General features: G+C 61.4%; 420 protein-coding genes, 2 tRNA genes, 1 other RNA gene and 12 pseudogenes (2 of these 435 running past the window's edge). 195 read left to right on the top strand and 240 right to left on the bottom strand.

Annotation, left to right across the window (positions count from 1 at the left end; genetic code table 11):
• From C4Q26_RS13710 to bioB, 8 genes are all read right to left on the bottom strand, one after another.
• Positions 1-395, bottom strand: partial view of a diguanylate cyclase gene (locus C4Q26_RS13710; protein WP_027907312.1) — the beginning only. It extends 889 nt beyond the left edge of the window; the window shows 395 of its 1,284 coding nt (coding positions 1-395); it begins with the start codon at positions 393-395; the stop codon falls past the left edge of the window.
• Positions 396-599: 204 nt separating this feature from the next.
• Positions 600-2,405 (bottom strand): phenylacyl-CoA dehydrogenase, encoded by a 1,806-nt coding sequence (locus C4Q26_RS13705; protein ID WP_023382711.1) that lies wholly within the window; start codon positions 2,403-2,405, stop codon positions 600-602.
• Positions 2,406-2,772: 367 nt separating this feature from the next.
• On the bottom strand, positions 2,773-3,069 hold the full coding sequence (locus tag C4Q26_RS13700) for a pyrroloquinoline quinone biosynthesis protein PqqE (RefSeq protein ID WP_104883182.1): 297 nt from the start codon (positions 3,067-3,069) through the stop codon (positions 2,773-2,775).
• 113 nt (positions 3,070-3,182) lie between these two features.
• Positions 3,183-3,863 (bottom strand): dethiobiotin synthase, encoded by a 681-nt coding sequence (gene bioD / locus C4Q26_RS13695; RefSeq protein WP_104883181.1) that lies wholly within the window; start codon positions 3,861-3,863, stop codon positions 3,183-3,185.
• A 10-nt stretch (positions 3,864-3,873) separates the two neighbouring features.
• On the bottom strand, positions 3,874-4,692 hold the full coding sequence (gene bioC / locus C4Q26_RS13690) for a malonyl-ACP O-methyltransferase BioC (RefSeq protein WP_023382714.1): 819 nt from the start codon (positions 4,690-4,692) through the stop codon (positions 3,874-3,876).
• On the bottom strand, positions 4,685-5,416 hold the full coding sequence (locus C4Q26_RS13685) for an alpha/beta fold hydrolase (protein ID WP_023382715.1): 732 nt from the start codon (positions 5,414-5,416) through the stop codon (positions 4,685-4,687). The genes bioC and C4Q26_RS13685 overlap by 8 nt, the downstream gene beginning before the upstream one ends.
• Complete coding sequence (bioF, locus tag C4Q26_RS13680; RefSeq protein ID WP_023382716.1) at positions 5,409-6,581, bottom strand: 8-amino-7-oxononanoate synthase; 1,173 nt, start codon at positions 6,579-6,581, stop codon at positions 5,409-5,411. Before bioF ends, C4Q26_RS13685 begins: the two co-directional genes overlap by 8 nt.
• Positions 6,582-6,583: 2 nt before the next feature.
• Positions 6,584-7,642, bottom strand: a complete 1,059-nt coding sequence (gene bioB, locus C4Q26_RS13675) for a biotin synthase BioB (protein WP_027907316.1) — start codon at positions 7,640-7,642, stop codon at positions 6,584-6,586.
• Positions 7,643-7,732: 90 nt separating this feature from the next.
• Between bioB and C4Q26_RS13670 the strand changes: the two genes are divergently transcribed.
• From C4Q26_RS13670 to rarD, 4 genes are all read left to right on the top strand, one after another.
• Positions 7,733-8,485 carry a ComF family protein gene (locus C4Q26_RS13670; RefSeq protein WP_104883180.1) on the top strand — a complete coding sequence of 251 codons (753 nt, stop codon included), beginning with the start codon at positions 7,733-7,735 and terminating at the stop codon, positions 8,483-8,485.
• 55 nt (positions 8,486-8,540) lie between these two features.
• A complete protein-coding gene (locus tag C4Q26_RS13665; RefSeq protein ID WP_023382719.1) occupies positions 8,541-9,305 on the top strand; it encodes a TOBE domain-containing protein in 765 nt (254 codons plus the stop codon).
• Positions 9,306-9,403: 98 nt separating this feature from the next.
• Positions 9,404-10,378, top strand: coding sequence for a serine/threonine protein kinase (locus tag C4Q26_RS13660; RefSeq protein WP_023382720.1), 975 nt, complete (start codon positions 9,404-9,406; stop codon positions 10,376-10,378).
• A gap of 64 nt (positions 10,379-10,442) precedes the next feature.
• Positions 10,443-11,330, top strand: a complete 888-nt coding sequence (gene rarD, locus C4Q26_RS13655) for an EamA family transporter RarD (protein WP_104883179.1) — start codon at positions 10,443-10,445, stop codon at positions 11,328-11,330.
• A 224-nt stretch (positions 11,331-11,554) separates the two neighbouring features.
• Here the strand turns inward: rarD and C4Q26_RS13650 are convergent, their stop codons facing one another.
• Complete coding sequence (locus C4Q26_RS13650; RefSeq protein WP_023382722.1) at positions 11,555-12,073, bottom strand: glycine cleavage system protein R; 519 nt, start codon at positions 12,071-12,073, stop codon at positions 11,555-11,557.
• Positions 12,074-12,514: 441 nt separating this feature from the next.
• Between C4Q26_RS13650 and C4Q26_RS13645 the strand changes: the two genes are divergently transcribed.
• On the top strand, positions 12,515-14,692 hold the full coding sequence (locus C4Q26_RS13645; protein ID WP_023382723.1) for a malate synthase G: 2,178 nt from the start codon (positions 12,515-12,517) through the stop codon (positions 14,690-14,692).
• Positions 14,693-14,801: 109 nt separating this feature from the next.
• On the opposite strand, the gene C4Q26_RS13640 is transcribed toward C4Q26_RS13645, so the two are convergent.
• Entirely contained in the window at positions 14,802-15,245 is a 444-nt protein-coding gene (locus tag C4Q26_RS13640) for a response regulator (RefSeq protein ID WP_027907320.1), read from the bottom strand.
• A 186-nt stretch (positions 15,246-15,431) separates the two neighbouring features.
• Here C4Q26_RS13640 and C4Q26_RS13635 point away from each other — a divergent pair, with 186 nt between their 5' ends.
• The 8 genes from C4Q26_RS13635 (at position 15,432) to C4Q26_RS13605 (ending at position 26,626) form a co-directional block, all read left to right on the top strand.
• Positions 15,432-17,369, top strand: a complete 1,938-nt coding sequence (locus C4Q26_RS13635; protein WP_104883178.1) for a DUF294 nucleotidyltransferase-like domain-containing protein — start codon at positions 15,432-15,434, stop codon at positions 17,367-17,369.
• The gene (locus C4Q26_RS13630) at positions 17,366-18,076 is read left to right on the top strand and encodes a PolC-type DNA polymerase III (RefSeq protein ID WP_104883177.1); all 711 of its coding nucleotides are present in this window, start codon (positions 17,366-17,368) and stop codon (positions 18,074-18,076) included. Before C4Q26_RS13635 ends, C4Q26_RS13630 begins: the two co-directional genes overlap by 4 nt.
• A 214-nt stretch (positions 18,077-18,290) precedes the next feature.
• The gene (locus tag C4Q26_RS13625; protein WP_104881116.1) at positions 18,291-18,809 is read left to right on the top strand and encodes an RNA polymerase sigma factor; all 519 of its coding nucleotides are present in this window, start codon (positions 18,291-18,293) and stop codon (positions 18,807-18,809) included.
• The gene (locus tag C4Q26_RS13620; RefSeq protein WP_104883176.1) at positions 18,806-19,762 is read left to right on the top strand and encodes a FecR domain-containing protein; all 957 of its coding nucleotides are present in this window, start codon (positions 18,806-18,808) and stop codon (positions 19,760-19,762) included. The genes C4Q26_RS13625 and C4Q26_RS13620 overlap by 4 nt, the downstream gene beginning before the upstream one ends.
• A 160-nt stretch (positions 19,763-19,922) precedes the next feature.
• The gene (locus tag C4Q26_RS13615) at positions 19,923-22,358 is read left to right on the top strand and encodes a TonB-dependent siderophore receptor (RefSeq protein WP_023382729.1); all 2,436 of its coding nucleotides are present in this window, start codon (positions 19,923-19,925) and stop codon (positions 22,356-22,358) included.
• Positions 22,359-22,464: 106 nt separating this feature from the next.
• A complete protein-coding gene (locus C4Q26_RS13610; RefSeq protein WP_023382730.1) occupies positions 22,465-23,577 on the top strand; it encodes a PepSY domain-containing protein in 1,113 nt (370 codons plus the stop codon).
• A complete protein-coding gene (locus tag C4Q26_RS28100) occupies positions 23,574-23,747 on the top strand; it encodes a hypothetical protein (protein ID WP_023382731.1) in 174 nt (57 codons plus the stop codon). The genes C4Q26_RS13610 and C4Q26_RS28100 overlap by 4 nt, the downstream gene beginning before the upstream one ends.
• Positions 23,748-23,815: 68 nt before the next feature.
• Positions 23,816-26,626: a dermonecrotic toxin domain-containing protein gene (locus C4Q26_RS13605; protein ID WP_104883175.1), complete on the top strand. Its 2,811-nt coding sequence runs from the start codon at positions 23,816-23,818 to the stop codon at positions 26,624-26,626.
• Here the strand turns inward: C4Q26_RS13605 and C4Q26_RS13600 are convergent.
• From C4Q26_RS13600 to glnE, 8 genes are all read right to left on the bottom strand, one after another.
• Positions 26,587-28,029, bottom strand: a complete 1,443-nt coding sequence (locus C4Q26_RS13600; RefSeq protein WP_104883174.1) for a lipopolysaccharide kinase InaA family protein — start codon at positions 28,027-28,029, stop codon at positions 26,587-26,589. The genes C4Q26_RS13605 and C4Q26_RS13600 overlap by 40 nt on opposite strands.
• Complete coding sequence (locus C4Q26_RS13595) at positions 28,029-28,781, bottom strand: lipopolysaccharide kinase InaA family protein (protein ID WP_023382734.1); 753 nt, start codon at positions 28,779-28,781, stop codon at positions 28,029-28,031. Before C4Q26_RS13595 ends, C4Q26_RS13600 begins: the two co-directional genes overlap by 1 nt.
• Complete coding sequence (locus C4Q26_RS13590) at positions 28,778-29,512, bottom strand: lipopolysaccharide kinase InaA family protein (RefSeq protein WP_023382735.1); 735 nt, start codon at positions 29,510-29,512, stop codon at positions 28,778-28,780. Before C4Q26_RS13590 ends, C4Q26_RS13595 begins: the two co-directional genes overlap by 4 nt.
• Positions 29,512-30,318 carry a lipopolysaccharide core heptose(I) kinase RfaP gene (gene rfaP / locus C4Q26_RS13585; RefSeq protein WP_023382736.1) on the bottom strand — a complete coding sequence of 269 codons (807 nt, stop codon included), beginning with the start codon at positions 30,316-30,318 and terminating at the stop codon, positions 29,512-29,514. The genes C4Q26_RS13590 and rfaP overlap by 1 nt, the downstream gene beginning before the upstream one ends.
• A complete protein-coding gene (locus C4Q26_RS13580) occupies positions 30,315-31,439 on the bottom strand; it encodes a glycosyltransferase family 4 protein (protein ID WP_027907326.1) in 1,125 nt (374 codons plus the stop codon). The genes rfaP and C4Q26_RS13580 overlap by 4 nt, the downstream gene beginning before the upstream one ends.
• Positions 31,439-32,497: a lipopolysaccharide heptosyltransferase I gene (gene waaC / locus C4Q26_RS13575; RefSeq protein ID WP_027907327.1), complete on the bottom strand. Its 1,059-nt coding sequence runs from the start codon at positions 32,495-32,497 to the stop codon at positions 31,439-31,441. The genes C4Q26_RS13580 and waaC overlap by 1 nt, the downstream gene beginning before the upstream one ends.
• Positions 32,498-33,547: a lipopolysaccharide heptosyltransferase II gene (waaF, locus tag C4Q26_RS13570; protein ID WP_023382740.1), complete on the bottom strand. Its 1,050-nt coding sequence runs from the start codon at positions 33,545-33,547 to the stop codon at positions 32,498-32,500. It lies immediately after the preceding gene.
• A gap of 139 nt (positions 33,548-33,686) precedes the next feature.
• Complete coding sequence (gene glnE, locus C4Q26_RS13565; RefSeq protein WP_023382741.1) at positions 33,687-36,620, bottom strand: bifunctional [glutamate--ammonia ligase]-adenylyl-L-tyrosine phosphorylase/[glutamate--ammonia-ligase] adenylyltransferase; 2,934 nt, start codon at positions 36,618-36,620, stop codon at positions 33,687-33,689.
• Positions 36,621-37,003: 383 nt separating this feature from the next.
• Between glnE and aceE the strand changes: the two genes are divergently transcribed.
• From aceE to C4Q26_RS13540, 5 genes are all read left to right on the top strand, one after another.
• Complete coding sequence (gene aceE, locus C4Q26_RS13560; RefSeq protein ID WP_023382742.1) at positions 37,004-39,649, top strand: pyruvate dehydrogenase (acetyl-transferring), homodimeric type; 2,646 nt, start codon at positions 37,004-37,006, stop codon at positions 39,647-39,649.
• A 13-nt stretch (positions 39,650-39,662) separates the two neighbouring features.
• Entirely contained in the window at positions 39,663-41,294 is a 1,632-nt protein-coding gene (aceF, locus tag C4Q26_RS13555; protein WP_104883173.1) for a dihydrolipoyllysine-residue acetyltransferase, read from the top strand.
• Positions 41,295-41,708: 414 nt separating this feature from the next.
• A complete protein-coding gene (locus C4Q26_RS13550) occupies positions 41,709-44,399 on the top strand; it encodes a GGDEF and EAL domain-containing protein (RefSeq protein ID WP_023382744.1) in 2,691 nt (896 codons plus the stop codon).
• Between the two features lie 137 nt (positions 44,400-44,536).
• Positions 44,537-45,205 carry a peptide-methionine (S)-S-oxide reductase MsrA gene (gene msrA, locus C4Q26_RS13545; RefSeq protein WP_023382745.1) on the top strand — a complete coding sequence of 223 codons (669 nt, stop codon included), beginning with the start codon at positions 44,537-44,539 and terminating at the stop codon, positions 45,203-45,205.
• Between the two features lie 3 nt (positions 45,206-45,208).
• Entirely contained in the window at positions 45,209-45,832 is a 624-nt protein-coding gene (locus C4Q26_RS13540) for a glutathione S-transferase (protein ID WP_023382746.1), read from the top strand.
• Between the two features lie 93 nt (positions 45,833-45,925).
• On the opposite strand, the gene C4Q26_RS13535 is transcribed toward C4Q26_RS13540, so the two are convergent.
• A complete protein-coding gene (locus tag C4Q26_RS13535) occupies positions 45,926-46,426 on the bottom strand; it encodes an ATP-dependent zinc protease (RefSeq protein ID WP_023382747.1) in 501 nt (166 codons plus the stop codon).
• A gap of 181 nt (positions 46,427-46,607) precedes the next feature.
• Between C4Q26_RS13535 and C4Q26_RS13530 the strand changes: the two genes are divergently transcribed.
• From C4Q26_RS13530 to C4Q26_RS28335, 4 genes and pseudogenes are all read left to right on the top strand, one after another.
• Positions 46,608-47,495 (top strand): acyltransferase, encoded by an 888-nt coding sequence (locus C4Q26_RS13530; protein ID WP_023382748.1) that lies wholly within the window; start codon positions 46,608-46,610, stop codon positions 47,493-47,495.
• Between the two features lie 180 nt (positions 47,496-47,675).
• Positions 47,676-49,025, top strand: a complete 1,350-nt coding sequence (locus C4Q26_RS13525; RefSeq protein ID WP_023382749.1) for an APC family permease — start codon at positions 47,676-47,678, stop codon at positions 49,023-49,025.
• A gap of 248 nt (positions 49,026-49,273) precedes the next feature.
• Positions 49,274-49,780 carry a hypothetical protein gene (locus C4Q26_RS13520; protein ID WP_104883172.1) on the top strand — a complete coding sequence of 169 codons (507 nt, stop codon included), beginning with the start codon at positions 49,274-49,276 and terminating at the stop codon, positions 49,778-49,780.
• An 11-nt stretch (positions 49,781-49,791) separates the two neighbouring features.
• A pseudogene (locus C4Q26_RS28335) lies at positions 49,792-50,067 on the top strand (RHS repeat-associated core domain-containing protein); the annotation flags it as partial.
• Between the two features lie 531 nt (positions 50,068-50,598).
• Here the strand turns inward: C4Q26_RS28335 and C4Q26_RS13510 are convergent.
• Complete coding sequence (locus tag C4Q26_RS13510) at positions 50,599-51,180, bottom strand: DUF2780 domain-containing protein (RefSeq protein ID WP_023382751.1); 582 nt, start codon at positions 51,178-51,180, stop codon at positions 50,599-50,601.
• A gap of 401 nt (positions 51,181-51,581) precedes the next feature.
• Here C4Q26_RS13510 and C4Q26_RS13505 point away from each other — a divergent pair, with 401 nt between their 5' ends.
• The 7 genes and pseudogenes from C4Q26_RS13505 (at position 51,582) to C4Q26_RS13475 (ending at position 55,819) form a co-directional block, all read left to right on the top strand.
• Positions 51,582-52,481, top strand: coding sequence for an RHS repeat-associated core domain-containing protein (locus C4Q26_RS13505; protein ID WP_238546531.1), 900 nt, complete (start codon positions 51,582-51,584; stop codon positions 52,479-52,481).
• 471 nt (positions 52,482-52,952) lie between these two features.
• Positions 52,953-53,191, top strand: a pseudogene (locus tag C4Q26_RS13500) (hypothetical protein).
• 470 nt (positions 53,192-53,661) lie between these two features.
• On the top strand, positions 53,662-53,904 hold the full coding sequence (locus C4Q26_RS13495) for a hypothetical protein (protein ID WP_023382754.1): 243 nt from the start codon (positions 53,662-53,664) through the stop codon (positions 53,902-53,904).
• Positions 53,905-54,043: 139 nt separating this feature from the next.
• Entirely contained in the window at positions 54,044-54,307 is a 264-nt protein-coding gene (locus tag C4Q26_RS13490; protein WP_023382755.1) for a DUF3077 domain-containing protein, read from the top strand.
• 488 nt (positions 54,308-54,795) lie between these two features.
• Positions 54,796-55,038 carry a hypothetical protein gene (locus tag C4Q26_RS13485; RefSeq protein WP_023382756.1) on the top strand — a complete coding sequence of 81 codons (243 nt, stop codon included), beginning with the start codon at positions 54,796-54,798 and terminating at the stop codon, positions 55,036-55,038.
• A gap of 139 nt (positions 55,039-55,177) precedes the next feature.
• Positions 55,178-55,441, top strand: a complete 264-nt coding sequence (locus C4Q26_RS13480; protein ID WP_023382757.1) for a DUF3077 domain-containing protein — start codon at positions 55,178-55,180, stop codon at positions 55,439-55,441.
• 141 nt (positions 55,442-55,582) lie between these two features.
• Positions 55,583-55,819 carry a hypothetical protein gene (locus C4Q26_RS13475; protein ID WP_023382758.1) on the top strand — a complete coding sequence of 79 codons (237 nt, stop codon included), beginning with the start codon at positions 55,583-55,585 and terminating at the stop codon, positions 55,817-55,819.
• 74 nt (positions 55,820-55,893) lie between these two features.
• Here the strand turns inward: C4Q26_RS13475 and fdhA are convergent, their stop codons facing one another.
• The 7 genes from fdhA to C4Q26_RS13440 form a co-directional block, all read right to left on the bottom strand.
• Entirely contained in the window at positions 55,894-57,093 is a 1,200-nt protein-coding gene (gene fdhA, locus C4Q26_RS13470) for a formaldehyde dehydrogenase, glutathione-independent (protein WP_023382759.1), read from the bottom strand.
• A 304-nt stretch (positions 57,094-57,397) separates the two neighbouring features.
• Positions 57,398-58,255, bottom strand: a complete 858-nt coding sequence (purU, locus tag C4Q26_RS13465) for a formyltetrahydrofolate deformylase (protein ID WP_023382760.1) — start codon at positions 58,253-58,255, stop codon at positions 57,398-57,400.
• Positions 58,256-58,267: 12 nt separating this feature from the next.
• Positions 58,268-58,900 (bottom strand): sarcosine oxidase subunit gamma, encoded by a 633-nt coding sequence (locus tag C4Q26_RS13460; protein ID WP_023382761.1) that lies wholly within the window; start codon positions 58,898-58,900, stop codon positions 58,268-58,270.
• A 100-nt stretch (positions 58,901-59,000) separates the two neighbouring features.
• Entirely contained in the window at positions 59,001-62,021 is a 3,021-nt protein-coding gene (locus C4Q26_RS13455) for a sarcosine oxidase subunit alpha (protein WP_023382762.1), read from the bottom strand.
• A complete protein-coding gene (locus C4Q26_RS13450) occupies positions 62,018-62,353 on the bottom strand; it encodes a sarcosine oxidase subunit delta (protein ID WP_023382763.1) in 336 nt (111 codons plus the stop codon). Before C4Q26_RS13450 ends, C4Q26_RS13455 begins: the two co-directional genes overlap by 4 nt.
• 15 nt (positions 62,354-62,368) lie before the next feature.
• On the bottom strand, positions 62,369-63,619 hold the full coding sequence (locus C4Q26_RS13445) for a sarcosine oxidase subunit beta family protein (protein WP_023382764.1): 1,251 nt from the start codon (positions 63,617-63,619) through the stop codon (positions 62,369-62,371).
• A gap of 14 nt (positions 63,620-63,633) precedes the next feature.
• The gene (locus C4Q26_RS13440; RefSeq protein WP_023382765.1) at positions 63,634-64,887 is read right to left on the bottom strand and encodes a serine hydroxymethyltransferase; all 1,254 of its coding nucleotides are present in this window, start codon (positions 64,885-64,887) and stop codon (positions 63,634-63,636) included.
• Between the two features lie 340 nt (positions 64,888-65,227).
• On the opposite strand from C4Q26_RS13440, the gene C4Q26_RS13435 reads away from it, so the two are divergent.
• Positions 65,228-66,268 (top strand): low specificity L-threonine aldolase, encoded by a 1,041-nt coding sequence (locus C4Q26_RS13435; RefSeq protein WP_104883171.1) that lies wholly within the window; start codon positions 65,228-65,230, stop codon positions 66,266-66,268.
• 155 nt (positions 66,269-66,423) lie between these two features.
• On the top strand, positions 66,424-66,915 hold the full coding sequence (locus C4Q26_RS13430) for a hypothetical protein (RefSeq protein WP_023382767.1): 492 nt from the start codon (positions 66,424-66,426) through the stop codon (positions 66,913-66,915).
• Between the two features lie 138 nt (positions 66,916-67,053).
• On the opposite strand, the gene C4Q26_RS28795 is transcribed toward C4Q26_RS13430, so the two are convergent.
• From C4Q26_RS28795 to C4Q26_RS13415, 4 genes and pseudogenes are all read right to left on the bottom strand, one after another.
• Entirely contained in the window at positions 67,054-67,758 is a 705-nt protein-coding gene (locus C4Q26_RS28795) for a methyl-accepting chemotaxis protein (protein ID WP_371919603.1), read from the bottom strand.
• A 207-nt stretch (positions 67,759-67,965) separates the two neighbouring features.
• Positions 67,966-68,808 (bottom strand): annotated as a pseudogene (locus tag C4Q26_RS28790) (cache domain-containing protein); the annotation flags it as partial.
• 364 nt (positions 68,809-69,172) lie between these two features.
• Entirely contained in the window at positions 69,173-69,475 is a 303-nt protein-coding gene (locus tag C4Q26_RS13420) for a cell division protein ZapA (protein ID WP_023382769.1), read from the bottom strand.
• Positions 69,472-69,702 (bottom strand): hypothetical protein, encoded by a 231-nt coding sequence (locus tag C4Q26_RS13415; protein WP_023382770.1) that lies wholly within the window; start codon positions 69,700-69,702, stop codon positions 69,472-69,474. Before C4Q26_RS13415 ends, C4Q26_RS13420 begins: the two co-directional genes overlap by 4 nt.
• A gap of 273 nt (positions 69,703-69,975) precedes the next feature.
• Here C4Q26_RS13415 and C4Q26_RS28785 point away from each other — a divergent pair.
• Positions 69,976-70,698: pseudogene (locus C4Q26_RS28785) on the top strand (MCP four helix bundle domain-containing protein); the annotation flags it as partial.
• A gap of 30 nt (positions 70,699-70,728) precedes the next feature.
• On the top strand, positions 70,729-71,601 hold the full coding sequence (locus tag C4Q26_RS28780) for a methyl-accepting chemotaxis protein (RefSeq protein ID WP_371919397.1): 873 nt from the start codon (positions 70,729-70,731) through the stop codon (positions 71,599-71,601).
• Positions 71,602-71,677: 76 nt separating this feature from the next.
• Here C4Q26_RS28780 and gbcB read toward each other — a convergent pair whose 3' ends face one another.
• Entirely contained in the window at positions 71,678-72,778 is a 1,101-nt protein-coding gene (gene gbcB, locus C4Q26_RS13405) for a glycine-betaine demethylase subunit GbcB (protein WP_023382772.1), read from the bottom strand.
• A gap of 294 nt (positions 72,779-73,072) precedes the next feature.
• Here gbcB and gbcA point away from each other — a divergent pair, with 294 nt between their 5' ends.
• On the top strand, positions 73,073-74,365 hold the full coding sequence (gene gbcA / locus C4Q26_RS13395; protein ID WP_023382773.1) for a glycine-betaine demethylase subunit GbcA: 1,293 nt from the start codon (positions 73,073-73,075) through the stop codon (positions 74,363-74,365).
• 76 nt (positions 74,366-74,441) lie between these two features.
• Here the strand turns inward: gbcA and C4Q26_RS28775 are convergent, their stop codons facing one another.
• Together C4Q26_RS28775 and C4Q26_RS28770 are read right to left on the bottom strand one after the other, a co-directional pair.
• Entirely contained in the window at positions 74,442-75,080 is a 639-nt protein-coding gene (locus C4Q26_RS28775) for a hypothetical protein (protein ID WP_347176217.1), read from the bottom strand.
• A 3-nt stretch (positions 75,081-75,083) separates the two neighbouring features.
• Positions 75,084-75,215 (bottom strand): annotated as a pseudogene (locus C4Q26_RS28770) (RHS repeat-associated core domain-containing protein); the annotation flags it as partial.
• Positions 75,216-76,014: 799 nt separating this feature from the next.
• Between C4Q26_RS28770 and C4Q26_RS13385 the strand changes: the two are divergent.
• Positions 76,015-76,233: a cold-shock protein gene (locus C4Q26_RS13385; protein WP_104883169.1), complete on the top strand. Its 219-nt coding sequence runs from the start codon at positions 76,015-76,017 to the stop codon at positions 76,231-76,233.
• 40 nt (positions 76,234-76,273) lie between these two features.
• Here C4Q26_RS13385 and C4Q26_RS13380 read toward each other — a convergent pair whose 3' ends face one another.
• From C4Q26_RS13380 to C4Q26_RS13355, 6 genes are all read right to left on the bottom strand, one after another.
• Entirely contained in the window at positions 76,274-77,044 is a 771-nt protein-coding gene (locus C4Q26_RS13380; RefSeq protein WP_023382776.1) for an electron transfer flavoprotein, alpha/beta-subunit-like protein, read from the bottom strand.
• 10 nt (positions 77,045-77,054) lie between these two features.
• Entirely contained in the window at positions 77,055-78,287 is a 1,233-nt protein-coding gene (locus C4Q26_RS13375; RefSeq protein WP_023382777.1) for an electron transfer flavoprotein subunit alpha/FixB family protein, read from the bottom strand.
• Positions 78,287-80,239: a dimethylglycine demethylation protein DgcB gene (gene dgcB, locus C4Q26_RS13370; RefSeq protein WP_023382778.1), complete on the bottom strand. Its 1,953-nt coding sequence runs from the start codon at positions 80,237-80,239 to the stop codon at positions 78,287-78,289. Before dgcB ends, C4Q26_RS13375 begins: the two co-directional genes overlap by 1 nt.
• A 178-nt stretch (positions 80,240-80,417) precedes the next feature.
• Positions 80,418-82,478 carry a dimethylglycine demethylation protein DgcA gene (gene dgcA / locus C4Q26_RS13365; protein ID WP_023382779.1) on the bottom strand — a complete coding sequence of 687 codons (2,061 nt, stop codon included), beginning with the start codon at positions 82,476-82,478 and terminating at the stop codon, positions 80,418-80,420.
• 15 nt (positions 82,479-82,493) lie between these two features.
• On the bottom strand, positions 82,494-83,024 hold the full coding sequence (locus C4Q26_RS13360; RefSeq protein WP_023382780.1) for a DUF5943 domain-containing protein: 531 nt from the start codon (positions 83,022-83,024) through the stop codon (positions 82,494-82,496).
• A 77-nt stretch (positions 83,025-83,101) separates the two neighbouring features.
• The gene (locus C4Q26_RS13355) at positions 83,102-84,079 is read right to left on the bottom strand and encodes a dipeptidase (RefSeq protein WP_023382781.1); all 978 of its coding nucleotides are present in this window, start codon (positions 84,077-84,079) and stop codon (positions 83,102-83,104) included.
• Positions 84,080-84,365: 286 nt separating this feature from the next.
• Between C4Q26_RS13355 and C4Q26_RS13345 the strand changes: the two genes are divergently transcribed.
• A complete protein-coding gene (locus tag C4Q26_RS13345) occupies positions 84,366-84,767 on the top strand; it encodes a lysozyme inhibitor LprI family protein (protein ID WP_023382782.1) in 402 nt (133 codons plus the stop codon).
• Between the two features lie 55 nt (positions 84,768-84,822).
• Here C4Q26_RS13345 and C4Q26_RS13340 read toward each other — a convergent pair whose 3' ends face one another.
• Positions 84,823-85,767, bottom strand: a complete 945-nt coding sequence (locus tag C4Q26_RS13340) for a GlxA family transcriptional regulator (protein WP_023382783.1) — start codon at positions 85,765-85,767, stop codon at positions 84,823-84,825.
• Between the two features lie 147 nt (positions 85,768-85,914).
• On the opposite strand from C4Q26_RS13340, the gene choX reads away from it, so the two are divergent.
• The 5 genes from choX to C4Q26_RS13315 all read left to right on the top strand — a co-directional run bounded on the left by choX (position 85,915) and on the right by C4Q26_RS13315 (position 89,953).
• Positions 85,915-86,859 (top strand): choline ABC transporter substrate-binding protein, encoded by a 945-nt coding sequence (gene choX, locus C4Q26_RS13335; protein ID WP_104883168.1) that lies wholly within the window; start codon positions 85,915-85,917, stop codon positions 86,857-86,859.
• Between the two features lie 123 nt (positions 86,860-86,982).
• On the top strand, positions 86,983-87,867 hold the full coding sequence (locus tag C4Q26_RS13330; RefSeq protein WP_023382785.1) for a 3-keto-5-aminohexanoate cleavage protein: 885 nt from the start codon (positions 86,983-86,985) through the stop codon (positions 87,865-87,867).
• A 21-nt stretch (positions 87,868-87,888) separates the two neighbouring features.
• A complete protein-coding gene (locus C4Q26_RS13325) occupies positions 87,889-88,854 on the top strand; it encodes an L-carnitine dehydrogenase (protein WP_023382786.1) in 966 nt (321 codons plus the stop codon).
• A gap of 10 nt (positions 88,855-88,864) precedes the next feature.
• The gene (locus tag C4Q26_RS13320) at positions 88,865-89,335 is read left to right on the top strand and encodes a thioesterase family protein (protein ID WP_023382787.1); all 471 of its coding nucleotides are present in this window, start codon (positions 88,865-88,867) and stop codon (positions 89,333-89,335) included.
• Positions 89,336-89,695: 360 nt separating this feature from the next.
• Positions 89,696-89,953: a hypothetical protein gene (locus tag C4Q26_RS13315; RefSeq protein ID WP_023382788.1), complete on the top strand. Its 258-nt coding sequence runs from the start codon at positions 89,696-89,698 to the stop codon at positions 89,951-89,953.
• Positions 89,954-90,036: 83 nt separating this feature from the next.
• Here C4Q26_RS13315 and C4Q26_RS13310 read toward each other — a convergent pair whose 3' ends face one another.
• Positions 90,037-91,143: a GlxA family transcriptional regulator gene (locus tag C4Q26_RS13310; protein WP_023382789.1), complete on the bottom strand. Its 1,107-nt coding sequence runs from the start codon at positions 91,141-91,143 to the stop codon at positions 90,037-90,039.
• 393 nt (positions 91,144-91,536) lie between these two features.
• The gene (locus tag C4Q26_RS13305) at positions 91,537-92,913 is read right to left on the bottom strand and encodes an L-serine ammonia-lyase (RefSeq protein ID WP_023382790.1); all 1,377 of its coding nucleotides are present in this window, start codon (positions 92,911-92,913) and stop codon (positions 91,537-91,539) included.
• A 442-nt stretch (positions 92,914-93,355) separates the two neighbouring features.
• Here C4Q26_RS13305 and C4Q26_RS13300 point away from each other — a divergent pair, with 442 nt between their 5' ends.
• The 3 genes from C4Q26_RS13300 to choV all read left to right on the top strand — a co-directional run bounded on the left by C4Q26_RS13300 (position 93,356) and on the right by choV (position 96,409).
• Positions 93,356-94,303: a choline ABC transporter substrate-binding protein gene (locus tag C4Q26_RS13300; protein WP_023382791.1), complete on the top strand. Its 948-nt coding sequence runs from the start codon at positions 93,356-93,358 to the stop codon at positions 94,301-94,303.
• A gap of 82 nt (positions 94,304-94,385) precedes the next feature.
• Positions 94,386-95,234 (top strand): choline ABC transporter permease subunit, encoded by an 849-nt coding sequence (choW, locus tag C4Q26_RS13295; RefSeq protein WP_177325271.1) that lies wholly within the window; start codon positions 94,386-94,388, stop codon positions 95,232-95,234.
• Positions 95,231-96,409: a choline ABC transporter ATP-binding protein gene (gene choV, locus C4Q26_RS13290; RefSeq protein WP_023382793.1), complete on the top strand. Its 1,179-nt coding sequence runs from the start codon at positions 95,231-95,233 to the stop codon at positions 96,407-96,409. Before choW ends, choV begins: the two co-directional genes overlap by 4 nt.
• Before the next feature lie 96 nt (positions 96,410-96,505).
• On the opposite strand, the gene hisF is transcribed toward choV, so the two are convergent.
• The 6 genes from hisF to C4Q26_RS13260 form a co-directional block, all read right to left on the bottom strand.
• Positions 96,506-97,276 (bottom strand): imidazole glycerol phosphate synthase subunit HisF, encoded by a 771-nt coding sequence (gene hisF, locus C4Q26_RS13285; RefSeq protein ID WP_011536177.1) that lies wholly within the window; start codon positions 97,274-97,276, stop codon positions 96,506-96,508.
• Positions 97,277-97,286: 10 nt separating this feature from the next.
• A complete protein-coding gene (gene hisA / locus C4Q26_RS13280) occupies positions 97,287-98,024 on the bottom strand; it encodes a 1-(5-phosphoribosyl)-5-[(5-phosphoribosylamino)methylideneamino]imidazole-4-carboxamide isomerase (protein WP_104883167.1) in 738 nt (245 codons plus the stop codon).
• 27 nt (positions 98,025-98,051) lie between these two features.
• Positions 98,052-98,312 (bottom strand): DUF2164 domain-containing protein, encoded by a 261-nt coding sequence (locus C4Q26_RS13275; protein ID WP_023382795.1) that lies wholly within the window; start codon positions 98,310-98,312, stop codon positions 98,052-98,054.
• Complete coding sequence (hisH, locus tag C4Q26_RS13270) at positions 98,313-98,951, bottom strand: imidazole glycerol phosphate synthase subunit HisH (RefSeq protein ID WP_023382796.1); 639 nt, start codon at positions 98,949-98,951, stop codon at positions 98,313-98,315.
• Positions 98,952-99,545 (bottom strand): imidazoleglycerol-phosphate dehydratase HisB, encoded by a 594-nt coding sequence (gene hisB / locus C4Q26_RS13265; RefSeq protein ID WP_027907596.1) that lies wholly within the window; start codon positions 99,543-99,545, stop codon positions 98,952-98,954. It lies immediately after the preceding gene.
• A gap of 214 nt (positions 99,546-99,759) precedes the next feature.
• Positions 99,760-101,418 (bottom strand): OFA family MFS transporter, encoded by a 1,659-nt coding sequence (locus C4Q26_RS13260; RefSeq protein ID WP_023382798.1) that lies wholly within the window; start codon positions 101,416-101,418, stop codon positions 99,760-99,762.
• A 321-nt stretch (positions 101,419-101,739) separates the two neighbouring features.
• On the opposite strand from C4Q26_RS13260, the gene C4Q26_RS13255 reads away from it, so the two are divergent.
• The 6 genes from C4Q26_RS13255 to C4Q26_RS13230 all read left to right on the top strand — a co-directional run bounded on the left by C4Q26_RS13255 (position 101,740) and on the right by C4Q26_RS13230 (position 107,193).
• Positions 101,740-103,977 (top strand): AsmA family protein, encoded by a 2,238-nt coding sequence (locus C4Q26_RS13255; protein WP_023382799.1) that lies wholly within the window; start codon positions 101,740-101,742, stop codon positions 103,975-103,977.
• Positions 103,974-105,041: an A/G-specific adenine glycosylase gene (mutY, locus tag C4Q26_RS13250; RefSeq protein WP_027907597.1), complete on the top strand. Its 1,068-nt coding sequence runs from the start codon at positions 103,974-103,976 to the stop codon at positions 105,039-105,041. Before C4Q26_RS13255 ends, mutY begins: the two co-directional genes overlap by 4 nt.
• A complete protein-coding gene (locus tag C4Q26_RS13245; protein WP_023382801.1) occupies positions 105,038-105,310 on the top strand; it encodes an oxidative damage protection protein in 273 nt (90 codons plus the stop codon). Before mutY ends, C4Q26_RS13245 begins: the two co-directional genes overlap by 4 nt.
• 90 nt (positions 105,311-105,400) lie before the next feature.
• Positions 105,401-105,476, top strand: a tRNA-Phe gene (locus C4Q26_RS13240).
• Positions 105,477-105,706: 230 nt separating this feature from the next.
• Entirely contained in the window at positions 105,707-106,696 is a 990-nt protein-coding gene (gene ppk2 / locus C4Q26_RS13235) for a polyphosphate kinase 2 (RefSeq protein WP_023382802.1), read from the top strand.
• 53 nt (positions 106,697-106,749) lie between these two features.
• The gene (locus tag C4Q26_RS13230) at positions 106,750-107,193 is read left to right on the top strand and encodes a hypothetical protein (protein ID WP_023382803.1); all 444 of its coding nucleotides are present in this window, start codon (positions 106,750-106,752) and stop codon (positions 107,191-107,193) included.
• 142 nt (positions 107,194-107,335) lie between these two features.
• Here C4Q26_RS13230 and gabP read toward each other — a convergent pair whose 3' ends face one another.
• On the bottom strand, positions 107,336-108,724 hold the full coding sequence (gene gabP / locus C4Q26_RS13225; protein ID WP_023382804.1) for a GABA permease: 1,389 nt from the start codon (positions 108,722-108,724) through the stop codon (positions 107,336-107,338).
• A 606-nt stretch (positions 108,725-109,330) separates the two neighbouring features.
• On the opposite strand from gabP, the gene C4Q26_RS13220 reads away from it, so the two are divergent.
• The 5 genes from C4Q26_RS13220 (at position 109,331) to C4Q26_RS13200 (ending at position 113,583) form a co-directional block, all read left to right on the top strand.
• A complete protein-coding gene (locus tag C4Q26_RS13220) occupies positions 109,331-110,104 on the top strand; it encodes an ABC transporter ATP-binding protein (RefSeq protein ID WP_023382806.1) in 774 nt (257 codons plus the stop codon).
• An 11-nt stretch (positions 110,105-110,115) separates the two neighbouring features.
• Positions 110,116-110,868 carry an ABC transporter substrate-binding protein gene (locus C4Q26_RS13215; protein ID WP_023382807.1) on the top strand — a complete coding sequence of 251 codons (753 nt, stop codon included), beginning with the start codon at positions 110,116-110,118 and terminating at the stop codon, positions 110,866-110,868.
• A 55-nt stretch (positions 110,869-110,923) separates the two neighbouring features.
• Positions 110,924-111,616, top strand: coding sequence for an ABC transporter permease (locus C4Q26_RS13210; RefSeq protein WP_023382808.1), 693 nt, complete (start codon positions 110,924-110,926; stop codon positions 111,614-111,616).
• Positions 111,616-112,305: an ABC transporter permease gene (locus tag C4Q26_RS13205; RefSeq protein WP_023382809.1), complete on the top strand. Its 690-nt coding sequence runs from the start codon at positions 111,616-111,618 to the stop codon at positions 112,303-112,305. The genes C4Q26_RS13210 and C4Q26_RS13205 overlap by 1 nt, the downstream gene beginning before the upstream one ends.
• 72 nt (positions 112,306-112,377) lie before the next feature.
• The gene (locus C4Q26_RS13200) at positions 112,378-113,583 is read left to right on the top strand and encodes a methyltransferase (RefSeq protein WP_023382810.1); all 1,206 of its coding nucleotides are present in this window, start codon (positions 112,378-112,380) and stop codon (positions 113,581-113,583) included.
• A gap of 327 nt (positions 113,584-113,910) precedes the next feature.
• Here the strand turns inward: C4Q26_RS13200 and C4Q26_RS13195 are convergent, their stop codons facing one another.
• Together C4Q26_RS13195 and C4Q26_RS13190 are read right to left on the bottom strand one after the other, a co-directional pair.
• Positions 113,911-114,183 carry a DUF3077 domain-containing protein gene (locus C4Q26_RS13195; protein ID WP_023382811.1) on the bottom strand — a complete coding sequence of 91 codons (273 nt, stop codon included), beginning with the start codon at positions 114,181-114,183 and terminating at the stop codon, positions 113,911-113,913.
• Positions 114,184-114,188: 5 nt separating this feature from the next.
• Positions 114,189-114,455 carry a hypothetical protein gene (locus tag C4Q26_RS13190; RefSeq protein WP_027907600.1) on the bottom strand — a complete coding sequence of 89 codons (267 nt, stop codon included), beginning with the start codon at positions 114,453-114,455 and terminating at the stop codon, positions 114,189-114,191.
• Between the two features lie 516 nt (positions 114,456-114,971).
• Here C4Q26_RS13190 and C4Q26_RS13185 point away from each other — a divergent pair.
• The 3 genes from C4Q26_RS13185 to C4Q26_RS13175 all read left to right on the top strand — a co-directional run bounded on the left by C4Q26_RS13185 (position 114,972) and on the right by C4Q26_RS13175 (position 116,520).
• Positions 114,972-115,220, top strand: coding sequence for a hypothetical protein (locus C4Q26_RS13185; RefSeq protein WP_104884044.1), 249 nt, complete (start codon positions 114,972-114,974; stop codon positions 115,218-115,220).
• Between the two features lie 98 nt (positions 115,221-115,318).
• A tRNA-Thr gene (locus tag C4Q26_RS13180) sits at positions 115,319-115,394 on the top strand.
• A gap of 724 nt (positions 115,395-116,118) precedes the next feature.
• Positions 116,119-116,520 (top strand): DUF2513 domain-containing protein, encoded by a 402-nt coding sequence (locus tag C4Q26_RS13175; protein WP_104883166.1) that lies wholly within the window; start codon positions 116,119-116,121, stop codon positions 116,518-116,520.
• Between the two features lie 33 nt (positions 116,521-116,553).
• Here C4Q26_RS13175 and C4Q26_RS13170 read toward each other — a convergent pair whose 3' ends face one another.
• Entirely contained in the window at positions 116,554-117,597 is a 1,044-nt protein-coding gene (locus C4Q26_RS13170) for a phage portal protein (protein WP_104883165.1), read from the bottom strand.
• Positions 117,597-119,348, bottom strand: a complete 1,752-nt coding sequence (locus C4Q26_RS13165; RefSeq protein ID WP_104884043.1) for a terminase ATPase subunit family protein — start codon at positions 119,346-119,348, stop codon at positions 117,597-117,599. The genes C4Q26_RS13170 and C4Q26_RS13165 overlap by 1 nt, the downstream gene beginning before the upstream one ends.
• A gap of 152 nt (positions 119,349-119,500) precedes the next feature.
• On the opposite strand from C4Q26_RS13165, the gene C4Q26_RS13160 reads away from it, so the two are divergent.
• The 16 genes from C4Q26_RS13160 (at position 119,501) to C4Q26_RS13080 (ending at position 131,920) form a co-directional block, all read left to right on the top strand.
• Entirely contained in the window at positions 119,501-120,349 is an 849-nt protein-coding gene (locus tag C4Q26_RS13160) for a GPO family capsid scaffolding protein (protein ID WP_104883164.1), read from the top strand.
• 33 nt (positions 120,350-120,382) lie between these two features.
• Complete coding sequence (locus tag C4Q26_RS13155) at positions 120,383-121,453, top strand: phage major capsid protein, P2 family (protein ID WP_104883163.1); 1,071 nt, start codon at positions 120,383-120,385, stop codon at positions 121,451-121,453.
• A gap of 3 nt (positions 121,454-121,456) precedes the next feature.
• Positions 121,457-122,158 carry a phage terminase small subunit gene (gene gpM, locus C4Q26_RS13150; RefSeq protein WP_104883162.1) on the top strand — a complete coding sequence of 234 codons (702 nt, stop codon included), beginning with the start codon at positions 121,457-121,459 and terminating at the stop codon, positions 122,156-122,158.
• 97 nt (positions 122,159-122,255) lie between these two features.
• Positions 122,256-122,732: a head completion/stabilization protein gene (locus tag C4Q26_RS13145; RefSeq protein WP_104883161.1), complete on the top strand. Its 477-nt coding sequence runs from the start codon at positions 122,256-122,258 to the stop codon at positions 122,730-122,732.
• Positions 122,732-122,944 carry a tail protein X gene (locus tag C4Q26_RS13140; protein WP_104883160.1) on the top strand — a complete coding sequence of 71 codons (213 nt, stop codon included), beginning with the start codon at positions 122,732-122,734 and terminating at the stop codon, positions 122,942-122,944. Before C4Q26_RS13145 ends, C4Q26_RS13140 begins: the two co-directional genes overlap by 1 nt.
• A gap of 36 nt (positions 122,945-122,980) precedes the next feature.
• On the top strand, positions 122,981-123,295 hold the full coding sequence (locus C4Q26_RS13135) for a phage holin, lambda family (protein ID WP_099813805.1): 315 nt from the start codon (positions 122,981-122,983) through the stop codon (positions 123,293-123,295).
• Positions 123,292-124,125: an N-acetylmuramidase family protein gene (locus tag C4Q26_RS13130; RefSeq protein WP_104883159.1), complete on the top strand. Its 834-nt coding sequence runs from the start codon at positions 123,292-123,294 to the stop codon at positions 124,123-124,125. The genes C4Q26_RS13135 and C4Q26_RS13130 overlap by 4 nt, the downstream gene beginning before the upstream one ends.
• Positions 124,122-124,850 carry a hypothetical protein gene (locus C4Q26_RS13125; protein ID WP_104883158.1) on the top strand — a complete coding sequence of 243 codons (729 nt, stop codon included), beginning with the start codon at positions 124,122-124,124 and terminating at the stop codon, positions 124,848-124,850. Before C4Q26_RS13130 ends, C4Q26_RS13125 begins: the two co-directional genes overlap by 4 nt.
• Before the next feature lie 162 nt (positions 124,851-125,012).
• Positions 125,013-127,730, top strand: coding sequence for a toprim domain-containing protein (locus C4Q26_RS13120; RefSeq protein WP_256583403.1), 2,718 nt, complete (start codon positions 125,013-125,015; stop codon positions 127,728-127,730).
• A 13-nt stretch (positions 127,731-127,743) separates the two neighbouring features.
• Positions 127,744-128,037, top strand: coding sequence for a hypothetical protein (locus tag C4Q26_RS13115; protein WP_104883156.1), 294 nt, complete (start codon positions 127,744-127,746; stop codon positions 128,035-128,037).
• Positions 128,038-128,384: 347 nt separating this feature from the next.
• The gene (locus C4Q26_RS13105) at positions 128,385-128,798 is read left to right on the top strand and encodes a DUF2528 family protein (RefSeq protein ID WP_104883154.1); all 414 of its coding nucleotides are present in this window, start codon (positions 128,385-128,387) and stop codon (positions 128,796-128,798) included.
• Positions 128,795-129,046 (top strand): hypothetical protein, encoded by a 252-nt coding sequence (locus tag C4Q26_RS13100; RefSeq protein ID WP_104883153.1) that lies wholly within the window; start codon positions 128,795-128,797, stop codon positions 129,044-129,046. The genes C4Q26_RS13105 and C4Q26_RS13100 overlap by 4 nt, the downstream gene beginning before the upstream one ends.
• Entirely contained in the window at positions 129,043-129,597 is a 555-nt protein-coding gene (locus C4Q26_RS13095) for a DUF2786 domain-containing protein (RefSeq protein ID WP_104883152.1), read from the top strand. Before C4Q26_RS13100 ends, C4Q26_RS13095 begins: the two co-directional genes overlap by 4 nt.
• Positions 129,598-129,803: 206 nt before the next feature.
• A complete protein-coding gene (locus tag C4Q26_RS28325) occupies positions 129,804-130,016 on the top strand; it encodes a DUF4224 domain-containing protein (RefSeq protein ID WP_054888470.1) in 213 nt (70 codons plus the stop codon).
• Positions 130,013-131,188, top strand: coding sequence for a tyrosine recombinase XerC (gene xerC / locus C4Q26_RS13085; protein WP_104883151.1), 1,176 nt, complete (start codon positions 130,013-130,015; stop codon positions 131,186-131,188). Before C4Q26_RS28325 ends, xerC begins: the two co-directional genes overlap by 4 nt.
• A 408-nt stretch (positions 131,189-131,596) precedes the next feature.
• Positions 131,597-131,920 carry a helix-turn-helix domain-containing protein gene (locus tag C4Q26_RS13080; RefSeq protein ID WP_104883150.1) on the top strand — a complete coding sequence of 108 codons (324 nt, stop codon included), beginning with the start codon at positions 131,597-131,599 and terminating at the stop codon, positions 131,918-131,920.
• Here the strand turns inward: C4Q26_RS13080 and C4Q26_RS13075 are convergent.
• Positions 131,917-132,267 carry a type II toxin-antitoxin system RelE/ParE family toxin gene (locus tag C4Q26_RS13075; RefSeq protein ID WP_019096874.1) on the bottom strand — a complete coding sequence of 117 codons (351 nt, stop codon included), beginning with the start codon at positions 132,265-132,267 and terminating at the stop codon, positions 131,917-131,919. The two genes, C4Q26_RS13080 and C4Q26_RS13075, sit on opposite strands and share 4 nt — an antisense overlap.
• Positions 132,268-132,392: 125 nt before the next feature.
• On the opposite strand from C4Q26_RS13075, the pseudogene C4Q26_RS13070 reads away from it, so the two are divergent.
• From C4Q26_RS13070 to C4Q26_RS13035, 7 genes and pseudogenes are all read left to right on the top strand, one after another.
• Positions 132,393-132,740, top strand: a pseudogene (locus C4Q26_RS13070) (tyrosine-type recombinase/integrase); the annotation flags it as partial.
• Between the two features lie 930 nt (positions 132,741-133,670).
• The gene (locus C4Q26_RS13060; RefSeq protein WP_104884042.1) at positions 133,671-134,651 is read left to right on the top strand and encodes an integrase domain-containing protein; all 981 of its coding nucleotides are present in this window, start codon (positions 133,671-133,673) and stop codon (positions 134,649-134,651) included.
• Positions 134,648-134,923: a hypothetical protein gene (locus tag C4Q26_RS28320; RefSeq protein ID WP_104883148.1), complete on the top strand. Its 276-nt coding sequence runs from the start codon at positions 134,648-134,650 to the stop codon at positions 134,921-134,923. Before C4Q26_RS13060 ends, C4Q26_RS28320 begins: the two co-directional genes overlap by 4 nt.
• Positions 134,924-135,236: 313 nt before the next feature.
• The gene (locus C4Q26_RS13050) at positions 135,237-135,557 is read left to right on the top strand and encodes a DUF4031 domain-containing protein (protein WP_371919595.1); all 321 of its coding nucleotides are present in this window, start codon (positions 135,237-135,239) and stop codon (positions 135,555-135,557) included.
• Positions 135,558-135,582: 25 nt separating this feature from the next.
• Entirely contained in the window at positions 135,583-136,536 is a 954-nt protein-coding gene (locus C4Q26_RS13045) for a thymidylate synthase (RefSeq protein ID WP_158664889.1), read from the top strand.
• Between the two features lies 1 nt (position 136,537).
• The gene (locus C4Q26_RS13040; RefSeq protein ID WP_218274790.1) at positions 136,538-137,386 is read left to right on the top strand and encodes a hypothetical protein; all 849 of its coding nucleotides are present in this window, start codon (positions 136,538-136,540) and stop codon (positions 137,384-137,386) included.
• The gene (locus tag C4Q26_RS13035) at positions 137,373-138,308 is read left to right on the top strand and encodes a hypothetical protein (protein ID WP_218274789.1); all 936 of its coding nucleotides are present in this window, start codon (positions 137,373-137,375) and stop codon (positions 138,306-138,308) included. Before C4Q26_RS13040 ends, C4Q26_RS13035 begins: the two co-directional genes overlap by 14 nt.
• On the opposite strand, the gene C4Q26_RS13030 is transcribed toward C4Q26_RS13035, so the two are convergent.
• The 6 genes from C4Q26_RS13030 to C4Q26_RS13005 form a co-directional block, all read right to left on the bottom strand.
• A complete protein-coding gene (locus tag C4Q26_RS13030) occupies positions 138,309-139,394 on the bottom strand; it encodes an ImmA/IrrE family metallo-endopeptidase (protein ID WP_158664888.1) in 1,086 nt (361 codons plus the stop codon).
• On the bottom strand, positions 139,387-139,725 hold the full coding sequence (locus C4Q26_RS13025) for a hypothetical protein (protein ID WP_104883144.1): 339 nt from the start codon (positions 139,723-139,725) through the stop codon (positions 139,387-139,389). Before C4Q26_RS13025 ends, C4Q26_RS13030 begins: the two co-directional genes overlap by 8 nt.
• Positions 139,726-140,278: 553 nt before the next feature.
• A protein-coding gene (locus C4Q26_RS13020; protein WP_104881095.1) for an IS5 family transposase occupies positions 140,279-141,135 on the bottom strand; the annotation gives its coding sequence in 2 pieces (ribosomal slippage) (positions 140,279-140,797 and positions 140,800-141,135; 855 coding nt in all).
• 121 nt (positions 141,136-141,256) lie between these two features.
• Positions 141,257-141,556, bottom strand: a complete 300-nt coding sequence (locus C4Q26_RS13015; RefSeq protein ID WP_027907232.1) for a type II toxin-antitoxin system RelE/ParE family toxin — start codon at positions 141,554-141,556, stop codon at positions 141,257-141,259.
• Positions 141,546-141,785: a type II toxin-antitoxin system RelB/DinJ family antitoxin gene (locus C4Q26_RS13010; protein ID WP_023382870.1), complete on the bottom strand. Its 240-nt coding sequence runs from the start codon at positions 141,783-141,785 to the stop codon at positions 141,546-141,548. Before C4Q26_RS13010 ends, C4Q26_RS13015 begins: the two co-directional genes overlap by 11 nt.
• A 339-nt stretch (positions 141,786-142,124) precedes the next feature.
• The gene (locus C4Q26_RS13005) at positions 142,125-144,422 is read right to left on the bottom strand and encodes a TonB-dependent siderophore receptor (protein ID WP_371919594.1); all 2,298 of its coding nucleotides are present in this window, start codon (positions 144,420-144,422) and stop codon (positions 142,125-142,127) included.
• Positions 144,423-144,560: 138 nt separating this feature from the next.
• On the opposite strand from C4Q26_RS13005, the gene C4Q26_RS13000 reads away from it, so the two are divergent.
• The 3 genes from C4Q26_RS13000 (at position 144,561) to C4Q26_RS12990 (ending at position 148,467) form a co-directional block, all read left to right on the top strand.
• Positions 144,561-145,280, top strand: coding sequence for a response regulator (locus C4Q26_RS13000; RefSeq protein WP_023382872.1), 720 nt, complete (start codon positions 144,561-144,563; stop codon positions 145,278-145,280).
• Positions 145,273-146,649 (top strand): ATP-binding protein, encoded by a 1,377-nt coding sequence (locus tag C4Q26_RS12995; RefSeq protein WP_023382873.1) that lies wholly within the window; start codon positions 145,273-145,275, stop codon positions 146,647-146,649. The genes C4Q26_RS13000 and C4Q26_RS12995 overlap by 8 nt, the downstream gene beginning before the upstream one ends.
• 147 nt (positions 146,650-146,796) lie before the next feature.
• A complete protein-coding gene (locus C4Q26_RS12990) occupies positions 146,797-148,467 on the top strand; it encodes an FMN-binding glutamate synthase family protein (RefSeq protein WP_023382874.1) in 1,671 nt (556 codons plus the stop codon).
• A 28-nt stretch (positions 148,468-148,495) separates the two neighbouring features.
• Here C4Q26_RS12990 and C4Q26_RS12985 read toward each other — a convergent pair whose 3' ends face one another.
• From C4Q26_RS12985 to aguA, 3 genes are all read right to left on the bottom strand, one after another.
• Positions 148,496-149,818 carry an OprD family porin gene (locus C4Q26_RS12985; protein ID WP_023382875.1) on the bottom strand — a complete coding sequence of 441 codons (1,323 nt, stop codon included), beginning with the start codon at positions 149,816-149,818 and terminating at the stop codon, positions 148,496-148,498.
• A 442-nt stretch (positions 149,819-150,260) separates the two neighbouring features.
• Positions 150,261-150,458 (bottom strand): hypothetical protein, encoded by a 198-nt coding sequence (locus C4Q26_RS28315; RefSeq protein ID WP_081669664.1) that lies wholly within the window; start codon positions 150,456-150,458, stop codon positions 150,261-150,263.
• Positions 150,459-150,644: 186 nt separating this feature from the next.
• Complete coding sequence (aguA, locus tag C4Q26_RS12975) at positions 150,645-151,751, bottom strand: agmatine deiminase (protein WP_023382876.1); 1,107 nt, start codon at positions 151,749-151,751, stop codon at positions 150,645-150,647.
• Positions 151,752-152,149: 398 nt separating this feature from the next.
• Here aguA and rfbC point away from each other — a divergent pair, with 398 nt between their 5' ends.
• From rfbC to C4Q26_RS12955, 4 genes are all read left to right on the top strand, one after another.
• Positions 152,150-152,695, top strand: a complete 546-nt coding sequence (gene rfbC, locus C4Q26_RS12970) for a dTDP-4-dehydrorhamnose 3,5-epimerase (protein WP_023382877.1) — start codon at positions 152,150-152,152, stop codon at positions 152,693-152,695.
• A gap of 80 nt (positions 152,696-152,775) precedes the next feature.
• Positions 152,776-154,590, top strand: a complete 1,815-nt coding sequence (locus C4Q26_RS12965; RefSeq protein WP_027907229.1) for an ATP-binding protein — start codon at positions 152,776-152,778, stop codon at positions 154,588-154,590.
• Positions 154,587-155,996: a sigma-54 dependent transcriptional regulator gene (locus C4Q26_RS12960; protein ID WP_104883143.1), complete on the top strand. Its 1,410-nt coding sequence runs from the start codon at positions 154,587-154,589 to the stop codon at positions 155,994-155,996. Before C4Q26_RS12965 ends, C4Q26_RS12960 begins: the two co-directional genes overlap by 4 nt.
• Positions 155,993-156,448, top strand: coding sequence for a YiiD C-terminal domain-containing protein (locus tag C4Q26_RS12955; protein WP_023382880.1), 456 nt, complete (start codon positions 155,993-155,995; stop codon positions 156,446-156,448). Before C4Q26_RS12960 ends, C4Q26_RS12955 begins: the two co-directional genes overlap by 4 nt.
• Positions 156,449-156,490: 42 nt before the next feature.
• Here C4Q26_RS12955 and cysQ read toward each other — a convergent pair whose 3' ends face one another.
• Both cysQ and nudE read right to left on the bottom strand, forming a co-directional pair.
• The gene (gene cysQ, locus C4Q26_RS12950; RefSeq protein WP_104883142.1) at positions 156,491-157,318 is read right to left on the bottom strand and encodes a 3'(2'),5'-bisphosphate nucleotidase CysQ; all 828 of its coding nucleotides are present in this window, start codon (positions 157,316-157,318) and stop codon (positions 156,491-156,493) included.
• Entirely contained in the window at positions 157,315-157,881 is a 567-nt protein-coding gene (nudE, locus tag C4Q26_RS12945) for an ADP compounds hydrolase NudE (protein ID WP_023382882.1), read from the bottom strand. The genes cysQ and nudE overlap by 4 nt, the downstream gene beginning before the upstream one ends.
• Positions 157,882-157,945: 64 nt before the next feature.
• Here nudE and yrfG point away from each other — a divergent pair, with 64 nt between their 5' ends.
• Positions 157,946-158,608: a GMP/IMP nucleotidase gene (gene yrfG / locus C4Q26_RS12940; RefSeq protein WP_023382883.1), complete on the top strand. Its 663-nt coding sequence runs from the start codon at positions 157,946-157,948 to the stop codon at positions 158,606-158,608.
• Positions 158,609-158,671: 63 nt separating this feature from the next.
• On the opposite strand, the gene lysM is transcribed toward yrfG, so the two are convergent.
• On the bottom strand, positions 158,672-159,112 hold the full coding sequence (gene lysM / locus C4Q26_RS12935) for a peptidoglycan-binding protein LysM (RefSeq protein ID WP_023382884.1): 441 nt from the start codon (positions 159,110-159,112) through the stop codon (positions 158,672-158,674).
• A gap of 174 nt (positions 159,113-159,286) precedes the next feature.
• Between lysM and fdhD the strand changes: the two genes are divergently transcribed.
• From fdhD to C4Q26_RS12920, 3 genes are all read left to right on the top strand, one after another.
• Entirely contained in the window at positions 159,287-160,117 is an 831-nt protein-coding gene (gene fdhD, locus C4Q26_RS12930) for a formate dehydrogenase accessory sulfurtransferase FdhD (RefSeq protein WP_023382885.1), read from the top strand.
• A gap of 5 nt (positions 160,118-160,122) precedes the next feature.
• A complete protein-coding gene (locus C4Q26_RS12925; protein WP_104883141.1) occupies positions 160,123-162,468 on the top strand; it encodes an FdhF/YdeP family oxidoreductase in 2,346 nt (781 codons plus the stop codon).
• Between the two features lie 238 nt (positions 162,469-162,706).
• On the top strand, positions 162,707-163,186 hold the full coding sequence (locus C4Q26_RS12920; protein WP_023382887.1) for a glycine zipper domain-containing protein: 480 nt from the start codon (positions 162,707-162,709) through the stop codon (positions 163,184-163,186).
• Between the two features lie 56 nt (positions 163,187-163,242).
• Here C4Q26_RS12920 and C4Q26_RS12915 read toward each other — a convergent pair whose 3' ends face one another.
• The 3 genes from C4Q26_RS12915 to hslO all read right to left on the bottom strand — a co-directional run bounded on the left by C4Q26_RS12915 (position 163,243) and on the right by hslO (position 166,536).
• On the bottom strand, positions 163,243-163,683 hold the full coding sequence (locus C4Q26_RS12915) for a thioesterase family protein (RefSeq protein ID WP_023382888.1): 441 nt from the start codon (positions 163,681-163,683) through the stop codon (positions 163,243-163,245).
• A 226-nt stretch (positions 163,684-163,909) separates the two neighbouring features.
• Positions 163,910-165,457 (bottom strand): phosphoenolpyruvate carboxykinase, encoded by a 1,548-nt coding sequence (locus tag C4Q26_RS12910; protein WP_023382889.1) that lies wholly within the window; start codon positions 165,455-165,457, stop codon positions 163,910-163,912.
• Positions 165,458-165,636: 179 nt separating this feature from the next.
• Positions 165,637-166,536 carry an Hsp33 family molecular chaperone HslO gene (gene hslO, locus C4Q26_RS12905; protein WP_023382890.1) on the bottom strand — a complete coding sequence of 300 codons (900 nt, stop codon included), beginning with the start codon at positions 166,534-166,536 and terminating at the stop codon, positions 165,637-165,639.
• A gap of 111 nt (positions 166,537-166,647) precedes the next feature.
• Between hslO and C4Q26_RS12900 the strand changes: the two genes are divergently transcribed.
• Entirely contained in the window at positions 166,648-167,442 is a 795-nt protein-coding gene (locus tag C4Q26_RS12900; RefSeq protein ID WP_023382891.1) for a phosphatase PAP2 family protein, read from the top strand.
• A gap of 99 nt (positions 167,443-167,541) precedes the next feature.
• Here C4Q26_RS12900 and C4Q26_RS12895 read toward each other — a convergent pair whose 3' ends face one another.
• Positions 167,542-167,943, bottom strand: a complete 402-nt coding sequence (locus tag C4Q26_RS12895) for an RNA-binding S4 domain-containing protein (RefSeq protein ID WP_023382892.1) — start codon at positions 167,941-167,943, stop codon at positions 167,542-167,544.
• Positions 167,944-168,052: 109 nt separating this feature from the next.
• Here C4Q26_RS12895 and C4Q26_RS12890 point away from each other — a divergent pair, with 109 nt between their 5' ends.
• Together C4Q26_RS12890 and rimK are read left to right on the top strand one after the other, a co-directional pair.
• Positions 168,053-168,535: an ATP-dependent zinc protease gene (locus C4Q26_RS12890; protein WP_023382893.1), complete on the top strand. Its 483-nt coding sequence runs from the start codon at positions 168,053-168,055 to the stop codon at positions 168,533-168,535.
• Positions 168,532-169,437, top strand: a complete 906-nt coding sequence (rimK, locus tag C4Q26_RS12885; RefSeq protein WP_015268602.1) for a 30S ribosomal protein S6--L-glutamate ligase — start codon at positions 168,532-168,534, stop codon at positions 169,435-169,437. The genes C4Q26_RS12890 and rimK overlap by 4 nt, the downstream gene beginning before the upstream one ends.
• Before the next feature lie 125 nt (positions 169,438-169,562).
• On the opposite strand, the gene C4Q26_RS12880 is transcribed toward rimK, so the two are convergent.
• Entirely contained in the window at positions 169,563-170,876 is a 1,314-nt protein-coding gene (locus C4Q26_RS12880) for an ATP-binding protein (protein WP_104881093.1), read from the bottom strand.
• A gap of 121 nt (positions 170,877-170,997) precedes the next feature.
• On the bottom strand, positions 170,998-171,738 hold the full coding sequence (ompR, locus tag C4Q26_RS12875; RefSeq protein ID WP_023382895.1) for a two-component system response regulator OmpR: 741 nt from the start codon (positions 171,736-171,738) through the stop codon (positions 170,998-171,000).
• A gap of 229 nt (positions 171,739-171,967) precedes the next feature.
• Here ompR and C4Q26_RS12870 point away from each other — a divergent pair, with 229 nt between their 5' ends.
• The 4 genes from C4Q26_RS12870 (at position 171,968) to C4Q26_RS12855 (ending at position 177,084) form a co-directional block, all read left to right on the top strand.
• Complete coding sequence (locus tag C4Q26_RS12870; protein ID WP_023382896.1) at positions 171,968-174,295, top strand: Tex family protein; 2,328 nt, start codon at positions 171,968-171,970, stop codon at positions 174,293-174,295.
• Positions 174,295-174,678 carry a PaaI family thioesterase gene (locus C4Q26_RS12865; protein WP_023382897.1) on the top strand — a complete coding sequence of 128 codons (384 nt, stop codon included), beginning with the start codon at positions 174,295-174,297 and terminating at the stop codon, positions 174,676-174,678. The genes C4Q26_RS12870 and C4Q26_RS12865 overlap by 1 nt, the downstream gene beginning before the upstream one ends.
• Before the next feature lie 196 nt (positions 174,679-174,874).
• Entirely contained in the window at positions 174,875-176,452 is a 1,578-nt protein-coding gene (gshA, locus tag C4Q26_RS12860; protein ID WP_023382898.1) for a glutamate--cysteine ligase, read from the top strand.
• On the top strand, positions 176,452-177,084 hold the full coding sequence (locus C4Q26_RS12855; RefSeq protein WP_023382899.1) for a TetR/AcrR family transcriptional regulator: 633 nt from the start codon (positions 176,452-176,454) through the stop codon (positions 177,082-177,084). Before gshA ends, C4Q26_RS12855 begins: the two co-directional genes overlap by 1 nt.
• A gap of 38 nt (positions 177,085-177,122) precedes the next feature.
• Here C4Q26_RS12855 and C4Q26_RS12850 read toward each other — a convergent pair whose 3' ends face one another.
• The 8 genes from C4Q26_RS12850 to C4Q26_RS12815 all read right to left on the bottom strand — a co-directional run bounded on the left by C4Q26_RS12850 (position 177,123) and on the right by C4Q26_RS12815 (position 184,450).
• The gene (locus C4Q26_RS12850) at positions 177,123-177,338 is read right to left on the bottom strand and encodes a molybdopterin-binding protein (RefSeq protein WP_008095172.1); all 216 of its coding nucleotides are present in this window, start codon (positions 177,336-177,338) and stop codon (positions 177,123-177,125) included.
• 31 nt (positions 177,339-177,369) lie between these two features.
• Positions 177,370-178,182 (bottom strand): aliphatic sulfonates ABC transporter ATP-binding protein, encoded by an 813-nt coding sequence (gene ssuB, locus C4Q26_RS12845; protein WP_023382900.1) that lies wholly within the window; start codon positions 178,180-178,182, stop codon positions 177,370-177,372.
• Complete coding sequence (gene ssuC, locus C4Q26_RS12840; RefSeq protein WP_027907225.1) at positions 178,179-178,976, bottom strand: aliphatic sulfonate ABC transporter permease SsuC; 798 nt, start codon at positions 178,974-178,976, stop codon at positions 178,179-178,181. The genes ssuB and ssuC overlap by 4 nt, the downstream gene beginning before the upstream one ends.
• Positions 178,977-178,986: 10 nt before the next feature.
• Positions 178,987-180,135, bottom strand: coding sequence for an FMNH2-dependent alkanesulfonate monooxygenase (ssuD, locus tag C4Q26_RS12835; protein WP_027907224.1), 1,149 nt, complete (start codon positions 180,133-180,135; stop codon positions 178,987-178,989).
• A 59-nt stretch (positions 180,136-180,194) separates the two neighbouring features.
• Positions 180,195-181,160 carry a sulfonate ABC transporter substrate-binding protein gene (locus C4Q26_RS12830; protein WP_023382903.1) on the bottom strand — a complete coding sequence of 322 codons (966 nt, stop codon included), beginning with the start codon at positions 181,158-181,160 and terminating at the stop codon, positions 180,195-180,197.
• A gap of 93 nt (positions 181,161-181,253) precedes the next feature.
• Positions 181,254-181,847: an NADPH-dependent FMN reductase gene (gene ssuE / locus C4Q26_RS12825; protein WP_023382904.1), complete on the bottom strand. Its 594-nt coding sequence runs from the start codon at positions 181,845-181,847 to the stop codon at positions 181,254-181,256.
• A 460-nt stretch (positions 181,848-182,307) separates the two neighbouring features.
• Positions 182,308-182,946, bottom strand: coding sequence for a peroxiredoxin (locus C4Q26_RS12820; RefSeq protein ID WP_023382905.1), 639 nt, complete (start codon positions 182,944-182,946; stop codon positions 182,308-182,310).
• A 163-nt stretch (positions 182,947-183,109) separates the two neighbouring features.
• Positions 183,110-184,450: an OprD family porin gene (locus C4Q26_RS12815; RefSeq protein WP_104883140.1), complete on the bottom strand. Its 1,341-nt coding sequence runs from the start codon at positions 184,448-184,450 to the stop codon at positions 183,110-183,112.
• Between the two features lie 501 nt (positions 184,451-184,951).
• Between C4Q26_RS12815 and tauA the strand changes: the two genes are divergently transcribed.
• The 4 genes from tauA to tauD are packed head-to-tail and all read left to right on the top strand — an operon-like array spanning position 184,952 to position 188,450.
• Positions 184,952-185,923, top strand: a complete 972-nt coding sequence (tauA, locus tag C4Q26_RS12810; protein ID WP_023382907.1) for a taurine ABC transporter substrate-binding protein — start codon at positions 184,952-184,954, stop codon at positions 185,921-185,923.
• Between the two features lie 24 nt (positions 185,924-185,947).
• The gene (gene tauB / locus C4Q26_RS12805) at positions 185,948-186,742 is read left to right on the top strand and encodes a taurine ABC transporter ATP-binding subunit (protein ID WP_104883139.1); all 795 of its coding nucleotides are present in this window, start codon (positions 185,948-185,950) and stop codon (positions 186,740-186,742) included.
• Positions 186,739-187,569, top strand: coding sequence for a taurine ABC transporter permease TauC (tauC, locus tag C4Q26_RS12800; RefSeq protein WP_023382909.1), 831 nt, complete (start codon positions 186,739-186,741; stop codon positions 187,567-187,569). The genes tauB and tauC overlap by 4 nt, the downstream gene beginning before the upstream one ends.
• A 47-nt stretch (positions 187,570-187,616) precedes the next feature.
• Complete coding sequence (tauD, locus tag C4Q26_RS12795; RefSeq protein ID WP_104883138.1) at positions 187,617-188,450, top strand: taurine dioxygenase; 834 nt, start codon at positions 187,617-187,619, stop codon at positions 188,448-188,450.
• A gap of 62 nt (positions 188,451-188,512) precedes the next feature.
• Here the strand turns inward: tauD and betT are convergent, their stop codons facing one another.
• Both betT and epsC read right to left on the bottom strand, forming a co-directional pair.
• On the bottom strand, positions 188,513-190,474 hold the full coding sequence (betT, locus tag C4Q26_RS12790) for a choline BCCT transporter BetT (protein ID WP_209439657.1): 1,962 nt from the start codon (positions 190,472-190,474) through the stop codon (positions 188,513-188,515).
• 304 nt (positions 190,475-190,778) lie between these two features.
• Positions 190,779-191,711, bottom strand: a complete 933-nt coding sequence (gene epsC / locus C4Q26_RS12780; RefSeq protein ID WP_027907221.1) for a serine O-acetyltransferase EpsC — start codon at positions 191,709-191,711, stop codon at positions 190,779-190,781.
• A 290-nt stretch (positions 191,712-192,001) separates the two neighbouring features.
• On the opposite strand from epsC, the gene tcyJ reads away from it, so the two are divergent.
• The 3 genes from tcyJ to tcyN are packed head-to-tail and all read left to right on the top strand — an operon-like array spanning position 192,002 to position 194,222.
• Positions 192,002-192,796: a cystine ABC transporter substrate-binding protein gene (gene tcyJ / locus C4Q26_RS12775; protein ID WP_023382913.1), complete on the top strand. Its 795-nt coding sequence runs from the start codon at positions 192,002-192,004 to the stop codon at positions 192,794-192,796.
• Positions 192,793-193,461 carry a cystine ABC transporter permease gene (gene tcyL / locus C4Q26_RS12770; protein ID WP_023382914.1) on the top strand — a complete coding sequence of 223 codons (669 nt, stop codon included), beginning with the start codon at positions 192,793-192,795 and terminating at the stop codon, positions 193,459-193,461. The genes tcyJ and tcyL overlap by 4 nt, the downstream gene beginning before the upstream one ends.
• 2 nt (positions 193,462-193,463) lie before the next feature.
• Positions 193,464-194,222 carry an L-cystine ABC transporter ATP-binding protein TcyN gene (gene tcyN / locus C4Q26_RS12765; RefSeq protein ID WP_104883137.1) on the top strand — a complete coding sequence of 253 codons (759 nt, stop codon included), beginning with the start codon at positions 193,464-193,466 and terminating at the stop codon, positions 194,220-194,222.
• A gap of 26 nt (positions 194,223-194,248) precedes the next feature.
• On the opposite strand, the gene C4Q26_RS12760 is transcribed toward tcyN, so the two are convergent.
• From C4Q26_RS12760 to C4Q26_RS12745, 4 genes are all read right to left on the bottom strand, one after another.
• Positions 194,249-195,160 (bottom strand): SdiA-regulated domain-containing protein, encoded by a 912-nt coding sequence (locus C4Q26_RS12760; protein ID WP_104883136.1) that lies wholly within the window; start codon positions 195,158-195,160, stop codon positions 194,249-194,251.
• Between the two features lie 90 nt (positions 195,161-195,250).
• A complete protein-coding gene (locus C4Q26_RS12755) occupies positions 195,251-196,177 on the bottom strand; it encodes an SdiA-regulated domain-containing protein (RefSeq protein ID WP_104881085.1) in 927 nt (308 codons plus the stop codon).
• 204 nt (positions 196,178-196,381) lie between these two features.
• Complete coding sequence (locus C4Q26_RS12750) at positions 196,382-197,047, bottom strand: fumarylacetoacetate hydrolase family protein (protein WP_023382918.1); 666 nt, start codon at positions 197,045-197,047, stop codon at positions 196,382-196,384.
• Between the two features lie 25 nt (positions 197,048-197,072).
• Positions 197,073-198,470, bottom strand: coding sequence for an FAD-binding oxidoreductase (locus tag C4Q26_RS12745; RefSeq protein WP_023382919.1), 1,398 nt, complete (start codon positions 198,468-198,470; stop codon positions 197,073-197,075).
• Positions 198,471-198,640: 170 nt separating this feature from the next.
• On the opposite strand from C4Q26_RS12745, the gene serA reads away from it, so the two are divergent.
• Positions 198,641-199,870 carry a phosphoglycerate dehydrogenase gene (gene serA / locus C4Q26_RS12740; RefSeq protein ID WP_023382920.1) on the top strand — a complete coding sequence of 410 codons (1,230 nt, stop codon included), beginning with the start codon at positions 198,641-198,643 and terminating at the stop codon, positions 199,868-199,870.
• A gap of 120 nt (positions 199,871-199,990) precedes the next feature.
• Here the strand turns inward: serA and C4Q26_RS12735 are convergent, their stop codons facing one another.
• Entirely contained in the window at positions 199,991-200,467 is a 477-nt protein-coding gene (locus C4Q26_RS12735) for a DUF4399 domain-containing protein (protein ID WP_023382921.1), read from the bottom strand.
• Positions 200,468-200,483: 16 nt separating this feature from the next.
• Positions 200,484-200,678 (bottom strand): hypothetical protein, encoded by a 195-nt coding sequence (locus C4Q26_RS27860; RefSeq protein WP_158491103.1) that lies wholly within the window; start codon positions 200,676-200,678, stop codon positions 200,484-200,486.
• Between C4Q26_RS27860 and C4Q26_RS12730 the strand changes: the two genes are divergently transcribed.
• Positions 200,665-201,180 (top strand): ABC transporter substrate-binding protein, encoded by a 516-nt coding sequence (locus C4Q26_RS12730; RefSeq protein WP_104883135.1) that lies wholly within the window; start codon positions 200,665-200,667, stop codon positions 201,178-201,180. The two genes, C4Q26_RS27860 and C4Q26_RS12730, sit on opposite strands and share 14 nt — an antisense overlap.
• Here C4Q26_RS12730 and C4Q26_RS12725 read toward each other — a convergent pair.
• On the bottom strand, positions 201,119-201,613 hold the full coding sequence (locus tag C4Q26_RS12725; RefSeq protein WP_023382923.1) for a DUF523 domain-containing protein: 495 nt from the start codon (positions 201,611-201,613) through the stop codon (positions 201,119-201,121). The genes C4Q26_RS12730 and C4Q26_RS12725 overlap by 62 nt on opposite strands.
• Position 201,614: 1 nt before the next feature.
• Positions 201,615-202,247 carry a 2OG-Fe(II) oxygenase gene (locus C4Q26_RS12720; protein ID WP_081669665.1) on the bottom strand — a complete coding sequence of 211 codons (633 nt, stop codon included), beginning with the start codon at positions 202,245-202,247 and terminating at the stop codon, positions 201,615-201,617.
• Positions 202,248-202,360: 113 nt separating this feature from the next.
• On the opposite strand from C4Q26_RS12720, the gene C4Q26_RS12715 reads away from it, so the two are divergent.
• Complete coding sequence (locus C4Q26_RS12715) at positions 202,361-203,113, top strand: DUF2059 domain-containing protein (RefSeq protein WP_023382925.1); 753 nt, start codon at positions 202,361-202,363, stop codon at positions 203,111-203,113.
• Here C4Q26_RS12715 and C4Q26_RS12710 read toward each other — a convergent pair.
• Positions 203,106-204,041: an alpha/beta hydrolase gene (locus C4Q26_RS12710; RefSeq protein WP_104883134.1), complete on the bottom strand. Its 936-nt coding sequence runs from the start codon at positions 204,039-204,041 to the stop codon at positions 203,106-203,108. The genes C4Q26_RS12715 and C4Q26_RS12710 overlap by 8 nt on opposite strands.
• Positions 204,042-204,162: 121 nt before the next feature.
• Between C4Q26_RS12710 and C4Q26_RS12705 the strand changes: the two genes are divergently transcribed.
• Positions 204,163-204,732 carry a DUF6436 domain-containing protein gene (locus C4Q26_RS12705; protein ID WP_104882326.1) on the top strand — a complete coding sequence of 190 codons (570 nt, stop codon included), beginning with the start codon at positions 204,163-204,165 and terminating at the stop codon, positions 204,730-204,732.
• Here C4Q26_RS12705 and C4Q26_RS12700 read toward each other — a convergent pair.
• Positions 204,711-205,277: a sugar O-acetyltransferase gene (locus C4Q26_RS12700; RefSeq protein ID WP_023382928.1), complete on the bottom strand. Its 567-nt coding sequence runs from the start codon at positions 205,275-205,277 to the stop codon at positions 204,711-204,713. The genes C4Q26_RS12705 and C4Q26_RS12700 overlap by 22 nt on opposite strands.
• Before the next feature lie 89 nt (positions 205,278-205,366).
• On the opposite strand from C4Q26_RS12700, the gene C4Q26_RS12695 reads away from it, so the two are divergent.
• Both C4Q26_RS12695 and C4Q26_RS12690 read left to right on the top strand, forming a co-directional pair.
• Positions 205,367-207,730 (top strand): penicillin acylase family protein, encoded by a 2,364-nt coding sequence (locus C4Q26_RS12695; RefSeq protein WP_104883133.1) that lies wholly within the window; start codon positions 205,367-205,369, stop codon positions 207,728-207,730.
• A 16-nt stretch (positions 207,731-207,746) separates the two neighbouring features.
• Positions 207,747-208,565, top strand: coding sequence for an alpha/beta fold hydrolase (locus tag C4Q26_RS12690; RefSeq protein ID WP_023382930.1), 819 nt, complete (start codon positions 207,747-207,749; stop codon positions 208,563-208,565).
• Between the two features lie 89 nt (positions 208,566-208,654).
• Here C4Q26_RS12690 and C4Q26_RS12685 read toward each other — a convergent pair whose 3' ends face one another.
• The 18 genes from C4Q26_RS12685 to C4Q26_RS12600 form a co-directional block, all read right to left on the bottom strand.
• Positions 208,655-209,440 carry a MetQ/NlpA family ABC transporter substrate-binding protein gene (locus tag C4Q26_RS12685; protein WP_023382931.1) on the bottom strand — a complete coding sequence of 262 codons (786 nt, stop codon included), beginning with the start codon at positions 209,438-209,440 and terminating at the stop codon, positions 208,655-208,657.
• Between the two features lie 186 nt (positions 209,441-209,626).
• Positions 209,627-210,457, bottom strand: coding sequence for a sigma 54-interacting transcriptional regulator (locus C4Q26_RS12680; RefSeq protein ID WP_023382932.1), 831 nt, complete (start codon positions 210,455-210,457; stop codon positions 209,627-209,629).
• A gap of 65 nt (positions 210,458-210,522) precedes the next feature.
• Positions 210,523-211,104 carry an alpha/beta hydrolase gene (locus C4Q26_RS12675; protein WP_023382933.1) on the bottom strand — a complete coding sequence of 194 codons (582 nt, stop codon included), beginning with the start codon at positions 211,102-211,104 and terminating at the stop codon, positions 210,523-210,525.
• Positions 211,105-211,260: 156 nt separating this feature from the next.
• Entirely contained in the window at positions 211,261-212,250 is a 990-nt protein-coding gene (locus C4Q26_RS12670; RefSeq protein WP_104883132.1) for a sulfate/molybdate ABC transporter ATP-binding protein, read from the bottom strand.
• Between the two features lie 3 nt (positions 212,251-212,253).
• Positions 212,254-213,126, bottom strand: coding sequence for a sulfate ABC transporter permease subunit CysW (gene cysW, locus C4Q26_RS12665; RefSeq protein WP_023382935.1), 873 nt, complete (start codon positions 213,124-213,126; stop codon positions 212,254-212,256).
• Between the two features lie 15 nt (positions 213,127-213,141).
• Positions 213,142-213,960 (bottom strand): sulfate ABC transporter permease subunit CysT, encoded by an 819-nt coding sequence (cysT, locus tag C4Q26_RS12660; RefSeq protein ID WP_023382937.1) that lies wholly within the window; start codon positions 213,958-213,960, stop codon positions 213,142-213,144.
• A 159-nt stretch (positions 213,961-214,119) separates the two neighbouring features.
• Positions 214,120-215,127: a sulfate ABC transporter substrate-binding protein gene (locus C4Q26_RS12655; RefSeq protein WP_023382938.1), complete on the bottom strand. Its 1,008-nt coding sequence runs from the start codon at positions 215,125-215,127 to the stop codon at positions 214,120-214,122.
• Between the two features lie 48 nt (positions 215,128-215,175).
• Positions 215,176-215,358, bottom strand: coding sequence for a sulfur starvation response protein OscA (gene oscA, locus C4Q26_RS12650; protein ID WP_016489716.1), 183 nt, complete (start codon positions 215,356-215,358; stop codon positions 215,176-215,178).
• 237 nt (positions 215,359-215,595) lie between these two features.
• Positions 215,596-218,658 (bottom strand): efflux RND transporter permease subunit, encoded by a 3,063-nt coding sequence (locus C4Q26_RS12645; protein WP_023382941.1) that lies wholly within the window; start codon positions 218,656-218,658, stop codon positions 215,596-215,598.
• On the bottom strand, positions 218,655-219,722 hold the full coding sequence (locus C4Q26_RS12640) for an efflux RND transporter periplasmic adaptor subunit (RefSeq protein ID WP_104883131.1): 1,068 nt from the start codon (positions 219,720-219,722) through the stop codon (positions 218,655-218,657). The genes C4Q26_RS12645 and C4Q26_RS12640 overlap by 4 nt, the downstream gene beginning before the upstream one ends.
• Positions 219,719-220,807: an efflux RND transporter periplasmic adaptor subunit gene (locus C4Q26_RS12635; protein ID WP_027907215.1), complete on the bottom strand. Its 1,089-nt coding sequence runs from the start codon at positions 220,805-220,807 to the stop codon at positions 219,719-219,721. Before C4Q26_RS12635 ends, C4Q26_RS12640 begins: the two co-directional genes overlap by 4 nt.
• Before the next feature lie 358 nt (positions 220,808-221,165).
• Positions 221,166-222,059, bottom strand: coding sequence for an ABC transporter permease subunit (locus C4Q26_RS12630; protein WP_023382944.1), 894 nt, complete (start codon positions 222,057-222,059; stop codon positions 221,166-221,168).
• Positions 222,056-222,976 (bottom strand): ABC transporter permease subunit, encoded by a 921-nt coding sequence (locus tag C4Q26_RS12625; RefSeq protein ID WP_023382945.1) that lies wholly within the window; start codon positions 222,974-222,976, stop codon positions 222,056-222,058. The genes C4Q26_RS12630 and C4Q26_RS12625 overlap by 4 nt, the downstream gene beginning before the upstream one ends.
• Positions 222,973-224,115, bottom strand: a complete 1,143-nt coding sequence (gene potA, locus C4Q26_RS12620; RefSeq protein WP_023382946.1) for a polyamine ABC transporter ATP-binding protein — start codon at positions 224,113-224,115, stop codon at positions 222,973-222,975. Before potA ends, C4Q26_RS12625 begins: the two co-directional genes overlap by 4 nt.
• Positions 224,116-224,175: 60 nt before the next feature.
• Positions 224,176-225,270 (bottom strand): polyamine ABC transporter substrate-binding protein, encoded by a 1,095-nt coding sequence (locus C4Q26_RS12615; RefSeq protein ID WP_023382947.1) that lies wholly within the window; start codon positions 225,268-225,270, stop codon positions 224,176-224,178.
• 175 nt (positions 225,271-225,445) lie between these two features.
• Positions 225,446-226,543, bottom strand: a complete 1,098-nt coding sequence (locus C4Q26_RS12610) for a polyamine ABC transporter substrate-binding protein (RefSeq protein ID WP_027907214.1) — start codon at positions 226,541-226,543, stop codon at positions 225,446-225,448.
• Positions 226,544-226,712: 169 nt separating this feature from the next.
• Complete coding sequence (locus C4Q26_RS12605) at positions 226,713-228,074, bottom strand: aspartate aminotransferase family protein (RefSeq protein WP_023382949.1); 1,362 nt, start codon at positions 228,072-228,074, stop codon at positions 226,713-226,715.
• A 48-nt stretch (positions 228,075-228,122) separates the two neighbouring features.
• On the bottom strand, positions 228,123-229,481 hold the full coding sequence (locus C4Q26_RS12600) for a glutamine synthetase family protein (RefSeq protein WP_023382950.1): 1,359 nt from the start codon (positions 229,479-229,481) through the stop codon (positions 228,123-228,125).
• A 574-nt stretch (positions 229,482-230,055) separates the two neighbouring features.
• Here C4Q26_RS12600 and C4Q26_RS12590 point away from each other — a divergent pair.
• Complete coding sequence (locus C4Q26_RS12590) at positions 230,056-231,432, top strand: glutamine synthetase family protein (RefSeq protein ID WP_016712594.1); 1,377 nt, start codon at positions 230,056-230,058, stop codon at positions 231,430-231,432.
• A gap of 64 nt (positions 231,433-231,496) precedes the next feature.
• On the opposite strand, the gene argA is transcribed toward C4Q26_RS12590, so the two are convergent.
• Positions 231,497-232,795: an amino-acid N-acetyltransferase gene (gene argA, locus C4Q26_RS12585; protein WP_023382951.1), complete on the bottom strand. Its 1,299-nt coding sequence runs from the start codon at positions 232,793-232,795 to the stop codon at positions 231,497-231,499.
• Between the two features lie 125 nt (positions 232,796-232,920).
• Positions 232,921-234,063 (bottom strand): acetylornithine deacetylase, encoded by a 1,143-nt coding sequence (argE, locus tag C4Q26_RS12580; protein WP_023382952.1) that lies wholly within the window; start codon positions 234,061-234,063, stop codon positions 232,921-232,923.
• Positions 234,064-234,243: 180 nt separating this feature from the next.
• Between argE and C4Q26_RS12575 the strand changes: the two genes are divergently transcribed.
• A complete protein-coding gene (locus C4Q26_RS12575; RefSeq protein WP_104883130.1) occupies positions 234,244-235,611 on the top strand; it encodes a CYTH domain-containing protein in 1,368 nt (455 codons plus the stop codon).
• A 69-nt stretch (positions 235,612-235,680) separates the two neighbouring features.
• Here C4Q26_RS12575 and C4Q26_RS12570 read toward each other — a convergent pair whose 3' ends face one another.
• Positions 235,681-236,151, bottom strand: a complete 471-nt coding sequence (locus C4Q26_RS12570) for an Lrp/AsnC family transcriptional regulator (protein ID WP_023382954.1) — start codon at positions 236,149-236,151, stop codon at positions 235,681-235,683.
• Positions 236,152-236,277: 126 nt separating this feature from the next.
• Between C4Q26_RS12570 and C4Q26_RS12565 the strand changes: the two genes are divergently transcribed.
• From C4Q26_RS12565 to C4Q26_RS12555, 3 genes are all read left to right on the top strand, one after another.
• On the top strand, positions 236,278-236,589 hold the full coding sequence (locus tag C4Q26_RS12565) for a hypothetical protein (protein WP_104883129.1): 312 nt from the start codon (positions 236,278-236,280) through the stop codon (positions 236,587-236,589).
• Between the two features lie 122 nt (positions 236,590-236,711).
• Positions 236,712-238,397 carry a GspE/PulE family protein gene (locus C4Q26_RS12560; RefSeq protein ID WP_027907213.1) on the top strand — a complete coding sequence of 562 codons (1,686 nt, stop codon included), beginning with the start codon at positions 236,712-236,714 and terminating at the stop codon, positions 238,395-238,397.
• 90 nt (positions 238,398-238,487) lie between these two features.
• Entirely contained in the window at positions 238,488-238,802 is a 315-nt protein-coding gene (locus C4Q26_RS12555; RefSeq protein WP_023382957.1) for a DUF2388 domain-containing protein, read from the top strand.
• Between the two features lie 30 nt (positions 238,803-238,832).
• Here the strand turns inward: C4Q26_RS12555 and gcvP are convergent, their stop codons facing one another.
• The 10 genes from gcvP to C4Q26_RS12505 all read right to left on the bottom strand — a co-directional run bounded on the left by gcvP (position 238,833) and on the right by C4Q26_RS12505 (position 251,244).
• Positions 238,833-241,706 carry an aminomethyl-transferring glycine dehydrogenase gene (gene gcvP, locus C4Q26_RS12550; protein WP_023382958.1) on the bottom strand — a complete coding sequence of 958 codons (2,874 nt, stop codon included), beginning with the start codon at positions 241,704-241,706 and terminating at the stop codon, positions 238,833-238,835.
• A 139-nt stretch (positions 241,707-241,845) separates the two neighbouring features.
• Positions 241,846-242,229 carry a glycine cleavage system protein GcvH gene (gene gcvH / locus C4Q26_RS12545; RefSeq protein WP_027907211.1) on the bottom strand — a complete coding sequence of 128 codons (384 nt, stop codon included), beginning with the start codon at positions 242,227-242,229 and terminating at the stop codon, positions 241,846-241,848.
• Positions 242,230-242,276: 47 nt separating this feature from the next.
• A complete protein-coding gene (gcvT, locus tag C4Q26_RS12540; RefSeq protein WP_023382960.1) occupies positions 242,277-243,359 on the bottom strand; it encodes a glycine cleavage system aminomethyltransferase GcvT in 1,083 nt (360 codons plus the stop codon).
• A 124-nt stretch (positions 243,360-243,483) separates the two neighbouring features.
• Entirely contained in the window at positions 243,484-245,064 is a 1,581-nt protein-coding gene (locus tag C4Q26_RS12535; RefSeq protein WP_023382961.1) for an iron ABC transporter permease, read from the bottom strand.
• 206 nt (positions 245,065-245,270) lie between these two features.
• Positions 245,271-246,272, bottom strand: a complete 1,002-nt coding sequence (locus C4Q26_RS12530; RefSeq protein ID WP_027907209.1) for an extracellular solute-binding protein — start codon at positions 246,270-246,272, stop codon at positions 245,271-245,273.
• Positions 246,273-246,423: 151 nt separating this feature from the next.
• Positions 246,424-247,641 (bottom strand): 2-octaprenyl-3-methyl-6-methoxy-1,4-benzoquinol hydroxylase, encoded by a 1,218-nt coding sequence (locus tag C4Q26_RS12525; RefSeq protein WP_177429861.1) that lies wholly within the window; start codon positions 247,639-247,641, stop codon positions 246,424-246,426.
• A 9-nt stretch (positions 247,642-247,650) separates the two neighbouring features.
• Positions 247,651-248,133, bottom strand: a complete 483-nt coding sequence (locus tag C4Q26_RS12520; RefSeq protein ID WP_023382964.1) for a DUF4442 domain-containing protein — start codon at positions 248,131-248,133, stop codon at positions 247,651-247,653.
• Positions 248,130-249,329 (bottom strand): 2-octaprenyl-6-methoxyphenyl hydroxylase, encoded by a 1,200-nt coding sequence (gene ubiH, locus C4Q26_RS12515; RefSeq protein WP_023382965.1) that lies wholly within the window; start codon positions 249,327-249,329, stop codon positions 248,130-248,132. The genes C4Q26_RS12520 and ubiH overlap by 4 nt, the downstream gene beginning before the upstream one ends.
• Positions 249,326-250,660 carry a Xaa-Pro aminopeptidase gene (gene pepP / locus C4Q26_RS12510; protein ID WP_023382966.1) on the bottom strand — a complete coding sequence of 445 codons (1,335 nt, stop codon included), beginning with the start codon at positions 250,658-250,660 and terminating at the stop codon, positions 249,326-249,328. The genes ubiH and pepP overlap by 4 nt, the downstream gene beginning before the upstream one ends.
• Positions 250,661-250,689: 29 nt before the next feature.
• Complete coding sequence (locus C4Q26_RS12505; protein WP_023382967.1) at positions 250,690-251,244, bottom strand: YecA family protein; 555 nt, start codon at positions 251,242-251,244, stop codon at positions 250,690-250,692.
• Positions 251,245-251,398: 154 nt separating this feature from the next.
• On the opposite strand from C4Q26_RS12505, the gene C4Q26_RS12500 reads away from it, so the two are divergent.
• The 4 genes from C4Q26_RS12500 to C4Q26_RS12485 all read left to right on the top strand — a co-directional run bounded on the left by C4Q26_RS12500 (position 251,399) and on the right by C4Q26_RS12485 (position 252,809).
• The gene (locus tag C4Q26_RS12500; RefSeq protein ID WP_023382968.1) at positions 251,399-251,608 is read left to right on the top strand and encodes a TIGR02449 family protein; all 210 of its coding nucleotides are present in this window, start codon (positions 251,399-251,401) and stop codon (positions 251,606-251,608) included.
• Positions 251,605-251,922: a cell division protein ZapA gene (locus C4Q26_RS12495; protein ID WP_023382969.1), complete on the top strand. Its 318-nt coding sequence runs from the start codon at positions 251,605-251,607 to the stop codon at positions 251,920-251,922. Before C4Q26_RS12500 ends, C4Q26_RS12495 begins: the two co-directional genes overlap by 4 nt.
• Positions 251,923-251,939: 17 nt before the next feature.
• Positions 251,940-252,119: non-coding RNA, 6S RNA (gene ssrS / locus C4Q26_RS12490), on the top strand.
• Between the two features lie 81 nt (positions 252,120-252,200).
• Positions 252,201-252,809, top strand: a complete 609-nt coding sequence (locus C4Q26_RS12485) for a 5-formyltetrahydrofolate cyclo-ligase (RefSeq protein WP_104884039.1) — start codon at positions 252,201-252,203, stop codon at positions 252,807-252,809.
• A gap of 18 nt (positions 252,810-252,827) precedes the next feature.
• Here C4Q26_RS12485 and C4Q26_RS28095 read toward each other — a convergent pair whose 3' ends face one another.
• On the bottom strand, positions 252,828-252,977 hold the full coding sequence (locus tag C4Q26_RS28095) for a hypothetical protein (RefSeq protein ID WP_023382971.1): 150 nt from the start codon (positions 252,975-252,977) through the stop codon (positions 252,828-252,830).
• 177 nt (positions 252,978-253,154) lie between these two features.
• On the opposite strand from C4Q26_RS28095, the gene C4Q26_RS12480 reads away from it, so the two are divergent.
• Positions 253,155-253,607 carry an EVE domain-containing protein gene (locus C4Q26_RS12480; protein WP_023382972.1) on the top strand — a complete coding sequence of 151 codons (453 nt, stop codon included), beginning with the start codon at positions 253,155-253,157 and terminating at the stop codon, positions 253,605-253,607.
• Positions 253,608-253,880: 273 nt separating this feature from the next.
• Here C4Q26_RS12480 and C4Q26_RS12475 read toward each other — a convergent pair whose 3' ends face one another.
• Positions 253,881-254,285: a flagellar basal body-associated protein FliL gene (locus C4Q26_RS12475; RefSeq protein ID WP_023382973.1), complete on the bottom strand. Its 405-nt coding sequence runs from the start codon at positions 254,283-254,285 to the stop codon at positions 253,881-253,883.
• Positions 254,286-254,442: 157 nt separating this feature from the next.
• On the opposite strand from C4Q26_RS12475, the gene C4Q26_RS12470 reads away from it, so the two are divergent.
• On the top strand, positions 254,443-255,420 hold the full coding sequence (locus C4Q26_RS12470; RefSeq protein ID WP_023382974.1) for an NADPH:quinone oxidoreductase family protein: 978 nt from the start codon (positions 254,443-254,445) through the stop codon (positions 255,418-255,420).
• Positions 255,421-255,512: 92 nt separating this feature from the next.
• On the opposite strand, the gene C4Q26_RS12465 is transcribed toward C4Q26_RS12470, so the two are convergent.
• The 5 genes from C4Q26_RS12465 to trxA all read right to left on the bottom strand — a co-directional run bounded on the left by C4Q26_RS12465 (position 255,513) and on the right by trxA (position 260,999).
• Positions 255,513-256,163: a gamma-glutamylcyclotransferase gene (locus C4Q26_RS12465; protein ID WP_027907207.1), complete on the bottom strand. Its 651-nt coding sequence runs from the start codon at positions 256,161-256,163 to the stop codon at positions 255,513-255,515.
• 279 nt (positions 256,164-256,442) lie between these two features.
• Positions 256,443-257,411 carry a CDP-6-deoxy-delta-3,4-glucoseen reductase gene (locus C4Q26_RS12460; protein WP_023382976.1) on the bottom strand — a complete coding sequence of 323 codons (969 nt, stop codon included), beginning with the start codon at positions 257,409-257,411 and terminating at the stop codon, positions 256,443-256,445.
• Complete coding sequence (ubiD, locus tag C4Q26_RS12455; RefSeq protein WP_023382977.1) at positions 257,411-258,877, bottom strand: 4-hydroxy-3-polyprenylbenzoate decarboxylase; 1,467 nt, start codon at positions 258,875-258,877, stop codon at positions 257,411-257,413. The genes C4Q26_RS12460 and ubiD overlap by 1 nt, the downstream gene beginning before the upstream one ends.
• A 204-nt stretch (positions 258,878-259,081) precedes the next feature.
• The gene (gene rho, locus C4Q26_RS12450; RefSeq protein ID WP_023382978.1) at positions 259,082-260,341 is read right to left on the bottom strand and encodes a transcription termination factor Rho; all 1,260 of its coding nucleotides are present in this window, start codon (positions 260,339-260,341) and stop codon (positions 259,082-259,084) included.
• Positions 260,342-260,669: 328 nt separating this feature from the next.
• Entirely contained in the window at positions 260,670-260,999 is a 330-nt protein-coding gene (gene trxA / locus C4Q26_RS12445; protein ID WP_016392405.1) for a thioredoxin TrxA, read from the bottom strand.
• 243 nt (positions 261,000-261,242) lie between these two features.
• Between trxA and ppx the strand changes: the two genes are divergently transcribed.
• A complete protein-coding gene (gene ppx / locus C4Q26_RS12440) occupies positions 261,243-262,745 on the top strand; it encodes an exopolyphosphatase (RefSeq protein ID WP_023382979.1) in 1,503 nt (500 codons plus the stop codon).
• Here ppx and ppk1 read toward each other — a convergent pair.
• Entirely contained in the window at positions 262,732-264,966 is a 2,235-nt protein-coding gene (gene ppk1, locus C4Q26_RS12435) for a polyphosphate kinase 1 (protein ID WP_104883128.1), read from the bottom strand. The genes ppx and ppk1 overlap by 14 nt on opposite strands.
• Positions 264,967-265,180: 214 nt before the next feature.
• Here ppk1 and C4Q26_RS12430 point away from each other — a divergent pair, with 214 nt between their 5' ends.
• Complete coding sequence (locus tag C4Q26_RS12430; RefSeq protein WP_162144444.1) at positions 265,181-265,825, top strand: DedA family protein; 645 nt, start codon at positions 265,181-265,183, stop codon at positions 265,823-265,825.
• A 549-nt stretch (positions 265,826-266,374) separates the two neighbouring features.
• On the opposite strand, the pseudogene C4Q26_RS28310 reads toward C4Q26_RS12430, so the two are convergent.
• Positions 266,375-266,953 (bottom strand): annotated as a pseudogene (locus tag C4Q26_RS28310) (sterol desaturase family protein); the annotation flags it as partial.
• A gap of 112 nt (positions 266,954-267,065) precedes the next feature.
• On the opposite strand from C4Q26_RS28310, the gene elbB reads away from it, so the two are divergent.
• Positions 267,066-267,734, top strand: coding sequence for an isoprenoid biosynthesis glyoxalase ElbB (elbB, locus tag C4Q26_RS12420; protein WP_023382983.1), 669 nt, complete (start codon positions 267,066-267,068; stop codon positions 267,732-267,734).
• A gap of 94 nt (positions 267,735-267,828) precedes the next feature.
• On the opposite strand, the gene C4Q26_RS12415 is transcribed toward elbB, so the two are convergent.
• Both C4Q26_RS12415 and C4Q26_RS12410 read right to left on the bottom strand, forming a co-directional pair.
• Positions 267,829-268,281, bottom strand: a complete 453-nt coding sequence (locus C4Q26_RS12415) for a YaiI/YqxD family protein (RefSeq protein ID WP_023382984.1) — start codon at positions 268,279-268,281, stop codon at positions 267,829-267,831.
• An 86-nt stretch (positions 268,282-268,367) separates the two neighbouring features.
• Positions 268,368-270,296 (bottom strand): cytochrome c/FTR1 family iron permease, encoded by a 1,929-nt coding sequence (locus tag C4Q26_RS12410; protein WP_104883126.1) that lies wholly within the window; start codon positions 270,294-270,296, stop codon positions 268,368-268,370.
• A 643-nt stretch (positions 270,297-270,939) separates the two neighbouring features.
• On the opposite strand from C4Q26_RS12410, the gene C4Q26_RS12405 reads away from it, so the two are divergent.
• Positions 270,940-271,896 (top strand): RHS repeat-associated core domain-containing protein, encoded by a 957-nt coding sequence (locus C4Q26_RS12405; protein ID WP_104883125.1) that lies wholly within the window; start codon positions 270,940-270,942, stop codon positions 271,894-271,896.
• Between the two features lie 350 nt (positions 271,897-272,246).
• Here C4Q26_RS12405 and C4Q26_RS12400 read toward each other — a convergent pair whose 3' ends face one another.
• The 6 genes from C4Q26_RS12400 to C4Q26_RS12375 form a co-directional block, all read right to left on the bottom strand.
• The gene (locus C4Q26_RS12400) at positions 272,247-273,668 is read right to left on the bottom strand and encodes an efflux transporter outer membrane subunit (protein ID WP_104883124.1); all 1,422 of its coding nucleotides are present in this window, start codon (positions 273,666-273,668) and stop codon (positions 272,247-272,249) included.
• A complete protein-coding gene (locus C4Q26_RS12395; RefSeq protein WP_023382987.1) occupies positions 273,665-274,540 on the bottom strand; it encodes an HlyD family secretion protein in 876 nt (291 codons plus the stop codon). The genes C4Q26_RS12400 and C4Q26_RS12395 overlap by 4 nt, the downstream gene beginning before the upstream one ends.
• The gene (locus C4Q26_RS12390; RefSeq protein WP_023382988.1) at positions 274,537-274,749 is read right to left on the bottom strand and encodes a DUF1656 domain-containing protein; all 213 of its coding nucleotides are present in this window, start codon (positions 274,747-274,749) and stop codon (positions 274,537-274,539) included. The genes C4Q26_RS12395 and C4Q26_RS12390 overlap by 4 nt, the downstream gene beginning before the upstream one ends.
• Complete coding sequence (locus tag C4Q26_RS12385; protein WP_104883123.1) at positions 274,746-276,833, bottom strand: FUSC family protein; 2,088 nt, start codon at positions 276,831-276,833, stop codon at positions 274,746-274,748. The genes C4Q26_RS12390 and C4Q26_RS12385 overlap by 4 nt, the downstream gene beginning before the upstream one ends.
• A complete protein-coding gene (locus C4Q26_RS12380) occupies positions 276,830-277,282 on the bottom strand; it encodes a MarR family winged helix-turn-helix transcriptional regulator (RefSeq protein ID WP_023382990.1) in 453 nt (150 codons plus the stop codon). Before C4Q26_RS12380 ends, C4Q26_RS12385 begins: the two co-directional genes overlap by 4 nt.
• Before the next feature lie 155 nt (positions 277,283-277,437).
• Positions 277,438-278,232: a tetratricopeptide repeat protein gene (locus tag C4Q26_RS12375; RefSeq protein WP_104883122.1), complete on the bottom strand. Its 795-nt coding sequence runs from the start codon at positions 278,230-278,232 to the stop codon at positions 277,438-277,440.
• A gap of 206 nt (positions 278,233-278,438) precedes the next feature.
• On the opposite strand from C4Q26_RS12375, the gene C4Q26_RS12370 reads away from it, so the two are divergent.
• On the top strand, positions 278,439-278,996 hold the full coding sequence (locus C4Q26_RS12370; protein ID WP_023382992.1) for a WYL domain-containing protein: 558 nt from the start codon (positions 278,439-278,441) through the stop codon (positions 278,994-278,996).
• A gap of 56 nt (positions 278,997-279,052) precedes the next feature.
• Here C4Q26_RS12370 and ycaC (C4Q26_RS12365) read toward each other — a convergent pair whose 3' ends face one another.
• The gene (gene ycaC / locus C4Q26_RS12365) at positions 279,053-279,682 is read right to left on the bottom strand and encodes an isochorismate family cysteine hydrolase YcaC (protein ID WP_023382993.1); all 630 of its coding nucleotides are present in this window, start codon (positions 279,680-279,682) and stop codon (positions 279,053-279,055) included.
• Between the two features lie 133 nt (positions 279,683-279,815).
• On the opposite strand from ycaC (C4Q26_RS12365), the gene C4Q26_RS12360 reads away from it, so the two are divergent.
• Both C4Q26_RS12360 and C4Q26_RS12355 read left to right on the top strand, forming a co-directional pair.
• Entirely contained in the window at positions 279,816-280,727 is a 912-nt protein-coding gene (locus C4Q26_RS12360; RefSeq protein ID WP_023382994.1) for a LysR substrate-binding domain-containing protein, read from the top strand.
• Between the two features lie 127 nt (positions 280,728-280,854).
• The gene (locus tag C4Q26_RS12355; protein WP_027907843.1) at positions 280,855-282,117 is read left to right on the top strand and encodes an OprD family porin; all 1,263 of its coding nucleotides are present in this window, start codon (positions 280,855-280,857) and stop codon (positions 282,115-282,117) included.
• A gap of 85 nt (positions 282,118-282,202) precedes the next feature.
• On the opposite strand, the gene C4Q26_RS12350 is transcribed toward C4Q26_RS12355, so the two are convergent.
• The 4 genes from C4Q26_RS12350 to ycaC (C4Q26_RS12335) form a co-directional block, all read right to left on the bottom strand.
• Positions 282,203-284,041 (bottom strand): amidohydrolase, encoded by a 1,839-nt coding sequence (locus C4Q26_RS12350; protein WP_104882325.1) that lies wholly within the window; start codon positions 284,039-284,041, stop codon positions 282,203-282,205.
• Positions 284,042-284,411: 370 nt separating this feature from the next.
• Positions 284,412-285,230, bottom strand: coding sequence for an alpha/beta fold hydrolase (locus C4Q26_RS12345; protein WP_104883121.1), 819 nt, complete (start codon positions 285,228-285,230; stop codon positions 284,412-284,414).
• Between the two features lie 38 nt (positions 285,231-285,268).
• Complete coding sequence (locus C4Q26_RS12340) at positions 285,269-285,835, bottom strand: antibiotic biosynthesis monooxygenase (protein ID WP_104883120.1); 567 nt, start codon at positions 285,833-285,835, stop codon at positions 285,269-285,271.
• Positions 285,836-285,951: 116 nt separating this feature from the next.
• Positions 285,952-286,581: an isochorismate family cysteine hydrolase YcaC gene (ycaC, locus tag C4Q26_RS12335; RefSeq protein ID WP_023382993.1), complete on the bottom strand. Its 630-nt coding sequence runs from the start codon at positions 286,579-286,581 to the stop codon at positions 285,952-285,954.
• Positions 286,582-286,914: 333 nt separating this feature from the next.
• On the opposite strand from ycaC (C4Q26_RS12335), the gene C4Q26_RS12330 reads away from it, so the two are divergent.
• From C4Q26_RS12330 to C4Q26_RS12315, 3 genes are all read left to right on the top strand, one after another.
• Positions 286,915-288,318 (top strand): PAAR domain-containing protein, encoded by a 1,404-nt coding sequence (locus C4Q26_RS12330; RefSeq protein ID WP_104883119.1) that lies wholly within the window; start codon positions 286,915-286,917, stop codon positions 288,316-288,318.
• A gap of 392 nt (positions 288,319-288,710) precedes the next feature.
• Positions 288,711-289,313 carry a hypothetical protein gene (locus tag C4Q26_RS12320; protein ID WP_027906677.1) on the top strand — a complete coding sequence of 201 codons (603 nt, stop codon included), beginning with the start codon at positions 288,711-288,713 and terminating at the stop codon, positions 289,311-289,313.
• A 312-nt stretch (positions 289,314-289,625) separates the two neighbouring features.
• Complete coding sequence (locus C4Q26_RS12315; protein WP_023383001.1) at positions 289,626-291,053, top strand: mechanosensitive ion channel family protein; 1,428 nt, start codon at positions 289,626-289,628, stop codon at positions 291,051-291,053.
• Positions 291,054-291,105: 52 nt separating this feature from the next.
• Here the strand turns inward: C4Q26_RS12315 and C4Q26_RS12310 are convergent, their stop codons facing one another.
• Both C4Q26_RS12310 and C4Q26_RS12305 read right to left on the bottom strand, forming a co-directional pair.
• The gene (locus tag C4Q26_RS12310) at positions 291,106-292,392 is read right to left on the bottom strand and encodes an FAD-binding oxidoreductase (RefSeq protein WP_023383002.1); all 1,287 of its coding nucleotides are present in this window, start codon (positions 292,390-292,392) and stop codon (positions 291,106-291,108) included.
• Between the two features lie 196 nt (positions 292,393-292,588).
• On the bottom strand, positions 292,589-294,079 hold the full coding sequence (locus C4Q26_RS12305) for an aldehyde dehydrogenase family protein (protein ID WP_023383003.1): 1,491 nt from the start codon (positions 294,077-294,079) through the stop codon (positions 292,589-292,591).
• A 136-nt stretch (positions 294,080-294,215) separates the two neighbouring features.
• On the opposite strand from C4Q26_RS12305, the gene C4Q26_RS12300 reads away from it, so the two are divergent.
• A complete protein-coding gene (locus C4Q26_RS12300; protein WP_023383004.1) occupies positions 294,216-295,106 on the top strand; it encodes a LysR family transcriptional regulator in 891 nt (296 codons plus the stop codon).
• Positions 295,107-295,268: 162 nt separating this feature from the next.
• Complete coding sequence (locus C4Q26_RS12295; protein WP_023383005.1) at positions 295,269-296,663, top strand: VOC family protein; 1,395 nt, start codon at positions 295,269-295,271, stop codon at positions 296,661-296,663.
• A 55-nt stretch (positions 296,664-296,718) separates the two neighbouring features.
• On the opposite strand, the gene C4Q26_RS28765 is transcribed toward C4Q26_RS12295, so the two are convergent.
• From C4Q26_RS28765 to C4Q26_RS12285, 3 genes and pseudogenes are all read right to left on the bottom strand, one after another.
• Positions 296,719-297,414, bottom strand: a complete 696-nt coding sequence (locus C4Q26_RS28765) for a methyl-accepting chemotaxis protein (RefSeq protein ID WP_371919602.1) — start codon at positions 297,412-297,414, stop codon at positions 296,719-296,721.
• Positions 297,415-297,630: 216 nt separating this feature from the next.
• Positions 297,631-298,626: pseudogene (locus C4Q26_RS28760) on the bottom strand (Cache 3/Cache 2 fusion domain-containing protein); the annotation flags it as partial.
• 212 nt (positions 298,627-298,838) lie between these two features.
• A complete protein-coding gene (locus tag C4Q26_RS12285) occupies positions 298,839-299,765 on the bottom strand; it encodes a LysR substrate-binding domain-containing protein (protein WP_023383007.1) in 927 nt (308 codons plus the stop codon).
• Between the two features lie 155 nt (positions 299,766-299,920).
• Between C4Q26_RS12285 and C4Q26_RS12280 the strand changes: the two genes are divergently transcribed.
• Positions 299,921-301,318, top strand: a complete 1,398-nt coding sequence (locus C4Q26_RS12280) for a NorM family multidrug efflux MATE transporter (protein WP_023383008.1) — start codon at positions 299,921-299,923, stop codon at positions 301,316-301,318.
• A 24-nt stretch (positions 301,319-301,342) separates the two neighbouring features.
• Here the strand turns inward: C4Q26_RS12280 and C4Q26_RS12275 are convergent, their stop codons facing one another.
• On the bottom strand, positions 301,343-303,001 hold the full coding sequence (locus tag C4Q26_RS12275; protein ID WP_023383009.1) for a bifunctional diguanylate cyclase/phosphodiesterase: 1,659 nt from the start codon (positions 302,999-303,001) through the stop codon (positions 301,343-301,345).
• Between the two features lie 298 nt (positions 303,002-303,299).
• On the opposite strand from C4Q26_RS12275, the gene rep reads away from it, so the two are divergent.
• Positions 303,300-305,309, top strand: coding sequence for a DNA helicase Rep (rep, locus tag C4Q26_RS12270; RefSeq protein ID WP_027906674.1), 2,010 nt, complete (start codon positions 303,300-303,302; stop codon positions 305,307-305,309).
• Positions 305,310-305,373: 64 nt separating this feature from the next.
• Entirely contained in the window at positions 305,374-305,946 is a 573-nt protein-coding gene (locus tag C4Q26_RS12265; protein WP_023383011.1) for a xanthine phosphoribosyltransferase, read from the top strand.
• Positions 305,947-306,057: 111 nt separating this feature from the next.
• On the opposite strand, the gene C4Q26_RS12260 is transcribed toward C4Q26_RS12265, so the two are convergent.
• The 6 genes from C4Q26_RS12260 to dadA form a co-directional block, all read right to left on the bottom strand.
• Positions 306,058-307,917 (bottom strand): acetyl-CoA hydrolase/transferase C-terminal domain-containing protein, encoded by a 1,860-nt coding sequence (locus tag C4Q26_RS12260; RefSeq protein WP_104883118.1) that lies wholly within the window; start codon positions 307,915-307,917, stop codon positions 306,058-306,060.
• Positions 307,918-308,034: 117 nt separating this feature from the next.
• Positions 308,035-308,895, bottom strand: a complete 861-nt coding sequence (locus C4Q26_RS12255) for an RHS repeat-associated core domain-containing protein (protein WP_256583401.1) — start codon at positions 308,893-308,895, stop codon at positions 308,035-308,037.
• 232 nt (positions 308,896-309,127) lie between these two features.
• On the bottom strand, positions 309,128-309,532 hold the full coding sequence (locus tag C4Q26_RS12250; RefSeq protein WP_041925773.1) for a cytochrome c5 family protein: 405 nt from the start codon (positions 309,530-309,532) through the stop codon (positions 309,128-309,130).
• Positions 309,533-309,685: 153 nt separating this feature from the next.
• A complete protein-coding gene (locus C4Q26_RS12245; RefSeq protein ID WP_023383015.1) occupies positions 309,686-310,234 on the bottom strand; it encodes a cupin domain-containing protein in 549 nt (182 codons plus the stop codon).
• A gap of 108 nt (positions 310,235-310,342) precedes the next feature.
• Entirely contained in the window at positions 310,343-311,416 is a 1,074-nt protein-coding gene (alr, locus tag C4Q26_RS12240; protein WP_023383016.1) for an alanine racemase, read from the bottom strand.
• 135 nt (positions 311,417-311,551) lie between these two features.
• Positions 311,552-312,856 (bottom strand): D-amino acid dehydrogenase, encoded by a 1,305-nt coding sequence (gene dadA / locus C4Q26_RS12235; protein WP_023383017.1) that lies wholly within the window; start codon positions 312,854-312,856, stop codon positions 311,552-311,554.
• Between the two features lie 155 nt (positions 312,857-313,011).
• Here dadA and dadR point away from each other — a divergent pair, with 155 nt between their 5' ends.
• Positions 313,012-313,500: a transcriptional regulator DadR gene (dadR, locus tag C4Q26_RS12230; RefSeq protein ID WP_003258963.1), complete on the top strand. Its 489-nt coding sequence runs from the start codon at positions 313,012-313,014 to the stop codon at positions 313,498-313,500.
• Positions 313,501-313,502: 2 nt separating this feature from the next.
• Here dadR and C4Q26_RS12225 read toward each other — a convergent pair whose 3' ends face one another.
• On the bottom strand, positions 313,503-313,856 hold the full coding sequence (locus C4Q26_RS12225; RefSeq protein WP_027906671.1) for a YkgJ family cysteine cluster protein: 354 nt from the start codon (positions 313,854-313,856) through the stop codon (positions 313,503-313,505).
• Between the two features lie 177 nt (positions 313,857-314,033).
• Here C4Q26_RS12225 and C4Q26_RS12220 point away from each other — a divergent pair, with 177 nt between their 5' ends.
• Positions 314,034-315,326, top strand: coding sequence for an FAD-binding oxidoreductase (locus C4Q26_RS12220; RefSeq protein ID WP_104883116.1), 1,293 nt, complete (start codon positions 314,034-314,036; stop codon positions 315,324-315,326).
• 130 nt (positions 315,327-315,456) lie between these two features.
• On the opposite strand, the gene C4Q26_RS12215 is transcribed toward C4Q26_RS12220, so the two are convergent.
• On the bottom strand, positions 315,457-315,687 hold the full coding sequence (locus C4Q26_RS12215; protein WP_027906669.1) for a DUF1127 domain-containing protein: 231 nt from the start codon (positions 315,685-315,687) through the stop codon (positions 315,457-315,459).
• A 178-nt stretch (positions 315,688-315,865) separates the two neighbouring features.
• Between C4Q26_RS12215 and C4Q26_RS12210 the strand changes: the two genes are divergently transcribed.
• Together C4Q26_RS12210 and C4Q26_RS12205 are read left to right on the top strand one after the other, a co-directional pair.
• Complete coding sequence (locus C4Q26_RS12210; protein WP_023383021.1) at positions 315,866-317,290, top strand: PLP-dependent aminotransferase family protein; 1,425 nt, start codon at positions 315,866-315,868, stop codon at positions 317,288-317,290.
• Between the two features lie 65 nt (positions 317,291-317,355).
• The gene (locus C4Q26_RS12205; RefSeq protein ID WP_023383022.1) at positions 317,356-318,912 is read left to right on the top strand and encodes a phospholipase D family protein; all 1,557 of its coding nucleotides are present in this window, start codon (positions 317,356-317,358) and stop codon (positions 318,910-318,912) included.
• Positions 318,913-318,921: 9 nt separating this feature from the next.
• Here the strand turns inward: C4Q26_RS12205 and C4Q26_RS12200 are convergent, their stop codons facing one another.
• Positions 318,922-320,061, bottom strand: coding sequence for an MFS transporter (locus C4Q26_RS12200; protein ID WP_023383023.1), 1,140 nt, complete (start codon positions 320,059-320,061; stop codon positions 318,922-318,924).
• 124 nt (positions 320,062-320,185) lie between these two features.
• A complete protein-coding gene (locus C4Q26_RS12195) occupies positions 320,186-321,679 on the bottom strand; it encodes an aldehyde dehydrogenase (RefSeq protein ID WP_104883115.1) in 1,494 nt (497 codons plus the stop codon).
• Between the two features lie 196 nt (positions 321,680-321,875).
• Here C4Q26_RS12195 and C4Q26_RS12190 point away from each other — a divergent pair, with 196 nt between their 5' ends.
• Positions 321,876-322,235, top strand: a complete 360-nt coding sequence (locus C4Q26_RS12190) for a cupin domain-containing protein (protein ID WP_023383025.1) — start codon at positions 321,876-321,878, stop codon at positions 322,233-322,235.
• 83 nt (positions 322,236-322,318) lie between these two features.
• Positions 322,319-322,522 carry a hypothetical protein gene (locus C4Q26_RS12185; protein ID WP_023383026.1) on the top strand — a complete coding sequence of 68 codons (204 nt, stop codon included), beginning with the start codon at positions 322,319-322,321 and terminating at the stop codon, positions 322,520-322,522.
• Between the two features lie 65 nt (positions 322,523-322,587).
• On the opposite strand, the gene rpmG is transcribed toward C4Q26_RS12185, so the two are convergent.
• Together rpmG and rpmB are read right to left on the bottom strand one after the other, a co-directional pair.
• Complete coding sequence (gene rpmG, locus C4Q26_RS12180; RefSeq protein WP_003253507.1) at positions 322,588-322,743, bottom strand: 50S ribosomal protein L33; 156 nt, start codon at positions 322,741-322,743, stop codon at positions 322,588-322,590.
• 10 nt (positions 322,744-322,753) lie between these two features.
• Complete coding sequence (gene rpmB / locus C4Q26_RS12175) at positions 322,754-322,990, bottom strand: 50S ribosomal protein L28 (protein WP_003258972.1); 237 nt, start codon at positions 322,988-322,990, stop codon at positions 322,754-322,756.
• A 361-nt stretch (positions 322,991-323,351) separates the two neighbouring features.
• Here rpmB and C4Q26_RS12170 point away from each other — a divergent pair, with 361 nt between their 5' ends.
• On the top strand, positions 323,352-324,941 hold the full coding sequence (locus tag C4Q26_RS12170; RefSeq protein ID WP_104883114.1) for an ABC transporter substrate-binding protein: 1,590 nt from the start codon (positions 323,352-323,354) through the stop codon (positions 324,939-324,941).
• Positions 324,942-325,233: 292 nt separating this feature from the next.
• Here C4Q26_RS12170 and radC read toward each other — a convergent pair whose 3' ends face one another.
• Positions 325,234-325,914: a DNA repair protein RadC gene (radC, locus tag C4Q26_RS12165; RefSeq protein WP_023383028.1), complete on the bottom strand. Its 681-nt coding sequence runs from the start codon at positions 325,912-325,914 to the stop codon at positions 325,234-325,236.
• A 126-nt stretch (positions 325,915-326,040) separates the two neighbouring features.
• Between radC and coaBC the strand changes: the two genes are divergently transcribed.
• From coaBC to argB, 4 genes and pseudogenes are all read left to right on the top strand, one after another.
• On the top strand, positions 326,041-327,252 hold the full coding sequence (coaBC, locus tag C4Q26_RS12160; protein ID WP_023383029.1) for a bifunctional phosphopantothenoylcysteine decarboxylase/phosphopantothenate--cysteine ligase CoaBC: 1,212 nt from the start codon (positions 326,041-326,043) through the stop codon (positions 327,250-327,252).
• 5 nt (positions 327,253-327,257) lie between these two features.
• Positions 327,258-327,713, top strand: a complete 456-nt coding sequence (dut, locus tag C4Q26_RS12155; RefSeq protein ID WP_023383030.1) for a dUTP diphosphatase — start codon at positions 327,258-327,260, stop codon at positions 327,711-327,713.
• 135 nt (positions 327,714-327,848) lie between these two features.
• Positions 327,849-329,222: pseudogene (locus C4Q26_RS12150) on the top strand (phosphomannomutase/phosphoglucomutase); the annotation flags it as partial.
• Between the two features lie 30 nt (positions 329,223-329,252).
• Positions 329,253-330,161, top strand: a complete 909-nt coding sequence (gene argB, locus C4Q26_RS12145; protein WP_023383032.1) for an acetylglutamate kinase — start codon at positions 329,253-329,255, stop codon at positions 330,159-330,161.
• Positions 330,162-330,240: 79 nt separating this feature from the next.
• Here the strand turns inward: argB and pyrE are convergent, their stop codons facing one another.
• The gene (gene pyrE, locus C4Q26_RS12140; RefSeq protein ID WP_011536401.1) at positions 330,241-330,882 is read right to left on the bottom strand and encodes an orotate phosphoribosyltransferase; all 642 of its coding nucleotides are present in this window, start codon (positions 330,880-330,882) and stop codon (positions 330,241-330,243) included.
• Between the two features lie 79 nt (positions 330,883-330,961).
• On the opposite strand from pyrE, the gene C4Q26_RS12135 reads away from it, so the two are divergent.
• Entirely contained in the window at positions 330,962-331,741 is a 780-nt protein-coding gene (locus C4Q26_RS12135) for an exodeoxyribonuclease III (RefSeq protein WP_023383033.1), read from the top strand.
• Between the two features lie 50 nt (positions 331,742-331,791).
• Here C4Q26_RS12135 and rph read toward each other — a convergent pair whose 3' ends face one another.
• The gene (rph, locus tag C4Q26_RS12130) at positions 331,792-332,514 is read right to left on the bottom strand and encodes a ribonuclease PH (protein ID WP_023383034.1); all 723 of its coding nucleotides are present in this window, start codon (positions 332,512-332,514) and stop codon (positions 331,792-331,794) included.
• A gap of 227 nt (positions 332,515-332,741) precedes the next feature.
• Here rph and C4Q26_RS12125 point away from each other — a divergent pair, with 227 nt between their 5' ends.
• Both C4Q26_RS12125 and gmk read left to right on the top strand, forming a co-directional pair.
• Positions 332,742-333,605: a YicC/YloC family endoribonuclease gene (locus C4Q26_RS12125; protein ID WP_104883113.1), complete on the top strand. Its 864-nt coding sequence runs from the start codon at positions 332,742-332,744 to the stop codon at positions 333,603-333,605.
• Positions 333,606-333,618: 13 nt separating this feature from the next.
• A complete protein-coding gene (gene gmk, locus C4Q26_RS12120; RefSeq protein ID WP_023383036.1) occupies positions 333,619-334,239 on the top strand; it encodes a guanylate kinase in 621 nt (206 codons plus the stop codon).
• A 32-nt stretch (positions 334,240-334,271) separates the two neighbouring features.
• Here the strand turns inward: gmk and C4Q26_RS12115 are convergent, their stop codons facing one another.
• The 3 genes from C4Q26_RS12115 to C4Q26_RS12105 form a co-directional block, all read right to left on the bottom strand.
• A complete protein-coding gene (locus C4Q26_RS12115; protein WP_023383037.1) occupies positions 334,272-335,813 on the bottom strand; it encodes an APC family permease in 1,542 nt (513 codons plus the stop codon).
• A gap of 114 nt (positions 335,814-335,927) precedes the next feature.
• The gene (locus tag C4Q26_RS12110) at positions 335,928-336,677 is read right to left on the bottom strand and encodes a gamma-glutamyl-gamma-aminobutyrate hydrolase family protein (RefSeq protein WP_104881062.1); all 750 of its coding nucleotides are present in this window, start codon (positions 336,675-336,677) and stop codon (positions 335,928-335,930) included.
• Positions 336,678-336,681: 4 nt separating this feature from the next.
• Positions 336,682-338,064 carry a glutamine synthetase family protein gene (locus tag C4Q26_RS12105; protein WP_023383040.1) on the bottom strand — a complete coding sequence of 461 codons (1,383 nt, stop codon included), beginning with the start codon at positions 338,062-338,064 and terminating at the stop codon, positions 336,682-336,684.
• Between the two features lie 207 nt (positions 338,065-338,271).
• On the opposite strand from C4Q26_RS12105, the gene C4Q26_RS12100 reads away from it, so the two are divergent.
• From C4Q26_RS12100 to C4Q26_RS12080, 5 genes are all read left to right on the top strand, one after another.
• A complete protein-coding gene (locus C4Q26_RS12100; RefSeq protein WP_023383041.1) occupies positions 338,272-339,144 on the top strand; it encodes a LysR family transcriptional regulator in 873 nt (290 codons plus the stop codon).
• Between the two features lie 254 nt (positions 339,145-339,398).
• Entirely contained in the window at positions 339,399-339,662 is a 264-nt protein-coding gene (gene rpoZ / locus C4Q26_RS12095; protein WP_016394025.1) for a DNA-directed RNA polymerase subunit omega, read from the top strand.
• A 59-nt stretch (positions 339,663-339,721) separates the two neighbouring features.
• Positions 339,722-341,830, top strand: coding sequence for a bifunctional GTP diphosphokinase/guanosine-3',5'-bis pyrophosphate 3'-pyrophosphohydrolase (spoT, locus tag C4Q26_RS12090; protein WP_023383042.1), 2,109 nt, complete (start codon positions 339,722-339,724; stop codon positions 341,828-341,830).
• A 23-nt stretch (positions 341,831-341,853) separates the two neighbouring features.
• Positions 341,854-342,234, top strand: coding sequence for a RidA family protein (locus C4Q26_RS12085; RefSeq protein ID WP_009684531.1), 381 nt, complete (start codon positions 341,854-341,856; stop codon positions 342,232-342,234).
• Between the two features lie 53 nt (positions 342,235-342,287).
• A complete protein-coding gene (locus C4Q26_RS12080) occupies positions 342,288-343,016 on the top strand; it encodes a hypothetical protein (protein ID WP_023383043.1) in 729 nt (242 codons plus the stop codon).
• A 120-nt stretch (positions 343,017-343,136) separates the two neighbouring features.
• On the opposite strand, the gene C4Q26_RS12075 is transcribed toward C4Q26_RS12080, so the two are convergent.
• The gene (locus C4Q26_RS12075; protein ID WP_023383044.1) at positions 343,137-343,991 is read right to left on the bottom strand and encodes an NAD-dependent epimerase/dehydratase family protein; all 855 of its coding nucleotides are present in this window, start codon (positions 343,989-343,991) and stop codon (positions 343,137-343,139) included.
• A 192-nt stretch (positions 343,992-344,183) separates the two neighbouring features.
• Between C4Q26_RS12075 and exbB the strand changes: the two genes are divergently transcribed.
• The 6 genes from exbB to C4Q26_RS12045 all read left to right on the top strand — a co-directional run bounded on the left by exbB (position 344,184) and on the right by C4Q26_RS12045 (position 350,903).
• Entirely contained in the window at positions 344,184-345,158 is a 975-nt protein-coding gene (gene exbB / locus C4Q26_RS12070; RefSeq protein WP_027906663.1) for a tonB-system energizer ExbB, read from the top strand.
• 3 nt (positions 345,159-345,161) lie between these two features.
• Positions 345,162-345,590 carry a TonB system transport protein ExbD gene (gene exbD, locus C4Q26_RS12065; RefSeq protein WP_013974803.1) on the top strand — a complete coding sequence of 143 codons (429 nt, stop codon included), beginning with the start codon at positions 345,162-345,164 and terminating at the stop codon, positions 345,588-345,590.
• Positions 345,587-346,321 carry an energy transducer TonB gene (locus C4Q26_RS12060; RefSeq protein WP_023383046.1) on the top strand — a complete coding sequence of 245 codons (735 nt, stop codon included), beginning with the start codon at positions 345,587-345,589 and terminating at the stop codon, positions 346,319-346,321. The genes exbD and C4Q26_RS12060 overlap by 4 nt, the downstream gene beginning before the upstream one ends.
• 94 nt (positions 346,322-346,415) lie before the next feature.
• Positions 346,416-347,339 (top strand): hydrogen peroxide-inducible genes activator, encoded by a 924-nt coding sequence (locus C4Q26_RS12055; RefSeq protein WP_023383047.1) that lies wholly within the window; start codon positions 346,416-346,418, stop codon positions 347,337-347,339.
• Positions 347,340-347,342: 3 nt separating this feature from the next.
• Positions 347,343-349,421, top strand: coding sequence for an ATP-dependent DNA helicase RecG (gene recG, locus C4Q26_RS12050; protein WP_023383048.1), 2,079 nt, complete (start codon positions 347,343-347,345; stop codon positions 349,419-349,421).
• A gap of 78 nt (positions 349,422-349,499) precedes the next feature.
• The gene (locus C4Q26_RS12045) at positions 349,500-350,903 is read left to right on the top strand and encodes an aminoacyl-tRNA deacylase and HDOD domain-containing protein (protein WP_027906661.1); all 1,404 of its coding nucleotides are present in this window, start codon (positions 349,500-349,502) and stop codon (positions 350,901-350,903) included.
• A 105-nt stretch (positions 350,904-351,008) separates the two neighbouring features.
• On the opposite strand, the gene C4Q26_RS12040 is transcribed toward C4Q26_RS12045, so the two are convergent.
• From C4Q26_RS12040 to C4Q26_RS12025, 4 genes are all read right to left on the bottom strand, one after another.
• A complete protein-coding gene (locus C4Q26_RS12040; protein WP_023383050.1) occupies positions 351,009-351,383 on the bottom strand; it encodes a hypothetical protein in 375 nt (124 codons plus the stop codon).
• A gap of 149 nt (positions 351,384-351,532) precedes the next feature.
• Positions 351,533-351,832 (bottom strand): HU family DNA-binding protein, encoded by a 300-nt coding sequence (locus tag C4Q26_RS12035; RefSeq protein WP_016394014.1) that lies wholly within the window; start codon positions 351,830-351,832, stop codon positions 351,533-351,535.
• Between the two features lie 187 nt (positions 351,833-352,019).
• Positions 352,020-353,168, bottom strand: a complete 1,149-nt coding sequence (locus C4Q26_RS12030; RefSeq protein ID WP_027906660.1) for an NAD(P)/FAD-dependent oxidoreductase — start codon at positions 353,166-353,168, stop codon at positions 352,020-352,022.
• A gap of 32 nt (positions 353,169-353,200) precedes the next feature.
• The gene (locus C4Q26_RS12025; RefSeq protein WP_011536423.1) at positions 353,201-353,368 is read right to left on the bottom strand and encodes a rubredoxin; all 168 of its coding nucleotides are present in this window, start codon (positions 353,366-353,368) and stop codon (positions 353,201-353,203) included.
• Positions 353,369-353,482: 114 nt separating this feature from the next.
• Between C4Q26_RS12025 and C4Q26_RS12020 the strand changes: the two genes are divergently transcribed.
• Both C4Q26_RS12020 and ubiA read left to right on the top strand, forming a co-directional pair.
• The gene (locus tag C4Q26_RS12020) at positions 353,483-354,040 is read left to right on the top strand and encodes a chorismate lyase (protein WP_023383052.1); all 558 of its coding nucleotides are present in this window, start codon (positions 353,483-353,485) and stop codon (positions 354,038-354,040) included.
• Positions 354,040-354,930, top strand: coding sequence for a 4-hydroxybenzoate octaprenyltransferase (ubiA, locus tag C4Q26_RS12015; protein WP_023383053.1), 891 nt, complete (start codon positions 354,040-354,042; stop codon positions 354,928-354,930). The genes C4Q26_RS12020 and ubiA overlap by 1 nt, the downstream gene beginning before the upstream one ends.
• A gap of 129 nt (positions 354,931-355,059) precedes the next feature.
• Here the strand turns inward: ubiA and C4Q26_RS12010 are convergent, their stop codons facing one another.
• Positions 355,060-355,431, bottom strand: coding sequence for a hypothetical protein (locus tag C4Q26_RS12010; RefSeq protein ID WP_023383054.1), 372 nt, complete (start codon positions 355,429-355,431; stop codon positions 355,060-355,062).
• A 171-nt stretch (positions 355,432-355,602) separates the two neighbouring features.
• Between C4Q26_RS12010 and phoB the strand changes: the two genes are divergently transcribed.
• The 3 genes from phoB to C4Q26_RS11995 all read left to right on the top strand — a co-directional run bounded on the left by phoB (position 355,603) and on the right by C4Q26_RS11995 (position 359,149).
• Positions 355,603-356,292, top strand: coding sequence for a phosphate regulon transcriptional regulator PhoB (gene phoB, locus C4Q26_RS12005; RefSeq protein ID WP_003253341.1), 690 nt, complete (start codon positions 355,603-355,605; stop codon positions 356,290-356,292).
• Positions 356,293-356,336: 44 nt separating this feature from the next.
• Positions 356,337-357,653: a phosphate regulon sensor histidine kinase PhoR gene (phoR, locus tag C4Q26_RS12000; protein WP_023383055.1), complete on the top strand. Its 1,317-nt coding sequence runs from the start codon at positions 356,337-356,339 to the stop codon at positions 357,651-357,653.
• A gap of 155 nt (positions 357,654-357,808) precedes the next feature.
• Positions 357,809-359,149, top strand: a complete 1,341-nt coding sequence (locus C4Q26_RS11995; protein ID WP_023383056.1) for a hemolysin family protein — start codon at positions 357,809-357,811, stop codon at positions 359,147-359,149.
• Between the two features lie 78 nt (positions 359,150-359,227).
• Here the strand turns inward: C4Q26_RS11995 and C4Q26_RS11990 are convergent, their stop codons facing one another.
• From C4Q26_RS11990 to C4Q26_RS11955, 8 genes are all read right to left on the bottom strand, one after another.
• Entirely contained in the window at positions 359,228-360,127 is a 900-nt protein-coding gene (locus C4Q26_RS11990; protein WP_023383057.1) for a peptidoglycan DD-metalloendopeptidase family protein, read from the bottom strand.
• Positions 360,128-360,276: 149 nt separating this feature from the next.
• Positions 360,277-361,188 carry a response regulator gene (locus tag C4Q26_RS11985; protein ID WP_023383058.1) on the bottom strand — a complete coding sequence of 304 codons (912 nt, stop codon included), beginning with the start codon at positions 361,186-361,188 and terminating at the stop codon, positions 360,277-360,279.
• A 165-nt stretch (positions 361,189-361,353) separates the two neighbouring features.
• Positions 361,354-362,112, bottom strand: a complete 759-nt coding sequence (gene phoU, locus C4Q26_RS11980) for a phosphate signaling complex protein PhoU (RefSeq protein ID WP_023383059.1) — start codon at positions 362,110-362,112, stop codon at positions 361,354-361,356.
• A 63-nt stretch (positions 362,113-362,175) separates the two neighbouring features.
• Positions 362,176-363,009 carry a phosphate ABC transporter ATP-binding protein PstB gene (gene pstB, locus C4Q26_RS11975; protein WP_023383060.1) on the bottom strand — a complete coding sequence of 278 codons (834 nt, stop codon included), beginning with the start codon at positions 363,007-363,009 and terminating at the stop codon, positions 362,176-362,178.
• 72 nt (positions 363,010-363,081) lie between these two features.
• Complete coding sequence (gene pstA / locus C4Q26_RS11970) at positions 363,082-364,752, bottom strand: phosphate ABC transporter permease PstA (protein ID WP_023383061.1); 1,671 nt, start codon at positions 364,750-364,752, stop codon at positions 363,082-363,084.
• A gap of 17 nt (positions 364,753-364,769) precedes the next feature.
• Entirely contained in the window at positions 364,770-367,058 is a 2,289-nt protein-coding gene (locus C4Q26_RS11965; RefSeq protein WP_023383062.1) for an ABC transporter permease subunit, read from the bottom strand.
• 138 nt (positions 367,059-367,196) lie between these two features.
• On the bottom strand, positions 367,197-368,195 hold the full coding sequence (locus tag C4Q26_RS11960; protein ID WP_003258169.1) for a phosphate ABC transporter substrate-binding protein PstS: 999 nt from the start codon (positions 368,193-368,195) through the stop codon (positions 367,197-367,199).
• A 225-nt stretch (positions 368,196-368,420) separates the two neighbouring features.
• Positions 368,421-369,710: an MFS transporter gene (locus C4Q26_RS11955; protein ID WP_023383063.1), complete on the bottom strand. Its 1,290-nt coding sequence runs from the start codon at positions 369,708-369,710 to the stop codon at positions 368,421-368,423.
• Positions 369,711-370,069: 359 nt separating this feature from the next.
• Here C4Q26_RS11955 and C4Q26_RS11950 point away from each other — a divergent pair, with 359 nt between their 5' ends.
• Positions 370,070-370,468, top strand: a complete 399-nt coding sequence (locus tag C4Q26_RS11950) for an acyl-CoA thioesterase (protein WP_003253317.1) — start codon at positions 370,070-370,072, stop codon at positions 370,466-370,468.
• Between the two features lie 71 nt (positions 370,469-370,539).
• Positions 370,540-371,436: a D-hexose-6-phosphate mutarotase gene (locus C4Q26_RS11945; protein ID WP_104883112.1), complete on the top strand. Its 897-nt coding sequence runs from the start codon at positions 370,540-370,542 to the stop codon at positions 371,434-371,436.
• Between the two features lie 63 nt (positions 371,437-371,499).
• Here C4Q26_RS11945 and C4Q26_RS11940 read toward each other — a convergent pair whose 3' ends face one another.
• From C4Q26_RS11940 to C4Q26_RS11920, 5 genes are all read right to left on the bottom strand, one after another.
• Positions 371,500-372,033, bottom strand: coding sequence for a DUF3299 domain-containing protein (locus tag C4Q26_RS11940; RefSeq protein ID WP_023383065.1), 534 nt, complete (start codon positions 372,031-372,033; stop codon positions 371,500-371,502).
• A gap of 47 nt (positions 372,034-372,080) precedes the next feature.
• On the bottom strand, positions 372,081-372,326 hold the full coding sequence (locus C4Q26_RS11935) for a GlsB/YeaQ/YmgE family stress response membrane protein (protein WP_010955824.1): 246 nt from the start codon (positions 372,324-372,326) through the stop codon (positions 372,081-372,083).
• A gap of 96 nt (positions 372,327-372,422) precedes the next feature.
• Positions 372,423-373,505 (bottom strand): 5-(carboxyamino)imidazole ribonucleotide synthase, encoded by a 1,083-nt coding sequence (locus tag C4Q26_RS11930; RefSeq protein WP_023383066.1) that lies wholly within the window; start codon positions 373,503-373,505, stop codon positions 372,423-372,425.
• 10 nt (positions 373,506-373,515) lie between these two features.
• Positions 373,516-374,007: a 5-(carboxyamino)imidazole ribonucleotide mutase gene (gene purE, locus C4Q26_RS11925; RefSeq protein WP_023383067.1), complete on the bottom strand. Its 492-nt coding sequence runs from the start codon at positions 374,005-374,007 to the stop codon at positions 373,516-373,518.
• A gap of 214 nt (positions 374,008-374,221) precedes the next feature.
• Positions 374,222-375,139 (bottom strand): LysR substrate-binding domain-containing protein, encoded by a 918-nt coding sequence (locus C4Q26_RS11920; protein WP_023383068.1) that lies wholly within the window; start codon positions 375,137-375,139, stop codon positions 374,222-374,224.
• A gap of 181 nt (positions 375,140-375,320) precedes the next feature.
• On the opposite strand from C4Q26_RS11920, the gene aspA reads away from it, so the two are divergent.
• Positions 375,321-376,745: an aspartate ammonia-lyase gene (gene aspA / locus C4Q26_RS11915; protein ID WP_023383069.1), complete on the top strand. Its 1,425-nt coding sequence runs from the start codon at positions 375,321-375,323 to the stop codon at positions 376,743-376,745.
• Positions 376,746-377,270: 525 nt separating this feature from the next.
• On the opposite strand, the gene C4Q26_RS27855 is transcribed toward aspA, so the two are convergent.
• Positions 377,271-377,486: a hypothetical protein gene (locus C4Q26_RS27855; RefSeq protein WP_148299942.1), complete on the bottom strand. Its 216-nt coding sequence runs from the start codon at positions 377,484-377,486 to the stop codon at positions 377,271-377,273.
• Positions 377,487-377,529: 43 nt separating this feature from the next.
• On the opposite strand from C4Q26_RS27855, the gene C4Q26_RS11910 reads away from it, so the two are divergent.
• The 3 genes from C4Q26_RS11910 to C4Q26_RS11900 all read left to right on the top strand — a co-directional run bounded on the left by C4Q26_RS11910 (position 377,530) and on the right by C4Q26_RS11900 (position 380,817).
• A complete protein-coding gene (locus C4Q26_RS11910; protein WP_104883111.1) occupies positions 377,530-378,522 on the top strand; it encodes an AraC family transcriptional regulator in 993 nt (330 codons plus the stop codon).
• A 148-nt stretch (positions 378,523-378,670) separates the two neighbouring features.
• Positions 378,671-379,714 carry a histone deacetylase family protein gene (locus C4Q26_RS11905; protein ID WP_023383072.1) on the top strand — a complete coding sequence of 348 codons (1,044 nt, stop codon included), beginning with the start codon at positions 378,671-378,673 and terminating at the stop codon, positions 379,712-379,714.
• The gene (locus tag C4Q26_RS11900) at positions 379,714-380,817 is read left to right on the top strand and encodes a polyamine ABC transporter substrate-binding protein (RefSeq protein WP_104883110.1); all 1,104 of its coding nucleotides are present in this window, start codon (positions 379,714-379,716) and stop codon (positions 380,815-380,817) included. The genes C4Q26_RS11905 and C4Q26_RS11900 overlap by 1 nt, the downstream gene beginning before the upstream one ends.
• A gap of 140 nt (positions 380,818-380,957) precedes the next feature.
• Here C4Q26_RS11900 and C4Q26_RS11895 read toward each other — a convergent pair whose 3' ends face one another.
• On the bottom strand, positions 380,958-382,490 hold the full coding sequence (locus C4Q26_RS11895; protein WP_027906657.1) for a PLP-dependent aminotransferase family protein: 1,533 nt from the start codon (positions 382,488-382,490) through the stop codon (positions 380,958-380,960).
• Positions 382,491-382,580: 90 nt separating this feature from the next.
• On the opposite strand from C4Q26_RS11895, the gene C4Q26_RS11890 reads away from it, so the two are divergent.
• The 3 genes from C4Q26_RS11890 to C4Q26_RS11880 are packed head-to-tail and all read left to right on the top strand — an operon-like array spanning position 382,581 to position 384,348.
• Positions 382,581-383,210: an FMN-binding negative transcriptional regulator gene (locus C4Q26_RS11890; RefSeq protein WP_023383075.1), complete on the top strand. Its 630-nt coding sequence runs from the start codon at positions 382,581-382,583 to the stop codon at positions 383,208-383,210.
• A 12-nt stretch (positions 383,211-383,222) separates the two neighbouring features.
• A complete protein-coding gene (locus C4Q26_RS11885; protein WP_104883109.1) occupies positions 383,223-383,669 on the top strand; it encodes a GNAT family N-acetyltransferase in 447 nt (148 codons plus the stop codon).
• A 7-nt stretch (positions 383,670-383,676) separates the two neighbouring features.
• Entirely contained in the window at positions 383,677-384,348 is a 672-nt protein-coding gene (locus C4Q26_RS11880) for a GNAT family N-acetyltransferase (protein WP_023383077.1), read from the top strand.
• Between the two features lie 91 nt (positions 384,349-384,439).
• Here C4Q26_RS11880 and oadA read toward each other — a convergent pair whose 3' ends face one another.
• Positions 384,440-386,248: a sodium-extruding oxaloacetate decarboxylase subunit alpha gene (gene oadA / locus C4Q26_RS11875; protein WP_023383078.1), complete on the bottom strand. Its 1,809-nt coding sequence runs from the start codon at positions 386,246-386,248 to the stop codon at positions 384,440-384,442.
• Between the two features lie 11 nt (positions 386,249-386,259).
• Positions 386,260-387,675: an acetyl-CoA carboxylase biotin carboxylase subunit gene (locus C4Q26_RS11870; protein WP_023383079.1), complete on the bottom strand. Its 1,416-nt coding sequence runs from the start codon at positions 387,673-387,675 to the stop codon at positions 386,260-386,262.
• A 189-nt stretch (positions 387,676-387,864) separates the two neighbouring features.
• On the opposite strand from C4Q26_RS11870, the gene C4Q26_RS11865 reads away from it, so the two are divergent.
• On the top strand, positions 387,865-388,827 hold the full coding sequence (locus C4Q26_RS11865) for a LysR family transcriptional regulator (RefSeq protein ID WP_023383080.1): 963 nt from the start codon (positions 387,865-387,867) through the stop codon (positions 388,825-388,827).
• Here the strand turns inward: C4Q26_RS11865 and C4Q26_RS28305 are convergent.
• Both C4Q26_RS28305 and hexR read right to left on the bottom strand, forming a co-directional pair.
• Entirely contained in the window at positions 388,769-388,987 is a 219-nt protein-coding gene (locus C4Q26_RS28305; RefSeq protein WP_081669616.1) for a PA3496 family putative envelope integrity protein, read from the bottom strand. The two genes, C4Q26_RS11865 and C4Q26_RS28305, sit on opposite strands and share 59 nt — an antisense overlap.
• Before the next feature lie 147 nt (positions 388,988-389,134).
• Positions 389,135-390,001: a transcriptional regulator HexR gene (gene hexR, locus C4Q26_RS11855; protein ID WP_023383081.1), complete on the bottom strand. Its 867-nt coding sequence runs from the start codon at positions 389,999-390,001 to the stop codon at positions 389,135-389,137.
• Between the two features lie 104 nt (positions 390,002-390,105).
• Between hexR and zwf the strand changes: the two genes are divergently transcribed.
• Positions 390,106-391,548 carry a glucose-6-phosphate dehydrogenase gene (gene zwf, locus C4Q26_RS11850; protein ID WP_023383082.1) on the top strand — a complete coding sequence of 481 codons (1,443 nt, stop codon included), beginning with the start codon at positions 390,106-390,108 and terminating at the stop codon, positions 391,546-391,548.
• 31 nt (positions 391,549-391,579) lie between these two features.
• Here zwf and C4Q26_RS11845 read toward each other — a convergent pair whose 3' ends face one another.
• The gene (locus C4Q26_RS11845; protein ID WP_023383083.1) at positions 391,580-393,937 is read right to left on the bottom strand and encodes a bifunctional diguanylate cyclase/phosphodiesterase; all 2,358 of its coding nucleotides are present in this window, start codon (positions 393,935-393,937) and stop codon (positions 391,580-391,582) included.
• A 240-nt stretch (positions 393,938-394,177) separates the two neighbouring features.
• Between C4Q26_RS11845 and uvrD the strand changes: the two genes are divergently transcribed.
• The 3 genes from uvrD to C4Q26_RS11830 all read left to right on the top strand — a co-directional run bounded on the left by uvrD (position 394,178) and on the right by C4Q26_RS11830 (position 397,937).
• Positions 394,178-396,364 (top strand): DNA helicase II, encoded by a 2,187-nt coding sequence (gene uvrD, locus C4Q26_RS11840; protein WP_023383084.1) that lies wholly within the window; start codon positions 394,178-394,180, stop codon positions 396,362-396,364.
• A 198-nt stretch (positions 396,365-396,562) separates the two neighbouring features.
• The gene (locus tag C4Q26_RS11835; protein WP_023383085.1) at positions 396,563-397,417 is read left to right on the top strand and encodes a Tim44 domain-containing protein; all 855 of its coding nucleotides are present in this window, start codon (positions 396,563-396,565) and stop codon (positions 397,415-397,417) included.
• Between the two features lie 112 nt (positions 397,418-397,529).
• Positions 397,530-397,937, top strand: a complete 408-nt coding sequence (locus tag C4Q26_RS11830) for an SMI1/KNR4 family protein (RefSeq protein ID WP_023383086.1) — start codon at positions 397,530-397,532, stop codon at positions 397,935-397,937.
• Positions 397,938-398,075: 138 nt separating this feature from the next.
• On the opposite strand, the gene C4Q26_RS11825 is transcribed toward C4Q26_RS11830, so the two are convergent.
• Positions 398,076-399,836, bottom strand: coding sequence for a cation:proton antiporter (locus tag C4Q26_RS11825; RefSeq protein ID WP_023383087.1), 1,761 nt, complete (start codon positions 399,834-399,836; stop codon positions 398,076-398,078).
• A 322-nt stretch (positions 399,837-400,158) separates the two neighbouring features.
• Here C4Q26_RS11825 and C4Q26_RS11815 point away from each other — a divergent pair, with 322 nt between their 5' ends.
• On the top strand, positions 400,159-400,644 hold the full coding sequence (locus tag C4Q26_RS11815) for an acyl-CoA thioesterase (protein WP_023383088.1): 486 nt from the start codon (positions 400,159-400,161) through the stop codon (positions 400,642-400,644).
• Here C4Q26_RS11815 and pdxY read toward each other — a convergent pair.
• Entirely contained in the window at positions 400,641-401,513 is an 873-nt protein-coding gene (pdxY, locus tag C4Q26_RS11810) for a pyridoxal kinase PdxY (RefSeq protein WP_023383089.1), read from the bottom strand. The genes C4Q26_RS11815 and pdxY overlap by 4 nt on opposite strands.
• A gap of 120 nt (positions 401,514-401,633) precedes the next feature.
• On the opposite strand from pdxY, the gene C4Q26_RS11805 reads away from it, so the two are divergent.
• A complete protein-coding gene (locus tag C4Q26_RS11805; protein ID WP_023383090.1) occupies positions 401,634-402,026 on the top strand; it encodes a DUF3301 domain-containing protein in 393 nt (130 codons plus the stop codon).
• Here C4Q26_RS11805 and C4Q26_RS11800 read toward each other — a convergent pair whose 3' ends face one another.
• Genes C4Q26_RS11800 through zigA form a run of 3 tightly spaced genes read right to left on the bottom strand, consistent with a single transcriptional unit; the run spans position 402,027 to position 404,870 of the window.
• Positions 402,027-402,998, bottom strand: coding sequence for a GTP-binding protein (locus C4Q26_RS11800; RefSeq protein WP_104881055.1), 972 nt, complete (start codon positions 402,996-402,998; stop codon positions 402,027-402,029).
• A 40-nt stretch (positions 402,999-403,038) separates the two neighbouring features.
• A complete protein-coding gene (locus C4Q26_RS11795; protein WP_023383092.1) occupies positions 403,039-403,665 on the bottom strand; it encodes a DUF1826 domain-containing protein in 627 nt (208 codons plus the stop codon).
• The gene (gene zigA / locus C4Q26_RS11790) at positions 403,662-404,870 is read right to left on the bottom strand and encodes a zinc metallochaperone GTPase ZigA (RefSeq protein WP_023383093.1); all 1,209 of its coding nucleotides are present in this window, start codon (positions 404,868-404,870) and stop codon (positions 403,662-403,664) included. The genes C4Q26_RS11795 and zigA overlap by 4 nt, the downstream gene beginning before the upstream one ends.
• 112 nt (positions 404,871-404,982) lie before the next feature.
• Between zigA and C4Q26_RS11785 the strand changes: the two genes are divergently transcribed.
• The gene (locus C4Q26_RS11785; RefSeq protein WP_104881054.1) at positions 404,983-405,363 is read left to right on the top strand and encodes a glutamine synthetase; all 381 of its coding nucleotides are present in this window, start codon (positions 404,983-404,985) and stop codon (positions 405,361-405,363) included.
• A 23-nt stretch (positions 405,364-405,386) separates the two neighbouring features.
• Positions 405,387-406,274 carry a GTP cyclohydrolase FolE2 gene (gene folE2 / locus C4Q26_RS11780; RefSeq protein WP_023383095.1) on the top strand — a complete coding sequence of 296 codons (888 nt, stop codon included), beginning with the start codon at positions 405,387-405,389 and terminating at the stop codon, positions 406,272-406,274.
• Positions 406,275-406,278: 4 nt separating this feature from the next.
• On the opposite strand, the gene C4Q26_RS11775 is transcribed toward folE2, so the two are convergent.
• Entirely contained in the window at positions 406,279-406,806 is a 528-nt protein-coding gene (locus tag C4Q26_RS11775) for a DUF3617 domain-containing protein (protein WP_104883108.1), read from the bottom strand.
• Between the two features lie 131 nt (positions 406,807-406,937).
• On the opposite strand from C4Q26_RS11775, the gene cls reads away from it, so the two are divergent.
• Positions 406,938-408,377 carry a cardiolipin synthase gene (cls, locus tag C4Q26_RS11770; protein ID WP_023383097.1) on the top strand — a complete coding sequence of 480 codons (1,440 nt, stop codon included), beginning with the start codon at positions 406,938-406,940 and terminating at the stop codon, positions 408,375-408,377.
• Positions 408,378-408,382: 5 nt separating this feature from the next.
• Here cls and cfaB read toward each other — a convergent pair whose 3' ends face one another.
• Positions 408,383-409,567, bottom strand: coding sequence for a C17 cyclopropane fatty acid synthase CfaB (cfaB, locus tag C4Q26_RS11765; RefSeq protein ID WP_023383098.1), 1,185 nt, complete (start codon positions 409,565-409,567; stop codon positions 408,383-408,385).
• A 207-nt stretch (positions 409,568-409,774) separates the two neighbouring features.
• Here cfaB and lpdA point away from each other — a divergent pair, with 207 nt between their 5' ends.
• Positions 409,775-411,175, top strand: coding sequence for a dihydrolipoyl dehydrogenase (gene lpdA, locus C4Q26_RS11760; protein ID WP_104883107.1), 1,401 nt, complete (start codon positions 409,775-409,777; stop codon positions 411,173-411,175).
• A 91-nt stretch (positions 411,176-411,266) separates the two neighbouring features.
• Here lpdA and C4Q26_RS11755 read toward each other — a convergent pair whose 3' ends face one another.
• The 7 genes from C4Q26_RS11755 to C4Q26_RS11725 form a co-directional block, all read right to left on the bottom strand.
• Positions 411,267-412,202 (bottom strand): MurR/RpiR family transcriptional regulator, encoded by a 936-nt coding sequence (locus tag C4Q26_RS11755; RefSeq protein WP_023383100.1) that lies wholly within the window; start codon positions 412,200-412,202, stop codon positions 411,267-411,269.
• A gap of 131 nt (positions 412,203-412,333) precedes the next feature.
• Positions 412,334-413,101, bottom strand: a complete 768-nt coding sequence (locus C4Q26_RS11750) for an ABC transporter ATP-binding protein (RefSeq protein ID WP_023383101.1) — start codon at positions 413,099-413,101, stop codon at positions 412,334-412,336.
• A 20-nt stretch (positions 413,102-413,121) separates the two neighbouring features.
• Positions 413,122-414,234 carry a succinylglutamate desuccinylase/aspartoacylase family protein gene (locus tag C4Q26_RS11745; RefSeq protein WP_023383102.1) on the bottom strand — a complete coding sequence of 371 codons (1,113 nt, stop codon included), beginning with the start codon at positions 414,232-414,234 and terminating at the stop codon, positions 413,122-413,124.
• A 9-nt stretch (positions 414,235-414,243) separates the two neighbouring features.
• Positions 414,244-414,939: an ABC transporter permease gene (locus tag C4Q26_RS11740; RefSeq protein WP_023383103.1), complete on the bottom strand. Its 696-nt coding sequence runs from the start codon at positions 414,937-414,939 to the stop codon at positions 414,244-414,246.
• Between the two features lie 10 nt (positions 414,940-414,949).
• Positions 414,950-415,639, bottom strand: a complete 690-nt coding sequence (locus C4Q26_RS11735; RefSeq protein WP_023383104.1) for an ABC transporter permease — start codon at positions 415,637-415,639, stop codon at positions 414,950-414,952.
• A 76-nt stretch (positions 415,640-415,715) separates the two neighbouring features.
• A complete protein-coding gene (locus C4Q26_RS11730) occupies positions 415,716-416,492 on the bottom strand; it encodes an ABC transporter substrate-binding protein (RefSeq protein WP_023383105.1) in 777 nt (258 codons plus the stop codon).
• A 505-nt stretch (positions 416,493-416,997) separates the two neighbouring features.
• The gene (locus tag C4Q26_RS11725) at positions 416,998-417,633 is read right to left on the bottom strand and encodes a LysE family translocator (protein ID WP_023383106.1); all 636 of its coding nucleotides are present in this window, start codon (positions 417,631-417,633) and stop codon (positions 416,998-417,000) included.
• 301 nt (positions 417,634-417,934) lie between these two features.
• On the opposite strand from C4Q26_RS11725, the gene C4Q26_RS11720 reads away from it, so the two are divergent.
• Together C4Q26_RS11720 and C4Q26_RS11715 are read left to right on the top strand one after the other, a co-directional pair.
• Positions 417,935-419,530, top strand: coding sequence for an MFS transporter (locus C4Q26_RS11720; RefSeq protein ID WP_023383107.1), 1,596 nt, complete (start codon positions 417,935-417,937; stop codon positions 419,528-419,530).
• 30 nt (positions 419,531-419,560) lie between these two features.
• Positions 419,561-420,016: a DoxX family protein gene (locus tag C4Q26_RS11715; RefSeq protein WP_023383108.1), complete on the top strand. Its 456-nt coding sequence runs from the start codon at positions 419,561-419,563 to the stop codon at positions 420,014-420,016.
• On the opposite strand, the pseudogene C4Q26_RS28755 reads toward C4Q26_RS11715, so the two are convergent.
• The 4 genes and pseudogenes from C4Q26_RS28755 to C4Q26_RS28750 form a co-directional block, all read right to left on the bottom strand.
• A pseudogene (locus C4Q26_RS28755) lies at positions 419,985-420,258 on the bottom strand (hypothetical protein); the annotation flags it as partial. The gene C4Q26_RS11715 and the pseudogene C4Q26_RS28755 sit on opposite strands and share 32 nt — an antisense overlap.
• Positions 420,259-420,656: 398 nt before the next feature.
• On the bottom strand, positions 420,657-421,283 hold the full coding sequence (locus C4Q26_RS11705) for an Imm43 family immunity protein (protein ID WP_148299943.1): 627 nt from the start codon (positions 421,281-421,283) through the stop codon (positions 420,657-420,659).
• Positions 421,284-421,287: 4 nt separating this feature from the next.
• Positions 421,288-421,578, bottom strand: a complete 291-nt coding sequence (locus tag C4Q26_RS11700; protein ID WP_104883105.1) for an AHH domain-containing protein — start codon at positions 421,576-421,578, stop codon at positions 421,288-421,290.
• An 18-nt stretch (positions 421,579-421,596) separates the two neighbouring features.
• Complete coding sequence (locus tag C4Q26_RS28750; protein WP_104883104.1) at positions 421,597-422,064, bottom strand: RHS repeat-associated core domain-containing protein; 468 nt, start codon at positions 422,062-422,064, stop codon at positions 421,597-421,599.
• Between C4Q26_RS28750 and C4Q26_RS11690 the strand changes: the two are divergent.
• Positions 421,992-422,465 (top strand): annotated as a pseudogene (locus C4Q26_RS11690) (IS5 family transposase); the annotation flags it as partial. The gene C4Q26_RS28750 and the pseudogene C4Q26_RS11690 sit on opposite strands and share 73 nt — an antisense overlap.
• On the opposite strand, the pseudogene C4Q26_RS11685 reads toward C4Q26_RS11690, so the two are convergent.
• The 22 genes and pseudogenes from C4Q26_RS11685 to rpmH form a co-directional block, all read right to left on the bottom strand.
• Positions 422,458-423,118: pseudogene (locus C4Q26_RS11685) on the bottom strand (TnsA endonuclease N-terminal domain-containing protein); the annotation flags it as partial. The pseudogenes C4Q26_RS11690 and C4Q26_RS11685 sit on opposite strands and share 8 nt — an antisense overlap.
• Before the next feature lie 266 nt (positions 423,119-423,384).
• The gene (gene glmS / locus C4Q26_RS11680) at positions 423,385-425,220 is read right to left on the bottom strand and encodes a glutamine--fructose-6-phosphate transaminase (isomerizing) (protein ID WP_023383128.1); all 1,836 of its coding nucleotides are present in this window, start codon (positions 425,218-425,220) and stop codon (positions 423,385-423,387) included.
• A gap of 2 nt (positions 425,221-425,222) precedes the next feature.
• Positions 425,223-425,999, bottom strand: a complete 777-nt coding sequence (locus tag C4Q26_RS11675) for a DeoR/GlpR family DNA-binding transcription regulator (RefSeq protein WP_027906652.1) — start codon at positions 425,997-425,999, stop codon at positions 425,223-425,225.
• A 191-nt stretch (positions 426,000-426,190) separates the two neighbouring features.
• Positions 426,191-427,558 carry a bifunctional UDP-N-acetylglucosamine diphosphorylase/glucosamine-1-phosphate N-acetyltransferase GlmU gene (gene glmU, locus C4Q26_RS11670; protein ID WP_023383130.1) on the bottom strand — a complete coding sequence of 456 codons (1,368 nt, stop codon included), beginning with the start codon at positions 427,556-427,558 and terminating at the stop codon, positions 426,191-426,193.
• Between the two features lie 113 nt (positions 427,559-427,671).
• Positions 427,672-428,097, bottom strand: a complete 426-nt coding sequence (locus C4Q26_RS11665) for a F0F1 ATP synthase subunit epsilon (RefSeq protein WP_023383131.1) — start codon at positions 428,095-428,097, stop codon at positions 427,672-427,674.
• Positions 428,098-428,141: 44 nt separating this feature from the next.
• Positions 428,142-429,518 carry a F0F1 ATP synthase subunit beta gene (gene atpD, locus C4Q26_RS11660; RefSeq protein ID WP_023383132.1) on the bottom strand — a complete coding sequence of 459 codons (1,377 nt, stop codon included), beginning with the start codon at positions 429,516-429,518 and terminating at the stop codon, positions 428,142-428,144.
• A gap of 27 nt (positions 429,519-429,545) precedes the next feature.
• Positions 429,546-430,406, bottom strand: coding sequence for a F0F1 ATP synthase subunit gamma (gene atpG / locus C4Q26_RS11655; protein ID WP_023383133.1), 861 nt, complete (start codon positions 430,404-430,406; stop codon positions 429,546-429,548).
• A 48-nt stretch (positions 430,407-430,454) separates the two neighbouring features.
• Positions 430,455-431,999: a F0F1 ATP synthase subunit alpha gene (gene atpA, locus C4Q26_RS11650; RefSeq protein ID WP_023383134.1), complete on the bottom strand. Its 1,545-nt coding sequence runs from the start codon at positions 431,997-431,999 to the stop codon at positions 430,455-430,457.
• A 21-nt stretch (positions 432,000-432,020) separates the two neighbouring features.
• The gene (locus C4Q26_RS11645; protein ID WP_023383135.1) at positions 432,021-432,557 is read right to left on the bottom strand and encodes a F0F1 ATP synthase subunit delta; all 537 of its coding nucleotides are present in this window, start codon (positions 432,555-432,557) and stop codon (positions 432,021-432,023) included.
• Positions 432,558-432,569: 12 nt separating this feature from the next.
• Positions 432,570-433,040 (bottom strand): F0F1 ATP synthase subunit B, encoded by a 471-nt coding sequence (locus C4Q26_RS11640; RefSeq protein ID WP_023383136.1) that lies wholly within the window; start codon positions 433,038-433,040, stop codon positions 432,570-432,572.
• A 57-nt stretch (positions 433,041-433,097) separates the two neighbouring features.
• Positions 433,098-433,355 carry a F0F1 ATP synthase subunit C gene (gene atpE / locus C4Q26_RS11635; protein WP_003097235.1) on the bottom strand — a complete coding sequence of 86 codons (258 nt, stop codon included), beginning with the start codon at positions 433,353-433,355 and terminating at the stop codon, positions 433,098-433,100.
• A 143-nt stretch (positions 433,356-433,498) separates the two neighbouring features.
• Positions 433,499-434,368: a F0F1 ATP synthase subunit A gene (gene atpB, locus C4Q26_RS11630; protein WP_023383137.1), complete on the bottom strand. Its 870-nt coding sequence runs from the start codon at positions 434,366-434,368 to the stop codon at positions 433,499-433,501.
• A gap of 16 nt (positions 434,369-434,384) precedes the next feature.
• Positions 434,385-434,792, bottom strand: coding sequence for a F0F1 ATP synthase subunit I (locus C4Q26_RS11625; RefSeq protein ID WP_023383138.1), 408 nt, complete (start codon positions 434,790-434,792; stop codon positions 434,385-434,387).
• Between the two features lie 149 nt (positions 434,793-434,941).
• A complete protein-coding gene (locus C4Q26_RS11620) occupies positions 434,942-435,814 on the bottom strand; it encodes a ParB/RepB/Spo0J family partition protein (RefSeq protein ID WP_023383139.1) in 873 nt (290 codons plus the stop codon).
• A gap of 9 nt (positions 435,815-435,823) precedes the next feature.
• Positions 435,824-436,615, bottom strand: coding sequence for a ParA family protein (locus tag C4Q26_RS11615; RefSeq protein WP_023383140.1), 792 nt, complete (start codon positions 436,613-436,615; stop codon positions 435,824-435,826).
• 18 nt (positions 436,616-436,633) lie between these two features.
• Complete coding sequence (rsmG, locus tag C4Q26_RS11610) at positions 436,634-437,284, bottom strand: 16S rRNA (guanine(527)-N(7))-methyltransferase RsmG (RefSeq protein ID WP_023383141.1); 651 nt, start codon at positions 437,282-437,284, stop codon at positions 436,634-436,636.
• Positions 437,281-439,173, bottom strand: a complete 1,893-nt coding sequence (mnmG, locus tag C4Q26_RS11605) for a tRNA uridine-5-carboxymethylaminomethyl(34) synthesis enzyme MnmG (RefSeq protein WP_023383142.1) — start codon at positions 439,171-439,173, stop codon at positions 437,281-437,283. The genes rsmG and mnmG overlap by 4 nt, the downstream gene beginning before the upstream one ends.
• A 597-nt stretch (positions 439,174-439,770) precedes the next feature.
• Positions 439,771-441,141 (bottom strand): tRNA uridine-5-carboxymethylaminomethyl(34) synthesis GTPase MnmE, encoded by a 1,371-nt coding sequence (mnmE, locus tag C4Q26_RS11600; protein WP_023383143.1) that lies wholly within the window; start codon positions 441,139-441,141, stop codon positions 439,771-439,773.
• A gap of 86 nt (positions 441,142-441,227) precedes the next feature.
• Positions 441,228-442,910 (bottom strand): membrane protein insertase YidC, encoded by a 1,683-nt coding sequence (gene yidC / locus C4Q26_RS11595; protein ID WP_023383144.1) that lies wholly within the window; start codon positions 442,908-442,910, stop codon positions 441,228-441,230.
• 2 nt (positions 442,911-442,912) lie between these two features.
• A complete protein-coding gene (yidD, locus tag C4Q26_RS11590) occupies positions 442,913-443,158 on the bottom strand; it encodes a membrane protein insertion efficiency factor YidD (protein ID WP_023383145.1) in 246 nt (81 codons plus the stop codon).
• Entirely contained in the window at positions 443,151-443,555 is a 405-nt protein-coding gene (gene rnpA, locus C4Q26_RS11585; protein WP_027906650.1) for a ribonuclease P protein component, read from the bottom strand. The genes yidD and rnpA overlap by 8 nt, the downstream gene beginning before the upstream one ends.
• 13 nt (positions 443,556-443,568) lie before the next feature.
• Complete coding sequence (gene rpmH / locus C4Q26_RS11580; RefSeq protein WP_003253163.1) at positions 443,569-443,703, bottom strand: 50S ribosomal protein L34; 135 nt, start codon at positions 443,701-443,703, stop codon at positions 443,569-443,571.
• A gap of 595 nt (positions 443,704-444,298) precedes the next feature.
• Here rpmH and dnaA point away from each other — a divergent pair.
• From dnaA to gyrB, 4 genes are read left to right on the top strand one after another with little or no spacing between them, the layout of a single operon-like run.
• Complete coding sequence (gene dnaA, locus C4Q26_RS11575) at positions 444,299-445,831, top strand: chromosomal replication initiator protein DnaA (protein ID WP_104883103.1); 1,533 nt, start codon at positions 444,299-444,301, stop codon at positions 445,829-445,831.
• Positions 445,832-445,871: 40 nt separating this feature from the next.
• The gene (gene dnaN, locus C4Q26_RS11570) at positions 445,872-446,975 is read left to right on the top strand and encodes a DNA polymerase III subunit beta (protein ID WP_023377928.1); all 1,104 of its coding nucleotides are present in this window, start codon (positions 445,872-445,874) and stop codon (positions 446,973-446,975) included.
• Between the two features lie 14 nt (positions 446,976-446,989).
• A complete protein-coding gene (gene recF / locus C4Q26_RS11565) occupies positions 446,990-448,093 on the top strand; it encodes a DNA replication/repair protein RecF (RefSeq protein ID WP_023377929.1) in 1,104 nt (367 codons plus the stop codon).
• A 4-nt stretch (positions 448,094-448,097) separates the two neighbouring features.
• The gene (gene gyrB / locus C4Q26_RS11560) at positions 448,098-450,518 is read left to right on the top strand and encodes a DNA topoisomerase (ATP-hydrolyzing) subunit B (RefSeq protein WP_023377930.1); all 2,421 of its coding nucleotides are present in this window, start codon (positions 448,098-448,100) and stop codon (positions 450,516-450,518) included.
• A 65-nt stretch (positions 450,519-450,583) separates the two neighbouring features.
• Here gyrB and C4Q26_RS11555 read toward each other — a convergent pair whose 3' ends face one another.
• From C4Q26_RS11555 to C4Q26_RS11540, 4 genes are all read right to left on the bottom strand, one after another.
• Positions 450,584-451,684, bottom strand: a complete 1,101-nt coding sequence (locus tag C4Q26_RS11555) for a M14 family metallopeptidase (RefSeq protein WP_104883102.1) — start codon at positions 451,682-451,684, stop codon at positions 450,584-450,586.
• Between the two features lie 111 nt (positions 451,685-451,795).
• Complete coding sequence (locus C4Q26_RS11550; protein ID WP_104883101.1) at positions 451,796-453,073, bottom strand: MFS transporter; 1,278 nt, start codon at positions 453,071-453,073, stop codon at positions 451,796-451,798.
• Between the two features lie 77 nt (positions 453,074-453,150).
• Positions 453,151-454,071, bottom strand: a complete 921-nt coding sequence (locus C4Q26_RS11545) for a LysR substrate-binding domain-containing protein (RefSeq protein ID WP_104881045.1) — start codon at positions 454,069-454,071, stop codon at positions 453,151-453,153.
• Between the two features lie 102 nt (positions 454,072-454,173).
• Positions 454,174-455,075, bottom strand: partial view of a DUF1329 domain-containing protein gene (locus tag C4Q26_RS11540; RefSeq protein WP_023377941.1) — the 3' portion only. The gene runs 460 nt beyond the window's last position; only the last 902 of its 1,362 coding nucleotides appear in the window; its start codon lies beyond the right edge, outside the window; it ends in the stop codon at positions 454,174-454,176.

Genomic DNA, 455,075 nt, shown 5'->3' with positions numbered 1-455,075 from the left:
AACAGCACGGCAAACCGGGCGAGCAGGTCCTGGGCCAGGTGCGTGCGCTCCTGCCAGGCGCCAAACAAGCCGAACAACGCAGGCAACAACAGGCATACCAGGTGGAATATCACCGCCGCGTCTTCGCGCACCCGGCCGTTGTCACGGTAGAAATCAGTCTGGGTGTCGAGCAGGAAATAGGCGATGTATACCGTCACCATCAGGAACAGCTCGCGCTGGCGGCGGTATACCGCGCAGTAGGCGCCCCCCAACAGCAGCACCAACGTGGGTAGAACATTGAACAGCGAAGTGAAGAAGACGCTGAGGTCTCTCACATACGCCGCCGCGAGCCCCGACAACAAGAGAAACAGCGAAGGCAGGAAATGGCTCGCGCGTACAGCGTTTAGACGAAACAAGGGTAATCTCCGACCCGGCAGATCAATAATGGCATTGTGCCCTTACTTCATCGGCAGCGCACATGAATAGATGAATACACGGCGTGTTTAACGGCCGCAGGGGTGGAGGGCTTGAGCTTTTGTTGTTACTGAATCTTTAGGAGCCGGAAACAAAAAAAAACGCCTGCCGGTGAGGCAGGCGTTTTTTTATACCGATGAACAGGCTTAGATGGACAGGCCGAAATCTTCTTCCTTCATCGCCATCAGGTTGTCGGCACCGGACAGCATCGCGGCCACATGGGCACGGGTGCGGGGCAGGATGCGCTGGAAGTAGAAGCGCGCGGTCTGCAGCTTGGCGGTGTAGAACGCCTCTTCGCTGGTACCTGCCGCCAGTTTCTCGGCCGCCAGGCGGGCGATGTCGGCCCAGAAGTAAGCCAGGCAGGCATAGCCGGAGTACATCAGGTAATCCACCGAAGCGGCACCCACTTCTTCACGGTCTTTCATGGCGGCCATACCGACCTTCATGGTCAGTTCGCCCCACTCCTTGTTCAGTGCAGCCAGCGGCTCGACGAACTCCTTGACGCGCTCGTTGCCTTCCTGTGCCTGGCAGAACTTGTGCACGATCTTGGTGAAGCCCTTGAGCGCTTCGCCCTGGGTCATCAGCACCTTGCGGCCCAGCAGGTCGAGAGCCTGGATACCGGTGGTGCCTTCGTACAGCATGGAGATACGGCTGTCGCGCACGTTCTGCTCCATGCCCCACTCGGCAATGAAGCCATGGCCACCGTAGATCTGCACGCCGTGGTTGGCCGCTTCGAAGCCGACTTCGGTCATGAATGCCTTGGCGATCGGAGTGAGGAAGGCCAGCAGGGCATCGGCCTTCTTGCGCTCTTCCTCGTCCTGGCTGTACTTGACGATGTCGACTTGCTTGGCGGTGAAGTACACCATCGCACGGTTGCCTTCGGCGAAGGCCTTCATGGTCAGCAGCATACGGCGCACGTCAGGGTGGACGATGATCGGGTCGGCTGCCTTGTCCGGCGCTTTCGGGCCGGTCAGCGAACGCATCTGCAGCCGGTCACGGGCGTACTTCAGGCCTCCCTGGAAGGCCACTTCGGCGTGAGCCAGGCCCTGCAGCGCGGTGCCCAGACGTGCAGTGTTCATGAAGGTGAACATGCAGTTCAGGCCCTTGTTGGCTGGGCCGATCAGGTAGCCGGTAGCGCCGTCGAAGTTCATCACGCAGGTGGCGTTGCCGTGGATACCCATCTTGTGTTCGATGGAGCCGCAGCTCACGCCATTACGCTCACCGACGCCACCGTCGGCATTAGGCAGGAACTTCGGCACGATGAACAGCGAGATGCCTTTGGTGCCAGCCGGCGCATCCGGCAGGCGGGCCAGGACGATATGGACGATGTTGTCGGCCATGTCGTGCTCACCGGCCGAGATGAAGATCTTGGTGCCGCTGACTTTATAAGTGCCGTCGGCCTGAGGCTCGGCCTTGGTGCGCAGCATGCCCAGGTCGGTGCCGCAGTGCGGCTCGGTCAGGCACATGGTGCCGGTCCACTCGCCACTGACCAATTTGGTCAGATAGGTGTGCTGCTGCTCAGGCGTGCCGTGCGCGGAGATGGTGTTCATCGCGCCATGGGAAAGGCCTGGGTACATGCCCCACGACCAGTTCGACTCACCGACCATTTCGCTCAGCGCCAGGCCCAGCGACTCAGGCAGGCCTTGGCCGCCGTGTTCGACGTCATGCGCCAGGCTCGGCCAGCCGCCTTCGACGAATTGCTTGTAGGCTTCCTTGAAGCCGGTCGGGGTCTTCACACCCGACTCGCTCCAGGTGCAGCCTTCCAGATCGCCAACGCGGTTGAGCGGGGCCAGTACTTCTTCACAGAATTTCGCGCCTTCTTCCAGGATCGCGTTGACCATGTCAGGGGTGGCGTCCTGGCAACCCGGCAGGCTCTGATAGTGCGCCTCATAGCCGAGCAGCTCGTCGCGAACGAAGCGAATATCACGCAAGGGGGCTTTGTAATCAGGCATTGCGATGAACCTCTGTGATGAGTTCTGGGGAAGACCGCTTATACCGACCAGCTCTTGGCGGCTTTCGATCAAACAGTTGTTTGAAACTTACGTTTAGCACCGCCTAATGTCAAGACGGGACCATGGTGCCATTTATGCCGCGAAAAATGGCATTTACGCCACGCCCTGATAAATAGGGTCGAACCTGGTTGAGTGGGGGTAATTTTCTTCTGGGAACGACCTGTCCTCGGGGCGGCCTCGCAGCCCTTTGGCGACGCAAGGTCACTCCCGCATGAGTTCACCGCACGAGTGCAGGCGCCGGCTTGCCGGCGATAAGGCCATGGCGCAACGCCCAGAAGGGGCTGGCCACACCTTGGACGACGCCAGATCAGGCGTAGGTATCGATGAACCGCCCGAGCATTTCGTCGGAAGCTTTTGCCACCTTTGCGCCCAGTTCGACTTCCTGTTTGCCGAGGGCCAATTGCACGGCGCTGGTTGCCAGGTCCATCTGCTGACTGCGGTCGACCGCACGCAGGCGCTCGGCCTGATAGTCGCTGGACTGGCTGGTGGCCGCACGCTCGACAGTGCTGTTGGCAATCTGGCTGGCGGCCTGGTCGACGCGGTTCTGCCCGGCCTGAATGCTGCCAAGGCCCGCGTAGAAAGCGGAGCTACCGGTGATTTCCATGTCAGGACTCCATTGACGCTGGATAGGAACAGGGCCAATTAAAGCAGGCCAAGGGCAAAAAGGCTCGTTTAAATCCCTAATGGCTCAGTGCCATTTGATAGGCGATGGGCATCTCAGTCCAGCAAGTCCAACTGCACGTGTTCAGCCACGGCATCGGCAGAGGCCTGCTTCAGTTTCGGCACCCGGCCCAGGCACGGTGCTGGCAAGCGCTCCGCCAGGCTGGCGAGGTTTTCTTCCAGTCGCGATGTGCGCGGATCGATGATGTTGGCCACCCAGCCCGCCAGTTGCAGACCGTCCCGGGAGATGGCCTCGGCACTGAGCAGCGCATGATTGATGCAGCCCAGACGCACACCTACCACCAGGATCACCGGCAGTTTCAAGGCAATTGCCAGGTCCGACAGGTTGTCAAGGTTGGACAGCGGCACGCGCCATCCTCCTGCGCCTTCGATCAGGGTGAAGTCCGCCCCCTGGTCCAGCACATGGCGCATGGCCTTGAGCAACACCGGCACTTGCAGCGCAACGCCGGCCTCGCGCGCCGCTATATGTGGCGCAATGGCAGGTTCGAAGGCAAACGGGTTGACCTCTTCGTACGCCAGCTTGATCGAACTTTCGTCGATCAATGCCTGGGCGTCGGCATTGCGCAGCCCTTTGGGTGTGACGCTGCAACCAGAAGCCACCAGCTTGGCACCGAGGGTGCTCAGCCCTTGGAGACGGGCCGCGTGCAACAACCCGGCAGCAATGGTGGTCTTGCCCACATCGGTATCGGTACCGGCAATGAAATAGGCCTGGCTCATCTGGCTCCCCTTACACCTCTGGCTTGCGCAAAACACCATAGACCACCTCATAGGTGGCTGGCAGCCCCTGCGGCTGACGGAACGCTTCGTATGCCTGCAGCAGACGCTGCATGCGCGCACGACCGGTCAGGCCCGAGGGCCGGCCCGGATTGAGGTTGTGGGCGCCAAGGGCCTTGAGTTCGTGGGTCAGGCTGCGCACATCGGGGTAATGCAGTACATGCGCCCGTTGCTGCAAGCTGACTTGCTCCAGCCCGCTACTGGCACACAGGCGCTGGTAATCGGCAAAGTGGCGGAAGCGATTGACATGCACCAGGCCATCCACCGCCTGCCAGCTGGAACGCAGTTCGCCGAGCGTACCGACGCACAGGCTGCTGAAGGCCATCACCCCACCCGGACGCAGGACACGGCGAACTTCGTCCAGGACACAGGCGAACTGGTCGCACCATTGCACTGCCAGGCTGGAGAACACCAAGTCCATGCTGGTGTCTCGCAGCGGCAGTCGTTCAGCGTCGCCGGCCACGTGGTAGCACGCCCCACCCTGCTCACCACGGGCGTGGTGCAACATGCCTTCGGCGATATCCACAGCCACACCGGTTGCAGCCCGATAACGCTCGGCCAGCACGCGACTGAAATGACCCGTGCCGCTGCCCAGGTCGAGCCAGCGCGATGGGCTCAGGCCATCGGGCATCTGGTCCAGCAAGCTCACCCCCACCGCACGTTGCAGAGCCGCGACGCTGTCGTAGCTGGCCGCTGCGCGGGAGAATGAAGCCGCCACCTGACGCTTGTCGGGCAAGGCTCCTGGCAGGCTTGGATAGGAAAGGTCAGTCATCACCACTCTCATGCAGGAAACTCTTGATACCCGCCGCCAGTTCCTGTGGGTACTCCAGCAGGAATGCGTGGGAACTGTCTTCGACCAGGCCGACTTCCACGTCGGGCAGCAGTTCGCTCAGGGCTTTTGCCGCCTCGACCGGCACCAGGGCATCGCTGCCGGCGTACAGGTGCAACTGCGGGCCACCATAGGCTTCCAGTGCAACGCGGGTATCGAGCTCGGCCAGCACTTCCAGGCCACTGGCCAAGTACAACGGATCGGTATCCGGAACCCCCACGCCCAACTGGCGCAACAGCGTGCGTGGCTGCTGCGCACCCTCGCTGCACAGGCTACGGAAACGCTTTAGGGTCACCTGGGTATGGCTGCGACAGCCATCCAGAAAGGTGCCGAAGGTGTCCTTCGGCATGCCATGGGGCCAATCGGGACGCACCACGAAACTCGGGTTGCTGGCCAAGGTCAGCAACCCGCAACAATGGTCGCCTCGCTTGCATGCCAGCTCGCTGGCCAACATGCCACCGAACGACCAACCGCCCAGCCAGGTATCGGTGGGCAACTTGCGGTCGAGGTAATCGACCCATGCCTCTACGCTGGTGTCGGCCAGCTCTGGTAGCGGCATCAGTTCGACGTGCAGGCGCAGGTCCTGCGCACGCAGGCTGGCGGCCAGCGGCTCCAGGGCAGCGGTACCCAGTCCCCAGCCGGGCAGAAGAATCAGGCGATCACGCATCGGCGGCCTCCAACTGTGGATAACACTCGGCCAATGCATTCAACAATAGCTGGACCTGCGCCTGACTGTGCGCAGCGCTCAAGGTCACGCGCAGCCGGGCGCTGCCGGCCGGCACGGTGGGCGGACGAATCGCCGTCACCAGCAGGCCACGCGCTCGCAGCATGCGCGACAGGCGCAGAGCCTGGGCGCTTTCGCCGATCAGGATCGGCTGGATCGCCGTAGGGCTGTCCATCAGCGTCAGGCCGATCTGCTCGGCACCCTGGCGGAACTGACGAATCAAAGCCGCCAGGTGCTCGCGACGCCAGGTTTCGCGGCGCAGCAGCTGCAGGCTCTTGAGGGTGGCGCAGGCCAATGCGGGGGGTTGGCTGGTGGTGTAGATGTATGGGCGGGCGAACTGCACCAGCGCCTCGATCAGCGCTTCACTGCCTGCGACAAAAGCCCCAGCCGTGCCACAGGCCTTGCCCAGGGTACCGATCAACACCGGCACGTCGTCGACACCCAGCCCGAAATGTTCGACGATACCGCCGCCTTGCTCGCCCAGCGTACCCAGGCCATGGGCGTCGTCGACCATCAGCCAGGCTCCGCGGGCGCGGGCAACGTCGGCCAGCGCCGGAAGGTCGGCAAGGTCGCCATCCATGCTGAACACCCCGTCGGTCACCACCAGGGTGTTGCCGACGGCCTTGTCCAGGCGGCTGGCCAGGCTGACCGGATCGTTGTGCAGGTAGCGGTTGAAGCGGGCGCCGCTGAGCAACCCGCCATCGAGCAGCGAGGCGTGGTTCAGGCGGTCCTGCAACACCGTATCGCCCTGCCCCACCAATGCGGTGATGGTGCCAAGGTTGGCCATGTAGCCGGTGGAGAACAGCAGCGCACGCGGGCGCCCGGTCAGCTCGGCCAGGGCCTCTTCGACTTCGTGATGCGGCGTGCTGTGGCCCACCACCAGGTGCGATGCCCCGCCACCGACGCCCCAACGTTCGGCGCCAGCCTGCCATGCGGCGATCACTTCAGGATGATTGGCAAGGCCCAGGTAGTCGTTACTGCAGAAGGCCAGCAATCGCTGGCCATCGACCACTACCTCCGGCCCTTGCGGGCTTTCCAGCAATGGCCGCTGCCGATACAGGTCTGCGGCGCGCCGTTCGGCAAGGCGCGCCGCCAGATCGAAGGCCATGCTCAGGCCGACGCGGCGTTGTAGAACAGCTCGTTGCTGCGTTGTTCGACCAGCGCCTGCTCGATGGCCGCCTGGTGCACTTCGTCAGCGTGCTCTTCACGCGCTTCTGGCTTGATGCCCAGGCGGGCGAACAGCTGCATGTCCTTGTCGGCCTGCGGGTTGGCGGTGGTCAGCAGCTTCTCGCCATAGAAGATCGAGTTGGCACCGGCCATGAAGGCCAGCGCTTGCATCTGTTCGTTCATCTGCTCGCGGCCGGCGGAAAGGCGTACATGGGATTTGGGCATGAGGATACGCGCGACCGCCAGCATGCGGATGAAGTCGAACGGGTCTACGTCGTCTTCATCGGCCAGCGGGGTACCGGCGACTTTCACCAGCATGTTGATCGGCACCGATTCCGGATGCTCCGGCAGGTTGGCCAGCTGGATCAGCAGACCGGCGCGGTCGTCCAGCGACTCGCCCATGCCAAGAATGCCGCCCGAGCAGATCTTCATGCCTGCATCACGCACATAAGCCAGGGTCTGCAGACGCTCAGCGTAGGTACGGGTGGTGATGATGCTGCCGTAGAACTCCGGCGAGGTGTCGAGGTTGTGGTTGTAGTAGTCAAGGCCTGCCTCGGCCAGGGCCTTGGTCTGCTCTTGGTCGAGCTTGCCGAGGGTCATGCAGGTCTCCAGGCCCATGGCCTTGACGCCTTTGACCATCTCCAGCACGTACGGCATGTCTTTGGCCGACGGGTGCTTCCAGGCCGCGCCCATGCAGAAACGGGTCGAGCCAATGGCCTTGGCCCGAGCGGCTTCCTCCAGGACTTTCTGCACTTCCATCAGCTTCTGTTTTTCCAGCCCGGTGTTGTAGTGGCCGGACTGTGGACAATATTTGCAATCTTCAGGGCAGGCGCCGGTCTTGATCGACAACAGCGTGGAGACTTGCACGCGGTTAGGGTCGAAATGCGCGCGATGCACGGTCTGCGCCTGGAACAACAGGTCGTTGAACGGTTGCTGGAACAGCGCCTTGACCTCGGACAGGGACCAGTCGTGACGTGTTGTTGCAGTTGTGCTGGCGCTCATCGGCGTTTCCTTGTTTAGGCTGTTTCTAGCGCCGGGACAGGAACGGCCCGCCAGCGCATCACGGATAGCTCGCATAGTCACGGAAGGCCCATGTACTGTCAACCACTCATAAAACAACTGGTTTACAAGTGTCTAAATATTAACCACGCCTGTTTGCTGTGTGACGAAGCCAGTGAGCAACCCCACCCCATCTGCGTCGCCTGCGAGCACGAACTGCCTTGGCTGCACGACTGCTGTTTACGCTGCGCCCTGCCTTTGCCCATGCCGGGGCTGACCTGCGCCCAGTGCTGCCGGCGAGCTCCGGCATTCGCTCAGGTGGTTGCCTTGTGGCATTACGGCTTCCCGGTGGATACGTTGATCAGTCGCTTCAAGCACAACCAACAGTGGCCGCTAGGTCGACTGATGGCCGAACTGCTCGTCCATGGCTTGCAGCATCGCTACGACGAAGGGCTGGCAAAACCCGACCTGCTGTTGCCTGTGCCGCTGGCCAAACGTCGACAGCGCGAGCGCGGCTTCAATCAAGCCGGCATGCTGGCGCGCTGGCTGTCCGTGCCACTGGCGATTCCCTGTGACGAACGACTCCTTCAGCGGGTACGCGATACACCTGCGCAACAGCATCTGCACGCCAAGGCGCGTCGACAGAATCTGCGGGGGGCGTTCAATGTGGGGCGAGGTCGAGCGGTCGAGAACCTGCATATCGCGGTGGTCGACGACGTGTTGACCACCGGAGCCACGGCTCAAGCCATCGCGCAGTCGTTGCGCAAGTCGGGCGCGCGGCGGGTCGATGTCTACTGCCTGGCCCGCACGCCAAAGCCCGACCGAGGCTGGCAGGCGGGAACTTGACTGCTGCCGGTCCGGCAGGCAACGTCCCTTCATTGATCATCAAGCGCGTTTCGCCATGCCCCTACCTGCCCTGCTCACCCAGCACATCGCCCGGCGCCCCCAGCGCATCGCCCTGCTGCAACATATCGCCGAACAAGGCTCGATCACCCGCGCCGCCAAGGCTGCCGGTATCAGCTACAAGGCCGCCTGGGACGCCATCGATGAGCTCAACAACCTGGCCAGCCGACCGCTGGTCGAGCGCAGCACGGGTGGGCGCGGCGGCGGCGGCGCCCGCCTGTCGGCAGAAGGCGAGCGGGTGCTGCGCCTTTATCAACGCCTGCAAGCATTGCAGGCGCAGTTCCTGGAGGCAGCCGAGGACTCCGGCGACCTTGACCTGTTGGGCCGACTGATGCTGCGTACCAGTGCACGCAATCAACTGCAAGGCCAGGTCAGCGGCCTGCGCCGTGAAGGCCGGCATGACCGCGTGAGCCTGGCCCTGGGTGGGGGCTTGGAAATCGAGGCGTTGATTACCCATGACAGCACCGACCGCCTGGAGCTGACCTTGGGCACCACGGTCGTGGCGCTGCTCAAGGCTGGGTGGGTACAGTTGCTGGGTGACGAGGACAAGGTAGAAGTGGGCAGCAATTGCCTGACAGCAGTGGTCGAAGATGTGCTGACCGACGAGCAAGGCCCTTGCGAAGTACGCCTGGCACTGGGCAATGGGCAGACCTTGTGCGCCTTTGCCCAAGCGCAGTGGTTAGCGCGCCAGAAGGTGACCACAGGCAACCGGGTGCGCGTGCAATTCAAACCGTCGCATGTTCTGCTGGGCGTTCCGGTATAGCCTGCCGCGCCACAGGAAGTGTGGTGAAGCATGGAGCCGGCACTGGCCAGTGGCAGCACTGGTACTATTGCCTTACGCCGCACTCTCTCGGAGCTTTCATGTCCCACCCTTTCGACACCCTCACGCCCGACCTGGTCCTGGACGCCGTGGAAAGCCTAGGCTTTCTCAGCGATGCCCGGGTGCTGGCCCTGAACAGCTACGAAAACCGCGTCTACCAAGTGGGCATCGAAGAGTCGCAACCCCTGATCGCCAAGTTCTACCGGCCAGGCCGCTGGAGCGACGATGCGATCCTCGAAGAACACCGCTTCACCGCCGAGCTCGCCGAGTGCGAGGTGCCCGTTGTCGCCCCTCTGCAACACGACGGCAAGACCTTGTTCGAACACCAGGGCTTTCGCTTTACCTTGTTCCCCCGCCGCGGCGGCCACGCCCCAGAGCCTGGCGACCTCGACCAGCTCTATCGCCTGGGCCAGTTGCTCGGCCGCCTGCACGCAGTAGGCGCAGCGCGTCCGTTCGAGCACCGCGAAGCGCTGACCGTGGACAACTTTGGCCATGCCTCGCTGAAGACGCTGCTGGACGGCAACTTCGTGCCCCGTGAGCTATTGCCCGCGTTCGAGTCCGTGGCCCGCGACCTGCTCAAGCGGGTCGAAGACATCTACGCTCGCACCCCGCACGCGTTGATTCGCCTGCACGGCGACCTGCACCCCGGCAACCTGATGCACCGCGACGATGTCTATCACGTGGTCGACCTCGACGACTGCCGCATGGGCCCGGCGGTTCAGGACCTGTGGATGATGCTCGCCGGCAGTCGCGAGGAGCGCCTGGGGCAGTTGGCCGAACTGATCGACGGCTACAACGAATTCCATGACTTCGATCCTCGCGAACTGGCGTTGATCGAGCCTTTGCGCGCCTTGCGCCAGCTGCACTACAGCGCCTGGCTGGCCCGCCGCTGGGACGATCCGGCGTTCCCGCCGAGCTTCCCCTGGTTCGGCCAACCACGTTACTGGGGCGACCAGATCCTCGCGCTGCGCGAACAGATAGCAGCGCTGGATGAACCCGTGCTGAAATTGTTCTAGATGCACAGCGGCGTCTGTCTACAATAGCCGCTGCGCTATTTAGCTACCTAAGCAAGGATTCTGCATGCACGCTGCAAACCCGCGTCGCGGGTATTTACTGGGCCTTGGTGCCTACATCATCTGGGGCCTGTTTCCACTCTACTTCAAGGCAATCCAGAGCGTTCCCGCCGTCGAGATCATCGTCCACCGGGTACTCTGGTCGGCGCTGTTCGGCTCGCTGTTGCTGCTGGTCTGGAAGCATCCAGGCTGGTGGCGCGAGCTGCGCGACAATCCGCAACGCCTGGGTATTCTCGCCGTCAGCGGGGCATTGATCGCCGCCAACTGGTTGACCTACGTGTGGTCGGTGAACAACGGGCGCATGCTCGAAGCCAGCCTGGGCTACTACATCAACCCGCTGATCAACGTGCTGCTGGGCATGCTGTTGCTGGGGGAACGCCTGAGGCGCCTGCAATGGCTGGCGGTGGGCATGGCGGCGCTGGGTGTGGCGCAACAGGTGTGGCAGGTCGGCAGCCTGCCCTGGGTGTCGTTGGCGCTGGCCTTGAGTTTCGGTTTCTATGGGCTGATCCGCAAGAAAGCCCCGGTGGCAGCGCTGCCGGGCCTGGTGGTGGAGACCTGGATGCTGGTGCCGTTGGCGCTGAGCTGGTTGCTGTTGAACCCCACGGCGATGAGCGCCCAGGGCTCGTTCTACGCCAGCAGCGAAGCCTTGTGGCTGATGGCGGCAGGCCCGGTCACGCTGGTACCGCTGGTGTGCTTCAACGCCGCTGCACGTCACCTGCCCTACACCACGCTGGGGTTCCTGCAGTACCTGGCGCCCACGCTAGTCCTGTTGCAGGCAGTACTGCTGTTCGATGAGCACCTGTCACCGAGCAACCTGATGGCGTTCGTCTGCATCTGGGCCGGTTTGGCCATCTACAGCGTCGATGCCTGGCTCAGCCTGCGCAAACGCGCCTGATCAAAAAACGATCAAAATCCTGCAGGCCTCGCCGCGCCTGGCCTGCAGAAACATCTCCAAAGGTTATCCACACCCTCGTCCCCGTGCTTTGTGCACAAGCTCCTGATTATTGGGCATTTTTTGATCAAACCTGTGCAAGCCTCGGCCCGCCTGGGCCGGAGAATGATGCGCCCAGGTTATCCACAGGGCCGTCCCCGTGAAAACGGGATAACCCACAAGCCACGTCATTCCTCCGGACGCAGCTTCAACTCCACCATCAGATCGTCGGCCAGGCTTTCCAGGCGCTGCTGCAATTCATCCAGCGACAGCGTCAACGGTAATGCCAGCAAGGCATCGGCGCGGAACAGAGGCTCACTGCTCATCGGCGCCGGATTGACCTCGGTGCTCAAGCGTTCGAGGTTCACGCCCAGCTCGGCCAGCACCTTGGTGATATCCCGCACGATCCCCGGCCGGTCGTTGCCCACAAGCTCCATGGCGATCGGCTTCCAGGTGCACGAGGGTTCGATTCCGCTTTCAGCAATCAACACGCGAATGTCGTGCTTGGCCAGCTTCTGCAGCGCCTCGACCAGCTCATCGTAATTTTCCGCCGGTACAGCCACCCGCAGAATCCCTGCGAACTGGCCCGCCATGCGCGACATGCGACTTTCCAACCAGTTGCCGCTATGGTCGGCGATGCATTTGGCGATACGTTCGACCTGGCCGGCCTTGTCAGGGGCAATCACGGTCAGTACAAGATGGTCCACAGGCCATTCCTCAGCAAAATGCCGCCGCGGGCGGCGAGAATCGGGGGGATCGACTCAGTATAGGCAAGGCGCGGCAACCTGCCGCAGGACAGTCCGACTAACAAATCGTGTACTGTTTCAAGATTTATCTGGAACAATCCACCCGTTTTTTGCGAACATACCCACTCCCAGCGTGACCCTATGCGACCAATTGGTCGCACAACGACGCTTTTAGTCTGATTTTCCCCCGTCTACTGCTTCATGTAGTATGCCGTGGCGCGGACTACAAAATGTGTTGTTTGGATGTCTGCCAAGGCGCCTGTGAAAATACGTACACTGCTTGCCAGGCTATCTGGCAGGCCGCACCCAGCCGCCTTCGGGCATGCACTGGTGCCGTGTTTAGAGAAGCGCTACAGGCTTAATAAAGAAGAGCGAAATAGCTGAGCAGAGGTGAGGCAAGCAATGACTGGATACGTTCAAGTCGGTGGCCTTCAGGTCGCCAAGGCCCTGTACGACTTCGTCAACAACGAAGCCATTCCGGGAACCGGTATCGTCGCCGAGCAATTCTGGGCCGGTGCCGAGAAGATCATCAATGACCTCGCTCCGAAGAACAAAGCCCTGCTCGCCAAGCGTGACGAGCTGCAAGCCAAGATCGACGCCTGGCACCAGGCACGCAAAGGCCAGGCACACGACGCCGTCGCCTACAAAAGCTTCCTCCAGGAAATCGGCTACCTGCTGCCACAAGCCGACGATTTCCAGGCCACCACGCAAAACGTCGATGAAGAAATCGCCCACATGGCCGGCCCACAGCTGGTCGTGCCGGTGATGAACGCTCGCTTCGCCCTGAATGCCGCCAATGCCCGCTGGGGTTCGCTGTACGACGCGCTCTACGGCACCGATGCCATCAGCGAAGAAGGCGGTGCCGAAAAAGGCCAGGGCTACAACAAGGTCCGTGGTGACAAGGTCATCGCCTTCGCCCGCGCCTTCCTCGACGAAGCCGCGCCACTGGCTGCTGGCTCCCACGTCGACTCCACCGGTTACCGCATCGAAGGCGGCAAGCTGGTCGTTTCGCTCAAGGGCGGCAGCAACACCGGCCTGCGTGACGACGCCCAACTGATCGGCTTCCACGGCGACGCCGCGGCCCCGACCGCCGTGCTGCTCAAGCACAACGGCCTGCACTTCGAAATCCAGGTCGACGCCAGCACTCCTGTTGGCAGCACCGACGCCGCAGGCGTGAAAGACATCCTGATGGAGTCGGCACTGACCACCATCATGGACTGCGAGGACTCGGTCGCCGCCGTCGATGCCGACGACAAGGTCATCGTCTACCGCAATTGGCTGGGCCTGATGAAAGGCGACCTGGCTGAAAGCGTGACCAAGGGCGGCAAGACCTTCACGCGCACCATGAACCCGGATCGCGAGTACGCCGCGCCGAACGGTGGCAGCGTTACCCTGCACGGCCGTTCGCTGCTGTTCGTGCGCAATGTTGGTCACCTGATGACCAACCCGGCAATCCTCGATGCCCAAGGCAACGAGATTCCGGAAGGTATCCAGGACGGTCTGTTCACCAACCTGATCGCCCTGCACAACCTCAAGGGCAACACCACCCGCAAGAACACCCGCACCGGCAGCGTCTACATCGTCAAGCCGAAGATGCACGGCCCCGAAGAAGTCGCCTTCGCCGCCGAGATCTTCAGCCGTGTCGAAGACCTGCTGGGTATGCCGCGCAACACCGTCAAGGTCGGCATCATGGATGAGGAGCGCCGTACTACGGTCAACCTCAAGGCCTGCATCAAGGCGGCCGCTGAGCGTGTGGTGTTCATCAACACTGGCTTCCTCGACCGTACCGGCGACGAGATCCACACCTCCATGGAAGCCGGCGCCGTCGTGCGCAAGGGCGCCATGAAGAATGAGAAGTGGATCGGCGCCTACGAGAACAACAACGTCGACGTTGGCCTGGCTACCGGCCTGCAAGGCCGTGCGCAGATCGGCAAGGGCATGTGGGCCATGCCTGACCTGATGGCGGCCATGCTCGAGCAGAAGATCGCTCACCCGCTGGCTGGCGCCAACACCGCCTGGGTGCCTTCGCCGACCGCGGCCACCCTGCATGCGCTGCACTACCACAAGGTGGACGTTCAGGCGCGCCAACGCGAGCTGGCTTCGCGTACGCCGGCTTCGGTCGACGACATCTTGACCATCCCGCTGGCGGCCAACACCCAGTGGTCGGCCGAAGAGATCCGCAACGAGCTGGACAACAATGCCCAGGGCATCCTTGGCTACGTGGTTCGCTGGATCGACCAGGGTGTAGGCTGCTCCAAGGTGCCCGACATCAATGACGTCGGCCTGATGGAAGACCGCGCCACCCTGCGCATCTCGGCCCAGCTGCTGGCCAACTGGCTGCGCCACGGCGTGGTCAGCCAGGAGCAAGTGCTGGAAAGCCTCAAGCGCATGGCCGCAGTGGTGGACAAGCAGAACGCAGGTGACGCCCAGTACCGTCCGATGGCGCCAAACTTCGATGACAACATCGCGTTCCAGGCGGCTGTCGAGCTGGTGGTTGAAGGTGCCAAGCAGCCCAACGGCTACACCGAGCCAGTGCTGCACCGTCGTCGTCGCGAGTTCAAGGCGCGTAACGGTTTGTAAGCAATAAAAGGGTTGCTTTGCAGCCCTTCGCCGGCGAGCCGGCTTCTACAGGGTCCACCGCGAACTTGTAGGAGCCGGCTCGCCGCGATTGCTTTTCACGGATGCATCATCATTCGATCCGCAGTTCTCTTTTCACCAAGTCGAGCAACTTGCCCAAGTCCACCGGCTTGAGCAGGAAATCCACCACCCCAAGGTGCATCACGTCCACTGCCTCTTTCACATCGGTGTCCCCCGAGACCACGATGATCGACAACGCCGCCCGCTCCGACTGTCGGATTTGTCGAATCAACTCCAGACCGTCCTTAGGCTTCATGCGTAAGTCGGTGATCATCAGCGCGATTCTCGGCTCGTAGTGCAGTTTGAACATCGCTTCCTGCGCACCATCGGCTTTCATGCAGTCAATGCCCCGGCTTTTCAGATAAAGGCATAGCGCCTCGCTGTTCACCGGATCGTCGTCCACGACCAGCACCACCGGCTTGGGCGCGACAGGCGCACTCAACACGGCCAGCGCTTCGCGCTCGGCGTCACTCAGGATGTCGTCATGCTCAACCATGATCATCTCGTCAGAAACATCTCGTCCCTTCGCTAGGACAACGCCTTGTGAGGTTGTTCACAAACGCTCCATAGACTTACGTCCAATGGGCACCACACCGCCGTCGGCCGACCATGGAGGCAGAGAACAACAAGGCCGACACTTATATAGATATATATAGTTCGGCGTAGCGATACGGTCAGTTTCATGAGCAAAAAGGACGCCTACAGCCAGGCGGGCAGGACGGCTGTTCTGCAGAACATTCAGGGCACGTTGCAGTTTCTGCAGCGGTTTCCCCCGTTCAACCAGATGGAACATAGCCACCTGGCCTACCTGGTGGAACAATGCCAACTGCGTTTCTATGCAGAGGGGGAGAGCATCCTCAAACCCGCCGATGGCCCCGTTGAGCATTTCTACATCGTCAAGCAGGGCCGCGTAGTGGGCGAGCGCCAGCACCTGGTCAAGCCAGGTGTGGAAACCACCTTCGAGATTACCAGCGGCGAATGCTTCCCCCTGGCAGCCCTGCTGGGCGAGCGGGCCACCCGCACCGAGCACTTGGCCGGTGAGGACACCTTCTGCCTGCAACTGAACAAAGCAGCGTTCATTCGCCTGTTCTCGCTGTCGGACGTATTCCGTGATTTTGCCCTGCGCGGCGTCAGCAGCCTGCTCGATCAGTTCAACCAGCAGGTACGTCAGCGCGCCGTGGAGACGCTGGGCACGCAGTACTCACTGAACACGCCGCTGGGCGAATTGGCCATGCGTCACCCGGTTGTCTGTCCCCCTGACACGCCCCTGCGCGATGCCGTGCGGCAGATGCACGAGCAGCAGGTCGGCAGCATCGTGGTGGTCGACCCGCAACGCTACCCGGTAGGCATTTTCACCCTGCGCGACCTGCGTCAGGTGGTGGCCGCCGCCGATGCCGACCTGGGTGCGCCGATCGATCGGCACATGACGACCAAACCGTTCTATCTCAACCCGCAGTCCTCGGCCTTCGATGCGGCCATCGCCATGACCGAACGGCACATCGCCCATGTCTGCCTGGTGGAAAACCGTCGGCTGTGTGGCGTGGTGTCCGAGCGCGACCTGTTCTCGCTGCAACGGGTCGACCTCGTGCACCTGGCCCGGACCATTCGCCACGCACCGCGTCTTGAAACCTTGGTGTCCCTGCGCGGTGAAATCGGCCAATTGGTCGAGCGCATGCTCGCCCATGGCGCGTCGTCGACGCAGATCACCCAGATCATCACCCTGCTCAACGACCATACAGTCTGCCGAGTCATCGAACTGGCCCTGGCCGAACGCGGCGACCCCGGGGTGCCCTTCAGCTGGCTGTGCTTTGGCAGCGAGGGCCGTCGCGAGCAAACCCTGTACACCGACCAAGACAACGGCATCCTGTTCGAGGCCGCCAACAGCGCCGAGGCCGATGCCATTCGCGCCCGGCTGCTACCGTTGGCGCAATACATCAACCAGTGCCTGGCCCAGTGCGGCTTCACCCTGTGCAAAGGCAACATCATGGCCGGCAATCCCGCGCTGTGCCTGTCGCGCAGCGAGTGGGCGCGCCGCTTCGCCGGCTTCGTTCGTGAAGCCAGTCCGGAAAACCTGCTGGGTTCGAGCATCTACTTCGACCTGCGCGTGGTCTGGGGTGACGAGCAGGGCTGCGAACAGTTGCGTCAGGGCCTTCTCGAACAGGTCGCCGACAACCGTATCTTCCAACGCATGATGGCCGAAAACGCCCTTCGCCAGCGCCCGCCAGTGGGCCGTCTGCGCGAGTTCGTGCTGACTCGCCAAGGAACCGACAAAGCCGCCACCCTCGACCTCAAGGTCCAGGGACTCACGCCCTTCGTCGACGGCGCACGGCTGTTGGCGCTGGCCAATGGTATCGGCGCTTGCAATACCCTCGAGCGTCTGCGCCAGCTGGTCGACAAAGGCATCATCGAACCGCTCGATGGCGCCGCGTTCGAAGAGGCTTACCACTTCATCCAGCAAACCCGCATGCAGCAGCACCAGCGCCAGACTCGCGAAAACCTGCCGCATTCCAACCGTCTCGACCCGGACAGCCTCAACCACCTGGACCGACGCATCCTGCGCGAGTCCCTGCGCCAGGCCCAGCGCCTGCAAAGCAGCCTGGCCTTGCGGTACCAGCTATGAGCCTGTTCACCTGGTTGCGCCCCAACGCGCCCCTGCTGGAGGCCTCGCTGCGCCAGCGCCTGTCGCAGTTGCCCAAGCCTGCGCCGCTGGGCGTCTGTACCCTGCGTGAGCAGCGCTGGGTGGTGCTGGACCTGGAAACCAGCGGCCTGAACACCAACCGCGATCAGGTGTTGTCGATCGGCGCGGTGGCGATCGAGGATGGCGCCATCGACTTTGCCCAACAGTTCGAGCGCACCTTGCGCCGCCCGGAGCACAAGACCAACGCCAGCGTGCTGATCCACGGCCTCGGCCCTAGCGCCCTGGCTGCCGGATGCGACCCGGCCGAAGCATTGCTCGACCTTCTCGAGTTCATTGGCGACAGCCCGGTGCTGGCTTTCCATGCGCCTTTCGATCAACGCATGTTGGCCCGCTCGCTGAAGGAAAGTCTTGGCTATCGCCTGCAGCATCCCTTCATGGACATTGCCGAACTGGCCCCCCTGCTCAACCCCGACACCGTGCTGCGCGAAGCCAGCCTGGACGACTGGTTGGCGTGCTTCGGCCTGCAAGTGGACGAACGTCATCATGCCAGTGCCGATGCCCAGGCGACGGCCGAGCTGGCCCTGATCCTGTTCAGCCAGGCCCGCCGCCAGAAATTGGATAGCCCGTTGCAATTGGAGCAGCGCTTGCGCGTGATGCGTCGGCGCAAGGCTCATCACTACGGTCTTTAGTGAGATAGCCATCGAGCCTGCGCGTGCAACGCACAACACACCCGTAGGCGCGAGCCTCGCTCGCGATGCGCCGCGCAGGCGGCGCCCGACCTCACCGGCACATGACGCCCCCATACTGGCATTCCGATAAGCGTCCATTGCACCCCGCCCCTCGGCTCTGCAACAATCGCGAATAATTATCGTTAGTTAATGCATTCGTTCCGGGGGACGCTGCTTGTCGTCTGTACAGAGCCCACACGCCGAGCTGGTTGGAGCACTCTACCGCGACCATCGCGGCTGGCTGCTCGCCTGGCTGCAACGCAGCATGGCATGCCGCCAGCGTGCCGAAGACCTGAGCCAGGACACCTTCGTGCGTCTGCTGGGCCGCGAGCAACTGGACAGCCCTCGTGAACCCCGCGCCTTCCTGGCCGCCATCGCCAAAGGCCTGATGTTCGACCATTTCCGCCGCGCTGCGCTGGAACAGGCCTACCTGGCAGAGCTTGCGCGCGTGCCGGAGGCCGAGCAGCCCGCACCGGAAGTCCAGTTGCTGATCCTGGAAGACCTCAAGGCCATCGACCGCTTACTTGGCAAACTGTCGAGCAAGGCCCGCGCGGCGTTCCTGCACAATCGCCTGGACGGCATGGGCCACGCCGAGATCGCCGCGCACCTGGGGGTCTCGGTGTCGCGGGTACGGCAGTACATCGCCCAAGGCATGCGCCAGTGCTATGTGGCGCTGTACGGGGAGCCGACGTGAATAACTCACCGGTTTCGGCCCGTGTTCTCGACGCCGCCATCACCTGGAAACTGAGCCTGGACAGCGGCAGCAGCACACCCGATGAACGCAATGACTTCATGCGCTGGCATGCAGCCAGCGAAGAACATGCCCGCGCCTGGCAACAGCTGGGGGCCTTGGACCAACGCGTCAGCGCCGCCGCTGGCCCCGCGCGCCAGGCCCTGGTGCAGTCGCGGGTAGGCCTCAGGCGACGTATCGGCAAGGTCGGCGGCGGCCTGGCCAGCATGTTCCTGCTCGGCTCCCTGCTGGCCTGGGCGACCGCGCCGTCGCTATCGCCACATTACTGGTTGGCCGACCAACGTACCGCCACCGGCGAGCTGCGCACCTTGCGCCTGGAAGATGGCACGCTGCTAAGCCTGAACACACATACCGCTGTGGATATCGACTTCGAAGGCGAGCAGCGCGTGCTGGTACTGCATGAAGGCGAAATTTCCGTTGAAACCGGCCACGCCGACCCTCGCCCACTGCTCGTGCGCACCGAGGATGGCCGCCTGCGCCCACTGGGCACGCGCTTTTTGGTACGCCGCGAAGCCCATGGCACACGCCTGGAGGTGCTGCAATCGTCGGTCGCGGCGATGCCACGCAACAGCGGTGACGAACACGTCCTGGCCGCAGGCCAGCAGGTGCTGATGCATGCCGATGGCCTAGGCCAGGTCGCCCCGGTGCCAGCCGGCGCCGACGCCTGGACCCGTGGCATGCTGGTGGTGGACAACGTGCGCCTGGCCGATCTGCTCGCCGAACTGGGCCACTACCGCCACGGCCACCTGGGGATGGACGACGAGGTCGCCGACCTGCGCGTGACCGGTAGCTTCCCGCTGCACGATACCGACCTGGCCCTGGCCTCGCTGATACCGGCACTGCCGGTGAAGATCGAGCGGCATACACCGTGGTGGGTGACCGTCAAAGCCAAGTAACCCTGCGCTCCCCCTGCAGACGCCGGCTTGCCGGCCATGACCCGTGGCGAGCGAAAACGATTTCTAAATAATTCTCACTTTTTTTCAGACGACCCCTGTCACTTTCCAAATCTCGCTCGGCAAGGAAGCAGTTAGCACTTATTCGTCGAGGAGCCACTGCATGTCCCGTGCTGTTGATCGTTTCCTGCGCCCCAGCGTAATGGCCCTGGCCATCGGCCTGGCCGCCCCGTTGGCCAGCCCAGCCCTGTTCGCTGCCGAACAGTCCACCCTGCGTGCCTATGACCTGCCTAGCGCACCGTTGGCCACCACCCTCAACCTGATCGCCAGCCAGTCGGGCATTGCCCTGGCCATCGACCCGGCCTTGGTCAGTGGCCGCAATTCGGCTCCCGTCAGTGGCCAGTACGATGGCCTTGGCGCCCTGCAGGCGGCCCTGCGGGGTACTGGCCTGCAACTGCAGCAGAGCAGCGTCGGCAGCTACAGCCTGGTGGCCACGCCGGACGGCACCCTGGCGCTGCCGGAAACCGCCATCAATGCCAACGCCGCCTATGAAAGCGCGTGGGGCCCGGTCGATGGCTACACCGCCACCCGCACCGCAGCCGGTACCAAGACCGACACAGCCATCGCCGAACTGCCGCGTTCAGTCACGGTGATCACCCGTCAGCAGATGGAAGACCGCCCGGTGCTCAACCTTAACGACGCCCTGCGCTACACCGCCGGTGTGCAAAGCAGCGGCTATGGCTCGGATTCGCGCAGCGACTGGCTGCTGGTGCGCGGCTTCGTGCCTACCCAGTTCCTCGATGGCCTGCCCTTGCCCAAGGGCAACTACGCCACCCCCAAGATCGAACCTTGGAACCTTGAGCGTATCGCCGTACTGCGCGGTCCGGCTTCGTCGGTTTACGGCCAGACGCCACCCGGTGGCCTGCTGGACATGACCACCCGTCGCCCACAGTTCGAGAGCAGCCACGAAGTAGAGCTTCAAGCGGGTAGCAACGAACACAAGCAGATCAACTTCGACAGCACCGGCAAGATCGACGACGAAAGCCAGTTCCTTTATCGCGTCAGCGGCACCGTTCGCGACAGCAACTCGCCGGTCGATCACATTCCAGACAAGCGCTACAACATCGCCCCCAGCCTGACCTGGAACATCAACGACGATACCAAGCTGACTTTCATCACCCAGTACACCCGTGACGACACGGGCATCACCGGCCAGTTCCTGCCCCTGCAAGGCACCAAGCTCGACAGCCCGGCGGGCAAGATCTCGCACCACAAGAACCTGGGTGACCCGGACTGGGAATCCTACGACCGCACCTACTATCACCTGGGCTATGCCTTCGAAACCCGCCTGAACGACACCTGGCAGTTCCGCCAGAACCTGCGCTATGCCCGCAACGAGCTGGACTTCAAGGGCATCACCGCTGGCGGCTCGATCTGGCCAGCCGGCCCGGATGAAGCGGTCAGTGCCGACGGCACGGTGCAACGTACCGCTGGTATCGTCGAGGAAGACATCAGCCAGTTCGCGGTGGACAACAACTTCCAGGCCGACTTCCAGACGGGTGCACTGAGCCACACCGTGTTGCTCGGCCTCGACCACCAGCGTTCCGACAGCAATGCCCGCTGGCGCTGGGGGTCGAACGGCGTACCGCCGAGCAACATCCACAACCCCATCTACGGGCAGGACTTCTCGAACGTCGAGTACTTCGACATGTACGACTACGACCAGAAGACCCAGCAAACCGGCCTGTACATCCAGGACCAGATGGCCCTGGACAACTGGCGCCTGACCCTGGGTGGTCGCCAGGACTGGGTACACACCGGCACGACCTTCCACAACAAAGGCGATGCCACCAACACCCAGCGTGACAAGAAGTTCAGCAGCAACGCAGCCCTGAGCTACGTCTTCGACAACGGCATCACCCCATACTTCTCCTATGCCGAGTCGTTCCAGGCGGCCGCCGGCGCCACGGTCAACGCCACCGATGGCTTCAAGCCAACCGAAGGCAAGCAGTACGAGCTGGGTATCAAGTACCAACCCCCAGGCAGCAAGACCCTGCTCAGCGCAGCGGTGTTCGACCTGACCCAGGAAAACATGTCGGTAACCGAAGGCGGCGTAACCCGACAGGTTGGCGAAGTTCGGGTCAAAGGCCTGGAGCTGGAAGCCACCTCGGATGTCACCCGCAACCTCAAGCTGATTGGCTCCTACACCTACAACGACAGTGAAATCGTCAAAGGCAACGACGGCGAGAAAGGCAAGCGCATGGCCCAGGTTCCACGTAACCAGGCCACGGCCTGGGCTGACTACACCTGGCACGAAGGCCTGCTCGACGGCTTTGGCGTGGGCGTGGGCGTTCGCTATGTGGGCGATACCTACGGCAATACCACCAACACCGACTGGGGCCACGTAGGTTCCTACACCGTCTACGACGCCTCGGTGCACTACGACCTGGGCCGCGTGAACAGCACGCTCAAGGGCGTGACCGTGGCGGTGGATGCCAAGAACCTGTTCAACAAGGACTACCTGTCGACCTGTGACGGTTACTACTGCTACTACGGCGACGAGCGCAACGTGGTGGCAAGCGTCAATTACAAGTTCTGACCGCCCGGGGCCACCGTGCAGCCCCATCGCCCAGTAGGCGCCGGCCTGCCGGCGATTGGGCTGCAGCGCAGACCCAGGGTCCATCAGACCAAAAACCGGAACCCAGATGAAAAGCCAAACCATCCGCCGCTGGTCGGCGATCCACACCTGGAGCAGCCTGGTCTGCACCCTATTCCTGCTGCTGCTCGCGCTCACCGGTTTGCCGCTGATCTTCCACCACGACCTGGAACACCTGCTTGGCGACGCGCCTGAACTGCGCGAAATGCCAGCGGATACCCCGCACCTTGACCTGCAACAACTGGTGCTCAAGGCTGAGCAACACCGTCCCGGCGAAGTCATGCAGTACGTTGGCTACGAAGATGACGAACGCAATGGCGTGGTAGCGATCATGGCCGCCACTGCCGGGACAGAACCCAACGCGTCGCACACCTTCATGCTCGATGCACGCACCGGCGAAGCCGTGGCCATGCCCGCAGCCAATGGCGGCGTGATGATGACCCTGCTGCGCCTGCATGTGGACATGTTCGCCGGGCTTCCCGGCAAGCTGCTGCTGGCTTTCATGGGCGTGCTGTTCGTTGTCGCCATCGTTTCCGGTACCGTGCTCTACGCGCCATTCATGCGTCGCCTGGAATTCGCCACCGTACGCCACGACAAATCACGCCGCCTGCGCTGGCTCGACCTGCACAACCTGATCGGCATCGTCACCCTGGCCTGGGCACTGACGGTGGGCGTCACCGGCGTGATCAGTGCCTTGTCCGACCTGGTAATCGCCGCCTGGCGCAACGACAGCCTGGCCGCCATGGTCGCCCCGTACCGGGATGCTCCACCTCTCACCCAGCGAGCCCCGGCGACGCACCTGCTGACGATCGCCGAACAGGCCGCACCCGGCATGCGCCCGGACTTCATCGCCTTTCCCGGCACCCGCTTCTCCAGCGAACACCACTATGCAGTATTCATGAAAGGCGCGACGCATTTGACCTCGCACCTGCTCACCCCGGTGCTGATCGATGCTCAGACCCTGCAAGTGACTGCCATCGGCGAACGCCCCTGGTACATGGATGCCATGGGCCTGTCCCAACCCCTTCACTTCGGCGACTACGGTGGACGTCCGATGCAACTGCTGTGGGCTGTGCTCGATGTCCTGACCATCATCGTGCTCTGCAGCGGCCTGTACCTGTGGTGGGGCAAGCAACGCAACGGCAAGAAGGAGCGTGCATGAGCCACAAGTCGCAACCGACCCAGCGGATTTTCGCCTGGCCAAGCCTTATCGCCGCGCTGGGCGCAGCCGGGCTGTTCGCGGCGCTGCTCGGGGATGGCGCCTGGGATGCACTGTCCTGGCTGGGACTGGGCATCCCGGCGTGGCTCGGGGTTCGTGCCCTGTGGAGGTAATCGGCTAACACGCCTGTATCGCCGGCAGGCGCCATGCTCGACGGCTCATTTATCGCGGAGCCAGTTCGATGAGCCTGCACTACTTTCAATCCTTCGACCGACACCTGGCCGCCCTGCTTGCCTCGCCTCCCCAACCTGACCGCTCGCGATCGCTGCTGCAGGCACGTCAGCACTACTTCGCCGACCTCGCTCGGTACTGGCTTGCCAGCGACGCCTCGCTAAGCCGGCGGACGCAGTTGATCGCGTTGCTCCGTCAGCAAATGCTGGCGCAGATTGCACTGCGCTGCGACGACCATACACTCGGCGACCACCATGCTGCTCTGGTCAGGTGTTGCGTGAACATGCCGCTGCCCTCGCAGCGCCAGCATCTGCCTGAGGCTGAGCGCCCGCAGGTCTACCGGCCAGTACTGGATATCGGCACACCCAACTGGCGCAGCTACCTGCCCGGCGCTTTCGTGATCGTCGAAGGCGGCCCCGAAGGCAGTAGGGCGGACCCCAGGCAAACCAGCGATTACGCGCTGCTCTGCAGCCTGTCGCATGGCATAGAGGCGTTCGACAATCTCGGCGACCTGCACACCGAACTGTGCGAGCGACTGGACGATCCTCAGCAAAGCCAGTCGCTGCTGCGGTATCTGGACAGCGACCAGGATCGAGAGCTGGCACGCAACGCCGAACGCCTGCGCTACGACTGGTTCAACGATGACCTGATCCAGACCCAGGCCCAGGCGCTGATCGATGGGCAACAAGCAGCGCTCACCCGCGTATGGCACGACGCGCTGCTGCAATCCCCGGTGGACTGGCCGATGCTCGAGGAACGCTTGCGCAAGGCCGCGGATCTGCTGCCGCTGGCCGACAGCCGATCTGCGCTGACGACACGCTACGGCCTGTTGTTGGAACGAAACGCACCGGCCTGGCTCAGAAATGCCTCGACCCAAGGCCTTACGCACATCATGCAAACCTTGCAGGAGCTGGTGATTGCCATCGACCGCGCGAGCGCCCCCGGCATCCTCAGCCACGAACAGTTCCTCGATCGCAACCATCTCAAGGCCTGGACCCGCGAGCACCTGCGCAGGGCGTTGCAGCTACGGTATCAGTTGGATGTCGATCCGCTCGATCTGTATGTCAGCATCACCAGGGCCAGGCAGGTAGGCCCGGTGTCGCACCCTGGCATCACCAGCGTCTGGATTCCTGCGGCCAGCCGTGCGCAGGCAGGCAATACCGTCGAACTGGTGCGCCAGACCTACCGCCTGGATGAGCTGGCGTTTCTCAACATCGGCGTGCTCGACATCGACTACTGGCTGACTGCACGGGTGCATGACAAGGATGAACGAACAGCCGCGGGCATCACCCCAAGCCAGGTCAAGCAGTTGGTACGCGAACTGGACGTCGGCGAACGCTACAGCCAGTACCTGCGTACCCATTTGCTGACGTCGCAGCAGGCTCAGTGGCGCCGGGAGCGCTATGTCGACATCAGCCGTGCGCGCATGCGTGCCGAGGCGGCCAAGGCACGGTACGCCGGCCATTACCTGGAGGACCCGTTCGAACGAGGCTTCGCTTGGACCACCCTGGTACTCGACCACCCAGACAGCCAGTTGCGCAAACAAGCGAACCGGGAGCGCCTGAGCGTGCGCCAACTGCTGATCGGCGGACATAGCCTACAAGGCGTCATGCTGGTGACGCCGGACAAAGCTGGGACCACGCGGTTTCTCGCCTACACCCCAGACGCGCCCGACCGCCGTGCATGGCGGGAGTATCGCAATACCCGCCACCTGCTCAGAGCGCTGCGTGAACAGCCTGCCCTGCGCGAATACGTAAAAGACCGACTGCCGCTGGTAGCGCGTAGGCAAGTCGAACGATGGCTGACCAAGGGCGGCCTTGGCGCAAGCACCCAACGCCCAGAGATCACCGGTAACTTCCAACAGGCCCGCTATTTGGCCGAGGTGAACGCCACGCTCGCCGCTGTCGATGCCGGCACCAATACCAAGCTCGAACTGCTGGGCGAGTTGAGCCTGCACGCATTATCGGTGCTGCTGGACCTGATCAGCCTCGTGCTACCCAACCGCGCATTGGTGGCGGTGTCGCTGGGGCGCTCGGTGCTGTCGGTGATCGATGCCGGCAGGGCCTTCAGGCAAGGTGACCAGCTCGGCATTCTGAAACACATGGTCGAGGCGTTCACGCACGCCAACGACGCGGTGAACAACATCGGGGGAACCACCGTGGTGCGGCGAGCCATTCGAGCCATTCCACCAGCCCCGCCGCTGAAGTTGCCGCAGTCGTTGGCGGTGGGGGTCGATACCGACAGATTGCACTATCGCGTCGATGGCATTCACAAGGAAGGCATCTATGAACAGCCCTCGTCCTATCCTGGGCTGACCTTCTACTACATCAAGGATGCCGCCGGCACGACCTACCAGGTGTCCTTCGACGGCTACCGCTGGCGTGTCGTCGACCCCCGCATGCCGGATGCCTACACCCAGGTGCCGGTAAAACGACGCCGCGACGGAGAGTGGGTCGTGGACTCCCCGGTCCTGTGGTACGACGGCCTACCCGACCTGGGCGCATTGCTCGAAGACTGCCGACTGGTCGAGCGGCCCGCAGGGGCCGAGGTCGAAGGCGTGGACGGACTGTCTCGCCACGGACAGCGATATTACCTGCTTGCAGGTGGGCACGCCTTGCCGCTGCGCGCGCACTTGCTGGACAACCACTACCACCTGCTGATTCCCGGGCAACCGCTCAGTACCGGCGCGGCATGGGCCATCCTGCGCTGGCAGGACGACCAATGGCGCATCCGCGTGCGCCAGGCTGGACGCAGCAGCGAGTGGCTGGCGCTGCCGCCAGCTTATTCCGTCAGCCGCGGCAGCAGCCTGTCCAGCCGCTGATACAGGGCGCTGCCACTAGGCCAGTTGCGCAACAGCCGTGCACGATCACGGGCATAGGCCGGCGCGAAGCTGAGTTGAGTGGCATGCTGGCACATCGCATCGAGGTCGATCAGCGACCACTGGCCGTTGTGCCAGAACAGGTTGTGACCCTTGAAGTCACCATGGCTGATGCGCTCGCGGATCAGTTGCTGCATCAGGTGCACCAGGGCGTCGACCTGCTCTTCGGGGGCTTCGCCGTTTTCCACGTAGGGCGCGAAACAGGCAGCCAGGTCCGGGCCATCGACGTACTCGGTCACCAGGTAGGCGCGGCTGCGCAGGCCCATGACCCGTTGTTCGAGCACCGCCAGGGGCTTTGGCGTGGCGATGTCGAGGAATTCCAGGCGGTGCCCTTCGATCCAGGAATGCCAGGCCCGGCTCGGGCGCCAGAAGCGCTTGAACCAGTGGGCGGTATTCTTGATGTTGTAACGTTTGACCACCAGCGGGCGGCCATTGACCTCTACGCGAGCGACGCTGGCCGCACCACCGGTCTTGTACAGGTGCCCCTGGTCGATCAGCGCGTCGGCCTGTTCGAGAACCGGCAGCATGGCATCGGTTTCACTGCGCCGAATCGCCCGCAACCCGGAGAGGCTGCGCTCGACGCTGAACAACGAACATTCTCGCCCGGCCTTTTCCAGATAGTCCTTCAAACGCCAGTTGCGCACCTTGTCCACCTGCTTCTGCAACGCTTCCATCGGCAAGGCGTGTTCGGCGTTGGCGAGCAGGTAATGCACCAGCAACTCTTCGATGAACGGCTCCAGGCGCTTGGGCAACTGGGCGAAGAACACACCGAGGTTTTCCAGCACGCGAGGGCGCGAAAGCTGCTGACCGGGCGTTTCGGCCTTGATGCCGGCACCGTCGATCAGGTACAGCTTGCCGCCGTGGCGCAGCAGGTTGTCCAAGTGCAGGTCTTCCTGCCACAAGCCTTTGGCGTGCATCTGAGCAACAGCGGTCAGCGCCCCGCCCAGCACTCGGTGTTGCTCATCGGCCAGCACCGGCAAAGGCTCTACGTCGGCCCAGGCATCGGCCAGGCTTTCAGCGTCGTCGAGAAACTCGAACAACAGCCAGCCGCCCTCGCCTTCCTTGAGGCCATCGGCCAACAGCTTGGGCGTGGTGAGGCCTTGTTCGGCAAGCAGCTTCACCCCTGCCAGCTCACGCTGGAAATGGCGAGCGGCGTTGCCACCGACCAGCAACTTGGCCAATACCGGCGTGCCACGCCAGATACCCGCGCCCACGTAGCGTTGGCCGGGCAAGACACGCAACAGGCTGAGCAACTGCAAGTCAGCGCTACCGGCAGCATCGGCCAGGGTGATGGACAGGGGCAGCGAAGGGCTGCGACCTGCGTTCTTCAATTCGGACAAACGCATCAGCGGGCCTCTTTATGTCGACGGCGTTGCGTCAAGCGTTGTAACCAGGTGTCGACCCGCACGCTGTCTGCCGGCTGGCCAAGGTAGGCCGCCAACAGGGTTCGCACGTCACCCTCGGACCAGGCGCGCGCGCGGCGCAGCAAGGGCTCCAGGTCCTTGAGCCGGTCGCGCATGCCGAACAGCAGCGGCCGGGTCTTTTCCAGGTCGATCAACTGCGCGTCCCAGCCTTCACGGCGTTGGCGCAGGAAAATATGCTTGGGGTAGAAGCAGCCGTGCACCTGGCCGGCCTTGTGCAGGGTGCGCGCCAGCTGGCCACAGGCCTGGAGAATACCCTCGCGCTCATGCTCGCCCAGCTGCGACCAGCGCGCCAACAGGCTGTCCAGGTCGCTCCAGTCATCCAGCGCCCGGGTCATGAGAATGGCCCGGTGCTGACCAGCCTGTTTGCGCTCACCATAGAACACCGCCTGCAAAGCCGGTATGCGCAGTTTCTGGTAACGGCTGATGTTACGGAACTCGCGGGCGAAGGTCGGCTCGCCGAATGGCCGGTGCAAGGTACGCGTCAGGTAGTCGCTCTGGCGCTTGAGGTAGTAGCCCTTGCCTTCGAGTTCCAGGCGGAACACGCGGCTCCAGCCGCCTCGCCCGGTGTTGGGCTCGTCGACGGCGTCGAGCTGCAAGGCCCACAGCGCCTCGAAATCGTTCAGGCCATGACGTTGCAGCAGCGCAAGGTCAGCGCTGGCCAGGTAATCGGTCATTCCCTTCCCTCGAAAAAGCTCAGCACCTGGCGAATGCGCCGCTTGTCGCGCAGGCTCAGGCGTTGGCGCCCACGGTATTGCAGGTAGAAACGCAAGCGCTGGGTGGCTGACAGATGATACTTGGCGACCTTGTCCAGGCACGCCAGGTCCTTGATCAGCCGGTGGCGCCACATGAAGCCGCGCCAGAAGTCGCCGGTCGGGCAGTCGATGAAGAATAGCGTGCCCTGGTCGTCGACCAACAGGTTGCGCCACTTCAGGTCGTTATGGGCGAAGCGGTGCTCATGCATGATCCGCGTGTGTCGCGCCAACTGGCGGCTGACATGCGCCACCCAGGCAGGGTCGGACAGCCGTGGATCATTACGCCTGGCCAGTTCGGACAAGTCTTCGGTACGCGGCAGCTCGCGGGTGACCATGGCCCCGCGACCAAAAGCCAGGCCCTTGCGCTCAAGCCCCCAGGCGACCACTTCGGCGGTGGGAATGCCCCACTTGGCGAACTGCTTGAGGTTCTGCCATTCGGCCTTGATGCGTGGACGGCCCAGGTAGCGACGCATGTGCTTGCCAGCGCCGGTATAGCGTTTGACGTAGTAATTGACCCCATCGCGCTCGACGCGGATCACTTCGCTGAGCGGGTCACGCGTCAGGCGCTCGCCTTGCAGGGCGAATACCGCATCGAGGCTGCCAAAATCCGCCACCAGGTGTTCATAGCCCGGCGCCAGTGTCCAACCCGCCATCAGAGTGCATCCCCATAGCGTTGCTTGCGATCGTAGAGTTTTTGCGCCTTGCGTTCGAGCCACGCCAGCAACGCGGCTTCGTCGGCCAGGACCTGGCGCAGTGGGCGCTGGAAGTAGCCACGCAGAAAGCGCAGTTTGTCGCGCCGGGTCAGGCCGATGTCCAGCGCCGAGAAGTACAACGCAGCCAGGTCCTTGTTGCGCCAGCGCCGGCTGATTGTCGCCCGGGTCTGGGCACGATGCAGGTCGATGACCGACAGTTTGAAGTCATCGGGCGTCACCGGACGGTCGGTGTGCAGCAGGAAATGACAGATGTAGCAGTCGCGGTGATTGACCCCGGCGCGGTGCATGCCGCCGGTCATCTTCGCCACCTCGGCGATCAGCGCGCGCTTGAGGCGGGGCGCAGGTGGCTGCTTGACCCAGTCGATGCTGAAGTCTTCGAGACTGATGGTCGGTGCCAGCTCTTCGGTGACGATGAACGAATGCTGCGCAGCCGGGTTGCTGCCGCGCTCGCCATAGGCGACCGCCGTCATGGTCGGCACACCGGCCTCATGCAGTCGCTGGATCGCCTGCCATTCCTGGCCAGCGCCCAGCACAGGCAGCTTGGCGGTCAGCAGGTTCTTGAAGATCTCGCCCCAACCGATGCCACGGTGGATCTTGACGAAGAAGCCCTCGCCATCGACCTCGGTACGCAGCGTGCGGCGGCCTTCGAGCTCGCGGTATACCTCGCCTTGCAGCGCTTCCACGGCCTCGAAGGCGTCACGCCCGGCCCACAGGTGCTTGAACGGTTCGGCCAGAATCAGCTTCATGCGGTCTCCTGCCCCAGGATCACGTCAGCGGCATGTTGCGGCATGCTGTAAAGGTCGGCGGTTTCCGCGAACGCCAGGCCGTTGCGCGACCAGTCGGCGCGGGCCTGCGGCTCTTCGAGCATGCGTTGCAGGTAGCGGTTGAGCTGCTCCTGCTCGAAAGGCTCGTCCAGCACCAGGCCGCTGTCGGCCTCGGCGATGTAATGGGCGTAGCCGCACACCTGCGAGACCAGCACCGGCAACCCCGCCACCAGGGCTTCGAGCAGCACGGTACCCGTATTCTCGTTGTATGCCGGGTGGATCAGCAGGTCGGCGCCCAGCAGGAAGCGCGGGATATCACTGCGTCCCTTGAGGAACTGTACCTGCTCGCCAAGGCCCAGCGCGGCACTTTGCAACTGGAACACCTTGGGGTCGTCCTGGCCGATGACCATCAACCGGGTACGCTTGCGCAACGCCGACGGCAGCGCGGCCAGGGCCTTGAGGCTGCGGTCCACGCCCTTGGTCTTGAAGCCAGAGCCGATCTGCACCAGCAGCAGGTCGTCGTCACCCAAGTCGAACTCCTTGCGGAAGTCGGCGCGGATCTCGGCGGCATTGGCCGGAGCCCGGCGATCCTGGGAAATCCCCGGTGGCAGCAAGTGAAAGCGCTCCACCGGCGTGCCGTAATGCTTGATGAACAGCGGTTGCTGCACCTCGGAAATCATCAGCACCTCGGTATGGGCGTCCTTGGCGAACACCGCCCGCTCGTACTCGGCAAAATGCCGGTAGCGCCCCCAACGGCGGTACAAGCCACCGCGCAGGGTCTGCGCCTTGTCTTCGAAGCAGCCGTCGGCAGCGTAATACACATCCAGACCCGGCATCTTGTTGAAGCCGATCAGACGATCGACCGGGCGCTTGGCCAGGTCGGCGGCCATCCAGGCACTGAGCTTCTCGTTGCGACGGTGGTTGAACAGCGCCTTGACCGGCGCCACCAGCACCTCGAAACCCGGTGGAATATCACCCTCCCAGATCAACGTGTAGACACGGATCTGGTGGCCCCGCTTCTGGCATTCCAGGGCAATGCGCATGAAATCACGCTGCAGCCCGCCGAAGGGGAAATACTTGTAAAGCACAAAAGCCAGTTGCATCAACGGACATCCTCAGCCAGCAGCAACGCGCTCAAGCGGCTCGCCACATGCTCGGGATTCAGGCGAGTGAAGCACAGCGGCCACTCGCGTTTGAGATCGAACCGGCGCAGGTCCTCGGCGCTCGGCTTATAGGTGCACTTCTTCTGCAGGCAGGGCGCGCAGGGGAAATTGCTGGCCTGATGAACCTGAGCCCGACCATAGGCCCCGGTGAGGCCCGGATTGGTCGGGCCGAACAGCGAAATGGTCGGCACATCCAGTGCCGCGGCGAGGTGGCCCAGGCCAGTATCCACCGCCACGCACGCCTTGGCGGCCGCCAGTACACGGGCGACGCCGGCAAGGTTCAACTTGGGCAGCACCTGACAGTTTTTCAAGCCTTGGGCGATACGCTCGGCGCGAGCCTTCTCCTGCGGGTTGCCCCATGGCAGGCGCACCTGCAGGTTGCGCTGGCCCATGCGCTCTGCCAGTTCGCGCCAGTAGGCCTCGGGCCAATGCTTGGTGGCCCAGGTGGTACCGTGCAGGAACACCACGTAGGGCGCGGCTGGGGGCAGCTGCAGGCGGTCCAGGTCCAGGCCATAGTTGCCGATGCCTTCGGGCAAGTCGTAGGCCAGGGCCATGGCGAACAACTGACGCACACGCTCCACCGCATGCTGGCCAACGGCGACCGACAGGCGTCGGTCATAGAAGCGACTGGCCCAGCCCTCACGCGCCGAATAGCGGTCCAGGCCGGCCACCGGCGCCTTGACGTAGCGGGTCAGCCAGGCCGATTTGACCAGGCCCTGGGCATCGATCACCAGGTCGTACTTGCGCTCGCGAACGCGTTGCTTGAACGCCTTCCACTCGCCGCTCTTGAAAGTCTGCCAGAGGTTTTTGCGCCAGCGGCGAATCGCCACCGGAATCACCTGGTCGACCGCAGGGTGCCAACTGGGGATCTCGGCGAAACCTTCCTCCACCACCCAGTCGAAGCGAATGCCTGGCATGGCATGGGCGGCATCGGTAAGCGCAGGCAGGGTGTGGATCACATCCCCTAGCGATGAGGTCTTGATGATCAGTACCCGCACTTAGTCGACCTCGGCCACGGTATCGATCAGGTTCGGACCACCCAGGCGGTGCAGGGCGGCGATGACGTTGCCAGGCTCCAGCAGACGCAGGCAGTTGTAGTGACCGAAGCGGCAGGTGCGGTCGAAGCACGGGCTGCATTCGATGCCGGTGCGCACGATCTCGACGTGCTCGGCCAGTGGCGGGGTGAAGCCCGGCGAGGTCGAACCATAGACGGCGACCAGCGGACGGTTCAGCGCAGCGGCCACATGCATCAAGCCCGAGTCGTTGGACACCACGGCGTCGGCGCAGGACATCAGGTCGATGGCTTCGGCCAAGGAAGTTTCACCGGCCAGGTTGTACGACTCTTCACGCAACCCCGGAATCAGACGGTCGCGGATCTGCTCGCCCACCGGGTGGTCGTTCTTCGAACCGAACAGCCATACCTGCCAGCCCTGGCGGATCATCGCGTCGGCAACCTCGGCGTAGTGCTCGGCGGGCCAGCGCTTGGCCTCGCCAAACTCGGCACCTGGGCACAGCGCCAGCACCGGCCGGTCCAGCTCCAGGCCGAACTTGGCCAGGGCGGCTTCGCGGCTGGCTGCCTCGATCTGCAGGCTGGGCCGTGGGTAAGGCTGCGGCAGCTCGGCACCGGGCGCATAGGCCAGGGCCATGAAGCGTTCGATCATCAGTGGGTAGCGGGCCTTGTCCAGCGTGCGCACATCGTTGAGCAGGCCGAAGCGCATTTCGCCGCGCCAGCCGGTGCGCTTGGGGATGCCGGCGAAGAAGGGCACCAGCGCCGACTTCAGCGAGTTCGGCAGCAGGATGGCCTGGTCGTACTGGCCCGCCAAAGACTTGCCAATACGCCGCCGCGTGGCCAGTTCCAGGGCGCCATGGCCGAGCGGAAAGCTCAAGGCCTTGCGCACTTCGGGCATGCGTTCGAGGATCGGCCGGCTCCACTCGGGTGCCAGCACGTCGATCACGCAGTCGGGGTGCTGCTGTTTCAGGCACTGGAACAGGGTCTGCGCCATCACCATGTCGCCGACCCAGCTGGGGCCAATGATCAGTATTCTCATGCTTAGTCCAGAAACGCTCGGGGAGGCTGCAGACTGCGGTACAGCCTGGCCTCCCCTCTTTATATTCAGGCTATTTGGCGGACAGTGTACCACTCAGGCCCATCCGTCGCTGATCGCAGCCCCTGTGGCAGCGGGGCCTTCAGCTCAAACCCAGCTCAGCCCAGATCCGCCGCACCTCGCGTCGTTCATCGGCAAACTGCGCCGCGTCGATCACTCCAGCCTGCTTCTGCAAGGCCTGGCGGTGCGAAGCCGAACGAAACGCCTTGTACACTTCACGCAACAGCACCGCGTCACTGGCCGGCATCAACCCTGCCTGTTCCAGCTCTTCCAGAATGCGGATGTTATCGGTCCATCGCAGTATGGCCGGATGGTCGTGAGACCAAGCCAAAGCGGCGTATTGCACCATAAATTCGATATCGACGATACCGCCTGCATCCTGCTTGATATCGAATGGAACCCCCGCATCGAAAGCGTTGGCCGCCGTGCCCGCGACGGTCGCCTTGGTGCCGAGGTTGTCGCGCATCTTGGCGCGCATCTCGCTGACCTCGGTGCGCAGCTTGTCCAGGTCGCGAGCCTGGCCTAGCACCCTGGCGCGCACGCCTTCGAATGCCGCCGCCACCTGCTTGCATCCCACCAGTACGCGGGCGCGCACCAGGGCCTGGTGCTCCCAGGTCCAAGCCTCGTTCTGCTGGTAGCGCTCGAACGCCCCCAGCGAGCTGACCAGCAGCCCGGAGGCACCGGACGGGCGCAGGCGCATGTCGACGTCATAGAGCTGGCCAGAGTTGGTCTGGGTGGTCAACAGGTGAATGATCCGCTGGCCCAGGCGGGTGAAGAACTGGGCGCTGTCGATGGGCTTGGCGCCGTCGGTCTCGGCCTGAGGGTCGCCATCATGGATGAACACCAGGTCCAGGTCCGAGCCGTGCCCCAGCTCCAGGCCTCCGACCTTGCCGTAGCCAATGATAACGAAGCCCGGATCGCACAAGCTGCCATCGCTGCGCTTGGGCTGGCCGTGGCGCGACACGGTCTGGCGCCAGGCCAGGGCCAGTACCTGGTCGAGAATCGCCTCGGCCAGCCAGGTCAGGTAATCGCTGACTTTCATCAAAGGCAGGTTGCCACTGATTTCAGAGGCGGCCACCCGCAGGCTGTGGGCCAGTTTGAAGTGGCGCAACGCTTCCATCTGCTGCTCAAGGTCATCCTCGGGAATGCGCGTCAACCGCTCGCGCAACTCACTGGCAAGTTCAGGCGCCAGCGGTGGGCTGAACAAGCGCCCTTCGTTGAGCAGCTCGTCGAGCAACAACGGGTAACGGGCGATCTGCTCGGCGATCCAAGGGCTGGCCGCGCACAATGTCAGCAGCCGGCGCAGGGCACCTGGGTTCTCGGTCAACAATACCAGGTAGGCCGAACGCCGGGCCACGGCCTCTACCAAGGGCAAGACGCGTTCGAGCACCAGGTCGGGGTTGTCATGTTCCACCGTCTGCGCCATCAGGCGCGGCACAAAAGCATCGAGGCGCTCACGACCGATACGCTGCATCGACCGCAGCTGGGGGCTTGCGCGCAGGCCAGACAGACGACGCAGCGCCTCGGCAGGTTGCTTGAAGCCTGCTTCTTCCAACTGCCGGCTTGCAGCGTCTTCGTCCAGCGCCTGCTCCCACAGTGGCAACCACTCGCCCCCGACCACCAGCTCGCCCTCGCCTTCTTCATCGTCCGGGTCGGCGATGACCTGGCGGAAGTGCCAGTCGACCCGGCCGCGCCAGTACATCAGCTGGTCGTGGAAGCTCTGCCAGTCGGCAAAGCCAAGGATGTACGCCACCCGCTCACGGTCAGTCTCGCTGTCTGGCAGCATCTGGGTCTGGCGGTCGGCGATGGCCTGCAGGGCATGTTCGGCGTAACGCAGGAATTCGTAGCCTTCGCGTAGCTCTGCAACCACGGCCGGTGGCAGGTAGCCCTGGCCTTCGAGGGTCGCCAGCACCTTTAGCAGCGGCCGCTGTTGCAGGCTCAGGTCACGTCCACCGTGAATCAGCTGGAAGGCCTGGGCGATGAACTCCACCTCGCGGATGCCCCCGGCACCGAGCTTGATGTTGTCGGCCATGCCCTTACGTCGCACTTCCTGCTGGATCAGCTGCTTCATGGTGCGCAGCGCTTCGATCGCCGAAAAATCCAGGTAACGCCGGTAAACGAAGGGACGCAGCATTTCCTGCAACTGGGCACCGGCGTGCTGGTCGCCCGCTACCACGCGGGCCTTGATCATGGCGTAACGCTCCCAATCGCGACCCTGGTCCTGGTAATACTGCTCCAGGGCGTTGAAGCTGAGTACCAGTGCACCTGCCGAACCATAAGGACGCAGGCGCATGTCGACACGGAAGACGAAACCGTCGACGGTCACCGGGTCCAGGGCCTTGATCAGGCGCTGGCCCAGCCGGGTGAAGAACTCCTGGTTGTCCAGCGAGCGCTTGACCCCTTCGGTCTCGCCGCCTTCGGGGAATGCGAAGATCAGGTCGATGTCCGACGACAGGTTCAGCTCCACCGCACCGAGCTTGCCCATGCCCAGCACCACCATATGTTGCGGCTGGCCACTGCGATTGCCGATGGGCGTACCGAACTGCTGGCAATGGCGCGGGTACAGCCATTGATAGGCCTGGTCGATGGCGGCGTCGGCAAGGTCGGACAAGTCTCGGCAGGTTTCGCCCAGTTCGGCTTGGCGGGTGATGTCGCGCCAGATGATGCGCAGTTGCTGGCGGTTGCGTTCACGGCGCAGATTGCGCGCCAGCTCGTCCTCGGTCTGCGCCGCCTGGGCAGCGGCGGCGATATGCGCGCACAGATCGCCCGGGCCATAGCGACGGTCCAGCTCACCGCTGGCGACCAGTTCGAACAGCATGGCCGGTTCGCGCTGGGCCAGGCCCAGGACGAAGTCACTGGCCGCGGCTACCTGATCGAACTGTTGCCGATGGGCCAGGCTCCAAGCGTGCAAGTCCAGCTCAGGGTGACCGGCGATGGCATCGAGCAGGAACTGCTGGTTGCGAGCGACCAGCGGTTGCAGGGTAGCGGGCAGATCGAGCGGCAAAGGCAGGCGCATGGACTATCCTTGATCGGCGAGAAAGTGAGGGGTAGAGGCGGCCAAGGGGAAGCCCGACCACGGTTGGACTGTCATACAAAAGTTGGAAATAGCTGAAAAAAACGAATCACTGGCAAAAAACATCAAGAACCACCTGTTTTCGGCACAACGCCAACCAACATGAACGTTTTTCCTCACAACGCAGGGTGCGACCAAACGTCGCATTTCTGTAGTATTACTACTACCCCGACCGTGTAAAAGCATGAAATGCGAAAGCTTTTGTAGTAAAACTACACGGCGCCGGATGAGACCCCGGTAATCCAAGAATTCACGACGTCTGCCCATAAGGCCAGTCGCAAACTCAGGCCACCGATTCTGGTGGCCTTTCCGCCCTGGAGCAAGCCATGCAAGACCTCGATCCAATCGAAACCCAGGAATGGCTGGATGCCCTGGAGTCGGTCCTCGACAAAGAAGGCGAAGACCGCGCTCATTACCTGATGACCCGTATGGGCGAGCTGGCCACCCGTAGTGGCTCCCAGCTGCCGTATGCGATCACCACGCCATACCGCAACACCATCCCTGTCACCCACGAAGCACGCATGCCTGGCGACCTGTTCATGGAACGCCGCATTCGCTCGATGGTACGTTGGAACGCCCTGGCCATGGTCATGCGTACCAACCTGAAAGACTCGGACCTGGGCGGACACATCTCCAGCTTCGCCTCCAGCGCCACCCTGTACGACATCGGCTTCAACTACTTCTTCCAAGCCCCGACCGAAGAGCACGGCGGCGACCTGATCTTCTTCCAGGGCCACGCCTCGCCAGGCGTCTATGCCCGCGCCTTCATGGAAGGCCGCATCAGCGAAGAACAGATGAACAACTTCCGTCAGGAAGTGGACGGCAACGGCCTGTCTTCGTACCCGCACCCTTGGCTGATGCCTGACTTCTGGCAGTTCCCGACCGTTTCCATGGGTCTGGGCCCGATCCAGGCGATCTACCAGGCGCGCTTCATGAAGTACCTGGAAGCCCGTGGCTTCATCCCGGCCGGCAAGCAGAAGGTCTGGTGCTTCATGGGCGACGGCGAGTGCGACGAGCCGGAATCCCTGGGTGCAATCGCCCTGGCTGGCCGCGAGAAGCTGGACAACCTGATCTTCGTCATCAACTGCAACCTGCAGCGCCTGGACGGCCCGGTTCGCGGCAACGGCAAGATCATCCAGGAACTCGAAGGCGTGTTCCGTGGCGGCGGCTGGAACGTCAACAAGGTCGTCTGGGGCCGTTTCTGGGACCCACTGTTCGCCAAGGACACCAACGGTGCCCTGCAGCGTCGCATGGACGAAGTCATCGACGGCGAGTACCAGAACTACAAGGCCAAGGACGGTGCGTACGTCCGTCAGCACTTCTTCAACACCCCAGAGCTCAAGGCCATGGTCGAAGACCTGTCCGACGAGGAAATCTGGAAGCTCAACCGTGGCGGCCACGACCCGTACAAGGTCTATGCGGCCTACCACCAGGCGGTCAACCACAAGGACCAGCCTACCGTCATCCTGGCCAAGACCATCAAGGGTTACGGTACCGGTGCTGGCGAAGCCAAGAACACCGCGCACAACACCAAGAAGGTCGACGTCGACAGCCTGCGTCACTTCCGTGATCGCTTCGACATCCCGGTCAAGGATGCCGACCTCGAGAACCTGCCGTTCTTCAAGCCCGAAGAAGGCTCCGCCGAAGCCAAGTACCTGGCCGAGCGCCGTGCTGCCCTGGGTGGCTTCGTGCCACAGCGCCGCAGCAAGAGCTTCAGCGTGCCGACCCCGCCACTGGAAACCCTGAAGGCGATCCTGGACGGCTCGGGCGACCGCGAAATTTCCACCACCATGGCCTTCGTGCGTATTCTGGCGCAGCTGGTCAAGGACAAGGAAATCGGCCAGCGTATCGTGCCGATCATCCCGGACGAAGCCCGTACCTTCGGTATGGAAGGCATGTTCCGTCAGTTGGGCATCTACTCGTCGGTCGGCCAGCTCTACGAGCCCGTCGATAAAGACCAGGTGATGTTCTACCGCGAAGACAAGAAGGGCCAGATCCTCGAGGAAGGCATCAACGAAGCCGGCGCCATGTCGTCGTTCATCGCTGCCGGTACCTCGTACAGCTGCCACAACCAGCCGATGCTGCCGTTCTACATCTTCTACTCGATGTTCGGCTTCCAGCGTATCGGCGACCTGGCCTGGGCCGCTGGCGACAGCCGCACCCGTGGTTTCCTGATCGGCGGTACCGCCGGCCGTACCACCCTCAACGGTGAAGGCCTGCAGCACGAAGACGGTCACAGCCACATGATGGCGGGCACCATCCCGAACTGCCGCACCTACGATCCGACCTACGGCTACGAGCTGGCGGTGATCATCCAGGACGGCATGAAGAAGATGACCGAAGAGCAACAGGACATCTTCTACTACATCACCGTGATGAACGAATCCTACCAGCAGCCAGCCATGCCGGCCGGTGTCGAGGAAGGCATCATCAAGGGTATGTACCTGCTCGAAGAAGACACCCGCGAAGCCGCGCACCACGTACAGCTGATGGGCTCCGGCACCATCCTGCGCGAAGTCCGCGAAGCCGCGAAGATCCTGCGTGACGAGTTCAACGTCGGTGCCGACGTATGGAGCGTCACCAGCTTCAACGAACTGCGTCGCGACGGCCTGGCCGTGGAACGCGCCAACCGCCTCAAGCCTGGCCAGAAGCCTCAGAAGACCTACGTCGAAGAGTGCCTGTCCGGTCGCAAGGGCCCGGTCATCGCGTCCACCGACTACATGAAGCTGTTCGCCGAGCAGATTCGCCAGTGGGTACCGAGCAAAGAGTTCAAAGTCCTGGGTACCGATGGCTACGGTCGCAGCGACAGCCGCAAGAAGCTGCGTCACTTCTTCGAAGTCGACCGTCACTTCGTCGTGCTGGCTGCCCTGGAAGCCTTGGCTGACCGTGGCGAGATCGAACCCAAGGTGGTGGCAGACGCTATCGTCAAGTTCGGTATCGACCCGGACAAGCGCAACCCACTGGACTGCTGAGGAGTATTTTTAAGTGAGCGAACTCATTCGCGTACCTGACATCGGCAGCGGTGAAGGTGAAATCATCGAGCTGTTCGTCAAGGTCGGTGACCGCATCGAGGCCGACCAGAGCCTGCTGACCCTGGAGTCCGACAAGGCCTCCATGGAGATTCCAGCGCCCAAGGCCGGTGTCATCAAGGAACTGAAGGTCAAGCTGGGCGATCGCCTGAAAGAAGGCGACGAGCTGCTGGTCCTGGAAGCCGAGGGCGCCGCTGCGGCGCCCGAGGCTCCGGCCGCGGCCGCTCCGGCTCCAGCGGCTGCCGCTCCGGCGCCGGCTGCCGACGCCGCCCCTGCTCCGGCTGCAGCCCCCGCTGCCGCCAGCGTTCAGGACATCCACGTGCCGGACATCGGTTCGTCGGGCAAGGCCAAGATCATCGAAGTGCTGGTCAAGGTCGGCGACACCGTCGAGGCTGACCAGTCGCTGATCACCCTCGAGTCCGACAAGGCCTCGATGGAGATTCCATCGCCTGCCGCTGGCGTGGTCGAAGAAGTGCTGTGCAAGCTGGAAGATGAAGTCGGCACTGGCGACCTGATCTTCAAGCTGAAAGTCGCTGGCGCCACGCCTGCTGCTGCTCCGGCTCCGGCTCCGGCTCCGGCCGCTGCCGCTCCAGCTGCTGCTCCAGCCCCGGCCGCCGCTCCGGCAGCCGCCCCGGCGCCGGTCGCCACCGCACCGGCTGCCGGCAGCAATGCCAAGGTTCACGCAGGCCCGGCCGTTCGCCAGTTGGCGCGTGAGTTCGGTGTCGACCTGGGCGCGGTCGCCGCGACCGGTCCGCACGGCCGCATCCTCAAAGAAGACGTACAGGTCTACGTCAAGGCCATGATGCAGAAGGCCAAGGAAGCCCCGGCAGCCGCCGGTGCGACTGGCGGCGCTGGCATCCCGCCGATTCCTGCCGTGGACTTCAGCAAGTTCGGTGAAGTGGAAGAAGTCGCCCTGACCCGCCTGATGCAGGTCGGTGCCGCCAACCTGCACCGCAGCTGGCTGAATGTGCCGCACGTCACCCAGTTCGACTCCGCCGACATCACCGAGCTGGAAGCCTTCCGCGTTGCACAGAAGGCCGTGGCCGAGAAGGCTGGTGTCAAGCTCACCGTGCTGCCACTGCTGCTCAAGGCCTGTGCCTTCCTGCTCAAGGAACTGCCAGACTTCAACAGCTCGCTGGCCCCCAGCGGCAAGGCCATCATCCGCAAGAAGTACGTGCACATCGGCTTCGCCGTGGACACGCCGGACGGCCTGCTGGTGCCTGTGATCAAGAACGTCGACCAGAAGAGCCTGCTGCAACTGGCTGCCGAAGCCGCTTCGCTGGCCGAAAAAGCCCGCACCAAGAAGCTGTCGGCAGACGAGATGCAGGGCGCCTGCTTCACCATCTCCAGCCTCGGCCACATTGGCGGCACCGGCTTCACGCCGATCGTCAACGCGCCTGAGGTGGCGATCCTGGGTGTCTCCAAGGCAACCATGCAGCCGGTCTGGGATGGCAAGGCCTTCCAGCCGAAGCTAATGCTGCCGCTGTCGCTGTCCTACGATCACCGTGTGATCAACGGCGCTGCCGCCGCGCGCTTCACCAAGCGTCTGGGCGACGTGCTGGGCGATATCCGCACCATGCTGCTGTAACACGCAGCCAGCCTGCCTCCCGTCGCGGAGGCAGGTACCCTTTTCGAGCTGCCACGCTCGTACCTCAACCCCGTCGATTGGCGGGGCTTTTTTTTGTTCGCCGATAGGATTTTGCGATCGAGCGCCGCTTACGCGACGCATCGCGAGCAAGGCTCGCTACCTTGATTGGCGTGAAACAACCGTAGGAGCGAGCCTTGCTCGCGATGCGTCGCGCAGGCGGCGCTCGATTTCACAAACACCAAAAACCTCTCGTCGAACAGCCCCCAAACTCATCAGCCAAACTAAGGATTTCCCCCCCGCAGCCGAAAACATATACATGACAGCCCCCTAGCCGCTTGCCAGCCTCGGGGACATGATGCAACCTTGCCAGATGCGCCGCTCAAGGCAGCGTCATCCTCTTCAAGCGAGTCTTCGATGAAAAGCCAACCCGATGCCACCAGTCGTGTGGTGGCCGAGGTCGTCACGCAGCTTCCCGTGCCTTCGCGGCTCGGCATGCTGCGTTTCGAAAGGCTGAACGAAGCCACCTGGTCGCTGCTTTACCTGGACCCCGCCTGCGAGCGTCAATTCGGCTTGCCCGCATCCGAACTGTGCGCGCTCATCGGCTCGCCCTATGCAAGCCTGATGGCACCCGAGATCCGCTACAAGCTGCATGACGAGATCCAGGCACAGCTGGCCCACCGTGGCTACTACCGAGTGCGCTACACCCTGCATGCGCAACAGGCGCCACTGCGCCTGCTGGAGGTCGGCGAGGCCTACAAACAGCACAACCGCCAGTTGCTGCGCGGCTACCTGACCGTGCTCGACGACCAGGCAGACGACCTCTCGGAGTTGGACGCAAACGATCTCGAATCGCGCAACAACCGCCTGCAACTGGCCCTGCAGTTGAACCAGCGTGCACAACAGGAACAGCTCGAACACCTGGAACGGGTACGTGGCCAGCAAGACCTGATCCTGCGCCTGGCACGCCAACGCTACAGTGCAGAGAACTCGTTGCTCGAGGCCGCCGAGCTGATTACCCGCAGCGCCTGTGAAATCTACAAGGTCGACAACGCCAGCATCTGGCATCTGGAAGAGCAGCGTCTGGTACCGATAAGCGCCTGGTACCGACACGAGCAGCAACACCAACTGCCCGAGCCGATCGATGCCAGCCGCTTCCCGGACTACCTCGAAGCCCTGCATGCCAGCCGCGCCATCGATGCTCATAACGCCAGCCACGACCCACGCACCCGTGAGCTCGCCAACAGTCTTTTACCGGCCAACAACGCCATGCTCGACGCCAGTATTCGCGTCGACGGCCAGGTGGTCGGCGTGCTATGCCTGGAACAGACCGGGCAGCCAAGGGCCTGGCAGTCCGACGAGATTGCCTTTGCCGGCGAGCTGGCCGATCAGTTCGCCCAGGTCATCACCAACCACAACCGGCGTACCGCGGCCAGCGCCCTGCACCTGTTCCAGCGGGCGGTCGAGCAAAGCGCCAACGCCTTCCTGCTGGTCAACCGCGACGGGGTGGTGGAATACGTCAACCCCAGCTTCACCGCCATCACCCAATACAGCACCGAAGAGGTCCAGGGCCACCATCTGGCCGAGTTGCCGGCGCTGGAGAATCTCAGCGAACTGCTGTTCGACTCGCCGTCGAGCCTGGAAATGGGCAACAGCTGGCAAGGCGAATTCAAGAGCCGGCGCAAGAACCTCGAACCCTACTGGGGGCAGCTGTCGATCTCCAAGGTATATGGCGATAACCGAGAGCTGACCCACTACATCGGTATCTACGAGGACGTCACCCAGTCCAAACTGGCCCAGCAGCGCATCGAGCGCCTGGCCTATACCGACAACCTGACCAACCTGGGCAACCGCCCAGCGTTCATCCGCAACCTCGATACCCACTTCACCCGCGACGGTGACAGCCCGATCTGCCTGCTGCTGGTGGACATCGACAACTTCAAGCGGATCAACGACAGCCTCGGCCACCAGACCGGCGACAAGCTGCTGGTGAGCCTGGCCCGACGCCTGCGCAACAGCCTCAGCCCCAATGACATCCTTGCCCGCTTCGCCAGCAACGAGTTCGCTGTGCTGCTCAACGGCACCAGCCTGGAGGATGGCCAGGGCGTCGCCCTCCAACTGCTGCGCACCCTCGACAAACCGATGTTCGTCGACAACCAGCTGATCAACGTCACCGCGTCGGTGGGCTTGGCCTGCGCGCCCATGCACGGCAGCGACCCGACCACCCTGATGAAGAATGCAGGCCTTGCCCTGCACAAGGCCAAGGCCAACGGCAAGCATCAGGTGCAAGTGTTCACCGAGGTGCTAAACGCCGAGGCCAGCTACAAGCTGTTCGTCGAGAACAACCTGCGCCGCGCCCTGACCCAGAACGAGCTGGAGGTGTTCTACCAGCCCAAGCTGTGCCTGCGCAGCGGCCGTTTACTCGGCCTGGAAGCACTGCTGCGCTGGAACCACCCCGAGCGCGGCATGATTCGCCCGGACCAGTTCATCAGCGTGGCCGAGGAAACCGGCCTGATCATCCCCATCGGCAAATGGGTGGTGCGCCAGTCGTGCCGCATGAGCCAGCAACTGCGCGAGGCAGGCATGGGCAACCTGCACGTGGCCATCAACCTGTCGCCAAAGCAGTTCTCCGACCCCGACCTGGTCGCCTCGATCAGCTCGATCCTCAAGGAAGAAGAACTGCCACCGCACCTGCTGGAGCTGGAACTTACTGAAGGCCTGCTGCTGGAGGCCACCGAAGACACCCACCGCCAGCTCGATGAGCTGAAGGCCCTGGGCCTGACTCTGGCCATGGACGACTTCGGCACCGGTTACTCATCGCTGAGCTACCTGAAGAAGTTTCCGATCGACATCATCAAGATCGACCGCAGCTTCATCAATGAAATCCCGGACAACCAGGACGACATGGAGATCACCTCGGCGGTGGTGGCCATGGCCCACAACCTCAAGCTCAAGGTAGTGGCCGAAGGGATCGAAACTCCAGAACAGCTGGCGTTCCTGCGCAGGCACCGTTGCGATGTCGGCCAGGGCTACCTGTTCGACCGGCCCATTCCGGGCCGGGAGCTGGCGGAAAAACTCAAGCGCTACCCGCGCGGTCCAATGGACTGACAGCAGCCTCAACCTCGGGCACTATAGAACCCATTCGGCCTCATCGCCGGCAATCCCCAGTACCTGCGGAACGACCCTGTAGGCGCCGGCTTGCCGGTGATCGAGCCCCCATCTACCTGACACACAGAGGAACGGCCATGGTCCTGCGTTCGGAAATCCTGGTGAACAAAAACGTCATGCCTACTGCGGAACAGGCCCTGCCTGGACGCGAAACCCCAATGGCCCTGCCCGAATTCCACTATGTCTTCAAAGACACCCCACTGCTGGGCCCCTTCTTCGAGGGCAGCATCGACTTCGCCATCTTCGGCCTGGGCTGCTTCTGGGGTGCCGAGCGCCGCTTCTGGCAGCGTGAAGGCGTGGTCAGCACCGTGGTCGGCTATGCCGGTGGCTTCACGCCAAACCCCACCTACGAAGAAGTCTGCTCGGGCCTGACCGGCCATACCGAAGTGGTGCTGGTGGTGTTCGACAAGGATAAGGTGAGCTACCGCGAACTGCTGGCGATGTTCTGGGAACTGCACAACCCGACCCAAGGCATGCGCCAGGGCAATGACATCGGCACCCAGTACCGCTCGGCGATCTACTGCACCAGCCCAGAACAGCTGGAGCAGGCCAAGGCCAGCCGTGATGCGTTCCAGGCAGAACTGACCAAGGCAGGCTTTGGTGAAATCACCACCGAAATCGACCAGGCCCCGACCGTGTACTTCGCCGAAGCGTACCACCAGCAGTACCTGGCCAAGAACCCCGATGGCTATTGCGGCATCGGCGGTACTGGCGTGTGCCTGCCACCCAGCCTGCAGGGCAACTGAGCCATGAGCACGATGACCCTTTTCCACGGGCCACTTTCGCCTTTCGTGCGCAAAGTCATGGTGGTGCTGCACGAAACCGCCCAGCTCGACCGCGTGGCCCTGCAGCCCGTGAACATCAGCCCAGTGAGCGGCGACGAGCAACTCAACCAGGGCAACCCCATCGGCAAGATCCCAGCACTGCGCCTGGAAGATGGCACCGTGCTGCACGACAGCCGCGTCATTTGCGAGTACCTGGACTGCCAGCACGTCGGCACTCCGCTGATTCCCCGGGAAGGCTCGGCGCGCTGGCGGCGCATGACCCTGGCCTCCCAGGCCGATGCGATCATGGATGCGGCGGTATCGACCCGCTACGAGACCTTCCTGCGACCGCAAGACAAGCGTTGGGATGGCTGGGTGGCCGCGCAAAGCGAGAAGATTCGGCGCAGCCTGGCCAACCTGGAACGCGAGCACCTGGCCGAGTTGGCATCGGGGTTCGACATCGCGGCGATTGGTGTGGCCTGTGCGCTGGGTTACCTGGACTTGCGTCAGCCTGAGTTCGGCTGGCGGGCGCAACAGCCCGGACTCGCGGCGTGGTATGCCGAGGTGATCAAGCGGCCGTCGATGGTAGCGACGGCGCCGGCTGCCTGATCAGGCGCATCGCCGGCAAGCAGGCTCCCACAGGGGTGTGAAATCTGTAGGAGCCGGCATGCCGGCGATGCCGCCATCACAGCCAAAACCGAATCAGCAGTCCGGCTTGCCCGCCGTGAACCGCTTGGCCGGGTTGACCGCGGCCTTGAACTCGCGCAGCGCCTTGGCGCCCACCAGCAATGGGTAGTTGAAGCTGCTGCGGTCGACCAGATTGACCTCCACCGTGCGCTTCACATCACCCAGACACAGTTCCAGGTCGACCACCGGCCGTTTCGAGAGCTCCGGTGCATCGCCCTCCTCCTCTTCGTCAGCACGGTTCTTGATCTTGCTGATGCGCGCCAGCTTGTGCTCATAGACCTTGCCGTCGGCGTCCTTGGTCGCCAGGCGGAAGCGGACCCACTCCTCGCCATCGCGGGTGAACAGCTCGATATCCTTGGCCGACAGCGACGCGGTGTAGGCACCGGTATCCATCTTGGCTTTCAGGGTTTCGCCAATCTCAGGCAGGGCGATGTATTCGTAGCGACCGTATAGGGTGGGCTCGGCAGCCATCACCGGCAACGCCAACAGCGACAACAGGGCAAGCAGAGGTTTCACAGGCAAACTTCCTTGAGAAGAGTCAGTGCTTAGACTGCGCAAGCAGGATAGGTTCGTTGTCACACCTTAAACAACACAATGTGAAACATTTGTACCAACCGTCGAGCATTCGACGTTTGGCGTATGGCACAGCCCTGCTTATCATTGCCACCCGCAAAATTCACACAACAAGAGTCTGCTTATGCGTCGCCTGTTTACCGGCATTCTTACGACCACCCTGCTGCTGCTCAACACCCTGGTGCTGATCGGCCCGCTGCTGGTCTTCGCCCTGCTAAAACTGGTGTTGCCAGGCCGTGGGCGAGACTACGCCTCGTGGGCGGTGATGTGGATTGCCGAAACCTGGTCGGAGATCGACAAGATGATCTTCGCCCTGTGCATCCCGACCCAATGGGACATTCGCGGCATCGAGAAGCTGCGTCAGGACACCTCGTACCTGGCCGTCAGCAACCACCAGACCTGGGTCGATATTCCGGCGCTGATCGAAAGCCTCAACCGTCGTACGCCGTTCTTCAAGTTCTTCCTCAAGAAGGAGCTGATCTGGGTGCCCCTGCTGGGCCTGGCCTGGTGGGGGCTGGATTACCCCTTCATGAAGCGCTACAGCAAGGCCTTCCTGGAAAAACACCCCGAGCTCAAGGGCAAGGACCTGGAGATCACCAAGGCGGCCTGCGAGCTGTTCAAGCGCCAGCCGGTGACCGTGGTCAACTACCTGGAAGGCACCCGTTTCAGCGAGGCCAAGCGCCAGGCGCAGCAGTCGCCCTACCGCCACCTGCTCAAGCCCAAGGCCGGCGGCGTGGCGTTCGTGCTGGCGGCGCTGGGCGAGCAGCTCGATGCACTGCTGGACGTGACCATCGTCTACCCCGGCAACCAGGCGCCTGGGTTCTGGGCGTTGCTCAATGGCAGCATTAGTCGGGTGATTATCGACATTCGGGTGCGCGAGCTGGACCCGGTATTGTGGTCGGGGGACTACGAGAACGACCCCGCGTTTCGCCAGACCATACAGGCCTGGGTAAACCAGTTGTGGGTGGAGAAGGACCAGCGGATTGAACAATTGCGCGCCGAGATGAACTGAATTGATTGCCTGTAAGGGCCTCTGCACGGGTTTACCCGCGAAGAGGCCGGCACAGGGTTAGGCGTAACCCCGATTAAAAACGAGGCTAATAATTAGAATAAGTAATACTTTTTTGTCATTACCTACCTAAGTGGATAAAAATCGACCAAAGCACAACTACAAAAAGCCTGGATCGAGTCGATGGCCAATCAACCTAGCTCCGCCCCCGCCCAACTGCGCCGTGTCCTAGGGCTGCCCGCCCTGGTGTTCTTCGGCCTTGTGTACATGGTCCCGCTGACCATCTTCACCACCTACGGCATCGTCACTGAACTCACCGGTGGCCGCACTGCCGGCGCCTACCTCGTCACCCTCGTAGCCATGCTGTTTACCGCTGCGTCCTACAGTTTCATGGTCAAGCGCTTCCCAGTCGCGGGCTCGGCGTACTCGTACACCAACATGGCCTTCGGCCCCAATGCGGGCTTCCTCGCAGGCTGGTCGCTGCTGCTCGACTACCTGTTCCTGCCGATGATCAACTACCTGCTGATTGGCCTGTTCCTCAACATTGCTTTCCCGGCCGTTCCCGCCTGGGCCTTCGTGCTTGGCTCGATCGCACTGGTGACAGTGCTCAATGTGGTCGGCATCAACTCGGTGGCCAAGACCAGCAACCTGATCGTCGGTGCGCAGATCGTCTTCATTGGCGTGTTCATCGGTCTATCCTGCAAGACCTTGGCGGGCCAGCCGCTCGACCTGCTGTCGCCGCTGCTGGGTGACGGCACCAAGCCAGGCTTCGGCCCCCTGATGGCCGGCGCGGCGGTACTGTGCCTGTCGTTCCTCGGCTTCGATGCCGTCTCGACTCTGGCCGAGGAGTGCCGCGACGCCCGCCGCGATGTACCCCGGGCGATCATCCTCACCACCCTGTTTGCCGGGTTGCTGTTCACTGTGTTGGCCTATGCCAGCCAGCTGGTGTTACCAGGCAGCAGCTTCGCTAACGCCGATGCGGCGGCCAATGAAGTGATGTTCAAGGCCGGGGGCCAGTTCCTGACCAACTTCTTCACTGCCGCCTATGTCGCCGGCAGCCTGGGCTCGGCGCTGGCCTCGCAGGCGGCGGTGTCGCGCATCCTGTTCACCATGGGACGGGACAACGTGCTGCCGCAGCGCACGTTCGGCTACCTGTCGCCACGCTTCGGCACGCCAGTGTTCGCCATTGCCCTGGTGTCTGCGTTCTCGCTGCTGGCGTTGGTGATCGACCTGTCGACCCTCGCTTCGCTGATCAGCTTCGGGGCGCTGGTAGCGTTTTCGGCGGTAAACCTGGCGGTGGTGAAGACGCACCTGATGAACGATGGGGCTCAGCGTCACCTCGTAGGGCTGCTGCGCTATGGCGTGGTGCCGTTGGTGGGGTTGGGGCTGACCTTGTGGCTGTGGACCAGCCTGTCGGCACTGACGCTGGTGATCGGGTTGTGCTGGTTTGCACTGGGGTTAGCCTACCTGGCGGTGCTTACAGCCGGCTTCCGTCGTCCAGTCAGTTTGGTGGATTTCTCCGAAGCGGGCTGAGCTTGGCCTGCGGATACTGATAATTCTGCTAGTTGTGCGAGGCCTCGCAAAGGCAAAGACTTACGTAGCACCGTCTATTGCGAGGTATCTGCCATTGAAGATAGCCGCTTTGGCCTACACCCCATACGGATACATCGACAGTCAAGCTTGGTTTGGCACCCTGCTTGGCTTCAATGGCGAAAAGAGCGATCCGCTGACCGACAGCTACCCATTGGGACAATGGTTACCGTAGCTACAGTCCAACCCTAATGCGCTTCCATAAGCCCGATAATCTCAGCCCCTTTGGGCAGGGCGGATATAACGCTTATGCAGACTGTAACTGTAATCCGATCAATTTCCGGGATGACACAGGTCATGCGCGAACATTTGCTCAGCTACGGAAGTTTTGGGCTGAAAATAGCCAGCCGCCCCCACCCTCAACTACCCAGTTGAAACGCGCGCCAAAAAAGAAAGTAACATTTGATAGGAAAATAACTAGCGTCATCTACACGGACGAACACGACATACAAAGAAGCCGGCTTATTAAAGAAAAGCAGTCCTTACAAGACTACATTCAAAAATTTACTCAACGCGTAAGGCGGAAAACAAAAGAATTCAATTTTCTCATGGAGCCCTCGACGTCCGTCTTCGCGAAAAGTTTGGGCATCAGTGCGAAAAGATACCAGACTGAACTGGAGGAACTTGCAACGTGGCTTGACGAGGCGCATGACCGATTGAAATATCTCAACGTCACACTCAGAAGCTATCGAGTTTAAGGGGAACGCATGTGGAATATCGGATAAATAGTGCATCGCTTCGCGCTTACACACCTTATGGACATGTTCAATATCGCTTTTCACATCAGGAACTACTCGGCTTCAACGGGGAACTGCTAGAAAGGCACTCTGAAACATACCTGCTTGGAAATGGCTATCGTCCTTACAACCCGGCAACCATGCGTTTTAGCGCACCTGATAACTTGAGCCCGTTTGGCAAAGGCGGCCTGAATGCGTATGGCTATTGCACAGGTGATCCAGTGAATCAACGAGACCCCAGCGGGCATGCGGGCATGCAACAAAAAGTCAGACCTGATTTGTGGCGCTCCCGGGGGCCGATTGTTGAACCCGAGCAAATGTTTCAACAGCAGGGTCGGCGGTTAATGCCTAGGCAACAACACGCCGCCCGACAGCCTGGTAGACACCCGTTTGCTCCAGAAGGTGGCCGTGGATTGTATTCGCGACGGGATGTAGCCAACGCCCGAGCTGGCCAGGCTCACAACGCGCCTGCCCGGTCAGGCGATAGGATCGCAGCGCCCAGTGCTGCGCAACCTAGCACGCCACCGACACGGAGCATGGAAGATGCCTTAAGGATTTACGATGACTTGGTGGTGGCTCATGGGCACATACAGCGATCCGAGCGAGACGTTGCCCTTCTGACACCCGGCACCGAACTCTATATCGACCATCAAAACACCATCGATCGCATCCGAAGACATGCTGCCAGCCTGCGGTCGCAGCTTGGCGTTGATAACCTACGCTGGCTTCACTTGTGAAAGGCCACGGCCATTTCAATCGGCTCAACTGAACAGGGCCAATCAAACCGACGGTGTTGTCGCCGGTACCGGCGTGGTCCACAGGCTACCCAGGTTCTGCAGCAGCGACCCAGCGATGCCCTGCTGTCCGAGGTACTGCAGGATCAGTGGAGCAAACTGCCCGATCATCCCAGTGTCCATGCCCAGCGCCTTGAACGCAGTGTCTAGGTCGCTGCGGTTTTCCACGTTGTTACCCAACGCTTTACTCAGCGCCGACTGGCTTTCGCTGTTCTTGCCCAACAAATCGCCCAACCCACTCAACCCGCCCAGCGCATTGGCGCCCGCCAGCAGATCCAGCCCTGGCACAGCCTTGGTCAGCTGGCCATAGTCGTCGTTGCTCAGGTTGTTACGCGCCAGCCCCAACATCGCCCCTGCCCCGCCGATGGCCTGTTCCGGGGTGATGTTCAGTTCGCTGCCCAAGGTATTGAGCAAACTGGCCTGCGCTTCGGGCGCCTGTACCTGGCCTTGCTGGCTCTGATTCTGGTTCTGCATGGCCGACACGGCATTGGCGGCGTCGCTGAGGTTGAAGGCGAACACCGGGCTTGCGGCCAGGGTCATCAGGGTTGCCAGGGTGAATGCTTTCATCGGGAGGGACCTCATGGGCCGGAATGGCCGGGGAAACGAGGCGTTGGACTGGGCGTTTGGAGGTTTGTTCCGGGCCGCGTATCGGAGGAAGCGTCAGCATACCGATACGACACCCTAACAATTTGGCGCTCCTTTACCGCTACGCATGTTCAATGACCTGATATTTCTGCCAGTTGTTGCCAACGGCTCGCAGGCGCAGGCTTTGCAGTCAGGTGAAAGTACATTGGGCGATCAAGCATCACGCCTAGAGGTTTCCGATACCTCCAGACGAGTTGGCCAGAGGTATCGGCAAGCCGACTCTGGTTTTTCCAGGAGCACTGCCATGGGGTGAAAGGGACCACAGGGCAGCCGTCGGGAAGATAGCAGCAAAGCACCACATATCAGTGAACGAGGACTTAACATTGAAACGACACACTACTGAGAAAAGTTTGCTCTTCTACAATGACGGCCAGTTAACCAATATACAGCGGGGCAATTTGACCAGCTCAGTTATTAGACATAGGAGCTTGCCACTGGCTGAGAGATATAGCGAGTCAGGCACCTTCGGAGGAAAACGTATAGCGACTGATGATTCGGGCTCTGTTTTTCTTATCAAAACCTCAAACATGCCTAACGTGTTAAGCTATGCTGCATACGGGTACTGTCCGACTGCGCAGGCACAGCTTTCACTGCTGGCATATAACGGCGAATACGTGAATGCTACAGGCACCTATCTGCTAGGCAATGGCTACCGGTGCTACAACCCCAGCCTAATGCGTTTCCACTCAGCTGACGACCAGAGTCCTTTTGACGCTGGGGGAGTGAACGCCTATGCATATTGCGAGGGTGATCCGATAAACAAAATTGATCCGTCAGGTCATAGCAGCATTTGGAATTTTTTCACAAATAAGAGCAAACGTCCCACATCGGCTGAGCGACTGGAAGCGGCACACCTCCCCCTCAAGGATCTCGCTCAAGCAAAACAACAATCATTAAGCAAGACAGAGTACAATAAATTAAAGAAAAACATGCAAATAACAACCTCTTTCCTCACCAGAAAAGTCAAACAGTACAAGGCCATAAACGCACCGAACTACGGAAGCAAGACAGCGCCTGGAAACACGCGTACAGAAGGAATTAAATTGAGCCAATACAAGACGCAACTCGGTTACGCCATAGAAAACCAAGAAACGTTAGAGACGTTCAAAAAAATAACACTCGGCGGTAAAGAACGGTACATGACCCCGGCGAACCAGGAGAGCTACCTGAAGCTTCTAACGACAGACACCAAGGATACCGCCAGCGATATTAGAAAAACTTGAGGTCTTACCTGGCCTCATCTACCGCGGCACCTAAAATTCCTATCTGGGGTTTCAGGTGTCGCCGAAGTTTATATTTTGAGCAGTGCTATCGCTAACTTCTTAAATGCCTAAACTCTACGCAAAAGACGGCATTATCAACTGACAAAGATCACGTTCTTCTTGGCCTCCCAGTAGATTCTTCGGACTTCCCCTAATCCCTGTAAGACGTTTCCGAAACATACTCGCAATCCCCCAAAGCCATTGCGGTGATCTGGGTCGCGCTCTAGTCTCGGGCGGTCGTTACTGATCAACGACCGGCTTTTACAGGCCGATTTCGACGGACGCATTGTGGATTGCCTTATATGGTGGCTGTGCGTGGGGCACCTCGTGTGCGCCGGGTTTACTCTGTCGACCGGTCTGTCAACCCGCGTACAGCCGCCACCCATATGTTTGACAGCAGGGGCGTCGGCGCAACCGACAGAGGTTTACACCATGCTAACGATGATCCCCGATCCACCCCACAATTCCCCTTCCTCGAAGACACCCTTATCCAGGCCACGGACTATGCCTGCGCTCAAACCGTCGTGCACCAGGCCATTCTGCTGCAGCCCAAGTCGCCGACCTCGATCCTCATCATGGCCACGATGCATGAGCTTGAAGCGCTGCGCATACTGCTGAAGACGGCGTTGATCCACGTGCAGATGCCAGCGGAACCGCGAACGCTGCATTAAGGCGTGAGACTTGTGTTGGCTGGGCTGGCCCTATCGCGGCTGAAGCCGCTCCTACAAGTATTGCGCTGGGCCTGTAGGAGCGGCTTTAGCCGCGATAGGGCCGGGCCTGGCAGTCGAGAAACTGCAGGGAGGTTGAATGATGACCAGCGACGACACCAAGACCACCGTCGGCAAGACCTTTTAGGAGTTTACCTATTCCGTGTAGGACGTTTGCGAAACATACTCGCAATCCCCCAAAGCCATTGCAGTGACCTGGGTCGCGCTCTAGTCTCGGGCGGTCGTTACTAATCAACGACCGGCTTTGACAGGCCGATTTCGTCAACCACATGGCTTTGCCTCTATGGCAGCTGTGCATGGGGCACTCACGTGCGCCGGGTTTTGGTTGACCTACCGGTCTGTCAACCCATGTACAGCTGCCGCCTTCTTGTTTGACAGCAGGCTGGTGGTGGCACCATTATAGGTCATCCATCATGCTCAAGATCGTCCCCGATCCACCCCACAATTCCCCTTCCCTCGAAGACACCCTCATCCAGGCCACGGACTATGCCCTGTGCGCCCAAACCGTCGCGCACCAGGTCATTCTGCTGCAGCCCAAGTCGCCGACCTCGATCCTGATCATGGCCACGATGCATGAGCTTGAAGCGCTGCGCGTACTGCTGGAGACGGCGTTGATCCAGGTGCAGATGCCAGCGGAACCGCGAACGCTGCATTAAGGCGTGAGACTTGTGTTGGCTGGGCTGGCCCTATCGCGGCTAAAGCCGCTCCTACAAGAATTGCGCTGGGCCTGTAGGAGCGGCTTTAGCCGCGATAGGGCCGGGCCTGGCAGTCGAGAAACTGCAGGGAGGTTGAATGATGACCAGCGACGACACCAAGACCACCGTCGGCAAGACCTTTTTCTACCAGGCCGAAGGCCACAACCACCCGTTGTTCTGCATTGCACCGGGCATTCCCTGCCAGAGTGCCCGCGAACAGGCTTCGGAGCTGATGGGCTATGTCCGGGATTTGACCATTGACGGGCTGATGGACAACAAGCCGCAGTTGCTCTGGGCTTCACATTATCTGAGCGCATTGGCCAAGGCGCTGCTGGATGATGCCGAACTGGGGATGATGCGCTGATCCATGGGTCGCCAGGGCTGGCCTCTTCGCGGGGCAAGCCCCAACCCAACTCTTTTTCGCCGTACGTCCTGTATCCAACTGAAAACAGGGTTTTTAGAGGTGCCCTTTGGCCAAAGTGGGATTAAGGCATAGGCTTACTGCAGGTGCCATCACCCACCAACCACAACGTATTCCCACCTACCTCCGGCAAGATATTTAAGAATTTACCTATTCCGTGTAGGACGTTTCCGAAACATACTCGCAATCCCCCAAAGCCATTGCGGTGATCTGGGCTGCACTCTAGTCTCGGGCGGTCGTTGCGAAATCAGCGATCGGCTTTGACAGGCCGACCAGAAAATCCTCATGGCTTTCGCCTTCGATGGCGGCTGTGTTTGGGGCACTTCGTGTGCGCCGGGTCTTTGGTTTTTCTACCGGTCTGTCAACCCATGCACAGCTGCCACCCATTTGTTTGACAGCGGAGGGTGGTGGCCCCTATCGAGAAAAAACCCATGCTCAAGATCGTCCCCGATCCACCCCACACCTCCCCTTCCCTCGAAGACACCCTCATCCAGGCCACGGACTATGCCCTGTGCGCCCAAACCGTCGCGCACCAGGTCATTCTGCTGCAGCCCAAGTCGCCGACCTCGATCCTCATCATGGCCACGATGCATGAGCTTGAAGCGCTGCGCGTACTGCTGGAGACGGCGTTGATCCAGGTGCAGATGCCAGCGGAACCGCGAACGCTGCATTAAGGCGTGAGACTTGTGTTGGCTGGGCTGGCCCTATCGCGGCTAAAGCCGCTCCTACAAGAATTGCGCTGGGCCTGTAGGAGCGGCTTTAGCCGCGATAGGGCCGGGCCTGGCAGTCGAGAAACTGCAGGGAGGTTGAATGATGACCAGCGACGACACCAAGACCACCGTCGGCAAGACCTTTTTCTACCAGGCCGAAGGCCATAACCACCCGTTGTTCTGCATTGCACCGGGCATTCCCTGCCAGAGTGCCCGCGAACAGGCTTCGGAACTGATGGGCTATGTCCGGGATTTGACCTTTGACGGGCTGATGGACAACAAGCCGCAGTTGCTCTGGGCTTCACATTATCTGAGCGCATTGGCCAAGGCGCTGCTGGATGATGCCGAACTGGGGATGATGCGCTGATCCATGGGTCGCCAGGGCTGGCCTCTTCGCGGGGCAAGCCCGCTCCCAAACTGTTAATTCTGCCAGTATCAAAATTCCTGCGGCTGTTCAAAATGGGCTTCGAGCAGCCTCCATTCAACCGATACGGCAGGGACTTGAATCATGAGCACATCATCGAAACGCAAGCTTTTCTTCTACAACACCGACAAGCCAACTACCGTAAAAGAAGGCGACTGCTACCACATCATCATTCGACATGCCGATATGCCCTTGGCAGAGCAGCGAGTAGACGTGATATCGAGCACAGGGTTGCTGGCAACCGATGACAAAGGCTCTGTATTCGTGGTGCAAGACAAAGAAAGCGAAAGCTCCACCACCCACAATGACCAGGCGAACTGACCCGCTCCACCGCCCTCGGACAACCCAGAAAAAACAAAGCCCCTCACGGGAGGGGCTTTGTCTTGTCAGTCACTTCATGCCGCGCCCCACATCTTGTGTGGGTCGATCACGAATTTCTTCGGCGCACCGGCATCGAACTCGCCGTAGCCTTCCGGCGCCTGATCCAGGTTGATCACCTGCACGCCCACCACTTCGGCAATATTGATGCGGTCCCACATGATCGCCTGCATCAGCTGGCGGTTGTACTTCATGGTCGGGGTCTGGCCGGTGTGGAAGCTGTGCGACTTGGCCCAGCCCAGGCCGAAGCGGATGCTCAGCGCACCGATCTTGGCAGCGGCATCTACCGCGCCCGGGTCTTCGGTCACGTACAGGCCCGGGATACCGATGTTGCCGGCGACGCGGGTAACCTGCATCAGCGAGTTCAGCACCGTGGCCGGGGCTTCGTGCTTGGCACCTTCGTGGCCATGGCCACGTGCCTCGAAGCCTACGGCGTCGACGGCGCAGTCCACTTCCGGCTCGCCGAGGATGTCGACGATCTGCTCGTGCAGCGGGGTGTCCTTGGACAGATCGACCACTTCAAAGCCCTGGGACTTGGCGTGGGCCAGGCGGGCTGGGTTGAGGTCGCCGACAATGACGCAAGCAGCGCCCAGCAGGCGTGCCGAGGCTGCAGCAGCCAGGCCGACCGGGCCGGCACCGGCAACGTAGACGGTACTGCCTGGGCCTACGCCGGCAGTCACGGCACCGTGGTAGCCGGTTGGCAGGATGTCGGACAGGCAGGTCAGGTCACGGATCTTCTCCATCGCCTTGTCGCGCTGTGGCAGTTTCAACAGGTTGAAGTCGGCGTAGGGCACCAGCACGTACTCAGCCTGGCCGCCGGTCCAGTCGCCCATGTCGACGTAGCCGTAGGCACCGCCGGCGCGGGCCGGGTTGACGGTAAGGCAGACACCGGTGTGCATCTCTTTGCAGGAGCGGCAGCGGCCGCAGGCAACGTTGAACGGTACCGAGACCAGGTCGCCGATCTGCATGCGCTCGACGTCGCGGCCCTTCTCGACGATTTCACCGGTGATTTCGTGGCCCAGAACCAGGCCGACCTGGGCAGTCGTGCGGCCACGGACCATGTGCTGGTCGGAGCCGCAGATGTTGGTGGAAACCACCTTGAGGATCACGCCGTGCTCGATCTTCTTGCCGCGTGGGTCTTGCATTTTCGGGTAGTCGATCTTCTGTACTTCGACCTTGCCAGCGCCGAGATACACCACTCCACGATTGCCAGACATGCTCTTACCTCGCTTGATTTGTATTTATGCAGCGTTGGTTGAAGCGCCACCATCCATGGGCGGCTTGTGTTACTGGAATGCAGAGAATTGTGGGCCTGATACCGCAGGGTGCACTGACTGGGAGCGACAAGCAGATGCCTTTTAGCGGCAGCAGTGTCGCGGGGAAACCGGCGGGATGAAACCGAGGGGGTGAACTGTTCGGGCCTCTTCGCGGCCAAGGCCGCTCCTACAGGTACCACGTTGCCCCTGAAGGCATGATATCCGTGCGGGAGCGGCGTCAGTCGGGAAGAAGCTGGAACAGCCGTTAGAGAACGACAGTCCGATTGGCGTTCAGGAACACCCGCCGCTCGATGTGATAGCCCACCGCTCGCGCCAGGGTCAGGCACTCGATATCACGCCCTTTGGCGATCAGGTCTTCCGGGTAATGGCTGTGGTCCACCACCTCGACGCCCTGGGCGATGATCGGCCCCTCGTCGAGGTCGTTGTTGATGTAGTGCGCGGTGGCACCCACCATCTTCACGCCCTTGTTGTAGGCCTGGTGGTACGGCTTTGCGCCTTTGAAACCAGGCAACAACGAGTGGTGGATATTGATCGCCCAGCCATCCAGGCGCCGGCACAGCTCAGGCGACAGTACCTGCATGTAACGCGCAAGAATGACCAGCTCGGCGCCAGTTTCCTCGATCACGTTCAACACCTTGCGCTCTTGCGCAGGCTTGTCCTTGGGGTCGAGGGCGAAATGGTAGTAGGGGATCTTGTGCCACTGCGCGAGCGGTTCGAGGTCGGGGTGGTTGGACACCACCGCGACCACGTCCATGCCCAACTGGCCGATGCGCTGGCGATACAGCAGGTCGTTCAGGCAGTGGTCGGCCTTGGACACCATGATCACCACCTTGGGGCGGTGATTCGGCGCGGTCAGCTCGAACGTCATGCCGAACGCATCGCTACGCTCGGCAAGGCCGGCACGGAAACCGGCTTCGTCGAAATCGTCCGGCTGGCGGAACTCGACGCGAATGAAAAAGCGCCCCGACAGCCGATCATCGAAGGAGTGGTGCTCCGTGACATAGCAACGCTGCTCGAAGAGGTAACGCGTCACCACATCGACGGTGCCGAGCATGCTCGGGCAGTCGGCGGTGAGAATCCAAGTATCCGGTGCCCGACTCATGTTCAGTTCTCCTTAGGCTTCGATGCTCAGGCCATACTCGGCCGAAGCGTCCTGCAGCCACAGCCACCAGTAGTCGGAGAAGCTGCGGCGAACCACCAGTTCCCAGGTGTCCTCGGCAGTACGGCGGATCACCAGTTGCGACTTGGCGAACACGGTACCGACCGCCTTGCCCACCGGGAAGTTGTTCGGGTGAACATCGTAGCTGGTTGACTTCATCAGCACGTCGCGCACGTTCGGGCCGCGTAGCTCCAGCACGCTCTGTCCGCCGCTGACGTTGACCACTTGAATGTGCTGGCCTTCGAGGGCCGCACGCAGTTTCTGCTCGGTTGCGAACTCCTGGCCGCCTGGGACGATCAGTAGCCACTCATCTGGGCCCATCCATTGCAGCGACATTTCGCCATTGGCGACCACGGTCAGCGCCACCGGCAGCTCCAGGCCCAGGGCCTTGTGCACGCCTGCGGCGAATTCTGGGTCATGGCCATCGCCACGGATGGTCAGGTGACCGAGGAATTTCTTCTCACGCAGGGTCACGCCTGCGTTCTTGCGGCCTTTGCCCACCAGGCTGGCCAGGTCGGCGTGGTGCAGTGGCGACTGGGCCTTGGCCTCGGCGCCGGGGTTTTGCTGGAAGACGTTGATAGCGCTCATTTCTTACCTGCCTTGAATTCTTGTTCGTCGATGCGAAGCAGCTTCTGTGGTGTGGCCACCGGCACTATCGCCGGCAAGCCACCCCCCACAGGGCCCAGAGTCAAACGTTCTGCCGCTCACCCTTCGGATCGAAGAACACCGAAGACACGATTTCCGCCTCGATCACGCTGCCGTCGGCCTGCGGCGAGTAGACACGCTCGCCCATGCGCTTGAGGCCGCCCTTGACCACACCCATGGCGAACGAGTAGCCCAGGGAGTTGGCCGCGTAGCTGGAAGTGACGTGCCCGACCATGTCCATCGGGATCGGCTGTTTCGGGTCGAACACCAACTGAGCACCTTCCGGCAGCCACTTGGTTGGGTCCACGGGCTTGAGGCCCACCAGCTGCTTGCGGTTTTCGCGCACGCAGTCTTCGCGGTTCATGCCACGCAGGCCGATCCACGAGAACGGCTTGTTGCGGCCCACGCACCAGCTCATGTTCAGGTCGTCCGGGGTCATCGAGCCGTCGGTATCCTGGCCAACGATGATGAAGCCCTTCTCGGCACGCAGCACGTGCATGGTCTCGGTGCCGTACGGGGTCAGGTTGTACTTCTTGCCTGCCTCGACGATCTTCTCCAGCACACCCATGGCGTAGTTGGCCTGGACGTTCACTTCGTACGAGAGCTCACCGGTGAACGAGATTCGGAACACACGGGCCGGCACGCCGCCGACGGTGCCTTCCTTCCAGGTCATGAACGGGAAGGCTTCCTTGTCCAGGTCGATGTCGTCGGTCAGCTCGCTCAGCAGCTTGCGGCTGTTGGGGCCGGACAGGGTCAGTGTGGCCCAGTGGTCGGTGACCGAGGTGAAGTACACCTTCATCTCTGGCCATTCGGTCTGGTGGTACAGCTCCAACCACTGCAGCACACGGGCGGCGCCGCCGGTGGTGGTGGTCATGTAGAAGTGGTTGTCGCCAACGCAGGCGGTCACGCCGTCGTCGAAGACCATGCCGTCTTCCTTGCACATCAGGCCGTAGCGAGCCTTGCCCACGTCGAGCTTGGTCCAGGCGTTGGTGTACACGCGGTTGAGGAACTCGCGGGCATCCGGGCCCTGGATGTCGATCTTGCCCAGGGTCGAGGCGTCCAGCAGGCCCACGCTGTCGCGCACGGCCTTGCATTCACGGGCCACGGCGGTGTGAATGTCTTCACCCGCCTTGGGGAAGTACCACGGACGTTTCCACTGGCCGACGTCTTCGAATTCGGCGCCGTTCTTCACGTGCCAGGCATGCAGGGCGGTGAAACGCACAGGCTCGAACAGGTGGCCGCAGTGGCGACCGGCTACCGCACCGAAGGTCACCGGGGTGTAGTTCGGGCGGAACATGGTGGTGCCCATTTCCGGAATGCCGATACCCAGCGAACGGGCAGCAATGGCCAGGCCGTTGATGTTGCCCAGCTTGCCCTGGTCGGTACCGAAGCCCAGCGCGGTGTAGCGCTTGACGTGCTCGACCGACTCGAAGCCTTCGCGAGTGGCCAGTTCGATGGCCGCGGCAGTGACGTCGTTCTGCTGATCGACGAACTGCTTCGGCGCACGGGCAGTGCCCTTGTCGTGCGGAACCTGGAACAGCGCGACGGTCGCTTCTTCCTTGCGCTGCACGGCTTTTGGCAGGGTGCCGACGGTAGCCTTGAAGCCGGCTTCGGTGGCGGCTTGCACACCACCTTCGAAACCATTGGCAATCACGTCACCGAGTGGGTACACGCCGTTCACGCCGCCTACGCACACGCGCTTCTGCGGTGCGTCGCCCGGCACGAAGCCGAGGATATCTTCACGCCATACCGGACGGCCGCCCAGGTGCGAGGCCAGGTGAACGACCGGGCTGTAGCCGCCGGAGGTGGCGATCAGGTCGCATTCGAGCACTTCGCCAGGGCTGGTGACCTTGTGCGCTTGGACGTCGATGGCGGCCACACGGGCGCCGGTGACGTGCTTGCTGCCCTTGGCCTCGATCACAGCGCTGGAGGTGAGGATGCGAATGCCCTTGGCGCGCGCTTCCTCGACCAGCGAACCGCGTGGATTGTGGCGCGCGTCGGCGATCGCCACCACTTGCAGGCCGGCGTCGTGCCAGTCCAGCGCGGCGCGGTAGGCGTGGTCGTTGTTGGTCGACAGCACCAGTTTGCGGCCTGGGGCCACGCCGTAGCGGCGTACGTAGGTGGAAACGGCACCGGCCAGCATATTGCCCGGCACGTCGTTATTGCCGTACACCAGTGGGCGCTCGTGGGCACCGGCCGCCAGCACCACGCGCTTGGCGCGGACACGGTGGACGCGGTGACGCACCTGACCGATCGGGGCACGGTCACCGAGGTGGTCGGTGAGGCGCTCGTGGATGGTCAGGAAGTTGTGGTCGTGGTAGCCATTGACCGTGGCACGCGGCAGCAGGGTCACTTCCGGCAGGCTTTCCAGCTCTTTGACGACGCTGTTGACCCAGTCCGCGGCAGGCTTGCCGTCGAGGGTTTCGCGGCTGTCGAGCAGGCTGCCACCGAACTCTTCCTGTTCGTCGGCCAGGATCACACGGGCACCGCTACGGGCGGCGGCCAGTGCGGCGGCCAGGCCAGCAGGGCCGGCACCGACGATCAGCACGTCGCAGTGCTGGTTCATGTAGTCGTAGCTGTCCGGGTCGTTCTGCAGCGGCGCGCGGCCCAGGCCGGCTGCCTTGCGGATGTACTTCTCGTAAGTCATCCAGAACGATTTCGGGTACATGAAGGTTTTGTAGTAGAAGCCCGGCGGCATCATGCTGCCGCCAACCTTGCCGAGAATGCCCATGACGTCGTTGTTGACGTTCGGCCAGCCGTTGGTGCTGGTCGCGACGAGGCCTGCGTACAGCGCCTGCTGGGTGGCACGCACGTTAGGGATCTGGGTGGCTTCGCTGGAGCCGATCTGCAGGATGGCGTTCGGCTCTTCGGTCCCGGCGGCGATGATCCCGCGAGGGCGCGAATACTTGAAGCTACGACCGACGATGTCGACGCCGTTGGCCAGCAGCGCGGCGGCCAGGGTGTCACCGGCATAGCCCTGGTAGGTCTTGCCGTTGAAGGTGAAGTTCAGGACCTTGCTGCGGTCGATACGGCCGCCGCTGGCGAGGCGATAGGTCTGGCTCATACTTTTTCCCCTTGGCCTTTGACGGTCGACGGTGCGCTGCTGGCCTTGCCGTTGGCGGTCACCTGTGGCTTCTCGCCAATCTTGTAGGTTTCCAGAATTTCGTAAGTCACGGTGTCACGGGTGACGTTGAAGTACTGACGGCAGCCGGCAACGTGGTCCCACAGTTCGTGGTGAATACCGCGAGGGTTATCGCGGAAGAACATGTAGGTGCCCCACTCCTCGTCGGAGCAGGCGTTGGGGTCCAGCGGGCGGGCGATGTGCGCCTGGCCAGAGGCGTGGAACTCTTCTTCGGAGCGCAGCTCGCCGCAGTGGGGACAGAAAATTTGCAACATGACGGTTGTCTCCGGTTAGTGGGCGACGGCAGCAGCGCCGTGTTCGTCGATCAGTGCGCCGTTGTAGAAACGGTCGATGGAGAAAGGCGCAGCCAGCGGGTGCATCTCGCCCTTGGCCAGGCTCGCCGCGAAGACGTTGCCCGAACCCGGGGTGGCCTTGAAGCCGCCGGTACCCCAACCGCAGTTGAAGAACATGTTCTTGACCGGGGTCTTGGAGATGATCGGGCACGCATCCGGGGTGGTGTCGACGATGCCGCCCCACTGACGGTTCATGCGCACGCGGGACAGGTTCGGGAACATTTCGACGATCGCTTGCAGGGTGTGCTCGATGATCGGGTAAGAACCACGCTGGCCGTAGCCGACCCAGCCGTCGATACCCGCACCGATCACCAGGTCGCCCTTGTCGGACTGGCTGATGTAGCCGTGCACGGCGTTGGACATGATCACGCTGTCGATGATCGGTTTGATCGGCTCGGACACCAGTGCTTGCAGCGGGTGCGATTCCAGCGGCAGGCGGAAGCCGGCCAGTTTGGCCATGTGCCCGGAGTTACCGGCGGTGACCACGCCGACGCGCTTGGCGCCGATGAAGCCCTTGTTGGTTTCCACGCCGATGACCGCGCCGTTTTCCTTGCGGAAACCGATCACTTCGGTCTGCTGGATCAGGTCCACGCCCAGGGCATCGGCGGCACGGGCGAAGCCCCAGGCCACGGCGTCGTGACGGGCCACGCCGCCACGGCGCTGAACGGTCGCGCCGAGGATCGGGTAACGGGTGTTCTTCGAGCAGTCCAGGTACGGGATCTCGGCCGCGACCTGGGCGGTGTTGAGCAGCTCGCCATCCACGCCGTTGAGGCGGTTGGCGCTGACACGACGCTCGGAGTCACGCATGTCCTGCAGGGTGTGGCACAGGTTGTAGACGCCGCGCTGGGAGAACATCACGTTGTAGTTGAGGTCCTGGGACAGGCCCTCCCACAGCTTCATGGCGTGCTCGTACAGGTGCGCCGACTCGTCCCACAGGTAGTTGGAACGCACGATGGTGGTGTTACGGGCAGTGTTGCCGCCGCCCAGGTAGCCCTTCTCGACTACCGCCACGTTGGTGATGCCGTGCTCCTTGGCCAGGTAGTAGGCCGTGGCCAGGCCGTGGCCGCCACCGCCGACGATGACCACGTCGTAGACCTTCTTAGGGGTCGGCGTGCGCCACATGCGCTGCCAGTTCTCGTGGTGGCTGAGAGAGTGTTTGAAGAGGCCGAAGCCCGAATAACGTTGCATGGTGGGTTACTCCCTCAGCGGTAAACCGGGAAATCGGCGCACAGGGCGGCGACGTTCTTGGCCACATCGGCTTCGACGTCGGCATCGCCGAGGTTGTCGAGGATGTCGCAGATCCAGCCGGCCAGGGCCACGCACTGGGCAACCTTGAAGCCGCGGGTGGTGACGGCCGGGGTACCGATGCGCAGGCCAGAGGTGACGAACGGCGACTGCGGGTCGTTCGGTACGGCGTTCTTATTGACGGTGATGTGGGCGCGACCCAGGGCGGCGTCGGCGTCTTTGCCGGTCAGGCCCTGACGAATCAGGCTGACCAGGAACAGGTGGTTGTCAGTGCCGCCGGAGACCACGTCGTAGCCGCGATCGACGAACACCTGGGCCATGGCCTGGGCGTTCTCGATGACTTGTTTCTGGTAGGCCTTGAATTCAGGTTCCAGCGCTTCCTTGAAGCACACGGCCTTGGCAGCGATGACGTGCATCAGCGGACCGCCCTGGGCGCCTGGGAAGACGGCCGCGTTGAGTTTCTTCTCGATCTCTTCGTTCGACTTGGCCAGGATCAGGCCGCCACGAGGGCCGCGCAGGGTCTTGTGGGTGGTGGTGGTGACCACATCGGCGAACGGAATCGGGTTCGGGTACAGGCCAGCGGCGACCAGGCCGGCCACATGGGCCATGTCGACGAACAGCAGCGCGCCCACTTTGTCGGCGATGGCGCGGAAGCGTGGGAAGTCGAGGGTCTTGGAGTAGGCCGAGAAGCCAGCAACGATCATCTTCGGCTTGTGCTCGACAGCCAGGCGCTCGACTTCGTCGTAGTCGATCAGGCCGGTGTTGGTGTCGATGCCGTATTGGACGGCGTTGTACAGCTTGCCCGAGGACGACACCTTGGCGCCGTGGGTCAGGTGGCCGCCATGGGCCAGGCTCATGCCCAGGATGGTGTCGCCGGCCTGCAGCAGGGCCAGGTAGACAGCGCCGTTGGCCGAGGAGCCAGAGTGTGGCTGGACGTTGGCGTAGTCGGCGCCGAACAGCTGCTTGGCGCGCTCGATGGCCAGCGCTTCGACTTTGTCGACATGCTCGCAGCCGCCGTAGTAACGCTTGCCTGGGTAGCCCTCGGCGTACTTGTTGGTCAGGCCGCTGCCCTGGGCCTGCATCACGCGCTTGCTGGTGTAGTTCTCCGAGGCGATCAGCTCGATGTGATCTTCCTGACGCTGTTCTTCGGCATTCATCGCCGCCAGCAGTGCATCGTCATAACCTTGGATCTGGTCTTGCTTGCTGAACATCTTGTTTCTCCCGGCAGCGATCGTTTCTTGTCTGTAAGGCACTGTGGCCCTTTATGGCGATGGTATGACTGGCCGGGGTGACTCAGATGCCTGCGCACGCCTTGCAATGGCGCGTTTACGACATTCGTCGTTGTGCTGTTTATGCCGGCCCTGTCACGGGCGAACCCGCGTCCACAGCCAGTGCGGTGTGCTGAAGGCCTGTGGTATCGCTGTGGGAGCGGGTTTACCCGCGAGAAGGCCAGCCCGGCCACCACACATATCAACCGATGCGCAGCTTGTATAGGCAACCGCCGAAGCGATGGTTTAGAGTGCTGTTCTGCGTCGTTCACAGGACCGTGTCATGCCAGATAACAGCCAACAATTCGCCAGCGACAACTACTCCGGAATCTGCCCCGAAGCCTGGGCGGCGATGGAAAAGGCCAACCATGGCCACGAACGCGCCTACGGCGACGACCAGTGGACCGAGCGCGCCTCGGAGTACTTCCGCAAACTGTTCGAAACCGACTGCGAAGTGTTTTTCGCCTTCAACGGCACTGCCGCCAACTCCCTGGCCCTGGCCTCGTTGTGCCAGAGCTACCACAGTGTGATCTGCTCTGAGACCGCCCACGTCGAAACCGACGAATGCGGCGCGCCGGAGTTCTTCTCCAACGGCTCCAAGCTGCTCACCGCGCCTAGCATCGCAGGCAAGCTGACCCCGGCGTCGATCCGCGAAGTGGCCCTCAAGCGCCAGGACATCCACTACCCCAAGCCACGTGTGGTCACCATTACCCAGGCCACCGAAGTGGGCACCGTGTACCGCCCCGACGAGCTCAAGGCGATCAGCGCCACCTGCAAGGAGCTGGGCCTTAACCTACACATGGACGGGGCGCGCTTCACCAATGCCTGTTCGTTCCTCGGCTGCTCGCCGGCCGAGCTGACCTGGAAGGCCGGCGTCGACGTGTTGTGCTTTGGCGGCACCAAGAACGGCATGGCCGTCGGTGAGGCGATCCTGTTCTTCAATCGCGCCCTGGCCGAAGACTTCGACTACCGCTGCAAGCAAGCCGGGCAACTGGCTTCGAAGATGCGTTTCCTGTCGGCGCCATGGGTCGGGCTGCTGGAGGATGGCGCCTGGCTGCGCCACGGCGCCCACGCCAACCGCTGCGCACAGTTGCTGGCGTCGCTGGTCAGTGATTTGCCTGGGGTGGAGCTGATGTTCCCGGTGGAGGCCAACGGGGTCTTCCTGCAGATGCCGGAACCCGCCATCGAAGCGCTGCGTCAAAAGGGCTGGCGGTTCTACACCTTCATTGGTAACGGTGGGGCGCGCTTCATGTGCTCGTGGGATACCGAAGAGGCCAGAGTTCGCGCGTTGGCGGCGGATATCAGAGCCATCATGGGCCATTGATCGAGCCCACTATTGAGGCTCGGCACATCGGGCCTCAATACCGGTTAATTAGTTGCAAGCTGCAACTGGCAGTTCTGACAGTTGTGCACTTTCCGACGGGCGCCCTATTTTGATATGCCTCGTGACGTGACCGAATACCCACAGGAAGGTGCCAGATGCCAAGTGCGAATAAAAACATCGATAAAAATTTAGTCATCATCGACCATACCCCCTATACATTAGATGAGTTTGCCGGGTTACCCTTGTTCTGCCTGACCGCCAATGACTGGTTCACTTATGTGACGGGCGGAGACTTTCAGACTTTCATTCTCAAGGAAGTACAAAAAAAGCAGGAGGCAGACTGGAGTACAAGGCTCAACCTAACTTCGACAAATGGCGGAGTAACCACCGAGGCACCCGCGCCTCTACTTGAACTTGCAAAACGCAGTCCAACCCCAAACGGAAATAGCCTCACACTCACGGTCGATAATGAAGGCATCATTATCCAAGATAAAATAACTGTTTATGACGTGCTCACCACATTGGCCCAGTCAGCGGATCGAAGAATCGCCTTCAGCAGCAAAAAGTATCGAGTGAAACTCTATCAATATGCTTACTTTAGCGAGCAGGGTTTCGCCTTTGTAAACCTTAACCTCGAATCGCTCTGACACAACTGAATTACGCTTTCGCCCGAACAGCAGGCCTGTTCGTTGCGTCGTCGAGGCAGCATCGCTGGCAAGCAGGCTCCTACAGAGAGCGGACAGCACCTGTAGGAACCGCTTGCCGGCGATGAACGCAGCACAAATCTAAAGCTTGAACCCGCCCATTTGCCGCGCCAGGTCATCGGTCAACCCGCGCAAGGCCTGACACTCTTGCCTACAGCCCTGCACCTCGGCCGCCGTCTCCCTGGCCAAGTCGGAAATCCCCTGCACTGTCCGATTGATTTCCTCGGTCACCGCCGACTGTTCTTCGGTCGCCGTGGCCACTTGGCTGTTCATGTCGCTGATGTGCTCGACCTGATCGGTAATCGCGCCCAGCGATGTCCCGGTGCGCTGGCTGGACTCGACACCGCTACCGGTCGCCTGCTGCCCGGCCTGCATCGAACTCACGGCCATGCCGGCGCCATGCTTGAGGCGCTGGATCATGTGCTGGACTTCGTCGGTGGACACCTGCGTACGCCGCGCCAACGTGCGTACCTCGTCGGCGACCACCGCGAAACCACGGCCCATTCCCCCCGCCCGCGCCGCTTCGATGGCAGCGTTCAGCGCCAGCAGGTTGGTCTGCTCGGAAATGCTGCGGATAACGGCAAGAACTTCGTCGATAGAGGAGACTTCATCCGCCAACTGCGCAACTGCATCCGCCGCTTTGCCGATATCGCCGGACATGCCCTCGATGCCCTGTATCGACCGGCGCACCACCTCGCGCGCCTGCAAGGCTTCGTCACGAGCCGACTGCGATGCCTGGGCTGCATCACCGGCGTTGCGGGCGATGTCCTGCACGGTCAGGCCCATCTCGTGCACAGCCGTGGCGACCATCTCGGTCATTTCCTGCTGCCGCCCCGAGCGCTCGGCGGTGTTGTCCACTACCCGGGTCACTTGCCCGACCGCCAGGTGCAGGCGCTCGGTGGTGCGCAGCACCTCGCCGATCAGTGCGCGCTGGCTGTCGACGAACTGGTTGAAGCCGCGCGCCAGGTCGCCAAGCTCATCTTCACGCGAGTCATCCAGGCGCTGGCTGAGGTCTCCCCCGCCACTGCCGATCTGCACCAATGCCACAGTGACCTGGCGGATTGGCCGCACCAGCCCGCGCGCCATCAGTACCACCAACAGCAATGAAACCAGCGCCACGGCACCACCGATCAGGCTGGTGAGCCACACGGCCTGGCGCGCCTGGGCGTAGATCTCGGCTTCCGGCACTTCGGCCACCAGCGTCCAGTTCAAGTCGCGCAGGGGCAGGCCCAGGGCCAGGTAGTCTTCACCGTCACGGCTGAAGCGGGTGCTGTGCAGGTTGTCACCTGCAGCCATGACCGCCTTGGCGGCCTCGGCGCCGATCTGCTCCGTAAGCTGGCGTTTGCCGCTGAACGTGTTCTCTGGATGCACCTGGATCAGGCCATCGTTGCGCACCAGCATGACCCGTCCGTGCTCGCCGAAGCTGAAGTCATGGATCAGCTTCGACAATTCGGTCATGCGCAGGCCCATGCCCGCCACACCCACCAGTTGGCCGTTCTTTTCCACGCGATAGTCGATGAACAGCGCCAGCTCCCCGGTGGAGCCGTCGATGTCGATATTGATCAGGCGCTCGGCGCCGCTGTCGATGTAGCCATAGAACCACGTGTCCTTGGGGTTGTCGCGGCTCAGGGTTCGGTCCAGGCCCTTCTCGTTGTAGTAGTGGCCAGTTTCGGTCGAGGCGAACAGGGTGGTGAAGGCTCGGTTGCGCTGCTTGGCAGCCTCCAAGTACTCGATGAAACGGGGCGCTTCGGCGGGGTTCTCACCGGCTGCGAGCCAGTCGCGCAGCAGGGTGTTGCCCGCGATGTCGGCCGCTGCGGTCAGCGGCTGCCCGAGCATACGCTCGATGTCGTTGCGGATGGCTTCGATGCTGGCCGGCAATGCCGTGTCGACCAAATACCGGTCGGTCAGGCGGTTGACCGCCACCGTATAGATCGCCACCACCACCAGGATGCTCGCCAGCAGGGCCGCGCCCATGCTCGCGATCAACTGCCACTGGATACTGCGCCGCCAGATACGCATGCCACCACTCTCCCACCAATTATTGTTTTGGGGGAAGTGTATACACTTACGTATCCAGTTAATCCAGCGATCTGACGCAAGCTGCTGCGCCTTGTGGGAGGGGGTTCGCCGGCGAATGCGATGTTGCGTTCACCGCCGCATTCGCGAGTAAACCCGCTCCTACAAAGGGTCGGTGCAGAAGTTATTGCTCGGCAATGGTCCGAACGATCGCGTCCACGGTGGCGTCGATCTGCGCCTGGGTACGCTCAAGGGTCTGCTGGTGTTCGCGTTGCAGTTCAACCTGCTTGGAACACAGATTCAGGGCCGCCAGCACCAGCAGTTTGTCACCGATCAGGGTCGGGTACTGTCGCTTGGTCTCGGCCAGGGCGGTGTTGAGCATCCGTACCGCCTGCGCCAGGGTCTCCTCCTGGCCTTCGGGCGCCTTGATCGAATAGTCGTTGCCAAGGATCGACACGACGTTGATCGGCTGCGCTTGCAGTCTCATGCGCCGACGACACCTGCGCTGGCGCGCTCAACCAATGCCTGGATACGGGCAGCGGTAGCACCGTGCTTTTCTTCCTGCTCCATCAGCGACAGCTGCAGGGTCTCGTTTTCCTCCTTGGCTTGGGCCAATTGCTGGCCGAGGGCGGTATTTTGCTCGGTGAGCTGAGCGTTTTTCTGCATCAGGTCGCTGACCAGTTGCTCGAGTTGATTCAGGGAGGCTTCCAACATAGGTCTATCTCGGGTTGTTGCAAAGGGCGCACACGATAAAGAAAAGCGCGAACCCTCGCCATTAAATATCGGATTTTCAAGGCTATTGCCTGCGCAGATTGACAGGGTAAGCAGCACCTTGTTCCGACCTGGGTCAACCGCCGGTCAGGAAAACCGTTAGCGACCTCACATAATTGTCCGGTCGCACTCAAGACCGATCAGTCACGTCCGATAGCTTGTCAGGTCATATTTTGTCGCACGGACCGCGCCTTCATTTCCCTGGACCCCTCTCCCATGTCCCTACGCAACATGAACATTGCCCCGCGCGCACTCCTCGGGTTCGCGCTGATCGGCCTGCTGATGCTCGGCCTCGGTGTTTTCTCGCTCATCCAGATGGGCAGCATCCGACAGGCGGGCGTCGCCATCGAGAACATCAGCGTGCCGAGCATCAAGACCCTCGATGAGCTGACATCGCTCAACCTGCGCCTGCGTACCCTCTCGTACCGCCTGTTGACCAACCGGGAGCCAGAAACTCAGCGCGACACCCTGGCCCTGCTGGACCAGCGTAATGCCCAGATCGACCAGGCCCGTCGTGCCTACGAGCCACTGATCAGCGCAGCCGATGAACAGGCCGCATTCGACCAGTACACGCAACTGCTCAATCAGTACCGTCAGCTCGAAGCCCGCATGCGCAGCCTGAGCCAGGCCAATCGCACCGACGAGCTGCGCGACCTGCTCAATCGCGATCTGTTGGCAAACTCCGAACAAATCAACAAGGTCATGGATACCCTGGTACGGATCAACACCGAGCAGACCCGCGCGACCAACGAAACCGCCGCCAGTCAGTACGACACCGCCTTCGCCCTGGTGGTCGGGCTGTTGATTGCCGCCACCGTACTGACCTTCCTCTGCGCGTTTCTACTGACCCGCAGCATCGTCAAACCTATCGAGGAAGCGCTCAAGTGCGCCGAACAGGTGGCCGATGGCGACCTGACCCACACCATCCGTGCCGAAGGCACCGACGAAGCTGCTCGCCTGCTGCGTGCCATGGCCCGCATGCAGGACAAACTGCGCGACACTTTGCAATTGATCGCCGGCTCCGCCACCCAGCTGGCGTCGGCTGCCGAAGAGTTGAACAGCGTTACCGACGAAAGCGCCCGTGGCCTGCAGCAGCAGAACAATGAAATCGAACAGGCCGCCACCGCCGTCACCGAGATGACCAGCGCAGTGGAAGAAGTGGCGCGCAATGCGGTCAGCACTTCGGAAGCCTCCAGCGAGGCCAGCCGTTCGGCAGGCGATGGCCGCGACCTGGTGATGGAGACGGTCGGTGCCATCGAACGCATGAGCGGCGATGTGCAGGCCACTGCCAAGCTGATCACCCACCTGGCCGAGCAATCACGCGACATCGGCAAGGTGCTGGATGTGATCCGGGGCCTGGCCGACCAGACCAACCTGTTGGCGCTCAATGCCGCCATCGAGGCCGCCCGCGCCGGTGAAGCTGGCCGTGGTTTCGCGGTGGTGGCCGATGAAGTGCGGGCGCTGGCCCATCGTACCCAGCAATCGACCAGCGAAATCGAGCGCATGATCGGTAGCATCCAGGGCGGTACCGACGAGGCCGTGGCGTCGATGCGCACCAGCACCGAACGCGCCGAGTCCACCCTCAACATCGCCCGTGGCGCCGGTATGGCGCTGGATACCATTGCCGGCGCAGTGGCGCAGATCAATGAGCGAAACCTGGTGATCGCCAGCGCGGCGGAAGAGCAGGCCCAGGTGGCGCGGGAAGTGGACCGCAACCTGGTCAACATCAATGACCTGTCGGTACAAAGCGCGACAGGAGCGCATCAGACCAGTGCGGCGAGTGCGGAGTTGTCGCGCCTTGCAGTGGATTTGAATGGACTGGTGGCGCGGTTCCGCACCTGAGAAAGCGGGGCCGCTCGCGGCCCATCGCAGCAAGCCGGCTCCTGCACAAAAGGGTGCAGGAGCCAGCCATTTCGGATCAGTATTCGATCCGTACATCCCCCTTCGGCACACTGCAGCACGACAGGATGTAGCCTTCGGCTTCGTCTTCCTCGGTAATACCGCCGTTGTGCTCCATCTCCACTTCGCCACCGAGCTTGAGTACCTTGCAGGTGCCACAGATGCCCATGCCGCAGGCTTTGGGAATCATCAGCCCGACCTTTGCCGCCGCCGCATGCACTGTTTCGCCCGGCGCGACGCGGATGCTCTTGTCGCTGCCGACGAACTCCACCAGGTTCAGGTCCGATGCGTCCAGTTCCGGCGCGTCGGCGGCCTGTTCGGCATGTTCGACCGCATCGGCCTTGGCCTCTGGCGGCGTGGCGCCGAACGACTCTTCGTGGTAGTTCTTCATGTCGAAGCCCACCGCTTCGAGCATGCGCTTGACCGCGCTCATGTATGGCGTCGGCCCGCAGCAGAACACCACGCGCTCCATGTAGTCAGGGGCGATCAGCTCCATCAGCCGCTGGTTCAGGTAACCACGGTAGCCCGCCCACGGCTCGCCCAAACCATGCTTCTCGCAAATGATGTGCAGGCTGAAGTTAGGGATGCGCGACGCCATCTGCTCCAGCTCGCGGTGGTAGATGATGTCTTTGGGCGAACGGGCGCTGTGGACGAACACCATGTCGACATTGCCGTTGGTGTCATAGAACCAGCGCGCCATCGACATCACCGGGGTAATGCCCACGCCACCCGACAGGTAAAGCACTTTCGGCGCGGGGAAGTCGATGGCGTTGAACAGCCCGACAGGGCCGTGCACCGGCACCTCAAGGCCTTCGTGCATAGTGTCGTGCAGGAAGTTGGACACCAGCCCCCCCGGCACGCGCTTGACGGTGATCGAGAAGCTGTAGGGCACCGATGGCGAGCTGGAGATGGTGTACGAACGCATTACCTGCTTGCCGTCGATTTCAAGCTCCAGGGTGACGAACTGCCCTGGCTTGAAGAAGAACATGATCGGCTGGTCGGCCATGAAGCAGAAGGTGCGCACGTCCCAGGTCTCCTGGATGACCTTGACGCAGCGCACGATGTGGCGGCCGTTGGCCCAGGTCTGGGTGGTGACCGGATTGAGGAAGGTATCGGACATGTTCATCTCCAGCGGCCGACTATTGGCCTTTTATGGCTTGGATAATGCGCAAGCTGAAGGCGACGTACATTCCTGCCAGCGACATCGGCGTGCTTATCGCGACCAGCCGCGCACTACAAGGGTTGGCGCGTCGGAATTCGAATCGGCCATGTCGCCCATGGATACGGTTGCTGACGTCTTCGGACGCACACTCCACGGCAAAACAACATGCTGTTTCTTGACGAGCAGCCTTGCGGCACCACAACAACGATTAGCCACCTTTTGCCGGCCGCACACGGCCCCGAGGAATACACGATGGACGTCACCGCAACACTGAGCCTGGGCGATCCACTGGAACCTGCACGCAAGGCCACCGCCGAGATGCTGCAGACCCGCGAGCGCACCTTCTCGCTGCCCCAGCCGTTCTACAACGACGAGCGTCTGTTCCAGATCGACATGCAGGAGATCTTCCACAAGGAATGGTTGATCGCGGGGCTTGTCAGCGAGATCCCGACCAAGGGCAACTTCCTGACCCTGCAGATCGGCAAGAACCCGATCATCGTGATCCGCGGTGCCGAGGGCAAAGTGCATGCCTTCCACAACGTCTGCCGTCACCGCGGCTCGCGTCTGTGCACCAGCGAAAAAGGCAAGGTGGCCAAGCTGGTCTGCCCTTACCACCAGTGGACCTACGAGCTCGACGGCCGCCTGCTGTTCGCCGGCACCGAAATGGGCGCCGACTTCGACATGAACCAGTACGGCCTCAAGCCTGTGAATGTGAAGGTCGCCGGTGGCTACATCTTCATCAGCCTGGCGGAAAACCCACCCGCCATCGACGAGTTCCTGGCCACCCTGGACCACTACATGGAACCGTACGACATGGAAAACACCAAGGTGGCGGTGCAGACCACCTTGATGGAAAAAGCCAACTGGAAACTGGTGCTGGAAAACAACCGCGAGTGCTATCACTGCAACGGCTCCCACCCTGAGCTGCTGAAAACCCTGCTGGAATGGGACGACACCAACGACCCACGCGCCGACCAGGCCTTCAAGGACCACGTGGCCGCCTCCGCCGCTGCCTGGGAAGCCGAGAAGATCCCGTACCTGCACAAGAGCCATGGCCTGCGTAACCGCATCGTGCGCATGCCGCTGCTCAAGGGCACCGTGTCCATGACCATGGACGGCAAGCAGGCGTGCAAGAAGTTGATGGGCCGCATCAAGAACCCGGACCTGGGCTCGATGCGCATCCTGCACCTGCCGCACTCGTGGAACCACTGCATGGGCGACCACATGATCGTGTTCACCGTGTGGCCGATCAGTGCCCAGGAAACCATGGTCACCACCAAGTGGCTGGTGCATAAGGATGCCGTGGAAGGCGTGGACTACGACCCTGAGCAGATGCGCAAGGTATGGGACGCCACCAACGACCAGGACCGCCGTCTGGCGGAAGAGAACCAGCGCGGGATCAACTCCACCGCCTACCAGCCTGGGCCGTATTCGAAGACCTATGAGTTCGGCGTGGTGAACTTCATCGATTGGTACAGTCAGCGGTTGCTGAACAATCTGGGGGCCGAGCCTGCGCCGTATCTGAAGGAAGTTCAGGCACAGTGATCGATGCCGCGCCTCGCCCACACTGGGCGAGGCGCGGTCAACCCGGGCCCCGCCGGACGGTACGACACCGACCCGGTCAGCGGCTTCTAACCATCACGCTGTTCAACACATCCTCATCTGCACGAGAAACCTGCCTGGCCAGCGCGGCCCCTGGTAGTCGATAGGCCCAGTGCACCGTATCCAGTGCCGCCTTCCCTGTTCTGATCCCTGCCTGCAAGGCCGCCCTTCGCACGAAAGAAGGGAGAAGCACCTGGCCCATGGCCTCTATCGCTACGCTCCATCTATTTATTCCGTGCTGGTCAGCCAGCGCAGTCCAGGTTCTAAATGTCTGGTAACTGTGCAAATTGGTCCCCACTGCGACAAAACCACTGCTTGCGGCCCCGGCCCAGGCGAGCTGCCCTGCCAATGACGCTGCAGGGGATGAGGGGGTCTGGAGGACATTTCGGGTGACATTGGCGACAGCCCCCATGGGCGCTGCGGCGTAACCGATCAGACTGTCCGCAAGCTCGGGGAGCAAGGGCGCCTGGCTCACCGTCTCACCTTGTGCCCTTTGCACCCGCTGTTTAGTCACGACCAGCGCCCTACGATTGCCAGCGGCAAGCGCCGTCGACAGGCTGGAAAATGCCTGAGTGCCCACAGGGATCCACTCCAGAACGCGACCTGTCGGATCATATTTGTTCACCGGGTCGCCCGCGCAATAGGCGTAGCTGTTCACCCCCCCCTCACCGAAGGGGCTGCGTGAATCCGGCGAGTGGAGACGCATGATCGCTGGGTTGAATTGACGATACCCATTGCCCAAGTGGTAGCAAGCTGTCAGCTCATCTCTGGGCTCCCCACAGAATGCACTCATTGGCCCACCCTGGGCGGCAGTCGATCCATAGGCTGTATAGGCTCTTGCTTGGTTTTGCGCACCATTGAGGACCGAATGCTGCCGATCAGTCGCCAACAACTGCACAAAGCTCATGGTGACAGGCTCCAGAGAATGGTTGTGCCCAACCTAGTGGAGTTCGAAGCGGCTGAAAACTAGCAAAAATGATAGGTGTGAAGCCTCTTACTCACAGACTTACCCACAACCCAAGTACAAAGACAACGCGCGTCTACCTCTCGTCATACGACCGTGTGTTTGATCATTTTCTGATCAAACCTCTACAGGCACTGTAAACAAAGGCCTGGAAGCCTCTGCGAACACATTGTCCACAGAGCAACCAACAAAGAATGTGGGAAACAGCAGTTCAGCCGAAAAGGGATGTGGAAAAGTGTCTAGAACTCCCGAAATCAGTGGCTTGTGTGCGTAACAGGAGAATTTGGACAAAAAATGATCGTTTCCATGAAGCCCTTTGATTTCACCGCATCCAGGGATGGGCGAACATATTATCCACAGACCGGCTAACAGGGATTGTGGGCAAAATCAGGTCAATGCCGCGAATCACGACTCAAGCACACTCGCTGAAGGCTGATCATTTTTTGATCTAATCTCTGAAAGGCGCATGATCAAAGGCACATAGCCATGCACCAACACTTTATCCACACCTTGGCGAACAGATTCCGTGGGCAAAATTGCGGTTCACCTGGTATTTCTGCCAGTTTCGCTCCTGGGAGGGGCGTGATGAAGTGGATGCCACTATTAAGGCATCACTGCGAGCGCACTTATGCACAATCGTCTGCTGGGTACCGTGAAGTGGTTCCACGAAGACCATGGGATGGGTGTTATCAGCAGCGATGAGGAAGAGGTGGATTACTTCGTGACTCAGCTTGCGATCATCGAGGGTGGCCAGGGCAGCCTGCAGGAGGGAGAGCGGGTATCGTTCGAGCCGGTGATAGAGGGAGTCGTTTGTTGGGCGTTCAATGTCATACGGGAACAGCCTTGAAGGCCCTATCGCCGAGAAGCCGGCGACAGGGCCGTTGGATTCAGCGCAAGACCCCCTCCTCCACCAGCAACTTGAGGATGGCCTCGGCCCCTTCCTGCGGCGAAACGTCCTTCAACACCTTGCCCCCACCACCGCTGGCCTTGGCCGTCGCCGCCTTCATCCGGTCGGCTCCGCTCTTGGCCTTGATCACCTTCAGCCGCTTTGGACGTGGCCGCGCCGGTTGCAGCTCGGCGTCCGCCAGCAGTTCATCCTCGAGGATGTCCACATTGCGCGCCGCCAACACGCCCCGGCGCGCTGGCCCAAAGGCGCTCTGACGGGGCTTAGGTGCGGCGTTATCCACAGTCGCCAGCAGCGGCAGGCGTACCTTCAAACGGCGTCGCTGACCACGCGGCAGCGCTTGCAGTACCTGGGCAGTACCGTTCTCGATGGATTCGACTTCGGCCAGCCCTACCACCAGCGGCCAACCCAGCTTCTCAGCCAACAGAAACGGCAGCATGCCCGAACCTTCACCCGTCTCGGCCTGGCTTCCGGTCAATACCATTTGGGCCCCTGCGTCACGCAGGTAGTCGCTCAACACTCCCAGCACATCGGCGCCGGCAGGCTGTTCCAGCACATCCAGGTGATCCAGCCCCATGCCCAGGTAAGCACGCAGCGCTTCCTCACGAGGGTCACCTGCGTGCACCACCTGCAAGTTATCCCCAGCCAGTTGCAAACCCAGTTCCACGGCTCGGGCGTCCTGCTCGGCGCGACGGGCGCGGCCGGAGCTTGGGTGGGCACCGATGGAAACCAGGCTGATGACTTTCGTACTCATGCTCGTGCCCTTATGCCGCGTCGCGCTGGCCGCCGCTGCGGAAGTTGTCCACAGCCTCGATCAGTGCCTTGAGAATCGCCGAACTGTCGCCAATCACCGACAGGTCCGCCCGTTTGATCATGTCGCAGCCAGGGTCCATGTTGATCGCCACCACCTTGTCGCAGGCACCGATGCCCTGCAGGTGCTGGATCGCACCAGAGATACCCACCGCCACGTAGACCCGCGCGGTTACCCAGGTACCCGTGGCACCCACCTGACGGTTGCGCGGCATGAAGCCGTCGTCCACCGCCACCCGCGAGGCGCCTTCGGTGGCACCGAGCGCTGCGGTGGCCTTGTGGTACAGGTCCCAGTCCTTGACTCCATTCCCACCCGAGACGATGAACTCGGCCTCGGCCATGGCGATGGTGGCCGGATCGACCGCGACCGAACCCAGGTCTTCAATACGCGACAGGCTGCGCGCAACGCTTGTGGACAACTCCACCGGCAAGGCTTCGTGACGGGTTTCGCTGACCGGCTCGGCGCACTCCGCGGCGGCCAGGATCAACCGAGGCACACTGCGTTGCAGGTCCTGCTGACCGGCACCGGCGCGGCCGATGCACTGGCCGTCCTTGACCTGCCAGACCCGCGTTGCCGGGCGCTCGCCCAACGTCGCGCCCAGACGCCGCCCCAGTTCGCCGCCCCCGGTGCGGCTGTCGGGCAGCAACCAATGGCGCGGGGTGAATTGGTTATCCACAGCGCGCAGGGCTTGTACCAGTTGTTCCGGCGCATAACCTTGGTACTGCTCGCCTTCGATGACCAGCAAGCGGTCGACGCCGGCTGTGGAAAAGTTGCTTTCCTTGTGCTCGCCAAACACGATCGCCAGCACCGCACCGTCGCTGCCGGCCAGGCTATGGGCCAGGCCAAGCAGGTCACGGTCGTGGCTGCTCAGGCGACCACCGACCATGTCTGGAACCACGGCGATGTAGAACGCCGGGGCCGGCACCTGGTGCAGCGGCAGCTGCACTTGCGCGGCGGCGGCGCGGCGCCCGCCCACACCAGTGCCCTGCTGGGCGCCACTGCGGTCGATGCGCTTGATGCCATGGGGGCCGATGAAGCCTGCGGCAATGGCATGGGGGTTCTTGCGGATGAGGCCGTTGGGCCCCATCCAGCTGGTCTGCTGCGTCTGCATCGCCGCGTGCAGCGGATGCAGACGGTTACGGGCGATCCACTCGGCGCGTGGGTCGCGGCGGATGATGTCGCTCATCAGTGCACCTCCGCAGGTTCACGTTTGGCCGCTTGCGACTTTGCGCTTGCAGGGGTTTCCTCTTCGATCAGCACATCGGCTACCAACTCGGCGAGGTCCTTGATCTGTGGACGCGGTTCGACCACGCCTTCGAGCATTGCCGTGCACTGCGGGCAACCAACCGCCACCAGCTCGGCTTCGGTCTGGCGGATATCGTCCATGCGCATGTCCGGAATACGTTGCTTGCCAGGGATGTCAGTGATCGGCGCACCACCACCACCGCCGCAGCAGCGGGAGCGGAAGCCCGAACGCTCCATCTCGCGCACTTCGATACCCAGCGCCTTGAGCACCGCGCGCGGGGCTTCGTACTCGCCGTTGTAGCGCCCCAGGTAGCATGGGTCGTGATAGGTGACGCTGCCGCCCTTGTGCTGGCCGAGGTTGAGCTTGTTCGCGGCGATCAGCTCGGCGATGTAGGTGCTGTGGTGCTGCACCTGGTACTCGCCGCCCAGCGCGCCATACTCGTTCTTCAGTACGTGGAAGCTGTGCGGGTCGCAAGTGACGATGCGCTGGAACTTGTACTTGGCCAGGGTCTGGATGTTGCGCTTGGCCAACTGCTGGAAGGTCGCTTCATCGCCCAGGCGCCGCGCCACATCACCGCTGTCGCGCTCTTCCAGGCCGAGCACGGCGAAGTCCACGCCAGAGGCCTTGAGCACTTTCACGAACGAGCGCAGGGTGCGCTGGTTGCGCATGTCGAAGGCACCGTCGCCGACCCAGAACAGCACCTCGGTGGCTTTCACGTCCGACAGCAGCTTCAGGTTGAGGTCGGCCGCCCAGTTCATGCGCCCGCCAGGGTTGAAACCGCCCGGGTTGTCGGTGGCGATCAGGTTGTCCAGCACCTCGGCGCCTTTGTTGGGGGTCGCACCTTTTTCCAGGGTCAGGTGGCGGCGCATGTCAACGATGGCATCGACGTGCTCGATCATCATCGGGCATTCCTCGACGCAGGCGCGGCAAGTGGTGCACGACCACAGCGTTTCAGCGTCGACCAGGCCGTTGACGATCGGCTGGTGCGGGTGGCCGCCGTGTTCGCCGATCGGCTTGCCCGGATACGGGCTGCCCGCGAACTGGGCGTCAGTACCACCGGCCAGGCCGATGACCATGTCCTGAATCAGTTTTTTCGGGTTCAGCGGCTGACCGGCGGCGAACGCCGGGCACATCGCTTCACATTTACCGCACTGCACGCAGGCATCGAAGCCAAGTAGCTGGTTCCAGGTGAAGTCCACCGGTTTTTCCACGCCCAGCGGTGCGTTGGGGTCTTCCAGGTCCAGCGGCTTGAGGCCGGTGGAGCGGCCACCGCCAAAGCGTTCTGCGCGCCGGTGCCAGGCCAGGTGCAAAGCCCCGGCGAAGGCGTGCTTCATCGGGCCTCCCCAGGTCATGCCGAAGAACAGCTCCGACACGCCCCACAGCACGCCCAGGCCCAGAACCGCGACCATGACCCAGCCGCCGGTATCGGCCGGCAGGATGCCAGCGACTGGCAAGGTGGCGATGAAGAAGCTCGCGGCGAACGCCAGCAAGCTCTTGGGCAGCCGCATCCACGGGCCCTTGGACAGGCGTGCGGGTGGGTTGCGACGGCGTTTGAAGACGAAGATGGCGCCGCTGAACATGATCACCGTGGCTACCAGCAAGGCATAGCCAAGAATCTTGCTCTGCAGGCCGAAGCCATGCACAAGGATCGCCAGAACGGCCGACAGCACGAAGCCGCCCGCGGTGGCGACGTGGGTCTTGGACATGTACTTGTCGCGCTCGACCACATGGTGCAGGTCCACCAGGTAGCGCCTTGGCATGGCCAGCAGGCCGCCGATCAAGTCGACCTTGGCGGCCCGACCACGCCGCCACATGCGCACGCGACGCAGGGCGCCGAGCACTGCCAGGCCAAGGGCAGCGAACAGCAGGATGGGTAGAAGGGTGTTCAACATGGGAGGCTCCCACAACAGCTGAATTCTTGCGCCGCCCTGAAGGTCGGCGCGGACCCCTGTAGGAGCGAGCGTGCTCGCGATAGCGACCGATCAGACAACCTGGTTGCCAGGGCTGCCGCCATCGCGAGCGAACGCGCTCCTACAGGGGGGCCAGTCCGCCTCTAGAGAGGCGGAGCGATCAGAAGTCCTTGCACAGGCGAAGGGCGTCATAGATCGCAGCATGCACGTTGCGCTGGGCCACGCAGTCACCGATGCGATACAGCAGGTAACCTTCGCCCGGCTGGCTGAGGATCGGCTGCGGCTTGATCGCGAACAGGGCCTCGATGTCAATCTGGCCTTTGTTGCGCGAACCCTCCTTGAGCGCGTAGTACAGCTGCTCGTCAGGACGCACGCCGTTCTCGATCACCACCTGGTCGACCACCCGTTCTTCCTTGGCGCCGGTGTACTCGTTCTCCAGCACCGCCACCACCTTGTCACCCTCGCGGTAGACCTTTTCCAGCATCATGTCGCCGGTCATGATCACTTCTTTCGGGTAGATGCTGCGGTAGTAGGTCGGGAAGGTGGTCCCCCCCATCGCGACACCCGGCTTGATATCGTCAGTGACGATTTCCACCTGGCTGCCCTTGTCGGCCAGGAAGTCCGCGGCAGACATACCAGTGAATTCGCAGATGGTGTCGTACACCAGCACGTTCTTGCCCGGCGCGACCTTGCCGTCGAGTACGTCCCAGCTGCTGACCACCAGCCCTTCGGCAGCGCCCCAGTGCTCGTTCTGTTCGACGAACGGATGGCCGCCCACCGCCAGGACGATGATGTCCGGACGCAGGTCCTGGATGGCATCCACGTCAGCGGCAGTGCCCAGGCGCAGGTCGACTTTCAGGCGGGCGAACTCCAGCTGGTACCAGCGGGTGATACCGGCGATCTGGTCGCGCTGCGGCGCCTTGGCGGCGATGGTGATCTGCCCGCCGATCTGGTCTTTCTTCTCGAACACGGTCACGTCGTGGCCACGCTCGGCGGCGACACGCGCAGCTTCCATACCGGCAGGGCCGGCACCGACCACCACCACCTTGCGCTTGGGCCCGGTGGACTTCTCGATGATGTGCGGCACGCCCATGTATTCACGGGAAGTCGCGGCGTTCTGGATGCACAGTACATCCAAGCCCTGGTACTGACGGTCGATACAGTAGTTGGCACCGACGCACTGCTTGATCTGGTCGACCTGGCCCATCTTGATCTTGGCGATCAGGTGCGGGTCGGCGATATGGGCGCGGGTCATGCCGACCATGTCCACGTAGCCGCCTTCCAGGATACGCGTGGCCTGGTTCGGGTCCTTGATGTTCTGCGCGTGCAGCACCGGGACCTTGACCACTTCCTTGATGCCCGCCGCCAGGTGCAGGAACGGCTCCGGCGGGTAGCTCATGTTCGGGATGACGTTGGCCAGGGTATTGTGGGTGTCGCAACCCGAGCCGACCACGCCGATGAAGTCGATCATGCCAGTGGCGTCGTAGTAGGCAGCGATCTGCTTCATGTCCTCGTGGCTCAGGCCATCAGGGTGGAACTCGTCGCCACAGATACGCATGCCCACGCAGAAGTCGTCGCCGACTTCCTTGCGCACGGCCTTGAGCACTTCCAGGCCGAACTTCATGCGGCCTTCGAAGGTACCGCCCCATTCGTCGGTACGTTTGTTGACCCGAGGGCTCCAGAACTGGTCGATCATGTGCTGGTGCACGGCCGACAGTTCGACGCCGTCCAGACCACCTTCCTTGGCACGACGCGCAGCTTGCGCGTAGTTGCCGATCACGCGCCAGATCTCTTCCACCTCGATGGTCTTGCAGGTAGCGCGGTGCACCGGTTCACGGATGCCCGACGGCGACATCAGGGTCGGCCAGTTGAAGCCGTCCCAACGCGAACGACGACCCATGTGGGTAATCTGGATCATGATCTTGGCGCCATGCTTGTGCATGGCGTCGGCCAAGTTCTGGAAGTGCGGGATGATCCGGTCGGTGGACAGGTTCACCGACGACCACCACTCCTGCGGGCTGTCGATGGCGACCACCGACGAGCCACCGCAGATGGCCAGGCCGATGCCGCCCTTGGCCTTCTCTTCGTAGTACTTCACGTAACGGTCGGTAGTCATGCCGCCGTCGGTGGCGTAGACCTCGGCATGCGCGGTGCTGAGCACGCGGTTGCGGATGGTCAGTTTGCCGATCTGGATCGGCTGGAACATTGCTTCGAATGCCATGACGCTCTCTCCGACTTACAACGGCTTGACGACGAACAGGCCGTCATCGTGACCTTCTTCCGAACCGCCGTAGACCTGCTCGGCCACGGTGCGGATCGAACTGCCACGGGCGGCGAGAATCTGGTCCATGGCACCGGCGAACCAGCCAGTGAACATGTAGTCGACCTTGCGGCCGCACTTGCCATAGACGTACACGAACGCCGAGTGCTTGAGCTTGACGCTGCAGGTGCCTTTGTCGAGGTCGATGTCCTGGATTTCGAACAGGCCCCAACCACGCTGGGACAGGCGCTTCATGTAGTGCTCGAACACCGCGACGCCTTCCAGGCCATGGCATTCGGCTTCTTTTTCACACCAGTGCCAGGCGGACTTGTAGCCGGCCTTGTACAGAATCTCGGCGTAGGCTTCGGCGCCCAGCACTTCCTCGATGCCGATGTGGTTGTTAACGAAGAAATGGCGCGGCACGTACAGCATCGGCAGGGCGTCGCTGGTCCAGACACCGGTCTCGCTGTCGACTTCGATTGGCAATTGCGGGGCGATCTTGGCCATGGAAACTCAACTCCATAAAAATTTTTATGTGGGTGCCCCGGCGTTGCTGGCAGGGGCTATCAGGCTTGGAGAGCGGCTTACTCGCCCCAGACATCCTTGAGGACGTTGACCCAGTTCTCGCCCATGATCTTGCGCACCACACGCTCGGAGTGGCCGCGCTTGAGCAGGGTTTCGGTGAGGTTGGGGAACTCGCCGACAGTGCGAATGCCGAGCGGGTTGATGATCTTGCCGAAGTTGGTCAGGCGACGGGCGTAGCCCTTGTCATGGGTCAGGTATTCGAAGAAATCCTGGCCGTGGCCTTGGGTGAAGTCGGTACCGATACCGATAGCGTCTTCGCCGACGATGTTCATGGTGTACTCGATGGCCTCGGCGTAGTCGTCGATGGTCGAGTCGATGCCCTTGGCCAGGAACGGTGCGAACATGGTCACGCCGACGAAGCCGCCGTGGTCGGCGATGAACTTCAGCTCTTCGTCCGACTTGTTGCGCGGGTGCTCCTTCAGGCCAGAAGGCAGGCAGTGGGAGTAGCAGACCGGCTTTTTCGATTCGAGGATGACTTCCTCGGAGGTCTTGGAGCCCACGTGGGACAGGTCGCACATGATGCCGACGCGGTTCATCTCGGCGACGATTTCGCGACCGAAGCCCGACAGGCCGCCGTCACGCTCGTAGCAGCCGGTGCCAACCAGGTTCTGGGTGTTGTAGCACATCTGCACGATGCCCACGCCCAGCTGCTTGAACACGTCGACGTAGGCGATCTGGTCTTCGAACGCATGGGCGTTCTGGAAACCGAAGAGGATGCCGGTCTTGCCCAGTTCCTTGGCCTTGCGAATGTCGGCGGTGGTACGTACCGGCATTACCAGGTCGCTGTTCTCGCGGATCAGCTTCTGGCTGGCGGCGATGTTATCGACGGTGGCCTTGAAGCCCTCCCACACCGACACCGTGCAGTTGGCCGCGGTCAGCCCGCCCTTGCGCATGTCCTCGAACAGCTCGCGGTTCCATTTGGCAATGATCAGACCGTCGATGACGATGCTGTCGGCGTGAAGTTCGGCTGGGCTCATCAGGCTGTCCCCTTTTATCGAGTTGGCTCGCGCCAAACCTTGTGCCGGCGCTTTGGAGCCAGCATATGCCTGTGCCCCGAGGCGCCCCGATGCAAAAACGACAGGGGGTTTGCCGAAAGCGTCAATGCGCGACATGGCACGCTCTGGCGCGCCATCCGCCGATGAGAGCCAGTCTCGATAACGACATTCGCCAGGCGTTTATGAACATTTCGTCAGGGAGCTACCGCACAGACGTGGGCTGAGCGAGAATCGCGGCGATTCGTCAGCCGGTTCGAGGAGATAACGGATGAAATCAATGGCATGGCTGGTTCTGATGGCCTTTGCGATGGGCGCCCAGGCCGGCGAGGAAGAAAGCACGCCCTGCGATAACGTCGAGAGCGACCAGCAGGCCTTCGCTTGCGCGGCGTTCAATAAACAGACCGCCGAGCGCGAGTTGAAGTCGGCGTATGACGACCTGATTCAGCGCATTCGCGACCAATATGCCGATGAAGGCGACAAGGCCACAGCCCTGGTCGGGCGCATGGATGCCGCCGAAAAACTGTGGACGCAGCTGCGCGATGCCGACTGCAAGGTCGAAACCTATGCCGAGAAACCCGGCAGCAAAGCGTTCCAGGCGGCCTGGGATACCTGCGTTGCACAGCGCAGCGATGACCGCTCGGAGTACCTGCAATCCATCGGTCAGCAGTAGCCCTGTAACGGCCTCTTCGCGGGCAACCCCGCAAAGAGGCCAGCGCAGGAAGACCTCAGACCACCCGAGCCAACCGGTCCTCCCGCGGGCAGCGCTCGAACCGCGTTCGGTAGCAGCGGGTAAAGTACGACGCAGACTCGAACCCGCATGCCACGCCGACCTCCAGCACGCTCATGTCGGTCTGACGCAACAACTGCCGCGCCTTGTCCAAGCGCAGCCGCAAATAGAAGCCACTGGGCGTGTCGTTCAGGTACAGGCGAAACAACCGCTCGAGCTGCCGCCGGGTCACCTGCACGGCATCGGCCAGCACCTGGGTATTGAGCGGCTGCTCGGTGTTGCGCTCCATCTCGCCAATGACCTTCACCAGCTTCTTGTTGCTGATGCCGTAGCGGGAGGCGATCTGCATGCGCTGGTGATCCTGTCGCGGACGGATACGCCCCAGCACGAACTGCTCGGAAACCTGCACCGCCAACTCGCTGCCATGGGCCTGGCCGATCAGGTCGAGCATCAGGTCGATCGACGCCGTGCCACCCGCGCAGGTAATTCTTCGGCGGTCGATCTCGAACAGCTCCTGCGTCGCCTGCAACCGTGGATAACGCTCCTTGAAAGCCTCCAGCGCCTCCCAATGCAAGGTCGCCCGATGCCCATCCAGCAGGCCCGCTTCGGCCAATACCATCGCGCCGGTATCGATGCCGCCCAGAATCACCCCCTCGTGGTCGAGACGACGTAGCGCTTGTTGCAAGCCATGGCCATAACTGGCCAACGGATCGAAGCCTGCGACCACCAGCAGCATCTGCCCGTGCGGCTCATCGCCCAACGCGCCATCGGCGTTGACCGACATACCGTTGCTCGCCTGCACCGCCCCGCCGTCCAGGCTCAGCACCTGCCAACGGTACTGTGGCCCACGGAAGCGGTTGGCCACGCGCAGCGGCTCCAAGGCGCTGATGAAGCCCATGGCCGAAAAGCCTGGAAGCAGGAGGAACTGGATAGTTTGCGACATCGAGGTTTCTCTGATGAGGACAGGTCGCCAGGGTGCAAGTGTGAGTCGCCAGCGTGCGATTTTCCAGTGTGCCACCCGCGTAGCTTAAACACACGGTCCAGAGAGACCGGCCCCTATAACAATATGCACTGCCGTTGGAGAGCCACCATGCACAGCTTGATCCGCCGCAGCCTGTTTTCCCTCGCTCTGAGCACCACCCTTGCAAGCCCCGTATTCGCCGCCGAACCCGCCGTCTGCAAGGACGTGCGCCTGGGCGTGGTCAACTGGACCGACGTCATCGCCACCAGCGCCATGGCGCAGGTGCTGCTCGATGGGCTGGGTTACCAGACCAAGCAGACCAGCGCCTCGCAGCAGATCATCTTCGCCGGTATCCGCGACAAGCGCCTGGACATGTTCCTGGGTTACTGGAACCCGCTCATGACCCAAACCATCACCCCGTTCGTCGATGCCAACCAGGTCAAGGTCTTGGACAAGCCAAGCCTGGAGGACGCCCGCGCCACCCTGGCCGTGCCGAAATACCTCTATGACAAAGGCCTGAAAACCTTCGCCGACATCCACAAGTTCGAGAAAGAACTGGGCGGCAAGATCTATGGCATCGAACCGGGTTCCGGCGCCAATACCCAGATCAAGGCGATGATCACCAAGAACCAGTTCGGCCTGGGCAAGTTCCAGCTGGTCGAATCGAGTGAGGCAGGCATGCTCGCCGCTGTCGACCGCGCCGTACGGCGCAAGGAAGCGGTGGTGTTCTTTGGCTGGGCGCCGCACCCGATGAATGTGAACATCGAGATGGCCTACCTGGGCGACAGCCAGGATGCCCTGGGCCCTGACGAAGGCCGGGCGACGGTGTGGACGGTCACGGCGCCAGACTACGCCCAACGCTGTCCCAATGCCCACCGCCTGCTGACCAACCTGAACTTCAGTGCCGAGGACGAGAGCCGCATGATGCAGCCGTTGCTCGACCACAAGGACGCCCTGGAATCGGCCCGCCAGTGGCTCAAGGACCACCCCGAAGACAAGGCCCGCTGGCTTGAGGGTGTGACCACCTTCGACGGCCAGCCAGCTGCCGAGAACCTCAAGCTCAGCGCCAACTGATCCGGCCTCTTCGCCAACAAGCTCGCGCCTACAGGTACAGCGCTACATTCAGGGTCACGTCGATCCTGTGGGAGCGGGCTTGCCCGCGAAAAATCCACCCCCGATATCACCAGGAACCACGCCATGAACCATGACGTCATCATCACCTGCGCCCTCACCGGTGCCGGCGACACCGTTGCCAAGAGCCACTTGGTCCCGGTCACCCCCAAACAGATCGCCGAATCCGCCGTCGAAGCCGCCAAGGCTGGCGCCACCGTGGTCCACTGCCACGTCCGCGACCCGCAAACCGGCCGCTTCAGCCGCGACGTAGCGTTGTACCGCGAAGTGATGGAACGCATCCGCGAAGCCGACGTGGACATCATCGTCAACCTCACTGCCGGCATGGGCGGCGACCTTGAAATCGGCCCAGGCGAGTCGCCAATGGAATTCGGCCCAGGCACCGACCTGATCGGCCCGCTGGAACGCCTGGCCCACGTCGAGGCACTGTTGCCGGAAATCTGCACCCTCGACTGCGGCACCCTCAACTTCGGCGATGGCAACGCCATCTACGTCTCGACCCCCGCGCAACTGCGTGCCGGCGCCAAGCGCATTACCGAGCTGGGCGTGAAAGCCGAGCTGGAGATCTTCGACACAGGCCACCTGTGGTTCGCCAAGCAGATGATGAAGGAGGGCCTGCTAGAGGACCCGCTGTTCCAGCTGTGCCTGGGCATCCCGTGGGGGGCACCGGCCGACACCACCACCATGAAGGCGATGGTCGACAACCTGCCGGCGAACGTGACCTGGGCAGGCTTCGGCATCGGCCGCATGCAGATGCCCATGGCGGCGCAGGCGGTACTGCTCGGCGGCAACGTTCGCGTGGGCCTGGAAGACAACCTGTACCTGGACCGTGGCGTACTGGCGAGCAACGGCCAGCTGGTCGAGCGGGCAGCGGAAATCATCACCCGCATGGGCGCCCGCGTGCTCACCCCGGCAGAAGGCCGGGAAAAAATGAACCTCAAGCGCCGCTGATACCGAGCCAAGGAGATCGACATGCCCTTCATCACCGAAATCAAGACCTTCGCCGCCCTCGGTAGCGGCGTGATTGGCAGCGGCTGGGTCGCCCGCGCCCTTGCCCATGGCCTGGATGTCATCGCCTGGGACCCGGCCCCCGGTGCCGAACAGGCGCTTCGCAAGCGCATCGCCAATGCCTGGCCGGCCCTTGAGAAACAAGGCCTGGCGCCCGGTGCTTCGCAGCAGCGGCTGAAGTTCGTCGCGACCATCGAAGAATGCGTTCGCGACGCCGATTTCATCCAGGAAAGCGCCCCGGAACGCCTCGACCTCAAGCTCGACCTGCACGCCAAGATCAGCGCCGCGGCCAAACCGAACGCCATCATCGGTTCCAGCACCTCGGGGCTGCTGCCCAGTGAGTTCTACGAGTCGGCCACCCACCCCGAGCGCTGCGTGGTCGGCCACCCGTTCAACCCGGTGTACCTGCTGCCGTTGGTCGAGATCGTCGGTGGCAACCGCACTTCCCCGGACGCCATCGAGGCCGCGAAGACCTTCTACACGGCCTTGGGCATGCGCCCGCTGCACGTACGCAAGGAAGTCCCCGGCTTCATCGCCGACCGCCTGCTCGAAGCGCTGTGGCGCGAAGCCCTGCACCTGGTCAACGACGGCGTAGCCACGACGGGCGAGATCGACGACGCCATCCGCTTCGGTGCCGGTCTGCGCTGGTCGTTCATGGGCACCTTCCTCACTTACACCCTGGCGGGCGGCGATGCTGGCATGCGCCACTTCATGTCCCAGTTCGGCCCGGCGCTGAAGCTGCCCTGGACCTACCTGCCAGCACCGGAGCTGACGGACAAACTGATCGACGACGTGGTCGAAGGCACCTCGGAGCAACTGGGCGAGCGCAGCATCGCCGCGCTGGAGCGCTATCGTGATGACACCCTGCTGGCAGTACTGGAAGCTGTGAAAAACAGCAAAGCCAGCCACGGCCTGGCGTTTGGCGAGTGAGGAGACCGCAATGCCCGCTTCGATCACCTACCGTACCCCGGTCCAGGAGGACTGGGTCGACTACAACGGGCATCTGCGCGATGCCTATTACCTGCTGATCTTCAGCTACGCCACCGACGCATTGATGGAGCGCATCGGCCTGGATGCGGACAGCCGTGGGCAAAGCGGACATTCGCTGTTCACCCTCGAGGCGCACATCAACTACCTGCATGAAGTGAAGCTGGGCACCGAAGTGTGGGTGCAGACGCAGATCATCGGTTTCGACCGCAAGCGCCTGCACCTTTACCACAGCCTGCACCGGGCGGGGTTCGACGAAGCATTGGCGGCAAGCGAGCAGATGCTGCTGCATGTAGACCTGGCGGGGCCTAAATCGGCGCCGTTCGGGGAGCGCAGCGTGGCATTGCTCAACGACTGGGTAGAGAACCAGCGCGACCTGCCAGCGCCTGAATTCGCCGGGCGTGTGATTGGTCTTCCTGCATAGATTCCATTGCCCGCTCGCGGCTGAACCCGCTCCTCCAGGTGTTCCACGGCTCACGAGAGCAGCGGGTATCTGGAGGAGCGGGTTTTTCCGCGAATGTCCCTTGGACGCAAAAAAAAATAACCCCGGAAAGCCGTGAGCATCCGGGGCCAAGAGCGAGCAAACATCCACTGTGTGAGCGAGGGTGACCAAACCCCCTGGTACCGTGAATGAGTTCAGTGTGCTGACTTCCCCGCTCGCAGATTTAGTCGGGAACGACCTGTTCTTAGCCAAAGCAGCCATTGCGACATTCTGTCCTTGCCGCCTTGCCTGGCACGTCACAGAATCGGCTGACGATCACAGCAGCAAACAAGGACAACAGCCATGATGCATGCGGATTTGATTGATCAGGACGACCTGTTGGGCCACCTGCGCGCACGGGGATTCGACATTCCGGCCGGTGCCAGCGCCGAGCAGGCGTGCGAGGTGGTGGTTCGCGGGTTGACCGAGCCCAACGCCCGTGCCCTGAAGGGTATGGTCGAACAGATGTATACCGGTAGCGCAACGATTCTGCCGGCCGTGCGCCAGGCGATCGACAAGCAATTGCTGCCTGCGTTGGCGCAGTTCAACAAGCGCACCTGATTTCACCCACGCCCATCGCCGGCCAGCCGGCGCCTACAGGTTAGCGGGTTACCTGTAGGCGCCGGCTGACCGGCGATTGAGCGTCAGATCCTCACACTGGCGAACGTCGACTCGTTGCGCGCCTGGCTCAGGGCGGCCATCGGCCCGCTGTGCGGCGACAGGGTCATGGCCTGCGGGATCGGCATCATCGCTACCTGCTGAGCGGTGTTGGAACCGACACGCTCGTCACGCGGCGGAATACCGAAGTATTCGCGGTAGCACTTGGAGAAGTGCGGTGTGGAAACGAAGCCGCACACCGACGCCACTTCGATGATCGACATCGGCGTCTGCTTGAGCAACTGCCGCGCACGAATCAGTCTCAGCTTGAGGTAATAGCGCGACGGCGAGCAGTGCAGGTATTTCTGGAACAGGCGCTCGAGCTGGCGCCGCGACACCGACACATAAACAGCCAACTCGTCCAGGTCGATCGGCTCTTCCAGGTTGGCTTCCATCAGCGCGACGATCTCTTGCAGCTTCGGCTGGTTGGTACCAAGCATGTGCTTGAGCGGCACGCGCTGGTGATCCTGCTCGTTGCGGATGCGCTCGTAGACGAACATTTCGGAAATCGCTGCCGACAGTTCACGACCATGATCGCGGCTGATCAGGTGCAGCATCATATCCAGCGGCGCAGTGCCACCCGAGCTGGTGAAGCGGTTACGGTCCAGGGTGAACAGACGGGTGCTCATGTTCACGCGAGGGAAGGCTTCCTGCATCGCCGCCAGACATTCCCAGTGCACGCTGCAATCGAAGCCGTCGAGCAGGCCGGCACATGCCAGAGCCCAGCTGCCGGTGCATACCGCGCCAAGCCTGCGCGACTGGCGGGCCTGGGCCTGCAGCCAGGTGACATGCTCGCGGGTGACCGAACGCTGGATGCCCACGCCACCGCAGACGATCACGGTGTCCATGGGCGGTGCGTTGTTGATGGCTGCATCCGGGGTGATCTGCAGACCATCGCTGGCCCATACCTGGCCGCCATCGACTGTCAGCGTATGCCAGCGGTACAGCTCACGACCGGAGAGCTGGTTGGCCATGCGCAGCGGCTCGACGGCCGATGCCAGGGAAATCAGGGTGAAATTGTCCAGCAGGAGAAAACCGATGGACTGTGGGGCTGTGCGGTTCTGGGTTGGGTTCCCGGAGGTGTACGACGTCATCGCGATTTCTCCTCACACAAATGCAGGGTGTGCCTCAGGCGGACACTGATTTCTTGTTAGTGCCCCCGTTCGTTATGCAGGGGCTTTGCCAATCTCAACGCAAACGGCGTGCCGGAAATTGAACGCGCATCCAAAAAAAACCAAAAACGACGTCTTCTTTCGGCAAATCAAGCGTTTCGTACGCGCTTGCGGAAAAACGCAAACAGGCGCGCCAGCGCCTTTGCGTGTAACTGCTGAGCAGAACGGTAGCACGGTTGGGAAGGATGCCCAGAAGCGACACATTTGAGTGTCACCGACAATACCCACACTGAGTGCGACAGCCGACAGCCGGTACTTCCAAAAACAGCGCCCCAAAAAGGGGCGCAGAGCTCACATCAGTTCGAAATCAGCGCATCAGCATTCGATGGCACTGACTGCTAGGCCACCACGCGAGGTTTCCTTGTATTTGTCGTGCATGTCGGCGCCGGTGTCTCGCATGGTGCGGATAACCTGGTCGAGGGAAATGAAGTGCTCGCCATCCCCACGCAAAGCCATCTGCACGGCGTTGATCGCCTTCACCGCGGCAATGGCGTTGCGCTCGATGCACGGCACCTGCACCAGCCCACCAACCGGGTCGCAAGTCAGGCCAAGGTTATGCTCCAGGGCGATTTCCGCCGCGTTCTCCACTTGTGGAGGCGTTGCCCCCAGCACTTCGGCAAGGCCTGCCGCCGCCATGGCGCACGCCGAGCCCACCTCGCCCTGGCAGCCGACCTCGGCACCAGAGATGGAAGCGTTCTTCTTGCACAGGATGCCCACGGCTGCCGCGGCGAGGAAGAAGTCGACCACGCTGGACTCGTTCACCGCATCGCTGAAGCGCATGTAGTAGTGCAACACTGCCGGAATGATGCCCGCGGCGCCGTTGGTGGGCGCCGTGACCATGCGCCCGCCCGCGGCGTTCTCTTCATTGACCGCCAGGGCGAACAGGTTGACCCACTCCATCGCGCTCATGGTCGAGCCGATCACGTTGGGCTTGCCGATCTCCTTCAAGCTGCGATGCAGCTTGGCGGCGCGACGGCGGACGTTGAGCCCGCCGGGCAGCGTGCCTTCGTATTTCAGGCCGTTGTTGACGCATTCCTGCATGGCATCCCAGAGCTTGTGCAAGCCGGCGCGAATCTCTTCTTCGCTGCGCCAGACTTTCTCGTTGGCCATCATCAATTGCGACACGCTCATGTCGTTTTGTTTGCACAGGCGCAGCAGTTCGGCCGCGCTGTTGAAATCGTATGGCAACACCGTCTGGTCGGCGTCCAGCACACCGCTGGCGGCCTGGGCTGCATCGACCACGAAGCCGCCGCCTACCGAGTAATAGGTATCGCGGTGCAGCTCGCCCTGCGCGCCTTCGGCGATCAGGGTCATGGCGTTGGGGTGGTACGGCAGGTTCTCATCCAGCAGCAGCATGTCGCGGGCCCAGACGAACTCGATGGGCAGGCGCCCGTCCAGCTGCAGGGTGTTGGTTTCACGCAGGTCGGCGATGCGCGGGACGATCTGGGTGGGGTCGATGGCGTCAGGCCATTCGCCCATCAGGCCCATGATGGTGGCGTTGTCGGTGCCGTGGCCGATACCGGTGGCCGACAGCGAGCCGTACAGCCTCACCTCGATCCGTTTTACCTGTTCCAGCTCGCCGCGCTCGCGCAGCCCTTGGACGAACAGGGCGCCGGCACGCATGGGGCCAACGGTGTGGGAGCTGGAAGGCCCGACACCAATCTTGAACAGGTCGAACACGCTGATGGCCATTGTCGCTTCACCTCTTGCTGGGCTTGTCTCTGCGCGCCATGCGCAGGGCGGGGCAACTGCTAGGCTGAAGCTGCGAGCCGCCACGAATGCACGCATCATCGGGCTTTTATGCCTCCCCTCGCCGTCTGCAACCGACGTACTTTTGCTCAGCAGCGCCGCTGTCGATCCGGCCACCCGTGCGCCGTTTTCAAGCGACCTTGTGACGCAAAAACGCGGCCGACGGGGTGGAGAAATCCATAAACGACGTCGCCGATACTGGATGCGACCCGTTCCGTACTGGTTACGACCCTACCAGTAGGCGATTAACCGGCGCTGGAGGATTATCGAAAGCGACTCGTTTTGCACGGCCTCGCATCCTGCCCTCTGCAGGCCTGGTCTACCGGACCCTCAGAAAGCCCGGAGACCCACGCGAACCCGAAGATAAAATCACAGGAGTCCATCCATGAAAGGTTCACCCTCGCTGTTGCTGGTTGCGTTGCTGTCCGCACCGATGCTGGCCCAGGCTGCAGAGCCTGAGCAGTGCCAGACGGTACGTTTTTCCGACGTCGGCTGGACTGACATCACCGTAACCACCGCTACCACCAGCGTTGTGCTCGAAGCACTGGGTTACAAGACCCACACCACCATGATCTCGGTACCGGTGACCTACAAGTCGCTGGCCACCGGCAAGGACCTGGACGTGTTTCTCGGCAACTGGATGCCGACCATGGAAAACGACATCAAGCAGTACCGCGATGCCGGTACCGTGGAAACGGTGCGCGCCAACCTGGAGAACGCCAAGTACACCTTGGCCGTCCCCCAGGCGCTCTATGACAAGGGCCTGAAGGATTTCTCCGACATCCCCAAGTTCAAGAAAGAGCTGGACGGCAAGATCTACGGCATCGAGCCGGGTAACGACGGTAACCGCACCATCCAGAGCATGATCGACAAGAACGCCTTCGGCCTGAAGGACGCAGGCTTCAAGATCGTGCAGTCCAGCGAGGCCGGCATGCTGTCGCAAGTGGACAGGGCACAGAAGCGCGGCGAAGCGATCGTGTTCCTGGGCTGGGAACCGCACCCGATGAACACCCGCTTCAAGATGCAGTACCTGACCGGAGGGGACGAATTCTTCGGTCCCGATTTCGGCAAGGCCACCGTGCTGACCAATACGCGCAAAGGCTATACGCAGGAATGCAGCAACGTCGGGCAACTGTTGAAGAACCTGTCGTTCGAGCTCAAGGATGAAAGCACCATGATGGGCTATGTCCTGGACGACAAGATGAAGCCCGAGGACGCCGCCAAGAAATGGCTCAAGGCCAACCCCGGCAAGTTGGATAACTGGCTGGCCGGCGTTACCACCGTTGATGGCAAACCCGGCCTTGAGGCGGCCAAGGCCAAACTGACGCAATAACGCAAGACGCTATGGCAACACCGCCGGGGCGGGAACCTTCCCGCCCCGGACTGATTTCAATCTTTGCAGGTGGAAGCTCGCTATCATGCTTATCGATCAGAAAATACCCCTGGGGCAGTACATCGCCTCATTCGTCGAATGGTTGACCCAGAACGGCGCCAGCTACTTCGACGCCATCGCCCAAGGCCTGGAATTCATGATCCACGGCGTCACCAGCGCCCTGACGTGGTTCAACCCGTTCGTTCTGGTGGCTGTATTCGCCGCCCTCGCGCACCTGATTCAGCGCAAGTGGGCGCTGACCGCTTTCGTTGCCCTTTCCTTCCTGCTGATCCTTAACCTGGGGTACTGGCAGGAAACCATGGAGACCCTGGCACAGGTCACCTTCGCCACAGTGGTCTGCGTGGCCATCGGCGTGCCGCTGGGCATCGTCGCCGCGCACAAGCCAATGTTCTATACCGCCATGCGCCCGGTCCTCGACCTGATGCAGACCGTGCCCACCTTCGTTTACCTGATCCCGACCCTGACCTTGTTCGGGCTGGGAGTGGTGCCGGGGCTGATCTCGACGGTGGTGTTCGCCATCGCCGCCCCCATCCGCCTCACTTACCTGGGCATTTGCGACGTGCCGCAAGAGCTGATGGACGCCGGCAAGGCATTCGGCTGCTCACGCCGCCAACTGCTGACCCGCATCGAGCTGCCGCACGCGATGCCGAGCATCGCCGCCGGCGTGACCCAGTGCATCATGCTGTCGCTGTCGATGGTGGTGATCGCTGCACTGGTAGGGGCCGATGGCCTGGGCAAACCTGTGGTCAACGCACTGAACACCGCTGATATTTCCCTGGGCTTCGAAGCGGGCCTGGCGATCGTGCTGCTGGCGATCATGCTCGACCGTATCTGCAAGCAACCGGAGCTGCCGGTAAGGGGTGAAGCATGAGCATCATTCGATTCGAAGACGTCGACGTCATCTTCTCCAACAAGCCACGCGAGGCGCTGGCCCTGCTCGACCAGGGCAAGACCCGCGAGCAGATCCTCAAGCAGACCGGCCTCGTGGTGGGCGTGGAAAAGGCCAACCTGGATATCAACAAAGGCGAGATCTGCGTGCTCATGGGCCTGTCGGGCTCGGGCAAGTCGAGCCTGCTGCGCTGCATCAACGGCCTGAACACCGTCAGCCGCGGCAAACTGTTCGTCGAGCATGAAGGCCGGAACATCGACATTGCCCACTGCACCCCGGCCGAGCTGAAAATGATGCGCACCAAGCGCATCGCCATGGTGTTCCAGAAGTTTGCCCTGATGCCTTGGCTGACGGTGCGCGAGAACATCAGCTTCGGCCTCGAAATGCAGGGCCGTCCGGAGAAGGAACGGCGCAAGCTGGTGGACGAAAAGCTTGAACTGGTGGGCCTGACCCAATGGCGCAACAAGAAGCCGGACGAACTGTCAGGCGGCATGCAGCAACGTGTGGGTCTGGCCCGCGCACTGGCCATGGATGCCGACATCCTGCTGATGGACGAACCCTTCTCCGCGCTTGACCCGCTGATCCGCCAGGGCCTGCAGGACGAGCTGCTGGCGCTGCAAAGCAAGTTGAGCAAGACCATCGTGTTCGTCAGCCACGACCTGGACGAGGCGCTGAAACTGGGCAGCCGCATCGCCATCATGAAAGATGGCCGGATCATCCAGTACAGCAAGCCCGAGGAAATCGTCCTCAACCCGGCGGATGAGTATGTGCGCACCTTCGTCGCCCACACCAACCCGCTCAACGTGCTGTGCGGCCGCAGCCTGATGCGCAGCCTGGACAACTGCAAACGGGTCAACGGCTCGGTTTGCCTGGACCCAGGTATCGACTCGTGGCTGGACCTTGGCGAAGGAGGCTCGCTCAAGCGCGCACGCCAGGGCCAGAACGGCCTGGACATGCAGAAATGGGCACCGGGGCAGGATGTAGAGCTGCTCGAACGCAGGCCAACTGTGGTGCACGCCGATATCGGCATGCGTGAGGCGCTGCAGATTCGTTATCAGACGGGCAACAAGCTGGTGCTGCAGGATAACGACAAAGTGGTAGGGATTCTCGGGGATACCGAGTTGTATCACGCGTTGCTGGGCAAGACCCACGGATGATGCAATTGGGGCCGCCTTGCGGCCCATCGCCGGCGAGCGGGCTCCTCTGGAGGGCCGGCTACGGCAGATGGGCCGCAAAGCGGCCCCAATCATTGTTCAGCGCACCACAATCCCGCGCGAAGCCATGTAGGCCTTGGCTTCCGGTACCGTGTACTCACCGAAGTGGAAGATACTGGCCGCCAGAACCGCACTGGCATGCCCTTCCAGAATGCCGTCGGCCAGGTGCTGCAGGTTACCCACACCACCCGAAGCGATCACCGGAATCCCCAGCGCATCGCTGATGGCCCGGGTCACACCCAGGTCGAAACCGTTCTTCATGCCGTCCTGATCCATGCTGGTCAGCAGGATTTCGCCGGCCCCCAGACCTTCCATCTTCTTCGCCCACTCGACGGCATCCAGGCCGGTCGGCTTGCGGCCACCGTGGGTGAAGATCTCCCAACGCGGCGCTTCGCCGGGGCCGGAAACCTTCTTCGCGTCGATGGCGACGACGATGCACTGCGAACCGAAACGGTCGGCAGCTTCACCGACGAACTCGGGGTTGAACACCGCCGCGGTGTTGATCGAGACCTTGTCGGCACCGGCATTGAGCAGGTTGCGGATGTCCTGCACGGTGCGCACGCCACCGCCCACGGTCAGCGGAATGAACACCTGGCTGGCCATGCGCTCGACGGTATGCAGGGTGGTGTCGCGACCGTCGACGCTGGCGGTGATGTCGAGGAAGGTGATCTCGTCGGCACCTTGCTCATTGTAGCGACGGGCGATTTCCACCGGGTCGCCGGCATCCCGAATGTTCTCGAACTTGACGCCCTTGACCACCCGGCCGTTGTCCACGTCCAGGCAAGGGATGATGCGCTTGGCCAGTGCCATGGTTCAGTCCTCAGCCTTGGTAGTTGTCGCAGAAGGCCTGGGCCTCGGCGACATCGAGGGTGCCTTCGTAGATGGCACGGCCGGTGATGGCGCCAATGATGCCAGGGGCCTTGGCATCCAGCAGGGCCTTGATGTCGCCCAGGTTGTGAATGCCGCCCGAAGCGATGACCGGGATCGACGTGGCTTCGGCCAGAGCCTTGGTGAAGGGCACGTTGCAGCCCTGCATCATGCCGTCCTTGGCGATGTCGGTGTAGACGATCGCCGAGACGCCATCGGCCTCGAAACGCTTGGCCAGGTCGATGACCTGCACCGCGCTGACTTCTGCCCAGCCATCGGTGGCGACGAAACCGTCCTTGGCGTCCAGGCCGACGATGACCTTGCCCGGGAAGGCCTTGCAGGCCTCGGCGACGAACTCAGGCTGCTTGACCGCCTTGGTGCCGATGATCACGTAGCTGACGCCAGCCTTGACGTAATGCTCGATGGTTTCCAGCGAGCGGATGCCACCGCCGATCTGGATCGGCAGGTTCGGGTAACGCTTGGCGATGGCAGTCACCACCTCGCCATTGACCGGCTGGCCTTCGAAGGCGCCGTTGAGGTCAACCAGGTGCAGGCGGCGGCAGCCACCTTCGACCCACTTGGCGGCCATGCTCACCGGGTCGTCGGAAAATACCGTGGAGTCTTCCATACGGCCCTGGCGCAGACGTACGCAGGCACCGTCCTTGAGATCGATAGCGGGGATAATCAGCATCTTGGAAACCTGTCTATTCGGTGGAGTTCAGGGCTTCTCGAGCGCCCACAGGTCGCTTTCGATGCTCTCGAACCGCTCCTTGAGGTGCAGCTGAACATCGGCAATCGCCCTGTTGTAGTAAAGGGGTGCAATTTCTTTGCTGAACAGCTCGAGGACCTCAGCCACCTCGAACGACCCCAGCTCCAGCTCGAAGCGGTCTTCAAGGAAGCGCTTCAAGGTATCGAGCGCTTCGCGCTCCTGCTCGGGTGCCAGGGTGATGACCGGGGCCTTGGTCCGCGACCTGCTCATTTACCAGCGCCCGTCCCAGGCCACGAAGTTCTGCAGCAGCTGCAGACCGTGGGTGTGGCTCTTCTCCGGGTGGAACTGCACGGCAAAGCGCGAACCATCAGCCAATGCTGCGGCGAAGTCGACGCCATAGTGGCCACGACCGACCACCTGGCCGGGCTTGCCGGCGTTGATGTAATAGCTGTGCACGAAGTAGAACCGTGCGCGGTCGGGAATGTCATGCCACAGCGGGTGGTCGATGGTCTGGCTGACTTCGTTCCAACCCATGTGCGGCACCTTCAGGTGCTCGCCGTCTTCTTGCAGGTCTTTGCCGAAAAAGCGCACCTGGCCGGGGAACAGGCCGATGCAGTCGACACCGTCGTTTTCCTCGCTGTGGTCCAGCAGCGCTTGCATGCCGACGCAGATCCCGAGGAACGGGCGGTCCTGGCTGACCTCGCGCACCAGGCTGTCGAAGCCCAGGCGGCGGATTTCGGCCATGCAGTCGCGAATCGCGCCCACACCCGGGAACACCACGCGGTCCGCCTCGCGGATGACTGCGGCGTCGCTGGTCACCAGCACCTTGCCGGCGCCGACGTGTTCAAGCGCCTTGGCCACCGAGTGCAAGTTGCCCATGCCATAGTCGATTACGGCTACCGTCTGCATTTACAGGCATCCCTTGGTGGAAGGCATCTGTCCGGCCATGCGCTCGTCCAGCGTCACCGCCATGCGCAGCGCGCGGCCGAAGGCCTTGAACACGGTTTCGATCTGGTGGTGGGTGTTATGGCCCCGCAGGTTGTCGATGTGCAGGGTCACCAAGGCATGGTTGACGAAGCCCTGGAAGAACTCCTGGAACAGGTCGACGTCGAAACCGCCAACGGTGGCGCGGGTATAGGGCACATGCATCTGCAGGCCTGGACGGCCCGAGAAGTCGATGACCACGCGCGACAGGGCTTCGTCCAGCGGCACGTAGGCATGGCCGTAGCGGAAGATACCCTTCTTGTCACCGATGGCCTGGGCGAATGCCTGGCCCAGGGTAATGCCGACGTCTTCGACGGTATGGTGATCGTCGATATGCAGGTCACCCTTGCACTCGATATCCAGATCGATCAGCCCGTGTCGGGCGATCTGGTCGAGCATGTGTTCAAGGAAAGGCACGCCGATATCGAATCGGGCCTTGCCACTGCCATCGAGGTTGATCGAGCACTTGACCTGGGTTTCCAGGGTATTGCGCTCGACGGAAGCCTTACGTTCGACCATCACCAGCTCCGCAAAATCATTGGGCGAAAAGGGCTCCATTATAGGCCCAAGACGCGCCAGCTTGAAACGCGGATGACATATGGCAGGCAAAGCAATTTCGCAAGGCCGAATGCGCTACAGGTCTATACAAGCTGTGTTGCCCCTATCACCAGCAAGCCGACGCCTCCACCAGACACCGGTAGGCGGCGGCTTGCCGGCGATAGCGGCCGGACGATCAGTGGAACAGAACGGCCGTCTTCTGCAGGGTGATCCACACCCCCCAGGCCAACGGAATCACCACCACCGCCCAGGCGAACAGCACCAGCGGCAGGCTGCCCGGTGCCGCATGCCATTCCAGCGAGCGAGCGCCATCGGCGCCTTTGTCATGGCTCAACGCACGCTCTGCGGCCAACTCGGCGTCGGTCATGAAGTGCTTGTCCGCCACCGGACGTACCAGCAGGTTGCAGATGAAACCCAGCACCAGCAGGCCGGCAAGGATGTACAGGGTCATGTCATACGCCGCTGCACGTTCGACACCCGCTGCCAGCTGATATTCGCGCAGGTAGGTGATCAGCACTGGCCCCAGCACGCCCGCCGCCGCCCAGGCAGTCAGCAGGCGACCGTGAATGGCACCCACCATCTGTGTACCGAACAGGTCGGCCAGGTAAGCCGGCACCGTGGCGAAACCACCACCGTACATCGACAGGATGATGCAGAACGCCGCTACGAACAGTGCCACGTTGCCCAGGTGGCCCATGTTCGGCACCAGGCTGTAGAGGCCCACGCCCAGGGCGAAGAAGGCAAAATAGGTGTTCTTGCGGCCGATGTAGTCGGAGAACGAAGCCCAGAAGAAGCGACCACCGATGTTGAACAGGCTCAGCAAACCGGTGAACCCAGCGGCAATGGCGGCGATCTGCGCCAGTTGCGCGGCATTGAGTTCGCTGAAGCTGAGCTGGTTGCCCAGCAGCTTGCCGGCGAAGACTTCCTGCAGCAGTGGCGAAGCCATGCCCAGGATGCCAATGCCCGCCGAAACATTCAGGCACAGCACCAGCCAGATCAGCGCGAACTGTGGGGTCTTCCAGGCCACGCTGACGTGAACGTGGCGGTCGGTGACCATCGCGTTGGCTTTCTTCACCGGCGCGGTCCAGCCCTCAGGCTTCCAGCCGGTCGGCGGCACGCGGTAGGCCAGGGCGCCAGCGGTCATGAATACGAAGTAGATCGCGGCCATCGCCACAAAACTCTGCCATACGCCCACTTCCTGCGCGTTGCCGAAGTGGCCCATCAATGCGGTCGCCAGCGGGGCGCCAACCATCGCACCACCGCCAAAGCCCATGATCGCCATGCCGGTCGCCATGCCACGCTTGTCCGGGAACCACTTGATCAGGGTCGACACGGGGGAGATATAACCCAGGCCCAGGCCGATGCCACCGATGACGCCGGACCCCAGCCACATCAGCCACAATTGGTGGGTCTTCACGCCAATCGCCGAGATCAGCATGCCACCACACCAGCACAGCGCCGATACCAGGCCAGCCTTGCGCGGACCGGCGTGTTCCAGCCAACCGCCAAGCACAGCGGCCGAGCAGCCGAGGAAGACGAAGAACAGGGTGTAGATCCAGCTCAACATCGAGATAGGCCAATCGCACTCAGCGGTGAACAACTTGGCGATGAAGCCCATGTCGGCCGAACAGGCGACTGGGGCACTGATACCGATGGCCTGGGACAGTGGCAACCAGAATACCGAGAAGCCATAGGCCATGCCGATGCACAGGTGAATGGCCAGGGCTGCCGGGGGTACCAGCCAGCGGTTGAAGCCCGGACGGGCGATGATGCGCTCCTTCGACAGGAAGCTCGGCGCAGTGGCGACCGCTCCTGCCGTGATACTGCTGTTCATGGATTCGATCCTTTTGTAGGTAGACGATGCTCGCGGATTGAATGCCCGGCTCTTCTGGCTGCACACAAGGCAAGGCCCGGCCATTTGCGGCAACGTCCGCGACAATCCGTCGCGGCGCTCCGTGGAAGCGGCGCAAGGTTAACAGGATCAAGTGACATGAAAGCAATCTGATATCGTTATTTTTTGAACCGCTGAATCGGTATTGCTGCACCCTTCCTTCGTAGGAAATACCCTGTGCCTCTTGTCGAATACGCAGGCACAACCCGTGCGGCGCTATACTCTGCCGCTTGAATTCAAAAATCGGACTACAAGGACTCGCCCATGAAAGCGTTCGGCAAAATCCTGGGGCTTGGGTTACTCGGGTTGCTGCTGATCATCGTGGCGCTGGGCTTCGCCCTGACCCACCTCTTCGATCCCAACGACTATAAAGACGAGATTCGCCAGCTGGCGCGCGACAAGGCGCACGTTGAACTGACCCTCAATGGCGACATCGGCTGGAGCCTGTTCCCCTGGTTGGGCCTGGAGCTGCACGATGCCAGCATCGCTACGCTCACGGCGCCGAAGCAACCGTTCGCCGACCTGCAGATGCTGGGCCTGTCGGTACGTGTGCTGCCGCTGCTGCGCCGCGAAGTACAAATGAGCGATGTCCGTGTAGAAGGCCTGAACCTGACCCTGGCCCGCGACGAGCACGGCCACGGCAACTGGGAAGACATCGGCAAACCCCTGCCCGCACAGACCGGCGCCCCCGCCGACGCGCCTGCGCAAGCTCCCGCCGAACCCACCTCGACACCCTCGGACAGCGGTAGCGAACGCTCGGTCAAACTCGACATCGACAGCCTGACCGTGAACAACGCGCGCGTGCAGTACACCGATGCCAAGAGCGGCCAGGCCTTCAGCGCCGAAAGCATCCAGTTGAGCACCGGCCCCGTTCACGAAGGCGCGAACATCCCGCTCAAGGCCAGCGCCTTCCTCAGTGCCAGCCAACCGAATATCAAGGCCCGCACCGAGTTGGCGGGTGAACTGCGCTTCGATCGCAAGCTCAAGCGTTACAACTTCGAGGACATGCGACTTTCTGGCGAAACGTCGGGCGAGCCCCTGGCCGGCAAAACCATGACCTTCTCCGCGCAAGGCCAGCTGCTGGTGGACCTGGCGGCCAACGTGGCCTCCTGGAGCGGGCTCAAGGTCTCGGCCAACCAGATGCGCGCGCTCGGCGAGCTGAACGTGCGTGACCTGGACAAGACGCCGCAGCTCAGTGGCGGCCTGTCCATCGCCCAGTTCGACCTGCGCACCTTCCTCGACGGCATCGGCCACCCGCTGCCAGCCACCAACGACCCGACCGTCTTCGGCAAGCTGGAACTGGTCAGCCGCCTGCAAGGCACGCCCAATAGCCTGACCCTGGAAGACCTGGCGGTGAAGCTCGACGACAGCGGCTTCAGTGGTCGGGTGGCCATCGAAGACTTCGCCAAGCAGGCCCTGCGCCTGCAACTCAAAGGCGACACCTTCGACGCCGACCGCTACTTGCCGGCCAAGAGCGAAGAGGCCAAGGGCGCCACCGCCGCCCGCCAGGCCGAGGTCAAGCAGCAGGAGGCCAGCGCCGTCGCAGGTGCCGGCACCTCGCCGCTGCCCAATGCCCCGACCCAGGTAGCCTGGAGCAACGACAAACTGTTGCCGGTGGACCGCCTGCGTGCCCTGGACCTGCAGGCTGACATTGCGTTCGGCTCGCTGACCCTGGACAAGCTGCCCATCAGCGACGCCCAGCTGGCCGTCACCGGCCAGGGTGGCTTGGTCACTCTGCAGACCCTGCGCGGCGGCCTGTACAACGGCAGCTTCGACGCCAAAGGCACCGTCGACGTGCGCCCCGCTGTGCCGCAAATCGGCATCAGCACCAAGATCAACCGGGTGCCGGTCGAGCATTTCATCAAGGCTGAAGGCAAGGAACAGGCACCTCCAGTCAAGGGGCTGCTCACCCTGTCCAGCGACCTTACCGCCACCGGCAACAGCCAGAAAGCGCTGATCGACACCCTCAACGGCGCCGCCAACTTCACCATCAATGACGGTGTGCTGGTCAATGCCAACCTCGAACAGCAACTGTGCCAAGCCATCGCCACGCTGAACCGCAAGTCGCTCAGCGGCGAGCCACGCGGCAAGGACACCCCGTTCGAAGAACTGCGCGGCAGCCTGGTGATACGCAACGGCGTGGCCAGCAACCCGGACCTCAAGGCCCGCATTCCCGGCCTGACCGTCAATGGCCAGGGCGACCTCGACCTGCGTGTGCTGGGCATGGACTACAACGTTGGCGTGATCGTGGAAGGTGACCAGCGCGCCATGCCGGACCCTGCCTGCCAGGTCAACGAGCGTTTCGTGGGCATTGAAGTGCCGTTGCGTTGCCGTGGCCCGCTGGAGCTGGGCGCCAAAGCCTGCCGCCTCGATCAGGAAGGCCTGGGCAAGGTCGCCGCCAAGCTGGCCGGTAACCGCCTTAAAGACAAGATTGACGAAAAACTCGGAGACAAGGTGAGCCCAGAACTCAAAGACGCGCTCAAGGGGCTGTTCAAGCGATGAGCCCCGAGCAGTTCTCCAGCGCCGTGCTGGATTGGTACGACCAGCACGGTCGGCATGACCTGCCCTGGCAACAGGGCATCACCCCGTATCGGGTGTGGGTGTCGGAAATCATGTTGCAACAGACCCAGGTGAGCACCGTGCTCAACTACTTCGACCGCTTCATGCAGGCCCTGCCCACCGTGCAGGCCCTGGCGGCCGCGCCGGAGGACGAAGTGCTGCACCTGTGGACGGGCCTGGGCTACTACACCCGCGCCCGCAACTTGCAGAAAGCCGCGAAAATGGTGGTCGAGCAGTACGGCGGCGAGTTCCCGCGTAGCGTCGAGCAGCTCACCGAGTTGCCGGGTATCGGCCGCTCGACGGCCGGCGCCATCGCCAGCATCAGCATGGGCATCCGCGCACCGATCCTCGATGGCAACGTCAAGCGCGTGCTCGCCCGCTACACCGCTCAAGCTGGCTACCCAGGCGAGCCAAAAGTGGCCAATGCACTGTGGGCCACCGCCGAGCGCTTCACCCCGCAGCAGCGCGCCAACCACTACACCCAGGCGATGATGGACATGGGCGCAACGCTGTGCACCCGCAGCAAGCCCAGTTGCCTGATCTGCCCATTGCAGCGCGGCTGCGAGGCGCACCTGCACGGCGAAGAAACCCGCTACCCCGAACCCAAGCCGCGCAAAGCCCTGCCCCAGCGCCGCACGCTGATGCCGCTGCTGGCCAACCACGAAGGCGCCATTCTGCTGTATCGCCGCCCCTCCAGCGGCCTGTGGGGTGGCCTGTGGAGCCTGCCCGAACTGGACGACATCGAACAGCTCGACGACCTGGCCTACCAACACGGCTTGCGCCTGGCCGACAGCCGCGCGCTAGAAGGCCTGACTCACACTTTCAGCCATTTCCAGCTGGCGATCGAGCCTTGGCTGGTCCGCGTCGACCCGGTCGGCCAGCCCGTGGCCGAGGCCGACTGGCTCTGGTATAACCTCGCCACCCCGCCGCGCCTGGGCCTCGCCGCCCCGGTCAAGAAGCTGCTCAAACGCGCGGCCGACGAACTGATTGCAGGAGAAGCACGATGACCCGCACCGTGATGTGCCGCAAATACAAAGAAGAACTGCCAGGCCTGGACCGCCCGCCCTACCCCGGCGCCAAAGGCCAGGACATTTTCGAACACATCTCGCAGAAGGCCTGGGCCGACTGGCAGAAGCACCAGACCATGCTGATCAACGAAAAGCGCCTGAACATGATGAACGGTGAAGACCGCAAGTACCTCCAGGGCGAAATGGACAAGTTTTTCGCCGGCGAAGAATACGCCCAGGCCGAAGGCTACGTTCCGCCGGCCGAATGACCCCAGAAAACGTAAGCGACGGAATTAATTTAAAATTTTTTCAAAAAGTCGTTGACGGACGGTCTGGAAATCTATTTAATGCACCTCGTCGCCCAGATAGCTCAGTCGGTAGAGCAGAGGATTGAAAATCCTCGTGTCGGCGGTTCGACTCCGTCTCTGGGCACCACCTTCAAGCTTCTGGTGGTTGCAAAGTTACCCGAAGCGACAACAAGAAACCCGCCTAGTGCGGGTTTTTTGTTGTCTGGGATTTTCTCCGAGAAAGGCAGCGCTTGTTGTACGCGCCTGATGCAGTGCGCTCGCCAAGCTGGCAGTAAGCCTTGATCAGTATCAAGTCGCCAGCAATTGCTCATCCCTACACTGCGGTTCAACCCTCCGAGTCGACCCGCAAGGACCTCCATGAGCGAAGAATCCCCCCTCCTCCTTCCCGCCCCCAGCGAATCCGCCCCAAGCGCCAAACCGACACCTCGCCCCCGCCGGCCACGCCAGCGCAAGCCCGAACCCACCATTACCCGTGTCAGCCAGCAGCCCGCCGCGCTTGAGGTGGCGACGGCCCCCAAGGGCAGCAACGAGGACAGCACTTCAGCGCGCCTGCCGGCCACCTACCCGTACCGCACCCGCCTGCGCCGCCAGGACTATGAGAAGGCCAAGCACGCGCTGCAAATCGAGTTGCTGAAGGTACAAAGCTGGGTGAAGGAAACCGGCCAGCGCGTGGTGATCCTGTTCGAGGGTCGGGACGCGGCAGGCAAGGGCGGCACCATCAAGCGCTTCATGGAGCACCTCAACCCACGGGGTGCCCGGATCGTCGCACTGGAGAAGCCTTCGGAACAGGAAAAGGGCCAGTGGTACTTCCAGCGTTACATCCAGCACCTGCCCACGGCAGGCGAAATGGTGTTCTTCGACCGCTCCTGGTACAACCGCGCCGGGGTCGAGAAGGTCATGGATTTCTGCACACCGCTGCAATACCTGGAGTTCATGCGCCAGGCGCCCGACCTTGAACGCATGCTGTGCAACAGCGGCATCCTGCTGTTCAAGTACTGGTTCTCGGTAAACCGCGAGGAACAGCTACGCCGCTTCATCTCACGCCGCGACGACCCGCTCAAGCACTGGAAGCTGTCGCCGATCGACATCAAGTCGCTGGACAAGTGGGAGGACTACACCGCCGCCAAGGAGGCGATGTTCTTCCATACCGACACAGCCGATGCGCCATGGACGGTGATCAAGTCCGACGACAAGAAACGCGCACGCATCAACTGCATCCGCCATTTCCTGCATTCACTGGATTACCCCGGCAAGGACCACAGCGTCGCGCACGCCCCAGATCCCTTGCTGGTGGGCAAAGCCTCCAAGGGGTTCGAAGAGGATGAGCCGGCTCAGTTGAATACCTAGGGGGTCTGCGTTTCAATACGCGCAATTTCCGGACATACCCAAGGATTCGCCCCATGGCCTCCAATACCAAGCAACAGAAACGCGCCAAACGCGCCGCCACCAAGGCCAAGCAGAACCGCATGGTGCGCAGCGGCCAGGCCGTGAAGGCCAGCGCCGGTGACAGCGCCAGCATCGAACAGGTGTTCAACAAGGCCATGGAGTCGGACAGCTACAAGGAGCTGTTCGCCAAGATGAAGGTGGCGCAGGAAACCAGCCTGGTGGCGATGATCTCGGTGTTCCTGGTCGACCCGCTGCTGGCATTGGTGCTCAAGGGCCACAAGGAAGAGCACGCCACCGACTACATCGTGCTGGTGTTCAACGCCTACCGCACCTGGCTCGATGGCGCCGACGAAGACACCACCATGGCCTGGCTGGAGAGCGACGAGTTCCAGGAGGCGTACATCGCCGCTTCCGAGCTGGTGGCCAAGCAGCAACAGCAGCAGAAGCAGTTTGGTTGAGACCGAGCGGCGCATCGCGAGCAAGGCTCGCTCCTACAGTAACGCCGATGATAGACGTAGGAGCGAGCCTTGCTCGCGATGCGCCCAATAAAAAGGCCGCGCCCTTCACAGGACGCGGCCTTTTCATTTCAAGCAGCCCGGATCAGTTATCCAGCGCCACTCGCCCAGCCGCTTCGCGCTTGCGGTGCACCAGCAAACCAGCCGCCACCACACCAATGCTCAACAGTGCAGTCGCGAGGATCTCGACACGGTGATCCTCACGCAGCCCCATCACCACCAGAATGGCGATGATGAACGCGATGGTCGCCCAGGTCAGCCCAGGGAACAGCCACATCTTGAAGGAGATCTTCTCGCCGCGGGCTTCACGCTGGCTGCGCATGCGCAGTTGCGACACGGCGATCACCAGGTACACCAGCAACGCGATGGCGCCCGAGCTGGCCAGCAGGAATTCGAATACCTGGGCCGGCGCGACGAAGTTGGCGAACACGCAAAGGAACGCTGCGGCGGTAGACAGCAGCACCGCCCAGTGCGGGGTGCCGGCCTTGGTGGTGCGCTGCGCTACGGCAGGTGCATCCCCACGCTTGCTCAGCGAGAACAGCATGCGCGACGAGGTGTACAGCGCCGAGTTCAGGCAACTGGTCACCGCGATCAGCACGACGATGTCGACGATCAGCTTGGCGTTGGGCACGCCGATGCGGCTCAGCACGGTCTGGTAAGAGCCCAGTTCAGCCAACGCTGGATCGTTCCACGGTACCAGGGCCACGACCAGGAAGATCGACACCAGGTAGAACAGGCAGATACGCCAGATGACCGAGTTGGTGGCACGGCTGATCTGCTTGCCTGGGTCTTTCGACTCGGCAGCGGCGATAGTGACGATTTCGGTACCCATGAAGGAGAACATGGTAGTCAGCATCGCTGCGAGCACGGCGCCCAGGCCGTTAGGCATGAAGCCCTGGGTGTCGAACAGGTGGCTGGCACCGCTGACCTGGCTGCTCGGTACCATGCCGAACAGGGCCGCGCAGCCCACGACGATGAAGCCGATGATCGCCAGCACCTTGAGCAGGGCGAACCAGAACTCGAACTCGCCATAGTTCTTGACGCTGCACAGGTTGGTCAGGGTCAGCGCCAGGGTAATGACCAGCGAGAAGGCCCACAGGTCCACAGCCGGGAACCAGGCATGCAGGATTGCCGCAGCGGCGTTGGCTTCCAGTGGAATGACCAGCACCCAGAACCACCAGTACAGCCAACCGATGGTGAAACCGGCCCAGCGGCCAATGGCGCGGTCGGCGTATGTCGAGAAAGAACCCGTGTCAGGCGAGGCGACGGCCATTTCGCCCAACATGCGCATCACTAGCACCACCAGGGTACCGGCAGCGGCATAAGCCAGCAGCACGGCCGGGCCGGCTGCAGCGATGGCATGGCCGGAGCCCACGAACAAACCGGCGCCGATCACGCCAGCAATGGACAGCATGGTCACATGCCGTTGTTTGAGCCCCTGAGCGAGGTCATTGGAATTGTGCTTACCGCTCATAAAACTACCTTTGTAAGGAGTGGACCACCCGATTGCTGTAACGAAGCGCGCCCGGGGTTGATTTAGGCGTCGCTGCAATCGGCGGTTTCCCTAGGGCAATAAGCGGGCCAGGTACACCAGGCATTCGTCCGATCGTCCGTTGCACCCGTATAGAACGCGGGTTGCAGGCCCTTCGGCCAGCCAATGGCCGAAAGGCCGCCAAATTTCCATACGACTTCTGGATTACTGAAATACCCACTTACAAATGCACCAGAGGTGCTCCTCGGTAACACCTGTGCACAAAAATGCGGCAGGCAAAAGCGCAACCGGAAGGCGCAACCGCACCGAGACACAACTGGCGGCAAAGCGCCACCCGGCCAAAAACGGCTTTTCAGGGCTGTCCAAAGCTGGCACCATCGCGCCTTTTTTCATCAAGGCTCCGGTGCTGGACAAAACCCATGCGGACATCTGCGCGACGTTGCACTGCAACGATGCGACAAACCGCCCCGCCAGCACCCCAAGCCCCCTGCAACCCGGTTGGCCGCCATATTGCCGCTATGCTAGCGTGGCGCTCGCCAGGAAGGCCGCCAACAGCTGGGAACGCACCCGTACACATGAGGACCGCACATGGCTCAGGCCACGCCCGCGCTGGAAATCCGCAATCTGCATAAACGCTACGGCGATCAGGAAATTCTCAAGGGCATTTCGCTGACCGCCCGCGACGGTGACGTGATCTCCATCCTGGGGTCGTCCGGTTCCGGCAAGTCCACGCTGCTGCGCTGCATCAACCTGCTGGAGAACCCGCACCAGGGTGAAATCCTGGTCGCCGGTGAGTCGCTCAAGCTCAAGGCTGCCAAGAATGGCGACCTGATCGCCGCCGACAATCGCCAGATCAACCGCCTGCGCAGCGAAATCGGCTTTGTCTTCCAGAATTTCAACCTGTGGCCGCACATGTCGATCCTCGACAACATCATCGAGGCGCCGCGCCGCGTGCTTGGCCAGAGCAAGGCCGAAGCCATCGAATCCGCCGAAGCGCTGCTGAACAAGGTCGGCATCTACGACAAGCGTCACAGCTACCCCGCCCAGCTTTCCGGTGGCCAGCAACAACGCGCGGCCATCGCCCGCACGCTGGCCATGAAGCCCAAAGTCATCCTGTTCGACGAGCCGACCTCGGCGCTCGATCCGGAAATGGTCCAGGAAGTGCTTAACGTTATCCGCGCATTGGCCGAAGAAGGCCGTACCATGCTGCTGGTGACGCACGAGATGAACTTTGCCCGCCAGGTGTCCAGTGAAGTCGTCTTCCTGCACCAGGGCCTGGTCGAAGAGCAAGGATCGCCGCAGCAGGTCTTCGAGAACCCGACCTCGGCGCGTTGCAAGCAATTCATGTCCAGCCACCGCTAACGGAGCAATACATGCAGACCTACAAGAAGTTCCTACTGGCAGCTGCTGCCACCCTGGTGATGTCGGCAAACGCCATGGCCGCGGAAAAACTGCGCATGGGTATCGAAGCGGCCTACCCACCCTTCAACAACAAGGATGCCAGCGGTAACGTGGTTGGCTTCGACAAAGACATCGGCGACGCCCTGTGCGCCAAGATGAAAGTCGAGTGCTCGGTCGTCACTTCCGACTGGGACGGCATCATCCCGGCCCTGAACGCCAAGAAGTTCGACTTCCTGGTGTCTTCGCTGTCGATCACCGACGAGCGCAAGCAGGCCGTTGACTTCACCGACCCGTACTACTCCAACAAACTGCAGTTCATCGCGCCGAAGAACGTCGACTTCAAGACCGACAAGGCCTCGCTCAAGGGCAAGGTGATCGGTACCCAGCGCGCTACCCTGGCCGGCACCTGGCTGGAAGACAACTATGGCGACGCTGTTGAAATCAAGCTGTACGACACCCAGGAAAACGCCTACCTGGACCTGGTCTCCGGCCGCATCGACGGCATCCTGGCCGACAAGTACGTGCAGTACGAGTGGCTCAAAAGCAAAGACGGCTCGAACTTCGAGTTCAAGGGCGAGCCTGTGATGGACAGCGACAAGATCGGCATCGCCGTGCGCAAGGGTGACCCACTGCGCGAGAAGCTGAACAAAGCCCTGGCTGAAATCAAGGCCGACGGAACGTACAAGAAGATCAACGACAAGTACTTCCCATTCAGCATCGAATGATCCGCCCCGACCGGCGCGCCCCTGCGGCGCGCCAGTCCCTAGAACGCACCTGCCAATGAATATCGACCTGCACGGATTCGGTCCGGCCATGGCGGCCGGCACCCTGATGACCGTAAAACTGGCGCTCTGCGCATTGCTGCTGGGGCTGGTCCTCGGTCTGCTCGGCGCACTGGCCAAGACTTCCTCGGCCAAGCCACTGCAATGGCTTGGCGGCACCTACTCGACCCTGGTTCGCGGCGTACCGGAACTGCTTTGGGTCCTGCTGATTTACTTCGGCACCGTCGGCCTGATGAACAGCCTCGGCGAAGCCCTGAACCTGCCCGGCCTTGAACTCAGCGCCTTCGCCGCCGGCGTGATCGCCCTGGGCCTGTGCTTCGGCGCCTATGCCACGGAAGTGTTCCGCGGCGCCATCCTGGCCATCCCCAAGGGTCACCGTGAGGCCGGCCTGGCGCTGGGCCTTTCGAAAGGGCGCATCCTCTCGCGGATCATCCTGCCGCAGATGTGGCGTATCGCCCTGCCTGGCCTTGGCAACCTGTTCATGATCCTGATGAAGGACACCGCGCTGGTGTCGGTGATCGGCCTTGAAGAGATCATGCGCCACGCGCAAATCGGCGTGACCGTGACCAAGGAGCCCTTCACCTTCTACATGGTCGCGGCCTGCATCTACCTGAGCCTGACCATCGTCGCCATGACCGGCATGCACTTCCTGGAAAAACGCGCCGCTCGCGGCTTTGCGAGGGCCGAATAATGAATTGGGAAGTGATCATCAAGTGGCTGCCACGCCTGGCTCAAGGCGCCACCCTGACCCTGGAGCTGGTCGCCATCGCGGTCGTCGCCGGGCTGATCCTGGCCATCCCGCTGGGCATCGCCCGCTCGTCGCGGCATTGGTACGTGCGCGCCCTGCCCTACGGCTACATCTTCTTCTTCCGTGGTACGCCGCTGCTGGTGCAGTTGTTCCTGGTCTACTACGGCCTGGCTCAGTTCGACCTGGTGCGCTCCAGCAGCCTGTGGCCGTACCTGCGCGATCCGTTCTGGTGCACGGTGCTGACCATGACTCTGCACACCGCCGCCTACATCGCCGAGATTCTGCGCGGTGCATTGCAGGCCATCCCCAAGGGCGAGATCGAAGCGGCACGGGCGCTGGGCATGTCTCGCGGCAAGACGCTGTTCTACATCATGCTGCCGCGCGCGGCCCGCATCGGCCTGCCGGCCTACAGCAACGAAGTGATCCTGATGCTCAAGGCCAGCGCCCTGGCCAGTACGGTGACCTTGCTGGAACTGACCGGTATGGCCCGCACCATCATCGCCCGAACCTACCTGCCGGTGGAGATCTTCTTCGCGGCCGGGGTGTTCTACCTGGTCATCTCGTTCGTGCTGGTGCAGGGCTTCAAAGTGCTCGAACGCTGGTTGCGCGTCGACGCCTGCCAAGGCCGCTGACCCCCGTCGCCGGCTCCTGCAGGAGCCGGCTTGCCAGCGATACCCCTTCCAATCAACCCGCTCCCCGACCCCATGCGCCCCGTCCTCCACAGCCACCACTTAAGCGACCGCTTCCAGGCCCTCGACCAGTTCCTGATCGAGCATCAACAGCTGTGGAAACCAAGGCCATTCACCCGCCTTCGCCTGGATTGGGAAGCCCAATACCCCGAACTCGCCGCCCATCTGCGCCAAGGCTCGCTGGCCGACGCCGAAGCCGAGCAAGCCCCCGACTTGCTGCCCTCGCCTTTCCCCCAGCTGGCCCAACGGGCCGCTGAGCTGTCGGCCCTCGGCGACCTTCCGGACGTCAGCGCCTCCTTCGCCAACCACCGTCTGGAGGTCAACGTTCCCGGTCGCAAATGGCAGCAGATAGACGCCTTCAGCCGCCGCCTGGGCTTTCGCGAGCAACCGCGTCACTGGCTGGATTGGTGTTCCGGCAAGGGCCACCTGGGGCGCAGGCTGTTGCAGCCGGGCCAGCAGCTGACCTGCCTGGAGTACGACGCCGAGCTGGTGGCCGCCGGCCAGGCGCTGAGCGATCACCACCGTCTGCCAGCCACCCACGTGCAGCAGGACGTGATGGCCGCCGACAGTGCCCGCCACCTGGGCCCAGACACCAGCGCCGTGGCCTTGCACGCCTGCGGCGACCTGCATGTGCGCCTGCTGCAATCGGCCAGCCAGGCAGGTTGCCGCCACCTGGCGGTCGCCCCTTGCTGCTACAACCGGATCCGTACCCCGCAGTACCAGGCGTTATCCACAGCGGCGCAGCGTTCAGCGCTGACACTGTCCGTGGATGACCTGGCGTTGCCCTTGTGCGAAGCCGTCACTGCCAGCGCCCGCGTGCGCCGCCAACGTGACGCCTCGATGGCGCGCCGCCTGGGCTTCGACCTGCTGCAGCGCCAGCAGCGGCAATGCGACGATTACCTGCCCACCCCTTCGCTGCCAACCGCATGGCTGGACAAGACCTTCGAGCAATACTGCCGCGACCTCGCAGCGCTCAAGCAGCTGCCCCTGCACGGCACACCGGACTGGCAAGCCCTGGAGGCCGCTGGCTGGCAGCGCCTGGCGCAGGTGCGCAACCTCGAACGGCTACGCAACCTGTTCCGCCGACCGTTGGAGCTTTGGCTGGTACTGGACCGTGCGCTGTATCTGCAAGCGCACGGTTACACCGTGCAACTGGGATTGTTCTGCGACTATCCACTGACTCCGCGCAACCTTCTGTTGCTGGCAGAACGCGACCGTTAGCCGCAGAAAAACCTGTGGATAACTCTGTGAACAAGCTTGTGATGAATCGTTGGATCCAAGCGCTATTTGAGGCTCACGGCTTATTCCAGGCAGCCACTGAAGCCAGTAAAAACAGGCATTTGCGCAAAGACCAATGGTAATGAAAACCGGCACGCGTTTCGCTCGGCCCCCCGCTGCCGATTGTGCATAAGCATAAGCCACTCCATTGAGCTCCATCCCCAAACCCACCTTGTGGGAGCGGCTTTGCGTCGCGAAAAGGATGCAAAGCGACCCCAATGACCCTGAAGTGTCATCGCCACTCCGGGCCACCTTTCACAAGAGCCTCCCTCAGTTCATCTTGTTCCTGGCAATCTCGACATCATTCATCAATGCCTTCGCCAAGGCGCTCAGGTAATCGGCTGCACCGAGCAGCTTGTGGTCATCCTCGGCATCGCCTTCGCGCACAAGATGCGTGATGTAGCCCAGCAGCACCGACACCTGATCGTAGGCATAGTCCACCGGGATGCCCGCGACCACGCGCAGCAGATCCACCGGAGGGTTACCCACTTCGATCAACGTTGCCACGCCAGCGGTGACGGCGGTTTTAGGTTGGTCGCTCATCGCTTTCAGTCCTCTTGCTTTGTGGTGCTGATGCGGGCCAGTGCATGTTCGGCCAATGCCCGGGCAGATTCGGCGGCATGCGCGGCGGTGCTCAGCATGTTCAGGCCTGGTTCACCGGCATGGAGTCGGCAGTGTTCGTCGATGGTTTCGGCCACGCCGCGCATGAGTTCGCTGGCGTGAGCGAGGGCGTCGGGTGGGGTGATGCCGCTGTGGATGGAGAAGAATGGGAAATTGAGGATGCGACGGGGTGGGTCGGGGACAGTCTTTTTCATGGCTAAATCCTTATTCCAGTGGATGTGCCTGCCACGAAAATCTTTCTCACGGAATTGGGTGGCAGCCGTACACGGGGTGAGAAACCGAGGGAATAAGGAAGCTCGGCCAGGCCGAAGCCTGCCCGCGTACGGCCACCATTTGGCTACTGCTTATTCACCGTCGGGTTCTCACGCCCGGTCACCAGAAATCGGCGACCGAGGAACGGTATCCCTGGGGCTTTACCCCGCCAACAGCGAAACATCAGTAGCGCGCGTAGGATAATTCCCAAACCGCCCAACCCCGAAGCATTTGGTTTCAAGTTCAGAAATGCCCTACAGAAGAGCGGAAATTCAGAAGGCTCCAGCCCTTCTCTGCGTGAGCGAGGCTCAATCCCGAACCGATGCACCGCCTTGCGAGCCAACGGTGTATCATCCGCCCCCCAAATCATTAAAAAGCGACGTCGCATGCTGCCCGCCAGCCTCGCGACCTTCTGGCGTTGCGCCAGAACCGACAGTGGACAAACGGATTTAGACATCGTGAACCGAGCCAAAATTTTCGCCCTGCTGGCTTCCGCCCTGACCCTGAGCGCCTGCGCGAGCAGCGCCCCGACGCACCATCACGGCAACTTGGACTGGAACACCCCAGGCATGCAACTGGGCGGCGACAACGGCCTGCCGCTGCGCGGCGAAACCCCATGCCGCAAGCGCGGCTGCGACAACCACAAGCTGTTCTTCAACCCCGGCAAGACCGAGCCCAGCGTCAATACCATCCACCGCGGCTGGTAAGAAAATTCTCCTTTTAGGCCGGTGACTTAGCTCATTTGCGCTGAATCGAAAGGAAGTGGTTTACAGGCGCCAACCGATCGTTATAATGACGCCCCATTGCCGGTATAGCTCAGATGGTAGAGCAACTGACTTGTAATCAGTAGGTCCCGGGTTCGATTCCTGGTGCCGGCACCATATTTATCAAGGTGTTACGTGCGTTTCTTCATGTCGTTTCGGCAGTGCGCGTAACAACCGACGTAACAAGAGGCGTGCACAAGCGCAGATCTGCGTGTCACCCTCGACCAGCCTCCCCCTAGGGGCGACCGCCGTTTGATGTTGACCCATCGGAAAAAGGTTAGGTCGGTTAGGTTTCATGCGAACAGGCTGCATCCCTCTCCGTTTCTGGCCTCCAGAAGACCTCTAAAAGTTAGGTTTTGGTTAAGTAATAGTAATTTCCTTACCTTTACCTATAGTCAGTTTCTCAAAAATAAATCCCTTTAAAATCAGGCACTTGAGAATCCCTAACCTCAAACCTAACCATTCCTAACCATCAAAAGTTAGCGACCAAGCCCAGTAAATCCGGGCCTCTGAGATCCCCCAGCCCCTTCTCCACGAAAACTTACCTTTTTCCGATGGCTCCCCCAGATTCACTGAGCCCACCCCCCCGTTCGCCACAGAAAACCCCGCCGCTGCAGGGATTCGCAGAACGCCGACACAGCTCACCACCTGCCCAAGCCCAGATACTGGGCGGCTTGACCCTGGCTGCAGGGGCGCAGAAATTCCGACACGTTTAGCCCGCAGGCGTGGCGGGGGGACGAGGGCGCGCGCCGGGCCCAGAACAGCGCGACTACCCAATGGTGCCCAGAAGGAATCGGCGCTATCGTTCAGATGCGGCGCAGGGCCGCCTCAAGGAGGAACAATGATGCAGCGTGACCCAGAGCTGATCCGACTGCTGATGCTGAAGTTGGAAAGTTTGGAGAAGCCAGCGACCGCTATTGCCATGGTCAGCTACAAAGACCACTTGGCAATACCGGGCTATGACAGCGACGCGGTTTACTACCACGTCGATCAGATTCTTCAGAGCGGCTGGATCGACATGGCTGGCGGCCGTGGAATGAATCCGTCAGGGCAGTTCAGCTTCCGGGCGCTGACCCCAATAGGGCATGACTTTATCGACTCAGTTCGAGACGACGCGGTCTGGGCTTTGACAAAGAAGGGCGCAACAGCCGCAGGCGTGTTTACCATGGATACGCTGGCAGCACTTGGCAAAGGGTTTATGAGAAAGCAGATATCGAAGCTCACCGATATCGAGCTGGGATAACAAAAAGCCGCCTCGATGGGCGGCTTTTCTGTTTCAGTTGGTATTGCCGGCCGGCACCTCATAGGGGTTGAACCGGATCACTTCCTCCCCCAGCCATTCGTTGATCTGCAGCAGCCTGGCCTGCTCGGGCTCCAGCTCGTTCACCGCCCACACCTGGGTAGCCTCACGTACCGAACCGAAGCCACCAGAGTTCTGCGGTACAACGCCCATCAGCTGCGGCGGGATTCGTAGCATGGCCAACTGGTCGTCGCGGCTGATGTTCTTGATCGCGCCGAAGTCGTCCTTCGCCGCCACCTCACTGATCGGGATCAGCTGAATACCGTCCTTTTTGCCGTTGGGCGCGTACATGAACAGGTTGCGGAAGTTGCCCGGTCCCTTGCTGCTCTTCATTGCCGTGCGCAGGTCGTCGACAAAGTCTTCATTCTGGGCTGCGTCGGTCATGTACAAGATAAAACCCGCATGGCTACCGTTCTGGTAGTACTTGCGGCGGAACAGCGTTGCCGCCTCGTTGAGCAGCGCGGCCTGCAGCGCTGGCAACCATTCCGGCAGGCCGTACACCTCCTGGTTGATGTCCGCCACCCTTAGATGGCAGATGCTGCCAGCCCTGAACTCGTGCTCATCACGCCAGCCGCGCACCTGGTAGTAGGTTTCCAGATCCGCACCTCGACGCATGTACTTCGCCAGGCAAGGCCGAAGCCCAATCGCCCGGCCGAGCATGTTGTCGCGCTTCTCCAGGTACAGATTGCCCGACCACCCCAGGTCCATGACGATCTGCTCGAAAGCCTGCCGGCTCAGCAGCTTGTGGGGAATGAATGTCCGGGCCAGGGCGTTGCGCTTGAAGATCAGTCCAGACTGCAGGTAGACGCTGGCCTTCGAAGATCGGGCCAGGCCTTCCAGCGAGACAGGTGGCTCATACCATCTACCGTTGAGGTAGCACTCCAGGTAATCCAGAATCTCACGCCCGTCCAGGACCGGTACCGGATCGCCAAAGGTGAAGGCTTCGGCTCGGGCACTGGGGTTGGCGAGCAGCTCACCAGCAGGCTCCGGCGCGGCGCCGGCCAGATCGATGTTGCTCATCAGAAGATCTCCATGATGCGAGTGTTGGTAGCGGTCTGCCCTTCGAGCGGCTCGTTATGCAGGGCGTGGAAAAGCGCCCAAGCCAGGTCGGCGTGGCCGGTGGCTTCGTTCCGGCCAGCGGTGTACGTGAACTGGCGACCGCCAGGTGTGATGGTTTTGCGAATGGCCATGAGGGACTGCGCCACGTCAGTAGCCCCGGCATCAAACTCCAGCCGGCCCTTGCTGATGACATCCCACGCTTTCATGACCAGGCGGGTTTTGACTTCGGGGTTGTAGGCGAAAGTGCGAAGCGCGGGGAAGAACTGGCGCACCAGCTGGGCCACGGCACTGCCCATGCCAGTGGTGTCAATACCGATATACGCCACGTTGTAGCGCCTGGTGATCTGGCGGATCGTCTCGGCCTGCGAGTTGAAGTCCATTCCGCGAAACTGGTGCTTCTCCAACAGGAAGAACTTCCCGCCCGGTACCAACGGAGGCGCGAGCACCACCAGGCCGGCCGAGTCACCGGTCTCTGCCGGGTCGTACCCAACCCATACCGGTCGCTCTCCGTAAGGCCGGGCAGCGAACGGGCTGTATCCGGGCCAGTCCCAACTTTCGACCATGCAGGGTTGCAGCATACTGAGCGGGAAGATGCTCGCCCCGTCGTCTACGAACTGGCACATGAGCAGGTTCTGGAACGCTGCCGCGTCGTATTCGAGTCGCAGCTCGTCCAGGTCGAACAGGTCGCAGCCCCTGGCTTCGGCATCCATAATCGTGACGATCTGCCGCCAGATCTTGTCCTCACTCAGCCGGCCCTGCTGCAGGGCCTCGTGGGTCACATCCAGCTGGATATGCTGCGCGGTCGGTTTGCCCTTGTTGATCCGCTCGCCTGTCCACCAGGTGTAGGCCGGGTGCGCCATGCTGCTCGGCGTGGAGAAATACGTCTTGCGCCACTTCTTGTGCAGCGCCATACCCGAGGCCACTTTGTTGATCTCGGCGAAGCCGTGCACCCAGAAGAATTCGTCGAAATAGAAGTTGCCGGACCGTCCTTGGGCGGTGCGGAAGTTCGTACCCAGGAAGTGCAGCTCGGCGTTGTTCCACAGCACGATGGGGTCACCGGTCAACTTGATGCCCAGCACCTCATTGAGGAACGCTTGCATGTACGTCTTGAACTGGTGCGCCTGGGCCTTGCTGGCCGACAGGAAGATCTGGTTTCGACCGGTCGTAATGGCGTCGATCAGTGCTTCCCGGGCAAAGTAGAACGTTGCGCCAATCTGCCGGCTCTTGAGGATCATCCGGGTGCGCTGATTGCCAGCGCGGTACCAGTCGAGCTGGTAGTCAAAACAGCTGTCGCGGAAGGCGTCGACAAGCTTCTCGATCTGCTCCTCATCCAGCTCGTTGCGCTTGGCCTGCTTCTTCGGCCCTTCGTTCCGCTTGGCAATGTTCGGATTTAAGTCGGTTTCGGTACCGCCGCCCTGGTACCGCTGAATACGCGCCTGCCGCTCCAGTTGCCGGTGCAGAAGGTCGATTTCTTTGAAGTCGCCGCTGGTCTTACCGTCCTTGAGGATCAGTTGCACCAGCCGCGCCTCCAGGGCGCCGCCAATACGCTCGACGTTGTCGGCCCGATCCCATTCATCTCGGGCCTTCCAGCTGTGGACGGTCTTCTCCTTCTCGTCGAGATAATCGGCGATATCGGTGATGCGCCACCCAGTCCAATACATGAACTTGGCTTGGCGGCGCGGATCGGTCGTAGGTTGGGCGGTAGTGTTCATGGCGCCGATGCTGCCGCTCGCGCGCGTATTCACCCACTGGCGCCCCCTGTAGCCCGCAGGCCTACAAGTGCAGCGCGTTGCCGTATAGCAGCCCGCTGCGGACCATGCCCCTCATCGCAAGGCACAACGCCACCGCACTGAGGACAGCCCGCATGGCAGCAAGCAAGAAATTCCGCAGCAAGTTCTTCCGCGTCGCCGTTGAAGGCGCAACCACTGACGGCCGCACCATCGAGCGCCAGTGGTTGGTGGACGCTGCCGAAACCTACAACCCGAACACCTATGGCGCTCGCGTCTGGCTCGAACACTTCCGCAGCGTACTGCCAGACGGCCCGTTCAAGGCCTACGGCGACGTCGTGGCACTGAAAACCGAGGAAGTAGAGGTCGCCGGCAAGAAGAAGCTGGCCCTGTTCGCCCAGATCGAGCCTACCGCCGACCTGATCGCCCTGAACAAGGCCCGTCAGAAAATCTTCACCAGCATCGAGATCCGCCCGAAGTTCGCAGACACCGGCCGCGCCTACCTGGACGGCATCGCCGTAACTGACACGCCGGCCAGCCTGGGCACTGAGATGCTGACCTTCAGCGCCCAGCATCCCGAGGCCAACCCACTCAAGGCGCGAAAAAATGACCCGGACAACCTGTTCTCCGAGGCCATCGAAATCGCGCTCGAATTCGAGGAAGTCACCGACAGCGAGAGCAAGGTCGCCGGACTGTTCTCGCGGGTGATGGAAGCCCTCGGCAAGAGCAAGGACAAAGCTGTCAAGGATGACGCCCAGTTCTCCGAGCTGACAGAGGCCATCGAGGCACTGGCCACGCACGCCAAGGAACAGGGCGAAGCGTTCACCGAGGAGGTGGCCGCTCGCAATGACCTGGTCGAGAAGGTCACCAAGCTGACCACCGACTTTAACGACTTGGTCAAGCGCCTCGGCGATACCGAAGACCACAGCCAAAAGCACCGTCCACCGGCCACCGGTGGCGACGGCAAAGTGCTGACCCAGTTCTGATCTCACCCAGCCTGAACACCCGGAGAACACACAATGCGTAACGCAACCCGTATCGTCTTTACAGCCCTGGCCGCGCAGATTGCGCTGGTCAACGGGGTGGCCAGTGCCACCGAAAAATTCAACGTTGCACCCACCGTGCAGCAGGCCCTGGAAAAGGCCACCCAGGAATCGTCGGCCTTCCTGAAAGCGATCAACGTGATCGGCGTCGACGAGCAGCAAGGCGAAGCTCTGCTCGCAGGCGTAAATGGTCCTGTGGCCAGCCGCACCAACACCGGGGCGGGTAACCGCCGCAATCCGGCCAACGTCGCCGAGATGTCCAAGGACAGCTACAGCTGCGTACAAACCAACTTCGACACTTCGTTCCCCTACGCACTGCTCGATGCCTGGGCCAAGTTCCCTGAGTTCCAGGTACTGCTGACCAACGCCATCGTTGAGCGCCAAGCGCTTGACCGCATCATGATCGGCTTCAACGGCACCTCCGTTGCCGTTGCAACTGATCGCGCTGCCAACCCGCTGCTGCAGGATGTTAACAAGGGCTGGCTGCAGAAGATCCGTGAAGGCGCAACCGATCGGGTCCTGGACGAAGGCGCGGTAGAAGGAAAGATCCGCGTCGGTACAACCAAGGTCGTCAAGGTGGCCGGCGTCGACACCGAGATCAGCGGCGACTATCAAACCCTCGACGGTGTGGTGTTTGACGCGATCCAGATGCTCGACCCTTGGCATCGCTCTCGCCCTGACCTGGTTGTCCTGGTCAGCCGCGACCTGATGCATGACAAGCTGCTCAAGGCTGTAGAGAAGGGCTCGACCTCCAACCAGGAAGAAAACGCAGCGCAGGAAATCGTCAGCCGTGCCCGTCTGGGCGGCCTGCCGGTCGTCGATGCTCCCTTCCTCCCGGCGGGCACCGTGCTGGTCACCTTCCTGAAGAACCTGTCGATCTACTGGCAGGAAGGCGCACGCCGCCGTCACCTCAAGGACGAGCCGGAGTTCGATCGGATCGCGGACTACCAGTCCAGCAACGACGCCTACGTCATCGAAGACTTCGGCGCTGTTGCCCTGGTGGAGAACATCGAAGCCTTGACCTACCCGGCCCCAACCGAGGCGTAACTCATGGGACTGACTTTGTCGCAACAAACCCAGCTGCGTAAACGAGCCGCCAAGGAGGCGGCAAGCGCAGCACCGGCCGCCCTGATGGAAGGGCTCAATCAATACGAATTGATGCTCGCCAAGATGCAGCAGGATCAGCTGCGGTTGCGGCAGATCCAGTCAATTCAGAGCAAGTGCCTGCTGAAGGCGCAACTGATCGGCGAGTACAAGCCCTATATCGACGGCGTGTTGGCGTCGGGCCGCGGTGCTCAAGATGATGTGGTTACCACCATCATGCTGTGGCGCTTTGACGCTGGAGAGTGGGAAGCCGGCCTCGATGTTGCGGCCTATGTCCTAGAGCATGGCCTGAAGATGGCCAACCGCTTTGATCGCACCAGCGGCTGCCTGATTGCCGAGGAAATCGCTGAAAACGCCCTCAAGGCCCAGAAAGCAGACAAGCCGTTCCCAATCGAAACCCTGTTGCGAACGGCTGAGCTGACGAAAGACCAGGACATGCCTGATGAGGTCAGCGCCAAGCTGAAATTGGCACTGGCACGGGCAACGCTGCAGGGCCTGGATCCAAGCAACCCCGGCCAACCAGGCCAACTGCAACGCGGCATCGACCTGCTCAAGCGTGCGATCGAGCAGGACGCCCACTGCGGCGGCAAGAAAGAACTGGAGACCGCCGAGCGTCTCCTCAAGAAACTCGCTGGCCCCGCCAGCTAACCGAGCGTCCCACGCAACCCGGCGGCTCGGGTCGGATCAGCGGCCATTGGCTCAGCTGTGAAGTCCCGACCACCGCCGACCTATTCAGAGCACGACCATGAGCGGATTCATTGCCGGCGGTCTGGTGCCGAGCGAATCGGTACCGGGCACCCACATCAACAGCAACCCCTTCTGGCCGTCCATTGACCTGGACAAGCTGCGGGAAACCCTGCGCATCGACTCCAGCGTCACGCCTCCGCGTCTCGAAACCGCCGTTGTCGCGGGCATCATCAGCATCAACCGGGACCTAACCAAGTGGCGGGCGGCCAGGCAGGCCGAGGGTTTCACTTCCCTGGCCGCCGTTCCAGATGACGACCGCCTCACCAACGCCGAGCGCGTGCACCTGTACGTGCGTGCCGTCGAGTGCGCGGCCGGCGCCGAGGTTTGCGAGCGGTACCGAAACTTCGACAGCACCGCCAGCGGCGCCAAGAAGGCCGACGAAACGGCCCCGACCATCGAAGACTACAGGCGCGATCAGCGCTGGGCGGTCCGCGATTTCCTGGGCACCTCGCGCACCACCGTGGAGCTGCTGTGATGGCCGAGCAGAAGCGCACTCAGCAAAACGACACCGTGGACGCCTTGTGCTGGCGTCACTACGGCCGCACGGCCGGCGTGGTCGAGGCCGTGCTCGATGCCAATCCGGGCTTGGCCGACAGGGGGCCTGTGCTTCCTTCTGGCCTGCTCGTCACCCTCCCCGAACTGCAAGCGGCAGCCCCCGAGCGCCAGATGGTGAACCTATGGGACTGACCAGCCACCCCAACATCCAACCAAGGAAGGACACCAATGCCTGACCGCCCTGAAACCTGGGCCTGGCTCGCCACCTGGCTCGAACACAACTGGCCCGGCCTGTATGCCGGCGGTCTGGCCATCGTTATTGCCGCCCTGCGAGTGATCTACGGTGGCGGCGGTATCCGCCGCATGGCTGTCGAAGCCCCGCTCTGCGGCGCATTGGCCCTGTCGGCCAGCCACGGCTTGTCACTGATCGGCATCCCAATCAGTGCGGCCCCGTTCTTTGGGGGCGTCATTGGCCTGCTAGGCGTCGAGTTCACCCGTGCAACCGCGAAGAAGTTCTTCACCCGTAAAGAGGGAACAGCATGACCACCCTTCGACATGGCGACCGCTCCCAGGCGGTTCGCGAACTGCAGCGCCTGCTGAACTCCAAAGGCGCCAAGCTGGAAACTGACGGTGCCTTTGGCGATGCCACCGAGGCGGCCGTTCGGGCCTACCAGGAGAAAGTTGGGCTCGTTTCAGATGGCGCCGCCGGCCCGAAGACCATGGCCAGCCTGCAAGGCCTGGACACCGGCAAGCTCCTCAAACATTCCGACTTGGTCCAGGCTTCCGCCCGTCTCGGCGTACCGATCGCGGTTGTGTATGCCCTGAACGAGGTCGAATCAAATGGCCTCGGCTTCCTGGACAACGGCAAGCCGGTAATCCTTTTCGAGCGCCACGTCATGTTTGACCGCTTGCAATTGGTCCGCTCATCCGGTGATGACCAGGAGCAGCTGCACCAGCGCGCCGAGCAACTGGCCAAGCAGGTGCCCAACCTGGTTAACCCGAAAGCCGGCGGTTACATCGGCGGGAGCGCTGAGCATCAGCGCCTCGCTCAGGCCCGGCAACTGGACGACGTAGCGGCGCTGGAGTCCGCCAGCTGGGGCGGCTTCCAAGTCATGGGCTACCACTGGCAGCGCCTGGGTTACTCCAGCGTGCACGACTTTGTGGCAGCGATGAATCGCAGCGAAGCGGACCACCTGGAGGCATTCGTCCGCTACATCGAAGCCGACGCCAACCTGCTCAAGGCCTTGAAGGCGCAGAAGTGGGCAACGGTGGCCAAGCTCTACAACGGCCCGAACTACCAGCGAAACTTGTACGACGTGAAGCTGGAGCGCGCCTTCGAGCGGCACCAGGACCGCGCATTGGTGGCCGCATGAGCAATCCATGCGGAAAGCACATCTGCGTTTGCCCTGAGCAGAATGCACAGATCCGCTCTGCCTACGATCACCTCAAACGTCTGCGACTTCAGCCGGGAGATATTCTGCTCATGCCCGAGGGGACGCCGTTTGAACATGCGCAGAGTCTCCACGCAGCATGCTCGAAGCACCTGCGCTTCAACGTGCCGATAGCGATCGGTGACATTTCAACTGCGCACAGCCAAGAGCTATTGGCGTTGCGCGAAAGCGTAAAAGCCGGTCCGTTGGGGCTTGAGATCAGCCCTCGGCAGACGGGAAAGACCAACCGCCTCATTATCAAGGCGAGGGGATATCTCGCCGATGGCGTAAAGGTCCGGATCGTCTGCTCTAAGGGTTTGGAGAGTTTTTTTAAGGCTCAATTGCCCGGCGCCTATGTTTATCGGGATCTGCAGAAGCTCCCCGATGACGCCGATTCTGCTGATGGCGTGTGGTTTTACGACGAGTTTGATTGGCTGAAATCCGCAGTCGTTCGCTCGAACGCTTACTACTACTCGTCTCCACGCTTCACCCGAAAGCTGGGTAGTGCCCCTGGGGATGACATCCTCCTGCAGCTGCTGCACGCAAAGGGTGGTCACTTCGAGCGGCATTACTGGGGCAGCGACATGGCCGACCTGCTGCACGAGGCCAGACTGTTTCACTCGCCTGAAGAGTTCCGCCGGCTGTATCTCGGGGAGTTTTTCGAGTGATTGGCTTGCGAGGGAGCGTTATGGCCGCTGCCCTCATTGCTGGCATAGCCGGCGGTGGCTGGGTCTTGTGGCTGAAGCACCAACTGAGTATCGAGCGGCTGACTGCCGAAGGCTTAGCGCAGCAGCTCGACACCGCCCAGGCCGATGGCCGGTACCGAGTACATGCGCAAGGGCACCTGCCCTCAGTGCAACCAACGCCGTCTGTTCTCGCGTCACGACAACCCCTGGTTCATCAGGTGCGGTCGCGAGGAAAAGTGTCGATACATGGCGCCGGTAAAGGAAATCTACCCTGACCTGTTCGACGACTGGAGCAAGCGCGCCCCAGCAACCGACAAGGCTCCAGCGGCCAGTGCCATGGCGTACTTGTCATTTGCCCGAGGCTTCGATACTGGCCTGATCCACGGCTGGTACACCCAAGAAAACTACTTCGATCGCGAGCTAGGCATCGGATCGGCAACGGTGCGCTTTCCACTCGATCACGGAGGCTACTGGGAGCGCCTCATCGACCAGCCGGCACGCTTCGGCAAGAAGAAGGCGCGCTTCCAGCCTGGCCAGAGCTACAAGGGCTACTGGTGGTGCCCGCCATGTCTGGACCTGCAGGAGGTCAAGGAGCTGTGGATCGTCGAGGGCATCTTCGACGCGATTGCTCTGCTGCATAACGGCATCGCCGCCGTGGCCGCGCTGTCTTCCAACGCCTACCCGGAAGAATCACTCAAGGCCCTGATCACCACCTGCGAAGGTAAGACGCCCAAGCTGATCTGGGCGCTCGACAACGAACCAGGTGCGCACAAATACACCAAGGCCTGGGTCAAGCAGGCCCGCACCCTCGGCTTCACTTGCGAGGCAGCCCAGATCCCGCAGCCAGATGCCCGCAAGATCGACTGGAACGATCTGCACCAGCGCTGGGCATTCATGGATGACGACGAGGCACGGGCCGAGCGCATCAAGAACGAGCTGGACGAGGCGAAGCACCACGGGGCGCTACTCATCGCGGAGAGCGCGGTGGAAAAGGCGCTGCTGATGTACCAGTGGCGAGAGCGCGAGGAATTCCACTTTGGCTTCGACTCCCGCCTCTACTGGTGGCGGCTCGACATTTCCAAGTTCAACAGCGCAATGCAGGCCCTGGACTCAAGCGAGAGCCAGGAAGACCAGCAACTGAACGACAAAGCTCGGCGCGCCAAGGCGCTGCGCATGTCCGGCTGCGTAGTCGAGATCGCGAACTGCTACCCCAAGGCCCTGTATTACCAGCGAAACGAGATCACCGACGAGTCCTGGTACTTCTTCCGCGTCGACTTCCCACACGACGGCGCCGCTGTGAAGAACACCTTCACCGGTAGCCAGGTGGCCACCGCAAGCGAATTCAAGAAAAGACTTCTCGGCATGGGTGCCGGAGCCGTGTTCACCGGCAGTGGACAGCAGTTGGACAAGATCATGAAAGACCAGCTTTTCGGTATCAAAACCGTTCAGACCATCGACTACCTCGGCTACAGCCGCGAGTACGGCTGTTATGTGTTCAATGATGTGGCCGTCCGTGATGGCCAGATCGTCGGCGTCAACGAGGAGGAGTTCTTCGAGATGGGCAAGCTCAAGCTCAAGAGCTTGCAGAAGGGCGTGAAAATGGCCCTGCAGCGCGACGACAAACGCTATAGCCCGGAATGGCTGGACTTGCTGTGGACTTGCTTCGGAGCCCAGGGCATCGTCGCCCTGAACTTCTGGTTTGGCTCACTCTTTGCCGAGCAGATCCGGCACAAATACCAGTCGTTCCCGTTCCTGGAGGCAACTGGCGAGGCCGGCGCCGGCAAGACCACTCTGCTCACCTTGCTGTGGAAGCTGTTCGGCCGCGAGGGGTACGAAGGCTTCGACCCGGCCAAGTCCACCAAAGCGGGTCGCAGCCGCTTGATGGGCCAGGTATCCGGGATGCCGGTGGTGCTGCTCGAATCCGACCGCAGCGGCGACGACAAGAGCCACGCCAAAACCTTTGAGTGGGACGAACTCAAGGACTACTTCGGCGGCGGTACGCTGGCGACCAAGGGCGTGAAGACCGCCGGCAACGAAACCTATGAACCGCCGTTCCGCGGGACGATCGCGATCAGCCAGAACGCCCCCGTAGTGGCGTCCGAAGCGATCATGACCCGGATCGTGAAGCTGCACTTCGTGCGTCCACAGGTGACGGTTGAAAGCCGCGCAGCCGCCGATCGGCTGAACAGCCTGGACGGCGCCTTGCTGAGCAACTTCCTGGTGCGAGCTGTGCGCAAGGAGGCTGAAGTCTTGGAGCTGTTCGCCCAGCGACTGCCGGTGTACGAGGCCAAGCTCCGCGCGTTGCACTCGCACTGCTTCGTCTGCCAGACCCCGTTCCAGGGCGAGGAAAACCACTGCCACCACTGCGGCAACAAGCTCAGCGGCTACATCCGCGTGGAGCGGATCATCTTCAACCACGCGCAAATGATGGCCTTGCTCGACTGCCTGAGCCTGGTGCTACCACTCAGCGATGACCAGGTGAGCCACACCCGCGCCCAGCTCGTACGGATGGCAATCGAGCGCCAGGCCTCGATCAGCTCGGACCACCCAGTCGTAGCCGAATTCTGGGAGGTCTACGAGTACCTGCAGGGCCTCGACGCCGATGGCCCGGTGGTGAACCACAGCAAGAAAGACCACGTGATCGCCATCAACCTCAACGACTTCGTCAAATGCGCCGCCGAGCACCGCCAGAAGCTGGCCGACATCAACGAGCTGCGCGATCGGCTCAAGGACTCCCGCTCCCACAAGCTCATCGAGGTCAACAAGGCCGTCGACAGTGCCGTGCGTTCCCACCAGGCGAAGAGCAGCAACTACACGATTACCAAACAACCCATCGTCAAGTGCTGGATCTTCCAGGCCTGAGCAAGGAGCCACCATGCTGATTCACGTTTTGATGGGCAATGCCGGCGGCTGCGGGCAAAGCCAGCTGCAGCAAGAACAGGACCGCCTGGCCAGGGCCGGGAAGGACCACTCCATCGTCAACGCAGGTGCCTATGCCAGCGACGGCTTGCTCTCGATCCTGGAAGTGCGGTTCCACGCCGGGCAGCGGGAGATCCTGGTCGACGACTGCACCAGGGCGCAGATCCATGAGGTTCTGACCTGGCAGAGCTGTGTGGAAGACGACGACAGGTTCGACGACCTGGTCGTCCACCTCGCCCGCCGTAACTGAATTCGAAAGAAGTGGTGCCAAGGAGTTGCAGCTCCCCGGCACCAACCAAACCCAAGGAGAAATGAAGTGCGACCCAATCGCCCCCACCCCCTCAGCCCTAAGAAGAGGCTCAAGTCTGGCGGCCGGAAGGCTATCACAAAGGCTTTCAAACCCGGCGACAAGGTCAGCCAGCTTGTGCGCGCCAAGCGGTCGAGTTGCACCCGCCGTCATCACAAGGTGGCCACGGTGCTGTATCCCCTCGGCCCCTGGGTTCTCGTTCGCTACAAGAACCGCCCGAAAGAGCTGTACCCGGCATGGGCGCTTACCCTGGCGCCCCAGCGCGCCGCTATCGCTCCAGGAGCTCAAGCATGACCACACCGACCAACATCAAGCGTTTCAAGATCAAAGACACCTGGAAGGACTACGAAGTAACCCTCGAAGTGAACCTTGATCGACTCAACACCGAACGTGCTCAGCTGATCAACAGCTTCTGGACAGGTGCCGAGGACCGTCAGGACGAAGAAGACGACAACGTTGTGCGAGCTGTCATCCGAATGGCTGGCCAAGAGGTCATGTGCGAGCTGCTCGGCGACCGTGGTGCGGATTTCGACGACAGCGACCACTGGTACTGCCAGCGAACGACCAAAGAGCTGCACAACAGAGAGGGATGGGGCGGAGAGATCGAAGGCGATGCCTTCGGGTGGTGTGGCATCCGCGTAATTGGTGCAGACGTTCAGCTGCCCACATTTGAAGAAGTGGCAATGACGGAGATCGCGGGATGAATGCTCACAAAACAGATGACCTGGTGATCACCGTTCGCTTGAGCGCCGGCAGCTACACGGCCCGCGCCCGTGGCGAAAAAGCGACCGCGAGCAGCACCATCAGCGCTGAAGCCGCAGCCAGCGCATTGGCCAGCAAGCTCGGTGCCGACCTGCCCCAACCGGACTTGTTCGCCGCTAGTCGTAGCAGCAAGGACCCCCACGTAACCTTTTCCGCACAACGCAGCGCCCAAATTGAGATGAAGGCATGAATCAGCAAACTGCACAAACGCTCGATCAAAAGGTCCAGTCAAAGCTGCGCAAGCTCCAGGCTTTGGCTGAGCGAGGCGTCGGCGGCGAAAAGGATAACGCTCAACGCATGCTGGAAAACCTGCTTGCGCGCCACGGGATGACACTAGATGACCTGGCTGACGAGCGTCGGGATATCCGCTGGTTCCCCACCGCCAGCAAGTTCGAATCCAGGCTCGCGCTCCAGATCCTTTCAAAGATCTGCAACACCAGCTCTCCAGATGCGTACCGGCACAAGCAGAACCGGAAGCTGGTAGGGGTCAGGGTGACCCCCGCAGAAGCTATTGAGTTTGAGCTGCACTATGACGCCTTGCGTAAGGCGCTGGGCGCCCACTTCCAGGATGCGTTTTCAGCGTTCATCCAAGCCAACCGGCTATTCCCCACCGACTCAACAGACGGACCCGAACCGAATGTCACCGAGCGTGACTTCCGCGTGATGTCGATGGCTGCGGCCATCCAGCCAACTGCGGTTAATCCACGGATTGCATGTCAGCAAGAGGGCGGCACTCTGTGAACTTCTCAAAGATATTGGCTCTCGGCTTCCTGGCAGGACTGGGCTTCCATGCAGCAGAACGGGTGTGGTGGTGGCTCGGAGGTCTAGTCGGCCTCTGCTACGGCTGATTGGACATGTACGCCCCTAGGAAATCTGCCCACAATTTCTAATAACCACCCTGCCGGGAGTTCACGATAATCCCGGCAGGCGCTTCAGCGAGACACAGCATGGGGACAACCACCAGCGACGTTCTGAGTTTTGAGGACCTTCAGCGAATCACCGGCTACCAACGCCGATCGGACGTTGAGCGAACCTTGATCCAGCAGGGTATACGCATGTTTCGAGGCAAGTCCGGGCCCTGGACTACCATTGACCTTATCAACCGTGCCGGCGGCGTAAGCCCTGGCCACCCGGAGCGATACGACGCCGACATCCTATGAAGAAGGCCCGAAAGCGGAAGCATAATCCGCACATCCCAAGCCACATCGATCAAGCCGCGCTCCCCGCGGCTATTTACTTTGACCAGCGGGGATCGGGGATCTGGTACACCTCTCACCGTGACGAAAACGGCAAGCAGTGCCGGCGAAACGTTGCACCGGCAGACGCCACCTTGGCCGAGCTGCACCGTATCATGGACGAGTTCGGCAACACCGATCGCGATACCCTGCGCTACTTGTGCCAGCAGTTTCACGACAGCCCCAAGTTCAAAAATGAACTCTCGCCCCGCACCCAGGAAGATTACGTCTATTGCTGCAATGTCCTGGTGAACCAGGACACCAGGATGGGCAAGCCTTTGGGCGACTTGGCCGTGCGCCGATTTTCCCCCGCCCTGGTACAGCGGCTCGTAGACAAGATCGCCGCCGAGGGCACTCCGTCGAAAGCCGCTCATGTGCTGCGCTACCTGCGCCGCGTCCTGCAGTGGGGCCGGAACCGGGGCTATGTGGATAGCAATCCTGCCCAGGGCGTGGAAGCGCCGGCCGAACGTAAGCAGCGGCGCCTGCCATCCGTGGAGGTGATGGAAGATATGATCGATCGGGCCAAGGCGCTCGGCCGACTGCATCGCAATGAGCCAGGCAGTTGCCCGGCGTACCTGAGTATTGCGATGGAGCTGGCTTACCTGTGCCGGCTCCGTGGCATTGAGGTCGTCACCCTGACCGACGCGAACGAGCTGGAGGAAGGGGTTCAGACCAACCGCCGGAAAGGCAGCCGGGACAATATTGTCCGTTGGACTCCACGCCTTCGCGCTGTATGGGACGAGGCCAAGGCCTATCGGTTGCAGATCTGGACTGCTCGCAAGTTCCCCACTCCCCTGCGTCCTGAGCGGCGGCCGCTGATCGTCGGCAGCCAGGGCATGGCCCTGAGCAAGTCGGGGCTGGACACCGCCTGGCAACGTTTCATGACGAAGGCAGTTGAAGCGGGTGTGCTCCTTGAAGAGGAGCGTTATGGCTTGCACGATCTTAAACGTCGGGGCATCACCGACACCCCAGGCACTCGGGCGGAGAAGCAGCAGGCCAGCGGCCACCGCGACGAAGCCATGCTCGACATCTACGACCTCAGCCTGCCGCTTGTAGACCCTTCCGATACACCGAAACCACCTCGCCCCCTCGCGTAACAAGCCCTCATATCCCCCTGAAAACACTGGCGTTTCAGGCGTCTGCGCGTAACAAGGAAGCGCCCTAAGTCATTGATTTCCTTGTTGTGTGCAGGTGCCTTGTAATCAGTAGGTCCCGGGTTCGATTCCTGGTGCCGGCACCATACGCAGTACTCAAAAGGCTCACCGAAAGGTGGGCCTTTTTTGTTTTCGGTGTCGCAAATACCTTAACTCCAGCGCGATCGGTGTGGGAGCTGGCTTGCCTGCGATGGGCTGCGCAGCGGCCCGGCAATCCCTGTAAAGCAAATTTTCTGGGCAACAATGCAGCTCAAAAAACAGACACGCCTTCAAACAGAAACGCTTTGACTCTCCAATCGAGCCCCGCTACGATTTATCTTAAATTTTAGATAATTCAACTGAGGCAAGCCAATGGCGCTTCAATTCCACGAGAGCCCTTTCCACGTCACCCACGATGCGGAAACTGCCAGCAAGATGGCCTTGAAGATGGACCTGTCGATCTTTATCACAGACTGCATCAAGAAAATGGGCCTCAAGCAGCACGAGGCCGCAGCCAGGCTCAACGTGGCACAGTCACGGGTGTCCGAGCTGGCCAATGGCAAGATCGAGAAATTCACGCTGGACGCCATGATGGATATGCTCGACAAGCTCGGCTTTCGCACCAGCCTTGTCTTGCCCTCGAACGAAGCTGGCGCCCTTCCCCAGATTGTCATCTCGCAAGCGCAAGGCAGCTAAACCCTGTACCCCATTTTTCTCAGCTCCAGCTTCAGCTCCTTCAACCGGTCTTCAGCGACTTGCATCGCATGCCGGTCAGAGCGGTTGGTCGTTTTCACGAACGAATGCAGCACAACGACCATATCTGCGTACTTGGCTACGTACACGCATCTGAATGCCGGGCTGCCATTGATGATGAGCTCAATCGCCCCCGCGCCCACCGAGTCAGTCAGTGACTTGATCGGCCGCTCAGGATCCTGCCCGTACTGAATGCGCCGCAGGTCCTTGCCAAAGTCGTCCTGCACATCCTGTGGCAGGTCCTTGTACTCACGCTCAGCTGCAGCACTCACAAACGCAAACTTTCTCACAGCGGTATCCAGACAAGATCACCAGAGATGTGGAGGCATGGATGCCAAAGGCTAGGGAATGTAGCGCAGTTGCATACGCCTGACGGGTGCAAAAATGTTTCTGGATTTCGCCCGTTGGACCGTGAAAACCGATGTCCGAGAACACGGTGAATGCCGCGCTCAGGACGATGGGCTATGACACCAAGGTGGATGTCTGCGGGCACGGGTTCCGAGCCATGGCGTGCAGTGCGCTGGTCGAGTCCGGGCTGTGGTCGGAAACGACTATCGAGCGGCAGATGAGCCACAAGGAACGCAACAACGTGCGGGCTGCTTATACCCACAAGGCCGAGTTCCTCGAAGAGCGCCGGATGATCATGACCTGGTGGAGCCGGTTTCTGGAGGCGAACCGCGAGGACCATGTGACGCCGCATGAGTTTGCCAAGCAGACGGGCGAGAACGTCACGCACCTGCGCAGTGCCAAGAGGCCCGAGTAACCCGCCGCACCGCCACCTCAAACTCGCTGTGAAGTTACCCACAGCACCCCATGAAGCTCCTCCGCGCGGGTCCTTTCAAACGGGGCTGCAAAGCCGCCCCGCTTGAAAGGACCATACCTAAGAAAAAAACTGCTGGCACAGCTTACGTCTGTGGAAAACCACTGATGTCCACCGAGGGATAGTTTTATCCACAGGCGCTAAATCCCTGAAATCGCTTTGCTTGACGAATATTGTCCACAGGCGTAGACCGGGAGTTGCAAGCGCTGTCGATGACAGCACCCTAGGTGACCCGAACCTTAAAGGTCACGCCGCTCCCGCGGTGGTTCTCCCCAAGGGCGATTCGCATCCGGCAGCTCGCCCGGTCACTACCCATGTGATGGATGCTCTTACACACATAGCGCTCGTGCGCCAGATACACCGTACCTCGCTGCCCTGCAGCAACCTATCCGCTTGGCCGAATGTTGCGCCAACCTGCGCCCGTCTCTTTCTTCTGGAAAGAGACGGGCACTTCTACCACTGCTGCAGCCCTGATCGCACATGGCTTTGCGGCATTCCCCCTCGTGACAATCGGCGTGACAAACGCCGATGCCACTAGCAACAGCGCTGTAGATGATGGTGCCGCAGACCAAGGAATGGACTGCACCTGACTGACAGTCAGGCATGCCCCGGTCATCGCATTGCTGCTTGCACACGGCTCAGGATCTCGCGGCACTGGTCTCGTCAGCCAATGCAGCCTCCACCCGCCCACCGGTAACGGTGCTCAGGAGGCCAGATCATGAGATGCCCTTGCTCCCGGTCGTAAGGAGCCGCCAGTCCCGCGTAGAGGACACTCCCCACAGGTCGCAGGGGCCTTGATCCCTGATAACACTCAGCATTCTTGGCGGGATGACGTGGGGCGAGGATCGGAGAACGGCAGATGAGGTGATCGACATGGCATTGGTGGGTAGACGCGATGGCCGTAATTTCGGCTACGGCAGACAATTGAGCTACGCAGGTCCGCAGGCGCTGAAAGATATGTTCGACGGAGGCCACTACGGCACGGTCAAGGCACACTGTGATCGGTGGCGGGCATTCGTCAAATGGTGCCGCTCCGAACAAGGGCCAGGTATCAACGATGCGCGGCAGATTGATCGGAAGGTACTGGCGGACTATGCGGCGTATCTGCACGACGTGGTTAGGCGCGGTGACCTCGCCATCAGTACCGCACAAAACCGACTATCCAGCGTTAACAGAACCATGGCGGCGCTTCGCGGTGATCAGTGCGTGAAATTGCCAAGTCCAAGCAAGGCATTGGGTATGCAGCGCACCGGGGTTCGACACTCGGTGCCTCAGGGCCAAGACCGCGAACAGGTTAAGCAGATTGTCGATGCACTTTGCATTCGTGATCATCTGCGGGCCGCCGCGATCGTTCTGTTGGCGCGAGCCACCGGCATGCGCTTACGTGAGGCCATCCTGGCAGACCTGCCACGGCTGAGCCATGAGGCTAAAGAGCTAGGCAGAATTAACATTCAAGATGGCACCAAAGGCGGCCGCGCCGGAGCCTCGGCCCCCCGTTGGATTGCGATTGACGACCATGTTCGAGGTGCTCTTGGATTCGCACGACAGGTTTTGCCTACGGGTAGCCGCAACCTGATTGCGCCACACGAGAGCTACCTAAATTTTCTGCAGGAAACCATCCGCCCTGCGCGGGACATCCTGCATACATACAATCTGAAAGGCTTCCATGAACTACGAGCAGCGTACGCATGTGAGCGCTATGAACAAATCACCCAAAATCGCGCGCCTATCAACGGCGGCCAATGTTGCCATGTAGATAGGAATCTTGACCATGAGGCCCGGTGGCAAATTAGCTATGAACTGGGGCATGGTCGGATGGAGGTGATCGCGGCCTACATTGGAGGTCGGGCATGAGTAGGCCATTCGATATGGAGTTGTTCCTGGCTGGAGTGCTGACCGGCTCACACGCAACTCGACAACGTCATGTGAGACAGGCAAAAATCATCCAAGCAGAAATCGCAAAGCGCTGGCATCGAGAAACGCCTTGGGCATGGCAGAGAAAACACTTGACCTGGTTCCTTAATCGTCGCTTGAACAGGCAAAGTTTGGCTACGCGATACTACTACTTGCTGACTATACGGTTGTTAAATCATCGGCTAGGCAAAACATGGGTAATTGATCTCTGAACGACATTCTGACTGTGATGACCCAAAGCTGTCACAGCGTAAACACGACTGAAACCAGTCCAAAACTGAAGTGAAAACTGGGTAAGGCTCGTTAACTCTCAGGAGACCTGGCAGCTTCTTGCGGCAGTAGAGATGTGCGTCGGGCTGGCGTTTAACCTAGTACTGGCTTTTCTGCCGATGAATCGCATGAACCTATGAATTTACCATGCCTTGACTATTCCTCCCTCTACTCGACCATGCTAAAGTCCTACGACCCCCAAACCAAGGACGGCAGAATGATTATTTTTCCATCAATAATTCCTATAGCACGCACATGTCGCGGGCATGCTCTATGACTATTTACGTTGACAATGTCAAAGTTAAATGGGCTGGCAGTGAATGGTGTCATCTAGTCGCTGATACACTAGAGGAACTGCACAATTTCGCGTCACTGATAGGCCTTCGTCGACAATGGTTTCAAAGCTCCGCATCATATCCGCACTACGACATAAAGCTTGCGGTACGCGAAAGAGCAATTCAGCTCGGAGCAGTTCCAGGCACAAGAAAGCAGATTATAGAATGTGCCAAAAAACTAAAAGTGGAATACCAAAAAAGAAGCACAAATGAAACTCCACAATTGAATTTTTTGTTTTAAGCACAAGTCCTGATTGGAGCTACGAGTGTTTATACAAGGCGATACCGTTGATGACCTATTAAAGAAGATATTCAAAAAAATTCTGGACGATGGTACGGAAGTGCATCCCACGAAAGGCAAAACTAAGGAGTTATCCGGTGTTTTGCTGAAACTGACGGATCCGCTAGGTAGGTTAAGCCGCACCGAGGGTAAAGGAACTATCTTCAGCTGCTTAGGTGAGCTTCTATGGTACTTATCAGGATCTAACAAACTAGATCAAATTCAGTATTATATACAAAACTATTGTAAGTACTCGGATGACGGCAAAACCATATTTGGAGCTTATGGTCCAAAATTATTTGGTGTTGATGGTCAAATTCCATCGATCATCCTAGCCTTACAGCGGCAAAGCTCAACCCGGAAAGCAGTTGTCCAGTTGTTTTCTAGCTCAGACATCAAAGCGCAGCACAAAGATATACCTTGTACCTGTACACTTCAATTTATGGTTAGAGACGGAAAACTCAGTCTTTATACATCCATGCGTTCAAATGATGCATTCAAAGGTCTTCCCCACGATATCTTCGCGTTCACGATGCTTCAAGAATTGGTCGCGCGCAGACTCGAGCTTCCCATGGGAGAATACGGACACTACGCCACAAGCCTACATATATACATGGAAGACCTCGCTAAGATTCAAGGTTTCCAAAATGAAGGCTGGCAAGAAAAGGTTAGCATGCCGCCGATGCCTAATGGCGATCAGACGAGCAATGTCCTACGGCTACTTAAGCATGAAAGAGAACTGCGACTGAGCAATACAAGAATCTCTGGCAAACATACAGATGTCTATTGGAGAGACTTATCTCTTCTGCTTGAAGCGTTTAATCTTGTAAAACATAAAAAAATCACAGAGCTTAAAAATATAGAGCAATCTATAACGAACTTAGAACTACAAAGGTTTGTCACGAAAAAAATCATGTTAATCCAGGGAAATGGAGCATAAATTGCCTGAACACATTGATTTAAACTCGCTCCCTGAGACTCAGCTTAGCATATTGCAAAAAATGACAAGCCTCATTTCGGATCAACTACTCGACAAATTTGATGTGATTAAATGGGCTGCTCCAATTCCGTATTTTGGAGACCCTTGCAAGACAACTATTGCCACAGTCGGTTTAAATCCGAGCGACCGAGAATTCGTATCATCTGAGGGCAAAGAGCTCACCGAATCCGCACGTAGATTCCACACGCTAAATTCTTTTCAGTTGGCTAACTGGAATGAATTGAGCCTGCCTCAGCTAGAAGCTATACATACCTCTTGCACAGAGTATTTTTCCAGAAATCCTTATGATGCTTGGTTCAAGCCGTTAGACCTTTTGCTGAAAGGGACTAATGATTCATTTTATAGCTCATTATTCCATGCCTGCCATTTGGATCTCATCCCGTATGCAACAAGCGTGAAATGGGCATTTTTGAAACCTTGGCAACGTGAATCTTTGCTATCTATATCTGCAGGCTTCCTCGGTCAAGTTCTAAAATATTCGCCAATCAAAATACTAGTATTAAACGGCAAGACTGTAGTTGAAAATTTCGAAAAGGCTACTGACGTCACCTTCATCAAAAAAACTAAAGATGAATGGAGCTTACCGAGAAAAAATGGAAATCATATCAAAGGATATAGCTATGAAGGTAAAATTTCACGAATAGGAAGTAATGAGCTAGGAAGAGAGATCTACATATTAGGATATAATCACAACATCCAAAGCAGCTACGGCGTAACATCTACGGTACGAACTTCTATTCAAGAATGGATCACGAAAAAGACTAAGGAGATTCTAATTGCCAAACCCTAGATTACCTGTCAAGCAGTCATTGAGTACCAAACTCGATCAGGCTTTGAATAATGGTTTACAGCTACCCGGAATCCGTGCAATAGAAAACAAAACTGCGCTTGTGGAGCAGTTGGTAGAAAGTATTCGTCGAGTAGACTATGTAAGTGCGATTGCCTCAAGGAATATCAGCGCTAACCGCATTGATCCTGACAGTAATTACTTTGATCCAATCCGTGCTGCAGTCTTAAATGCGCAGGTTGGAAATTTTGAAGAGGCAAGTTGGCTAGTTTTCTTGGCAACACATTTCGGGAAAGCTAGTCGAACGGGTTGGCTCTTAACCAAAGACGTGTACGGAGCTCTCGGCGCAGGGTTCAACTGGACATGGCCATTGGTCAGCACCCAACCTTTGGACATGAGCCAATGGATTGCCAATAATCAGGCAGAATTAAGGAGTGGTGGCCGGAAATTTGGGAATCACCGAAAGTACGAGACTCTCGATCCATCCAAGTCAAACTCGACGGGGGAAGTTATTGAGAGCTACGTGAATTGGGTTATGCAGCATGGCTCCCATACGAACCTATTTACTAACGCGCTGGCTCAATCTGGTGGAGACCCTAGAGTTGCGTTTGGCATTCTCTATAAAACCATGGGGGCTGTAAAGCGGTTCGGTCGAACAGGAAAGTTTGATTACCTTACCATGATCGCTAAGGTAGGTATTTCAACAATCGTCGCAGACTCGACCTATATGGCGGAAGCAACTGGCCCCCTCAGAGGAGCACGCCTACTTTTTGGCGGAGCAACATCGGCAAATATTTCTGCGGCAGAGTTGGAGCAAAAAATTCAGCAGTTGGACGCAGTACTAGGCGTCGGCATGCAGGTTCTCGAAGACGCTCTGTGCAACTGGCAAAAATCCCCAGGAAATTTTGTAAAATTCAGGGGTTAGTCAAATTGAGGACCACGAATATCGGACCTTCAACTTGTTCATATAGTTTACTTTCAATATACCTTCATACTGCATTTGCCCCACAACAATACCAGGAGCAACACCTATAGACTTAGCAAACTTAATTATACTTCTATAGTTTGAAGCATGAGCTCTCATATTTCTCCTAAATTCCATAGGAATGAGTTTGAGAGCTGCAAACTCATTAGCCTCTTCTTCCTCTTTCGTGCATTCGAATTCTTCACCATCCACAAAAGTTGATGTCTGCCCATGGAGCACAAGATGCCCAATTTCATGAAACAATGAAAACCAAAAATGATCATCCGACAAATATCGGAAACTTAGCATAATAAGCGCTTTATCTGAAGAAACGAATTTAGCCAAACCACTAGCCGGACACCCATCGGGGGCTCGAGAGATAACCAATGCAACACCACAAGCTTTTAAAATATCTTGAAGCTTAGGGATAAATGACGAAGGCTCTGAAATATGCGTGAGGGCTAAAATTTCACTAAGGCTATTTAGAAGCTTATTTTCATCCCACGGGTCACATGAAATTTTTAGAGCCCTGAGCTCGCCAAATCTAACCCATGCAGCAGTTGCACCTACTTTCTTATCGAATGACTTGCTTGTTCTAAACCTTACGTTTTTAGTAAATTCCGAGCTTACATCCTTCCATGCACTAATGTCAGGAATACCGAAATAATCAAGGCAGTCGATTACCTTTTTTGACTTGCTTTCCGAGTCTGAAATCCACCCAAAATCCTGCATGCTTTTTATGGGTAACTCTTCAAGCCAGTTATCTTCCGTCTTGCTTGTCTTTCTAATTATCCGTGATATATCTTCACGATACTGCTGTTCTCGAGCAATCCAGAAATCAGCATCAGGGCCAATAGCTCCAGCTAATTTATGAGCCAAACTCTCACTTATAATATAATTGCCATCCAACAAGGCATTTACAGCGACCAAGTCATACCCTATGTCTCTTGCCAGGCACTCTGGACTAATATCAAGATCAGAGATAATGTCCAAAATTGTTTCGCCAGGAGGTGAAATCCAGGTTGGCTGAAACATAGAGTTATTCATCATTGTCTTTTCCAATCTTCAACAATTTTACATCCGTAACTGAGCCCCAGTTTACATTACCAGTGGCTAAGATTGGGACTTGCTGATGAGCGGCACTGAATAGAAGATGATGATTTTGATGAAGCTTCACCACCACTAGCCCAGGCGGTACAGCATCAATTTCGGCAGGTCTTCCGACGGGGAGATAGAGGATATTTGAGGCAGCGCGGATGTCCGCAAGCCGTTTGAAGAGACTCAGCGCCACCGTTTTTGGTAACTCCCGCAGAGCGATCACTTCGCTTGTGCAAAGGTCCCGGAGCTCCTCCGTCTCAAACGCCAATTTCAACGCCATTCTGTCCGATTCGTCCGTGATGTGGAGGCAGCAGTGGCATAATGATACCTCTTCGCCGTAAGAAAACACACGGTCTGTCACGTGTCAGCGCAAAAAGGATTTGTGCGCGTCAAACGTTCATCGCTTGTGGGATGAGTGGACCCATCGCAAGCGTTGGAACCCAGCACTGCAGCCATCATCTCGTCCCGATGGATCGCAGAATCCTTGGCTCATACTCCAAAGATATAGCAACCCACGTAATGCGCCAGGCAAGGATTTGATTTTTAATCCGCCTCATGCACTCCATTTGCCTGAGGCGGCCTACCCAGCAACAGGACAACGAACCGTGGCTCGTCATTTTGGCGATGTATTAGGGTAGCTTTAGGGATAGAAGCTAGTGAACCTAAAAGAAATATCCTTTAAATACATATATTTACGAGAAATTTCGACTCCTGGTGCCGCACCATTCAAGGTTCCATAGAAAGCTTTCAAAATCTCTGGAACCCCCGAAAAACCCGCCTTCTGGCGGGTTTTTTCGTTTTGGCGTTCCGTCGGATTCCGAGGGTAGCCAGCGCTAGGCGCTGTCTGAAAAAAGCCGTCGCATACACCGCATGACACAAGCCAGCGAGACCATTGCGGCATAACTTTTTGCGAGCTTGTCGAAGCGCGTGACGATTCGGCGGTTCTCTTTTAGCCAGCCGAACATGCGTTCGATGATGTTGCGCTGTCGATATTTTGGGCGGTCAAATAGTCTTGGCAAGCCGGGTTTGGGCTTGTGTTTCATTGAGCGCAGCGGAATGACCGGCTGCATCCGATATCGATCGCAGTAACGGCGCAAGGCCTCGGCGTCGTAGCCTTTGTCAGCCAGCAACCATTTGCATCGTTTGCGTGGACGACCACGCTGGTTTGTCGGGATGCTGACATCATCAAGTAACGGCTGGGCATAGCTGATGTCGCTGGCTTGGCCGCCAGAGAGAAGGAAGCGCAACGGTATCCCGTTGGCATCGCAGAGCATATGAATTTGGGTTGTCAGTCCGCCGCGACTGCGGCCTAGAGCGTGATCGGTAGGCTCGTCAGGCCCCCTTTTTTCCGCGCTCCAGATGAAGCACGGGTTGCTCGAACAGCGGTCGAATCGATCATCCAGGTGTGGGGATCGATCCAGCCTTTGTCATTGAGTCTGAGGTGCAATCGTCTGAGCATCTGATCGAATGTTCCGCGGTTTCGCCAGACCCGGAAGCGGTGATAGACCGTCGCCCAAGACCCGAAGCGCTCGGGCATATCTCGCCAGGCTGCTCCTGAGCACAGCACCCAGAGCACACCATCGAGCATCAAGCGATCACTGCTGCGGGGCCTGCCCCTGACGTGGGCTGCCGTAAAGAGATCGGCGACCACTGCCCACGCCTCATCCGAGAGTTCATAACGCTTTGCCATCACAGAATTCCTTTCCGCAGATGGCCGGCGACTGTACAGAACCCCGGCTGTTCCGGGAGCCACATTTCAGTTTCTTGGGATTTCAGACAGAGCCTAAAACTGCCCTTTAACGGTTTTTTCGTTATGACGTTTTACCTACCACTCGCTCTGCCGCCTCAAGATAAGCCTGTTCCCGCTCGCGCTTATCCACAGCTACCACAAAAACTACAACCTCTTGTTCGATCACCTGGTAGACCAATCGGTAGCCGCTACTGCGCAGCTTGATCTTGTAGCAGTCCGGCAAGCTATGCAGCCGGTTCGCCTCAACCCTCGGATTGAGCAAAACCGAGGCGAGTTTTTTCTTGAGTTGCTGCCGGACCGTATCCCCCAGCTTTTGCCATTCCTTTAGCGCTCGCGCATCGAACTCAAGGCTATAGGTCATCCAGCGAAACCCTCACTCGCTGAGGGTCGGCAAGGCGCTCGCGAACGATCGCTAGCAGCGCCTCATCTTCATCAGTCATGAGCACAGGCTTAAAAGGCAACTGCCCGCGCTCGGCGACGTACTGCAAGGCTTGGCGCATGAGCTCGGAGGGCGTAACACCCAACCGCTCAAGCTCACGATAGGCTCGGATTTTGAGATCGTCGTCGATACGAACATTGATGGATGCCATGATGGCTAGCTCACCGTAATGACAATAGTCTTTACAGTGGCGCAATTCTGGGCAGCAGACAAGTGGCTTATGAGCACAGACCGACGAAGGACAAGGCCGTTACACGCCGATTCGATTCCGAATACCCTGCCCTCACAGCGTTAAACCGTTCGTCTGGTACCGGCACCATTCAAGGTTCCATAGAAAGCTTTCAAAATCTCTGGAACCCCCGAAAAACCCGTCTTCTGGCGGGTTTGTTCGTTTTGGCGTTCCGTCACCTGAATCCGCCCCGCAAAAAGCGCACTCCACCGATGCGACGCGCTGGTATCACCAAAGGGCTGCAACGCAGCCCTCGCCTGATCAGAACGCCGTACTCACCGTCACCGCCATATTCCGCGGATCCCCGTAGATCGCCCCCGCATAGAACCCGTACTGCGTGTAGTAATGCTTATCGAACAAGTTATCGACGTTGAAGCTCACCGTGGTGTCGTCAGTCAGCTGGTACTTGGCCATGGCATTCCAAATCGCATATCCGGACCAGTTCACGTCAGTAGCCCCTCCACTCACACCGTTCAACGGCTGCCCAGCCGGGCTTGAGATTGCGCGGATGTTGGTTTGTGCCTTGACGCCTGCGCCGAGGGTCAAGCGGTCGAGCGGGCCGCTCAGGCGGTAGGTGGTCGATGCCTTGAACAGGTGCGACGGGTCACTTCTGCCGTCGCTGTCGACGCGGCGGAAATGCAGGTAGGTGTAGCCGGCATAGACGTTCCAGTTCGGTGTCAGGGCGCCAGCGATTTCGAGGTCGATACCGTCGGTTTCCTGGCCGGTGCCGGCCTTGTAGGCGTCGCCGCCGGTTGGCGTGGTCAGGCCGTCGTCTAGCACGGCCTTGTTCTGCTGCTTGGTGCGGAAATACGCCGCCGATGCGTTCAAGCGGCCATCCAGCCACTCACCCTTGATACCGGTTTCGTAGCTCTGGCCGCGAATCGGCTCGACCTTGGTGCCGCTGGCCGTTTCGGCAGTCTGGGGGTTGAAGATGTCGGTGTAGCTGGCGTACAGCGAGTAGGTGTCGTCGAGGTCATAGACCGCCCCCAGGTAGGGCGTGACAATGCCGTGGTTCTGCTGGTTGCTGCGCACGCCGCTGACGTTGCGGGTGGTGGCCGAATAATCAGTGCTGCGCACGCCGACGATCACCGACAGGGGGTCGGTGATGCTCAGGCGGGTGGCGGCGTACAGGCCTTGCAGGCGGGTGGTGGTCTTGGTGTGGCGGCCGGTGCGGGAGGCGATCATGTCGTAGTCGCTGTCAACGCCGTTGTGCCAGTCGGTCACCGGGAAGCCGTTGTTGGCGCGGAACTGGCAGCCCACCGATGGCGCGCTGATGCGGTCGTCGCTGACCATGGTGCAGCTGTATTCCGGCGACCAGGCCACGGTGCGGCTGTCGTTGTAACCGACCATGGCCTGGTGGGTGCGGCCGAACAGCTGGAACGGGCCCGAGAGGTCGATCTGGGCGGATTGCTGGGTGGTGTCGCTGGTGCTGTGCAGGCCGTTGAGCACGGCGCCGCTGCCGTCCTGGTCCCAGTAGCCGCCGTAGCGGCCGCGCCCCGCCGAGTTGACCTTGGCCAAGCCTCGGTGGTTGAGCACTTCGGCAGTGCTCTGGGCGGCCTTGAGGTCCAGTGTCCAGTCGTTGTCGAAATGGTGCTCCAACGAGCCGAATGCCGTGCGGGTGGTGTACTCGCCAAAGCTCCAGCTCGGGACCAGGTTGGTGCTGCGCGGCAGGTCGGTCTTGCTGCCGTCGCGATACCAGATGGGGATGTTCGCGCCCCATCCGCCGCCGACCACTTTGTTGTACTCGTACTGGTAACCGGCACCGAGGGTGGTGGCGTCGTCCAGGTCGAACTCGAAGTTGGCCAGGGCAGCGCGGGAGCGCTCGGACTGGTTGTCGCGGAATGAGTTGGCGTCCTGCTGGGTCATCACGAAGCGCGAGCGCAGGCGGCCATCTTCGGACAACGGCAGGTTCAGGTCGGCGCCCAGGCGGCGTTTGTCCCAACTGCCATAGGTGGCGTATGCACTGCCACCGAAGGTGCGGGTCGGGGCCTTGCGGATCAGGTTGACGGTGGCCGACGGGTCGCCGGTGCCGCCGAGCAGGCCGTTGGCGCCGCGCACGATGTCGATGCGTTCGTACAGGTCCATGTTCAGCGCATTGCCGCCGCCGCTGAAGTCGGAACCGCCCTGGAACTGCAGTCCATCGACCTTCCAGTTGCTGATCGAGTAACCCCGGGCACGAAAGTCGGTGCGACCACCGACCTCGGACTTGGTGGCGCTCACGCCTGGCGTGGTGTCCAGCGCCTGTTCGAGGGTATGGATGTCGCGGTCGTCCATCTGCTGGCGGGTGATGGTAGTGACCGATTGCGGGGTCTGGCGTGGGGTCAGATTCAGGCCGGTGGAGCTTCGGGTGCTCTCGACCGTGTAACCCAGCTGGCCAGCCTCGTCGGCCGGGACCAGGGCGCTGTCCTCGATTTGCGTGGCCTCCAGCTCCAGCGGTTGGCTGTCGGCAGCCATGGCACCGCCGCTCAAGGCGACGGCAATGAAGAAGGCAAGCGGGTGAAGGTGGTTAACGCCTCGGTGGATGGGTGAGACGTCGGGCATGATGCGCTGATGATTCATTTGGGAAGGCTTCGTATTCGCAGTTGATTTTTTGTTACGATTCTAGGCATCCGCCCTTCGGGCTCCATGTCCGGCTTGTACGGGCATGTAATCGAACGTAACGAGCGCTGCCGACCTTCCGCCAACAGGTGTTTTTCGATGAGCACAACCTTGCTTGTCGTCGATGATGACGACGAGATCCGCGAACTTCTTTGCGAGTATTTGACCGAAGCCGGCTATAGCGTGCTGGCAGCAGCCCATGGCGACGAGATGCGCGCGCAGTTGGCGCGGCACAAGGTCGACCTGGTGGTACTCGACCTGATGCTGCCTGGCGAAGACGGCCTGAGCCTGTGCCGTCAGTTGCAGGCAACGCCCGGCCTGGCGGTGATCATGCTGTCGGCCAAGGGCAGCACCCTGGACCGCATCATCGGCCTTGAGGTGGGTGCCGACGATTACCTGGCCAAGCCCTTCGAACCGCGCGAATTGACCGCTCGCATCAAGGCGGTGCTGCGCCGTCCCCAGCGCCTGGAGGCGGCCACCGACGCGCCGGTGGCCGAAACACAACACTTCGCGGGTTTTGCCATCGACCATATCAAGCGCCTGCTCACCCGCCCGGACGGGGAGTCGCTGACCCTGCCGCGCTCGGACCACCGTGTCCTGCGCGAGCTGCTGGACGCCAACAGCCGCGTGGTGTCCCGCGACCAACTGACCCGCAGCGCGTTCGGTCGCGACCACCACCCCGACGACCGCTCGGTGGATATGTGCATCAGTCGCCTGCGCCAGCAGTTGCGCCGCGCCCCCGAAGGCGACGTGCAGATTCTGACCATTCGCAACGAAGGCTATCTGTTGAACATCGCCCGCGCGGGGGCGGATGCCTGAGGTGCCTTGGCTGCGCCGACTGTGGCCGCGTACGTTGTTTGGCCAGCTGCTGCTGATCATGGTCAGTGGCACGCTGGTGATCCAGCTGATGTCGAGCAGCATCTGGTTCGATGTGCGTTTCGCTCAGGTGCTGGAAGCGCCAGTGCGGTTGCTCGCCGCCCGCAGCGCGCCGCTGATCGCCCAGGCGGACTGCCCGGTCGGCCAACTGCAGGCGCCGACGCATTACCGCTTGCGCTGCGTCGAGGCCTTGCCGGGGGCGAAACAGGACGAGCGCCGGGGGCGACGGCGAGTCGAGCTGCTACTGCGCCAGGCGTTGGAATACGAGCTGGGCAAGGCTCAGGATGTGCGCCTGTTGAACGTGCAACTGACCGATGAACTGGGCCAACCGATCGTCTGGCGCAGCCTGTTCGGCCTGCGTACGGCGCAGGCGCATATCCAGTTCGCGGTTCCCTTGGCCGACGGCCATTGGCTGACCATCGACGGCCAGGAGCTGCAAGGCTGGAGCGGTGAATCGGCTTGGCTGCTGATCAGTGACTACCTGCTGCGGGTATACGCCTTGCGGATCGTTGCGGTGCTGCTGGTCTGCCTGGTCGCGGTGCGCCTTTGCCTGCGCCCACTAAGGCGGTTGGCCGATGCTGCACGTGGGTTGGGCAGCAACCTGGAACAACCGCCGCTGGCCCTGGACGGGCCCCAAGAAGTGCGCCAGGCAGCGCAGGCATTCAATGCCATGCAGCAGCGCCTGATTGCCATGGTCAACGACAAGGCTCATTTTCTGGCCGCCGTATCCCACGACTTGCGCACGCCGCTGACGCGCATGCGGCTGCGATTGGAACGCCTGCAAGACGCCGAACAGCGTGAACGCCTGCGGCAGAACATCACCCAGATGGACAACATGATCGGCCAGGTGCTCGATTACCTGCGCGCTGGCGAGCAACAGAACCTGCAGCCAGTCGACCTCGACCGCTTGGTGGCCCGGTTATGCGCCGACCTGGCCAGCGCCGACGAGCCACTGCCGGTACAGGGCAAGGTGGGCAATGTGGAGGTCGATGCCTTGCTGTTGCAGCGCTGCCTGCAAAACCTGCTGGTCAATGCCCTGCGTTATGCCAAAGCGGTGTCGGTGACGCTGGAACGTGCTACCACGCATGTGCTCATCCACATCGACGACCGCGGGCCGGGTATCGCACCGGGGCTGCTGGCGACCATCGTTGACCCGTTCGTGCGGGGTGAAGGTTCGCGCAACCAGGCCTCGGGTGGCTACGGGCTGGGATTGAGCATCGCCCAGCGGATCGCTGCCAGCCATGGTGGCGAGCTGAGGTTGATGAACCGCGAGGGCGGTGGCTTGCGGGTCAGCGTTCTACTGCCGGGGTAGGGCCGGATTGGCCAACGGTTTGCCCCCATGAGGCCAAAAGCGCCCGCACAACCCATCATCGCGTAACAGTGTTTTACCGATTCTCCAGGTTTTCCCAACTGTCGCTTTGCCTATCCTAGGCCCGGTCATCCTGTCAGCGATGGATCCATGAAACACTCTCTTCCCAGCCGTTACGCCTGCCTGGCGACCTGCCTGATCTTCACCTTCGCCAGCCTCCCGTACCTTGGCCAACATGACTGGCTCTGGCCCGTCACGGTCATCACCGCGCTGCTCAGTCTGATCGGCCTCAACGACCTGCGCCAAAGCCATCACGCGGTGCGGCGCAACTACCCGATCCTGGGCAACATTCGCTACTTGATCGAAACCATCCGCCCGGAAATCCGCCAGTACCTGATCGAGGGCGATGACGACAAGCTGCCCTTCTCCCGTTCGCAGCGCTCGCTGGTGTACGCCCGGGCCAAGAACGAGAGCGCCGAGAAGGCATTCGGCACCCTCAACGATGCCTACAAGCCTGGCTTCGAGTTCATCAGCCACTCCATGGTGCCGGTGGCCACGCCTGACCCGGCGTCGTTCCGCATCGCCATCGGTGGTCCGCAGTGCCGGCTGCCGTATTCGGCGTCGATCTTCAACATCTCGGCCATGAGTTTCGGCGCACTCAGCGCCAACGCCATCGCCGCCCTCAACCAGGGCGCACGCATGGGGCGTTTCGCCCATGACACCGGCGAGGGCAGCATCAGCCCCTACCACCGCGAACACGGTGGCGACCTGATTTGGGAGATCGGCAGCGGCTACTTCGGTTGCCGGACCGAGGAGGGTCGCTTCGACCCCAAACGCTTCGCCGAGCAGGCGCGCTCGCCCCAGGTGAAGATGATCGAGGTCAAGCTCAGCCAAGGCGCCAAGCCTGGCCACGGCGGCATCCTGCCAGGGCACAAGGTCAGCCCGGAGATTGCCGCCACCCGTGGCGTGCGCGTTGGCGAAGACTGCATCTCACCCGCCGCCCACAGCGCCTTCCGCACGCCGGTGGAACTGCTCAAGTTCATCGCTAGCCTGCGTGAGTTGTCAGGGGGCAAACCCGTGGGGTTCAAGTTCTGCCTGGGCCACCCGTGGGAGTTCATGGCCATCGCCAAGGCCATGCTGGCCACCGGCATCACGCCTGATTTCATCGTCGTCGACGGCAAGGAAGGCGGCACCGGCGCGGCGCCACGCGAATTCAGCGACAACATGGGCGTGCCCATGCGTGAAGGCCTGATGTTCGTGCACAACACCCTGGTGGGCCTGAACCTGCGCAGCAGTATCCGCATCGGTGCCGCCGGCAAGATCGTCAGCGCCTTCGATATCGCCAGCGTGCTGGCCATCGGTGCCGATTGGGTCAACTCGGCGCGTGGCTTCATGTTCGCCATTGGCTGCATCCAGTCGCAAAGCTGCCATACCAACAAATGCCCGACCGGCGTCGCGACCCAGGACCCACTGCGTCAACGCGCCCTGGTGGTGCCGGACAAGGCCGAGCGCGTCGCCAGCTTCCACCGCAACACCTTGCACGCGCTGGCCGAGATGCTGGCCGCGGCGGGCCTGGAACACCCGTCGGAGCTCAAGCCCAAGCACCTGGCGCGGCGCATCAGCACCAGCGAAATCAGCCTGTTCTCGGACTTGCATCAGTTCCTCAAGCCAGGCGAATTGCTCAGTGGCTCGATCGAAAGTGAGTTCTACGCGCGGATGTGGCGCATGGCCCGCAGCGACAGCTTCGCGCCAGATACCGGTGAGGCCCTGGTGGCGCCAGCGGTGGCTGCGGTACGCCGAAACGAAACAGCCCCGGCATAGGCCGGGGCTGCTGGTGACGCGATCAGGATCAGAAGATGCTGATCGGGTACTCGACGAACACACGAACTTCGTTGCCGTCGTCCATGTAGTTGCCGTTCTGCTGGACAGCGTTGTTGGTACGCACGAACGAGCTACGCAGCTTGATCGACAGGTCCTTGGCCGGACCGTCTTGAACGACGTAACGGATCTGGTTGAAGATCTCGCGCTCTTTACCTTCACCGAAGCCTTGCGGGGCGCCGACCTTGCGGGTGTTGATGTTGTCACCCACGACGTAGGCCACTTTGTAGGTCAGACCCGGAATGCCGAAGGCACCGAAGTCCAGGCCATAGCCCAGCTGCCAGGAACGCTCGTCCTCGGCGTTGAAGTCGGACCAGTAGGAGTTGGCCAGGTAGATGGTCGAACCACCGTCACCCACGCCACCTTCGTTCTGGTACCAACCGTAGTTGTAGCCAGTGCTGCCGGTGCTGCGCTGGTGCGCAAGGGTGAAGGAGTGCGGGCCGTAGGCGTAGGTCGCAGCCAGGCTCCAGATGGTGTTGGAGTCGCCGTTAAGACCAGCGGACTGCACATACTTCTTGTCGATGTCCGACTTGTAGCCGTTGAAGTCCAGGGTCAGGGACTGGTCATTGGCGATCGGGAAGACGTAGTTCAGGCCCAGGTAGTGCTTCTTCATCACGTCTTCGTTGTCTGCGGTGTACAACGAAGCGGTGAAGTTATCGGTGAACTTGTAGCTACCGCCGAAGACGTTGATCGACTTCAGGCCGCCACCGTCACGACGCTCGGCACTCTTGCGCGCTTCCTGGGTGAAGCGGCCGGCGTTCAGCTCCAGGCCTTCGATCTCCTTGGAGGTGATCAGGGTGCCGGTGAAGCTTTCTGGCAGCAGACGTGCGTCGTCGTATTGCAGCACTGGCAGGGTTGGCATCTGGTCACCGTACTTGAGCACGGTGTTGGAGATGCGGAACTTCACGGCAGCGCCCGCACGGGCCAGATCATGCGGCGAGCTGGCATTGTCATCGGCGTTCTTGGTGTTGTGCGGTTTGAAGAAGTCGACGCCGGCACCGCCATTGTGACCTTTGCCGCCATCCAGACGCACGGCGTACAGGCCGAATGCGTCGACGCCGACACCAACGGTGCCTTGGGTGAAGCCAGAGGAGAAGTTGGCGATGAACGCTTGGCCCCATTCGATCTGGTCATCGGTACCGTGCTTCTTGTCACGGTTGATGTAAGCGTTACGCAGGAGAACGTTTGCGTGGCTGTCTTCGATGAAGCCCTTGCTTTCGGCCTGCTCGTTGGCCTGGGCCTGGGTCGCGGCGATCATCGCCAGCGCGACCAGGCTGATCCTGGTTTTCAACATGTTGTTTTCCTTATTTCTTAATCAAAAACGCTCTGCAATATGACGCCAGGAACCAACGCCCCTTCGTAGGTTCGACGCTTTGCGGATCCAAACTGAAAAGCCCGCCAATGGTCGGGTGGCGGGCCTTGTGCAGCAGCATGGCCATAGGTGGCCAGCAGGCGTTGGCCGAATCGTAGCCGCGTGCGATTACAAATGTCAAAAACTCGTGAAATGCAGGTTGATATAACCAAAATCACCCTAAGGTCTGGTGCATTTCAATGCAGGTGCCCGGTCAAGACAGACAATTTATCTCTGGCCGAGGAAAAATCGACCGGCCGAAGTGGACACTACCCACAGCGCTTGTTGAACAAGCCGAGGGGGAGCAGATACGCAAAAAGCGCACCCCAAAAAAAACGCCACCGCAAGTGCGGTGGCGTTCATTTGTTGACAGGTCAACCCCTGATCAATGCCATACGGCCAGCAGCGCTTCTAGCTCTGCATCGCTGATCAGCCCTTGGGGGTATCGCCCGTCCAGCAGGCGGCGAGGGTCGGTCGTCCTGACCCGTTTGCATCCATGGTGTTTCAACCACTGCGCCAGAATTTGGAGCGATTGGTGATCCACTGCCGATGGGGGCAATGCCGACTCACTTGCTGCATTCATCTTTCCACGTACTCCCTGGGCCCCGTGAGCGGCAAATTTACGTTGGTATTGTTACAGAACGGCACTTCCCGTCTGCTGGGTCTAAGCCCATGAAAAACAATACAAAACATATGCCATGTGGCCTGCCGAACATCTGCCGGAAACAAAAGGCCCGTCAATTGACGGGCCTTTTGTGGGAGTTGCGTATCAGCGCTTGACCGGTGCCGGTTGCTGTTGAGTCAGGCAGTGGATGTTGCCTCCGCCCAGCAGCAGTTCACGCCCCGGAATCATGACCACCTCGTGGTCCGGGAAGACCTTGGCCAGAATCGCTCTAGCCTGCGCATCTGCTGGGTCGTCGAAGCTTGGAGCAATGATGCCGCCGTTGACGATCAGGAAGTTCACATACGACCCTGCCAGGCGGACCGAGGGGTCGCGCTCCTGGCTACCCGCGACATGGTCGACGCCGTCACATTCTTCCTGGGTGGCGAACAGTGGGCCCGGAATCGGCATCTTGTGCACCACAAACTCGCGCCCTTTGGCGTCGCGGCTATTTTTTAGCACCTCATAGGCCGCGTGGCAGCGTGCATAGTTGGGATCGTTGGAATCATCGGTCCAGGCCAGTAACACTTCGCCTGGGCTGACGTAACAGCAGAAGTTGTCGACATGGCCGTCGGTTTCGTCGTTGTACAGTCCATCGGGAAGCCAGATGATGGTCTCGACCGACAGGTGCTCGCGCAGGATGTCTTCGATCTGCTCGCGGTTCAGGTGCGGGTTACGGTTACGGTTGAGCAGGCATTCCTCGGTGGTGATCAGGGTGCCTTCACCATCCACGTGAATCGAACCGCCCTCAAGCACGAAACCCTCGGTGTGGTAACGCTGGCAACGTTCCATTTCCAGGACCTTGGCCGCCAGCTCTTCATCGCGGTTCCACGGCGCGTACAGGCCCCCGTCGAAACCACCCCAGGCATTGAAGCCCCAGTCCACACCGCGCACTTCGCCATGGTCGTTGATGACGAAAGTCGGGCCGGTGTCGCGCACCCAGGCATCATCGTTGCTGATCTCAACCACACGGATGTTCGGCAGGTCGAGCTGACGACGGGCGTTCTCGTACTGGCCCGCGGAAACCGCCACGGTAACAGGCTCGAAGCGCGCGATGGCCTTGGCCAGGGTCACATGGGCGGCCTGCGCCGGCTTGCCACCCAGGCGCCAGTTGTCCGGACGCTCCGGCCAGACCATCCAGACCTGGCTCTGCGGCGCCCACTCGGCTGGCATGTGGAAGCCGTCGGCGCGGGGTGTCGAGTTAAGGGTTTTCATGGTTAACCTCTTGTAGAGCCCGGCGTGCTGGCCAGGGGTTGCGCTGTTCAGTTGTCTGCCAATTTAACCGATAAATATCGGCTTTAGAAGCCACAAGACCAACAGTTTAAGCATAAGAGAACGGAATCACGCCGATAACAATCGACTTAAATGTGTAACACAGCCACATTAAACCTGTCAGCAAAGCGGCCCCGCACCGCAAGCACTGAAGATGAAACCTCTTTCACATTTCACTTATCTCGCCCGCAAAATCGCCGATAAACAAGCGTTGAAGATGAAATGATGAGCGTGACCGCAAGCGCTGCCATGCTGGCAATCTAGGCTGCAAGAGGCCAGGGTGGCTAAATTGAACAGGGACTGACACGGTCGAATCAGAGCTCAGGGGGCCAGTTATCGCCATGAACATCATTGCCACCGACATCCCTGATGTGCTGATCATCGAACCCAAGGTCTTCGGCGACAGCCGCGGCTTTTTCTTCGAGAGTTTCAACGCCCGCGACTTCGCCAGGCAAACAGGTTTCACTTCGCCCTTCGTCCAGGACAACCACTCACGCTCTCGACGCGGTGTGCTGCGCGGGCTGCACTACCAGATCGACAACCCCCAGGGGAAATTGGTTCGGGTAACGCATGGCGAAGTGCTGGATGTGGCCGTGGACATTCGGCGCAGCTCGCCCACCTTCGGGCGTTGGGTGGCTACCCGACTGAGCGCCGATGGCCACCGCCAGTTCTGGATTCCCCCTGGGTTTGCCCATGGCTTCCAGGTGCTGAGCGAGTCGGCGGACTTCCTGTACAAGACCACCGATTACTACAACCCCGCCGCCGAACGTTGCATCCGCTGGGACGACCTTGAGCTTGCCATCGAGTGGGACAAGAAGTACCCGCCCATCCTTTCTGCCAAGGACCAGGCAGGCGCCCCGTTGAGCGAAGCGGATTTGTTCCCCTGAGTCGCGTGATGGCCGCAGGCGCTGATGACCTGCCGTAACTAGCGCATAATTGCGCCAGACTCTTCTGGCGCCTTTACGCGATGATTGCAAAACCCACGCCCCCTCGCCGCCCCCGCTGGCGCAGCCTGGCCCTGCTGGCCCTGTGCCTGGCTCCGTTGCTGTGGCCCCTGCACCACCTCGCCGAACGTTACTATCAGGACGAACTGGCCTCGCAGAACCGCCAGACCCTCGACCTGTATGTCGCGAACCTGCTCGGCACCCTGCACCGGTACGAGACCTTGCCGCAGATCCTCGGCGACCTGCCGGCGCTGCGCAACGTGCTGGCCGACCCGTTTCGCATAGAAGCGGTCACCAACGCCAATCGCTTGCTCAAGGACATCGTCCACCAGACCGGTGCCGAGGTGATGTACCTGATGGACGTGAGTGGCAACACCCTGGCCGCGTCGAACTGGGACAAGCACGACAGCTTCGTCGGCCGTAACTTCGCCTTCCGCCCGTACTTCATCGAAGCCATGGAAGGACGTCTGGGGCGCTTCTTCGGTCAGGGCACCACCTCGGCCAAACGCGGCTACTTCTTCGCCGCGGCCGTGCGCGACCGCGAACGGGTGGTCGGCGTGCTGGTGGTCAAGGTCGACCTGGACCACACCGAAACCCTTTGGGGCCGGACGCCCGAGCAACTGCTGCTGACCGACCAGAACGGCGTGGTGGTGCTGACCTCGCGGCCAGACTGGCGTTTCCGTTCCACCCGTGAGCTGACCGAGGCCGAACGCCAGGCGATCATCGCCATCCAGCCCTACCCGACCCAGGCGCCGCAGCCGTTGACCCTGGACCCTCAGGCCTGGCTGATCCAGACCCGCGACATCAAGGAAACCGGCTGGCAAGTCAGTATTCTCGCCCCACGCATCCTGGTCGACCGCTCGGTGCAGACCGTCATGGCCATCGGTGGCGGCGCCTTGCTGGTGCTGATGTTGCTGGCCGGGCTGGTAATGCAGCGACGACGCCACTATATCGATCGCATCGACTTCGAGGCACGTGGCCGCCAAGAGCTCGAAAAGCGTGTGATGGAACGTACCGCCGACCTCGAAGGCCTCAACGCCCGCCTCAAAAGCGCGGTGCTCGAACGTGAGAATGCCCAGCAGGAATTGGTCCGTGCCCAGGACGAGCTGGTCCAGGCCGGCAAGCTGTCGGTGCTCGGTACCATGTCGGCGAGCATCAGCCATGAGCTCAACCAGCCCCTGGCCGCGATCCGCAGCTACGCGGAAAACGCCGAGATCCTGCTCGACCACCAGCGCACCGAAGATGCCCGCGGCAACCTCAAGCTGATCGGCGAGCTGACCGGGCGCATGGCTTCGATCATCGCCCACCTGCGTGCGTTCGCCCGGCGCGATCGCCATGCCCCGGAGAGCGTGGCCCTGCAGCCGGCCCTGGATGATGCCCTGGCCCTGCTGGCCAAGCGTCGGCGCGCCATGGCCGTGGAACTGATCCGCGACCTGCCGGACGCCACCCTTTGGGTGCAGGCCGGTGAAACCCGCCTGCGCCAGGTGCTCGGTAACCTGCTGGCCAACGCCCTCGATGCACTGACCGAAAAAGCCAACCCACGTCGACTTTGGTTGAGTGCCGAAAAGCGTGACGACTACGTCTACCTGTACATTCGCGACAATGGCCCAGGTTTCAGCCGCCAGGCCCTGGAGCATGCCAAGGAGCCATTCTTCACCACCAAGACCCGCACCCAAGGCCTGGGCCTGGGCCTGGCTATCTGCGAAAGCCTGATGCGCGCCCTGGGTGGCGAACTGCTGCTCGGCAACCACCCGGAAGGTGGCGCCCTGCTGACCTTGCAGCTGCGTGTGGCCAAGCCTGGCGCCAACCTGCAACCTTCGGAGGACCCCTCGGCATGACGACCGAGACATTCATCGACAGCCACGCCCAGGTCATTCTGGTGGACGACGATCCACACCTGCGCCAGGCCCTGAGCCAGACCCTCGACCTGGCGGGGCTGAAGGTGGTCGCCCTGGCCGATGCACAGGACCTGGCCGGGCGCATCGAGCCTGACTGGCCGGGGGTGGTGGTCAGCGATATCCGCATGCCTGGCATCGATGGCCTGCAACTGCTGGAACAACTGCACGGGCGCGACAACGAGCTGCCGGTGCTGCTGATCACTGGCCACGGCGATGTGCCGCTGGCGGTACAGGCCATGCGCGCCGGGGCCTACGACTTTCTGGAAAAGCCGTTCGCCACCGATGCCTTGCTCGATAGCGTGCGCCGCGCCCTGGCCTTGCGCCGCCTGGTGCTGGACAACCGCAGCCTGCGTCTGGCCCTGAGCGACCGTCAGCAGCTGTCCACTCGCCTGGTTGGCCTGTCGCCCGCCATGCAGCGCCTGCGCGAGCAGATCGGCGCCCTGGCCGGTACCCGCGCGGATGTCCTGATTCTGGGCGAGACTGGCGCCGGCAAAGAGGTGGTCGCACGTGCCCTGCATGACCTTTCCAGCCGCCGCGATGGGCCGTTCGTGGCGATCAACGCCGGGGCGCTGGCCGAGTCGGTGGTGGAAAGCGAACTGTTCGGCCATGAGCCGGGCGCCTTCACTGGCGCGCAAAAACGCCGCATCGGCAAGTTCGAGTTCGCCAATGGTGGCACGCTGTTCCTCGACGAAATCGAGAGCATGAGCCTGGATGTGCAGGTCAAGCTGCTGCGCCTGCTGCAAGAACGCGTGGTCGAACGCCTGGGCGGCAACCAGCTTATCCCGCTGGATATCCGCGTGATCGCTGCCACCAAGGAAGACTTGCGCCAGTCCGCCGACCAGGGCCGCTTCCGCGCCGACCTTTACTACCGCCTGAACGTCGCCCCGCTGCGTATCCCGCCACTGCGTGAACGCGGCGACGATATTCTGGTGCTGTTCCAGCATTTTGCCGATGCCGCCAGCCAGCGCCACGGTCTTGCGCCACACAGCCTGCAACCGGCGCAACGCGCCATGCTGCTGCGCCACGACTGGCCAGGCAATGTGCGCGAACTGCAGAACGCCGCCGAGCGTTTCGCCCTGGGCCTGGAGCTGGCCCTCGACGGCCAGTTGCCAGCCGCGACGGCACCGGCAGCCCCGGTGCTCAGCGGCAATCTCAGCGAACAGGTCGAACAGTTCGAACGCTCGCTGATCGCCGCCGAGCTGGCCCAGCCGCACAGCTCGATGCGCAGCCTGGCCGAAGCCCTTGGCATCCCCCGCAAGACCCTGCACGACAAGCTGCGAAAGCATGGCCTTAGCTTCGAAGGCGCCAGCAGCGGAAACGACGACCAAGAGGACCCTCGCCCATGACCACCGACAGCCAGTACCTGCAGTCCGTACTGCACCATGACATTCCCCTGACCCGCGAAATGGGGCTGGAAGTCGTTGGCTGGCAAAATCACTGCCTGCAGCTGCAACTACCGCTGGAGGCCAACGTCAACCACAAGAGCACCATGTTTGGCGGCAGTCTGTATTGCGCCGCAGTGCTGGTAGGTTGGGGCTGGTTGCACCTGCGTCTACGCGAGCTGGGCATCGATGACGGCCACATCGTCATTCAGGAAGGCCAGATCAGCTATCCGCTGCCGGTGACGGGTGCGGCCCAGGCGCGGTGCCCGGCGCCAGACGACAAGACCTGGGAGCGGTTCATCACGCTGTATCAGCGTCGCGGACGGGCGCGGCTGACGCTGGAAACCACCGTCAGCAATCTTGGCAGCGACGAGCCTGCGGTGCGTTTCAGCGGGCAGTACGTACTGCATCGCTAAAGCAGCAGATCGCCGGCAAGCCGGCGATCGACCCGCACACCATCAACGTTTGACACAGTGCTCGATGAACGCCTCACGCCAGCTGGCAGCGGCCGGCAAGGCCAGGAAGAAGGGGTTGAGCAGCGACTCCCGCGCGGGATAGCGAAATGGCTGACCGTCCACTTCGATGACCTCGCCGCCCGCACCCTCCACGACACCCTGGGCAGCTGCCGTGTCCCATTGCGAAGTCGGCGCCAGACGCGGGTAGCAATCGGCGCTCCCCTCAGCCAGCAGGCAAAACTTCAGGGAGCTGCCGATATTGGCCAGTTCCAGCTCACCGACAGTGCCTCCCAACCCCGCCAGTAGCGCCTCCTGCTGAGGGCTGGAATGACGACGGCTGGCCACCACCGTGAAACGGCTACCGGCAGGCGGCGTGTTGCGCACCCGAATAGACAGGGGATCGGCACCTGGATCGGCACGCCAGGCACCGAACTGCCGACCACCGAAGTAGCAGCGACCATTGGTCGGCATGGCCACCACGCCAAACACCACCTCGCCTTCCTCGATCAGGGCGATATTGACCGTGAACTCTTCGCTGCCGGCGATGAACTCCTTGGTGCCATCCAGCGGGTCGACCAACCACCAGCGCGTCCAGCCCTGGCGCTCGGTCAGCGGGATGTTGCAGTCCTCTTCCGACAGCACGGGAATGTGCGGCGCCAGGGCCGCCAGGCCGTCGGCGATGACCCGGTGCGCTGCCAGGTCGGCAGCCGTCACCGGCGAATCGTCGGCCTTGGCGTTCACCGCTACGTCCGACTGCCAGAACGGCAAGATAGCCTCGCCCGCCTGCACGGCCAGCTTCACCACTTCATGCATCAGCTGTTGGTCGTTCATGCGTCGAGCAGCCCCCGCTGGATCAGCAGGTCGCGGGCCAGGTACAGCGCCGCCAGCGCCCTGCCCTCGGTGAACTGCGGGTGCATGGCCAAGGCGGACAACTCGCGCAGGTTGACCTTGTCGACCCGCATCGGCTCCGGCTCGTCACCTTCCAGGCGCTCTTCGTACAAGTCAGTGGCCAATACCACCTGGATCTTCTGGCTCATGTAGCCCGGCGACAGCGACAGCTCGGTCAGGTGCTCAAGCTGCCGAGCGCCGAAACCGGCTTCTTCCTTGAGCTCACGGTCAGCCGCCGCCAGCACGTCTTCGCCCGGTTCGATCAGGCCTTTGGGCAGCGACAGCTCGTACTCGTCGGTACCGCCGCAATACTCTTCGACCAACACCGCGTGCTCTGCATCGAGCATAGCCACCACCATCACCGCGCCGTAACCGTTGCCTCGGCCCACCAAGCGCTCGTAGGTGCGCTCGTTGCCGTTGGCGAAGCGCAACTGCACGGCCTCGACGCGAAACAGGCGGCTGCTGGCGACGATCTCGCGATTGAGGACGGTAGGTTTCTGGCGCATGGGGCGGCTCCTTGGCGTGAACGGGTTACTATACCGTGGCTTGCCGACTGATCGAGAGTTTCCCATGCCTGTTCTTCCCTGGTCCGCCATCGATACCGTCCTGCTGGACATGGATGGCACACTGCTCGACCTGCACTACGACAACCGTTTCTGGCTGGACCACCTGCCCCAGCGCTACGCCGAACTGCATGGGGTGAGCCGGGCCATGGCGGAACTGGAGCTGCAACCGTTGTTCGAGCGCAACGCCGGTACGCTCAACTGGTACTGCCTGGATTTCTGGAGTCGCGAACTGAACCTGCCGATCCGCGAACTCAAACGCGAAATCGCCCACCTGATCGCCCTGCGACCCGATGCCGACACCTTCCTGGCGGCAGTCCGCAAGGCAGGCAAGCGGGTGGTAATGATCACCAATGCCCACCGCGACTCGCTGTCGCTGAAACTGGAGCGTGTGGAGCTGGCGTGTTACTTCGAGCGGCTGATCAGCTCCCATGACTATGGGTACCCAAAGGAAAGCCCGCAATTCTGGGACGCACTGCAAGCCGATATCGGTTTCGATCCGGCCCGTAGCCTGTTCATCGACGACACCCTGGCGATTCTGCGCAGTGCACGACGGTTTGGCGTGGGGCATCTGCTGGCGGTACGCCAACCCGACAGCCAGGCAGCCCCGCGGGACACCCAGGAGTTTGCGGCGGTCGAGGATTACCGGGAATTACTGGCCGGGCTGTAGCACCGTGATCGACGCCAAGCCTTCCCCTGCACGAGCCGGCTTGGCCTCGATAGCACCACCCGATCAGTCCGGAATCCGCAGCACCTGCCCCGGATAGATCTTGTCAGGGTGCTTGAGCATCGGCTTGTTCGCCTCGAAGATCTTGTTGTACTGGTTGGCATCGCCATATTCGGCTTTGGCGATGGCACTGAGGGTGTCACCCTTCTTGACCGTGACGAACCGCGCGGCCTGGGCAACCGGCCCGGTGACGGTGATCTGGTCCTCGACAGTGGCCACTCCGGCGATATTGCCGGCTGCCAGAATGATCTTTTCCTTTTCCTCCTGGCTGGCCACCTCGCCCTTGAGGATGATCTTGTCTCCTTCCACAGTGGCGCTGATGTTCGGGTTTCCCAGCCCGACGGTCTCCACATGCTTCTTGAGCTGTTCCTCGGCCTTGGCATTGCCGGGGGTCAGCAGGTCGATCAACTTCTCGCCGGCTTCCTTCACGAAACTGAACAGGCTCATGACGCGCTCCTTGTTGATGAAACCTCGGAGCCAGGAGTCTAGGCCAGGATCGCCGCCCCCGCTCCCCTGCGACCAATCGACGCGCTCTATCAAGGCATAGACCCTAGCGATTAGACGTGGGCAGCCCACGCGCCTAGGCTTGTGCTATCAAAAAGCCGTCGAAAGCCAGCTCCGATGAACAGCAAGCCTCCGGTCTGCGCGGCCTCCACACCCCTGTCCATGCCGGCCGCCAGCAATACCTACGATTACGTGCAGCTCGACGATGGCGAACGAGCCAGCACCCCGCTTGCCGAGGAAGTCGCCCTGGCCATCGCCTACAACGGCCTCAATCAGGCCGTGATGCTGGTCAGCCCCACCGACCTTGAGGACTTCGCGGTCGGCTTCAGTGTCGGCAGTGGCATCGTCGAAGGCACAGCGGAAATCTACGACCTCAAGCTCTCGGGCAGCGGCTCGGCCATGTATGCCGACATCGAGATATCCAGCCGCGCCTTCTGGAACCTGAAGAACCAACGCCGTCAGTTGGCCGGCACCAGTGGCTGCGGCCTGTGCGGGGTCGAGGCGCTGGAACAGGCCTTGCCAGAGTTGACCGAGTTGCCCGGCGCGCCCCTGCCGCCGGCGGCCTGGCTGGTCGGCCTGCGCCAGCGTATCGACCAGTTCCAGCCCTTGGGGCAGCACTGTGGGGCGGTACACGCCGCACTGTTCATGGACCGTAACGGCGAGTTGCTGCTCGGCCGTGAAGACATCGGCCGACACAACGCCCTGGACAAGCTGATCGGCGCGCTGCTGCGTCGGGAAATCAGCACCGACGGCGGCCTGGCCATCGTCACCAGCCGCTGCAGCCTGGAACTGATCCAGAAAGTCCTGCGCGCCGGGATCCAGACCCTGGTGAGCCTCTCGGCCCCGACCGGCCTGGCCCTGCAGTGGGCGCGCAAGCACAACCTCAACCTCATCCACCTGCCCAAACACAGCGCACCGCGGGTCTACAGCCCAGCGGCGGAGTCGTAACAGTCGTGACCTCGTACCAGCACCTTCCAGACAACGCCCCAGCTTCCACCCCTCGCTACAAGCCCTATGACGGCCCCGCCGGAGGCTGGGGCGCGCTGCGCAGCGTGGCCAAGGCCTGGGTCGCGAGCGACAACGCGCTGAAGAACATTCGCGCACTGCTCAAGACCAACCAGAACGGCGGCTTCGACTGCCCCGGCTGCGCCTGGGGCGACTCGCCCGAAAGCGGCATGGTCAAGTTCTGCGAGAACGGCGCCAAGGCGGTCAACTGGGAAGCCACCAAGCGTCGGGTGGATGCGGCCTTCTTTGCACGCTACAGCGTGAGCGCATTGCTCGAACAAAGCGACTACTGGCTCGAATACCAGGGCCGCCTGACCGAGCCAATGGTTTACGATCCGGCCAGCGACCGTTACCGACCTATCGCCTGGGACGACGCCTTCGCCCTGATCGCCCGCGAGCTGAACGCCCTGCTCACCCCCGATCAAGCTGAGTTCTATACCTCGGGCAGGGCCAGCAACGAAGCGGCATTCCTCTACCAGCTGTTCGTGCGCGCCTACGGCACCAACAACTTCCCCGACTGTTCGAACATGTGCCACGAGGCCAGCGGCGTAGCCTTAAGCCAGAGCGTCGGGGTCGGCAAGGGTACCGTCACCTTCGACGACTTCGAGCATGCCGACGCGATCTTCGTCTGGGGCCAGAACCCCGGCACCAACCATCCACGCATGCTCGACCCACTGCGCGATGCGGTCAAACGCGGCGCCCAGGTGGTGTGCGTCAACCCGCTCAAGGAACGTGGCCTGGAACGCTTCCAGCATCCGCAAAACCCGCTGGAAATGCTGACCAACAGCGACCGCCCGACCAATACCGCCTTTTTCCGCCCGGCCCTGGGCGGCGACATGGCGATGCTGCGCGGCATGGCCAAGTTCGTCCTGCAGTGGGAGCGCGAAGCCCAGGCCAAGGGCGAGCCAGCCGTATTCGACCATGCCTTCATCGCCGAGCACGGCCATGGCGTCGATGAGTACCTGGCAGCAGTGGATGCCACCTCGTGGGAGCATATCCAGGCCCAGTCCGGCCTGGCCCTTGCCGACATCGAGCTGGCAGCGCGCATGTATTGCCGCGGCAAGCGCGTGATCATGTGCTGGGCGATGGGCATCACCCAGCATCGCCATTCGGTGCCAACCATCCAGGAAATCGTCAACTTGCAGATGCTGCGCGGCAACATCGGTGTACCAGGCGCCGGCCTGTGCCCGGTACGTGGCCACAGCAACGTGCAGGGCGACCGCACCATGGGCATCAACGAACGCCCACCGGCAGCGCTGCTCGATGCCATCGAGAAGCGCTTCAACTTCCGTGTGCCACGCCACAATGGCCACAATACCGTCGAGGCGATCCACGCCATGCTCGATGGCCGGGCCAAGGTGTTCATCGGCCTGGGTGGCAACTTCGCCCAGGCCACGCCGGACACCGAGCGCACCGCTCAGGCCCTGCGCAACTGCGAGCTGACCGTGCACATCAGCACCAAGCTCAACCGCAGCCACCTGATCCATGGCAAGCAAGCGCTGATTCTGCCGTGCCTGGGCCGCACCGACATCGACCTGCAGAGCGAAGGCCCGCAGGCGGTCACTGTGGAAGACTCATTCAGCATGGTCCACGCCTCCAACGGCCAGCTCAAGCCGCTGTCGACCCTAATGCGTTCGGAACCAGCCGTTATCGCCGGCATCGCCGCCGCCACACTGGGCAAGCGTCCGGTGGACTGGCACTGGCTGGTGGCCGACTACGACCGTATTCGCAACCTGATCGGCGACACCATTGCCGGTTTCAGCGGCTTCAACGAGCGCCTTCGTCATCCCGGCGGCTTCTACCTGGGTAACAGCGCCAGCAGCCGTGAGTGGAAAACCAACACCGGTCGCGCCAACTTCAAGGCCAACCTGCTACCGGACACTTTGCTCGATGAGCGCGTCCAGGCCAGCGGCCAGTTGCCCGACCTGATCATGCAGTCGATGCGCTCGCACGACCAGTACAACACCACGATCTACGGCCTGGATGACCGCTACAGGGGGGTACGTGGTCAGCGCGAAGTACTGTTCGCCAACGAAGCGGACATCATCCGGCTGGGCTTCCAACCGGGGCAAAAGGTCGACATCGTCTCATTGTGGGGGGATGATCATGTACGCCGTGTGCACGGGTTCACGTTGCTGGCGTTCGACATCCCGGCTGGCCAGGCAGCGGCTTACTATCCGGAAGTGAACCCGCTGATTCCGCTTGAGAGCATCGGTGAGGGCAGCCATACGCCAACCTCCAAATTCGTCGCCATCAAACTGGAGCGAGCGCGGGATGATGGTCGTATTCTGTAGGCACCGGCTGGGCGACGATCAGGCCTGAAAACGCACCTGCGAAAACGAAAAAAGCCCTGTCCGTAATGGCTCAGGGCTTTTGTCATAACAGCCTAAGACAAGCGAAAATCGAGAAAGTTTCAACGAAAAAACAGTAACTTAGAGAATTGTGTACAACTCGTGTTACTCGTCGGATTTTCGTTGCCAGCAGCCTCGCAGAGCCTCAAATTCGCCTCGTCATCCCTATGAGGCTTTCTCGATGAAGAAGTACTCCTCGATTCTGTTGTTGTCTTTCAGCTTGCTCAGCGGCGTTGCCATGGCAGGCGGCACCACCGAGGCCGGCATTGGCGGCGCATTGGGTGGGGTACTGGGCTCGGTTGTGGGCCAGTCCATCGGTGGTAGCACCGGCGGCGCCATTGGCGCTGGCCTGGGCGGTGCCGCAGGCAGTGCGGTAGGTGCCGACAAGCACCAGCGTGGTGAGGCCGCCATCGGCGGTGCGCTGGGTGCGGCAGGCGGTAACGTGGTAGGTCGCTCCGTAGGCGGTACCACCGGTAGCTACATTGGCGCAGCAGCCGGCGGTGGTGCCGGTGGTGCGCTGGGTAACTACATGGGTAACAAGGCCGATGAAGACGAGCGTCACGAGCACCGCCGTTATCGTCGTGACTACGACGACCGTCGTCACTGGGACCGTGGCCACCACTACGGTCACCGCAAGCACAAGCGCCACTGGCGCGACTAATGCCTGAGGCCTCTGGCCTGGCAACAAAAAGCCCCGCCCTCACCCGCGGGGCTTTTTTATGTCTGAGGGTCCAACTGCAGGCCCGAGAGAATGCTGCTCAACGCGCTCGGCAGCGGCACCGGGCGACCGCTTTCCCGCTCGATGAACACCTGCACCACCCTACCGGCCGCACAGGCATCCTGATCCCCAGGGCGAAACAGCGCCAGACGGTACTCCACCGTGCTGCCCGCCAGGCGGGTTATACCCAAGCCCACCTCCAGCACATCCGGGAAACCCGGCAGCGCATAGAAGTCCGCCGACGAACTGACCACGAAGGCTGCCAACTCACCATCGCGCAAGTCCATATCGGCTTGCTCGACGAGAAATGCCTGAATGGCGGTCTCGAAGAAGCCATGCACGGTGGCACCGGCGACATGACCGTTGTGGTCGTTGTCCTGAGGGCGAGTGAGTATCGGGTGAAAGTGGGAAAAGGCGGTTCGGTTTGGAGATTCTGTCATTGACCTGGCCCGGTGATTTGCACGGATATCGACAAGTGAAACAGAATTTTCCTGAAGGCGGATAAATTTTACCGGCTGCTAAAGGGCCCATGGCGGCACAGAGGCAGCGCAGAACCTGCAAGCGCTGGTTTGCCAGCGATGGGGAATCGGCTTGACCGCCGGTAGCAACGCTAGACACGAAAAAGCCGCCCCTTGGGGCGGCTTCTTCGTTGCAACCAGCGACAGCTTACAGCTGCGGACCAGCGGCCTTGATGGCGTCGGATACGTCGAACTTCTTGAAGTTCTCGGTGAACAGCTTGGCCAGACCCTTGGCGGCTTCATCGTAGGCGGCTTTGTCAGCCCAGGTGTTACGTGGGTTGAGCAGCTCGGTCTCGACGCCTGGAACAGCCTTGGGCACGTCCAGGTTGATGATGTCCAGGTGCTCGGTCTCGGCACCGATCAGTGCGCCGCTCTGGATAGCGGAGATCACGCCACGGGTGGTCGGGATGCTGAAGCGCTTGCCGACGCCGTAGCCACCGCCGGTCCAGCCGGTGTTGACCAGGTAGACCTTGGAGCCAAAGGCATTGATGCGCTTGATCAGCAGCTCGGCGTACTCGCCAGCCGGACGCGGGAAGAACGGTGCGCCGAAGCAGGTGGAGAAGGTCGACTTGATGCCGCCGCCCGAGCCCATTTCGGTGGAACCGACCAGCGCGGTGTAGCCGGACAGGAAGTGGTAGGCAGCCTGTTCGTTGTTCAGGATCGAAACCGGAGGCAGAACACCAGTCAGGTCGCAGGTCAGGAAGATGACCGCGTTAGGCTCGCCGCCCAGGTTGGCTTCGGAACGCTTGGCAACGTGCTCCAGCGGGTAGGCAGCGCGGCTGTTCTGGGTCAGGCTGACATCGGCGTAGTCGGCGTGCTTGTTGGCGTCGAGAACGACGTTTTCCAGCACTGCACCGTGCTTGATGGCTTTCCAGATGACCGGCTCGTTCTTCTCGGACAAGTCGATGCACTTGGCGTAGCAGCCGCCTTCCATGTTGAAGACGACGCCTTCACCCCAACCGTGCTCGTCGTCACCGATCAGGTAACGGCTTTCGTCGGCCGACAGGGTGGTCTTGCCAGTGCCGGACAGGCCGAAGAACAGGGTTACATCGCCTTCTTCGCCGATGTTGGCGGCGCAGTGCATCGGCAGCACGTCGGCGGCCGGCAGCAGGAAGTTCTGCACCGAGAACATGGCTTTCTTCATTTCACCGGCGTAGCGCATGCCAGCGATCAGCACTTTCTTCTGGGCGAAGTTGATGATCACGCAACCATCGGAGTTGGTGCCGTCACGCTCAGGCTCGCAGACGAAGTTGGCGACGTTGAGGATCTGCCACTGGTCGCGACCGGCCGGGTTGTACTGGCCCTTCTCCGGGTTGATGAACAGGCAACGGCCGAACAGGTTCTGCCAGGCGGTCTGGGTGGTCATCTTGACCGGCAGGTAGTGCTCGGCGGCAGCCCCTACGTGAACGTAGGAAACGAAGTGATCCTGAGCGTTGTTGAACGCTTCGACGCGATCCCACAGGGCATCGAACTTGTCGGCCGGGAACTTGCGGTTGATCGGGCCCCAGGCGATGGCGTCCTGAGTGGAAGGTTCTTCGACGATGAAACGGTCAGCCGGCGAACGACCAGTACGGTGACCGGTCTCGACTACCAGTGCGCCAGTATCGGCCAGCACGCCTTCACCGCGGGACAGCGCTTCTTTTACCAGCTCATCGACGCTCAGGTCGGTGTACACGGTGTTGTTGGCTTGCGTCATGAGATACCCCATCCGGCCCGAGGCCGAGTGCTCCAAACGTTTTGTAGTTGTCTGTAAAAAACTACTACAGCGAAAAAAGTGGCCGGATTATGCCAGAAACGCCCAAAAAAAGTAGGCCCCTCCTGTCAGAACTGCTCTTTTGCGCAATTCGACAGGAGATTTCCCTGAAATTAAACGTTTCAGTGGCGAGTTTCTGACGCCGAGTTCGTGCCACCGCCGGCAAACAGTTGCGCAACATCGCTGGCATCGAAGAAATAGCGCTCGTTGCAGAACTGGCAGTCGATCTCGACCTGTCCGCCACATTCTTCCACCAGCTGCGTAGCGTCGTGCTCGCCAAGACTGACAAGCGCATTGCCGGAACGTTCGCGCGAGCAACTGCATTTGAAATGCAGCGGCTGGATATCGAACAAGCGAACGGCGTCTTCGTGGTAGAGGCGGTGCAGCAGGGTTTCGTTGCCCAGCTTCCACTCTTCGGGCTTGAGCGTGCTGGCCATCGCAATGACGTGCTGCCAGCTGTCTTCACGCTCTTCATCGTCAGGCTGACGATCGCGCGGCAACTGCTGCAGCAGCAATCCGCGCGCTTCGCCATTACTGGCATCGAGCCAGAAGCGGGTGTTGAGCTGCTGCGACTGAACGAAGTAATTGGTGAAGCATTCCGACAGCGTGGCGCCATCAAGGTCGACGGTCCCCTGGTAGCGCTGGCCTTTGATCGGGTCGATGGTCAAGGTCAGGTGGCCGTCCGGCATCAACTGCGACAGGGTCGCGTCGTCAGGAATCTGGTCAGCCTCATAGCGCGCCATGCCGCGGATCTCGCGCTCGCTCGAGCACTCCATCATCAGCAGTGGGATCGGCCCTGCCGAACGCGCCTGCAGGATCAGCAGCCCGTCGAACTTGAGCGCACCGACCAGCAGCGAGGTCGCCGCCATCAGTTCACCAAGCAGCTTGGCGACCGGTTGCGGGTACGGATGGCGAGCCAGCACATCGGCATAGCTCTGGTCGAGCGACACCCACTCACCGCGCACATCGCGCTCGTCGAAGATGAAACGTTGGGTGAAATCTGTATCTGGCAAGTCGCTCATGGTTGTCTGGCTATCTAAAAATGATGACAAAATAATTACAGGGAGTTACGAACCCCTGTGGCAGAGCGCTCAAAAGGCCGCTCCGTTTCCTGTTGGCAATAGAGGTATTTTATGGACAATCGACCACTGTTCCAAGCAAGGTGGTCCTGGGGCCCCTTGGCAGCCTGCACTTTGCTGCCTATCGCCCTACTGTGTTTCTGGTTATGGCCCATTGGCCAGATCTTGTGTCTGACAGTCGACGAATGGCTATTCCATAGCCTGAACTCACCGCTGGCCGATCACACCCTCTGGCGTTACACCTGGACCGTCGGCAGCCTACGGCCCTTCGACATCGTCGTGGGTCTGATCCTGCTAGCCCTGCTCATCCGTGGCGACTGGGTGTTCAAAGCCTGTCAGGTGCGCCAGGCGTTTTTCGGCTTCCTGGTCACCCTGTTGCTCTTAGTGGTGATTCGCGCGCTGTTTTCCAAGTGGGTGGATGCAATGGGCTGGCAACACGACAGTCCGTCGATGATGTTCGACGACGCCGTGCACCTGAAGGATTACTACCCCAACCTCGAAGCCAAGTGGGAGCTCAAAGACCGCTCCAGCAACAGTTTCCCTGGCGACCATGCCTCGGTGCTGTTGATCTGGGCGCTGTTCATGAGTTTGTTCAGCCGCCGCCTGATTCAGCACCTGGTGATCTGGGGTCTGGCGTTTCTGTTCATGATGCCGCGCCTTGTCGCGGGCGCGCATTGGGGCCAGGACGATTACATCGGCGGCCTGCTGATGGCGGTGCTGGCGTTGGGCTGGAGCTGCCACACGCCGCTGGCGGCCAAGGCAAGCGAAGCACTGGTGCGTTGGACAGAACCGTTGTTCGGGTTGCTGGGGCGGGTACCGTTTGTCGGGCGATTAGCGATCCTTCGTTAGCCGCCTGAGCGTTGCCCCACTGCCATCGCCGACAAGCCGGCTCCTGCAACAATCATCGTGGGGGCTGGCTTGAAAGCGATAGGGCGCAAGGCATCCCAACTACTCGAAACTGCCGTGCAGTTGGTGAATCTGACGCCGCTGCTTCTTGTTCGGCCGGCCATCGGTGGTTACGCCCATCGCCCCTGCCTTGCGCATCTCGGCGGCCTGCTCCCGGCGCCGCACGCTATCCTCGGTCTCCTCGTACAAGGTCTGCGCCTCTGGCGCGCCACGGCGCACCACCGATAGCGCCTTGACTACCACCGTGCGTTCATCGAAGCCGGTCCGCAGCACGAATTCGTCCCCCACCCGTGGCTCCTTGCCAGGCTTGCAGCGCTCGCCCCGGCAATGCACCTTGCCACTCTCGATAGCCGCCTTGGCCAGGGCGCGGGTCTTGTAGAAGCGCGCTGCCCACAGCCATTTGTCGAGGCGTACTTTGTCGTCGTCTTCCGGCTTCTGAGCCATCCCGATACCTCAAATTCTGTCTTTCATCGAACTGTACTACCTTCACTAACGGATGCAAAAAGTCCGCGCCGTGCTTACAGTTCACCACCTCATTCGCAGGGTGTGCTTAGTGAAGACATTTGACCATCTGACAGTGATCGGCCTGCGCGAGTGGGTCGCCCTGCCCGACCTCGGCGTCGCAGGCTTGCGCGCCAAGATCGACACCGGCGCCAGCACGTCCAGCCTGCATGCCACCGACATCGAACCCTTCGAGCGCGATGGCCAGCCGTGGGTGCGCTTCACCGCTCACCTGGGTTCGGTGGTGCAACTGCGTCACCGTCGCTGCGAGGCGCCGCTGGTGACCATGAAAACCATCAAGAGCTCCAACGGCCAGGCCCAGACCCGCTACGTGATCCGCACATCGCTGGCCCTGGGCGATGGTGTGTGGGAGGTCGAATTCACCCTGGCCTGCCGCAAGAACATGCGTTACCGACTGCTGCTGGGGTCCAAGGCACTCATCCATGGCCAACTGGTGGTCAACCCGGGCCTTAAATACGTTCAAGACAAACCGGCCTTCCCGGCCACTCTCTCCACTGTCACAGGTGCTGCATGAAGATCGCTGTGCTGTCGCGCAATCCGCGTCTGTATTCCACCCGCCGCCTGGTCGAGGCCGGTACCCAGCGGGGCCATGAAATGGTAGTGATCGATACCTTGCGGGCCTATATGAACATCGCCAGCCACAAGCCGCAGATCCACTACCGCGGCAAGCCACTGGAAGGCTTCGACGCGGTCATTCCGCGCATCGGTGCCTCCGTGACATTCTACGGCTGCGCAGTGTTGCGCCAGTTCGAGATGATGGGTGTCTACCCACTCAACGAGTCGGTCGCTATCGCCCGCTCGCGGGACAAGCTGCGTTCATTGCAGTTGCTGTCACGCCGTGGCATCGGTTTGCCGATCACCGGATTCGCCCACTCGCCGGATGACATTCCCGACCTGATCCAGATGGTCAATGGTGCCCCGTTGGTGATCAAGGTGCTCGAAGGTACCCAGGGCATTGGCGTGGTGTTGTGCGAGACCACCAAGGCGGCCGAGTCGGTGATCGAGGCGTTCATGGGCCTGAAGCAGAACATTATGGTTCAAGAATACATCAAGGAGGCCGGTGGCGCGGATATCCGTTGCTTCGTGGTTGGTGACAAGGTGATCGCCTCGATGAAGCGCCAGGCCAAGCCGGGCGAGTTCCGCTCCAACCTGCACCGAGGTGGCGTCGCCAGCTTGATCAAGATCACCCCTGAAGAGCGCATGACCGCCATTCGCGCCGCCAAGGTCATGGGGCTGAGCGTAGCCGGGGTGGACATCCTGCGCTCCAACCACGGGCCGCTGGTGATGGAGGTGAACTCATCGCCAGGGCTTGAAGGCATCGAGGTGACCACCGGCAAGAACGTGGCCGGGATGATCATCGAGCATCTGGAGAAAAATGGCGGGCCGAATCAGACCCGAACCAAAGGTAAGGGATGAGGGTGATGGCGCCGGCCTATTTTGCGGCTAGAGTCGCTCCCACAGCTACAGCGCAGCGCTCAGGCACTGCGCAGTCCCTATAGGCGCGGGTCTACCCGCGCAGAGACCGGCACAGCCCTGAAGGATCAGACGGCATTACGCGGCAGCAACAGCCCCAACGGCAGACGCACCCGCGCCTCGATCCCGCCGCCAGACCGGTTGCGCAGTTCCACATTTCCGCCGTGCTGCGCCGCGATCCGCTTGACGATCGCCAAGCCCAACCCGGTGCCCTTGCCGCCCCGGGCACGGTCACCGCGGATGAACGGGTTGAAGATGTTCTCAAGCTCCGATTCGTCGATCCCTGCCCCACGGTCCAGCACGCTGAGCACCACGTACGGCGCGCTTTCATCACCCGACACGTAAGCCGCCACCTCGACGCCTTTGCCGGCATGGTGCAACGCATTGCCAATCAGGTTGCCGAGCATGCGCTTGAGCGAAACCCGGCGCAGCGGGAACGGTGGAATCGGCTCCAGGCACAGGCGCACTCGCTCCTCGGGCTGGTTGTAGGGCGCAACCACCTCGCGCACCAGGTCCGCCAGGTCCACTTCCTCCACCGGCTCGTCACGGCCATCCCGAATGAAGGCCAGGAACTGGTCGAGAATAGCGTCCATGTCCTCGATGTCGCGGACCATGTCGTCGGTCAGCTCGCTGTCGTTGGCCATCAGCGACAACGACAGGCGCAGGCGCGTGAGCGGTGTGCGCAGGTCGTGCGATACCCCTGCCAGCATCAGCTCGCGCTCGCGACCGGCCTGCTCCACATCCTCGGCCATCTGGTTGAATGCGCGGTATACCTCGGTCATCTCGCTGGGCGTATCGCTGATCGGCAGGCGCACGCTGCGGCCCTGGCCCAGTTGGCGAGCCGCAAACACCAGGCGCTTGAGTGGCTGGTTCAGCTGCCGTACGAAGATCCACGCCGATGCGGTGGACAACAGGCCGATGGCCAGGAACCAGCCCAGCACGTTCCAGATTTTCTGCCCGCGCAGCGGGTGCGGGTACAGCGGCACCTTGAGCCAGCCAGGCCCCAGGCTAGGCGCATTGACCCACAAGGCCGGCGGCGCATGCACGCGCAGGCGAACTTCGGTGTCCTCGCCCAACTCGGCCTGCATCTGCCGCTGATAGATTTCGCTGTAAGGCCAGTGCTGCTCACCCTCGGGCACCCCGGAACCCGTGACCCGGATAAGCCCTGCCGCTTCGGCGATCTTGTCGCGGTTTTCTTCATCCGCAGCCCAATAGGCCCGCAGGGTGAGTGCCACGCCGTGGCTGTACTGGCGGTCGACCAGCACGTCCTCGTTCATCAGCAGGTAGACCAGGGTCAGCGCCTTGGAGAACAGGACGACGATCAGCACCAGCCACAGGGTGCGGGCGAAGAAACTTTGCGGAAACCAGAGAGGCGTTTTCATCGAGGACAACTACTGCACAGACGCGAGACTGGCTCGCCAACAACGCCGACCGGCGCAGACGAAAACAGGGCGATCCGTTCGGGTCGCCCTGTCGCGTCCTGGCAAGCCAGCAGGCCGACCATCATTTGCCGGCGTTTCCGTCCGGCACGAAGACATAGCCCACACCCCAGACCGTCTGGATGTAGCGCGGCTTGGACGGGTCCGGCTCGATCATGCGGCGCAGGCGCGAGATCTGCACGTCGATGGAGCGCTCCAACGCGTCCCACTCGCGACCACGGGCCAGGTTCATCAGTTTGTCGCGGGTCAGCGGCTCGCGGGCATGCATGACCAGGGCCTTGAGCACTGCGAACTCGCCGGTGGTGAGCATGTGCACTTCATCGCCACGCTTGAGTTCGCGGGTGGCCAGCGACAGCTCGTAGTCGCCGAAGGTGACCGACTCGTCCTCGCTGCCCGGCGCACCCGGCACGCTTGGCGCCTGGCGACGCAACACGGCCTTGACCCGCGCCATCAGCTCGTCCGGGTTGAACGGCTTGCCCAGGTAGTCGTCAGCCCCCAGCTCCAGCCCCTTGATACGGCTGAGCTCGTCGCCCTTGGCGGTGAGCATGATGATGGGGATCTGGTTGTTGGACTGGCGCAGCCGTTTGCACGCGGAAAGGCCGTCTTCGCCAGGCATCATCAGGTCCAGCACCACCAGGTTGAACACTTCACGCGACAGCAGCCGATCCATCTGTTCGGTGTTGGGCACTGCACGGGCGCGGTAGCCCTTGCTGGTGAAGAAACGTTCCAGCAGGCTGCTCAGCCCTGGATCGTCATCGACGATGAGAATTTTTTCGCCTTCAGCGTTGTTTGCAGTGCCGGTCATGAATAACTCCTCTGATATCGCCGTGCATTATGGCGTAGCCATTGCTGCGCGTGCCGTGAGCATTGTTAGCAGATTTTTCCCATGGTGCCACTTCCTGGCCGCGCAGCAGTGGCTGGGCGCCATCACCGCAAGCCGTCCCCGATGGGTATAATGCGCGGCTTTCACCCTGTGTCGCCGGGCCTTGAGCCCCACCGCGGCCCCCAGCATTCACATTTGTCAGGTGGTTTACATGGACAGCATCAACAGCCGTATCGCCGAGGAACTGGGCGTACGCCCCCAGCAGGTCGAAGCGGCCGTGGGCCTGTTGGACGAAGGCTCAACCGTGCCCTTCATCGCCCGTTACCGCAAGGAAGTGACCGGCAGCCTGGACGACACGCAATTGCGCCACCTGGAAGAGCGCCTGCGTTACCTGCGCGAGCTCGACGAGCGCCGCGCCAGCATCCTGGCCAGCATCGAGGAACAGGGCAAGCTGACCCCGGAACTGGCCCGCGAGATCAAGCTCGCCGACACCAAGACCCGCCTCGAAGACCTCTACCTCCCCTACAAGCAAAAACGCCGCACCAAGGGCCAGATCGCCCTGGAAGCCGGCCTGGGCGAGCTGGCCGACGGCCTGTTCAACGACCCGCAGCTGACGCCGGAAACCGAGGCCGCGCGCTTCGTCAACGCCGACAAGGGCGTCGCCGACGTCAAGGCCGCTTTGGAAGGCGCCAAGTACATCCTGATGGAGCGCTTCGCCGAAGACGCCGCCCTGCTCGACAAGCTGCGCAACTTCCTCAAGCAGGAAGCGGTGCTCAGTGCACGCGTGGTGGCCGGCAAGGAAGAGGAAGGCGCCAAGTTCCGCGATTACTTCGCCCACGACGAGTTGCTGCGCAACGCTCCGTCGCACCGCGCCCTGGCCATCTTCCGTGGCCGTAACGAAGGTGTGCTCAGCGCCTCGCTGAAAGTCGGCGAAGAGCTGCCCGGCACCCTGCACCCGTGCGAACTGATGATCGGCAACCACGTCGGCATCGAGAACCGCAACCGCCCGGCCGACAAGTGGCTGGGCGAGGTGGTGCGCTGGACCTGGAAGGTAAAGCTGTACACCCACCTGGAAACCGACCTGTTCGGCGAGCTGCGCGACAACGCCGAAGGCGAGGCGATCAACGTCTTCGCCCACAACCTGCATGACCTGCTGCTGGCCGCCCCAGCTGGCCCACGCGCTACCCTGGGCTTCGACCCGGGCCTGCGCACCGGCTGCAAGATCGCCGTGGTCGACGCCACCGGCAAGCTGCTGGACCACACCACCGTGTACCCGCACGCACCGAAGAATGACTGGGACCGCACCATTTCCATCATGGCCGCCCTGTGCGCCAAGCATTCGGTGGAACTGATCGCCATCGGCAACGGCACCGCCAGCCGCGAGAGCGACAAGCTGGTGGCCGAGCTGGTGAAAAAGTACCCCGCCCTGAAGATCACCAAGATCATGGTCTCCGAGGCCGGCGCTTCGGTGTATTCGGCATCGGAACTGGCTGCCCGCGAATTCCCGGACCTGGACGTGTCGATCCGTGGCGCCGTGTCGATCGCCCGCCGCCTGCAGGACCCGCTGGCCGAACTGGTCAAGATCGACCCGAAATCCATCGGTGTCGGCCAGTACCAGCACGACGTGTCGCAGGTGAAGCTGGCTCGCGGCCTGGACGCCGTGGTCGAGGACTGCGTGAACGCCGTGGGCGTGGACGTCAACACGGCTTCCGTTGCGCTGTTGACCCGCATCTCCGGCCTGAACGCCACGCTGGCGCAGAACATCGTCGCCCACCGCGACGCCAATGGCCCGTTCGCCACGCGTGCCGCGCTGAAGAAAGTCAGCCGCCTGGGCGAAAAAACCTTCGAGCAGGCCGCCGGCTTCCTACGGGTGATGAACGGCGACAACCCGCTGGATGCCTCCGCGGTTCACCCGGAGGCCTATCCGCTGGTGCAACGCATCGCCGCCGACACCGGCCGCGACATTCGCTCGCTGATCGGCGACAGCGCCTTCCTCAAGCGCCTCGACCCGAAGAAGTTCACCGATGAAACCTTCGGCCTGCCGACCGTCACCGACATTCTGCAGGAACTGGACAAGCCCGGCCGCGACCCACGCCCCGAGTTCAAGACCGCCACCTTCCAGGACGGCGTCGAAGACCTCAAGGACCTGGAGCCCGGCATGATCCTCGAAGGCGTGGTCACCAACGTCACCAACTTTGGTGCCTTCGTCGACATCGGCGTGCACCAGGATGGCCTGGTGCACATCTCGGCGCTTTCGGAGAAGTTCATCAAGGACCCACGTGAAGCGGTCAAGGCCGGCGATGTGGTCAAGGTCAAGGTCATGGAAGTGGACATCCCGCGCAAGCGCGTCGGCCTGTCCATGCGCATGAGCGATACCCCGGGCGAGAAGGTCGAGGGCAACCGTGGGGGCGGCAACCGCGGCAACGGCGGCAACCGTTCGCAGCAGGCGCCCCGCCAGCGTGAAACCGCGACAGCCGCGCCGGCCAACAACGCCATGGCGGCATTGTTCGCCAACGCCAAGCAGCTGAAGAAGAAGTAATGGACGTTCCTCGCGAATACGTCGAAAGCGCCTTCAGCCAACTGCTGGGCTGCCGCCTGCAACGCCTGGACACAGGTGTTGCCGAGGTGGCTCTGGCGGTCGAAACGCACCTGCGCAACCGTGGCCAGAAGTTGCACGGTGGGGCGATCTTCAGCCTGGTGGACATCGCCATGGGCCTGGCCTGCTCGGCCAGCCATGGCTTCGACCAGCAAAGCGTGACCATCGAATGCAAGATCAACTACCTGCGCGCCGTCAGCGACGGCGACGTGCTGTGCACCGCCCGCGTATTGCACGCCGGGCGCCGCACGCTGGTTGTCGACGCTGACGTAGTCCAAGGCGACAAGCTGGTGGCCAAAGCGCAAGGAACCTTCGCTGTTCTCTAGCTCCCAAAGCAGTATCTGCGGTATTTTCGGCAGCAGATGAGGGCCGCTTCGCAGCGCGAGGCGGTCCCAAGTCGGCGCTGGCACTGCCGAGAACCCAGGCAAACCAGGCGACAACGCCAGTTCCTTTTCCAACTACCCTTGTAGACCGTCAACGCTACCCCCATATTGGGGCGACTGACGCGTGAAGGAATCCATCTTGAGCGACCTCCTCAACCGCCGCCTGAGCCTGCTCGGCGCCAATCTTCCCCTGCTCAAGCAGTGCCTGCACGGTATTGAGCGCGAATGCCTGCGCGTGACCGACGAAGGTCGCCTGGCCCAGACCCCACACCCGGAAGCATTGGGTTCGGCGCTGACCAACGAGCAGATCACCACCGACTATTCCGAGTCGCTGCTGGAGTTCATCACCCCGGCACTGGCCGACCCGGCCAAGGTGCTCGAAAGCCTTGAACAGACCCACCGCTTCGTCTACAGCAAGCTGGGCGACGAGTACCTGTGGAGCCCGTCGATGCCCTGCACGTTGCCGGCCGAGGAGGATATTCCGATCGCCGAGTACGGCACCTCGAACATCGGCAAGCTCAAGCATGTCTATCGCAAGGGCCTGGCCCTGCGCTACGGCCGCACCATGCAGTGCATCGCCGGCATCCACTACAACTTCTCCCTGCCTGAAGCCCTCTGGCCGCTGCTGCGCGAGGCCGAGGGTGGTCAGGAGAGCGACCGCGACTACCAGTCCTCGGCCTACATTGCGTTGATCCGCAACTTCCGCCGCTACAGCTGGCTGCTGATGTACCTGTTCGGTGCCTCGCCGGCGCTGGACAAAGGCTTCCTGCGCGGTCGCCCGCACCAGCTCGAAGAGCTGGACGCCGAGACCCTGTACCTGCCCTACGCCACCAGCCTGCGCATGAGCGACCTGGGCTACCAGAGCAACGCCCAGGCGGGCCTGACGCCTTGCTACAACAACCTGTCGAGCTACACCGACAGCCTACGCAAGGCCGTCGGCACGCCCTACCCGCCCTATGTCGAAGTGGGAACCCACAAAGATGGCGAGTGGGTGCAGCTGAACACCAACATCCTGCAGATCGAGAACGAGTACTACTCGAACATCCGCCCCAAGCGCGTGACCTACACCGGCGAGCGGCCGATCCAGGCCCTGACCTCGCGTGGCGTGCAGTATGTCGAGGTGCGCTGCCTGGACATCAACCCGTTCCTGCCGGTAGGCATCGACCTGACCGAAGCGCGTTTCCTCGACGCGTTCCTGCTGTTCTGCGCCCTGGAGAACAGCCCGCAGCTGGACAACGGCGAATGCGGCCAGTGCACCAGCAACTTCCTTACCGTGGTCAAGGAAGGCCGCCGTCCTGGCCTCGAACTGCGCCGTGACGGCCAACCGATCGGCCTCAAGGCATGGGCCAGCGAGCTGATCGAGCGTATCGGGCAACTGGCCGAACTGCTCGACCGAGCCAACGGTGGCGACGAGCACGCCAAGGCGCTGCGTGCCCAGCAGGCCAAGGTCGATGACGCTTCGCTGACCCCTTCTGCCCAGGTACTGGCGCGCATGACCGAACATGACGAATCTTTCGTCAAGTTCGCCCTGCGCCAGAGCCGCCTGCACGCCGAGACCTTCCGCGACCAGCCCCTGCCCGTCGAGCGCCAGCAGGCTTTCGAAACCCTAGCCCGCGAGTCGCTGGCCGAGCAGGCGCGCCTGGAACAGCAAGAGGTCGGCGACTTCGACCTGTTCGTCGGCGCCTACCAGGCCAGCATTCTGGCGATCAGCAACTGATGACCCGTACCGTCACCCCGCGCAAGCCACGCGCCAGCAGCCAGGCCAGGATCGAAGCGATCCTGGCAGCGGCACGCGAGCTACTGGCCGATCAAGGGGTGGCAGGGTTGTCGATCTACAGCGTGGCCGATCGGGCGCAGATTCCACCGTCGTCGGTGTACCACTTCTTCGCCAGTGTTCCGGCCTTGCTCGAAGCCTTGACCGCCGATGTGCATCGCGCCTTCCGCGAGGCCCTCAGCGCGCCCATCGACAGCTCGGCATTCAACACCTGGCATGAGCTGTCACGGCTGATCGAAGAGCGCATGCTCGCCATCTACAACGAAGACGCCGCTGCCCGCCAGTTGATTCTGGCGCAGCACGGCTTGAGTGAAGTGGTGCAGGCTGACCGCCAGCACGACATGGAGTTGGGCGAGCTGATGCACAAGCTGTTCAACCAGCACTTCCAGTTGCCGGTGATGCCTGTGGATGTGGATGTGTTCGCCTTGGCCATGGAGCTCAGCGACCGGGTGTATGCGCGGTCGGTGCAGTTGCATGAGGCGATTACCCCACGCATGGCCGAGGAAGGCAAACGGGTGTTCGAGGCGTATCTGGGGCTTTACCTGCCGCCGTTTCTGAGCAAGCGTCCGGTTTGAGATTGTTGGGGCCGCTGCGCGGCCCCGGATGGCCAACCTCACAACTTGGCGATGGACACTTCGGTCGACTTCACGAAGGCAATGACCTCACTGCCAACCTGCAGCTCCAGCTCCTTCACGGAACGGGTGGTGATCACCGAGGTGACGATGCCGGAGGCGGTCTGCACGTCGATTTCCGACAGTACCGGGCCTTCGAGGATTTCTTTCACAGTGCCTTTGAACTGGTTGCGGACATTGATCGCTTTGATGGTCATGACTTGATTCCTTCTATTTGGCTTCTGGGGTTCAGTGCGCCCAACGCAGTTGCGTGGGCAAAGGGGCTACAGGGTCCGGCTCGGGCGCAGCGCCCGGCACGGAAAGAACACGGTCGAGCACTTCGCTTTCCAACGCCGCCAGGCGGTGCGAGCCACGCGCCCTGGGCCTTGGCAAGTCGACGACCAGGTCGAGACCGACCTCACCGTCCTCGATCAGAATCACGCGGTCGGCAACGGCAACCGCTTCGCTGACATCGTGGGTAACCAGCAGCACGGTAAAACCGTGCTGGCGCCACAGCCGTTCGATCAGTTGCTGCATTTCGATCCGGGTCAGAGCATCCAGCGCACCGAGCGGCTCATCCAGCAGCAGCAGGCGCGGCTGATGGATCAGGGCACGGGCCAGGGCCACGCGCTGTTTCTGGCCACCGGACAGCGCCGCCGGCCACTCGTTGGCGCGATCGGCCAGGCCGACCGCCTCCAGGGCATCCAGCGCCTTCGTCCGCCAGTCGCCCGACAGGCCCAAGCCGACGTTGTCGATCACCTTCTTCCAGGGCAGCAGGCGTGCGTCCTGGAACATCAACCGGGTTTCCTCGCGCGCCTCGGCCAGAGGCGCAGCACCGGCCAGAAGCTCGCCGGCAGTAGGCTTGTCGAGACCGGCCAGCAGACGCAGCAAGGTGCTCTTGCCGCAGCCGCTGCGGCCAACGATGGCGACGAACTGACCGGCCGGGATGTGCAAGTCGATGCCACGCAACACTTCACGTTTGCCAAAGGTCTTGCGCAGGTCGTTGGCAGCCAGAGGGATGCCACGCAGCAGGCGTGGCGGCTGTTCATTGAGCACGGTCATGCGCCCTCCTTCTTCGCCGGCTGATAGGCCGGGTGCCAACGCAGCCAGACACGCTCCAGACCACGGGCCGCCAGGTCGGCGAGCTTGCCAAGCACGGCGTACAGGACGATGGCCAGCACCACGACGTCGGTTTGCAGAAACTCACGGGCATTCATGGCCAGGTAACCGATGCCGGCGTTGGCCGAAATGGTCTCGGCAACGATCAACGTCAGCCACATGAAGCCCAGGGCGAAGCGCACGCCCACCAGGATCGAGGGCAGCGCCCCCGGCAGGATCACCTGACGGAACAGCGAGAAGCCTGACAGGCCGTAGCTGCGCGCCATTTCCACCAATGCCGGGTCGACATTACGGATGCCGTGGTAGGTGTTCAGGTAGATGGGGAACAGCGTGCCCAGCGCCACCAGGAAAATCTTCGCCGACTCGTCGATGCCGAACCACAGGATCACCAGTGGAATCAGCGCCAGGTGCGGCACGTTTCGAATCATCTGCACCGAGCTGTCGAGCAGGCGCTCGCCCCAGTTCGACAACCCGGTGATGAAGCCCAGCACCAGGCCGATGCTGCCACCGATCAAGAAACCTAGGCCTGCCCGCCAGCCACTGATGGCCAGGTGAGACCAGATCTCACCGCTGCGCACCAGCTCGACCCCGGCACTGATCACCGCGCTCGGGGCCGGCAGGATGCGGGTCGACAGCCAGCCAGCGCTGACCGCCAGTTGCCAGACGGCCAGGAGCAATACCGGCAGCGCCCATGGCGCCAGACGCTGCTGCAAGTTGGATGACGTTGCACGACTCATGGCCTGGCCCTCAGCTCTGCGCGACGGATTTGGGCAGGATGTCGTTAGCCACCATCTCGCCAAACGGGCTCACGTAGCCACCACTGCTCGGTTGCTGTGGACGCTGTACATCCAGGTGGGGGAACAGCAGTTCAGCCACGCGATAGGACTCTTCCAAGTGTGGGTAGCCCGAGAAGATGAAGGTATCGATGCCCAGTGCCGCGTATTCCTTGACCCGCTGCGCCACCGTCGGGCCGTCGCCCACCAGTGCAGTGCCTGCGCCACCGCGAACCAGGCCGACGCCGGCCCACAGGTTGGGGCTGACTTCCAGCTTGTCGCGGTTACCGTTGTGCAGGGCCGCCATGCGTTGCTGGCCGACCGAATCGAACCGCGCCAACGAGGCCTGGGCGCGAGCGATGGTGTCGTCGTCCAGGTGCGAGATGAGCTTGTCGGCGGCGGCCCAGGCTTGCTCGTTAGTTTCCCGCACGATTACGTGCAGACGAATACCAAAGCGTACTTCCCGGCCCTGCGCCGCGGCCTTCTCACGCACCTGGGCGATTTTCTCGGCCACGGCGGCCGGCGGCTCGCCCCAGGTCAGGTACAACTCGACCTGTTCGGCGGCCAGATCCTGGGCAGCCTCTGAAGAGCCACCGAAATACAGCGGCGGACGCGGCTGCTGGATCGGCGGGTAGAGCAGTTTGGCGCCCTTGACCTGAATGTGCTTGCCGTCGTAATCCACCACTTCGCCTTCGAGCACCTTGCGCCAGATGCGGGTGAACTCGACGGACGCTTCGTAGCGCTCCTGGTGGTTAAGATGCAGGCCATCACCGGCCAGCTCGTCCGGGTCGCCACCGGTAACCAGGTTGAACAGCGCACGGCCATTGGACAGACGATCGAGGGTCGCCGCCTGGCGGGCAGCGACGGTCGGCGAAATGATGCCTGGGCGCAGGGCGACGAGGAATTTCAGGCGTTGAGTCACGGGGATCAGCGATGCCGCGACCAACCAGGAGTCTTCGCAGGAGCGCCCGGTGGGAATCAGCACACCACCAAAGCCAAGGCGGTCGGCGGCCTGGGCGATCTGCTGCAAATAGCCATGATCGACTGCGCGGGCGCCCTCGGAAGTACCCAGGTACTTGCCGTCGCCGTGGGTCGGAAGGAACCAGAAAATGTTAAGGCTCATTGGAGTTGTCTCCTCAAGGGTGGCTCAAGCCGGCGCGGCGCCCCGGCGTAGCGAATGGTTCAAGGCGCGCTGGCGACCTTGGCCGGGGGTGTCCAGATCACGTCCTTGATGCTCAGCGGCTTGGGAATCAGCTTGAGCGCTTGGAAGGTGTCGGCGATCTTCTGCTGCGCGGCGACCACTTCCGGCGTCAGCGGCGCGGCACCGTAGCCTTGGCGCTTGACCGACGTCAGGGTGATGTCGGCAGGTAGGCCAAGCAGCGGCGCTACCTGTTCGGTGACTTGCTGCGGGTTGGCCTTGGACCATTCACCCACACCGCGCACCTCATCGATCAGCGTGTTGATCACCGCCGGGTGCTGGGTCGCGTAATTGCGGGTAGCCAGGTAGAACTGGTGGTTGTCGACCAGGCCTTTGCCGTCGCGCAGGGTACGTGCCTGCAGCTGCTGCTCGGCGGCGGCCTGGTAAGGGTCCCAGATCACCCAGGCATCGACGCTGCCTCGCTCGAAAGCGGCGCGGGCATCGGCAGGCGGCAGGTAGACCGGCTGGATATCGCTGTACTTGAGGCCGGCGTCTTCCAGGGCGCGGACCAGCAGGTAATGAACGTTGGAGCCCTTGTTCAGGGCAACTTTCCTGCCTTTGAGATCCTTGACCGACTGGATCGACGAACCCTTCGGTACCAGGATCGCTTCGCTGTGCGGCGCAGGTGGCTCATAGGCGACATAGAGCAGGTCAGCGCCAGCTGCCTGGGCGAACACGGGTGGCGTTTCGCCGGTCACGCCGAAGTCAATGGAGCCAACGTTCAACCCTTCGAGCAGCTGCGGACCGCCGGGGAATTCGGTCCATTGCACCTGAATGCCTTGCTCGGCCAGGCGCTTTTCCAACGTACCCTTGGCCTTGAGCAGCACCAGGGTGCCGTATTTCTGATAACCGATACGCAGGCTTTCAGCCTGGGCCTGAGTGATGGCGCCGAAGGACACAGCCGCCGCGAACAGGGCGACCAGACCACGACGCAAGAAGACTGTGCGCATGGCGCTCTCCTGTGCGAATGAGGTTCGGGTTGCACCTGCTTGCCTCGTTGACGGGCGAGTAAGGTGGAAAAGCAGTGAAGTGGTGTTGCCGGGTCAGATGCTCCAGCGAGCACTGATCAGGCGTTCGTTGAGTACGCCAGGGGCCACGGCGCTCGGCCGACGGGCCAAGGCAACGTGGAAGGTTTCCAGCGAGTCCAGCAGCCGCGCTTCCAACGCGGGTGTCAGCTGGGCAGGCTTGCTGCCCTCTGCGTAACTGACCTGGCTGTCGTCGGCGAAGATCCCTTGCAGGGTCTCTTGCGCCTTAAGTGCCGACAGCACGGGCTTGAGTGCGTAATCCACCGCCAGCATATGGGCAATGCTGCCGCCGGTAGCGATGGGCAAAACGATCTTGTGCACCAGGGCGCGCTCGGGCAGCAGGTCGAGCAGGGTTTTCAGGGCACCAGCGAAAGACGCCTTGTACACCGGGGTTGCGACTATCAGGCCATCGGCCTGGGCGACCACCTGCTGGAAGTGCTGGACATGCGGGCTGTCGAAACGCGCATGCAGCAGGTCCTCGGCTGGAAAGTCACGCACCTGGAAGTTCACCACTTCGACGCCACGCTCCTGTAGCCAATGGCGCGAACGCTCGAGCAGCACGCCAGAGCGTGAACGAGGACTGGGGCTACCACCGATAGAGACGACCAGCATTGGAGCGCTTCCTTGAGTTCTATGGGGAGAGACATTAACAGTCGGCTTATATATCTAGAAATCATATTTTTTTATTTGTTTATTCCATTTTGCATTTGCATTGATGCGTCAATCGAGCGCCGCCCGCGCGGCGCATCGCGAGCAAGGCTCGCTCCTACGTTTGTTTCGGGCCAGTTATGCCAGCGGGAAATGCGCGCGACCGCTTTGGCGTGCGCCGCGATATCGAGCCGAACAAACAAGGCGGTCGCGCGCGTCTGTCACAGGCGTTATTGGCCGTAAACAAACGTAGGAGCGAGCCTTGCTCGCGATGCGCCGCGCGGGCGGCGCTCGTTCTCATGATCACCGTACCTCTCGCGCCTATCACCCAGCGGCCCGAACACCATTCCTGCAGCCATAAAAAAGGGCCGTCGAAACGGCCCGAATATCCCTGCTATGGCTAAGAGCAATGCAACGAGGATCCTTAACGATTAGGTTGCGGGGTCAGACGCAGATAGGGCTTCACGGCACGGTAGCCTTTAGGGAAGCGCTGCTTGATCTCGTCCTCGTCCTTCAGCGACGGCACGATCACCACGTCGTCGCCGTCCTGCCAGTTACCTGGCGTGGCGACCTTATGGTTGTCGGTGAGCTGCAGCGAGTCGATCACCCGCAGGATTTCGTTGAAGTTGCGCCCGGTACTGGCCGGATAGGTAATGGTCAGGCGCACCTTCTTGTTCGGGTCGATGACGAACAGCGATCGCACGGTGAGGGTATCGCTGGCGTTGGGGTGAATCAGGTCGTACAGGTCGGACACCTTGCGGTCGGCGTCAGCGATGATCGGGAAATTCACCACGGTATTCTGGGTTTCGTTGATGTCGTCGATCCAACGGTGGTGGGAGTCGACTGGGTCTACCGACAGCGCGATGACCTTGACGCCGCGCTTGGCGAAATCGTCCTTGAGCTTGGCGGTCAGACCCAACTCGGTGGTGCATACCGGCGTGAAATCGGCCGGGTGGGAGAACAGCACACCCCAGCTGTTGCCGAGCCATTCGTGGAAGCGGATATTGCCTTCGCTGGACGCTTGTTCGAAATCGGGGGCGATGTCGCCAAGTTTGAGACTCATGGGCTGCGGCTCCTGTGCTGTGTTTGCCTTATGGGATTCAATGTGCCTGCATTCGATTCAAAACAAAAAGAATAAATATTGATTTATTTATAACCAGGTGGAATACAGAAGTTGAGACACAAAAAAGCCTCGCACTAGGCGAGGCTCTTTTTTTGGTTACGACTTACAGGAAACTGTAAGTGTAGTTCACGATGAAGCGAGTTTGGTCGGTGTCTTTGGTGAACTCGCCGGTGTCACCATTGGTCCCACGGTAGACACCTTGACGCAGGCTGAAACCGAGGCCTTTGAGCGTGCCTTCTTGAATCACATAGTCGATCCGTGCATCACGCTCCCACTCGCTGTAGGTGCCGTTGCCCGAGGCGTAACGAACATCGGTACCACGCAGGTACGAGACGGAAGCCTTCAAGCCCGGTACACCCAAACGCGCGAAGTCATAGGAGTATTGGCCGAAAGTGGTGTTTTCGCCGGCACGAGCGAACTGGTTGATCATGCTGTCGGTGAACAGATAGAAGCTTGAGCCACCAGCACCTTCGGGACGGTTGTTTCCATCACGCACGGAACCTTGGTTCAGCCATACGAAAGCACCGTCGTCACTGACCTGCTGATGACCCAGCAGGAAGGAGTGCGAACCGAGGGTGTAGGTGAACATCGCGGACCAGGTTTTGTTGTCCACCTCACCTTTGTGCTTGGCATAGCCTTTGTTGTTGTCAAAGGCATAGGCATCATCCTCGCCATTCTTACCATCGCTGCTGCTATCGAAGTAGCGCAGGTCAGTCTTGAATGACTGATCATCAGAGATCTTGAAGATGTGAGTGGCACCCAGGAAGTGCTGCTTATAGAAGTCTTCCAGATTCGAGTAGTAGTACTGCAGGGTCAGATCAGGCGTGAGCTTGTAGTCCAGACCACCGTAGCGGAACTTGTTGCTATCTGCGGTAGCACCGCTGACCGACAGACCAGTTCGGTTGCTAGATGCACGGCCCATCGCATGAGTCAGCTGACCAGCATTGATGGTCAGATTGTCAATTTCCTTCGAGGTGATGGTGCCACCTTCGAAGGTCTGCGGCAGCAGACGGCCATCGTTAGAGACCAGGATTGGCAGCATAGGTGCGAGTGCACTACCGAAGTGCGCTTCGGTCTTGGAGAAGCGGGCCTTCGCATTGGCACCGAAACGAGCCCACTGATCCACCGCAGAACCGTTGGTTTCACTTGGGAAGAAGGTGCTGCTATTCGGGTGCTTGCCGCGGCCGCCGTCCAGGTGAATGCCCCAGAGAGCCTGAGCATCGACACCAAAGCCTACGGTGCCCTCGGTGAAACCGGAGCTGTAGTCGAGCTTGAAGCCCTGACCCGATTCACGGTTATCGGCACCGCCCGCACGGTTATCGTTATTGAAATACATGGTGCGCGAGCTCAGGGACAGCTTGCTGTCCTCTACGAAACCGGCAGCGCCTGCTTGTTGGGCGAGAACCCCCAGTGCCACGGCCAGAGCCAGGCTGGACTTGTACATGTTTTGCTCCTCTACGTTCTAATTCTTGTAGGTCTCAGGTGGCCAGGTCTTCTGCCGTGCTCACCATGGATTGGCGATTTAGTCCCAAAGTGTGACTGTCTAGTCAATGGTTACTAAACATTTCTAGACTTTGGTCTAAGGCGCCGCCTGGGCTACAGGATAATGACAATCCTATAAATCCAAAATGACCGTTTTATGAATTTCTAAGATTTTTGCGGAATAAGGTAGGAACCTTTACAGCCAAAAGTTGTATCGTCCACGCAAATCATACCTTTAGGTTATTTGCAAACGTTTGCCAACCTGCTAGCCGCCCACCTCTCTTCTAAAGGCAAAAGAGCCTAGCAGCGGAAACCTGTTTCGCCAGCGGCACCCAGACCACTTGACAAGGGTTAAAACCTTTGGCTCCTAAGCTAATTCCAAAACGTTATTTATTTCTGATTTCTTAGATCATCTAGTCTTCTCGCCATCCATCACCACGATTGCCTGACGAGGAGTTCAACCATGATCCCGCACGCTCCGCTGCGCCTGTTCGCCGCCCTGACCCTCGCCAGCGCCAGCTGGTTGGCCCAGGCCGCTGACCTGACCGTGGCCTACCAGACCACCGTCGATCCGGCCAAAGTGGCCCAGGTCGATGGCGACTATGAAAAAGCCAGCAAGGCCAGCATCGACTGGCGCAAATTCGACAATGGCGCCGACGTGATCACCGCGGTGGCCAGCGGCGATGTGCAGATCGGCTACCTGGGCTCCAGCCCGCTGGCTGCCGCCGCCACCCGCAAACTCCCGGTCGAGACGTTCCTGATCGCCACCCAGATCGGCGCGGGCGAAGCGCTGGTCGCTCGCGACACCATCAAGACCCCGCAAGACCTGATCGGCAAGAAGGTCGCGGTGCCCTTCGTCTCGACCGGTCATTACAGCCTGCTGGCGGCGCTCAAGAGCTGGAACATCGATCCGTCCAAGGTACAGATCCTCAACCTGGCGCCTCCGGCCATCATCGCCGCCTGGAAACGTGGCGACATCGACGCCACCTACGTTTGGGACCCGGCCCTGGGCGTCGCCAAGGAGAACGGCAAGGTGCTGATCACCTCCGGCGAGCTGGCCGAGAAAGGCGCACCGACCTTCGACGCGTGGATCGTGCGCAAGGACTTCGCCGCCAAGCACCCTGATGTGGTCAAGGCCTTCGCCAAGGTCACCCTCGACGCCTACGCCGACTACCGCAAGGACCCTAAAGCCTGGTTGGCCAACCCTGACAACGTCGCCAAGCTGGCCAAGCTGTCCGGCGCCAAGCCATCGGACATCCCTGTGCTGCTGCAAGGCAACGTCTACCCGCTGGCCGCCGACCAGGCCAGTGCGCTTGGCGCGCCGACGACCCAGGCCCTCACTGACACGGCCACCTTCCTCAAGCAGCAAGGCAAGGTCGACGCAGTGCTGCCTGACTACTCGCCGTATGTCAGCGCCCAGTACATCCCCAACTAAGACTGCAACCGACGGGAGGCTGTCATGGCCTTGCTTGAGCTGGAGCGCATCAGCGCACAGTACCCCGGCGCCACCACCCCGGTGCTGGCCGACATCAACCTGAGCCTGGGGCCGCGCCAGCTGCTGGTGGCCCTCGGGCCTTCCGGCAGCGGAAAGACCTCGCTGCTGAACCTGATCGCCGGCTTCGTCGCCCCCAGCGGCGGACGCATCACCCTGGATGGTGTCCCGGTGCAAGGCCCTGGCGCCGAGCGTGGCGTGGTGTTCCAGGACGATGCCTTGCTGCCTTGGCAGAACGTGCTGGGCAACGTCGCCTTTGGCCTGGAACTGGCCGGTGTCGCTCGCCCGGAGCGCGAGGCCAAAGCTCGCGAGATGCTGGCCCTGGTCGACCTGGAAGGCTTCGGCGAGCGGCACATCTGGCAGTTGTCCGGCGGCCAGAAACAACGCGTGGGGCTGGCCCGGGCGCTGGCGGCAAACCCTCGGGTACTGCTGATGGACGAACCGTTCGGCGCCCTGGATGCCTTCACCCGCGAACAAATGCAAGAGCTGCTGCTGCAGGTATGGCAGCGCACCGCCAAGCCGGTGTTCCTGATTACCCACGACATCGAGGAGGCGGTCTTCCTGGCCTCCGAACTCGTCTTGCTGGCGCCGAGCCCCGGCCGCGTGGTCGAACGCTTGCAACTGGACTTTGGCCAGCGCTACGCGGCTGGCGAATCGGCCCGGGCGATCAAGTCCGATCCTCGCTTCATCGAAACCCGCGAACACGTGCTGGCGCGAGTGTTTTCCGAACGTGAAACGGCCCGCCAGGAGGCATCCGCATGAGCATCCTCGAACTGCCGGTTGCCACCAAGCGTACCGCGCCAGCGGCCAAGCCCCGCAAGCCACTGCCAACCCGCTGGATCAGCGCTCTGACCCTCGGGTTGCTACTGTCCTTGTGGTGGCTGGTCACTGCCGCTGGCTGGATCGAACCTTTGTTCCTGCCCTCGCCCGCCGACATCCTGGCCAAGGCGTGGACGCTGCTTACCCAAGGCTACATGGACGCCAGCCTGTGGCAGCACCTGGGCGCAAGCCTGGGCCGCATCGGGCTGGCGCTGGTCGCGGCAACGCTGACCGCCATCCCGGTCGGCATCGCCATCGGCTACAACCGCGTGGCCCGGGGCATCCTCGACCCGCTGATCGAGTTCTACCGCCCGATTCCGCCGCTGGCCTACCTGCCGTTGATCGTCATCTGGTGCGGTATCGGCGAGCTGTCCAAGGTGCTGCTGATCTACTTGGCGATCTTTGCTCCGATCGCCATCGCCACCGCCACCGGCGTGCGCACCGTCGACCCTGCCAAACTGCGGGCCGCGCAATCGCTGGGCGCTACCCAGGCGCAATTGATTCGCCACGTGATCCTGCCAAGTGCCCTGCCCGACATCCTCACCGGCATTCGGATCGGCCTGGGTGTCGGCTGGTCGACCCTGGTGGCCGCCGAGCTGATCGCCGCCACCAGCGGCCTGGGCTTCATGGTGCAGTCTGCGGCGCAGTTCCTGGTTACCGACGTGGTGGTACTGGGCATCCTGCTGATCGCGCTGATCGCCTTCGCCCTGGAGATGGGCCTGCGCGCCCTGCAACGCAAGCTGGTGCCCTGGCATGGGCAAAGCCACTGATTTCCGACTGACCACGCTGGCACGCCGGCGCTAGAACGAGACAAGACATGAGCCTGACCGTTACCCCTCTCAGCCCAGCGCTCGGTGCGCTGATCAGTGGCGTGGATATCAGCCGCGAGATCACCGTCGAGCAACGCGATGCCATCGAACAAGCGCTGCTCAAGCATCAGGTGCTGTTCTTCCGCGACCAACCGATCACGCCTGAACAGCAGGCCCGTTTCGCTGCCCGCTTCGGCGACCTGCACATTCACCCGATCTACCCCAATGTGCCGGAAACCCCGCAGGTGCTGATCCTCGACACCGCGGTCACCGACGTGCGCGATAACGCGGTCTGGCACACCGATGTGACCTTCTTGCGCACCCCGGCGCTGGGCGCGGTACTTAGCGCCAAGCAGCTGCCGGCCTACGGCGGCGATACACTGTGGGCCAGTGGTATCGCCGCCTTCGAGGCGTTGTCAGCGCCGCTGCGCGAGATGCTCGACGGTCTGACCGCCACCCATGACTTCACCAGGTCGTTCCCGCTCGAGCGCTTCGGCACCACGGCTGAAGACCTGGCGCGCTGGGAAGCTACCCGCCGCAACAACCCGCCGCTGTCTCACCCGGTGGTGCGCACTCACCCGGTGAGCGGGCGCAAGGCGCTGTTCGTCAACGAAGGCTTCACGACTCGCATCAACGAGTTGAGCGAACTGGAGAGCGAGGCGCTGCTGAAGTTGCTGTTCGCCCACGCCACGCGGCCAGAGTTCAGCATTCGCTGGCGGTGGCAGGAGAACGACGTGGCCTTCTGGGACAACCGCGTGACCCAGCATTTCGCGGTGGATGATTACCGGCCGAGCCGGCGGGTGATGCATCGGGCGACCATCCTGGGGGACGCGCCGTTCTGAATGCCCTCGGCCGGTGGCCGCGGCCTTGTGTCGCGAAAGGGCCGCAACGCGGCCCCCGCGAACTATCGGACCAGGTGCAGGAACTGCATGTGCCGTTCGTACTGGTCGAGTATGTCGTTGATGATCTGCTCCTTGCTGTAGCCCACCAGGTCGTAGTTCTGGCTGCCCTCGCTCAGATGCACCTCCGCCCGGTAGTAGCGGCGGTTCTTCAAATCCTGGGTCCCCAATCCACCCAAGGCGAACGATGGCGTGAAATACCCGCGCATCTGCACCTGGTAAAGGAATGGCTGCTCCTCGCCATGGCCAATCTTCAGGCTGACGTTGTCGTGACTCGGGTCGTCCTGAGTAATCAGCGCCAGGCCCTTCTGCTCGAACACTTCGGTCACGTCGGCAATCGCCGGGCGCACCACGTCATCCATGAAGCGATACACCTCATCGCGTGACGGGAAGTGCACCGCCTGGCTCAGACGCTGGCGCCAGCCACCACGACCACGACGTGACTGCGCGAACGGCGCCAACGAGTGCATCTGCGCGATCTGCCGCTGGGACTCTAGGTAAAACGCCTTGTGCAGCCCCCACATCATGCTCAGCAAAATCAGCGAGAATGGCAGCGAAGTCAGCACCACCGCCGACTTGAGCGAGTCGATGCTGCCAGCGAACAGCAACCCGCTGGTGATCAGCGCCGTCATCGCGCCCCAGAAGATCCGCAGCCAGTTCGGCCCATCTTCATCGGCACCACCGCCCTTGGCGGACAGCGTCGACAGCACCACCGTGCCCGAGTCGGCCGACGTGACGAAGAACACGAAGCTGATGAAGACCGTCACCGCGATGACGGTCTTGCTCCACGGGTAGGTTTCCAGCAGCAGGTACAGACTCATCGACGGGTTATCCAGCGCCGACTGCCCGAGCGCGGTCATGCCGTGGTTGATCACCTGGTCCAAGGCGCTGTTGCCGAAGATCGACATCCACGCCAGGGTGAAGCCCAGCGGAATCAGCAGCACGCCGAAGACGAATTCGCGGATGGTCCGGCCACGGGAAATACGTGCGATGAACAAGCCCACGAACGGAGCCCAGGCAATCCACCAGGCCCAGTAGAACACCGTCCAGCCGCCGAGCCAGTCGCGATTCTCACCGTAGGCGTATACATCGAAACTCTTGCGCGGCAAGGCACCGAGGTAGTCGCCGAGGTTCTGGATCAGGGTGTTGAACAAGTGCTGGGTAGGCCCGGCGAACAGCACGAACAGCAACAGCGCACAGGCCAGGAACAGGTTGATGTCGCTCATCACCCGCACGCCCTTCTCGACCCCAGCCACCGCAACGGCTACCGCCGCACCCATCATCAGGGTGATGAGGATGACCTGCACCCACTGGCTATGGCTGATACCGAACAGGTAGTCCAGCCCGGAATTCAGGTGCAGCACGCCGAAACCCATGTCGGCACCGAGGCCGAAGACCGTGGCAATGATGCCAAAGCCGTCAACCGCATAGCCGATGGGGCCGTTGATACGCTTGCCGATCAGCGGATACAGCGCCGACCGCAGGGCCAGCGGCAGGTTGTGGCGGTAGGCGAAGTAGGCCAGGGCCATGCCGACGAAGGCGAACACGCCCCAGCCATGCAGGCCCCAGTGCAGGAACAGGATCTGCATCGCCTGGCGCCCGGCCTCCGCCGTACCCGCTTCGCCCTGAGGCGGTTGCAGCATGTGGGTCAGCGGTTCGGAGACGCAAAAGAAGAACAGGGTAATGCTGATGCCAGCGGCGAACAGCATGCCGGCCCAGGACAGGTAACTGAACTCGGGTTCGTCGTGGTCGGCACCGAGCTTGATCTTGCCGTAGCCGGACAAGGCGGTGACCACCACGAAGACCAGGTACAGGGTCATCGCCAGCATGTAGTACCAGCCGACCGTGTTGGCCGCCCAGTTCTGTGCCGCCAGCAGCCACTCACCTGAGGCTTGCGGGAATGCGATGACCACCAGGCCGAACAAAAGGATGAAACTTGCCGCGAAGTAGAACACCGGAGGGTTCATGCGGATCTTGCCGTGGGCAAGGGAAGCGGTCGGTGCACTCATTGGGCATGCACCTCGTCGAAGGACGTGAGGTTCGGATTGAACGGGTTCAGCAAAGGAATCCTCCTGTTGAACACCGGCAGCGGACCAGCGTTTTTCGTTGAACAAGCGTTCAAGTTAAACATGGATCGACTTTCAATGCGACCTGGGGTGCCGACTGGCGAAGGTAGAACCAGCTTGTGGCGGGGCTCCCACAGGCTCACTCAGGCCCCTGTGGGAGCGGGTTCACCCGCGATGGCGCCAACCCGACCCGCCCCCCATCAGGTCAAGTCTTGTCCTGGCAATCCAACTGCAAATTCGCCTGGGTGATGTTGCTCTCGGCTGGCACGCTGCGCGTCAGCCACACGTTGCCGCCGATGGTCGACCCCTTGCCAATGGTGATCCGCCCCAGAATAGTCGCCCCGGCGTAGATCACCACATCGTCTTCGACGATCGGGTGGCGCGCCAGGCCCTTGTGCAACGTTCCCGACTCGTCGCTGGGGAAGCGCTTGGCGCCCAACGTCACCGCCTGGTAGATACGGACCCGCTCACCAATGATGGCGGTTTCACCGATCACCACACCGGTGCCATGGTCGATGAAGAAGCTCGGGCCAATCTGCGCACCCGGGTGTATGTCGATACCCGTGGCCGAGTGCGCCAGCTCCGAGCTGATCCGCGCCAACAACGGCAGGCCGGCCTGATAGAGGTGGTGCGCCAGGCGATGGTGGATGATCGCCAGAATGCCGGGGTAGCACAGCAGGACCTCATCCACACTACGTGCCGCTGGGTCGCCGTGGTATGCGGCCAGCACATCGGTGTCGAGCAGCACACGCAGATTCGGCAGGGCCGCAGCGAAGTCCTGGATCAAGCGCAGGGCCTGGGCGTCCACGGTACTCAGGTCGCCCTTGTTGTGCCTTGCCGCGTAACGCAACTCCAGGCGCGCCTGGGCCAACAGCGCGGTCAGCGCGGCATCGAGGGTATGACCGACATAGAAGTCTTCGCTTTCTTCCCGCAGGTCCACCGGCCCCAGGCGCATGGGAAACAACGCCCCGCACAACTGTTCGAGAATGTGCCGCATGGCCTCGCGCGAGGGCAGTTCGCGCCCGCCTTGCTCACCACTGCTACGGCCATTGCGGGTGCGCCACTGCTCCCGGGCGCTGCGCAGGCCGCTGACGATGCTCTGCAATTGCCAATGCCCAGATGAAGATTGTTCGCTCACGGTGTTCTCCTGCCGGTGTTCTCGAATAGGCACGCATCCCCTGTAGCAACCGGCTTGTCGGCTACGGCATCCGCCGCCCACAAAGGAAGTGCCAGCCTTTTGTCCCACGATACGTCAATTCTCCCCCTTGGAAAAAACAACGCTTTATTCCATCCTGAGCTAACTCGGGCATAAGCTGATTCAAAATCGGGATTTAGGAATAACAACCTGATTTTTTATTATTTCCCGACCTATCAAATTCACCCCTATAGTCGCCAACCACTACTTCCACAACAAGCGCGGGGCCTGTCATGCCGAAATTTGCCAAACCGCTACTCAACGCTACCCTGGCCGTCCTGCTGGGCGCCGGTCTGCTCAGCCAGGCCTTCGCTGGCGAGCAACTGAAAACCATCCAGGAAAAAGGCGTGATCAACGTCGGCCTGGAAGGCACCTATCCCCCCTTCAGCTTCCAGGACGAAAACGGCAAGCTGACCGGCTTCGAAGTGGAGCTTTCCGAGCTGCTGGCCAAAGAGCTTGGGGTGAAGGCCAAGGTCCAGCCGACCAAATGGGATGGCATTCTCGCAGCACTGGAATCCAAGCGCCTGGACGTGGTGATCAACCAGGTCACCATTTCCGAGGAGCGCAAGAAGAAGTACGACTTCTCCGAGCCCTACACCGTCTCCGGTATCCAGGCCCTGATCCTGAAGAAGAAGGCTGACCAGCTGAACATCCACAAGGCGGCAGACCTGGCGGGCAAGAAGGTCGGCGTGGGCCTGGGCACCAACTACGAACAGTGGGTGAAACAGGACGTCCCGCAAGCCGATGTGCGCACCTATGAAGATGACCCAAGCAAGTTCGCCGACCTGCGCAACGGCCGCATCGACGCGATCCTGATCGATCGTTTGGCCGCGCTGGAGTACGCGCAGAAAGCCAAGGACACCCAACTGGCCGGCGATGCGTTCTCGCGCCTGGAGTCCGGTGTTGCCTTGCGCAAGGGCGAGCCTGAGCTGCTGGCGGCCATCAACAAGGCGCTGGACAAGCTCAAGGCTGACGGCACGCTGGCCAAGCTGTCCGAGAAATACTTCGGTGCCGATGTCACTAAATGATCGCTGAAAGCCTGCAACTCGTTGTCGATTCCGCGCCCTTCCTGCTCAAGGGCGCGGGTTATACGGTACTGCTCAGTGTCGGCGGCATGTTCTTCGGCCTTGTGCTGGGGTTTGCCCTGGCACTGATGCGCCTGTCGAAAATCCTGCCACTGAACTGGCTGGCACGTGTCTACGTGTCGTTCTTCCGGGGCACACCCCTGCTGGTGCAGTTGTTCGTCATCTATTTCGGCATGCCACAGATCGGTATCGAGCTCGATCCGATCCCGGCATCGCTGATCGGCCTGTCGCTGAACATGGCGGCCTACATCTGCGAAATCCTGCGGGCGGCCATCTCGTCGATCGACCGCGGCCAGTGGGAAGCCGCCGCCAGTATCGGCATGACCCGCACCCAGGCCATGCGCCGGGCCATCCTGCCGCAGGCCTTGCGAACCGCACTGCCGCCGTTGGGTAACAGCTTCATTTCATTGGTCAAGGACACTGCCCTCGCGGCGACCATCCAGGTGCCAGAGCTGTTCCGCCAGGCGCAGTTGATCACCGCACGCACCTTCGAAGTCTTCACCATGTACCTGGCTGTTGCGGTGATCTACTGGATTCTCTGCAGCATCCTCGCGCACTTCCAGAACCGCATGGAAGCGCGGGTCAACCAGCACGACCAGGAGCATTGAGCATGATCGAAGTAAAAGGCCTGACCAAGCAGTTCAAGGGCCAGACCGTGCTCAACGGTATCGACCTGACGGTGCAGCCCGGCGAAGTGGTGGCCATCATCGGCCCCAGCGGCTCGGGCAAGACCACCTTCCTGCGCTGCCTGAACCTGCTGGAAACCCCTGATGCCGGGCAGATCCAGATCGGCAACATTCGCATCGATGCCAACCGCCCGCAGGGTAGCCAGCAAGGTGCAATCCGCCAGCTGCGCCAGCAAGCCGGCTTCGTGTTCCAGAACTTCAACCTGTTCCCCCACCGCACGGCCCTGGAAAACGTGATCGAGGGGCCGGTGATCGTCAAGAAGACCCCGAAAGCACAAGCGGCGGAATTGGGCCGGCGGTTATTGGCCAAGGTGGGCCTGGCTGGCAAGGAAGATGCCTACCCACGGCGCCTGTCCGGTGGCCAGCAGCAACGGGTCGCCATTGCCCGCGCCCTGGCCATGGAGCCGGAAGTCATCCTGTTCGACGAGCCGACGTCGGCGCTCGACCCCGAGCTGGTCGGAGAAGTGCTGGCCACCATCCGTGGGCTGGCCGAGGAAAAACGCACCATGATCATCGTCACCCACGAGATGAGCTTTGCTCGCGACGTGGCGAACCGGGTGATTTTCTTCGACAAGGGCGTGATCGTGGAACAGGGCGAGGCCAAGGCACTGTTCGCCAACCCCAAGGAAGAGCGCACACGGCAGTTCCTGCGCAAGTTCCTGGGAACTGCGGCCGGCGATTGAAGGCCATCAGCCGGCGCGCTGGACCTTCAGTCAGCCGGCTGCTTGAACACGTAGAACAGATTCGGCTCGCTGACCAGGTAGATCGTTCCGGCTTCATCCATGGCGATACCCTCTGCCTGCGGTACCGTTTCCTTCAACCCCTGATAGCCCTTGCGCAGCGACAAGGAGCTCAGCGGCCGGCCCTCCACATCCAGTTCCAGCACCAGGCGCGACTCGTCGGACAGCGCCAGCAAGTGCCCGCTGCGCTCATCGAACTGCAGGCTCGACAGGTCCCGTACGAACAGCCGTGAATCGCGCTCGCGGTCCTGCACCACATGCACGGCGTAGGGCTGTTCGGGGTTGGCATGCGGGAAGCCATGAACCTCATAGATCATCATCGGATCCCGCTCCTTGGCCACGAACAGGCGCTTGCCCGTCGAGTCGTATGCCAGGCCCTCGAAGCCCTTGTTTCCGTTCAGGCCAATGCCCAGCGTCAGTTGCTCGGCATCATGGGCATCAAGGAACATCGTGTCATCGTCCAGACGCACACGGATCAACCGCTGCTGGCGTTCGTCGGTGATCACGTAGCTGTTCGGCCCGACGTACTCCACAGCTTCGGGATCGCCGAACCCGGTCAATGGAACACGGCGTAGAATGCGGCCAGCCAACGACAGCTCGATCAATTCCGAGCGCTTGTTGGTCACTGTGAAGAGGGTCTTGCGGTCGGGGTCGTAGGTCAGCGCCGAAACGTCATCGTCCAGCCCTTCGACAGGTTGCGCCTCGACCACCACCCGGTAGCGATCCAGGCCGATGCTCTGCTGCGCAGGCTGCCACCAGGTCTTCAGGTTGAACCAGCCCCGCTCGAACAGGCGAAACTCATAGCCGGCCACCACCAACATGCACAAGGCAAGCAAACCGAAGGTGGCAAGGATCAGTGGCGGGCGGACAAAACGGCGCATAACGGCAGACTCGACGTGAGGATGGCGAATCTAACCATGATCAACTGAAGTAAAGCTTAATGCTGGCGTAAGAATGGCCCGAAGCAATCTTCAGTCTTTTCTGAAGCGATAGAACAGGTTGGGCTCGCTGACCATGTACAGGTTTCCTTGGTCATCCATGGCCACCCCCTCGGCACGCGGCACGGTGTCTTCCAGGCCGTTGAAACCGCCCAGCAGCGTCATGAAGCTGACTTGCTGGCCCTGTTCGTCCAGCTCAAGCAGCATGTTGGAGTCAGCCGACAGCGCGAGCAAATGGCCGGTACGCGGGTCAACGTCAAGGGCCGACAGGTTGCGCAGGTCCAGTTCGTCATTAGGCAGCGATTGCTTCTCGCCCTTCAAAGGGCTGCGGCCATCGGTGCTCCAGGTGAATAGCTTCGGCGGGCGTTCTTCCCCGATGACCAGCCGCTGTCGCAGGGGGTCCCAGGCCACCGATTCGTAGCCCTTGTTGCTCTTGACCGACTCACCCAGGTCGTAGCTCTGGAAGTCGGTTCGGTTCAAGGCCGTGGTGTGCTCATCCACCTTGACCAGGGTCAGGTCGTGGCGGCGCTCGTCGACAATGGCCAGGTGCCCGTCCTCCAGCACAGCGACGCCTTCGGGGTTCTCCCAGCCGTTGAGTGGCATCTTGCGCAGCACATCGCCATCGAGGCTCAACTCGACCAGGAACGGATTCTTGCCCATGACGGCGAACAGGGTGCGGGTGCGCGGGTTGAAGGACAGGTCCGATGCCTCGTCGTCCTCCATGCCCGGCAAGACCTTGGCGTCGATGTCAACCCGATAGTTCGGCAGCCAGACGCTCTCGCTGCGTTCGGCCGAGCTCTCGAAGCGCTCCTTGACCCACAGCAGCCCCCGGTCATCCCAGTGCATCGCCACGGCAACGCCGTAACCGATCACGGCCGCCACGGCCAGCCCGAACGGCCAGCGCAGGAAGAAGCGACGCTTGTGACGGGAGGTGGCAGGGGCGCTGGGGGAGGGAGCCATGCGAAGAGTTCCTGGAATGTGCCGGGCTAACGCTGGCGCCGGTAGATGGACGATGATCAGCGCATTATCCAGATGGTTTGTGAAAAAACTGTCTTGCACACGCGCTGAAGGCCACCTGGCCGACAAGCCGGCTCCCCGGTCAAACCGTGCAACCTGTGGGAGCCGGCTTGCCGGCGATATCCGGCGATGCCGGCAGGCCAGCCGTCAGAGCACGCGGCTTTCGAAACGGCTGACGCCCGGCAGCTCCAGCACCAGCTCATCGCCCACGCTGAACGGGCCAACGCCGGCTGGCGTGCCGGTCAGAACCACATCGCCCGCCTGCAGGGAAAAGTGCGCGGCAATGTGCTGGATCATCGGCACGATGGGGTTGAGCATCATCGCGCTGTTGCCATCCTGGCGCACTTCGCCATTGATGGTCAGGCGAATGCCAATGTCGGTCAGATCCTCGAAGCTGGCGGCGGAAACGAACGGCGGCAGCACGCAAGCACCATCGAAGCTCTTGCTCAGCTCCCACGGCAGGCCCTTTTCCTTGAGCTTGGCCTGCACGTCGCGCAGGGTCAGGTCCAGGGCTGGCGCATAACCGGAAATCGCGTCGAGCACCTCTTCCTCGGTCGGCTTGGTGGACAGCGGCTTGCCCAGCAGAACAGCGATCTCCGCTTCGTAGTGAACCGAGCCACGGTCGGTCGGAATCTTGAAGCCACCTTCCAGCGGCACCACGCAACTGCCTGGCTTGATGAACAGCAGCGGCTCGGTGGGAATGGGGTTGTCCAGTTCCTTGGCATGCTCGGCATAGTTACGGCCGATGCACACCACCTTGCCCAGTGGGAAGTGGATGCGCGTGCCGTCTACGTACTGGTGCTGGTAACTCATGGCCGACTCCTCTGGATACTGCTTTTTATTCAGGAGCGAAGATCTTACCCGGATTCATGATCCCGTTAGGGTCGAAGACGGCCTTAATTGCCTTCATGCAGGCAATTTCTTCAGGCGAGCGGCTGTAGCCCAGGTAGTCGCGCTTGGTCATGCCTACGCCGTGCTCCGCGGAGATCGAGCCGTCATAGCGCTGCACGATCTCGAACACCCACTTGTTGACCTTGGCACAGGAGGCGAAGAAATCATCCTTGCTCATAGAGTCGGGCTTGAGGATGTTCAGGTGCAGGTTGCCGTCGCCGATGTGGCCATACCAGACCACTTCGTAGTCCGGGTAGTGCTCGGCGACAATGGCGTCGATGTCACGCAGGAAAGCCGGCACTTTCGAAACGGTGACCGAGATGTCGTTCTTGTACGGCGTCCAGTGGGAGATGGTCTCGGACAGGTACTCGCGTAGCTTCCACAGGTTCTTGAGCTGGGTCTCGCTCTGGCTCATCACCCCATCCAGCACCCAGCCCTGCTCGACGCAATGCTCGAAAGTGGCCAGGGCCTCGTTGGCGACGTCCTCGGTGCTGGCCTCGAATTCCAGCAGGGCATAGAACGGGCAGTCGGTCTCGAACGGTGCCGGCACATCGCCTCGTGCCATGATCTTGGCCAGGCCCTTGTCGGAGAAGAACTCGAAGGCGGTCAGGTCCAGCCTGGCCTGGAAGGCATGCAGCACTGGCATGATCGAGTCGAAGTCCGGTGTGCCCAGCACCATGGCAGTAAGGTTGCGCGCAGCGCGATCCAGGCGCATGGTGGCCTCGACCACGAAGCCCAGCGTACCTTCGGCACCGATGAACAGCTGGCGAAGGTCATAGCCTGTGGCGTTCTTGATCAGGTCCTTGTTCAATTCGAGCAGTTCACCCTTGCCAGTGACCACCTTGAGGCCCGCGACCCAGTTGCGGGTCATGCCGTAGCGAATGACCTTGATCCCACCGGCATTGGTGCCGATATTGCCGCCAATCTGACTGGAGCCGGAGGAAGCGAAGTCCACCGGGTAATACAAGCCATGTTCTTCGGCGAACAATTGCAGTTGGCGGGTGATGACACCCGGCTGACAGACCACGGTGCGGTCGAAGGCATTGAAGTCGAGAATCTGGTTCATGTAGTCGAAAGCGACGACGACTTCGCCGTTGGCCGCCACGGCGCCGGCAGAAAGCCCGGTCCGCCCGCCAGAAGGCACCAGCGCGACCTTGTGGCAATTGGCCCAGCGGACGATGGCCTGTACCTGCTCGACCGTCTTGGGAAAGACGATGGCCGAGGGTGCTGGGGGAAAATGCTTGGTCCAGTCCTTGCCGTAGGTATCAAGGGAAGCCGCGTCGGTCAGCACCCGGCCAGGGTCGACCAGGGTCTTCAGTTCATCAATTACCGCCGGGTGGGTCATCGCCGGAACTCTCGACTTATTCATAGTCACCCTGAGCACTCTTCACCTGTCGGGATAAGCTCAGATTGTGTCGCGTATGCTAGCATAGCCCCCCTACTGTTCGTGCTAAGGCCGACACCGCGCCGCTTTACCCCCTCGCCATTTTTTCTCCGGGATACAGGTTTACGCAGATGAGCAAGACTTCTCTCGACAAGAGCAAGATCAGGTTCCTTCTTCTTGAAGGTGTGCACCAGAACGCGGTGGATACCCTCAAGGCTGCCGGGTACACCAATATCGAGTACCACACTGGCTCGCTGCCAGAGGCGGAACTCAAGGAAAAGATCGCTGATGCCCACTTCATCGGCATCCGCTCGCGTACCCAGCTGACCGAAGAGATCTTCGACAGTGCCAAGAAACTGGTCGCTGTCGGCTGCTTCTGCATCGGTACCAACCAGGTCGACCTGAACGCTGCCCGCGAGCGCGGCATCGCCGTGTTCAACGCCCCGTACTCCAACACCCGTTCGGTGGCCGAACTGGTACTGGCTGAAGCCATCCTGCTGCTGCGCGGCATCCCTGAGAAAAACGCCTCGTGCCACCGTGGCGGCTGGATCAAGAGCGCGGCCAACTCGTTCGAAATCCGTGGCAAGAAACTGGGCATCGTCGGCTACGGCTCGATCGGTACCCAGCTGTCGGTCCTGGCCGAAAGCCTGGGCATGCAGGTCTACTTCTACGACCCGCTGACCAAGCTGCCGCTGGGTAACGCCACCCAGGTCACCAGCCTGCACGAACTGCTGGGCCTGGCCGACATCGTCTCGCTGCACGTTCCTGAGCTGCCCTCCACCCAGTGGATGATTGGCGAGAAGGAAATCCGTGCGATGAAGAAGGGCTCGATCCTGATCAACGCCGCCCGTGGCACCGTGGTCGAACTGGATCACCTGGCCGCCGCCATCAAGGACAAGCACCTGATCGGCGCCGCCATCGACGTATTCCCGGTCGAGCCTCGCTCCAACGACGAGCAGTTCGAAAGCCCGCTGCGTGGCCTGGACAACGTGATCCTGACCCCGCACATTGGTGGTTCCACCGCCGAAGCGCAGGCCAACATCGGCCTGGAAGTGGCCGAGAAGCTGGTCAAGTACAGCGACAACGGTACCTCGGTATCGTCGGTCAACTTCCCGGAAGTGGCCCTGCCAGCGCACCCAGGCAAGCATCGCCTGCTGCACATCCACGAAAACATCCCTGGCGTACTCAGCGAGATCAACAAGGTCTTCGCCGAAAACGGCATCAACATCTCCGGTCAGTTCCTGCAGACCGACGAGAAAGTGGGTTACGTGGTAATCGACGTGGACGCCGAGTACTCGGACCTGGCGCAAGAGAAACTGCAGCACGTCAAGGGCACCATCCGTTCCCGCGTACTGTTCTGAGTTTCCACCGCTAACGAAAAAGGCGACCTTCGATGAAGGTCGCCTTTTTTATTGCCTGTCTCCCGGCTCTTTCGCGAATGAACCCGCTCCGGCAGCTTCAGCATGCGAAAGGAGCAGCAATCATTTCACGGTTACCGTGATTTTCTTCGACTCGACGCTCGGCTTGAACGGCACGTGATACTGGTCGCCCAGCACCAGCTGCAAGGTGTGCTTGCCTGGGGTCAGGGTAATGGTCGCTTCGGTCTGCGCCTTGCCGAAGTGCAGCACTTGCGGGCCGGCCGGCAGCGGCGCGTTGTTCTCCGGCATCAGGCTGGTTGGCAATGGCTGATCGGCAGCCGGTGCTGTGTCGACATCCACCAGCAGGTGGTGATGGCCGGTGTGCGGGGTCTGGTCGCCAGCGGGCTTGAGCGCCATGCCTTCGATACCGAACTTGACGGTAAAGGTCTTGTCGACCGTGGCACCATCGGCGGGGGAAACGATGAAGACCTTGGCATCCTGGGGCGGTTCCTGGCTCTTGAGCGCATCCGCAGCGCCGGCGAACACCGATACCCCCATCAGCAAACCGGCGACGGCAGCACGCGAAAATAGGCTGTTCATTCACTTCTCCTGTGATTCACTTATTGGCCGCCCCCAGTAAAACGAATGGCGGCGGTAATTCACCATAGCCCACAAAGAGAATTTTTTCAGTTAGGGTTAAACCTCGCCAAGGCTTCAAGGTCATAGGCTGCGCTCGACCGTGACGAGGAAGAAAGTCGCGGCGAAGGTTATTCATCTGCCAAATAAAAGGGGCATTCATGCGTTCGACCATAGGCGTACTGCTGGCAGTACTGATCACTCCATTGGCTCAGGCCGAGCTGATAGATGAAATCAACGACCGCGGCGAACTGCGCATTGTCGTGCAGGCTGATAACAAGCCTTACGCCTTCAAGGAAAACGACCGCCTGACCGGCTTTCAGGTCGAGTTTGGCCAGGACCTTGCCCGTGAGCTGGACCTGCGCGCCGAGTTCATCGAGGCGCCTGCTGCCGATGTGCTACCAGGCGTAGAAAGCGGGAAGTACGACGTCGCACTGACGGTGGAGCAAGCACAGACCGCCGCCAACGGCACATTGGATGTCAGCCAGCCTTATGGCGAGAAGCAGCTGGTCATTCCGTTCCAGAAGGACAACCCGGCCTTCCAAAGCGCGCTGAACAATGCCCTTCAGCGCCTGAAGGACAGTGGCCGTACCGCACAACTCGAACAGAAGTGGTTCAAGGCGATTCAGACAGCCGAGCCAGCGCCCGCTGCGCTTGCTCCAACTCCAGCTCACTGAACACCAGCACGCCCTCGCGCCGCAGCAATGCCGCCGTGACGCCCTCCCCCGGCACCTTCACCGCGCTGAAGGTGCCATCGTAGGTCAAACGGTTGCCACACGAGGGGCTGCCGGCTTTGAGCACCGCCACGCCGATCGCGTGCTGGCGCACCAACGCCAGCGCCTGCCGCGCCCCAGCCAGAAAGGCACCGCTGACATCCTCCCCGGTGACTGTCAGCACCTGCGCCATGCCATCGAGTACCTGTCCGCCTTGCCCGCCCGGAATCTCCGCAGGAGGACGCGGCGTCGGCAAGCCGCCGGCCACTTCCGGACACAACGGCACTACACGGCCTTCGGCCTGCCAGCGCTGCAACTGATCGTGGTGCCCGCTGGCCCGGCCGTCGTAGCGCACCGGTTGCCCCAGCAGGCAGGCGCTGACCAGGACCTTCGGCAAGTCAGAAGGGTTCGTTGCCACGGCGGCGGAACCAGCCCGTCAGCGACAAGCGCTCGCGCCCGGCCGGCAAGACTTCATGGGGAACATCACCCGAGAGGAATACCACCAGGCTACCGGCCAACGGCAGGACGTCGTGCTCGACTTCGTCGGCCAGGAACATGCGCAACTGGCCGCCGTCCTGGGGCTGCCAGTCTTCATTGAGGTAGAACACCGCCGAAACGCTGCGGCGATCATCGTCGCGGAAACGATCCAGGTGCCGGCGATAGAATGCACCCGGTGGATACAGGGCGAAATGGCATTCGAAGTCCTCGAGCCCCAGGAACAGGCTACGGTTGATGGCCTGACGCAAGCAGTCCATGGCTTCGAGATAGCGATCGCAGGCGTCGGCCTGACCGGGGTCGATCCACTGGATCTGGTCGCCGCGAATGGCCTCGCGCACTTCCTGGGAAGCGCCCCGTCCAACCCCGGCAGGGTTGAGTTCGCCTTCGGCATGACGGCGCCGACACTCGGCCGCCAGGGCGCGCACCAGGTCCGCAGGCAAGAAAAGGGCCTGCTGCGACCAGCCACGGGTGGCGAGGTCATCGACGACGGCCGACAGCATAGGGTGTTCAGGAGAGATGTGCATGGCGCGCATCATATCCATTAGCCATGACCACGGACAGCGCCACTTGGCTGAGAACCACTCTGATATCTCGACAAAATACCGCCGAGCCAAGGACAATAGCCGCCTGCCGACAGGAGTCCTGAATGCGCCGTCTGTTTTCCCTGCTTCTGCTGATGATCTGCACCATGCCTGTCTGGGCAGACAGCCTCGATCAACTGTACAAGGCCGCCGGCTGGCCCGACCAGCGCGCCCATTTCAACGATGCCCTGACCGCTGCCCAGCAGCGCTACCGCAACAGTTTGCCGCCTGCCGTCTACCAGGCCCTGGTCAACAACAGCAACCAGCGCTTCCAGGCCCAGGCCATGGACCGCCGTGCCCAGGCGCAACTGCGCGCTACCCTGCCCAACCCTTCGCCAGCGCTGGCCTTTTTCCAGTCGCCACTGGGGCGCAAGGTGGTGGCGGCTGAACTTCAAGCTACCCGCAAGGACCAGTTGGCCAAGAATGCTAAGGGCCTGCCAAAGGTCCAGGCCAGCGACGACCGCCTGCTGATCATCGGCCACCTGGCCCAGGCCTTGCCGGCACGCGAGGCCGGAGCCGAAGTGAGCCTGGCGATCGCCGGCGTGGCCGCCGACAGCCTCAGCTCGATGATCCCCGGCCTGTTCGGGGGCGGGCAGGCCCAGGGCATGCTCGACGGCCAGCGCCAGCGCCTGATGTCGCAAATCGGCGAAGACCTGAACAACACGCTGCTGTATGTCTATCGCGACTTGTCCGATGCCGAGCTGGAGCAATTCGCCACCTTCGCCGAGTCGCCTGAAGGCAAGGCGTACTACCAGGCAGCCCTTGCCGCTGTGCGTGCGGGGCTGGCGGTGGGGCAAAGTACCGAGGATCTCAAGTAGTCACGCCCAGCCGCTGGTCGATGAATGCGAAGTAGCGCTGGCGGATGCCAGGCAACTCGTTGGCCAGGTGGTGTCGTGCTTCCGGCAGCATCAGAATCTGTGGTTCGCGGAATTTGGCCTTGAGCACCTTGAGGTTATGCTGCCAATCCACCGTGCCGTCTGCCTCGCCCTGCACGATCAGCGGTTGCCGCGTGCTGCGCGGCGCCGCCTCGATCCGCTTGACCCAAGCCGCCAACGCCCCGACCCAGGCCGTGGGCAGGCGCCGAGGTTGGAGCGGGTCCGCTTCGAGAAAGGGCAAGAAAGCAGGGTCGTTGGTGTTCTCGCTGAAGCGCCGCTCGATGCCATTGACGAAGTGGCGCAACACACAATAGCTCAACTTCGACCAGCGCCACCCCCTTGGCCGCACCAACGGCGCCAACAGAATCACTTGGCCATCGGACGGGCTATGCTCGCCCTTGCTCAACAGGTGGTCGATCACGATTGCCCCACCCGTGCTTTGCCCACACAGGTGCCATGGACGAGGTAGCTCAAGCATGCGCGCCTGCTCGAACAACGCATCGAGCACCTGCTGGTACAGCGCAAAATCCTTGATGCTGGCGCGCTCGCCGCTAGACAGGCCGTGGCCTGGCAGGTCGCAACTGATGACCGCATAACCCAGGCCCAGGGCCCATTCGATCACATGTCGGTACAGGCCCATGTGGTCGTAGTAACCGTGCATCAGAAATAGCGTTGCCGTCGGCTCCCTGGGTAGCCACACCTGGCCGACCACCTCGAAACCCGCTGCCTGGAAGCGGCCAAGCCAACTGCGGGCCGGCAGGTCCAGGCCGTAGAAGCGCTGGTATTGCTGGGCCTGCGCCGACAAACGCTCACAGTCTGTCAGCGGTGCAAGGCTGGTACGCAGGTGATTGGGGTCGAAAACAGCGGGCATCAGGTGCATCCACGGTAGAGCAAGTATTGATTTGGGATATTCAGCTCTGCCTGGCGTCATGGCAAGCTTGCTGACCTTCGAACGCACAGCACTGCCGCTCGCACAAGGCTCCGGAAACCCCATGAACGCCCACATCATCAAGCCTGCAATCACCCTACTGGCACTTGCACTCTGCGCCGCCGGACTGTGGTGGGCCTACGATAGTTTCCAGTCCCGTTACCTGCGCTCGTTCGACAACCAGGCCACCCTGTTCGACGGCAGCCAACTGCGCCTGCCTGCAGAGCTGGCGGGCCCCGGGCCGATCCGGGTGGTGCACTTCTGGGACCCAGCTTGCCCCTGCAACGTCGGCAACCAGCAGCACCTGGGTGACCTGGTCAGCCACTTTGCCGACCAAGGCGTCACCTTCTTCGTCGTGCACAAGCCAGGCAGCCACGGCCAGTTGCCAGCCAACCTCAGCAGCCTGAAACCTATCACCCGTCTTCCCGGCAGCGAGCAGCTGCCAGCCTCACCTGCCGTGGCGATCTGGGACCGCCAGGGCCGCCTGGCCTACTTCGGCCCCTATAGCGAAGGCGCGGTGTGCAATGCCAGCAACAGCTTCATTGAACCCATCCTCAAGGCGTTGCTCGACGGCCGCCCAGTCACGGCCTCCAACACCTTGGCCGTCGGCTGCTATTGCACTTGGGCAGGGTGACGCTCGCGCGCAGGGTTACCCACCACCACAGCACCCGCAGGCACATCGCGCGTGACCACGCTGCCCGCGCCGATCACGGCATCGTCACCGATGGTCACGCCTGGCAAGATGATCGCCGCCCCACCGATCCACACGTTGTTACCGATAGTCACCGGCCGACCACTTTCAAGGCCGGTTCGCCGCAGTGCCGGGTCGAGGGGATGGTCGGCGGTATAGATCTGCACGGCGGGTCCGACCTGGCAGTCGTCGCCGATCCGCACAGGCAGCACATCCAGAATCACGCAGTTGAAATTCATGAAGCTGTTGCGGCCGATGCTGATGTTGTAGCCATAGTCGCAATAGAACGGCGGCCGGATTACCGCACCTTCGCCAGCATGACCGAAGTGTTCGGCGAGCAGGCCATGGCGCTGTTCGTTGAGCAATTCGAAGCTGTTGTTGTATCGCTGCATCCAGTGTTTGTTGGCGATCTGCTCGGCCTGGAGTTCAGGACAACTGGCGTGGTAAAGCTGGCCACTGAGCATCTTCTGTTTTTCGCTGAGGGACATGGGTACGGCTCTCCAAGGGCTATGCTCTGTTCGCGAATCCGTCGATGATCGGACCACAGTTTTGGCGTTCATGCACACAAGGAGTATCGATGAAGCGCAGCTTGACCGTGTTGGCCCTCGTCATGGCGGTGGCCGCGGGAGCCGGTTACTGGTACGTGCAAGGCAAGTTGCCGCAACGCGAGGGCGAGGTTGCCTTGGCCGGCCTGCAAGCGCCGGTCAGCGTGCGCTACGACCCCCGGGGGGTGCCGCACCTGCAGGCACGGAACGAGCAAGACCTGTACCGCGCCCTGGGTTATGTGCACGCCCAGGATCGGCTGTTCCAGATGGAAATCATGCGCCGGCTGGCCCAGGGTGAACTGGCCGAAGTGCTGGGCAGCAAGCTGGTGCCCACAGACACCCTGTTCCGCAGCTTGCGCATCCGCGAGCAGGCTGCGCTCATGGCGCGCCGCCAAGACCACAGCGCGCCGGCCTGGCAAGCCCTGCAAGCTTATCTCGATGGCGTCAACGCCTGGCAGAGCAGCCACCCCAAGCCCATGGAGTTCGACCTGCTAGGCATCACGCCGCGCCCGTTCACCGCCGAGGACACCCTGAGCATCGCAGGCTACCTGGCCTATAGCTTTGCCGCTGCGTTCCGGACCGAGCCTGCGCTGACCTACATTCGCGATCAACTCGGCCCACAGTACCTGACTCTGTTCGATCTGGACTGGAAGCCCCAGGGTGACTTGAACGCCCCCCTGGCGGCTGCCGACTGGACCAGCCTGGAAACCCTCGCCCGGCTCAGCCAAGAAGCGCTGGGCGATGCGGGCATCCCGCAGTTCGAGGGCAGCAACGCCTGGGCCATAGCCGGTAGCCGCACCCGCAGCGGCCTGCCCCTGCTGGCCGGCGACCCGCACATCAGCTTTGCGGTGCCGGCGGTGTGGTATGAAGCCGAGCTTTCAGCCCCCGGCTTCAACTTGTATGGGTATTTTCAGGCACTCAACCCCTTCGCCATGCTCGGGCACAACCGCGACTTCGGCTGGAGCCTGACCATGTTCCAGAACGACGATGTCGATCTGATCGCGGAGCGGACCAATCCGGCCAATGCCGAACACGTGATGGTCGATGGCAAGTGGCGCCCCCTCGAAAAGACAGAGCAGAAGATTGCAGTCAAAGGTGAAGCGCCAGTCACCCTCACCCTGCGCCGCTCCCCCCACGGCCCGATCGTCAACGATGTGCTCGGTGCCACCGCCAGCACCACGCCCATTGCCATGTGGTGGGCGTTCCTCGAAACCGAGAACCCAATCCTGGAAGGCTTCTACCAGCTCAACCGTGCGGACACCCTGGGCAAGATGCGCGAGGCGGTGGCCAAGGTGCAGGCGCCCGGCCTGAACTTCGTCTGGGCCAACGCGCGCGGCGACATCGGCTGGTGGGCGGCGGCGAAGCTGCCGATACGCCCCGATGGCGTGAACCCAACCTTCATCCTCGACGGCGCCAGCGCGCAGGCGAACAAGCTGGGCTTCTACCCGTTCAGCGTCAACCCACAGCAGGAAAACCCAGCCAGCGGCTACATCGTGTCAGCCAACTTCCAGCCACCCGCCACGGTGCCCGTACCGGGCTATTACAACTTGCCGGATCGGGGCCGCCAACTCGACCGCCGGCTGGCCGACCCTGATATCAAGTGGGACACCCGCAACAGCCAGTCCCTGCAATTGGACACCAGCAACGATTATGGCCCTCGCACCCTGGCACCACTGCTGTCGACCCTGCGTGCGGTGGCCCAGGGCGACGAGGAAAAAGAGCTGGTCGAACAGCTGGCCGCCTGGCGCGGCGATTACCCGCTGGACTCGATCAGTGCCACGCTGTTCAACCAGTTTCTCTATGAGCTGGCGTTCGCGGCCTTGCATGACGAACTGGGTGATACCTGGTTCCCGGTGTTGATCAGCACCCGTGTCATCGACGCCGCCCTCCCACGCCTGGCCGCCGACCCACAGTCGCCCTGGTGGAACCTGCGCGGCGGCAATGAACGCACCGACCGGACGGCCATCGTGCGCATGGCCTGGCAAAAGAGCCTTGTGCACCTGCGGGATACCTTCGGCAAGGACCCGGCGAGCTGGCAATGGGGCAAGGCCCACACCCTCACCCACAACCACCCGCTGGGAGCGAAGAAGCCGCTGAACCTGTTGTTCAATGTCGGTCCATTCGCGGCGCCCGGCACCCATGAGGTACCGAACAACCTCTCGGCGAAGATCGGCCCGGCGCCCTGGCCGGTCACCTACGGGCCTTCGACGCGGCGGTTGATCGACTTCGCAGACGCCTCGCAAGCGCTGACCAGCAACCCGGTCGGGCAGAGTGGCGTGCTGTTCGACACCCATTACGCCGACCAGGCCGAGGACTACATCAACGGCCGCTACGCCAAAGCGCAAATGGGCGTCATACCGGCCCAAGGCACGCTACGATTGAACCCGGCACATTAACCAGCAAGGCACCCCCATGCAGAAACACTTCATCGAAATCGACGGCGCCCGCATGAGCTACGTCGACCAAGGCCAGGGCTTCCCGGTCCTGCTGGGCCACAGCTACCTGTGGTCGGCCCAGATGTGGCAACCGCAGATCGAGGCGCTGTCACAACACTTCCGAGTCATCGTCCCCGAGCTGTGGGGCCATGGCGACTCCGACGCGCCACCGGCCACCACTACCGACATGGGCGCCCTGACTCGCCAGCACCTGGCGTTGCTGGATGCCCTGGATATTCCAAAGTGCCACCTGGTAGGCCTGTCGGTCGGCGGCATGTGGGGCGCACAGTTGGCCATCGAGCACCCGACGCGCATCGACCGCCTGGTGCTGATGGACACTTACCTGGGTGCCGAACCTGAAGCGACCCGGCTGAAGTACTTCGGCCTGCTGGATGCCGCCAGTGCAGCAGGCTGTTTCCCGGAGCCGCTGCTGGATATCGTCGTGCCGATTTTCTTCCATGCCGAAGGCCAGACGGTGCCAGCGGTTCGCGAGCGTTTCCGCGCGGACCTGAAGGCCAGCACCGCGCAGGCCATTCGCAACAGCCTGGACCCCATGGGCCGGGTGATCTTCGGACGCCCCGACCTGCTGGCGCGGCTGGGTGAACTGGCGGCGCACAGGACCATCGTCCTCTGTGGCGACCAGGACATCCCCCGGCCGCCGGCCGAGTCTGGCGAAATGGCAAGGATCATCGGCTGCCTGGCGGCGCAGATCCCGTTTGCAGGACACATCTCCAGCCTTGAGAACCCGCAGGTGGTGAATGATTTCCTGCTGAGCTGGTTGCCGCGCAGCGCCTGAGAAGAACGGCGCGCTCCTATCGGCCGAAAACGAAAACGCCGACACACAGGTGTCGGCGTTTTCACATCAGGCAACGCGTTAACGGCGCATCAGAACGCCGGCAACACTGCACCCTGGTACTTCTTGGTGATGAATGCCTTCACCTCGGGGCTGGTCAGGGCCTTGGCCAGCTTCTGGATGGCTTCGCTGTCCTTGTTGTCCGGACGCGCCACCAGGAAGTTCACATACGGCGAGTCGCTGCCCTCGATCACCAAGGCATCCTTGGCAGGGTTCAGGCCGGCTTCCAGCGCGTAGTTGGTGTTGATCATGTCCAGGTCGACCTGGTCCAGCACACGCGGCAGCATGGCCGATTCCAGCTCACGGAACTTGAGCTTCTTGGGGTTCTCGGCGATGTCTTTCGGCGTGGCCAGCGCGTTCTTCGGATCTTTCAGGGTAATCAGGCCAGCCTTCTGCAGGAGCAGCAGGGCACGGCCGCTGTTGCTGCCCTCGTTAGGGATCGCAATGGTGGCGCCTTCTTTGAGCTCGGCCAGGGACTTGACCTTCTTCGAATAGCCACCGAACGGCTCGACGTGCACGCCGATCACGGTTTCCAGGTGGGTACCCTTGCCTTCGTTGAAGTTCTGCAGGTACGGCAAGGTCTGGAAGTAGTTGGCGTCCAGGCGCTTCTGGTCGACCTGCACGTTGGGCTGGACGTAGTCGGTGAAGACCTTGATCTGCAGGTCGACACCTTCCTTGGCCAAGGTCGGCTTGATCAACTCCAGGATCTCGGCATGCGGTACGGGGGTCGCTGCAACTACCAGTTTCTCGGCGGCGCAGGCCAGGCCGGCGAACGACAGCGCAGCGGCCAGGGCAGTGGTCAACAGAGTCTTCTTCATGGTGTTCCTTGTTATGAACCTGGGCCATCGGTGATGGCAAAGTCGGGTGCCCAACCGTTCTAGCGGGGGGCGTGAGGCGGACAATACCGAGATTTTTTATACCGTAACAATATCTTTTAATTAGCTGCTTATTCCAAAATCAAAAAGCCATCACCCACTTTGCTTATGAGCCCTGTTGCCCGCCGTCTAGCGCGGGATATTCAGCAGGTCCAGGTGCTCCGGCAGGATCTCTTCACCGTCACAGACCAGCAACGCGAAGTGGATGACATTTTCCAACTCGCGGGTATTTCCAGGCCAGGCGTGGGCTTCGAGCGCGTGCTGCGCAGCCTCGCTGATCAGCGGCACAGCGCGCTGTTGCCGCACGCTGTAGATGCCGACGAAATACTCGGCCAGCGGCAGGATATCGCCACGCCTTTGGCGCAGCGGCGGCAGGTCCAGCGCGCCTTCGCGCAGGTACAGGTAAAGCCTCTCGTTGAATCGACCGGCCTTCACCACTCGCGCCAGATCGACGCTGGAGGCAGCGACCAGGCGTACATCAACCGCCTGCGGTTGCTGGGCGCCGACCCGGGTGACTTCACGGGTCTCGAGGGCGGCAAGCAGCTTGCCCTGAACAGCCAGCGGCAAGTCGGCTATCTCGTCCAGGTACAAGGTGCCGCCATTGGCCGACCCGAACCAACCGGCTCGACTGCTGGCGGTTCCACCATGGGCGCCGGCGCTGTAGCCGAACAGTTCGGCATCGGCATAGGTGGGACTGATGGCCGCGCAGTTGACCGACACGAACAGCCCGCTGCGATCACTGGCCCGATGGACCTGACGCGCCAGCAATTCCTTGCCGGTGCCGGTTTCACCCCGTATCAACACTGGCAGCGGTTGGGGGGCCAGTCGCTCCAGCGCCTGACGCAAGGCCTGCGAACGAGGGTCGATGAACACCAGCGCCTTGGCACGGATGCTCAGGGGGCTTTTGTCCAGTTCAGGAAAGGTCAGCAGCGGCTGGCCAAATGGGTTTTGAAGGGTCATGACGAACTCCCGCCCCAGACCTGCGATGGCCGGGCGTCAGGTGCAGCGGTAATCGGTAGGGTCGCTCAGGCGCGGCGCAGTGCGCGCTGTTCGACCCGGCTTTGCAGGCGGTACAGGTAGGCGAAGCCCTGCTCCCAGCGCTCATGTCCGGACTTCACGTTGATATGTCCGGCGTTGGCCAACAACCCCGCTTCGGCACCCCAGGCGCGAGCCAGGTACAGCGCACGGGGCACGCTCACCGCCGGGTCATTGTCGGAGCTGACCACCTGGCTGGGGAACGGCAGTGCCTGCAGCGGGATAGGCGCAAAGTTGCGCAGTGCCGGCGCACAGGTAGGGCGCTCGACATCGGCGGGCGCCACGAGCAATGCACCGCGCACTCGACGTAGCAGGGACGGGCTGGCGTGTGCAGCCCAATGGGCCACGGTAATGCAACCCAGGCTATGGGCAATGAGAATCACCGGCGAGCGTTCAGCGGCGATGGCCTGCTCCAGTGCTTGAACCCAATCATGGCGTTGCGGGGTCAGCCAGTCGTGCTGTTCGACCCGGGCACTGTTGGGCAAGGTACGCTGCCAGTGACTCTGCCAGTGGTTGTCTGGCGATCCTTGCCAGCCCGGCACAATCAGGTAACGAATCGACTCATTGCGCATGGGGACGCCTCCAGTAAGTTTGCGTGCTTGGAGACCAGTATAGGGAGGGAGTTATATTCGTAAAGGAATAAGAAGCTATTTATTAATAACCAAAATTACTGCCGTCCGTGAATGCAAAAAACCCGGGACATGCCCGGGTTCTTTGTTTCTGGCGGCTCAGATATCCGCCACCTTCTGCCAAACCTTCGGCCGGAAGAACAAGGTCTCCCCACGGGTCAATCCGGTAAGGCTGTCGTGATCCTTGACCACCTCTGCCTCGATCAGCTCGCTCTGCCCCTCCACCTTCAAGGTCACCCGGGTCGTGGCGCCCAATGGGCGAATGTCCCGCACCTCTGCCGCGTGATGTCCTTCCGTCTCGTGCCGCGACAGCGACACCTCGTGCGGGCGGAACAGCACATGGTGGCCTTCGCTCAAGCTCAGGCGGTTGGAGTCACCCAGGAAGTGATAGACGAAATCGTTGGCCGGCTTTTCGTACACCTCACCTGGCGAGCCAATCTGCTCGATCACGCCCTTGTTCATCACCACGATGCGGTCAGCCACTTCCATGGCCTCTTCCTGGTCATGGGTGACGAACACCGAGGTCAGGTTGATGTCCTCGTGCAGGCGCGCCAACCAGCGGCGCAGCTCTTTACGGACCTTGGCGTCCAGGGCGCCAAATGGTTCATCGAGCAACAGCACCTTGGGCTCTACCGCCAGTGCGCGCGCCAGGGCGATACGCTGGCGCTGGCCACCGGACAACTGCTCGGGGTAACGGTCGGCCAGCCAGTCGAGCTGAACCATGTTCAGCAGCTCGTGCACCTTGTCGGCAATCTTGCTTTCGCTCGGACGCTCGCCCTTTGGCTTCATGCGCAGGCCGAAGGCAACGTTGTCGAACACACTCATATGGCGGAACAGCGCGTAGTGCTGGAACACAAAACCCACGTTACGGTCGCGCACATCGTGGCCGGATACGTCCTCGCCGTGAAACACGATGCTGCCCTGATCCGGGGTTTCCAGGCCAGCGATGATGCGCAGCAGCGTGGTCTTGCCGCAGCCGGACGGGCCGAGCAAAGCCACCAGCTCACCGCTGTGGATATCCAGGTTGATGTTGTCCAGGGCCTGGAAGCTGTTGAAGCGCTTGCTGACGTTACGAACTTCGATCGACATGAATTATTCCTCCGCTGCGCTTTGGCGCAGGCGGTTAATACGGTTCTCGCTCCACTGCTTGAGCAGCAGGATGAAGAGCGCCAGGATCAGCAGCAGGCTGGCCACGCTGAAGGCCGCGACGTGGTTGTACTCGTTGTAGAGGATCTCCACGTGCAGCGGCAAGGTATTGGTGACGCCGCGAATATGGCCAGAGACCACCGACACCGCGCCGAACTCGCCCATGGCCCGGGCGGTGCACAGCACCACGCCGTAGATCAGGCCCCACTTGATGTTCGGCAAGGTCACGTGCCAGAACATCTGCCAGCCGTTGGCACCGAGCAGGCGTGCTGCTTCTTCTTCCTGGGTCCCCTGCTCCTGCATCAGCGGGATCAGTTCACGGGCCACGAAGGGCACGGTAACGAAAATGGTCGCCAGGACGATGCCCGGAAGGGCGAACACGATCTGGATATCATGGTCCTGCAACCAAGGCCCGAAAAGGCCCTGTGCACCGAACATCAGCACATAGACCAGACCTGCGATGACCGGCGAGACCGAGAACGGCAAGTCGATCAGGGTGACCAGCAGGCTTTTGCCGCGGAAGGTGTACTTGCTCACGCACCATGCGGCGCTAACACCGAATACAAGGTTCAGCGGCACAGAGATGAACACCGCCAGCAGGGTGAGCTTGAGCGCCGACAGTGCGTCTGGCTCGAAGATTGCCTCGAAGAACGTACCGAAGCCATTCTTGAGTGCCTGCGACACCACGATGAACAACGGCAACAACAGGAACAGCGTGAAGACCAGCCAAGCCAGACCGATCAGTACCCGTCGCGAAGTAGCACTGCCACGACGGGCGGCGTTGGCGGCGGCAGCGGCGCCAATGGATGAACTAGACATGAGCCACGGCCTCCTTCAAGGGGTTTCGATGCGGCGCTGCAGCAGGTTGATCAGCAGCAGCAGGATGAAGGAAACCACCAGCATCAGCACGCCGATGGCCGTGGCGCCGGTGTAGTCGTACTGGTCGAGCTTGACCATGATCAGCAACGGCAGGATCTCGGTCTTCATCGGCATGTTGCCGGCAATGAAGATCACCGAACCGTACTCACCCACGCCACGGGCAAAAGCCAGGGCGAAACCGGTCAGCCAGGCGGGCAGCAGCGCTGGCGCCAGGATGTGGCGAAACACTTGTAGCGGCTTGGCACCCAGGCAGGCAGCGGCTTCTTCGACTTCACGCGGGATATCCGCCAGCACCGGCTGCACGGTGCGCACCACGAACGGCAGGGTGACGAAGGTCAGCGCAAGCGTGATGCCCAGCGGGGTGTAGGCGATCTTGAAGCCCAGATCGGTGGCGAACTGCCCTACCCAGCCGGCCGGTGCATACAAGGCCGTCAGGGCGATACCCGCCACCGCGGTGGGCAGGGCGAACGGCAGGTCGATCATCGCATCGATGATCTTGCGTCCCGGGAAGGTGTAGCGCACCAGCACCCAGGCCAACAAGGTGCCGATCACGCCATTGATGATGGCGGCGAACAGCGCAGTGCCGAAACTCAGCTTGAGCGCGGCAAGCACTCGCGGCGCGCTGACGATGTTCCAGAACTGTTCCCAGGTGAGCTGTGCGGCATGCACGAACATGGCGGCCAGTGGTATCAGCACTATCAGACTGAGGTACACCAAGGTGTAGCCCAGTGTCAGCCCGAAGCCGGGTATGACGGGGGAAATGCGACGCGACATAAATATCCCTGGTTTAACGCACTTGGCCCGGCAATTCTGCCGGGCCGGTGCAAGCTTCTGAATCACGCGGCCGCCGCCACAGGAGATCGCGATTCCTAATGGCAGCGGCCTCGTGTCGCGAAAGGGCTGCATAGCGGCCCCCGCGCTTTTTCATGACCCTTACTGTGCCTGATAGATCTGGTCGAATACACCGCCGTCATTGAAGAACTTAGGTTGTGCAGTCTTCCAGCCGCCGAAGTCCTTGTCGATCGTCACCAGTTCCAGTTTCGGGAACTGCTTGCCGAATTCGGCGGCCACCTTCGCGTCACGCGGACGGTAGAAGTTCTCTGCGGCGATCTTCTGGCCTGCAGGGCTATACAGATGCTTGAGGTACTCCTCGGCGATCTTCTCGTTACCCTTCTTCTGGGCGTTCTTGTCGACCACGGCCACCGGCGGCTCGGCCAGAATCGACAGCGAAGGCACGACGATCTCGAACTTGTCGCTACCGCCATCTTCCTTCAACGCCAGGAAAGCTTCGTTTTCCCAGGCCAGCAGAACATCGCCCTGACCATTGTTGACGAAGGTGATGGTCGAGCCGCGGGCGCCGGTATCCAACACTGGCACGTGCTTGAACAGCTCCTGCACATAGGCCTTGGCCTTGTCTTCACTGCCACCGGTTTTCAGGCCGTAGGCCCAGGCGGCCAGGAAGTTCCAGCGGGCGCCACCAGAGGTTTTCGGGTTGGGGGTGATGACCGAGACATCCTGCTTGATCAGGTCGCCCCAGTCCTTGATGCCTTTCGGGTTGCCCTTGCGCACCAGGAACACGATTGTCGAGGTGTACGGGGTGCTGGCATCCGGCAGGCGCTTCTGCCAGTCCTCGGGCAGCGACTTGCCAAGCTTGGCGACTTCGTCGATGTCTCCGGCCAGGGCCAGGGTCACCACGTCAGCGCGCAAGCCATCGATCACCGCGCGGGCCTGCTTGCCCGAGCCGCCATGGGATTGCTGGATCTTCACCTTGTCGTCCGGGTGAGCCTGCTGCCAGTGCTTGATGAATTCGGCGTTGTACTGCTGGTACAGCTCACGGGTCGGGTCGTAGGACACGTTCAACAGTTCGTAGTCCTTGGCGATGGCGGAACCGGCAAAAACAGCACTGGCCAGGGCGGCGAGCGCATAACGGCGGATGGACATGGTGAAGCTCCCGATTGGCATTTTTCTAGTTTTGAATGTGAATCGCGATCAGCCGGACTTGTTGCCAGGCTGCTGCAGGCGGAACTTCTCCTTGCGCTCGATCTGTACGACCTGCGCGTTGTGCACGGTTATCTCCACCGCACCGAAACGCAGATCGCGCAAGGCGCTCTGGATCTCACGCAGAATGGTGGCTTCGTCCTGACCGTCGATGCTACGCAGAGATGCACTCATGCTCGTTCTCCTTGGAGTGAGGTGCCGGGCAGAGGTTTGAAGGGGATGTACGCCTGGCTTGAGTGCAATAGTAGTGAGGTGGGTTTATTCTTAAAAATACTGTTTAAGAATTTTTATATAACCAAAATTAAGTCGCGATTTTACACGCGACAAAAAGCCTCGGTGGGAGCGGGCGTGCCCGCGAATGCGGCAGTGAATCCACCATCGCATTCGTGGGCATGCCCGCTCCCACAGGGTTTAATGTTGGGTTTTAGTGCTGTGTTCAGGCTCGCGGATCTTGTACCAGGCCACATACAACGCCGGCAGGAACAACAGCGTCAGCAGGGTAGCCACGATGATCCCACCAATCATGGCGTAGGCCATCGGCCCCCAGAACACTTCGCGGGCAATCGGGATCATGCCAAGGCTCGCCGCTGCCGCCGTCAGCAGAATCGGCCGGCGCCGGTGGTTGGTGGCCTCCACCACGGCATCCCAGGGCGAGAAGCCCTGCGCCTCGAACTCGTCGATCTGGGTCACCAGAATCACCGAGTTGCGAATGATGATCCCGGCCAGGGCCAGAATCCCCAGGATTGCCACGAAGCCCATGGGCGTGCCGGTGGGCACAAGGGCGATGATGACACCGATCAATCCCAGCGGTGCCACGCTCACCACCAGGAACAGCTTCTGCACACTGTGCAGCTGGATCATCAGGAAGGTCGCCATGAGGAACAGCATCAGCGGAATGACTTTGCGGATCGGCCCCTGCGCCTTGGCGCTTTCCTCCACGGTACCGCCGGTGGCCACCTCGTAGCCGGTCGGCAGTTTGCTGATGAATTCGTCGATGCTCGGTTTGAGCTGGGTCACCAGGTCGGTGGGCTGGATGTCGCCGGTCACCGAGGACTTGATGGTGATGGTCGGCTTGCGGTCACGACGCCACACCAGCGGTTGCTCCAGCTCATAGCGCACGGTGGCGAAGGCCAGCAGCGGAATGGAAGTCCCGTTGGGGCTGACGATTTGCAGGTTCTGCAGGGTATCGGGCGAGCCTCGTTCGCTGTCTTCGGCGCGCGCGACCACGTTCACCAGGTAGATGTTGTCGTTGACCTGGGTGATCTGCACGCCGCTGACGATGCTGTTCATCACATTGGCTACATCCTCGGACGAAAGCCCAAGCTGGCGTGCCTTGTCCTGGGCAATTTCGATGCGCATCACCTTACCGGGCTCGTTCCAGTCATAGATCATTTCACCGATATGCTCGTTGCGGTCGAGCAAGGTCGCCAGTTCGATGGCGTGCTTGCGCACCTGGTCGATGTCCGGGCCGCTGATCCGGTACTGAATCGGCCGCCCTACCGGTGGGCCCATTTCCAGCGACTGGACGTTGGTACCGATGCCGACGAACTCCTCGCGCAGTAGCTTTTGCAGGCGGTCCATCATGGCCTGGCGCTCTTCGAAGCCTTTGCTGACGATCACTAGCTGGGCGTAGTAAGGGTTCTGCAGTTGCTGATCGAGCGGCAGGTAGAAGCGAATGGCGCCCTGGCCGATATAGGTGCTCCAGTGCACCAGGTCCGGATCGTCCTTGATCTTGGCTTCCAGCCGGTCGACTACCTTGCGGGTCTCTTCGATCGAGGCATTTTGCGGCAGGTTCAGGTCGACCAGGATTTCCGGTCGGTCCGAGGAGGGGAAAAACTGGTTCTGCACGAAACGCTCGCAGAAGATGGCCAGGACGAACAGCAGCACGGTGCCGATGATGGTCAGCCAGCGGTTGCGCATGCACCACAGCAAGCCATTTTCGAAGGCCTTGCCCACCCGCCCCGGCTCGGCTTCATGGGGCTTCACCTGACTGCTGAGAATGTGCACACCCAACACCGGCGCAAAGAACACCGCCACCACCCATGACACCATCAGCGCGACGGCGATCACGGCAAACAAGGTGTAGGTATATTCACCGGCGGAACTGGCATTGAGCCCGATGGGCACGAAGCCCGCCACGGTCACCAAGGTGCCGGTCAGCATAGGAAAAGCGGTGGAGGTGTAGGCGAAAGTGGCTGCCTGCTCCTTGCTCTCGCCCATCTCGAGCCGCGTGACCATGACCTCCACGGTGATCATCGCATCGTCCACCAGCAGGCCCAGGGCGATGATCAGTGCACCCAGGGAAATCCGCTGCATGGTGATGCCGCTGTATTCCATGAACACGAACACCATCGCCAGCACCAATGGAATCGAACAGGCCACCACCAGGCCGGCACGCACCCCAAGGCTGACGAAGCTCACCCCCAGCACGATCACCACCGCCTCGAACAGGGCACTGGTGAAGCCACCGACAGCCTGCTTGACCACCACCGCCTGGTCGGAAACAGTGTGCACTCCGACCCCTATCGGCAAGTCTTCGACCACCTGATCCATGCGCTTTTTCAGCGCCGCACCAAACACCTGGATATTGCCACCGGCCTTCATGCCGATGGCCAGGCCGATGGCGGTTTGGCCGTTGTAGCGGAACATGGGCGATGGTGGGTCGACGTAACCGCGCTCGATGTCGGCAATGTCCGCCAGGCGGAAGAACCGGTCGTTGATGCGCAGGTTGACGGTTTCCAAGTCTTTCTCAGAGGCGAATTGCCCGGTGGTCCGCAGCGAAATGCGCTCCGGACCCGCCTCGATCACGCCCGCCGGCGTGACGGCGTTCTGCGATTGCAGGGCCTGCATGACCTGCCGCTGGTCTATGCCCAGCGCCGCCAGTTTGCGGGTCGAGAAGTTCAGGTACAGCACTTCGTCCTGGGTGCCGACCAGCTCGATCTTGCCGATATTGGGCACATCACGGACCTCGGCCCTGGCCTGCTCCACATAGTCACGCAATTGGCGCAGGGTGAGGCCATCGGCGGTGAAGGCGTAGATCGAACCGAACACATCGCCGAACTCGTCGTTGAAACCAGGGCCCTGGATACCCTGGGGGAACTGACCGCGTATGTCCTGGATCTTCTTGCGCACCTGGTACCAGATGTCCGGGATGTCCTTGGCCTTGGTGGTATCGCGAAGATAGACATAGACCGTGGACTCGCCGGGGCGGGTATAGCTCTTGGTGTAATCGAGCGAGTCGAGCTCCTCAAGCTTTTTCTCGATGCGGTCGGTGACCTGGTACAGCGTCTCGTCCTGAGTCGCCCCTGGCCAACGGGTCTGGATCACCATGGTCTTGATGGTGAAGGAAGGGTCTTCCTCACGCCCCAGGTTGAAGTACGAAAAGATCCCCATCAGCAAGCCGACGAACATCAGGTACCAGACGAAGGACTGATGCCGGAGCGCCCATTCGGACAGGTTGAAGCTTCCTTTCATTGCGCGTCCTCATCGAAGGCGACCTTCTGGCCAGGCTTGAGACTGTTCACACCCGCCGTGACGACCCGCTCGCCGGGCTGAACGCCTGAGGCCAGAACGATGCTGTCGTGGGTGCGCTCGATCAGCTTCACGTCGCGGACAGCCACAGTCTTTTGCTGCGGATCGATCACCCAGACCTGCGGCTTGCCATCACGCTCGAGCAATGCGCTCAGGGGAAGTTCGCTGCGTGGCGTGATCGCCGAGCTCAGGGTCACGCTGATGGCAGTACCCAAATGGAAAGCCGCGGGCGTACTCGCCAAGGTCAGGCGTGCACGTCGTGTGCGGGTCGTGGCATCCGCCTGGGGCTCCAGTTCCCGTAGGGTGGCAGTGGTGCTGATAGTGGGATCGAGCTGAGAGGCCACGGTGAAGGTAACGCCCTTGCCGAGCTGGTCGGCCAGGCTGATCGGCAAGTCGATGACCGCCTCCTTGACGTCCGGGCGGGCCAGGGTGACCACGGCCTGACCGGCAGTGATGGTCTGCCCGGCTTCGGCCTGCCAAGCGGTGATGACTGCCGCGTGATCGGTGCGCAAGGTGCTGTAGTCGAGCTGGTCGCGAGCCTGGCTGACTGCCGAGCGCGCCTGCTCGAGCGCAGCGCCAGTCGTCTTGAGGTTGGTCTGGGCGATGTCCAACTGGGCCTGGGCGCCGACACCGCGATCATACAATTGCTGCTGGCGGCGGGCGTCGGCCTGGGCATTGATCCACTGCGCCTGCACCTTCGCCAGGTCGCCCTCGGCGGCACGCAACTGGTTTTGCTGGTCGGTCGGGTCGAGCGTGGCCAAGGTATCGCCTGGTTTCACCTGGGCGCCAACGTCCAGCCAGCGCCGGGCGATGCGACCGGAAACACGAAAGCCCAGGGTGCTTTCGAAGCGCGCCTGGATGCTCCCGGCAAAGCGCCCGAGCTGGGATTGCTCCAGCGGCTCGACCTTGACCGACAGTACTGGCCGGATCGGTTCAGCCACCTGTTGCTCATCGCCGCATCCGGCAAGCAGCAGGCCGGCCAATGGCAACAGCAGCAGGCGCTTCATAGCTCACCTCCTTCGGCCTTGGCGTCGATCTTCTCCACTTGCATGCCCGGGTGCAGCAGCTGCCCACCATTGACCACGACGGTCTCGCCGCTCTTGAGGCCGCTGGCGACCACGATCTTGCCGGTGAGGTAGCGGGTGACTTCGACCTTGCGCAGCTCGACCTTGTCGCCCTCGCCCACCACCCAGACCGCTGGCTCGTGCAGGGCTTTGGTCAGCGCGGCCCAGGGCAGCTCGATGCTCGGCCGGCCTTCAGCATTGGTGGTGGCGGTGACGGGTGCGCCCAGCTGCATGCCGGGCGGCACATCGCGCAGGCCTACCTTGACCTGTACCGTGCCGCTCTGCGCGGAGACGGTCGGGGTGATTTCCCGAACGAAGCCCCGCGCCTTCACCTTCGGGTTATCCAGCAGACTGACGATGACACCTGCATCGCTGGGCGGCGCTACCAGCAACGATTCATAGACGTTGAACACTGCATCACGGTCGCCATCCTGGGCGAGGCTGAAAATCGGCATGGTCGCCTGCACCACCTGTCCGACCTCGGCCTGGCGCTCGGTGATGACGCCATCGGCTTCGGACACCAACGCGGTGTAGCTCAGTTGTTCGTTGGCGTTGGCCAGTTGCGCCTGGGCGGCCTTCAGCGCGCTCTGGTTGCTGCGCAGGGCGGCTTCGGCGGAGTCGTATTCGCTCTGGCTGGTATAGCCCTTGGGCAGCAGCTTCTGTTGCCGGACGAACGCCGCGCTGGTCTGCGTGACCCGAGCCTGGGCAGCGAACACCTCGGCCTTGGCCGAGTCGACGTTGTTCTGCAAGTCTTTCGGATCCAGCCTCGCCAGCACCTGGTTGGCCTTGACGTGATCCCCCACATCGACGCTACGCGAGATGATCTTGCCGCCGACCCGAAACGACAGGTCAGTCTGCACCCGCGCCTGTACATCACCGGTCAGCGTGACCCTGGCGGCGAAATCGGTTGGTTGGACCTCCAGTACCCCCACCCGAGGCAGTACCTCAGGCGTTTCTTCCTTGCTACAGCCCGTGAGCATGTACAACAGCCCCAGGCAGACGACCGACAGCAGACGCGTCACCGTCATGCAGGCCTCCTGGCTTGCGCGCGAACGATTCTTGGGATGCGACTGTTAGCGTAGATCAGGCTTTGGGAAACGGCACTGATGGCAGGAAGGTGGGGAAATCATGGCGGCTTCGAGGGCGCCTTCGCGGGGAAACCTGCGCTTGCAGATTCCGCATGAGCCCATCGCTACAGAAAACCTGCCATGATTGGCCTGTGCGGCGGGAGAAACGTTTGGCGCATGTTGCGTCAGCGACCCAACCCCTCTGGGATGCGGCTTGGCTTTGAGCCCCTGGTGAGGTCTTCGCGGGTGAACCCGCTCCCACAGGCTCAGTGCAGCCTGCATGAGACCTGTGGGAGCGGGTCACCCGCGAAGAGGCCGGTCAGGCCGACGCAGTGGCCGGAGCCGGGCGCCGCACCTGGGGCTGCGATACGTTCGCCGCCGCACCTTCTTCGATCGCCTGCTGAATCGCCTTGCGACGACGCTCTTCGGCCTGGCGGCTGAAGTACCAGACCAGGAAGGTTACCAGCGACACCGACAGCAGGATCAGGCTGGCCACGGCGTTGATTTCCGGCTTCACGCCCAGGCGCACCGCCGAGAACACTTCCATCGGCAAGGTGGTCGAACCGGGGCCGGACACGAAGCTGGCCAGCACCAGGTCATCCAGCGACAGGGCGAACGACATCATGCCGCCCGCCGCCAGCGAGGGCGCGATCATCGGGATGGTAATCAGGAAGAACACCTTCCACGGCTTGGCACCCAGGTCCATCGCCGCTTCCTCGATCGACAGGTCCAGCTCACGCAAGCGCGCCGACACCACTACCGCCACATAAGCCGCACAGAACGTGGTGTGGGCGATCCAGATGGTGACGATGCCACGCTCCTGCGGCCAGCCGATCATCTGCGCCATGGCCACGAACAGCAGCAACAGCGACAGACCGGTAATCACCTCAGGCATCACCAACGGCGCGGTCACCAGGCCACCGAACAGCGTGCGGCCCTTGAAGCGTGTCACACGGGTCAGCACGAAGGCCGCCAGGGTACCCAGCGCCACCGCTGCCACCGCCGTGTAGCAGGCGATCTCCAGCGAGCGCATCACCGAACCCATCAACTGGCTGTTGTCCAGCAGGCCAACGTACCACTTCACCGACCAGCCGCCCCACACCGTCACCAGCTTCGAGGCGTTGAACGAGTAGATCACCAGGATCAACATCGGCAGGTAGATGAACAGCAAGCCGAGCACCAGCATCAGCTTGGAGAAACTGAAGCGCTTCATGCCCTGCCCTCCATTTCTTTGGCCTGGCTGCGGTTGAACAGCAGGATCGGCACGATCAGGATCGCCAGCATCACCACCGCCAAGGCAGATGCCACCGGCCAGTCACGGTTGTTGAAGAACTCCTGCCACAGCACCTTACCGATCATCAAGGTTTCCGGGCCACCCAGCAGTTCAGGAATCACGAACTCACCCACGACCGGGATGAACACCAGCATGCAGCCGGCGATGATGCCGTTCTTCGACAGCGGCACGGTGATCTTCCAGAAGCTGTTGAAGGTGCTCGAACCCAGGTCAGACGCGGCCTCCAACAAGCTCGGGTCGTGTTTGACCAGGTTCGCGTACAGCGGCAGGATCATGAACGGCAGGTACGAATAGACCACGCCGATATACACCGCCAGGTTGGTGTTGAGGATCTGCAGCGGCTGGTCGATCAACCCGGTCCACAGCAGGAAGCCATTGAGCAGGCCGTTGTTGCTGAGAATGCCCATCCAGGCATAGACGCGGATCAGGATCGCGGTCCAGGTCGGCATCATGATCAGCAGCAGCAGTACTGTCTGGGTTTCCTTCTTGGCGTTGGCAATCGCATACGCCATGGGATAGCCGATCAGCAGGCACAACAGCGTGCTGAAGAACGCCATCTTCAACGAACCCAGATAAGCCGAGATGTACAGCTCATCCTCGGTCAGCAGTCCGTAGTTGGCCAGGTTCAGCACCAGTTGAACCTTGTCTTCGACGTAGCTGTAGATCTCGGTGTACGGCGGGATCGCCACGTCGGCTTCGGCAAAGCTGATCTTCAGAACGATGAAGAACGGCAGCATGAAGAACAGGAACAGCCAGATGAAGGGCACGCCGATCACCAGATGCCGCCCCTCCGGGGTGATGCGCTTGAAGGCTCGCTTGAGCTTGCTCGGTTTCATGACCGCAGTACCACGCCGCTGTCGTCTTCCCACCATACGTACACTTCGTCGCCCCAGGTCGGGCGGGTACCCTGGCGCTCGGCGTTGGCAACGAACGACTGGACGACCTTGCCACTCGGCAGTTCGACGTAGAACACCGAATGGCCACCCAGGTAAGCGATGTCATGCACCTTGCCACGCGACCAGTTGTGCTCGCAGGTCGGCTGGGTGGTGGTGACCAGCAGCTTCTCCGGGCGCAACGCGTAGGTGATGTGCTTGTCTTCTACCGAGGTAGTGACACCGTGGCCGACATAGATTTTACGTTCGAGCTCCGGGCTTGCGATGATCGCGTGGCCTTCGGCGTCGTCGACCACCTCACCTTCGAACAGGTTGACGTTGCCGATGAACTCGCAGACCAGGCGGCTGGTCGGGGTCTCGTAGACGTCGATAGGGCTGCCGATCTGGGCGATCCAGCCCAGGTGCATGATGGCGATACGCTGGGCCATGGTCATGGCCTCTTCCTGGTCGTGGGTCACCATCACGCAGGTCACACCGACCCGCTCGATGATTTCGACCAGTTCAAGTTGCATCTGCGAGCGCAGCTTCTTGTCCAGAGCGCCCATCGGCTCGTCGAGCAGCAACAGTTTCGGGCGTTTGGCCAGCGAGCGGGCCAGTGCCACACGCTGACGCTGACCACCGGAAAGCTGGTGCGGCTTGCGCTTGGCGTACTGGGTCATGTGCACCAGCTTGAGCATCTCCGCCACGCGGGCTTCGATCTCGGCCTTGGGCATCTTGTCCTGCTGCAGGCCGAAGGCGATGTTCTGCGCCACGGTCATGTGCGGGAACAGCGCATAGGACTGGAACATCATGTTGATCGGCCGCTCGTAGGGCGGCATGTCGGTGATGTCGACGCCATCGAGGAAAATCCGCCCTTCGGTCGGACGCTCGAAGCCCGCCAGCATACGCAGGAGGGTCGATTTACCGGAACCGGAGCCTCCCAGCAGGGCGAAGATTTCACCCTTGCGGATTTCCAGGGACACATCGTCCACGGCTACCGTTTCGTCGAATTTTTTCGTGACCCGGTCGATCTTGACCAGCACCTGCTTGGGTTGCTGGCCACCCTCGAGGGCTTTTTTATAGGCACCGGAGGCAACTGCCATGAGTGAAACTCCCAACAAGATTTGTGTGCCCGCCCCGTCTGGCGCGGCAGGCCTGGATTGTTACTTGCCCGACTTGACCTTGGTCCAGCTGCGGGTCATCAAACGTTGCACCTTGGGTGGCAACTCACTGTTCACGAACATCTTGTCCAGCACTTCCTGCGGTGGGTAAACCGCAGCGTCAGTCCTCACGGCCTGGTCCATCAGGTCGCCAGCCTTGGGGTTCGGGTTGGCGTAACCGACGTAATCACTGACCTGGGCGATAACCTCAGGCTTCAGCAAATAGTTGATGAAGGCGTGGGCCTCTTTCACGTTCTTGGCGTCCTTGGGAATCGCCAGTACGTCGAACCAGAGGTTGCCGCCCTCCTTGGGAATCGCGTAGGCCAGGTTCACGCCTTTCTTCGCTTCTTCAGCGCGGGTCTTGGCCTGGAACACATCACCGGAGAACCCTGCCGCGACGCAGATGTCGCCGTTGGCCAGGTCGGTGATGTACTTGGAGGAGTGGAAATACGTCACGTAGGGGCGTACCGCCAGCAGCTTCTTCTCAGCCTTGGCGTAGTCCTTGGCATCGGTGCTATTGGGGTTCAAACCCATGTAGTTGAGCACCGCCGGCAGCATTTCGTCCGCCGAGTCGAGGAAGGCCACACCGCACTTGGACAGTTTCTTCATATTCTCGGGCTCGAACAGCACCGCCCACGAGTCGATGGTGTCCACGCCGAGCGCGGCCTTGACCTTGTCGACGTTGTAGCCGATTCCATTGGTGCCCCACAGGTACGGCACGGCGTACTGGTTGCCCGGATCGTTCTTTTCCAGGCGCTTCATCAGCGCCGGGTCCAGGTTGGAATAATCAGGCAGCAGGCTCTTGTCGAGCTTCTGGAACGCGCCCGCCTTGATCTGCTTGCCCAGGAAATGGTTGGACGGCACGACTACGTCGTAGCCGGTGTTACCGGCCAGCAGCTTGCCTTCCAAGGTTTCATTGGAGTCGAAGACGTCCTGCACCGGCTTGATACCGGTCGCTTTCTCGAAATCCGCGAGGGTGTTAGGGCCGATATAATCGGACCAGTTGTAGAAGTGCACCGTAGGCGCCGCTTGGACGCTGCATGCCAGCGTCAGGCCCGCTCCAGCCATCAAGGCCTTGCGTAAAACAGAAATAGACAAGTGGGTGGTCCTCACAATCAGTGCCTCGGTGACGGCTCGCTTCATGGGTACGAGCGCTGCCGCACACGTAAAACCGGCGCGCAACTTACCTTCGCAGCCTCGATGCCGCAATCATCAATTGCCTTTCACTGCCTCTGGGCCGGAAAGCCCCGGCCCAGAGGGTTCAGCATCGGGTTTACTTGCCCGACTTGATCTTGGTCCAGCTGCGAGTGATGACGCGCTGGGCGGCGGCTTCTGGAGCAGCAATCGCGTACAGCTGTTTCTTCACTTCGGCAGGCGGATAGATGCTTGGGTCGCTGGTGATGTCCTTGTCCACGAACTGGGTCGCGGCCTTGTTGCCATTCGGGAAGCGCACGGCGTTGGTGATCTCGGCCATGATCTCCGGCTGCATCAGGAAGTCCATGAACTTGTAGGCAGCGTCCTTGTGCTCGGCATCCTTCGGCATGGCGACCATGTCGTAGAAGGTACCGGCGCCTTCTTTCGGAATGACGTAGTCCAGCTTGACCTTGTCGCCCGCTTCATGGGCACGCGCCTTGGACTGCTCCAGGTCACCCGAGTAACCGACGGCGACGCAGATGTTGCCGTTGGCCAGGTCACCGATGTACTTGGACGAGTGGAAGTAGGTGATCGAAGGACGGATGCTCAGGAACAGGTCCTCGGCGGCCTTCAGGTCTTCCTTCTTGGTGCTGTTGGTCGGCTTGCCCAGGTAGTGCAGTGCGGCCGGCAGCATTTCGGTCGGCGCATCGAGGAAGCTCACGCCGCAGCTCTTGAGCTTGGCGATGTTCTCTGGCTTGAACACGGCGTCCCAGGAGTCGATCTTGTCGACGCCCAGCGCGGCCTTGACCTTCTCAGGGTTGTAGCCAATACCGATCGAACCCCACATGTAGGGGAAGGCGTATTTGTTACCCGGGTCGCTGGCATCGCCGACGGCCTTGAGCAGGTCTTCGTCGAGGTTTTTCCAGTTCGGCAGCTTGGAACGGTCCAGCTCCTGATACACACCAGCCTTGATCTGCTTGGCCAGGAAGTTGTTGGACGGCACAACGATGTCGTAACCGGACTTGCCCGCCAGCAGCTTGGCTTCCAGGGTTTCGTTGCTGTCGAAGACGTCGTACTTGACCTTGATGCCAGTCTGCTTCTCGAACTTGGCGACCGTTTCCGGAGCGATGTAGTCCGACCAGTTGTAGACGTTCAGGACTTTGTCTTCAGCCTGCACAGCGGTGGCCATGGCACCCATCAGGGCTGCGGCCAGCAACGTCTTGCCCATTTTCTTCATGCGTCATGCTCCAGATTTTTTTGATTAGCCATCCGTTCAGCTGCCAGGTCCCGCAGTACACGCGTTGGGCGACTGAAACAGTCGCTAGTCTGGCAAGTTCCAAGGCGCTGTTTCAAGGAAAGCAGAGCCTTGTCCGCAACTAATGTCACAACGCTAGCCTAGCAGGCGCTCACTTGATCGCTTCATAGGTCAGGTCCAGGCACTTGCGCGCCTTCTCTACCAACTCGTCCACCTCTGCATGGCTGATGACCAGGGGCGGGGCGATGATCATGGTGTCGCCGACCGCACGCATGATCAGGCCGTTCTCGAAGCAGAAGTTGCGGCAGATCATGCCTACGCCCTTGCCTTCGTAACGGCTGCGGGTGGCTTTGTCCTTGACCAGCTCGATCGCACCGAGCAGGCCCAGGCCGCGCACTTCGCCAACCAGCGGGTGGTCTTGCAGCTCTCGCAGACGCTTTTGCAAGTAGGGTGCCACATCTGTGCGAGCCTTCTCGACGATCTTCTCGTCGCGCAGGATGCGCAGGTTTTCCAGGCCCACCGCCGCCGCAACCGGGTGGCCGGAGTAGGTGAAGCCGTGGTTGAAGTCACCACCTTCGCTGAGCACCTGGGCGACTGTGTCACGCACGATCACACCGCCCATGGGGATGTAACCGGAGGTCAGGCCCTTGGCGATGGTCATCAGGTCTGGCTTGAGGTCGTAGTAGTCCGAACCGAACCACTCGCCGGTACGGCCGAAACCGCAGATCACTTCGTCGGCGACGAACAGGATGTCGTACTTGGCAAGGATCTCCTTGACCTTCGGCCAGTAGGTCACTGGCGGAATGATCACGCCGCCAGCGCCCTGAATCGGCTCGGCGATGAAGGCCGCGACGTTGTCTTCGCCAACCTCCAGAATTTTCTTCTCCAGTTGCTCGGCAGCCCAAACCCCGAATTCATCAGGGGTCATGTCGCCGCCCTCGCCGAACCAGTACGGCTGAGGGATGTGCACGATGCCCGGGATCGGCAGGCCGCCCTGCTCGTGCATGCCGCTCATGCCACCCAGGCTTGCACCGGCGACAGTGGAGCCGTGGTAACCGTTGATGCGGCCGATGATGGTCTGTTTCTGCGGCTTGCCCTTGAGCGCCCAGTAATGACGGACCATGCGCAGCACGGTGTCATTGCCTTCGGAGCCGGAACCGGTGAAGAACACATGGGTCATGCCCTTCGGCGCCACGTCGGTAATGGCCTTGGCCAGCTCCAACGCAGGTGGGTGGGCGGTCTGGAAGAACAGGTTGTAGTACGGCAGTTCTCGCATCTGCTTTTCTGCCGCCTGCACCAGCTCTTCACGGCCATAGCCGACTGCAACGCACCACAGGCCAGCCATGCCGTCGAGGATCTTGTGCCCCTCGCTGTCCCACAAATGCACACCCTGCGCCTTGGTGATGATGCGCGGCCCTTTCTCCTTCAACTGCTTGTAGTCAGAGAAAGGTGCAAGGTGGTGCTCGCCGCTCAGGGTTTGCCATTCACGGGTTTGCGGGTTGTTGACGCTCATGTGCCTCTCCATTTTCCGGCGGCCGCCCTTGAGCGGCCTCAGGGTTGATCAGACAGCGAACAGCAGGAACTCACGTTCCCAGGAGCTGATGACGCGTTTGAAGTTTTCATGCTCGGCGCGCTTGGTGGCGACGTAGCCGGTGATGAATTTCTTGCCCAGGTACTGGGTCAGCGCGCGGCTGATTTCCATACGCTCAAGGGCATCCTCGATGGTCAGCGGCAGGCGCAGGTTACGCCGCTCATAGCCTCGGCCCACCACCGGTGCGCTGGCTTCGATACCTTCGACCATGCCGATGTAGCCGCACAGCAGGCTCGCCGCGATGGCCAGGTAGGGGTTCGCATCAGCACCGGGGAGGCGGTTTTCGACACGCCGGCTCTGTGGCCCGGCATCCGGCACCCGCAGGCCAACCGTGCGGTTCTCTTCGCCCCATTCGACGTTCACCGGCGCCGAGGTATCGGGCAGGAAACGACGGAACGAGTTGACGTTGGGAGCGAACAGCGGCAGCGCTTCGGGAATGAATCTCTGCAAGCCACCGATGTGGTGGAGGAACAGCTGACTCATGCTGCCGTCTTCATTGGAGAAGATGTTCTTGCCGGTGTGCACGTCAACCACGCTCTGGTGCAAGTGCATGGCACTGCCCGGCTCGCCGGTCATCGGCTTGGCCATGAAGGTCGCGGCCACATTGTGCTTGAGCGCCGCCTCGCGCATGGTGCGTTTGAACACCAGGATCTGGTCGGCCAGGTGCAGGGCGTCGCCATGACGGAAGTTGATCTCCATCTGCGCCGTGCCGTCTTCGTGGATCAGCGTGTCGAGGTCCAGCTGCTGCAGCTCGCACCAGTCGTAGACATCTTCAAACAGCGGGTCGAATTCGTTGGCTGCCTCGATGGAGAACGACTGCCGACCGGTTTCCGGGCGGCCCGAACGGCCCACCGGGGGCTGCAGCGGGAAGTCCGGGTCTTCGCTACGCTTGGTCAGGTAGAACTCCATCTCGGGCGCGACGATCGGCTGCCAGCCCTTGTCGGCATAGAGTTTGAGCACTTTTTTCAGGACGTTGCGCGGCGACAGTTCGACCGGGTTGCCCTTCTTGTCGTAGGTGTCGTGAATGACCTGGGCAGTTGGCTCGATGGCCCACGGCACCAGGAACACGGCGTTCTCGTCCGGGCGGCAGATCATGTCGATGTCGGCAGGATCGAGCAGTTCGTAATAGATGTCGTCGTCGACGTAGTCGCCGGTCACGGTTTGCAGCAACACGCTCTCGGGCAGGCGCATGCCTTTTTCGGCGATGAACTTGTTGGTGGGCGATATCTTGCCGCGCGTGATGCCGGTCAAGTCGCTGATCAGGCACTCGACTTCGGTGATCTTGTGCTCTTTCAACCAATCGGTGAGCTGGTCGAGGTTGTTACTCATAAATACCTCAGGAGGTAAGGTGGTCCGCGCTCTGATTCTGGATGGAGTACATTGCTAAAGCAAAAACCCGCGCGCAGGACCGCAGTGGATACACTGGAAACAGGCGTATCCGTAATGAGTTCGATGGGCAGAAAGGCGAAAAGAGGTGCGATAGACCGCTACGGGGCGTGGTCCGCGAAGGCCAGGCGTCAATTATTGCGGCCAGTGCAGCCGACCAATCGTCGGGGCGCGCAAATAGGACGGAGATACCCGATGGTGCTGCACTGGCAGCACGTACAGGTCGCGACAAGCGGACCATGTGACCCTCGTATTATTGTGTTCTGGGTTGAGACCGAGCTTAGCCTTGTTCATTTTTTTACACAACACCTCCGTAAAAAATAAAACACGGCGTGTCGGAGATAGCCCTTCGCAGCGGAAATAGCGGATAATGGATTGCCCCGATATGCAGCAAATCTGCCGTCGATGTGCCATTTCAGGGCATCATGGGGTTGGCTTGACATCAGTATGTCTTTTCGATTGACTGGACCTGCAAGCCCCCCTTGATTGATATTTTTAACAACAAAGGTGTTGCATCATGTCGGTACCCCCGCGTGCCGTTCAGCTTAACGAAGCGAACGCGTTCCTTAAGGAACATCCTGAGGTTCTCTACGTTGACCTTCTGATTGCAGATATGAATGGTGTGGTTCGTGGCAAGCGAATCGAACGCACCAGCCTCCACAAGGTTTACGAGAAAGGCATCAACCTGCCGGCCTCCCTCTTCGCCCTGGATATCAACGGTTCCACCGTTGAAAGCACCGGGCTGGGCCTGGACATCGGCGATGCCGACCGCATCTGCTACCCGATTCCCGGCACCCTCTCCAACGAACCCTGGCAGAAGCGCCCCACCGCTCAGCTGCTGATGACCATGCACGAGCTCGAAGGCGAGCCGTTCTTCGCCGACCCGCGCGAAGTGCTGCGTCAGGTAGTGAGCAAATTCACCGAGATGGGCCTCACCATCTGCGCAGCCTTCGAGCTGGAGTTCTACCTGATCGACCAGGAGAACGTGAACGGCCGTCCACAGCCACCGCGTTCACCCATTTCGGGCAAGCGTCCGCAGTCGACCCAGGTGTACCTGATCGACGACCTCGACGAATACGCCGACTGCCTCCAGGACATCCTCGAAGGTGCCAAGGAGCAAGGTATTCCGGCCGACGCCATCGTCAAGGAAAGCGCCCCGGCGCAGTTCGAAGTCAACCTGCACCACGTCGCCGACCCGCTCAAGGCCTGCGACTATGCCGTGCTGCTCAAGCGCTTGATCAAGAACATCGCCTACGACCATGAAATGGACACCACCTTCATGGCCAAGCCCTACCCGGGCCAGGCAGGCAACGGCCTGCATGTACACATCTCCGTGCTGGACAAAGATGGCAACAACATCTTCACCAGCGAGGATCCCGAGCAGAACGCCGCGCTACGTCACGCTGTCGGCGGTGTGCTCGAGACCCTGCCCGCGTCCATGGCGTTCCTCTGCCCGAACGTCAACTCGTACCGCCGCTTCGGCGCCCAGTTCTACGTGCCGAACGCGCCGAGCTGGGGTCTGGACAACCGCACCGTGGCCCTGCGCGTGCCGACTGGCTCGCCAGATGCCGTGCGCATCGAGCATCGCGTTGCCGGTGCCGATGCCAACCCGTACCTGATGATGGCGGCCGTCCTGGCGGGCGTGCACCATGGCCTGACCAACAAAATCGAGCCAGGCGAGCCGATCGAAGGCAACTCGTACGAGCAGCTGGAACAGAGCCTGCCGAACAACCTGCGCGATGCCCTGCGCGAGCTGGACGACAGCGAGATCCTGAACAAGTACATCGATCCGAAGTACATCGACATCTTTGTCGCGTGCAAGGAAAGCGAGCTGGAGGAGTTCGAGCACTCGATCTCCGACCTCGAGTACAACTGGTACCTGCATACCGTGTAAACGAAAACGCCGCCCACAAGGGCGGCGTTTTTCATTGCGGGCCGCGAAGCCGGCAAGCACAGGCTTACAGGGATTTCTCGAAAATCTTCGAATTGCGCTGATAGTTGTACAGCGAAGCTCGCGCCGCCGGCAGCCGCTCGACCCCACTGGGCGCGAACCCACGCTCGCGGAACCAGTGCGCGGTACGCGTCGTCAACACGAACAAGGTATTCAACCCCAACTGCCGCGCCCGGCTCTCGATGCGCTCCAGCAACTCGTCCCCGCGCCCGCCATGGCGGTACTCTGGGTTGACCGCCAGGCACGCCAGTTCGCCCGCTTCGGAATCGGCTATCGGGTACAACGCCGCACAGGCGATGATCATGCCCTCACGCTCGACCACGCTGAACTGCTCGATCTCCCGCTCCAGCACCTCGCGCGAACGACGTACCAGAATGCCCTGCTCTTCCAGCGGACTGATCAACTCCAGCAAGCCGCCGACGTCGTCGATGGTAGCCTCGCGCACCACCTCGAACTGTTCCTGGGAAACCAGCGTACCGCCACCCTCACGGGTGAACAGCTCGGTCAACAGCGCGCCATCTTCGGCATAACTGACGATATGACTGCGCGCCACGCCCCCCTTGCACGCCTCGGCGGCAGCATCGAGCAACTCGCCCTGGTAATCGCTGCCCAGACGGGCCAAATGCGGTGCGACCTGTTGCGGGCGCAGCTCGCGCACCAGCTTGCCGTTCTCGTCCAGCAAACCCGGTTCGGCGCCGAACAACAGCAGCTTGTCAGCACCCAATTCGATGGCCGCCCGGGTGGCGACGTCTTCGCAGGCCAAATTGAAGATTTCACCCGTAGGCGAATACCCCAGGGGCGACAGCAGCACGATGGAGCGCTCGTCGAGCAAGCGGCTGATGCCCTTGCGGTCGATCCGACGCACTTCGCCGGTGTGGTGGAAATCGACCCCTTCGAGTACGCCGATCGGCCGTGCGGTGACCAGGTTGCCGCAGGCCACACGCAAGCGCGAGCCCTGCATCGGTGAGGCGGCGATATCCATCGACAGCCGCGCCTCGATGGCAAGACGCAAGGCGCCGACTGCATCGATCACGCAGTCCAGGGTGGCCGCGTCAGTGATGCGCAAGCCGCGGTGGTAGTGCGGCGTCAGCCCGCGAGCCGCCAGGCGGCTTTCGATTTGTGGACGCGAGCCATGCACCAGTACCAGCCGCACGCCAAGACTGTGCAGCAGTACCAGGTCATGGACGATATTGCCGAAGTTCGGGTGCTCCACACCATCGCCGGGGAGCATGACCACGAAGGTGCAATCGCGATGAGCATTGATGTACGGGGAGGCATGACGCAGCCAGTTGACGTATTCGGGCATGACAGGGCCTGTGGATAAAGTGGACGGAGAACGGTGGATCACACGGCGTTCAGGATCATCGTCGGAACAGGCTTGCGGTCACGCGCGGTCTCCTCTAGGCAAGAACGAATCAGCTCGATTGACGTTTAATTCAGGCAATAGTGCCGGATCAGGTCACGCAATAGACGCACGGTAGGCTCGATTCGTGACATTTCAAGGTATTCGCCCGGCTGGTGAGCACAGGCGATGTCACCGGGGCCGAGCACGATGGTCTGGCAACCCAGCTGCTGAAGATAAGGCGCTTCGGTGCCGAACGCCACCGCTTCGGCGCGATGCCCGGTCAGACGTTCGGCTACCTGTACCAGCTCGGCATCGGCGGCCTGCTCGAACGGTGGCACTTCCGGGAACAGCGGCGCGTAGTCGATACGCACCTCATGGCGCTCAGCCAGCGGCACCAACTTCTCGCGGATGGCCGCGCGCAACTGCTCCACGTCCATGCCAGGCAAAGGACGCAGGTCGAACTCCAGCGCGCACTGGCCACAGATGCGGTTAGGGTTGTCGCCACCGTGGATGCAGCCGAAGTTCATGGTCGGTGTCGGTACGGAGAACTGCGGGTTGCGGTAGGTTTCCTGCCATTGCCGGCGCAAGCCCATCAACTCGCCCATGACCGCATGCATGGCCTCCATGGCGCTGCGCCCCAGGCTTGGGTCGGAGGAGTGGCCGCTGCGCCCGAGGATGTCGATTCGGTCCATGAGAATGCCCTTGTGCATGCGAATCGGCCGCAGGCCCGTGGGCTCGCCAATCACCGCCGCACGCCCAAGAGGCTGCCCGGCTTCTGCCAGGGCGCGGGCCCCAGACATGGAGCTTTCTTCGTCGCAGGTGGCCAGGATCAGCAACGGCTGCTTGAAGTCGTGCTCCAGCAACGGCAGCACCGCTTCGATCACCAAGGCGAAAAAGCCCTTCATGTCGCAACTGCCAAGCCCGACCCAGCGACCATCGACCTCGGTCAGCTTGAGCGGATCACTCGCCCACAGCTGCGGGTCATAGGGCACCGTATCGCTGTGACCTGCCAGCACAAGGCCGCCAGGGCCGGTGCCACGACTGGCCAACAGGTTGAACTTGCCGGGGCTGACTGGCTGAATGTCGCACTTGAACCCCAGGTCGGCCAACCAGCCTGCCAGCAGGTCGATGACCTGGCGGTTGGACTGGTCCAGCGCGGGCTGGGTGCAACTGACCGAGGGCGCGGCAACCAAGGCGGCGAACTGGTCTTTGAGCGTCGGCAACGGCATGCGCATACTCCTCGAAAGCGTTGCCCATCATAGCAACGCATTCCTGCTCGCGGGCAACCCGCTGGCCCTGTGGAAGTCCCCTTGCGTCGCCAAAGCAGGGCAAAGCCCTGGCAAACTCAACAGTCCACAGCCGACTCCTGTAGACTCACCGCCAACCACGCCCCTCCCTTCGAGCCTGTGATGCACAAAGAAACCGAACTCAAGCTCCGCGCCAGCCGCGAGACCCTTGCCGCCCTGCGCGAGCACCCCCTGCTGAAGAAGCGCAACAAGTCCGGCTGGCAGACCCGCGAGCTGCTCAACCAGTACTTCGATACCCCCGAGCGCGACCTCTCGGCTGCCCGCGTCGCCCTGCGCCTGCGCCGTGACGGCGATGTGATCATCCAGACCCTCAAGTGCCGTGGCCAAAGCGTTGCCGGCCTGTCCGAGCGCAACGAATTCGAATGGCAGCTGGACAAGGTCAAGCTGGACCTGAAAAAGCTCGACGCCACCTGCTGGCCCGAGCAACTGGCCGACCTGGACAAGAAAACCATCAAGCCGCTGTTCACCACCGACTTCACCCGCGAATACGCTGAAATCGCCTGGGGTCGGGGCAAGAGCAAGGTGGTGATCGAAGCCGCGCTGGACCAGGGCTTCGTGATCGCCGGCAAACGCAAGGAAGAGATCTGCGAGCTGGAACTCGAGCTGCGCGAAGGTGCCCCGGAGGCATTGCTCGAACTTGCCGCCGAGCTGGCCGCCAGCCTGTCACTGATGCCCTGCGACATCAGCAAGGCCGAGCGCGGCTACCGCCTGCTGGATCCCGACAGCTACGAGTTGGGCCTGCCCCACACCGAGCTGGACGCCGAAATGGCCGTGGACGACGCCTACGCCGCACTCGCCTGGCAACTGCTGGGCAGCAGCCAGCGCCTGGCTGAGCAATACCGCCACAACGGTCACTGGCGCTTGTTGCAGGAATGGGTCCTGTGCCTCAGCGAACTGCGCGCCCTGACCAGCAGCCTGGGCCAGGCCGCACCACGCCCGACTACTCGCGCCCTGCGCACCCGCCTGGACGCACTGCTGGAAGACTGGCGCCCGCTGGTTCAGGCCGGCAACGATGACGAAGACATCCGCCGCGCCGCGCCCGAGCAGTTCGCCGAAGAGCTGGAAGACATCCGTTGGGGCCAGTTCTCGCTGGAAACGTCTCGCTGGCTGCTAGCCCGTAGTTGGACTCTGGATCGTAAAGGCCGTGGCGAGCGCCAGGGCAAGGCGCAACTGGCCAGCTGGCTGGGCCACCTGCTGGGCGAGGAAGGCCGCGCCCTGAAGCTGCCGCTCTACACTCAGCGCCCAGAAGACCTGGCCGAGCAGTTGCCGCGTCTCGAACAGCTGCTGGCCTGGCTGCACCACGCACGCCAGGTGCTCGAAGCGCCGCAGATGGACCGCCTGTATGGCGACCTGAAGAAACTGCACGAGCTGGCCGAACAACCCCTGTCCGATGAGCTGCTCGAAGCGCGCATCGAGCAGGCCCGCGCGGTGGATCAGAGCCGCGGTTGGAAGTATCTGATCAAGGCTTGAGTCAGCGTAAACCCCGCCGGCTAGCCGCTCATGCAGGGGCTGCGATGATTTGCGGATCATCGCAGTCGCTCAACGCGCCAGCGGCAGGCTGGTCGTGGACTTGATCTCGGACAAGGCCACGATCGAATTGACCTCCTGGATCCCCGGCACATTCGACAGCTTCTCGAAGAAAAACCGTTCGTAGGCTTCAATGTCCGGCGTGACGATGCGCAACAGAAAGTCCACCGACCCCATCAGCACATAACACTCCAGCACTTCCGGAAAGCCGCGAATCGCTTCGGTGAACTCGGTGAAGTTGGAGCGCCCGTGAGCGTTGAGTTTCACCTCGGCGAAAATCTGCGTGTTGAGCCCGACTTTCTTGCGATCGAGCAAGGTCACCTGGCCCCGAATCACCCCCTCCTCCTTCAGGCGCTGAATGCGACGCCAGCACGGCGATTGCGAAAGCCCGACACGCTCGGCGATCTGTGCGCTGGACAACGAGGCGTCCTCCTGCAGCAGCTCAAGAATGCGTCGGTCGTAGGCGTCCAGCTCGCCATGCATTTTTAATTCTCTCATAGAATGGTTTTTGAATTGATCAATTCGCCTCACCGGCGAAATCCACCCATCATAGCGAAAAAATGCCTTTGGAAACGTGCAAGAATTCTTCCCACTCTTGCGGAGAACAGCATGAACGCACAGCCCCGTACCGACGTCTGGGCGGCCAACAACGCCCACAGCACCGTCAACTATCGCCTGCAGGCCGAGGCCGAACCCGACAGCCTGTGCCGGGTACTCAACCTGTTTGCCCTGCAGTTCCTCACGCCACACAGCGTGCAGGTCAGCCAGCAGGATGACTGGTTGAATATCGAGGTGGGCATCGGTGGACTGAGCTGGCACCGGGCCGAGGTGATAGCGCAAAAACTGCGTAACCTGGTGTGTGTGGGTGAGGTGAGCCTGACCAACCAGCAGTGGCTCGTCAGGTCGTCACGAGCACTGTAAGCGCCGTCTCGCCAATGACCGGGCAGTGACAGGCCCTGCAAGATCCAGAAACCCTTCATGTTCGGCAACCTCCCCCCGCCCGGCTAGCCTGAGCAGCACCTCCATCAGGCACGGACGCCTCCATGCATACCCAAGACAACCCGGCACTCGACCTCAGGCGCGTGCTCGAAGCCCTGCTCACCGACCAGCACCTGCACGCCAACGACACCCTGCAGGTGCTTAGGCACGCCGCCACCCAACCCGCCCGCCATCCGTTGGAACAAATCGCCGCCTGTGGCCTGCAAGATCGCCAGCAGCCAGGCCAACGCCTTGATCTGGACCGCCTCTGCCAATGGCTTGCGAACAAGGTCGGCCAGCCCTACATGCAAATCGACCCCATGCAGCTCGACCTGTCCCAGGTCACGGGTCTGGTTTCCCCAGCATTCGCTCAACGCCATGGCATCCTGGTCGTGCACGCCGATGCCCAGCGCGTCACCGTCGCCAGCGCCCAACCTTTTCAGGACAGTTGGCAGGCCGACCTGGCGCGCAGCCTGGGTAAACCCATTCGCCGCGTACTGGCCAACCCGGTGCAACTCCGCCAGCTAGGCCAGTCGCTCTTTCGCCTGGCCCATTCGGTAAAGGGCGCGCAGCATCAGCAATCGGCCAGCCTGGGCGACCTGGAGCAGTTGCTGGAGCTGGGCAAGCGCCAGGCCGAAGCCTCGGCTGACGATGCCCATATCGTGCACATCGTCGATTGGCTGCTGCAGTACGCCGTCGAACAACGGGCCAGTGACATCCACCTGGAGCCCCGCCGCGACCAGGGCCGACTGCGCTACCGCATCGACGGCCTGCTGCACACGGTCTATGCCTTCCCTGCCGGCGTGACCCTGGCGGTCGTCAGCCGCCTCAAGCACCTAGGGCGCATGGATGTCGCGGAAAAACGCCGGCCTCAGGATGGTCGACTTAAGAGCCGTCTGCCTGGCGGCGAAGAAGTCGAGCTGCGCCTTTCGTCCCTCCCTACCCCGTTTGGCGAAAAACTGGTGCTGCGCCTGTTCGACCCGCAGCAATTGCATGAGCGCTTCGACAGCCTGGGTCTTGAAGGCGAACAGCTTGCCCTGTGGCAAGCACTGTTGCGTCGACGACAGGGCATCATCCTGGTCACCGGACCCACCGGCTCCGGCAAGACCAGCACCCTGTACGCGAGCCTTAAGTCGCTGGCCACGCCCGAGGTCAACCTGTGCACCATCGAAGACCCTGTCGAGCGCCTGGAGCCTGCGTTCAACCAGTTGCAAGTCCAACCAAGCCTTGACCTGAGCTTCGCCAACGGCGCCCGCGCCCTGCTGCGCCAGGACCCGGATATCATCATGATCGGTGAAATTCGCGACCGCGAAACGGCGCTGGTGGCGGTTCAGGCGGCCTTGACCGGGCATCTGGTGCTGTCCACGTTACACACCAACGACGCCTGTAGCGCCATCACTCGGCTGCAAGAGCTGGGCGTCGCCGATTACCTGATCAAGGCAACCCTTATCGGCGTCATGGCCCAGCGTCTGGTGCGCACCTTGTGCGACGAGTGCAATGGACGTCCGACGATGGGAGAAGGCCAGCCATGCCGCCGCTGCCGTGGCACTGGTTTCCAAGGCCGAACCGGTCTTTTCGAGCTGCTGACCCCAAGCGACGAGCTTCGCGCGCGGATAAGCCCGGGCACCGACCTTGCAGCATTGCGTGACCAGGCCAGGGAGGATGGACTAAAGGATCTTCGAAGCTGCGGGGAAGCGAAAGTGGCGCTGGGTCTGACCAGCCTCGAGGAGGTCCTGAGGGTCTGCACCTGAGCAAAAAAAGCCTTGTATTCAAGGAACTTGCGTCAGTGCGGCAGGATCAAAGCGGGCATCTTCAACCCCCACCCTTTGAGGTGTTTCATCATGCGTCTCAAAACCGCCATCGCAGCTACTGCCTTGCTGTCGCTGCCGATTGGCTCCGCCATGGCCGATGAGTTCTTGCGTAACCTCATGACGACAGGTGCGACCACAGCGTCGAGCTACCTGACGTCCAGAGATCACAAGCTGGTATTGGCGGCACAGGATGATGCCGGCAGCTTCGTCGCCAGTGAAGGCGCCATTCGCGGACCTTTCCTGGAGGCAGCCCTGCACCAGGTACGCACCGAGAACCCAGGGATTGAAGCCAGCGACATGGAACTGGCCAATGCCATTCTTGCCAAGAATGCAGTAGCCGAGTAAGCGTGGGGGGCTGCAACGCAGCCCCTTCTCTCAGCGGTAGGCCTCCACCGGCACACACGCACAGAACAGATTCCTGTCCCCATAGACATTGTCGACCCGGTTCACCGCTGGCCAATACTTGTGCTGGCGAACGTGGCCACTGGGGGCGACGCCTTGCTCCAGGCTGTACGGCCGATTCCACGGTGCGAGGACATCAGCCAGCGTATGCGGCGCGTGCTTGAGCGGGTTGTCCTCCGCCGGCCAATTACCCTCCTGCACCTCGCCGATCTCGGCGCGAATTGCCAGCATGGCATCGACAAAGCGATCCAGCTCCGCCTTCGACTCGCTTTCGGTCGGCTCCACCATCAACGTGCCAGGCACCGGGAACGACATGGTCGGGGCATGGAAACCGTAGTCCATCAGGCGCTTGGCCACGTCTTCCTCGGTGATGCCGGTCTGCGCCTTGAGCGGGCGCAGGTCGAGAATGCATTCGTGCGCCACCCGCTGGTTGCGGCCGCGATACAGCACGGGGAACGCGCCACTCAGCTGGCTGGCCAAATAGTTCGCCGAGAGGATCGCCACCTCGCTGGCGTCAGCCAGCTGCGGGCCCATCATGGCGATGTACATCCAGCTGATCGGCAAGATGCTCGCGCTGCCCCACGGCGCGGCGCTGACCGCGCTGTTGTTCGGGTCCAGCCCAGGCACCGGCACTACCGGGTGGCTGGCGACGAACGGCTTGAGGTGGGCGCGAATCCCAATTGGCCCCATGCCTGGGCCACCCCCGCCGTGGGGGATGCAAAACGTCTTGTGCAGGTTCATGTGCGAAACGTCTGCGCCGATGTCCGCCGGCCTGGTCAGGCCAACCTGGGCATTGAGGTTGGCGCCATCCATGTACACCTGGCCGCCGTGCTGGTGGATCACGTCGCAAATCTCGCGAATACCCTCCTCGTACACCCCATGGGTGGACGGGTAGGTGATCATCAGGCAGGACAGCCGGTCGCCAGCCGCTCGGGCTTTGGCCTTGAGGTCGTCGAGGTCGACGTTGCCCTCGTCATCGCATTCGACGATCACCACCTCCATCCCCGCCATCTGCGCCGAAGCCGGGTTGGTGCCGTGGGCCGATGAGGGTATCAGGCACAAGGTGCGGTGGGGCTGATGACGGCTGTGATGATATCGGGTGATGGCCATGAGCCCGGCATATTCACCCTGGGCGCCCGAGTTGGGCTGCATGCAGATGGCGTCGAAGCCGGTAATGGCGCACAACCAAGCCTCCAGCTCGTCGATCATCGCCTTGTAGCCCGTCACCTGGGCGGCCGGCGCGAAGGGGTGGATGTTGGCAAAGCCCGGCCAGGTGATGGGAATCATCTCGCTGGTGGCGTTGAGCTTCATGGTGCATGAGCCCAGTGGGATCATCGACTGGTTCAGCGCCAGGTCCTTGTTCTCCAGGTGCTTGAGGTAACGCAACATCTCGGTCTCGCTGTGGTGCAGGTTGAACACCGGGTGAGCGAGCAAGGGCGTGCGCCGTACCAACGCGGCAGGAATACCCTCGGGCAAGGCATGCTTGTCGAGTTCAGCGATGTCCAGGCCATGGTCCACACCGAGGAAGATGTCGAACAGCCGCAGTACCGTCGCTTCGTTGCAGGTCTCGTCCAGGCTCACGCCCAGGTGCCCGCGTCCAAGAATTCGCAGGTTGATCCGGGCATGTTCGGCACTTTCGATGATCGCGGCCTGAGCGCCACCGACATCCAGTGTAAGGGTGTCGAAGAAATGCTGGTTGAGGCGCTTTATACCCTTGGCCTCAAGCCCTGCTGCCAGGATAAACGTCAACCGATGGACCCGCTGGGCGATGCGCTGCAGGCCTTCCGGGCCGTGGTAGACGGCATAGAAACCGGCGATGTTGGCCAGCAGCACCTGGGCCGTGCAGATGTTGGAGTTGGCCTTCTCACGGCGAATGTGCTGCTCGCGGGTCTGCAGCGCCATGCGCAGCGCGGTGTTGCCGCGGGCATCGCGGGAGACACCGATGATGCGCCCCGGCATGGCGCGCTTGTAATCATCGCGGCAGGCGAAATAGGCCGCATGGGGGCCGCCGTAGCCCATGGGCACGCCAAAGCGCTGGGTCGAACCCAGCACTACGTCCGCACCCCACTCGCCGGGCGGTGCCAGCACCACCAGGCTCAACAGGTCGGCCGCTACACAGGCCAATGCCTGCTGGCTGTGGAGCTGGTCGACCAGCGGACGCAAGTCGCGCACCTCGCCGTGGGTATCCGGGTATTGCAGCAGCGCGCCGAATACCGAGTGCTTGGCGAGGTTATCCACGCAGTCCACGATCAGCTCGAAGCCAAACCCTTCGGCGCGGGTTTTCAGCACCGAGAGGGTTTGCGGGTGGCAATGCTCATCAGCGAAGAACGCGTTGCTCTTGCTGCGCGCCACACGCTTGGCCAAGGCCATGGCTTCGGCGGCAGCGGTGGCCTCGTCGAGCAACGACGCATTGGCCAGGGCCAGCCCGGTCAGGTCGATGATCATCTGCTGGAAGTTCAACAGCGCCTCCAGCCGGCCTTGGGCGATTTCCGGCTGATAGGGCGTGTAGGCGGTGTACCAGCCGGGGTTCTCCAACACGTTTCGCAGGATCACCGTCGGCGTGACCGTGCCGTGATAGCCCATGCCGATCAGACTGGTCCATACCTGGTTCTGCTCGGCATAGCCAGCGAGCTTGGCCAGTGCAGCCTGTTCATCCAGGGCCGGCGGAAGGTCGAGCGGACGGTTCAGTCGGATTCCAGGGGGGACAGTCTGCTCGATCAGCTCACTGCGGCTGGCAACGCCCAACGTGGTGAGCATGGCCTGCTGCTCCGAGGCATCAGGCCCCAGGTGGCGACGCAGGAAAGGGTTGAGCTCTTGCAGTTGATGCAGGGATGGCGACTGGGACATGACGACGCTCTCTTCCTAGACCAGGCCTCATGGAGACTTATAAGTCTAGGAAGGATTGCCGATTCTGCGGGAATTCTTGGGGTTGCAGTACCGGGCTCCTGCAGGAGGGTGCCTGCTGCAGGAGCCAGCGACCAGGCGATTACTCGCCGATGGCAGCCTTGTAGCCGGCGGCATCCAGCAGCTTGTCCAGCTCGGACGTGTCGCTTGGCTTGAGCTTGAAGATCCACGACTCGTAAGGTTTTTCGTTGAGCAGCTCGGGGCTGTCGGCCAGTTCTTCGTTGACGGCGATGACTTCGCCACCGACCGGGGCGTAGATGTCGGAAGCGGCCTTGACCGACTCCACAACGCCGGCAGCGTCGCCAGCGGCGAACACCTTGCCAACTTCCGCCAGCTCTACGAACACCACATCACCCAGGGCTGCCTGGGCGTGATCGCTGATGCCCACGGTGACGGTCCCGTCAGTTTCCAGGCGTGCCCATTCATGGCTTTCGGCATAACGCAGGTCGGCGGGGATATTGCTCATGTCTTGTATTCCTCGATTGGCTCAGCGGTCGGTCCGCCGTTGATTGTTCAGATCAGAATCTTGCCGTGGCGCACGAAAGTGGGTTTTACCACACGCACCGGGTACCACTTGCCGCGAATTTCGACTTCGGCGCGGTCGCCAGTGGCCATGGGCACGCGCGCCAAGGCGATGGACTTGCTCAGCGTAGGCGAGAAACTACCACTGGTGATCTCTCCTTCGCCAATGCCAGCGACACGTACCACCTGATGGGCACGCAACACGCCACGTTCTTCGAGCACCAGCCCAACCAGTTTTTCCTTCACGCCACTCTTGATCTCGTCCTGCAGCGCAGTGCGGCCAATGAAGTCGCGCTCGGCAGGTTCCCAGGCAATGCTCCAGCCCAGGTTGGAGGTGAGCGGCGTGTGGTTTTCGTCGATGTCCTGGCCGTACAGGTTCATGCCGGCTTCCAGTCGCAGGGTATCGCGGGCGCCAAGGCCGCTGGGGGCGATGCCGGCACCGACCAGGTCGTTGAAGAATGCAGGGGCCTGATGACCGGGCAAGATGATCTCGAGGCCGTCTTCACCGGTGTAACCGGTTCGGGCGATGAACCAGTCACCTTCGGCCATGCCTTCGAACGGGCGCAATTCGCGGATCAGCGCGGCACGCGAGGCACTGACCAGCGCGGCGACCTTCTCGCGGGCGTGGGGGCCCTGAATGGCAAGGATGGCCAGGTCGGAACGCTCATCCACACCCACCTCGAAACCCGCGCTGCGTGTCGTCAGCCAGGACAGCACGCTGGCTCGGGTCGCGGCATTGGTCACCAGGCGGTAGCCGTCCTCGGTGCGATAGACGATCAGGTCATCGATGACCCCGCCTGCGTGGTTCAGCAGCGGGCTGTACAGGGCTTTGCCGGGGCTGTCCAGGCGAGCGACATCGTTGGCCAGCAGCTGTTGCAGCCAAGGCGTGGCGGCCCTGCCATCGATGTCGATGACGGTCATGTGGGACACGTCGAAAACCCCGCAGTCGCTACGCACCTGGTGGTGCTCTTCGACTTGCGAGCCATAGTGCAGGGGCATATCCCAACCGCCGAAATCGACCGTCTTGGCGCCGAGCGCCAGGTGCAGGTCATACAAAGGCGTGCGCTGTCCCATGGGTTTCTCCTTCCGGGCTTGGCGAAGCGGCAGCGGGCGATGACGTTTGGTCGTCAACTCTTGTTATAGGACCCGCCGCTGCGAATGCCGCGCATTGTAGCCGCAAGGGCGCGGGCTGGCATCCTTACTGACTGTGACCGGGACGTCTGGCCGAACGGCGGATCAAGCCGATGACCGGTAGCAGCCCAACCAGCACAAGGGTCAGCGCGGGTAACGAAGCACGCGCCCACTCCCCTTCGCTGGTCATCTCGAACACCCGCACCGCCAACGTATCCCAGCCGAAAGGACGCATCAGCAAGGTTGCCGGCATTTCCTTGAGCACATCGACAAATACCAGCAAGGCCGCGCTGAGAGCACCTGGAACCAGTAATGGCAGATACACCTTGCAAAACAATCTCGCGCCACCGACACCCAGGCTGCGCGATGCCTCCGGCAGCGAAGGCCGGATACGCTCCAGGCTGCTTTCCAAGGGGCCGTAAGCCACTGCGATGAAACGCACCAGATACGCCAGCAGCAGCGCCGCCAGGCTGCCCAGCAACAGTGGCTTGCCTGCGCCCCCCAGCCACTGGGACAGCGGCACCACCAACTGGTTATCCAGATAACTGAAGGCCAGCATGATGGACACCGCCAACACCGACCCCGGCAACGCGTAACCCACATTGGCCAGGCTCACGCCAGCACGGATGACGTGCGTCGGCGCCTGACGTCGGGCAAAGGCCAGCACCAACGCCACGCCAACGGTGATCAGCGCCGCCATGGCGCCCAGATACAGGGTGTGCAGTACCAGGCTGACGTATCGCTCATCCAGGTCATACCGCCCGCGCTGCCAGAACCACGCCAGCAATTGCAGCAGCGGAATGACGAAGGCACAGGCGAATACGAGCAGGCACCAGCCACTGGCCAGCAGCGCCTTGCCGCCGCGTAAATGGTAAAGCGCCCGCCCTCGTGGCCGCTCGTTGCCATGGTGACTGGCACCCCGGGCACGACGCTCGCCATACAGCACCAGCATCACCGCCAGCAGCAGCAGGCTGGCCAACTGCGCCGCGCTGGAGAGGCTGAAGAAACCGTACCAGGTCTTGTAGATGGCCGTGGTGAAGGTGTCGAAGTTGAATACCGCAACTGCGCCGAAGTCGGCCAGTGTCTCCATCAACGCCAAGGCAATACCCGCACCGATGGCGGGTCGGGCCATTGGCAACGCGACCCGCCAGAACGCTTGCAGCGGCGACAGCCCCAGCACCCGCGCCGCTTCCATAAGGCCCTTGCCCTGGGCGAGGAACGCCGTGCGCGCCAGCAGGTAGACGTAGGGGTAGAACACCAGCACCAGCACGACGATCACCCCGCCCGTGGAGCGCACACGGGGCAAGCGCATCGGCCCAAACATTTCGCGCAGGGCAGTCTGCACCGGGCCGGAGAAATCCAGCAGGCCGACGAAGACGAAGGCCAGCACATACGCCGGAATGGCGAATGGCAGCATCAACGCCCAGTCCAGCCAGCGTCGGCCGGGGAATTCACAGAGGCTGGTGAGCCAGGCCAGGCTGACGCCTAACACGGTGACCCCGACGCCGACCCCGAGTACCAGGGTGGCCGTGTTGCCCAGCAAGCGGCTCATCTGGGTATCGAGCAGGTGCGACCATATTTGCGGGTCGATCGACTGCCACGACAGCAACAGCACGCTCAGGGGCAAGAGCACCAGGGCGGCGGTCATCAAGACCGGGAGGTACCAACGGCGTTGGGGCGTGTGCGGCAAGTTGACTGTCTCTGAGGCTGAATTGCGACCGCTTTGGGGTCATTCGCGGGTAAACCCGCTCCCACAGGGTGCGGCGCCGCTCTTGATGACGGCGAAATACCTGGGGGAGCGGGTTCACCCGCGAAAGGGCCTTCGCAGGCCCCCGAAAGGATAAGGCCTGGGGCTTAGTTCCAGCCAGCCCGGTCCATCAAGCGAATCGCTTCGGCCTGGCGCTTGCCGGCGACTTCAACCGGAATGCTGTCGGCCTTGAAGCTACCCCAGGCCGCCACCTCGTCCGATGGCTTGACCTTTGGGTTGGCCGGGAATTCCTGGTTGATATCGGCGAACAGCTTTTGCGCTTGCTCGCCGGTCATCCACTCGACCAGCTTTTTCGCCGCTTCAGGATGCGGCGCATGCTTGGTCAGGCCGATACCCGAGAGATTGACGTGCACGCCTCGGTCGCCCTGGTTTGGCCAGAAGATCTTCACCGGCAGTTGTGGATTCTGATTGTGCAGACGCCCGTAGTAGTACGTGTTGACCACCCCCACATCGCACTGGCCTGCCGCGATGGCCTGGATCACCGCGTTGTCGTCGGAGAACACGTCCGTGGACAGGTTATTGACCCAGCCTTTGATGATTTGCTCGGTCTTGGCCTCACCGTGTGTCTCGATCATCGTGGCGGTCAGCGACTGGTTATAGACCTTCTTCGCCGTCCGCAGGCACAGGCGGCCTTCCCACTGCTTGTCGGCCAGAGCTTCGTAGGTGCTCAACTCTTCAGGCTTGACCCGCTCGGTGGAGTAGATGATGGTCCGCGCACGCAGGCTCAGGCCGGTCCAGTCATGGGACGACGCGCGATACTGCGGGGGGATGTTCTTGTCGATGATGTCCGACTTGATCGGCTGCAGGATGCCCATCTGCTCGGCTTGCCACAGGTTGCCGGCATCGACGGTAAGCAGCAGGTCGGCCACACCATTCTCGCCCTCGGCCTTGATGCGCTGCATCAGCGGGGCTTCCTTGTCGGTGATGAACTTGATCTGGGTGCCGGTCTTGGCGGTATAGGCGTCGAAAACTGGCTTGATCAGCTCGTCGATGCGCGAGGAGTACACCACCACTTCGTCCGCTGCCTGGGCAGTGCCGCCCAGCAGGGTCAAGGCCAGAACGGCCAGTAGGGGCTTGCGTGGCAACATGAAAAGCACTCCTCGAATGGTATGAGAGGTGCAAATGGTAGTGAATCCCATTTTGCAGCTCATCCTCGGAGCCGTTACCGGATGTTGCAAAGCCCCAGCACCACCAGAAGCCGGCTTGCCGGCAATGAGGCCGCCAAGCGGCACCCACGCATCAGGCCTTGGCCAACTCAGGCAGATCCCCACTCAAGCCCAACGCCTGGCGCACGAACATCGCCTTGGCCTCCGGCATCTGCTCCACCAGCTTCAAGCCGGTGTTACGCAGCCAGCGCAACGGCAGCGGATTGGCCTGGAACAGCCGCTCGAAGCCCTCCATGGCCGCCATCAGCGCCAGGTTGTGCGGCATACGCCGGCGCTCGTATCGGCTCAGCACCTTCACATCCGCCAACCGCTCACCACGCTCACAGGCATTGACCAACACCTCGGCCAGCACGGCGGCGTCGAGAAACCCCAGGTTGACGCCCTGCCCGGCCAACGGATGAATGGTGTGCGCGGCATCGCCAATCAGCACCAGGCCTTCATCCACGTAGCGCTTGGCATGGCGTTGGCGCAGCGGCACGCAAACACGCGGGTCGGCCTCCAGCACATCGCCCAGTCGCCCCTCGAAGGCTTCCTGCAGCGCCCTGCGGAAGGCGTCGTCCTCCAACGCCATGATCTGCTCGGCTTGTTCAGGCGTGGTCGACCATACGATCGAGCACCACTGCTGGTTGCCATCGCGCGATAAAGGCAGAAACGCCAGCGGCCCCTCGTCGGTAAAACGCTGCCAGGCGGTGGCTCGATGCGCCGCGCTGCAGCGCACACTGGTCACGATAGCGTGGTGCAGGTAATCCCATTCACGGGTCTGGCAACCCGCCAGGCGTCTCACCGCCGAATTGGCGCCGTCGGCGGCCACCACCAGAGGAGCTCGCAGGCTGCGACCGTCGGCCAAGGTCAGCAGCCACTCGTCACCGGAGCGGCGCAGCTGCTCCAGGCGTGCATTGGGCAAGAGGCCGATGTCGCTGTCGTGCAGGCGCTCCAGCAACCCATCCTGCACCACCCGGTTCTCGACGATGTGGCCAAGTACCTGGGCATGCACGCTGGCCGCCGAGAAATGAATCTGGCCGGTGCCGCTTCCGTCCCAGACCTGCATGTCCGAATAGGGCGACACGCGTCGCCCAGCGATGCCTTCCCAGGCCCCCAGGCGCTCCAGAATTCGCTGGCTCGCTGCGGACAAGGCGCTCACCCTGGGCTCGAACGGCGCCTGGGCATCGAAGGGTTTGACCGACAGCGGGCTGCCGTCGAGCAGGAGAATATCCAGGCCACTGTGGCGCAAGGCCAGGGCCAGGGCGCTACCGACCATACCGGCACCGACAATCAGTACATCTGCGCGCATTTCCATGCTTTACGCCTGCCTCGCTTGCGGCTTGAGCCGCACGTATAGGGTTTTATCGACCCGCGCCACCAGCTCGCCGGCGCCATCGCGTACATCCACCTGCAAACGCGGCAGGTACTTCTTGCCGGAAGCGGTTTGCTGGCGAATGTCGTCCAGCAACGCATCGTCGAGGTGGAACTCGGCGTACACCGGTCCTTTGCCCGGGGCGATGAAGTCGATGCTGGCAGCCTTGTCCCAGACGATGTACTCGCGGCCCAGCTGTTCGATCAGCAGCAACATGTAGAACGGATCGACCATCGAGTACAGACTGCCACCGAACTGGGTACCGACGTAGTTGCGGTTCCAGCGGGTCAGTTTCATGCGGACCTTGGCGCTGCGCATGTCCGGGCTGATGTGCTGCACGCGGATACCGGCGCCGAGGTAGGGAGGGTACAGGTTCAGCAACCAACGCAGCATGCGAGCCCGGCGAGCCAGGCGGCGTGAATCGCTCATGCCTGGCCCCGCGCGTCAGGGCGGGTGCCCAGGCCCATGGCCTGGCGCGCGAACCAACTTTTCGCCGGCGGCAGCAGGTCAAGCCCGAGCAATCCGATGTTTCGCCCTGCCGCCAGCAATGGCTGGCTGCTGCCGAACAGGCGGGTCACCTGGTCGGAAAAGCCGATGGTCAGCGCCTGGTCGAGTCGCTGGCGCTGGTGATAGGCCTGCAGTGTCGCAAGGTCGCCCGGATGTTGCGGGCCAGCCAACAGCGCGTCGGTCAGTGCCTGCACATCGCGCAATGAAAGGTTGAAGCCCTGGCCGGCTATCGGGTGCAGGCTGTGCGCAGCATTGCCCAGTACCACCAGGTGCGGTCGCACCTGTTCCTCGGCCTCCACCAGCGCCAGCGGATAAAGGTGCCGCGCGCCCACCTGACGCAGGGCGCCGAGGCGATAGCCAAAGGCGTCCTGCAGCTCACGCAGGAAATGGCGCTCGTTGATATCCGCCAGGCGCTGGGCGTCCATTCCCTGGCGGGTCCAGACGAGCGCGCAGCGATTGTCCGGCAATGGCAGCAGGGCCATCGGACCTTGTTCGGTGAAACGCTCGAAGGCTTGCCCGCGATGGGCCTCACCCGGTGTGATATTGGCGATCAGTGCACTTTGTTCGTAGGGCCTGCGACGCACATGGATGCCCAATTGCTCACGCAGACCCGAGCGGCCGCCGTCGGCCAGAATCGCCAGGTCGCATTCCAGGCTGGTGTCATCGTCCAGTCGCAATCGGTATCCACCGTCGATGGCCTGCATCGACCGGACCTCCGCCGGACAGCGCCAGCTCACCACCTCGCTGTCCAACCCTTGCCACAGGCACTGGCCAAGCCAGGCGTTCTCCACCACGTAGCCCAGTGCCGGCACACCTTCTTGCGAAGCATCCAGGCGTGTTGCGCCAAAGCGTCCACGGTCGGAGACCTGGATCTGCAGGATGGGTTCGGCACGTCGGCTGATGGTCGGCCACAGGCCCAGGTGATGGTAGATCTGTTGGGTACCAAACGACAGCGCGGATGAACGTGCGTCATAACTGGGCTGGAAGCTATCACCCGGGGCAAACGGCTCGATCAGCAGAATCTTCCAGCCTCGTGCCTTGGCACCTGCCTGCAGGGCCAAGGCCAGGCTTGCACCGACGAGGCCGCCGCCGATGATCGCCAGGTTGACCCGGCTCATGCTGCATCCCTGCGCGCGGCCGCCATCAGTGCCTCGATTTCAGCGACTGTCTTGGGCACATCCGACGTCAGAATTTCACAGCCCTGCCTGGTCACCACTACATCGTCCTCGATTCGCACACCAATGCCACGCCACTTCTTCGCCACCGTCTGATTGTCGGCAGCAATGTAGATACCTGGCTCTACCGTCAGCGCCATGCCGGGCTCGAGCACCCGCCACTGGCCACCGACCTTGTACTCGCCCACATCGTGCACATCCATGCCCAGCCAATGTCCGGCTCGGTGCATGTAGAAGGCGCGATAGGCCTCGCTTTCGATCAACGCCTGCACCTGGCCCTTGAGCAGCCCCAGTTCCACCAGGCCCTCGGTGATGACCCGCACGGTCGCCTCGTGGGCGTGATTCCAGTGCTTGCCCGGAGCGATCTCGGCGAACGCGGCCTCCTGGGCCTTGAGCACCAGTTCGTAGATCGCCTTCTGCTCGGGGGAAAAGCGTCCACTGACCGGGAAGGTGCGGGTAATGTCGCTGGCATAGCAGTCGATCTCACAGCCAGCGTCGATCAGCACCAGGTCGCCATCCTTGAGCAGGGCGTCATTTTGCTGGTAATGCAGAATGCAGCCATTGCGCCCGGCCGCGACGATCGAGCCGTAGGCCGGCATTTTGGCGCCACCTTTGCGGAATTCGTAATCCAACTCGGCTTCCAGGCTGTACTCGTGCAGCCCCGCCCGGCAGACCTGCATGGCCCGCACATGGGCGCGCGCGGAGATTTGCGCGGCAGCACGCATGACCTTCACCTCCGCCGCCGATTTATACAGGCGCATGTCATGCAGCAGATGATCCAGCGCAACGAACTCGTTCGGTGGCTGGGCGCCCAGACGGGCCTTGGAACGGATCACGTTGATCCAGTCCATGAGCCGGCGATCGAACTCGGGGTTACTGCCCATGGCGCTGTACACCCGCTCGCGCCCTTCGATCAGGCCCGGGAGGATCTCGTCGATGTCGGTGATCGGAAAGGCGTCATCGGCTGCAAAGTCGCGAATCGCCCCTTCCTGGCCGGCCCGCACACCGTCCCACTGCTCACGCTCGGGGTTGCGCTCACGGCAGAACAACACGTACTCACCGTGCTCGCGCCCAGGAATGAGCGCAATCACGGCTTCAGGCTCGGGGAAGCCGCTGAGGTACTGGAAGTCGCTGTCCTGGCGGTACACATGCTCGACGTCGCGGTTGCGAATGGCGACTGCAGCGGCAGGCAGGATGGCGATGCTGTTGGGAACCATCTGCGCCATCAGCGCCTTGCGCCGACGGGCATACTCGGCCTTGGGTATGTGGCTCATGGACAAGACTTCCCCCCAGGGTGATCGAATCAGTGCAGCGATGGCTTGGGTGCGGGTGCGGCGGGTGCGGCCAGCTCCGTATAGAGCAGCAGCGGCGCGACACGCAGATACTCCATCACTTCCATGTAGTCGCTTTCGCCATCCTCGGACTCTTCCAAGGCTTCCTGGACTTGAGAAATGGCGACCAGGTCCTGCAGGACCTCTTTCGCATCGGTGGACAGGTCCTTGCCGCCAGCGTTCAGACCAAAGCCGGTAATGAAACCTTGGCACCATTGGCCCAGCGCGGTGGCGCGCTCGGTCAGCGGGGCTTCGTCGCCTGGCAGCAGCAGGACGATGGCGATGTCCTCGCCAGTGAGTTCGGCCTTGACCATTTCCTGCAGGCCAACCAAGGCATTGCGCACGGAGTCCGCGGGCTCGCTTTCCAGCGCGCCTGCGGCATCGGCCAGCCAGGCTTCGGGGTCGAAGCCCGCGCCAGCGCAGCTGCGGCCGATCAGCAGACCATGCAGTTCGGCGGGAGATACAGGGTGACCGTTGCTCGAAAGCAGCGAGGCGAAAGCGGTGTAAGGCGATTGAGTATTAGGCATGGGCAGCTAGGCGCCAGGCGGCGCAATGACTAGAATGAAGACCTTGTATCCTAGCACCGGCAGGCGCGCCAAGACCATCGGCACTGGCCGCCATTGCCCAGGGAGAGGCATCATCGCCAGGTGAGTCAACGACGGAGCGAATCGAGTGCAACCCATGCAAGAGAAAGACCTGCAAGCGCTGATGAGCCGGTTCGAGTTGCTGATCGAACGTGTCGAGCAACTTAAACGGCAAAATGCACTCCTAATTGCTCAGGAAAAATCCTGGCGCGAGGAACGCGCCCACCTCATCGAAAAGAACGAAATCGCCAAGCGCAAGATCGAGTCGATGATTTTACGCCTGAAGGCCCTGGAGCAAGACTCATGAGTTCAAGCAATAGCGTTACCGTGCAGATCCTCGACAAGGAGTACTCGATCATCTGCCCTCCGGAAGAACGCAACAACCTGGTCAGCGCCGCACGCTATCTGGACAGCAAGATGCGCGAGATCCGCAGCAGCGGCAAGGTCATCGGTGCCGACCGCATCGCCGTCATGGCGGCCCTGAACATCACCCACGAGCTGCTGCACCGCCAGGACACCCCGGAAACGGCCAGCACAGGCACTACCCGTGAACAGGTACGCGACCTGCTGGAACGGGTCGACCAAGCGCTGTCCGACGACGCGGATACCAAAATCGGCTGAGATTGGTATACTGGCGCCACTCCCTGGGGGATGCGCCAGTCGGTTATGTCCCTGAGCCGATACGCACAACCACGGGGGTTGCACGCTGGGGCCGGTGTGCATGTCCGCCCGACGGAAAGCCTTAACGCCCCCTGCAATCTCCACCTTGAACTTTCGGGTTCAAGGGCTACACCGATAGCGGTCTTATCGGGGAGCCTGAATTCGCTTGCCCGCCTCCTCTGGCGGGCAATTCGTTTTGGCCGGCCCAGTCGGCCAGCACACCTGGGAACGCCCGTGCCATGACCGACACCGCGCCGCTCACCCGCCCCCAGCTTCGTCGCCTGCTTCGCGATGCCCGCCGCGCCCTGACGCCGGCACAGCAACATCGAGCCGCACGTGGCCTGTATCGCCAACTGGCGCAGCACCCGCTGTTCCGCCGTGCCCGGCACATTGCCCTGTACCTGCCCAACGATGGCGAAATCGACCCGCAGTTGCTACTGCGCGAAGCCCAGCGTCGTGGCAAGCGCACCTACCTGCCAGTGCTGCACGCCTGGCCGCGCACGCGCATGGTGTTCCAACGCTTCGAGCACGGCGAAAAACTCAAACGCAATCGGTTTCGCATTCCAGAACCGGTCGCCGACCGCAAGCGTCAGCGTCCGATCTGGTCGCTGGATCTGATCCTGCTGCCACTGGTGGGGTTCGATGAGGTCGGCGGACGCCTGGGCATGGGCGGCGGTTTCTATGATCGCAGCCTCGCCTACCAGGCTCGTCGTCAAACCTGGAAAAAGCCACTGCTGCTGGGGCTGGCCCATGAGTGCCAGAAAGTGGAGCGACTGGCTCAGGCCAGCTGGGATGTACCGCTACAAGGCACGGTCTCGGACCGCGGCTGGTACATGGCGCCGAACTGATCGGCGCCAGCGGGGGAATCAGCGCTGCTGCTGGCCGGCGTCGACTGGCGCCTGGTAAGCGGCATCGAGCTTGCGCTCCCAGATACCCTGCGCATAACCGGTGGTGACCACGCCAAGTCCAAAGATGAATACCAGGATCCAAAGCAGATCTGGTTTACGTTGGTTCATCGAAAATTGCCCCCCTAGGCAATGGTCAGGCTCGGCGACCTTCTTGGTGTCGCCGGAGCGTCTAGCGTTAAAATCGGCGCATTTTCCGACAACCTGAGTCGACACGCAAACGTTGACGCCAACCGACTGTCGGTTTCATGCAACAGGTTATTTCAAACTTTTTCAGGAGCAGCATCCATGGCCTATTGGCTGATGAAATCCGAGCCCGACGAGCTCTCGATCGAAGGCCTGGGCCGGCTGGGGGAAGCGCGCTGGGATGGTGTGCGCAACTACCAGGCACGTAATTTCATGCGCGCCATGAGTGTCGGAGACGAGTTCTTTTTCTACCATTCCAGCTGCCCGCAGCCGGGAATCGCCGGCATTGCCAGAGTCGTCAACGCAGCTTACCCGGACCCGACTGCGCTGGATCCGCTAAGCCACTATTTCGACGCAAAGGCCACTACCGATAAGAACCCCTGGAGCGCAGTGGACGTGGCGCACGTAAAAACGTTCAGCCAGGTGCTGGGGCTGGGCTTGCTCAAGCAGCAGAGTGCATTGGAGGCGTTGCCGTTGGTGCAGAAGGGCACGCGGCTGTCGGTGATGCCCGTGACCGATGAGCAGTGGGCGGCGATTATTGCCTTGGCCCGGTGAATTCGAGTGGTCCGTCTGGCGTTGTTCAGCGCCGTCACCATCGAGCGCCGCCCGCGCGGCGCATCGCGAGCAAGGCTCGCTCCTACGTCTATTCCGGGCCAATTATTCCTGTGGGAAATGCGCGCGAGTGCACACAAGGCGGTCGTGTGCGCTGGCACAGACATGACTGGCCAGAAACAAACGTAGGAGCGAGCCTTGCTCGCGATGCGCCGCGCGGGCGGCGCGCGATCTCAACCGCACCACACAATTACCGGCGAGCCTATCGAGGCAGCATCACTGCACGATCAAATTGTTGAACAGCAGGTCCTCGACGATCGGCTTGCCTTCCTCGGCCTCCATTACCTGCTGCACCTGTTTCAGCGCTTCCTGGCGCAGCTTTTCCTTGGCCTCTACATTGCTCATGTTATCCACACCCTGCTGGGTGAACAGCGCCACCAGCTGATTGCGAATCAACGGCTCATGGTGTTTGACCGCAGCAGCGGCGGCATCGCCCGTCACACGCAGGGCCACATCGGCTTTGTACACGCGCAGCTTAGGGCCACCATCGAGGGCATAGTTGCCGACGAAGGGCGGGCTCAGGCTGATGTAGGAGACCTTGGGCTCTCCTTCCTTGGCTTCTTCGGCCATGGCCGCCGCTGGCAGCATCAGGGCCAGTACCATCAAGATCCACGCTTTCACGAATTAGCTCCTCAATACAGTTGGCGCCAGCTTACCCAGCACGCCGCTCAAACCCAAGCTCCGGCTTATGCCAGCCCATCAGGCCGGGGCATGCTCGTTGACCGGGCAGGCGGCACTCCTACACTTATCGGCCACCACACGCAAAGGAATAGCCCCGATGAAAGCTGTGTTGTGCAAAACCCTGGGCCCTGCCAGCAACCTGGTAGTGGAGGAAGTGGCCAGCCCGGTGCCGAAGAAGAACGAGATCCTGCTCGACGTACACGCGGCCGGGGTCAATTTCCCTGACACCCTGATCATCGAAGGCAAATACCAGTTCCAACCACCACTGCCCTTCTCTCCCGGTGGTGAGGCGGCTGGTGTGGTGGCGGCGGTAGGCGAGAAGGCCGGCGCTTTCAAGGTCGGTGACCGGGTCATGGCGCTGACCGGCTGGGGCGCCTTCGCCGAACACGTGGCGGTGCCCTTCTACAACGTGATGCCGATCCCGCAGGGTATGGATTTCGCCACCGCCGCTGCCTTCGGCATGACCTACGGCACTTCGATGCATGCGCTCAAACAGCGCGGCCAACTGAAGCCTGGCGAAACCCTGCTGGTACTGGGTGCATCCGGGGGCGTCGGCCTGGCGGCTGTGGAAATTGGCAAGGCCATGGGCGCCAAGGTGATCGCTGCAGCCAGCAGCGCGGAAAAACTCGCCGTGGCCAAGGCTGCGGGTGCCGATGAAGTGATCGATTACAGCAAGGCCAGCCTGAAGGATGAGATCAAGCGACTGACCGGCGGCCAGGGCGTAGATGTGATCTACGACCCAGTGGGAGGCGAGCTGTTCGAACAGGCAGTGCGCGGGCTGGCCTGGAATGGTCGGTTGCTGGTGGTGGGGTTTGCCAGCGGCACCATCCCTCAGCTGGCGGCGAACCTAGTGCTGCTCAAGGGCGCAGCGGTGCTCGGGGTGTTTTGGGGAGCATTCGCCCAGCGCCAGCCAGAGGACAATGCCGCCAACTTCCAACAGCTGTTCGTCTGGCATGGCCAGGGCAAGCTGAAACCGCTGGTCTCGCAGACTTATCCACTGGCCGAAGCTGGGGCGGCTATCGATCGACTGGGGCAGCGGCAAGCTGTGGGTAAGTTGGTGGTGCTGGCCAAGTAGGGCTGGAAGCGTTCATTGCCTGTACCCGCCCTATCGCCGGCCAGGCGTCTGCTGAAGGGGGATGCTTGGGGAAGGTACAGGCAGTGGGGAACTCAAACCTCGCGCAGGTTATGGCAGCGCCTGAAACGCGCCTCGAGGTTGCGATCCGGCATCTGGTGGCTGCGCAAGGCATTCAAGGTCTGCTCGACATAATCGCGCGTAGTGCCATAGCGCCCCTTGGCACTGGCCAGGATCTGGCTGAGCAAGGTATCCGGCAGGTTCCCTGCGTAACAGGGCAAATGCCGCTCCAACACGAACCCCAGGGCCTGGACCTTGCTCCCATCGCTGAGCCGGCAGCTCAACCAGTGCGGCCGATACGCCGGGTAAGGCATTTCGCGCTGCCACAGGGCCATCAGCGAGTCGTCCAGGTTGCTTTCATCAAGCCGGTAGGCAAAACCGCTGCAAGAGCCACCCCGATCCAGGCCAAACACCAGGCCGGGCGTTTCAGGCGTGCCACGGTGCTCATGCGACCACAAGTACAACCCACGGTGGTAACCATGCACCCGCGCGCGTTGGCGCTCCACGGAGTTGCATTCCGGGCGCCAGATCAAGGAACCATAGGCGAACAGCCAGACCGGGCCGCCCTGGTGCCGTGACATGGTCGTCTGCATGGAGTTGTACAGTTGCTCACGGGTCAGTTGTTGCCCGAAGTCAAGCGAGGGTGGATATGAAACTTTCCAGGATGAACTCTCAAGTGCCGACATAAGCTGCCGCCATGATTCCCTGTAAATAGCGCTTGTAGCGGAAAAGACGATTCAAGGCAGATCTTACTCTGCTGCCCATGCCAGCCAAATCGCCGGCTGGCCGGCTCCCGTGGAGGCGTCATGCCTAACTTAAGACAGCCACCGCCTTAGCTCAAGTATATGTCGAAATTTTCATGGGGCCTTCCGACGATTGGGAATTATTATTCCGAAAAACGCGAAAGTTATTAACCAAGGCGGTAATAGTTACCGCCTTATACCGACGCTTTCAAACTTCGGTTATTAACTGCGGGGGGCGTAGGCAAACACATCGGCACGCATACGGTGCGCGTCCATACCAGCCTCGACCAATGCATCGAGCGTGGCATAGACCATGTTGGGCGAGCCACTGGCGTAAACATGCACGGCATTCAGGTCGTCCATGTCTTCGCAGACCGCTTCATGCAGCATGCCGCAGCGCCCTTCCCAATCGCATAGGTCGCTGACGACCTTGTGCAAGTACAGATTGGGCAGGCGCTCCCACTCGTCCCAATGCTCGATGGCATAGAAATCTTCGGGGCGCCGCACTCCCCAGTACAGGTGGACCGGGTGCTTGAAACCTTGAGCGCGGCAATGTTCGACCAGGCTGTGCATCTGCCCCATACCCGTGCCCGCAGCGATCAATACCAACGGCCCGTCGGGCAGCTCGGCCAGGTGGGCATCGCCAAATGGCATTTCGATGCGCGCCACGCCATCACGCTGCAGTTGCTCGATCAATTGTCGGGCGCTGTCTTCGCGGACCAACACATGCAGCTCCAGGTCCCGCCCGCAATGGGGGGCTGAAGCCAGCGAGAAGGCCGCCTGCTTGCCACCCTTGCGCTCGATCATCAGGTACTGCCCGGCGTGGTAGCGCGGCGGCTTTCCGGCCGGCGCACGCAGACGCACGCGCCAGACATCGCCACCTACCTCGGCGCATTCGCTCACGGTGCAAGCCAGTTTACGCACCGGCAGCTCGCCCAACGCCAGCACACCATCCCACAGCAAGACACAGTCCTCCAGTGGCTCGGCAATGCAGGTGAACAGCTCGCCATGGTCACGGACTTCGCCGTCCTGGCGCACCCGCCCCTCCACCAACAACGCGGCGCAGACATGGCAATTGCCATTGCGGCAGCTGTTCGGGCAGTCATAGCCCAGTCGCCGCGCCCCATCCAGGATCCGTTCCCCGGGTTCGAGCGCCAGCACTGCCCCGGACGGCTGCAACGTTACCTGCATCAATCTATTCCCAACTGATCCCACAGCTCATCGATACGGCGGGTGACCGCCTCGTCCTTGACGATGGCACGGCCCCATTCCCGCGTAGTCTCGCCTGGCCACTTGTGGGTGGCATCCAGGCCCATCTTCGACCCAAGCCCCGATACCGGCGACGCGAAATCCAGGTAGTCAATCGGCGTATTGTCGATCATCACCGTATCACGCTTGGGGTCCATGCGCGTGGTGATCGCCCAGATCACATCGTTCCAGTCGCGGGCGTTGATGTCATCGTCGGTAACGATAACGAACTTGGTGTACATGAACTGTCGCAGGAACGACCACACGCCCAGCATTACGCGCTTGGCGTGCCCTGGATACTGCTTCTTCATGGTCACCACCGCCATGCGGTACGAGCAACCTTCAGGAGGCAGGTAGAAGTCCACGATTTCCGGGAACTGCTTCTGCAGGATCGGCACGAACACTTCATTCAGCGCCACACCGAGGATCGCCGGCTCATCCGGTGGACGGCCGGTGTAGGTGCTGTGGTAGATCGGCTTCTGGCGGTGGGTGATGCGCTCCACGGTGAACACCGGGAAGCTGTCGACCTCGTTGTAGTAGCCGGTGTGGTCGCCATAGGGGCCTTCCGGGGCCATTTCACCCGGATGGATCACACCTTCGAGAATGATCTCGGCGGTTGCCGGGACCTGCAGGTCGCTGCCACGGCATTTGACCAGCTCGGTACGGTTGCCGCGCAGCAGGCCGGCGAAGGCATACTCGGACAAGGTGTCAGGCACAGGCGTGACCGCGCCAAGGATGGTCGCCGGGTCCGCCCCAAGCGCCACTGCGACCGGGAAAGGCTGGCCTGGGTGCTTCTCGCACCACTCACGGTAGTCCAGCGCACCACCACGGTGGCTCAACCAACGCATGATGACCTTGTTGCGACCAATCAGCTGCTGGCGGTAGATGCCCAGGTTCTGGCGGTCCTTGTTGGGGCCGCGGGTGACGGTCAGACCCCAGGTGATCAGCGGAGCCACGTCGCCCGGCCAGCAATGCTGGATCGGCAGCTGGGTAAGGTCGACATCCTCGCCCTCGACCACCACTTCCTGACAGACCGCGTCCTTGACCACTTTCGGCGCCATGGACACGACTTTCTTGAAGATCGGCAGCTTGGACCAGGCGTCCTTCAAGCCCTTGGGCGGCTCGGGTTCCTTGAGGAAGGCCAACAGCTTGCCGATTTCGCGCAGTTCGTCGACCGACTCGGCGCCCATGCCCATAGCCACCCGCTCCGGAGTGCCGAACAGGTTGCCCAGCACCGGCATATCGAAGCCGGTGGGCTTTTCGAACAGCAAAGCTGGGCCCTTGGCGCGCAGGGTACGGTCACAGACCTCGGTCATTTCCAGGACTGGGGAGATCGGAACCTGGATGCGCTTGAGTTCACCGCGCTGCTCCAGGCCACGGATGAAGTCGCGCAAGTCGCGATACTGCATGCATGAGCCTCGTATTGGCCGTATCGGTCGGGGTGCAGAGTGTAGCGCCGTTCAGGCCTTTATTGGGGGCAAAAATGATGTGGGGCCGCTTCGCGCCCCTTTCGCGAGCAAGCCCGCTCCCACAAGCATCACACTGACCCTGTGGAAGCGGGCTTGCCCGCGAAGAGGCGCGAAGCGGCCCCAATCAATTCCAGCTTGAAGTGCTTACTTGCGCTTCATCGACAGGAAGAACTCATCGTTGGTCTTGGTCTGCTTGAGCTTGTCGACCAGGAACTCGATGGCAGCGACTTCGTCCATCGGGTGCAGCAGCTTGCGCAGAATCCACATGCGCTGCAACTCGTCGTCGGCGGTCAGCAGCTCTTCGCGACGGGTACCGGAGCGGTTGATGTTGATGGCAGGGAACACACGTTTCTCGGCGATACGACGGTCCAGGGGCAGCTCCATGTTGCCGGTACCCTTGAACTCTTCGTAGATCACCTCGTCCATCTTCGAGCCGGTTTCTACCAGCGCGGTGGCGATGATGGTCAGCGAACCACCTTCCTCGATGTTACGGGCGGCACCGAAGAAGCGCTTCGGCTTCTCAAGGGCATGTGCGTCGACACCACCGGTCAGCACCTTGCCGGAGCTCGGGATCACGGTGTTGTAGGCACGGGCCAGACGGGTGATGGAGTCGAGCAGAATGACCACGTCCTTCTTGTGCTCGACCAGGCGCTTGGCCTTCTCGATGACCATCTCGGCCACCTGCACGTGACGGGTTGGCGGCTCGTCGAAGGTCGAGGCGACCACTTCGCCGCGCACGGTGCGCTGCATCTCGGTCACTTCTTCCGGGCGCTCGTCGATCAGCAGGACGATCAGGTGGCACTCGGGGTTGTTACGGGTGATGTTGGCCGCGATGTTCTGCAGCATGATCGTCTTACCCGCTTTCGGCGGAGCGACGATCAGGCCACGCTGGCCTTTACCGATCGGGGCGCACAGGTCGATGACACGGCCGGTGAGGTCTTCGGTGGAACCGTTGCCGGCTTCCATCTTAAGGCGCTCGTTGGGGAACAGCGGCGTCAGGTTCTCGAACAGAATCTTGTTCTTCGCGTTTTCCGGACGGTCGAAGTTGATGGTATCGACCTTCAGCAGCGCGAAGTAACGCTCCCCTTCCTTCGGTGGACGGATCTTGCCGACGATGGTGTCGCCGGTACGCAGGTTGAAACGGCGGATCTGGCTAGGCGAGACGTAGATGTCATCGGGGCCGGCCAGGTAGGACGCATCAGCCGAACGCAGGAAACCGAAACCATCCTGGAGAATCTCCAGCACGCCGTCACCCGAGATCTCTTCGCCGCTTTTCGCGTGCTTTTTCAGCAGGGCGAAAATCACGTCCTGTTTGCGCGAACGGGCCATGTTTTCGATGCCCATCTGTTCGGCCATTTCCAAAAGATCGGTAATCGGCTTTTGCTTGAGTTCAGTCAGGTTCATAAGGGGAGTGACGTAATCATGTAAGAAGGGAGAATTAAGCTTTGGCTTAATGAGGCCGCGCCGCTAGATGGCGACAGGATCGCGTACTGATTCGAATTAGGGATGCTTCGGCGACGGCGTGCAGAGGGCACTGAAGAAGCAGTGCGAGGCCGAATGTAACACTTGCATTTTTCGACGTCTAGTGGTTTTGACGAGGGAAATCGAACCTTTTGGGACCGGATTTAGCTGCGAAGGCATCGACCGGCTGAACCTTGGATTCGCGGGGGATCCCGCTCCCACAGGGTCGTCGAGCAAAAGAAAAGCCCCGCATTCGCGGGGCTTTTTCACATCACAGATGGGCGTCGAGGAACGCAGCCAGCTGGGATTTGGACAGAGCGCCGACCTTGGTAGCTTCGACGTTGCCGTTCTTGAACAGCATCAGGGTCGGGATGCCACGCACGCCATGCTTGGCCGGGGTTTCCTGGTTGTCGTCGATGTTCAGCTTGGCGACGGTCAGTTTACCTTCGTAGGTGGCGGCGATGTCGTCCAGAACCGGAGCGATCATCTTGCATGGACCGCACCATTCAGCCCAGTAGTCGACCAGCACCGGGCCTTGAGCCTGCAGGACTTCGGCTTCGAAGGTGGCGTCGGTGACGTGTTTGATCAGATCGCTGCTCATGGATATCTCCAGGGTCGTAAGCAAAAAACGTGGCCCATCATAGCCGCACAGGCTGCCTACAGGAAGTCACGGACGATTGAGTGTAACTATAGTTGTGCAAGACGCCGCGAATCGAAACCGTCACATAAGTGTCATAGCATCGAATGGCACATTGCCTTGCATCAAACCTTGGCGTGCCCCGCGTTGGCGACAGCCACGTATCGTGGCACGATTGCCAGGTTAACGACCGAGAACACTCAGATCATGCCGCAAACAACCGCGAAGAACCTGTCTCTGATCGCCGCCATCGACCTTGGCTCCAACAGTTTTCACATGGTCGTGGCCAAGGCTCACCACACCGAGATCCGTATTCTTGAACGGCTTGGCGAGAAGGTTCAGCTGGCCGCCGGCATCGGCGAGGATCGTCTGCTGAGCGAAGAAGCCATGCAACGGGGGCTCGAATGTCTCAAGCGCTTCGCTCAACTGATCAACGGTATGCCTTCCGGCGCCGTGCGCATCGTCGGCACCAACGCCCTGCGCGAAGCGCGCAACCGCAATGAGTTCATCCAGCGCGCGGAGGCCATTCTGGGCCACCCAGTGGAGGTGATCTCCGGCCGCGAAGAGGCTCGCCTCATCTACCTCGGTGTCTCCCATACCCTGGCCGACACCCCCGGCAAACGCCTGGTGGCCGACATTGGCGGCGGCAGCACCGAGTTCATCATTGGCCAGCGATTCGAACCGCTACTGCGCGAAAGCCTGCAAATGGGCTGCGTGAGCTTCACCCAGCGCTATTTCCGCGATGGCAAGATCACCCCGGCGCGCTATGCACAGGCCTACACGGCGGCGCGCCTGGAGCTGATGAGCATCGAGAATGCCCTGCACCGACTGACCTGGGATGAAGCCATCGGCTCGTCCGGCACCATTCGCGCCATCGGCGCCGCGATCAAGGCCAGCAACCTGGGCAACGGCGAAGTCAACGCCGAAGGCCTGGCCTGGGTCAAACGCAAACTGTTCAAGCTCGGCGACGTCGACAAGATCGACTTTGAAGGGGTCAAACCGGACCGCCGCGCCATCTTCCCGGCCGGCCTTGCGATTCTCGAAGCCATCTTCGACGCCCTGGAACTGCAACGCATGGACCATTGCGACGGTGCCCTGCGTGAAGGCGTGCTGTTCGACCTGCTCGGCCGCCATCACCACGAAGATGTGCGCGAGCGCACACTCAATTCGTTGATGGAGCGTTACCACGTCGACCAGGGCCAAGCTGCTCGCGTGGAGCGCAAGGCACTGCATGCCTTCGACCAAGTGGCCAAGGCGTGGGACCTGGAAGACGGTAACTGGCGCGATCTACTGGGATGGGCAGCCAAAATCCATGAAATTGGCCTGGATATCGCTCACTACCATTACCACAAGCATGGCGCCTACCTGGTCGAGCACTCCGACCTTGCCGGCTTCTCGCGCGAAGACCAGCAGATGATGGCCCTGCTGGTGCGTGGCCATCGGCGCAACATCCCCAAGGACAAGTTCGCCGAACTGGGCGAGGAAGGTGTGAAGCTGCTGCGTCTGTGCGTGCTGCTGCGTTTCGCCATTCTGTTCCACCACATCCGTGGCACCCAACAGATGCCCACCGTGTCACTGCAGGCTGGCGAGCAATCGCTGGATGTGGCCTTCCCCAATGGTTGGCTGGAGCAAAACCAGCTGACCCAGGCCGACTTCGCCAACGAAGCGGAGTGGCTGGCCCGGGTCGGCTTCGTCCTCAGCGTACGTTGAGGACCGGGTTGCTCAGGCGCTCCAGCAGAGCGGCCTGGGCACTGCGAGGGTTCTGGTTACCGGTCGGGGCGGTGCGCACGTAGCGGCCGTCCGATTGCAGGACCCAGGCATGGGTGTTGTCGGTCAGGTAACCTTCCAGCTCCTTCTTAACCCGCAGCAGCAACTTCTTGCCTTCTACCGGGAAGCAGGTCTCCACACGCTTGTCGAGGTTTCGCTCCATCCAGTCGGCACTGGACAGGTAGATCTGCTCTTCGCCTCCATTGAGGAAGTAGAACACCCGGGTGTGCTCCAGGAAGCGGCCGATGATCGAACGTACCTGGATGTTGTGCGACACCCCGGGAATGCCCGGCCGCAGGCAGCACATGCCACGCACCACCAGGTCGATTTTCACGCCAGACTGGCTGGCCTTGTACAGCGCCTTGATGACCTTCGCATCGGTCAGCGAGTTGAACTTGGCGATGATGTGCGCCGGCTTGCCTTCGAGGGCGAACTGCGTCTCGCGGGCAATCATGTCGAGCATGCCCTTCTTCAACGTGAACGGCGCATGCAGCAGCTTTTTCATGCGCAGTGTCTTGCCCATGCCAATCAGCTGGCTGAACAGCTTGCCCACGTCCTCGGTCAGGGCATCGTCGGAGGTGAGCAGGCTGTAGTCGGTGTACAACCGGGCGTTGCCGGCATGGTAGTTACCAGTACCCAGATGTGCATAACGGACGATCTCTCCCTGCTCGCGGCGCAGGATCAGCATCATCTTGGCGTGGGTCTTGAAGCCCACCACGCCATAGATCACCACCGCGCCAGCTGCCTGCAGACGGCTGGCCATTTGCAGGTTGGACTCTTCATCGAAGCGCGCACGCAACTCGATCACCGCGGTGACCTCCTTGCCGTTGCGCGCTGCGTCCACCAACGCATCGACGATCTCCGAGTTGGCGCCGGAGCGGTACAGCGTCTGGCGCACGGCAAGCACATGCGGGTCCTTGGCAGCCTGGCGCAGCAGGTCGATCACCGGGGTGAACGACTCGAACGGGTGCATCAGCAGTACATCCTGCTTGCCGATCACGCTGAAGATGTTGTCGGCGTTCTGCAGCAGCTTGGGAATCGCCGGGGTGAACGGGGTGTACTGCAGTTCAGGATGGCTATCCAGGCCTGTGATGCTGAACAGGCGGGTCAGGTTGACCGGACCATTGACTTGATACAGCTCGCTCTCGCTGAGGCTGAACTGCTTGAGCAGGTAGTCGGACAGGTGCTTCGGGCAGGTGTCGGCCACTTCCAGACGCACGGCGTCGCCGTAACGACGCGAAAACAGTTCACCGCGCAAAGCACGGGCCAGGTCGTCGACCTCTTCGGAGTCCAGTGCGAGGTCAGCGTTTCGCGTCAGGCGGAACTGGTAGCAGCCCTTGACCTTCATGCCCTGGAACAAGTCGTCGGCGTGAGCGTGGATCATCGACGACAGGAACACATAGTTGTCGCCTGCCCCCCCCACGTCCTCAGGTACGCGAATGACCCGTGGCAGCAACCGCGGGGCCGGGATGATCGCCAGGCCCGAGTCGCGGCCGAAGGCGTCGACACCTTCGAGCTCGACGATGAAGTTGAGGCTCTTGTTCACCAGCAACGGGAACGGGTGCGTCGGGTCGAGGCCAATGGGGGTGATGATCGGCGCGATCTCGTCGCGGAAGTAACGACGCACCCAGGTCTTGAGCTTGGGCGTCCAGTAACGGCGGCGGATGAAGCGGATCTGGTGTTTTTCCAGCTCCGGCAACAGCACATCGTTGAGGATCGCGTATTGACGGTCCACCTCGCCGTGCACCAGCTCGCTGATCCGTGCCAGCGCCTGGTGCGGCTGCAGGCCATCGGCACCGGCTTGTTCCCGGGCAAAGTTGATCTGCTTCTTCAGGCCGGCAACACGGATTTCGAAGAATTCGTCCAGGTTGCTGGAGAAGATCAGCAAGAACTTGAGGCGTTCGAGCAGCGGATAGGACTCATCCAGCGCCTGCTCCAGCACTCGGATATTGAATTGCAGCTGCGAAAGCTCGCGATGAATGTACAGGCTGCTGTCGTCCAGGCTCGGAATGGCGATTGCCGGTGCTGGCGCGGGGGCTGGCGTGGCAGCGGCCTCGACCACAGGTTCCGGTGCCTCTGGCAGGTCCGGCGGGGTCTGCACCATTTCTTCGGGAAGAGCCTGGGCGTCCTTGATCGCGACAGGGGTTAGCACTTCATTATTCATCTGGCGTTCCTGGAGGACGTTAACGCCCTATCATCAATTGAGCGGCACGATAAGCGGCCATTATGACGCCTGTGTTACATACCAAGGCAAGTCGCGACTTATGGCCGCAGGCATTGTCCGCACAGGGATTGTTCACGTCGAGACACATTTGGACACTTTCACGAATGCGCGCGAAGGGGTAGGCTGCGCGTTCATTTCGCCAGCACCTCAGAAAATGCTTCAACAATTCCTGCAGGATTTCGGCTACTTCGCCCTCTTTCTTGGCACCTTCTTCGAAGGCGAGACCATCCTGGTGCTTGCGGGATTCCTTGCGTTCCGCGGTTACATGGACATCAACCTGGTCGTGCTGACCGCGTTCTTCGGCAGCTACGCTGGCGACCAGCTGTGGTACTTCATGGGCCGTCGCCACGGCCGCAAGATTCTGGCGCGCAAGCCCCGCTGGCAGGCCATGGGCGACCGAGCGCTGGACCACATTCGCCGACATCCCGACATCTGGGTGCTGAGCTTCCGCTTCGTGTATGGCCTGCGTACGGTCATGCCGGTAGCGATCGGGCTGTCCGGCTACCCGCCGCGCCGCTACTTGCTGCTCAACGGCATCGGTGCTGCGGTCTGGGCCCTGGCATTGGGCGCGGCCGCCTATCACTTCGGCGCCATCCTCGAAGGCCTGCTGGGCAATGTGAAGAAGTACGAGCTATGGGTGCTTGGCGGCCTGCTGGTGCTGGGCGGCCTGTTGTGGCTGCGCCGACGGTTCCGCACCCTGCGTGCCGAGCGCAAGGCGGCGGCAAATGGCCAGGGCCCAGAGGCAGGCCAAGCTGTAGGCCAGGAGCAAGCCCCAGACCAGCACCGTGACCGGCGCTAAGCCCAGCACGCCAGCCAGGTAGAGCGCCGGTACGTTGCAGACCAGGCGCGCCAGTTCCAGACGCGGCGCCCAGCGGCGGTTTTCCAGCATCGCGCCCAGCACGAACAAACCAAACGCCATTACCAACCAGCCCAGCACCAGGGCGCCAGTCGTCACCTGCTCTGCCACCCCCATCAAGTAACTGCCCAACGCGACGTGCACCGCAAACTGCGCCACCACGTAGCGCTGTTGCGCACGCCCGATGACCACGTCGAACTTGCGAAACGACGCCAGGTCCTGCTTGGCCTGTGGATAACCAGCCGCGACATCGGCCGGCCGCCAGCCAGTGGGCATGAACCAGATGCGCAGCTTGTCCCAAAAGCGATGGGTGCGACATGCATCGTGCCAAAGCTGGGCGTAGAACTGCAGGTTGGCCCACAACGGATTCCAGCTGGCCAGTGGCGTGGTCACGCCGAACACCACGGGCTCGGCCGGGTCTTCCTCCTTGAAGGTACCGAACAAGCGGTCCCAGAGAATGAACACGCCGCCATAGTTACGATCCAAGTAAGCAGGATTCTGCGCATGGTGGACGCGATGGTTGGATGGCGTGATCAGCACCCACTCGAGCCAACCCAGTTTAGGTATGTGCCGGGTGTGCACCCAGAACTGGTACAGCAAATTCAGCGACGCTACGGTGATGAACACCACCGGCGGGACGCCGACCAAGGCCAGAGGCAGGTAGAAGACCCACGAAAAAATGAAACCGCTGCTGGTCTGGCGCAGGGCGGTGGTGAGGTTGTATTCCTCACTCTGGTGATGCACCGAATGGGCCGCCCACAGCACGTTGCGCTCGTGCCCCAGGCGGTGCAGCCAGTAGTAGCACAGGTCATACAGCACGAATGCCAGCAGCCATACCCACCCGGCCTGCTCTGGCAAACGCAGCAACGCCAGGTGCTCCCAGGCCACGGCGTAGGTCACCAGCCCAACCCCTTTGGTCAGCAGCCCGGTGCTGGTCGACAGCACCCCCGTGCTCAGGCTGTTGATCGAGTCGGCCACGGTGAAATTGCGTTGGCCACGCACCAGGTCAGCCACCAGTTCGACAGCGATCAGCACAAAGAAGAACGGCACGGCCAGCAGAATCAGGTCCATGGGCAACGGCTCCGGCATGATCTGAAGAGATTAGGCCGCGGCCACAGGAAACCCTATGGCGACATCTGCCAAACTAGAGGACATTTAGCGCCTCGACACTGGAGTAATGAGCATGACGAAAAAAGTAGCGGTGATTCTTTCCGGCTGTGGCGTTTACGACGGCGCCGAAATCCATGAAAGCGTGATCACCCTGCTGCGCCTCGACCAGCGCGGAGCGCAGGTGCAGTGCTTCGCGCCGAACATTGCGCAGATGCATGTGATCAACCACCTGACTGGCGAGGCAATGCCCGAGTCACGCAATGTGCTGGTTGAGTCGGCGCGCATCGCACGTGGTGAGGTGAAGGACATCCGCGAAGCCAAGGTCGAAGACTTCGACGCGCTGATCGTACCGGGCGGTTTCGGCGCGGCGAAGAACCTCTCGAACTTTGCCGTCGAGGGCGCCAACTGCTCCGTCAATCCGGACGTGCTGGCCCTGGCCGAAGCCTTTGCCGACGCCTGCAAACCGGTTGGCCTGATCTGCATTTCGCCCGCCCTGGCGGCCAAGATCTATGGCCCTGGCGTGGTCTGCACCATTGGCAACGATGCCGGCACCGCTGCGGCGGTGGCGAAGATGGGCGGGACCCATGAAGAGTGCGATGTGCACGACATCGTCGAAGACACCCAGCGCAAGCTGGTGACCACCCCGGCCTACATGCTGGCCCAATCGATCAGCGAAGCGGCGGGCGGTATCTACAAGCTGGTGGACCGGGTGCTGGAGCTGACCCACGAAGGCGAGCAGTAAGCGCCTTGCGCCTGCTTCACAGGCGATCGCCAGTGCGCCGGCCCCTCCACCGTTGCGGTGACTGCAGGGGCCGGCTCGCCGGCCATTGGCCCCACTACCCTTTCGACAAACGCGTCAAAATCCGGTCCAGCGCATTGGCGAATGCCTGCTTTTCCTTCTCGCCGTAGGGCGCTTGCCCGCCCCCTACCTGTCCTTGCTCACGCAATTCGGTAAACAGGTTGCGCACTGCCAGCCGCTCGCCCATGTTGCGCTCATCGAACTCGCGCCCCCTGGGGTCGAGCGCGGCCACGCCCTTCTTGATCAAGCGGTCGGCCAACGGCACATCACTGCAGATGACCAGTTCGCCGGGCACGGCATTCTCGACCAGATAGTCGTCCGCCGCATCCATACCGCTTGGCACCACGATCAGCCGCACCAGGGCGAAGGCCGGCTTGGCCACGGCCTGGCCAGCCACCATCACCACCTCGATCTTGCGCTTGAGGGCGAATTTGACGATCAGGTCCTTGGCTGCCTTGGGGCAGGCGTCGGCATCGATCCATACACGCATGCAACTTGTCCCATCTTCTGTGAGGTCGGCATTGTGTCAGGTCCGGCCCTTTCCTGGGTAAACCCGCGAAGCGGCCCACACTGTAGTCAGCTCGCCGCGGCCCGGCGCTTCTCGGCCAGGCGACTGCGCCCATACAACACAACGATAGCCATCAACGCCACCACCTGCGCCGCCAGCGAATAGGCATCGGCATGAATCCCCAGCCAATCGAACTCGAAGAACGACACTGGCCGTGTGCCCAGCACGCCAGCCTCTTGCAGCGCCTTCACGCCATGCCCGGCGAACACCACCGACAGCGCGCACAACAGCGCGGCGTTGATACTGAAGAACAGCGACAGCGGCAGCTTCGCCGAACCTCGCAGAATCACCCAGGCCAACCCCATCAGCAACACCAGTGCCGTGGCGCCACCGGCCAGCACTGCCTGGTGACCCGCCGGGCCTGCCTGCAACCACAGGGTTTCATAGAACAGGATCACTTCGAACAGCTCGCGGTACACCGAGAAGAACGCCAGCACCGCGAAACCAAACCGCCCACCGCCACTGACCAGCGAGCTCTTGATGTAGTTCTGCCATGCGGCGGCGTGGCGGCGGTCATGCATCCACACACCAAGCCACAACACCATGACACTGGCGAACAGCGCCGTACTGCCTTCGAGCAGCTCGCGCTGTGCGCCGCCTACGTCGATCACATACGCTGCCAACGCCCAGGTCGCGAAGCCCGCGGCCAACGCCAGGCCCCAACCGACGTTGACGCTGCGCACCGCCGACTGCTGGCCGGTGTTGCGCAGGAAAGCGAGGATCGCCGCCAGCACCAGAATCGCCTCGATGCCCTCACGCAGCAGAATCAGCAACCCGGAGATATAGCTCAACGACCAGCTCAGGCCATCGCTGCCCAGCAGCTTGGCGGCCTGGTCGAGCTTGGTCTTGGCCTCGACCAGACGCTGTTCGGCCTGGGCCACCGATACGCCATCCTGCAACGACTGACGGTAGGCCATCAGGGCTTTTTCGGTGTCCTTGCGCGCTTGGCTATCGATGTTGTCCAGCGAGCTTTCCACCAGCTCGAAGCCTTCCAGGTAGGCAGCGACCGACAGGTCATAGGCCTGATCGTGATCACCTTCGCGGTAAGCCGCCAGGCTCTTGTCCAGCGTGCTGGCGGTGTACTCGAGCAACTGCGCCGGGCCACGCTTGACCTGTGGTGGTTGGGCACGCTGGGCACGGAACGCCGCGACGGCGTCGCTACCCTGGCTGGCCGCGACTTCCGCTGGCGTCTGGCGGGCCAGATCGGCCAGGTTCCAGGTCTTCCCGCCCTTGGCAGCCTGCGGGTCGGCGGTGAAGCTGGCGACGTACGCAGCCACATCCCAGCGCTGACGGTCATCGAGCTGGTCGGCGAAGGAGGGCATCTCGGTGCCGTCGATACCCAGTGCTAGCGTGTTGTAAAGGTCGAACAGGCTCAACCGATCCAGGCGCTCGGCGCTGCGCAGGTTGGCGGGAGGTGGCTCCAGTCCCACCCCGGCCGGACCATCGCCCGCGCCGGTGTCACCGTGGCAGATCGAGCAGTTCTGCGCGTACAGCGATGCGCCACGTGCAGGGTCCGGGGTAATCACCGGAGCTTGGCTGACCTCATAGGCAACAGCCAGGCGAGCGCCCAGCTGACGCGCTTGCTTGGCGACCACCGCCCCATCCTGGCGCTGGTCGATGGCCTGGCGCAGGGTCTGTACACCCTGCGCCAATGCGGCCTGCTCGGCATTGGCCGGCAAACCTTTGACCAGCTCCGCCAGCACCGCGCTGAACTCCTGTTGCTCGCGGTATTCGCTCTCGTCGACCACGTTGCCGTCGCGCACGGTCGGCGGGTAGTCAGCGCTCAGGTAGTCGAGCAGATGCATGGCCTTGCTCGCCTCGGCGGGCGCACCGGCCAATACCAAGGTGCTGCACAGCGCCAGCACCGGCCACGAGAGCCAGGCAAGCAGACGGGAATGTTTCATGGGCAGTCTCGAAGGGAATGCGAAAGAGAACATTGTTCACTTCCACTCTATTTCCCTCAAGGTTTCTCGGCGGATTTCATGAAAAATCTTGTGACAACTCTGCGAGACCGAGATGCCGCAATAGCTCATTGCGCGATCAATTCGTCGCATTCCTCGAGAGGCGGTGGGGTTTGGAGCGATAGGATGGGTGGATTGGGGACGAGCTTTCCATGGGGCTCCCGTACGGGGAGTGCTCTGCCCCCTGCTCGTCTCACGGATTTGGGTGGCAGTCGTGCAGGGGGAGACCTGTGGTACAAGGACCCGGCCAGACCGAAGCCTGCCCGCGCACGAGCACGAGCACCATGCAGCAGCGCAGCCTGTGACCAGCGGATGTCTCACGCCCGATCGCCTTACGAGGCGACCAAAGGACGCTATTCCTGGTGTACTTCCAAGCCAAGACAGCACCTTCCGACAGGCGCCTTAGGATAATTCAAGAGAGAATCAGAACTGAAGCATTTGGTTTCAGACACGGAAATGACTCACGTCTCTTCGACCCCAACACCAGCGCAAATGATACGAGCGCTAATTCACCTCGCAGCCGCTCGATTGTGCATTACCTGTCATTTTTAACAGTTGACGACGGTATGAACCCCAATCAATCTGGTTAAACGTCAGCAGATTGTCGTTGGGATTCATCATGGAACGTAAAAAAACCTTATCACAACTCTTCTATCAGCACGAACAGCTCAGCCTTGTGTTGTCCGACAGCACATCCAATTCTATTTTTCGAAATGAAAACTTACCATTGGCTGAGCTGCACCAACAAGAACATGCTCACAAGCTATCAATGCTAGCGAGCGATCAAAAATATTCTATCCTGCAAACTCACCACACTAGAGCACAGAACCTTAACTATACTCCTTACGGACATAGTGCTCTTGCTAAAAACCCGCTTTCATCTCTCGGCTTCAACGGCCAGCCATGGCAGCCGAGCGGAACTTATGCGCTCGGAAATGGGCAACGCAATTATAACCCAAAATTAGGAGTATTCTGCTCGCCCGACAATTTATCCCCATTTAGCTCAGGCGGCATCAACTCATATTGTTATTGCGGGGGCGACCCGATAAATTATACCGACCCTAGTGGACGCACGCGGACTAAAAATCCGACACTAAAACCTCGCTCCCCTTTAGAGCAGACTTCGAAGAAATCCAATATTGCCACCTCTTCACTACAACAAAAAAGTCAAACACAAGGCGTTCAAAGGACAGGAAAAATACAATCAGAAGTCTTCAAAGGAGAACTTCAGGCCATCATAAAAAAAATACCAGAACACAAAACCATTTCGACAGACCTACGCCTTGCGAAAAGCCAATCTGCGACTGCCTTTGCAAACCTTCCTAATAAGGTTGCAAAAACAGAAAAACAAGAAATTGAAGCCGCAAAAAAAATAAGGGATTTCATAAAATATGAAGCCATCATACACCGCATCTCCACCAACCGTGGATTACCTCCCGAAGAACATCTACATCCGTACACGTTAGGGAATGGATTTCAGCATAGTGTAAGTGACATAGCTAATAGACTGTTCGGAACACCGCAGGCCAATGCTTCGATTCGCGCTTCTCTGCTCAAACCGGCACATGCGGTCTGACCTGTGCTGGAATAGCCCTCCGTTCGCCCCTCAACAAGTCCTCCGCACCATGACTCAGATAAGTGCTTACGATCTCGTGTACACCAGCAAACTCACCGGGCTGGGCATGCAAATTTGTTCGGGATGTGCATTAGCGCGATTGGCCTAAAGTCGAAAACAGTTCGGTATTAAGGGAGTCATACCCGTTTAGCGAACCACCCGGCACAGCAGGCGAATATTCTTGCTCACGGCAACGCGTATCAAGCCCGGTGCAGCAAAATCCGCGAAGGCCACCATCCCCGCCGGCCTCCCCTGTCGTTGAAAAGTGGAGGGATATCACCAGATACCGACTTGTACTGCTAAACCCAAGATTACTGGTCCACAGCGGCTCCTTTCCATCCACCACCCAACGCCAGGAACACCCCAATCTGCCCCAACACCACCTGGCTGTTGGCTGCCGCCAACTGCGCCCGCATGTCGGTGTAGGTCCGTGTCGCCTGCAAATCCGCCAGGAACGACTCACGTCCAGCCAGGTAATACCGGTGCGTCTGTTCAGCCGCTTCCTTGGCCGACTTTTCAGCCTCGGCCAGGGCATCTCGACGATCAAGCAGCGCGCTGTACTGGGCCAACCGCGTCTGGGTCTCGCGGATAGCGTTCAACACCACGCCATCGAAGTGCGCCAGTGCCGCCTGGGTCGAGGCTTCGGCCATGCGGATGCGGGCGCGGGTGCCGTTGGTGGGAATGGTCCAGCTGACCTGTGGCCCGAAGCCCCAGCGGTTGGTTGCAGGTTCGCCGAGATTCTCAAGAATACCGATGGTGCCGACCTGGGCGCCGATGCTGATGTCCGGGTACAACGCGCCGGTGGCCACGCCGATGTTGGCCGTTGCAGCAGCCAGCTGACGTTCCGCCTGACGCACGTCGGGGCGGCGTTTGAGCAGTGCGGCGCCGTCACCCACCGGCACCCGCTGGGCAAGGTGCGGCAATTCCGCGCAATCGGCCGTCCCGGCCGGCAGTTGGTCGACCGGCTTGGCCAGCAGCGCCGCCAAGGTGTACAAGCCCGTCTCCCGCTCGGCCGTGAAGCGCGGCAACTCGGCGCGCAACGACTTGAACTGGGTTTGCGAACGGGTCACCTGGGTTTCGTCACCCCGGCCAGCATCGCGCAGGCGCTGGTTCAGCTCGACGCTCTGCTGCTGCAAATCCAGCGACTCACGGGCAATGTGGTACTCCTCGTTAGCCGAGCACACCTGGGTATAGGCCTTGACCACATCGGCCACCAGCGTGATACGGGCGGTATCGGCAGCGGCCTGCACGGCGTCGGCATTGGCCTTGGCCGCTTCGGTACCTCGCTTGAAGGTACCCCACAGGTCGAACTGGTAGGACGCGCTGATGATCGCTTCGCCGATGTTGGCCACCGGCACTTTTTCACTCAGCAGGAACGCCTCGCCGGACTCCTGCAAGCGCTGCGCGCCGAGCTTCACCCCCCCATTGAAACCACCCTGCGATTCAGCCACTTCAACCTGGGCACGGGCCTTGGCGATGTTGGCCGCCGCCACGCGCAGCTCGGTGTTGGCACTCAACGCCTGGCGCACCAACGCATTGAGCCGCTGATCCTGATACAGCTGCCACCAGTCCTCGGGCACCGGCGCCGATACCACGCTGTCGGCATCCTGGCGCAACGGGCCGTTGAGGTCGCGGCGCTGCAGTGCCGCGTCCTTCGGCACGTCATAGTCCGGGCCAACCATCATGCAGGCACCCAGAGACAGGCACAAACCGGCCAGGATCAACTGTTTCATGGGCGCTGGCCCTCGATGATCGAGACGGTCGCAGTGCGACCGGCGATCATGCGGAAGTCTTCCGGCACTTCGTCGAAGGCGATACGCACCGGAATCCGTTGGGCCAGGCGTACCCAGCTGAACGCAGGGTTGACGTTAGGCAGCAGGTTGGCACCGCTGCTGCGGTCGCGGTCTTCGATGGCGGCGGCGAAGCTCTGCACATGGCCGCGAAGACGGGTGTTGTCGCCCATCACGCGAATGTCCACGGCATCGCCGATGTGGATGCCACCGAGCTTGGTTTCCTCGAAGTAACCATCGACGTGGTACGAGGCACTATCGACCACCGACAGCACTGGGCGGCCAGCAGTGACGAACTCATGATTTCGCGGCGCACGGTCGTTGAGGTACCCGTCCACAGGGCTGCGAACCACGGAGCGATCGAGGTTGAGCTGGGCGCTGTCGACCGCCACCTGGGCCTCGTTCACCGCCGAGCGGGCACGGGCCTCGCGGGACTGGCTTTCTTCCAACTGCTCGGCCGCCACCAGGTTGCCCAACTTGCGGTTACGCTGCGCCTCGCGGGAGGCCTGGGCCAGGGTTTCCGAACGCTCGGCCAGGGTCGCCTTGGCCTGGCGCAAGGCCAGGGTAAAGCGGTCCTGATCGATGGTGAACAGCACGTCGCCGCGCTTGACCACCTGGTTGTCGCGCACCTCGACCTTCTGGATCAACCCCGATACATCTGGGGCGATCTGGATCACGTCGGCGCGGATATGGCCGTCGCGGGTCCAGGGGGCGAACAGGTAGTACACCACCATCTGCCACACGAGCACGGCGGCGAAGCTCACTACCAGCAAGGTCAGGACCACGCGGCCCAGGGTCAGCAAAGGTTTTTTCATGGCAGCATCAGGTTTCGGCAAAAGTGGTCGACCGCGCCCAGCAGCACGGCATACAGGGCAACGTTGAACAACGCCCGGTGCCAGACCAGGCGGTAGAAATGCAGGCGCACCAGCACGGCGTGCACGCCCAGGAACAGCAAGTAGGTGAACACCATCATCACCAGCAGCGTGGGCAGGAATACCCCGCTGATATCCAGATCACCGATCACAGGGGCGCTCCATCGATGCCTTCGGGCAGTTGCGGTTGTTCGGTTGGTTCGAGCATGACCTCCACACCCGGCAACAAGGCCAGGCGCAGGCCGCTCAGGGCGTGCAGCAGATGCACGCGGGCATCGCCACGGTCGTTGTGCTCGTCCAGCGCCAGGCCCTGGCGGGCGTACTCCATGCTGCGCAGCAGTTCTGCTGGCGCATGCAGGCGGCGGTTGGCGCGCAGGCAGGCGGCGTAATGGGCACCGACTTCGTGGATCACCGTCTCGAGCCGCTCGCGGGCCTGTGGGCCGACACGGGGCATGTAGGCCAGCAGGTCGAGCAGGTTCAGGCCCACGCGCAGGTCACGCAGCGCCACGCCGCTGTCCTGTCCGGTCTGCGACAGGCGCGGCAGGTGCTGCATCAGGCGGTCGAGCATCTGCACGCCGACCTGGCGGTGTTCGGCCAAGGTCGCCGACTGGGTCATCTCTACAATGTCGCGCCAGGCGAACCGGGTCATGCGCTTGGCGGCCAGTTCCACGCCGAACGGACGCAGCAGCAGGGTCCAGATGAAGGCGAACAGCAAGCCAACGGGGCCGGCCAGGTTGGCGTTGATGAAGGTCAGGAAGTCCGCGTCGTAGGCGCCCTGGATGCTGATGAAGGTCGCGGTGTTGACGATGGTCAGCAAGGTGCCGAGATAGAAGCGCGGCTGCACCGTCAGCGTGCCGACGCAGATGAACGGAACGGCAAAGGCCAGTACCAACATCGGGAAGTCGTGCAGATTGGGCAGCACCAGGAACAGGTAGACACTGGAGAAAATCACCGACATCAGCGTCCAGAAGAAGAACCGGTAGATCTGCGGCGCGGGGTCGTCCATGGCGGCGAAGAAGCTGCAGGCAACGGCAGCAAGGATCACCGCGCTGCCACCATCGTTCCAGCCCAGCAGAATCCACAGGCCGCTGGCGACGATGATCGCGGTCACGGTGGAGAACACCGAATAGAGCATCAGGCCACGGTCGAAGAACGGGGTCAGGCGACCCAGGCGCCAATGACGGTAGGTGGCACGCCAAGGCGTGGCGTCATCCAGACGCAGGGCATGCTGCAGGGCGCAGCAATCCTGCCAGAGGTCGACCCACTCGGTCAGGCGATACAGCGCGTTGGACAGCAGCAACTCGGCGCGCTGATCCAGCGCCGCTGCGCTGGGTTGCAGGCGATCTATCTGTTCATGCAAGACGGTCCAGCGGGCCAGCGAGGCGTCCTTGGCGGTCCCTTCGAGCCACTGGCGGGCCGCGCCGAGCACCGGCTGCAATTGAGCGAACTGTGCCGGGGCCCGACCTTCGAGGGCGACCAGGGCATCGTCCAGGGCATCGATCACAGGCAGCAGGTGGATCATCCGCCCACGCAATTCACGCGCGTTCTTCAGGGTGTGAGGCCCGGCGCCTTCGTGGCCGAGCTGGCCGATCATCATTTCCAGGGTGTTGAAAGTCGCCACCATGGAAGCCCGCATGCCGCCTACCTTGTCGGCGGCGGCTTCGCGCGCCAGGTAAGTATCGCTGTAGCGGATCGCTTCGTTGAACCAATTGCCGGTCGAGCCGACCACCACCGGTGCCAGGCGGCGAGGCCAGAAGATTGCGCCCACCACCGCTGCACAGACGATACCCAGGCAGATTTCCTGTGCCCGTGAAGAGGCCACGTCGAACACCGCCGTAGGGTTGTCGACCACCGCCAGGGCGATCATCGGCAAGGTGTAGCCGGCCAGCATCAGCACATAGTTGTTGGCGGTGCGCAGGTTCAGCGAGAGGAACAGCAGGGTGCCGGTCCACAGCGCGATAGCGGTGCTCAACAGCAAGGGCGACTGGACCAGCGGCGGCACCAGAAAGATTGCCCCGCCCGCCCCAAGCAGGGTACCCAAGGCACGGTACAGCGCCTTGGAACTGGTCGGACCGACGAAGGGACTGGAGACGATGTAGACCGTGGCCATGGCCCAGTAGGGGCGTGGCAGCTCCATGTAGAGAGCGATGTACAGTGCGATCATCGACGCGGCAAAGGTACGCACGCCGTAGAACCAGTCGCGGGCCGGGGGCACTGAGCTGAAGAAACCGTTCATGCCACCCCGCCGACCGTGCCCAGACCAGCAGCCTCGAACGCGCCCAGCACCCGCAGGGTGGCTTCAAGATCTGCCTGGTCGATGCCGTGCAGGACGTCGCGACGCAGACGCACCAGCTCGGTTTCGATGGCCTCGGCCAGTGCGCGACCTTCAGCCGTGAGGCTCAAGGCCTTGGCGCGACGGTCCAGAGGGTCTTCGCTGCGGCACACCAGGCCGGCCTTGCACAGCTGGTCGAGCAGGCGCACCAGCGACGGGCTTTCCAGGCCCGCAGCCTGAGCCACCGCCACCTGGTGCACCCCATCGCCCAGGCGCACGATCATCAGCAAAGGCGCGGCACAGGCCTCGGAAATGCCGTAGCTGGTCAGCGCGGCATGGCAGATCCGCCGCCAATGGCGGGCGGCCACGACCATACCGCTACTGACTTTCAGGTGCAGTGCATCGAGCGTCATGAGAGAAACCGAACATATTCATAGTTTGCTAACTATCAATATACGCTTCGCCCTCCCCCTGTCGTCAACCGTGGGCGACGGACAGCCTGGATGAATTGTTTTTTATTCGGCAGTTCCCCGGGCCTGCTCGGGATATCGCCGCCAAGCCGGGCGGATCAGGTCTGTACCTGGTCCTCCAGCTTCATCGCCAGCGCCAGGCTACTGCCCAATCGCACCGCTCGGTCGCGCCAGTCGAGGTAACGCGCACTGTCGCTGCGGCTGAAATGTACGGCCAGCTCCTCGGCCGCTTGCATCACCCCCGCCGCCGCCGCCAGCTCCAGCCAGTACAAGGCCGCCTTCACATCGCGCGCCACCGTCAAGCCATGCAGCAGCCGGTACCCCACCTCGAACCGACAGCGCGCCTCACCCTGCTCGGCCCCCCGAAGAAACCACTGGTAGGCCTGGGGAAAGTCGACCTGCCAGGCCAACTGCTCATCGCAGACCTCTTCCTCGTACAGATCGGCCAGCGCAGCGGCAGCCTGCAAAACGCCGCGCTCGAACGCCTGTCGATAGCACTCGGCTGCTTGCACGTAGGAGGTCGCGACGCCCTTGCCGAAATAATGCTGCTGCCCGAGGTTGAACCAGGCCACCGGATGACCCTGCAATGCCGCCATGCGCAGCAGGTGTCCGGCCAGATCGGTATCGGCGTGCCAGTACTTGCCGTTGAGCCAGATCCAGCCCAGGTCATTGAGTGCGGCAACATTCCCTTGCAATGCCTGACGCCGGAGATCGTCGTACACCACTTGCACGTCGACCGCTTCGTCCAGACGGCTGACCAGTAACGCCCGTTGGCTGGGCATCCCAACGCCTGCGAACTGACGGAGCCGCCTCTGGGCGGGGATTGGAGACGAGAAGACCCGCTCAGGCAGAAGACGGGCGAGCAGCGAATGGATATTGCTGGCAGCAGACATGTTCATCCTCATTGAACGACCCACAGTCCCGACCTCGGCTGTGATGAGGCGTGATTCTGCGCGACACCACGACAGAACCTGTCGCGAACGATTCAAGCACAGGCAACCAAATGCACGATCGTTGATCTGATCAATCAATGGCCAATTGCCATGCCGCGCCCGTGCCGCCATCCTAGTGCGGCAAGCCTAGACAAGGACGTTATCTTTTGCCGTTCGCCACCACCCGCGCCACCCTTAGCCGTCAGTGGGCGCTGCTGCGCCAGCTACCCAGCCGCTCCCCCGGAACCACCAGCGCCGAACTGGTCTGGCGCCTGCGTGATGTAGGCTTCAATGTCAGCAAGCGCACGGTCGAGCGCGACCTTAACGAGCTGTCGCTGATCTTCCCGCTTGAGCGCAATGACAAGAGCATTCCGTTCGGTTGGCATTGGTCGGCCAATCCCGTGGGCGACCTGCGCGGCAACTTCGATCTGCAAGGGTACCTGCGTGGCGATGCCTTGCAGCCGCCACAGGGCGATGGCCTGGAAGTGCAACTATGGATCAGCGACACGCTGGCACGCCAACTGCGTGAGTCCCCGCTGTGTGCCGACATGCGACTGACAGCCCTCGACCAGGGGCACCGGCTGCAGGCCACCTTAAGTGATGGCTGGCCGCTGCGATGGTGGCTGTTGAGCCAGGGCGACCAGATCGAAGTGGAGCTGCCGATCGAATTGCGGCAGGAAGTTGCCAACACCTTGAACAAGGCAGCAGCGCGCTACCAGGGCTGAACGAAAAAGCCGGCCCCTGCGACAGGGGCCGGCCTCATCCTTCAAGCGCTTTGGCGTTATTTGCCGGCGGTGAGGGCGTTGTAGGTGGTGATCAGGTTGCGGTAGTCCGGGATGTGGTTCGAGCACAGTGCCGCCAAGCCTTCGATATCGTTGCGCCAGTCGCGGTGCAGCTCACAGGCCACGCCGAACCAGGTCATCATTTGCGCACCCGCCTGGCTCATGCGGTTGTGGGCAGCATCGCGGGTCATCTCGTTGAAGGTGCCCGAAGCGTCGGTCACCACGAACACATCGAATTCTTCCTCCAGGGCCGACAGCGCCGGGAACGCCACGCACACTTCGGTCACCACGCCAGCGATGATCAGCTGCTTCTTGCCGGTGGCCTTCACCGCCTTGACGAAGTCTTCGTTGTCCCAGGCGTTGATCTGACCAGGGCGGGCAATGTACGGGGCATCCGGGAACAGCGCCTTGAGTTCCGGTACCAGTGGGCCGTTGGGGCCTTGCTCGAAGCTGGTGGTGAGAATGGTCGGCAGGTTGAAGAACTTGGCCAGGTCCGCCAGGGCCAGCACGTTGTTCTTGAACGTGTCCGGCTCGATGTCGCGCACCAGGGACAGCAGGCCAGCCTGGTGGTCGACCAGCAGCACGGCAGCGTCGTCTTTGTTCAGGCGGTTGTATTTGAACTGGGTCATGGTCGTCGCTCCTAAGGGGTTCTGATCTTCAGTAAGTGGGGTGTTTCGCGTTGATGAGCAAAGATTAGATTCATCACCTTTGGCGCGGTAGACTGCGAAAATTGCCCTTAGCGTTCCATTTGGAGAACGATCATTGGAAGACCTCAACTCCCTCTACTACTTCACCCAAGTGGTCGAGCACGGTGGATTCGCTCCCGCAGGGCGAGCGCTGGACATGCCCAAATCCAAGCTCAGCCGGCGCATCGCCGACCTTGAGGACCGCCTGGGTGTGCGCTTGTTGCACCGCACCAGCCGGCACTGTTCGCTGACCGAGATCGGCCAGGCCTACTACAACCGATGCCTGGCCATGCGGGTCGAGGCCGAAGGCGCAGCGGAGATCATCGAACGCAACCGCAGCGAACCACGCGGTCTGGTGCGCATCAGCTGCCCGACCACGCTGCTCAACTCCTGGGTCGGCCCCATGCTGACCCGCTACATGCTCAAGTACCCGCAAGTGGAGCTGTTCATCGAGAGCACCAACCGCCGCGTCGACCTGCTTCATGAAGGTTTCGACGTCGCCCTGCGCGTGCGTTTTCCACCGCTGGAGAACACCGACATGGTGATGAAGGTGCTGAGCAACAGCACCCAGTGCCTGGTCGGGCACCCAGCCTTTCTGGAACAACTGCCAGAGGGCTTCGACCCGCGAAAACTCGGCGAACTTCCCAGCCTGCATTGGGGCAGCGCCCAGCGCGAGTATCAGTGGGAACTGTTCCAGGGCGAGGACATGACGCACAGCCTGGTGATCCCGCATACACCGCGCATGGTCACTGACGACTTGTTCGCGCTACGCCACTTCGTCGTGGCTGGCGTGGGTATCGCCCACTTGCCACGGGTAGCGGTGCGCGAGGACCTGGCCGAGGGGCGGCTGGTGGAGTTGCTGCCGCAGTGGCACCCGCGCTGCGGTATCGTGCACGCGATCTTCCCGTCGCGGCGGGGCTTGCTGCCTTCGGTGCGGTCGTTGATCGATCATCTGGCGGAAGAGTTCGCGGCCAGCGACATGGCTTGATTCGGGTCCCCTGGCCTTATCGCCGGCAAGCAGGCTCCCACGGGAGCGGCCCAATGCCTCTTGCCCGTGATGAGGCCAGCACACCCATACAAGAACCTCACACGTCGCTGGTGCACAGTCCCGGCTCATGCATAACGGAACCTTACCCCCTCGCGCCCTGCTGATCGCCTTCGCCGCCCTCGGCCCTGCTTTTGCACTGGCCGACGAGCCAGGCTGGTCACTGCTCAGCCGCAACTATTTCTTGCACAGTGACTTCCGCTCGCCGTCACCCAGCGGCCAAAGCTATCGCCAGGAATGGGCCCAGGGTTTCATCGGTGAAATTCGCTCGGGCTTCACCGAGGGCACGGTCGGCCTCGGTGTGGATGCCCACGGTTTCCTGGGGCTCAAGCTCGACGGTGGACGCGGTCACGCCGGCACGGGTCTGTTGCCCCGAGACAGCGACGGGCGCGCTGAGTCTGACTACTCCAGCGCAGGCGCTGCGCTGAAAATGCGCCTGGGCAACACCGTGCTGCGCTATGGCGAAATGACAGTGGAAACGCCAGTGTTCGATACCGGCGATAAGCGCCTGCACCCGGAGTACGCCACAGGCTGGCTACTGGAAAACACCGACTTAACCGACTGGCGCGTGCAAGCCGGGCGATTCACCGCGTTCAATAATCAAGACAACAGTTCGACGCACGACGACTTCGCCGGCTACGGCGCCAGCACCCATGGGCGCGCGATCAGCCTGGCGGGTGTCACTTTCGCCCCCAACGGTCCGTTTGGCGGAGCACTGTTCGCCTCGCAACTGCAGGACACCTGGAACCAGGCCTACCTCAACCTGAACCTGGCGGAAGGCCGCTGGCGGCTGGACGGCAACCTCTATCACACCCGCGATACCGGTGCAGCCAGTGCAGGCAACATCGACACCCTGGCTTACAGTCTGGCGGCCAAGTACAGAGCCGGCGCCCAGGCCGTGACCCTTGCCTATCAGAAGGTCGAGGGCGACACCCCGTTCGACTTCGTCGGCGGCGACTCCATCTACCTCGCCAACTCGATCAAGTATGCAGACTTCAACGGACCCGGCGAACGCTCGTGGCAACTGCGCTACGACCTGGATTTCGCCACCCTCGGTGTGCCCGGCCTGAGCGTGATGGGGCGCTACGTCAGCGGGCGCGGCATCGATGGCAGCCATGCTCCGGCGGCGGGTGCCTATGTGTCGCAACAGGGCAAAGGAGGGCGCCACTGGGAGCGTGACCTGGACCTCAAGTACGTGGTGCAGTCCGGCGCTGCCAAGGACCTCGGCGTGTCGCTGTCCCACGTCAGCCATCGCGCCAACGAGGCCCAGGCGGGCGACGATATCGACCGCCTGTACCTCATCATCGAATACCCGCTCAAAGGGGTTTTCTGAACTGAATCGCTGGCAAGCCGGCACCTACAAGATCGTATAGGCGCCAGGTTGCCAACGGTGGGGGCCCTGATGGCCCCCGCTTACCTCAGAACGCGAAGCACGAACAACCCAACGCTCCCCAGAAGCCCTGGAAGTCACTGACCGGCACACTGGAATGGCGAGCCTTCTCATGACTGTGGGCATGCACCCCACATGGGCCAACGCACTGGTGCAAGGCCGCCGCCATTGGCGCCCCCGCACGCCAGTGCCCTGGCACCTTGGCCACTGGCGACCACTCTGGCAGCACGGGCACCTGCGCCGGGCCGAGCTTGTCGAACTCTGCCGCGCCGTACACCACTTTGCCATCGACGATGGTCAGCACCGACTCGATCCCTTTGATGGCTTCTTCCTCGACGCTGAAGAAGTCCAGCGACAGTGCGGCCAGGTCTGCCAGCTGGCCGACCTTGATCTGACCTTTCTTGCCCTGCTCGCTGGAGAACCAGGCGCTGCCATGGGTGAACAACTGCAGTGCGGTCTCGCGGCTCAGGCCTTCGGGGTACAACTCCAGGCCTCCAACGGTCTTGCCGCTGACCAGCCAGTACAGTGAGGTCCATGGGTTGTAACTGGACACGCGGGTCGCATCGGTACCGGCCCCGACGGGGATACCTTCGGCCAGCATGCGCTGGATCGGCGGGGTCTTCTCGGCGGCCTTGGCGCCATAGCGGTCGACGAAATACTCGCCCTGGAAGGCCATGCGGTCTTGAATCGCGATGCCACCGCCCAGGGCGCGCACGCGCTCGATGTTCTTCGGCGAGATGGTTTCGGCATGGTCGAAGAACCACGGCAGGCCGTTGAACGGGATGTCGCGGTTGACCTTCTCGAACACATCGAGCATGCGCGAGATCGACTCATCATAGGTGGCGTGCAGGCGGAACGGCCAACGCTGCTCAACCAGGTGACGCACCACCGGTTCGAGCTCTTGCTCCATGGTCTGCGGCAGGTCAGGGCGCGGTTCGAGGAAGTCTTCGAAGTCGGCGGCGGAGAACACCAGCATTTCGCCGGCACCGTTGTGGCGGAAGAAGTCCGTGCCGTCGCCCGGCTTGACCTTGGTGGTCCAGTTCTTGAAGTCCGCCAGCTCTTCCTTGGGCTTTTGGGTGAACAGGTTGTAGGCAATCCGCACGGTCAACTGGTCATTGTCGGCCAGCTCTTGGATGACCTGGTAGTCGTCCGGGTAGTTCTGGTAACCACCGCCGGCATCGATGGCGCTGGTCAAGCCCAGGCGGTTGAGCTCACGCATGAACTGACGGGTCGAGTTGACCTGGTATTCCAGCGGCAGCTTCGGCCCCTTGGCCAGGGTGGCATACAGGATAGTGGCGTTGGGACGAGCGATCAGCATGCCGGTCGGGTTGCCGAACTTGTCGCGCTGGATCTCGCCACCTGGCGGGTTCGGCGTATCCTTGGTGTAGCCCACGGCCCTGAGCGCTGCGCGATTGAGCAGCGCACGGTCGTAGAGGTGCAACAGGAACACCGGGGTGTCGGGTGCGGCCTGGTTGATTTCCTCCAGGGTCGGCATGCGTTTTTCAGCGAACTGGAATTCGTTCCAGCCGCCCACCACCCTCACCCACTGCGGGCTTGGCGTACGCTCGGCCTGATCCTTGAGCATGCGCAGGGCATCGGCCAGCGATGGCACGCCTTCCCAACGCAGTTCGAGGTTGTAGTTCAGGCCACCTCGGATCAGGTGCAGGTGCGAGTCATTGAGGCCGGGGATCACGGTGCGTTGCTTGAGGTCGATGATCTGCGTGGCGGAGCCCTTGTGGGCCATGGCCTCGGCGTCGTTGCCCACGGCGATGAAGCGGCCATCCTTGATGGCGACGGCAGTCGCGGTGGGCTTTTCGCGGTCAACGGTGTGCAGTTTGCCGTTGAACAGAATCAGGTCGGCGATCATGGAACCTCCTTGGGTCGATGCGTGAGCGGAACCGGCTTGGCCGGTGAAGGGCAATGCGGACCAGAGCGCGCCAGCGGCACCGAGCAGGGTGCTGGTGGCGATGAACTGGCGACGGGTCTTGTCGTTGGGGTCCTGGGACATGGTCTTCTCCGTCTGGCTGGGGCGGCAGGCGACTGCCGAGCATGCCGGTTCGCGCCGGGCTAAGGATTGGATGGATGTGCGGTGAAGTGGTTGAAGACTAGCAACCACTCGGATTCGTGCCGCCTGCCCCAGCCCTTTGGCCGGCAAGCCGACTCCCGCGGATCCCAGTGACGACACGATCGATGCGGGAGCCGACTCGCTGGCGATGGGCCGCACAGTGGCCCCGCCTTCAGCGCTGCAGGAACGCCAGCAGGTCTTCATTCAGCTGTTGCGCATGGGTCACCGCAAAGCCGTGCGGTGCACCGCTGTACACCTTCAACTCGGCCCCACGGATCAGTTCCGCGGCACGCTTGCCGGTGGTCTCGAACGGCACGATCTGGTCGTCATCCCCGTGGATTACCAGGGTTGGCACATCGATCTTGGCCATATCCGGACGGAAGTCGGTCTCGGAGAATGCCGTCACGCAATCGAGGGTGCCCTTGATCGACGCCATCAGGGCGATATTCAGGGTCTGGGTCTGCACGCCCTGAGATACCTGCTGCCCATGGTTCAGGCCATAGAATGGCGTGGCGAAGTCGGCGATGAACTGTGCGCGATCGGCGCGCAGGCCAGCCTTGATGCCTTCGAACACCGAAAGGTCGACACCCTCCTGGTTGCTTTCGATCTTGCCAAACACTGGCGTCACCGCCCCCAGCAGCACCAGGCCGGCAACGCGCGCGCTACCGTGACGGGCGATGTAGCGGCTGACATCGCCACCGCCCATCGAGAAGCCCGCCAGGGTTACCTCGCGCAGGTCGAGGTGTTCGATCAGTTGTGCGATGTCATCGGCGAAGGTGTCGTAGTCATAACCGGTCCACGGCTGATCGGAGCGGCCAAACCCTCGACGGTCGAAGGCGATGGCACGGTAGCCACGGCTGGCCAGGTACTCCATCTGCGAATCCCACATGTCGGCGTCCAGCGGCCAACCGTGGCTGAACAGTACAGGCTTGCCGCTGCCCCAGTCCTTGTAATAGATCGAAGTGCCATCGCGGGTGACGAGTGTGCTCATGTCGGTATCTCCTTGAAAGTCTGCAGGTGAGGTGTGAATCAGCCGCGCAGCCACTTGGCGCAGCGGCGGGTTACCCAAGGCATGATGTAGAACACCACGGGCAGGATGACGAACAGGTTGACGATCAGGTTGCTGGTAACCCGGCCGCCCAACAGCGGGAAGTGCGCGAACAAGGGTGCCAGCAGTTGAGGAATGACCAGGGTCATCGGACAGATCACCAGGTAGGTCAGCAGCGCCTGCTTCCAACGCGGCGGCGGTGCAACGTTGGTGCTGGGCGGGGTGAACCAGAACTCGGGATCTTCGTGGACCTGGGTGTGGTCACCGTCTTCGAGCAGCGGCAGCACCTCTTCGACCAGCGCCTGGCGTTCGGCCGAGTTGACCCAGGCCTGCAACAGACTGGAATCGGCAAAGCGAACCACGGTGGTGAAGTGGCGCCCACCGTCGTCGGGGCGAATGACATTGACATCCAGGTGCCCCGGCTGACGGCGCGCGGTGCTGACCGTGCGCTTTAGCCACGCCTCGTAGCCCGCCAGCGACTCGGCGCGGACCTTGTGTTGGATGACCAGGGTCACCACGTTGCGGTTGTCTTGGAATGCGGTGTTCATCGGCGTTCCTTGGGATGAGCTTGCCCGCATCCACTGTGCAACGGCGGACGGGCTGAGGATTGGATGGGTGTGCTGCCTTGCCCGGGCACCGATGCTTGGTGCCCGGGCGGCGGGGCTTACTTGCCGGCGGTGAGGGCGTTGTAGGTGGTAATCAGGTTGCGGTAGTCCGGGATGTGGTTCGAGCACAGCGCCGCCAGACCCTCGATGTCGTTGCGCCAGTCGCGGTGCAGCTCACAGGCCACGCCGAACCAGGTCATCATTTGCGCACCCGCCTGGCTCATGCGGTTGTGGGCAGCATCGCGGGTCATCTCGTTGAAGGTGCCCGAAGCGTCGGTCACCACGAACACATCGAATTCTTCCTCCAGGGCCGACAGCGCCGGGAACGCCACGCACACTTCGGTCACCACGCCAGCGATGATCAGTTGCTTCTTGCCGGTGGCCTTCACCGCCTTGACGAAGTCTTCGTTGTCCCAGGCGTTGATCTGACCAGGGCGGGCAATGTACGGGGCATCCGGGAACAGCGCCTTGAGTTCCGGTACCAGTGGGCCATTGGGGCCTTGCTCGAAGCTGGTGGTGAGAATGGTCGGCAGGTTGAAGAACTTGGCCAGGTCCGCCAGGGCCAGCACGTTGTTCTTGAACGTGTCCGGCTCGATGTCGCGCACCAGGGACAGCAGGCCAGCCTGGTGGTCGACCAGCAGCACGGCAGCGTCGTCTTTGTTCAGGCGGTTGTATTTGAACTGGGTCATGGTCGTCGCTCCTAAGGGGTTCTGATCTTCAGTAAGTGGGGTGTTTCGCGTTGATGGGAGAAGATTAAAACCAGACCCTTTGGCGCGGAAGATAGTGAATTTTGGCTTTAGCGTTCCATTATGTGAACGATCTGAGCACACCGTTACAAGCGTTGCCTACCCGCTCGGCTCCACGCACACGACATACTTTTGGATACCTTCACCCTAAAAGCAGGACCTTTCCTACAGGTCAATCTGCATCTTGCGTAAGGCATGTCTTAAGCGCTGCCCCGCCCGAAAATAGGGGCCTTCAGAGTGATAGCTTGCCGGATTCACATCTCAGGGAATCGAGACATGAATCAGCGCACCAACATTTTCGGTAACGGCCAAGGCCTCGACGGCGACGTCACCACCACAGGTGCCACGTGCATCGCCAGCCATTCCCGGGGCACGTTCAATGGCCGCCGGTGGTTGATCGAAGGCGACCGAACTACCGCCTGCCCACGCTGTGGTGAGGAAGGCGTCATCATCGAAGGCGAGCAACGTTGGATGCAGGACGGTCGGCCCACCGCCGTGGACGGCTCGCTGGTCAAGTGCGGCTGCCCGTTGGGCAGCAACCGCGTGTTGGCGCCGTTGAATCAGGGCCCTGCACCGCGTCGCATGACGGCGGCTGGAACCGTTGTCGAGGCACAAGCCCCAGCCCAGGCAACCCCGCACGTGAACAGGTACCGGCCTTCGGCATTTCAATCATCGACCGCGCCTCAAGGCATGGAGCCTGGCTTCTATATCGTGCCGCGGTGCATGACCTACCAGGAGGTTCTGATTCAGCTCGGCGCGCCGCAGGCGAACCTGCCGAACTCGATTCTGCAGCGCCTGAACCCGACCTATCAGCAAGGGTTCAAGGCAGGAGAGATCTTCGTTATCGGCGACGGCCTGAGCCGACCGGTTTGCACCCGTGAAGAGCTGTATTCGATGAGCGCGGCAAAACAGGCGCGGGAGGCATTGGCAAGCCTGACGCCGGAAGAGGCCGAGTTCATGATGCAACATCAGGCCGACATTGCCGGATTGCTTGGTGAGGTGAGCCAGGCGATGGGGGTGAGCGAGGCGATGCTGGCAAAGTCGCTGGACGAACTGGGTCTTATATTGCGAAAGATTGAAGAACTGCATCAGCAGCAGTTTGCCAAGTACGGACACCTGCATAGCAAAGAGTTTTTTGAAGAACGCATGAAGCTACTCAAGCAATTAAATACAATTTTGAAAGCGACCGTTCTGAACAAGCGCCTTAACCTTGGAAATTATGAAACCCTACGCCGACACCTCGGAATTTCGTCAAAAAGCCTGGTGCACCACTGGAGTAAAATAGGGGCGCCAGGCCAGATTCCCGGCTATTCGACACACCTCAATAAGCTGGCAAGCATCTCTAAGTATTTGAAGGCAGGAGGACGTCTAGGCGTTGCTATCGGAGGGGTTGGTTCGGCCATGAAAGTTGCCGACGTATGCCGAGCGGGTAATACAAGAGCCTGTGAAAAAGTCAAGATCACTGAGGCGGGAAATTTTTCCGGCGGTTTAGCCGGGGGCTGGATTGGAGGTAGAGCAGGATCAAAATTGGCTGCGACAGTTTGCATTAGACCGGGTGCCGGCGCCTTGATATGCGGAATAGCAGTAACTGGATTAGGAGTCTATGTCGGCAGCACACAAGGGATGGACGGCGGAGAAGTACTTGGGGAAATACTTTTCGAGGCCTTTCAAGATGATTGATAACCTCGACTTCAAGGTAAAATTATTCTCATTGGCCGCTCCTTTCTTCATAGGCTTGACCGGGCTGGCAATGGATATCCATATCGCCTGCACTCGCCACTATAAAATAATGACGTCAGCACTTCAAAGAAGCCCATGCCTGTCATACGCCACAACGCTTTGGGGAGAGACCAGTTTACGTTCGAGAGTACTCGTTATTTCCATGATAGCCGGCACCCTCACATCTCCTAAATTCTGCATTCGCAGAGGTTCACTAGACGCGCAAGACTACAGGGCGTTCCCTCACCGCCTCAAAAAAAGACTCATTATATCCTCGCAATTAAACGTAGCCGCATGCATCTGGCTAACTTTCAATCATTTCTTCATGTAACTTTCGCGGCGGGAGCAACAAATTGAACAAACCCCTGACACATAACACCGAGCAACAATCACACCTACCCAATGATCGCACTCAGTTTCACGTAGTCTCTATATCAAAATACGCAATCATGGGGGTATTCACCCTTGGCCTTTACATCGCATACTGCAATTATCGACACTGGCTACATATTCGAGGCCAACGCGGATTAAAACTCACTCCGCTGCTGTGCACGCTATTTGGCGGACTCACAATGTATTGGTTAATGAAAAACATAGTCGCCCGCAGCCGCGAGGTGAATCAATCTGTCGAAGGTACTGCACTCGGCGTCACGTTGATGTGGTGGATTCCCTATTTGGTCACGCTGTCTTGGGATTTGTTTAATCCCGAGAATTTCCTTAACAGCCTACCCCTGATGGTCAGGTTTTTGATGACTATCACTCTCGTCTTTGCGATCGCGACCTTTGGCACCGTTTCACTGTTGAGAATTCAGCAAGCCGCCAATGCATGTGCAGGTGATCCACTGGGACTGCAAAACTCTAAAATCACCTGGGTTAATATTTTCTGGATAATGATCAGCTGGTTGCCGATCACCGCCATTTTCGTCTACGTGGCAGGTCACGCAGCGCTGATTTGACCCCAACATTTACCTAGTGTCCTGTCTCGGAAATAAGCTCTTCACTTTTGGCGGCGTCCTGGGCTTTCGGCCTGCGTTGCCACTCCTCGCCATAGCCCTGCTATGACTCGTCGCGGCGCCTTTGCCGAACACCCAGGCCACTCGCCAGAAGAGAACGTATTTCCAAGACAGGACACTAGCCTGGACCAAAGGGGCCGTTTCAGTGGCAGGGCAACGGCCCCCGCCACTGGAGAAACCTCACCCCTCCCCCATTGCCTGCCACCTCAACCTACTCTATTACTACCCGCAGCCCTCCCTCATCCCGAGACCATCATGCTGGCGTTCATCCAGTCGTCCCCGTTGTTGCTCGGCACCGCCTTGATCCTGCTTGACCTCGTGCTCTGGCAACTGATCCCCCTCCAGCGCCACGCCTGGCGCATCGGCACGCGGTTGGTGATCTTCCTGCTGTTCAGTTCGGTGCTGGTGGCCGCTGGCATGAGCCCGCTGCAACCGCCACCCTGGCCAGACGATGTTTCGCGTAACCTGTTGGCCACGGTGCTGGCGATTGGCTGGTGGCTGTTCGGCGCACGAACGGTGACCGTAGTGTTCGGGCTGCTATTGGTGGCACGGGGCAGCCACGGCGGTCGGCTGTTGCAGGATGTGCTAGGGGCGTTGATCTTCCTGGCGGCGGTGGTAGCTGCCGCGGCTTACGTGATGCAACTGCCCGTGAAGGGCCTGCTGGCCACCTCTGGTGTCATGGCCATCGTCATTGGTCTTGCGCTGCAAAGCACTCTGGCCGACGTGTTTTCCGGCATCGTGCTGAATACCACCCGGCCTTACCAGATCGGCGATGCTATCTCCATCGACGGCACCGAGGGTAAGGTGGTGGATATCGACTGGCGCGCCACGCGCATGATCACCGGCAGCGGTAGTCTGGCGGTCATCCCCAACTCCGTGGCGGCCAAGGCCAAACTGCTCAACCACAGCCGTCCCATCGACCGCCATGGGGTGTCAATCAGCGTGGTGGTGCCTGCCAAGGTGCGGCCGAGGCGGGTTTTCGATGCCCTGGAGAAAGCACTGCAAGGCACCAGCGCCCTGCTCGCGAACCCCGCGCCAAAGGTTACTGTCAAGGCCTCGACACTGGAGTCGGTCGAGTACGAGGCCAGCGGTTTCATCGCCGACATGGCGCGCAAGACCGAAGTGCGCAACCAGCTGTTCGATCTGGCACATCGGCATCTGGAAGCCAGCGGTGTGATGTGGAACGTCGACTTGGCCATGCCTGCGCGCAGTCGCCAGCGTGAAGTGCTGGACGAGGTGCGCGTGTTCCGCTCGCTCACCGACGAAGAGCGCGACACCCTGAGCCAGCGCATGACCGCTGTGGAGTACCTGGCCGATCAGGTGATCCTGGGGGTGGGCGAGCAGTCCGATCACCTGCTGGTAATTGGCAGCGGCGTGGTCTCGGCGTCGGTACGCGACGGTGACAAGCTGCTGGAGGCTGGGCGTATGGGACCGGGAGAAGTGCTGGGGATCGAGGGTCTGATCGACGAGGACGATTCGTTCGCCGAATTCCGCACGCTGACCAGCTGTGTGCTGTTCCGCATCGACAAGGAGCAGGTGCGCAGCTGCCTGGCCCAGCGGGGCGAGGTGCAGACCGCGCTGACCAAACTGCAGCGCTTCCGGCGCCAGAGCCGGGAGTCGCTTTTGCTGCAAAAGCCGGCCCTGATCAAGAAGGGCGGTTTCCTAAGCTGGCTGCACAAGTAGGCCGTTGTTGGAACGGGCCCCATCGCCGGCTTGCCGCCGATGAGGCCATCAGCTAGAGCACGACTCTCAAGCACTGCCCGGCATGGTACAGCGAGAACCCAGACTCGTAGAACGCGGTGCGCAGCGACGGCGCACTGACCCCCGTCATCGGCGAGAAGGGAATCGGCAGGCTGTCCGGATCATCTTTGAGCAGGAACTCAGCGAACGCCCGGCCAATCACCGTTCCGGTGGTATTGCCACGCCCGTTGTAACCCGTCACCGCCACCAATCCGGGCGCAGGCTCGAACAGACGCATCAGGTGATCTGGAGTGAAGTCGATGCAACCGGTCCAGTGCATCTCCCACTCGACCTTGCCCAGTTCGGGGTAGTAGTGGCTCTGGATGCGGTCGGCCCAGCTGCGCACGAACCAGGTTGGCTTGTTGTCGACCCGGCCCAGGCTGCCAAGCAACAAGCGGCCCTGATCGTCACGGCGAATACTGCTGAGCACGGTGCGGGTATCCCACGAACCCTGGCCATAGGGCAGCACCTTGTCGGCGGCAGCACCCTGCAGCGGCTTGGAGGCCACCTGGTAGTAGTAGCCGCGGAAGAACTGCTTCTGCAGGTTGCTCCAATCGCCTTCGGTGTACGCGCCAGTGGATATCACCACCTTGTCGGCGCATACCGAACCGCGCGCGGTTCTTACCTGCCAGCCATCGCCGTCACGCGCCAGGCCTTCGACCGATGATTGCTGGAACACCTTGCCACCCAGGCGGGTGACAGCGGCGGCCAGGCCCTGGGTGTAACCCATGGGGTTGATGGTGCCGGCGCGGCGGTCTAGCAGCGCGGCGGAGATCTTGTCGGTGCCGCAGTATTCCTGGCATTGCACGCCAGTGAGCAACTCCACATCGGCACCACGACGGCGCCATTGCTCGTGACGCGCTTGCAGGTCGGCAATACCGGTGGCGTTGTGCGCCATGTGCAGGGTGCCTTTGTGCTGCGCCTGGCAGTCGATGCCGAGGCGCTCGATCATGGCGAACACTTCGGCTGGGGCTTCACCCAGTACCTTGTTCAGGCGGCTGCCTTGCTTCTGGCCAAGCGTTGCCTCGACATCGTCGGGACGAATCCAGGTGCCAGCGTTCACCAGGCCTACGTTGCGTCCTGAGCCACCGTGGCCGATCTTCCAGGCCTCCAGCAGAATCACCGACTTGCCCTGTTCCAGCAGGTGGATGGCCGCAGACAGGCCAGTGATACCGCCACCGATCACGCAGACGTCAGCCTTGTGCTCACCGGCCAGGGCCTGGGCGGCGACGGTCGGTTTGGTGACGTGTTCCCACAGACATTCTTGACGCAGTTCGGACATGGCCCGGCTCCAGCGATTTGTTCTTGTTGGGGCCGCCAAGCGGCCCATTCGCGGCGGTACGACGAACCGATAAACCCGCTCACACAGGGGCCACACAGGCCTCGAGGGCAGTGGAGAACCTGTGGGAACGGGTATATTGGGTCGCCGCACCACTGCGAACCGGGGGCAACGCCCCCGGCCATGCAGCATCAATCCATCAGTCGAACACGATACCCTGCGCCAACGGCAGCTCACGGGAGTAGTTCACGGTGTTGGTCTGGCGCCGCATGTAGCCCTTCCAGGCATCCGAACCCGACTCACGACCACCGCCAGTCTCCTTCTCGCCACCGAAAGCACCGCCGATTTCCGCGCCGCTGGTACCGATGTTGACGTTGGCGATACCGCAGTCGCTACCCGAAGCACTCTGGAAGCGCTCGGCTTCACGAATGTCGGTGGTGAAGATGCACGAGGACAGACCTTGTGGCACTTCGTTGTTCAGGCGCAAGGCCTCTTCGAAGTCGTCATAGGCCAGCACGTACAGGATCGGCGCGAAGGTCTCGTGGCGCACTACATCGCTCTGCGCCGGCATCTCGGCGATGGCGGGCGACACGTAGTAGGCGTTGGGGTACTGATCGGCCAGCTGACGCTCGCCACCGAATACCTGGCCACCCTCATCACGGGCCTTGGCCAAGGCACCCTGCATCGCATCGAACGACTGCTTGTCGATCAGCGGGCCAACCAGGTTGTCTTTGCGCGGGTCGCCGATGCGCACCTTGCCGTATGCCGCTTTGACGCGAGCAACCACTTCGTCCTTGATGGAGCGGTGCACGATCAGGCGACGCAGGGTGGTGCAGCGCTGGCCCGCGGTGCCGACTGCGGAGAACAGAATGCCGCGCACGGCCAGGTCCAGATCGGCGCTCGGGGCCAGGATCATGGCGTTGTTGCCACCCAGCTCCAGGATGCTGCGGCCGAAGCGTGCGGCCACACGCGGGCCGACTTCGCGACCCATACGGGTGCTGCCGGTGGCGCTGACCAGCGGAACGCGTGGGTCGTCGACCAGGGCTTCACCCGCTTCGCGGCCGCCGATCACCAGTTGCGACAGACCAGCCGGAGCATCGCCGAAGGCTTTCAGGGCTTTCTCGAACAGCGCCTGGCAAGCCAGGGCGGTCAGCGGGGTCTTCTCGGACGGTTTCCATACCACCGAGTTACCGGCCACCAGGGCCAGGGCGGTATTCCAGGCCCAGACGGCGACTGGGAAGTTGAAAGCGCTGATGACGCCGACCACGCCCAGCGGATGCCAGGTTTCACGCATGTGGTGGCCAGGACGCTCGGACGCGATGGTCAGGCCGTACAGCTGACGCGACAGGCCAACGGCGAAGTCGCAAATGTCGATCATTTCCTGTACTTCGCCCAGGCCTTCCTGGGTGATCTTGCCCGCTTCGATGGATACCAGCTCGCCGAGGTCGGCCTTGTGCTCGCGCAGCACTTCGCCGAACAGGCGCACCAGCTCGCCACGGCGTGGGGCCGGGACGCTGCGCCAGGCTTCGAAGGCGTTCTGCGCCCTGTCGATGCAGGCGATGGTCTCGGCTTTGCCGAGCAGTTTCACCGAGGCGATCTGGCTGCCGTCGATCGGCGTGTGAACAGGGTAGTCGCCCTGGGTGTGAGCCTCGGCGGCAACGCCAAGGCGCTCGAGCAATCCAGCAACCATTTGTGCTTCTCCTACATCGGGTGAAGGGATGGAAAAATGATGTGGATCAGTATTAATCCGATCACACCAGTGCAACAAACGACCTTTATTCCGCATATCATTCCGTCAGGTAATGATTTCTGCCGCAGAGACCGCTATGTCAAAACGCCTGGTTCCCTCCATGACCGCCCTGCAGTGCTTCGAAGCCGCAGCCCGTCACTTGAGTTTTACCCGTGCCGCCGAAGAGCTGCACCTGACCCAGAGCGCGGTCAGTAAACAGGTGGCACAGCTTGAGGACATGCTGCGTCACCACCTGTTCCTGCGTATTCGCCGGCGTCTGCAACTCACGCCTGCCGGCAGCCTGTACCTGGCCGAGGTGAACAAGATCCTGACCCAGGTCGACATGTCCAGCCGCTATGTCCTGACCTATGGCGAGCAGACCGAGATATTGAAGGTAGCCACTCAACCGAGTTTTGGCGTGCGCTGGCTGATCCCGCACCTCAAGGGCTTCGGCAAACGCCACCCGAATATCCACTTGGATATCCGCAACGAAATGGAGCCTTTTGCCCTGCTGCAAGGCTCGGCCGATGTGGTGTTCTTCTACGGCCAGGGCACCTGGCCGGGCGCTACCTGCCTTGAACTGTTCCGTGAGGACGTGGTGCCGGTATGCGCGCCGGAATTGCTGGCCGGCCGAACCCTGGCCGATGCCGCTGAACTGGCGGAACTGGTGCTGTTGCAAAGCACATCTCGCCCAGAGGCCTGGCATGAATGGTTCCTGGAGCTTGGACTGCACAGTGTCAGCGCCTACCACGGACCACGCTTCGATACGTTCTACATGGCATTAAGCGCGGCGCAGGCGGGGTGTGGAGTGGCGCTGGTGCCCAAATACCTGGCTGCCAAGGAGTTGGCCGAGGGAAGCCTGGTCATCCCCTGGGATCATGCGATGCGTAGCGCGGGGGCGCATTACCTGGCGTATGCCGAACATGCGGCCGAGGTGCCGAAGGTGCGAGCGCTGATGGCGTGGATCAACGAGCAGTTGTCGGTTTGACGTTGTCAGGCGCGTGGCGCGGCCTGCCACATTCTGCAGCGGCGGTCGCAACGACCTCAGGGTCGATCAAAAAAGGAATGACACACTCACTTTTTTTCGCTTGTGGCCAACGTGCATTCCCAGTTTTCATGTAAGTGTCCGAACCCAACCAGGAAGCTTGCGATGCCCGCCCACGATTTCGTCAGCCCCGACAGCATCCGTGCGCAGTTCTCTGCCGCCATGTCACTCATGTACAAACAGGAAGTGCCGCTGTACGGCACGCTGCTGGAGCTGGTGAGCGAAGTCAACCAGCAGGTCATGACCCAACAGCCAGCAGTGGCCGAGGCCCTGCGCTGGACCGGCGAAATCGAGCGCCTGGACCAGGAGCGCCACGGCGCGATCCGCGTGGGCACCGCAGAGGAACTGGCGACCATCGCCAAATTGTTCGCCGTCATGGGCATGGAACCTGTCGGCTACTACGATCTCAGCTCGGCCGGTGTACCGGTCCATTCCACCGCGTTCCGCGCGGTGCACGAGCAGTCCCTGCATGTCAGCCCCTTCCGGGTATTCACCTCGCTGTTACGACTGGAGCTGATCGACAACCCGCCACTGCGTGAACTGGCCCAGACCATTCTGGCCAAGCGCAAGATCTTCACCCCACGGGTACTGGAGCTGATCGCCCAAAGCGAGCGTGACGGCGGCCTGAATGCAGTCGATGCCCACACCTTCGTCCAAGAAGCGCTGCACACCTTCCGCTGGCACCAGGATGCCACGGTGACCGCCGAGCAGTATCAGCAGCTGCATGACCAGCACCGCCTGATCGCCGATGTGGTGGCCTTCAAAGGCCCACACATCAACCACCTGACGCCGCGCACGCTGGATATCGACGCGATCCAGGCCGGCATGCCTGCCAAGGGCATCCCGCCAAAAGCCGTGGTCGAAGGCCCTCCTACTCGCCGTCACCCGATCCTGTTGCGCCAGACCAGCTTCAAGGCGCTGCAAGAGACGGTCGCGTTCAGCGGTCAGCAGGGCAGCGAAGGCAGCCACACCGCGCGCTTCGGCGAAATCGAGCAACGCGGCGCGGCACTGACGCCCAAAGGCCGCCAGCTCTACGACACGCTGCTGGATGCGACCCGCGCGGCCCTGGGCGGCGCCCCGGCCGAGGCCAACGCCGAACGCTACATGGTGTTGCTCAAGGAGCAATTCGCCGCATTTCCGGATGACCTGGCCCAAATGCGCGAACAGGGTCTGGCCTACTTCCGCTACTTCCCCACCGAGAAGGGCTTGGCCGCACGGGATCAGGACGATCGCCCGACCACGCTGGAAGGGCTGATCGAAGCTGGCCATGTGCACTTCGAGGCGCTGGTGTACGAAGACTTCCTGCCGGTCAGTGCCGCGGGCATTTTCCAATCCAACCTCGGTGACGATGCCCAGGCCGAGTACGGTAGCAATGCCAACCGGGATGCTTTCGAGGCGGCACTTGGGCTGAAGGTACAGGATGAATTGACGCTGTATGCACAGAGTGAACAGCGTTCGCTGCAGGCATGTGCGCAGGCGTTGAACCTCGGCTCGATCTAAGCCTCGGTCATAAAGTCGCCGGCAAGCCCGCTTGCCGGCGACAGGTCCGTAGCAGTCAGCGGCCTACCCGAAATCGATCCACTTCCTGCCTCAACTGCGCTGCCAGCCCTTCCAGCTCCCGGGCAGTGAACGCCAGCTCGTTGGCCACGTCGCGTTGCTCGCTGTTGGCTTGCGCGATGCTCTGCAGGTTGCGGCTAAGCACCGTTGCCGTGCTGCTCTGCTCCTGTGTCGCGGTGCTGATGACGGCGAACTGTTCACCGGCAACGCGGCTTTGCTCATCGATGCGCGCCAGTGCCTCGGCCACTTTGTCGTTGCGCTCCAGGCCCTCCTGCATCAACTGGTTGCCCTGCTCCAGGGTGCTGATCGCATGCCCGGTCTGTTGCTGGATACTGGCGATCATGCCGGAAATTTCGTCCGTCGCCTGGCGCGTGCGGGCAGCCAGTCCTCGCACCTCATCAGCCACCACGGCGAAGCCTCGTCCCTGCTCGCCGGCCCGGGCCGCTTCAATGGCGGCGTTGAGCGCCAGCAAGTTGGTCTGCTCGGCAATCGCGGTGATCACCCCAACGATCCCACCGATTTCCTGGGAGCGAGCACCCAGGGTGTCCATCACCGTAGCCGTGCCACCCAGCGCCTCGGCGATCTGGCGTAGCGAGCTCGATGCCTGATCCATGGCGTTACGGCCGATGCGGGTCTGCTGGGCATTGTCGCGGGCCATGCGCTCGGTGCCCGCCATGTTGTCGGCGATGTTCATCGAGGTGGCGCTGAACTCTTCCACCGCGCCTGCCATGCTGGTGATCTCGCCGGACTGTTGGTCCATGCCTTCGCAAGCCCCGGCCGACAACCCGGCCAACGAGCGTGCCCGCCCGCTGACTTGCTCGGATGCATTGCGAATGTGCTCGACCATGGTCGACAGGGCCTCGCCCATCTTGTTGAAACTGCGTGCCAGCTGGCCGATTTCGTCATGGCTGGTGACATTCAGACGTGCATTGAGGTCGCCTGCTCCGAGGGCTTCGGCCTGCAGCACCAGGTCATCGAGGGGCCGAAGCTTGCGCCGCAACAACCACAGGGTCGCCGCCACCGCCAGCAGCATGGCCAGCAGGCTGCCGATGGCCAGGCGCCAGCCGACGCTCCAGGTCACCTCACGAATCTCCGCTTCCGGCATGCTCGCCACCACCGTCCATGGGCCTTCGGCGAAGGGCGCGGTGACGCTGAACAGTGGCTGCTCGGCATTGGCCGGCGGAACCAGCCATTGACCTCGTTCATCACGCAGGGCCAGCGAGCCGGTTTCACCAATGCGGAACCGCTTGAGGTTGGCGAACTGGGCATTCTGCGCGTCGGTGTAGTCGAAGCCGACGAACAACACGGCTATCACCCGCCCACTGCCATCGCTGACCGGCACGTAGCGAGTCATGTAGTTGCGCTCGAACAGCACGGCACGCCCGACATAGGTCTGGCCCGCCATCAGCTTTGCATAAGCCGGGTGCTGACGGTCGAGCTGGGTACCGATGGCGCGGCTACCATCCTGCTTGGTCAGCGAGGTGCTGATGCGCACGAAGTCGTCACCGCTGCGCACGAACAGCGTCGCGACACCCGCGGTCATCTGCTGGAATTCGTCCACCTGCTGGAAGTCGTTGTTCAGCAGCCGCTCGCCCAAGTACAACGCAGGCGTAGCCTGGCCTGCGACATTGACGGTTTCACCGGCATGCACTGTCAGGCCCGAGGCGAAACGCCGCTCGAACAAGCCGCTCAGGCGCTGGGTGTTGTCCTTGAGCGAGCTGTGGAAGGTTTCGAGCTGGTCGGCCAACAGCCGGGCCTCGCTGGCCAGGTGCTGCTGGCGGGTGGCGAGGTTGGCCTGGTCCAACGAGCGCAGGGCGAACAAGGTACTGCCGGTGATCACCAACGCCAGCACGATGGCGAGGGCGATTCCGAGCTGCGAGGCGATGCGTGCACGCGGTTGCGACATGGGGAAGCTCCTGACAAGTGGCCGGGATCATCCTGATCACCCAGGCCACCTGCGGGTTATCGACGAAAATCGCATCCTCTTCCGGGACGCTGGTGCCAGAGAATCGGCGTCGCAAGCCAATACTTGAGTGTCGGGCCGGGATATTCGCAAACGTTTTCGTTGTTGCAGCAAGCCCAGGATCCCACCCAGCCCCGAAGAAGGCGGCTTGCCGGCTAGAGGGGAGGCAGCATCTGCACATCCGGCAAACTCACCGCAGCCGCCTCCTCCTGCAGAAACACGCTCAGCCGTCGCAACCGCTCCCCACCCGGTCGGGTGCGCGGCCACACCAGATAGTAGTCCATGCCACTGGGCACCGCCGTGGGCCACGGCAGGCTCAGGCGTCCTTGCGCAACGTCCTCCGCCACCATCAGCAGGTCACCCATGGAAATCCCATAACCCCTGGCAGCCGCAATCATGCCCAGCTCCAGCGTGTCGAATACCTGGCCGCCCTTGAGCGAAACCTTTTCGGCAAGCCCCATGCGCTCTAGCCAAGCCCGCCAGTCACGCTTGTCCGGCGTTGGGTGCAGCAACTCGATGCCCGCCAACCGGCGCTCGTCCCAGGGGCCATCCTTGAGCAAATCCGGCGCCCCCACCGGGATCAGTAACTCGCTGAATAACCGGCGCACTTCCCAGTCTGGTGGGAACACACCGTCACTGAGCAACACTGCACAGTCGAACGGCTCCTGATTGAAGTCCACATGGTCGACGTCCATCCAGGCACTGGTCAGTTGCACCTCGTTACCCGGCTGCAAATGGCGAAAGCGGCTCAGGCGTGCCAGCAACCAGCGCATGGTCAAGGTCGAAGGCGCCTTCATGCGCAGGATGTCATCTTCACCGCGCAGGGTATCGCAAGCCCGCTCCAGCGCGGCGAAGCCCTCGCGCACACCCGGCAGCAGCACCCGCGCGGCCTCGGTCAATTGCAGGCTGCGCCCGCTGCGTACGAATAGGCGACAGGCGAAATGATCCTCCAAGGTGCGAATGTGTCGACTGACCGCACTCTGGGTAATCGAGAGCTCTTCGCCAGCGCGGGTGAAAGAGCTCAGCCGAGCGGCGGCTTCGAATGCGCGCAGTGCATAGAGCGCAGGCAACTGACGGGACATGGGGCACCTGAAAGAGGGCGTGGAAAGGAATGCAGATAATCATATATGCATGAGTTCAACTCATGCCAAGCATCGCTATTATCCTTTTGTGGAAAGTTGACCAAAGCCTCAGAATCGTCGCCTCGCCTACAGGATAAGCATCAAGGACCTCAACCATGCATGTCGCGCCCGCTACTGAACTCAAGGCTTTGCTGCGCCTGGCGGGGCCGCTGATCGCCTCGCAGTTGGCGCACATGCTGATGGTGTTGACCGACACCTTGATGATGGCCCGTATCAGCCCACAGGCCCTGGCAGGTGGCGGCCTGGGTGCGGCGAGCTATTCGTTCGTGTCGATTTTCTGCCTGGGTGTGATCGCTGCAGTCGGCACTCTGGTGGCGATTCGCAAAGGGGCGAATGACATCGAGGGCGCTACCCGCCTGGCACAGAACGGCCTGTGGTTGGCCTGGGGTCTGGCGCTGGTCGCGGCCCTGGTGCTGTGGAACCTCGAGCCTGTGTTACTGCTGTTCGGCCAGAAGCCCGAGAACGTGGCCTCGGCGGCCGAATTCCTTACCCTGCTGCCCTTGGCCCTGCCTGGCTACCTGACGTTCATGGCCTTGCGCGGATTCACCAGCGCATTGGGTCGCTCGACGCCAGTGATGGTCATCAGCCTGGTGGGCACGGTGCTCAACTATCTGTTCAACGTCGCGCTGATCGAAGGCATGTTCGGCCTGCCCAAGCTTGGCCTGATGGGCATCGGCCTGGTCACCGCCGTGGTGTCGATGGGCATGGCCATTGCCCTGGCGCTGTACATCCACTGGCACCCGGCCTATACACCCTACCCGCTACGCCGGGGCCTGTCGCGCCCTTCCCTGCCTGCCCTGCGGGAACTGTGGCGGCTGGGTCTGCCGATTGGCGGTACCTACATGGTGGAGGTGGGGCTGTTCGCCTTCGCCGCGCTGTGCATGGGTGTGCTCGGTAGCACGGAACTGGCGGCGCACCAGATCGCCCTGCAAATCGTGTCCACCGCATTCATGGTACCAACCGGGCTGTCGTACGCGGTGACCATGCGAGTGGGGCTTTACTACGGCGCCGACAACCTGTTGGCGGCACGCAGCGCTGGGCGTGTGGGAATCGGCTTCGGCGCGATGATCATGTTCGCCTTTGCCGCGCTGTTCTGGCTGCGTCCGGAGATGCTGGTAGGCCTGTTCATCGACGGCGATGACCCAGCCTTCGCGGCGATCTACCAGCTGGCGGTAAGCCTGCTGATGGTCGCGGCCTGGTTCGAGCTGTTCGATGGCGTGCAGACCATCGCCATGGGCTCGATACGTGGGCTGAAGGATGCCAAGACCACCTTCCTGATCGGGCTGTGCTGCTACTGGCTGGTAGGCGCACCGGCAGCGTGGCTGCTCACCTTCACCCTGGGCGGCGGTGCGGTCGGCGTGTGGTGGGGGCTGGCCTTGGGGCTGGCGTGCGCTTCGGTGGCACTGACGATCGGCTTCGAGTGGCGGATGAAGCGGTTGCTGAAGTCCAGGGCACCTACGCTGGCTGGGCAGCTCGTGCATGGACCGCGATGAGCCCTGCGGGACCGGCGGTGCGCCTCAGGCCGACCGCCGCCCCGGAACCTGCAACAGGTAATCGATCAACGCCTCGACCGGCAACGGCTTGCTGACCAGGAACCCCTGTACCTGGTCGCAACCGAACTCGCGCAGCAACTGCATCTGCTCTTCGCTCTCCACCCCCTCGGCGACCACTTCGAGGTTGAGGTTGTGCGCCAGGTTGATCATGGCGTGCACCAACTTGCGGTTCTCTTCGCGCATCTCCATTTCAGCGACGAAGCTGCGGTCGACCTTGAGTAACGTGATCGGCAAGCTGTTGAGGTGGACGAACGAAGAGAAGCCGGTACCGAAGTCATCCAGCGAAAACCGCACGCCAAGGCGCGCCAGGGCATCCATGGTCTGGCGGACCAGTTCGTTGCGACGCATGACGGCGGTCTCGGTAAGCTCGAACTCCAGCCAGCGGGCATCGACACCGTGCTCGATGATCAAGCGGCTCAGGGTAGCCAGCAACTGGCTGTCCTGGAACTGACGGAAGCTCAGGTTCACCGCCATGTGCAAGGGGGCCAGGCCCTCTTCACGCAAGGCTTGCATGTCACGCAGGGCGCGGGAAATCACCCAGTATCCCAACGGCACGATCAGCCCGCTCTGCTCGGCCAGCGGCACGAACTCACTGGGCGGCAGCAGGCCACGTTCGGCATGGCGCCAACGGACCAGGGCCTCCAGGCCAACGATACGACCGTCTTCCAGGTTCAATCGTGGCTGGTAATGCAGCTCCAACTCATCGCGGCGCAGCGCACGGCGCAACTCGCTTTCCAGGTCGGCCAGGCTGCGTGCGTTGCGGTTGATGCGCTCATTGAATACATGGAAGGTGCAGCCCTGGCTGCCCTTGGCCTGGCGCATGGCGATGTGGGCATGCCACATCAATGGGTCTGGCCCAGCCTGAGCGCGGGCATGGGCCAGGCCCAGGCTGCAGCCCAGCAGCAGGCTCTCGCCGTCTATCCAGAAGGGTTCGGCCAGCGCTTCGACGATCCGTTCGGCCATCCATTCGGCGCGGTTGGCATCGCGTCGGGTGTCGATCAGCAGGGCGAATTCGTCACTGCCCAGACGTGCCAGCTGGTCCCCCGCTTCCAGTTGCTGCTTCAGCCGGGCCACCACCTGCAAGATCAACCGGTCGCCGCTCTGGTGGCCAAGGGCATCGTTGACGTGGCGGAAATTGTCGAGGTCCAGGTGGCCAAGCGCCAGACCGCGCCCGTCATTCTCGGCCAGGCGCGCGGTCAGTAAGGCCTGGAAGCCCTGACGATTGGCGATGCCGGTAAGCGGGTCTTGTTCGGCCAGGCGCTGCAGGGTGGCCACCAGTACGCCGCGCTCACGCACATGGCGCAAGGATCGGCGGATGGCGTCGGCGCTGAGTTGATCGCGCACCAACCAATCGCTGACAGCCGTCGGTGGTGAGTCAGGCTCATGCTCAAGCAGCAAGATGGTGGGGAGTTCGCAACGCCCCGGCGCGGGTTGCAAGGCCGGGGTAGCCAACACCACCGCTTGGCGGTCTTGGTTGAACAGGGTGTCGACAGCCTCCCAACTGGGTGCGGTCAGCAATACGGCGCTGCCGCCCAAGGGCAGCAGGCAGTCGCGCAACAGGGCAGCCCATTCCGGCTCATCAGCCAACAACAGCAAACGCAAAGGTTCGACAGGCGTGGACAAGCGGGCTCCTTAAAGGCTTGGACAGTGAAGCGTATGAGGCCGGATATGCTACTGCATAAATGAAAACGATTTTCACTTTTAGACATATCCTTGCCTGCAGTGCTCCCCGACGCATTTTGACGTGCATCCTGCGCGAAACTCGCTAAACCAGCAAATCCGATTTTTTTCTTGGATATCATGAGTCTGACTAATAGTAGCGAGAGACAAAAGTCTGACTCAGACGTCAGACGGTCGCGCCACAACTGCCCCATGCCTGTTAGAATGCGCGGCTATTTTCTGGCGACCCCCGGTTTCTAGCATGTCCCGACTCAATCCCCGGCAACAAGAAGCCCGAGACTACGTCGGCGGCCCTCTTTTGGTGCTCGCCGGTGCTGGCTCCGGCAAGACCAGCGTGATCACGCGCAAGATTGCCCACCTCATCCAGAACTGCGGCATCCGCGCCCAGTACATCGTGGCGATGACCTTCACCAACAAGGCCGCCCGCGAGATGAAGGAGCGGGTCGCTACCCTGCTGCGTCCGGGCGAAGGCCGTGGCCTGACGGTGTGCACCTTCCACAACCTGGGCCTGAACATCATCCGCAAGGAACACGAGCGCCTGGGCTACAAGCCTGGTTTCTCGATCTTCGACGAGTCCGACATCAAGGCATTGCTGTCGGACATCATGCAGAAGGAATACTCCGGCGACGATGGCATCGACGAGATCAAGAACATGATCGGTGCCTGGAAGAACGACCTGGTCCTGCCTGCCGAGGCGTTGGAGAAAGCGCGCAACCCGCGCGAACAGACCGCCGCAATCGTCTATACCCACTACCAGCGCACGCTCAAGGCGTTCAACGCCGTGGACTTCGACGACTTGATCCTGCTGCCGGTCAAGCTGTTCCAGGAACACCCCGACGTGCTCGAACGCTGGCAGAACCGTGTGCGCTACCTGCTGGTGGACGAGTATCAGGACACCAACGCCAGCCAGTACCTGCTGGTGAAGATGCTGATCGGCATGCGCAACCAGTTCACCGTGGTCGGCGACGATGACCAGTCGATCTATGCCTGGCGTGGCGCCCGCCCGGAGAACCTCATGCTGCTCAAGGAGGACTATCCCTCCCTGAAAGTGGTGATGCTGGAGCAGAACTACCGCTCCACCAGCCGCATCCTGCGCTGCGCCAACGTGCTGATCGCCAACAACCCCCACGCGTTCGAAAAGCAGCTGTGGAGCGAGATGGGCGTGGGCGACGAGATCCGCGTGATCCGCTGCAAGAACGAGGAAGCCGAAGCCGAGCGGGTGGCCATGGAGATCCTCACCCTGCACCTGCGCACCAATCGCCCCTACAGCGATTTCGCCATCCTCTACCGTGGCAACTACCAGGCCAAGCTGATCGAGTTGAAGCTGCAACACCACCAGGTGCCATATCGCCTGTCCGGCGGCAACAGCTTCTTCGGCCGCCAGGAGGTCAAGGACCTGATGGCCTACCTGCGCTTGCTGGTGAACCCGGACGACGACAACGCCTACCTGCGGGTGATCAACGTACCGCGCCGGGAGATCGGCTCGACCACTTTGGAAAAGCTCGGCAACTACGCCACCGAGCGCGGCATCTCGATGTACGCCGCCAGCGAAGAGCTGGGCCTGGGTGAGCACCTGGATGCCCGCTACACAGAGCGCCTGCAGCGCTTCAAGCACTGGCTCGATGGCGTGCGTCACAAGGTCGCCCTGGAAGACCCGATTGCCGCGTTGCACGAGATGATCCGCGACATCGACTACGAGAACTGGATCCGCCAGCAGACCGCCAGCGACAAGGCGGCGGAGTTCCGCATCAGCAACGTCTGGTTCCTGGTCGAAGCGCTGAAGAACACCCTCGAGAAAGACGAAGAGGGTGACATGACCATCGAGGACGCCATCGGCAAACTGGTGCTGCGCGACATGCTCGAGCGCCAGCAGGAAGAGGAAGAAAACGCCGAAGGCGTGCAGATGATGACTCTGCATGCGTCCAAGGGCCTGGAATTCCCCTACGTGTTCATCATGGGCATGGAAGAGGAAATCCTCCCGCACCGTTCCAGCATCGAAGCCGACACCATCGAAGAGGAACGCCGCCTGGCCTATGTGGGCATCACCCGCGCCCGCCAGACCCTGGCCTTCACCTTCGCCGCCAAGCGCAAGCAGTATGGCGAAATCATCGACTGCACGCCCAGCCGCTTCCTTGACGAGCTGCCGCCGGAGGACCTGGCCTGGGAAGGCCTGGACGATGCGCCGGTAGAAGTCAAAGCCGCTCGCGGCAATAACGCCCTGGCCGACATCCGGGCAATGCTCAAACGCTGATCAACCATTACTCTTTAACACTGCCGCTTCATGCGGCCACCTTTGCTACATCGAGGAATACACAGTGGAAGCACTGCAGCAGAAGATTCGCGAAGAAGGCATCGTGCTTTCCGATCAGGTTCTCAAAGTCGACGCGTTTCTCAACCACCAGATCGACCCTGCGCTGATGCAGCTGATCGGTGACGAATTCGCCCGCCTGTTCGCCGACGCCGGCGTGACCAAGATCGTCACCATCGAAGCCTCGGGCATTGCCCCGGCCGTGATGACTGGCCTGAAGCTGGGCGTACCGGTGATCTTCGCGCGCAAGCACCAGTCGCTGACCCTGACCGAGAACCTGCTGACCGCCTCGGTGTACTCCTTCACCAAGCAGACCGAGAACACCGTGGCCATCTCGCCGCGCCACCTCAACAGCAGCGACCGCGTGCTGGTGATCGACGATTTCCTGGCCAACGGCAAGGCTTCGCAGGCACTGATCTCGATCATCAAGCAAGCCGGTGCTACCGTGGCGGGCCTGGGTATCGTCATCGAGAAATCGTTCCAGGGCGGCCGTGCCGAGCTGGACAGCCAGGGTTACCGCGTCGAATCGCTGGCCCGGGTGAAGTCGCTGGAAGGTGGTGTGGTCAGCTTCATCGACTAAAGCCTGAGCACCTCTCCTGTAGGAGCGGGTTTACCCGCGAAGACAACGGTGACGTCACCCTCTCATTCGTAGGTGAACCCGCTCCCACAGGGTAAGGCGCTGAACCTTGGTTTAGCGGGTTGCCTCTAGCCCCGCCAGCAACAACCGCTGATACAACTCTTCCTTCAGCCCCTGCGGTTGATCCAGCTGCATCCGCGCCAGGTGCGCCTCATACCCCTCCGGCCCCGGTGCCTCCAGTGCCGCCTTGCCCAGCTCCAGCACCTCTCTGAGCTTGAACTTGCTCTTCAACCAGTTGAGCGCGCGCAGCAAGTCCTGCTCTTGTGCCGTGAAATCCGTGCCCAGCGGATACTCTGGGAACAACCGTGCGTGCCGTGCCCGCACCGCCTCAAGCCGCTCGGGCGTGTTGTCGGTGAAGCGCGGATCCAGCTGAAAGTCCCTGGCCAATTTACCGGCACGCTTGGCTTGCTCCATCAACGTGTCCTGGAACCGCGAGTCACTCACCGCCAGCAACCGCGCAATCACTTCGCTGTCGGTCTGCCCGCGCAAGTCGGCGATGCCGTACTCGGTCACCACGATATCGCGTAGGTGTCGGGGGATGGTGCAGTGGCCATAGGTCCAGAACAGGTTCGAGCTGATCTCACCACCCGCCTCGCGCCAGCTGCGCAGCAGCAAAATCGAGCGCCCGCCTTCCAGTGCGTGGGCCTGGGCAACGAAATTGTACTGCCCACCTACGCCGCTGAGTACACGGCCGTCTTCCAGCTGATCGGCCACCCCGGCACCGAGCAACGTCATGCCGAACGCCGTGTTGATGAAACGCGCATCGCGCCGCTGGTGGCGCTTGAGTTCTTCCTGCCCGTACAGCTCGTTGATGAAGCTGATACGAGTCATCGCAAACCGTGCGCGCTGCTCAAGCGGCATCTCCCTCAGCCGCTGGTAGAACGCCTGAGGCCCGAGGAAAAAGCCGCCATGCAACACCGGCCCCTGCCCATCGGCCGAGCGCCGTAGCAAGCCCGCTTCGGCCAGCACCAACAGGCCGTTAACGAACATTTCGCTGCAGCCGTACAGGCCTTCAGCGAAAGTCTCCAGCCCCCCTTCCCGCCCAATCAGCGCCTGCCACGGGCCGATATCCAGTTCGTCGAGCAAGGCCCGGTAGCCCGCGTTGTCGCCCTGGCGCGCCAGCAACGCCGCAGCGACTGCATCCCCCATGGCACCGATGCCGATCTGCAAGGTGCCGCCGTCACGCACCAGCGTGCTGGCGTGCAAACCAATGCAGTGGTCCTGGGTGTTGACCGGCATGTTCGGCGTGGAGAACAACCGGCGCTGCTCGGCTTCATCGATCAGCAGGTCGAACGCATCGATGGGCAATTCCCCATCGCCAGGCATGTACGGCAGTTCGGTATGTACTTGGCCAAGCATCAGAATGGTTTCGCCGGCCGCACGGCGCTTGGCGATCATCGGCAGCAGGTCGAGGGTGATGTCGGGGTTGCAGGCCAGGCTGAGGTGGACGGACTTCTCGGGAGTGGCAGCGACCAGTTGCGCGATCAGGTTCAGGCCCTTGGCGTTGATGTCACGGGCGGCGTGGCTGTAGTTGCTGCTGATGTAGTCCTGCTGGGCCGATTCGCTGTTTAGCAAGCTGCCGGGCTGCATGAAAAACTGCTCCACGCGAATGTTCGGCGGCAGGTTGTCGTTGCGCAGGTCGGCGAGGTAGATGAGCTCTTCGTAGTCGGCGAAGATACGCTCGATGAAGGGTTCGAGAAAACGCCGTTGCAGGCCATCGCCCAGCGGCGGGCGGCCTAGCGACAGTGCCGTGTAGATGGTCAGCCGACGCTCGGGCAAGTCGCGCACCCTGGCATACAGGGCGTTCACGAAAGTGTTGGGTTTGCCCAGGCCCAAAGGCAGACCCATGTGGATATGGGTTGGCAGCCGGGACAAGACCTGTTCGACAGCCTGGTCGATGGAGCAGAGGTGCATCGGGGCCTCCTGAGACATCCAAGGGTTCAGGGGGTTGGACATGACTCTTGCGGGTTGGTTGCCTGTTCCGAATTTCTCACAAGCAAGTGATCACTCAGGTAGCAAAATCCAAATCTCTCATGACAATTGAAAGAGGTCTAGAGAGGCCGGCAAATTCGGATTCAACCAATCAGAATTTGGGGGAGTAACCATATATTCCTTGAACGTATCACTAAGCACTAGCGGCCCAATTATTTCACGTCGCACAATGACATTTTTATATGCCACTGCCTTAATTAATAGCTCGCCTTGATCAACATGAACAAAGTCTACCCCATGAACCCATTTTTTAAAATTACTTGCATAGACTGCATATATCCCACCATTGGAGCCAGCGAACCCTCTGGCAACCTCCTTGTACGGCGACGTATAAAATCCAACCCCGTGCACGTTTCCATGTCTTACATATCGCTCATTAAGCCCTGACTTGAGCTTGTGCGCATCAGGATGACTGGTACCATGAAATCCAATCAACACATAATCATTCGCAATATTTGATTTTCCATTGGCTTTATTATGGGACGCACGGGTATCTGCGATAGTTTTTTCTACAGATCCAATTCCCTGCGGCAGTTTCCGCCTCTGCCCATTTACCCGCTTTGTAAACAAGTTGCTGATAAATCGCACGCCGCGTTGTAGGCCGCTCTTAATCGTTGGGGTGTGCCCATCTGGATCCTGGAGGTTTATTGGATCGTTAAAGCAGTATGCATATGAATTCAACCCGCCCGCGCCGAATGGGCTCATGTCATCTGGTTTGACGAACCGCATCAACGCTGACGCATATGCTCGGTAACCACGACCCAAAAAGTAATATCCGGTTACTGGATCTGGCCGTTCAGCATTGAATCCAAGCATAGACACCAGCGCTGGGTGATTGCCGTATGGCGAATAGTTAACACCGAGCAGCAAGCCGCCGGGATATATTTTTTTAGTACTCACTACAATTCACCCAGTCATGGCCTGATAACTTATTGTCACACCATAACCTGACATAGCATACTGGCAAAAATGCTAGTTTTCATATGTTGTGAAGCCGGATCACCGTGAGTTGGGGTATGTTCTGCTGTCCTTGAGCACAAGGTTTTACCCATGGGGGGGGTGGCCTACGGCACAGGCATCACAAAAACAAAGCCCGCCATCAACGGCGGGCCTCATTCAATTCAGCTGCAGTTTACAGCCCGGACATTTTCTTGATCGCCCCTTTCAGGTCGTCATCCGAGCAATCCGCACAGGTGCCCTTCGGCGGCATGGCATTGATGCCGGTAATGGCTTTGGCCAGAATGCCATCCAGGCCGCCCTGGTGGTCGGCGCGCTCTTTCCACGCGGCGGTATCGCCAATCTTCGGCGCACCGAGCAAGCCGCTGCCATGGCAGGCGTTGCAGTGCTTGGCGATGATCTCGTCCGGCGTCTTGGCCCCGCCACCGCCCGCTGCGGCAGCCACTTCCATGCCTTTGCACTCCTGACCCTGAATGCACACCTGCCCTACAGGCTCCAGGCGCTTGGCAATGTCGTCGTTGGTTGCAGCAGTTGCATTGATTGCCCAGAGGGCGAGTACGGCGGCTGGTAAGGCCAGCATCTTCTTGATTTGGTTCACGCGAACACCCTCATGGTGGCTAATCATGCCCGCACCACGAAATTGCGAGCGTTGAAAAGTATAGCGGGAACCCGGAACCCGTGAAACGACCCCACAGGTGAAAGGGGTATTAGCGAAACAATACGCTGCGCTGGATCAAAAGTTCGAAGGCGTCGCCGCACTGATCAGCCGTGCTGGCTCTGCGAAGGGGTTGCGGAATCGATGCGGCCGGGTGCTTTCGAAGTAGTAGCTGTCGCCTGCTTCGAGGATGAAGGTCTCATTCCCGACCACCAGCTCCAGGCGCCCTTCCAGCAGGATGCCGGTCTCTTCGCCATCGTGGGTGAGCATTTCTTCTCCGGTGTCGGCACCCGGCGGGTAGACCTCGTTGAGGAAAGCGATGGCGCGGTTGGGGTGCGACTTGCCCACCAGCTTCATGGTTACCGCACCGTCCGAGATGTCGATCAGCTCGTGAGCTTTGTAGACGATCTGGGAAGGGCTTTCGGGTTCCAGCTCGACGGAGAAGAACTCGACCATGGACATGGGAATGCCACTGAGCACCTTGCGCAGCGAGCTGATCGAAGGGCTCACGCTGTTCTTCTCGATCATCGAGATGGTGCTGTTGGTCACACCCGCACGCTTGGCGAGTTCACGCTGGGACAGGCCCTTGAGCTTGCGGATGGCTTGCAGTCGTTCGCCGACGTCCAAAGCTGGAGCCTCCTGAAACGGTAGAAATGGGGGGTGATGTGAACGATATCATGGCAATGCCGTTCAGTATTTACAACACACCCCCTCCATCCTGTCCGCTTCGGCGCCTTATTCGCCGTAATAGTCCAGCGGTACACGCTTGAGATTGCAGAAGATCTGGTACGGAATGGTGCCAGCGCGCATGGCCACGTCGCTGGCCAGTACCTGTTTGCCCCACAACTCGACCGGGCTGCCGATGGTGGCTTCAGGCACGTCGGTGAGGTCGACGCAGAGCATGTCCATCGAAACCCTGCCAATCAGTTGGGTGAGCTTGCCAGCGACCATCACCGGCGTGCCAGTGGGTGCCTGGCGAGGGTAGCCGTCGGCATAGCCCATGGCGACCACACCCACACGGGTCGGCCGAGAGCTGATGAACTTGGCGCCGTAACCCACCGGTTCGCCAGCCGGCAGCTCCCGCACACTGATGATGCGCGATTGCAGGGTCATCACCGGCTGTAGGCGCGCAGCCTGGGCCTGATCCACTTCGAAGGGCGTGGCGCCGTACAGCATGATGCCAGGTCGCACCCAGTCGCTTGGCGCCTGCGGCCAGGCCAGCACACCGGGCGAATTGCGTAGGCTGCACTCGGCAGCCAGGCCTTGGCGGGCAGCCTCGAACACGGCGATTTGTTGGGCGGTGGCATCGGCATCCAACTCGTCCGCACGGGCGAAGTGGCTCATCAACACGATGCGCGAAACCTTGCCGCTGGCCAGCAGCCGCTGGTAGGCCTCGTGGTAATCCTTGGGGTGCAGGCCCGCCCGGTGCATGCCGCTGTCGAGTTTCAGCCAGGTGGTCAGGGGCTTGTGCACCTGAGTCCTTTCGATCGCCTCCAGTTGCCACAGCGAGTGCACGACACACCACAGGTCATGCTCGGCGATCAGCGCCAACTCGCTGGCTTCGAAAAAGCCTTCGAGCAACAACACGGGTGCCTTGATACCCGCTGCACGCAGCTCCAGCGCCTCCTCGATGCAGGCCACGGCAAAGCCATCGGCTTCCGGCTCCAGCGCCAGGGCGCAGCGCACGGCACCGTGACCATAGGCGTCGGCCTTGATCACGGCGAGGGCCTTGGCACCGGACAGTTCACGGGCCAGGCGGTAATTGTGGCGGAGGGCTTGCAGGTCGATCAGGGCGCGGGCGGGTCGCATGGCGGCTGCCTTATGGTGTTCGGGTTGTCATCGGTGTTGGATTGATCGCCGGCAGGCCGGTTCTCCTCAGGACCAGAACTTCAGGCTGATCCTGCAGGAGCCGGCTTGCCGCCGATGAGGCCGGGTCAGTCGACCTTACTGCTGATGGGCTGGCGCGGTCTGACCCTGCTTGGCAACCTCACGGCGGTTGCCATAACGAGAGATATCCAGGCCTTCGGCGCTGATCTGCGGCTTCTTGCGCGCGATCAGGTCAGCCAGCAGGCGACCGGAGCCGCACGCCATCGTCCAGCCCAGTGTGCCGTGACCGGTATTGAGGAACAGGTTACGGAACGAGGTCGCACCCACGATCGGCGTACCGTCCGGGGTAGCCGGGCGCAGGCCGGTCCAGAAACTGGCCTGGCTCAGGTCGCCGCCGCGAGGATAAAGGTCGTTGACGATCATCTCCAGTGTTTCGCGACGACGCGGGTTCAGCGACAGGTCAAAACCAGCGATTTCAGCCATGCCGCCGACACGAATACGGTTGTCGAAGCGAGTGATGGCGACCTTGTAGGTCTCATCGAGGATGGTCGAAGTCGGCGCCATGTCAGCGTTGGTGATCGGCACGGTCAGCGAGTAACCCTTCAGCGGGTACACCGGGGCCTTGATACCCAGCGGCTTGAGCATCTGCGGCGAGTAGCTGCCCAGGGCCAGCACATAGCGATCGGCGGTTTCCAGCTTGCCGTCGATCCACACGCCATTGATGCGATCACCCGCGAAGTCCAGGCGCTGGATGTCCTGGCCGAAGCGGAACTCCACGCCCAGCTTCACGGCCATCTCGGCCAGCTTGGTGGTGAACAGCTGGCAGTCGCCGGTCTGGTCGTTGGGCAGACGCAGGGCGCCAGCGAGAATGTCTTTCACGCCCGCCAGGGCCGGTTCGACGCGGGCGATGCCGTCGCGGTCGAGCAGCTCGTAAGGCACGCCGGACTGTTCGAGCACGGCGATATCCTTGGCCGCGGCATCCACCTGGGCCTGGGTACGGAACAGCTGGGTAGTTCCCAGGCTGCGGTTTTCGTAGGCGATGCCGGTTTCAGCGCGCAACTCGTCGAGGCAGTCGCGGCTGTACTCGGACAGCCGCACCATGCGCTCTTTGTTGACCGCGTAACGGCTGGCGGTGCAGTTGCGCAGCATCTGCGCCATCCACAGGTATTGGTCGACATCGCCGGTCAGCTTGATGGCGAGGGGCGCGTGGCGCTCAAGCAGCCACTTGATGGCCTTCAGCGGTACGCCAGGGGCAGCCCAGGGCGAGGCATAACCAGGCGAGATCTGACCTGCGTTGGCAAAACTGGTTTCCATGGCCACCGCGGGTTGGCGGTCGACCACCGTCACTTCGAAACCTTGACGGGCCAGGTAGTAGGCGCTGGCGGTTCCGATCACACCGCTACCAAGTACCAGAACTCGCATCGTTTATTCCTCGCACGCGGCGCACCGCTGTCTTTTGTTGAAATGGCATGGATGCGCGCAGTATAAAAAGGTAGGCCCAGTGCAATTCACTATATAAAAGCCTATTATTGGCGAGAATTCTCGGCAAAATCGCCTTTCACGGAGGGGCATCCCCTATGAGAACCCAGCACCAGAGTAAGCGTGAGCTGGACAAGATCGACCGCAACATCCTGCGCATCCTGCAGAATGACGGGCGTATTTCCTTCACCGAACTGGGCGAGAAAGTTGGGCTTTCCACCACCCCTTGCACCGAGCGGGTCCGCCGCCTCGAGCGCGAGGGCATCATCATGGGCTACAACGCCCGGCTCAACCCCCAGCACCTCAAAGGTAGCCTGCTGGTGTTCGTCGAGATCAGCCTGGACTACAAGTCCGGCGACACCTTCGAGGAGTTCCGCCGCGCCGTGCTGAAACTGCCGCATGTGCTGGAATGCCACCTGGTTTCTGGCGACTTCGACTACCTGGTGAAAGCCCGTATTTCGGAGATGGCTTCATACCGCAAGCTGCTGGGCGACATCCTGCTCAAGCTGCCGCACGTCCGTGAGTCGAAGAGCTACATCGTGATGGAAGAGGTCAAAGAGAGCCTCTGCCTGCCGATTCCGGACTAAGGCTAGACCAGCACCTGACGTGTGGTGGCGATGAACTGGTGAACGAGCTGCTCGGCCTGCGGCTCGATCATCTGTTCAGGCCCACGACCACGGGGGCAGGCCATGCGTGGAGTTGTGCCAAAGAGGCGGCAGATCATCGGGCGCTCTTCATACACCGTGCAGCCATCGGGGCCCAGGTGTACGCAGTCCAGGCGCTCCAACGCCGCATCCTGCTCGGCCTGGGACTTGCGCGGCAAGCGCGCCATCTCCTCAGCCGAGGTGGTGACCGGACCACAACAGTCGTGGCACCCGGGCTCGCACTCGAAAGAGGGAATGAGTTCGCGCAGGAAGTGAATCTTGTGGCGGTTGCAGGACATGGCCGGATACAGGATTGACGATCGAAGTTCGATTATAGGACCAATTGCCCGCCAGCCGGCTGCCCAAGTCACACGCGCCCCTGAGCGGCAGTCGGCTTGCCGGCGAGGAGGCCAGTTGCCCCACCGCAAAACCCCAGCTTATCCTCCCCCTTTCGCCCAACGCCCAGGAACCGCCCGATGATCCACAGCGCGCAGCACGCCGCCTCTTACTACGCCGCCAGCAGCGCGCCTCATCCCGATCATCCCTACCTGCAGGGCGAACATTCTGCCGACGTGTGCATCGTTGGTGGCGGCTACTCAGGCTTGAACACTGCCATCGAACTGGCCGAACGCGGCCTGTCGGTAATCCTGCTGGAGGCACGCAAGCTTGGCTGGGGCGCCAGCGGCCGCAACGGCGGTCAGTTGATTCGTGGCGTTGGCCATGGCCTTGAGCAGTTCTTGCCGGTGATTGGCCAGGAAGGTGTGCGCAGCATGAAGCTGATGGGACTGGAGGCCGTGGACATCGTCCGCGAGCGCGTCGAACGACACGCCATCGACTGCGACTTGACCTGGGGTTACTGCGACCTGGCCAACAAACCCGGCGAGCTGCAAGGCTTTGCCGAGGATGCCGAAGAACTGCGCAGCCTTGGCTACCGCCATGAAATGCGCCTGGTGCAACAAGAAGATATCCACAGCGTGGTCGGTTCCGACCGCTACGTCGGCGGCCTGATCGACATGGGTTCAGGCCACCTGCACCCGCTCAACCTGGCATTGGGCGAAGCAGCCGTGGCCAGCCGTCTAGGCGTCAAGCTGTTCGAGCAGTCCGAGGTCACACGCATCGACTACGGCCCCCTGGTTCAGGTACACACTCCCCAAGGAAGAGTGCGCGCCAGGACCTTGGTGCTGTGCTGCAACGCCTACCACAACGACCTCAACCGCGAACTGGGTGGCAAGGTATTGCCCGCCGGCAGCTACATCATCGCCACTGAACCGCTCGGCGAAGAACGAGCGCGCCAGCTACTGCCGCAGAATATGGCGGTGTGCGACCAGCGCGTGGCGCTGGATTACTATCGTTTGTCTGCCGACCACCGCCTGCTGTTCGGTGGCGCCTGCCATTACTCGGGCCGTGATCCAAAAGACATCGCCGCCTACATGCAGCCGAAGATGCTCAAGGTGTTCCCACAGTTGGCCGACGTGCGCATCGAATATCAATGGGGCGGCATGATCGGCATCGGCGCCAATCGCCTGCCGCAGATCGGCCGCCTGGCCAGCCAACCGAACGTGTATTACGCCCAGGCCTATTCGGGCCACGGGGTCAACGCCACCCACCTCGCTGCGCGCCTGCTGGGTGAAGCCATCAGCGGTCAGGAAAGCGGGCGCTTCGACCTGTTCGCCAACGTGCCGCACGTCACTTTCCCCGGTGGCAAGCACCTGCGCTCGCCGCTGCTGGCGTTGGGAATGTTGTGGCACAGGCTCAAAGAGCTGATCTGACCGCTGACGTACCTTTCAGGAGCGTGCTTGCCCGCGAACCAAGCACTGCGATGTACGACACTGACTTGGCCGATGCTCGCGGGTGAACCGCTCCTACACGGTGATGCGCTGCCATTCCCAGCGCTTTGCGTCAGTCCTTCCAGCAGGGCTTTCGCCCTTCGGTCCGGGCCTGCTCCCAGCTCAGCCCTACATCACGCAACTCCTCATCGCTCAGTTGCAACAGCGCCCTGCGGGTGTGCCAACGGTGCAGCAGCAGGCCCCAGCGGCTCAAGCCGGCCGGTGCATTGAACACCTTGGGCCGCTGCTCGTCCTCGAGCTCCTTGGCCAACAGTTGCAAGCGCACATCGCTCAAGCCACCCATTGCTGCATCCTCCCGATCAGTTCATACCGTGGAGACAGCATGCGCGCTGGCAGGCGTGACGATACAGATCCAATAATGGCTTATTATTCCCATACAGAATTGGCGAACCGGCCGCTGAATGCTGTATTTTCCCCACAACTGTACTGGTCGCTGCCAGCCTTGAACGCGGGAGTATGCCGTGACGCTCTATCTCAACCTCGCCGAATTGCTGGGCGCCCGCATCGAGCAGGGCCTGTATCGCCCTGGTCAGCGGCTGCCATCGGTGCGAGCCCTCAGCGAGGAACATGGCGTCAGCCTCAGCACCGTACAGCAGGCTTATCGCATGCTCGAGGACAGCGGCCTGGTCTCGCCACGCCCAAAGTCCGGGTACTTCGTCAGCGAAGGACGCCACCTCCCCGCCCTGCCCGCCGTCAGCCGGCCGGCGCAGCGCCCTGTGGATATCTCCCAGTGGGAACAGGTGCTGGAGCTGGTGCGTAGCACGCCCCGCAAGGATGTGATCCAGCTCGGCCGCGGCATGCCCGACATCGACAGCCCCACCCTCAAGCCGCTGTTGCGCAGCCTCGCCCAGTTGAGCCGGCGCCAGGACATGCCCGGCCTTTACTACGACAACATCCACGGCAACCTGGCCCTGCGCGAGCAGATCGCCCGGTTGATGCTCGATTCCGGCTGCCGCCTGGGGCCGGCTGACCTGGTGGTGACGACCGGCTGCCATGAAGCACTGTCCTGCAGCATCCGCGCGGTGTGCGACCCGGGGGACATCGTCGCGGTTGACTCGCCGAGCTTCCACGGCGCCATGCAAACCCTCAAAGGTTTGGGCATGAAAGCCCTGGAGATCCCCACTGACCCCGTCACCGGAATCAGTCTGGAGGCGCTGGAACTGGCCTTGGAACAATGGCCGATCAAGCTCATCCAGATCACCCCGAACTGCAACAACCCGCTCGGCTACATAATGCCCGAGGCCCGCAAGAAGGCGCTGCTGAGCCTGGCCCAGCGCTATGACGTGGCGATTCTCGAAGACGATGTGTATGGCGACCTGGCATATACCTACCCTCGCCCGCGCACCCTCAAGTCGTTCGACGACGACGGCCGCGTGCTGCTGTGCAGCTCCTTCTCCAAGACCCTGGCCCCGGGCTTGCGCATAGGCTGGGTCGCGCCGGGGCGTTATCTGGAGCGGGTGCTGCACATGAAGTACATCAGCACCGGCAGCACGGCCACCCAACCGCAACTGGCCATCGCCGACTTCATCGCCGCCGGGCACTACCAACCCCATGTGCGCCGCATGCGCAGCCAGTATCAGCGCGGTCGCGACCTGATGAGCGACTGGGTCACCCAGTACTTCCCGAGCGGGACGCGTGTCAGCCGGCCACAAGGGGGCTTCATGCTGTGGGTCGAATTGCCTGAAGATTTCGACACGCTGCGGCTGAACCGAGCTTTACTGGAGCAGGGAGTGCAAATCGCGGTAGGCAGCATCTTCTCGGCCTCGGGCAAGTTTCGTCACTGCCTGCGCATGAACTTCGCCTCGCGCCCCACACCACAGATCGAGGATGCCGTGCGCAAGGTCGGTGAAACCGCCCTTCGTCTACTGGATCAGGACATCACCTGAGCGTAACTTTGCGCCGCCCTCCACAGTCCAACCTTCAGGCCCTTGCTGCACAGGACGATCCACCCTTGAGATTCACGCCTGCCCTGCCTCTGTTGCTAGCGCTGCTGCTCGGCCTCGCGGGCTGCGCCAGCGTCGGTACGACCCGCGAAGTCAGCCAGGCGCTGCCAGCGAACGAGTCGGCCTTCGGCCGCTCCGTACTTCGCCAGGCCGCACCCTATGACGGCCGCTCCGGATTCCGGCTGCTGCCTAACAGCAACGAGGCCTTCCGCGCCCGGGCCGAGCTGATCCGTAATGCACAGGCCAGCATCGACCTGCAGTACTACATCGTCCATGACGGCTTGAGCACGCGGGCGCTGGTCCACGAACTGCTGCGCGCGGCCGACCGTGGCGTTCGGGTGCGCATTCTCCTCGATGACACCACCAGCGATGGCCTCGACACCATCATGGGCACCCTCGACGCCCACCCCAACATCCAGATTCGCGTGTTCAACCCGCTGCACCTCGGCCGCAGCACAGGCGTGACACGCGCCGCAGGACGTCTGTTCAACCTCTCCCGACAACACCGGCGCATGCACAACAAATTGTTCGTGGTGGACAACGCCATGGCCATCGTCGGCGGACGTAACCTGGGTGACGAGTATTTCGATGCCGAGCCCAACCTCAACTTCACCGACATCGACCTGTTGGGAGTCGGCCCCGTGGCCGAGCAGCTCAGTCATGGTTTCGACCAGTACTGGAACAGCGCGCTGAGCCGTCCCATTGGAGACTTCCTATGGCGCCAGCCAGATGCCAGCGACCTGCATGCCAGCCGTCGACGCCTTGAGGTGTCCTTGGCCGAAGCGCGGGTCAGGCACAAGGCCCTGTACGACAGGTTGATGGCCTACCAGACGCAGCCGCGCCTGGATATCTGGCGCAACGAACTGATCTGGGCACATAGCCAGGCCTTGTGGGATGCGCCGAGCAAAGTCCTGGCCGACGACGAGCCAGACCCGCACCTGCTGCTTAGCCAGCAACTGGCGCCGGACCTGGACAACGTGCATCACGAGCTGATTCTGGTTTCGGCCTACTTCGTGCCGGGCAAGTCAGGCCTGCTGTACCTGACCGGCGCTGCCGATGCGGGCGTTTCGATCAAGCTGTTGACCAACTCCCTGGAAGCCACCGACGTGCCGGCTGTGCATGGCGGGTATGCGCCCTACCGCCGCGCCCTGCTGGAGCACGGCGTGCAGTTGTACGAACTGCGCCGCCAACCTGGTGACACCAACGCCAGATACCGTTTGAGCTTCCATGGCAGTTCGGATTCGAGCCTTCACAGCAAGGCAATCGTCTTCGACCGGCGCAAGACCTTCATCGGCTCGTTCAACTTCGACCCGCGATCATTGCTGTGGAACACCGAGGTTGGAGTGCTGGTCGATAGCCCGGAACTGGCTGAATACACCCGTTTTCTGGCGGTACAAGGCATGGCACCCGCACTGAGTTACCAGCCCAGGCTGGTGGACGACAAGCTGGTCTGGGTAACCGAGGAAAATGGCAAGCGCCGCATGCTGACCTCCGAGCCTGGCGGCCTGTGGCGGCGTTTCAATGCCTGGATCAGCAAGGCGGTGGGGCTGGAGAAGATGCTCTAGCCCCATGCCTCAGGCGGAGGCTGGCTCGAACGCCCCGCGCCGCCGGGTCAACAGCACCAGAACAGCCGCCCCTGCCGCCATCAGCAACAGCAACGCGTGCCCGCTGATCCACTGGCTGCCTGCTCCGGCCAACAATGGCCCGAGCAGGCAGCCGATACCCCAGAGCTGCGCCACATGGGCATTGGCCCGCACCAGCTCATCGTCGCGATACCGCTCGCCAATCAGCACCAGCGACAAGGTGAACAGCCCCCCGGCGCTAGCCCCGAACAGCACCCATAACGGCCAGATCACAGGTGTGTGCAACAGCAATGGGATCGCCAGGCTTGAGACCAGCAAGGTTACCGCACAGCCCGTGAACAGAGCCCGTCGCGACATATGGTCGGCGAGCGCACCGATCGGCAACTGCAGCACAGCATCGCCCACCACCACGGTACTGACCATGAACAAGGCGATTTCGGTACTGAAGCCTTGCTGCAGGCAATACACCGGCAGCAAGGTGAGGATCATCGCCTCAAAGGACGCGAACAGGGCAATCGCCCAGGCAATCACTGGCAAACGCCGGCAGAACGCGAGCAGGTCGCCGAAGGTCACGCTGCAGGCTTCGGTGCTCGGCGCACCGCCACGGCCTAGCAGGACCAGCGGCGCGGCTAGCAGCAGGCCAGTCGCCGCCCAGAAGCCGAAGTCATCATCCGAGCCGAGAAAGCCCAGTACCAACGGCCCGGCCAGCTGGCTCAGCGCGTAGCTGCTGCCGTACAGCGCCACCAGCCGTCCCCGCCATTGCTCGACCACCAGTTGGTTGATCCAGCTCTCGCCCAGGATGAACACCACAGTCAGCGACATACCGATCATCAGCCGCAGCAGCAACCACAACGGGTAGCTGGGCAGCAATGCAAGCAGGCCGATCGACAGCGCCCCGCCCCACAGGCAAAGGCGCATGGCCGAGGGCACGCCGACCCACCCGGCCAGACGGCTGGCCACACTGGCACCTGCCAGTACACCCAGCGCCGGCATCGCCGCCATGACGCCGATGGCGAAGCTGCCGTAGCCCCAGGCTTCCAGGCGCAGGGACACCAGCGGCATGCTCACGCCGAGCGCCAGCCCGACACTGAGCACCGATGCCAGTACGGCGAAATAGGTTCCCCAACGCATTGCAGCCTCCCAGGCAGTCTTCATGAATTGCAAAGACGACAAAGCCGGGGCGGTGTGAACCGTCCCGGCTGTGGTTCGTCGCCACGACAAGCTGGCGATTGGGCCGCTAAGCGGCCCCCTGGACTTACAACTTGATCCAGGTCGCCTTCAGCTCGGTGTACTTCTCCAGCGCATGCAGCGACTTGTCACGGCCGTTGCCCGACTGCTTGAAGCCACCGAACGGCGCGGTCATGTCGCCGCCGTCGTACTGGTTGACCCAGACACTGCCCGCGCGCACGGCACGAGCGGTCTTGTGGGCCTTGGAGATGTCCGAGGTCCAGATGCCCGCAGCCAGGCCGTACGGGGTGTCGTTGGCGATGGCGATGGCTTCCTCGGCGGTGTCGAAGGCGATCACCGACAGCACTGGGCCGAAGATCTCTTCCTGGGCGATCTTCATGGCGTTGGTCACGCCGTCGAAGATGGTCGGCTCGACGTAGGTACCGCCGGTCTCTTCCAGGGTGCGCTTGCCGCCGGCCAGCAGTTTGGCGCCGTCCTTGTGGCCGGCGTCGATGTACGACAGCACGGTGTTCATCTGCTGGGTATCGACCAGAGCGCCGACAGTCGTGGCAGGGTCCAGCGGGTTGCCTGGCTTCCAGCCCTTGAGGGCTTCGACCACCATGGGCAGGAACTTGTCCTTGATCGAGCGCTCGACCAGCAGGCGAGAACCGGCGGTGCAGACCTCGCCCTGGTTGAAGGCGATGGCGCTGGCAGCAGCCTCGGCGGCGGCTTTCAGGTCCGGAGCGTCGGCGAAGACGATGTTCGGGCTCTTGCCACCGGCTTCCAGCCAGATACGCTTCATGTTCGACTCGCCCGCATAGACCATCAACTGCTTGGCGATCTTGGTCGAACCGGTGAACACCAGGGTGTCGACGTCCATGTGCAGGGCCAGGGCCTTACCCACGGTGTGGCCGTAGCCTGGCAGCACGTTCAGCACACCTGCCGGGATGCCAGCTTCAATGGCCAGCTGGGCGATACGGATGGCGGTCAGTGGCGACTTTTCGGACGGTTTGAGCACGACCGAGTTACCGGTGGCCAAGGCCGGGCCGAGCTTCCAGCATGCCATCAGCAGCGGGAAGTTCCACGGCACGATGGCACCGACCACACCAACAGGTTCGCGGGTGACCAGGCCGAGTTGGTCGTGCGGCGTCGGCGCGACTTCGTCGTACACTTTGTCGATGGCTTCGGCAGTCCAGTGGATGGCGTTGGCCGCGCCCGGAATGTCGATGGTGGAGGAGTCGCCGATTGGCTTACCCATGTCCAGGGTTTCGAGCAGTGCCAGCTCTTCGACGTTCTTTCGCAGCAAGTCGGCGAAGCGAATCAGTTTGGCCTTGCGCTTGGCCGGGGCCAGTTGCGACCAGACGCCGGAGTCGAAGGTAGCGCGGGCGTTATCCACGGCACAGTTGGCGTCAGCCAGGTCACAGCTGGCGACCTTGGCCAGGAAGCGTCCGTCGACCGGGCTCAGGCAGTCGAAGGTTTCACCGGATGCGGCGTCGGTGTATTCGCCGTTGATGAAGGCGCGTCCTTCGATCTTCAGTTGCTGGGCACGCTGTTCCCAGTCCGCACGAGTCAGGGTGGTCATACGAAACTCCTCCTCTTGTTAAGGTGCAACGCCGCACTGAGGACTCACTGGCGTTGTCAGAAATCTGGCCGGGCGACAAGCGCACACTGGCACGCGATACCCTAAACCAGCCGATGCAAACTATCAATATATTTGACACGAAAGGCCTAAAAGCCTACTGATGTGCATTTTATTAAACAACAACAGGAGCCGCACCATGAGCATCGCCAGCATCATCGACTTCGCCCAGGCCCTCACCGAGGCCGAACGCTACCGCCCGGCTGCGGAAAAAATCATCAAAGGCGAGCCGGACCAGACCGTCTACAACCACTACTCCAGCCCCTGCGGGCAGTTCGCTGCGGGCGTGTGGGAAGGTGAAGTGGGGCAATGGAGCGTGAACTACACCGAGCACGAATACTGTGAAATCGTGCAAGGCGTTTCGGTACTGCGCGACCAGGAGGGCAACGCCAAGACCCTGCGTACCGGTGATCGGTTCGTTATACCGGCCGGCTTCAAAGGTACCTGGGAGGTGCTGGAGCCCTGCCGCAAGATCTATGTGATGTTCGAGCAAAAGTAACTATGTAGCGCAGGCGCCTTGCACCTCTGGAGGAGGATGCCCCTGCCCATGTCGGGCTGTCCTCCTACCAAAGGAAATACATCATGAACAACGAAGAAGTCCTGCAAGCCCTGGCTCACCTGATCGGCACCCCGTACGAGCCATCGATCAAGGACGCCATCACAGCGATCACCGGCCGCCCTCGGGTCGTCGGCCCCAATGAAATCACCACTCGCGAGTACGACATCAACCGTGTTCACATCAAGACCGATGCACACGCCGTGATTCAGGGCTTCCGCTTCCAATGACCGGCATCCGGGCATAAAAAAACCCGCGTCCTTTCGGATGCGGGTTTTTCTTGGTCGCCGATCAATTACTTGATCTTGGCTTCCTTGTACACCACGTGCTTGCGAACAACGGGATCGTACTTCTTGATCTCGATTTTGTCCGGAGTGGTGCGCTTGTTCTTGTCGGTGGTGTAGAAGTGGCCAGTGCCAGCACTCGAAACCAGACGGATCAATTCACGCATGACGTTCTCCTTAGAACTTTTCGCCGCGAGCACGCAGCTCGGCCAGCACTACGTCGATACCACGCTTGTCAATGACGCGCATGCCTTTGGCAGAAACGCGCAGACGCACGAAACGCTTCTCGGACTCAACCCAGAAACGGTGGTGCTGCAGGTTCGGCAGGAAACGACGACGGGTTTTGTTGTTTGCGTGGGAAATGTTGTTCCCGGTTACTGGACCCTTACCAGTAACTTGACAGACTCTCGACATGACTCAGCCCTCTAAAACCTCATGCCCAACCCGGCATGGGTTGGCCGCTTAATCTCTCAGTCTTTGGCGCCAGGCGCCGTGATTCTGGAGGTCTTATCGACCGGATCCGCTGATGCGACAGGCCGAGCCCCTAGAAAAGAGCGCTGCTTTATACCAGAAAGACTACGCCGCAACAACAGAAGATGAGCATCTGATTGCTGCCGATGGCGCGCGGGCAGCATAGCGACTCGCGCGCCGGCCTGTCGACCGCTCGTCGCAGACTGGCATAAAAAGGGGGTGGCCATTTCCCGACGCGCGCACTAGGGTAGGACATTTCCAGACTGCACTGGCAGATGGGCCACTGACTCGCCAAGGAGCTTTGATGCGTGCCGCCGCCCTTTCCTTAATGTTCACCTCCCTGCTTGCAACCGGACTCGCCCAGGCGGCCCCGCTGAGCGTATGTAGCGAAGCCAGCCCCGAGGGCTTCGACGTGGTCCAGTACAACTCGCTGACCACCACCAATGCCTCGGCTGACATGCTGATGAACCGCTTGGTGGAATTCGATGCAACCCAGGGCAAGGTGGTGCCGGGACTTGCGCAAAGCTGGACGGTGTCGGCCGATGGCCTGGTCTATGACTTCACGCTGCGCAACGGTGTGAAATTCCACACCACGCCCTATTTCAAGCCCAGCCGTGATCTGGATGCAGACGATGTGCTGTTCAGCTTCCAGCGAATGCTCTACCCCGCCCATGCTTGGCACAAGACCGCTCCGGGTGGTTATCCACACGCTCAGTCGCTGCAACTGGGCAACCTGATCAAGTCGATCGAGGCGCCCGAGCCACGCACCGTGCGCTTCACCCTCACTCATCCGGATGCCACCTTCCTGGCCACCCTGAGCATGGGCTTCGCCTCGATCTACTCCGCCGAGTACGCCGACAAGCTGCTCAAGGCAGGAACTCCCGAGAAACTCAACAGCCAGCCGATCGGCACCGGTCCGTTCGTCTTCCAGCGCTTCCAGAAAGACTCCGTGGTTCGCTACCGCGCGAACCCCGACTATTTCGACGGCAAGCCCACGGTCGACCCACTCATCTTCGCCATCACGCCTGACGCCAACGTCCGCCTGCAGAAACTCAAGCGCGGAGAATGCCAGGTAGCCCTGTCGCCCAAGCCGCTGGACATCGCAGAAGCAGGCAAGGACGGCAACCTCAAGGTGGCGACCACTCCGGCCTTCATGACCGCATTCGTGGCTATCAACAGCGAGCACCCACCGCTGGACAAGCCTGAGGTACGCCAGGCGATCAACCTGGCGTTCGATAAACAGGCCTACCTCAAAGCCGTGTTCGAAGACACCGCCACCGCCGCCAACGGCCCCTACCCGCCGAACACCTGGAGCTATGCCAAGGATCTGCCGGGCTATGCACTGGACCCCACCAAGGCCAAGGCCCTGCTTGCCAAGGCTGGCTTGCCGGATGGCTTCACCACGACGATCTGGACCCGTCCGTCGGGCAGCCTGCTCAACCCCAACCCCAGCCTGGGCGCGCAGATGCTCCAGGCAGACCTCGCCAAGGTGAGCATCAAGGCCGAGATCAAGGTCATCGAATGGGGCGAGCTGATCCGCCGCGCCAAAGCGGGCGAACATGACCTGCTGTTCATGGGCTGGGCCGGTGATAACGGCGACCCGGACAACTTCCTGAGCCCTCAGTTTGCCTGTGCTGCGGTGAAGTCGGGGACCAACTTCGCACGGTTCTGCGACAGCCGGCTGGACCAGTTGATCAGCGCTGGACGCACCACCAACGACCAGAGCGTGCGCAGCCGGCTTTACCAGCAGGCGCAGACGCTGATTCAGCAGCAGGCGCTGTGGGTACCGCTGGCGCACCCGACGGCGACGACACTGCTGCGCCAGGGCGTCGAGGGGTATCAGGTCAGCCCGTTCGGGCGACTTGATTTCAGCAAGGTTTCGGTGAACCGCTGATTCCGCGGCTGACTTGAGGGGGAGAGCCTGTGAAATCGAGCGCCGCCCGTGCGGCGCATCGCGAGCAAGGCTCGCTCCTACGCCTGTTTCGGGCCAATTATTTCTGTAGGATTTGCGCGCGACCGCTTGGGTGACTTGGCCCAATCCACGTCGTACAAACAAGGCGGTCGTGCATTTGCCCTTGGCGTTACTGGCCAAAAACAATCGTAGGAGCGAGCCTTGCTCGCGATGCGCCGCACGGGCGGCGCTCGATCTCACAGGCTCCCCCTCCAGCAAGACAAGCACTTCCCCCCTAAGCCACGATCCACCCATGCTCGACCATCGACAGCGGCTCCCCGTCGCCGATGATGATGTGGTCCAGCACCCGCACATCGATCAACGCCAACCCCCGCTTCAGCGATAGCGTCAGGTGCACATCGTCCTGGCTCGGTTCGCAGTTACCCGAAGGATGGTTGTGGCACAGAATCAAGGCCGCGGCGTTATGCAGCAACGCCCGCCGGACCACTTCACGCGGGTAGACGCTGGCCCGGTCTATCGTGCCCCTGAACAAGATCTCGAAGGCCAGTGGCCGATGCTTGGTATCCAAGAACAGGCAACCGAACACTTCACTGGCCTCATGGCGCAACATGGCCTTCAGATAACGCCGAACCGCCGATGGGCTCTCCATGGCCGACTCGCGCTCGATAGCCGTAGCCAGATGCCTTCGCCCGATTTCCAGAAGCGCCTGCAACTGACTGTACTTCACTGGCCCAAGCCCAAGTTCAGCCATGAATGCCTCTCTATCGGCCTCAAGCAACTGGCGCAGACTTCCGAATTTCACCAACAGCCCTCGCGCCAGCTCCACAACATTCCGACCGCGAACACCAGAGCCAAGGAACACCGCCAATAGCTCAGCATCCGATAAGCTACCCACTCCCCGTTGCAGCAACTTCTCCCTCGGCCGCTCTTCAGTCGGCCACTCCCTCATGTTCATGCCCCCTCCTGGCAACCTACTGCGGCGCGTTTCGGCCCTGTGTTAATCTATTTCGCCTCGTACATGCGACGTTCTGCCGCAGGCAGTCTTCGTCGCCGCCCGCTTTCACTGGAAAAAGGCAAGCCTATGCAGCGGCTGTATCGCAAGCGCATCGTTCTCGGCGTGGGAGGCGGCATCGCCGCCTACAAGAGTGCCGAACTGATTCGCCGACTCCTGGAGCACGGCGCGCAGGTGCGCGTCGTCATGACCCGTGGTGGTGCCGAGTTCATCACCCCGCTGACCTTGCAAGCGCTCTCCGGGCACCCCGTGCACATGGATTTGCTCGACCCTGCCGCTGAAGCGGCCATGGGCCATATCGAACTGGCCAAGTGGGCCGACCTCGTGCTCATCGCCCCCGCCACCGCCGACCTCATGGCGCGCATGGCCCAGGGCATGGCCGATGACCTGCTGACTACCCTGGTGCTGGCGACCGACGCCACCGTGGCCGTAGCCCCCGCAATGAACCAGGCCATGTGGCGCGACCCTGCCACCCAGGCCAACCTCGACCTGCTCAAGAGCCGCGGCATCCAGGTGTTCGGCCCGGCCTCCGGCAGCCAGGCCTGTGGCGATGTCGGCCTCGGCCGCATGCTCGAACCCACCGACCTGGCCTGGTGCGCCGCCGAGAGCTTCAAGCGCGAGGCCCTGACCGGCAAGCACGTACTGATTACCGCCGGCCCGACCCAGGAAAACATCGACCCGGTGCGCTACATCACCAATCATAGCTCCGGGAAGATGGGCTTTGCCCTGGCCGAGGCGGCTGCAGAAGCCGGGGCTCGGGTGACCCTCGTCACCGGCCCTGTCCACCTGCCAACACCCGACCGGGTGACCCGTATCGACGTGGTGAGCGCACGGGACATGCTTGCGGCCTGCGAAGCGGCCATGCCGTGCGACCTGTTCATCGCTTCGGCAGCGGTTGCGGACTACCGCCCGGAAGTCGTCGCCACACAGAAACTTAAGAAAGATCCTACGACTGGCGACGGCATGCTGCTGCAGATGGTGCGCAATCCGGATATCCTCGCCACCATTGCTGGCCGTGACGACCGCCCGTTCAGCGTCGGCTTCGCCGCCGAGACCGAGCACTTGCTCGATTACGCCACGCGCAAGCTCAAGGACAAGAACCTCGACCTGATCGTCGCCAATGATGTGGCCAACCCCAGCATTGGCTTCAACAGCGAAGAGAATGCCTTGACCGTGATCGACCGCCAGCAGCACCAGACCCTCTTCGCGCAGACCAGCAAGGGCAAGATTGCCCGCCAGTTGGTCGCCTTCATCGCCGAACGGCTCAACCAGGTTCAATAAGTTACATGCACGCTCTTCAAGCCAAGATTCTCGACCCACGCCTGGGCACTGAATTCCCCCTGCCGCAGTACGCCACCCCCGGCTCCGCCGGCCTGGACCTGCGCGCACTGCTCAAGGAGGACACTGTCCTCGAACCCGGCCAGACCCTGCTGATTCCCACTGGCCTGTCGATCTACATCGGCGACCCAGGCCTGGCCGCCATGATCCTGCCGCGCTCGGGCCTGGGTCATAAACACGGCATCGTGCTCGGCAACCTGGTTGGGCTGATCGACTCGGACTACCAGGGTGAGCTGATGGTGTCGTGCTGGAACCGTGGCAATACCCCCTTCACCATCGCCGTCGGCGAGCGCATCGCGCAGTTGGTGCTGGTGCCGGTGGTGCAGGCTCACTTCGACATCGTCGAGGCCTTCGATGAGACCCAGCGTGGCGCGGGCGGCTTCGGTCACTCCGGCAGCCACTGAGCCGACCGACAACCGTTCAGGCCAAGGATGGCGAACTCTCTGGCAATTCCACCGTCCAAGCGTTCAGTTTGTGCCTGCCCAGAAAGCCTTTGACTAATGGAGCTTCCCGAGATGAATGACATGGCCCACCTGGTACCCGCACTGCCCGAGAGCATCTTCCGCGCCTATGACATTCGCGGCGTGGTCGGCAAAACCCTGCATGCTGAAACGGCTTATTGGATTGGCCGCGCCATCGGTGCCCAAAGCATTGCCCAGGGCGAGCCAAAGGTTTCGGTCGGCCGCGACGGCCGTTTGTCCGGCCCGATGCTGGTCGAACAACTGATCAAGGGGCTGGCCGATGCTGGTTGCCATGTCAGCGATGTCGGTCTGGTGCCGACCCCCGCGCTGTACTACGCCGCCAATGTACTGGCCGGCAAATCAGGCGTGATGCTGACGGGTAGCCATAACCCATCGGACTACAACGGTTTCAAGATCGTCATCGCCGGCGACACCCTGGCCAACGAGCAAATCCAGGCCCTGTTGACCCGCCTGCAGACCAACGACGTGCCGCGCGCCCAGGGCAGTGTGGAAAAGGTCGAGATTCTGGACCGCTACTTCCAGCAGATCGTCAGTGACGTGAAGCTGGCCAAGAAACTCAAGGTGGTGGTGGACTGCGGCAACGGCGCCGCAGGCGTCATCGCACCGCGACTGATCGAAGCGCTGGGCTGCGAAGTCATCCCGCTGTTCTGCGAGGTGGATGGCAACTTCCCCAACCACCACCCGGACCCAGGCAAACCCGAGAACCTCAAGGACCTGATCGCCAAGGTGAAGGAAACCGGTGCCGACATCGGCCTGGCCTTCGACGGTGACGGCGACCGCGTCGGCGTAGTGACCAACACCGGCAGCATCGTCTACCCAGACCGCCTGCTGATGCTGTTCGCCCAGGACGTACTGGCCCGCAACCCTGGCGCCGAAATCATCTTCGACGTCAAATGCACCCGCCGCCTGACCCCGCTGATCGAACAGCACGGTGGCCGCGCGCTAATGTGGAAGACCGGTCACTCGTTGATCAAGAAGAAGATGAAGCAGACCGGCTCCTTGCTCGCGGGCGAGATGAGCGGCCATATCTTCATCAAGGAACGCTGGTATGGTTTCGACGACGGCATCTACAGCGCCGCGCGCCTGCTGGAGATCCTCAGCAAGGCCGACCAGGATGCCGAAAGCCTGTTCGCAGCGTTCCCGAACGATATTTCCACGCCGGAAATCAATATTGATGTGACCGACGAGGGTAAATTCAGCATCATTGATGCACTGCAACGCGACGCCGACTGGGGCGAAGCCAGCCTGACCACCATCGACGGTGTCCGGGTGGACTATGCCCGCGGCTGGGGCCTGGTTCGCGCCTCCAACACCACGCCGGTGCTGGTGCTGCGCTTCGAGGCCGAAAGCGACGCCGAGTTGCAACGTATCAAGGATGTTTTCCGCACTCAGTTGCTGCGGGTTGCCCCTGAGCTGCAACTGCCGTTCTGACCGACTATCTGTTCCTTACTGGAGCCCTGCATGACCCTCGATCGCGATGCCGCTTCCCATGTAGCCGAGGTTTTGTCCGAAGCGCTGCCCTATATCCGCCGCTTTGTCGGCAAGACCCTGGTGATCAAGTACGGCGGCAACGCGATGGAGAGCGAAGAGCTCAAGACCGGCTTTGCCCGTGACATCGTGCTGATGAAGGCCGTCGGCATCAACCCGGTGGTGGTTCACGGCGGCGGCCCGCAGATTGGCGACCTGCTAAAGCGCCTGTCGATCGAAAGCCACTTCATCGACGGCATGCGCGTTACCGACGCGGCAACCATGGACGTCGTGGAAATGGTGCTGGGCGGCCAGGTCAACAAGGACATCGTCAACCTGATCAACCGTCATGGCGGTAGTGCCATTGGCCTGACCGGCAAGGACGCGGAGCTGATCCGCGCCAAGAAGCTCACCGTCACCCGTCAGACCCCGGAGATGACCACGCCGGAAATCATCGACATCGGCCACGTCGGCGAAGTCGTGGGCGTGAACACCGACCTGCTGAACATGCTGGTCAAGGGCGACTTCATCCCGGTGATCGCGCCAATCGGCGTGGGCGCCAATGGCGAGTCGTACAACATCAACGCCGACCTGGTGGCTGGCAAAGTGGCCGAGGCGCTCAAAGCCGAGAAGCTTATGCTGCTGACCAACATCGCCGGCCTGATGGACAAGCAAGGCCAGGTCCTGACCGGCCTGACCACCGAGCAGGTCAACGAACTGATCGCCGACGGGACCATCTACGGCGGCATGCTGCCGAAGATCAAGTGCGCCCTGGAAGCGGTCCAGGGTGGCGTGAACAGCTCGCACATCATCGACGGCCGCGTGCCGAATGCGGTGCTGCTTGAGATCTTCACCGACAGCGGTGTCGGCACCCTGATCACCAACCGCAAGCGTCACGGCTAACCGGCGAAAGGGCCGGAACAGGCGACACAAAAAAGGCGACCGTCTCACGAAGGTCGCCTTTTTCATTACCGGGCCAGGATCAGATCCCGTACTGCGCCCGATACGCCTCGACAGCCGGCAGATGCTGCTTGAGCTGCGGGTCATCGGCCAGGAACTCCAGCACCTGGGTCAGCGAAACGATGCTGACCACCGGAATACCGAAGTCGCGTTCCACTTCCTGGATGGCCGACAGCTCGCCATTGCCACGTTCTTCACGGTTTAGCGCGATCAGCACGCCCGCGGCCTTGGCCTGCTGGGCATTGATGATCTGCATGACTTCACGAATGGCGGTACCGGCAGTGATCACATCGTCGATGATCAGCACGTCGCCGGCCAGCGGCGCGCCAACCAGGCTGCCGCCTTCGCCGTGGTCCTTGGCTTCCTTGCGGTTGAAGCACCATGGCACATCGAGCTGATGCTGCTCGGCCAGGGCCACGGCAGTGGCCGCTGCGAGGGGAATACCCTTGTAGGCTGGGCCAAACAGTACGTCGAACGGGATCTTGCTGTCGACGATGGCCGCCGCGTAGCAACGACCCAGCTGCGCCAGGGCGGAGCCTGTGTTGAACAGGCCTGCATTGAAGAAGTACGGGCTGGTACGCCCCGATTTCAGGGTGAATTCACCGAAACGCAGAACCCCGCGATCGATGGCAAAACGAATGAAGTCGCGCTGATACGGCTGCATAAATGTCCCGGGCACCACGGATTTAGCTAAATGAGTTGAGCTCGGGTATCATACACGCACGAGATTTTTGGGGCCATTTATGCGGATCATCAGTGTGAACGTGAATGGCATTCAGGCTGCGGCCGAGCGAGGATTGCTCAGCTGGCTGCAAGCCCAGAATGCCGACGTCATCTGCCTTCAGGATACCCGCGCCTCGGCCTTTGAACTCGATGACCCAGCTTTCCAGCTCGATGGCTATTTCCTTTATGCCTGCGACGCGGAAGTGCCTGCCCAAGGTGGCGTGGCACTGTATTCGCGGATGCAGCCCAAGGCAGTCATCACGGGCCTGGGCTTCGAGACAGCCGACCGCTACGGGCGTTACCTGCAGGCCGACTTCGACAAGGTAAGCATCGCTACCCTGCTGCTACCTTCGGGAATGAACGGCGACGAAGATTTGAACCAGAAGTTCAAGTTGATGGACGACTTCGCCAAGTACCTGGACAAGCAGCGGCGCAAGCGTCGTGAATACATCTATTGCGGCTCGTTCTACGTGGCGCAGCAGAAGCTCGACATCAAGAACTGGCGTGATAGCCAGCAGTCGCCAGGCTTCCTGGCGCCGGAGCGTGCCTGGATGGACGCCATCACCGGCGACATGGGTTACGTGGATGCGCTGCGCGAGGTCAGTCGTGAAGGTGACCAGTACAGCTGGTGGCCGGACAACGAGCAGGCTGAGATGCTCAACCTGGGTTACCGGTTCGACTACCAGATCCTCACTCCAGGCCTGCGCCGCTTCGTGCGCAATGCCCGCCTGCCACGCCAGCCGCGCTTCTCGCAGCATGCGCCGCTGATTGTGGATTACGACTGGACGCTGACCATCTAAACGAAATGGGGCCGCTTTTGCGGCCCCATTTTCGTCTGGATCGACTGGAATCAGTCAGCCAACGAAGCCTGCTGCAGCTCGAAGATTTCGTTCATGCCCTTCTGCGCGAGCGCCAGCATGGCGTTGAAGTCTTCCGACTGGAATGGCGCGCCCTCGGCAGTGCCCTGCACTTCGATGAAGCCGCCGGCACTGGTCATGACCACGTTCAGGTCGGTCTCGGCAGCGGAGTCTTCCAGGTAGTCCAGGTCCAGCACGGCCTCACCCTGGTACATACCCACCGACACGGCGGCGATCATGTGCTTGAGCGGGTTGCCAGCCTTCAGGCCACCACGCTTCTTGATCACCGCCAGGGCGTCGCACAGGGCGACCATGGCACCGGTAATCGAAGCGGTGCGCGTACCACCGTCGGCCTGGATCACGTCGCAGTCGATGTACAGCGTGATGTCGCCCAGCTTGCTCATGTCCAGGGCGGCGCGTAGCGAACGGCCGATCAAGCGCTGGATTTCCAGGGTGCGACCACCCTGCTTGCCACGGCTGGCCTCGCGCTGGTTTCGCTCACCGGTGGAGCGCGGCAGCATGCCGTACTCTGCCGTCAGCCAGCCTTGGCCCTGGCCTTTGAGGAAGCGGGGAACACCATTCTCGACGCTGACCGTGCAGACGACCTTGGTGTCGCCGAACTCGACCAATACCGACCCCTCGGCGTGCTTGGTGTAGTTGCGGGTGAGGCGGATCGAGCGAAGCTGATCGGCGGCGCGACCACTTGGACGTTTCATCTGGGATACCTGTACCGGGACTTTGAATCTGCCCTGCATTATAGGGCCCGACGCCTTGCGAGGACATGCCTATTGTCGTGCGCCTGGCAGCCTGTCGACTTTTCCCACTGCCCAGCGGCCACTCTGTAACATGGGTGGATTGGGCGCCAAGGTCCCACTGCGCTACAATCCTGCGCCTTGCAGCCGAAAGGCTTTTCCGTTCACTCCATCAACGCGAGGTACTCCCCATGGTGCACAGCATGACCGCTTTTGCTCGAGTCGAGCGCGCCGGCAGCCAAGGCACCCTGGTCTGGGAGCTGCGTTCGGTCAACCACCGTTACCTGGAACCCCATCTGCGCCTGCCCGAAGCGCTGCGCGACCTTGAGGGCGCCGTCCGCGAAGGTCTGCGCCAGGGCGTGTCCCGGGGCAAGGTGGAATGCACCCTGCGTCTCAATGAAGACAACGCCGGCAAGCCGCTCAAGGTCGACCGTGAGCGCGCCTCGCAACTGGTTGCCGCAGCCGAAGAGGTCGCCGGCCTGATCAAGCAGCCAGCCCCGCTCAACCCGCTGGAAGTGCTGTCGTGGCCGGGGGTACTGGTGGCTGACGCCAGTGACCCGCAGGCCCTGAACGCCGAGGCCATGGTGCTGTTCGACGAAGCCCTGGCCGAGCTCAAGGCCGGTCGTCTGCGCGAAGGCCAGGAGCTGGCGCGTCTGATCAACGAGCGCCTGGACAGTATGGCCAGCGAGGTCACCACCCTACGCGCCCTGGTGCCACAAATGCTGGCAGCCCAACGGCAGAAGATCCTTGATCGCTTCGGCGACCTGCAGGCCGAGCTCGACCCGCAGCGCCTGGAGCAGGAGATGGTCCTGCTGGCCCAGAAGAGCGACGTCGCCGAAGAACTGGACCGCCTGAGCACCCACGTCAACGAAGTGCGCCGGGTACTCAAGTCTGGTGGCGCAGCGGGACGGCGCCTGGATTTCCTGATGCAGGAACTCAACCGTGAGGCCAACACCCTGGGCTCCAAGGCCTTCGACCCGCGCAGCACGCAGGCGGCGGTCAACCTGAAGGTGCTGATCGAACAGATGCGTGAACAAGTACAGAACATCGAGTAAGGCCACCCCTACCATGAATCACAGCAGCGGCACCCTCTATATCGTCTCGGCCCCTTCGGGCGCCGGCAAGACCAGCCTGGTCACCGCCCTGACCAATGACGACCAGCAGATCCGCGTCTCGGTCTCGCACACCACGCGCGCCATGCGCCCAGGCGAAACGCACGGCGTGAACTACCACTTCGTCATCCACGAAGAGTTCAAGGCGCTGATCGAGCAAGGCGACTTCCTGGAACATGCCGAAGTCTTCGGCAACTTCTACGGCACCTCGCGCAGCGCACTGCAGCAGACCCTCGACCAGGGCTACGACCTGATCCTGGAGATCGACTGGCAAGGTGCGCAGCAAGTGCGCAAGCTGATGCCGGACGCACTGTCGATTTTCATTCTGCCGCCAAGCCAGCAGGCGCTGCGCGAGCGCCTGGATGGCCGTGGACAGGACAGCGAAGAGATCATCGCCGGACGCATGAAGGAAGCGGTCAGCGAGATGGTGCACTACGACGAGTACGACTATGTGATCATCAACGATGATTTCGATGTCGCGCTGCAGGAGTTGAAGGCGGTGTTCGTCGCCAACCGGCTGCTGCTGAAGAAACAACAGCAGCGGCATGGGGCGTTGTTGAAGCAGCTGGTCGGCTGAAGGTTCACAGGGGCCGCTGTGCGGCCCCAACATCACTCCGGCAGAGGCAGGGTAGCCTGCTGACGCAGGGTAGCCCCCAGGAAGTAGGCCGGCGCGCGCATCCGCGACAGCATCATCAGTACGATCCCCAGTGCCGAGATGATCGCTGCAATCACGAACACCAACCCCAGCCCCCCCACATGCGAGCCGCTACCGAAGTCTGGCGAAGCGCTGTCGATCGCGGTGCGCACGAAGATCACCGACAGAATCACCCCACCCACCAACGGGCACAGGCCACGCATGAAGAAGTGGCGCAGACTGTCGAACAGGCTGTCACGGAAGTACCAGACACAGGCGAAAGCCGTCAGCGAGTAGTAGAAGCAGATCATCATCCCCAGCGCGGTGATGGTGTCGGCCAGCACGTTCTCACTGAGGGTACGCATGGTAACGTAGAACAGCCCCGCGGCAACGCCTGCGCAGATGGTGGCGTAACGCGGCGTCTGCGAACGCGGGCAGACGCTGGCGAACTTCTGCGGAACGGCACCGTAGTACCCCATGGCAAGCAAGGTGCGCGCGGGCGAAACGAAGGTCGACTGCAACGAAGCGGCGGTGCTGGCCAGCACGGCAATGGACATCAGGATCGCCAACGGCCCCATCACCGGACCGGCCAGGTGGGCAAAGACGTTTTCCTGAATGCGCGGATTGTTCAGGCCCAGGCCTTCCTCACTGATGCCAGCGAACTGCAGGGTGGCGATGGCCGTGAGCAGGTACAGCCCGAGAATCAGCAGCACGGTCCAGGTCGCCGCCTTGCCCGGCACCTCGTCACTGCCAATCGACTCCTCGCTGACGGTCAGGCATACGTCCCAACCCCAGAAGATGAAGATCGACAGCGACAGCCCGGCAGCGAACGCCGAGAACGACTCGACGCCAAACGGGTTGAACCAGGCAAAATCGAATTCCAGCGGGGGCGGCGCCGTGGTCTCGCCGAACGCTGCAAAGGCAAAGCCGATCAATACCAACAGCTGCAAGGCTACCAGGCCATATTGCACCGTCATGGTCGTGGTCATGCCGCGACAGCAGATCCACACCGCCAAGGCGATGAACACGCAACAGGTCGTGATGTTGATCAACAGGTTGTCCGCCAGGGCCGCCAGTTCGTGCTGACCGGTGATCTGGGCAAGGAACAGGTAGAAGAAGTCGACCGCCACGCCCGCCAGGTTGGATAACACGATGGTGGTGGCAACTACCAACCCCCAGCCGCCGATCCAGCCGATCATTGGGCCGAAGGCACGGGCCGACCATGTGAATGAAGTACCGCTGTCAGGCTCCGCCGAGTTGAGCTCGCGATAGCCGAGGGCCACCAGCAGCATTGGCAGGAAACCGACGATGAACACCGCCGGCAGGTGAGCGCCGACTTCGCGGACGGTTGGCCCGAGGGCGCCGGTCAAGGTGTAGACCGGCGCGATGGTGGAAATGCCCAGCACCACGCTGGCCAGCAAGCCCAAACGGCCCTTGGCCAGGCCTTTGCCGCGCGAGGTATTGCCCGAGTCGGTCGCCACGTCAGGTGGGCGGCCGGCTTCTGTGTAATTGCTCATGAGAAAACGCCGTAACTATTGGAATTGTTGTCACAGGCCTTGCAAGCAAGGCGCTTTCACTCATTGAAAGCTTGCGAATCGGTTTAGGTCATCCAAGACCTTCGGGTCATGACCCTACCGTGCAGCATGGGCAATGCAGGCCTCACGAAACGCCTGGAACAGGCGCAAGGAGACCGGGTTTTCGGCGAAACGCCACTCAGGGTGCCACTGAACACCCAGCACAAAGCCAGGTGCATCAACCATCGACACCGCTTCGATCAGGCCATCCGGGGCCCGTGCCTCGACACGCAGCCCTGGGGCCAGGCGGTCGATACCCTGGCTGTGCAACGAATTGACTTCGAACTGCGCAGCCAGGCCCAGGCGCTCGAACAACCCGCCCGGCTCGATGCTGACGGGGTGACGAAGGCCGTATTGCACCTCCAGGGGTGCATCCTCAGGTTCACGGTGGTCCAGGAAGCCAGGCAGCTCCTGCACGCGCTGGTGCAGAGTGCCGCCCAAGGCCACATTCAATTCCTGGAAACCACGACAAATGCAGAACACCGGTACACCGGCGGCAATGGCCGCCTGCAGCAGCGGCAAGGTCAGGCGGTCACGAGCAGGGTCGTGCCGGGTCCCTTCCGCGCTGGGGGCGCCATTGTAATGATGCGGCTCGATATTTGAAGGCGAACCGGTAAAAACAATGCCGTCGAGCTGCGCCAACAGCGCCTGCGTGTCACTGCCGGCATCGCGAGCCGGCAACAGCAGTGGCAGCCCGGCAAAGCCCGCCGCCTCGACATACTTGTCGCCCACCGTGTGCGACGAGTTCTTCCCCACCTGCTGACGGCAGGCGCTGACACCGATCAAGGGGACCGCAATTGCGCTCATGGGCTTACACCGTGTGCAGGTACCAGTTGTACTCGAGGTCGGAAATCGATACTTCGAACTCGGCCAGTTCGCTTTCCTTGCAGGCCACGAAGATATCGATGTAGTCCGGGCTGATGTATTGATTGAGCACTTCGCTGTCGTCCAGCGCGCGCAAGGCATCGCGCAGGTTGTTCGGCAGGCTCTGCTCCAACTGTTCGTACGAGTTGCCTTCGATCGGTTCACCTGGCTCGACTTTGTGGGTCAGGCCGTGATGGATACCGGCGAGAATCGCCGCGAGCATCAGGTACGGGTTGGCGTCCGCACCGGCCACGCGGTGCTCGATACGCACGTTTTCGCGGCTGTCGGTGGGTACGCGTACAGCCACTGTGCGGTTGTCCAGGCCCCAGCTCGGGGCGTTGGGTACATAGAACTGCGCACCGAAACGGCGGTAGGAATTGATGTTCGGGCACAGGAACGCCATGGAGGCAGGCATGGTTTCCAGGACGCCACCGATGGCATGGCGCAGGGTTTCACTTTCCTGCGGATCATCGCTGGCGAAGATGTTCTTGCCGGTCTTCTTGTCCAGCAACGAGATATGCACATGCAAGCCGTTGCCCGCCTGACCCGGATAGGGCTTGGCCATGAAGGTGGTATCCATCTCATGGTCGTAGGCGATGTTCTTGATCAAGCGCTTGAGCAGAATCGCGTAGTCGCAGGCCTTCAGCGGGTCAGCGACATGGTGCAGATTGACTTCGAACTGCGCCGGGGCGCTTTCCTTGACGATGGCGTCAGCCGGCAGGCCCTGCTCCTTGGCAGCTTCGAGCATGTCCTGGAGGCAGTCGGCGTATTCGTCGAGGTCGTCGATCAGGTACACCTGGGTGGACTGCGGGCGCTTGCCCGAAATGGGCGAACGCGGCGGTTGCGGACGACCGTTGAGGTTGTCCTGGTCGATCAGGTAGAACTCCAGCTCGAACGCGGCGCAGATGTCCAGGCCAAGATCGTCGAACTTGCTGACCACCTGACGCAGCACCTCGCGCGGGTCGGCGAAGAACGGCTGCCCATCCAGTTCGTGCATGGTCATCAGCAACTGGGCGGTCGGACGTTTCTGCCACGGCTCATCGGAAAGCGTCCCAGGGATCGGGTAGCAGATGCGGTCGGCATCGCCGATATCCAGGCCAAGCCCGGTGCTCTCGACGGTCGAGCCGTTGATATCCAGGGCGAACAGCGAGGCAGGCAGGTTGATGCCCTTCTCGTACACCTTGTGCAGGCTGGCGCGCTCGATACGCTTGCCACGTACCACTCCATTCATGTCGGAGATCAGCAGATCGACGTACTGAGTGTCCGGATGGGCCTTGAGGAATTCATTCATCTCGCTGGAAGAACTGGCGCACGGGGTTACCGACGTCATGGCTGTACATCCTTTGATTTGCTGCGGCGATGTGAGGGGATACGGCTGGCGCCTCGGCGGCGGCGATGGTTGCTACTGTTGTTCTTTTCACTTTCCCATCGGGGGATAGGTTGCCCGACCGGCTGCATTGATTACCGGGGGCCGTTTCACTATAAAATGGCCTCAACGCAACAGACATTGGCAATTCGGCAAGCAGAGCGTGCACCAATGCAATATCAGATTACCCATGCCGACCTTTCTCTGGTCCTGGCCCTGGAACGTGGCCGCTCGCTGGCCAAGGCTGCCGAATTGCTCAAGGTCGACGTCTCGACCGTGTTCCGCTCCATACGTCGCCTTGAGTCGGCGCTGGGCACCGCCTTGTTCGTCAAAAGCCGCAAGGGCTACCTGCCCACCGACACCGCACAGGCCCTGGCAGAACAGGCCGAACGTGCCGAACAAGCGCTGGACGCTGCGCGCATCGCCATGACCAGCGGCGAGCAGGTAGTCAGCGGCACGGTTCGACTGACCTGCACCGAGGCGGTGATGCACACCTTGCTGCTGCCCGCGCTGGCTGCGTTCATGCCGAACTACCCAGCGCTGTCGCTGGAGATGGGTACGTCCAACACCTTCGCCAACCTGAGCCGACGCGATGCCGACATCGCCCTGCGCTTGACCAACACGCCACCGGAACATCTGGTCGGACGCTGCCTGGGGTCCACCTCCTACGTGATCTGCGGCCAAGCGCAGTGGCGCGAACGCCTGGCCGAGTCTGCCAGCAGCGTGCCGTGGATCGCCCCGGACGACTCAATGCAGGATCACCCCACGGTGGTTTGGCGCAACCAGCAGTACCCAGGGCTTAGCCCGCGCTACCAGTGCAGCGGCATGTCGACCATCGCCCAGCTGGTGAGCACTGGCCTTGGCGTAGCGGCGCTGCCTGACTACATGGTGCACGCATTGCCTGGAGTGGAGGCGCTGAGCGGCCCGCTACCGGGTTGCGACACCCAGTTGTGGCTGTTGACGCGGCCGGACTGCCGGGCGTTGCGCTCGGTACAGACACTCTTCGAAGAACTGACACCCCGGTTGCGCGACGCAATGTTGTAAGGGATGTTGTGTTCCTGGGGCCTGGGACGTTATCGTCGGAATCATGCATCGAGGGTCTCTGTAACGGCCCTTTCGCGGCTGCCGCGGTTCATGACCCGCGCATTCCCAGCAGACGCGGATGTACCCGCGCAGAAGCCGACACCGAGCCACCGGACAAAACAGCGCTTCCCTATTGGCTGGTGATTTTTTAAACTATCGAGTCCGCCCGCCCATATTGGGCTGCACGCCTACCGCATTTGCTACTGAGGAAGACCATGGCCCGCGTTACTGTTGAAGACTGCCTGGAACACGTGGATAACCGTTTTGAGCTGGTCATGCTCTCGACCAAGCGCGCACGTCAGCTGGCTACCGGCGGCAAAGAACCGCGCGTAGCATGGGAAAACGACAAGCCGACCGTGGTCGCCCTGCGCGAAATCGCCGAAGGTATCGTTACCCCTGAGTTCATCGCCGCAGAAGAGATCGTCACCGAGGATCCGGTCTTCGCCGCGTTCGAGGACGAGTCCAACGAGGCGGTCTGATCCATGCCTGGTCGACATCGTGCGGCACAAGGCCCTCTTCCTCGGCAAGAGGTGAATCCATGCCGGGTATAGAAGCCTTAGCCGAACGGCTGTCGACCTATCTGGGCCCGGAGCAGGTCAACCTGGTTCGTCGCGCCTACTTTTACGCCGAACAGGCCCACGACGGGCAGCGCCGCCGCAGCGGTGAGCCCTACGTGACCCATCCGCTGGCCGTGGCCAGCATCCTTGCCGACATGCACATGGACCATCAAAGCCTGATGGCCGCCATGCTGCACGACGTGATCGAAGACACCGGCATCGCCAAGGAAGCCCTCTGCCAGCAGTTCGGCGAAACCGTCGCCGAGCTGGTCGACGGGGTCAGCAAGCTGACCCAGATGAACTTCGAAACCAAGGCCGAGGCGCAAGCCGAGAACTTCCAGAAAATGGCCATGGCCATGGCTCGCGATATCCGCGTGATCCTGGTCAAGCTGGCTGACCGCCTGCACAACATGCGCACCCTGGAAGTGCTGTCGGGCGAAAAACGCCGGCGCATCGCCAAGGAAACCCTCGAAATCTACGCCCCCATCGCCAATCGTCTGGGGATGCACACCGTGCGCGTGGAGTTCGAAGACCTCGGCTTCAAGGCCATGCACCCGATGCGCTCGTCGCTCATCCACCGGGCAGTCAAGAGCGCTCGCGGCAACCGCAAGGAAATCGTCGCCAAGATCGAGCAGTCACTGGCCAACTGCCTGGCTGCAGACGGTATCGAGGGCGAAGTCAGCGGCCGGCAGAAACACCTCTATGGCATCTACAAGAAGATGCGCGGCAAGCGTCGCGCCTTCAACGAGATCATGGACGTGTATGCCTTCCGCATCATCGTCGACAAGGTCGACACTTGCTACCGCGTGCTCGGTGCCGTGCACAACCTGTACAAGCCGCTGCCGGGCCGGTTCAAGGATTACATCGCGATCCCCAAGGCCAACGGCTACCAATCGTTGCACACCACCTTGTTCGGCATGCACGGCGTGCCCATCGAAATCCAGATCCGCACCCGCGAGATGGAAGAGATGGCCAACAACGGCATCGCCGCGCACTGGCTCTACAAGTCCAACGAGGACGAGCAGCCCAAAGGCAGCCATGCCCGCGCCCGCCAGTGGGTCAAGGGCATCCTCGAACTGCAGCAACGCGCCGGCAACTCGCTGGAATTCATCGAGAGCGTGAAGATCGACCTGTTCCCCGACGAGGTCTACGTCTTCACGCCCAAAGGGCGAATCATGGAGCTGCCCAAAGGCTCCACCGCTGTCGACTTTGCCTATGCCGTGCACACTGACGTTGGCAACAGCTGTATCGCCTGCCGCATCAATCGCCGCCTGGCACCGCTCTCCGAACCCCTGCAAAGCGGCTCGACCGTGGAAATCGTCAGTGCGCCAGGTGCCCGGCCCAACCCGGCCTGGCTCAACTTCGTCGTCACCGGCAAGGCGCGCACGCACATCCGCCACGCGCTCAAGCAGCAACGCCGCTCCGAATCCATCAGCCTGGGCGAACGCCTGCTGAACAAAGTGCTGACCGGGTTCGACAGCAGTCTGGAGCAGATACCGCAGGACCGTATCCTGGCGATTCTTGCCGAGTACCGTCTGGAACTGATCGAAGACCTGCTCGAAGACATCGGCTTGGGCAATCGCATGGCCTATGTCGTCGCCCGCCGCCTGCTTTCGGCCGAAGGCGAACCATTGCCGGCTCCGGAAGGCCCGCTGGCCATTCGTGGCACCGAAGGCCTGGTGCTCAGTTACGCCAAGTGCTGCACACCGATTCCGGGCGACCCCATCGTCGGCCACCTGTCCGCAGGCAAAGGCATGGTCGTGCACCTTGAGAACTGCCGGAACATCAGCGAAATCCGACACAACCCAGAGAAGTGCGTGCAGCTCTCCTGGGCCAAGGACATCACTGGCGAATTCAATGTCGAGCTGCGCGTCGAGCTGGAGCACCAGCGCGGTCTGATCGCCCTGCTCGCCAGCAGTGTCAATGCCGCCGATGGCAACATCGAGAAGATCAGCATGGACGAACGCGACGGTCGAATCAGCGTGGTCCAGTTGGTGGTCAGCGTGCACGACCGCGTGCACCTGGCGCGAGTGATCAAGAAGCTGCGTACGCTGACCGGCGTGGTCCGCATCACCCGCATGCGTGCGTAGTCCGTCAACAGCAAGGAGTCATCATGAGCAAGACTGTTATCAACAGCGACAAGGCCCCTGCCGCTATCGGCACCTACTCCCAGGCGATCAAGGCCGGTAACACCGTGTACATGTCGGGCCAGATCCCGCTGGACCCAAAAACCATGGAACTGGTCGAAGGTTTCGAAGCCCAGACCGTACAGGTATTCGAAAACCTCAAGGCCGTAGCTGAAGCTGCTGGTGGTTCCTTCAAGGACATCGTCAAGCTCAACATCTTCCTCACTGACCTGAGCCACTTCGCCAAAGTCAACGAAGTCATGGGCCGTTACTTCGAGCAGCCGTACCCGGCCCGCGCCGCCATCGGCGTTGCCGCACTGCCGAAAGGCGCCCAGGTTGAAATGGACGCCATTCTGGTCATCGAATGATGCCCTGGTGACGGGCGCCCTGCCCGTCACCTTCCTGCCAAGGTTATACAGCCATGCGTCAAGCACTCCCCTTCGCACTGGCCGCCCTGCTCATGAGCGGCTGTGCCAGCCACAAACCCGAAGATTTCAACGGCGTCTGGATCAACCAGGACGCCATCGAGGCCGCCAAGGGCGGTAGCCTGCGCCAGGCGCTGGACAAGCATGGGCCGGTCCTTGAGTGGAAACTCGATGTCGCCAACCAGCAAGTCAGCTACAGCAACGGCTTCGAAGCTGCCGATGGCCAGTTGAGCGCCAATGACAAGCAATGGCAAGCCAGCTTCCCCGGTGGCCAGACCGAGCAGTTGAAACTGGATGGCGATGAACTGAAAGCCACCGACCAGCGCGGCGCTGAGCAGACCTTCGTCCGTGCCAAGCAACCGAATGCGGCTGACGCTCCGCTTGGCAGCAGCTTCGAAAAGGCGTTGTACCAGTCCTATCTGGGCGGCGAATGGAAGATCGTCGAAGGACAGGGTAAAGGCGGCGTGGTGCGTTTCGCCGATAACGGCAGCGTCACTGGCCTGCCCGGCCCGGACCGCTATGCCCTGTGCCTTGCCGGCGACTGCGCCGCCATGGGCGGCAGCAATGACAGCCTGTGGCTGGAGCGTGACCAGCGTGGCGCGCCATTCATCTTCAAACGCGATGGCGACAAGCTGGAGATCTTCCAGGCAATCAACAGCGCACAGCCCGATGAGGTGCCAACCCTGGCACCGGGCGCTCGCAAGTGGGTGCTCGAGCGCGGCTGATCGCGGCATAACGACCTGCACTGCCCTTGACGGCCCCCAAGGGTTGGATTTGTGTCCAGCTTCTTGGGGGCAGGCCAGCCCTGTGTGAGATTTGGGGATGCGGGCAAGTCGGCGACAAGGTCAACGCTGCGCAAGAATGGCTGCGTACCCTTCCTTGTAGCTCGGATACACCGGGGCCCACCCCAACGCGCGTGCCCGGGCGTTGCTGCAGCGCTTGCTACCGGTGCGCCGCACGCGTTGCTCATCCGACCACTCGGTGACACCCATGTACGCTCGCAGCCAGGCCACCACATCGGCCAAGGGCGCCGGGTCATTGTCGACACCGATATAGCAATCTTCCAACGTCACACCCTTAGCGTCGGCCTGCAACAGGAAGGCGAGCAGGCTTGCGGCATCTTCAGCGTGGATGCGGTTGCCATACAGCGGCGGCTCCGCGGCCACGCGGTAACCTTGACGCACCTGGCTGAGCAGCCATTCGCGACCTGGCCCGTAGATTCCCGTCAAGCGCACCAGGGTAGCTGGAATGCCACTGCCCAGGGCTAGCCGCTCTGCCTCCAGCATGATCCGCCCGGAGTAACCCTCGGGTTCGGTGGCGGCGGTCTCGTCGATCCATTCGCCATCTTTCTGCGCATAGACACTGCTGCTGGAGACGAACAGCAGGCGACGCGGGCGTTGTCCTCGCTCGTTCAACCAAGACAATACGTGCCGCAAACCCTCGACGTACGCAGCCTGGTAACCGGCTTCATCGTGCTGGCTGGCCGCTACGCAGTACACCAGGTAGTCCGGCGCACGCACTGGCCATGCCTGGGGAATCTCCGGGCTCAAGAGGTCTGCGGCGACCGGTATCACTCCGGCCGGCAGTTGGCCAACCGAACGTCGCAGGCCACTGACCTGCCAACCGCGAGCCAGCAGTTGCCGGGCCAGGCGGCCGCCTACATCACCGCATCCTACGATCATCGCGGATAGGTCTGACATCACAAAACTCCGAAGATCAAAGGGTCAGGCTAGCCGGATTACGCGATAGGCGGCTAGACCAAGGTGGAAAAAAGCAACGAGATTACTTTTGTTAACAAGAATTACTTGCAATAATGGCACCCCTATCTGTTCTCGGCCTGCTTCGAGGCTTTGAAGAACGCTGACTTTTCTTCTTCATCAGGTCCGGCCAGCATGACACGTACTCAACCTTCCGCTTCGCCAACCACCTCGCGCGCCTGGCGCGCCATTGCCGCGCTGATGTTCAGCCTGGTACTGGCCCCAGCTGCCATGGCTGATGAACCAAGCACCAATGCCTCCACCCCTGCAGCTGCCACTGCACCGGCTGCCGCGCCCGCTGGCGATGCTCAGGCCGCTGCCCCAGCTGCCAACGCCGCCGCCCCGGTAGATTCAGCGGCGCCAGCAGGCGAACAGACGCAAGCAATCGTCGAGGACAACTCCCTGGGCATGGCACATGACCTGTCTCCATGGGGCATGTACAAGAACGCCGACGTCGTGGTCAAAGCGGTGATGATCGGCCTGGCCATCGCCTCGATCATTACCTGGACCATCTGGATCGCCAAAGGCTTCGAACTGATGGGCGCCAAACGTCGTCTGCGCGGTGAGATCGCGGTCCTGAAGAAGTCCGCCAGCCTCAAGGAGGCCAGCGACGCCTCTAACAAGGAAGGCACGCTGGCCCACACGCTGGTCCACGATGCACTGGAGGAAATGCGCTTGTCGGCCAATGCCCGCGAGAAAGAAGGCATCAAGGAACGCGTCAGCTTCCGCTTGGAGCGCCTGGTAGCAGCCAGCGGCCGCAGCATGAGCAGCGGCACCGGGGTCCTCGCCACCATCGGCTCGACCGCACCGTTCGTCGGCCTGTTTGGTACCGTCTGGGGCATCATGAACAGCTTCATCGGCATCGCCAAGACCCAGACCACCAACCTCGCCGTGGTTGCCCCTGGTATCGCTGAAGCCCTGCTGGCCACCGCACTGGGCCTGGTTGCGGCTATCCCGGCCGTGGTGATCTACAACGTCTTCGCCCGCTCCATCGCAGGCTACAAGGCTCAAGTCTCCGACGCGTCGGCGCAGGTACTGCTGCTGGTAAGCCGTGACCTCGACCACCAGGGTAGCGAGCGCGCCACCCCGCACATGGTGAAAGTGGGGTAAACCATGGGCCTGCATCTGAACGAAGGTGGCGATGACCTCGCCGAAAACCACGAAATCAACGTCACGCCGTTCATCGACGTGATGCTGGTGCTGCTGATCATCTTCATGGTCGCCGCCCCCTTGGCCACGGTTGACATCAAGGTCGACCTGCCCGCCTCGACCGCCAAACCGGCGCCGAGGCCCGAGAAACCGGTGTTCGTCAGCGTCAAGGCCGACCAAAAGCTTTATGTCGGCGACGATCAGGTTCCGGCACCCGACCAGCTTGGCCCGATGCTCGACGCCAAGACCAAGGGCGACAAGGAAACCACCATCTTCTTCCAGGCCGATAAAGGCGTGGATTACGGTGACCTGATGGAAGTGATGAACAACATGCGCGCGGCCGGCTACCTGAAAGTCGGCCTGGTAGGTCTCGAGACGGCAGCCAAGAAATGACGAAGACGCGGCACAATCTGGCGCGTTACAGCGGCAGCCTGGCACTCGTGCTGGGTGTCCATGCCGTCGCTGTGCTGCTTACGCTCAACTGGTCGGTGCCCCAGGCCATCGAACTGCCCCCGGCAGCGATGATGGTCGAGTTGGCGCCGCTGCCCGAGCCCGCGCCACCACCACCTCCCAAAGCGGCTCCACAACCGCCGGCACCGGTTGAAGAACCGCCGTTACCCAAGCTGGCGGAGGCCCCCAAGCCCAAGATCGCCATCCCGAAACCCCCGAAGCCCAAGCCTAAGCCGCAGCCGCCCAAGCCAGAGAAAAAGCCTGAGCCGCCGAAGGATGAGCCACCGGCCAAGGAAGAAGTCGCGGACACGCCGCCAAGCAACACGCCACCGCAGAAGTCGGCGGCACCGGCGCCAAGCATCGCGTCCAACAGCAAAGCGTTGCCGACCTGGCAAAGCGACCTGCTGCGCCACTTGGCGAAGTACAAGCGCTACCCGGAAGACGCGCGACGCCGCGGTCTGCAAGGCATCAACCGCCTGCGGTTCGTGGTCGACGCCGAGGGCAAGGTGGTGTCGTACTCGTTGGCTGGCGGCTCCGGTAGCGCAGCACTGGACCGGGCGACTCTGGAGATGATCCGTCGTGCCGGTACGGTGCCTAAGCCACCGGCCGAGTTGCTGAACAATGGCACCATCGAAGTAGTGGCACCTTTCGTCTACTCGCTGGATCGCCGCTGATACGGTTGTTTCTGTCACAAATCAACAAGTCTGATAACGTGCGTCTATCGTTTGCAGCCGCTATGCTGGGCCCGCAACTTCATGGACGCACGTTATGACCCTCACAGAATTACGCTACATCGTCACACTCGCCCAAGAGCAGCACTTCGGCCATGCCGCCGAGCGCTGCCACGTCAGCCAACCGACCCTGTCGGTCGGCGTGAAGAAGCTTGAGGACGAGCTGGGTGTACTGATTTTCGAGCGCAGCAAAAGCGCGGTGCGCCTGACACCGGTCGGCGAAAGCATCGTGGCCCAGGCGCAGAAGGTGCTGGAGCAGGCACAGGGCATCCGCGAACTGGCCCAAGCCGGCAAGAACCAGCTGACCGCGCCGCTCAAGGTGGGCGCCATCTATACCGTCGGCCCTTACCTGTTCCCGCACCTGATCCCACAGCTGCACCGGGTTGCCCCACAGATGCCGCTGTACATCGAAGAGAACTTCACCCACGTCCTGCGCGAGAAGTTGCGCAATGGCGAGCTGGACGCAGTGATCATCGCCCTGCCGTTCAACGAGGCCGACGTGCTGACCCTGCCACTCTACGATGAGCCATTCTGCGCGCTGATGCCCGCCGATCACCCATGGACGGCCAAAAAGACCATCGACACCGCCATGCTCAACGACAAGAGCCTGCTCCTGCTCGGCGAAGGCCACTGCTTCCGCGACCAAGTGCTGGAAGCGTGCCCGACCTTGAATAAAGGCGAAGGTTCCAAGCACACCACCGTAGAATCCAGCTCCCTGGAAACCATCCGCCACATGGTTGCCTCAGGCCTCGGCGTATCGATCCTGCCGTTGTCGGCGGTGCACAGCCACCACTATGCGCCCGGCGTCATCGAAGTGCGTCCACTCACACCGCCCGCGCCGTTCCGCACCGTGGCCATTGCCTGGCGCGCCAGCTTCCCACGGCCCAAGGCGATCGAGATCCTCGCTGACTCGATCCGCCTCTGCTCGGTCGCCAAGCCGCCCGTGGAACAATCGGCCTGAACCATGACTGAGCTGTCTAAGGTGCCGGTCACGGCACTCAAGGGAGTGGGCGAAGCCATGGCGGAAAAACTCGCCAAGGTTGGACTCGAGAATCTGCAGGACCTGCTGTTCCACCTGCCGCTGCGCTACCAGGACCGCACGCGCGTCGTTCCCATCGGGGCCCTGCGCCCCGGCCAGGACGCGGTCATCGAAGGTGTGGTCAGCGGTGCCGATGTGACCATGGGCAAACGCCGCAGCCTGGTGGTACGCCTGGGTGACGGGAGCGGCGTGCTGAGCCTGCGCTTCTACCACTTCAGCAATGCTCAGAAAGAGGGCCTGAAGCGTGGCACGCACCTGCGCTGCTACGGCGAAGCCCGGCCAGGTGCATCAGGGCTGGAAATCTACCACCCAGAGTACCGTGCACTGAACGGAGACGAACCACCGCCTCCTGTCGAGCAGACACTGACGCCGATCTACCCGTCCACCGAAGGGCTCACCCAGCAGCGCTTGCGCCTGCTGTGCCAACAGAGCCTGGGCATGCTCGGCCCGCGCAGCCTGCCGGACTGGCTGCCGGAGCAATTGGCTCGCGATTACCACCTGGCACCGCTGGACGATGCCATCCGCTACCTGCACAACCCACCGGCTGACGCTGACCTCGACGAACTCGCCGAAGGCCAGCACTGGGCCCAGCATCGCCTGGCGTTCGAAGAGCTGCTGACCCACCAGCTTTCGCAGCAGCGCCTGCGCGAAAGCCTGCGCAGCCTACGTGCCCCCGTGCTGCCCAAGGCTGGCCGTCTGCAAGCGCAATACCTGGCCAACCTCGGCTTCAAGCCGACCGGCGCCCAGCAACGGGTTGCCAATGAAATTGCCTACGACCTCAGCCAGGCCGAGCCGATGATGCGCCTGGTGCAAGGCGATGTCGGCGCCGGCAAGACCGTGGTAGCTGCCCTGGCGGCGCTTCAGGCGCTGGAAGCCGGCTACCAGGTGGCACTGATGGCCCCGACCGAGATCTTGGCCGAGCAGCACTACATCACGTTCAAGCGCTGGTTGGAACCACTGGGCATAGAGGTGGCCTGGTTGGCCGGCAAACTCAAGGGCAAGGCCCGTACCAGTGCCCTGGAGCAGATCGCCAATGGCGCACCCATGGTGGTCGGTACCCACGCGCTGTTCCAGGACGAGGTCCGGTTCAAGCACCTGGCCCTGGCGATCATCGACGAGCAGCACCGATTCGGTGTCCAGCAACGCCTGGCCTTGCGCAAGAAAGGTGTGGCCGGCGAACTGTGCCCGCACCAACTGATCATGACGGCCACGCCGATCCCCCGCACCCTGGCCATGAGCGCCTACGCCGACCTCGACACCTCGATCCTTGACGAGCTGCCGCCTGGCCGCACACCGGTCAACACCGTTCTGGTCGCAGACAGCCGGCGTTTCGAAGTGGTCGAGCGGGTCCGCGCTGCCTGTGCCGAAGGGCGCCAGGCGTATTGGGTGTGCACGTTGATCGAGGAGTCCGAAGAGCTGACCTGCCAGGCGGCAGAAAGCACCTTCGAGGAGCTGGGCAGCGCCCTGGGCGAGCTGCGCGTGGGCTTGATCCACGGCCGCATGAAACCGGCCGAGAAGGCGGCGGTGATGGCCGAGTTCAAGGAAGGCAAGCTGCAACTGCTGGTGGCCACCACGGTGATCGAGGTCGGGGTGGATGTACCGAATGCCAGCCTGATGATCATCGAGAACCCCGAGCGCCTTGGCCTGGCCCAGTTGCACCAGCTGCGTGGCCGCGTCGGCCGTGGCAGCGCGGTCAGCCATTGCGTCCTGTTGTACCACCCGCCCCTGTCGCAGATCGGCCGCGAACGGCTGGGGATCATGCGGGAAACCAACGATGGCTTCATCATCGCCGAGAAAGACCTGGAGCTGCGTGGCCCTGGCGAGATGCTCGGAACCCGTCAGACTGGCCTGCTACAGTTCAAGGTTGCCGACTTGATGCGCGATGCCGATCTGCTGCCGGCCGTGCGTGACGCGGCCCAGGCCCTGCTAGCCCGCTGGCCCGACCATGTCAGCCCGCTGCTCGATCGCTGGCTGCGCCATGGCCAGCAATATGGCCAAGTGTGACGATTGTCCCAAATTGGATCCAGCTTGCGGGCCAGGCTGGTTATACTTCGCGTTTAAAAGAAATAGTGGATACGGACCATGACTGAAGTTGCCCTGGATACCGCAACCCCACATGCACCCTCGGTGATCAAGCTGCTGCTGGAAAAGCTTGGCGTCAGCTATCGCGAGGTGCCTGAGGATCCGGCCCTGCCGGCGGCTTCGCGGGTACAGGCGATTCTGCTCGACGATGAGGTCGGCGCCCTGATGGTGCTGTTCCCACAGAGCAAGCTGCTGGACCTCAATCGCCTTGAGGAATTGACCGGACGCAAGCTCCGTGCGGTCCCCGTTGCACGCCTCAAGCAGATGCTCGACAAGCACAGTCTCAAGGCGCTGCCTGGCATCCCGGCGCTGACCAGCTCGCCTTGCCTGTACGAACAGAAACTGCTCGACAGCCAGACGCTGCTCATCGAGTCCGGAGAAACCGGTCTTTTGCTGAGAATCGAGCGGGATGACTTCAAGCGCATGCTGAAGAAAGCCAGCGCGGGCAGCTTCGGACAGCCCGTCAGGGACATCCGCCCCAACCTGGACCGCCCCGACGACGACTCGAAGGAAATCACCCAGGCCGTGCAGGCCTTCACCGCCCGGCGCATCCAGCAACGACTGGAGCAGACCATCGAAATTCCGCCGCTGGCAGACACCGCACAGAAGATCATCAAGCTGCGGGTCGACCCCAATGCCAGCATCGATGACATCACCGGCGTAGTGGAAACCGATCCAGCGCTGGCTGCCCAAGTGGTCAGCTGGGCGGCGTCCCCTTACTACGCCTCACCCGGCAAGATCCGCTCGGTAGAGGACGCCATCGTGCGCGTGCTGGGCTTCGACCTGGTGATCAACCTGGCCTTGGGCCTGGCCCTGGGCAAGACCCTGAGCCTGCCGAAGGACCACCCCCAGCAAGCCACGCCTTACTGGCAGCAGTCGATCTACACCGCCGCGATCATCGAAGGCCTGACCCGCGCCATGCCACGGGCCGAGCGCCCTGAAGCCGGTCTGACCTACCTCGCGGGGCTGCTGCACAATTTCGGCTATCTACTGCTGGCCCACGTGTTCCCACCGCACTTCTCGCTGATCTGCCGTCATCTGGAGGTCAACCCGCACCTGTGCCACACCTATGTGGAACAGCACCTGCTGGGCATCAGCCGCGAACAGATCGGCACTTGGCTGATGAAGCTGTGGGACATGCCAGAAGAGCTGTCGGCCGCGCTGCGTTTCCAGCATGACCCGTCCTACGACGGCGAAAATTCAGCATTCCCCAATTTGGTGTGCCTGGCGACCCGGCTGCTGCGCTCGCGCGGAATCGGCTCAGGGCCACAGGCTGAAATCCCTGATGATTTACTGGACCGTCTGGGCATCACGCGGGAAAAGGCGGAGGATGTGGTGAACAAGGTGCTGGAGGCCGAAAGCCTGTTGCGCGAGCTGGCCTCGCAATTCCACGCACCGCATTGATCCCCAGGGTTGGATCCGTCCAATCTTTCGGGGTATTCGCCCCTGTGGCGCGGGCTTGGCGGATGAGCCCGCGCTCACAGGTTCAGCGCAACAGTTTCTGGGATCTCAACCCTTCTTTTTCGGCTTCAGGTACTTCATCAAACCCTGGAACCACATCACCAACGCTGGATTGCCCTTGATCTGGATGTTCTTGTCCTGGATACCCTGCATGAAGGCCAACTGCTTGTTACCCGCCTGCATCGTGGCAAAACCGTAAGCCGCATCCTTGAATGCAATGGCGAAAGCCGGTTGCGGGTGCAACCCACCCTTGCTGCTGACGCGCTCGCCGCTGACGATGAAGTGACGCGCAACCTTGCCGTCCAGTGTCTGCATCTGGAACACCAGGTCTTTGTCCTTGAGCTGCTGTTGGAAGGCCGGGTTGCTGCGGCTGGCCCTGGCCATCAATAGCCCCATGGCCCAAAGAAGAAAGCGAAACTTCATCAACGCGCCTCGAATAAAAAATGACTGAGACGCGGAGTTTATCCGTTTCCTGAACTTTTTATACAGCTCTGCCGAATGCATCGTTTGCAAAACACGACGGGCGCCCTGGGGCGCCCGTCTTACTGACACTGGGGATTGTCAGGTGTGCATCACTTGCCTTTTTTAGCCGGCTTGGCTGGGGCGTTGACGCTGTCACGAAGGTTCTTGCCAGGTTTGAAGGCAACGGTGTTGCTGGCCTTGATCTTCACCGGCTGGCCGGTTTGCGGGTTCTTGCCGGTGCGGGCACCACGATGGCGTTTTTCGAAGGTGCCGAAGCCGACCAAGGTGACGGTGTCCTTGTCCAGGGCACCTGTGATGCTGTCGAGAATCGCGTTCAGCACTTGGTTGGCTTTTTCCTTGGTCAGATCGGCCTTTTCGGCGATGACGGCGGCGAGTTCTGGTTTACGCATAGTGAAGCCTCTTTGACGGAATTCTTGTTGTTATGCCGTGCTGCCCGAAGAGGCAGCGCTCAAGGCACCGCAGGCTCTAATCTGCGGCAGACGGGAGTGAGAATGGCACGCCCACCGAGGCCGCGCCAGTATCTGGGCGGCCATTGTAGTGGCAACTAAAGGGTAAACCCGACAGAACGCCTGTCATTTACGCCATCAGGGGTGGTAACTGCCGATTCAGGGCCAGTTTCTCCATCACCCCGGCGCCCGTCAGGGCATAGCCCAACAACTGGCCGTCAGCATCGTGGCAGAGCACCTTGAGGTCACGACCCTCGCCGTGCACCCGCCAAATACCCTCCCGGCCCGGAGGTGGCGGCGAGACTACCAGTGGGCAGGCCGGGGTCTTCACTGTGACCGGCATCGGCCCATAACTGACTGTGGTGGGGTTGCCGGCCAGGGTTTGGGCCAAGGCACGGGCACAAGCCATCAGCGGCATCACATACAGCAGGTTGATACCGTCGACCTCGGCGCAGTCCCCCAGCGCGAAAATATTGCCGTGGGACGTACGCAACTGTCGGTCCACCACCACACCGCGATTGGTCTGCAGGCCCGCGGCAGCGGCCAGGTCGATGCGTGGGCGCAGGCCAATGGCGGACACCACCAGTTCGCAGGCGATCACGGTACCGTCCGACAGATGCGCCTCAAGCCCATCACCCGCCCGTTGCAGGCGCGTCAGCACGGGCCCCAGATGAAAGCGTACGCCCAACTCTTGCAGCCCGTCCTGTACCGCCGCGGCGGCAGCCGGATGCAGCAGGGTTGGCATCAATTGCTCGCACGGGGCCACGACATCGACCTGGTAACCACCCAAGGTCAGGTCGTTGGCGAACTCGCAGCCAATCAGCCCGGCACCCAGGATCAGTACGCGCTGCTTGCCCGCAGCGGCGGCGCGAAACCGGGCGTAGTCTTCCAGGTCATTGATCGGGAATACCCATTCACCAGCATCCCCTTCGATGGGCACTTGCACTGTCTGCGCGCCCCAGGCCAATACCAAGTCCCGATACTCGATGGCCTCCTCGCCAATCCACAGGCGCTTGTGGCCTGGGTCGATACCGCTGATGCGGGTATGGGTGCGGATTTCGGCATTGAGCTGGTCGGCCATGGCGCCAGGTTCGGCCATGCATAGGCCGTCGGCATCCTTGTGCTTGGCAAAGCCGGTGGAGAGCATTGGCTTGGAGTAGGAGCGGCCGTCGTCGGCGGTAATCAGCAGCAGCGGCGTCTGGGTATCGAGCTTGCGAAACTCACGGGCCAGGTTATAGCCCGCCAGACCAGTACCGATGATGACCACAGGGGATGACATGTCGTGCTTTCCTCGCTCTTGAACAGGTTCGATCAGCCGATGGCGATCATTTCGAAGTCACTCTTGCCGACGCCGCAGTCGGGGCACAGCCAATCTTCCGGTACATCTTCCCAACGGGTGCCCGGAGCGATGCCGTCGTCCGGCCAGCCTTCGGCTTCGTCGTAGATCAATCCGCAAACAATACACTGCCACTTTTTCATCAGGCTCGTTCCTCAGTCAGGTGGGGCTTTGTAATGGCCCAGCCAGCAGTATGCAAGCAGTCGGGGCAATCATGCTAAGCTCGCCGCCTCTCTGGTTGTAACAAGCATACCGACGTGTCGTACGAAACCCCGCAAGCAGCCGCTGCCGCGTGGCTGCCGTATTCGCAACTGGCAACCGGCCTGGGCCAGCCCATTGTTGACTGGCTGTTCGACGAAGGCTCGCTGACCCGCCGCCTGACCCATCTTTCCCAGAACCACTTCACCGTTACCCCGCTGTTCGAGGGCTGGCAAGCCCTGCGCGAGGACGAATGCCTGGCCCTGGGCATCCCCACGGGGGCCGAAGGCTGGGTGCGCGAAGTGTTCCTGCGCGGCCATGGCGAACCATGGGTCTTCGCCCGTAGCGTCTCGAGCCGCAGTGCACTGGCGCGTGGCGGCCTGGACCTGGAGTCGCTGGGCAGCCGCTCACTCGGCGAGCTACTGTTCTGCGACCAGGCATTCGTTCGCCACCCGATCGAGGCCTGCCAGTATCCACAGGCCTGGTTGCCCGCCGAAGCAGCCCAGGCAAATCTGTGGGGACGACGCTCACGCTTCGAACGCGATGGCCTCGACCTGCTGGTGGCGGAAGTCTTCCTGCCGGCGCTATGGCAAGCGGCCAAGGAGGAAACTCGCTGATGTACCTGCAAATGCTCAAGTCGCTCAATCGCGTCCATCCGCGTGCCTGGGATTTCATACAGCTCAGCCGTATGGATCGACCCATCGGTATCTACCTGCTGCTGTGGCCAACCTTGTCGGCAGTGTGGATCGCCGGCAATGGCTCGCCGACACTGGCCAACGTGCTGATCTTCGGCCTGGGGGTGGTACTGATGCGCGCCGCCGGCTGCTGCATCAACGACTTCGCCGATCGCAAAGTGGACGGCCACGTCAAGCGCACCGCCGATCGTCCCCTGGCCAGCGGCCGGGTCAGGCCACGCGAGGCCGTGGCGCTGTTCGCGATTCTGGTCGGGGTGAGTTTCCTGCTGGTGCTGTGCACCAACAGCAAGACGGTCTGGCTGTCGTTCGGGGCGGTGGCCCTGGCTTTCTGCTACCCGTTCATGAAGCGCTTCACCTACTACCCACAAGTGGTGCTGGGCGCCGCGTATTCCTGGGGTATCCCCATGGCATTCACGGCGGCCGGTGGTGAACTGCCAGCCAGTGCCTGGCTGCTGTACATCGCCAACCTGCTATGGACGGTGGGCTACGACACCTACTACGCCATGGTCGACCGCGACGACGACTTGAAGATTGGGGTGAAATCCACCGCGATTCTGTTCGGCGAGGCCGACCGGGTCATCATCCTGAGCCTGCAGATGCTGTCGCTGGGCTGCCTGTTGCTGGCGGGAAACCGCTTCGAGCTGGGGGGCTGGTTCCACTTGGGGCTGCTGGGTGCGGCGCTGTGCTTCGCCTGGGAGTTCTGGTCGACGCGCAAGCTGGACCGCGAGTCGTGCTTCAAGGCCTTCCTGCACAATCACTGGGCGGGGATGCTGGTGTTCATTGGCGTGGTGCTGGATTACGCCTTGCGCTGAGTTCATCGCAGTCAAGCCGGCTCCTACAGGCAATGCGCGTGCCTTGTAGGAGCGGCCTTATGTCGAGAAAGGGCTGTGCAACAGCCGCAGCAGGTTCGTGATCGACGCGGCGTGTGGGCCCGCAGGACCTCAAGGCTTGGCGATGTGCCAGACGTCTTTCATGCCATCGCCGGTCTTGTCCCCGGCTTTCTTGTCCTTGATGAAGGTGTACAGCGGCTTGCCGTCATAGGCCCACTGCATTGAACCATCGTCGCGGGTGACGTGGGTCCACTTGTCCTTTGGTGCCTCATCGTCCTTCGAGACCATCAGCGGCGGCCAGTTCTTCGCACACTCACCATTGCACATCGACTTGCCACCGCTGTCCTTGTCGAAGGTGTAGAGCGTCATCCCGGCATCATCGACCCACATGCCATCTTTTTCCATGGCATGGTGGGCGGACGCCACCCCCGGGAGCGCCAGGGCAGCGAAAAGGGCCATCCAGCTCAGCGTATGTCGTGTCATTGGAATCACCATTGTTCGGGGGCTATGGGTTCGAAGAGCCGCCGCAGCGGCCCTTTGAAGCCTAGTCCAGTCATGGAATGTCGCCAGAACGGCCAACGCCCTGTCACACAGCTGCAATAATTCCGTTATCTAATGCGGGCCAAGACATCGTTCCTGGGAGAGGTTTTGAGCATGGTTGGCAGAAACATTCTGATCGTCGACGACGAGGCGCCTATCCGCGAGATGATCGCCGTTGCATTGGAAATGGCCGGCTATGACTGCCTGGAAGCGGAGAACTCGCAGCAGGCCCACGCGATCATCGTCGACCGCAAGCCCGACCTGATCCTGCTGGACTGGATGCTCCCCGGCACTTCCGGCATCGAGCTGGCTCGTCGCCTCAAGCGTGACGAGCTGACCGGGGACATCCCGATCATCATGCTCACCGCCAAAGGTGAAGAGGACAACAAGATCCAAGGCCTGGAAGTCGGCGCCGACGACTACATCACCAAGCCGTTCTCGCCGCGCGAGCTGGTGGCACGCCTGAAGGCCGTGCTGCGTCGCACCGGCCCCAGTGACAGTGAAGCCCCCATCGAAGTCGGCGGCCTGCTGCTCGACCCGATCAGCCACCGCGTGACCATCGATGGCAAGCCTGCGGAAATGGGGCCTACCGAGTACCGCCTGCTGCAGTTCTTCATGACCCACCAGGAACGCGCCTACACCCGTGGGCAACTGCTGGACCAGGTCTGGGGCGGCAACGTCTATGTCGAGGAACGCACCGTCGACGTGCATATCCGCCGCCTGCGCAAAGCCTTGGGTGAGGCCTATGAAAATCTGGTACAAACCGTCCGGGGCACGGGTTACCGCTTCTCGACCAAAAGCTGACTAACCCGCAAGCCAGCCGCACGCCGCTGTACAAGGACCGTCAATTGAACCAGAACTGGCACGCGACCCTGATTCGTCACCTGCTGCTACTGATCACCGTTTGCCTGATCGGTGGACTGATCAGTGGCTACTACGGCTGGAGCCTGGCCATTGGCCTGGCGCTTTACCTGGGTTGGACCCTCAAGCAACTGCTGCGCCTGCATGACTGGCTGCGCAACCATCAGCCCGACGAAGCTCCACCCGATGGCTACGGCCTGTGGGGCGAGGTCTTCGACAGCATCTACCACCTGCAGCGGCGCGACCAACGAGTGCGTGGCCGCCTGCAGGCAGTGATCGACCGGGTTCAGGAATCCACCGCCGCGCTGCGCGATGCAGTGATCATGCTCGACAGCGACGGCAACCTGGAATGGTGGAACCGCGCCGCTGAAACCCTGCTGGGCTTCAAGACCCCTCAGGATGGCGGACAACCCGTCACCAACCTGGTGCGTCATCCCCGTTTCAAGGAATACTTCGAGGCCGGGAACTACGCCGAGCCGCTGGAAATCCCGTCGCCGATCAACGACCGCATGCGGGTCCAGTTGCATATCACCCGTTACGGCAACAACGAGCATCTGATGCTGGTGCGCGATGTCACCCGCATTCATCAGCTCGAACAGATGCGCAAGGACTTCGTGGCCAACGTCTCGCATGAACTGCGCACCCCGCTGACGGTGATCACTGGCTATCTGGAAACGCTGCTGGACAACGTCGATGACGTGAACCCACGCTGGGGCCGGGCATTGCAGCAGATGAGCCAGCAGGGCTCACGCATGCAGACCCTGCTCAACGACCTGTTGCTGCTGGCCAAGCTGGAAGCCACGGACTACCCATCGGACAACCATCCGGTGGCTGTGGACGCCCTGCTGCAGTCGATCAAGAGCGATGCCCAGGCGCTGTCTGGCCCACGTAACCAGCGAATCAGCCTGGAAGCTGCGCCGGGCCTGCGCCTGAAGGGCAGCGAGGCGGAGCTGCGCAGCGCGTTCTCCAACCTGGTGTTCAATGCAGTCAAGTACACCCAGGACGAAGGCAGCATCCGCATCCGCTGGTGGGCCGATGAACAGGGCGCCCATCTGTCTGTGCAGGATTCAGGTGTGGGTATCGACGCCAAGCACCTGCCCCGCCTGACCGAACGTTTCTACCGGGTCGACTCCAGCCGCGCTTCCAACACCGGAGGTACCGGGCTTGGCCTGGCCATCGTCAAGCATGTGCTGATGCGCCATCGCGGCAAGCTGGAGATCAGCAGCGTTCCGGGGCATGGCAGCACCTTCACCTGTCACTTCGCACCGGCTCAATTGGCCAACGGCAAAGCTGACCAGGACTGACCTGTCGGCGAAGCGTTTGGGCGTGCAGTCGGCCCCAATAGGACCACCACCCTTTGCTTTTGCGCCCTCAGCCGCTACATTGGATCCCCTGTGCCAGCAAAAGCTGGCACTTTATTTTTTAATTTCCCAAAGACGGCCCCCGTAAAAACTCCATCATGGACCCTTCCCCTGGTATCAGCCTCACCTCGTTATTCGCCGATTTCGGCATGATCATCTTCGCCCTGCTGCTGGTGCTGCTCAACGGCTTCTTCGTTGCCGCCGAGTTCGCCATGGTCAAGCTGCGCGCTACCCGCGTCGAATCCATTGCCGAACTGCACGGCTGGCGCGGCAGCATCCTGCGCAAGGTTCACAACCAGCTGGACGCCTACCTCTCGGCCTGCCAGTTGGGTATCACCCTCGCCTCCCTAGGCCTGGGCTGGGTCGGTGAGCCGGCCTTCGCCCACTTGCTCGAGCCATTGCTGGCATACATGGGTGTGGACACGCCTGAGCTGATCAAGGCGATTTCGTTCTTCGTCGCCTTCTTCGTGATCTCCTACCTGCACATCGTGGTCGGCGAGCTGGCGCCCAAGTCCTGGGCCATCCGCAAACCGGAACTGCTGTCGCTGTGGACAGCCGTGCCGCTGTACCTGTTCTACTGGCTGATGTACCCGGCCATCTATCTGCTCAACGCCAGCGCCAACACCATCCTGCGCATTGCCGGCCAGGGTGAGCCCGGCCCACACCACGAGCACCACTACAGCCGCGAGGAGCTCAAGCTCATCCTGCACTCCAGCCGAGGCCAGGACCCGAGTGACCAGGGCATGCGCGTACTCGCCTCGGCGGTCGAAATGGGCGAGCTGGAGGTGGTCGACTGGGCCAACTCGCGCGAAGACATGGTCAGTATCGACGCCCATGCGCCGCTGAGGGAGATCCTGGCCCTGGTACGCCGCCACAAGTTCAGCCGTTACCCGGTGTACGACGCCGAGCGCGAGGAGTTCACCGGACTGCTGCACATCAAGGACTTGCTGCTGGAGCTTGCCGAGCTGGAGCACCTGCCCGAGACCATCGACCTGGAAGACCTCTCCCGCCCGCTGGAGCGTGTTTCCCGGCACATGCCGCTGGCGCAACTGCTGGAGCAGTTCCGCAAGGGCGGCGCGCATTTCGTGCTGGTCGAGGAAGCCGATGGCAAGGTAATCGGCTACCTGACCATGGAAGACGTGCTGGAAGTGCTGGTCGGCGACATCCAGGACGAACACCGCAAGACCGAACGCGGCATCCTCGCCTACCAGCCGGGCAAACTGCTGGTGCGTGGCGATACACCGCTGTTCAAGGTCGAGCGCCTGTTGGGCATCGACCTGGACCATATCGAGGCAGAAACCCTGGCTGGCCTGGTGTACGAGACGCTCAAGCGGGTACCTGAGGAAGAAGAAGTGCTGGAGGTCGAGGGGCTGCGTATCATCATCAAGAAGATGAAAGGGCCAAAGATCGTGCTGGCCAAGGTGCTCAAGCTGGATTGACCGACCGTGGCGCCACCCGGCAAGCCGACTCCCGAACCTGCAGGAGCCGGCTTGCCGACGGTGAAGCCCACACCCTCCTCAAGGGTTGCCAGCGGTAAAATCCGGCAGCCCGCCAATCGGCCGGTCGAACTGAAAGGGTATCGACTCCAGCGCCAGCCCCACATTGCGTTGCACCACGAAATGCAGATGTGGCCCGGTGCTGTTGCCCGTGTTGCCCGACTTGGCCAAGGCCTGCCCTACTACCACCTGTTGCCCCTCAGCGACCACCACCGACCCGCGCATCAGGTGCAGGTAGACGCCCATGGTGCCGTCCGGGTGCAGAATACGCACGAAGTTGCCCGACGGGTTGGTGCCCCGCCCACTCTGGTTGTTCTCGATCCTGACCACCACCCCACCCCGCGCAGCGATGATCGGCGTGCCCTCTGGCATGGCGATGTCCATGGCATAGCGCCCCTTAGGGCCGAAGTGGCTGAAACGGCCATTGGGCCCCTGGGTCAAGCGGAACGGTCCGCCTTTCCAGGGGAAGGGATATCGGTAAGCCAGCGAGCGCTGAGTGGGGTCTCCCATGGCGTACTGGAACTGGCTGACATACTTGAGCGGCCCGCCCGGCGCCGCCAGCACCGAGCTCAACGTTTTGCTCGAACGCGGGCCGACGATGGCGCGCACGGTGCGGGGCGCGTTGCCGCCAAAGGCGTTGGCCAGCTTGTCGATACGCAGCTCGACCTGCATCGGTACGTACAGGTCATTTCGCACGACAAAGCGCACACCGCCAGGAAAGGTCTCGGTCTGCAAACGCACCTTGCCCTCGATCCGTTCGAGCATCGGCTCACGCAGCTCGAAGGTTTTCGCGCCGGGGCTGTAACGGTCGGAGTACGAGACCACGCCGAAATTGTCGACGGTCTTGTAGATGGTCATGCCCAGGCTCGACGCCGAAGCCGTGAGCAAGGCACAGAACAGCAGCAGGCGAGAGGCTGGCATGATAGTGGCTTTTTGACAGTTATTGTCTGTCGAAGCCTAGCAGGGGGATTTGGCCGATGGGCTGCAGTTGGTCGGGTGAACAGCCAGCACCCGACAAGCCGGCACCTGGTGGTCGTGCAACCCAAGGCGCCAGCTTATCGACGATGGGCTCAGGCCCCCGGAGTGAAATGCTTCTGCTGGGTGCCGCGCGCGATCAGGCGCGACAGGTAATCCAGCTTCTGTGCATCCTGATCGACGAACTTGAACGTCAATTGCAGCCAATCACTCTCTGGTTTCGGTTCCAGAGCCGCAATCGCATGCAAGTAGCCGTTCAAACGTGCCACCTCGGCGTTCTCGCCCTGCTCCAGGTCCAACACCGCACCTTCTAGCACTTGTGGCAGGACCGCACTACGCCGAACCACCAGCAAGGCTTCCTTGAGGCTCAAGGCCTTGATCACACAAGGCTGTGTACCGCTGGACAACCGCAGCTGCCCCTGACCACGGCCCGTCTGCGCAGCAGCAGCGGCGGTAGTGGGGGTTGGCGCGTTGATCAAGGGTTTGGCAGGGGCCGGGGCTGAGGCAGGCGCGGGCGCCGAGACCTTGGCCGCTTCAGGCTTGCCGCCAGTCAGGGCGCTCAACGAGTCGTTGGCGAATGCCGAGTTGACCCGTGCCTGCGCACCCGCCACCAGGCCTTCGAGTTTGCCGATCTTGGTCAGCGCCTTTTTTACCTTGGTCAGCAGCTGCTCGTTGGTGAACGGCTTGCCGACGAAGTCTGAGACGCCGGCCTGAATGGCCTGGATCACGTTCTCCTTGTCACCACGGCTGGTTACCATGATGAACTGCAGGTTCTTCATCTCGGGCTGCTGACGGCACCAGGTCAGCAGTTCCAAACCGGACATTTCCGGCATCTCCCAGTCGCACAGCACCAGGTCGAACGGTTCTTTGCTCAGCATGGTCATGGCCTTGCGGCCGTTGACCGCATCGTCGATGACCATGCCGGGGAAGGCATTGCGCAAGCACTTCCTCACCAGGTCACGAATGAACGGTGCGTCATCCACGACCAGCACATTGACTTTACTCATCGATACTCCTCTTGAATCCCGGCTAGCATAACGCTGACTGATGGCCATTTGCCAAAACATGGACCACGCCGGGAGTTCTTCACATCATTCGCGGGTGCCTGCTGGCTGCTCGACCGCAAACGAAAACGCCCGGCACAGGCCGGGCGTTGAGGCTCGGGAGCAATCCTATTTATCGTCCGCTCCGGCCGGAACATTAGCGCTATCGGCCGTTCCTTCGACTTCCTCTTTCATGCGCTTGAGGCCCAGGTGGCGCACATCAGTGCCGCGCACCAGATAGATCACCAGCTCCGAGATGTTGCGCGCGTGGTCGCCGATGCGTTCCAGCGAACGCAGGGCCCAGATCACACTCAGTACCCGCGAGATCGAGCGCGGGTCTTCCATCATGTAGGTCACCAGCTCGCGCAGCGCGGTCTTGTACTCGCGGTCGATGGTCTTGTCGTACTGAGCCACCGACAATGCCAGGTCGGCGTCGAAGCGGGCGAACGCATCCAGCGCGTCACGCACCATGTTGCGCACCTGGTCGCCGATATGGCGAACCTCGACATAGCCACGCGGCGATTCGCCTTCCTCGCACAGCTGGATGGCACGGCGGGCGATCTTGGTCGACTCGTCACCAATGCGCTCCAGGTCGATCACCGACTTGGAAATGCTGATGATCAGGCGCAGGTCGGACGCGGCAGGCTGACGGCGAGCGAGGATGCGCACGCACTCCTCGTCGATGTTGCGCTCCATCTGGTTGATCTGCTCGTCCACTTCGCGCACTTGCTGGGCCAGGCCCGAGTCGGCCTCGATCAGCGCGGTAACGGCGTCGTTGACCTGCTTCTCGACCAGGCCACCCATGGCCAGCAGGTGGCTGCGCACCTCTTCGAGCTCGGCGTTGAACTGCTGGGAAATGTGATGCGTAAGGCTTTCTTTGTTGATCATCGTCTCGCTCCGCGAAGAAGCTGCAAGCTTCAAGAAGTTCGTGTCGTTCCCTGGCTTCGGTTGTTAGCCGTAGCGACCGGTGATGTAGTCTTCGGTCTGCTTCTTCGCCGGGTTGGTGAACAGGGTGTCGGTATCCCCGAATTCGACCAGTTTGCCCATGTACATGAACGCGGTGTAGTCCGAGACACGGGCCGCCTGCTGCATGTTGTGGGTCACGATGACGATGGTGTACTTGGATTTCAGCTCGTAGATCAGCTCTTCGACCTTCAGGGTCGAGATCGGGTCCAGTGCCGAGCATGGCTCGTCGAGCAGCAGCACTTCCGGTTCTACCGCGATGGTGCGGGCGATGACCAGACGCTGCTGCTGACCGCCAGAGAGGCCCAGTGCCGATTCGTGCAGGCGGTCCTTCACCTCATCCCAGAGGGCAGCGCCCTTGAGTGCCCATTCGACAGCCTCATCGAGCACACGCTTCTTGTTGATGCCCTGGATGCGCAGGCCGTAGACCACGTTCTCGTAGATGGTCTTGGGGAACGGGTTGGGCTTCTGGAACACCATGCCCACACGGCGACGCAGCTCGGCCACGTCTTCGCCCTTGCGGTAAATGTTGTTGCCGTACAGGTTGATCGCGCCTTCCACGCGGCAACCGTCAACCAGGTCGTTCATGCGGTTGAAGGTACGCAGCAGGGTCGACTTGCCGCAACCGGACGGGCCGATGAAGGCGGTCACGCGCTGCTTGGGGATATTCATCTGCACATCGAACAGCGCTTGCTTCTCGCCATAGAACAGGGACAGGCCCGGTACTTCGATGGCCACGGTTTCTTCGGCCAGGCGCAGGCTCTGCTTGTCGCGGCCCAGGGCCGACATGTCGATGCCGTGGGCGTGGGATTCATGCTGCATGGTCAACTCCATACGCTATCAATGCGTTTCAAAGGGCCGCCCGACGGGCGGGCGGCACGCTTGCAATCAGGTTCAGCTGTCGAGAGCCTTGTACTTCTCGCGCAGGTGGTTACGGATCCACACCGCCGAGAGGTTTAGGGTGGCGATCACCAGCACCAGCAGCAGCGCGGTGGCGTACACCAACGGCCGCGCGGCCTCGACGTTAGGGCTTTGGAAGCCGACGTCGTAGATGTGGAAGCCCAGGTGCATGATCTTTTGATCCAGGTGCAGGTACGGGTAGTTGCCGTCAACCGGCAGCGACGGTGCCAGTTTCACCACACCCACCAGCATCAGCGGCGCGACCTCACCGGCAGCGCGGGCCACCGCGAGGATCATGCCGGTCATCATGGCCGGGCTGGCCATCGGCAGGACAATTTTCCACAGGGTCTCGGCCTTGGTCGCACCCAAGGCCAGGGAGCCTTCGCGCACGGTACGTGGAATGCGCGCCAGGCCTTCCTCGGTGGCCACGATCACCACGGGCACGGCCAGCAGTGCCAAGGTCAACGAGGCCCACAGCAGGCCCGGAGTACCCAGGGTCGGTGCCGGCAGCGCTTCGGGGAAGAACAGACGGTCGATCGAACCGCCCAGCACGTAGACGAAGAAGCCCAGTCCGAACACGCCGTAGACGATGGCCGGAACACCCGCCAGGTTGTTCACCGCAATACGAATCAGGCGGGTCACCGGTCCCTGCTTGGCGTACTCGCGCAGGTAGACGGCGGCCAGCACACCGAACGGGGTGACGATCACGGCCATGATCAGGGTCATCATCACGGTACCGAAGATGGCTGGGAAGATACCGCCTTCAGTGTTGGCTTCACGCGGGTCGTCGCTGAGGAACTCCCAGACCTTGGCGAAGTAGGTGCCCATCTTCGTCATGCCGGACATGGCGTTCGGCTGGATGGCATGTACCACTTTGCTCAGGTTGATCTCGACTTCGCGGCCATTACCGTCACGCGCCACCAGGCTGTCACGGGCAAAAGCCTGGTGCAGACTGGTCAGTCGGTCTTCGATGGCCTTGTAGCGGCTGTTCAGCTCGGCACGCTCGGCGTCCATGTCTGCTTGGGCAGCGGCGTCCAGTTTGCCGTCCAGTTCCAGTTTACGGGCATGCAGGCGCAGGCGTTCGAGGCCATGGTTGATGGCACCAATGTCTTTCTTCTCGAGGCTCTGCAGCTCGCTGTTGAGCTGGTTGGCGCGCTTGAGGCGAGTCTGTAGCTCGTTCCAGGCCGCAGGGCCTTCGGCGACGACCTTGCCCTCTTCCTTGACGCTGACCAGGTAGCCGTAGAAGTTGCCCCACTCGCGACGTTCCAGGGCGATCAGGTCGACCGGCTTCTGCTCGTCGACCAGCCATTCGCCGACCACCCAGGTGAAGTCGCTGCCATTGAGGTCGCGGTTACCGACCTTGATCAGCTCGCGGGTCATGAACTCCGGCCCCTCGTCCGGTACTGGCAAGCCAGCACCCTTGAGACGGGCACGCGGGACTTCTTCTTTCTGTACCACTTCACCAATGACGATATGGTCGGCCTGGCCCGGCACCTTGTAGGTGGCCTGGACCAGGTCGGCCGGCCAGAAGTGGCCCAGGCCGCGCACGGCGATCACCGCCAGCAGGCCGACGGTCATGATCACCGCCATGGCGACCGCGCCACCGCTGATCCAGACGCCTGGGGCGCCGCTCTTGAACCAGCTTTTGAGGGAATCCTTTTTCACGGATCTCTACCTTCCTATCAAAGCGACGAGTATTTCTTGCGCAGACGCTGGCGAATCAGCTCGGCCAAGGTGTTCATGATGAAGGTGAACATCAGCAGCACGAGGGCAGCGAGGAACAGCACACGGTAGTGGCTGCCGCCGACTTCGGATTCAGGCATTTCCACCGCCACGTTGGCGGCCAGGGTGCGCATGCCTTCGAACAGGTTCAGCTCCATCACCGGGGTGTTGCCGGTGGCCATGAGCACGATCATGGTCTCGCCAACCGCACGGCCCATGCCGATCATCAGCGCCGAGAAGATACCCGGGCTGGCGGTGAGGATGACCACGCGGGTCAGGGTCTGCCACGGTGTCGCACCCAGGGCCAGGGAGCCCAGGGTCAGGCTGCGCGGCACGCTGAACACGGCGTCTTCGGCGATGGAGTAGATGTTCGGAATGACCGCGAAGCCCATGGCGATACCAACTACCAGGGCGTTGCGCTGGTCGTAGGTGATGCCCAGGTCGTTGGTGATCCACAGGCGCATGTCGCCGCCGAAGAACCAGGTCTCCATGAACGGGCTCATGTACAGGGCGAACCAACCGATCACCAGGATCACCGGGATCAGGATCGCGGCTTCCCAGCCGTCTGGAATACGCAGGCGGATCGACTCAGGCAGACGGCTCCAGGTGAAGCCTGTGAGGAGGATACCAAGGGGCATGATCACGAACAGGCTGAACACACCTGGCAGGTGGCCTTCCAGGTACGGGGCCAGGAACAGACCGGCGAAGAAGCCCAGGATCACCGTCGGCATCGCTTCCATCAGTTCGATCACCGGCTTGACCTTGCGGCGCATGCCCGGGGCCATGAAGTAAGCGGTGTAGATGGCGGCGGCGATGGCCAGTGGAGCAGCCAGGATCATCGCGTAGAAGGCGGCCTTCAGAGTACCGAAGGTCAGCGGCGACAGGCTCAGCTTGGGTTCGAAATCGGTGTTCGATGCGGTCGACTGCCATACATACTTCGGCTCGTCGTAGTTTTCGTACCAGACCTTGCCCCACAGCGCGCTGAAGGAAATTTCAGGGTGCGGGTTCTTTAGGCTCAGTGGCAGCAGCTTGCCACCTTCCTCGATGATGATGCGGTTGGCGCGCGGCGACAGCGCCAGGATACCCGGGCCTTCAGCCGCTGGCTCGACCAACAGGGTTCGGTGCGCAGTGCTGTGGAACACGCCCAGTTTGCCTGCCGCATCCAGCGCAATGAAGCCCTTGCGGCGCTCCTCGGCGTCGATCTGGACGACAGGCGCGTTGCCCATCTGGAAGCTGCGGATCAGCTTGAAGCGCGATTCGCCATCGGGGTCACGCGCCATGAACCACTGGCTCAGCCCCCCCTTGGAGTCACCGAAGATCAGCGAGATGCCGCCGACCAGCTGGGCAGTGGCTGTGATTTCGGCCTGGCCGTCTTCAAGCAGCTTGTAGCGGCCATTGAGGCTTTTCTCACGCAGGCTGAAGACGTCGGCAGTGGCGCGACCGTTGATCACGTACAGCCACTGCTGACGCGGGTCGATGAAGATGTTCTTCACCACTTCGGTCATCTGCGGCAGTTCGATGCGGTTCTGCTCGGTGGTGACCTCGCCGGTCATCATGTTCTCGGTGCTCGTCAGCTCGACCACCTGCAGGTGCGAACCGGTGGAACCAGCCAGCAGCAAGGTCTCGCCATTGAGGTTCACGCTTACGTGCTCGAGCGGACGACCCTCGTCATCGAGCACGAACGGCGCCTGGCCGTACGGGAAGTCGATGTCGGGGGTAATGGTTTTCTTGTTGTCCGGGTAGGTGATCTTGTAGGTGTGGTGGAACACCAACGCCTGGCCGTTGGACAACCCCAACACCACCAGCGGGCTGCCCGGCTGGTCGGTACTGATCGAGCTGACCTGGGTGCCAGCTGGCAACGGCAGGTCGACGCGCTTCACTTCGGCACCGGTCTTGGAGTCAAAGAACAGCGCCTGCCCCTTGTCGGAAACCCGCATGCCCACCAGGTTCTGCTCTTCAAGCGCGATCATCAGCGGCTTGCCGGCGTCCTGCTGCAACCAGGTCGGCTCCAGGGCCTTCTTGCTGGTCAGCTCGGCGCCCTGGAACAGTGGCAGCACCACATAGGCCAGGTAGAAGAAGATCAGGGTAATGGCTGCCAATACGGCAAGCCCGCCCACCAGTACATACCAGCGGGTCAGGCGATCCTTGAGGGCGCGCATGCGGCGCTTGCGTTGCAGCTCCGGCGTATTGAAGTCAATCCGCACGGGAGGGGAATTTTGGGTCATTGTGGAGTTGGCCAGATCATTCATGCGCACACCCTAGCGGTCCCGTATGACAAAAACATGACAGTGCGTTGACGCACAAAAGCCCGCCGCTCAGGAACCCTGGCTTCGGACTGGGAATTCGTGGAAAAGGCCGGCATCCGCGCCGACCTCTTCCTCAGTTACTTACTTCTTTGCAACGTTACCTGCGTGGGACAGGCCCAGGTCAGCCAGGGTCTTGTCGACCACTTTGGCCGGCAGCGGGATGTAGCCATCCTTCACCACGACCTGCTGACCAGCTTGCGACAGGACCAGCTTCACGAACTCGGCTTCCAGCGGGGCCAGAGGCTTGTTCGGGGCCTTGTTGACGTAGACGTACAGGAAACGCGACAGCGGGTAAGTGCCGTTCAGGGCGTTGGCTTCGTTGTCCTCGATGAACTCGCCGCCTTCTTTCTTGGCCAGGGCTACGGTCTTGACGCTGGCGGTCTTGTAGCCGATGCCCGAGTAGCCGATGCCGTTGAGCGAGGAGCTGATCGACTGCACGACCGAAGCCGAGCCAGGCTGTTCGTTGACGTTAGGCTTGAAGTCGCCTTTGCACAGGGCTTCTTCCTTGAAGTAGCCGTAGGTGCCGGACACCGAGTTACGACCGAACAGCTGAACCGGCTTGTTGGCCAGGTCGCCGGTCACGCCCAGGTCGCCCCAAGTCTTGACGTCGGCCTTGCCGCCGCAAAGGCGGGTCGAGGAGAAGATCGCATCGACCTGGGCCATGGTCAGGCCTTTGATCGGGTTGTCCTTGTGTACGAACACGGCGAGGGCGTCGACGGCAACCGGGATGGCGGTCGGCTTGTAGCCGTACTTCTGCTCGAAGGCCTGCAGCTCGACATCCTTCATCTTGCGGCTCATCGGGCCGAGGTTGGCGGTGCCTTCGGTCAGCGCAGGTGGCGCGGTGGAGGAGCCGGCAGCCTGGATCTGGATGTTTACGTTCGGATATTCCTTCTTGTAGGCCTCGGCCCACAGAGTCATCAGGTTCGCGAGGGTATCGGAACCGACGCTGGAGAGGTTGCCCGATACACCGGTGGTCTTGGTGTAGGTCGGGATCGCAGGATCGACAGCGGCTACCGCATTGGCGGTTGCAACGCCAGCGGCGGCAAAGGTGAGGGCCGCCATCAAACGCTTCAGTTTCATGCCTTGCTCCTAGCAGGAATATTGGGGGTGTTGGATGGATCGGGCCCAAGTATCTGCAGGCCGCATGAACACGATATGACTTCAATGTGACAATTGGATGAAAGGCCATCACCGGTTACCGGGATGGCCTTTTCAGGATGTTTCAGAAAGGGGGAACCTTATCGCTGGCAAGCCGGCACCTACAGGGTCGGGGCTTGCCAGCGATCGGAGCGGTACCTCTGCCAATCAGCGTTTGTTGGCGAGCAAATAAAGGCCCACGACCAGACCAACGGCGCACAACCCCGCCACATAGTAGGCGGGCGCCATCGGGCTGACCTTCAGCAGCGCAGTGACCACCATTGGCGTCAAGCCGCCGAAGATGGCGTATGCCACGTTGTAAGAGAACGACAGGCCACTGAAACGCACCACCGGCGGGAAGGCTTTGACCATTACGTAAGGCACCGCCCCGATCACGCCCACGCACAGGCCAGTGACGGCATACAACGGGAACAGCAGGTCAGGCCGGACCGGCAGGCTGTGATAGAAGGTCCAGGAGCTTGCCAGCAGCAGCAGACTGCCAACCACGAACACGCGGCCCGCGCCGAAGCGGTCGGCCAGGCTGCCGGCACCGATGCAACCGAGGCTGAGCAGCACGATCGCCAGGCTGTTGGCCTTGAGCGAGTCGGTGGGGCTGATGTGGTAGATACTCTGCAGCAACGCCGGAGTCATCAGGATCACCACGACGATACCCGCCGACAGCATCCAGGTCAGCAGCATGGACAGGATGATCGGGCCACGGTGATCGCGCAGTACCGCGCGCAATGGCAGCTCTTCGGCCAGTGCCTTGCGTTCCTGCATTTCGGCGAACACCGGGGTTTCATGCAGCCAACGACGCAGGTACACCGAGAACAGGCCGAACACGCCACCGAGCAGGAATGGGATACGCCAGGCGTAGCCGGCGACTTCCTCGGCGCTGTACACGCTGTTGATTAGGGTCGCGACCAGCGAACCCAGCAGGATGCCGGCGGTAAGCCCCGCAGTCAGGGTGCCGCAGGCATAACCTGTGTTGCGCGCTGGTACGTGCTCGGAGACGAATACCCACGCACCCGGCACCTCACCACCAATGGCCGCGCCCTGGATGACGCGCATCAGCAGCAGCAGGATGGGTGCCCACATGCCAATTTGCGCGTAGGTCGGCAGCAGGCCCATGACCAAGGTTGGCAGCGCCATCATGAAAATGCTCAAGGTGAACATCTTCTTGCGACCCAGCAGGTCGCCGAAGTGGGCCATGATGATCCCGCCCAGCGGCCGCGCCAGGTAGCCGGCGGCAAAGATGCCGAACGTTTGCATCAGGCGCAGCCACTCAGGCATGTCGGCCGGGAAGAACAGCTTGCCGACCACGGTGGCAAAGAATACGAAGATGATGAAGTCGTAGAACTCCAGCGCTCCGCCAAGGGCGGACAGTGAGAGAGTCTTGTAGTCACTGCGGGTCAGCGGCCGCGAAGGCTGCTCGATACTGCTGGGCACGGAGGTCATCGCTCGTTGTTCTCTTGTAGGTCATGCAGACCGCTTGGCACGCGGCTTCTGGATTGGGAGACAGGCGAAGATAGCAAATTGCCGAGGCGCATCGTTAGCGATACAAAATCCATACAGATATTCATCAATGCACGGTCGTCGCTGGCTGTTCTGCTCTATATACTGCCCACTCGTAGGAAAAAGGTTGGTCCAACTGTGGGATGTTGTGCGAAAACGCCGGTCACTATGCTCAGGCGGTTTCGCAGAGTTTCCCTACGGCCGCCCAGCAAAGCGAAATCAGCGTAGTATGTTTCGAGCTGAATCGTTTTCACGGCCTTGCGCCATACCAACGAAGCGTCACGGGTCAGAGGCCCCACCGCATGATTGAGCTCGAACAAGAAGATCCTATTCCGCAAGGCGACCTGGCCTTGCAAATCACCGCACTCCCCCGCGAAACCAACGGTTTCGGCGACATCTTCGGCGGTTGGCTGGTTGCCCAGATGGACTTGGCCGGCACCGCCATGGCCAGCCGCGTCGCCGGCGGCCGGGTTGCCACGGTGGCCATCGATCGCATGGCATTCCTTGTCCCGGTGGCCGTCGGCGCGCAGCTGTCGTTCTATACCCAGACCCTGGAAATCGGCCGCAGCTCGATCCAGATGATGGTGGAAGTCTGGAGCGACGACCCGCTGTCCAGCGAATGGCGCAAGGTGACCGAAGCGGTATTTGTTTTCGTGGCCATCGATGGCAGCGGCCGCACCCGCTCTGTGCCTCGTCGCTGAGCCTGGCGAGCGGTAAACTCATTGCAAGTCACAGGGTCCAAGACCCACAGGCATTCAATGAGACGAGCGCAATGGCTACCTTCAAGGTCGAATCCGAGCAACATGGCGAACTCAACTGCTGGCGCATCACCAGCGACCGCGCCGAATTACTGATCGCCCAGCAGGGTGCGCAGATCCTCAGCTACCAGCGCGTGGGCGAGCCACCGCTGCTGTGGCTGAGCGACCAGGCCATCTTCCGAAAGGACAAGTCGGTGCGCGCGGGGGTGCCAGTGTGCTGGCCGTGGTTCGGCAATCTGCAGCGCAACCCCCAGTCGGTGCAGGCCATGTACCGTGGCGAGCAGCCGCCTGCCCATGGTTTGGCGCGCACGCGTGACTGGCAATTGCTGGGTATCGAAGAAGTTGGCGATGGCCTGCGCATCGAGTTCGAGCTGCCCGAGGCAAAGGGTGAACTGCCCGGCTGGCCTCATGAAGTCGAACTCAAGCTTGTGGTGGAGCTGGACCAGGACCTGACGCTGACGATGACCAGCTGTAATCAGGGCACTACCCCGGTCACCATCAGTCAGGCCCTGCACAGCTACTTTGCGCTCAGCGATGTGCGACAGGCGCGGGTCGAAGGCGTCGAGGGGCTGAGCTACATCGAGACCCTGGCAGACTGGGAGCAACGCCAACAACAGGGTGCACTGGGCTTCACCGGCGAGACCGACCGCATCTACCTGAACACACCCGCTCGACTGAGCATCGTCGATCCACACTGGAACCGGCGCATCACCTTGAGCAGCCAGGGTTCACGCTCGGCGGTGATCTGGAACCCATGGACCGACCGCGCCCGCGTACTGCCAGACATGGCCGATGATGGCTGGCAACGGATGCTGTGCATCGAGACGGCGAACGTGTGGGATGACGTAGTGGAGTTGGAACCTGGGGCCAGCAGTTCGCTGCAGGTCCGGGTGGGTAGTGACACGATCTGACAGCCTGCGCCTAGCTCATGGGCCTCTTCTAGGGTTCTCTCTCGAAGAGGCCGGCGCAGGCACTCAGAGGTCGGCGTCTTCAACCACCCTCACCTGCCCCGCATCCATCGCATACGCCGCATCGGCCAGGTCATTGCTGACCTTCTCCACCTTCAGCTTGCCGCTGACCCAAAGCGGGGTGTAGATATCGTCGATCTTCAGTCCCTTCGGGTAGCGCACCAGCACCAGCTGGTTGGGCGGCGGCGGTGGCACGTGAATGCAAGCTCCTGGGTACGGCACCAGGAAGAACAAGGTGCTGTTGCCCTTGGCATCGCTTTCCAACGGCACCGGGTAGCCACCCAAGCGGATTTCCCGGCCGTCCATCGCCGCCACGGTCTTGGTCGAGTACATCACCGCCGGCAAGCCCTTGCTCTGCTTGAGGCCGCCCTTGTCGGTGAAGGTGCCCATGGCCTCCGGCGAGTTGTGGTCGATCTCGGGCATCTGCTCGAGCGCTTTCTGATCCGACTTGGGCATCAGCTCCAGCCAGTCGGTCTCGGGCAGTTCGGCATGGGCCAGGGTACTGGCCAGAAGCAAGGGAATGAGAAAAAAGGCTCGCATGAAATGCTCGGCAACTCGGATGAATTGCCGGGCATTCTACCGCCTATTCAACGCTTCTTGATGAATCCATAGATCACCAGAAGGACGACGGCACCTACCAGCGCTCCGAAGAAGCCTGCAGCCTGGCCCGCCTGGTAGATCCCCAAGGCCTGCCCACCGTAGGTGGCGAGCAAGGAGCCGGCGATACCCAGCAGGATGGTCATGATCCAGCCCATGCTGTCGTCCCCTGGCTTGATGAAGCGCGCCAGCAGGCCAACGATGAGGCCGATGAAGATAGTTCCAATGATGCCCATGGCAGTCCCTCTGCAGTGAAGATGGAACAAGCCAAAGCCTAGACAGCGCTTTGGCTTGTTGCCATTTCAGAGGCCCTGCCCGTGGCAGAAGTTCGATCAGTTGCTGATCAGCGCCTCTACCTCGGCGATTTTGCTCTTGAGGGTGGGCATGTCCTGGCAGCGCAATGTGGCGTGACCCACCTTGCGTCCGGCCTTGAAGGCCTTGCCGTAGTGATGCAGGTGGCAATCTTCGATAGCCAAGACCTTGTCGACCGCCGGGACTTCGCCGATGAAGTTGAGCATCGCGCTCTCACCCACCTTGGCGGTCGAACCCAGTGGCAGGCCGGCAACGGCGCGCAGGTGGTTCTCGAACTGGCTGCATTCGGCGCCTTCGATGGTCCAGTGCCCGGAGTTGTGCACCCGCGGGGCGATTTCGTTGGCCTTCAGGCCACCGTCGACTTCGAAGAACTCGAACGCCAGGACGCCCACGTAGTCGAGCTTCTGCAGTACACGGCCAACATAGTCTTCAGCCAGCGCCTGGAGCGGGTGAGCCTCGCTGGCCACCGACAGACGCAGGATGCCGCTCTCGTGCGTGTTGTGCACCAGCGGGTAAAAACGGGTTTCGCCATCCCGGGCACGCACGGCCACCAGCGAGACTTCGCCGGTGAACGGCACGAAGCCTTCGAGCAGGCACGGTACGCTACCCAGTTCGGCGAAGGTGCCGACCACGTCCTCGGGCGTGCGCAGGACCTTCTGGCCTTTGCCGTCGTAACCGAGGGTGCGGGTCTTGAGCACCGCCGGCAGGCCGATGCTGGCCACGGCAGCGTCCAGATCTTGCTGCGAGAGGATGTCGGCGAAGGCTGGGGTCGGGATGCCCAGGTCACGGAACATGCTCTTCTCGAACAGGCGGTCACGGGCGATGCGCAGCGCCTCGGCGCTCGGGTACACCGGTACGAATTGCGACAGGAAAGCCACGGTCTCGGCCGGGACGCTCTCGAACTCGAAGGTCACCAGGTCGACTTCGTCGGCCAGCTGGCGCAGGTGGTCCTGGTCGCCATAGTCGGCACGCAGGTGCTCGCCCAGTGCGGCGGCACAGGCGTCCGGCGCCGGGTCGAGGAAAGCGAAGTTCATGCCCAGCGGAGTACCCGCCAGAGCCAGCATGCGGCCCAACTGGCCGCCACCGATTACACCGATCTTCATGGGTTCAGCCTCAAGCCTGACGTGGATCTGGATTGTCCAGGACGGTCTCGGTCTGCTCTGTGCGGAACTGCTTGAGCGCTGCATGGTACTGAGGGTACTTGGCGCCCAGGATGCTCGCCGACAGCAAAGCGGCGTTAACAGCTCCGGCGCGACCGATAGCCAAGGTAGCAACCGGTACGCCGGCAGGCATCTGCACGATCGACAGCAGCGAGTCCACGCCCGACAGCATCGACGACTGCACCGGTACGCCCAGCACCGGCAGGTGGGTCTTGGCCGCGCACATGCCTGGCAGGTGGGCTGCACCACCAGCACCGGCGATGATCACCTCGATACCACGCCCTTCGGCTTCTTCAGCGTACTGGAACAGCAAGTCCGGGGTGCGGTGGGCGGAAACCACCTTCACTTCATAGGGAATGCCGAGTTTTTCCAGCATATCGGCGGTGTGGCTAAGGGTGGACCAATCGGACTTGGAGCCCATGATCACGCCAACCAGTGCACTCATCGTCGAGCCTCTCCTGCAAGCGCCTTCAGGCGCGCTAAAAGCAACAAGCCACGCAGGTCGACCGGCGTGGCTTGTCATACGGATTCTGAATCGACCTAGCCGGCCGAAGGCGCGGGATTATAGCGTATAGCGAAGCAGCCCGCCCACCCCCACAAGCACATGTCGGATCAAAGGGCAAGCTGTCTCGCGGGACAACTTTTTACCCCCTAATGATTCAGAGTGCAGGGTCCGCCTGGTTACCGGCCGACTCCAGTTTGCGCCACAACAAACGCACGTTGGCCTTGCGCACCAGGGCGCAGCGGTACAAGCGTATTTCCAGCGGAACATGCCACTGGCTACCACCACAGACCACCAGTTCGCCCCGCTCCAGTTCACCCCGCATGGAAAGCCGCGGCACCCAGGCCACGCCCATTCCTTCCAGAGCCATGCTCTTGAGACTGTCGGCCATGGCCGTTTCGTAGACCGTGGTGTAGCGCAGGTTGCGTTGACGTAGCAGCAGGCTCACCGACCGCCCCAGGAAGGCGCCGGCACTGTAGGCGAGCAGCGGCACGCTGCTGTCACCATCGAGGTCGAACAACGGCTTGCGATCTGCGCCCACCGCGCACACCGGCAGCATTTCCGTGGTGCCCATGTGCAGCGACGGGAAGATCTCGGCATCCATCTGCAGGGCGGCATCCGGGTCATAGAAAGCCAGCATCAGGTCGCAGCCACCCTCACGCAAGGCATGCACGGCATCCCCCACGTTGGTGGCGACCAGGCGCGTGGCGATGTTCAACCCATCGTTGCGTAACTGTGCCACCCAACGGGGGAAAAAGCCCGATGCCAAGGAGTGCGCCGCAGCCACCTGGATCACCTCACCCTGCCCACCTTCAAGATGATGTAAATGGCGGAGAACTTCGCTCAACTGGTCGACAACCGTGCGCGCCGTGACCAGAAAAAGCTGTCCTGCCTCAGTCAGCTCGATGGGCGTGCGGGAACGATTCACCAAGGTCAAGCCCAGGGCAGCTTCGAGGCTGCGGATACGACGGCTGAAGGCTGGCTGGGTGACGAAGCGGCGCTCTGCCGCCTGAGAAAAACTACGTGTGGCGGCCAGGGCACTGAAGTCTTCCAGCCACTTGCTTTCGAGGTTCATCGACTACTCCGCAAGGCGTGCACCAAAATGGAACACGCTCGATTGTCAATCGGCGTCACATCAAACCGTATGCCGTTTATGCATAGGTTAGCGTGCAACAGCATTGGCCGCAAAATCGCGGCAGCCCTAGGATTGGCGCCATTCCGGCATGTGCCGGGTCAAAATCGAGATGATATCCATCATGTCCTCCGCTGCATCGTTCCGCGTCGAAAAAGATCTGCTTGGTACCCTTGAAGTCCCTGCCGATGCCTACTACGGCATCCAGACCCTGCGCGCTGCCAACAACTTCCACCTCTCCGGTGTTCCGCTGTCGCACTACCCGAAGCTGGTCGTGGCCCTGGCCATGGTCAAGCAGGCCGCTGCCGACGCCAACCGTGAGCTGGGTCACCTGAGCGATGCCAAGCATGCTGCCATTACCGCAGCCTGCGCCCGCCTGATCAAAGGCGACTTCCACGACCAGTTCGTGGTGGACATGATCCAGGGTGGTGCTGGTACTTCCACCAACATGAACGCCAACGAAGTCATCGCCAACGTCGCACTGGAGGCCATGGGCCACCAGAAGGGTGAGTACCAGTACCTGCACCCGAACAACGACGTGAACATGGCTCAATCGACCAACGATGCCTACCCGACCGCGATCCGCCTGGGTCTGCTGCTGGGTCACGACGCCCTGCTGGCCAGCCTCGACAGCCTGATCCAGGCCTTCGCCGCCAAAGGCAAGGAATTCGACCACGTACTGAAGATGGGTCGTACCCAGCTGCAGGACGCCGTGCCGATGACCCTGGGCCAGGAATTCCGCGCCTTCGCCACCACCATGACCGAAGACCTGCAGCGCCTGCGCTCGCTGGCTCCGGAGCTGCTGACCGAAATCAACCTGGGCGGCACCGCCATCGGTACCGGCATCAACGCCGACCCTGGCTATCAGGCCCTGGCCGTGCAGCGCCTGGCGACCATCAGCGGCCAGCCGCTGGTACCGGCTGCCGACCTGATCGAAGCCACCTCCGACATGGGCGCCTTCGTGCTGTTCTCCGGCATGCTCAAGCGTACCGCGGTCAAGCTGTCGAAGATCTGCAACGACCTGCGCCTGCTGTCCAGCGGCCCACGCACCGGCATCAACGAGATCAACCTGCCGGCACGCCAGCCAGGCAGCTCGATTATGCCAGGCAAGGTCAACCCGGTTATCCCGGAAGCGGTGAACCAAGTCGCCTTCGCCATCATGGGCAACGACCTGGCGCTGACCGTCGCCGCCGAAGGTGGCCAGCTGCAGTTGAACGTGATGGAGCCGCTGATCGCCTACAAGATCTTCGACTCGATCCGCCTGCTGCAACGCGCCATGGACATGCTGCGCGAGCACTGCATCGTCGGCATTACCGCCAACGAACAGCGTTGCCGTGAACTGGTCGAGCACTCGATCGGCCTGGTCACCGCCCTGAACCCTTACATCGGCTACGAAAACGCCACCCGTATCGCCCGCGTTGCCCTGGAAACCGGCCGCGGCGTACTGGAACTGGTGCGCGAAGAACAGCTGCTGGACGAAGAGATGCTCAACGACATCCTGCGTCCGGAAAACATGATCGCTCCACGTCTGGTTCCGCTGAAGGCGTAACCGACCGCTTGAAACGTCTCACCAGGTCGAGGGACTAGACACCTCTCAACCTTTCAAGGGCCCTAGCGCACGCTTAGGGCCCTTTTTTTATATCAAATTCAACGGGTCGGACGGGTCGTCCTCAGCGTCGAGCATGGCGAGGATGTCACTGTGCTGTGAGTGCCTGGCTCGGGCTTGTAAATCACACCAGCCAATAAGAAAAGTTTGGCGGTAGCTCACTTACCTACGTGAACGTATTCGATTGCTCTTCAAAACAATTGGTCTGTAACCATGCTGCGGTCACCACAACGACTCGTTTCAAACAATATTTCATTTCACACCCCCTAGCGCCGAACGGCGCAAACCGTCGCATCCGCTGAAAATGCGTCTCGGGTGTTTCCTCCGGCCACGGTGGTAAGCGGGCAGCTCAGCCGGGGCCAAGCTGGCCAACCAACCCCAATTCTGCTGCGGCGTCGAACGGTCAGGCTCGGCCAGACTTGGCTCGCCAGGCATCACCCGGAATGCCACTGGGCCAGCATTAGACGATTAGGCGGCTGGCGTCTGGCTATGAAGCGCGCACCATCGGTCGCTGCCCAGGGCGGCCATCAACTCGCGGCGAGTGAATGCTTCGCCATCCAGCAGCACAATGACTTCACGCCCCTGGGCACGCTGCGGGGCCATCCACGGCCACACATCGAGGCCGTATTTGGCGTCGTACCCGTCTAATTCACTTCTATCGCCGTTGTTAAAGTGAAAAGGCACGCTAATTGCTCCAGAATCTGCCCAGCCCAACGGGATTCCGAGCATGCTGCACAGCCACCTCACCACCCTCAACGCGGTTTCGCTGATTCTCAACCTCTTCCAGGAAGAAGGTTGCGAGGCTGCGTCGCTGCTGGCCGGCAGTGGCATAGGCCCGGCAGACCTGGGGCATCCCGATGCGCGCATCACCACCCAGCAGGAGCTGCAGGTCTGCGCCAATGCTGTGGCTCGGCGCGAGGATATCGGCCTGGAATTGGGCCGGCGGATGCATGTGTCGTGCTATGGCATGCTCGGTTACGCCTTGCTCTCCAGTGCCACTTTGGGTGACGCCCTGCGCCTGGCGTTGCGCTACCCGGCACTGCTGGGAACAGTCTTCCAGCTGCGCCTGGTGGATGATGGCCAGCGCGTCTGGTTCAGTGCCAGCGACTACCGCGACAGCCCAGCGCTGGCGGCCTTCAATGCCGAGTTCTGCCTGGTGTCGCTGAAAGTCATCTGCGATGACCTGCTGGGACGCACGCTGCCGCTGCTTGGTGCCCGCTTCGAACACCGTCGGCCCGTCTACCATGCGCTCTATACCGGTGCATTCCAGTGTCCGCTGGGTTTCGATGCCGAGGACAATGCCTTCGCCTTCGAGCGCCGCTGGCTAGACACGCCACTGCCACTGGCCGACCCCATCACGCACAAAGCCATGAGCGAGCGTTGCCGGCGCCAGAACCTGGAGTTCACCGGTCGCCAGGCCTGGCTCGGGCGCATTCGCCAATTACTGCTGCAACAGCTGGATGCCGCACCTGGGTTGGACGGCCTGGCGCGGCAGATGAACTGTTCATCGCGCACCCTGCGCCGGCACCTGCAAGCGCTGGGCTGCAGTTATCAACAACTGCTGGATGAGCTGCGCTTCGAGCGGGCCAAGCAGCTGCTGGCCGATGCGCAGATGCCGATCTACCGGATCGCCGAAACCCTGGGATTTAGCGAAACAGCGAGCTTTCGCCATGCGTTCCAGCGCTGGAGTGGTGTGGCGCCAAGTCATTATCGAGGCTGACGGGTCTTATCGCCGGCAAGTCGGCCCATGGGTCGTTGAACGGCCAACGAGCTTGGCCACATCTATCCCCTTTTGGCCGTTTGCGTCGTTCTCCACCCCAGGCCTGCCCATGACAATGGGCCTACGCCAGTAAAACCGGAGAACAACAATGCTGACGATCTATTCCGATGATCATCGCCTGCACCACGGCCGCTGCGAGCTGATCGACGGCAAGCTGATGCCTTGCTTCGAAATGCCATCGCGCGCCGATCATGTGCTCGAACGCGTGAAAAAGCGCAACCTCGGCGAGGTAAAAGGGCCGAGCGACTTTGGTCGTGCGCCATTGCAGCGCATCCACAGCGCCGAGTACCTGAACTTCTTCGAAGGTGCGTGGGCACGTTGGGCCGCATTGGGTCACGAGGGCGACTTGCTGCCCTTCACCTGGCCCGCCCGCACATTGCGCCAGGTCAAGCCCACTGGCCTGCATGGCGAACTGGGCTACTACAGCTTCGACGCTGGCGCCCCGATCACAGCCGGGACCTGGCAGGCGGCCTACAGCGCCGCCCAGGTAGCCCTGACCGCCCAGGCCGCCATCGTCGAAGGCGCACATTCCGCCTTCGCCCTGTGCCGTCCACCGGGGCACCACGCTGCCGCCGAAGTCATGGGCGGATATTGCTACCTGAACAATGCCGCCATCGCCGCCCAGGCCTTCCTCGATCAAGGCTATGGGAAAGTGGCGATCCTGGATGTCGACTACCACCACGGCAACGGCACCCAGGACATCTTCTACAGCCGCAACGATGTGTTCTTCGCCTCGATCCACGGCGACCCACAAGCGGAATTCCCGTTCTTCCTCGGCTACGCCGACGAAACCGGCGAGGGTGCGGGTGAAGGGTGCAACATCAACTATCCACTGCCGGCTGGCAGCGACTGGGCAGCCTGGAGCGCCGCATTGGAAGACGCCTGCCTACGCATCGCCAGCTATGACGCGGACGTGCTGGTGATCTCCCTTGGCGTGGACACTTTCAAGGACGATCCAATCTCCCAGTTCAAACTGGACAGCCCGGACTACCTGGAAATGGGCAAGCGCATCGCCGCCCTGGGCAAGCCGACCTTGTTCGTGATGGAAGGTGGCTACGCTGTGGAAGAAATCGGTATCAACGCAGTGAATGTGCTGGAAGGCTTCCAGCAAGCACAACCAGGAGCCCGGTAATGGTCCGACTCAAGCGTCTGCTCGCCCCGCTCATCGCCGCCACGCTGTTCACCGGCGCCCTCAATGCCCAGGCCGAACAGCGTACCCTGCGCGTATACAACTGGTTCGACTACATCACGCCACAGACCTTGACCGACTTCCAGAAGGACAGTGGCGTCAAACTGATCTACGACATCTTCGACACCAACGAAGCGCTCGAGGTCAAGTTGCTTACCGGTAACTCCGGTTATGACGTCGTAGTACCGTCCAACGTGTTCCTGGCCAAGCAGATCGAGGCGGGCGTGTTCCAGCCGCTGGATCGCGCCAAGCTGCCGAATTGGCAACACTTGGACCCTGCGCTGATGAAGCTGATCGAAGCCAACGACCCTGGCAACAAGTTCGCCGTGCCCTACATGTACGGCACCGTGCTCATCGGTTTCAACCCGGACAAGGTCAAGGCGGCGCTGGGCGACAAAGCACCTGTGGACAGCTGGGACCTGATCTTCAAGGAAGAGAACATCGCCAAGCTCAAGCAGTGCGGTGTCGCACTGCTCGACTCGCCATCAGAGATTCTACCGCTGGCTCTGCAGTACCTCGGCCTGGACCCCAACAGCGGCAAACCTGACGACTACAAGAAAGCCGAAGCCTTGCTGCTCAAGATCCGTCCGCACATCACCTACTTCCATTCCTCGAAGTACATGGCGGACATCGCCAACGGCGATATCTGCGTCGCAGTGGGCTATTCGGGCAGCTTCTCCCAGGCCGCCAACCGCGCCCGCGATGCCAAGAATGGTGTGGTGGTCGATATGCGCCTGCCCAAGGAAGGCGCGCCGATCTGGTTCGACATGCTGGCGATTCCGAAGAATGCGGCTAACCCGGAAGATGCCCACACGTTCATCAATTACCTGCTGCGCCCAGAGGTGATTGCGCCGATTAGCGACTTCGTCGGGTATCCAAACCCGAACAAGGATGCCACCGAAAAAGTGAGCCCGGCTATTCGCAACAACCCCAACCTGTACCCGACAGCGGAGGCGATGACCAAGCTGTATACCCTCAAGCCGTTGCCACGGGATGCGGAGCGGGCACGCACGCGGGCTTGGACACGGATCAAGTCAGGCACCTGAGTCGCTCACTTCGCGGGCAAAGCCGCTCCCCGTAAGGGTATGCCCCCAAGGAAGTTGGACCCAAATCCAACCCTCGGGGGCGATATCCTTGAACACCCGTGCCTGTGGGAGCGGATACGCCCGCGAAGTGGCCATCGGCGTCACCGTTGCTTCCATGCCTTGCGCAAGCGCATCAACGCCTCGGCGATCTCCCCTTCTGGCACCGCCGCAAACCCAAGAACCAACCCAGCGCGTTTATCCACAGGCACCTCGCTGTCCTCAAGCCAATAACTGCTCAGCGGATTGACCTCGACCCCCACCGCCTCAGCCTTAGCTACCAGTTCCTGCTCCCGGGCATGGTTATCCACATCTACCTTCACATGAAGCCCAGCCTCGACTTCCGGCATTTCGCCTAGCCCGGGAACATCCACCGGCCATCCCGCCTTGAGCACGTTGCGGCGGCTCAACGCTGCCCGGCGCATGCGCCGGATATGCCGCTGAAAGTGCCCCTGGGCCATGAACTCGGCCATTACGCACTGCGAGCCCACTTCCGAATGCCGCACCGCCAGCGCGCGGCCCTGGCTGAAGGCCTCCGCCAGGCGCGCAGGCAATACCAGATACCCCAGGCGCAAGGCCGGGAAGGCAATCTTGCCGAAGGTACCCACGTACAACACGCGCCCCTGCTGATCGAGGGCGGCCAAGGGTGCCAATGGCGCGCCGCTGTAGCGATACTCGCCGTCATAGTCGTCTTCGACGATCCAGCCCTCGTTGCGTTCGGCCCAGTCCAGCAACGCCAGGCGTCTCGCCAGGCTCATGGTTACCCCCGTGGGGTACTGATGAGCGGGCGTCACATAGGCCAACCGGCAGTCCGTCACCTGCGCCAGTCGTTGGCAGTCCATGCCCTGCTCGTCCACCGCTACCCCAATCACCCTGGCCCCTGCAATGGCGAAGGCGTGACCTGCTGCCCGGTAGCCTGGGTTTTCCACAGCCACCTTGTCGCCGGGCTGCAGCAGCAACTGTGCACAAAGGCTGATGGCCTGCTGCGCGCCATGGGTGATCACAATTTGCTCAGCCGTGCACGAAAGTCCTCGGGAACGACGCATATAGGCCGCTACCAGCTCTCGCAAAGCTCGCTCGCCTGCGGGGTCCCCATAGCCGAGTCGCGCGGGATCCGGATTTCTCCAGAAACCCGCTTGCAGCTTGGCCCAGACCTCGAACGGGAAAAGGTCGAACGCGGGAATGCCCACCCGAAATGCCCGTGGCGCGCCACTTTTTGGTGGTGGTAAATGGTTATTTTTCAGACGCTCAAGCGGCTCGCTGGAACGCTCTCGGCTGGATATATCCTCAGTGTTTTTCGATGAAAATGTGGATAACTCTGTTGATAAACCCCGGGATAACCCTGTGGATAGTTGTGTGGATAGTTTTGGCAGCCGACTGACATAGGTGCCATCGCCAACCCGGCTTTCGATGTAGCCCTCGGCATACAACTGGTCATAAGCGCGGATCACGCTGTTGCGGGACAACGCCAGTATGGCGGCCAGGTCGCGGGTTGCTGGCAAACGTGTACCACTGCTGAGCCGGCCATCGAGCACCCGTGCCCGCAGTGCCTGATACAGCTGTTGGCTGAGGCCTCGGCGGCGGTCGAGGACGATGCCGGCAGGGTCGAATGGCAATACGAGAGGACGCTCGCTCATGGAATTGGACCTATGAAATCAGCCGTTAATGGCTCTTACTCGGTGCCAATAGCCTGCCTAGGATGGAGTGATTCGACAAGGAACCTCGCCATGTACAACAGCAAGCCTCATCAGGAACATGATCTCCAGCGCCTGCACCAGCACATGCTCGATACACGCCTTGCCGTGCTGGTCAGCCATGGCGAGCACGGCCTGCTGGCCAGCCACCTACCCGTGCTTGTCGAGCCAAGCGAAGGCGAGTTCGGCACCGTCTATGCTCACCTTGCCCGAGCCAATCGCCAATGGCAGGACCTGCAGCACGGCAGCGAGGCAATGCTGGTATTCCCAGGAGCGGACGCTTATGTCAGCCCCAGCTACTACCCCAGCAAAGCCGACAACCCCAAGGTCGTGCCAACGTGGAACTACCTGGCGGTTCATGCCTATGGCTCGGTCGACGTCATCCACGATGCCACCCCTTTGCTGGACATCGTCAGCCGCCTGACCGACCGCCACGAGCAAGGCCGTAACCTGCCATGGAGCGTGACGGACGCTCCCACCGACTACGTGGACGGCATGCTCCGCGCCATTGTCGGCATCCGCATGCCCATTGCCCGCCTGCAGGGAGCACGCAAGCTCAGCCAGAACCGCTCGGAGCAGGACATCGCTGGCGTGCGCGAAGGCCTCAGCGCCAGCGCCGATCACCTGGACAATCAACTCGCGGCGCACATGCGCCAACTCTGAAGGAAAAGCCCCATGACCTGCGTCACCCTGCGCCCCGTCCGCGCCGAAGACCACGCCGCCTGGCTCGCCCTGTGGCAAGCCTACCTGCGCTTTTATGAAACCGAACTGGCAGAGGAGGTTAGCGTCAGCACCTGGCAGCGCCTGCTCGACCCGAACGAGCCTACCCATTCGGCGCTGGCCTGGGTCGATGGCGAGGCGGTCGGGATGGTCAACTGGATCTATCATCGTTCCAACTGGAGCATCGAGAATTCCTGCTACCTGCAGGACTTGTACGTGGACAGCAAGCAACGGGGCCTGGGCATCGGCCGCCAGCTGATCGAACACGTTTATGCCACGGCCAAGGCCGCTGTTTGCATCAAGGTGCACTGGCTGACTCACGAGACCAACGCCACCGCCATCAGCCTGTACGAGCAGGTTGCCGAGCGCCCTGGCTTCATCCAATTCCGCAAAGGGCTGTAGGCTGAGCATGACTGACGCATTGAACTGGAAACCTGCATCTACGCCTACGGCAGAACCCATCGAAGGCCGTTTCATCCGCCTGGAAAAGCTCGACCCAGCGCGCCATGGCGACGACCTCTGGGAGGTGCTGCAAGGCCCAGCCTCGGACCCGCGGCTATGGGACTACCTGCCTTACGGACCCTTCACCGAGCGCGCCACCTTCGACCGCTGGCTAGACAGCAACGCTGCGGGGCGTGACCCGCTCTACTATGCCGTCATCGACCGCCGCAGCGGACAGGCGCAGGGCATCCTGAGCCTGATGTCGATCGTGCCCGATCATGGCCGCATCGAGATCGGTCATATCGCCTTCGGCGCCGCCATGCAGCGCACGCCAAAGAGCACCGAGGCGGTGTACCTGCTGGGCAAGCTGAGCTTCGAGCTGGGCAACCGCCGCCTGGAATGGAAGTGCAATAACGCCAACGCTCGCTCCAAGCGGGCTGCAGAGCGATTCGGCTTCCAGTTCGAGGGCGTGTTCCGCAAGCACCTGGTGGTCAAGGATCGTAACCGCGACACGGCCTGGTATTCGATTACCGATGATGAGTGGCCGCGAGTGGCCGCGGGGTTCGAGCAGTGGTTGAGTGCTGACAACCAGCGTCCCGAGGGCCAGATCAAGACACTCGAGGCGTGCCGCAACGGCTGATGGTGGTACTGGACCGACTTGCCGGCGTCCAGGCAAAAAAAGGGGAGCACCCGCTCCCCAGAGGTTAACCGCTTGTAGATGAGGGCGTATCTCAGCCCTCGATCTCGATCAGGATCTCACCCGGCGTCACACGGTCGCCCTTGGCCACATGGATAGCCACGACCTTGCCGGCGATCGCCGCCTGCACTTCGGTCTCCATCTTCATGGCCTCGGTGATCAGCACCGCTTGGCCGGCCTTGACCACAACGCCTTCTGTGACCAGTACATCGACGATGTTGCCTGGCATGGTCGTGCTGATGTGGCCCGGCGCGCTGGCCTGCTTGCGCTTGCTGCCGCCACCGCTGACGAACTCGTTGAGCGGCTCGAACACCACTTCCTCCGGCATGCCGTCGATCGACAGGTAGAAGTGACGCTTGCCTTCGGCCTTGACCCCCACACCGGTGATGTCGACGCGGTAGGTTTCGCCATGCACGTCGATGACGAACTCGGTCGGCACGCCTTCTCCGCCTGGCGCCGCCGCTGCGCCGGCTTCCGGAATCGGCAGCAGGGCTTCGGGGACCAAGGTGCCGGCTTCACGCTCTTCGAGGAACTTGCGGCCGATGTCCGGGAACATGGCGTAGGTCAGCACGTCTTCCTCGCAGCGCGCCAGGGCGCCGATATCGGCGCGCAGCTTGGCCATTTCCGGCTTCAGCAGGTCGGCCGGACGCACGTCGATCACTTCTTCGCTACCGATGGCCTGGCGACGCAGTTGCTCGTTCACCACGCCTGGCGCTTTGCCGTAACCGCCTTGCAGGTACAGCTTCACTTCGTTGGTGATGGTCTTGTAGCGCTCGCCAGCCAGCACGTTGAAGAACGCCTGGGTGCCGACGATCTGCGAAGTCGGGGTGACCAGCGGCGGGAAGCCAAGGTCTTCGCGAACACGCGGGATCTCGGCCAGCACCTCGTTCATGCGGTTCAGAGCGCCCTGCTCCTTGAGCTGGTTGGCCAGGTTGGAGATCATGCCACCGGGTACCTGGTTCACCTGCACGCGGGTGTCCACGGCGGTGAATTCACTTTCGAACTGATGGTACTTCTTGCGCACGGCATAGAAGTACAGGCCGATTTCCTGCAGCAGTTCCAGGTCCAGGCCGGTGTCGAACTCGCTGCCCTTGAGCGCGGCGACCATCGACTCGGTACCCGGGTGGCTGGTGCCCCAGGCGAAGCTGGAGATGGCGGTGTCGATGTGGTCGGCACCGTTTTCCACCGCCTTGAGCTGGCACATGGCTGCCAGGCCGGCAGTGTCATGGGAGTGGATGAACACCGGCAGCGACTGCTCAGCTTTCAGCGCCTTGACCAGTTCGCCGGTGGCGTAGGGAGTCAGCAGGCCGGCCATGTCCTTGATCGCCACCGAGTCGCAACCCATGGCTTCCATCTGCTTGGCCTGGGCGACGAACGCATCGATGGTGTGTACCGGGCTGGTGGTGTAGGCAATGGTGCCCTGGGCATGCTTGCCCGCAGCCTTGACCGCCTCGATGGCCACACGCAGGTTACGCACGTCGTTCATGGCGTCGAAGATACGGAACACGTCGATGCCGTTGACAGCAGCCTTGGCCACGAAAGCCTTGACCACATCATCGCTGTAGTGACGATAGCCCAGCAGGTTCTGGCCGCGCAGCAGCATTTGCAGGCGGGTGTTGGGCAGCGCAGCGCGCAGCTTGCGCAGGCGTTCCCACGGGTCTTCCTTGAGGAAGCGCACGCAGGCATCGAAGGTGGCACCGCCCCAGACTTCCAGCGACCAGTAGCCGACTTTGTCGAGCTTGTCGCAGATCGGCAGCATGTCTTCGGTGCGCATGCGGGTAGCCAGCAGGGACTGGTGGGCGTCGCGCAGGATCGTGTCGGTTACGTGAATTTTCTTGGACATTATGGAATTCCTCACAGGCCTGCGTGGGCGGCGATGGCGGCAGCGATGGCCAGGGCCAGCTCTTCGGGTTTGCGCTTGATCGAGTAGTTGGTCAGTTCAGGATGGCTTTCGACGAAGCTGGTGTTGAACTGGCCGCTACGGAATTCTGGGTTGCGCAGAATTTCCTGGTAGTACGCGGCGGTGGTTTTCACCCCTTGCACGCGCATGTCGTCCAGAGCCCGCAGGCCGCGGTCCATGGCCTCTTCCCAGGTAAGCGCCCAGACCACCAGCTTCAGACACATCGAGTCGTAGAACGGCGGAATGGTGTAGCCGGTATAGATCGCCGTATCGGTGCGCACGCCCGGGCCGCCGGGAGCGTAGTAACGGGTGATCTTGCCGAAGCTTGGGAGGAAGTTGTTCTTCGGATCTTCAGCGTTGATACGGAACTGCAACGCGTAGCCGCGGTGCTGGATGTCTTCCTGCTTGACCGACAGTGGCAGGCCAGAGGCAATGCGGATCTGTTCACGGACGATGTCGATGCCGGTGATTTCCTCGGTGATGGTGTGTTCCACCTGCACCCGGGTGTTCATCTCCATGAAGTACACCTCGCCATCGGCGAGCAGGAACTCCACGGTACCGGCGTTCTCGTAATTCACTGCCTTGGCCGCACGCACCGCCAGGTCGCCGATGTAGGCGCGCTGCTCGGGGGTCAGCTGTGGGCTTGGGGCAATTTCGATGAGCTTCTGGTTACGGCGCTGGATCGAGCAGTCGCGCTCGAACAGGTGCACCACATTGCCGAAGCTGTCACCGAGGATTTGCGCTTCGATGTGCTTGGGGTTGACGATGCACTTCTCCAGGAACACTTCAGCCGAACCAAATGCCTTGGTGGCCTCGGAAATGACCCGGGGGAAGTTCTGTTCCAGTTCTTCACGGCTGTTGCAACGGCGAATGCCGCGGCCGCCACCGCCGGAGGTGGCCTTGAGCATCACCGGGTAACCGATGCGGTCGCCTTCGCTCAGGGCTTCGTGGATATCGGCAACGTTGCCTTCGGTGCCAGGGGTCACCGGAACGCCAGCGGCGATCATGGTACGGCGCGCTTCGGTCTTGTCGCCCATACGGCGAATGACGTCGGCAGCCGGCCCGATGAACTTGATGCCGCGCTCAGCGCAGATCTCTGCCAGTTCAGCGTTTTCCGACAGGAAACCGTAACCGGGGTGCAACGCATCGCAGCCGGTTTCCACAGCCAGGTTCACCAGCTTGCGCGGGTTCAGGTAACCGGCCAGCGGCTCGGCACCAATGCTGTAGGCCTCATCGGCACGCTTGACGTGCAAGGCATGACGGTCGGCGTCGGAATAGATCGCCACCGAGCGAATGCCCATCTCGGCGCAAGCACGCACGATCCGAACTGCGATTTCACCTCGGTTGGCGATCAGGATTTTTTTTATCACTGGAGTCTTCCCAAAGCCGTAGGAACAGACGAGCCGGTTCTACCGGTCGGCGCGTGACCAGACGTTGATGGCCAGTCGCGTATTCACCCTAGCGCCGAAGGTCGATAAACAAAAATCAATATTTGTTAGAGGCTGTATTAGCAAAAGCTTATAGTGCAGTTACAAGGTTTTGCAGGAGCCCGGATAAAAATGCGTAAGTCCTTGATGCGTATGACATTGCGTCAGCTGCAGATCTTCAACGAGGTGTGCGATTTGCGCTCGTACAGCCGGGCTGCGGAAGAAATGGCGTTGACGCAACCCGCCGTTAGTCTACAGATTCGGCAGCTCGAAGAGCTGATCGGCCAACCGCTGTTCGAGTATGTCGGCAAGAAGCTCTACCTGACCGAGGCGGCTGAAGCTTTGCAGCGCGCCAGCCGGGATATCTTCGGTCGCCTGGAAAGCCTCGACATGCAACTGTCGGACATGCAGGGCTCATTGCAGGGGCAGCTGAAGCTGGCGATCGAGTCCAGTGCCAAATACTTCGTGCCACACCTGTTCGCCGCCTTCAAGCAGCGTCACCCGGAGGTCAACCTGACCCTGACGGTGGTCAACCGCGCCCAGGCCATCCGGCGCCTTTCGGACAACCGCGATGACCTGATCATCATGTCGATGGTGCCCCAGGACATGGGCTTGGAGTTTCTGCCATTCCTCAACAACCCGATCGTTGCCGTAGCGCCTCCGGACCACCCGTTGTGCAAGCTCGAACACTTGCGCCTGCAAGATCTTGAGCCTCATACCCTGCTCGTGCGGGAACAGGGTTCCGGCACGCGCAAGGCTTGCGAGGAGTACTTCAAGGACAAGCGCGTGCACTTCACCCAGACCTTGGAGGTGGCCTCGGCCGATGCCCAGCGCGAATGTGTGATCGCCGGGCTTGGCATTGCCCTGCTGACCCGCCATGCGCTGAACCTGGAGCTCGCCACTGGGGTGCTCAAAGAGCTGCCGGTCGAAGAGCTGCCCCTGTATCGCAGCTGGTGCGTGGTGCAGTCCAAGGCCAAGCGACAGTCGCCGGTGGCCTTGGCGTTTCTGGCGTTCATCCGCAGCGAACGTGCTTTGATCAGTGCGCTTGTTGAGCGTTTTTCGGGGAAGCTGCCGACGATGCCCGCCACACCGTGAGCGCTTGTAGCTCAGGGTAGTCCGCCAGGTCGCGGAGCAATTGACGTTGGTCGCAGTAGCTTTCGATCGCGCGTCGATATTCCATGCGACGCTGATCTTTTTCCTGCTGCTTGCGAGCCTTGGCGCTGGGTTGGTACGTACCGTCGTAGTCACGAGCCATTGCCTGTCTCCCAGATTAAGATGCGGGAGCTTCAGCGTGACGTTGGCGGTTTACGGTTTGGCTGTGAAACGGTGACAAAATGGTGAAATTTGGTCGTTTGGGTACCGGAGCATCGCCGGCAAGCCGACGCCTGCAGTGCCTGCCCGGTCAGTCGTCCATCGCCTTGATCGACTTCGGCGACAACCGCAGGCTGCGCAGACTGCGCTTCACGCTCTTCAGGTGGTTGACCAGGCTTGGCCCGCGCGCCATGGCTACGCCCATGGCCAGCACGTCGATCACGACCAGGTGGGCGATACGCGAGGTCAGCGGCGTATAGATTTCCGTGTCCTCGTGCACATCGATCGCCAGGTTCACCGTGGACAGCTCCGCCAATGGCGTCTGGCTTGGGCACAGGGTAATCAGGTTGGCACCGCTCTCACGCACCAGGTTGGCGGTGATCAGCAAGTCCTTTGAGCGCCCGGATTGCGAGATGCAGACCGCAACATCACCAGGTTTCAAGGTGACGGCAGACATCGCCTGCATGTGCGGGTCGGAGTACGCCGCGGCGCTGAGCAACAGACGGAAGAACTTGTGCTGGGCATCGGCGGCCACCGCACCCGAGGCACCGAACCCATAGAACTCCACGCGCTGCGCCTGCGCCATGGCGCTCACCGCCTGCTGCAACGCCTGAGGGTCGAGGTGTTCGCGCACTTCCATGAGGGTGTGCAGCGTGGTGTCGAAAATTTTCAGGCTGTAGTCGGCGACCGAGTCATCCTCGTGGATCGCGAACTGGCCGAAACTGGCACCGGCCGCCAGGCTCTGCGCCAACTTCAACTTGAGGTCTTGGAAACCCGAGCAGCCAATCGCACGGCAGAAGCGCACGATGGTAGGTTCGCTGATACCCACGCTGTGAGCCAGGTCGGCCATCGAGCTGTGCATGACTGCAGCCGGATCAAGCAGCACATGGTCAGCCACTTTCAGTTCCGATTTGCGCAGCAGGTGGCGCGATTGAGCGATATGTTGCAACAGATTCACAGGCTGGACTCGGTTATGATCGGCTGGCCGGGATGTAGCTTTCTTGTAGTTATACTACATGCACGCCAACCCGCCCAGTTAAACGAACGTGGAGAGTGGTGGTTTTGACTATTCCTTGCGACATTCTGGTTTTCGGTGGCACTGGCGATCTGGCCCTGCACAAGCTGCTGCCGGCGCTCTACCACCTGTATCGCGAGGCTCGCCTGAATAATGCCGTGCGCATCATTGCGCTGGCCCGGCGCAACCTGCCACACAACGACTATGTGAAGCTCGCCGAACGCCATTGCCGGGCACAGATCGCCCGCAACGATTTCGACGAAGAAGTGTGGCGGCGTTTTTCCGCACGCCTGGACTACTTCGCCATGGATGCTTCGCAAAGCGCGGACTTCGGGCGCCTGGCCCGCTACCTTGGCGAACCCGGTGGGCTTACCCGCATCTACTACCTGGCCACCGCGCCCAACCTGTTCGTGCCGATCGTCAACCACCTGCGGATCGCCGGCCTGGCTGACAGCGAAGCCCGCATCGTGCTGGAAAAGCCCATTGGCCATTCGCTGGAATCGGCCACCGCCATCAACGAAGCCATTGGCGCGGTGTTCGACGAGTCCCACGTGTTCCGGATCGATCACTACCTGGGCAAGGAGACCGTGCAAAACCTGATGGCCCTGCGTTTCGCCAACGCCCTGCTGGAGCCGGTATGGCGCAATGGCCAGGTCGACCATGTGCAAATCAGTGTCTGTGAAACACTGGGCGTCGAGAATCGTGGTGCCTATTACGACCGTGCTGGCGCGACCCGAGACATGCTGCAGAACCACCTGCTGCAGCTGTTGTGCCTGGTGGCCATGGAACCGCCTGCCCAATTCGAAGCCGAGGCGGTGCGTGATGAGAAAGTGAAGATCCTTCGAGCCCTCAAACCGATTACCGGCCAAGACGTGCAGGACAAGACCGTGCGCGGTCAGTACGGCGCTGGACGCATTGGTGGCCAGGAAGTGCCGGCGTACTACTTCGAAAAAGATGTCGACAACGACAGCGATACGGAGACTTTCGTCGCCGTTCAGGCTCATATCGAAAACTGGCGCTGGGCGGGCGTACCGTTTTACTTGCGCACCGGCAAGCGAATGGCAAGGCGCTCCTCGCAAATCGTCATCCAATTCAAACCAGTACCCCATGAGCTGTTCAACGGCGGCCAGGCCAACCAGCTCCTGATACAGCTGCAACCGGACGAACGCATCAGCCTGCGCATGATGACCAAGACCCCCGGCAAGGGCATGCGCCTGGAACCGGTCGACCTGGATCTGAACCTTGCCCAGGTGTTTGGCCAGACCCGGCGCTGGGAAGCTTACGAGCGCTTGCTGCTGGACGTGCTCGAAGGCGATTCGACCTTGTTCATGCGGCGCGACGAGGTCGAAGCGGCCTGGGCCTGGATCGACCCGATCATCAAGGGCTGGGAGGAGCATTTCCAAGCGCCACGCCACTACCCGGCGGGCACCAACGGCCCCGAGCAGGCCAATAGCCTGCTGGCCCATCAGGGACGGGCGTGGCACAGCTGAACTCAAGTTACCGCGCGACGCCAGGTGCGCATCAGGCCTGGCGGGTGGCGATCAAGCGTTCGAAGTCCATTTCGCAGATCGGTCGGCTGATCAGATAACCCTGTGCCTCGTCACACCCTTGCTCACGCAGGAACGCCATCTGCTCCTGCGTCTCTACCCCTTCCGCGACCACTCTCAGGTTCAGGCTACGCGCCATGGCGATGATTGCCCGGGTGATGGCCGCATCCTGGCTGCCTTCGTGCAAGCCTCGGATGAAGGCCTGGTCGATCTTCACGAAATCCACCGGTAAGCGCTTCAAGTAGCTGAGCGAGGAGTAACCGGTTCCGAAATCGTCGATGGCCAGTTTCACACCGAGTTCGTGCAGCTGCCTGAAGGTCGAAATGATGTGCTCGACATTCTCCAACAACTGGCTCTCGGTCAGTTCGAGCTCCAGCAGATGCGGCTGCAGGCCCGTTTCTTCGAGCACCTGCCGCACCAGGCTGACGATCTTGCCTTGGCGCACCTGGTAAACCGACAGGTTCACCGAGACACGCACATCCAGCCCCTGACGCTGCCACTGACAAGCCTGCCAGCAGGCACGCCGCAAAACGAACTCGCCCATTGGCGCAATCAGCCCGGTTTCCTCGGCCAGGCCGATGAAATCACCGGGCGGTACCATGCCCCATTGAGGATGAAGCCAGCGCACCAGAGCTTCAGCCGCATGCAAACGCCCGGTGCGCAAGCAGAGCTTGGGTTGGTAGTAGACCAGCAGTTGGCCTTCATCAATGGCCTTGCGCAGCTGGTTCTCCAGTTGCAGACGCTCCAAGGTGCTGGCGCGCAGGCTCTCGGTGTAGAACTGGAAATTGTCGCCACCCAGGTGCTTGGCGTGCTGCTTGGCCATGTCAGCCTGGCTGATCAACTGGTTGGGTTCGAAACTGCCGTCAGCCGCCAGGCTGATGCCAACCGATGCGCTGATCACCACTTCATGCTCGCCCAGACGCAACGGCACGCGCAGCTTGTCCAGCAGCCGGGTGGTCACCCGCACCAGGCTCGACAGGTTGCTATAACCGTCGAACAGCACGGCAAACTCATCGCCAGACAAGCGCGCCACGGTGTCGGCCTCGGGTACGGCATTGGCGATTCGCTGAGAGATCTTCTTCAACAGTTGATCGGCATGCTCATGGCCGAGGCTTTCGTTCAGCAGCTTGAAGCGGTCCAGGTCGATGTGCAGCAACGCCAGGCTGCGGCCACTCAGACGCACACGCCGCCCGGCCTCATCGAGGCGCATGCGGAACAACGCACGGTTGGCCAGGCCACTGAGCTCGTCGTGCTGGGCCAGGTAACGAATGCGCTCTTCGGACGCCCGTCTCGCGGAAAGATCGGAGAAAAAGCCAACGATATTGCTCAAATTCCCCGAAGCATCACGAACGCCCGTGAACTGCAGCCATTGCGGGTACAGTTCTCCACTCTTGCGAGCTTCCACCAACTCGCCCTGCCAGTACCCCTGCTGACGCAGCGACTGCTCGATCTGGCCGCTGTGCCGCCGAGCATCGCTGCTGCAGGGCAGATCCAGGACATTGCGCGCCAGCAGCTCGCTGCGCGAGTAACCGGTCATCTGACAGAAAGCCCGATTGACGGTCAGCAGCGTGAAGTCAGCGCTCAGGATGACGATACCTTCACTGGAAGCCTCGAACACCGAGGCCGCGAGCCGTTGGTGGTCCTCCAGGGCTTTCTGGGCCTGGACGCGCTGCAGGTCCTCGGTCAACAGCTGGTTCTGGAAGCGCCGCAACAGCCCGCGCTCGATCAGGCGATTAACCTGCCAGGCCACGACCAGCAATGCCGCCAGCAGAATCAGGCCAAAACATCCCCAGCCCCGTTGTTCGCCGGCATCGTAAAAGAACAGAAACGCAATCGGTGGCAATAGGCATGGCAGGGCAAAGCTGAGGAAGGCTGGCAAACTCACCGCGTAGGCGACACTGGCCGACAGCGTAGCCGCGCCCAACAGGCCAAACCCCCACGCCTGCTGGACGAAACTCTCCGCAGGTACCAGAGCGATGGCCGCACAGGCCAGGGTCAGGCCGCTGAAACCCGAGCCAAGCAGGAACATCCGCCACCATATAGGCCGGGCCTGGCGCTGGGTGTCGGCCGCTTCGAAAGCGGTTACCTGAATGACTCGCAAGGCCACCAGCGCCAGCAGCCAGACAATCCAGACACTGACCAGCAGGTAGCGCTCAGGGCTCCACAGCAACCAGGCGCAGAGCAGGCCGTTGAGCAGCATGAACAAGGTGGGCAACAAAGAGCCCTGGTAGAGCAGACGGGTGCGCTCGATCGAAAGCTGGGTAGCGAATTGCCTGCGAACACTCCGTGTCGTATCCGGCGATGCTCCGATCGCCACGCAATCCTGGGTCATAATGTCGGGTTCTTGTGCTGTTATTGTTATGGATGACCGCAAACGTGCTGGGAGAATACACAAGCGCCGCGCCAGACCAAACTGCTCTGGATCATGATTTGCCAAAACCCCGACAAACCCGCACCGAACCGCTCAATTACGCTGCCCTGGCACAAGCCCGGATGAACGGCAACGGACGAACGGCAAGTTTTGCCCCATCGGCGTTTGCCCCTGTCCCCTGCACGGCCCTAGAATGGCCGGATGCACAATGATGACCTCTCCCTCCTGCTGAACTCCCTCAACGATGCCCAACGCCAGGCCGTAGCAGCCTCGCTGGGGCGTCAACTGGTGCTTGCTGGCGCCGGCTCCGGCAAGACCCGTGTGCTGGTGCACCGTATCGCCTGGCTGATCCAGGTCGAGCAGGCTTCACCGCATTCGATCCTGTCGGTGACCTTCACCAACAAGGCCGCAGCAGAAATGCGCCATCGAATCGAGCAATTGCTGGGCATCAACCCGGCTGGCATGTGGGTCGGTACCTTCCACGGCCTGGCTCACCGCCTGCTGCGCGCGCACTGGCAGGAGGCGCGGCTGGTGCAGAACTTCCAGATTCTCGACAGCGACGACCAGCAGCGCCTGATCAAGCGGGTGATCCGCGACCTGGGGCTGGACGAACAGCGCTGGCCAGCACGCCAGGCACAATGGTTCATCAACGGGCAGAAGGACGAAGGGCTTCGCCCGCAGCACATCCAGGCCAGCGGCGACCTGTTCCTGGGCACCATGCGCAGCATCTACGAAGCCTACGAACAGGCTTGCGAGCGAGCCGGGGTCATCGACTTTTCCGAACTGCTGCTGCGCGCCCTCGACCTGTGGCGCGACCACCCCGGCCTGCTGGAGCACTACCAACGGCGCTTCCGCCATGTACTGGTGGACGAGTTCCAGGATACCAACGCCGTGCAGTACGCCTGGCTGCGCCTGCTGGCCGGCGGCGGCGTGAGCCTGATGGCCGTGGGTGACGACGACCAGTCGATCTACGGCTGGCGTGGCGCCAAGATCGAGAACATCCACCAATACACCGCCGATTTCCCCGACGCCGAACTGATTCGCCTGGAGCAGAACTATCGCTCCACCGGCGGCATCCTCAAGGCCGCCAACGCGCTGATCGCCAACAACAGCGGGCGCCTGGGCAAGGAGCTGTGGACGGACCTGGGCGAAGGCGAACCGCTGACCCTCTACGCCGCCTACAACGAGCATGACGAAGCGCGCTACGTGGTCGAGACCATCGAGAGCCTCATCAAGCAAGGCAACTCGCGCAGCGACATCGCCATTCTCTATCGCTCCAACGCCCAGTCGCGGGTATTGGAAGAGGCGCTGCTTCGCGAACGCATCCCGTATCGCATCTACGGCGGCCAGCGCTTCTTCGAGCGTGCCGAAATCAAGAACGCCATGGCCTACCTGCGCCTGCTCGAAGGCCGTGGCAACGATGCCGCTCTCGAGCGGGTCATCAACGTACCGCCACGGGGCATCGGCGAGAAAACCGTCGAGGCCATCCGTGAACATGCCCGCCACAGCCAACTGTCGATGTGGGAGGCGATGTGCCAGTTGCTGGCCGCCAAGGCTCTCAAGGGGCGCGCCGCCAGCGCCCTGGGGGCCTTCATCGAGTTGATCGAAAGCCTGACAGGCAAAACGGCTGACATGCCCTTGCACCTGATGACCCAGACGGTCATCGAACAGTCCGGCTTGATCATCTATCACCAGGAAGAAAAAGGTGAAAAGGGCCAGGCACGGGTAGAAAACCTTGAGGAACTGGTCAGCGCAGCACGCAACTTCGAAGCGGGCGAAGAAGATGCCGATCTGACGCCGCTCTCGGCCTTCCTGGGTCATGCGTCGCTGGAAGCGGGCGAGGCGCAGGCCGACGAGCACGAGGACAGCATTCAGCTGATGACCCTGCACAGCGCCAAGGGCCTGGAGTTCCCCTATGTGTTCCTGGTGGGCATGGAAGAAGGCCTGTTCCCGCACAAGATGAGCCTGGAAGAGCCTGGCCGCTTGGAGGAAGAACGCCGCTTGGCGTATGTGGGCATTACCCGCGCCATGCGTCAGCTGATCATGACTTACGCCGAGACCCGACGCCTGTACGGCAGCGAGACCTACAACAAAGTGTCGCGTTTCGTACGGGAAATCCCGGCCGGCCTGGTTCAGGAAGTGCGTTTGTCCAATAGCGTCAGCCGACCATTCGGTGGGGCGAAGACCAGCTCGGCCAGTAGCCTGTTCGCCAACGCCAGTATTCCGCAGACCGCCTTCAACCTTGGCCAGCGCGTGCAGCATGCGGTGTTCGGCGAAGGGGTGATTCTCAACTTCGAAGGTTCCGGCGCCCAGGCACGGGTGCAGGTCAACTTCGCCGAAGGCAGCAAGTGGCTCATGCTGGGGTACGCCAAGCTCGAGGCTATCTGAGGCTCCTGCGCCGCCATCGCTGGCAAGTAGACTCCTGCGGGATTTCGGGATCGGTGCCATACGGGCAGGAGCCGGCTTGCCCGCCACAAGGTCTTGGCAACATCAGGCAAAAGCTCGAAACATTATGACGCTGGTCATGTGCCCAGGAACCTGTGCAACATGACGCGCGTGCAATCCACAACAGGGGAAATCCCATTTATGCAACGTTTTCTTAGCATCGCTCTGGCGCTCTGCGTCGGCCTGACGCTGAGCCTGGACGCCAACGCCAAGCGTTTCGGCGGCGGCAAGAGTTCGGGCTCCGCGCCTATCCACCAGACCCGCCAGGCCACGCCAACCACGCCTGCTGCCGCGCCGACCGCTCCTGGCCGTGCTCCGGCCGCCGCCAGCGGTGCTTCGCGCTGGCTGGGCCCACTCGCCGGCCTCGCCGCCGGTGGCCTGCTGGCGTCCATGTTCATGGGTGACGGCTTCGAGGGCCTGCAGATCATGGACTTCCTGATCGTCGCCCTGATCGCGTTCCTGGTGTTCCGCTTCATTGCTGCGCGCCGCCGCCAGCAGCAGCCGCAAATGGCCGCGCCTGGTCATGCGCCGTTCCAGCGTGAAGCTCACGCCCAGCCTGCCCAGCCGTCGATCTTCGGTGGTTCGGCCGCGCCAGCCGCCGCAGCCGCTCCGGTGATCAACGCACCAGCCTGGTTCAACGAGCAGAACTTCCTGGCCGCCGCTCGCAACCACTTCCAGGCGCTGCAGCAGCACTGGGATGCCAACGAGATGGACAAGATCGCTGAGTTCGTGACCCCGCAAATGCTCGAGTTCCTCAAGCGTGAACGTGCCGAACTGGGTGATGGCTTCCAGTCCACCTACATCGACAACCTCGATGTGCAACTGGACGGTGTAGACGATCGCCCAGACCGCACCGACGCTACCCTGACCTTCCGTGGCGTGTCGAAGAATTCGCGCTTCGATCAAGGTGAGGCCTTCAGCGAGAGCTGGCACATGGTTCGCGCTCAAGGCGAGAACCAGCCGTGGCTGGTCGCCGGTATCCGCCAGAACGGTTAACCGACGCACGCTGTGCAAAAAACCCCGGGCTTGCCCCGGGGTTTTTGCTTTTGCCAAAGTGGGATACTAGGGTATAACGCGCAGCGTTCATCAAGGTTAGAGGATGTGAACCGTGGAAGAAGTGATCGAACAACTCCGTGAAGCCAACGAGCCGGTACCGGTACCCTTGGAACTTCCCGACGAAGATCTGCTGGTCGAGATCGAGGAACAACTGTTCATCAACATCCCTTTCGTGTTCAAAGAGTTCCTGCTGACCGTCAGCGATGTGGTCTATGGCTCTCTTGAACCGGTAACCGTCACCGACCCGCAGTCGCACACCTACCTGCCCGACGTCGCGGCAAACGCTTGGGATGCTGGCGTACCGCGCGACCTGATCCCCATCTGCCAGGACGGCGACAACTACTACTGCGTCGAGGAAGACGGCACTGTCGTGTTGTGGGATGCCGAAGAGGAAGCCTTGGGCGAAGACAGCTGGGAGTCGGTCTGGCACTGGGCCCGGGACGTCTGGCTTGAAAGCTGAGTGAGAATTAAACTCACAAAATAATGGCCCATGGCCACTTTGCCCCGTAGAATCCCCAGGCTTTCTGCGCTTGGCGCCATCGCTACCGCTCCATCCCCTCGGACTTCGGTGAACGCTGGCGCAGAAAGCCCAACCCACTCAGTGCGAGTGATCGCGACTGTTCTCCAGGGTTTCAAGCAGGGCGATTTGCATGCGCGTGTGTACGCGTATGAACCAACGCCAAAGCAACGCCACCACCAATGCCGCCACCACCGCGATCACCAGCAGCAACTCGCTGGTGGGCAGAATGCTCGCCGATAGCGCCGACAGCAGCAGGAAGATGACCAGCAACGACAACAGCGGGATCACCTCGGCAATCACCCTCCGCACGCGCTGCGTGTGACGCCCGGCCATCTCCGGCTTGACGCCCATCTCCGCCAGCAGCATCGACAGCGCCTTGAGCTTGCGATAGGCCGCAATCAGAAACGGGAGCGAAAGCAGCAGTGCAGCGCCCCAGATCACCGCCTTCTGCTGACTGACATCGCTCACCCACTCGGTCAGCCAATTGCCGATACGGCCAGCAAAATAGCCTCCGCTGAAGAAGATCGCGATCACCAGTGCCAGATTCACCCCCACCTGCAGCAGGATGCGACGGATCATCGCGGCCAGCATCGCGCCCTCGCCCTGCGGCTGGATGCTGCGCAACCACTCGCCATACAGCGACAGCACCCGTGCCAGGCGGCGCGGCACCACGTGCCCGAGTTTGATCGAAAGCGGATCAGCGGCGCGGATCAGATACGGCGTCAGCAGCGTGGTGATGGCCGACACCGCAACGGCGACGGGGTAAAGGAAGTCGCTGGTTACCTGCAGGGTCATGCCCAAGGCAGCGATGATGAACGAAAACTCGCCAATCTGCGAAAGGCCCATGCCCACGCGTAGCGACGTGCGGCCGTCATTGCCGGCAATGAATGCCCCCATGCCACAGGACAGCATTTTGCCCAGCACCACCGCCAAGGTGATGACCACGATCGGCCAGGCATAATCGACCAGCACCTGAGGATCGATCATCAAACCGATGGCGACGAAGAAGATCGCGCTGAACAGGTCGCGAACGGGTTCGATCAGGCGTTCGATTTTCAGCAACTGCCGCGACTCGGCCATGATCGCGCCAATCAGGAAGGCCCCCAGTACCATGCTGTATTCGAGCTTCACCACCAGCAGGCAGAAGCCGAAGCACAGCCCAAGCACGGTGATCAGCAGCATCTCGTTGCTTTCGAATTTGGCGACGTAGGCCAACAGCCTCGGCACCAGCAGAATGCCGATGACCAGCGCCACGATCATGAACAAGGACAGCTTGCCTACGGTGGAAAACACTTCCCCGGAGCTGACAGTGCCACTGACCGCGATTCCTGACAGCAAGGCGATGATGCCGATACCGAGGATGTCCTCGACGATTAGCACGCCGAAGATCAGCTGTGCGAAACGCTCGTTCTTCATCTTCAGGTCATTGAGCGCCTTGACGATGATGGTGGTCGACGAAATCGCCAGGATCGCCCCTAGGAACAGCGAATCCATGGTGCTCCAGCCGAACCAGCGGCCTATCTCGAAGCCGATCCAGATCATCAGGACGATTTCCAGAAACGCTGCGATGAAGGCGGTGGCACCGACCTTGAACAGTTTGCGCAGACTGAACTCAAGGCCCAGGCAGAACATCAGGAAGATCACCCCAAGCTCGGCCAGGGTCTTGATGGTGTCTTCGTCGTGGATCAGGCCAAAGGGCGGAGTGTGCGGGCCGATGATGAAGCCTGCGACGATGTAGCCCAGCACCACGGGCTGTTTGAGCCGATGAAAGAGAATGGTCACGACACCAGCGACAAGCATGATCACTGCGAGGTCCTGGATGAAGCTGATGGCATGCATGGCGCGATTCTCCTTTTTCTCGATGCCAAGGCAGACCGCTCCTCTGCCAAAGCAGCCCCGAGCGAGCAGCAAGTACATACTGTATTGAATGCTGGAAAGCCCATGTTGCAGGGGCGTACTCAGGTTAACATCGCACCTCGCCGCAAATTGCCGGTGCAATATGCAGAAACAGATCGGCTACTTAACCGCCGCCGATGGCGTGATCGGCGTGACGATGGAGCGTCAGCCAACGTCCCGTATCAGGATGGCAAACACCAAGAGGGGAACCGACGTGTCTGTAGATACCCACCCCGCTTCAGCGCAACCTCACCGTGAGCACTCTATGGAACCTGGAAACGCCCAGCTGACTATGACCGTTTTGATGACGCCGGACATGGCCAACTTCTCCGGCAACGTACATGGCGGCACCCTGCTCAAGTATCTCGATGAAGTGGCTTACGCCTGCGCCAGCCGATATGCCGGCAGCTACGTGGTGACGCTGTCGGTGGACCAGGTGATATTCCGTGAGCCGGTACACGTCGGCGAACTGGTGACCTTCCTGGCTTCGGTCAACTACACCGGCAATACCTCGATGGAGGTGGGCATCAAGGTGGTGACCGAGAACATCCGCGAACGCTCCGTTCGCCACTCAAACAGCTGCTTCTTCACCATGGTGGCTGTCGATGACAATCGCCGCCCGGTCCAGGTACCACCGCGTCAGCCACAAACCAGCGAAGAGAAGCGGCGCTTCCTGCAAGGCCAGCAGCGCCGCCAGATCCGCCAGGAACTGGAAAAGCGCTACCAGGACCTGAAGACCGACTCGATCTAGAACGCCAGGCGTTGCGCCTCGAAGCGCACACGCGGATGGGCGATGCGATCATGGGCCCTCACCAGCTGCAATTCGTAGCTGGTGCAGGCTTGGGTTTCCAGCAATACCTCGTGCACCGCCGCCGCAGTGAACTCGAAGGCCTGCTGCCAGCTGTCCCCCAGCAGCACACGCGCCAGGAACAGCCCCGAGGTAAGGTCACCGACACCCACCGGCTGGCGCGGGAAGGCCAGCAGCGGCCGCTTCAGATGCCAGCTCGCCTGCTCGGTAACCAGCAGCATCTCGAACGAATCTGGCGCCCGATCGGGGTAGGACACGTGCTTGACCAGCACCACCTGCGGGCCACGCTTGAGCAGGCTGCGCGCCATGGCCACGCAATCGGCCAGCGACTCTGCGCGCCGGCCGCAGAAGCTGTCCAGCTCCAGCTGATTCGGACATAGAATGTCAGCCTTCGCGACGGCCTCTTCGAGCAGGAACTCGCTCACCTCGACCGGGACGATACAGCCCTTCTCCGCATGGCCCATGACCGGGTCGCACAGGTACAAGGCATTCGGGTTCACCGCCTTGATACGCTCCACCCCCGCCAGAATCGCCCGCCCTTGCTCCGCACTGCCCAGGTAGCCGGAAAGCACGGCGTCACAGTTGCCTAGCTCCCCGATGTTGCTAATGCCTTCCACCAACGCAGGAATTTGCGCTGGAGCAAGCACTTCTCCTGCCCACTGGCCATACTGAGTGTGATTGGAAAACTGCACGGTATTGAGCGGCCAGACGTTGACCCCGATACGCTGCATGGGAAACACCGCAGCACTGTTTCCGGCATGGCCAAACACCACATGGGACTGGATTGCGAGCAGGTGCGGGGTACGTTTCATGCGGGAGATTTCCAAAGCTGTTTCAAGGATTGTGCGCAGCGCAGTATGAACTCGATTGCCACCTGTACGACAGGCCAGGGACGCAGTTAAGCTGGTTCGACCTGTTTGGAGCATATGCAAATGTTGACCCTTGAGAATCTTCTCGTCCTGATGCTGGTGGCCACGGCAGGCGCTTGGTTGTGGCACAACCATGGGCTGCGCGAAAAAGCCTTGGAACGGGTCAAGCAGCATTGCGCCAAGCTCGACCTTGAGCTGCTCGACGACGCCGTCGCCCTCAAGCGCATCGCCTTTGTCCGCGATGCCAATGGGCGCAAGCGCTTGGCGCGGGTATACGCCTTCGAGTTCACTGTCACAGGCGAGCAACGTCACCCAGGCACCGTAACGCAATTCGGTGCCCACAGTATGCAGATCGAATTGGCGCCTTACCCGTTCGAGATCAAGACCCCGCCTCGCGGCGACAACGTGATCGAGATGCAGCAGTGGCGCCAGGAGCACAACCGCTGGCGCAATTGATCAATCGATCCGGCAGTCAGCCAGCGCGTCCTGCAGGACTTGCTGGGGCTGGGCTTGGTCGAAGATCAATTCGATACGGGTGTCCCTGCGCCAATCGCTGGGCTGCCAATCAGGCGCCCTGCCATGGACACCGTTGAACGATTTCCAGCCCTGCGCACTGTGGATAACACCCTTGGCGCGACGCCAAGGCCAGGACTCAAGAAGACCGCGCAGTCGCTGCTGATCGAAACACTGGCTGGGGTGCCAGCGCCAACCGATGCTCCAACTCTCCTCTCCCGCGTGGACAAGGCACATTGGGATTCGTGGGTCTGTCCACAGGGGCTGAGGTGGAGCCGGCGCATTACCCACAGCCAGTGCTTCTACCGAACCTCGACCGGCCGTCCCTGTGGACGAAACCGGAAGTCGGGCCAAGGGCAATGCGCCAAAGTCCGTCCAGTAGCCTTCCTGGCCGGCCAAGGCGGCAGTTATCAACAGCCGTTTCTGTTCATCCACAGCAGCGGCCTTATTGAAAACCACCAAACCCGATGCCTGTAACGCCTGTGCTTGAGCATCTGCCAGAGGCTCGCCGCGCGCCAGCGCTTCTGCGTCCACCACCATCAACAGCGGCTGGACAGCCAGGACCCCAGTCCACGGCGCTTGCCCAAGCTGCTTCAACAGCTGCACAGGGTGACCCAGCCCCGAGGGTTCGATGAACAGGCGGTCGGGCCGAGCTTTGCGCAGCAGCCGGCCCAATCCTACCTGAAACGGCATGCCATTGACGCAGCACAGGCAGCCTCCTGCCACCTCGCCGATGGCAATGCCATCGTCATCGCGGTGCAGCAGGGCGGCATCCAGTCCTATTTGCCCAAACTCGTTGACCAGTACCGCCCAACGCTCATTGAGTGGGCGCTGGGCCAGCAACTGGCGAACCAGACTGGTCTTGCCAGCGCCCAAGGGACCGGCGATGACATGGGTGGGAATATTCTGCAGCATGCGATGAGTTCAAGGCGGGTGTGTCACCCACTATGCCCCGTCACGCCAACCAGTCAAGACTGAGCAGCAAACGCCGCTCATTACTCGACGGCGAACGATGGACCAATCCGGCACCTTCGTTACCCAACCATTTCTCACCTTTGAGAATGGCAACTTCGCCCGCTTGCAGGCGCTGTATCTTATCCACAGGCTCGTGCGCCAGCGACAGGCCGTCGCGGGCTATAGACCCCTCGGGTAACCACTCGCTACCGGGGCCGGCGTAGGTCGTGAGCAAGCGCAAAGGCACATGATCAACATGAAAGCGGGGACACATGGCCCCCTCCAGTACGCGCACACGCAGGCCGACACGGCGCGCACCAACAAGGCAGGTAAACGCAGAGACCAGCCAGTAGACATCGGCGACGAACCCTTCGTAACCATGCAGATCAGCCGCCTCGGGCAATAGAGGGCTCAGTTGGAGCGGGCGATCTTCATTCACCTCCAGCACACGCGCATCCGCCAGCAATTGGCCTTGACCGAGCAGCAAGCTGGCAAAGTCCTGCACCTGGACCGGCAGTCGACGTTGCCACACGGCCAGGTTGACGCCATCGAGCAGAATGTCGGACAGGCTGCGCGGTGATTCACCTGCGACCTGACGGATATCCACAGCCCTGAGCGCGGGCGTCATGCCGCCGCCTCCTCATGCCAGGGACCAAAAGGATCAGGCAACCGCAGCCAAGCCATTGCGCCAAGCGCCATCTCCTGGTCGGTCAACAGGCATGCATCGAGCTCTGTGGATAACCTCTCGAAGTCGATGTTCTGCCCGATGAATACAAGCTCCTGCCGGCAATCTCCGCATTCTTCGGTCCACAGCTTAAGAATGGCGGCGATGTTCTCCTCGTCCTGAGGCCATTGCTCCTTCGGCACGAACCGCCACCAACGCCCCGCCAACCCATGGCGCATCATGCCGCCAGCCTGCGACCAACTGCCGGCCTCCTGAAACTTGCTAGCAAGCCAGAAGAACCCCTTGGAGCGCAGTAAACGACCATTGCTCCAAGGGCTGTGGATAAAATCAAAGAAGCGTTGTGGATGCAGGGGTCGACGGGCCTGCCAGGTGCTCGCGGCGATGCCGTATTCCTCAGTCTCTGGCACGTGCTCGCCCCGCAGCTCACGTAACCAGCCCGGCGACTGTGCAGCTTGGTCGAAGTCGAACAGACCCGTGTCCAGGATGCGCGCCAGCGGCACCTGCCCCATGACCATCGGCACGATCTGCGCCCGAGCGTTCAGGCTGCGCAAGATGGCCGTCAGCTCTTCTCGCTCGTGCTGGCTGATGAGGTCGATCTTGCTCAGCAACAGCACATCGGCAAATTCCACCTGCTCGATCAGCAGGTCGCTGATCGAGCGTTCATCCTCCTCGCCCAGTGTCTCACCACGGCTGGCCAAGCTTTCGGCCGCCTGGTAGTCACGCATGAAGTTCAGGCCATCGACGACGGTAACCATGGTGTCCAGGCGCGCCATGTCAGACAGACTGCGCCCTTGCTCGTCGCGGAAAGTGAAAGTTTCCGCCACGGGCAAGGGTTCGGAAATCCCCGTGGACTCGATCAGCAGGTAATCGAAACGCTTCTCCTGCGCCAACCGGGCAACTTCCTCCAGCAGATCTTCCCGTAGCGTGCAGCAGATGCAGCCGTTGCTCATCTCCACCAGTTTTTCTTCAGCGCGGTTAAGGCTGACGTTGCGCTGCACTTCACTGGCGTCGATGTTGATTTCGCTCATGTCGTTGACGATCACCGCCACACGCAGGTTGTCGCGGTTACGCAGGACATGGTTGAGCAACGTGCTCTTGCCCGCTCCAAGGAAGCCGGACAACACGGTAACGGGTAAGCGATTGGACATGGTGAAACCTCATCAGGCAGACGCATTCGAAACGATGCATTGCATAATGTTATAAAGTAACAATACAATTTCGCCAAGCCGTTCTCGTCGGACGTGTTGCCCGGAGCTGTAAATGAACCTGTCGCGCGCGGTGGCACTGCTGCTGCTTTTCACGCCTTTGCCACTGTTCGCCATGCCCAAGGTCGGCAACCTGGCGCTGTGCACACGCAGCGCCACGCTGCTGGCCTGCCAAGATGGCAAAGGCAATTACTACAGCGTGCGCAGCGAACGGGGCACGCTTTACCTGCGGGGTTATGACAGCGCCAGCCGCCGCTTGTGGGCACAGACCAATAGCCGCTTCGGCGCGATGACCTTTTTCACTGGTCTGGCCAGCGACGGCGAAGCTTGGGTCGGCTACAGCCACCGCGTCGGCTGGACCACGCTCAATCGTGTATCGAGCTCCAGCGGAGCCCGGTTCAACCTGCATTGCAGCCTGATCGGCGGTTGCCGCTGACAATACTTCCCTTGGATATTCACATGACCAGCCTCACGCTTCCCGATATCGCCGCACAAACCCAACAGCACGCAACCCCGCTGGACTGGGTTGGCATGTGTGGGATCGCCGTGCCTATTCAGTTCGAGACACGCAGCGTGGCTGCACTGGCCGACGCAGGGGTGAACCTGAGCGACGGAGCATCGCGCGGTATTCACATGTCGCGGCTGTACCTTTCGTTGGAAGCATTGGAGCGGCAACCACTCACTCCACTCGCCATTCGGCGATGCCTGGCGGAGTTTCTGGCCAGCCACGCGGAGCTGTCATCCGGTGCATACCTGCGCCTACGTTTCGATCATCTGCTGAAACGGCCAGCCTTGGTCAGCCCGTTGGCGGGTTGGAAAAGTTACGCCATCACCGTGGACGCTAGGATGGAACACGAAATGTTCCACGTGGAACTATCGGTGCGTGTGCCCTATTCGTCGACCTGCCCCTGCTCGGCGGCCTTGGCCAGACAATTGATTCAACAGCAGTTTCAGGCAGATTTTGCCGGGCAACCGATCAATCATGAAGCCGTATTGCAGTGGCTGGGCAGCACCCAGGGAATCGTCGCGACACCCCATAGCCAACGCAGCCTGGCACTGGTGGGCGTACGATTGCAGGATAACTTGGACCGTTTACCCGTGACCGAACTGATCGATAGCATCGAATCGAGCCTGGGCACGCCGGTGCAGACGGCGGTCAAGCGCGCCGATGAACAAGCCTTCGCACTGGCCAACGGACAGAACCTGATGTTCTGTGAGGACGCCGCACGACGCGTTCATCAGACGCTGCGGCAGTTGAGTTGGAGCACTGCTTTCACCTTGCGCGTGGAACATGCGGAAAGTCTGCATGCCCACGACGCGGTCGCCACGAGCCAGTGGCAATGGTGAATCATCAGCTTCGTGGTTTGACGGTACCGCAATCATTTCCCAGCCAGACCGCTTTGGTATTCATGTTGCCCTGCTGCTGAACCCCGGAGGCATTGAAGGTCCCGCTGACCTGCGTGTGAAACTCCCGATCGCTGAGGAAAGTCGCTTGCCCGCTGCCTTGGGCGCGAGGGCAACTGAACTGGAACTTCCAGACATTACCCGTGCGGTCGGTGATCTTCTGCGTGCATCCGGACTGAGGATCCTGCAGGGGGATGTCGTTGGTCTTGACCTGCTCCGGCGTGAGGCACGAACGCACGCCCTTGCCCCCTACCGTCACACCTTGTTTGGCCAACACCCCCTCCATCATCGCCCGCTGCTCCGGTGGAAGATTTTTCAGTTGGCCGAGCATGAATTCCATGTCGGGCAGCGGTTTACCATCGACCTGCATGTTGCTGGTGGTCAGTTCCCACAGGCCTGGTTGCAACATCTGCGCATGCACCACGGGGCTACTCAGGCCCACGGCCAAGACCAACAGTGGCAGACGAATCTTCATGGACGAACGCTCCTAGAGAAAACCGGTCAACGGGCCGGACTGAGCCTTAGACGCTAAAACCGCACGCAGGTTGCAAGCCACACCCTGAACGTGTTCTGTTAGCCCAAGTGTATTCGGCAAGCAGGATGCGTATGGATTACCACAGCCCCTACTTCTTCGGTTACGTGCTTGGTGTGATTCACCTGATCGGGATTTTCGCCGCCCTCCATGCGGTGTTCACCGTGCGCACTGCCCAAGGCGCAATCGCCTGGGCGATGTCACTCTTCTTCATTCCCTACTTCACGTTGATCCCCTACCTGGTGTTCGGCGCCCGCTCCTTCTACGCCTACATCCACGCCCGACGCCAGGCCAACCAGGAAATGCACGTGGCCATGGCTAACCTCAACTGGCGGCCCTGGGTCGAGGAAGCCCTCACGGCCAGAGAGTCGGAAAGCTACGCCGCCCTGCGTGCCATGCCCAAACTTGGGCGCATGCCTTGCCTGGCTAACAACCAGGTGAAGTTGCTGGTCAATGGCAGGGCGACCTTCGATGCCATTTTCGCTGCCATCGCCGACGCCAAAGAAGCAGTGTTGGTGCAGTTCTTCATCATCCACGATGACGTCATCGGCCAGGAGCTTCAGCAGCTGTTGTTACGCAAAGCTGCCGAGGGGGTGAGGGTCTTCGTGCTTTACGATCGGGTTGGTAGCCATGCGCTGCCAGCAAGCTACAGCCAAGTGCTGCGTGAGGGCGGCGTGCAGATCCATGCGTTCGCCACCCGCCGCGGCTGGTTCAATCGTTTCCAGGTCAACTTCCGCAATCACCGCAAGATCGTCGTGGTGGATGGCCTGCTGGGCTTCATCGGTGGCCACAATGTGGGTGATGAGTACCTGGGCGGGCATCCTCGATTGTCACCGTGGCGCGACACCCATGTGCAAGTCAGTGGGCCTGTCTTGGCCTGCCTTCAGGAGTCGTTCGCCGAAGACTGGTACTGGGCCACGCGCCAGCTACCGCCGCTGATCCTGCCAGATGCGTACCCAGAGAACGGCGTACTCTGCCAGGCCTTGGCCAGTGGCCCGGCAGACTCTCAGGAAACCTGCTCGCTGTTCTTCATCGAAGCGATCCATTCCGCGACCCGGCGAGTCTGGATAACCAGCCCCTACTTCATCCCCGACGAAGCCGTGTTCGCGGCCTTGCGTCTGGCAGTGCTACGGGGCGTGGATGTGAGGATTTTGATTCCGTCGCGCCCAGACCACAGGATCGTCTATGCCGCCTCCAGTCTGTTCGCCTTCGAAGCGGTACGCGCAGGCGTGCGCATGTTCCGGTACCTGCCGGGCTTTCTGCACCAGAAGGTGGTACTGGTGGATGATGAGGTCAGCGCTATCGGTAGCGCGAACCTGGATAACCGTTCGTTTCGCCTGAACTTCGAGATCACCCTGCTGACCATCGACCGCACGTTCGCCGACCAGGTCGAAGCGATGTTGTCCCATGACTTCGAGCATGCCAGGGAGATCACCGCAGAAGACAGCCGCGACACGCATCGCCTGCAACAACTTGGGATGCGTATCGCCCGGCTGATCTCACCGATTCTCTGAATGGCTCAGCGGTACAGGTCCTCCCGAGTCCAGGGCAGGTCATGGTGTCCATCGGCATACGGCTTCACCGCCAGTATCTGGTGCAGGTTGATCCAGCCCTTCTGGAAGGCATAGGCACAACCGGCCAGGTACAGGCGCCAGATGCGCAGGGTCTTTTCGGGCACCAGGCCTGCGGCCCTGTGCAACTGGTTCTCCAGGTTTTCGCTCCAGTGGTTGAGGGTCTTGGCGTAATGCAGACGCAGGCTCTCGACATCCACCACCTCAAGGCCGGTCTCGCAGATGCTGGCACTGATCATCGACAGGTGCGGCAGCTCACCATGGGGGAACACGTAGCGGTCGATGAACTCCCCGGCGCCACGCCCGACCGGTCGACCATCCACGTGCTTGGCAGTGATCCCATGGTTCATGACCAAGCCGCCTTCACGCACAGCCCCGTACAGCTTCTGGCAGTACAAGGCGAGGTTGGCGTGACCTACGTGTTCGAACATGCCGACGCTGACCACCTTGTTGAAACGACCGTCCTGGGGCAAGTCGCGGTAGTCGAGGATCTGCAAGTCGACCTTGCCGGCCAGCCCCTCCTCCTTGACGCGCTGACGGCCAAGTTTGAGCTGCTCTTTACTCAGCGTGATACCGAACACTTTCGCACCGTACTCACGCGCGGCGAAACGTGACAGCCCACCCCAACCACAACCGACATCCAGCAGATAGTCACCGGCCTGCAACCGCAGCTTGCGGCACAGGTGGTCGAACTTGTCTTGCTGGGCTTGGGCAAGTGTATTGTCGGGCTCTCTGAAATAGGCACAGGAGTACGCCATGTCCGGATCGAGCCACAGCTGATAGAACTCGTTGGAGAGGTCGTAATGGTAGGAAATGGCTTCGGCGTCGGTTGCCTTGTCATGGGCAATGCGCTGCGGCGAGGTTTCATCCTCATCCGTGAGCAGGGCTTCACTGAGCTCATCGCAAACCCGAATGACCTCCCCGATATTGCCCTCGAGCTCCAGCTTGCCTTCAACGAACGCCTCACCCAGTTCACCCAGGCTAGGATGATTCAATTGGGCAATGAGTTGAGGTTCCTTGATCAGGATGGTGACTTGCGGGCTGGGCCCCAGATCGAACTGGTTACCGTCCCACAACTTCAGACGCAAAGGTAAGTGCAGGCTTTGCAAGGCTGGTGGAAGTTGCGCAAGCATCGATGACCCTCCCCTTCATGTAACGGACGTGCCCCCTGAAAATTGGGACGCCACCGCAACAGGGTAGTTCATTGAAACAAAGTTTCCGCTTATCACGACCATCGTCTAGAACCAACAGCAATGAAAACGACGCAGATTGTATACAATTCAAGGCACTACGACTAACCTTGTGCCCCTCTCGCGCTTCTTCATCCTGGAGTAGAACCCATGAAATCCTATGACGTGGTGATCATCGGCGGCGGCCCCGGTGGCTATAACGCAGCAATTCGCGCAGGTCAGCTGGGCATGAGCGTTGCTTGTGTGGAAGGCCGCCCGACCTTGGGCGGTACGTGCCTGAACGTCGGCTGCATGCCGTCCAAGGCGCTACTACATGCCTCCGAACTGTACGAAGCCGCCAGCGGGGCCGAATTTGCGCACCTTGGCATCGAGGTGAAGCCCACCCTCAATCTCGCCCAGATGATGAAGCAGAAGGACGAGAGCGTGACCGGCCTGACCAAGGGCATCGAGTACCTGTTCCGCAAGAACAAGGTCGACTGGGTCAAAGGCTGGGGTCGCCTGGATGGCGTCGGCAAGGTAGTGGTCAAGGCAGAGGATGGCAGCGAAACCACGCTGCAAGCCAAGGACATCGTCATCGCCACTGGTTCCGAGCCCACCCCGCTACCAGGTGTGACAATCGATAACCAGCGCATCATCGACTCCACCGGTGCCCTCGCCCTGCCCCAGGTGCCCAAGCACCTGGTGGTGATCGGCGCCGGTGTGATTGGCCTGGAACTGGGTTCGGTGTGGCGTCGCCTGGGCGCCCAGGTCACTGTCATCGAATACCTTGACCGCATTTGCCCTGGCACCGACGAAGAAACCGCCAAGACCCTGCAAAAAGCCCTGGCCAAGCAAGGCATGGCCTTCAAGTTGGGCAGCAAGGTCACTCAGGCAAACGCCTCGGCCGATGGCGTCAGCCTTACCCTCGAACCCGCCGCAGGGGGCGCCGCCGAAACCCTGCAAGCCGATTACGTACTGGTGGCCATCGGTCGCCGTCCTTATACCAAGGGCCTTAACCTGGAAAGCGTGGGCCTGCAAACTGACAAGCGCGGCATGCTCGACAATCAGCATCACCGCACTTCGGTGCCAGGCATCTGGGTCATCGGCGACGTCACCTCCGGCCCGATGCTGGCGCACAAAGCCGAAGACGAAGCGGTGGCCTGCATCGAGCGCATTGCAGGCAAGCCCCATGAGGTCAACTACAACCTGATCCCCGGCGTGATCTACACCCGGCCGGAACTGGCCAGCGTGGGCAAGACCGAGGAGCAGCTAAAGGCCGAAGGCCGTGCCTACAAGGTAGGCAAGTTCCCCTTCACCGCCAACAGCCGCGCCAAGATCAACCACGAGACCGAAGGCTTCGCCAAGGTCATCGCCGACGCCAATACCGATGAAGTGCTGGGCGTGCATCTGGTCGGCCCGAGCGTCAGCGAGATGATCGGTGAGTTCTGCGTGGCCATGGAGTTCTCCGCCTCGGCCGAGGACATCGCCCTCACCTGCCACCCACACCCGACCCGGTCCGAGGCGTTGCGCCAGGCCGCGATGAACGTCGATGGGATGGCGATGCAGATCTGACCCCAGGGTACGGTGCCAGACGGTGGTAGGCCACCGTTTGGCGCCTGGCCAAGCAGACGCTCAGCTCGTGGAATCAGCTCGGCCGTCGGGTCTAAACGGATTTCACTCGGCGCTTGATCGGTTTGCGCAACGGCTTATCGTTGCTCGGCATGTGCAGGTAGGACATCACGCTTTCGGTCAGCTCTGAAGCCAACTGCACCGCTTCTGTGTTGCGGGCCATCACACCCGCCACCAATGCCTCTATCAGCGCCAGTACGCTGCCGTTGGAACTGATCAGCACAGGGTGGTCCGCTGGGGCAAAGAGCGCATGGTCGGCGATATTGGTCAGCGGTGAAGCGGGCGAGTCGGTTATCGCCAGGACCGTTGCCCCGCGTTCGCGTGCAAAGCGCGACAGCTGCAGCGTATCGAGCGAGTAGCGCGGCAGGGAAATCGACAGCAATACATCCTGTTCGGTGATAGCCGCCAGGCGATAAGCGGCGTTTTCATTGCCCCCCTCCATACTCACCGCCGTGGCATCGGCACAGAACGGTACCAGGTTCGCTGCCGCCAAACCTGCCATGTACGCACTGTTGCCAAAGCCCAGGATGAAAATCTTGCGTGCCTGGGTCAGGCAACGGATGAAAATTTCGAAGGTATCGGCGGAATTGTTGGCGCCAGCGGTGTCGAGATTGCTGGCGGCGATCTGTATTTGCTCATGCAGGCCGAAGGCCCCGTCCGGGCGATGCGCAAGCTCATTACGCAGCTTGTCCACTGGCGACACCATCTGCTGCAGTGTGGCTACCAGTTCGGCCTTCAGACCGGTATACCCGCCCATGTCTATCGCTTTGGCCAGGCGGTTGACCGCGGCTGGCGAAGTGGCGGTTTCAACTGCCATCTCCTCGATGGTCAGGGTCGCAGCCTTCAGCGGATGACGCAGGATGAAGTCGGCCACCTTACGCAGCGAGGGTTGCAGATGGGGTGCAGCCTCCGCCAGCTTGCGCATCACCGGGGCAGCGTAGACGGTTACATGCTTGGTAGATGTCGGCATGGATGGGCTTTCAGCACGTTTGAATGAATGGACCTACGCGCTCTATCGGGGCGAGGCTTGGGAAGTTCCGGCTGAAGTGTATCCGAAGCAGAGCGCCGGTGTAGCGCTCTGCTGGGTGTCCTGCGCGTCGCCTACTTCAGGCTGCCGGCCAGAAACTGCTGTAGGCGCTCGGACTTTGGCTGGGCCAGAACTTCGCGTGGGCAGCCCCTTTCCTCGACGCGACCTTGATGAAGGAAGAGCAGCTGGTTGGAGACTTCCCGGGCGAAACCCATTTCGTGGGTGACGACCACCATGGTCCGCCCCTCTTGCGCCAGGTCCCGCATGACCTTGAGCACCTCGCCAACCAGCTCCGGATCCAACGCCGAGGTCGGTTCGTCGAACAACATCACTTCAGGCTCGACAGCCAGGGCTCGGGCAATGGCCACGCGCTGCTGCTCTCCCCCACTCATGTGCCCCGGGTATGCGGTTCGGCGATGGCCAACACCAACCTTCGCCAGATAGTGCTCGGCTTTCTCACGGGCTTCTTTCTTGCCAACGCCCAGCACATGCACCGGTGCTTCCATGACGTTCTCCAGGGCAGTCATATGGGACCACAGATTGAAGTGCTGAAAGACCATGGACAGGCGTGATCGCATCCGTTGCAATTGCCTGCTGTCGCTGGCAGTGAGGGTTCCGCGGGTCTTGTGCGACCGCAGCTTGAGCTCTTCGTTGTTGAGCAGAATGCGCCCGCTATGCGGCTCTTCCAGCAGGTTGATGCAACGCAGGAAGGTACTCTTGCCCGACCCGCTGGATCCGATGATGCTGGTGACATCACCGGCTTTGGCCGTCAGGGACACGCCCTTGAGCACTTCATGGGTGCCGTAGCGCTTGTGTAGGTTGTCGATTTCCAAGGTGTACATGGCAGTCGGTGCTCTTGTTGTCAGTCGGTGAGCAGGCGGCCCTGACGAATCGGGTGCCGACCGGCAACTTTGGCCAGCCACAGGCCGGGCTGGGCATAGCGCAGACGCTCGCGGGCATAGAGAACGCCGCAGGTCGTGGCGTACACCACAGAGTGCCGATCGCTGAGCGGGTCGATGACCTCGAACAATGGGTCGCCGACGTTGACCTGCTTGCCTAGCGGCTGGAGAAAACTCACTACGCCTGGGTGCGGTGCATAGGCATACTGCGCGCCAGAAAAAGGGGTGGCTTCACAACATGTAGAAGGCACGGCTGGCCACTCGCCGCTGATCAACCCTTGGTCGGCAAGGAAGCCGAGTATGTCCTCGGCACTCTGCTGTACCTGTGGTCGATCGGTATCGGCCATGCCACGCAATTCGATGGTGGTAGCCGTGCACGCCAGCGGAATGTTGTGTTGCGCGAAGCGCTGCGCCAAATGCAGCCAAGGGAGCGCGCAGGCTTCATCGAAGGAATTGCCGCCGCTGTCTTCGGCCAACAACACCGCGCCCGCGTTCAAACGAGCGGCCAACGGCTTCAGGGCTGGCCAAAGCTGTGGCAACGCGTAGAGCAGCATGATCGATTCGAAATCGCAATGCAGGTCGAGCACCACATCCGCATCGCAGGCCTGTTGCAGCAGCAAGCGGCGCAGCCCATCGAGCTCCGATCTGGCCGGCGGCAACGCGGCGATGGCCTCTTGCATCAGGTGGCGAATCAGCGTGACGTTCACCTGCGGATCGTCGCTCAACCTGCCTTCGAGCTGCGGAACGATCAGCTCCGCCAACGCAGGAAAATCGCGGTTGAAGTTCTGTCCGCTGGCCAGGTCGAAACGTCCCTGATGGGTGGCTTGAAACATTTGCCCCAGGCCAATCGGATTCGCCACGGGTACAAGCTCGATGACGCCGTTGAGTTGGCCCTGCCGCTCCAGCTCGATCAGACGTTGTTTGAGCTCCACCGCCACGCGCATGCCTGGCAGTTCGTCGGCGTGCAGGGCGGCCTGGATATAGGCCTTGCGCGGGCCGCTGCCAAAGCGAAACACCGAGAGTCGACGCTCCGTTCCAGCGGTGCTCCAGGGCAGTGGGTGTTGAATATGTTCCATGGATATCTCTCAACTCTTGCGCGGGGCCAGGTGCGCAAGCCAGCGACCTTCGGCCAGCTTGAACAGGCGCAGCAGGATAAAGGTCAGGCACAGGTAAAACAGGCCAGCGGTGACAAAAGCCTCGAACGGCATGTAGTAGCGCGAGCTGACCGTACGCGCCACGCCGGTGATATCGACCAAGGTGACGATCGAGGCAAGCGAAGTGGTGTGCAGCATCATGATCACTTCATTGCTGTATTGCGGCAGCGCCCGGCGTAGGGACGAGGGCAACAGGATCCGGCGATACAGCGTGAAGCGCGACATGCCCACAGCTCGCGCCGCTTCGATTTCACCACTGGGCGTAGCTTTCAAGGCGCCAGCAAGAATCTCCGCACTGTAGGCACTGGTGTTGATGGCAAACGCCAGACAAGCGCAAAAAGTGGCGCTGGAGAGGTACGGCCAGAACACACTCCCCCGCACGGCCTCGAATTGCGCCAGCCCGTAGTAGATGAGAAAAAGCTGCACCAGCATTGGCGTGCCCCGGATCACGTAGGTATACAACCAGGCCAAGCGGTTGAGCCAAGGCGTGCGGGATATGCGCAGCAGTGCCAAGGGAATGGCCAATGCCAGGCCCGCGGCCAGGGCGATCAGAAGCAGTTTGAAGGTCACCAGGACGCCTCCAGCGTAGAGCGGAAGGCTGTCGGCGATCAGCTTGAAATCCAGCACGGGCGTTTCCTCAGAATTCGGCCAGGCGGGTACCGACGGCGTAGCGCTGTTCCACCCAGCGCAGAATCACCAGGGACACCGTAGTGAGCAGCAGGTACAACCCGGCAACGGCCAGGAAAAAGGTGAAGGGTTCGCGGGTAGCGTCAGCGGCGTTCTTGGCTTTGAACATCATGTCCTGCAAGCCCACTAGCGATATCAGTGCCGTCGCCTTGGTCAGGACCAGCCAGTTGTTCGTGAAACCTGGGATGGCAAAGCGAATCATCTGCGGCAACAGCACCCGCCGAAATACCTGCATCCCGCTCATGCCGTAGGCCGCACCGGCTTCCGCTTGTCCTCTGGGGATAGCCATGAAAGCCCCGCGAAACGTTTCCGAGAGGTAGGCTCCGAAGATGAAGCCCATGGTGCAGACGCCAGCGATGAAAGGGTTGATGTCGATGTATCGAGGGTGACCCAGCAAGGGAGCCAAGCGGTTGACCAGGTCCTGGCCTCCGTAAAAGATCAGCAGGATCAGCACCAGGTCGGGAATGCCACGGATGACCGTGGCATAGCCTTCGCCGAGTGCTGCCAACCATTTCACATGCGACAAGCGAACCGCCGCCCCCAACAAGCCAAGGGCAATCGCCACCGTCATGGAAATCAGCGCCAGGCTCAGCGTGAGCCAGGCACCCTGGAGAATGGTCGGGCCATAGCCGTGCAGCATGGTGGGGGTCCTCAACCGGCGCCGTCCGAGGCGGCGCTCAAGCACTAAAAGGTGGAAGCGGTTGCGCTCCCAGCAGTCACTTGCCGTAGATATCGAACGCGAAGTACTTGGCCTGCACTTGCTGGTACTTGCCGTTGGCACGTACCGCGTCGATCGCAGCATTTATGCGCGCAGCGTTCTCGCTGTCGCCCTTGCGAACCGCAATACCAGCCCCTTTGCCGAAGTACCTTGGGTCGTTGAAGTCCGGCCCGACCAAGGCGAAGCCCTTGCTTATGGGGGTTTTGATAAACCCTTCACTGGTATTGATGATGTCGGCCAAGGTAGCGTCCAGCCGACCGGCCACCAGGTCGAGGAAGGCTTCGTTTTGTGAGGCATAACGCACCACTTCGATGCCAGCGGGTTCAAACTGGTCGGAGGCAAAGCGATCGTAGGTAGACGCGCGCTGTACACCGACCTTCTTGCCCTTGAGGTCAACCAATGGATCATTCACCACGCTGCCAGCTTTCATCGCCAGCTTGCCTGGGGTCTGGTAATACTTCTTGGTGAAATCCACTGACTTCAGACGGTCTTCAGTGATGGACATCGACGACAGCACCGCGTCGATCTTGCGTACTTTCAGCGATGGAATCAGCCCATCGAATTCCTGCTCGACCCACTCGCATTTGACCTTCATTTCGGCACACAAGGCGTTGCCGATGTCGTAGTCGAACCCGCTGATCTGGCCTTCAGGGGTTTTGAAGGCGAAGGGCGGATAAGCCGCTTCGATACCAATACGCAGGGTGTCTTCGCTGGCGGAAGCGATGCTGGTGGAGGCGTAGAGCGCCAGTGCTCCGAGAAGTACGATCTTGTTCATCTTATTGACTCCTGACTGGGGCGAGGTGGTTGTCGACGCAGGGCTTCACCCCTGCTCCTGACAGTTCTTTTCCCGCACCGAGTGGCAAGCTTTTCAGCGCCAAGTCCTAGAGCCTGCGTGCAGCCCTGACGTGAAAGCCTACCCGCTCACGGGACCGGTTTCGGCAGCATTTATGACACGTTTATTTTCATAAATCTACAATGCAGAAATATTTGTGTCAGATGCAGAATGACACTAAACCCATAGAAAAGGCTCTATTTAGCTGGTTTTGGGGATTTGACCGGACGTTTCGAGAAGGGGGAAATTTGAAGTACCGCGCGCTAAAGTGCTTGAAGAAGGATTTCCTCCGCGATACACAGTTTCACAGGATCGGTTCGTGAAAAAAAACATTCACTGTTGGGCGGCTGGGTGCGCAAGTTCCATGACAAGGGTGGCTTGGTTGATGGCGCCAGCGTGTCTGGCGCTCAGATACCCCTCTCTCCCCTCCAGGGATGATGACCGAGATTCAGGCTACCTTGGCCTGAACGGTGAACAGGCTCGCCCCCAGCGCCACGAACGAGGCGCCGAACAGCCGATTCATCAGCCTCGCACGGTTCGGCGCAGCAAGCTTGCTGCGCAGCACCTGGGCCAAGGTCACATAGAAGGCATGGGAGATCATCGAGCAGGCCGCGAAGGTCAGCACGAGAATGCCCAACTGCACGTTCGAATCATTACCCGGGCGGATGAACTGCGGCAGGAACGCTGCGAAGAACAAAATCGCCTTGGGATTGGTCAGCGCCACGGTCACACCGTTGAGCATCAGTCTGTTGAGGGGGGTAGCGCGCCTGGCCGGCTGATCGAGTTTATCGAAGGCACTGGTGCGGCTCTTCCACTGCTTCACGCCCAGGTAGATCAGATAGCTTGCACCGAGCACCTTCAGCAGCAGGAAGGCCGTGGCCGACGCCTGCAGTAGCACGCCCAGTCCCGCACTGGTGGCGGCCGAGATCACCAGCAAGCCCAAGGCGTTTCCGACCGAACCCAGCATGGCCCGTCGCGGCCCAAAGGCCACCGAATTGGACAGCGCCATGATCACGCCGGGACCTGGGGTCAGGGTGACCAGCATGGCGACGACGACAAAGCCGAACCAATCGTGAAGTGACATCCTTGTACATCTCCTGGGGATTGACTGGCGGACTGTAACAGATAGTCGCCCTGCTCTCGCATGAATGCCTGCGGCAGGGCGGGCGTCTCCCACTGGCTGATGAGCTCAGTTTGTCCCACTCAGCGAGACACTTATTCCTGCCGAAGCGGGTTTTTCAACCCAGGCATTGACAGTAGATTCCTCTCATCGCAAACCTCGAAGCCTGCGTACTGGGCTGCGCATGCTTTCTCGCACTGCCAGGCTTCGTTACCAAGCACCGGGAATCACCTGGACCCGATAACACCTAAAGGGCAGCAACGGAATGAACACATCGACTGCAAGCGCTTGGAGCCCCCTGCGCAACACCACCTTCCGCATGTTGTGGATCGCAACGATTGCTTCCAACATCGGTACCTGGATGCATGAGGTCGGCGCCGGATGGTTGATGACGACCCTTTCCGCCAACCCGCTCCACGTGGCATTGATCCAAGTGGCCGGCTCGCTACCAATGTTCTTCCTGGCGCTACCCGCCGGTGCCGCCGCTGACATCGTCGATAAACGTCGCTACCTGCTGCTCGTGCAGCTGTGGATGTCTGCAGTAGCGGTAACACTCGCTGGCCTTACCTTGCTGGGGCTGATGAACATTCCTTTGCTGCTGATGCTCACCCTCGCCTTGGGCATCGGTACGGCCTTGATGATGCCGGCGTGGAGTGCACTGACGCCTGAGCTCGTCAGCAAGGACGACCTGCCCAATGCGGTGGCGATCTCCAGTGTCGGGATCAACGTATCGCGCGCGATAGGCCCAGCGTTAGCAGGCGTTGTCGTGAGCCTGGTCGGCCCGTGGCTGACATTCGCCCTCAACGCCATTTCATTCGCGGGTGTCATCCTGGTGCTGTTCACATGGAAACGTGAGATCAAGGAGCCACTGCTTCCAGCAGAACGTTTCATGGGTGCCATGCGTACTGGTTTGCGCTTCGCTCGCAGTTCCAAACCCCTTCAAGCAGTGCTGATTCGTGCACTGGCATTCTTCTTGTTCGCGAGTGCCGGTACCTCGCTGCTGCCGCTGATCGTCCGCGGTGAAATGCAAGGTACCGCCGCTGACTTCGGCATGCTTCTCGCCGCCATCGGTATTGGCGCAGTGGGTGGGGCTACCCTGCTGCCTCGCCTGCGCGAACGCATCAGCAGAGATCGACTGGTGATGATCGCCAGCCTTCTCTATGCGCTTTTCCTGCTGGTTTTGGCTTTGGTGCGAAATTTCTATGTGCTGATGCCCGCCATGCTGTTGAGCGGTGCGGCCTGGATCGCGGTGCTCTCGAACATGCAGGTCGCTGCGCAAACATCGGTCCCAGCGTGGGTCAGAGCCCGTGCGCTGTCGGTTTATATCCTGGTCTTCTTCGGGGCCATGGCCAGCGGAGGCTTTTTGTGGGGCTCCGTGGCGAGCCATGCCTCGATCACCCTGAGCTTGCTGGTGGCTTCTGGCGGGTTGGCGCTAGGCACGATTCTCACATGCAACGTTACGCTTCCCGAGACCGAAGCCGACGAACTCGCGCCCTCACTGCACTGGCCAACCCCTCTGATCAACGCTGAGATGGATCAAGAACGCGGACCGGTAATGGTGACGGTCGAATACCACATCGACCCTGCGAAGGCCGAGGCGTTCTCCGAGGCTGCCCGCGACCTGGAGGCAATGCGCAAGCGTAACGGCGCGTTGTCTTGGGGATTGATGCAAGACAGTGCCGAACCCGCACTGTGGCAGGAGTTCTTCTTCGAGGAATCGTGGCTTGAACACTTGCGCCATCACCACCGCGTCACACGGGGTGAGCTGAAAATCGAGGCCCGCGTGCGGAAGTTTCAAACCGAAGATGTTCCCGTGCGTATCCGCCACCTTCTGGCTGAATCACATACACATCACCGCTAAAGCGCGGACGTCGCAAGAGGACCTTTGAAAATGACTCCAACTGAAATCCGCCAGGGGCCCGCGGGCCTGGCAAAAATCTCATTGCCGCTTGGCCTGCTGTTTCTACGCGTATCTGCCGCTCTGTTGCTTCTTCAGATCCACGGTCTGCCGAAGCTTCTTCACTGGAGCAGCGAGCTGCAACGGATCGAGGATCCGTTCGGTCTGGGGGCAACCCTGACACTCTCGATGGCGGTGTTTGCGGAAGTGGTTTGCCCGATCTTGTTGATCCTGGGCGTTTTCGCGCGCCTCGCTTGCCTGCCAGTGCTGGCCGTGCTCGGAGTTGCGCTGGTGGTAGTCCACCCCGACTGGACGTTGGAACAAGCGCAATTCGCGTGGCTGTTCACCATCCTGTTTGCAGGCTTGGCCATCACTGGTCCGGGCGCCTGGGCCATCAGGCCTGACGTACGAAGGAGAGGGACTCATCAGGCTGAGTTTGCAGAGAAATAAGCCTGAGCCGAAGCCGAAGTGCGGCCGGCACAGAACTATCCGGCTCGTACAGGTAATGCACCGTCCGCCCGGTATCGCCTACATCCTGCGGTGGCGGACTTTCCCTGGCGAGTTTGTCGCCATACCAGCCGAAAAGGGTAAAGCCGCAGCCCAGCTCACGCTGTCGCTTCGCCCGATAAATCATTCCAACCCGTGCCGGCTTCAGACCTGTCCCAGAAGTGCGCGACAGACCGCTTGTGCAAGCCTTGCTCGCTGCGCCAATGTGGGCGGACTGCGCCGCGTGGGCGGTGTCGTTGGCGCTGGTGAAGTGGGTGATGCTGCCGGCGTTGTAGGTGGTGGCGCTGCCGCCGCCCTGGATCACCAGCTCGATCTTGGCGGTGATGTCGAGTTTGGCCAGCAGGTTGATGTTGTCCTTCAGGGGGCAGATGTCGACGACATCTGCCCCCTGAAGGCATCTGGCCTCATTACGAGTCATGCATCACAATCGCCATGTTTTTCCGTAATGAGGAAGGGGCTTAGTATAACCAAACCCTTTGCCGCCTAACACCTTATCTGCTCTTGTTGGCTGAGCCATAGCTCAGCGCAGTGAGGGCCCCCTTGGCAGTATTTCCTTACGTCAAAAATTCCCCGCCATGTGCTTTCAAATTGTATCAAGTGAGGCAGAGCCATACTCATCTAGCGGCAAAAACTCAACACCTTGAATCTTTTGCTCCTCGGCTCTACGCATGAATTCCTCGTTACAAAAAAGTGTATCAACGTATGAATTGAAGTCTTTGATCTTAAATACAGGCGCACGCGCCCCCTCACTAATCACTAGCCTCTCAAATGATTCCACCCTTCCGTATTTGTCACGCTCTACAACTGAAGCAGGCTCTAAGACATCCTTGCTCGAAAAACTTTCAAACAAGCCGGCATAATAGCTAAGTGGATTTAGAGCCGAACCTTCAGAAACCTTAAACTCAACAGGCTCGGCATCTACGAGTACAACGTTGGCTTGTTGGCATGCCTTGAAAAAACTGTCACTCAAAATATAAATATCACCAATAAGTTGGCGCACACCAAAAAGGTATTTTTTTGATCGCCCCACAAGAACCAACCCAGAAGGCAGTTTTTCGTGAGGGCGCCTCCTCACTGAATTCGCATACCAAGGCAAGTAACCATGTTCGACCGAACCCCAATCATCATAATGCTTATCATATAAAGTGGCGTCTAGTCTACCCACAGGGCAACCTGGCGCTTTTTTACGCGACATCATGTAGTATTTCATTGGGTTACCTCAAACGAATTGGTGAAGTCCCGGGAATAGCAGGCGTTTTAAGCCACATTCCATTACGAACTTGAATTGCCGATATTTCCTGACGCGCCTCTCCATCGGATATGGCGCCACTGTAAAATGCAGAAGCGATTTCGGAAATTTCCTCTTGGACTGCTCGACTATAAACATCATGGCTTCCGCAATGATAAAACTTTCGCTTCATCTGCTTTGCTTTATCTGCGCTATCCGGCATCAACACACCATTTTCTTTATTGTCCATATTGCCGCCGACCCCAATATCATCCATAAAGGTGATGTTATCTTCCTATATCTCCTCTGGAATAATGTGATGCGCCTGGAGATTGTCGTACTTTATGCCCCCCAGATTTCGATTCAGCCTAGTACTACAGAGCCCAGAAGCGTCTGTCCAGCCTACTGGATTCGGCGTATACGCATAGAGGTTCAACCCACCTCGATAACTAATTGGATCTTTGCTGATGAACCGTCCTTGCCGAGGCTCGTAATACCTGTGACGATTGTAATGTAGCCCAGTTTCATTGTCCTGATACTGGCCCGGAAAGCGAATCGGGTTAGGGAAACTCTGAAGAGGACTTCCATATTTGGCAGAATGCCTGATCTCAACCGCCGAGACGCCTGATGAAGCAGATGACCTTCGCCGATGCCGAGTACGCCGGCTAGCGTAAGCAGACCCGCAAAGAGCTGTTCCTGATCGAGATGGATCAGGTGGTGCCGTGGACAGGCTTGATCGCCCTGATCGAACCGCATTATCCAAAGGGCGAAGACGGTCGTCCGGCCTATCCGTTGATGGCGATGCTGCGCGTACATCTGCTGCAGAACTGGTTTGGCTACAGCGATCCGGCAATGGAAGAGGCGCTGTATGAAGCAACGATCCTGCGCCAGTTTTCCGGACTGAGCCTGGAACGAATCCCGGACGAAACCACCATTCTCAACTTCCGACGTCTACTGGAAAAGCATGAGTTGGCGGGTGGGATTTTCGGTGTCATCAATGAGTATCTGGGGGATCGTGGCTTGTCGTTGCGCCAGGGCACCATCGTCGATGCCACCTTGATTCACGCGCCCAGCTCGACCAAAAACAAGGACGGCAAGCGCGATCCCGAGATGCATCAGACGAAGAAGGGCAATCAATATTACTTCGGCGCCAAAGCTCGAATAGTTTACCAATGTTCTTTTCGGTAGGTAAAGATGGGTGAATACTTGCGTAGGTCCGGAGAATAGTGAGGTTCGCTATCCGAACTTTTGACAAGTTTTCGTGCAGCACAAGCCTCCATTCTATCTGCCTAGATGCCCAATACTTTTCCTCGATAGCTAGTTTCTCTGCCATCCTGTTCTGCACACCAATATTGGCATCCTCAAACTCTTTCCTATATTTGACGGAGCGCGCAGCAACTTTCACTTCCCCCGATGAATCGAGATAGGTGATCAGGAAATCGATCGTCATTACTACTGGAATCTGAGTTCCTGGGTAGACCGGATGGCGATAGTTTAAGCTGTTAGCAATTGCTTGGGTTTCGGCTTGCGTTAGCAGAGGAAACTGCTCACGGATATCAATAATGGAATTTTCGTGCTCCAGAATTGTGAGGTAGTCGCGCTCGGCATTAGATATCAGGTGATGAGTGCGGTGTACCTTCACCCCCTGACACAAGGTGAGAGACACCTTTGGATTTGATATCCCACACCTTGATCCACGGCTCATAGGATTCTTTCACGCCGCTCCCACGACCAGATTTGATTCTCCTATCGATTTTCTGCTGAGTCATCAGCTTGGAATGCGCGGGCTTAACTGATGCAGTTGGTACAGATGTCATTATCGAGTCGCTCATCGATGGGCGACCCACTCGACCGGTACGGCACTGGGGTAAACGTGGCGTTGGAGATGTCAGGAGCGGGCGCAGCCAGGACGACAGTCACAGCGGTCCAAAGGATTCTGATCCTAATCTGCCAGACCTGCTCCTGCCCCGATGTACGGTCGGGGCAAGAGCTTGTGACAACCTTTATTAACTTGTGACAACCTTTATTCTTTTGTGACAACCTTTATTCTTTGCAGACAATTCAATCCACTGGACGGTGAGACTTATTCCACCGTAACCGATTTAGCCAGGTTACGAGGTTGGTCCACATCAGTCCCCTTCAGCACTGCCACATAGTACGAAAGCAGTTGCAGCGGAATGGTGTACAGAATCGGTGCCAGGGCATCGGCGATGTGCGGCACCTTGATCACGTGGGTACCTTCACCGTTGCTCATGCCGGCTTGCTCGTCGGCAAATACCACCAGCTCGCCGCCACGGGCACGCACTTCCTGCAGATTGGACTTGAGCTTCTCCAGCAGCTCGTTGTTCGGCGCCACAGTCACCACAGGCATATCGCTGTCTACCAACGCCAGCGGGCCATGCTTGAGTTCACCTGCAGGGTAGGCTTCAGCATGGATGTAGGAAATCTCCTTGAGCTTGAGCGCACCTTCCATTGCCACCGGATACTGGGCGCCGCGGCCCAGGAACAGAGTGTGGTGCTTGTCAGCGAACAACTCGGCAATCTTCTCGACGGTACCGTCCATAGCCAGTGCCTCACCAAGGCGTGCCGGCAAGCGGCGCAGCTCTTCGACCAACTCTGCTTCTATGCCGGCCTCGAGGGTTCCGCGGACCTGGCCAAGCGCCAGGGTCAGCAGCATCAGCGATACCAACTGGGTGGTGAAGGCCTTGGTCGACGCCACACCAATCTCTGGACCTGCGAGGGTCAGCAGGGTCAGGTCGGATTCACGCACCAGGGAGCTGATGCCGACGTTGCAGATCGCCAGGCTACCGAGGAAGCCAAGCTCCTTGGCATTGCGCAGCGCGGCCAAGGTGTCTGCGGTTTCGCCAGACTGGGAGATAGAAACGAACAGCGTATCCGGCTGAACCACCACTTTGCGGTAGCGGAACTCGCTGGCCACTTCCACCTGGCACGGAATACCGGCCAGGCTCTCGAGCCAGTAACGGGCAACCATACCGGCATGGTAGCTGGTGCCGCAGGCAACGATCTGCACATTGCGCACCTTGGCGAACAGCTCGGCAGCCTGCGGGCCGAAGGCCTGGACCATGACATGATCCTTGCCCAGGCGACCTTCGAGGGTGCGCTGAACGACGGTCGGCTGCTCGTGGATTTCCTTGAGCATGAAGTGACGGTACGTGCCCTTGTCCGCAGCTTCCGCACCTTCGTGGTACTGCACGGTCTCACGCTGAACCCGGTGACCGGCCTGGTCCCAGATCTGTACCTGGTCGCGGCGGATTTCAGCGATGTCCCCCTCCTCCAGGTACATGAAGCGGTCGGTGACCTGGCGCAAGGCCAGTTGGTCGGAGGCGAGGAAGTTCTCGCCATGTCCCAGGCCAATCACCAGCGGGCTACCGCTGCGCGCCGCGACCAGGCGATCAGGCTGATGCGCGCTGACAAGCGCCAGACCATAGGCACCCTGCAGGCGCTTGACCGCCGTCTTCAGCGCGTCGGCCAGGTCCGGAGTAGACTTCAGGGTGTGGTGGATCAGATGGACGATGACTTCGGTATCGGTCTGGGACGCAAACAGGTAGCCCAGCCCCTTGAGCTCCTCGCGCAGCTCCTCGTGGTTCTCGATGATGCCGTTGTGCACCACGGCAACCTCATTGCCGGAGAAGTGCGGGTGGGCATTGCCTTCGGTTGGCGCGCCGTGGGTCGCCCAGCGGGTGTGAGCGATGCCCAACTGGCCTACCAGCGGCTCGGCTGCAACGGCAGCCTGCAACTCGCTCACCTTACCGATACGGCGACGGCGTTCGAGCTGCCCCTGTTGGGTGTAGACAGCAAGGCCGGCACTGTCGTACCCGCGGTACTCAAGGCGCTTCAGGCCCTCGATGAGGATGGCAGTGATGTTGCGTTCGGCTACGGCACCGACGATTCCACACATGATTATTGCTCCTGGCTGATCGCGGCGCAGATCAGGTTGATGCCGCGGGCTTGAATCTGTTCGCGTGCCGATGCGGGCAGGCGCTCATCTGTAATAAGGGTGGTCACGCTGCTCCACGGCAGCTCAAGGTTGGGGATCTTGCGCCCGACCTTGTCCGACTCGACCATGACGATCACTTCCCGGGCCACTTCGGCCATCACTCGGCTAAGGCCCAGCAACTCGTTGAACGTTGTGGTCCCACGATTGAGGTCGATGCCATCAGCGCCGATGAACAGCTGGTCGAAATCGTAAGAGCGTAGTACCTGCTCGGCGACCTGGCCCTGGAACGACTCGGAATGTGGGTCCCAGGTACCACCGGTCATCAACAGCACCGGCTCGTGTTCCAATTCGCTGATGGCGCGGGCCACATTGAGCGAGTTGGTCATCACCACCAGACCGGGTTGTCGACCAAGCTCGGGGATCATGGCTGCGGTGGTGCTGCCGCTGTCGATGATGATGCGCGCGTGCTCACGGATACGACCTACGGCGGCGCGGGCAATGGCTTTCTTGTAGGCAGAAACCGGCTGCACGGACTCGCCCAGCATTTCCTGCGGCACTGGCACCGCCCCCCCATAACGGCGCAGCAACAGCCCATTGGCCTCCAGCGCGGCAAGGTCTTTGCGAATGGTCACTTCCGACGTTTCGAAGCGCTTTGCCAAGGCATCAACGCTGACCTCACCCTGCTCGCTGAGCAAGGCCAGGATGTTGTGACGGCGTTGAGGGGTATTTCGTTTCGACATGGGCGCTTAAGTTTCGATTCGAAAGATAATGGTTGCAATCAAAACCTAAGAACATTCGTTCGTCAAGGCCCGTTATCGGAAAAGCGCTCTGTGGATAACGAGTAAGCGCTGACTTGCCGGCGTTGACGGAGCCCCAAAAAAAAGCCGACTTATTCACATAAGTCGGCTTTCGATCCAACGGCTGTGGATAATCAGTCTTTCTTGATCTTCTCCGGCCGTTTCCAGCCATCGATATTGCGTTGGCGCGCGCGTGCCACAGCCAATTGCCCAGCCTCTACGGTTTGCGTGATCGTGGAACCTGCAGCGGTGGTGGCGCCAGCCTTGATCTCAACAGGGGCTACCAGCGAGTTGTTCGACCCGATGAACACATCTTCGCCCATCACGGTCTTGAACTTGTTGGCACCGTCGTAGTTGCAGGTAATGGTGCCTGCGCCAATGTTCGTACGAGCGCCGATTTCAGCATCGCCGAGGTAGGTGAGGTGACCGGCCTTGGCACCTTCGCCCAGGTGCGCATTCTTCAGTTCAACGAAGTTACCCACATGGGCCTTGGCCTCGAGCACGCTGCCCGGACGCAAGCGAGCGAACGGGCCGGCATCGCTGCCCTCACCCATTACCGCGCCTTCCAGATGGCTGTTGGCCTTGACCACCACTCCCTTGCGCAGCGTACTGTTCTTGATGACGCAGTTGGGGCCAATCTCTACGTTGTCCTCGATGATGACCTTGCCTTCGAGAATCACGTTGACGTCGATCATAACGTCGCGCCCCACGGTCACTTCGCCACGCACGTCGAAACGCGCAGGGTCACGCAGGGTCACGCCCTGGGCCATCAGGCGACGCCCCTCACGCAACTGGTAATGGCGCTCCAGTTCAGACAGCTGGCGCCGATCATTGGCGCCCTGCACTTCCATCGGGTCGTGCGGCTGCTCGGTCGCTACCACCAGGCCATCGGCGACCGCCATGGCGATAACATCAGTCAGGTAATACTCACCCTGAGCGTTGTTGTTCGACAGACGGCCCAACCAATCCGCCAGACGTGCAGCCGGTACGGCCAGAATTCCGGTGTTGCCTTCCTTGATCGCCTTCTGAGCTTCGTTGGCATCCTTGTGCTCGACGATCGCCGCTACCTGGCCCCGTTCGTCACGCACGATACGGCCATAGCCGGTCGGATCGTCCAGCGTCACGGTAAGCAGTCCCAGCTGTTGCTCGCTCACTTTGGCCAGAAGGCGTTGCAGCGTTTCCACTTCGATCAGTGGAACATCGCCGTACAGCACGAGCACAGTATCCGCACTCAGGGCAGGCAGCGCTTGGGCAACCGCATGGCCGGTGCCCAGTTGCTTGTCCTGCATGACGAAATTCAGATCGTCGGCAGCCAGGCGCTCACGCACCAGCTCGGCACCATGCCCTATCACCACATGAATACCTTGCGGCTTGAGCTGGCGCGCGCTGTGGATAACATGACCAAGCATGGAATTGCCGGCCACGGGGTGCAGGACCTTGGGCAGCGCCGAGCGCATGCGGGTGCCTTGGCCGGCGGCGAGAATAACGATATCGAGTGACATTGACTGGCTACCAATCCTGGGCGGTCAGTGGCATGACCGGTATTGAGGGGTGAAAAAAGAAAAAGGGTAGCCGATGGCTACCCTTTTTCTCAATCTGCATGAACCCAGCGGTATTAGCCGCCGAACTTCTTGCGGATCTGCTGGACGGTGCGCAGCTGAGCTGCGGCCTCGGCCAGACGTGCGGATGCGGCACTGTAGTCGAAATCCGCGCCTTTCTCATGCAGGGCCTTCTCAGCTGCCTTGACGGCATCCTGAGCGGAGGCTTCGTCCAGGTCGGCGGCACGTTGCACGGTGTCGGCGAGTACCTTGACCATGTTCGGCTGCACTTCGAGGAAGCCACCGGAGATGTAGAACACCTCGCGCTCGCCACCCTGCTTGGTCAGCGTGATCGGACCTGGCTTGAGATTGGTGATCAGCGGTGCGTGGCCTGGAGCGATACCCAGATCGCCCAGGTTGCCGTGCGCTACTACCATCTCGACCAGACCGGAGAAGATTTCTCCTTCCGCGCTGACGATATCGCAATGGACTGTCATAGCCATCTGCTTGCCTCAACCTGATTAGCGCCCCTTGCGGGGCGCCGGGATTACAGTTTCTTGGCTTTCTCGATCGCTTCGTCGATGCTGCCGACCATGTAGAACGCTTGTTCTGGCAGGTGGTCGTAGTCGCCTTTGAGGATACCGCTGAAACCAGCGATGGTGTCCTTCAGGGAAACGTACTTGCCTGGCGAGCCGGTGAAGACCTCGGCCACGAAGAACGGCTGCGACAGGAAGCGCTGGATCTTACGAGCGCGGGCTACCAGTTGCTTGTCGGCTTCGGACAGTTCGTCCATACCCAGGATCGCGATGATGTCCTTCAGCTCTTTGTAGCGCTGCAGAACATACTGAACCTGACGAGCGGTTTCGTAGTGCTCGTTGCCGATCACGTTCGGGTCCAGCTGACGGGAAGTCGAGTCCAGCGGATCGACCGCTGGGTAGATACCCAGGGAGGCGATGTCACGGGACAGAACGACGGTGGCGTCCAAGTGGGCGAAGGTGGTGGCTGGCGACGGGTCGGTCAAGTCGTCCGCAGGTACGTATACGGCCTGGATCGAGGTGATCGAACCTTCTTTGGTCGAAGTAATACGCTCTTGCAGAACGCCCATCTCTTCGGCCAGGGTCGGCTGGTAACCTACTGCAGAAGGCATACGGCCCAGCAGTGCGGATACTTCGGTACCGGCCAGGGTGTAACGATAGATGTTGTCGACGAACAGCAGAACGTCGTTACCTTCGTCACGGAACTTCTCAGCCATGGTCAGGCCGGTCAGTGCAACGCGCAGACGGTTTCCTGGTGGCTCGTTCATCTGACCGTAGACCAGCGCTACTTTGTCGAGAACGTTGGAGTCCTTCATCTCGTGGTAGAAGTCGTTACCCTCACGAGTACGCTCACCCACACCGGCGAACACGGAGTAACCGCTGTGCTCGATGGCGATGTTACGGATCAGTTCCATCATGTTAACGGTCTTGCCGACGCCGGCACCACCGAACAGGCCAACCTTACCACCCTTGGCGAACGGGCAAACCAGGTCGATAACCTTGATGCCGGTTTCCAGCAGGTCGTTGCCGCCCGCCTGGTCAGCGAACGAAGGGGCTTTCTGGTGAATGCCACGACGCTCTTCTTCGCCGATCGGGCCAGCTTCGTCGATCGGGTTGCCCAGAACGTCCATGATACGGCCCAGAGTGGCCTTACCAACTGGAACGGAAATGGCAGCGCCGGTGTCGACGACATCCAGACCACGCTTCAGGCCTTCGGTCGAGCCCATCGCAATGGTACGAACCACGCCGTCGCCCAGCTGCTGCTGAACTTCCAGGGTGGTTTCCGCGCCTTGTACTTTCAGCGCGTTGTAAACACTCGGCACGACGTCACGTGGGAATTCCACGTCGATGACGGCGCCGATGATTTGAACGATACGTCCGCTACTCATAGCTGGATCCTCTGAATATTTGAACCGTTAAACCGCGGCAGCGCCGCCGACGATTTCCGAGATCTCCTGGGTGATCGCAGCCTGACGCGCCTTGTTGTAGATCAGCTGGAGTTCGCTGATCAGGTCACCGGCGTTGTCTGTGGCGTTCTTCATGGCGATCATCCGGGCCGCTTGTTCAGCAGCGTTGTTCTCGACCACCGCCTGGTACACCTGCGACTCCACGTAACGCACCATCAAGCCGTCCAGCAGCTCTTTTGCGTCGGGTTCGTACAGGTAGTCCCAGTGATGCTTGAGATCCTGATCCGGGGTTGCCACCAACGGTACCAATTGCTCGACCGTCGGTTTTTGGGTCATGGTGTTGATGAACTTGTTCGAAACCACCGAGAGGCGATCGATACGGCCGTCCAGGTAGGCGTCCAGCATCACTTTGACGGAGCCGATCAGGTCGTTGATCGATGGCTCTTCGCCCAAGTGGCTGATCGCAGCTACGACATTGCCACCAAAGATGCGGAAGAAAGTCGCACCCTTGCTACCAATCACGCACAGGTCGATTTCAACGCCCTGTTCGCGGTTTTCGTTCATGTCCTTGACCAGGGCCTTGAACAGGTTGGTGTTCAAGCCACCGCACAGACCACGGTCACTGCTCACCACGATATAACCGGCGCGCTTTACAGGGCGCTCGATCATGAACGGGTGGCGATATTCCGGGTTGGCGTTGGCCAGATGACCGATCACCTGGCGGATACGCTCCGCGTAAGGACGGCTAGCAGCCATGCGCAGTTGTGCCTTGCGCATTTTGCTGACCGCCACTTTCTCCATGGCGCTGGTAATTTTTTGCGTGCTTTTGATGCTCGCAATCTTACTGCGAATCTCTTTTGCGCCTGCCATGTATCACCTATCAGGTTAGCAAGCGGGGGCTACAGCCCCCGCTGCGGCTTACCAGGTCTGGGTGGCCTTGAACTTCTCGATACCAGCTTTCATGCCAGCGTCGATTTCGTCGTTGAAGTCACCCTTCACGTTGATCTTCGCCATCAGATCGGCGTGATCACGGTTGAAGTAGGCAATCAGCGCTTGCTCGAAGCTGCCGACCTTGGAGACTTCTACGTCAGTCAGGAAACCACGCTCAGCGGCGTACAGCGACAGAGCCATGTCCGCGATGGACATCGGCGCGTACTGCTTCTGCTTCATCAGCTCGGTGACGCGCTGACCATGCTCCAGCTGCTTGCGGGTCGCTTCGTCCAGATCGGAAGCGAACTGGGCGAATGCAGCCAGTTCACGGTACTGAGCCAGAGCGGTACGGATACCACCGGACAGCTTCTTGATGATCTTGGTCTGAGCGGCACCACCTACACGGGATACCGAAACACCGGCGTTAACTGCAGGACGGATGCCCGAGTTGAACATGGCCGATTCCAGGAAGATCTGACCGTCGGTGATGGAAATCACGTTGGTCGGAACGAACGCGGAAACGTCGCCAGCCTGGGTTTCAATGATCGGCAGAGCGGTCAGGGAACCGGTTTTGCCAGTCACAGCACCGTTGGTGAACTTCTCGACGTACTCTTCCGAAACGCGCGATGCACGCTCCAGCAGACGGGAGTGGAGATAGAACACGTCGCCTGGGTACGCTTCACGTCCTGGCGGACGGCGCAGCAGCAGGGAGATCTGACGGTAGGCAACGGCCTGCTTGGACAGGTCATCGTAAACGATCAGCGCGTCTTCACCGCGGTCACGGAAGTATTCGCCCATGGTGCAGCCGGCGTAAGGTGCCAGGAACTGCAGTGCGGCGGATTCCGAGGCGCTGGCGGCAACGACGATGGTGTTGGCCAGGGCGCCGGCTTCTTCCAGCTTGCGAACGACGTTGGCGATGGTCGACTGCTTCTGACCAACGGCGACGTAGACGCAGAAGATACCGCTGTTCTTCTGGTTGATGATCGCGTCGACCGCCATGGCGGTCTTACCGATCTGACGGTCACCGATGATCAGCTCGCGCTGGCCGCGGCCAACCGGGATCATGGCGTCGACCGACTTGTAGCCAGTCTGTACAGGCTGGTCTACCGATTTACGCCAGATAACGCCCGGCGCAACCTTTTCGACTGCGTCGGTTTCGGTAGTGGTCAGAGGACCTTTGCCATCGATCGGGTTACCCAGCGCGTCGACGACGCGGCCCAGCAGGCCTTTGCCGACTGGAACTTCCAGGATGCGACCGGTGCACTTGGCGCTCATGCCCTCGGCGAGGGAGGTGTACGCACCCAGTACCACTGCACCTACGGAGTCTTGCTCCAGGTTCAGTGCCATACCGTATACGCCGCCCGGGAACTCGATCATTTCGCCGTACATAGCGTCGGCCAGACCGTGGATCCGTACGATACCGTCAGAAACGGATACGACGGTACCTTCGTTGCGGGCTTGGGAGCCGACATCGAGTTTCTCGATGCGACCCTTGATGATTTCACTAATTTCGGAAGGATTGAGTTGCTGCATTGCTCTGCTGCCCCTTCAAACTCAAGATTTCAATGCTTCGGCCAGTTTCGCGATCTTGCCGCGAACCGAGCCATCGATTACCAGGTCGCCGGCGCGGATGACGACGCCGCCGATCAGGCTGGCATCCTCCGACGCGTGCAGGCGCACTTCCCGGCTGAGCCGTGCACTGAGAACCTTGGCGAGTTTGTCTTGCTGTTCTTGGTTCAACGCAAAAGCACTGGTGACTTCCACGTCCACGGATTTCTCTTGCTCGGCCTTGTACAGGTCGAACAGAGCGGAAATCTCCGGCAGAAGCAGGAGACGGTCGTTTTCCGCGGCAACATGAATGAAATTCTGTGCCTGTGCATCGAACTTGTCACCGCACACTTCAATGAATGCGGCGGCCTTTTCTGCGCTTGTCAGTCGCGGGGCCTTGAGCAGGCGCTGCATGGTGTCGTCTTCCGACACCGCAGCAGCCAGGCCGAGCATGGCTGACCAATTGGCCAGTTGCTGATGGGCCTGGGCATGCTCAAAGGCAGCCTTAGCGTAAGGTCGGGCCAACGTGGTCAGTTCTGCCATGATCGCCCTCGCTTAAATTTCAGCGGCCAGTTTGTTAACCAGCTCTGCATGCGCGTTTTGATCGATTGTGGCGCCAAGGATCTTTTCAGCACCGCCGACAGCCAGGGCACCCACTTGGGCACGCAGGGCGTCTTTGACGCTGTTCAGTTCCTGTTCGATCTCGGCTTGAGCCTGAGCCTTCACACGGTCAGCTTCGACGCGAGCCTGTTCACGGGCTTCCTCGACAAGCTGAGCAGCGCGTTTCTTGCTTTGCTCAATGATTTCAGCTGCCTGTGCCTTCGCTTCACGCAGTTGCTGACCCGCTTTCTCTTGGGCCAGCTCCAGGTCGCGAGCTGCGCGGTTGGCAGCGTCCAAGCCGTCGGCAATCTTCTTTTGGCGCTCTTGCAGGGCAGTGATGACCGGAGGCCATACGTACTTCATGCAGAAGAGTACAAAAATCAGAAAAGCAACGGATTGGCCAATCAGGGTTGCATTAATGTTCACGCCAACACCTCGCTCGGTCTTTGTCCATCACACCAATCAACTCGTGGGAACGAGTGATTAGCCGGCGATCTGACCAACGAAGGGGTTCGCGAAGGTGAAGAACAGAGCGATACCAACACCGATCATGGTTACGGCGTCGAGCAGACCGGCAACGATGAACATTTTCACCTGCAGCATCGGAACCATCTCAGGCTGACGAGCAGCGCCTTCCAGGAACTTGCCGCCCAGCAGGCCGAAACCAATGGCGGTACCCAGAGCACCCAGGCCGATCAGCAGAGCAACAGCGATAGCGGTCAGACCAACTACAGTTTCCATCTTTCCTCCCGACTTTTACGTCGTATTGGTTAGGTTTTTAGTTTGAAGCGGTAAAACAAATCGTTTGGTACAGCTGCCCTTGCGGACTTTTAGAGCCCTCCCCCCAAACGAGCGGGGAAGGCTATCAGACACGCCAGGCGGTCTTAATGGTTATCTTCGTGAGCCATCGACAGGTAGACGATGGTAAGCATCATGAAGATGAAGGCTTGCAGGGTGATGATCAGGATGTGGAACACAGCCCACGCCCACTGCAGCACCACACCCAGGCCGCTGAGCCACAGGATGCCGGCGCCGAACATCACGGCGATCAGGATGAACACCAGCTCGCCGGCGTACATGTTGCCGAACAGACGCAGTGCCAGCGAGATCGGCTTGGCAATCAGGGTGACGAATTCCAGCAGGAAGTTCACAGGGATCAGCAGGATCTGAACGAAGATGTTCTTGCTGCCGAACGGGTGCAGGGTCAGCTCACCGATGAAGCCGCCCAGGCCCTTGACCTTGATGCTGTAGAAGATGATCAGGGCGAACACGCAGAAGGCCATGGCCAGGGTCGCGTTCGGGTCGGTGGTCGAAACCGCGCGGAACGGGATGTGCGGATCACCGGAGATCAGGATGGCCAGCTGAGGAATCCAGTCGACCGGAACCAGGTCGATGGCGTTCATCAGGAATACCCAGACGAAGATGGTCAGCGCCAGCGGGGCGATCACTGGGCTACGGCCGTGGAAGGAGTCCTTCACGCTGCCGTTGACGAAGTCGACCAGCACTTCGACGAAGTTCTGCAGGCCGCCGGGTTGGCCGGAGGTCGCCTTCTTCGCCGCCATGCGGAAGATGAACAGGAAGATCAGACCCAGTGCAACGGACCAGCCCAGGGTGTCCAGGTGGAACGCCCAGAAGCCCATCGCTTTGGCTTCTGCAGCCGAATGGGCGAAGCCCCAGCTGCCGTCTGGTAGTTGACCGTAGGTCAGGTTCTGCAAGTGGTGCTGGATATAGCCCGAAGCGGTTTCTGCTGCCATGGTTGCCTCAAACGCCCTAAGGTCTCGAAAGTCTTTTATTCATCAGCAGGGGCGCGAACCAGCTGACCAAAAGGGTCAGCACGAAGACGCCGAATACTGCTAACGGCGCCAATGGCTTCACTCCTGCGAAGGTCAGTGCAAACAACACTGCCGTCAAAATCATCTTGCCTGCCTCGCCTGCGTAGAACGACTTGACGATGGCCTGCGCCGCCCGGGCTCCGCTGTAGCGAAAAGCCTTCCAGGCGAAATACATATTGGGTAGCCAGGCAATCAAACCTCCGCAGAGGCCTGAATATCCACTGACCGTCCCTTTCCACTGCCACAACCCCAATGTTGCCAGTAGCAGTACGACAAATTGAGCCAGCAGTACCGGAAAAACTGCCCAGCGATGGAAAGGCAAGCGGTTTGGCGTGCGGATTTCCATCAGAACTGCTCCTCGGAAGTCGACCAACAAGTCAGCAATGACTTGGCATAATTTGTGCCGACAAAATGCGCGCAGAGTATAGGGGTGGATTAACCCCTATTCAACTCTTCGGTAGTGATTTCCGACTGCGCGCTACAACGGGAATTGTTTCAGCGGATGTGAGCAAGCACGCCTTGCAACTCGTCAAGCGAGTTATAACGAATAACCAACTGGCCTTTGCCCTTGTTGCCGTGGCGGATCTGCACCGGGGAGCCCAGGCGCTCTGCCAGCCGCTGTTCAAGGCGCTCGATGTCCGGATCAGGTTTGCTCGGTTCGACCGGCTCAGGTTTGCCATTGAGCCACTGGCGTACCAGTGCCTCAGTTTGGCGCACGGTCAGTCCACGTGCGACAACATGACGCGCCCCCTCTTCCTGGCGATCTTCCTCCAGGCCGAGCAAAGCTCGGGCGTGGCCCATCTCCAGGTCGCCGTGGGCGAGCATGGTCTTGATGACTTCCGGCAGCGAGATCAGGCGCAGCAGGTTGGCCACGGTCACCCGCGACTTGCCCACGGCGTCGGCCACCTGCTGCTGGGTCAGTTCGAACTCCTGCTGCAAGCGCTGCAGGGCAAGGGCCTCTTCCAGTGGGTTGAGGTCTTCACGCTGGATGTTCTCGATCAGCGCCATGGCGATGGCGGCTTCGTCGGGCACTTCGCGGACCATCGCCGGGATGGTGTCCAGGCCGGCCTGTTGGGTGGCGCGCCAGCGGCGCTCACCGGCGATGATTTCATAGCGGCTGCCGTCGATCGGGCGAACCACGATCGGCTGCATGACGCCATGAGTGCGAATCGAGTGCGCCAGTTCTTCGAGCGCCTCCGGATCCATGTCGCGGCGCGGCTGGTACTTGCCACGCTGGATCAGCTCGACTGGCAGGTGTTGCAGTTCTTTCTGGTCGATCTTGACAGCCTGCGCTTCGAGCGCGCTGACGGAAGGACCACTTAGCAGTGCATCCAACCCACGTCCGAGACCCCGTTTCTTAACGGCCATGCGGATTCCTTAAGTTGTTTGTGCAGTGCGTGATTGACGGCGTTGACGGCGCACCAGTTCCCCGGCCAGGGCCAGGTAGGCAAGTGCGCCGCGCGATTGCTTGTCGTAAGCCAACGCGGGCATGCCGAAGCTCGGTGCTTCAGCCAGGCGGATGTTGCGTGGAATGACCGTGTCGTAGAGCTGCTCGCCGAAATGCTCCTTGAGCTGCGCCGAAACATCGTTGTTCAGGCTCAGTCGCGGGTCGTACATGGTTCGCAGCAGGCCTTCGATCTTCAGCGCCGGGTTCAGACGAGCGGCAATGCGCTTGATGTTATCCACAAGGTCACTGAGGCCTTCCAGTGCGTAGTACTCGCACTGCATCGGGATAATCACGCCATCGGAGGCGACCAGGGCATTGAGCGTCAGCATCGACAGCGACGGTGGGCAGTCGATGAGAATGTAATCGTAGTTGTCGCGGATCGGCGCCAAGGCGTTGCGCAGGCGGCTCTCCTTGACCTGCATCTCCAGCAGCACCACTTCCGCGGCGGTCAGGTCGCGGTTGGCCGGCAGCAGCTGGAAGCCGCCGTGCTCGGAGTAGTGCATGGCCTGGGCAAGGTCGCATTCCCCGATCAGCAGGTCATAGACCGAGTGCTCGAGTTCATGTTTGTCCACACCGCTGCCCATGGTGGCGTTGCCCTGCGGATCGAGGTCGATCAGCAGCACACGACGCTTGGTCGCAGCCAGCGATGCTGCAAGATTGATACAGGTGGTGGTTTTACCCACACCCCCTTTCTGGTTCGCGATTGCGAATACCTTAGCCATTGTTGCGTGTGTTCCCAGTCATGCCTTGCGGCGCAGTATCAGCAGATGGCGCTGGCCCTGGCAACCCGGAACGGTCAGGGCCTGCTCGCTTTCCACTGTGAAGTCTGCGGGCAATGCTACCAGTTCATCGGCAGGATGCAGCCCCTTCATTGCAAGCCATTGCGTCCCGGTGTCGCCCAAATGGCGGGTCCAGTTGGTGAAGTTCTCCATGCTGCTGAAGGCGCGGGAGATGATTCCGCTGAACGGGTGCGGCGGTTGGAAGGCTTCGACCCGGCTGTGGATAACCGTGAGGTTGTCCAATTTCAATTCCATTTTTACCTGGGTCAGGAAGCGCGTCTTCTTGCCGTTGGCGTCCAGCACCGTCACGTTCTTGCTCGGGTGCAGAATAGCCAAGGGAATGCCAGGCATGCCACCACCGCTCCCGACATCCAGCCAATGTTCGCGGTCGCTGTGGATAAACGGCATGACGCTAAGGCTGTCGAGCAGATGGCGCGAAACCATCTCGTCCGGGTCACGCACGGCGGTCAGGTTGTAGGCTTTGTTCCACTTGATCAACAGGGCCAGGTAGCCCAGCAGCTTTTCCTGCTGCTCGGCGCTCAGCTCGACGCCGAGCTGGCGCGCACCTGTGGACAACTCTTCTGCGTGTTGTGGGGTGACCAGGGAACTCAAGCGCTTTGCTCCAATTCGCGGCCGGCGCCGCGTTTTTTCAGATGAATCAGTAACAGGGAAATCGCCGCCGGCGTAACACCGGGAATACGCGAAGCCTGGCCCAAGGTTTCAGGACGGGTCTGGCCTAGCTTGCTCTGGATTTCCTTCGACAGACCGGAAATCGTGGTGTAGTCGATATCCACAGGCAGGCGGGTGTCTTCGCTTGCCCGCAGACGGGCGATTTCTTCCTGTTGGCGGTCGATGTAGCCCGCGTATTTGGTCTTGATCTCCACCTGCTCGGCGATTTGTGGATCGATGATTTGCCCACCGGTGGCTTCAATCAGGCCGGCATAGTCGATTTCCGGACGTGCCAGCAGGTTCAGCAAGCTGTACTCGTGGCTCAGCGGAGTGCCGAACTTATCCACAATGGCCTGACCTTGCGGCGTGTTGGGTCGTACCCAAGTCGACTTCAGTCGCTGTTCCTCGCGCTCGATGCCATCGCGCTTGGCGCAGAAGGCGGCCCAACGCGCGTCGTCGATCAAGCCGAGTTCACGGCCCTTCTCGGTCAGGCGTAGGTCGGCGTTGTCTTCACGCAGGATCAGTCGGTACTCGGCGCGAGAGGTGAACATGCGGTACGGCTCTTGGGTACCGAGGGTAATCAGGTCGTCGACCAGTACACCGATGTATGCCTCATCACGGCGTGGGCACCAGCTTTCACGGCCTTGCGCACGCAGTGCCGCGTTGGTCCCGGCCAGCAGGCCCTGGGCGCCAGCTTCTTCGTAGCCGGTGGTGCCGTTGATCTGGCCAGCGAAGAACAGGCCGCCGATGACTTTGGTTTCGAGACTGTACTTCAGATCACGCGGGTCGAAGTAGTCGTACTCGATGGCGTAACCCGGGCGCACGATGTGTGCGTTTTCCATGCCGCGGATCGAACGCACCAGCTCCAGCTGCACATCGAACGGCAGCGAGGTGGAAATACCGTTCGGATAAAGCTCATGGGTGGTCAAGCCTTCAGGCTCGATGAACACCTGGTGGCTTTCCTTGTCGGCGAAGCGGTGGATCTTGTCTTCGATCGACGGGCAATAACGCGGGCCGATCCCTTCGATGACACCCGAGTACATCGGTGAACGATCGAGGTTCGAGGCAATGATCTCATGGGTACGCGCGTTGGTGTGGGTAATCCAGCAACTGACCTGGCGCGGGTGCATCTGAGCGTTGCCCATGAACGACATCACCGGAATCGGCGTGTCGCCTGGCTGTTCGGTCATCACCGAGAAGTCCACCGAACGCCCATCGATACGCGGTGGGGTACCGGTTTTCAAGCGGCCAACGCGCAGCGGCAGTTCACGCATGCGGTGAGCCAGGGCGATCGAGGGCGGATCGCCGGCGCGGCCACCGGAATGGTTCTGCAATCCAATGTGGATAAGCCCGCCGAGGAAGGTGCCGGTCGTCAGCACCACCGATTCTGCGAAGAAACGCAGACCCATCTGCGTAACCACGCCTTTGACCTGGTCCTGTTCGACGATCAGGTCGTCGCAGGACTGCTGGAATATCCACAGGTTCGGCTGGTTTTCCAGGATCTCGCGCACCACCGCCTTGTAGATGGCGCGGTCAGCTTGCGCACGGGTCGCACGCACGGCGGGCCCTTTGCGGTTGTTCAACACACGGAACTGAATGCCGCTCTTGTCGGTGGCCAGCGCCATGGCGCCGCCGAGCGCATCGATCTCTTTGACCAGATGGCTTTTACCGATACCGCCAATGGCGGGGTTGCAGCTCATGTGACCGAGGGTTTCCACGTTATGGGTCAGCAGCAGGGTTTTCACACCCATGCGTGCAGACGCAAGCGCAGCCTCGGTACCGGCATGGCCGCCGCCGATGACGATCACTTCAAAACGGGAAGGGAAATCCACCACGCACCTCGTGCCTGTTTTGCGATTAGAAAAGGTAAGCGGACAAGTATAGGGACTTCACCCCTCTTAAAGAAACCGTCTGAGCAATTTTTGATCAGTCTGTGGATGAATGGCAGACAACAGAAATCAAAGAGGAAAAATTTAAAAAAGCTTTGTTTTTATGTTTATTCTTATGCACAGGGTCTTCTGTGGATAACGTTCTATACCCCATATGTGACGCTGGATACAGGAAAATTAAACCCTGTGGCTGGAGTGCCATGAGGGCTCTGGATAACAGGATTTAGCCTGTGGATTAAATGCCCCTTTACCCACAAGCGGGTTTGTCCTCAGAGAAAAATGCCGGTTATCAACGGAGCTGAAGGCGAGTTTTCCACAGAGCTCCTGGGAGCCTGGTGGCGCCTGTTGATGAAAAAAATGTACTGCATAGAGCAGGCAAAACGAGGACAGGGACGCGAGTCGACCACTCATCCACGAGCATTTCGCTGGATGGACGGTCACGTCGCGGGGCAAAGCCCGCTCATACAGGGCTCTGTGGAGGAATTTCAGGCAAAAAAAAGCCGCTCCAGAAGGAGCGGCCTTGGTCATGTGGGCTGTGGATTACTTACCGATGCAGAAACTGGAGAAGATCCGCCCAAGCAGGTCATCCGAGCTGAATGCTCCTGTAATTTCACCCAATGCCTGTTGAGCCTGGCGCAAATCTTCAGCCAGCAGCTCCCCAGCCCCCGCCAATGTCAGTTGGTCGCGCCCGTGTTCCAGGTGTGCACTCGCTTGACGCAGCGCATCCAGATGCCGGCGACGGGCGCTGAAGCCGCTTTCAGCGGTCTGCTCATAGCCCATGCACGCTTTCAGGTGATCGCGCAGCATCTGCAGGCCTTGATCGTCGCCCTTGGCACTCAGGGTGATCGTCACGTGGCCGTCGTCGCACTGCTCCAGCCCTACCCGCTCGCCGCTGAGGTCAGCCTTGTTACGGATCAGCGTCACCTTGGCAGGGTCTGGCCGCTGATCGAGGAACTCTGGCCACAATGCAAACGGATCGTTCGCCTCGGGTGCGGTGGAGTCCACCACCAACAGGACACGGTCCGCTTCACCGATGGCCTTCAGAGCACGTTCCACGCCGATTTTTTCCACATGGTCGTCGGTATCCCTCAACCCGGCAGTGTCGACCACATGCAGCGGCATACCATCGATGTGGATATGTTCCCGCAGGATATCCCGAGTGGTGCCTGCAATATCGGTCACGATCGCGGCTTCCCTGCCAGCCAGGCGGTTGAGTAGGCTCGACTTGCCAGCGTTCGGTCGACCGGCGATGACTACCGTCATGCCGTCACGCAACAGTGCGCCCTGCCCGGCCTCGCGTTGCACTGTGGACAACTCGCTGCGCACCGCATCGAGCATCGACAGCACATGGCCATCGGCGAGGAAATCGATCTCCTCCTCGGGAAAGTCGATAGCCGCCTCGACATAGATCCGCAGGGCGATCAGCGCTTCGGTCAGGCTGTGCACACGTTTGGAGAATTCACCCTGCAGAGAGCGCAAGGCATTGCGTGCGGCCTGGCTGGAGCTGGCTTCGATCAGGTCGGCAATCGCTTCGGCCTGAGCCAGGTCGAGCTTGTCATTGAGAAATGCCCGTTCGCTGAACTCCCCTGGGCGCGCTAAACGGCAACCCACCTGCACGCAGCGCTGGAGCAGCATGTCCAGCACCACCGGGCCACCATGCCCCTGCAACTCGAGCACATCCTCACCGGTGAAGGAATTCGGCCCAGGGAAGAACAGCGCAATGCCCTCGTCCAGCACCAACCCATCCTCGTCGCGGAATGGACCGTAATGGGCGTGGCGCGGTGTCAGTGTACGCCCGGTGATCATTTGGCCAGCCTTGGCGGCCAACGGCCCGGACAGCCTGACGATACCTACCCCGCCACGGCCCTGGGCAGTGGCGATGGCAGCGATGGTTTCACGCACAGTGTTCATGCTCGAAAGCCTCTAGGACGAATACGACAGATAGCAAAAACGCCCCCGAGGGGGCGTTTTTATTCACAGGCTAGCTCAGTAGCCCGTCAAGCAGCAGCTTTCTTGGTTGCTGCTTCGATGCTGCGAGTGATGTACCACTGCTGTGCGATCGACAGGCAGTTGTTCACAACCCAGTACAGCACCAGACCAGCCGGGAACCACAGGAAGAAGAAGGTGAAGATGATTGGCATCATTTTCATAACCTTGGCCTGCATCGGATCCGGCGGCGTCGGGTTCAGACGCTGTTGGATGAACATGGTGGCGCCCATGATGATCGGCAGGATGAAGAACGGATCCTTGATCGACAGGTCGGTAATCCACAGCATCCATGGGGCCTGGCGCATTTCGACGCTTTCCAGCAGTACCCAGTACAGGGCCAGGAACACGGGCATCTGCACCAGGATCGGCAAGCAGCCGCCCAGTGGGTTGATCTTCTCTTTCTTGTACAGCTCCATCATCGCCTGGGACATCTTCTGGCGATCGTCACCGAAGCGTTCCTTCAGCGCCGCAAGCTTCGGTGCAACGGCACGCATACGCGCCATCGAACGGTAGCTGGCAGCCGACAGCGGGAAGAACAGGCCTTTGATGAGCATGGTCAGAACGATGATCGACCAGCCCCAGTTACCCAGCAGGCTGTGGATATGTTGCAGCAGCCAGAAGATCGGCTGGGCAATGAACCACAGGAAGCCGTAGTCGACGGTCAGTTCCAGGCCTGGGGACAACTCCTTGAGCTTGGACTGGATCTTCGGACCGGCATACAGCATGGCGCTGGTTTCGACCTTGCCACCAGCTGGAACGCTGATTGCCGGGCCGGTGTAGCCGATGATGTAGTTGCCTTGGCTGTCCTTGCGGGTCTGGACGACATTGTTGTCCGACTTGGCCGGGATCCAGGCGGTGACGAAGTAGTGCTGCAGCCAGGCGACCCAGCCGCCGGACACATTTTCTTTCAAACTACCTTTGTCGATGTCCTTCATGGACACCTTTTTGTACGGCTCGGAAGCTGTCCACAGGGCGGCACCCAGGTAGGTGGCGGTACCGGTGGCGGTGCTCGACGATGGATCCGAGCTGGCGTCGCGCTTGAGCTGGGCAAACATGTTGCCGCTCCAGGCCTGGCCGCTCTGGTTGTCGATCAGGTAGGTGACGTTCAGGTCATATTCACCGCGCTTGAAGCTGAAGCGCTTGATGTAGTTGACACCGTTGTCACTGAACTTCAGGTCGACCACCAGTTGTTCCTGACCATCGGCCAGCTGGTAGCTCTTCTGCTCGGTGGCGTACAGAGGACGACCGGCTGGGCGTGCATCCGGACCGTTGACGCCGGTCAGACCGCTTTGGGCCAGGTAGACACGCTCGCCACCATTGTCGAACAGCTGGAATGGAATGTCCGGATGGTCCTGACGACGTGGGTACTTCGGCAGGGTCAGTTGGACGATGTCGCCACCCACTGGGTCGATAGCCAGTTCCAGAACGTCGGTCTTGACCCGGATCAGGTCCTTGCTGACCGCGACCGGCGCCAGTTCGGCAGGGGTCGATTCGGCATTGGCGCTTGGCACATCGGCGCTGGCGCCGGCGTTTCCGGCCGGTACGCCATCCGGCAAGGCCGGAGCGGTAGTGCTGGCAGCAGTATTCTGAGTCGGCAGGGCTGCCTGGCCATAGTCCTGGTTCCATTTGAGGACCATGACGTAGGACACGATTGCCAGGGCGACGATCAGGATCGTGCGTTTAATATCCATGATTACTCGGCTATCGAAGAAGTTCGGGAGGAAGGAGCGGGGGGAACGGGATCGAAACCACCGTCGTTCCACGGATGACAACGCCCCAGGCGACGAACGGCTAGCCACCCACCACGTACGAGGCCATGATTTTCGATGGCTTCATAAGCGTAATGGGAGCAACTGGGGTAGAAACGACAGTGACTGGCCATCAGAGGACTAATGGCGTAACGGTAAAACTGGATCGGAACGAGTGCCAGTTTACGCATCTTGACTGTCTACCCCTACGGAATCGGCGTTTCGCGCTGGAGATGGCCGGCTGCGTGCCAGGCGCTTCCAGAGCTTGCCAAAGTGTTGGTGCAATTCCGGGTTATCTATCTCACCCAATCCCTTGCGCGCGACGATCACGATGTCCAAGCCAGCGAGCATCTGCTGGTTCAGACGGAAGGAATCGCGCATCAAGCGCTTGAGGCGATTGCGTTGAACGGCGAGCTTGACGCTCTTCTTGCCAATCACCAGGCCTAGGCGCGGGTGATCGAGTCCGTTCTCGCGAGCAAGGATCAGCAGGTTTTTCCCTGGAACCTTGCCGGTTGGGGAGTCGAAGACCGCTTTGAAATGCCGGGGTGTAAGCAGTCGCTTATCCCGACTGAAGTCCTGACTCACCACCTGTGCCGAAAGATCAAATTGCCAGACGCTTACGGCCTTTGGCACGACGACGCGACAGAACAGCGCGGCCGTTCTTGGTAGCCATACGGGCACGGAAGCCGTGGGTGCGCGCGCGCTTGATGGTGCTTGGTTGGAAAGTACGTTTCATGGCGTGTTACCTGGGTTTGTCGACAACGGGCCGGAATGGCCCCCTTTTTAAGAGATCGGCGATTCTAGAGAAAGCAAGCCAATAGGTCAATTTCCAACCAGCCTTTCCTTATAGGTGGAGCGTCGGCTGATGCCCACGAGTGGAGCACCCGTGGGTGGCTGGACAGATCACTGAACGGAAGCTCAACATGAAAAAAAGAAGAGACATATAAAAAGCTTTTCTGAAGAACTTATAGATCTTTAGGGAGCAGTCTTCTGTGGATAACCTTCTGTAGGCCAGAAATGACGTGCTGTACAGAAAACTTTAACCCTGTCGGTAACGGGTGCTGATGATGTGCCGGACGTGCGCAGAACCTGTGGATTGAATCGGCGTTTATCCACAGCGGTGTTATCCACAGGCTAAGCTCTAGGGTTGTGCATAGCCCTCAGCCATAGTTATCCACAGAGCTTATGCGTACACGGCAAATGTCTTTTTGGACGCTAAATGGCTGTTTTGGCATGGATCAGAACGTTTCCACATGTGGATAACTGGTCGCCCGACCGGTACAATGGCGGTTTGTTTTTGCCTCATCCGGCTTTCAACTCAGGGGATATCCGTGTCAGTGGAACTTTGGCAGCAGTGCGTAGAGCTTTTGCGCGATGAACTGCCTGCCCAGCAATTCAACACCTGGATCCGTCCGCTACAGGTCGAAGCCGAAGGCGACGAGTTGCGCGTCTATGCGCCTAACCGTTTCGTTCTCGATTGGGTCAATGAAAAGTACCTGGGCCGCCTGCTCGAACTCCTGGGTGAGCAAGGCAACGGTATTGCGCCTGCCCTTTCCTTATTAATAGGCAGCCGTCGCAGCTCCGCCCCCCGGGCTGCGCCTAACGCACCTGTCAGTGCCGCCGTTGCCGCGTCCATCGCGCAGAACCATGCGCAACAGTCAGCACCGGTTGCTCCCATTGCCGAACCGATCAGCGCAACCGTGGTTGAATCGGTCGCGGTCAATGAACTGGCTGAGTCGTCCTCACGTGACACTTACGACGGAATGGGTGACACGTCGCCAGCACCGGCAGCGGCAGGTCGAACCGAGCAACGTACCGTCCAGGTCGAAGGTGCGCTCAAGCACACCAGCTATCTGAACCGCACCTTTACCTTCGAAACCTTTGTCGAAGGTAAGTCCAACCAATTGGCCCGCGCAGCTGCCTGGCAGGTCGCGGACAATCCCAAGCATGGCTACAACCCTCTCTTCCTTTATGGGGGCGTGGGTTTGGGTAAGACCCACCTCATGCACGCTGTGGGTAACCACCTGTTGAAGAAGAATCCGAATGCCAAGGTCGTCTACCTGCATTCCGAGCGGTTCGTCGCCGACATGGTCAAGGCGTTGCAGCTGAACGCCATCAACGAGTTCAAGCGCTTCTACCGGTCGGTGGACGCACTGCTCATCGATGACATCCAGTTCTTTGCCCGCAAGGAGCGATCTCAAGAGGAGTTTTTCCACACCTTCAACGCTCTGCTTGAAGGCGGCCAGCAGGTGATTCTGACCAGCGACCGTTACCCCAAGGAGATCGAGGGCCTGGAAGAACGCTTGAAGTCGCGCTTCGGTTGGGGGCTGACCGTGGCGGTCGAGCCGCCGGAGCTTGAAACACGCGTGGCCATCTTGATGAAGAAGGCCGACCAGGCGAAGGTCGAGCTGCCACACGATGCAGCTTTCTTCATTGCCCAGCGTATCCGCTCCAACGTGCGTGAACTCGAAGGTGCCCTCAAGCGTGTGATCGCTCACTCGCACTTCATGGGTCGCGACATCACCATCGAACTGATTCGCGAGTCGCTGAAAGACCTGCTGGCGCTGCAGGACAAGCTGGTCAGTGTGGATAACATTCAGCGTACCGTTGCCGAGTACTACAAGATCAAGATCGCCGATTTGTTGTCCAAACGCCGATCGCGCTCTGTTGCACGTCCGCGTCAGGTGGCCATGGCCTTGTCCAAGGAGCTGACCAATCACAGTCTGCCGGAAATCGGCGATATGTTTGGTGGCCGGGACCATACCACCGTGTTGCACGCCTGCCGCAAGATCAACGAATTGAAGGAATCCGACGCGGACATCCGCGAGGACTACAAGAACCTGCTGCGGACGCTGACGACCTGATGGCCGTCAGCGCAGCTATTTGAAGGCAAGGGACTAGACCATGCATTTCACCATTCAACGCGAAGCCCTGTTGAAACCCCTGCAACTGGTCGCCGGTGTCGTCGAGCGCCGTCAGACCTTGCCGGTCCTGTCCAACGTTCTGCTGGTCGTGCAAGGCCAGCAGCTTTCGTTGACGGGTACCGACCTGGAAGTCGAACTGGTAGGCCGCGTGCAACTGGAAGACTCGGCTGAGCCTGGCGAAATCACTGTTCCAGCGCGCAAGCTGATGGACATTTGCAAAAGCCTGCCGAACGACGCCCTGATCGATATCAAAGTCGACGAACAGAAACTGTTGGTAAAGGCCGGCCGCAGCCGCTTCACCCTGTCGACCCTGCCGGCCAACGACTTCCCGACCGTGGAAGAAGGCCCAGGCTCGCTGACCTGCAACCTGGAGCAAAGCAAGCTGCGCCGCCTGATCGAGCGCACCAGTTTCGCCATGGCTCAGCAGGATGTGCGCTACTACCTCAACGGTATGCTGCTGGAGGTATCCAGCGGTACGCTGCGTGCTGTCGCGACCGATGGCCACCGTCTGGCGATGTGCGCGATGAGTGCACCGATCGAACAGGCCGACCGCCACCAGGTGATCGTGCCACGCAAGGGTATCCTTGAGCTGGCGCGTTTGCTGACCGAGCCGGAAGGCATGGTCAGCATCGTCCTCGGTCAGCACCACATCCGTGCGACGACCGGCGAGTTCACCTTCACCTCCAAGCTGGTCGACGGCAAGTTCCCTGACTACGAACGCGTCCTGCCCAAGGGGGGGGACAAGTTGGTTATCGGCGATCGCCAGGCGCTGCGTGAAGCGTTCAGCCGTACTGCGATCTTGTCCAACGAGAAGTACCGCGGTATTCGCCTGCAACTGGCCGCTGGCCAACTGAAGATTCAGGCCAACAACCCTGAGCAGGAAGAAGCTGAAGAAGAAATCAGCGTCGACTACGACGGCAGCTCGCTGGAAATCGGTTTCAACGTCAGCTACCTGCTGGACGTGCTGGGTGTGATGACGACTGAACAGGTCCGCCTGATTCTGTCCGACTCCAACAGCAGTGCCCTGCTGCAGGAAGCCGGCAATGACGACTCGTCCTACGTTGTCATGCCGATGCGTCTGTAAACGTAGCAGGCCCAATGTCCCTTCGACGTATCATGGTCACCGCGGTGCGCAACCTGCACCCGGTGACCCTCTCACCTTCCCCACGCATCAATATCCTTTACGGCACCAACGGCAGCGGCAAAACCAGCGTGCTTGAAGCCGTGCATTTGCTTGGACTGGCGCGCTCGTTTCGTAGTACCCGGCTCAACCCGGTCATCCAGTACGAACAGCCCACTTGCACGGTGTTTGGCGAAGTCGAGCTGACGGAAGGTGGCACCAGTAACCTGGGGATATCCCGTGATCGGCACGGGGAGTTCACCATTCGCATCGATGGGCAGAATGCCAAGAGTACGGCTCAGCTTGCCGAGCTCTTGCCACTGCAATTGATCAACCCCGACAGTTTTAGGCTGCTCGAAGGTGCTCCGAAGATCCGCCGGCAGTTTCTGGACTGGGGCGTGTTTCACGTGGAACCACGCTTCATGGCAGCTTGGCAGCGTCTGCAGAAGGCGCTGCGGCAGCGGAACTCATGGTTGCGTCATGGTACACTTGACGCAGCTTCGCAAGCCGCCTGGGACCGGGAAATGTGCCTGGCCAGCGCGGAAATAGATGAATACCGTCGCAACTACATCAAGGCCTTGAAGCCTGTCTTCGAGCGAACCCTGAGCGAACTGGTCGAGCTGGACGGGTTAACCCTGAGCTACTACCGAGGCTGGGACAAAGACCGCGAACTCAATGAAGTTCTCGCTTCTTCTCTTCTTCGAGATCAGCAAATGGGCCATACCCAGGCCGGCCCACAACGTGCTGATCTGCGTCTGCGATTGGCTGCCAACAACGCGGCCGACATTTTGTCGCGGGGGCAACAGAAGCTTGTGGTGTGCGCATTGCGCATAGCACAAGGCCATCTCGTGAGTCAGGCTCGCCGCGGTCACTGTATTTATCTCGTGGATGACTTGCCATCCGAGCTGGATGAGCAGCATCGCCGCGCGCTATGCCGCTTGCTTGAAGAATTACGCTGCCAGGTGTTCATCACCTGTGTAGATCACGAATTACTGAGGGAAGGCTGGCAGACGGAAACGCCAGTTGCTTTGTTCCACGTGGAACAAGGCCGTATCACCCAGACCCACGACCATCGGGAGTGAAGGCATGAGCGAAAATCAAACGTACGACTCCTCCAGCATCAAGGTGCTGAAAGGTTTGGATGCCGTGCGCAAGCGTCCCGGCATGTACATTGGCGACACCGATGATGGTAGCGGCCTGCACCACATGGTCTTCGAGGTGGTCGACAACTCGATCGACGAAGCCCTCGCCGGTCACTGCGATGACATCACCGTCATCATTCACCCGGATGAATCCATCAGTGTGCGCGACAACGGTCGCGGCATTCCGGTTGACGTGCATAAAGAAGAAGGCGTTTCGGCAGCCGAGGTCATCATGACCGTGCTGCACGCTGGCGGTAAGTTCGACGACAACTCGTACAAGGTGTCTGGTGGTCTGCACGGTGTAGGCGTTTCCGTGGTGAACGCCCTTTCCGAGAAACTGGTCCTGACCGTACGCCGTAGTGGCAAGATCTGGGAACAGACGTACGTCCACGGTGTTCCACAAGCGCCGATGGCGGTTGTCGGTGAGAGTGAGTCCACGGGTACCCACATTCACTTCAAGCCATCTGCCGAGACCTTCAAGAATATCCATTTCAGCTGGGACATCCTGGCCAAGCGGATTCGTGAACTGTCCTTCCTGAACTCCGGGGTTGGCATCCTGCTCAAGGATGAACGCAGCGGCAAGGAAGAGTTCTTCAAGTACGAAGGTGGCCTGCGGGCTTTCGTCGAGTACCTGAACACCAACAAGACACCGATCAACTCCCAGGTGTTCCACTTCAACGTCCAGCGCGACGATGGCGTGGGTGTCGAAGTGGCGTTGCAGTGGAACGACAGCTTCAACGAAAACCTGCTGTGCTTCACCAACAACATTCCTCAACGCGATGGTGGTACCCACCTGGTGGGCTTCCGTTCTTCGTTGACTCGTAGCCTCAATAGCTACATCGAGCAGGAAGGTCTGGCCAAGAAAAACAAGGTCGCCACCACCGGTGACGATGCCCGCGAAGGTTTGACCGCCATCATTTCGGTCAAGGTACCTGATCCGAAGTTCAGCTCCCAGACCAAGGACAAGCTGGTCTCCTCGGAGGTGAAAACCGCCGTGGAACAGGAGATGAATAAGTACTTCGCCGACTTCTTGCTGGAAAACCCGAACGAGGCCAAGGCCGTTGTCGGCAAGATGATCGACGCCGCCCGTGCTCGTGAAGCCGCGCGTAAAGCCCGTGAGATGACCCGCCGCAAGGGGGCACTGGATATCGCCGGTCTGCCGGGCAAGCTTGCCGACTGCCAGGAAAAGGACCCTGCTCTTTCCGAACTTTACCTGGTGGAGGGTGACTCTGCGGGTGGCTCGGCCAAGCAAGGTCGTAACCGCCGCACCCAGGCGATCTTGCCGCTCAAGGGTAAGATCCTCAACGTCGAGAAAGCGCGCTTCGACAAGATGATCTCGTCCCAGGAAGTGGGCACGCTGATCACCGCGCTGGGCTGCGGTATCGGTCGTGAAGAGTACAACATCGACAAATTGCGTTATCACAACATCATCATCATGACCGATGCTGACGTTGACGGTTCGCACATCCGTACCCTGCTGCTGACGTTCTTCTTCCGTCAGTTGCCGGAGCTGGTCGAGCGCGGTTACATCTATATTGCCCAGCCACCGCTGTACAAGGTTAAGAAAGGCAAGCAGGAGCAGTACATCAAGGACGACGAGGCCATGGAAGAGTACATGACCCAGTCGGCCCTCGAAGATGCCAGTCTGCACCTGGATGAGTCGGCGCCAGCTGTATCCGGTGTACAACTGGAAAACCTGGTGAACGAGTTCCGTGGTGTGATGAAGACGCTCAAGCGCCTGTCGCGGCTGTACCCGGAAGAGCTCACCGAGCACTTCATCTACCTGCCTGAAGTCACGCTTGACCAGTTGGCTGATCATGCAGTCATGCAGGGATGGCTGGCGAAGTTCCAGGAGCGCCTGAACAACAGTCAGAAGTCTGGTCTGGTGTACAAGGCCAGCCTGCGCGAGGACAAAGAGCGCAACCTCTGGCTGCCGGAAGTTGAAATCACTTCCCACGGCTTGGCCAGCTATGTCACGTTCAACCGCGACTTCTTTGGCAGCAACGACTACCGTTCGATCGTCGTCTTGGGTGGCAATCTGTCTACCCTGCTCGGCGAAGGTGCCTATGTACAGCGTGGTGAACGCCGCAAGGCAGTCAGCGAGTTCAAGGAAGCGCTGGACTGGCTGATGAACGAAAGCACCAAGCGTCATACCATCCAGCGATACAAAGGTCTGGGTGAGATGAACCCTGAGCAGCTGTGGGAGACCACCATGGACCCCACCGTGCGCCGTATGCTCAAGGTCACCATCGAAGACGCGATTGCTGCTGACCAGCTGTTCAATACCTTGATGGGCGACGCGGTTGAGCCACGTCGTGACTTCATTGAAAGCAATGCGCTGTCGGTGTCGAACCTCGACTTCTGATCCGTTGCCGCTCCAACAGAAAAGCCCGCGAAAGCGGGCTTTTTGCTGTTTCACGGAAATCGCGGCTATTGGGCCACAAGGGCCTCTTCATTCAAGCCGCAGATGGCCTGTAGTGCCACTTCGCGCGCCTGGCGCAACACATCCTCTTTCCACTGTGGTTCGTCGACATAGAAGGCGTCGCGCAGTTGCCGTTTGATCTGCTGGCGCCGCTGCTCGCTGGTGCCTGGGTTGTTATGCAGCCACTGTTCAGCCCGCAAGGCATCGAGTACTTGTTGCCCCGGCAAGGTACCGAACTCAAGCGTCAAGGCCGTGAACGCCGCCGGAGCGCACTCCTCCATCGTGCCGTACACCATCAGTCCGTTCAGCGGCACCGACACTGACTGGCCTTCCTGCGAGGAGCGAACGCCCTCCCCCCACCAGCGCCTAGCCCGTTTCAGCATGGGGGAATTGGCTGGTCCAGAGTAAATACGTTCACCATGCCCCTTGGGGCCAAGCCCAGTGTGGATATCGATCCAGACCAGGTGCTCGCATCGGCTGGCCTGTTGGTGGAGGATCCTACGCACGGCGTCGTTGCTCCATGTGGGTGAGATCCCCGTATAGAACAGTCCGTCGGGGTGGCTGTGCTGTCCCCCAGATATTGCTTCCTGTAGACGCTTGCGCCCCAGCCTCACCAGATGCGAAAGCAGTCGCAGGCGATTGATCAAGGTGACTGGCCAGCGCTCGGGAATCATCAGCGAGTGGAGCCTTGGATAGTCGCGGTTAGGCGAACGGGGTTGGCTGAAGTCGCGAAAGTTGCGGTTCAGGTCGACATTCTCGTGGGTCCAGCGACGTAGCCAGGAAAACCCGTAAGGGTTGGCCGCATGCAGGTAGACCACCGCGCAGCGGGCGTCGCTGGCCTGACGTTGAAAGTTCTCATCCTGCAACAGCGCAATCTGCACAGCTGAGCCACAGAAGCCCTCGACACCATGGCATCCACTGCTGATCAGCAATACATGCTCGGCATCGATCGGGCCGCTGCGAGCCACGTCGATGGCCAACTCCTCGCCTTCGGCACCGCGTAGCGGGTGCCGGTGGGATTCGACCGACAGACCCCGATCAGCACAGGCCTTTAGGAATTTTTGTCGCGCTTGTGCGTACGTCTGTGAGAAGCAGGCAGCAGGATTCATTTCAGCTCCGGTTTTTTCCTGGGTTGGACCGGACAGCGGGCAGCCGCCTACCGGCCGGCCCGAGGCCAGTAAAAGTGAAAGGGAAAAGTTCGTGAGTCTGCGGTCTGGCGTTCAGCCGGCGTGCAGTGCTGGCTGCAGAGACGATTCGTGGGCTTGCAGGTGCATGCGGGTTTGCTCTGGCCGGACCAGCCAGAAGGCAATCAGCGTGAAGACAATGATGGCTGTGCCGATTACCGCCAGCGCAGACTCGAAGCCATGCGCGATATCACCGCCACGCACGGCGACCCATTGCCCGACCAGCCACGGCGCGAGCATGCCGGCACTGGTCACCCCGCCGATGTGGATCGACAACATGGAGCCCCGGCGCTCGCCCGGCGCAATGAACGCGACGATGGTGTTGGCGAATGTCGGCAGTACATTGATCAACACTGCCCCGGTCGCATACAGCGCAAGGGTCGTCAGAGTGTGGCCATGGGCCTGGGTGATCAGCAGGAAAGCGAAGCCCGCGATCAGGCTGCAGGCCAGTGGCAATGCCACCATGGCCCGTTGCGGGCTGGCGCCTTCCTTGAGTGCCCGTTGCGAGAGTGCCGAGACACCGAGGTTGCACAGAATGACGGCCAGGGTCACGCCCATGACCACGTAGCCCGACTGCATCGCAGTCATCTCCAGGCCCTTCTGCAGGTAGACCGGTACCCAGCTGTAGACCAGTGCATTGGGCAGAAAGCCCATGAAGCCTATCAGGGTGATGCCGAGGAAGGTCCGGTTGAGCAGCAACCGGCGATAGCCTGGCAAGGGGTGGCCGGTACGGTTGATTACCGGATCCACCTGTGTTCCCTCGCGGCCGAAGGCCAACCATAGCAGCATCCACAGCAGCCCAATCAGTGCCAGCGCAAGATAGGCCATGCGCCAGCCGACTTGGGCAATCAGCAGCGGCAGGCTGACTGCGGCCAATACGGCGCCGAGCATAATCGACACCTGGATCAGCGAAGCAGGCATCACCCGTTCGGTAGGACCGAACCATTTGAAGCAGGCATGCTGAGTCACGGCAGTGCCGGGGCCGGTACCGGCACCGAGCATCAAGCGGCTGAGCACCAGTGCGGCGAAGCTGCTGCTGACGCTTACCAGCAGTTGCGAGACCATCCACACCAATGACATGCCTACCAGTATCCAGCGGCTAGGAAAACGGTTGGCCAGGAAGCCAACCGCCACCCCGGAGATCGAGTAGAGGAAAAAGAACGCACTGCCGATGAAGCCGAATTCGGCGGGTGTGAGCTTAAGCTCATCAATGATCTGGGCGCCGGCGAAGGCAAAGATGCTCTTGTCCAGCACACTGATGATCATCACAGCCATCAGCATGACCAGCACGAGATTACGATGGGAGAACGGCATACAGGGCTACTCCAGAGGTCATGCAGGCAGGATGCCGTAGCCGCTGCTCGCTGAATAATGATCTATCGGCATGCTTATCAAAGTTGGTTATGGAGCGGTGAGCGCAAGGTTTGCGGGTTCTTGAAGGCGTAGATGATGTCGTCGACAAGCATCTGCGTTTCCCGCGTCATCAGTTCTGCGGGCCGGCAAACCAGGGAGATGTCGGTGCCTGGTACCCGCTCGGCGATCGGCAGCATGTCGAGGTTGCCAGACACGACGGGCAAGTCGAAGACACGACGCGACCAGATACTGACGGCATCCGTGGTCGCGGCCAGCTCGGCGTATAGCACCACCGATGCGCAGATGATCGTACGCTCTGGTGGTTGGATGCCGTATTCCTCGAACATGCGTCCGGCCAGTGAAATGTCCAGCGCGTCGGGCAGCAGCCATTCCAGGTCAAGCAACTCGTTCAACGAACGGGCCTTCGACAAGGGATGCCCTTTGCGCACGGCCAGGGTAGTGGGTTGGGCGTACAGTTCATGCCACTCGAAGCCTTCGACACTGCGGGCGGGTGGGTGTGACGTCAGCGCCAAGTCCAGCTGCCCTTCACGCAGACCCTCCAGCAATTTGGCCGGACGCAGTTCAAGAATCTGCAACTGCACCTTCGGGTAGCGCTTGCGATAGCTGAGGATGCAACTGGCGAACTGCTGACTGGGCGTGACAGGGGACACGCCGATGATCACCCGACCGTCCATGGTGCCCTTGAGCGTCTCGATCTCGTCCCGAGCCCGACGTACCTCCTCCACCACCAACCGCGCTCGGCGCACTAGATGTTCACCGTAGGGGGTGACGGTGATCCCACGGTTGGATCGCACCAGCAGAGGTACGCCCAGCTCCGACTCCAGCTCCTTGATGCTCTTCGACAAGGCCGGCTGAGAAATATGCAGTAACCGAGAGGCCTCCTGAATACTGCCACTTTCGCAGATCGCGACGATGGCGCGCAGTTGATGCAACTTCATGGCATACACCTGAACCTGAGGGGATGCGAACTAGAGCATAAAATGCCGCGACCGACGAGTCAGCGCCCAGGGTTGGAAGCATCCCATGGGCGCAACTGTCGGTCAGCGAATCCCGGTAGCACGCAAGGCGTTCGGGGTGAACTCCTTGCTCGATGCATTCAGCGAGAAGTCGTAGCTGTTCTTTTTCTCTTCGTTGCGCAGGCCTGAGACCGTGTAGCGGCCAGTGGTCACGTCGTAATGCGTCTCGGCGGTCAACCAGGGGAATTGCTGATCGTAGAAGAATCGTGCATGCCCTTCGGAAACCCGCCAAAGGTTGCCACGGCTGTCGTAGGCATCGGCTTCAGCCACCTGCCAGCTGTCTTCGTCAATGTACAGGTCGCGCTTGCTGTAGATATGGCGCTGGCCGGGCTTGAGGGTGGCGACCACATGCCAGACCCGGTGCAGTTCGTAACGGGTATGGTCGGGGTTGAGGTGGCCTGGGCGAATGATGTCGTCGTACTTGAGCTTCGGTGAGTCCAGGGCATAGCTGTTGTAGGGGATATAGACCTCTTTTTTGCCCACCAGCTTCCAGTCATAGCGATCGGGTGCGCCGTTGAACATGTCGAAGTCGTCGTAGGTGCGCATTCCTTCAGCGCCAGGGCTGTCGTAGCCGACCTGCGGCGCACGGCGTACTCGGCGCTGGCCGGCGTTGTACATCCAGGCCATGCGCGGCTCGGCGACCTGGTCGAGGGTTTCCAGTACCAGCATCACGCTGCCGGCTCGCCGCGGGGGCGAAAGGATTTCCTGGCGGAAGTAGAACAGGATGTTGGCCATTTTCTGCGGGTCGTAATCCTTCAGGCCGAACGGGAAGGCGAATTGCTCTTTCATCATGCTGATGGAGTAGGTACCGTTTTCCTGCGGATTTATCTGTGCGGTGTTGCGCAGGATCGAGTCACCCCGGTAGCGGGTGATGTGGTTCCAGATCACTTCCAGGCCGGACTGGGGGATCGGGAAAGGGATCGACA

It is taken from the genome of Pseudomonas sp. SWI44 (assembly GCF_002947915.1).
In the GTDB taxonomy this organism is placed as follows: Bacteria; Pseudomonadota; Gammaproteobacteria; order Pseudomonadales; family Pseudomonadaceae; genus Aquipseudomonas; species Aquipseudomonas taiwanensis.
The sequence above is the reverse complement of the archived record's forward strand: the minus strand, read 5'-3'. Positions and strand labels throughout refer to the sequence as shown.

What these genes read in the sequence shown, in the direction of transcription:
- C4Q26_RS13320 (WP_023382787.1), top strand. Translation starts at nt 88,865, where the DNA reads ATGCCCGCTTCGATCACCTACCGTACCCCGGTCCAGGAGGACTGGGTC.
- C4Q26_RS12460 (WP_023382976.1), bottom strand. Translation starts at nt 257,411, where the DNA reads ATGCAGGTAACGTTGCAGCCGTCCGGGGCAGTGCTGGCGCTCGAACCC.
- C4Q26_RS12415 (WP_023382984.1), bottom strand. Translation starts at nt 268,281, where the DNA reads ATGCGTGTATGGATCGATGCCGACGCCTGCCCCAAGGCAGCCAAGGAC.
- C4Q26_RS13615 (WP_023382729.1), top strand. Translation starts at nt 19,923, where the DNA reads ATGTCCCGTGCTGTTGATCGTTTCCTGCGCCCCAGCGTAATGGCCCTG.
- tauC (WP_023382909.1), top strand. Translation starts at nt 186,739, where the DNA reads ATGAGCATCCTCGAACTGCCGGTTGCCACCAAGCGTACCGCGCCAGCG.
- mnmE (WP_023383143.1), bottom strand. Translation starts at nt 441,141, where the DNA reads ATGAACACTGTGCGTGAAACCATCGCTGCCATCGCCACTGCCCAGGGC.
- C4Q26_RS13705 (WP_023382711.1), bottom strand. Translation starts at nt 2,405, where the DNA reads ATGCCTGATTACAAAGCCCCCTTGCGTGATATTCGCTTCGTTCGCGAC.
- C4Q26_RS11550 (WP_104883101.1), bottom strand. Translation starts at nt 453,073, where the DNA reads ATGCCGTTCTCCCATCGTAATCTCGTGCTGGTCATGCTGATGGCTGTG.
- C4Q26_RS13580 (WP_027907326.1), bottom strand. Translation starts at nt 31,439, where the DNA reads ATGCAACTGGCTTTTGTGCTTTACAAGTATTTCCCCTTCGGCGGGCTG.
- atpE (WP_003097235.1), bottom strand. Translation starts at nt 433,355, where the DNA reads ATGGAAACTGTAGTTGGTCTGACCGCTATCGCTGTTGCTCTGCTGATC.
- C4Q26_RS11890 (WP_023383075.1), top strand. Translation starts at nt 382,581, where the DNA reads ATGTACAACAGCAAGCCTCATCAGGAACATGATCTCCAGCGCCTGCAC.
- atpA (WP_023383134.1), bottom strand. Translation starts at nt 431,999, where the DNA reads ATGCAGCAACTCAATCCTTCCGAAATTAGTGAAATCATCAAGGGTCGC.
- C4Q26_RS12525 (WP_177429861.1), bottom strand. Translation starts at nt 247,641, where the DNA reads ATGCGCGCAGATGTACTGATTGTCGGTGCCGGTATGGTCGGTAGCGCC.
- C4Q26_RS12565 (WP_104883129.1), top strand. Translation starts at nt 236,278, where the DNA reads ATGAACGCACAGCCCCGTACCGACGTCTGGGCGGCCAACAACGCCCAC.
- C4Q26_RS11880 (WP_023383077.1), top strand. Translation starts at nt 383,677, where the DNA reads ATGACTGACGCATTGAACTGGAAACCTGCATCTACGCCTACGGCAGAA.
- C4Q26_RS13010 (WP_023382870.1), bottom strand. Translation starts at nt 141,785, where the DNA reads ATGGCATCCATCAATGTTCGTATCGACGACGATCTCAAAATCCGAGCC.
- C4Q26_RS13325 (WP_023382786.1), top strand. Translation starts at nt 87,889, where the DNA reads ATGCCCTTCATCACCGAAATCAAGACCTTCGCCGCCCTCGGTAGCGGC.
- cls (WP_023383097.1), top strand. Translation starts at nt 406,938, where the DNA reads ATGGATTACCACAGCCCCTACTTCTTCGGTTACGTGCTTGGTGTGATT.
- C4Q26_RS12655 (WP_023382938.1), bottom strand. Translation starts at nt 215,127, where the DNA reads ATGTCCATCCGCCGTTATGCGCTCGCCGCCCTGGCCAGTGCTGTTTTT.
- coaBC (WP_023383029.1), top strand. Translation starts at nt 326,041, where the DNA reads ATGCAGCGGCTGTATCGCAAGCGCATCGTTCTCGGCGTGGGAGGCGGC.
- C4Q26_RS12985 (WP_023382875.1), bottom strand. Translation starts at nt 149,818, where the DNA reads ATGTTGAAAACCAGGATCAGCCTGGTCGCGCTGGCGATGATCGCCGCG.
- C4Q26_RS12720 (WP_081669665.1), bottom strand. Translation starts at nt 202,247, where the DNA reads ATGCGCGCCATGCACATCTCTCCTGAACACCCTATGCTGTCGGCCGTC.
- C4Q26_RS12955 (WP_023382880.1), top strand. Translation starts at nt 155,993, where the DNA reads ATGACCACCGACAGCCAGTACCTGCAGTCCGTACTGCACCATGACATT.
- C4Q26_RS12560 (WP_027907213.1), top strand. Translation starts at nt 236,712, where the DNA reads ATGCATACCCAAGACAACCCGGCACTCGACCTCAGGCGCGTGCTCGAA.
- fdhD (WP_023382885.1), top strand. Translation starts at nt 159,287, where the DNA reads ATGAACAGCAAGCCTCCGGTCTGCGCGGCCTCCACACCCCTGTCCATG.
- C4Q26_RS12920 (WP_023382887.1), top strand. Translation starts at nt 162,707, where the DNA reads ATGAAGAAGTACTCCTCGATTCTGTTGTTGTCTTTCAGCTTGCTCAGC.
- C4Q26_RS12060 (WP_023383046.1), top strand. Translation starts at nt 345,587, where the DNA reads ATGACGAAGACGCGGCACAATCTGGCGCGTTACAGCGGCAGCCTGGCA.
- C4Q26_RS12640 (WP_104883131.1), bottom strand. Translation starts at nt 219,722, where the DNA reads ATGAAGCGCCTGCTGCTGTTGCCATTGGCCGGCCTGCTGCTTGCCGGA.
- nudE (WP_023382882.1), bottom strand. Translation starts at nt 157,881, where the DNA reads ATGCGCCAGAAACCTACCGTCCTCAATCGCGAGATCGTCGCCAGCAGC.
- C4Q26_RS11545 (WP_104881045.1), bottom strand. Translation starts at nt 454,071, where the DNA reads ATGAAGTTGCATCAACTGCGCGCCATCGTCGCGATCTGCGAAAGTGGC.
- C4Q26_RS11705 (WP_148299943.1), bottom strand. Translation starts at nt 421,283, where the DNA reads ATGAAATACTACATGATGTCGCGTAAAAAAGCGCCAGGTTGCCCTGTG.
- C4Q26_RS11800 (WP_104881055.1), bottom strand. Translation starts at nt 402,998, where the DNA reads ATGCTGCAGAATATTCCCACCCATGTCATCGCCGGTCCCTTGGGCGCT.
- C4Q26_RS12030 (WP_027906660.1), bottom strand. Translation starts at nt 353,168, where the DNA reads ATGTCATCCCCTGTGGTCATCATCGGTACTGGTCTGGCGGGCTATAAC.
- C4Q26_RS12295 (WP_023383005.1), top strand. Translation starts at nt 295,269, where the DNA reads ATGCCCGCCCACGATTTCGTCAGCCCCGACAGCATCCGTGCGCAGTTC.
- C4Q26_RS13430 (WP_023382767.1), top strand. Translation starts at nt 66,424, where the DNA reads ATGCCAAGTGCGAATAAAAACATCGATAAAAATTTAGTCATCATCGAC.
- C4Q26_RS12755 (WP_104881085.1), bottom strand. Translation starts at nt 196,177, where the DNA reads ATGGCTCCCTCCCCCAGCGCCCCTGCCACCTCCCGTCACAAGCGTCGC.
- zigA (WP_023383093.1), bottom strand. Translation starts at nt 404,870, where the DNA reads ATGTCCAATCGCTTACCCGTTACCGTGTTGTCCGGCTTCCTTGGAGCG.
- gcvP (WP_023382958.1), bottom strand. Translation starts at nt 241,706, where the DNA reads ATGTCCCAGTCGCCATCCCTGCATCAACTGCAAGAGCTCAACCCTTTC.
- C4Q26_RS12195 (WP_104883115.1), bottom strand. Translation starts at nt 321,679, where the DNA reads ATGACCACCCTGACTCGTGCGGACTGGGAACAGCGTGCCCAGCAACTG.
- C4Q26_RS11865 (WP_023383080.1), top strand. Translation starts at nt 387,865, where the DNA reads ATGCGTAAGTCCTTGATGCGTATGACATTGCGTCAGCTGCAGATCTTC.
- C4Q26_RS11715 (WP_023383108.1), top strand. Translation starts at nt 419,561, where the DNA reads ATGACTCCAACTGAAATCCGCCAGGGGCCCGCGGGCCTGGCAAAAATC.
- C4Q26_RS13170 (WP_104883165.1), bottom strand. Translation starts at nt 117,597, where the DNA reads ATGAGCAACATCGATCTGGCCGGCGCCGCGCCGGAGCCTGCTGGTGAG.
- ssuC (WP_027907225.1), bottom strand. Translation starts at nt 178,976, where the DNA reads ATGAGTCGTGCAACGTCATCCAACTTGCAGCAGCGTCTGGCGCCATGG.
- C4Q26_RS12715 (WP_023382925.1), top strand. Translation starts at nt 202,361, where the DNA reads ATGCGCCGTCTGTTTTCCCTGCTTCTGCTGATGATCTGCACCATGCCT.
- C4Q26_RS12125 (WP_104883113.1), top strand. Translation starts at nt 332,742, where the DNA reads ATGGTGCACAGCATGACCGCTTTTGCTCGAGTCGAGCGCGCCGGCAGC.
- atpG (WP_023383133.1), bottom strand. Translation starts at nt 430,406, where the DNA reads ATGGCAGGCGCAAAAGAGATTCGCAGTAAGATTGCGAGCATCAAAAGC.
- xerC (WP_104883151.1), top strand. Translation starts at nt 130,013, where the DNA reads ATGAAGAAGGCCCGAAAGCGGAAGCATAATCCGCACATCCCAAGCCAC.
- C4Q26_RS12100 (WP_023383041.1), top strand. Translation starts at nt 338,272, where the DNA reads ATGCAATATCAGATTACCCATGCCGACCTTTCTCTGGTCCTGGCCCTG.
- C4Q26_RS12745 (WP_023382919.1), bottom strand. Translation starts at nt 198,470, where the DNA reads ATGACCCACCCGGCGGTAATTGATGAACTGAAGACCCTGGTCGACCCT.
- C4Q26_RS13385 (WP_104883169.1), top strand. Translation starts at nt 76,015, where the DNA reads ATGCACAATCGTCTGCTGGGTACCGTGAAGTGGTTCCACGAAGACCAT.
- C4Q26_RS12480 (WP_023382972.1), top strand. Translation starts at nt 253,155, where the DNA reads ATGGCCTATTGGCTGATGAAATCCGAGCCCGACGAGCTCTCGATCGAA.
- tauA (WP_023382907.1), top strand. Translation starts at nt 184,952, where the DNA reads ATGATCCCGCACGCTCCGCTGCGCCTGTTCGCCGCCCTGACCCTCGCC.
- ubiH (WP_023382965.1), bottom strand. Translation starts at nt 249,329, where the DNA reads ATGAGCCGGGTCAACCTGGCGATCATCGGCGGCGGCCTCGTCGGTGCA.
- C4Q26_RS11795 (WP_023383092.1), bottom strand. Translation starts at nt 403,665, where the DNA reads ATGACGCCCGCGCTCAGGGCTGTGGATATCCGTCAGGTCGCAGGTGAA.
- C4Q26_RS11965 (WP_023383062.1), bottom strand. Translation starts at nt 367,058, where the DNA reads ATGAATGATCTGGCCAACTCCACAATGACCCAAAATTCCCCTCCCGTG.
- C4Q26_RS13025 (WP_104883144.1), bottom strand. Translation starts at nt 139,725, where the DNA reads ATGGCGTTGAAATTGGCGTTTGAGACGGAGGAGCTCCGGGACCTTTGC.
- rpmH (WP_003253163.1), bottom strand. Translation starts at nt 443,703, where the DNA reads ATGAAACGTACTTTCCAACCAAGCACCATCAAGCGCGCGCGCACCCAC.
- C4Q26_RS11720 (WP_023383107.1), top strand. Translation starts at nt 417,935, where the DNA reads ATGAACACATCGACTGCAAGCGCTTGGAGCCCCCTGCGCAACACCACC.
- C4Q26_RS12465 (WP_027907207.1), bottom strand. Translation starts at nt 256,163, where the DNA reads ATGTCGGCACTTGAGAGTTCATCCTGGAAAGTTTCATATCCACCCTCG.
- C4Q26_RS12350 (WP_104882325.1), bottom strand. Translation starts at nt 284,041, where the DNA reads ATGATCGCCGACCTGATTCTGTTCAACGGCAAACTGCACACCGTTGAC.
- C4Q26_RS11785 (WP_104881054.1), top strand. Translation starts at nt 404,983, where the DNA reads ATGAACCTGTCGCGCGCGGTGGCACTGCTGCTGCTTTTCACGCCTTTG.
- atpD (WP_023383132.1), bottom strand. Translation starts at nt 429,518, where the DNA reads ATGAGTAGCGGACGTATCGTTCAAATCATCGGCGCCGTCATCGACGTG.
- dadR (WP_003258963.1), top strand. Translation starts at nt 313,012, where the DNA reads ATGAGAACCCAGCACCAGAGTAAGCGTGAGCTGGACAAGATCGACCGC.
- hisH (WP_023382796.1), bottom strand. Translation starts at nt 98,951, where the DNA reads ATGCAGACGGTAGCCGTAATCGACTATGGCATGGGCAACTTGCACTCG.
- cysW (WP_023382935.1), bottom strand. Translation starts at nt 213,126, where the DNA reads ATGTCTAGTTCATCCATTGGCGCCGCTGCCGCCGCCAACGCCGCCCGT.
- C4Q26_RS13485 (WP_023382756.1), top strand. Translation starts at nt 54,796, where the DNA reads ATGCTCAAGATCGTCCCCGATCCACCCCACACCTCCCCTTCCCTCGAA.
- C4Q26_RS12485 (WP_104884039.1), top strand. Translation starts at nt 252,201, where the DNA reads ATGACCGACACCGCGCCGCTCACCCGCCCCCAGCTTCGTCGCCTGCTT.
- C4Q26_RS12520 (WP_023382964.1), bottom strand. Translation starts at nt 248,133, where the DNA reads ATGAGCGATTCACGCCGCCTGGCTCGCCGGGCTCGCATGCTGCGTTGG.
- C4Q26_RS12815 (WP_104883140.1), bottom strand. Translation starts at nt 184,450, where the DNA reads ATGTACAAGTCCAGCCTGGCTCTGGCCGTGGCACTGGGGGTTCTCGCC.
- gbcA (WP_023382773.1), top strand. Translation starts at nt 73,073, where the DNA reads ATGGACGTCACCGCAACACTGAGCCTGGGCGATCCACTGGAACCTGCA.
- dut (WP_023383030.1), top strand. Translation starts at nt 327,258, where the DNA reads ATGCACGCTCTTCAAGCCAAGATTCTCGACCCACGCCTGGGCACTGAA.
- C4Q26_RS11775 (WP_104883108.1), bottom strand. Translation starts at nt 406,806, where the DNA reads ATGAAGATTCGTCTGCCACTGTTGGTCTTGGCCGTGGGCCTGAGTAGC.
- C4Q26_RS12760 (WP_104883136.1), bottom strand. Translation starts at nt 195,160, where the DNA reads ATGCGCCGTTTTGTCCGCCCGCCACTGATCCTTGCCACCTTCGGTTTG.
- C4Q26_RS11920 (WP_023383068.1), bottom strand. Translation starts at nt 375,139, where the DNA reads ATGAACCTCGAAAGCAAGTGGCTGGAAGACTTCAGTGCCCTGGCCGCC.
- serA (WP_023382920.1), top strand. Translation starts at nt 198,641, where the DNA reads ATGAGCAAGACTTCTCTCGACAAGAGCAAGATCAGGTTCCTTCTTCTT.
- C4Q26_RS12705 (WP_104882326.1), top strand. Translation starts at nt 204,163, where the DNA reads ATGAACGCCCACATCATCAAGCCTGCAATCACCCTACTGGCACTTGCA.
- C4Q26_RS13375 (WP_023382777.1), bottom strand. Translation starts at nt 78,287, where the DNA reads ATGAGCGACATCATCCGCCGCGACCCACGCGCCGAGTGGATCGCCCGT.
- purU (WP_023382760.1), bottom strand. Translation starts at nt 58,255, where the DNA reads ATGAGTCGGGCACCGGATACTTGGATTCTCACCGCCGACTGCCCGAGC.
- bioC (WP_023382714.1), bottom strand. Translation starts at nt 4,692, where the DNA reads ATGACTGACCTTTCCTATCCAAGCCTGCCAGGAGCCTTGCCCGACAAG.
- C4Q26_RS12385 (WP_104883123.1), bottom strand. Translation starts at nt 276,833, where the DNA reads ATGAACGGTTTCTTCAGCTCAGTGCCCCCGGCCCGCGACTGGTTCTAC.
- C4Q26_RS12250 (WP_041925773.1), bottom strand. Translation starts at nt 309,532, where the DNA reads ATGCTGGCCTTACCAGCCGCCGTACTCGCCCTCTGGGCAATCAATGCA.
- C4Q26_RS13160 (WP_104883164.1), top strand. Translation starts at nt 119,501, where the DNA reads ATGGCAGCAAGCAAGAAATTCCGCAGCAAGTTCTTCCGCGTCGCCGTT.
- C4Q26_RS12110 (WP_104881062.1), bottom strand. Translation starts at nt 336,677, where the DNA reads ATGAGCGCAATTGCGGTCCCCTTGATCGGTGTCAGCGCCTGCCGTCAG.
- C4Q26_RS13520 (WP_104883172.1), top strand. Translation starts at nt 49,274, where the DNA reads ATGCGCTTCCATAAGCCCGATAATCTCAGCCCCTTTGGGCAGGGCGGA.
- choX (WP_104883168.1), top strand. Translation starts at nt 85,915, where the DNA reads ATGCACAGCTTGATCCGCCGCAGCCTGTTTTCCCTCGCTCTGAGCACC.
- tauB (WP_104883139.1), top strand. Translation starts at nt 185,948, where the DNA reads ATGGCCTTGCTTGAGCTGGAGCGCATCAGCGCACAGTACCCCGGCGCC.
- C4Q26_RS12555 (WP_023382957.1), top strand. Translation starts at nt 238,488, where the DNA reads ATGCGTCTCAAAACCGCCATCGCAGCTACTGCCTTGCTGTCGCTGCCG.
- C4Q26_RS13550 (WP_023382744.1), top strand. Translation starts at nt 41,709, where the DNA reads ATGAAAAGCCAACCCGATGCCACCAGTCGTGTGGTGGCCGAGGTCGTC.
- C4Q26_RS12085 (WP_009684531.1), top strand. Translation starts at nt 341,854, where the DNA reads ATGAGCAAGACTGTTATCAACAGCGACAAGGCCCCTGCCGCTATCGGC.
- C4Q26_RS13215 (WP_023382807.1), top strand. Translation starts at nt 110,116, where the DNA reads ATGCAGACCTACAAGAAGTTCCTACTGGCAGCTGCTGCCACCCTGGTG.
- C4Q26_RS11615 (WP_023383140.1), bottom strand. Translation starts at nt 436,615, where the DNA reads ATGGCTAAGGTATTCGCAATCGCGAACCAGAAAGGGGGTGTGGGTAAA.
- C4Q26_RS13165 (WP_104884043.1), bottom strand. Translation starts at nt 119,348, where the DNA reads ATGAACACTACCGCCCAACCTACGACCGATCCGCGCCGCCAAGCCAAG.
- ompR (WP_023382895.1), bottom strand. Translation starts at nt 171,738, where the DNA reads ATGACCGGCACTGCAAACAACGCTGAAGGCGAAAAAATTCTCATCGTC.
- lpdA (WP_104883107.1), top strand. Translation starts at nt 409,775, where the DNA reads ATGAAATCCTATGACGTGGTGATCATCGGCGGCGGCCCCGGTGGCTAT.
- phoU (WP_023383059.1), bottom strand. Translation starts at nt 362,112, where the DNA reads ATGATCAACAAAGAAAGCCTTACGCATCACATTTCCCAGCAGTTCAAC.
- C4Q26_RS13080 (WP_104883150.1), top strand. Translation starts at nt 131,597, where the DNA reads ATGGCGCTTCAATTCCACGAGAGCCCTTTCCACGTCACCCACGATGCG.
- C4Q26_RS12410 (WP_104883126.1), bottom strand. Translation starts at nt 270,296, where the DNA reads ATGTTCTCTTTCGCATTCCCTTCGAGACTGCCCATGAAACATTCCCGT.
- gabP (WP_023382804.1), bottom strand. Translation starts at nt 108,724, where the DNA reads ATGAGCGGTAAGCACAATTCCAATGACCTCGCTCAGGGGCTCAAACAA.
- C4Q26_RS13700 (WP_104883182.1), bottom strand. Translation starts at nt 3,069, where the DNA reads ATGGAAATCACCGGTAGCTCCGCTTTCTACGCGGGCCTTGGCAGCATT.
- C4Q26_RS12820 (WP_023382905.1), bottom strand. Translation starts at nt 182,946, where the DNA reads ATGAGTCTCAAACTTGGCGACATCGCCCCCGATTTCGAACAAGCGTCC.
- C4Q26_RS11895 (WP_027906657.1), bottom strand. Translation starts at nt 382,490, where the DNA reads ATGAGCGAGCGTCCTCTCGTATTGCCATTCGACCCTGCCGGCATCGTC.
- C4Q26_RS13050 (WP_371919595.1), top strand. Translation starts at nt 135,237, where the DNA reads ATGTCGCGGGCATGCTCTATGACTATTTACGTTGACAATGTCAAAGTT.
- C4Q26_RS12200 (WP_023383023.1), bottom strand. Translation starts at nt 320,061, where the DNA reads ATGCGTTGGGGAACCTATTTCGCCGTACTGGCATCGGTGCTCAGTGTC.
- ppk1 (WP_104883128.1), bottom strand. Translation starts at nt 264,966, where the DNA reads ATGAATAATGAAGTGCTAACCCCTGTCGCGATCAAGGACGCCCAGGCT.
- C4Q26_RS11825 (WP_023383087.1), bottom strand. Translation starts at nt 399,836, where the DNA reads ATGCATGCCATCAGCTTCATCCAGGACCTCGCAGTGATCATGCTTGTC.
- C4Q26_RS13380 (WP_023382776.1), bottom strand. Translation starts at nt 77,044, where the DNA reads ATGAGTACGAAAGTCATCAGCCTGGTTTCCATCGGTGCCCACCCAAGC.
- C4Q26_RS12855 (WP_023382899.1), top strand. Translation starts at nt 176,452, where the DNA reads ATGACCCGTACCGTCACCCCGCGCAAGCCACGCGCCAGCAGCCAGGCC.
- C4Q26_RS28795 (WP_371919603.1), bottom strand. Translation starts at nt 67,758, where the DNA reads ATGGGCCTGACCGTGCAGGACATCGCCCGCAACGCCGGTGATGCAGCC.
- C4Q26_RS12710 (WP_104883134.1), bottom strand. Translation starts at nt 204,041, where the DNA reads ATGCCCGCTGTTTTCGACCCCAATCACCTGCGTACCAGCCTTGCACCG.
- pstB (WP_023383060.1), bottom strand. Translation starts at nt 363,009, where the DNA reads ATGCAGCATGAATCCCACGCCCACGGCATCGACATGTCGGCCCTGGGC.
- C4Q26_RS11955 (WP_023383063.1), bottom strand. Translation starts at nt 369,710, where the DNA reads ATGACCTCCGTGCCCAGCAGTATCGAGCAGCCTTCGCGGCCGCTGACC.
- C4Q26_RS13645 (WP_023382723.1), top strand. Translation starts at nt 12,515, where the DNA reads ATGACTGGATACGTTCAAGTCGGTGGCCTTCAGGTCGCCAAGGCCCTG.
- C4Q26_RS12075 (WP_023383044.1), bottom strand. Translation starts at nt 343,991, where the DNA reads ATGTCAGACCTATCCGCGATGATCGTAGGATGCGGTGATGTAGGCGGC.
- C4Q26_RS13120 (WP_256583403.1), top strand. Translation starts at nt 125,013, where the DNA reads ATGCGCAAGGGCACCTGCCCTCAGTGCAACCAACGCCGTCTGTTCTCG.
- C4Q26_RS28780 (WP_371919397.1), top strand. Translation starts at nt 70,729, where the DNA reads ATGGCCCGCATGCAGGACAAACTGCGCGACACTTTGCAATTGATCGCC.
- C4Q26_RS12735 (WP_023382921.1), bottom strand. Translation starts at nt 200,467, where the DNA reads ATGAACAGCCTATTTTCGCGTGCTGCCGTCGCCGGTTTGCTGATGGGG.
- argA (WP_023382951.1), bottom strand. Translation starts at nt 232,795, where the DNA reads ATGCCCGAATACGTCAACTGGCTGCGTCATGCCTCCCCGTACATCAAT.
- potA (WP_023382946.1), bottom strand. Translation starts at nt 224,115, where the DNA reads ATGGCAGTTGCCTCCGGTGCCTATAAAAAAGCCCTCGAGGGTGGCCAG.
- C4Q26_RS12225 (WP_027906671.1), bottom strand. Translation starts at nt 313,856, where the DNA reads ATGTCCTGCAACCGCCACAAGATTCACTTCCTGCGCGAACTCATTCCC.
- aguA (WP_023382876.1), bottom strand. Translation starts at nt 151,751, where the DNA reads ATGAAAACCCTTAACTCGACACCCCGCGCCGACGGCTTCCACATGCCA.
- C4Q26_RS13665 (WP_023382719.1), top strand. Translation starts at nt 8,541, where the DNA reads ATGCCCCTACCTGCCCTGCTCACCCAGCACATCGCCCGGCGCCCCCAG.
- C4Q26_RS13315 (WP_023382788.1), top strand. Translation starts at nt 89,696, where the DNA reads ATGATGCATGCGGATTTGATTGATCAGGACGACCTGTTGGGCCACCTG.
- tcyL (WP_023382914.1), top strand. Translation starts at nt 192,793, where the DNA reads ATGATCGCTGAAAGCCTGCAACTCGTTGTCGATTCCGCGCCCTTCCTG.
- C4Q26_RS12375 (WP_104883122.1), bottom strand. Translation starts at nt 278,232, where the DNA reads ATGTCTGCTGCCAGCAATATCCATTCGCTGCTCGCCCGTCTTCTGCCT.
- C4Q26_RS12670 (WP_104883132.1), bottom strand. Translation starts at nt 212,250, where the DNA reads ATGTCGATCGAAGTTCGTAACGTCAGCAAGCGCTTCAACAGCTTCCAG.
- glmS (WP_023383128.1), bottom strand. Translation starts at nt 425,220, where the DNA reads ATGTGTGGAATCGTCGGTGCCGTAGCCGAACGCAACATCACTGCCATC.
- C4Q26_RS12430 (WP_162144444.1), top strand. Translation starts at nt 265,181, where the DNA reads ATGCTTCAACAATTCCTGCAGGATTTCGGCTACTTCGCCCTCTTTCTT.
- C4Q26_RS11905 (WP_023383072.1), top strand. Translation starts at nt 378,671, where the DNA reads ATGCTGACGATCTATTCCGATGATCATCGCCTGCACCACGGCCGCTGC.
- dnaN (WP_023377928.1), top strand. Translation starts at nt 445,872, where the DNA reads ATGCATTTCACCATTCAACGCGAAGCCCTGTTGAAACCCCTGCAACTG.
- C4Q26_RS11960 (WP_003258169.1), bottom strand. Translation starts at nt 368,195, where the DNA reads ATGAAACTGAAGCGTTTGATGGCGGCCCTCACCTTTGCCGCCGCTGGC.
- C4Q26_RS11745 (WP_023383102.1), bottom strand. Translation starts at nt 414,234, where the DNA reads ATGGAACATATTCAACACCCACTGCCCTGGAGCACCGCTGGAACGGAG.
- C4Q26_RS11835 (WP_023383085.1), top strand. Translation starts at nt 396,563, where the DNA reads ATGCAACGTTTTCTTAGCATCGCTCTGGCGCTCTGCGTCGGCCTGACG.
- C4Q26_RS11700 (WP_104883105.1), bottom strand. Translation starts at nt 421,578, where the DNA reads ATGGATGATATTGGGGTCGGCGGCAATATGGACAATAAAGAAAATGGT.
- gbcB (WP_023382772.1), bottom strand. Translation starts at nt 72,778, where the DNA reads ATGTCCGATACCTTCCTCAATCCGGTCACCACCCAGACCTGGGCCAAC.
- bioF (WP_023382716.1), bottom strand. Translation starts at nt 6,581, where the DNA reads ATGGCCTTCGATCTGGCGGCGCGCCTTGCCGAACGGCGCGCCGCAGAC.
- C4Q26_RS13445 (WP_023382764.1), bottom strand. Translation starts at nt 63,619, where the DNA reads ATGCAACGTTATTCGGGCTTCGGCCTCTTCAAACACTCTCTCAGCCAC.
- yrfG (WP_023382883.1), top strand. Translation starts at nt 157,946, where the DNA reads ATGCCTGTTCTTCCCTGGTCCGCCATCGATACCGTCCTGCTGGACATG.
- C4Q26_RS12915 (WP_023382888.1), bottom strand. Translation starts at nt 163,683, where the DNA reads ATGACAGAATCTCCAAACCGAACCGCCTTTTCCCACTTTCACCCGATA.
- C4Q26_RS13660 (WP_023382720.1), top strand. Translation starts at nt 9,404, where the DNA reads ATGTCCCACCCTTTCGACACCCTCACGCCCGACCTGGTCCTGGACGCC.
- C4Q26_RS12690 (WP_023382930.1), top strand. Translation starts at nt 207,747, where the DNA reads ATGCAGAAACACTTCATCGAAATCGACGGCGCCCGCATGAGCTACGTC.
- C4Q26_RS11945 (WP_104883112.1), top strand. Translation starts at nt 370,540, where the DNA reads ATGGCTACCTTCAAGGTCGAATCCGAGCAACATGGCGAACTCAACTGC.
- C4Q26_RS13015 (WP_027907232.1), bottom strand. Translation starts at nt 141,556, where the DNA reads ATGACCTATAGCCTTGAGTTCGATGCGCGAGCGCTAAAGGAATGGCAA.
- C4Q26_RS12025 (WP_011536423.1), bottom strand. Translation starts at nt 353,368, where the DNA reads ATGAAAAAGTGGCAGTGTATTGTTTGCGGATTGATCTACGACGAAGCC.
- C4Q26_RS13590 (WP_023382735.1), bottom strand. Translation starts at nt 29,512, where the DNA reads ATGGCGGGTTGGACACTGGCGCCGGGCTATGAACACCTGGTGGCGGAT.
- C4Q26_RS13115 (WP_104883156.1), top strand. Translation starts at nt 127,744, where the DNA reads ATGCTGATTCACGTTTTGATGGGCAATGCCGGCGGCTGCGGGCAAAGC.
- oadA (WP_023383078.1), bottom strand. Translation starts at nt 386,248, where the DNA reads ATGTCCAAGAAAATTCACGTAACCGACACGATCCTGCGCGACGCCCAC.
- C4Q26_RS13105 (WP_104883154.1), top strand. Translation starts at nt 128,385, where the DNA reads ATGACCACACCGACCAACATCAAGCGTTTCAAGATCAAAGACACCTGG.
- C4Q26_RS13460 (WP_023382761.1), bottom strand. Translation starts at nt 58,900, where the DNA reads ATGAGCGCTATCAACGTCTTCCAGCAAAACCCCGGCGCCGAGGCCAAG.
- C4Q26_RS13360 (WP_023382780.1), bottom strand. Translation starts at nt 83,024, where the DNA reads ATGGCCAAGATCGCCCCGCAATTGCCAATCGAAGTCGACAGCGAGACC.
- C4Q26_RS12280 (WP_023383008.1), top strand. Translation starts at nt 299,921, where the DNA reads ATGCATGTCGCGCCCGCTACTGAACTCAAGGCTTTGCTGCGCCTGGCG.
- C4Q26_RS12960 (WP_104883143.1), top strand. Translation starts at nt 154,587, where the DNA reads ATGACGACCGAGACATTCATCGACAGCCACGCCCAGGTCATTCTGGTG.
- C4Q26_RS12685 (WP_023382931.1), bottom strand. Translation starts at nt 209,440, where the DNA reads ATGAAGAAGACTCTGTTGACCACTGCCCTGGCCGCTGCGCTGTCGTTC.
- C4Q26_RS11845 (WP_023383083.1), bottom strand. Translation starts at nt 393,937, where the DNA reads ATGACCCAGGATTGCGTGGCGATCGGAGCATCGCCGGATACGACACGG.
- rph (WP_023383034.1), bottom strand. Translation starts at nt 332,514, where the DNA reads ATGAAACGTCCAAGTGGTCGCGCCGCCGATCAGCTTCGCTCGATCCGC.
- C4Q26_RS11755 (WP_023383100.1), bottom strand. Translation starts at nt 412,202, where the DNA reads ATGCCGACATCTACCAAGCATGTAACCGTCTACGCTGCCCCGGTGATG.
- gpM (WP_104883162.1), top strand. Translation starts at nt 121,457, where the DNA reads ATGGGACTGACTTTGTCGCAACAAACCCAGCTGCGTAAACGAGCCGCC.
- C4Q26_RS13155 (WP_104883163.1), top strand. Translation starts at nt 120,383, where the DNA reads ATGCGTAACGCAACCCGTATCGTCTTTACAGCCCTGGCCGCGCAGATT.
- C4Q26_RS12630 (WP_023382944.1), bottom strand. Translation starts at nt 222,059, where the DNA reads ATGAAGCGCTTCAGTTTCTCCAAGCTGATGCTGGTGCTCGGCTTGCTG.
- C4Q26_RS11625 (WP_023383138.1), bottom strand. Translation starts at nt 434,792, where the DNA reads ATGGAAATCCGCACGCCAAACCGCTTGCCTTTCCATCGCTGGGCAGTT.
- C4Q26_RS13135 (WP_099813805.1), top strand. Translation starts at nt 122,981, where the DNA reads ATGCCTGACCGCCCTGAAACCTGGGCCTGGCTCGCCACCTGGCTCGAA.
- ppk2 (WP_023382802.1), top strand. Translation starts at nt 105,707, where the DNA reads ATGAGCGAAGAATCCCCCCTCCTCCTTCCCGCCCCCAGCGAATCCGCC.
- dgcB (WP_023382778.1), bottom strand. Translation starts at nt 80,239, where the DNA reads ATGTTGAACACCCTTCTACCCATCCTGCTGTTCGCTGCCCTTGGCCTG.
- C4Q26_RS12040 (WP_023383050.1), bottom strand. Translation starts at nt 351,383, where the DNA reads ATGAAGTTTCGCTTTCTTCTTTGGGCCATGGGGCTATTGATGGCCAGG.
- C4Q26_RS13640 (WP_027907320.1), bottom strand. Translation starts at nt 15,245, where the DNA reads ATGGTTGAGCATGACGACATCCTGAGTGACGCCGAGCGCGAAGCGCTG.
- C4Q26_RS12850 (WP_008095172.1), bottom strand. Translation starts at nt 177,338, where the DNA reads ATGACCATCAAAGCGATCAATGTCCGCAACCAGTTCAAAGGCACTGTG.
- cysQ (WP_104883142.1), bottom strand. Translation starts at nt 157,318, where the DNA reads ATGAACGACCAACAGCTGATGCATGAAGTGGTGAAGCTGGCCGTGCAG.
- C4Q26_RS11750 (WP_023383101.1), bottom strand. Translation starts at nt 413,101, where the DNA reads ATGTACACCTTGGAAATCGACAACCTACACAAGCGCTACGGCACCCAT.
- C4Q26_RS12750 (WP_023382918.1), bottom strand. Translation starts at nt 197,047, where the DNA reads ATGAGTTACCAGCACCAGTACGTAGACGGCACGCGCATCCACTTCCCA.
- C4Q26_RS12605 (WP_023382949.1), bottom strand. Translation starts at nt 228,074, where the DNA reads ATGAGCGTCAACAACCCGCAAACCCGTGAATGGCAAACCCTGAGCGGC.
- C4Q26_RS12190 (WP_023383025.1), top strand. Translation starts at nt 321,876, where the DNA reads ATGAGCATCGCCAGCATCATCGACTTCGCCCAGGCCCTCACCGAGGCC.
- C4Q26_RS13630 (WP_104883177.1), top strand. Translation starts at nt 17,366, where the DNA reads ATGAGCCTGTTCACCTGGTTGCGCCCCAACGCGCCCCTGCTGGAGGCC.
- C4Q26_RS12170 (WP_104883114.1), top strand. Translation starts at nt 323,352, where the DNA reads ATGCGTGCCGCCGCCCTTTCCTTAATGTTCACCTCCCTGCTTGCAACC.
- C4Q26_RS28320 (WP_104883148.1), top strand. Translation starts at nt 134,648, where the DNA reads ATGAGTAGGCCATTCGATATGGAGTTGTTCCTGGCTGGAGTGCTGACC.
- bioD (WP_104883181.1), bottom strand. Translation starts at nt 3,863, where the DNA reads ATGAGCCAGGCCTATTTCATTGCCGGTACCGATACCGATGTGGGCAAG.
- aspA (WP_023383069.1), top strand. Translation starts at nt 375,321, where the DNA reads ATGTCCTCCGCTGCATCGTTCCGCGTCGAAAAAGATCTGCTTGGTACC.
- C4Q26_RS12405 (WP_104883125.1), top strand. Translation starts at nt 270,940, where the DNA reads ATGGAACGTAAAAAAACCTTATCACAACTCTTCTATCAGCACGAACAG.
- argB (WP_023383032.1), top strand. Translation starts at nt 329,253, where the DNA reads ATGACCCTCGATCGCGATGCCGCTTCCCATGTAGCCGAGGTTTTGTCC.
- mutY (WP_027907597.1), top strand. Translation starts at nt 103,974, where the DNA reads ATGAGCCCCGAGCAGTTCTCCAGCGCCGTGCTGGATTGGTACGACCAG.
- fdhA (WP_023382759.1), bottom strand. Translation starts at nt 57,093, where the DNA reads ATGTCTGGCAATCGTGGAGTGGTGTATCTCGGCGCTGGCAAGGTCGAA.
- C4Q26_RS13455 (WP_023382762.1), bottom strand. Translation starts at nt 62,021, where the DNA reads ATGAGCCAGACCTATCGCCTCGCCAGCGGCGGCCGTATCGACCGCAGC.
- C4Q26_RS13175 (WP_104883166.1), top strand. Translation starts at nt 116,119, where the DNA reads ATGATGCAGCGTGACCCAGAGCTGATCCGACTGCTGATGCTGAAGTTG.
- C4Q26_RS28305 (WP_081669616.1), bottom strand. Translation starts at nt 388,987, where the DNA reads ATGGCTCGTGACTACGACGGTACGTACCAACCCAGCGCCAAGGCTCGC.
- radC (WP_023383028.1), bottom strand. Translation starts at nt 325,914, where the DNA reads ATGAACATGAGGGAGTGGCCGACTGAAGAGCGGCCGAGGGAGAAGTTG.
- C4Q26_RS13100 (WP_104883153.1), top strand. Translation starts at nt 128,795, where the DNA reads ATGAATGCTCACAAAACAGATGACCTGGTGATCACCGTTCGCTTGAGC.
- C4Q26_RS12045 (WP_027906661.1), top strand. Translation starts at nt 349,500, where the DNA reads ATGACTGAAGTTGCCCTGGATACCGCAACCCCACATGCACCCTCGGTG.
- C4Q26_RS13255 (WP_023382799.1), top strand. Translation starts at nt 101,740, where the DNA reads ATGAAAGCGTTCGGCAAAATCCTGGGGCTTGGGTTACTCGGGTTGCTG.
- hisF (WP_011536177.1), bottom strand. Translation starts at nt 97,276, where the DNA reads ATGGCACTGGCCAAGCGCATCATCCCTTGCCTGGACGTGGACAACGGC.
- cysT (WP_023382937.1), bottom strand. Translation starts at nt 213,960, where the DNA reads ATGTCGCGTCGCATTTCCCCCGTCATACCCGGCTTCGGGCTGACACTG.
- C4Q26_RS11935 (WP_010955824.1), bottom strand. Translation starts at nt 372,326, where the DNA reads ATGGGCATCATTGGAACTATCTTCATCGGCCTCATCGTTGGCCTGCTG.
- C4Q26_RS13450 (WP_023382763.1), bottom strand. Translation starts at nt 62,353, where the DNA reads ATGTTGCAAATTTTCTGTCCCCACTGCGGCGAGCTGCGCTCCGAAGAA.
- rep (WP_027906674.1), top strand. Translation starts at nt 303,300, where the DNA reads ATGTCCCGACTCAATCCCCGGCAACAAGAAGCCCGAGACTACGTCGGC.
- C4Q26_RS13440 (WP_023382765.1), bottom strand. Translation starts at nt 64,887, where the DNA reads ATGTTCAGCAAGCAAGACCAGATCCAAGGTTATGACGATGCACTGCTG.
- C4Q26_RS13685 (WP_023382715.1), bottom strand. Translation starts at nt 5,416, where the DNA reads ATGCGTGATCGCCTGATTCTTCTGCCCGGCTGGGGACTGGGTACCGCT.
- ssuB (WP_023382900.1), bottom strand. Translation starts at nt 178,182, where the DNA reads ATGACCGTGCTCAATGAACAGCCGCCACGCCTGCTGCGTGGCATCCCT.
- C4Q26_RS12395 (WP_023382987.1), bottom strand. Translation starts at nt 274,540, where the DNA reads ATGAAAAAACCTTTGCTGACCCTGGGCCGCGTGGTCCTGACCTTGCTG.
- C4Q26_RS28315 (WP_081669664.1), bottom strand. Translation starts at nt 150,458, where the DNA reads ATGAATGCAGCAAGTGAGTCGGCATTGCCCCCATCGGCAGTGGATCAC.
- yidD (WP_023383145.1), bottom strand. Translation starts at nt 443,158, where the DNA reads ATGCGTAAACTGGCACTCGTTCCGATCCAGTTTTACCGTTACGCCATT.
- rpoZ (WP_016394025.1), top strand. Translation starts at nt 339,399, where the DNA reads ATGGCCCGCGTTACTGTTGAAGACTGCCTGGAACACGTGGATAACCGT.
- C4Q26_RS12035 (WP_016394014.1), bottom strand. Translation starts at nt 351,832, where the DNA reads ATGCGTAAACCAGAACTCGCCGCCGTCATCGCCGAAAAGGCCGATCTG.
- msrA (WP_023382745.1), top strand. Translation starts at nt 44,537, where the DNA reads ATGGTCCTGCGTTCGGAAATCCTGGTGAACAAAAACGTCATGCCTACT.
- bioB (WP_027907316.1), bottom strand. Translation starts at nt 7,642, where the DNA reads ATGAGCGCCAGCACAACTGCAACAACACGTCACGACTGGTCCCTGTCC.
- C4Q26_RS13260 (WP_023382798.1), bottom strand. Translation starts at nt 101,418, where the DNA reads ATGAACAGCAGTATCACGGCAGGAGCGGTCGCCACTGCGCCGAGCTTC.
- C4Q26_RS13000 (WP_023382872.1), top strand. Translation starts at nt 144,561, where the DNA reads ATGAGCACAACCTTGCTTGTCGTCGATGATGACGACGAGATCCGCGAA.
- C4Q26_RS11910 (WP_104883111.1), top strand. Translation starts at nt 377,530, where the DNA reads ATGCTGCACAGCCACCTCACCACCCTCAACGCGGTTTCGCTGATTCTC.
- C4Q26_RS13355 (WP_023382781.1), bottom strand. Translation starts at nt 84,079, where the DNA reads ATGAGCCCAGCCGAACTTCACGCCGACAGCATCGTCATCGACGGTCTG.
- C4Q26_RS12635 (WP_027907215.1), bottom strand. Translation starts at nt 220,807, where the DNA reads ATGACGGTGACGCGTCTGCTGTCGGTCGTCTGCCTGGGGCTGTTGTAC.
- gmk (WP_023383036.1), top strand. Translation starts at nt 333,619, where the DNA reads ATGAATCACAGCAGCGGCACCCTCTATATCGTCTCGGCCCCTTCGGGC.
- C4Q26_RS13600 (WP_104883174.1), bottom strand. Translation starts at nt 28,029, where the DNA reads ATGCGTTTGTCCGAATTGAAGAACGCAGGTCGCAGCCCTTCGCTGCCC.
- C4Q26_RS12285 (WP_023383007.1), bottom strand. Translation starts at nt 299,765, where the DNA reads ATGTCCCGTCAGTTGCCTGCGCTCTATGCACTGCGCGCATTCGAAGCC.
- C4Q26_RS11900 (WP_104883110.1), top strand. Translation starts at nt 379,714, where the DNA reads ATGGTCCGACTCAAGCGTCTGCTCGCCCCGCTCATCGCCGCCACGCTG.
- C4Q26_RS13595 (WP_023382734.1), bottom strand. Translation starts at nt 28,781, where the DNA reads ATGACCGATTACCTGGCCAGCGCTGACCTTGCGCTGCTGCAACGTCAT.
- C4Q26_RS12470 (WP_023382974.1), top strand. Translation starts at nt 254,443, where the DNA reads ATGAAAGCTGTGTTGTGCAAAACCCTGGGCCCTGCCAGCAACCTGGTA.
- C4Q26_RS13125 (WP_104883158.1), top strand. Translation starts at nt 124,122, where the DNA reads ATGAGCAATCCATGCGGAAAGCACATCTGCGTTTGCCCTGAGCAGAAT.
- ppx (WP_023382979.1), top strand. Translation starts at nt 261,243, where the DNA reads ATGCCGCAAACAACCGCGAAGAACCTGTCTCTGATCGCCGCCATCGAC.
- C4Q26_RS11805 (WP_023383090.1), top strand. Translation starts at nt 401,634, where the DNA reads ATGTTGACCCTTGAGAATCTTCTCGTCCTGATGCTGGTGGCCACGGCA.
- rarD (WP_104883179.1), top strand. Translation starts at nt 10,443, where the DNA reads ATGCACGCTGCAAACCCGCGTCGCGGGTATTTACTGGGCCTTGGTGCC.
- C4Q26_RS12215 (WP_027906669.1), bottom strand. Translation starts at nt 315,687, where the DNA reads ATGGGTGGCTTGAGCGATGTGCGCTTGCAACTGTTGGCCAAGGAGCTC.
- C4Q26_RS11940 (WP_023383065.1), bottom strand. Translation starts at nt 372,033, where the DNA reads ATGCGAGCCTTTTTTCTCATTCCCTTGCTTCTGGCCAGTACCCTGGCC.
- C4Q26_RS13420 (WP_023382769.1), bottom strand. Translation starts at nt 69,475, where the DNA reads ATGAGACTGCAAGCGCAGCCGATCAACGTCGTGTCGATCCTTGGCAAC.
- C4Q26_RS13060 (WP_104884042.1), top strand. Translation starts at nt 133,671, where the DNA reads ATGGCATTGGTGGGTAGACGCGATGGCCGTAATTTCGGCTACGGCAGA.
- rimK (WP_015268602.1), top strand. Translation starts at nt 168,532, where the DNA reads ATGAAGATCGCTGTGCTGTCGCGCAATCCGCGTCTGTATTCCACCCGC.
- C4Q26_RS13510 (WP_023382751.1), bottom strand. Translation starts at nt 51,180, where the DNA reads ATGAAAGCATTCACCCTGGCAACCCTGATGACCCTGGCCGCAAGCCCG.
- C4Q26_RS13200 (WP_023382810.1), top strand. Translation starts at nt 112,378, where the DNA reads ATGCGCCCCGTCCTCCACAGCCACCACTTAAGCGACCGCTTCCAGGCC.
- C4Q26_RS13140 (WP_104883160.1), top strand. Translation starts at nt 122,732, where the DNA reads ATGGCCGAGCAGAAGCGCACTCAGCAAAACGACACCGTGGACGCCTTG.
- C4Q26_RS28765 (WP_371919602.1), bottom strand. Translation starts at nt 297,414, where the DNA reads ATGAACATCGCCGACAACATGGCGGGCACCGAGCGCATGGCCCGCGAC.
- dgcA (WP_023382779.1), bottom strand. Translation starts at nt 82,478, where the DNA reads ATGGCATTCGAAGCAATGTTCCAGCCGATCCAGATCGGCAAACTGACC.
- C4Q26_RS12105 (WP_023383040.1), bottom strand. Translation starts at nt 338,064, where the DNA reads ATGACGTCGGTAACCCCGTGCGCCAGTTCTTCCAGCGAGATGAATGAA.
- C4Q26_RS13435 (WP_104883171.1), top strand. Translation starts at nt 65,228, where the DNA reads ATGCCAGATAACAGCCAACAATTCGCCAGCGACAACTACTCCGGAATC.
- C4Q26_RS11645 (WP_023383135.1), bottom strand. Translation starts at nt 432,557, where the DNA reads ATGGCAGAACTGACCACGTTGGCCCGACCTTACGCTAAGGCTGCCTTT.
- C4Q26_RS12590 (WP_016712594.1), top strand. Translation starts at nt 230,056, where the DNA reads ATGTCGGTACCCCCGCGTGCCGTTCAGCTTAACGAAGCGAACGCGTTC.
- C4Q26_RS12600 (WP_023382950.1), bottom strand. Translation starts at nt 229,481, where the DNA reads ATGAGTAACAACCTCGACCAGCTCACCGATTGGTTGAAAGAGCACAAG.
- tcyJ (WP_023382913.1), top strand. Translation starts at nt 192,002, where the DNA reads ATGCCGAAATTTGCCAAACCGCTACTCAACGCTACCCTGGCCGTCCTG.
- C4Q26_RS13230 (WP_023382803.1), top strand. Translation starts at nt 106,750, where the DNA reads ATGGCCTCCAATACCAAGCAACAGAAACGCGCCAAACGCGCCGCCACC.
- rpmG (WP_003253507.1), bottom strand. Translation starts at nt 322,743, where the DNA reads ATGCGTGAATTGATCCGTCTGGTTTCGAGTGCTGGCACTGGCCACTTC.
- C4Q26_RS12310 (WP_023383002.1), bottom strand. Translation starts at nt 292,392, where the DNA reads ATGTCCGAACTGCGTCAAGAATGTCTGTGGGAACACGTCACCAAACCG.
- argE (WP_023382952.1), bottom strand. Translation starts at nt 234,063, where the DNA reads ATGCCGTTGCCGACGCTCAAAGACCAGTTCGCCGCCTTGGTTGCCGCG.
- pepP (WP_023382966.1), bottom strand. Translation starts at nt 250,660, where the DNA reads ATGAGCCACATACCCAAGGCCGAGTATGCCCGTCGGCGCAAGGCGCTG.
- C4Q26_RS13245 (WP_023382801.1), top strand. Translation starts at nt 105,038, where the DNA reads ATGACCCGCACCGTGATGTGCCGCAAATACAAAGAAGAACTGCCAGGC.
- C4Q26_RS13540 (WP_023382746.1), top strand. Translation starts at nt 45,209, where the DNA reads ATGAGCACGATGACCCTTTTCCACGGGCCACTTTCGCCTTTCGTGCGC.
- C4Q26_RS12530 (WP_027907209.1), bottom strand. Translation starts at nt 246,272, where the DNA reads ATGTTGCCACGCAAGCCCCTACTGGCCGTTCTGGCCTTGACCCTGCTG.
- C4Q26_RS12400 (WP_104883124.1), bottom strand. Translation starts at nt 273,668, where the DNA reads ATGAAACAGTTGATCCTGGCCGGTTTGTGCCTGTCTCTGGGTGCCTGC.
- C4Q26_RS13195 (WP_023382811.1), bottom strand. Translation starts at nt 114,183, where the DNA reads ATGAGCGACCAACCTAAAACCGCCGTCACCGCTGGCGTGGCAACGTTG.
- C4Q26_RS12730 (WP_104883135.1), top strand. Translation starts at nt 200,665, where the DNA reads ATGCGTTCGACCATAGGCGTACTGCTGGCAGTACTGATCACTCCATTG.
- C4Q26_RS12700 (WP_023382928.1), bottom strand. Translation starts at nt 205,277, where the DNA reads ATGTCCCTCAGCGAAAAACAGAAGATGCTCAGTGGCCAGCTTTACCAC.
- C4Q26_RS11725 (WP_023383106.1), bottom strand. Translation starts at nt 417,633, where the DNA reads ATGTCACTTCACGATTGGTTCGGCTTTGTCGTCGTCGCCATGCTGGTC.
- C4Q26_RS12505 (WP_023382967.1), bottom strand. Translation starts at nt 251,244, where the DNA reads ATGCCTAATACTCAATCGCCTTACACCGCTTTCGCCTCGCTGCTTTCG.
- cfaB (WP_023383098.1), bottom strand. Translation starts at nt 409,567, where the DNA reads ATGCTTGCGCAACTTCCACCAGCCTTGCAAAGCCTGCACTTACCTTTG.
- waaF (WP_023382740.1), bottom strand. Translation starts at nt 33,547, where the DNA reads ATGAGAATACTGATCATTGGCCCCAGCTGGGTCGGCGACATGGTGATG.
- C4Q26_RS11555 (WP_104883102.1), bottom strand. Translation starts at nt 451,684, where the DNA reads ATGAATCCTGCTGCCTGCTTCTCACAGACGTACGCACAAGCGCGACAA.
- C4Q26_RS13030 (WP_158664888.1), bottom strand. Translation starts at nt 139,394, where the DNA reads ATGAATAACTCTATGTTTCAGCCAACCTGGATTTCACCTCCTGGCGAA.
- C4Q26_RS11950 (WP_003253317.1), top strand. Translation starts at nt 370,070, where the DNA reads ATGATTGAGCTCGAACAAGAAGATCCTATTCCGCAAGGCGACCTGGCC.
- C4Q26_RS13190 (WP_027907600.1), bottom strand. Translation starts at nt 114,455, where the DNA reads ATGAAAAAGACTGTCCCCGACCCACCCCGTCGCATCCTCAATTTCCCA.
- C4Q26_RS11620 (WP_023383139.1), bottom strand. Translation starts at nt 435,814, where the DNA reads ATGGCCGTTAAGAAACGGGGTCTCGGACGTGGGTTGGATGCACTGCTA.
- C4Q26_RS12260 (WP_104883118.1), bottom strand. Translation starts at nt 307,917, where the DNA reads ATGCACCTCTGCTCCATCGACCAGGCTGTCGAACAGGTCTTGTCCCGG.
- purE (WP_023383067.1), bottom strand. Translation starts at nt 374,007, where the DNA reads ATGAGTGCACTGGTTGGCGTGATCATGGGCTCCAAGTCCGATTGGTCC.
- C4Q26_RS12500 (WP_023382968.1), top strand. Translation starts at nt 251,399, where the DNA reads ATGCAAGAGAAAGACCTGCAAGCGCTGATGAGCCGGTTCGAGTTGCTG.
- C4Q26_RS12135 (WP_023383033.1), top strand. Translation starts at nt 330,962, where the DNA reads ATGCGGATCATCAGTGTGAACGTGAATGGCATTCAGGCTGCGGCCGAG.
- hisA (WP_104883167.1), bottom strand. Translation starts at nt 98,024, where the DNA reads ATGCTGATTATCCCCGCTATCGATCTCAAGGACGGTGCCTGCGTACGT.
- C4Q26_RS12695 (WP_104883133.1), top strand. Translation starts at nt 205,367, where the DNA reads ATGAAGCGCAGCTTGACCGTGTTGGCCCTCGTCATGGCGGTGGCCGCG.
- C4Q26_RS11885 (WP_104883109.1), top strand. Translation starts at nt 383,223, where the DNA reads ATGACCTGCGTCACCCTGCGCCCCGTCCGCGCCGAAGACCACGCCGCC.
- C4Q26_RS13305 (WP_023382790.1), bottom strand. Translation starts at nt 92,913, where the DNA reads ATGGCCATCAGCGTGTTCGACCTGTTCAAGATTGGTGTCGGGCCTTCC.
- rho (WP_023382978.1), bottom strand. Translation starts at nt 260,341, where the DNA reads ATGAACCTGACTGAACTCAAGCAAAAGCCGATTACCGATCTTTTGGAA.
- C4Q26_RS12010 (WP_023383054.1), bottom strand. Translation starts at nt 355,431, where the DNA reads ATGACACGACATACGCTGAGCTGGATGGCCCTTTTCGCTGCCCTGGCG.
- C4Q26_RS12340 (WP_104883120.1), bottom strand. Translation starts at nt 285,835, where the DNA reads ATGAACACCGCATTCCAAGACAACCGCAACGTGGTGACCCTGGTCATC.
- C4Q26_RS12115 (WP_023383037.1), bottom strand. Translation starts at nt 335,813, where the DNA reads ATGAGCAATTACACAGAAGCCGGCCGCCCACCTGACGTGGCGACCGAC.
- C4Q26_RS12865 (WP_023382897.1), top strand. Translation starts at nt 174,295, where the DNA reads ATGGACGTTCCTCGCGAATACGTCGAAAGCGCCTTCAGCCAACTGCTG.
- C4Q26_RS13345 (WP_023382782.1), top strand. Translation starts at nt 84,366, where the DNA reads ATGAAATCAATGGCATGGCTGGTTCTGATGGCCTTTGCGATGGGCGCC.
- C4Q26_RS13495 (WP_023382754.1), top strand. Translation starts at nt 53,662, where the DNA reads ATGCTCAAGATCGTCCCCGATCCACCCCACAATTCCCCTTCCCTCGAA.
- C4Q26_RS12610 (WP_027907214.1), bottom strand. Translation starts at nt 226,543, where the DNA reads ATGAAGAAAATGGGCAAGACGTTGCTGGCCGCAGCCCTGATGGGTGCC.
- ubiD (WP_023382977.1), bottom strand. Translation starts at nt 258,877, where the DNA reads ATGCAGTATCGCGACTTGCGCGACTTCATCCGTGGCCTGGAGCAGCGC.
- C4Q26_RS28100 (WP_023382731.1), top strand. Translation starts at nt 23,574, where the DNA reads ATGAGCCACAAGTCGCAACCGACCCAGCGGATTTTCGCCTGGCCAAGC.
- C4Q26_RS13480 (WP_023382757.1), top strand. Translation starts at nt 55,178, where the DNA reads ATGACCAGCGACGACACCAAGACCACCGTCGGCAAGACCTTTTTCTAC.
- C4Q26_RS13220 (WP_023382806.1), top strand. Translation starts at nt 109,331, where the DNA reads ATGGCTCAGGCCACGCCCGCGCTGGAAATCCGCAATCTGCATAAACGC.
- C4Q26_RS11985 (WP_023383058.1), bottom strand. Translation starts at nt 361,188, where the DNA reads ATGAGTAAAGTCAATGTGCTGGTCGTGGATGACGCACCGTTCATTCGT.
- ubiA (WP_023383053.1), top strand. Translation starts at nt 354,040, where the DNA reads ATGTACCTGCAAATGCTCAAGTCGCTCAATCGCGTCCATCCGCGTGCC.
- C4Q26_RS13205 (WP_023382809.1), top strand. Translation starts at nt 111,616, where the DNA reads ATGAATTGGGAAGTGATCATCAAGTGGCTGCCACGCCTGGCTCAAGGC.
- C4Q26_RS28325 (WP_054888470.1), top strand. Translation starts at nt 129,804, where the DNA reads ATGGGGACAACCACCAGCGACGTTCTGAGTTTTGAGGACCTTCAGCGA.
- pyrE (WP_011536401.1), bottom strand. Translation starts at nt 330,882, where the DNA reads ATGCAGCCGTATCAGCGCGACTTCATTCGTTTTGCCATCGATCGCGGG.
- recG (WP_023383048.1), top strand. Translation starts at nt 347,343, where the DNA reads ATGACTGAGCTGTCTAAGGTGCCGGTCACGGCACTCAAGGGAGTGGGC.
- C4Q26_RS12220 (WP_104883116.1), top strand. Translation starts at nt 314,034, where the DNA reads ATGATCCACAGCGCGCAGCACGCCGCCTCTTACTACGCCGCCAGCAGC.
- C4Q26_RS12990 (WP_023382874.1), top strand. Translation starts at nt 146,797, where the DNA reads ATGAAACACTCTCTTCCCAGCCGTTACGCCTGCCTGGCGACCTGCCTG.
- C4Q26_RS13670 (WP_104883180.1), top strand. Translation starts at nt 7,733, where the DNA reads ATGTACTGTCAACCACTCATAAAACAACTGGTTTACAAGTGTCTAAAT.
- C4Q26_RS11730 (WP_023383105.1), bottom strand. Translation starts at nt 416,492, where the DNA reads ATGAACAAGATCGTACTTCTCGGAGCACTGGCGCTCTACGCCTCCACC.
- yidC (WP_023383144.1), bottom strand. Translation starts at nt 442,910, where the DNA reads ATGGATATTAAACGCACGATCCTGATCGTCGCCCTGGCAATCGTGTCC.
- C4Q26_RS13130 (WP_104883159.1), top strand. Translation starts at nt 123,292, where the DNA reads ATGACCACCCTTCGACATGGCGACCGCTCCCAGGCGGTTCGCGAACTG.
- C4Q26_RS11665 (WP_023383131.1), bottom strand. Translation starts at nt 428,097, where the DNA reads ATGGCTATGACAGTCCATTGCGATATCGTCAGCGCGGAAGGAGAAATC.
- C4Q26_RS12625 (WP_023382945.1), bottom strand. Translation starts at nt 222,976, where the DNA reads ATGAAACCGAGCAAGCTCAAGCGAGCCTTCAAGCGCATCACCCCGGAG.
- C4Q26_RS13475 (WP_023382758.1), top strand. Translation starts at nt 55,583, where the DNA reads ATGAGCACATCATCGAAACGCAAGCTTTTCTTCTACAACACCGACAAG.
- C4Q26_RS13340 (WP_023382783.1), bottom strand. Translation starts at nt 85,767, where the DNA reads ATGTCGCAAACTATCCAGTTCCTCCTGCTTCCAGGCTTTTCGGCCATG.
- gcvH (WP_027907211.1), bottom strand. Translation starts at nt 242,229, where the DNA reads ATGAGCAATATCCCCGCCGACCTGCGTTATGCCGAAAGCCATGAATGG.
- C4Q26_RS11930 (WP_023383066.1), bottom strand. Translation starts at nt 373,505, where the DNA reads ATGAAGATCGGTGTAATCGGTGGCGGCCAGTTGGGCCGCATGCTGGCT.
- C4Q26_RS12870 (WP_023382896.1), top strand. Translation starts at nt 171,968, where the DNA reads ATGGACAGCATCAACAGCCGTATCGCCGAGGAACTGGGCGTACGCCCC.
- C4Q26_RS13610 (WP_023382730.1), top strand. Translation starts at nt 22,465, where the DNA reads ATGAAAAGCCAAACCATCCGCCGCTGGTCGGCGATCCACACCTGGAGC.
- rpmB (WP_003258972.1), bottom strand. Translation starts at nt 322,990, where the DNA reads ATGTCGAGAGTCTGTCAAGTTACTGGTAAGGGTCCAGTAACCGGGAAC.
- folE2 (WP_023383095.1), top strand. Translation starts at nt 405,387, where the DNA reads ATGACCAGCCTCACGCTTCCCGATATCGCCGCACAAACCCAACAGCAC.
- C4Q26_RS13330 (WP_023382785.1), top strand. Translation starts at nt 86,983, where the DNA reads ATGAACCATGACGTCATCATCACCTGCGCCCTCACCGGTGCCGGCGAC.
- C4Q26_RS12380 (WP_023382990.1), bottom strand. Translation starts at nt 277,282, where the DNA reads ATGACGCTCGATGCACTGCACCTGAAAGTCAGTAGCGGTATGGTCGTG.
- C4Q26_RS12080 (WP_023383043.1), top strand. Translation starts at nt 342,288, where the DNA reads ATGCGTCAAGCACTCCCCTTCGCACTGGCCGCCCTGCTCATGAGCGGC.
- C4Q26_RS12345 (WP_104883121.1), bottom strand. Translation starts at nt 285,230, where the DNA reads ATGAGCACACTCGTCACCCGCGATGGCACTTCGATCTATTACAAGGAC.
- hslO (WP_023382890.1), bottom strand. Translation starts at nt 166,536, where the DNA reads ATGAGCGACTTGCCAGATACAGATTTCACCCAACGTTTCATCTTCGAC.
- C4Q26_RS12880 (WP_104881093.1), bottom strand. Translation starts at nt 170,876, where the DNA reads ATGAAAACGCCTCTCTGGTTTCCGCAAAGTTTCTTCGCCCGCACCCTG.
- gcvT (WP_023382960.1), bottom strand. Translation starts at nt 243,359, where the DNA reads ATGGGACAGCGCACGCCTTTGTATGACCTGCACCTGGCGCTCGGCGCC.
- rfbC (WP_023382877.1), top strand. Translation starts at nt 152,150, where the DNA reads ATGAACATCATTGCCACCGACATCCCTGATGTGCTGATCATCGAACCC.
- elbB (WP_023382983.1), top strand. Translation starts at nt 267,066, where the DNA reads ATGACGAAAAAAGTAGCGGTGATTCTTTCCGGCTGTGGCGTTTACGAC.
- aceE (WP_023382742.1), top strand. Translation starts at nt 37,004, where the DNA reads ATGCAAGACCTCGATCCAATCGAAACCCAGGAATGGCTGGATGCCCTG.
- C4Q26_RS13415 (WP_023382770.1), bottom strand. Translation starts at nt 69,702, where the DNA reads ATGTTGGAAGCCTCCCTGAATCAACTCGAGCAACTGGTCAGCGACCTG.
- C4Q26_RS13525 (WP_023382749.1), top strand. Translation starts at nt 47,676, where the DNA reads ATGGCCAATCAACCTAGCTCCGCCCCCGCCCAACTGCGCCGTGTCCTA.
- dadA (WP_023383017.1), bottom strand. Translation starts at nt 312,856, where the DNA reads ATGCGAGTTCTGGTACTTGGTAGCGGTGTGATCGGAACCGCCAGCGCC.
- C4Q26_RS13275 (WP_023382795.1), bottom strand. Translation starts at nt 98,312, where the DNA reads ATGAGCAGGTCGCGGACCAAGGCCCCGGTCATCACCCTGGCACCCGAG.
- alr (WP_023383016.1), bottom strand. Translation starts at nt 311,416, where the DNA reads ATGCGACCCGCCCGCGCCCTGATCGACCTGCAAGCCCTCCGCCACAAT.
- C4Q26_RS12900 (WP_023382891.1), top strand. Translation starts at nt 166,648, where the DNA reads ATGGACAATCGACCACTGTTCCAAGCAAGGTGGTCCTGGGGCCCCTTG.
- exbD (WP_013974803.1), top strand. Translation starts at nt 345,162, where the DNA reads ATGGGCCTGCATCTGAACGAAGGTGGCGATGACCTCGCCGAAAACCAC.
- uvrD (WP_023383084.1), top strand. Translation starts at nt 394,178, where the DNA reads ATGCACAATGATGACCTCTCCCTCCTGCTGAACTCCCTCAACGATGCC.
- hisB (WP_027907596.1), bottom strand. Translation starts at nt 99,545, where the DNA reads ATGGTCGAACGTAAGGCTTCCGTCGAGCGCAATACCCTGGAAACCCAG.
- oscA (WP_016489716.1), bottom strand. Translation starts at nt 215,358, where the DNA reads ATGAGTGCATCTCTGCGTAGCATCGACGGTCAGGACGAAGCCACCATT.
- C4Q26_RS13210 (WP_023382808.1), top strand. Translation starts at nt 110,924, where the DNA reads ATGAATATCGACCTGCACGGATTCGGTCCGGCCATGGCGGCCGGCACC.
- betT (WP_209439657.1), bottom strand. Translation starts at nt 190,474, where the DNA reads ATGAACCCTCCGGTGTTCTACTTCGCGGCAAGTTTCATCCTTTTGTTC.
- C4Q26_RS27860 (WP_158491103.1), bottom strand. Translation starts at nt 200,678, where the DNA reads ATGGTCGAACGCATGAATGCCCCTTTTATTTGGCAGATGAATAACCTT.
- C4Q26_RS11990 (WP_023383057.1), bottom strand. Translation starts at nt 360,127, where the DNA reads ATGCCAGCCTCTCGCCTGCTGCTGTTCTGTGCCTTGCTCACGGCTTCG.
- C4Q26_RS13145 (WP_104883161.1), top strand. Translation starts at nt 122,256, where the DNA reads ATGAGCGGATTCATTGCCGGCGGTCTGGTGCCGAGCGAATCGGTACCG.
- ycaC (WP_023382993.1), bottom strand. Translation starts at nt 286,581, where the DNA reads ATGACCCAGTTCAAATACAACCGCCTGAACAAAGACGACGCTGCCGTG.
- C4Q26_RS12185 (WP_023383026.1), top strand. Translation starts at nt 322,319, where the DNA reads ATGAACAACGAAGAAGTCCTGCAAGCCCTGGCTCACCTGATCGGCACC.
- C4Q26_RS11815 (WP_023383088.1), top strand. Translation starts at nt 400,159, where the DNA reads ATGGAACCTGGAAACGCCCAGCTGACTATGACCGTTTTGATGACGCCG.
- C4Q26_RS12965 (WP_027907229.1), top strand. Translation starts at nt 152,776, where the DNA reads ATGATTGCAAAACCCACGCCCCCTCGCCGCCCCCGCTGGCGCAGCCTG.
- C4Q26_RS13095 (WP_104883152.1), top strand. Translation starts at nt 129,043, where the DNA reads ATGAATCAGCAAACTGCACAAACGCTCGATCAAAAGGTCCAGTCAAAG.
- C4Q26_RS13310 (WP_023382789.1), bottom strand. Translation starts at nt 91,143, where the DNA reads ATGACGTCGTACACCTCCGGGAACCCAACCCAGAACCGCACAGCCCCA.
- C4Q26_RS12315 (WP_023383001.1), top strand. Translation starts at nt 289,626, where the DNA reads ATGCTGGCGTTCATCCAGTCGTCCCCGTTGTTGCTCGGCACCGCCTTG.
- choV (WP_023382793.1), top strand. Translation starts at nt 95,231, where the DNA reads ATGAGCATCATTCGATTCGAAGACGTCGACGTCATCTTCTCCAACAAG.
- C4Q26_RS12575 (WP_104883130.1), top strand. Translation starts at nt 234,244, where the DNA reads ATGCACAAAGAAACCGAACTCAAGCTCCGCGCCAGCCGCGAGACCCTT.
- C4Q26_RS11675 (WP_027906652.1), bottom strand. Translation starts at nt 425,999, where the DNA reads ATGTCGAAACGAAATACCCCTCAACGCCGTCACAACATCCTGGCCTTG.
- C4Q26_RS13005 (WP_371919594.1), bottom strand. Translation starts at nt 144,422, where the DNA reads ATGAATCATCAGCGCATCATGCCCGACGTCTCACCCATCCACCGAGGC.
- exbB (WP_027906663.1), top strand. Translation starts at nt 344,184, where the DNA reads ATGACACGTACTCAACCTTCCGCTTCGCCAACCACCTCGCGCGCCTGG.
- tauD (WP_104883138.1), top strand. Translation starts at nt 187,617, where the DNA reads ATGAGCCTGACCGTTACCCCTCTCAGCCCAGCGCTCGGTGCGCTGATC.
- C4Q26_RS13605 (WP_104883175.1), top strand. Translation starts at nt 23,816, where the DNA reads ATGAGCCTGCACTACTTTCAATCCTTCGACCGACACCTGGCCGCCCTG.
- C4Q26_RS28095 (WP_023382971.1), bottom strand. Translation starts at nt 252,977, where the DNA reads ATGAACCAACGTAAACCAGATCTGCTTTGGATCCTGGTATTCATCTTT.
- C4Q26_RS12355 (WP_027907843.1), top strand. Translation starts at nt 280,855, where the DNA reads ATGCATAACGGAACCTTACCCCCTCGCGCCCTGCTGATCGCCTTCGCC.
- ssuD (WP_027907224.1), bottom strand. Translation starts at nt 180,135, where the DNA reads ATGAGCCTTAACATTTTCTGGTTCCTTCCGACCCACGGCGACGGCAAG.
- tcyN (WP_104883137.1), top strand. Translation starts at nt 193,464, where the DNA reads ATGATCGAAGTAAAAGGCCTGACCAAGCAGTTCAAGGGCCAGACCGTG.
- spoT (WP_023383042.1), top strand. Translation starts at nt 339,722, where the DNA reads ATGCCGGGTATAGAAGCCTTAGCCGAACGGCTGTCGACCTATCTGGGC.
- C4Q26_RS13530 (WP_023382748.1), top strand. Translation starts at nt 46,608, where the DNA reads ATGCGTCGCCTGTTTACCGGCATTCTTACGACCACCCTGCTGCTGCTC.
- C4Q26_RS12645 (WP_023382941.1), bottom strand. Translation starts at nt 218,658, where the DNA reads ATGAAAGGAAGCTTCAACCTGTCCGAATGGGCGCTCCGGCATCAGTCC.
- C4Q26_RS13490 (WP_023382755.1), top strand. Translation starts at nt 54,044, where the DNA reads ATGACCAGCGACGACACCAAGACCACCGTCGGCAAGACCTTTTTCTAC.
- C4Q26_RS12910 (WP_023382889.1), bottom strand. Translation starts at nt 165,457, where the DNA reads ATGACGCAAGCCAACAACACCGTGTACACCGACCTGAGCGTCGATGAG.
- lysM (WP_023382884.1), bottom strand. Translation starts at nt 159,112, where the DNA reads ATGAGCCTGTTCAGTTTCGTGAAGGAAGCCGGCGAGAAGTTGATCGAC.
- C4Q26_RS11735 (WP_023383104.1), bottom strand. Translation starts at nt 415,639, where the DNA reads ATGCTGCACGGCTATGGCCCGACCATTCTCCAGGGTGCCTGGCTCACG.
- pdxY (WP_023383089.1), bottom strand. Translation starts at nt 401,513, where the DNA reads ATGAAACGTACCCCGCACCTGCTCGCAATCCAGTCCCATGTGGTGTTT.
- C4Q26_RS12305 (WP_023383003.1), bottom strand. Translation starts at nt 294,079, where the DNA reads ATGGTTGCTGGATTGCTCGAGCGCCTTGGCGTTGCCGCCGAGGCTCAC.
- C4Q26_RS12570 (WP_023382954.1), bottom strand. Translation starts at nt 236,151, where the DNA reads ATGCATGGCGAGCTGGACGCCTACGACCGACGCATTCTTGAGCTGCTG.
- C4Q26_RS12675 (WP_023382933.1), bottom strand. Translation starts at nt 211,104, where the DNA reads ATGCGCAATGAGTCGATTCGTTACCTGATTGTGCCGGGCTGGCAAGGA.
- C4Q26_RS12300 (WP_023383004.1), top strand. Translation starts at nt 294,216, where the DNA reads ATGTCAAAACGCCTGGTTCCCTCCATGACCGCCCTGCAGTGCTTCGAA.
- C4Q26_RS11995 (WP_023383056.1), top strand. Translation starts at nt 357,809, where the DNA reads ATGGACCCTTCCCCTGGTATCAGCCTCACCTCGTTATTCGCCGATTTC.
- gyrB (WP_023377930.1), top strand. Translation starts at nt 448,098, where the DNA reads ATGAGCGAAAATCAAACGTACGACTCCTCCAGCATCAAGGTGCTGAAA.
- C4Q26_RS12495 (WP_023382969.1), top strand. Translation starts at nt 251,605, where the DNA reads ATGAGTTCAAGCAATAGCGTTACCGTGCAGATCCTCGACAAGGAGTAC.
- C4Q26_RS12535 (WP_023382961.1), bottom strand. Translation starts at nt 245,064, where the DNA reads ATGACCGCCGCCCTGGTGCTCTTGCCCCTGAGCGTGCTGTTGCTGTCG.
- C4Q26_RS12330 (WP_104883119.1), top strand. Translation starts at nt 286,915, where the DNA reads ATGAATCAGCGCACCAACATTTTCGGTAACGGCCAAGGCCTCGACGGC.
- C4Q26_RS12680 (WP_023382932.1), bottom strand. Translation starts at nt 210,457, where the DNA reads ATGACCCTTCAAAACCCATTTGGCCAGCCGCTGCTGACCTTTCCTGAA.
- recF (WP_023377929.1), top strand. Translation starts at nt 446,990, where the DNA reads ATGTCCCTTCGACGTATCATGGTCACCGCGGTGCGCAACCTGCACCCG.
- atpB (WP_023383137.1), bottom strand. Translation starts at nt 434,368, where the DNA reads ATGGCAGCAGAAACCGCTTCGGGCTATATCCAGCACCACTTGCAGAAC.
- C4Q26_RS13635 (WP_104883178.1), top strand. Translation starts at nt 15,432, where the DNA reads ATGAGCAAAAAGGACGCCTACAGCCAGGCGGGCAGGACGGCTGTTCTG.
- glmU (WP_023383130.1), bottom strand. Translation starts at nt 427,558, where the DNA reads ATGTCACTCGATATCGTTATTCTCGCCGCCGGCCAAGGCACCCGCATG.
- C4Q26_RS12055 (WP_023383047.1), top strand. Translation starts at nt 346,416, where the DNA reads ATGACCCTCACAGAATTACGCTACATCGTCACACTCGCCCAAGAGCAG.
- trxA (WP_016392405.1), bottom strand. Translation starts at nt 260,999, where the DNA reads ATGAGCAGCGATCTGATCAAACACGTCACCGACGCCACCTTCGAAGCC.
- rfaP (WP_023382736.1), bottom strand. Translation starts at nt 30,318, where the DNA reads ATGAAGCTGATTCTGGCCGAACCGTTCAAGCACCTGTGGGCCGGGCGT.
- C4Q26_RS13300 (WP_023382791.1), top strand. Translation starts at nt 93,356, where the DNA reads ATGAAAGGTTCACCCTCGCTGTTGCTGGTTGCGTTGCTGTCCGCACCG.
- phoB (WP_003253341.1), top strand. Translation starts at nt 355,603, where the DNA reads ATGGTTGGCAGAAACATTCTGATCGTCGACGACGAGGCGCCTATCCGC.
- ssuE (WP_023382904.1), bottom strand. Translation starts at nt 181,847, where the DNA reads ATGCTGGTCGTCTCTATCGGTGGTAGCCCCAGTCCTCGTTCACGCTCT.
- C4Q26_RS12830 (WP_023382903.1), bottom strand. Translation starts at nt 181,160, where the DNA reads ATGCGCACAGTCTTCTTGCGTCGTGGTCTGGTCGCCCTGTTCGCGGCG.
- C4Q26_RS12995 (WP_023382873.1), top strand. Translation starts at nt 145,273, where the DNA reads ATGCCTGAGGTGCCTTGGCTGCGCCGACTGTGGCCGCGTACGTTGTTT.
- ycaC (WP_023382993.1), bottom strand. Translation starts at nt 279,682, where the DNA reads ATGACCCAGTTCAAATACAACCGCCTGAACAAAGACGACGCTGCCGTG.
- C4Q26_RS12895 (WP_023382892.1), bottom strand. Translation starts at nt 167,943, where the DNA reads ATGGCTCAGAAGCCGGAAGACGACGACAAAGTACGCCTCGACAAATGG.
- glnE (WP_023382741.1), bottom strand. Translation starts at nt 36,620, where the DNA reads ATGCGCCTGCCTTTGCCGCTCGATCTGCCCGCTACCCTGCAACCGCTG.